General features: G+C 71.3%; 388 protein-coding genes, 6 pseudogenes and 1 riboswitch (2 of these 395 running past the window's edge). Of the genes and pseudogenes, 218 read left to right on the top strand and 176 right to left on the bottom strand.

Going from position 1 to position 459,787, the window contains the following annotated elements; genetic code table 11:
* From recA to ACQCO7_RS32230, 3 genes are all read left to right on the top strand, one after another.
* Positions 1-78 carry the end of a recombinase RecA gene (gene recA / locus ACQCO7_RS32220; protein ID WP_464075093.1) on the top strand. Its footprint begins 1,059 nt before the window's first position, so the window shows 78 of its 1,137 coding nt (coding positions 1,060-1,137); its start codon lies beyond the left edge, outside the window; the stop codon is at positions 76-78.
* Positions 79-84: 6 nt separating this feature from the next.
* Positions 85-921, top strand: coding sequence for a recombination regulator RecX (gene recX, locus ACQCO7_RS32225; protein WP_464075094.1), 837 nt, complete (start codon positions 85-87; stop codon positions 919-921).
* A 491-nt stretch (positions 922-1,412) separates the two neighbouring features.
* Positions 1,413-3,938: an FtsX-like permease family protein gene (locus ACQCO7_RS32230; RefSeq protein WP_464075095.1), complete on the top strand. Its 2,526-nt coding sequence runs from the start codon at positions 1,413-1,415 to the stop codon at positions 3,936-3,938.
* A gap of 170 nt (positions 3,939-4,108) precedes the next feature.
* On the opposite strand, the gene ACQCO7_RS32235 is transcribed toward ACQCO7_RS32230, so the two are convergent.
* From ACQCO7_RS32235 to ACQCO7_RS32270, 8 genes are all read right to left on the bottom strand, one after another.
* Positions 4,109-4,546 (bottom strand): rhodanese-like domain-containing protein, encoded by a 438-nt coding sequence (locus ACQCO7_RS32235; RefSeq protein ID WP_464075096.1) that lies wholly within the window; start codon positions 4,544-4,546, stop codon positions 4,109-4,111.
* A complete protein-coding gene (locus tag ACQCO7_RS32240) occupies positions 4,543-5,076 on the bottom strand; it encodes a cupin domain-containing protein (protein ID WP_464075097.1) in 534 nt (177 codons plus the stop codon). Before ACQCO7_RS32240 ends, ACQCO7_RS32235 begins: the two co-directional genes overlap by 4 nt.
* Before the next feature lie 55 nt (positions 5,077-5,131).
* Positions 5,132-5,179, bottom strand: a complete 48-nt coding sequence (locus tag ACQCO7_RS32245) for a hypothetical protein (protein ID WP_331454204.1) — start codon at positions 5,177-5,179, stop codon at positions 5,132-5,134.
* A gap of 172 nt (positions 5,180-5,351) precedes the next feature.
* The gene (locus ACQCO7_RS32250) at positions 5,352-6,935 is read right to left on the bottom strand and encodes an FAD-dependent monooxygenase (protein ID WP_464075098.1); all 1,584 of its coding nucleotides are present in this window, start codon (positions 6,933-6,935) and stop codon (positions 5,352-5,354) included.
* A 175-nt stretch (positions 6,936-7,110) separates the two neighbouring features.
* The gene (locus ACQCO7_RS32255; protein ID WP_464075099.1) at positions 7,111-8,010 is read right to left on the bottom strand and encodes an amino acid ABC transporter permease; all 900 of its coding nucleotides are present in this window, start codon (positions 8,008-8,010) and stop codon (positions 7,111-7,113) included.
* A complete protein-coding gene (locus ACQCO7_RS32260; RefSeq protein WP_464075100.1) occupies positions 8,007-8,672 on the bottom strand; it encodes an amino acid ABC transporter permease in 666 nt (221 codons plus the stop codon). Before ACQCO7_RS32260 ends, ACQCO7_RS32255 begins: the two co-directional genes overlap by 4 nt.
* Before the next feature lie 111 nt (positions 8,673-8,783).
* Complete coding sequence (locus ACQCO7_RS32265; protein WP_464075101.1) at positions 8,784-9,632, bottom strand: glutamate ABC transporter substrate-binding protein; 849 nt, start codon at positions 9,630-9,632, stop codon at positions 8,784-8,786.
* Between the two features lie 56 nt (positions 9,633-9,688).
* Positions 9,689-10,465 carry an amino acid ABC transporter ATP-binding protein gene (locus ACQCO7_RS32270; RefSeq protein WP_010358964.1) on the bottom strand — a complete coding sequence of 259 codons (777 nt, stop codon included), beginning with the start codon at positions 10,463-10,465 and terminating at the stop codon, positions 9,689-9,691.
* A gap of 311 nt (positions 10,466-10,776) precedes the next feature.
* Here ACQCO7_RS32270 and ACQCO7_RS32275 point away from each other — a divergent pair, with 311 nt between their 5' ends.
* Positions 10,777-11,463, top strand: coding sequence for a response regulator transcription factor (locus ACQCO7_RS32275; protein ID WP_055718773.1), 687 nt, complete (start codon positions 10,777-10,779; stop codon positions 11,461-11,463).
* A gap of 9 nt (positions 11,464-11,472) precedes the next feature.
* Positions 11,473-12,873, top strand: coding sequence for a sensor histidine kinase (locus tag ACQCO7_RS32280; RefSeq protein WP_464075102.1), 1,401 nt, complete (start codon positions 11,473-11,475; stop codon positions 12,871-12,873).
* 1 nt (position 12,874) lies between these two features.
* On the opposite strand, the gene ACQCO7_RS32285 is transcribed toward ACQCO7_RS32280, so the two are convergent.
* Entirely contained in the window at positions 12,875-13,873 is a 999-nt protein-coding gene (locus tag ACQCO7_RS32285; protein ID WP_464075103.1) for a TAXI family TRAP transporter solute-binding subunit, read from the bottom strand.
* An 88-nt stretch (positions 13,874-13,961) separates the two neighbouring features.
* Between ACQCO7_RS32285 and ACQCO7_RS32290 the strand changes: the two genes are divergently transcribed.
* Positions 13,962-14,360 carry a pyrophosphohydrolase domain-containing protein gene (locus ACQCO7_RS32290; RefSeq protein ID WP_464075104.1) on the top strand — a complete coding sequence of 133 codons (399 nt, stop codon included), beginning with the start codon at positions 13,962-13,964 and terminating at the stop codon, positions 14,358-14,360.
* Positions 14,361-14,380: 20 nt separating this feature from the next.
* Here ACQCO7_RS32290 and ACQCO7_RS32295 read toward each other — a convergent pair whose 3' ends face one another.
* From ACQCO7_RS32295 to ACQCO7_RS32305, 3 genes are all read right to left on the bottom strand, one after another.
* Positions 14,381-15,868, bottom strand: coding sequence for a hypothetical protein (locus tag ACQCO7_RS32295; RefSeq protein WP_464075105.1), 1,488 nt, complete (start codon positions 15,866-15,868; stop codon positions 14,381-14,383).
* 424 nt (positions 15,869-16,292) lie between these two features.
* The gene (locus ACQCO7_RS32300) at positions 16,293-17,513 is read right to left on the bottom strand and encodes a cation:proton antiporter (RefSeq protein ID WP_464075106.1); all 1,221 of its coding nucleotides are present in this window, start codon (positions 17,511-17,513) and stop codon (positions 16,293-16,295) included.
* A 3-nt stretch (positions 17,514-17,516) separates the two neighbouring features.
* A complete protein-coding gene (locus tag ACQCO7_RS32305) occupies positions 17,517-18,002 on the bottom strand; it encodes a cation:proton antiporter regulatory subunit (protein ID WP_029184478.1) in 486 nt (161 codons plus the stop codon).
* 258 nt (positions 18,003-18,260) lie between these two features.
* Here ACQCO7_RS32305 and ACQCO7_RS32310 point away from each other — a divergent pair.
* Together ACQCO7_RS32310 and ACQCO7_RS32315 are read left to right on the top strand one after the other, a co-directional pair.
* A pseudogene (locus ACQCO7_RS32310) lies at positions 18,261-19,187 on the top strand (sensor histidine kinase); the annotation flags it as partial.
* A gap of 332 nt (positions 19,188-19,519) precedes the next feature.
* Positions 19,520-20,197 carry a response regulator transcription factor gene (locus tag ACQCO7_RS32315; protein WP_409115335.1) on the top strand — a complete coding sequence of 226 codons (678 nt, stop codon included), beginning with the start codon at positions 19,520-19,522 and terminating at the stop codon, positions 20,195-20,197.
* A gap of 14 nt (positions 20,198-20,211) precedes the next feature.
* Here ACQCO7_RS32315 and ACQCO7_RS32320 read toward each other — a convergent pair whose 3' ends face one another.
* On the bottom strand, positions 20,212-21,378 hold the full coding sequence (locus tag ACQCO7_RS32320) for an LLM class flavin-dependent oxidoreductase (protein WP_464075107.1): 1,167 nt from the start codon (positions 21,376-21,378) through the stop codon (positions 20,212-20,214).
* Between the two features lie 163 nt (positions 21,379-21,541).
* Here ACQCO7_RS32320 and ACQCO7_RS32325 point away from each other — a divergent pair, with 163 nt between their 5' ends.
* The 5 genes from ACQCO7_RS32325 (at position 21,542) to ACQCO7_RS32345 (ending at position 25,718) form a co-directional block, all read left to right on the top strand.
* Positions 21,542-22,057: a MarR family winged helix-turn-helix transcriptional regulator gene (locus ACQCO7_RS32325; protein ID WP_464075108.1), complete on the top strand. Its 516-nt coding sequence runs from the start codon at positions 21,542-21,544 to the stop codon at positions 22,055-22,057.
* Positions 22,058-22,183: 126 nt separating this feature from the next.
* Entirely contained in the window at positions 22,184-22,795 is a 612-nt protein-coding gene (locus tag ACQCO7_RS32330) for a DsbA family protein (RefSeq protein WP_464075109.1), read from the top strand.
* A 382-nt stretch (positions 22,796-23,177) separates the two neighbouring features.
* Positions 23,178-24,695: a tRNA (N6-isopentenyl adenosine(37)-C2)-methylthiotransferase MiaB gene (gene miaB / locus ACQCO7_RS32335; protein WP_464075110.1), complete on the top strand. Its 1,518-nt coding sequence runs from the start codon at positions 23,178-23,180 to the stop codon at positions 24,693-24,695.
* Between the two features lie 4 nt (positions 24,696-24,699).
* On the top strand, positions 24,700-24,849 hold the full coding sequence (locus tag ACQCO7_RS32340) for a hypothetical protein (RefSeq protein WP_464075111.1): 150 nt from the start codon (positions 24,700-24,702) through the stop codon (positions 24,847-24,849).
* 155 nt (positions 24,850-25,004) lie between these two features.
* Positions 25,005-25,718 (top strand): class III extradiol dioxygenase subunit B-like domain-containing protein, encoded by a 714-nt coding sequence (locus ACQCO7_RS32345; RefSeq protein WP_464075112.1) that lies wholly within the window; start codon positions 25,005-25,007, stop codon positions 25,716-25,718.
* A 66-nt stretch (positions 25,719-25,784) separates the two neighbouring features.
* Here ACQCO7_RS32345 and ACQCO7_RS32350 read toward each other — a convergent pair whose 3' ends face one another.
* Positions 25,785-26,042 (bottom strand): antitoxin, encoded by a 258-nt coding sequence (locus tag ACQCO7_RS32350; RefSeq protein WP_464075113.1) that lies wholly within the window; start codon positions 26,040-26,042, stop codon positions 25,785-25,787.
* Positions 26,043-26,188: 146 nt separating this feature from the next.
* On the opposite strand from ACQCO7_RS32350, the gene miaA reads away from it, so the two are divergent.
* From miaA to hflX, 6 genes are all read left to right on the top strand, one after another.
* Entirely contained in the window at positions 26,189-27,127 is a 939-nt protein-coding gene (gene miaA / locus ACQCO7_RS32355) for a tRNA (adenosine(37)-N6)-dimethylallyltransferase MiaA (protein ID WP_464075114.1), read from the top strand.
* Positions 27,128-27,376: 249 nt separating this feature from the next.
* Positions 27,377-27,895, top strand: coding sequence for a hypothetical protein (locus ACQCO7_RS32360; protein ID WP_464077337.1), 519 nt, complete (start codon positions 27,377-27,379; stop codon positions 27,893-27,895).
* Positions 27,896-27,962: 67 nt separating this feature from the next.
* Positions 27,963-28,841: a diaminopimelate epimerase gene (gene dapF / locus ACQCO7_RS32365; protein WP_464075115.1), complete on the top strand. Its 879-nt coding sequence runs from the start codon at positions 27,963-27,965 to the stop codon at positions 28,839-28,841.
* A gap of 288 nt (positions 28,842-29,129) precedes the next feature.
* Entirely contained in the window at positions 29,130-31,286 is a 2,157-nt protein-coding gene (locus tag ACQCO7_RS32370) for a RelA/SpoT family protein (RefSeq protein WP_464075116.1), read from the top strand.
* A 146-nt stretch (positions 31,287-31,432) separates the two neighbouring features.
* Positions 31,433-33,004, top strand: coding sequence for a M1 family metallopeptidase (locus ACQCO7_RS32375; protein ID WP_464075117.1), 1,572 nt, complete (start codon positions 31,433-31,435; stop codon positions 33,002-33,004).
* A 225-nt stretch (positions 33,005-33,229) separates the two neighbouring features.
* Entirely contained in the window at positions 33,230-34,723 is a 1,494-nt protein-coding gene (hflX, locus tag ACQCO7_RS32380; RefSeq protein WP_464075118.1) for a GTPase HflX, read from the top strand.
* Between the two features lie 64 nt (positions 34,724-34,787).
* Here hflX and ACQCO7_RS32385 read toward each other — a convergent pair whose 3' ends face one another.
* On the bottom strand, positions 34,788-36,014 hold the full coding sequence (locus ACQCO7_RS32385) for a trypsin-like serine peptidase (protein WP_464075119.1): 1,227 nt from the start codon (positions 36,012-36,014) through the stop codon (positions 34,788-34,790).
* Between the two features lie 356 nt (positions 36,015-36,370).
* On the opposite strand from ACQCO7_RS32385, the pseudogene ACQCO7_RS32390 reads away from it, so the two are divergent.
* The 4 genes and pseudogenes from ACQCO7_RS32390 to ACQCO7_RS32405 all read left to right on the top strand — a co-directional run.
* A pseudogene (locus ACQCO7_RS32390) lies at positions 36,371-37,249 on the top strand (aminotransferase class III-fold pyridoxal phosphate-dependent enzyme); the annotation flags it as partial.
* 198 nt (positions 37,250-37,447) lie between these two features.
* Positions 37,448-39,418, top strand: coding sequence for an IucA/IucC family protein (locus ACQCO7_RS32395; protein ID WP_464075120.1), 1,971 nt, complete (start codon positions 37,448-37,450; stop codon positions 39,416-39,418).
* Positions 39,419-39,460: 42 nt separating this feature from the next.
* Positions 39,461-40,123 carry a GNAT family N-acetyltransferase gene (locus ACQCO7_RS32400; RefSeq protein ID WP_464075121.1) on the top strand — a complete coding sequence of 221 codons (663 nt, stop codon included), beginning with the start codon at positions 39,461-39,463 and terminating at the stop codon, positions 40,121-40,123.
* Between the two features lie 322 nt (positions 40,124-40,445).
* Positions 40,446-42,419 (top strand): ATP-dependent DNA helicase, encoded by a 1,974-nt coding sequence (locus ACQCO7_RS32405; RefSeq protein ID WP_464075122.1) that lies wholly within the window; start codon positions 40,446-40,448, stop codon positions 42,417-42,419.
* A gap of 181 nt (positions 42,420-42,600) precedes the next feature.
* On the opposite strand, the gene lexA is transcribed toward ACQCO7_RS32405, so the two are convergent.
* Positions 42,601-43,380, bottom strand: a complete 780-nt coding sequence (lexA, locus tag ACQCO7_RS32410; protein ID WP_464075123.1) for a transcriptional repressor LexA — start codon at positions 43,378-43,380, stop codon at positions 42,601-42,603.
* A 124-nt stretch (positions 43,381-43,504) separates the two neighbouring features.
* Positions 43,505-43,630, bottom strand: a complete 126-nt coding sequence (locus ACQCO7_RS32415; protein ID WP_464075124.1) for a hypothetical protein — start codon at positions 43,628-43,630, stop codon at positions 43,505-43,507.
* A 301-nt stretch (positions 43,631-43,931) separates the two neighbouring features.
* Between ACQCO7_RS32415 and nrdR the strand changes: the two genes are divergently transcribed.
* Together nrdR and ACQCO7_RS32425 are read left to right on the top strand one after the other, a co-directional pair.
* Entirely contained in the window at positions 43,932-44,480 is a 549-nt protein-coding gene (nrdR, locus tag ACQCO7_RS32420; protein ID WP_464075125.1) for a transcriptional regulator NrdR, read from the top strand.
* A gap of 168 nt (positions 44,481-44,648) precedes the next feature.
* The gene (locus ACQCO7_RS32425; RefSeq protein ID WP_464075126.1) at positions 44,649-47,540 is read left to right on the top strand and encodes a vitamin B12-dependent ribonucleotide reductase; all 2,892 of its coding nucleotides are present in this window, start codon (positions 44,649-44,651) and stop codon (positions 47,538-47,540) included.
* A 92-nt stretch (positions 47,541-47,632) separates the two neighbouring features.
* Here ACQCO7_RS32425 and ACQCO7_RS32430 read toward each other — a convergent pair whose 3' ends face one another.
* The gene (locus ACQCO7_RS32430; protein ID WP_464075127.1) at positions 47,633-48,166 is read right to left on the bottom strand and encodes a TerD family protein; all 534 of its coding nucleotides are present in this window, start codon (positions 48,164-48,166) and stop codon (positions 47,633-47,635) included.
* A 140-nt stretch (positions 48,167-48,306) separates the two neighbouring features.
* On the opposite strand from ACQCO7_RS32430, the gene ACQCO7_RS32435 reads away from it, so the two are divergent.
* The 5 genes from ACQCO7_RS32435 to ACQCO7_RS32455 all read left to right on the top strand — a co-directional run bounded on the left by ACQCO7_RS32435 (position 48,307) and on the right by ACQCO7_RS32455 (position 52,256).
* A complete protein-coding gene (locus tag ACQCO7_RS32435) occupies positions 48,307-48,912 on the top strand; it encodes a YdbC family protein (RefSeq protein ID WP_464075128.1) in 606 nt (201 codons plus the stop codon).
* 93 nt (positions 48,913-49,005) lie between these two features.
* Complete coding sequence (locus ACQCO7_RS32440; RefSeq protein ID WP_050372222.1) at positions 49,006-49,665, top strand: histidine phosphatase family protein; 660 nt, start codon at positions 49,006-49,008, stop codon at positions 49,663-49,665.
* Between the two features lie 11 nt (positions 49,666-49,676).
* Positions 49,677-50,618, top strand: a complete 942-nt coding sequence (locus ACQCO7_RS32445) for an ADP-ribosylglycohydrolase family protein (protein ID WP_464075129.1) — start codon at positions 49,677-49,679, stop codon at positions 50,616-50,618.
* A gap of 274 nt (positions 50,619-50,892) precedes the next feature.
* Entirely contained in the window at positions 50,893-51,594 is a 702-nt protein-coding gene (locus ACQCO7_RS32450) for a ribonuclease HII (RefSeq protein WP_464075130.1), read from the top strand.
* A gap of 68 nt (positions 51,595-51,662) precedes the next feature.
* Positions 51,663-52,256, top strand: coding sequence for a hypothetical protein (locus ACQCO7_RS32455; protein WP_464075131.1), 594 nt, complete (start codon positions 51,663-51,665; stop codon positions 52,254-52,256).
* Between the two features lie 196 nt (positions 52,257-52,452).
* Here ACQCO7_RS32455 and ACQCO7_RS32460 read toward each other — a convergent pair whose 3' ends face one another.
* Entirely contained in the window at positions 52,453-53,073 is a 621-nt protein-coding gene (locus ACQCO7_RS32460; RefSeq protein ID WP_409115311.1) for a hypothetical protein, read from the bottom strand.
* A 278-nt stretch (positions 53,074-53,351) separates the two neighbouring features.
* A complete protein-coding gene (locus ACQCO7_RS32465) occupies positions 53,352-55,517 on the bottom strand; it encodes a RecQ family ATP-dependent DNA helicase (RefSeq protein WP_464075132.1) in 2,166 nt (721 codons plus the stop codon).
* 220 nt (positions 55,518-55,737) lie between these two features.
* On the opposite strand from ACQCO7_RS32465, the gene ACQCO7_RS32470 reads away from it, so the two are divergent.
* From ACQCO7_RS32470 to ACQCO7_RS32500, 7 genes are all read left to right on the top strand, one after another.
* On the top strand, positions 55,738-57,222 hold the full coding sequence (locus ACQCO7_RS32470) for a DUF4192 domain-containing protein (protein WP_464075133.1): 1,485 nt from the start codon (positions 55,738-55,740) through the stop codon (positions 57,220-57,222).
* 617 nt (positions 57,223-57,839) lie between these two features.
* Positions 57,840-59,744, top strand: coding sequence for a glycogen debranching N-terminal domain-containing protein (locus tag ACQCO7_RS32475; RefSeq protein ID WP_464077338.1), 1,905 nt, complete (start codon positions 57,840-57,842; stop codon positions 59,742-59,744).
* Between the two features lie 98 nt (positions 59,745-59,842).
* The gene (locus ACQCO7_RS32480; RefSeq protein ID WP_010352993.1) at positions 59,843-60,601 is read left to right on the top strand and encodes an NUDIX hydrolase; all 759 of its coding nucleotides are present in this window, start codon (positions 59,843-59,845) and stop codon (positions 60,599-60,601) included.
* Positions 60,602-60,728: 127 nt separating this feature from the next.
* A complete protein-coding gene (locus ACQCO7_RS32485; RefSeq protein WP_464075134.1) occupies positions 60,729-62,498 on the top strand; it encodes an ATP-binding cassette domain-containing protein in 1,770 nt (589 codons plus the stop codon).
* Positions 62,499-62,650: 152 nt separating this feature from the next.
* The gene (locus ACQCO7_RS32490; RefSeq protein ID WP_464075135.1) at positions 62,651-63,529 is read left to right on the top strand and encodes a FadR/GntR family transcriptional regulator; all 879 of its coding nucleotides are present in this window, start codon (positions 62,651-62,653) and stop codon (positions 63,527-63,529) included.
* Positions 63,530-63,957: 428 nt separating this feature from the next.
* Positions 63,958-65,499, top strand: a complete 1,542-nt coding sequence (locus ACQCO7_RS32495; protein WP_464075136.1) for an RNA polymerase sigma factor — start codon at positions 63,958-63,960, stop codon at positions 65,497-65,499.
* 132 nt (positions 65,500-65,631) lie between these two features.
* Complete coding sequence (locus ACQCO7_RS32500; RefSeq protein WP_464075137.1) at positions 65,632-66,498, top strand: S1 family serine peptidase; 867 nt, start codon at positions 65,632-65,634, stop codon at positions 66,496-66,498.
* 102 nt (positions 66,499-66,600) lie between these two features.
* On the opposite strand, the gene ACQCO7_RS32505 is transcribed toward ACQCO7_RS32500, so the two are convergent.
* Entirely contained in the window at positions 66,601-66,831 is a 231-nt protein-coding gene (locus ACQCO7_RS32505) for a DUF7455 domain-containing protein (RefSeq protein ID WP_010352998.1), read from the bottom strand.
* Between the two features lie 442 nt (positions 66,832-67,273).
* Here ACQCO7_RS32505 and ACQCO7_RS32510 point away from each other — a divergent pair, with 442 nt between their 5' ends.
* The 6 genes from ACQCO7_RS32510 to ACQCO7_RS32535 all read left to right on the top strand — a co-directional run bounded on the left by ACQCO7_RS32510 (position 67,274) and on the right by ACQCO7_RS32535 (position 74,286).
* Positions 67,274-69,397 (top strand): DNA gyrase/topoisomerase IV subunit B, encoded by a 2,124-nt coding sequence (locus ACQCO7_RS32510; protein WP_464075138.1) that lies wholly within the window; start codon positions 67,274-67,276, stop codon positions 69,395-69,397.
* A 304-nt stretch (positions 69,398-69,701) separates the two neighbouring features.
* Positions 69,702-70,223, top strand: a complete 522-nt coding sequence (locus ACQCO7_RS32515; RefSeq protein WP_464077339.1) for a DUF1453 domain-containing protein — start codon at positions 69,702-69,704, stop codon at positions 70,221-70,223.
* A complete protein-coding gene (locus tag ACQCO7_RS32520; RefSeq protein WP_464075139.1) occupies positions 70,220-71,374 on the top strand; it encodes a sensor histidine kinase in 1,155 nt (384 codons plus the stop codon). Before ACQCO7_RS32515 ends, ACQCO7_RS32520 begins: the two co-directional genes overlap by 4 nt.
* On the top strand, positions 71,371-72,063 hold the full coding sequence (locus ACQCO7_RS32525; protein WP_464075140.1) for a response regulator transcription factor: 693 nt from the start codon (positions 71,371-71,373) through the stop codon (positions 72,061-72,063). The genes ACQCO7_RS32520 and ACQCO7_RS32525 overlap by 4 nt, the downstream gene beginning before the upstream one ends.
* A gap of 79 nt (positions 72,064-72,142) precedes the next feature.
* Positions 72,143-72,697 carry a DUF485 domain-containing protein gene (locus tag ACQCO7_RS32530; RefSeq protein ID WP_464075141.1) on the top strand — a complete coding sequence of 185 codons (555 nt, stop codon included), beginning with the start codon at positions 72,143-72,145 and terminating at the stop codon, positions 72,695-72,697.
* The gene (locus ACQCO7_RS32535) at positions 72,694-74,286 is read left to right on the top strand and encodes a solute symporter family protein (protein ID WP_409115299.1); all 1,593 of its coding nucleotides are present in this window, start codon (positions 72,694-72,696) and stop codon (positions 74,284-74,286) included. Before ACQCO7_RS32530 ends, ACQCO7_RS32535 begins: the two co-directional genes overlap by 4 nt.
* Positions 74,287-74,509: 223 nt before the next feature.
* Here the strand turns inward: ACQCO7_RS32535 and ACQCO7_RS32540 are convergent, their stop codons facing one another.
* From ACQCO7_RS32540 to ACQCO7_RS32555, 4 genes are all read right to left on the bottom strand, one after another.
* Entirely contained in the window at positions 74,510-75,190 is a 681-nt protein-coding gene (locus tag ACQCO7_RS32540; RefSeq protein ID WP_464075142.1) for a response regulator, read from the bottom strand.
* Positions 75,187-76,860, bottom strand: a complete 1,674-nt coding sequence (locus ACQCO7_RS32545) for a sensor histidine kinase (protein WP_464075143.1) — start codon at positions 76,858-76,860, stop codon at positions 75,187-75,189. The genes ACQCO7_RS32540 and ACQCO7_RS32545 overlap by 4 nt, the downstream gene beginning before the upstream one ends.
* Before the next feature lie 195 nt (positions 76,861-77,055).
* Positions 77,056-78,003, bottom strand: a complete 948-nt coding sequence (locus ACQCO7_RS32550) for a sucrase ferredoxin (protein WP_464075144.1) — start codon at positions 78,001-78,003, stop codon at positions 77,056-77,058.
* Positions 78,004-78,098: 95 nt separating this feature from the next.
* Entirely contained in the window at positions 78,099-79,388 is a 1,290-nt protein-coding gene (locus ACQCO7_RS32555; RefSeq protein ID WP_464075145.1) for a citrate synthase family protein, read from the bottom strand.
* A 109-nt stretch (positions 79,389-79,497) separates the two neighbouring features.
* Between ACQCO7_RS32555 and ACQCO7_RS32560 the strand changes: the two genes are divergently transcribed.
* On the top strand, positions 79,498-80,667 hold the full coding sequence (locus tag ACQCO7_RS32560) for a citrate synthase/methylcitrate synthase (RefSeq protein WP_464075146.1): 1,170 nt from the start codon (positions 79,498-79,500) through the stop codon (positions 80,665-80,667).
* Positions 80,668-80,714: 47 nt separating this feature from the next.
* On the opposite strand, the gene ACQCO7_RS32565 is transcribed toward ACQCO7_RS32560, so the two are convergent.
* The 3 genes from ACQCO7_RS32565 to ACQCO7_RS32575 all read right to left on the bottom strand — a co-directional run bounded on the left by ACQCO7_RS32565 (position 80,715) and on the right by ACQCO7_RS32575 (position 82,463).
* Positions 80,715-81,368 (bottom strand): DUF6082 family protein, encoded by a 654-nt coding sequence (locus tag ACQCO7_RS32565; protein ID WP_464075147.1) that lies wholly within the window; start codon positions 81,366-81,368, stop codon positions 80,715-80,717.
* A 148-nt stretch (positions 81,369-81,516) separates the two neighbouring features.
* Entirely contained in the window at positions 81,517-81,756 is a 240-nt protein-coding gene (locus ACQCO7_RS32570) for a hypothetical protein (protein ID WP_464075148.1), read from the bottom strand.
* A gap of 212 nt (positions 81,757-81,968) precedes the next feature.
* Positions 81,969-82,463 carry a DUF6082 family protein gene (locus tag ACQCO7_RS32575; RefSeq protein ID WP_464075149.1) on the bottom strand — a complete coding sequence of 165 codons (495 nt, stop codon included), beginning with the start codon at positions 82,461-82,463 and terminating at the stop codon, positions 81,969-81,971.
* Positions 82,464-82,782: 319 nt separating this feature from the next.
* Here ACQCO7_RS32575 and ACQCO7_RS32580 point away from each other — a divergent pair, with 319 nt between their 5' ends.
* Positions 82,783-83,898 carry a CobW family GTP-binding protein gene (locus ACQCO7_RS32580; protein ID WP_464075150.1) on the top strand — a complete coding sequence of 372 codons (1,116 nt, stop codon included), beginning with the start codon at positions 82,783-82,785 and terminating at the stop codon, positions 83,896-83,898.
* Here the strand turns inward: ACQCO7_RS32580 and ACQCO7_RS32585 are convergent.
* The gene (locus ACQCO7_RS32585) at positions 83,895-86,351 is read right to left on the bottom strand and encodes a DNA gyrase/topoisomerase IV subunit A (protein WP_464075151.1); all 2,457 of its coding nucleotides are present in this window, start codon (positions 86,349-86,351) and stop codon (positions 83,895-83,897) included. The genes ACQCO7_RS32580 and ACQCO7_RS32585 overlap by 4 nt on opposite strands.
* A gap of 359 nt (positions 86,352-86,710) precedes the next feature.
* On the opposite strand from ACQCO7_RS32585, the gene ACQCO7_RS32590 reads away from it, so the two are divergent.
* The 4 genes from ACQCO7_RS32590 to ACQCO7_RS32605 all read left to right on the top strand — a co-directional run bounded on the left by ACQCO7_RS32590 (position 86,711) and on the right by ACQCO7_RS32605 (position 91,541).
* Positions 86,711-88,102, top strand: coding sequence for a M16 family metallopeptidase (locus ACQCO7_RS32590; protein ID WP_464075152.1), 1,392 nt, complete (start codon positions 86,711-86,713; stop codon positions 88,100-88,102).
* Positions 88,099-89,487, top strand: a complete 1,389-nt coding sequence (locus ACQCO7_RS32595; RefSeq protein WP_464075153.1) for a M16 family metallopeptidase — start codon at positions 88,099-88,101, stop codon at positions 89,485-89,487. Before ACQCO7_RS32590 ends, ACQCO7_RS32595 begins: the two co-directional genes overlap by 4 nt.
* A gap of 273 nt (positions 89,488-89,760) precedes the next feature.
* Positions 89,761-89,907, top strand: a riboswitch (cyclic di-AMP (ydaO/yuaA leader).
* Between the two features lie 14 nt (positions 89,908-89,921).
* Positions 89,922-90,674 carry a M23 family metallopeptidase gene (locus tag ACQCO7_RS32600; protein ID WP_464075154.1) on the top strand — a complete coding sequence of 251 codons (753 nt, stop codon included), beginning with the start codon at positions 89,922-89,924 and terminating at the stop codon, positions 90,672-90,674.
* Between the two features lie 183 nt (positions 90,675-90,857).
* Positions 90,858-91,541: a GntR family transcriptional regulator gene (locus ACQCO7_RS32605; protein WP_010353018.1), complete on the top strand. Its 684-nt coding sequence runs from the start codon at positions 90,858-90,860 to the stop codon at positions 91,539-91,541.
* A gap of 217 nt (positions 91,542-91,758) precedes the next feature.
* On the opposite strand, the gene ACQCO7_RS32610 is transcribed toward ACQCO7_RS32605, so the two are convergent.
* Positions 91,759-92,040, bottom strand: a complete 282-nt coding sequence (locus tag ACQCO7_RS32610; RefSeq protein WP_010353019.1) for an HPr family phosphocarrier protein — start codon at positions 92,038-92,040, stop codon at positions 91,759-91,761.
* 187 nt (positions 92,041-92,227) lie between these two features.
* On the opposite strand from ACQCO7_RS32610, the gene ACQCO7_RS32615 reads away from it, so the two are divergent.
* The 4 genes from ACQCO7_RS32615 (at position 92,228) to ACQCO7_RS32630 (ending at position 97,779) form a co-directional block, all read left to right on the top strand.
* Positions 92,228-95,248, top strand: coding sequence for a bifunctional acetate--CoA ligase family protein/GNAT family N-acetyltransferase (locus ACQCO7_RS32615; RefSeq protein ID WP_464075155.1), 3,021 nt, complete (start codon positions 92,228-92,230; stop codon positions 95,246-95,248).
* Positions 95,249-95,306: 58 nt separating this feature from the next.
* Positions 95,307-95,888, top strand: a complete 582-nt coding sequence (locus ACQCO7_RS32620) for a DUF5998 family protein (protein WP_464075156.1) — start codon at positions 95,307-95,309, stop codon at positions 95,886-95,888.
* Positions 95,888-97,066 (top strand): alkaline phosphatase family protein, encoded by a 1,179-nt coding sequence (locus ACQCO7_RS32625; protein WP_464075157.1) that lies wholly within the window; start codon positions 95,888-95,890, stop codon positions 97,064-97,066. Before ACQCO7_RS32620 ends, ACQCO7_RS32625 begins: the two co-directional genes overlap by 1 nt.
* Positions 97,067-97,131: 65 nt before the next feature.
* Positions 97,132-97,779 (top strand): thymidine kinase, encoded by a 648-nt coding sequence (locus ACQCO7_RS32630; protein ID WP_010353023.1) that lies wholly within the window; start codon positions 97,132-97,134, stop codon positions 97,777-97,779.
* Here ACQCO7_RS32630 and ACQCO7_RS32635 read toward each other — a convergent pair.
* Positions 97,767-98,273 carry a DUF4352 domain-containing protein gene (locus ACQCO7_RS32635; RefSeq protein WP_464075158.1) on the bottom strand — a complete coding sequence of 169 codons (507 nt, stop codon included), beginning with the start codon at positions 98,271-98,273 and terminating at the stop codon, positions 97,767-97,769. The genes ACQCO7_RS32630 and ACQCO7_RS32635 overlap by 13 nt on opposite strands.
* Before the next feature lie 74 nt (positions 98,274-98,347).
* Positions 98,348-99,136 (bottom strand): VOC family protein, encoded by a 789-nt coding sequence (locus ACQCO7_RS32640; RefSeq protein WP_464075159.1) that lies wholly within the window; start codon positions 99,134-99,136, stop codon positions 98,348-98,350.
* A 272-nt stretch (positions 99,137-99,408) separates the two neighbouring features.
* Here ACQCO7_RS32640 and ACQCO7_RS32645 point away from each other — a divergent pair, with 272 nt between their 5' ends.
* Positions 99,409-100,257, top strand: a complete 849-nt coding sequence (locus tag ACQCO7_RS32645; RefSeq protein WP_464075160.1) for a sulfurtransferase — start codon at positions 99,409-99,411, stop codon at positions 100,255-100,257.
* 193 nt (positions 100,258-100,450) lie between these two features.
* Here ACQCO7_RS32645 and sepH read toward each other — a convergent pair whose 3' ends face one another.
* The 3 genes from sepH to ACQCO7_RS32660 all read right to left on the bottom strand — a co-directional run bounded on the left by sepH (position 100,451) and on the right by ACQCO7_RS32660 (position 104,554).
* On the bottom strand, positions 100,451-101,470 hold the full coding sequence (sepH, locus tag ACQCO7_RS32650; RefSeq protein ID WP_464075161.1) for a septation protein SepH: 1,020 nt from the start codon (positions 101,468-101,470) through the stop codon (positions 100,451-100,453).
* 566 nt (positions 101,471-102,036) lie between these two features.
* Positions 102,037-103,356, bottom strand: coding sequence for a D-arabinono-1,4-lactone oxidase (locus tag ACQCO7_RS32655; protein ID WP_464075162.1), 1,320 nt, complete (start codon positions 103,354-103,356; stop codon positions 102,037-102,039).
* Positions 103,316-104,554 (bottom strand): MFS transporter, encoded by a 1,239-nt coding sequence (locus tag ACQCO7_RS32660; protein WP_464075163.1) that lies wholly within the window; start codon positions 104,552-104,554, stop codon positions 103,316-103,318. Before ACQCO7_RS32660 ends, ACQCO7_RS32655 begins: the two co-directional genes overlap by 41 nt.
* Positions 104,555-104,772: 218 nt before the next feature.
* Here ACQCO7_RS32660 and ACQCO7_RS32665 point away from each other — a divergent pair, with 218 nt between their 5' ends.
* On the top strand, positions 104,773-105,900 hold the full coding sequence (locus tag ACQCO7_RS32665) for a ferrochelatase (protein ID WP_464075164.1): 1,128 nt from the start codon (positions 104,773-104,775) through the stop codon (positions 105,898-105,900).
* Between the two features lie 8 nt (positions 105,901-105,908).
* Positions 105,909-106,727, top strand: coding sequence for an inositol monophosphatase family protein (locus ACQCO7_RS32670; RefSeq protein ID WP_464075165.1), 819 nt, complete (start codon positions 105,909-105,911; stop codon positions 106,725-106,727).
* 108 nt (positions 106,728-106,835) lie between these two features.
* On the opposite strand, the gene ACQCO7_RS32675 is transcribed toward ACQCO7_RS32670, so the two are convergent.
* Entirely contained in the window at positions 106,836-107,000 is a 165-nt protein-coding gene (locus ACQCO7_RS32675; RefSeq protein WP_010353033.1) for a hypothetical protein, read from the bottom strand.
* 452 nt (positions 107,001-107,452) lie between these two features.
* Between ACQCO7_RS32675 and ACQCO7_RS32680 the strand changes: the two genes are divergently transcribed.
* The 4 genes from ACQCO7_RS32680 (at position 107,453) to ACQCO7_RS32695 (ending at position 111,017) form a co-directional block, all read left to right on the top strand.
* Positions 107,453-108,106 carry a response regulator transcription factor gene (locus ACQCO7_RS32680; protein WP_010353034.1) on the top strand — a complete coding sequence of 218 codons (654 nt, stop codon included), beginning with the start codon at positions 107,453-107,455 and terminating at the stop codon, positions 108,104-108,106.
* Between the two features lie 6 nt (positions 108,107-108,112).
* Entirely contained in the window at positions 108,113-109,375 is a 1,263-nt protein-coding gene (locus tag ACQCO7_RS32685) for a sensor histidine kinase (protein ID WP_464075166.1), read from the top strand.
* A gap of 396 nt (positions 109,376-109,771) precedes the next feature.
* Entirely contained in the window at positions 109,772-110,068 is a 297-nt protein-coding gene (locus ACQCO7_RS32690; RefSeq protein ID WP_003993510.1) for a DUF4193 domain-containing protein, read from the top strand.
* Between the two features lie 13 nt (positions 110,069-110,081).
* Positions 110,082-111,017, top strand: a complete 936-nt coding sequence (locus ACQCO7_RS32695) for a hypothetical protein (RefSeq protein WP_464075167.1) — start codon at positions 110,082-110,084, stop codon at positions 111,015-111,017.
* Positions 111,018-111,021: 4 nt separating this feature from the next.
* Here the strand turns inward: ACQCO7_RS32695 and ACQCO7_RS32700 are convergent, their stop codons facing one another.
* Positions 111,022-111,486, bottom strand: coding sequence for a DUF3093 domain-containing protein (locus tag ACQCO7_RS32700; protein WP_010353038.1), 465 nt, complete (start codon positions 111,484-111,486; stop codon positions 111,022-111,024).
* 128 nt (positions 111,487-111,614) lie between these two features.
* Between ACQCO7_RS32700 and ACQCO7_RS32705 the strand changes: the two are divergent.
* From ACQCO7_RS32705 to ACQCO7_RS32735, 7 genes and pseudogenes are all read left to right on the top strand, one after another.
* A pseudogene (locus ACQCO7_RS32705) lies at positions 111,615-111,737 on the top strand (PaaI family thioesterase); the annotation flags it as partial.
* An 88-nt stretch (positions 111,738-111,825) separates the two neighbouring features.
* On the top strand, positions 111,826-112,377 hold the full coding sequence (gene dut / locus ACQCO7_RS32710) for a dUTP diphosphatase (protein WP_464075168.1): 552 nt from the start codon (positions 111,826-111,828) through the stop codon (positions 112,375-112,377).
* Position 112,378: 1 nt separating this feature from the next.
* The gene (locus ACQCO7_RS32715; RefSeq protein ID WP_464075169.1) at positions 112,379-113,143 is read left to right on the top strand and encodes a DUF3710 domain-containing protein; all 765 of its coding nucleotides are present in this window, start codon (positions 112,379-112,381) and stop codon (positions 113,141-113,143) included.
* 304 nt (positions 113,144-113,447) lie between these two features.
* Positions 113,448-116,192, top strand: coding sequence for a DUF4118 domain-containing protein (locus ACQCO7_RS32720; RefSeq protein WP_464075170.1), 2,745 nt, complete (start codon positions 113,448-113,450; stop codon positions 116,190-116,192).
* Positions 116,189-116,905, top strand: coding sequence for a response regulator (locus ACQCO7_RS32725; protein ID WP_050372188.1), 717 nt, complete (start codon positions 116,189-116,191; stop codon positions 116,903-116,905). Before ACQCO7_RS32720 ends, ACQCO7_RS32725 begins: the two co-directional genes overlap by 4 nt.
* Positions 116,906-117,035: 130 nt before the next feature.
* On the top strand, positions 117,036-117,434 hold the full coding sequence (locus tag ACQCO7_RS32730; RefSeq protein ID WP_029183759.1) for an OB-fold nucleic acid binding domain-containing protein: 399 nt from the start codon (positions 117,036-117,038) through the stop codon (positions 117,432-117,434).
* A 3-nt stretch (positions 117,435-117,437) separates the two neighbouring features.
* A complete protein-coding gene (locus tag ACQCO7_RS32735) occupies positions 117,438-118,163 on the top strand; it encodes a DUF3159 domain-containing protein (protein WP_409115268.1) in 726 nt (241 codons plus the stop codon).
* 257 nt (positions 118,164-118,420) lie between these two features.
* On the opposite strand, the gene ACQCO7_RS32740 is transcribed toward ACQCO7_RS32735, so the two are convergent.
* Together ACQCO7_RS32740 and ACQCO7_RS32745 are read right to left on the bottom strand one after the other, a co-directional pair.
* Entirely contained in the window at positions 118,421-119,098 is a 678-nt protein-coding gene (locus tag ACQCO7_RS32740) for a potassium channel family protein (protein ID WP_055722518.1), read from the bottom strand.
* Positions 119,095-119,766 carry a potassium channel family protein gene (locus ACQCO7_RS32745; RefSeq protein ID WP_409115267.1) on the bottom strand — a complete coding sequence of 224 codons (672 nt, stop codon included), beginning with the start codon at positions 119,764-119,766 and terminating at the stop codon, positions 119,095-119,097. The genes ACQCO7_RS32740 and ACQCO7_RS32745 overlap by 4 nt, the downstream gene beginning before the upstream one ends.
* A gap of 318 nt (positions 119,767-120,084) precedes the next feature.
* Between ACQCO7_RS32745 and ACQCO7_RS32750 the strand changes: the two genes are divergently transcribed.
* Complete coding sequence (locus ACQCO7_RS32750; RefSeq protein WP_464075171.1) at positions 120,085-122,154, top strand: APC family permease; 2,070 nt, start codon at positions 120,085-120,087, stop codon at positions 122,152-122,154.
* A gap of 224 nt (positions 122,155-122,378) precedes the next feature.
* Positions 122,379-123,752, top strand: coding sequence for a class I SAM-dependent RNA methyltransferase (locus tag ACQCO7_RS32755; protein ID WP_464075172.1), 1,374 nt, complete (start codon positions 122,379-122,381; stop codon positions 123,750-123,752).
* A gap of 45 nt (positions 123,753-123,797) precedes the next feature.
* Here ACQCO7_RS32755 and ACQCO7_RS32760 read toward each other — a convergent pair whose 3' ends face one another.
* Positions 123,798-127,637, bottom strand: coding sequence for a caspase, EACC1-associated type (locus ACQCO7_RS32760; protein WP_464075173.1), 3,840 nt, complete (start codon positions 127,635-127,637; stop codon positions 123,798-123,800).
* Positions 127,638-127,643: 6 nt separating this feature from the next.
* Complete coding sequence (locus ACQCO7_RS32765; RefSeq protein ID WP_464075174.1) at positions 127,644-128,024, bottom strand: effector-associated constant component EACC1; 381 nt, start codon at positions 128,022-128,024, stop codon at positions 127,644-127,646.
* A gap of 264 nt (positions 128,025-128,288) precedes the next feature.
* On the opposite strand from ACQCO7_RS32765, the gene ACQCO7_RS32770 reads away from it, so the two are divergent.
* The 7 genes from ACQCO7_RS32770 (at position 128,289) to ACQCO7_RS32800 (ending at position 136,214) form a co-directional block, all read left to right on the top strand.
* The gene (locus ACQCO7_RS32770; RefSeq protein ID WP_464075175.1) at positions 128,289-129,467 is read left to right on the top strand and encodes an FAD-dependent monooxygenase; all 1,179 of its coding nucleotides are present in this window, start codon (positions 128,289-128,291) and stop codon (positions 129,465-129,467) included.
* Between the two features lie 138 nt (positions 129,468-129,605).
* On the top strand, positions 129,606-130,082 hold the full coding sequence (locus ACQCO7_RS32775; protein ID WP_464075176.1) for a MarR family winged helix-turn-helix transcriptional regulator: 477 nt from the start codon (positions 129,606-129,608) through the stop codon (positions 130,080-130,082).
* Positions 130,083-130,116: 34 nt separating this feature from the next.
* Complete coding sequence (locus ACQCO7_RS32780; RefSeq protein ID WP_464077340.1) at positions 130,117-130,836, top strand: helical backbone metal receptor; 720 nt, start codon at positions 130,117-130,119, stop codon at positions 130,834-130,836.
* A 105-nt stretch (positions 130,837-130,941) separates the two neighbouring features.
* Entirely contained in the window at positions 130,942-134,166 is a 3,225-nt protein-coding gene (icmF, locus tag ACQCO7_RS32785) for a fused isobutyryl-CoA mutase/GTPase IcmF (RefSeq protein ID WP_464075177.1), read from the top strand.
* A 396-nt stretch (positions 134,167-134,562) separates the two neighbouring features.
* On the top strand, positions 134,563-134,835 hold the full coding sequence (locus ACQCO7_RS32790) for a hypothetical protein (protein WP_464075178.1): 273 nt from the start codon (positions 134,563-134,565) through the stop codon (positions 134,833-134,835).
* A gap of 168 nt (positions 134,836-135,003) precedes the next feature.
* On the top strand, positions 135,004-135,810 hold the full coding sequence (locus ACQCO7_RS32795; RefSeq protein ID WP_464075179.1) for an MBL fold metallo-hydrolase: 807 nt from the start codon (positions 135,004-135,006) through the stop codon (positions 135,808-135,810).
* Positions 135,811-135,815: 5 nt separating this feature from the next.
* Complete coding sequence (locus ACQCO7_RS32800; protein ID WP_464075180.1) at positions 135,816-136,214, top strand: nuclear transport factor 2 family protein; 399 nt, start codon at positions 135,816-135,818, stop codon at positions 136,212-136,214.
* Between the two features lie 64 nt (positions 136,215-136,278).
* Here the strand turns inward: ACQCO7_RS32800 and ACQCO7_RS32805 are convergent, their stop codons facing one another.
* Together ACQCO7_RS32805 and ACQCO7_RS32810 are read right to left on the bottom strand one after the other, a co-directional pair.
* Positions 136,279-137,220, bottom strand: a complete 942-nt coding sequence (locus ACQCO7_RS32805) for a carbohydrate kinase family protein (RefSeq protein ID WP_464075181.1) — start codon at positions 137,218-137,220, stop codon at positions 136,279-136,281.
* Positions 137,221-137,251: 31 nt separating this feature from the next.
* On the bottom strand, positions 137,252-137,917 hold the full coding sequence (locus ACQCO7_RS32810) for a class II aldolase/adducin family protein (protein ID WP_464075182.1): 666 nt from the start codon (positions 137,915-137,917) through the stop codon (positions 137,252-137,254).
* Between the two features lie 65 nt (positions 137,918-137,982).
* On the opposite strand from ACQCO7_RS32810, the gene ACQCO7_RS32815 reads away from it, so the two are divergent.
* Complete coding sequence (locus ACQCO7_RS32815) at positions 137,983-138,621, top strand: TetR/AcrR family transcriptional regulator (protein WP_464075183.1); 639 nt, start codon at positions 137,983-137,985, stop codon at positions 138,619-138,621.
* 198 nt (positions 138,622-138,819) lie between these two features.
* On the opposite strand, the gene ACQCO7_RS32820 is transcribed toward ACQCO7_RS32815, so the two are convergent.
* Complete coding sequence (locus ACQCO7_RS32820) at positions 138,820-139,368, bottom strand: MarR family winged helix-turn-helix transcriptional regulator (RefSeq protein ID WP_464075184.1); 549 nt, start codon at positions 139,366-139,368, stop codon at positions 138,820-138,822.
* Between the two features lie 116 nt (positions 139,369-139,484).
* Here ACQCO7_RS32820 and ACQCO7_RS32825 point away from each other — a divergent pair, with 116 nt between their 5' ends.
* Positions 139,485-139,997 (top strand): YceI family protein, encoded by a 513-nt coding sequence (locus ACQCO7_RS32825; protein WP_464075185.1) that lies wholly within the window; start codon positions 139,485-139,487, stop codon positions 139,995-139,997.
* Between the two features lie 2 nt (positions 139,998-139,999).
* Here ACQCO7_RS32825 and ACQCO7_RS32830 read toward each other — a convergent pair whose 3' ends face one another.
* Complete coding sequence (locus tag ACQCO7_RS32830) at positions 140,000-141,721, bottom strand: hypothetical protein (RefSeq protein ID WP_464075186.1); 1,722 nt, start codon at positions 141,719-141,721, stop codon at positions 140,000-140,002.
* 169 nt (positions 141,722-141,890) lie between these two features.
* On the opposite strand from ACQCO7_RS32830, the gene ACQCO7_RS32835 reads away from it, so the two are divergent.
* The 4 genes from ACQCO7_RS32835 (at position 141,891) to ACQCO7_RS32850 (ending at position 144,729) form a co-directional block, all read left to right on the top strand.
* Entirely contained in the window at positions 141,891-142,277 is a 387-nt protein-coding gene (locus tag ACQCO7_RS32835) for a cell division protein SepF (RefSeq protein WP_409115370.1), read from the top strand.
* Positions 142,278-142,424: 147 nt separating this feature from the next.
* Positions 142,425-143,714, top strand: a complete 1,290-nt coding sequence (locus ACQCO7_RS32840; protein ID WP_464075187.1) for an AAA family ATPase — start codon at positions 142,425-142,427, stop codon at positions 143,712-143,714.
* Positions 143,711-144,064 (top strand): nucleotide pyrophosphohydrolase, encoded by a 354-nt coding sequence (locus ACQCO7_RS32845; RefSeq protein ID WP_464075188.1) that lies wholly within the window; start codon positions 143,711-143,713, stop codon positions 144,062-144,064. The genes ACQCO7_RS32840 and ACQCO7_RS32845 overlap by 4 nt, the downstream gene beginning before the upstream one ends.
* 188 nt (positions 144,065-144,252) lie before the next feature.
* Positions 144,253-144,729 carry a DUF6099 family protein gene (locus ACQCO7_RS32850; RefSeq protein ID WP_464077341.1) on the top strand — a complete coding sequence of 159 codons (477 nt, stop codon included), beginning with the start codon at positions 144,253-144,255 and terminating at the stop codon, positions 144,727-144,729.
* 123 nt (positions 144,730-144,852) lie between these two features.
* Here ACQCO7_RS32850 and ACQCO7_RS32855 read toward each other — a convergent pair whose 3' ends face one another.
* Positions 144,853-145,014 carry a hypothetical protein gene (locus ACQCO7_RS32855; RefSeq protein WP_464075189.1) on the bottom strand — a complete coding sequence of 54 codons (162 nt, stop codon included), beginning with the start codon at positions 145,012-145,014 and terminating at the stop codon, positions 144,853-144,855.
* Positions 145,015-145,253: 239 nt separating this feature from the next.
* Between ACQCO7_RS32855 and ACQCO7_RS32860 the strand changes: the two genes are divergently transcribed.
* From ACQCO7_RS32860 to argF, 6 genes are all read left to right on the top strand, one after another.
* On the top strand, positions 145,254-146,174 hold the full coding sequence (locus ACQCO7_RS32860; RefSeq protein ID WP_464075190.1) for an LLM class F420-dependent oxidoreductase: 921 nt from the start codon (positions 145,254-145,256) through the stop codon (positions 146,172-146,174).
* A 142-nt stretch (positions 146,175-146,316) separates the two neighbouring features.
* Positions 146,317-147,222 (top strand): DUF4232 domain-containing protein, encoded by a 906-nt coding sequence (locus tag ACQCO7_RS32865; RefSeq protein WP_464075191.1) that lies wholly within the window; start codon positions 146,317-146,319, stop codon positions 147,220-147,222.
* A gap of 103 nt (positions 147,223-147,325) precedes the next feature.
* Positions 147,326-148,825 (top strand): 3' terminal RNA ribose 2'-O-methyltransferase Hen1, encoded by a 1,500-nt coding sequence (locus ACQCO7_RS32870; RefSeq protein WP_464075192.1) that lies wholly within the window; start codon positions 147,326-147,328, stop codon positions 148,823-148,825.
* The gene (locus ACQCO7_RS32875) at positions 148,822-151,371 is read left to right on the top strand and encodes a polynucleotide kinase-phosphatase (RefSeq protein WP_464075193.1); all 2,550 of its coding nucleotides are present in this window, start codon (positions 148,822-148,824) and stop codon (positions 151,369-151,371) included. The genes ACQCO7_RS32870 and ACQCO7_RS32875 overlap by 4 nt, the downstream gene beginning before the upstream one ends.
* Before the next feature lie 93 nt (positions 151,372-151,464).
* The gene (locus ACQCO7_RS32880; protein WP_464075194.1) at positions 151,465-152,688 is read left to right on the top strand and encodes an arginine deiminase; all 1,224 of its coding nucleotides are present in this window, start codon (positions 151,465-151,467) and stop codon (positions 152,686-152,688) included.
* A 101-nt stretch (positions 152,689-152,789) separates the two neighbouring features.
* A complete protein-coding gene (argF, locus tag ACQCO7_RS32885) occupies positions 152,790-153,797 on the top strand; it encodes an ornithine carbamoyltransferase (protein ID WP_464075195.1) in 1,008 nt (335 codons plus the stop codon).
* On the opposite strand, the gene ACQCO7_RS32890 is transcribed toward argF, so the two are convergent.
* The gene (locus ACQCO7_RS32890) at positions 153,794-154,234 is read right to left on the bottom strand and encodes an ATP-binding protein (RefSeq protein WP_464075196.1); all 441 of its coding nucleotides are present in this window, start codon (positions 154,232-154,234) and stop codon (positions 153,794-153,796) included. The genes argF and ACQCO7_RS32890 overlap by 4 nt on opposite strands.
* A 223-nt stretch (positions 154,235-154,457) precedes the next feature.
* On the opposite strand from ACQCO7_RS32890, the gene ACQCO7_RS32895 reads away from it, so the two are divergent.
* Both ACQCO7_RS32895 and ACQCO7_RS32900 read left to right on the top strand, forming a co-directional pair.
* Complete coding sequence (locus tag ACQCO7_RS32895; RefSeq protein ID WP_464075197.1) at positions 154,458-155,285, top strand: enoyl-CoA hydratase family protein; 828 nt, start codon at positions 154,458-154,460, stop codon at positions 155,283-155,285.
* Positions 155,282-157,534 carry a bifunctional salicylyl-CoA 5-hydroxylase/oxidoreductase gene (locus ACQCO7_RS32900; protein ID WP_464075198.1) on the top strand — a complete coding sequence of 751 codons (2,253 nt, stop codon included), beginning with the start codon at positions 155,282-155,284 and terminating at the stop codon, positions 157,532-157,534. The genes ACQCO7_RS32895 and ACQCO7_RS32900 overlap by 4 nt, the downstream gene beginning before the upstream one ends.
* A gap of 210 nt (positions 157,535-157,744) precedes the next feature.
* Here the strand turns inward: ACQCO7_RS32900 and ACQCO7_RS32905 are convergent, their stop codons facing one another.
* Both ACQCO7_RS32905 and ACQCO7_RS32910 read right to left on the bottom strand, forming a co-directional pair.
* Positions 157,745-158,584, bottom strand: a complete 840-nt coding sequence (locus tag ACQCO7_RS32905) for a PaaX family transcriptional regulator (protein ID WP_464075199.1) — start codon at positions 158,582-158,584, stop codon at positions 157,745-157,747.
* Entirely contained in the window at positions 158,581-160,236 is a 1,656-nt protein-coding gene (locus ACQCO7_RS32910) for an AMP-binding protein (protein ID WP_464075200.1), read from the bottom strand. Before ACQCO7_RS32910 ends, ACQCO7_RS32905 begins: the two co-directional genes overlap by 4 nt.
* A 77-nt stretch (positions 160,237-160,313) precedes the next feature.
* Between ACQCO7_RS32910 and ACQCO7_RS32915 the strand changes: the two genes are divergently transcribed.
* Entirely contained in the window at positions 160,314-161,513 is a 1,200-nt protein-coding gene (locus ACQCO7_RS32915; RefSeq protein ID WP_464075201.1) for an acyl-CoA dehydrogenase family protein, read from the top strand.
* The gene (locus ACQCO7_RS32920) at positions 161,510-161,908 is read left to right on the top strand and encodes a RidA family protein (protein ID WP_464075202.1); all 399 of its coding nucleotides are present in this window, start codon (positions 161,510-161,512) and stop codon (positions 161,906-161,908) included. The genes ACQCO7_RS32915 and ACQCO7_RS32920 overlap by 4 nt, the downstream gene beginning before the upstream one ends.
* 288 nt (positions 161,909-162,196) lie before the next feature.
* On the opposite strand, the gene ACQCO7_RS32925 is transcribed toward ACQCO7_RS32920, so the two are convergent.
* A complete protein-coding gene (locus ACQCO7_RS32925; protein WP_464075203.1) occupies positions 162,197-162,370 on the bottom strand; it encodes a DUF5999 family protein in 174 nt (57 codons plus the stop codon).
* 348 nt (positions 162,371-162,718) lie between these two features.
* Here ACQCO7_RS32925 and ACQCO7_RS32930 point away from each other — a divergent pair, with 348 nt between their 5' ends.
* Positions 162,719-163,177, top strand: a complete 459-nt coding sequence (locus ACQCO7_RS32930) for a DUF6299 family protein (protein WP_464075204.1) — start codon at positions 162,719-162,721, stop codon at positions 163,175-163,177.
* A gap of 33 nt (positions 163,178-163,210) precedes the next feature.
* Here ACQCO7_RS32930 and ACQCO7_RS32935 read toward each other — a convergent pair whose 3' ends face one another.
* Entirely contained in the window at positions 163,211-164,026 is an 816-nt protein-coding gene (locus ACQCO7_RS32935) for an SDR family oxidoreductase (RefSeq protein WP_464075205.1), read from the bottom strand.
* A 131-nt stretch (positions 164,027-164,157) separates the two neighbouring features.
* On the opposite strand from ACQCO7_RS32935, the gene ACQCO7_RS32940 reads away from it, so the two are divergent.
* Positions 164,158-165,057, top strand: coding sequence for a Vgb family protein (locus ACQCO7_RS32940; RefSeq protein WP_464075206.1), 900 nt, complete (start codon positions 164,158-164,160; stop codon positions 165,055-165,057).
* A gap of 59 nt (positions 165,058-165,116) precedes the next feature.
* Here ACQCO7_RS32940 and ACQCO7_RS32945 read toward each other — a convergent pair whose 3' ends face one another.
* Together ACQCO7_RS32945 and ACQCO7_RS32950 are read right to left on the bottom strand one after the other, a co-directional pair.
* The gene (locus tag ACQCO7_RS32945) at positions 165,117-165,653 is read right to left on the bottom strand and encodes a suppressor of fused domain protein (protein WP_464075207.1); all 537 of its coding nucleotides are present in this window, start codon (positions 165,651-165,653) and stop codon (positions 165,117-165,119) included.
* On the bottom strand, positions 165,650-166,243 hold the full coding sequence (locus ACQCO7_RS32950; RefSeq protein ID WP_464075208.1) for a short chain dehydrogenase: 594 nt from the start codon (positions 166,241-166,243) through the stop codon (positions 165,650-165,652). The genes ACQCO7_RS32945 and ACQCO7_RS32950 overlap by 4 nt, the downstream gene beginning before the upstream one ends.
* A 167-nt stretch (positions 166,244-166,410) precedes the next feature.
* On the opposite strand from ACQCO7_RS32950, the gene ACQCO7_RS32955 reads away from it, so the two are divergent.
* Positions 166,411-167,940, top strand: a complete 1,530-nt coding sequence (locus tag ACQCO7_RS32955) for a helix-turn-helix domain-containing protein (RefSeq protein WP_055724717.1) — start codon at positions 166,411-166,413, stop codon at positions 167,938-167,940.
* 56 nt (positions 167,941-167,996) lie between these two features.
* On the opposite strand, the gene ACQCO7_RS32960 is transcribed toward ACQCO7_RS32955, so the two are convergent.
* Complete coding sequence (locus ACQCO7_RS32960) at positions 167,997-168,443, bottom strand: anthrone oxygenase family protein (protein ID WP_464075209.1); 447 nt, start codon at positions 168,441-168,443, stop codon at positions 167,997-167,999.
* Positions 168,444-168,533: 90 nt separating this feature from the next.
* Between ACQCO7_RS32960 and ACQCO7_RS32965 the strand changes: the two genes are divergently transcribed.
* The 4 genes from ACQCO7_RS32965 (at position 168,534) to ACQCO7_RS32980 (ending at position 174,851) form a co-directional block, all read left to right on the top strand.
* The gene (locus tag ACQCO7_RS32965; RefSeq protein WP_464075210.1) at positions 168,534-169,112 is read left to right on the top strand and encodes a TetR/AcrR family transcriptional regulator; all 579 of its coding nucleotides are present in this window, start codon (positions 168,534-168,536) and stop codon (positions 169,110-169,112) included.
* Between the two features lie 197 nt (positions 169,113-169,309).
* Positions 169,310-172,024, top strand: a complete 2,715-nt coding sequence (gene acnA, locus ACQCO7_RS32970; protein ID WP_464075211.1) for an aconitate hydratase AcnA — start codon at positions 169,310-169,312, stop codon at positions 172,022-172,024.
* 156 nt (positions 172,025-172,180) lie between these two features.
* Complete coding sequence (locus ACQCO7_RS32975) at positions 172,181-173,539, top strand: HAMP domain-containing sensor histidine kinase (RefSeq protein ID WP_464075212.1); 1,359 nt, start codon at positions 172,181-172,183, stop codon at positions 173,537-173,539.
* Positions 173,540-173,786: 247 nt separating this feature from the next.
* Positions 173,787-174,851, top strand: coding sequence for a lytic polysaccharide monooxygenase auxiliary activity family 9 protein (locus tag ACQCO7_RS32980; protein WP_464075213.1), 1,065 nt, complete (start codon positions 173,787-173,789; stop codon positions 174,849-174,851).
* Positions 174,852-175,140: 289 nt separating this feature from the next.
* Here the strand turns inward: ACQCO7_RS32980 and ACQCO7_RS32985 are convergent, their stop codons facing one another.
* Genes ACQCO7_RS32985 through ACQCO7_RS32995 form a run of 3 tightly spaced genes read right to left on the bottom strand, consistent with a single transcriptional unit; the run spans position 175,141 to position 177,584 of the window.
* Complete coding sequence (locus tag ACQCO7_RS32985) at positions 175,141-175,833, bottom strand: DUF1775 domain-containing protein (RefSeq protein ID WP_464075214.1); 693 nt, start codon at positions 175,831-175,833, stop codon at positions 175,141-175,143.
* A 56-nt stretch (positions 175,834-175,889) separates the two neighbouring features.
* Positions 175,890-176,525: a hypothetical protein gene (locus tag ACQCO7_RS32990; protein WP_464075215.1), complete on the bottom strand. Its 636-nt coding sequence runs from the start codon at positions 176,523-176,525 to the stop codon at positions 175,890-175,892.
* A 60-nt stretch (positions 176,526-176,585) separates the two neighbouring features.
* On the bottom strand, positions 176,586-177,584 hold the full coding sequence (locus ACQCO7_RS32995) for an acetylxylan esterase (RefSeq protein ID WP_464075216.1): 999 nt from the start codon (positions 177,582-177,584) through the stop codon (positions 176,586-176,588).
* Between the two features lie 227 nt (positions 177,585-177,811).
* Between ACQCO7_RS32995 and ACQCO7_RS33000 the strand changes: the two genes are divergently transcribed.
* The 6 genes from ACQCO7_RS33000 to ACQCO7_RS33025 are packed head-to-tail and all read left to right on the top strand — an operon-like array spanning position 177,812 to position 185,605.
* Positions 177,812-178,804, top strand: coding sequence for an ABC transporter permease (locus tag ACQCO7_RS33000; protein ID WP_464075217.1), 993 nt, complete (start codon positions 177,812-177,814; stop codon positions 178,802-178,804).
* Entirely contained in the window at positions 178,801-179,700 is a 900-nt protein-coding gene (locus ACQCO7_RS33005; RefSeq protein WP_464075218.1) for a carbohydrate ABC transporter permease, read from the top strand. The genes ACQCO7_RS33000 and ACQCO7_RS33005 overlap by 4 nt, the downstream gene beginning before the upstream one ends.
* Before the next feature lie 28 nt (positions 179,701-179,728).
* The gene (locus tag ACQCO7_RS33010; protein ID WP_464075219.1) at positions 179,729-181,399 is read left to right on the top strand and encodes an ABC transporter substrate-binding protein; all 1,671 of its coding nucleotides are present in this window, start codon (positions 179,729-179,731) and stop codon (positions 181,397-181,399) included.
* Complete coding sequence (locus ACQCO7_RS33015) at positions 181,396-182,919, top strand: GH39 family glycosyl hydrolase (RefSeq protein ID WP_464075220.1); 1,524 nt, start codon at positions 181,396-181,398, stop codon at positions 182,917-182,919. The genes ACQCO7_RS33010 and ACQCO7_RS33015 overlap by 4 nt, the downstream gene beginning before the upstream one ends.
* On the top strand, positions 182,916-183,590 hold the full coding sequence (locus ACQCO7_RS33020; protein ID WP_464075221.1) for a hypothetical protein: 675 nt from the start codon (positions 182,916-182,918) through the stop codon (positions 183,588-183,590). Before ACQCO7_RS33015 ends, ACQCO7_RS33020 begins: the two co-directional genes overlap by 4 nt.
* Entirely contained in the window at positions 183,587-185,605 is a 2,019-nt protein-coding gene (locus tag ACQCO7_RS33025; RefSeq protein WP_464075222.1) for a beta-galactosidase, read from the top strand. The genes ACQCO7_RS33020 and ACQCO7_RS33025 overlap by 4 nt, the downstream gene beginning before the upstream one ends.
* A gap of 32 nt (positions 185,606-185,637) precedes the next feature.
* On the opposite strand, the gene ACQCO7_RS33030 is transcribed toward ACQCO7_RS33025, so the two are convergent.
* The gene (locus ACQCO7_RS33030) at positions 185,638-187,641 is read right to left on the bottom strand and encodes an alpha-glucuronidase (protein WP_464075223.1); all 2,004 of its coding nucleotides are present in this window, start codon (positions 187,639-187,641) and stop codon (positions 185,638-185,640) included.
* Between the two features lie 20 nt (positions 187,642-187,661).
* A complete protein-coding gene (locus ACQCO7_RS33035; RefSeq protein WP_464075224.1) occupies positions 187,662-191,486 on the bottom strand; it encodes a GH92 family glycosyl hydrolase in 3,825 nt (1,274 codons plus the stop codon).
* A gap of 349 nt (positions 191,487-191,835) precedes the next feature.
* On the opposite strand from ACQCO7_RS33035, the gene ngcE reads away from it, so the two are divergent.
* The 9 genes from ngcE (at position 191,836) to ACQCO7_RS33080 (ending at position 204,205) form a co-directional block, all read left to right on the top strand.
* Positions 191,836-193,287: an N-acetylglucosamine/diacetylchitobiose ABC transporter substrate-binding protein gene (ngcE, locus tag ACQCO7_RS33040; RefSeq protein WP_464075225.1), complete on the top strand. Its 1,452-nt coding sequence runs from the start codon at positions 191,836-191,838 to the stop codon at positions 193,285-193,287.
* A 16-nt stretch (positions 193,288-193,303) separates the two neighbouring features.
* Entirely contained in the window at positions 193,304-194,230 is a 927-nt protein-coding gene (locus ACQCO7_RS33045) for a carbohydrate ABC transporter permease (protein ID WP_464075226.1), read from the top strand.
* Entirely contained in the window at positions 194,230-195,126 is an 897-nt protein-coding gene (locus ACQCO7_RS33050) for a carbohydrate ABC transporter permease (protein ID WP_464075227.1), read from the top strand. The genes ACQCO7_RS33045 and ACQCO7_RS33050 overlap by 1 nt, the downstream gene beginning before the upstream one ends.
* 444 nt (positions 195,127-195,570) lie before the next feature.
* Entirely contained in the window at positions 195,571-196,770 is a 1,200-nt protein-coding gene (locus ACQCO7_RS33055; protein WP_464077342.1) for an ROK family transcriptional regulator, read from the top strand.
* A 121-nt stretch (positions 196,771-196,891) separates the two neighbouring features.
* Complete coding sequence (locus tag ACQCO7_RS33060; protein WP_464075228.1) at positions 196,892-198,010, top strand: sugar ABC transporter substrate-binding protein; 1,119 nt, start codon at positions 196,892-196,894, stop codon at positions 198,008-198,010.
* 293 nt (positions 198,011-198,303) lie between these two features.
* Complete coding sequence (locus tag ACQCO7_RS33065; RefSeq protein ID WP_075661054.1) at positions 198,304-199,095, top strand: ATP-binding cassette domain-containing protein; 792 nt, start codon at positions 198,304-198,306, stop codon at positions 199,093-199,095.
* Positions 199,096-199,184: 89 nt separating this feature from the next.
* Positions 199,185-200,480 (top strand): sugar ABC transporter permease, encoded by a 1,296-nt coding sequence (locus ACQCO7_RS33070; protein ID WP_464077343.1) that lies wholly within the window; start codon positions 199,185-199,187, stop codon positions 200,478-200,480.
* A gap of 194 nt (positions 200,481-200,674) precedes the next feature.
* Positions 200,675-202,600: a 1-deoxy-D-xylulose-5-phosphate synthase gene (dxs, locus tag ACQCO7_RS33075; RefSeq protein ID WP_464075229.1), complete on the top strand. Its 1,926-nt coding sequence runs from the start codon at positions 200,675-200,677 to the stop codon at positions 202,598-202,600.
* 126 nt (positions 202,601-202,726) lie between these two features.
* Positions 202,727-204,205, top strand: coding sequence for an amino acid permease (locus ACQCO7_RS33080; RefSeq protein WP_464075230.1), 1,479 nt, complete (start codon positions 202,727-202,729; stop codon positions 204,203-204,205).
* A gap of 70 nt (positions 204,206-204,275) precedes the next feature.
* Here the strand turns inward: ACQCO7_RS33080 and ACQCO7_RS33085 are convergent, their stop codons facing one another.
* From ACQCO7_RS33085 to ACQCO7_RS33100, 4 genes are all read right to left on the bottom strand, one after another.
* Entirely contained in the window at positions 204,276-206,414 is a 2,139-nt protein-coding gene (locus tag ACQCO7_RS33085) for a 3-hydroxyacyl-CoA dehydrogenase NAD-binding domain-containing protein (protein WP_464075231.1), read from the bottom strand.
* A complete protein-coding gene (locus tag ACQCO7_RS33090; RefSeq protein WP_464075232.1) occupies positions 206,411-207,628 on the bottom strand; it encodes a thiolase family protein in 1,218 nt (405 codons plus the stop codon). The genes ACQCO7_RS33085 and ACQCO7_RS33090 overlap by 4 nt, the downstream gene beginning before the upstream one ends.
* A 148-nt stretch (positions 207,629-207,776) precedes the next feature.
* Positions 207,777-208,805: a LacI family DNA-binding transcriptional regulator gene (locus ACQCO7_RS33095; RefSeq protein WP_464075233.1), complete on the bottom strand. Its 1,029-nt coding sequence runs from the start codon at positions 208,803-208,805 to the stop codon at positions 207,777-207,779.
* Positions 208,802-211,291, bottom strand: a complete 2,490-nt coding sequence (locus ACQCO7_RS33100; protein WP_464075234.1) for a glycoside hydrolase family 2 protein — start codon at positions 211,289-211,291, stop codon at positions 208,802-208,804. Before ACQCO7_RS33100 ends, ACQCO7_RS33095 begins: the two co-directional genes overlap by 4 nt.
* A 153-nt stretch (positions 211,292-211,444) precedes the next feature.
* Between ACQCO7_RS33100 and ACQCO7_RS33105 the strand changes: the two genes are divergently transcribed.
* From ACQCO7_RS33105 to ACQCO7_RS33115, 3 genes are read left to right on the top strand one after another with little or no spacing between them, the layout of a single operon-like run.
* Positions 211,445-212,758 (top strand): ABC transporter substrate-binding protein, encoded by a 1,314-nt coding sequence (locus ACQCO7_RS33105; RefSeq protein WP_464075235.1) that lies wholly within the window; start codon positions 211,445-211,447, stop codon positions 212,756-212,758.
* Positions 212,758-213,708, top strand: coding sequence for a carbohydrate ABC transporter permease (locus tag ACQCO7_RS33110; protein ID WP_464075236.1), 951 nt, complete (start codon positions 212,758-212,760; stop codon positions 213,706-213,708). Before ACQCO7_RS33105 ends, ACQCO7_RS33110 begins: the two co-directional genes overlap by 1 nt.
* Positions 213,705-214,535, top strand: a complete 831-nt coding sequence (locus tag ACQCO7_RS33115) for a carbohydrate ABC transporter permease (protein WP_464075237.1) — start codon at positions 213,705-213,707, stop codon at positions 214,533-214,535. Before ACQCO7_RS33110 ends, ACQCO7_RS33115 begins: the two co-directional genes overlap by 4 nt.
* Before the next feature lie 100 nt (positions 214,536-214,635).
* Here the strand turns inward: ACQCO7_RS33115 and ACQCO7_RS33120 are convergent, their stop codons facing one another.
* The 3 genes from ACQCO7_RS33120 to ACQCO7_RS33130 all read right to left on the bottom strand — a co-directional run bounded on the left by ACQCO7_RS33120 (position 214,636) and on the right by ACQCO7_RS33130 (position 217,828).
* A complete protein-coding gene (locus ACQCO7_RS33120) occupies positions 214,636-215,925 on the bottom strand; it encodes an HRDC domain-containing protein (RefSeq protein WP_464075238.1) in 1,290 nt (429 codons plus the stop codon).
* Between the two features lie 306 nt (positions 215,926-216,231).
* Positions 216,232-216,894, bottom strand: a complete 663-nt coding sequence (locus ACQCO7_RS33125; protein WP_050372116.1) for a response regulator transcription factor — start codon at positions 216,892-216,894, stop codon at positions 216,232-216,234.
* Between the two features lie 280 nt (positions 216,895-217,174).
* Positions 217,175-217,828 (bottom strand): DUF3000 domain-containing protein, encoded by a 654-nt coding sequence (locus ACQCO7_RS33130; RefSeq protein ID WP_464075239.1) that lies wholly within the window; start codon positions 217,826-217,828, stop codon positions 217,175-217,177.
* Positions 217,829-217,968: 140 nt separating this feature from the next.
* Between ACQCO7_RS33130 and hemE the strand changes: the two genes are divergently transcribed.
* Complete coding sequence (gene hemE, locus ACQCO7_RS33135; protein WP_464075240.1) at positions 217,969-219,036, top strand: uroporphyrinogen decarboxylase; 1,068 nt, start codon at positions 217,969-217,971, stop codon at positions 219,034-219,036.
* 4 nt (positions 219,037-219,040) lie between these two features.
* On the opposite strand, the gene ACQCO7_RS33140 is transcribed toward hemE, so the two are convergent.
* Positions 219,041-219,853, bottom strand: coding sequence for a rhomboid family intramembrane serine protease (locus tag ACQCO7_RS33140; RefSeq protein ID WP_464075241.1), 813 nt, complete (start codon positions 219,851-219,853; stop codon positions 219,041-219,043).
* Between the two features lie 124 nt (positions 219,854-219,977).
* Between ACQCO7_RS33140 and ACQCO7_RS33145 the strand changes: the two genes are divergently transcribed.
* On the top strand, positions 219,978-220,241 hold the full coding sequence (locus ACQCO7_RS33145; protein WP_409114723.1) for a hypothetical protein: 264 nt from the start codon (positions 219,978-219,980) through the stop codon (positions 220,239-220,241).
* Here ACQCO7_RS33145 and ACQCO7_RS33150 read toward each other — a convergent pair.
* Positions 220,238-221,617 (bottom strand): FAD-dependent oxidoreductase, encoded by a 1,380-nt coding sequence (locus ACQCO7_RS33150; protein WP_464075242.1) that lies wholly within the window; start codon positions 221,615-221,617, stop codon positions 220,238-220,240. The genes ACQCO7_RS33145 and ACQCO7_RS33150 overlap by 4 nt on opposite strands.
* A gap of 35 nt (positions 221,618-221,652) precedes the next feature.
* A complete protein-coding gene (locus tag ACQCO7_RS33155; RefSeq protein WP_464075243.1) occupies positions 221,653-222,660 on the bottom strand; it encodes a DUF4349 domain-containing protein in 1,008 nt (335 codons plus the stop codon).
* Positions 222,661-222,831: 171 nt separating this feature from the next.
* Between ACQCO7_RS33155 and hemG the strand changes: the two genes are divergently transcribed.
* Together hemG and hemQ are read left to right on the top strand one after the other, a co-directional pair.
* Positions 222,832-224,286, top strand: coding sequence for a protoporphyrinogen oxidase (gene hemG / locus ACQCO7_RS33160; protein ID WP_464075244.1), 1,455 nt, complete (start codon positions 222,832-222,834; stop codon positions 224,284-224,286).
* 5 nt (positions 224,287-224,291) lie between these two features.
* Positions 224,292-225,023, top strand: a complete 732-nt coding sequence (gene hemQ / locus ACQCO7_RS33165; protein WP_464075245.1) for a hydrogen peroxide-dependent heme synthase — start codon at positions 224,292-224,294, stop codon at positions 225,021-225,023.
* 4 nt (positions 225,024-225,027) lie between these two features.
* On the opposite strand, the gene ACQCO7_RS33170 is transcribed toward hemQ, so the two are convergent.
* The 6 genes from ACQCO7_RS33170 to ACQCO7_RS33195 form a co-directional block, all read right to left on the bottom strand.
* Positions 225,028-226,656, bottom strand: coding sequence for an alpha/beta hydrolase (locus tag ACQCO7_RS33170; protein WP_464075246.1), 1,629 nt, complete (start codon positions 226,654-226,656; stop codon positions 225,028-225,030).
* A gap of 116 nt (positions 226,657-226,772) precedes the next feature.
* The gene (locus ACQCO7_RS33175; protein ID WP_464075247.1) at positions 226,773-227,546 is read right to left on the bottom strand and encodes a TIGR04222 domain-containing membrane protein; all 774 of its coding nucleotides are present in this window, start codon (positions 227,544-227,546) and stop codon (positions 226,773-226,775) included.
* 129 nt (positions 227,547-227,675) lie between these two features.
* Complete coding sequence (locus ACQCO7_RS33180) at positions 227,676-228,362, bottom strand: DUF4142 domain-containing protein (protein WP_464075248.1); 687 nt, start codon at positions 228,360-228,362, stop codon at positions 227,676-227,678.
* A 114-nt stretch (positions 228,363-228,476) separates the two neighbouring features.
* A complete protein-coding gene (locus ACQCO7_RS33185) occupies positions 228,477-229,946 on the bottom strand; it encodes an MbnB/TglH/ChrH family RiPP precursor modification enzyme (protein WP_464077344.1) in 1,470 nt (489 codons plus the stop codon).
* Positions 229,947-230,310: 364 nt separating this feature from the next.
* Positions 230,311-231,102, bottom strand: a complete 792-nt coding sequence (locus ACQCO7_RS33190; protein WP_464075249.1) for an SAM-dependent methyltransferase — start codon at positions 231,100-231,102, stop codon at positions 230,311-230,313.
* A 46-nt stretch (positions 231,103-231,148) separates the two neighbouring features.
* A complete protein-coding gene (locus tag ACQCO7_RS33195; protein WP_464075250.1) occupies positions 231,149-231,844 on the bottom strand; it encodes an aminoacyl-tRNA hydrolase in 696 nt (231 codons plus the stop codon).
* A gap of 44 nt (positions 231,845-231,888) precedes the next feature.
* On the opposite strand from ACQCO7_RS33195, the gene ACQCO7_RS33200 reads away from it, so the two are divergent.
* Positions 231,889-232,737 (top strand): ABC transporter ATP-binding protein, encoded by an 849-nt coding sequence (locus ACQCO7_RS33200; RefSeq protein ID WP_464075251.1) that lies wholly within the window; start codon positions 231,889-231,891, stop codon positions 232,735-232,737.
* On the top strand, positions 232,734-233,408 hold the full coding sequence (locus tag ACQCO7_RS33205; RefSeq protein ID WP_464075252.1) for an ABC transporter: 675 nt from the start codon (positions 232,734-232,736) through the stop codon (positions 233,406-233,408). The genes ACQCO7_RS33200 and ACQCO7_RS33205 overlap by 4 nt, the downstream gene beginning before the upstream one ends.
* A 20-nt stretch (positions 233,409-233,428) precedes the next feature.
* Here ACQCO7_RS33205 and ACQCO7_RS33210 read toward each other — a convergent pair whose 3' ends face one another.
* The 6 genes from ACQCO7_RS33210 to zapE all read right to left on the bottom strand — a co-directional run bounded on the left by ACQCO7_RS33210 (position 233,429) and on the right by zapE (position 240,073).
* Entirely contained in the window at positions 233,429-233,560 is a 132-nt protein-coding gene (locus tag ACQCO7_RS33210) for a hypothetical protein (protein ID WP_464075253.1), read from the bottom strand.
* A 5-nt stretch (positions 233,561-233,565) separates the two neighbouring features.
* Positions 233,566-234,429, bottom strand: a complete 864-nt coding sequence (locus ACQCO7_RS33215; protein ID WP_464075254.1) for a polysaccharide deacetylase family protein — start codon at positions 234,427-234,429, stop codon at positions 233,566-233,568.
* Positions 234,430-234,549: 120 nt separating this feature from the next.
* Entirely contained in the window at positions 234,550-235,905 is a 1,356-nt protein-coding gene (locus ACQCO7_RS33220; RefSeq protein WP_464075255.1) for an alkaline phosphatase PhoX, read from the bottom strand.
* A 341-nt stretch (positions 235,906-236,246) separates the two neighbouring features.
* Positions 236,247-237,728, bottom strand: a complete 1,482-nt coding sequence (locus ACQCO7_RS33225) for a SulP family inorganic anion transporter (RefSeq protein ID WP_464075256.1) — start codon at positions 237,726-237,728, stop codon at positions 236,247-236,249.
* Between the two features lie 8 nt (positions 237,729-237,736).
* A complete protein-coding gene (locus tag ACQCO7_RS33230; RefSeq protein WP_010353189.1) occupies positions 237,737-238,318 on the bottom strand; it encodes a carbonic anhydrase in 582 nt (193 codons plus the stop codon).
* Between the two features lie 678 nt (positions 238,319-238,996).
* Positions 238,997-240,073 (bottom strand): cell division protein ZapE, encoded by a 1,077-nt coding sequence (zapE, locus tag ACQCO7_RS33235; protein ID WP_464077345.1) that lies wholly within the window; start codon positions 240,071-240,073, stop codon positions 238,997-238,999.
* Between the two features lie 67 nt (positions 240,074-240,140).
* On the opposite strand from zapE, the gene ACQCO7_RS33240 reads away from it, so the two are divergent.
* The 4 genes from ACQCO7_RS33240 (at position 240,141) to msrB (ending at position 243,448) form a co-directional block, all read left to right on the top strand.
* Positions 240,141-240,926, top strand: coding sequence for a pyrimidine reductase family protein (locus tag ACQCO7_RS33240; RefSeq protein WP_464075257.1), 786 nt, complete (start codon positions 240,141-240,143; stop codon positions 240,924-240,926).
* 179 nt (positions 240,927-241,105) lie between these two features.
* A complete protein-coding gene (locus tag ACQCO7_RS33245) occupies positions 241,106-241,579 on the top strand; it encodes an indole-3-glycerol phosphate synthase (protein WP_464075258.1) in 474 nt (157 codons plus the stop codon).
* 68 nt (positions 241,580-241,647) lie between these two features.
* Positions 241,648-243,039 (top strand): UDP-N-acetylmuramate--L-alanine ligase, encoded by a 1,392-nt coding sequence (gene murC, locus ACQCO7_RS33250; RefSeq protein WP_464075259.1) that lies wholly within the window; start codon positions 241,648-241,650, stop codon positions 243,037-243,039.
* Between the two features lies 1 nt (position 243,040).
* On the top strand, positions 243,041-243,448 hold the full coding sequence (gene msrB, locus ACQCO7_RS33255; RefSeq protein WP_464075260.1) for a peptide-methionine (R)-S-oxide reductase MsrB: 408 nt from the start codon (positions 243,041-243,043) through the stop codon (positions 243,446-243,448).
* A gap of 2 nt (positions 243,449-243,450) precedes the next feature.
* Here msrB and ACQCO7_RS33260 read toward each other — a convergent pair whose 3' ends face one another.
* Positions 243,451-244,467 (bottom strand): lysylphosphatidylglycerol synthase transmembrane domain-containing protein, encoded by a 1,017-nt coding sequence (locus ACQCO7_RS33260; RefSeq protein WP_464075261.1) that lies wholly within the window; start codon positions 244,465-244,467, stop codon positions 243,451-243,453.
* Positions 244,468-244,831: 364 nt separating this feature from the next.
* Positions 244,832-245,626 carry a DeoR/GlpR family DNA-binding transcription regulator gene (locus ACQCO7_RS33265; protein WP_464075262.1) on the bottom strand — a complete coding sequence of 265 codons (795 nt, stop codon included), beginning with the start codon at positions 245,624-245,626 and terminating at the stop codon, positions 244,832-244,834.
* Between the two features lie 106 nt (positions 245,627-245,732).
* Here ACQCO7_RS33265 and ACQCO7_RS33270 point away from each other — a divergent pair, with 106 nt between their 5' ends.
* The 3 genes from ACQCO7_RS33270 to ACQCO7_RS33280 all read left to right on the top strand — a co-directional run bounded on the left by ACQCO7_RS33270 (position 245,733) and on the right by ACQCO7_RS33280 (position 248,387).
* Positions 245,733-246,380 carry a bifunctional 4-hydroxy-2-oxoglutarate aldolase/2-dehydro-3-deoxy-phosphogluconate aldolase gene (locus ACQCO7_RS33270; protein WP_464075263.1) on the top strand — a complete coding sequence of 216 codons (648 nt, stop codon included), beginning with the start codon at positions 245,733-245,735 and terminating at the stop codon, positions 246,378-246,380.
* Positions 246,381-246,450: 70 nt separating this feature from the next.
* A complete protein-coding gene (locus tag ACQCO7_RS33275) occupies positions 246,451-247,743 on the top strand; it encodes an MFS transporter (protein ID WP_464075264.1) in 1,293 nt (430 codons plus the stop codon).
* Entirely contained in the window at positions 247,740-248,387 is a 648-nt protein-coding gene (locus ACQCO7_RS33280; protein ID WP_464075265.1) for a P-loop nucleotide/nucleoside kinase family protein, read from the top strand. Before ACQCO7_RS33275 ends, ACQCO7_RS33280 begins: the two co-directional genes overlap by 4 nt.
* On the opposite strand, the gene ACQCO7_RS33285 is transcribed toward ACQCO7_RS33280, so the two are convergent.
* Together ACQCO7_RS33285 and ACQCO7_RS33290 are read right to left on the bottom strand one after the other, a co-directional pair.
* Positions 248,329-249,765, bottom strand: coding sequence for a sensor histidine kinase (locus ACQCO7_RS33285; protein WP_464075266.1), 1,437 nt, complete (start codon positions 249,763-249,765; stop codon positions 248,329-248,331). The two genes, ACQCO7_RS33280 and ACQCO7_RS33285, sit on opposite strands and share 59 nt — an antisense overlap.
* Positions 249,762-250,454: a response regulator transcription factor gene (locus ACQCO7_RS33290; RefSeq protein ID WP_409114741.1), complete on the bottom strand. Its 693-nt coding sequence runs from the start codon at positions 250,452-250,454 to the stop codon at positions 249,762-249,764. Before ACQCO7_RS33290 ends, ACQCO7_RS33285 begins: the two co-directional genes overlap by 4 nt.
* Before the next feature lie 152 nt (positions 250,455-250,606).
* On the opposite strand from ACQCO7_RS33290, the gene ACQCO7_RS33295 reads away from it, so the two are divergent.
* The 3 genes from ACQCO7_RS33295 to ACQCO7_RS33305 are packed head-to-tail and all read left to right on the top strand — an operon-like array spanning position 250,607 to position 253,400.
* Positions 250,607-251,953, top strand: coding sequence for a ferredoxin reductase family protein (locus ACQCO7_RS33295; protein WP_464075267.1), 1,347 nt, complete (start codon positions 250,607-250,609; stop codon positions 251,951-251,953).
* Between the two features lie 10 nt (positions 251,954-251,963).
* Positions 251,964-252,665, top strand: a complete 702-nt coding sequence (locus tag ACQCO7_RS33300; protein WP_464075268.1) for an FMN-binding protein — start codon at positions 251,964-251,966, stop codon at positions 252,663-252,665.
* Positions 252,666-252,668: 3 nt separating this feature from the next.
* Positions 252,669-253,400: an FAD:protein FMN transferase gene (locus ACQCO7_RS33305; protein ID WP_464075269.1), complete on the top strand. Its 732-nt coding sequence runs from the start codon at positions 252,669-252,671 to the stop codon at positions 253,398-253,400.
* 93 nt (positions 253,401-253,493) lie between these two features.
* Here ACQCO7_RS33305 and ACQCO7_RS33310 read toward each other — a convergent pair whose 3' ends face one another.
* On the bottom strand, positions 253,494-255,473 hold the full coding sequence (locus ACQCO7_RS33310; protein WP_464075270.1) for an ArnT family glycosyltransferase: 1,980 nt from the start codon (positions 255,471-255,473) through the stop codon (positions 253,494-253,496).
* A 262-nt stretch (positions 255,474-255,735) separates the two neighbouring features.
* Between ACQCO7_RS33310 and ACQCO7_RS33315 the strand changes: the two genes are divergently transcribed.
* The 3 genes from ACQCO7_RS33315 to ACQCO7_RS33325 are packed head-to-tail and all read left to right on the top strand — an operon-like array spanning position 255,736 to position 258,259.
* The gene (locus ACQCO7_RS33315; protein ID WP_464075271.1) at positions 255,736-256,890 is read left to right on the top strand and encodes an ABC transporter ATP-binding protein; all 1,155 of its coding nucleotides are present in this window, start codon (positions 255,736-255,738) and stop codon (positions 256,888-256,890) included.
* On the top strand, positions 256,887-257,594 hold the full coding sequence (locus ACQCO7_RS33320) for an ABC transporter permease (protein ID WP_464075272.1): 708 nt from the start codon (positions 256,887-256,889) through the stop codon (positions 257,592-257,594). Before ACQCO7_RS33315 ends, ACQCO7_RS33320 begins: the two co-directional genes overlap by 4 nt.
* Complete coding sequence (locus tag ACQCO7_RS33325; RefSeq protein ID WP_464075273.1) at positions 257,591-258,259, top strand: ABC transporter permease; 669 nt, start codon at positions 257,591-257,593, stop codon at positions 258,257-258,259. The genes ACQCO7_RS33320 and ACQCO7_RS33325 overlap by 4 nt, the downstream gene beginning before the upstream one ends.
* 172 nt (positions 258,260-258,431) lie before the next feature.
* On the opposite strand, the gene ACQCO7_RS33330 is transcribed toward ACQCO7_RS33325, so the two are convergent.
* Genes ACQCO7_RS33330 through ACQCO7_RS33345 form a run of 4 tightly spaced genes read right to left on the bottom strand, consistent with a single transcriptional unit; the run spans position 258,432 to position 262,623 of the window.
* The gene (locus tag ACQCO7_RS33330; protein ID WP_409114749.1) at positions 258,432-259,031 is read right to left on the bottom strand and encodes a GTP-binding protein; all 600 of its coding nucleotides are present in this window, start codon (positions 259,029-259,031) and stop codon (positions 258,432-258,434) included.
* Complete coding sequence (locus ACQCO7_RS33335) at positions 259,018-259,446, bottom strand: DUF742 domain-containing protein (RefSeq protein WP_464075274.1); 429 nt, start codon at positions 259,444-259,446, stop codon at positions 259,018-259,020. The genes ACQCO7_RS33330 and ACQCO7_RS33335 overlap by 14 nt, the downstream gene beginning before the upstream one ends.
* Before the next feature lie 37 nt (positions 259,447-259,483).
* The gene (locus tag ACQCO7_RS33340) at positions 259,484-259,990 is read right to left on the bottom strand and encodes a roadblock/LC7 domain-containing protein (protein WP_010353216.1); all 507 of its coding nucleotides are present in this window, start codon (positions 259,988-259,990) and stop codon (positions 259,484-259,486) included.
* A complete protein-coding gene (locus tag ACQCO7_RS33345; protein WP_464075275.1) occupies positions 259,987-262,623 on the bottom strand; it encodes an ATP-binding protein in 2,637 nt (878 codons plus the stop codon). The genes ACQCO7_RS33340 and ACQCO7_RS33345 overlap by 4 nt, the downstream gene beginning before the upstream one ends.
* A gap of 416 nt (positions 262,624-263,039) precedes the next feature.
* On the opposite strand from ACQCO7_RS33345, the gene ACQCO7_RS33350 reads away from it, so the two are divergent.
* From ACQCO7_RS33350 to mgtA, 5 genes are all read left to right on the top strand, one after another.
* Positions 263,040-263,996, top strand: a complete 957-nt coding sequence (locus ACQCO7_RS33350; protein ID WP_464075276.1) for an ABC transporter substrate-binding protein — start codon at positions 263,040-263,042, stop codon at positions 263,994-263,996.
* 5 nt (positions 263,997-264,001) lie between these two features.
* On the top strand, positions 264,002-265,564 hold the full coding sequence (locus tag ACQCO7_RS33355) for an aromatic amino acid lyase (protein WP_464075277.1): 1,563 nt from the start codon (positions 264,002-264,004) through the stop codon (positions 265,562-265,564).
* Positions 265,565-265,807: 243 nt separating this feature from the next.
* Positions 265,808-266,215 (top strand): ankyrin repeat domain-containing protein, encoded by a 408-nt coding sequence (locus ACQCO7_RS33360; protein WP_464075278.1) that lies wholly within the window; start codon positions 265,808-265,810, stop codon positions 266,213-266,215.
* A 363-nt stretch (positions 266,216-266,578) separates the two neighbouring features.
* On the top strand, positions 266,579-266,893 hold the full coding sequence (locus tag ACQCO7_RS33365; RefSeq protein WP_409114946.1) for an ArsR/SmtB family transcription factor: 315 nt from the start codon (positions 266,579-266,581) through the stop codon (positions 266,891-266,893).
* A 364-nt stretch (positions 266,894-267,257) separates the two neighbouring features.
* Positions 267,258-269,882 carry a magnesium-translocating P-type ATPase gene (gene mgtA, locus ACQCO7_RS33370; protein ID WP_464077346.1) on the top strand — a complete coding sequence of 875 codons (2,625 nt, stop codon included), beginning with the start codon at positions 267,258-267,260 and terminating at the stop codon, positions 269,880-269,882.
* A 70-nt stretch (positions 269,883-269,952) separates the two neighbouring features.
* Here the strand turns inward: mgtA and ACQCO7_RS33375 are convergent, their stop codons facing one another.
* Positions 269,953-271,566, bottom strand: coding sequence for an LCP family protein (locus tag ACQCO7_RS33375; protein WP_464075279.1), 1,614 nt, complete (start codon positions 271,564-271,566; stop codon positions 269,953-269,955).
* A gap of 101 nt (positions 271,567-271,667) precedes the next feature.
* Between ACQCO7_RS33375 and tatA the strand changes: the two genes are divergently transcribed.
* Positions 271,668-271,958, top strand: coding sequence for a Sec-independent protein translocase subunit TatA (gene tatA, locus ACQCO7_RS33380; protein WP_464075280.1), 291 nt, complete (start codon positions 271,668-271,670; stop codon positions 271,956-271,958).
* A gap of 147 nt (positions 271,959-272,105) precedes the next feature.
* Here the strand turns inward: tatA and ACQCO7_RS33385 are convergent, their stop codons facing one another.
* Positions 272,106-272,609: a DUF6114 domain-containing protein gene (locus tag ACQCO7_RS33385; RefSeq protein ID WP_464075281.1), complete on the bottom strand. Its 504-nt coding sequence runs from the start codon at positions 272,607-272,609 to the stop codon at positions 272,106-272,108.
* Positions 272,610-272,613: 4 nt separating this feature from the next.
* Entirely contained in the window at positions 272,614-273,288 is a 675-nt protein-coding gene (locus ACQCO7_RS33390; RefSeq protein WP_464075282.1) for a DUF6230 family protein, read from the bottom strand.
* Positions 273,289-273,921: 633 nt separating this feature from the next.
* Between ACQCO7_RS33390 and ACQCO7_RS33395 the strand changes: the two genes are divergently transcribed.
* A complete protein-coding gene (locus ACQCO7_RS33395; protein ID WP_464075283.1) occupies positions 273,922-274,560 on the top strand; it encodes a Tat pathway signal sequence domain protein in 639 nt (212 codons plus the stop codon).
* Positions 274,561-274,579: 19 nt separating this feature from the next.
* Here ACQCO7_RS33395 and ACQCO7_RS33400 read toward each other — a convergent pair whose 3' ends face one another.
* Positions 274,580-275,485 carry a lytic polysaccharide monooxygenase gene (locus ACQCO7_RS33400; protein ID WP_464075284.1) on the bottom strand — a complete coding sequence of 302 codons (906 nt, stop codon included), beginning with the start codon at positions 275,483-275,485 and terminating at the stop codon, positions 274,580-274,582.
* 394 nt (positions 275,486-275,879) lie between these two features.
* Here ACQCO7_RS33400 and ACQCO7_RS33405 point away from each other — a divergent pair, with 394 nt between their 5' ends.
* Positions 275,880-277,661, top strand: a complete 1,782-nt coding sequence (locus ACQCO7_RS33405) for a S8 family peptidase (RefSeq protein ID WP_464075285.1) — start codon at positions 275,880-275,882, stop codon at positions 277,659-277,661.
* 145 nt (positions 277,662-277,806) lie between these two features.
* On the opposite strand, the gene ACQCO7_RS33410 is transcribed toward ACQCO7_RS33405, so the two are convergent.
* Positions 277,807-278,454, bottom strand: a complete 648-nt coding sequence (locus ACQCO7_RS33410; protein ID WP_464075286.1) for a ScbR family autoregulator-binding transcription factor — start codon at positions 278,452-278,454, stop codon at positions 277,807-277,809.
* 179 nt (positions 278,455-278,633) lie between these two features.
* On the opposite strand from ACQCO7_RS33410, the gene ACQCO7_RS33415 reads away from it, so the two are divergent.
* From ACQCO7_RS33415 to ACQCO7_RS33425, 3 genes are all read left to right on the top strand, one after another.
* A complete protein-coding gene (locus ACQCO7_RS33415; protein ID WP_464075287.1) occupies positions 278,634-279,551 on the top strand; it encodes a ScbA/BarX family gamma-butyrolactone biosynthesis protein in 918 nt (305 codons plus the stop codon).
* Between the two features lie 72 nt (positions 279,552-279,623).
* Positions 279,624-280,280 carry a ScbR family autoregulator-binding transcription factor gene (locus tag ACQCO7_RS33420; RefSeq protein WP_010353235.1) on the top strand — a complete coding sequence of 219 codons (657 nt, stop codon included), beginning with the start codon at positions 279,624-279,626 and terminating at the stop codon, positions 280,278-280,280.
* A gap of 202 nt (positions 280,281-280,482) precedes the next feature.
* The gene (locus tag ACQCO7_RS33425) at positions 280,483-281,658 is read left to right on the top strand and encodes a damage-control phosphatase ARMT1 family protein (protein ID WP_464075288.1); all 1,176 of its coding nucleotides are present in this window, start codon (positions 280,483-280,485) and stop codon (positions 281,656-281,658) included.
* Positions 281,659-281,680: 22 nt separating this feature from the next.
* Here the strand turns inward: ACQCO7_RS33425 and ACQCO7_RS33430 are convergent, their stop codons facing one another.
* Positions 281,681-282,457: an alpha/beta fold hydrolase gene (locus ACQCO7_RS33430; protein WP_464075289.1), complete on the bottom strand. Its 777-nt coding sequence runs from the start codon at positions 282,455-282,457 to the stop codon at positions 281,681-281,683.
* A gap of 200 nt (positions 282,458-282,657) precedes the next feature.
* Between ACQCO7_RS33430 and cyc2 the strand changes: the two genes are divergently transcribed.
* Positions 282,658-284,853 (top strand): germacradienol/geosmin synthase Cyc2, encoded by a 2,196-nt coding sequence (gene cyc2 / locus ACQCO7_RS33435; RefSeq protein ID WP_464075290.1) that lies wholly within the window; start codon positions 282,658-282,660, stop codon positions 284,851-284,853.
* An 86-nt stretch (positions 284,854-284,939) separates the two neighbouring features.
* Positions 284,940-286,787, top strand: a complete 1,848-nt coding sequence (gene phsA / locus ACQCO7_RS33440) for an O-aminophenol oxidase PhsA (RefSeq protein ID WP_464075291.1) — start codon at positions 284,940-284,942, stop codon at positions 286,785-286,787.
* On the opposite strand, the gene ACQCO7_RS33445 is transcribed toward phsA, so the two are convergent.
* Entirely contained in the window at positions 286,775-287,494 is a 720-nt protein-coding gene (locus tag ACQCO7_RS33445) for a CTP synthase C-terminal region-related (seleno)protein (RefSeq protein WP_464075292.1), read from the bottom strand. The genes phsA and ACQCO7_RS33445 overlap by 13 nt on opposite strands.
* A gap of 88 nt (positions 287,495-287,582) precedes the next feature.
* Between ACQCO7_RS33445 and ACQCO7_RS33450 the strand changes: the two genes are divergently transcribed.
* The 4 genes from ACQCO7_RS33450 (at position 287,583) to ACQCO7_RS33465 (ending at position 291,514) form a co-directional block, all read left to right on the top strand.
* Complete coding sequence (locus tag ACQCO7_RS33450; RefSeq protein ID WP_464075293.1) at positions 287,583-288,440, top strand: LysR family transcriptional regulator; 858 nt, start codon at positions 287,583-287,585, stop codon at positions 288,438-288,440.
* A 172-nt stretch (positions 288,441-288,612) separates the two neighbouring features.
* Positions 288,613-289,200 (top strand): PDZ domain-containing protein, encoded by a 588-nt coding sequence (locus ACQCO7_RS33455; protein ID WP_464075294.1) that lies wholly within the window; start codon positions 288,613-288,615, stop codon positions 289,198-289,200.
* Positions 289,201-289,426: 226 nt separating this feature from the next.
* The gene (locus ACQCO7_RS33460; RefSeq protein WP_464075295.1) at positions 289,427-290,548 is read left to right on the top strand and encodes an aminopeptidase P family protein; all 1,122 of its coding nucleotides are present in this window, start codon (positions 289,427-289,429) and stop codon (positions 290,546-290,548) included.
* A 51-nt stretch (positions 290,549-290,599) separates the two neighbouring features.
* Complete coding sequence (locus tag ACQCO7_RS33465) at positions 290,600-291,514, top strand: phosphotransferase family protein (protein ID WP_464075296.1); 915 nt, start codon at positions 290,600-290,602, stop codon at positions 291,512-291,514.
* 43 nt (positions 291,515-291,557) lie between these two features.
* Here the strand turns inward: ACQCO7_RS33465 and treZ are convergent, their stop codons facing one another.
* A complete protein-coding gene (gene treZ, locus ACQCO7_RS33470) occupies positions 291,558-293,303 on the bottom strand; it encodes a malto-oligosyltrehalose trehalohydrolase (protein WP_464077347.1) in 1,746 nt (581 codons plus the stop codon).
* Between the two features lie 163 nt (positions 293,304-293,466).
* Between treZ and ACQCO7_RS33475 the strand changes: the two genes are divergently transcribed.
* Both ACQCO7_RS33475 and ACQCO7_RS33480 read left to right on the top strand, forming a co-directional pair.
* Entirely contained in the window at positions 293,467-294,018 is a 552-nt protein-coding gene (locus ACQCO7_RS33475; protein WP_338687493.1) for a DUF1707 and FHA domain-containing protein, read from the top strand.
* A 63-nt stretch (positions 294,019-294,081) separates the two neighbouring features.
* Entirely contained in the window at positions 294,082-294,477 is a 396-nt protein-coding gene (locus ACQCO7_RS33480; RefSeq protein WP_464075297.1) for an SSI family serine proteinase inhibitor, read from the top strand.
* Between the two features lie 6 nt (positions 294,478-294,483).
* On the opposite strand, the gene ACQCO7_RS33485 is transcribed toward ACQCO7_RS33480, so the two are convergent.
* From ACQCO7_RS33485 to glgX, 3 genes are all read right to left on the bottom strand, one after another.
* Positions 294,484-295,725, bottom strand: a complete 1,242-nt coding sequence (locus ACQCO7_RS33485) for a M14 family zinc carboxypeptidase (protein WP_464075298.1) — start codon at positions 295,723-295,725, stop codon at positions 294,484-294,486.
* Between the two features lie 202 nt (positions 295,726-295,927).
* The gene (gene treY / locus ACQCO7_RS33490) at positions 295,928-298,291 is read right to left on the bottom strand and encodes a malto-oligosyltrehalose synthase (RefSeq protein WP_464075299.1); all 2,364 of its coding nucleotides are present in this window, start codon (positions 298,289-298,291) and stop codon (positions 295,928-295,930) included.
* Positions 298,292-298,349: 58 nt separating this feature from the next.
* Complete coding sequence (gene glgX / locus ACQCO7_RS33495; protein ID WP_464075300.1) at positions 298,350-300,476, bottom strand: glycogen debranching protein GlgX; 2,127 nt, start codon at positions 300,474-300,476, stop codon at positions 298,350-298,352.
* A 258-nt stretch (positions 300,477-300,734) separates the two neighbouring features.
* On the opposite strand from glgX, the gene ACQCO7_RS33500 reads away from it, so the two are divergent.
* Positions 300,735-301,976: an SAV2148 family HEPN domain-containing protein gene (locus tag ACQCO7_RS33500; protein ID WP_464075301.1), complete on the top strand. Its 1,242-nt coding sequence runs from the start codon at positions 300,735-300,737 to the stop codon at positions 301,974-301,976.
* Between the two features lie 108 nt (positions 301,977-302,084).
* On the top strand, positions 302,085-302,807 hold the full coding sequence (locus tag ACQCO7_RS33505) for an exonuclease domain-containing protein (protein WP_464075302.1): 723 nt from the start codon (positions 302,085-302,087) through the stop codon (positions 302,805-302,807).
* Positions 302,808-302,879: 72 nt separating this feature from the next.
* On the opposite strand, the gene ACQCO7_RS33510 is transcribed toward ACQCO7_RS33505, so the two are convergent.
* A complete protein-coding gene (locus ACQCO7_RS33510) occupies positions 302,880-303,737 on the bottom strand; it encodes a phosphotransferase enzyme family protein (RefSeq protein WP_464075303.1) in 858 nt (285 codons plus the stop codon).
* 241 nt (positions 303,738-303,978) lie between these two features.
* On the opposite strand from ACQCO7_RS33510, the gene ACQCO7_RS33515 reads away from it, so the two are divergent.
* The 4 genes from ACQCO7_RS33515 (at position 303,979) to erm (ending at position 308,096) form a co-directional block, all read left to right on the top strand.
* Positions 303,979-304,866, top strand: coding sequence for a carbohydrate ABC transporter permease (locus tag ACQCO7_RS33515; RefSeq protein ID WP_464075304.1), 888 nt, complete (start codon positions 303,979-303,981; stop codon positions 304,864-304,866).
* Positions 304,863-305,699 (top strand): carbohydrate ABC transporter permease, encoded by an 837-nt coding sequence (locus ACQCO7_RS33520; protein WP_464075305.1) that lies wholly within the window; start codon positions 304,863-304,865, stop codon positions 305,697-305,699. Before ACQCO7_RS33515 ends, ACQCO7_RS33520 begins: the two co-directional genes overlap by 4 nt.
* Positions 305,699-306,997 (top strand): ABC transporter substrate-binding protein, encoded by a 1,299-nt coding sequence (locus tag ACQCO7_RS33525; RefSeq protein ID WP_464075306.1) that lies wholly within the window; start codon positions 305,699-305,701, stop codon positions 306,995-306,997. Before ACQCO7_RS33520 ends, ACQCO7_RS33525 begins: the two co-directional genes overlap by 1 nt.
* A 322-nt stretch (positions 306,998-307,319) precedes the next feature.
* On the top strand, positions 307,320-308,096 hold the full coding sequence (erm, locus tag ACQCO7_RS33530) for an ErmE/ErmH/ErmO/ErmR family 23S rRNA (adenine(2058)-N(6))-methyltransferase (protein ID WP_464075307.1): 777 nt from the start codon (positions 307,320-307,322) through the stop codon (positions 308,094-308,096).
* 170 nt (positions 308,097-308,266) lie between these two features.
* Here the strand turns inward: erm and ACQCO7_RS33535 are convergent, their stop codons facing one another.
* Positions 308,267-310,510: an MMPL family transporter gene (locus ACQCO7_RS33535; RefSeq protein WP_464075308.1), complete on the bottom strand. Its 2,244-nt coding sequence runs from the start codon at positions 310,508-310,510 to the stop codon at positions 308,267-308,269.
* A 246-nt stretch (positions 310,511-310,756) separates the two neighbouring features.
* Between ACQCO7_RS33535 and ACQCO7_RS33540 the strand changes: the two genes are divergently transcribed.
* A complete protein-coding gene (locus ACQCO7_RS33540; RefSeq protein ID WP_464075309.1) occupies positions 310,757-311,311 on the top strand; it encodes a DUF1697 domain-containing protein in 555 nt (184 codons plus the stop codon).
* Here ACQCO7_RS33540 and ACQCO7_RS33545 read toward each other — a convergent pair.
* The gene (locus tag ACQCO7_RS33545; protein ID WP_464075310.1) at positions 311,294-312,133 is read right to left on the bottom strand and encodes an aldo/keto reductase; all 840 of its coding nucleotides are present in this window, start codon (positions 312,131-312,133) and stop codon (positions 311,294-311,296) included. The genes ACQCO7_RS33540 and ACQCO7_RS33545 overlap by 18 nt on opposite strands.
* Positions 312,134-312,156: 23 nt before the next feature.
* Here ACQCO7_RS33545 and ACQCO7_RS33550 point away from each other — a divergent pair, with 23 nt between their 5' ends.
* On the top strand, positions 312,157-313,158 hold the full coding sequence (locus ACQCO7_RS33550) for a ketopantoate reductase family protein (RefSeq protein WP_464075311.1): 1,002 nt from the start codon (positions 312,157-312,159) through the stop codon (positions 313,156-313,158).
* Positions 313,159-313,183: 25 nt separating this feature from the next.
* Positions 313,184-313,771, top strand: a complete 588-nt coding sequence (locus ACQCO7_RS33555) for a TIGR03086 family metal-binding protein (protein ID WP_464075312.1) — start codon at positions 313,184-313,186, stop codon at positions 313,769-313,771.
* Between the two features lie 7 nt (positions 313,772-313,778).
* On the opposite strand, the gene ACQCO7_RS33560 is transcribed toward ACQCO7_RS33555, so the two are convergent.
* From ACQCO7_RS33560 to ACQCO7_RS33635, 16 genes are all read right to left on the bottom strand, one after another.
* Positions 313,779-314,585, bottom strand: a complete 807-nt coding sequence (locus ACQCO7_RS33560; protein ID WP_464075313.1) for a sirohydrochlorin chelatase — start codon at positions 314,583-314,585, stop codon at positions 313,779-313,781.
* Between the two features lie 6 nt (positions 314,586-314,591).
* Complete coding sequence (locus ACQCO7_RS33565; protein ID WP_464075314.1) at positions 314,592-315,497, bottom strand: ABC transporter permease; 906 nt, start codon at positions 315,495-315,497, stop codon at positions 314,592-314,594.
* The gene (locus ACQCO7_RS33570; protein WP_464075315.1) at positions 315,484-316,269 is read right to left on the bottom strand and encodes an ABC transporter ATP-binding protein; all 786 of its coding nucleotides are present in this window, start codon (positions 316,267-316,269) and stop codon (positions 315,484-315,486) included. The genes ACQCO7_RS33565 and ACQCO7_RS33570 overlap by 14 nt, the downstream gene beginning before the upstream one ends.
* Positions 316,270-316,305: 36 nt before the next feature.
* Positions 316,306-317,418, bottom strand: a complete 1,113-nt coding sequence (locus ACQCO7_RS33575; protein WP_464075316.1) for an aliphatic sulfonate ABC transporter substrate-binding protein — start codon at positions 317,416-317,418, stop codon at positions 316,306-316,308.
* A gap of 236 nt (positions 317,419-317,654) precedes the next feature.
* Positions 317,655-318,977: a sulfate adenylyltransferase subunit 1 gene (locus ACQCO7_RS33580; RefSeq protein ID WP_464075317.1), complete on the bottom strand. Its 1,323-nt coding sequence runs from the start codon at positions 318,975-318,977 to the stop codon at positions 317,655-317,657.
* Between the two features lie 2 nt (positions 318,978-318,979).
* The gene (gene cysD / locus ACQCO7_RS33585; protein ID WP_464075318.1) at positions 318,980-319,906 is read right to left on the bottom strand and encodes a sulfate adenylyltransferase subunit CysD; all 927 of its coding nucleotides are present in this window, start codon (positions 319,904-319,906) and stop codon (positions 318,980-318,982) included.
* Positions 319,903-320,463: an adenylyl-sulfate kinase gene (gene cysC / locus ACQCO7_RS33590; RefSeq protein WP_464075319.1), complete on the bottom strand. Its 561-nt coding sequence runs from the start codon at positions 320,461-320,463 to the stop codon at positions 319,903-319,905. Before cysC ends, cysD begins: the two co-directional genes overlap by 4 nt.
* A complete protein-coding gene (locus tag ACQCO7_RS33595; RefSeq protein ID WP_464075320.1) occupies positions 320,460-321,170 on the bottom strand; it encodes a phosphoadenylyl-sulfate reductase in 711 nt (236 codons plus the stop codon). The genes cysC and ACQCO7_RS33595 overlap by 4 nt, the downstream gene beginning before the upstream one ends.
* Positions 321,167-321,346, bottom strand: coding sequence for a PDDEXK family nuclease (locus ACQCO7_RS33600; protein WP_075661031.1), 180 nt, complete (start codon positions 321,344-321,346; stop codon positions 321,167-321,169). Before ACQCO7_RS33600 ends, ACQCO7_RS33595 begins: the two co-directional genes overlap by 4 nt.
* Positions 321,343-323,040 (bottom strand): nitrite/sulfite reductase, encoded by a 1,698-nt coding sequence (locus ACQCO7_RS33605; RefSeq protein WP_464075321.1) that lies wholly within the window; start codon positions 323,038-323,040, stop codon positions 321,343-321,345. Before ACQCO7_RS33605 ends, ACQCO7_RS33600 begins: the two co-directional genes overlap by 4 nt.
* A gap of 115 nt (positions 323,041-323,155) precedes the next feature.
* Positions 323,156-323,290 (bottom strand): putative leader peptide, encoded by a 135-nt coding sequence (locus ACQCO7_RS33610; RefSeq protein ID WP_464075322.1) that lies wholly within the window; start codon positions 323,288-323,290, stop codon positions 323,156-323,158.
* A gap of 77 nt (positions 323,291-323,367) precedes the next feature.
* Positions 323,368-323,940, bottom strand: coding sequence for a GNAT family N-acetyltransferase (locus ACQCO7_RS33615; protein WP_464075323.1), 573 nt, complete (start codon positions 323,938-323,940; stop codon positions 323,368-323,370).
* A gap of 94 nt (positions 323,941-324,034) precedes the next feature.
* Positions 324,035-325,312 carry a hypothetical protein gene (locus ACQCO7_RS33620; RefSeq protein ID WP_464075324.1) on the bottom strand — a complete coding sequence of 426 codons (1,278 nt, stop codon included), beginning with the start codon at positions 325,310-325,312 and terminating at the stop codon, positions 324,035-324,037.
* A gap of 209 nt (positions 325,313-325,521) precedes the next feature.
* Positions 325,522-326,748, bottom strand: coding sequence for a GAF domain-containing protein (locus ACQCO7_RS33625; RefSeq protein ID WP_464077348.1), 1,227 nt, complete (start codon positions 326,746-326,748; stop codon positions 325,522-325,524).
* Positions 326,749-327,092: 344 nt separating this feature from the next.
* Positions 327,093-327,221 (bottom strand): hypothetical protein, encoded by a 129-nt coding sequence (locus tag ACQCO7_RS33630; protein ID WP_464075325.1) that lies wholly within the window; start codon positions 327,219-327,221, stop codon positions 327,093-327,095.
* Positions 327,222-327,231: 10 nt separating this feature from the next.
* Complete coding sequence (locus tag ACQCO7_RS33635) at positions 327,232-328,866, bottom strand: acyl-CoA dehydrogenase family protein (protein WP_464075326.1); 1,635 nt, start codon at positions 328,864-328,866, stop codon at positions 327,232-327,234.
* 93 nt (positions 328,867-328,959) lie between these two features.
* On the opposite strand from ACQCO7_RS33635, the gene ACQCO7_RS33640 reads away from it, so the two are divergent.
* Positions 328,960-330,111 (top strand): YihY/virulence factor BrkB family protein, encoded by a 1,152-nt coding sequence (locus ACQCO7_RS33640; RefSeq protein WP_464075327.1) that lies wholly within the window; start codon positions 328,960-328,962, stop codon positions 330,109-330,111.
* Here ACQCO7_RS33640 and ACQCO7_RS33645 read toward each other — a convergent pair.
* Entirely contained in the window at positions 330,077-330,694 is a 618-nt protein-coding gene (locus ACQCO7_RS33645; protein ID WP_464075328.1) for a Rossmann-fold NAD(P)-binding domain-containing protein, read from the bottom strand. The genes ACQCO7_RS33640 and ACQCO7_RS33645 overlap by 35 nt on opposite strands.
* A gap of 249 nt (positions 330,695-330,943) precedes the next feature.
* Here ACQCO7_RS33645 and ACQCO7_RS33650 point away from each other — a divergent pair, with 249 nt between their 5' ends.
* A complete protein-coding gene (locus tag ACQCO7_RS33650) occupies positions 330,944-331,660 on the top strand; it encodes a helix-turn-helix domain-containing protein (RefSeq protein WP_464075329.1) in 717 nt (238 codons plus the stop codon).
* Complete coding sequence (locus tag ACQCO7_RS33655; RefSeq protein ID WP_464075330.1) at positions 331,657-331,878, top strand: hypothetical protein; 222 nt, start codon at positions 331,657-331,659, stop codon at positions 331,876-331,878. The genes ACQCO7_RS33650 and ACQCO7_RS33655 overlap by 4 nt, the downstream gene beginning before the upstream one ends.
* Before the next feature lie 699 nt (positions 331,879-332,577).
* Here ACQCO7_RS33655 and ACQCO7_RS33660 read toward each other — a convergent pair.
* Positions 332,578-332,970 carry a VOC family protein gene (locus ACQCO7_RS33660; RefSeq protein WP_464075331.1) on the bottom strand — a complete coding sequence of 131 codons (393 nt, stop codon included), beginning with the start codon at positions 332,968-332,970 and terminating at the stop codon, positions 332,578-332,580.
* Between the two features lie 101 nt (positions 332,971-333,071).
* On the opposite strand from ACQCO7_RS33660, the gene ACQCO7_RS33665 reads away from it, so the two are divergent.
* Positions 333,072-333,599: a DinB family protein gene (locus ACQCO7_RS33665; protein WP_464075332.1), complete on the top strand. Its 528-nt coding sequence runs from the start codon at positions 333,072-333,074 to the stop codon at positions 333,597-333,599.
* Here the strand turns inward: ACQCO7_RS33665 and ACQCO7_RS33670 are convergent.
* Together ACQCO7_RS33670 and ACQCO7_RS33675 are read right to left on the bottom strand one after the other, a co-directional pair.
* Positions 333,586-334,206, bottom strand: a complete 621-nt coding sequence (locus tag ACQCO7_RS33670) for a VOC family protein (protein WP_464075333.1) — start codon at positions 334,204-334,206, stop codon at positions 333,586-333,588. The genes ACQCO7_RS33665 and ACQCO7_RS33670 overlap by 14 nt on opposite strands.
* Positions 334,207-334,426: 220 nt before the next feature.
* Positions 334,427-335,293: an aminoglycoside phosphotransferase family protein gene (locus tag ACQCO7_RS33675; RefSeq protein WP_464075334.1), complete on the bottom strand. Its 867-nt coding sequence runs from the start codon at positions 335,291-335,293 to the stop codon at positions 334,427-334,429.
* 137 nt (positions 335,294-335,430) lie between these two features.
* On the opposite strand from ACQCO7_RS33675, the gene ACQCO7_RS33680 reads away from it, so the two are divergent.
* The gene (locus ACQCO7_RS33680; protein ID WP_464075335.1) at positions 335,431-336,081 is read left to right on the top strand and encodes a ThuA domain-containing protein; all 651 of its coding nucleotides are present in this window, start codon (positions 335,431-335,433) and stop codon (positions 336,079-336,081) included.
* Positions 336,082-336,088: 7 nt separating this feature from the next.
* On the opposite strand, the gene ACQCO7_RS33685 is transcribed toward ACQCO7_RS33680, so the two are convergent.
* The 7 genes from ACQCO7_RS33685 to ACQCO7_RS33715 form a co-directional block, all read right to left on the bottom strand.
* Entirely contained in the window at positions 336,089-337,147 is a 1,059-nt protein-coding gene (locus tag ACQCO7_RS33685; RefSeq protein ID WP_464075336.1) for a LacI family DNA-binding transcriptional regulator, read from the bottom strand.
* Between the two features lie 214 nt (positions 337,148-337,361).
* Entirely contained in the window at positions 337,362-338,987 is a 1,626-nt protein-coding gene (locus ACQCO7_RS33690; protein WP_464075337.1) for a glycoside hydrolase family 43 protein, read from the bottom strand.
* 38 nt (positions 338,988-339,025) lie between these two features.
* Entirely contained in the window at positions 339,026-339,931 is a 906-nt protein-coding gene (locus ACQCO7_RS33695; RefSeq protein WP_464075338.1) for a carbohydrate ABC transporter permease, read from the bottom strand.
* A complete protein-coding gene (locus ACQCO7_RS33700; RefSeq protein WP_050372039.1) occupies positions 339,931-340,815 on the bottom strand; it encodes a carbohydrate ABC transporter permease in 885 nt (294 codons plus the stop codon). The genes ACQCO7_RS33695 and ACQCO7_RS33700 overlap by 1 nt, the downstream gene beginning before the upstream one ends.
* Positions 340,816-340,823: 8 nt before the next feature.
* A complete protein-coding gene (locus tag ACQCO7_RS33705) occupies positions 340,824-342,158 on the bottom strand; it encodes an ABC transporter substrate-binding protein (protein ID WP_464075339.1) in 1,335 nt (444 codons plus the stop codon).
* A gap of 299 nt (positions 342,159-342,457) precedes the next feature.
* On the bottom strand, positions 342,458-343,585 hold the full coding sequence (locus tag ACQCO7_RS33710) for a LacI family DNA-binding transcriptional regulator (protein WP_464075340.1): 1,128 nt from the start codon (positions 343,583-343,585) through the stop codon (positions 342,458-342,460).
* Between the two features lie 151 nt (positions 343,586-343,736).
* Entirely contained in the window at positions 343,737-344,750 is a 1,014-nt protein-coding gene (locus ACQCO7_RS33715) for a hydroxyacid dehydrogenase (RefSeq protein WP_464075341.1), read from the bottom strand.
* A gap of 551 nt (positions 344,751-345,301) precedes the next feature.
* Between ACQCO7_RS33715 and ACQCO7_RS33720 the strand changes: the two genes are divergently transcribed.
* The 7 genes from ACQCO7_RS33720 (at position 345,302) to ACQCO7_RS33750 (ending at position 356,105) form a co-directional block, all read left to right on the top strand.
* Positions 345,302-346,651: an extracellular solute-binding protein gene (locus ACQCO7_RS33720; protein ID WP_464075342.1), complete on the top strand. Its 1,350-nt coding sequence runs from the start codon at positions 345,302-345,304 to the stop codon at positions 346,649-346,651.
* A complete protein-coding gene (locus ACQCO7_RS33725; RefSeq protein ID WP_464075343.1) occupies positions 346,648-347,628 on the top strand; it encodes a carbohydrate ABC transporter permease in 981 nt (326 codons plus the stop codon). Before ACQCO7_RS33720 ends, ACQCO7_RS33725 begins: the two co-directional genes overlap by 4 nt.
* 20 nt (positions 347,629-347,648) lie before the next feature.
* Positions 347,649-348,461: a carbohydrate ABC transporter permease gene (locus ACQCO7_RS33730; protein WP_050372281.1), complete on the top strand. Its 813-nt coding sequence runs from the start codon at positions 347,649-347,651 to the stop codon at positions 348,459-348,461.
* Between the two features lie 78 nt (positions 348,462-348,539).
* On the top strand, positions 348,540-350,069 hold the full coding sequence (locus ACQCO7_RS33735) for a glycosyl hydrolase family 28 protein (RefSeq protein ID WP_464075344.1): 1,530 nt from the start codon (positions 348,540-348,542) through the stop codon (positions 350,067-350,069).
* Positions 350,066-353,161 (top strand): alginate lyase family protein, encoded by a 3,096-nt coding sequence (locus ACQCO7_RS33740; protein ID WP_464075345.1) that lies wholly within the window; start codon positions 350,066-350,068, stop codon positions 353,159-353,161. Before ACQCO7_RS33735 ends, ACQCO7_RS33740 begins: the two co-directional genes overlap by 4 nt.
* A gap of 32 nt (positions 353,162-353,193) precedes the next feature.
* A complete protein-coding gene (locus ACQCO7_RS33745; RefSeq protein ID WP_464075346.1) occupies positions 353,194-354,444 on the top strand; it encodes an alginate lyase family protein in 1,251 nt (416 codons plus the stop codon).
* A 92-nt stretch (positions 354,445-354,536) separates the two neighbouring features.
* Positions 354,537-356,105, top strand: a complete 1,569-nt coding sequence (locus tag ACQCO7_RS33750; RefSeq protein WP_464075347.1) for a carboxylesterase/lipase family protein — start codon at positions 354,537-354,539, stop codon at positions 356,103-356,105.
* A gap of 92 nt (positions 356,106-356,197) precedes the next feature.
* Here the strand turns inward: ACQCO7_RS33750 and ACQCO7_RS33755 are convergent, their stop codons facing one another.
* Positions 356,198-357,253 carry a LacI family DNA-binding transcriptional regulator gene (locus ACQCO7_RS33755; protein ID WP_464075348.1) on the bottom strand — a complete coding sequence of 352 codons (1,056 nt, stop codon included), beginning with the start codon at positions 357,251-357,253 and terminating at the stop codon, positions 356,198-356,200.
* Positions 357,254-357,426: 173 nt separating this feature from the next.
* Entirely contained in the window at positions 357,427-358,374 is a 948-nt protein-coding gene (gene mmuM / locus ACQCO7_RS33760) for a homocysteine S-methyltransferase (RefSeq protein ID WP_464075349.1), read from the bottom strand.
* A 127-nt stretch (positions 358,375-358,501) separates the two neighbouring features.
* Here mmuM and ACQCO7_RS33765 point away from each other — a divergent pair, with 127 nt between their 5' ends.
* The 4 genes and pseudogenes from ACQCO7_RS33765 (at position 358,502) to ACQCO7_RS33780 (ending at position 362,395) form a co-directional block, all read left to right on the top strand.
* A complete protein-coding gene (locus ACQCO7_RS33765) occupies positions 358,502-359,896 on the top strand; it encodes an APC family permease (RefSeq protein WP_464075350.1) in 1,395 nt (464 codons plus the stop codon).
* Positions 359,893-360,045, top strand: coding sequence for a hypothetical protein (locus ACQCO7_RS33770; protein ID WP_464075351.1), 153 nt, complete (start codon positions 359,893-359,895; stop codon positions 360,043-360,045). Before ACQCO7_RS33765 ends, ACQCO7_RS33770 begins: the two co-directional genes overlap by 4 nt.
* Positions 360,046-360,163: 118 nt before the next feature.
* Positions 360,164-360,984, top strand: a pseudogene (locus tag ACQCO7_RS33775) (glycoside hydrolase family 43 protein).
* 1 nt (position 360,985) lies between these two features.
* Positions 360,986-362,395, top strand: a complete 1,410-nt coding sequence (locus tag ACQCO7_RS33780) for an RICIN domain-containing protein (RefSeq protein ID WP_464075352.1) — start codon at positions 360,986-360,988, stop codon at positions 362,393-362,395.
* Between the two features lie 92 nt (positions 362,396-362,487).
* Here ACQCO7_RS33780 and ACQCO7_RS33785 read toward each other — a convergent pair whose 3' ends face one another.
* The gene (locus ACQCO7_RS33785; protein ID WP_464075353.1) at positions 362,488-364,194 is read right to left on the bottom strand and encodes a rhamnogalacturonan lyase B N-terminal domain-containing protein; all 1,707 of its coding nucleotides are present in this window, start codon (positions 364,192-364,194) and stop codon (positions 362,488-362,490) included.
* Between the two features lie 239 nt (positions 364,195-364,433).
* Between ACQCO7_RS33785 and ACQCO7_RS33790 the strand changes: the two genes are divergently transcribed.
* The 5 genes from ACQCO7_RS33790 to ACQCO7_RS33810 all read left to right on the top strand — a co-directional run bounded on the left by ACQCO7_RS33790 (position 364,434) and on the right by ACQCO7_RS33810 (position 373,901).
* The gene (locus tag ACQCO7_RS33790) at positions 364,434-365,477 is read left to right on the top strand and encodes a rhamnogalacturonan acetylesterase (protein WP_464075354.1); all 1,044 of its coding nucleotides are present in this window, start codon (positions 364,434-364,436) and stop codon (positions 365,475-365,477) included.
* Between the two features lie 147 nt (positions 365,478-365,624).
* Positions 365,625-367,316, top strand: a complete 1,692-nt coding sequence (locus tag ACQCO7_RS33795; RefSeq protein ID WP_464075355.1) for a DUF2264 domain-containing protein — start codon at positions 365,625-365,627, stop codon at positions 367,314-367,316.
* Positions 367,317-367,389: 73 nt separating this feature from the next.
* On the top strand, positions 367,390-372,606 hold the full coding sequence (locus ACQCO7_RS33800; protein WP_464075356.1) for a caspase family protein: 5,217 nt from the start codon (positions 367,390-367,392) through the stop codon (positions 372,604-372,606).
* Entirely contained in the window at positions 372,603-373,451 is an 849-nt protein-coding gene (locus ACQCO7_RS33805; RefSeq protein WP_464075357.1) for a hypothetical protein, read from the top strand. Before ACQCO7_RS33800 ends, ACQCO7_RS33805 begins: the two co-directional genes overlap by 4 nt.
* A gap of 81 nt (positions 373,452-373,532) precedes the next feature.
* Positions 373,533-373,901: a VOC family protein gene (locus ACQCO7_RS33810; RefSeq protein ID WP_050372022.1), complete on the top strand. Its 369-nt coding sequence runs from the start codon at positions 373,533-373,535 to the stop codon at positions 373,899-373,901.
* A gap of 55 nt (positions 373,902-373,956) precedes the next feature.
* Here the strand turns inward: ACQCO7_RS33810 and ACQCO7_RS33815 are convergent, their stop codons facing one another.
* The 3 genes from ACQCO7_RS33815 to ACQCO7_RS33825 form a co-directional block, all read right to left on the bottom strand.
* Positions 373,957-374,553, bottom strand: a complete 597-nt coding sequence (locus tag ACQCO7_RS33815) for a TetR/AcrR family transcriptional regulator (RefSeq protein ID WP_464075358.1) — start codon at positions 374,551-374,553, stop codon at positions 373,957-373,959.
* Between the two features lie 139 nt (positions 374,554-374,692).
* Positions 374,693-376,012, bottom strand: coding sequence for a jacalin-like lectin (locus tag ACQCO7_RS33820; RefSeq protein ID WP_464075359.1), 1,320 nt, complete (start codon positions 376,010-376,012; stop codon positions 374,693-374,695).
* A 146-nt stretch (positions 376,013-376,158) separates the two neighbouring features.
* Positions 376,159-376,620 carry a hypothetical protein gene (locus ACQCO7_RS33825; RefSeq protein ID WP_464075360.1) on the bottom strand — a complete coding sequence of 154 codons (462 nt, stop codon included), beginning with the start codon at positions 376,618-376,620 and terminating at the stop codon, positions 376,159-376,161.
* Positions 376,621-376,722: 102 nt separating this feature from the next.
* Here ACQCO7_RS33825 and ACQCO7_RS33830 point away from each other — a divergent pair, with 102 nt between their 5' ends.
* The 3 genes and pseudogenes from ACQCO7_RS33830 to ACQCO7_RS33840 form a co-directional block, all read left to right on the top strand.
* Positions 376,723-377,331, top strand: a complete 609-nt coding sequence (locus tag ACQCO7_RS33830; RefSeq protein ID WP_464075361.1) for an ArsR/SmtB family transcription factor — start codon at positions 376,723-376,725, stop codon at positions 377,329-377,331.
* The gene (locus tag ACQCO7_RS33835) at positions 377,328-378,458 is read left to right on the top strand and encodes an MFS transporter (RefSeq protein ID WP_464075362.1); all 1,131 of its coding nucleotides are present in this window, start codon (positions 377,328-377,330) and stop codon (positions 378,456-378,458) included. The genes ACQCO7_RS33830 and ACQCO7_RS33835 overlap by 4 nt, the downstream gene beginning before the upstream one ends.
* Before the next feature lie 162 nt (positions 378,459-378,620).
* Positions 378,621-379,844 (top strand): annotated as a pseudogene (locus ACQCO7_RS33840) (MFS transporter); the annotation flags it as partial.
* Between the two features lie 278 nt (positions 379,845-380,122).
* Here ACQCO7_RS33840 and ACQCO7_RS33845 read toward each other — a convergent pair.
* The 10 genes from ACQCO7_RS33845 to ACQCO7_RS33890 all read right to left on the bottom strand — a co-directional run bounded on the left by ACQCO7_RS33845 (position 380,123) and on the right by ACQCO7_RS33890 (position 392,243).
* Positions 380,123-380,305 (bottom strand): hypothetical protein, encoded by a 183-nt coding sequence (locus ACQCO7_RS33845; RefSeq protein WP_464075363.1) that lies wholly within the window; start codon positions 380,303-380,305, stop codon positions 380,123-380,125.
* A 407-nt stretch (positions 380,306-380,712) separates the two neighbouring features.
* A complete protein-coding gene (locus tag ACQCO7_RS33850) occupies positions 380,713-381,525 on the bottom strand; it encodes an ABC transporter permease (RefSeq protein ID WP_464075364.1) in 813 nt (270 codons plus the stop codon).
* Between the two features lie 5 nt (positions 381,526-381,530).
* Positions 381,531-382,337: an ABC transporter permease gene (locus ACQCO7_RS33855; RefSeq protein WP_464075365.1), complete on the bottom strand. Its 807-nt coding sequence runs from the start codon at positions 382,335-382,337 to the stop codon at positions 381,531-381,533.
* Positions 382,334-383,332, bottom strand: a complete 999-nt coding sequence (locus ACQCO7_RS33860) for an ABC transporter ATP-binding protein (protein ID WP_464075366.1) — start codon at positions 383,330-383,332, stop codon at positions 382,334-382,336. Before ACQCO7_RS33860 ends, ACQCO7_RS33855 begins: the two co-directional genes overlap by 4 nt.
* 144 nt (positions 383,333-383,476) lie before the next feature.
* Positions 383,477-386,347, bottom strand: coding sequence for a glycoside hydrolase family 2 TIM barrel-domain containing protein (locus tag ACQCO7_RS33865; protein ID WP_464075367.1), 2,871 nt, complete (start codon positions 386,345-386,347; stop codon positions 383,477-383,479).
* Positions 386,348-386,372: 25 nt separating this feature from the next.
* Entirely contained in the window at positions 386,373-387,215 is an 843-nt protein-coding gene (locus ACQCO7_RS33870; protein ID WP_464075368.1) for a carbohydrate ABC transporter permease, read from the bottom strand.
* A complete protein-coding gene (locus ACQCO7_RS33875; RefSeq protein WP_464075369.1) occupies positions 387,212-388,180 on the bottom strand; it encodes a carbohydrate ABC transporter permease in 969 nt (322 codons plus the stop codon). Before ACQCO7_RS33875 ends, ACQCO7_RS33870 begins: the two co-directional genes overlap by 4 nt.
* Before the next feature lie 19 nt (positions 388,181-388,199).
* The gene (locus ACQCO7_RS33880) at positions 388,200-389,465 is read right to left on the bottom strand and encodes an ABC transporter substrate-binding protein (protein WP_464075370.1); all 1,266 of its coding nucleotides are present in this window, start codon (positions 389,463-389,465) and stop codon (positions 388,200-388,202) included.
* 190 nt (positions 389,466-389,655) lie between these two features.
* On the bottom strand, positions 389,656-390,885 hold the full coding sequence (locus ACQCO7_RS33885; RefSeq protein WP_464075371.1) for an ROK family transcriptional regulator: 1,230 nt from the start codon (positions 390,883-390,885) through the stop codon (positions 389,656-389,658).
* A gap of 113 nt (positions 390,886-390,998) precedes the next feature.
* Positions 390,999-392,243 (bottom strand): FAD-binding protein, encoded by a 1,245-nt coding sequence (locus ACQCO7_RS33890; protein WP_464075372.1) that lies wholly within the window; start codon positions 392,241-392,243, stop codon positions 390,999-391,001.
* A 384-nt stretch (positions 392,244-392,627) separates the two neighbouring features.
* Between ACQCO7_RS33890 and ACQCO7_RS33895 the strand changes: the two genes are divergently transcribed.
* The 3 genes from ACQCO7_RS33895 to ACQCO7_RS33905 all read left to right on the top strand — a co-directional run bounded on the left by ACQCO7_RS33895 (position 392,628) and on the right by ACQCO7_RS33905 (position 396,532).
* Positions 392,628-393,953, top strand: coding sequence for a radical SAM protein (locus tag ACQCO7_RS33895; protein ID WP_464075373.1), 1,326 nt, complete (start codon positions 392,628-392,630; stop codon positions 393,951-393,953).
* A 234-nt stretch (positions 393,954-394,187) separates the two neighbouring features.
* A complete protein-coding gene (locus ACQCO7_RS33900) occupies positions 394,188-395,678 on the top strand; it encodes a cellulose binding domain-containing protein (RefSeq protein WP_464075374.1) in 1,491 nt (496 codons plus the stop codon).
* 161 nt (positions 395,679-395,839) lie between these two features.
* The gene (locus ACQCO7_RS33905) at positions 395,840-396,532 is read left to right on the top strand and encodes a response regulator transcription factor (protein ID WP_464075375.1); all 693 of its coding nucleotides are present in this window, start codon (positions 395,840-395,842) and stop codon (positions 396,530-396,532) included.
* An 18-nt stretch (positions 396,533-396,550) separates the two neighbouring features.
* Here the strand turns inward: ACQCO7_RS33905 and ACQCO7_RS33910 are convergent, their stop codons facing one another.
* Positions 396,551-398,455 carry an AMP-dependent synthetase/ligase gene (locus tag ACQCO7_RS33910; protein ID WP_464075376.1) on the bottom strand — a complete coding sequence of 635 codons (1,905 nt, stop codon included), beginning with the start codon at positions 398,453-398,455 and terminating at the stop codon, positions 396,551-396,553.
* Positions 398,456-398,881: 426 nt separating this feature from the next.
* Between ACQCO7_RS33910 and rsgA the strand changes: the two genes are divergently transcribed.
* Both rsgA and ACQCO7_RS33920 read left to right on the top strand, forming a co-directional pair.
* Entirely contained in the window at positions 398,882-399,988 is a 1,107-nt protein-coding gene (gene rsgA, locus ACQCO7_RS33915; RefSeq protein ID WP_464075377.1) for a ribosome small subunit-dependent GTPase A, read from the top strand.
* 414 nt (positions 399,989-400,402) lie between these two features.
* Entirely contained in the window at positions 400,403-400,882 is a 480-nt protein-coding gene (locus ACQCO7_RS33920) for a methylated-DNA--[protein]-cysteine S-methyltransferase (RefSeq protein WP_464075378.1), read from the top strand.
* A gap of 89 nt (positions 400,883-400,971) precedes the next feature.
* Here the strand turns inward: ACQCO7_RS33920 and ACQCO7_RS33925 are convergent, their stop codons facing one another.
* On the bottom strand, positions 400,972-401,454 hold the full coding sequence (locus ACQCO7_RS33925) for a DUF456 domain-containing protein (protein ID WP_464075379.1): 483 nt from the start codon (positions 401,452-401,454) through the stop codon (positions 400,972-400,974).
* Positions 401,455-402,940: 1,486 nt separating this feature from the next.
* Between ACQCO7_RS33925 and ACQCO7_RS33930 the strand changes: the two genes are divergently transcribed.
* On the top strand, positions 402,941-404,614 hold the full coding sequence (locus ACQCO7_RS33930) for a protein phosphatase 2C domain-containing protein (protein ID WP_464075380.1): 1,674 nt from the start codon (positions 402,941-402,943) through the stop codon (positions 404,612-404,614).
* Between the two features lie 22 nt (positions 404,615-404,636).
* Here ACQCO7_RS33930 and ACQCO7_RS33935 read toward each other — a convergent pair whose 3' ends face one another.
* Positions 404,637-406,229 carry a helix-turn-helix domain-containing protein gene (locus tag ACQCO7_RS33935; protein ID WP_464075381.1) on the bottom strand — a complete coding sequence of 531 codons (1,593 nt, stop codon included), beginning with the start codon at positions 406,227-406,229 and terminating at the stop codon, positions 404,637-404,639.
* Between the two features lie 206 nt (positions 406,230-406,435).
* On the opposite strand from ACQCO7_RS33935, the gene ACQCO7_RS33940 reads away from it, so the two are divergent.
* Both ACQCO7_RS33940 and ACQCO7_RS33945 read left to right on the top strand, forming a co-directional pair.
* A complete protein-coding gene (locus ACQCO7_RS33940; protein ID WP_464075382.1) occupies positions 406,436-407,056 on the top strand; it encodes a hypothetical protein in 621 nt (206 codons plus the stop codon).
* Positions 407,057-407,762: 706 nt separating this feature from the next.
* Positions 407,763-408,233, top strand: coding sequence for an ATP-binding protein (locus ACQCO7_RS33945; RefSeq protein WP_464075383.1), 471 nt, complete (start codon positions 407,763-407,765; stop codon positions 408,231-408,233).
* A gap of 102 nt (positions 408,234-408,335) precedes the next feature.
* On the opposite strand, the gene ACQCO7_RS33950 is transcribed toward ACQCO7_RS33945, so the two are convergent.
* Together ACQCO7_RS33950 and ACQCO7_RS33955 are read right to left on the bottom strand one after the other, a co-directional pair.
* A complete protein-coding gene (locus ACQCO7_RS33950; RefSeq protein ID WP_464075384.1) occupies positions 408,336-409,391 on the bottom strand; it encodes a DUF2637 domain-containing protein in 1,056 nt (351 codons plus the stop codon).
* 317 nt (positions 409,392-409,708) lie between these two features.
* A complete protein-coding gene (locus tag ACQCO7_RS33955) occupies positions 409,709-410,554 on the bottom strand; it encodes a (2Fe-2S)-binding protein (protein WP_464075385.1) in 846 nt (281 codons plus the stop codon).
* Positions 410,555-410,710: 156 nt separating this feature from the next.
* Here ACQCO7_RS33955 and ACQCO7_RS33960 point away from each other — a divergent pair, with 156 nt between their 5' ends.
* On the top strand, positions 410,711-411,472 hold the full coding sequence (locus tag ACQCO7_RS33960) for a GntR family transcriptional regulator (protein WP_464075386.1): 762 nt from the start codon (positions 410,711-410,713) through the stop codon (positions 411,470-411,472).
* A 61-nt stretch (positions 411,473-411,533) separates the two neighbouring features.
* On the opposite strand, the gene ACQCO7_RS33965 is transcribed toward ACQCO7_RS33960, so the two are convergent.
* From ACQCO7_RS33965 to ACQCO7_RS33980, 4 genes are read right to left on the bottom strand one after another with little or no spacing between them, the layout of a single operon-like run.
* Positions 411,534-412,655: an XdhC family protein gene (locus ACQCO7_RS33965; protein ID WP_464075387.1), complete on the bottom strand. Its 1,122-nt coding sequence runs from the start codon at positions 412,653-412,655 to the stop codon at positions 411,534-411,536.
* An 11-nt stretch (positions 412,656-412,666) separates the two neighbouring features.
* Entirely contained in the window at positions 412,667-415,048 is a 2,382-nt protein-coding gene (locus ACQCO7_RS33970) for a xanthine dehydrogenase family protein molybdopterin-binding subunit (protein ID WP_464075388.1), read from the bottom strand.
* 2 nt (positions 415,049-415,050) lie between these two features.
* The gene (locus ACQCO7_RS33975; protein WP_464075389.1) at positions 415,051-415,521 is read right to left on the bottom strand and encodes a (2Fe-2S)-binding protein; all 471 of its coding nucleotides are present in this window, start codon (positions 415,519-415,521) and stop codon (positions 415,051-415,053) included.
* Positions 415,521-416,408: an FAD binding domain-containing protein gene (locus ACQCO7_RS33980; RefSeq protein ID WP_464075390.1), complete on the bottom strand. Its 888-nt coding sequence runs from the start codon at positions 416,406-416,408 to the stop codon at positions 415,521-415,523. The genes ACQCO7_RS33975 and ACQCO7_RS33980 overlap by 1 nt, the downstream gene beginning before the upstream one ends.
* 267 nt (positions 416,409-416,675) lie before the next feature.
* Between ACQCO7_RS33980 and ACQCO7_RS33985 the strand changes: the two genes are divergently transcribed.
* Together ACQCO7_RS33985 and ACQCO7_RS33990 are read left to right on the top strand one after the other, a co-directional pair.
* Positions 416,676-418,484 (top strand): PucR family transcriptional regulator, encoded by a 1,809-nt coding sequence (locus ACQCO7_RS33985; RefSeq protein ID WP_464075391.1) that lies wholly within the window; start codon positions 416,676-416,678, stop codon positions 418,482-418,484.
* Positions 418,485-418,682: 198 nt separating this feature from the next.
* The gene (locus tag ACQCO7_RS33990) at positions 418,683-419,456 is read left to right on the top strand and encodes a hypothetical protein (RefSeq protein ID WP_464075392.1); all 774 of its coding nucleotides are present in this window, start codon (positions 418,683-418,685) and stop codon (positions 419,454-419,456) included.
* A gap of 45 nt (positions 419,457-419,501) precedes the next feature.
* On the opposite strand, the gene ACQCO7_RS33995 is transcribed toward ACQCO7_RS33990, so the two are convergent.
* On the bottom strand, positions 419,502-420,044 hold the full coding sequence (locus ACQCO7_RS33995) for a GNAT family N-acetyltransferase (protein ID WP_464075393.1): 543 nt from the start codon (positions 420,042-420,044) through the stop codon (positions 419,502-419,504).
* A 112-nt stretch (positions 420,045-420,156) separates the two neighbouring features.
* Positions 420,157-420,600: an SRPBCC family protein gene (locus ACQCO7_RS34000; RefSeq protein ID WP_464075394.1), complete on the bottom strand. Its 444-nt coding sequence runs from the start codon at positions 420,598-420,600 to the stop codon at positions 420,157-420,159.
* A gap of 115 nt (positions 420,601-420,715) precedes the next feature.
* Here ACQCO7_RS34000 and ACQCO7_RS34005 point away from each other — a divergent pair, with 115 nt between their 5' ends.
* Positions 420,716-421,744, top strand: coding sequence for a DUF2278 family protein (locus ACQCO7_RS34005; protein ID WP_464075395.1), 1,029 nt, complete (start codon positions 420,716-420,718; stop codon positions 421,742-421,744).
* A 4-nt stretch (positions 421,745-421,748) separates the two neighbouring features.
* On the opposite strand, the gene ACQCO7_RS34010 is transcribed toward ACQCO7_RS34005, so the two are convergent.
* Positions 421,749-423,143, bottom strand: coding sequence for a family 43 glycosylhydrolase (locus ACQCO7_RS34010; RefSeq protein ID WP_464075396.1), 1,395 nt, complete (start codon positions 423,141-423,143; stop codon positions 421,749-421,751).
* A 306-nt stretch (positions 423,144-423,449) separates the two neighbouring features.
* Here ACQCO7_RS34010 and ACQCO7_RS34015 point away from each other — a divergent pair, with 306 nt between their 5' ends.
* From ACQCO7_RS34015 to ACQCO7_RS34025, 3 genes are all read left to right on the top strand, one after another.
* Complete coding sequence (locus ACQCO7_RS34015) at positions 423,450-424,151, top strand: SDR family oxidoreductase (RefSeq protein WP_464075397.1); 702 nt, start codon at positions 423,450-423,452, stop codon at positions 424,149-424,151.
* Positions 424,148-425,341 carry a DUF3533 domain-containing protein gene (locus tag ACQCO7_RS34020; RefSeq protein WP_464075398.1) on the top strand — a complete coding sequence of 398 codons (1,194 nt, stop codon included), beginning with the start codon at positions 424,148-424,150 and terminating at the stop codon, positions 425,339-425,341. The genes ACQCO7_RS34015 and ACQCO7_RS34020 overlap by 4 nt, the downstream gene beginning before the upstream one ends.
* Positions 425,342-425,529: 188 nt before the next feature.
* The gene (locus tag ACQCO7_RS34025) at positions 425,530-426,096 is read left to right on the top strand and encodes a TetR/AcrR family transcriptional regulator (protein WP_464075399.1); all 567 of its coding nucleotides are present in this window, start codon (positions 425,530-425,532) and stop codon (positions 426,094-426,096) included.
* A gap of 40 nt (positions 426,097-426,136) precedes the next feature.
* Here ACQCO7_RS34025 and ACQCO7_RS34030 read toward each other — a convergent pair whose 3' ends face one another.
* On the bottom strand, positions 426,137-426,643 hold the full coding sequence (locus ACQCO7_RS34030) for a winged helix-turn-helix transcriptional regulator (protein WP_464075400.1): 507 nt from the start codon (positions 426,641-426,643) through the stop codon (positions 426,137-426,139).
* Between the two features lie 67 nt (positions 426,644-426,710).
* On the opposite strand from ACQCO7_RS34030, the gene ACQCO7_RS34035 reads away from it, so the two are divergent.
* Complete coding sequence (locus tag ACQCO7_RS34035) at positions 426,711-427,205, top strand: PaaI family thioesterase (protein ID WP_464075401.1); 495 nt, start codon at positions 426,711-426,713, stop codon at positions 427,203-427,205.
* A 14-nt stretch (positions 427,206-427,219) separates the two neighbouring features.
* Here ACQCO7_RS34035 and ACQCO7_RS34040 read toward each other — a convergent pair.
* Positions 427,220-427,552: pseudogene (locus ACQCO7_RS34040) on the bottom strand (DNA-binding response regulator); the annotation flags it as partial.
* A gap of 13 nt (positions 427,553-427,565) precedes the next feature.
* Entirely contained in the window at positions 427,566-427,910 is a 345-nt protein-coding gene (locus ACQCO7_RS34045) for a hypothetical protein (RefSeq protein WP_464075402.1), read from the bottom strand.
* A 166-nt stretch (positions 427,911-428,076) separates the two neighbouring features.
* Between ACQCO7_RS34045 and ACQCO7_RS34050 the strand changes: the two genes are divergently transcribed.
* Entirely contained in the window at positions 428,077-429,435 is a 1,359-nt protein-coding gene (locus ACQCO7_RS34050) for an MBL fold metallo-hydrolase (protein ID WP_464075403.1), read from the top strand.
* Between the two features lie 174 nt (positions 429,436-429,609).
* Positions 429,610-430,506 (top strand): sulfite exporter TauE/SafE family protein, encoded by an 897-nt coding sequence (locus ACQCO7_RS34055; protein ID WP_464075404.1) that lies wholly within the window; start codon positions 429,610-429,612, stop codon positions 430,504-430,506.
* A 33-nt stretch (positions 430,507-430,539) separates the two neighbouring features.
* On the opposite strand, the gene ACQCO7_RS34060 is transcribed toward ACQCO7_RS34055, so the two are convergent.
* On the bottom strand, positions 430,540-430,827 hold the full coding sequence (locus ACQCO7_RS34060; protein WP_464077349.1) for a metal-sensitive transcriptional regulator: 288 nt from the start codon (positions 430,825-430,827) through the stop codon (positions 430,540-430,542).
* 88 nt (positions 430,828-430,915) lie between these two features.
* Here ACQCO7_RS34060 and ACQCO7_RS34065 point away from each other — a divergent pair, with 88 nt between their 5' ends.
* Complete coding sequence (locus tag ACQCO7_RS34065; protein WP_464075405.1) at positions 430,916-431,503, top strand: rhodanese-like domain-containing protein; 588 nt, start codon at positions 430,916-430,918, stop codon at positions 431,501-431,503.
* A 169-nt stretch (positions 431,504-431,672) separates the two neighbouring features.
* Positions 431,673-432,689 (top strand): Dyp-type peroxidase, encoded by a 1,017-nt coding sequence (locus tag ACQCO7_RS34070; protein ID WP_464075406.1) that lies wholly within the window; start codon positions 431,673-431,675, stop codon positions 432,687-432,689.
* Here ACQCO7_RS34070 and ACQCO7_RS34075 read toward each other — a convergent pair.
* Genes ACQCO7_RS34075 through ACQCO7_RS34100 form a run of 6 tightly spaced genes read right to left on the bottom strand, consistent with a single transcriptional unit; the run spans position 432,684 to position 440,479 of the window.
* Positions 432,684-435,923, bottom strand: a complete 3,240-nt coding sequence (locus ACQCO7_RS34075; RefSeq protein ID WP_464075407.1) for an MFS transporter — start codon at positions 435,921-435,923, stop codon at positions 432,684-432,686. The two genes, ACQCO7_RS34070 and ACQCO7_RS34075, sit on opposite strands and share 6 nt — an antisense overlap.
* Complete coding sequence (locus ACQCO7_RS34080; protein WP_464075408.1) at positions 435,920-436,561, bottom strand: prolyl hydroxylase family protein; 642 nt, start codon at positions 436,559-436,561, stop codon at positions 435,920-435,922. Before ACQCO7_RS34080 ends, ACQCO7_RS34075 begins: the two co-directional genes overlap by 4 nt.
* A 10-nt stretch (positions 436,562-436,571) precedes the next feature.
* Positions 436,572-437,318 (bottom strand): tyrosine-protein phosphatase, encoded by a 747-nt coding sequence (locus tag ACQCO7_RS34085; protein ID WP_464075409.1) that lies wholly within the window; start codon positions 437,316-437,318, stop codon positions 436,572-436,574.
* Complete coding sequence (locus tag ACQCO7_RS34090; protein ID WP_464075410.1) at positions 437,315-438,433, bottom strand: aminotransferase class I/II-fold pyridoxal phosphate-dependent enzyme; 1,119 nt, start codon at positions 438,431-438,433, stop codon at positions 437,315-437,317. Before ACQCO7_RS34090 ends, ACQCO7_RS34085 begins: the two co-directional genes overlap by 4 nt.
* A complete protein-coding gene (locus tag ACQCO7_RS34095) occupies positions 438,430-439,794 on the bottom strand; it encodes a B12-binding domain-containing radical SAM protein (RefSeq protein ID WP_464075411.1) in 1,365 nt (454 codons plus the stop codon). The genes ACQCO7_RS34090 and ACQCO7_RS34095 overlap by 4 nt, the downstream gene beginning before the upstream one ends.
* Before the next feature lie 28 nt (positions 439,795-439,822).
* Complete coding sequence (locus tag ACQCO7_RS34100) at positions 439,823-440,479, bottom strand: 2OG-Fe(II) oxygenase (RefSeq protein ID WP_464075412.1); 657 nt, start codon at positions 440,477-440,479, stop codon at positions 439,823-439,825.
* Positions 440,480-440,726: 247 nt separating this feature from the next.
* Between ACQCO7_RS34100 and ACQCO7_RS34105 the strand changes: the two genes are divergently transcribed.
* Positions 440,727-441,356 (top strand): hypothetical protein, encoded by a 630-nt coding sequence (locus tag ACQCO7_RS34105; RefSeq protein ID WP_464075413.1) that lies wholly within the window; start codon positions 440,727-440,729, stop codon positions 441,354-441,356.
* A 150-nt stretch (positions 441,357-441,506) separates the two neighbouring features.
* Here the strand turns inward: ACQCO7_RS34105 and ACQCO7_RS34110 are convergent, their stop codons facing one another.
* From ACQCO7_RS34110 to ACQCO7_RS34140, 7 genes are read right to left on the bottom strand one after another with little or no spacing between them, the layout of a single operon-like run.
* Complete coding sequence (locus tag ACQCO7_RS34110) at positions 441,507-441,701, bottom strand: ferredoxin (protein WP_464075414.1); 195 nt, start codon at positions 441,699-441,701, stop codon at positions 441,507-441,509.
* A 17-nt stretch (positions 441,702-441,718) separates the two neighbouring features.
* Positions 441,719-442,951: a cytochrome P450 gene (locus ACQCO7_RS34115; RefSeq protein WP_464075415.1), complete on the bottom strand. Its 1,233-nt coding sequence runs from the start codon at positions 442,949-442,951 to the stop codon at positions 441,719-441,721.
* Entirely contained in the window at positions 442,948-444,615 is a 1,668-nt protein-coding gene (locus tag ACQCO7_RS34120; protein ID WP_464075416.1) for an AMP-binding protein, read from the bottom strand. The genes ACQCO7_RS34115 and ACQCO7_RS34120 overlap by 4 nt, the downstream gene beginning before the upstream one ends.
* A gap of 30 nt (positions 444,616-444,645) precedes the next feature.
* Positions 444,646-445,815, bottom strand: coding sequence for an FAD-dependent oxidoreductase (locus ACQCO7_RS34125; RefSeq protein WP_464075417.1), 1,170 nt, complete (start codon positions 445,813-445,815; stop codon positions 444,646-444,648).
* Positions 445,812-447,092: a DegT/DnrJ/EryC1/StrS aminotransferase family protein gene (locus ACQCO7_RS34130; RefSeq protein ID WP_464075418.1), complete on the bottom strand. Its 1,281-nt coding sequence runs from the start codon at positions 447,090-447,092 to the stop codon at positions 445,812-445,814. Before ACQCO7_RS34130 ends, ACQCO7_RS34125 begins: the two co-directional genes overlap by 4 nt.
* Positions 447,086-448,138, bottom strand: a complete 1,053-nt coding sequence (gene dmpG / locus ACQCO7_RS34135) for a 4-hydroxy-2-oxovalerate aldolase (RefSeq protein WP_464075419.1) — start codon at positions 448,136-448,138, stop codon at positions 447,086-447,088. The genes ACQCO7_RS34130 and dmpG overlap by 7 nt, the downstream gene beginning before the upstream one ends.
* Positions 448,135-449,028 (bottom strand): acetaldehyde dehydrogenase (acetylating), encoded by an 894-nt coding sequence (locus tag ACQCO7_RS34140; RefSeq protein ID WP_464075420.1) that lies wholly within the window; start codon positions 449,026-449,028, stop codon positions 448,135-448,137. The genes dmpG and ACQCO7_RS34140 overlap by 4 nt, the downstream gene beginning before the upstream one ends.
* A gap of 255 nt (positions 449,029-449,283) precedes the next feature.
* Between ACQCO7_RS34140 and ACQCO7_RS34145 the strand changes: the two genes are divergently transcribed.
* The 9 genes from ACQCO7_RS34145 to ACQCO7_RS34185 form a co-directional block, all read left to right on the top strand.
* Entirely contained in the window at positions 449,284-451,308 is a 2,025-nt protein-coding gene (locus ACQCO7_RS34145; protein ID WP_464075421.1) for an amino acid adenylation domain-containing protein, read from the top strand.
* 6 nt (positions 451,309-451,314) lie between these two features.
* Positions 451,315-452,121, top strand: a complete 807-nt coding sequence (locus ACQCO7_RS34150) for a thioesterase II family protein (protein ID WP_464075422.1) — start codon at positions 451,315-451,317, stop codon at positions 452,119-452,121.
* Positions 452,121-453,311: a cytochrome P450 gene (locus tag ACQCO7_RS34155; protein WP_464075423.1), complete on the top strand. Its 1,191-nt coding sequence runs from the start codon at positions 452,121-452,123 to the stop codon at positions 453,309-453,311. The genes ACQCO7_RS34150 and ACQCO7_RS34155 overlap by 1 nt, the downstream gene beginning before the upstream one ends.
* A gap of 13 nt (positions 453,312-453,324) precedes the next feature.
* On the top strand, positions 453,325-454,005 hold the full coding sequence (gene upp / locus ACQCO7_RS34160) for a uracil phosphoribosyltransferase (protein WP_464075424.1): 681 nt from the start codon (positions 453,325-453,327) through the stop codon (positions 454,003-454,005).
* A gap of 9 nt (positions 454,006-454,014) precedes the next feature.
* Complete coding sequence (locus ACQCO7_RS34165) at positions 454,015-455,313, top strand: ATP-grasp domain-containing protein (RefSeq protein WP_464075425.1); 1,299 nt, start codon at positions 454,015-454,017, stop codon at positions 455,311-455,313.
* A gap of 27 nt (positions 455,314-455,340) precedes the next feature.
* Entirely contained in the window at positions 455,341-456,660 is a 1,320-nt protein-coding gene (locus tag ACQCO7_RS34170; RefSeq protein ID WP_464075426.1) for a histidinol-phosphate transaminase, read from the top strand.
* Positions 456,661-456,695: 35 nt separating this feature from the next.
* Positions 456,696-457,124: a cobalamin B12-binding domain-containing protein gene (locus ACQCO7_RS34175; protein WP_464075427.1), complete on the top strand. Its 429-nt coding sequence runs from the start codon at positions 456,696-456,698 to the stop codon at positions 457,122-457,124.
* A complete protein-coding gene (locus ACQCO7_RS34180) occupies positions 457,124-458,446 on the top strand; it encodes a methylaspartate mutase (RefSeq protein WP_464075428.1) in 1,323 nt (440 codons plus the stop codon). Before ACQCO7_RS34175 ends, ACQCO7_RS34180 begins: the two co-directional genes overlap by 1 nt.
* Positions 458,447-458,584: 138 nt before the next feature.
* Positions 458,585-459,787, top strand: the 5' end (the start) of a protein-coding gene (locus ACQCO7_RS34185) for a BTAD domain-containing putative transcriptional regulator (RefSeq protein WP_464075429.1). Its footprint extends 2,013 nt past the window's final position; the window shows 1,203 of its 3,216 coding nt (coding positions 1-1,203); it begins with the start codon at positions 458,585-458,587; its stop codon lies beyond the right edge, outside the window.

A 459,787-nucleotide genomic window follows, 5' to 3' on the forward strand; every position in this document is an offset into this window, starting at 1 on the left:
GCGGACGACGCGCCCAAGACGGTCCCCGCTCCCGCAGCCAAGGCCGCCAAGACCAAGGCCGCGGCGGCCAAGAGCTGATCCTCCGTGACACGACGAACCGACTGGGCCGACCCCTTCGACCCCGACGCCCTCCGGGGCCCGGGGGCGCGGGACGCCGACCCGGGCCGCGACCGGCGGGGGAGCGGCTCGTACGCGGATGTGGACCTGTCCGGTGGTTCCCTGTGGGGCGATGGCCAGGACAGTGACGCTGACGGGGAGCCCGGCGGGCGTGGCGGTCGCGCGGGGCGTGGCAGGACCGGCGGAGGTGGTTCGCGCGGCGGGCGCGGCCGTCGCCGCAACGGCTTCGGGGAACCGTCCACCGGGCGGTCCGCCGAGGGGGAAGGCGTTTCCGACTCGTCGAGGGCCGAGAAGGAGCAGCCTTCAGGGGACCCGGCTGAGCGGGCGCGGGCGATCTGTCTGCGCCTGCTCACCGGGACCCCGCGCACCCGCAGACAGCTCGCGGACGCCTTGCGCAAGCGGGAGATCCCGGACGAGGTGGCCGAGGAGGTGCTCTCCCGGTTCGAGGAGGTCGGGCTGATCGACGACGGCGCCTTCGCGGGTGCCTGGGTGGAGTCCCGGCACCACGGCCGGGGCCTGGCCCGGCGCGCCCTGGCCCGGGAACTGCGCACCAAGGGCGTCGACTCCACACTGATCGACGAGGCGGTCTCCCAGCTCGACTCCGAGCAGGAGGAGACGACCGCCCGTGAACTGGTCGCCCGCAAGCTGCGCGCCACGCGGGGGCTCGACCGGGACAAGCGGGTCCGCCGTCTCGCGGGGATGCTCGCCCGCAAGGGCTACTCCGAGGGCATGGCCCTCAGGATCGTTCGGCAGGCGCTGGAGGAGGAGGGGGAGGAGACCGAGTTCCTGGACGGGGAGTTCTGAGAACCGGGGGAGTTCTGAGATGAGGGGGCGTCACCGGAAGCGGGGCGCTGTCCCGAGGTCTTCGGCGGGAGTGCGTGCCCCCGGGCACCGGTGGAGCGTTGTCCTGCTGGGGCGGGCGTGCAGTCGTGGGGGCGGCGGTCGGTACGTGGCGCCGGGACCGGTGGTCCCGGGCCGGTGACCGCCGAGGTGGGGGCATCGGAGCGGCCGGCTCCGGGCAGGGTGGACGCGCGGGGGCGCCGATCGTGCCCGGGCCGGGCCCGGTGTGCCGCTTGGGAACAGGCGGTCCTCCTGGAGCGGCCGGTCTCCACCGAGGGCTAGGGCTGCGGCGTCCAGGAAACCGGCGGACAGACCGCGTCACCCTTCCCGTTCCGGGGTGGGGGTAACCCCCGTGCGAAGACGCCGGATCGCCGCAGTGCACGGGCGGGTGGGTGAGGGCGAGTGTGGACGCGTGCCGTCGACTCCCCTCACAACAGAAGAGAGAGCCCGCCCTCATGATGCTGCGTTACGCACTCAAGACGGTCCGCGCCCGCAAGGCCGGGTTCCTCGGGGCCTGCCTCGCCCTGATGTGCGCCTCCGCGCTCGTCACCGCCTGCGGCACACTCCTGGAGACGGGACTGCGCGGCACGATCCGCACCGAGCGGTACGCGGCGACGCCCGTCCTGGTCTCCGGTGACCAGAACGTTCACCGGACCACCGTTCAGCACAAGAACGGCAGGACCAAGGTCAAGCACAAGGCCAAACCCATCGCCGAGCGCGCCTGGCTGCCCGAGGAACTGGAACAGCGGATCGCCGCCGTCCCCGGCGTCGCCCGTGTCATCCCCGAACTGACCTTCCTCGCCGTCCCGTCGACACCCGGCCACGACCCCGGCCGGCCCTCCTACGGCCACGCCTGGCACTCCGCCGCGCTGACGCCGTACCGCCTCGTCGGCGGGGCCGCTCCCCGGGGCGCCGGCGATCTCGTCGTCGACAGCGACCTCGCGGCGCGGGCGCGGCTGGCGGTCGGCGACCGGCTCACCGTGCAGTCGACGCAGGCTCCGCGCGCCTACCGGATCAGCGGCATCGCGGCGGCGACAGGGGTGCGCCACCAGACGTCCCTCTTCTTCTCCGACGGTGAGGCCCGCAGGCTGGCCGCGCACCCCGGGCAGGTCACCGCGTTCGGCGTGCTTCCCGCGGAGGGGACCGACCCCGGCGAGCTGAAGCGGGCGGTCGGGCGGGCCCTGGACGGCACCACCGCGCAGGTCACCGTCGGGGACGCGCGCGGTCCCGTCGAGTTTCTGGACGCCGCTGCCGCGCGGGTCCGGCTGATCAGCATGGGCGGGGCGATGGGCGGGACCTCGCTGCTCGTGGCCGTGCTCGTGGTCGTCGGGACCTTCGGGCTGTCGGTGCAGCAGCGGCACCGGGAACTCGCTCTGCTGCGCGCCGTCGCCGCGACCTCGGGGCAGGTCCGCCGGCTGCTCGGCCGGGAGGCGCTGCTCGTCGGGGCGGTCGCCGGGACCGTGGGCGCGGTCGCCGGGCTGCCGCTGGGGAGCCGGCTGCACGGACGCTTCGTCGCCCTGGGCGCCGTACCCGCCACGCTGGAGCACTCCGGCAGTGTCTTCCCGCCGCTCGCCGCCGTCGCCGTGACCTTGCTGGGAGCCTGGGCCGCCGCGCGGGTCGCCTCCCGGCGGGTCGTCCGGATCCGGCCCGTCGAGGTGCTCACCGAGACCGTGGCCGAACCCGCCCGACCCGCGTGGGGACGGCTCGCCGCCGGTCTGCTGCTGCTCGCGGGCGGCGGCGCCCTCGTCGCCGTACTCGGCGTGCTGCGCACCGAGCCCGCCGCGACCCCCGTGACCTTCCTCGCCGTCATCGTCCTGTCCACCTCCGTCGCCCTCCTCGGCCCGCTCCTCGTCAGAGCGGCCACGCTGCTCCTTTCCGGGCCCCTGCGGCTCACCGGTCACGGCGGCCGGCTCGCCACCGCCAACCTGCGCGGCAACGCCGCCCGCACGGCCTCCGTCGTCACCTCTCTCACCCTGCTCGTCGGCATGACCTGCACCGTCCTGTTCGTCCAGCCCACCCTCGGCGACGCCGCCCGCGCCGAGGCCCGCGAGGGGGTGCGCGCCGACTGGGTCGTCGACTCGGCGGGACCCGGCGTCCCCGCCCCGGTGGCCCAGCGGCTGCGCGCGCCCGGTGACGCCGTGACCGAGGTCGTCCGCACCACTGTCCGGGTCGGCCTCGACAAGTACCCGGCGCAGGGCGTCACTCCAGCCGGTCTCGCCCGCACCTGGGACCCCGATGTCACCGCGGGCTCCCTCGACCGGCTCACCGGGAACACGGTCGCCGTCAGCGAACTGGCCGCGGACCAGCTCGGTCTGGCGCCCGGCTCCCCCTTGAAGCTGACCCTCGGCGACGGAACGCCCGCCACGCTCACCGTCGCCGCCGTCTACTCCAGGGGCCTCGGTTTCGGAGACCTCACCCTCGCGCACGACCTTGTCGTACACCACGTCGACAATCCCCTGTCCGCCTCCCTCCTCGTCAGCACCAGCCGTACACACAGAGAACTAGCGACTACACTCCGTGAGTTCCCGGATCTCCGAATTCTTTCCCCGGAGGCCGCTGACTCGGTCCGGGCGGCCAGGCAGCAGGAGAACGCCGAGGTCAACCTGTTCGCGATGGGGCTGGTCCTGGCCTTCACCGCCATCGCCGTCGTCAACACGCTCGGCATGTCGGTCTCGGAGCGGGTCCGGGAGTTCGCGCTGCTGCGGCTCGCCGGGGCGACGCGGCGTCAGGTGCTGCGGATGCTGCGCACCGAGGCCCTGTCGACCCTGCTCCTCGCGACCGCGCTCGGCAGCGGCATCGCCCTCGCCGTCCTGACCGCGTTCAGCATCGGGATGACGGGGCGTGCGGCGCCGGCCGTGGCTCCGCTCGTGTACGTCACGGTCGTCGCCGTGGCCGGGCTGCTCGCGCTCGTGGCGACCGCGGTGCCGGGGCGGGTGGCGTTGCGGGTGCGGGCGGTGACGGTGGTGACGGCGAGGGAGTAGGAGGGCCGGGGTGAGGGACGGCGGCGGTGGGGGCGGTCGTATTGTCGTGCGAATCGCGCCACCCCTGCGGCTGCTGCCCCTTCGGCTTCCGTCCCCTCGGCTTCCGCCCTCTGGGCCTTCAGCCCCCGGCTTCCGCGCCCTGGGCCTCCGCCCTTCCGCCCCGCCCTCCGCTACCGCGTCACCGGCAGCCCCGCCGCCCTCCACGCCTGGAACCCGCCGATCAGGTCGGTCGCGCGGTGCAGGCCGAGTTGGTGCAGGGAGGCGGCGGCGAGGCTGGACGCGTACCCCTCGTTGCAGATCACGACGACCCGCAGCTCGTGCCCGGTCGCCTCGGGGACGCGGTGGCTGCCCTGGGGGTCGAGCCGCCACTCCAGTTCGTTGCGCTCGACGACCAGGGCGCCGGGGATCAGCCCGTCACGCTCGCGCAGGGCGGCGTACCGGATGTCGACGAGCAACGCGTCGCCTGCGCGGGTGGCCTCGTACGCCTCCCGCGCCTCCACGCGCGCGTACGTGGCGCGTGTCTGTTCCAGCAGGGCGTCGATTCCCACGGGCCGCTCGCCAGGTGTACCGCCGCGGTCGTCCGTGTCGTCAGCCCCGCGCGCGCTCACTGCCAGTCCTCCGGCCGCTCCACCTGCTCCAGGCGCAGCACCTGTCCGGAGCGGCTGTAGCGGCGGATGCGGGGGAGCGGCGGGTAGTACGCGTGGACGGAGACCGCGTGCCGGTCGGAGGACTCGTTGAGGACCTCGTGGATGTGGTGGCGGCCGAACGTGCGGCCCTGTCCGGCGGTCAGGGCGCGTTCCCGGTCGACGTCCTCCGACAGCTCCAGGGTCTTCCAGCCGTCGGTGGGGAGGCGGGCGGCGAGGGAGTTCTCCCTGAGCGTGCCCCGGGCGGTCAGGAAGGCGCCCACCGAGTCGGCGTGGTCGTGCCAGCCGGTGCCGGTGCCGGGCGGCCAGCCGATGAGCCACGCCTCGCTGCCGGCGGGCCCTTCGAGCCGGATCCAGGTACGGCCCTCGGGATCGAGCGGGAGGGACGCGATCAGTTCGGCGTCGGCGGCGGTGCGCCGTACGAAGTCCAGGAGGTCGGCCTGGGTGGGGACGCGAGCGGACGTGGGGAGGGAAGGGGCGACAGACACGGACACCGTCCTGGCGAGGTTCGCGGGGAGCGCGCCGTACGCGCGCGTGAAGGGATGCGAATCAGCAGGAGGAGCGACACACGCAGCCCGCGTAGCGGACGAGGTCCATGTGGACCCTCCGCCACAGGTGCACGCAGGTGTCGGTCACGATCCGGAGTAGACCATGGCCGTGCGGGGCGGTCAACTGGCTGTCACCATGCGGACAGAGAGTAGGGGGGAGCAGTGATTTCCTCCGACGATCGGACCTGAGATCGTGCTCCCGCGCGCGGGCCCCCTCAGGCTCACTGCACCCCCGCCTCCTCGCGCGCCGCCCCTCCCACCGCCGTCTCCGCCGCCGCGTACAGGTCCGCCGGCCGTACGCCGTTCAGCGCGGCCACCAGATGCCCGTCGGGGCGGATCAGCAGCACCGTGTGGGGCGCGGCCCCCGGATAGCTCTCGGTGACCAGCAGCTCCGCCGGATACGGCAGCGCGGTGACGGCGGCGGCGAGGCGGGGCATGATGCCGGCACCCACCCAGTGCTTGCGCTCCCACACGCCCGTACCCGGCGCGATCAGCACGGCGAGCAGGGCACCCCGGCCGAGGCGGTCGCGCAGGCGGACGGAGGAGCCGTCCTCGGCGGTCACCTGTACGTCGGTGACCTGGGCGCCGGGCGGGGTGTCCACCGGGACCTCCGCGGCCAGGTGCCGGGGCGCGAGCGGGGAGTCCGCGTGGTCGCCCGGAGCGCCGAGCGGGCCACGGCCGAGGTGGCCGTCGGCCAGCAGCGCGTCGTGACCCCGCGCGGCGCCGGGGACGTACGCGCGCAGGCCCCCGCCGCCGCGCAGCAGTGGCAGCGTCTGGTCGGCGGCGCGCAGGCGCGCGGAGAGGGCCGCGCGGCGCTCCGCCTGGTAGCTGTCGAGCAGCGCCTCGCGCGGGCCGTGGTGCCAGGCCGCCGCGAGCTTCCAGGCGAGGTTGTCGGCGTCCCTGAGGCCCTCGTCGAGGCCGTGCGTGCCGAACGCGCCCAGCAGGTGCGCCGCGTCCCCGGCGAGGAAGACACGCCCCACGCGCCAGCGCCGCGCGAGCCGGTGGTGCACCGTGTGGACGCCGGTGTCGAGCAGCTCGTACGGAGGCGTCGCCCCGCCGTTCCAGCCGGTGAGCGTCTCGCGCACGCGCGCCACCAGCAGCTCGGGCGTGACCAGATCCTTGCCCGGCGGGAGCAGCCAGTCCAGGCGCCAGACGCCGTCCGGGAGGGGGCGGGCGGCGACCTCCCCGGCCGACGGTCCGGACGTCCGCCACGGCGGCATCCGATGGAGCAACGCGTGGCCCTCCCACGGAAGTTCCGCCCGTAGCGCGGCCACGGCGTGTCGCTCGACCGCCGTGCGGCCGGGGAAGCGGATGTCCTGGAGTTTGCGGACCGTCGAGCGGGGGCCGTCGCAGCCGATCAGATAACTGCCGCGCCACCACGTGCCCTTCGGCCCGCGCGTGTGCGCGGTGACGCCGGAGGGCTCCTGTTCGACCGTGTCCAGCCTGCTGTCCACGGAGAGCTTCACCAGGCGCTCGCGCGCGAGGGCGGTGCGCAGCGCGCGGGTGAGGACGTGCTGCGCGATGTGCAGGGGGGCCGGGTCCGTGTCGTCGAACGTGACCTCGCGCATCGTCTGCTTGCGCCGCAGCGACCGCCAGCCCGTCCAGCGCAGTCCGTCGAGCGGGGCGCCGGTCAGCCGCTCCAGCAGAGCGGCCGTGTCCTCGCGCAGGACGACCGTGCGCGCGAGCCGCGGCTCGTCCTTCCCCGGGCCCTCGTCCAGCACGACCGACGGCACCTCCTGACGCGCCAGCGCCAGGGCGAGCGTGAGCCCCACGGGGCCCGCTCCGACGATGATCACCGGGTCCACTGAAGACCGCCCCCTGCCTGCGACGGTGCCTTCGGGGACGTGAGTGATGCCGAGGTGGGAGCAGGGTGCACGATCACAGAACGTATGCAACCCATTGCCGGTGCTTGCGTCAAGTGACGGAGGCAGTGGCGCGGGCGCCACTGCCTCCGTACAGGTCACGACACTTGAATGGGCGTCAGGCGGCTGCCCCGCCCGCGCCGTACGTACCGCCGACGACGGCCGAGGTCGCCACATCGTCAGCGCCCAGCACCGCGCCCGTACTGCGCTTGCTGCGCCGCAGGCGCTTCTCCAGCCAGCTCGCGAAGCTGGTCAGCAGGAAGTTCAGGACGATGAACATGGCCGCGACCACGATGAAGCTCGGGATCGGGTTGGCGTAGTTGGCCGCCAGCGTCCCGCGTGAGTTGAGCAGCTCGGTGAAACCGATCATCACACCGCCCAGCGCGGTGTCCTTCACGATGACGACGAGCTGGCTGACGATCGCCGGCAGCATCGCCGTGACGGCCTGCGGGAGCAGGATGCTGCTCATCGTCTGGCCCTTGCGCAGACCGATGGCGTAGGCGGCCTCCGTCTGGCCCTTGGGGAGGGCCAGGATGCCCGCGCGGACGATCTCGGCGAGCACGGCCGCGTTGTAGAGCACCAGGGCCGTCACAACGGCGTACAGGGGCCGGTCGTCGCTCGTGACGTTCGTCGAGTCGGAGTAGAACTGGTTGGCGAACAGCATCAGCAGCAGTACCGGGATGGCCCGGAAGAACTCGACGATCGACCCGGACACCACGCGCACCGTCCGGTGGTCGGAGAGCCGGGCGATACCGAGGACCGCACCCAGCGGGAGGGCGATCACCATGGCCAGCGCGGCGGCCTTCAGCGTGTCGCCGAGGCCGGGCAAGAGGTACGTCGTCCAGGCGTCCGACTCGGTGAAAGGACTCCACTGGGCGGACGTCAGCAGATCATTGTCGTCCATCTTCTGCCACACCCACCACACGAGCAGGACGAGCAGGGCGGTGAAGACCACCGAGAGGACGATGTTGCGCACCCGCGCGCGGGGGCCGGGTGTGTCGTAGAGGATGGAACTCATCGCTTCACCGCCAGTCGCTTGCTGAGCCAGCCGAGGATGAGGCCGGTGGGCAGGGTCAGCACCACGAACCCGAACGCGAAGACCACGCCGATGAGTAGCGTCTGCGCCTCGTTCTCGATCATCGTCTTCATCAGGTAGGCCGCCTCGGCGACGCCGATCGCCGCCGCCACCGTGGTGTTCTTGGTCAGCGCGATCAGGACGTTGGCCAGCGGGCCGATGACCGCGCGGAACGCCTGCGGCAGGATGACGAGCCACAGGGTCTGCGTGAAGTTCAGGCCGATGGCGCGGGCGGCCTCCGCCTGGCCCATCGGTACCGTGTTGATGCCGGAGCGCAATGCCTCACAGACGAAGGCCGCGGTGTAGGCGACCAGCCCGAGTACGGCCAGCCGGAAGCCCTGGATCTTGAAGTCTCCGGACCCCATGGTGACGCCGAAGACATCGGCCAGGCCGAGCGAGCAGAACAGGATGATGACCGTCAGGGGGATGTTCCGGACGATGTTGACGTACGCGGTGCCGAACCCGCGCATCAACGGAACCGGACTGACCCGCATCGCGGCCAGCAGAGTGCCCCAGACCAGGGAACCCACAGCGGAGAGCGCGGTGAGCTTCACCGTCATCCAGAACGCCCCTAGGACGTCGTAACCTTCAAGAAAGTCGAACACGATCTCCCGCGCTTCCGGGTGGATGGCCTATGTGCAGGGCGCGGGCGCGCCGCCGCCGTGATCGCGACGGACAACGGCACGCCTCGGGAACCTCTCGGGACTGGCCCGCGGCTACTTGACGATGTTGCCGATCTTCGGGGCCGGCTCGTTCTTGTAGCCCGCCGGGCCGAAGTTGGCGTCGACGGCCTTCTGCCAGGAGCCGTCGGAGACCATCTTCTCCAGCGCCTTGTTGATCTTGTCGACGGTCGCGGTGTCGCCCTTCTTGACGCCGATGCCATAGTTCTCGTTGCTCAGCTTCAGGCCGGCCAGCTTGAACTTGCCCTTGTACTGGGCCTGGGAGGCGAAGCCCGCGAGGATCGAGTCGTCAGTGGTCAGCGCGTCCACCTTGCCGCTCTGGAGGGCGGCGAGGCACTCGGAGTAGCCGCTGACCTCCTTGAGGTTGGCCTTCGGGGCGATCGTCTTCTGCACGTTCTGCGCGGACGTCGAACCAGTCACGGAACACAGGTTCTTGCCGTTGAGGTCCGTGCCCTTGGCGATGTCGGAGTCCGACTTGATCAGCAGGTCCTGGTGCGCCAGCAGGTACGGCCCCGCGAAGTCGACCTTCGCCTTGCGCTTGTCCGTGATCGAGTACGTCGCCGCGATGAACTTGACGTCCCCACGCTCAAGGGCGCTCTCGCGGTCGGCGCTCTTCGTCTCGACGAACTGGATCTGGTCCGGCTTGTAGCCCAGCTCCTTGGCCACGTACGTGGCGACGTCCACGTCGAAGCCCGCGAAGGACCCGTCGGGCTTCTTCAGGCCGAGGCCGGGCTGGTCGTACTTGATGCCGATCTTGATCTTGCTGCCGCCCCCGCCGGAGGAGCTGCTGGAGTCGTCGTCCTTCTTGTCGCTGCCGCAGGCGGTCGCGGCGAGGGAGAGGGCGAGAACGGCGGCTGAGGCGGCGGTGACCTTGCGAAGCTTCATGGTGCGTCCTTTTGGAGTACGAAGGGATGCTGGTCCGGCGGTGCGGGTGGAGGCCGTCAGTGGTGCAGGATCTTGGACAGGAAGTCCTTGGCGCGATCGCTGCGCGGGTTGCTGAAGAACTGGTCGGGTGCGGCCTGCTCGACGATGCGGCCGTCCGCCATGAACACCACGCGGTTGGCTGCCGAGCGGGCGAAGCCCATCTCGTGGGTGACGACGATCATCGTCATGCCGTCCCGCGCGAGCTGCTGCATGACCTCCAGGACCTCGTTGATCATCTCGGGGTCCAGCGCGGAGGTCGGCTCGTCGAAGAGCATCACCTTCGGGTCCATAGCGAGCGCCCGCGCGATGGCCACACGCTGCTGCTGGCCGCCCGAGAGCTGCGCGGGGTACTTGTCCGCCTGGGTGCCCACTCCGACGCGCTCCAGGAGCGCCCTGGCCTTCTCCTCGGCCGCCTTCTTGTCGGCCTTGCGGACCTTGACCTGCCCCAGCGTCACGTTCTCGAGCACGGTCTTGTGCGCGAACAGGTTGAACGACTGGAAGACCATGCCGACGTCGGCACGCAGCCGGGCCAGCTCCTTGCCCTCCTGGGGCAGCGCCTTCCCGTCGATCGTGATCGTGCCCTCGTCGATCGTCTCCAGGCGGTTGATCGTGCGGCACAGGGTGGACTTACCGGACCCTGAGGGTCCGATGACGACGACGACCTCACCGCGCGCGATGGTCAGATCGATGTCCTGGAGTACGTGCAACGCACCGAAGTGCTTGTTCACGCTCTTCAGGACGACCAGCTCGTCGGTCGAGGCCGCGTCCTGCTTGGCCACCGATACTTCGGTCATCGCTCTCTGGCTCCGTCCTCCTCGGGTTTCGAGGACAGTAGTAACCAGTCACGACCAGCGTCATTACATCTGAGGTGAATCTGAGCATCACGATCCGATAGCAATCGGACACATGTAGTGGCCCGGTGGCGGGAGCGCGTATCGGCCGGATAACGGAAGGGGTGCGCAACCGGAACCCGCTTGACGGCGTCGTCGTCCATCAGCGTGACTTCGGTGGTGCACACGCGCGTGGTGGCGCGTTCTCGCATCCTGGGCTCCGGTTCATTCTCAGGGGCTCGGCGCAACGACCGCATGAACTGGGGGAGGCCGGAATGAGACTGCTGCTCGTCGAGGACGACAATCACGTCGCCGCGGCCCTGTCCGCGGTCCTCAGGAGGCATGGTTTCGACGTCACCCACGCGCGCAGCGGTGAGGAGGCCCTCCAGGCGCTCGTCCCCGAGGGCCCCGGGTTCGGCGTCGTCCTGCTCGACCTGGGACTGCCCGACCAGGACGGCTACGAGGTGTGCGGCAAGATCCGCAAGCGCACCGCCACCCCGGTCATCATGGTCACCGCCCGTTCCGACGTGCGGTCCCGCATCCACGGCCTCAACCTGGGCGCCGACGACTACGTCGTGAAGCCGTACGACACCGGCGAACTGCTCGCGCGTATCCACGCCGTCAGCCGCCGCACCGTCCACGACGAGGGTGCCCCGGCCGCCGAGACCGCCCTGGTGCTCGGGCCCGTCCACATCGAGCTGCCGACCCGCCGCGTCACCGTGGACGGGACGGTCGTACAGCTCACCCGAAAGGAGTTCGATCTGCTGGCCCTTCTGGCCCAACGGCCCGGTGTGGTGTTCCGCCGCGAGCAGATCATCAGCGAGGTGTGGCGCACGAGCTGGGAGGGCACCGGGCGCACCCTGGAGGTCCACGTCGCCTCCCTGCGGGCCAAGCTGCGCATGCCGGCGCTGATCGAGACCGTGCGCGGAGTGGGCTACCGGCTCGTCGCGCCGGCCGTCTAGCGGGCGCGCGTGCGTACTCGGCTGCTGCCGCTGCTCATCGTCCTCATGGCGGCCGTCCTGCTCGCCTTCGGCATCCCGCTGGCCGTCAGCCTCGCGGGCGCGCAGCAGCAGAAGGTGGTCGTCGACCGGATCGACGACACCGCGAGGTTCGCCGCGCTCGCGCAGTTCGTGACGGTGACGGAGGACGTGTCGACCACCGCCGACGAGCGGAAAGGGACGTTGCAGCGGGAGCTGCGGAACTACTACGACGTCTACGACATCCGTGCCGGTGTCTTCTACCGCACCGGTACGTCCATGGCCGCCGCCGCGTTTCCGTCGGATGTCAGAAATGCGGACCGCGAGGTACGCGCGGCGTTCGCCGAGGCCCTGCTCAGCCGGCGCAGCCACGACCCCGAGCAGGCGTGGCCCTGGGACCGCAGTCGGCTGGTCGTGGCGTCGCCGGTCATCCGGGACGGCGACGTCGTCGCGGTCGTCGTCACCGACTCGCCCACCGGGGCACTGCGGTCACGGATCCTGCGGGGCTGGCTGATCATCGGAGCCGGCGAAGTCGCCGCGCTGCTGCTCGCGATCGGCGCCGCGCTGCGGCTGACGGGCTGGGTGCTCAAGCCGGTCGGGATTCTCGACAGCACCACCCACGCGATCGCCAGCGGTCGGCTCAAGTCCCGCGTGGCGGCCTCTGGAGGCCCCCCGGAGCTCCGCAGACTGGCCCGGTCGTTCAACGAGATGGCCGACACCGTCGAGGACGTCCTGGAGCAGCAGAGGGCTTTTGTCGCCGACGCCTCGCACCAACTGCGCAACCCGCTCGCCGCGCTCCTGCTGCGGATCGAGTTGTTGTCGTACGAACTCCCCGAGGGCAACGAGGAGATCGCCTCCGTCCGGGGCGAGGGCAAGCGCCTCGCGGAGGTCCTCGACGACCTCCTCGACCTCGCCCTCGCCGAGCACTCCGAGGCCGACCTGAGGATCACCGACGTCGGCACGCTCGCCGCCGAACGCGTCGCCGCGTGGGCACCGACCGCCGAGGCCAAGGGGGTGACCCTGCGCGGGGACTGTCCGGCCACCACCGCGTGGGCCGACCCCGTCGCCCTGTCCAGCGCGCTGGACGCCGTCATCGACAACGCCGTCAAGTTCACCCCTGAGGGTGAGAAGGTCGAGGTGACGGTCGCCGTCGACGGCGTCACCGCGACCGTCGTCGTCACCGACAACGGGCCCGGCCTGACCGAGGAGGAACTCGCGCGCGTGGGCGACCGGTTCTGGCGCAGCGGGCGCCATCAGAACATCAAGGGCTCGGGGCTCGGGCTGTCGATCTCCCGCGCGCTGCTCGCGGCGGGCGGGGCGACGATCTCGTACGGACCGCACGAGCCGCACGGGCTGACGGTGACCGTGCGCGTGCCCAGGACGTCGGCGTCCTGACCTACGGCTTCACCGAGCGGTAGTAGCGGCGGGCGCCGTCGTGCAGGGAGAGCGGGTCGGTGTAGATGGCCGTCCTGAGGTCCACGAGCTGCGCGGAGTGGACGTCGTGGCCGATGTCGTCACGGCTCTTGATGACGGTCCTGGTGAACCACTCGGCGAGGCGGTCCTTCGTGTCCGTGCGCGTGATCAGGAGATTGGCGACGGCGACTGTCGGCACGTCCTTGTTCCCCTGGAGTTTCGGGTAGGCGTCCGCGGGCATGTTGGTGGCCCGGTAGTAGCCGGCCGCGTCACCCTTCCGGTGCATTTTGGCGACGAGGGACGCAGGTATGGACACGAAACGGAACTTGGAGGGTTCGGCCGCCAGAGTCTGAAGCCCCTTGGTGGGCACACCGCCGGACCAGAAGAACGCGTCGATCTTGCCGTCCTTGAGGTCCTGCGGACCGGTGTCGATGCCTTCGTCCATGGCCGTGATGTCCTTCGCGGCGATACCGGCGGCCTCCAGAACCCGTACGGCCATGAGCCGCACGCCGGAGTTGGGGAGCCCGGTGCCGACCCGCTTGCCCCGCAGGTCCTCGACTCTGGTCACCTTCGAATCGGACGGCACGATCAATTGGAGGTAGTCGTCGTACAGCCGCGCCACCGCGCGCAGCTTGCCCGACCCGTCCTTGTGCTGATTGTCGTACTCCGCGACAGCGTCGGCGGCGGCGATCGCGAACTGCGCTTCGTCGTCGGCCACGCGCTGGACGTTCTGCTGCGAGCCGTTGCTCTGGAGCAGATCCACCTTGAGGCCCGGCATGTCCTTGGACAACTCGCCCTTCAGGAGATCGGCGTACTGGTAGTAGACGCCCACCTGGTTCCCGGTGGTGAACTTGACCGACCCGGACGGCGGATCGTCCCCCAGCGGCAGCAGCCACCACAGCAGCAGCCCGAGCAGGACGACGCCGGCCGCCGCGCCTTCGAGCGCGTGACGCTTGCCGATACGGGCGAACAGCTTGGACATGGCGCGATCCTGCCAGGCGGGACGGGCACTGACCAGGGTGGGGACCGGGGGAGGGGGCGCTGTCAGTGGCCGCCGTTACAGTCGGTGCATGAGTTCGTCGCCCGCTGAACTGGTCCGTGAGTTCCACCGAGCCTTCGGGCTCGACGCCCGCAGTACGCCCGTCGAGGTCTCTCCCGCGCTGGCCGCGCACCGCGGGGAACTGCTCGCCGAGGAGGCCGCGGAAGTCGCCGAGGTGGCCGTCGGCGGGCCGCTCGACAAGCTGGCGCACGAACTGGCGGACGTCGTCTACGTCGCGTACGGGACGGCGCTCGTGCACGGCATCGACCTGGACGCCGTGCTCGCCGAGATCCACCGGTCCAACATGACCAAGATCGGGCCCGACGGGGAGATCGCCCGCAGGGCGGACGGGAAGGTGCTCAAGGGGGAGCATTACGAAGCGCCGGACGTGGCGGGGGTGTTGCGGAGCCAGGGGTGGGAGCCGCGGTGAGCCGGCCCCACCCCTGGCCGTCACGCCGGTGAGCCCGCCAGCTTCCACTCCCGGTGCAGCGCCCCCAGCGGGATGTCCCGCTTGAACACCGGGGTGCCGAAGACGGAGAGCTGGAGCCGCAGGGTGCCGGTCAGGTCGATGCCGCCGTGCAGCGCCCAGGTGCCCTGAGTCTCGAAGTCGCCGTCCGTGCCGGTGACGGAGCCCTGGCCCTCGCCGCGGACGTACGGCGCGAGGTCGGCGACGACGCCCACGGTGCCGTAGAGGCCGACGCTGGCCTCCGCGCCCAGGGCGGCCTTGACGGAGCCCGCGGTCGTCACGGACGTACGGACCGGAGTGCTCGTCACCGTCGACGAGTTGACCGGCGTCCAGCCCTGGGTGAGGCCGAAGGTCCCGCCCGCCTTGAAGTCGCCCTCGACGCTCTGCTCGACGTCGACCGTGACCTTGCCGTCGCCGGTGATCTGGACGTAGCAGGTCAGGTCCAGGTTGACGACGACGGGGACCGGGCCGACCTGGAGCACCGGATCGGCGTGCAGCTTGGCGAAGGGGATGCGCTGCGCGGTCGCGGAGGCGGCGGCACGGCCCTTCAGAGCCCAGGCCGAGGACCAGTCGCCGGAGACACCGAGGTACGCCGAGAGCGGGGAGGCGGCGGCGCCCTCACCGCCGTACGTGAAGTCGACCTGCGGGGCGACCTGCACGAAGCCCGAGACGGACGCGGAGGCCGACGCGGAGCTGTTGCCGATCGCCGGCAGCGCGGCGCTCACGTCGAGCCGCAGACTGCCGAGCGGAACGGTCGCGCCCTTCGGGCCGATGTGTACGTCCTTCGTCTTCGTCCAGGAGATGTCGACGTCCGGCAGCAGCTTGTCGACCTGGAACGCGGACGGGTCGACGGGCACGCTGCCCTTCGCCGTCTCGTCGGCCAGCAGGGCGTTCAGCTGCGCCGGTTCGGTCTCCACCTCCGTGCCCTCGTCCGTCTCGCCGATCACCTTCGTGACCTTGGCGAGCAGGCCGTTCGGCGCGCCGGGCGCGGGGGCGCTGGCGATGACGTCGCCGACGGCGGTGGTCTGGGCCGGGGCGGACTCGGCGGGGGAGTCCGAGGGCTCCGGCTCGGTGGGGGCCGGTGTCGATGCGGAGGGGGATGCCGAGTCGGCCGGGTTTTCCGGAGATCCCGTGTTTTCAGCGGTTTTCGAAGCGCTCGGGGAATTTGTGGGAGATGGGGAACTTTCGGGTGCCTTGCTCCCGTTGGAGGAAATGACGGCTCGTCCGGTCCTGCTGTCGTACGACGCGACGCTCAGCTTGCTGGCCTTCGCCTTCCCGTCGGACCCGCCGCCGGGGCGGGCGGTGGCGGTGGGGGCGTCGTCGGGTGCGGCGGCGACGGCGAGCGGGGCGTCGTCCGGGGCCGCCGTCGAGAGGTCCGCGACGATCTGCTCGTCGGCGGCGGAGCGGTCGTTCTGCGGGGCGGAGGAGCAGCCCGCCGCGAGGAGCAGGGCGCTCGCGGCTAAGGCGGGCATGAGGGCGCGGAAGGGCCTCGTGCGTCGGCGCAACGTCAGTCCTGGGGGTGAAGGGGTGGAAGAGATCGACCGGCGGGGCGCAGGCGCCTACTCACCGGTAACGGGCCATGAGCATGCCATGGCAACCACACGGAGGTTCCACGGTTTGATCACATCAGGATGTGACCTGCGTCACGCCGGAGGCGTTCTCGGGGGCTTCCTGGCGGTGTGGGGGAAGTTGTCGGACTGGGCGTCAACTCAGCTTCGCGGAAGGGGAGTTCGGCGTCGGGGCGTACGTGGGAGGCGGGGCGGTGTACTTCACGCGGTCGGCCTTGGGTGCGCGGCCGGTTCCCCTCGCGCGGTCGCCCGCCCTCTTCACGCAGCCGGCCCCCGACGCGGCGCCCGCAGCGCGCCACACCGAGGGCCGTACGGCCGGGGCGAGACCTCAGGTCTGCTCCTGCTTCTCCGTCTTCTCCGTTACGGGCGCCTGTTCCGCCGCCTTCGCGTTCGCCCGGCGCAGGGCCCAGCGAGTGGCCAGAGGCTCGGTGTAGCGGGCGGTCAGCGGGCCGAGGATGACCAGCAGGAGGACGTACGCGGTGGCCAGCGGGCCCAGGTCGGGCTCGATTCCGGCCGTCACCGCGAGGCCCGCGATGACGATGGAGAACTCGCCGCGCGCCACCAGCGTGCCGCCGGTGCGCCAGCGGCCCCGGACGGAGATGCCCGCGCGCCGGGCGGCCCAGTAGCCGGTGGCGATCTTCGTGCAGGCCGTGACGACGGCCAACGCGAGCGCGGGAAGCAGGACGGGCGGGATGCTCGCCGGGTCCGTGTGCAGCCCGAAGAAGACGAAGAACACGGCGGCGAACAGGTCCCGCAGCGGGCTCAGCAGCGTGTGGGCGCCCTCGGCGACCTCGCCGGAGAGCGCGATGCCCACCAGGAACGCGCCGACCGCGGCCGACACCTGGAGCTCCTGCGCCACACCGGCCACCAGGATCGTCAGCCCCAGCACCACGAGCAGCAGCTTCTCCGGGTCGTCGCTGGAGACGAACCGCGAGATCAGCCGCCCGTACCGCAGCGCGACGAACAGCACGAGCCCGGCGACACCGAGCGCGACCGCCAGCGTCAGCGACCCCGACAGCAGCCCCGCGCCCGCCACCAGCGCGGTGACGATCGGCAGGTAGACCGCCATCGCCAGGTCCTCCAGCACGAGGATGCTGAGGATCACCGGCGTCTCGCGGTTGCCGACCCGCCCCAGGTCGCCGAGCACCTTCGCGATCACCCCGGACGACGAGATCCAGGTGACGCCCGCGAGGACGACGGCCGCGACCGGCCCCCAGCCCAGCAGCAGCGCGGCAGCCGCGCCCGGGAGCGCGTTGAGGCAGAAGTCGACGAGCCCGGCGGGGTAGTGCGACTTGAGGTTGGAGACGAGATCGCTGGCCGTGTACTCCAGGCCGAGCATCAGCAGCAGGAGGATGACACCGATCTCGGCGCCGGTCGCGACGAACTCCTCGCTCGCGCCGAGCGGCAGCAGCCCGCCCTCACCGAAGGCGAGACCGGCCAGCAGGTACAGCGGGATCGGCGAGAACTGGAACCGGGCGGCGAACCGCCCGAGCAGCCCGAGGCCGAGAATGATCGAACCGAACTCGATGAGCAGGACCGCGGAGTGCACCCGTCACTCCTGACCGAGTATCGCAGCCGCCGCGTCGACGCCCTCCCGGGTGCCGATCACGATCACCGTGTCCCCGCCGGCCAGCCGGAAGTCCGGCGCGGGCGACGGGATCGCCTCGGCGCGCCGCAGCACGGCGACGATGGACGCGCCCGTCTCGGTACGCATCCGGGTGTCGCCCAGCAGACGCCCGTTCCACCGGGAGGTGGCCCCGACCTCGATCCGCTCCGCGACGAGCCCCAGGTCGGTGGTGTACAGCAGGCTCGGGCTGTGGTGCGACGGCATCAGCGCGTCGATCAGCGAACCGGCCTCGGCGGTGGTCAGCCGCAGCGACTGGGCGCAGGAGTCGGGGTCGTCGGACCGGTACACGTTCACCGTGCGCGTGCCGTCGCGGTGCGCCACCACCGAGAGGTGGCGGTGGTCGCGCGTCACGAGGTCGTACTGGACCCCGATACCCGGCAACGGCGTCGACCGGAGGCGTGGAGCAGACACGTTTTTCTTCCCCTTGATGCTGATGTCGTGTTGAGACGCCCGAGGTGTACGGACGTTCTGCCGATGGGTTCCGGCGTTCTGCCGATGAGTTCCGGACACAGGCCCGGAACCGTCCATGCTGCCATCCGGCCGTACCGTGGCGATATGGGTGCCATGACGGATGGACGAGGCCGGCGGCGGGCGGAGAGGCTGGTCGCGGGTGTGTCGTGGGCACGGGGCTCACGAGGGTCGAGGAGAGGGAGAGGAGGGGCCGGGAGCGTGTCGCTGTTCTGGCGGATGTTCTGTCTCAACGCGGTCGGGCTCGTCGTGGCCGCCGCCCTGCTGCTCGGGCCGGTCACCGTCTCGACGCCGGTCCTGCCCGCCGAGGCGCTCGTCGTGGCCGCCGGGCTCGGCGTGCTGCTGGTCGCCAACGCCGTCGTGCTGCGCATCGGCCTCGCGCCGCTGGGGCGGCTCGGGCGGGCCATGGCCTCCGCCGACCTGCTCCGGCCGGGCGGGCGCGCGGTCGTCTCCGGACCCGTGGAGACCGCCGAGCTGATCATGACGTACAACGCGATGCTCGACCGGCTCGAAGCCGAGCGGGCCGCCAGCGCCGGGCGGGCGCTGTCCGCGCAGGAGAGCGAGCGGCACCGGATCGCGCGCGAGCTGCACGACGAGGTCGGGCAGACCCTCACCGCCGTACTCCTCCAGCTCAAGCGCGTCGCCGACCGGGGGCCCGACGAGCTGCGCGAGGAGATCGGGCAGGCGCAGGAGGCGACCCGGGCGGGGCTCGACGAGATCCGCCGTATCGCGCGCCGGCTGCGGCCCGGCGTGCTCGACGAACTCGGGCTGGTCAGCGCGTTGCGCTCGCTCGCCGCCGAGTTCACCACCCACGGCCTGACCGTCCGCCGCGACCTCGCCGCCGGCCTGCCCCCGTTCCCCGAGGAGTCCGAACTCGTGATCTACCGCGTCGCCCAGGAAGCCCTCACCAACACCGCGCGCCACGCCGCCGCCGACCGCGCGGACCTGAGCCTGCGGGCCGTACCGGGCGGCGCCGAACTCGTCGTCCGCGACAACGGCAAGGGGTTTCGCGGCGCGGCCGAGGGGGCCGGGATACCGGGGATGCGGGAACGTGCCCTGCTGGTGGGCGCGCGCCTGACCCTCGGGGACGCTCCCGGGGGTGGCGCGGAGGTTCGGTTGCGGATTCCGGTCGTGCTTCCGGTGGAGGGCCGGATGGAGCTGCGGGGCGGGTACGGCGGGGTTGGGGCGGGTGAGGGGCGTACGGAATTCGGGCCGGGGGCGGGGTTTTCACCCGCCGGTGCCGGTGCGGTCGAGGCGGGGTTCGCGGTGGATCGTTCGGGGTACGGCGACGGGGCAGCGGGGGAGCGGTTGCTAGGTGGGGGTGGGTCGGCCGAGGGTGCCGGGGATGTTTCCGGGACGTCGGGCGAGGGGATGCGCGCGTACGGTTCCGAAGCCGCGTCCGACGGCTCCGCGTCCGACCCCTCCCGTACCGGCCTCCCGCCCGCGCCAGGGGGAGAGAAATGACCGCCTCGTCCGTCGGTGGCTCCCGGCCTCCGATCCGTGTGCTGCTGGCCGATGATCACACCCTTGTGCGCCGGGGTGTGCGCCTGATCCTCGACAGTGAGGCGGATCTGACCGTCGTCGCGGAGGCGGGGGACGGCGCCGAAGCCGTCGAGCGTGCTCGGAGCGGGGACGTCGATCTCGCCGTGCTGGATGTGGCGATGCCGCGGATGACGGGGCTACAGGCGGCGCGTGAGCTGTCACGGCGCCTGCCCGACCTGCGGATCCTCATCCTGACGATGTACGACAACGAGCAGTACTTCTTCGAGGCGCTGAAGGCCGGCGCGGGCGGGTACGTGCTGAAGTCGGCCGCCGACCGGGACCTCGTCGAGGCGTGCCGCGCGGCGATGCGGGACGAGCCGTTCATCTACCCGGGCGCGGAACGGGCGCTGGTGCGGTCGTACCTGGACCGGCTGCACCGGGGCGACGGCCTCCCGGAGCGGCCGATCACGGAGCGCGAGGAGGAGATCCTCAAGCTCGTCGCCGAGGGGCACACCTCGAAGGAGATCGGGAACCTCCTGTTCATCAGCGCCAAGACGGTCGAGCGCCACCGAGCCAACCTGCTCCAGAAGCTCGGGATGCGCGACCGCCTGGAGCTCACGCGGTACGCGATCAGGGCCGGCCTGATCGACCCCTGAGGCCGTCCGGCATCTCACCCCGCCAGGTCGAACTCCGGGATCAGCCCGCCGACCAGCTCGATGCTGCGCATGACGCTCTCGTGCGACAGCCCGCCGACCTGCTGGAAGCACATCAGCCGGTCGATCCCGAGGTCGGCGTACGCCCGGATCTTCTTGCGGACGGTCTCGGGGGAGCCGACGATCAGTGAGCCCTGTTCGCTGAGCGCCTCGAACAGCTCCTCCTCGGGGACGGTCTCGCCCTGGAGGATGCGGCCGATCGCGAGCTGCGCGGCGTTCGGCCCCGCCGGGGCGCCCGCCTCCGCGCGCAGGAACGCGCCCGCGTGCCCGCCGCTGTTGGGGGCGGCCATCAGCTCCTTCTCGCGGTTCATGTTCTCCAGGAACGCGTCGGCCGCCTCGAAGAAGGTCAGCGCGCGGGCCGTGTACCAGGCCGCCGCCGCCGCTGCCGCGCCGTCCCGCATCGCCTGCTCGTCGGTCTCCGCGCAGTGCACGAACGTGAAGAACGCGATCTGGTCGTTGACGAACGCCCCTGCGGGCGTACGGCACTCGGCCGCCGCCGCGCGGTACAGCTCGACCAGCCGGCCGACCCGCTCCAACGGCTCCCACAGCGTCGTACCGAGCACCCCGACACCCCGGCGCCCGGCCTCCTCGAACGAGCCGGGGGTGGACGCCGCCTGCCACAGCGGCGGGTGCGGGGCCTGGAGGGGGGAGGGGACGACGGGGACGCCGCCGGTGACCGCGAGGTCGCCGCCCCAGATGCGCGGGACGGTCTCGAACACCTCCGCCACCCGCTCGCGCACGGTTGCCGGGTCCACCCCGAACAGCCGCCACTCCGGGGCCGTCGACCGCGTCAGCCCCAACTCGACGCGGCCACCGCTGAGATGGTCCAGCACGGCGGCCCGCTCGGCGACGCGGATCGGGTGGTTGATCTGCGGCGGGGCCAGCACGGCCGCGTGTCCCAGCCGTATCCGCGCGGTGCGCTGCGAGAGTGCCGCGAGGAACAGCTCCGGCGCGGACGACAGGCTGAACTCCTGCGCGCCGTGATGCTCGACCTGCCACCAGCAGCCGTATCCCAGCGCGTCGGCCAGCTCGGCCTGCTCCAGGGCCTGGGTCATCCGTAGATGCTGGTGATCGGGGGTCCAGGGCTTCGGGTCCTGGATTTCGCTGAAGATGTCGAGCTTCATCGGAGTGGTCCCTTCAACGGTGCTCCGACCGGATTTGGTCCGATCGTCGCCATCGTACGAAAGCCCACTGACAATCGGACGCGCGGCCTCCGCCCGGCCGACCGGGCGTCAGATCCGCATAAGTGTGCGCGGCTTCGCCTCGGCCGTCAGGCATGATCGGTGCATGGCGACGGAGGAGAGCGGCGGGGGAAGCATGAGCGCGATCTCGACGGCACGGGAAGCCGCGAACGACGAACTGGTGCTGGCGTTCGGGCGGTTGCAGGGCGCCGCGAACCGGCTGGAGTACATCCTGGGGCGCGCGCTGGAGGTCGAGTGCGGCATCACGCACCTGACCTTCGAGGTACTGCTGATCCTCGGGCGCGCGGGCGAACCCGGGCTGTCCATGCGGGCGGTGGCCCAGGAACAGGTGCTGACGACCGGGGGTGCGACGCGGCTGGTGGACCGTATGGAGGCCGCCGGGCTCGTCGAGCGGGTCGCGGACCCCGGCGACCGGCGCGGGCGCCTGGTGCGGCTCACGGCGCTCGGGGAGGAGACCGTGGTGGCGGCCTCGCGGGTGCATGTGGCGAACATCGAGCGGTACTTCCTGGCGCCGCTGCCGGAGGGGGAGCGCGAGCGGTTCGCGGAGAACCTGCGGATCCTGAGCCGCGCCGCGCGGGACATGCTGCCGCGGCTGCCGTGAGTGGGTGACGCGATCCCGGCGCGACTGTCAGGTTTCAGCGCGACGAAAATATCTGACTACGCAGATACCTTTCTCTCGGGTGAACCGCTCGCGCCCGGCGAGCGCCCCACCCTGTCGAGGTCATCGATGCAGCTCGTCCATGTGTACGACGCCTACTGCGGCTGGTCCCACGGCTTCTCCGCCACCCTCCGCGAGACCGCCGCGCGCCACCCGGAACTGCCCGTCGAGGTGGTCTCCGGCGGACTGTTCACAGGCCGCCGGCGCGTCCCCATCCGTGAGTTCGGGTACGTCCAGGGCGCCAACACGCAGATCACCGGACTGACCGGCGCGGTCTTCGCCGAGCCCTACCAGCGGCTCATCGCCGACGGCTCCTTCGTCATGGACTCCGAAGCCGCCGCCCGCGGCCTCGCCGCCCTGCGTGCGAGCGCGCCGGATCGCGTCGTCGAACTCGCGACGGCCCTCCAGGACGCGTTCTACCTCGACGGCCTCAGCCTCTCCGACCCGGCCACGTACCGGAAGCTCGCGCGGGCGCACGGGCTGGACCCGGACACTGTCGTAGCCGCCTTCGAGGCCCCCCGCGCGCGTACGGAGGCCGAGGCGGATTTCCGGCGCAGCGCGGAGCTGGGGGTGAGCGGGTTCCCGACGCTGCTCGCGGTCGACGGGGAGCGGGTCGTGGTGCTGGCGCGGGGGCGGGCTACGGCGGATGAGGTGGACGCGCGGTTGGCGGTGCTGGGCTGAGGTGAGGGCTGGGGGCGTTCTGCGTGAGGTCGGCGGGGCTCGGGTGGTCGGAGCTGGAACGGGCCTCCTGTCCGCGGCTGTAGGACTGTGGGCGGAGTCGGTGCCTCGCGCGGCCCTTGCGGGGTGGGGAGTGCTGGACGGGAGTCGTCCCGCGCGCGTGCGCTGTGGGCCGACACCGGGCCGGCTTCAGGATCTGCGCGACAGTCGTCCCGCGCGCGTGCGCTGTGGGGCACCACGACGTGCCGAGAACCTCGATCGGCCAGCCGCTCCGCGCGTGCGCGCACCGTGGCAGGTCGGTGACATTCGGTCGTCGCGGCCGTGCCGGTTTCCCGTCGGGGAAACGGGGGCGAGGAGTGTCCGAGGCACCGCCTACCCTTGAGCCATGACCAGCAGCAGTGACCGGAGCCAGCCAGTGGACGCGAAGACCTACGAAGTGCGCACTTATGGGTGCCAGATGAACGTCCACGACTCCGAACGCCTGGCCGGTCTGCTGGAGGGCGCGGGCTACGTGCGCGCGCCCGAGGGGTCCGACGGCGACGCCGACGTCGTCGTCTTCAACACCTGCGCGGTCCGGGAGAACGCCGACAACCGGCTGTACGGCAACCTCGGCCGCCTCGCGCCGCGCAAGGCGAGCCGCCCCGGGATGCAGATCGCGGTCGGCGGCTGCCTCGCGCAGAAGGACCGCGACACGATCGTCAAGAAGGCGCCCTGGGTGGACGTCGTCTTCGGCACGCACAACATCGGCAAGCTGCCGGTCCTGCTGGAACGCGCGCGCGTGCAGGAGGAGGCGCAGGTCGAGATCGCCGAGTCCCTGGAGGCGTTCCCCTCGACGCTGCCCACCCGCCGCGAGAGCGCGTACGCGGCCTGGGTGTCGATCTCCGTCGGCTGCAACAACACCTGCACCTTCTGCATCGTCCCGGCCCTGCGCGGCAAGGAGAAGGACCGCCGCCCCGGCGACATCCTGGCCGAGATCGAGGCCCTGGTCGGCGAGGGCGTCACGGAGATCACCCTGCTCGGCCAGAACGTCAACGCGTACGGCAGCGACATCGGCGACCGCGAGGCATTCAGCAAGCTCCTGCGGGCCTGCGGCAAGATCGAGGGCCTGGAGCGCGTCCGCTTCACCTCGCCGCACCCCAGGGACTTCACGGACGACGTCATCGCCGCCATGGCCGAGACGCCCAACGTGATGCCCCAGCTCCACATGCCGATGCAGTCCGGCTCGGACACCGTCCTGAAGGCGATGCGCCGCTCCTACCGCCAGGAGCGCTACCTGGGGATCATCGAGAAGGTCCGCGCGGCCATCCCGCACGCGGCGATCTCCACGGACATCATCGTCGGCTTCCCCGGGGAGACCGAGGAGGACTTCGAGCAGACCCTCCACGCCGTCCGTGAGGCCCGCTTCGCGCAGGCGTTCACGTTCCAGTACTCCAAGCGCCCCGGTACGCCCGCGGCGACGATGGAGAACCAGATCCCCAAGGAGGTCGTCCAGGCGCGCTACGAGCGCCTCGTCGCCCTCCAGGAGGAGATCTCCTGGGACGAGAACAAGAAGCAGGTCGGCCGCACGCTGGAGCTCATGGTCGCCGAGGGCGAGGGCCGCAAGGACGACGCGACCCGCCGTCTGTCCGGCCGCGCCCCCGACAACCGCCTCGTCCACTTCACCAAGCCCGACCAGGACGTCCGCCCCGGCGACATCGTCACCGTCGAGATCACCTACGCCGCCCCGCACCACCTCCTCGCCGAGGGCCCCGTCCTCGGCGTACGGCGTACGCGCGCGGGCGACGCCTGGGAGAAGCGCACCGCGGAGAAGGCCGCCGCCCCGGCCGGCGTCCTGCTCGGCCTGCCCAAGGTCGGCGTCCCCGCGCCGCTGCCGGTCGCCACGGGCGGGTGCAGCGTCGAGTGACCTCATGGGCGGGACCCCGGACGACGCCGTCCGGCGCGCGTTCGGCCCCACCCACCCGCGCACGCTCCGGCGCACGCGGCTCCACCGGCAGGACGACGCGTTCCTGCCACGGTTCTCGCCGGCCGAGTTGATCGAGGACAGCGCGGCGGGGTGAAGAGCGAAGCGGAGTGACGTCGGGACGGTACGGGTTCGTCGGTCGTGTGCGTTGCGACGAAACGGTGCCGTCCCGACGCCGCTCGCATGCCCCCTTCCGCGTCCGACCGACCCGTATGTGACGTGTGACCGGTTCCCGGGGATACGCTGCCGATCATGCTTGTCGCCGCCGCAGTCTGTCCCTGTCCGCCCCTCCTGGTGCCCGAGATCGCCGCAGGCGCCGCGCCCGAGCTGGACGCGGCCAGAGCCGCCTGTGTGGACGCGCTGGGCGTGCTCGCCGCCGCCCGGCCGGACCGGCTGGTGGTGGTCGGTCCGGCGGCGGAGCACGGCTGCGGCCCGTACCCCGAGGGAACGCCGGGCTCGTTCCGGGGCTTCGGGGCCGACATCGTCGTACGGCTGGGGCGGGGTGACGGGGACGCAACCGGGCGGCTGCTGCCGCCGTCGCTCGCGGTGGGGGCCTGGCTGCTCGGGCGGGCCGGCTGGGGGGATGCCCCGATCGAGGGACTCGGGGTCGGGGAGCCGTTCGGGGCCGAGCAGTGCGTCCAGGCGGGCCGGGAGGCCGCGGGGCGGGCCGAGCGGGTCGCGCTGCTGGCGATGGGCGACGCCAGCGCGTGCCGCACGCTGAAGGCGCCGGGCTACCTCGACGAGCGGGCGGCGCCCTTCGACGCGGAGGTGGGGCGGGCCCTCGGCAAGGCGGACATCGCCGCACTGGAGGCGATGGACGTGGAGCTGGCCCGCCAGCTCATGGCGTCGGGACGAGCGCCCTGGCAGGTGCTGGCCGGGGCGGGGCAGGGCGCCGGCCTGAGCGGCGAGCTGCTGTACGAGGACGCGCCCTACGGGGTGGGGTACGTCGTCGCGACCTGGTCGTAGCACCCGAGAACGGCGCCGGCGGACGGCCCCGCGAGGCCGCCCGCCGATGGCTGTCCCGGATGCGGATCAGGACGCCGGAGGGGGCGAGCTCGGCGGGGTGCCGGTCGGGCCGTCGTCCTTGTGCGCGAGCTTGTCCACCGCGCCCTTCGCCTTGTCGGTGCCCGTGTGGATCTTGTCGCTGTACTTGCCCTTGGTGCGCTCGTCGACCGCCTTGGCGGCCTTGTCGATGCCGTCCTGGATCTTGCCCCCGTGCTGCTGGGCGAGGTCGGAGACCTTGTCCTTGGCCGGTCCGAGCTTGGCCTTCAAATTGTCCATGAGACCCATCGGGTCACCTTCCCTCGCGGTACGTCACCTGCAACCGACAGAACTTCGTAAAACGCCCATATCCACTTCGTACGGTACTCGCGCCCCCCGGATCGCGTCACCTCACCGGTGCGAGCGCGGCCCGCGAGGTTTGCGAGACTGGTGCCGTGAGCAGCGCACCCCTCGCCCCCCGAGTCATCGCCGTCGTCGGACCGACCGCGGCCGGAAAATCCGATCTCGGGGTCTTCCTGGCCCGTCGGCTGGGCGGTGAGGTCATCAACTCCGACTCCATGCAGCTCTACCGGGGGATGGACATCGGTACTGCCAAGCTAACGATCGAGGAGCGCGGCGGAGTTCCCCATCACCTCCTGGACATCTGGGACGTCACCGAGACCGCCTCCGTCGCCGAGTACCAGCGCCTCGCCCGCGCGCGGATCGACGCCCTGCTCGCCGAGGGACGCTGGCCGGTCCTGGTCGGCGGCTCCGGCCTGTACGTCCGCGGCGCGGTCGACAACCTGGAGTTCCCCGGCACCGACCCCGAGGTCCGCGCCCGCCTGGAGGAGGAGCTGGCCCTGCGCGGCTCCGGCGCCCTGCACGCGCGCCTGGCCGCCGCCGACCCCGCCGCCGCGCGCGCGATCCTGCCGGGCAACGGGCGCCGCATCGTGCGCGCGCTCGAAGTGATCGAGATCACCGGCAAGCCCTTCACCGCGAACCTCCCGGGCCACGACTCGGTGTACGACACCGTCCAGATCGGCGTCGACGTCGCGCGCCCCGAGCTCGACGAGCGCATCGCCCTGAGGGTGGACCGCATGTGGGAGGCGGGACTCGTCGACGAGGTGCGCGCACTGGAGGCGCAGGGGTTGCGCGACGGGCTCACGGCCTCGCGCGCGCTGGGCTACCAGCAGATCCTCCGGGCGCTCGCCGGGGAGTGCACCGAGGACGAGGCGCGGGCCGAGACCGTCCGCGCCACCAAGCGCTTCGCGCGCCGTCAGGATTCGTGGTTCAGGCGCGATCCCCGGGTGCACTGGTTGAGTGGGGCCGCGGCGGACCGGGGGGAACTTCCGCGCCTCGCATCGGCGTTGGTCGAACGACCGGTCACAGCCTGATCACGTCATGGCATCGGGACGCCCAGGCCGTCATCCGGGCCTGTCGCGTCGTGCCATCATCGAGCTTCGATCGACCAAGTGGAGTCCGAGTTGGGAGGGCGCGTGGCGATGGAGGCCGGCCCTCGTGACACCGCACAAGGCACCGAGAACCGCACTCCTCGGCGGGACGAACGGAAGCCGGACGACGGCCTCGCGCGCGCGGACGGGTTCCTCGCCGAGACCGACGGCCCCCCGCGCCTGATCGACGGCATCCCCCGCCCCGGAGGGCCCGAGGACGACTCCTCCGGCCCCCGCGACGCGCAGCCGGACGACGGCTTCCAGGAGCCCGCGGACGGCGGCCTCACCTCCGACGGCCCCGACGAGGCGGACGAGACGCCCGACGGCGTCACGGACGACGGCCCCGAGCCCGAGGAGATGTTCGCGAGCGGCCCCGAGGTCGAGGTCGAACTGCGGCCCCAGCGCAGGCTGCGGATCTGGCAGCTCGCCCCGATCGTCGCCCTGGCCACCGTCGGCTCCCTGATGTTCGCCTTCCCGCTCGCCTTCGACTTCGGCGACAGCGGCGCCGTCGTCGCCATGCTCGGCCTGCTGATCTGCTCCTGCGCCGCCGGCTGGGGCATGATGGCCGCCCGCCGCGTCGGGTACACGTGGCCGGGCCTGCCCCTGCGGGGCTCCGGCCGCCGCCCGGACTGGCGCGTCGTCCTCGCGTACGTCGTGCTGGTCGCCGCGGCCGTCGCCCTCGCCGTCGGGCGCGTCGCCCGGCTGCGCTGAACCCCGTGCGGGAGCACCGTCACGCGGTGTGAGCGGGACTGTCGTACCCACGCCGTACGATCGAGGAATGAGCACGCGGATCGCCTTCCTCAAGGGGCACGGGACCGAGAACGACTTCGTGATCGTCCCGGACCCGGAGAACGCCCTGGACCTCTCGCCCGCCGCCGTGGCCGCCCTGTGCGACCGCCGCGCGGGCATCGGCGGCGACGGACTGCTGCACGTCGTACGGTCCGCGGCGCATCCCGAGGCGCGCGCGATGGCGGCCGAGGCGGAGTGGTTCATGGACTACCGCAACGGCGACGGCTCGGTGGCCGAGATGTGCGGCAACGGCGTGCGCGTGTTCGCGCGCTACCTCCAGCATGCCGGACACGTCGAGGAGGGCGACCTCGCGATCGCCACGCGCGGGGGCGTCAAGAGCGTCCACATCGACAAGGAGGGGGACGTCACGGTCGGCATGGGCCGTGCCCGCCTCCCCGAGGGTGACGTCGAGGTGAGTGTCGGCGGGCGCAGCTGGCCCGCGCGCAACGTCAACATGGGCAACCCCCACGCGGTTGCCTTCGTCGACGACCTCGCGCACGCGGGCGACCTGTTCACCGCCCCGCCCGTCAGCCCCGCTTCCGCCTACCCGCAGGGTGTCAACGTCGAGTTCGTCGTCGACCGGGGCACCCGGCACGTCGCCCTCAGGGTGCACGAGCGGGGCTCCGGCGAGACCCGCTCGTGCGGCACGGGCGCGTGCGCCGTCGCCGTCGCCACCGCGCGCAGGGACGGCGCCGATCCGGCCGTCACCGGCACACCCGTGACGTACACCGTGGACGTGCCCGGCGGGCGCCTCGTCATCACCGAACGGCCCGACGGCGAGATCGAGATGACCGGTCCCGCCGTGATTCTCGCCGAAGGGACGATCGATTCCGGGTGGCTGGAAAGTGCCTCACGACGACCGGCGTAGGGCTTCGCATCGCAGGCAGGGGCGGCCCGTCACCGTACGGGTGCGCCCCTGTCGCGCGTTCGGAGGGCAGGAATGTGCGACCCGCTCCGGCCACGATGGCTCGAAACAGTCAACTACCGGAGTGTCGCTCGAATGGGTGATCCGTTTCACGCTCGGCGAGAGGCGGTCAGCCGCACATGGTGGGCTCGGTAGCATCAAGCACCGGCCCGGACGGGAGACCGAAACCAGTCCCCGAGCCGTGTCCGCCCTGGGGCACTCGTCCGCCGGTCCACGCAGCCGGAGGTGCCCATGAGTGCGGAGGCGACGAATCCCGCGACCCCAGGCCCGGTGGTGCCCGCCGTCCCCCGATGGCGCAGCCGCCCCCGTATCGACCTGCGCAGGCTGGGTCGTGCCGCCTTCCTGGGCCCGGCCGGCAGAGGCCGGCTGCCCGACGCGATCGGCCATGTCGTCGAGGCCCACCGCGCCCACCACCCCGAGGCCGACCTCGAACCGCTGCATCGCGCGTACGTGCTGGCCGAGTCCTCGCACCGCGGCCAGATGCGCAAGAGCGGCGAGCCGTACATCACCCACCCCCTCGCGGTGACGCTGATCCTCGCCGAACTCGGCGCGGAGACCACGACCCTGACGGCGTCTCTGCTCCACGACACCGTCGAGGACACCGATGTGACGCTCGACCAGGTCCGGGAACACTTCGGCGAAGAGGTCCGTTATCTCGTCGACGGCGTCACGAAACTGGAGAAGGTCGACTACGGGGCCGCCGCCGAACCCGAGACCTTCCGCAAGATGCTGGTGGCCACCGGCAGCGACGTCCGCGTGATGTCGATCAAACTCGCCGACCGGCTGCACAACATGCGCACCCTCGGGGTGATGCGCCCCGAGAAACAGGCGCGCATCGCGAAGGTCACCCGGGACGTCCTGATCCCGCTCGCCGAACGCCTCGGCGTGCAGGCCCTCAAGACCGAACTGGAGGACCTGGTCTTCGCGATCCTCCACCCCGAGGAGTACGACCGCACGCGCGAGCTGATCGTCGACAACGCCTCCCGCGCGGACGACCCGCTCGCCGAGATGGCCGACGGCATGCGCGGCGTCCTGCGCGAGGCCGGCATCCAGGCCGAGATCCACATAAGGCCCCGGCACTTCGTCTCCGTCCACCGCTTCTCCCGCAAGCGCGGACGTATGCGCGGCTCGGACTTCGGACGGCTCCTGGTCCTCGTCAACGAGGACGCCGACTGCTACGCCGTCCTGGGCGAACTGCACACCTGCATGACGCCCGTCGTCTCGGAGTTCAAGGACTTCATCGCCGTACCGAAGTTCAACCTCTACCAGTCGCTGCACACCGCCGTCGCGCGCGAGGACGGCCAGGTCGCCGAGGTGCTCATCCGCACGCACCGGATGCACAAGGTCGCCGAGGCCGGCGTCGTCGCCCTCGGCAACCCCTACGCGAGCCCGGCGGAGGAGCAGGCCGCGAGCGACGAGCGCATCGACCCGACCAAGCCCGGCTGGCTCTCCCGGCTCCTCGACTGGCAGGAGGCCGCGCCCGACCCGGACACGTTCTGGTCGACCCTGCGCGAGGACCTCGCCCAGGACCGCGAGATCACCGTCTTCCGCCCCGACGGAGGCACGCTCGGCCTGCCCGACGGGGCCACCTGCGTCGACGCCGCCTACGCCCAGTACGGCGAGGACGCGCACGCCTGCATCGGCGCCCGCGTGAACGGCCGTCTGGCGACCCTCAGCACCGCTCTGCGGGACGGGGACACCGTCCAGCTCCTCATGGGCCAGGACCCCGCCTCCGAGCCCTCCAGGGAGTGGCTGGAGCACGCCCACACCCCCGCGGCGCGCATCGCCATCCAGCGGTGGCTGTCCACGCACCCCACAGAGCCGCGTGGCACCGCGCGGCAGGCGGAGGAGGGCGAATCCGCCTTCCGGGGGCAGAGCGGCCGTCGTACCGCTGACGGGCCGCTGCCGCATCCGTCGTCCGCCCCGCGCGCGGGGAGCACGATCTCCGTCGCCGGGCGGCCCGGCGTGGGCGTGCGGCTCGCCGGGTGCTGTACGCCCGTGCCCGCCGACGAGGTCACCGGGTTCGCCGTACGCGGAGGCGTGGTCACCGTCCACCGCGTCGAGTGCGCCGCCGTCGCGCGCATGCGCGGTGCCGGGCGGCCCGAGGCCGACGTCCACTGGGGGGACTCCACCGAGTGCCGCGTCACCCTCGTAGCCGAATCGTTCGGCCGCCCCCACCTCCTGGCCGACCTCACCGAGGCGATCGCCCTGGAGGGCGCCGAGATCGTCTCCGCCACCGTCGAACCACCGTCCCAGCAGCGTGTCCGCCACACCTACACCCTCGAACTCCCCGACGCGGCCCACCTGCCCGCCCTCATGCGCGCGATGAGAAACGTTCCTGGGGTGTACGACGTGAGCCGGACACAGCACCACGCGGGAGTGCACTGAGGGGCACGCGCGCAGGGGGTCGCCGGGCAACTGCACGCACGCGGGACCCCGGTCCCCGGCAACTCGGCCCCACCCGGGCAACACGTTCGGGTGGGTCGGGCGCGAGTCGGCGTCGGTGGGGGCGTGTGCGCTGGTAGCCGTGGGGCATGCTGCGCAGCCCTCGAACCGAAGCCCCCGAGGCCACCGGTCCCGCGATCGCCGGACCCCGCCCCCGGGACGCCCGCCCGCGTCACCGTCGTCTCGCGCGGGCGGCCTTCCTCGCCTCCGCGCTCTCCCTGTGCCTCGTCGCCGCGAGCGCGCCCCCCGAGCAACTCGGCGTCGGGGACCGACTGTTCCCGAACCTCGGCAACCCCGGGTACGACGTCGCCGCGTACGACCTGGACTTCACGTACCCGGGGAGCAACGACAAGCCCCTGCGCGCGGTGACGACGATCGACGCGTGGACGACCGAACGGCTGGAGCGGGTCAATCTGGACTTCGCGCACGGGGACGTCGAGTCGGTCGAGGTCGACGGTGAACCGGCGCACTACGCGCGCGCGGGCGAGGACCTCGTCGTCACCCCGCGCCGCGCCGTCCCGGCGGGGAGCTGGATGCGGATCACCGTCCGGCACACCAGCGACCCCATGCCTCCCGAGGACGGCGAGGGCGGCTGGGTGCGCACCACGGACGGGCTCGCCATGGCGAACCAGGCGGACGTCGGCCACCTGGTGTTCCCCTGCAACGACCACCCCTCGGACAAGGCGATGTTCACCATCAGGGTGACCGCCCCCGACGGATACACGGCCGTCGCCAACGGTCTGCCCACCGGCGTCGACCGCGCGCGCGGGACGACGACCTGGACGTACCGCACCCAGCACCCCATGGCGACCGAGCTGACCCAGGTCTCCATCGGCCGCTCGACCGTCCTGCGCCGCGAGGGACCGCACGGCCTGCCCGTACGGGACGTCGTCCCCACCGCGGACCGCGACGCCCTGGAGCCGTGGCTGGCGAAGACGCCGGACCAGATCTCCTGGATGGAGTCGAAGGTCGGGCCGTACCCGTTCGAGACGTACGGGCTGCTCATGGCGAGTGCCAGCACCGGGTTCGAGCTGGAGACGCAGACCCTGTCTCTGTTCGAGAAGGACCTGTTCACCGAACCCGGCTACCCCGCCTGGTACGTCGAGTCGATCATGGTCCACGAACTGTCGCACCAGTGGTTCGGCGACAGCGTCTCCCCGCGCACCTGGTCCGACCTGTGGCTCAACGAGGGGCACGCCACCTGGTACGAGGCCCTGTACGCGCAGGAGAAGGCGGGCCGCACGCTGGAGGCTCGTATGAAGGCCGCGTACGGCGCGTCCGACCGCTGGCGCGCGGCCGGTGGCCCGCCCGCCCTTCCCAAGGGCCCCGAGCCCGGCCAGAAGATCAGCATCTTCCGCCCCGTCGTCTACGACGGCGCCGCCCTCGTCCTGTTCGCGCTGCGCGAGACCATCGGCCGCCCCGCGTTCGAGCGCCTGGAGCGCGCGTGGGTGACCGAGAACCACGACGGCGTCGCGAGCACCGCCGACTTCACCCGCCTCGCCGAACGCGTCTCCGGCCACGACCTCGCCGCGTTCTTCGACGCCTGGCTCTACGGCACGAAGACGCCCCCGATGCCGGGCCACCCGGACTGGAAGTCCCAGGCCCCGGCGAGCACGAAGGCGGGGGAGGAGACGCCGGCGGTACGGCAGGGGCGGCACTGAGCGGGCACCCGTAGCTGTCGCGCCGTACGCGTGCACGGGACGCTGCCCGGCCCGCATCCCTGCCGCACCGTCTCCCCGATAAGCCCGTGACGAGGCGGGGCAGGGCGTGCGACCATTTTCGGGCCGGCGCGGTACGGGGCCGATATGCGGGAATCTTCCGCAGGGCTCGTGCGTTGAGCAGGGTGACAGGCGCCCTAGCGGCATCTTCGACGACGTAAGGATCAAATGACCTCCTCTTCTTCCGCTTCCCAGGACACCAAGCGCCTCGCGCAGGACTACTCCGACGGTCTTCGGGCCGATGCCCTGATGGAAGAGGACGTCGCCTGGAGCCACACGATCGACGAGGAGCGGGACGGCGACCAGTTCGACCGCTCCGAGCGCGCGGCCCTGCGCCGCGTTGCGGGCCTCTCCACCGAGCTGGAGGACGTCACCGAGGTCGAGTACCGCCAGCTGCGGCTGGAGCGGGTCGTCCTCGTCGGCGTCTGGACCACCGGCACCGCGCGGGACGCGGACAACTCCCTCGCCGAGCTCGCGGCCCTCGCGGAGACGGCCGGCGCGCTCGTCCTCGACGGCGTCGTCCAGCGCCGCGACAAGCCCGACCCGGCCACCTTCATCGGCTCCGGCAAGGCCCAGGAACTGCGCGACATGGTCCTGGAGAGCGGCGCCGACACCGTGATCTGCGACGGCGAGCTGAGCCCCGGTCAGCTGATCGCCCTTGAGGACGTCGTCAAGGTCAAGGTCATCGACCGTACGGCCCTGATCCTCGACATCTTCGCCCAGCACGCCAAGTCCCGGGAGGGCAAGGCGCAGGTCGCGCTCGCGCAGATGCAGTACATGCTGCCGAGGCTCCGTGGCTGGGGCCAGTCCCTGTCCCGCCAGATGGGCGGCGGCAAGGGCGGCGGTCTCGCCACCCGAGGCCCCGGTGAGACCAAGATCGAGACGGACCGGCGCCGGATCCGCGAGAAGATGGCGAAGATGCGCCGGGAGATCGCGGAGATGAAGACCGGCCGCGAGATCAAGCGCCAGGAGCGCAAGCGCCACAAGGTGCCGTCCGTCGCCATCGCGGGCTACACCAACGCCGGCAAGTCCTCCCTGCTCAACCGCCTCACCGGCGCGGGCGTCCTGGTCGAGAACGCCCTGTTCGCGACCCTGGACCCGACCGTCCGCCGCGCGGAGACCCCGAGCGGGCGTCTCTACACCCTGGTGGACACCGTCGGCTTCGTCCGGCACCTGCCGCACCACCTGGTCGAGGCGTTCCGCTCCACCATGGAGGAGGTCGGCGAGTCCGACCTGATCCTGCACGTGGTGGACGGCTCGCACCCCGCCCCGGAGGAGCAGCTCGCGGCCGTGCGCGAGGTCGTCAGGGACGTCGGCGCCACCGGCGTACCCGAGATCGTCGTGATCAACAAGGCGGACGCCGCCGACCCGCTCACGCTCCAGCGGCTGCTGCGGATCGAGAAGCGCTCCATCGCGGTCTCCGCGCGCACCGGCGAGGGCATCGCCGAACTGCTCGCGCTGATCGACGAGGAGCTGCCGAGGCCGTCCGTCGAGATCGAGGCGCTGGTGCCGTACACGCACGGCAAGCTGATCGCCCGCGCTCACACGGAGGGCGAGGTCCTCTCCGAGGAGCACCTCGCGGAGGGCACGCTGCTGAAGGCGCGGGTCCACGAGGAACTCGCCGCGGACCTCGCGCCGTACGTACCCGCCCAGGCGGTCTGACGCGCGCGTACGCCCAACGACGAAGCGCCGCCCCCTCAGCGCGAGGGAGCGGCGCCTCGGTGCGTCACTGGCCCGCGGACCTCTTGCTCACCGACTCGTACACGCCCTTGGCGACCTCGCCGAGGCGCGGTCCCGCGAGCCAGCCCGAGGTGGCCGGGCCGATGGACGTGTTGGACACCAGCGCCAGCCTGCCGTCGGCCCTCTTCGCGGTCCAGCCGCCGCCGGAGGAGCCGCCCGTCATCGTGCAGCCGATCCGGTACATCGTCGGGTCCGCCGAGGACAGCGAGAGCCGGCCCGGTTTGTCCGTGCACTCGTACAGCTTCTGCCCGTCGAACGGCTCGGCCGCCGGGTAGCCCGCCGCCGTGATGCTCGACACGTCCGCCACCGCGGGCGCCGCGAAGTCCACCGGCAGCGCCCCGCCGACCGTCTCCTCCAGCGACTTGCCGGAGCCGCCCTTCTCCGGGGTGACGTGGATGACCGCGAAGTCGTACGGCGCGCCGTCACCGCCCTTCGGGCCGCCCTGCGCGATCCACTGCTGCGAGGTCTGCGCCCAGTCGCCCCACCACACGCCGTACGGCGCGACCTGCTCGCGCGTCGTCGTCCGGAGCGCCGACGTCGGCATCGCGCTGTCGTTGTACGACGGGACGAACGCGATGTTGCGGTACCAGCCGCCGTTCTTGCCGGCGTGCACGCAGTGGCCCGCCGTCCACACCAGGTTGGACCGGCCGGGGTGCGCCGGGTCCTCGACGACCGTCGCCGAGCAGACCATCGAGCCCTCGGGGGAGTCGAAGAGCAGCTTGCCCGCCTCCGGCACGTTCGCGTGGTACTTCGCGGCGACCGCCTTCGCGTCCACCGGCGACGGCTCCCGGTCCGTCACGCCCTGGTCGCCCGCGAGGTCGCTGTCGTCGACGCCACGGTCCGGGTCCTGCGCGTCCCGCATCCGGTCCGGGTCCCACAGGCCCTCGATGATCGGGTTGACGAAGTCCTGCGCCTCACGCAGCCAGTCGTTCTTGTCCCAGTTCTTCCAGGCGCCGTTCTTCCACTTGTCGAGGTCGATGCCGTGCTTCTTGAGCCGGTCCAGCAGGTCGTCCGGGATCTGGACCTTCCCGCCGCCGGACTCGGAGGCGGAGGCCGCCGCCGAGGGCGAACCGGCCGCCTGGTCGTCCCCGTCGCACGCGGTGGCGGTGAGCGCGAGCACCGAGGCGAGGGCCGCCGCGGACAGTACCGCCCTGCGGCGTGGGCGCGCGCCGTCCCCTCGACGAGTGGTGAACGGCGGCCGTATCGATGGCATGTCTGAACTCCCCCTGCTTTTCGTGAACATGGTGCAATGCCGTGAAATCGCCCGCGCCAACGGCGAGTTCGGGCCGATCCCACGGTCACGTGGAACGGCAACACACGATATGCGCTCGCTGTGGGGGACTTCCGTGGGAACGGCAACGGTTTCGCTACGGGCTGCCTGAACTGGGGAGTTGGGCGGAGAAACGGTTCGGACCGGGCGCCCCAAGGGGTGCGCGAGCCGGGTGGCGTCGCTTCCGTCGCCGGTGTCCCTCCCGCCGCGCGGACGATCTTCGGTGAGGCCGTAACCCGTCGGCCGGAGCGGGGTTGGTAGCGGTGGGGCCGGGCGGGGGCGCGACCGGGGTCCCGTTCCTGGGCGAGGGAAGGCGGGCGGCCGTGGAGGTGATCGGGGCGGGGGAGCGGACCTGTGCACTGCCGATCGTGCCGGTGCGGGCGCGCGGGCTGACCGTCGAGGGGGCCGGGCGGTACCTGGACTGCCTCTCGGGGGGCGGGGCGCTCGGGCACGACCATCCCGTCGTCCTCGCGGCGATCCGCAAGCTCCTCGACTCCGGGGCGCCGCTGCACGCCCCCGGTCTCGCGACCCCCGTCAAGGACGCCTTCGTCACCGAGCTGCTGCGCACCCTTCCGCCCGGACTCGCCGGCCACGCGCGCGTGCGCTTCTGCGGGCCCGCCGGGACGGACGCCGTGGCGGCGGCCCCCATGCTGGCCCGCACCGCCACCGGCCGCACCGGGGCCCTCGCCTTCAGCGACGCCCACCACGCGACCGCCGCCGGCGTCTCCGGTGGGGTGCCCTATCCGTACGGCTGCCGCTGTCCCTACGGCGTCGGCGGCCAGAGGGGTGCCGAACTCGCCGTCCGCTGGGCCGAGTCCGTCCTCGACGGGGCCCAGCCGGGCGTGCCCCGCCCCGGGTGCGTGATCCTCGAACCCGTCCAGGGCGAGGGCGGCGTCGTCCCCGTGCCGGACGACTGGCTGCGCCGGGTGCGGCAGGTCACCGCCGACCGGGGCGTCTCCCTGATCGCCGGCGAGATCCAGACCGGCGTCGGCTGTACTGGCGCCTTCCGGGCCGTCGAGCACAGCGGGATCACCCCCGACGTCATGGTCCTCTCCCAGGCCATCGGCGGCAGCCTGCCCCTCGCGGTGATCGTCCACCGCGACGACCTCGTGGGGGAACCCGGCGCCCACGCGGGCGCGTTCCCCGGCAACCAGCTCGCCACGGCGGTCACCTGCGCCCCTGCCATCCACGACCCCGCCATGACGGTCACCCGCGACCACACCGCCCGAGACCCCGCCACCCGCCTCTCCACGCCGGGCGAGCACCACGCCCACCGCCGTACGGACCCGCCGCCCCCACGCGCGACACCCCCGACCTAGCCCCTCACTGCTCACCGGCCACCTCACGGGCCACCCACCCCCCCACAAGGACCCTCCGTGCACACCGAACCCACCAGACGACCAGCCTCCGCCCCCCACTCCCTCCCCGCCCCCGCTGCTGGCCACCCCGCCCCCCACGCCACCGCCCAAGCCGCCGCCACGGAGAACCTCCTCCGCTGCTGGGCGCGCGAGACATCCGTACCGCCCCCCGACACCGACCACCTCCGCATCCCCCTCCCGTCCTCCGGCCTCACCCTGCTCGCCCCCGTCCACTACTGGTCCCCCACCGGCCTGCACCGCTTCGGCCCCCCGACGCTCGCCGACGCCCCCGCCCCGGCCCCGCCACTGGACGCGATCACGCTCGCGGCCCTGCTGACCCGCGAGGCACACTCGGGCGCTGCCCCTACAGGACCGGCCCGTGAGGCACAGCCCGGCGCCACCGTCCCGGCACCGGCCCGCACAGCCGACGCGGCACCGGCCCGCGACCGAGCCGTCGACAGCCCCGTCCCCACCCACGGCACACCGCCCCACCCCGCAGACCCCTCCGACCTCGTCCCCCGCGTAGCCGACTCCCTCCGCCGCGCAACCCTCTTCCTCACCGACCGCCAAACCCCCCACTCCGACACCCCCGACCTGTTCCTCGCCGCCGAACAATCCCTCCTCCTGGGGCACCCCCTCCACCCCACCCCGAAGAGCCGGGAGGGCCTGACCGACGCCGAAACCCTTCGCTACTCACCCGAGTCACGCGGCTCGTTCCCCCTTCACTGGCTCGCTGTCGCCCCGTCCGTACTCGCCACCGACTCCGCCTGGACCGAGAGCGGACGAGGGGTCCGCGCGGAGCACCTGACCGCCCGACTGGCCGGCCCCGGGCTCCCGTTGCCCGAGGGATACGCCGCCCTCCCCCTGCACCCCTGGCAGTTCCACGAGACCCGGCACCGCCCTGAGGTCGCGGCCCTGCTGGACGCCGGGCTGCTGAGGGACCTCGCCCCGTACGGCCCTGTCTGGCACCCCACCTCCTCGGTCCGCACCGTCCACCGCTCCGGCGCCCCCGCGATGCTCAAACTCTCGCTGGCACTGCGCATCACCAACTCCCGCAGGGAGAACCTCCGCAAGGAACTCCACCGGGGCGTCGAGGTGCACCGCCTCCTGCGCACCGGCCTCGCCCGGGAGTGGCACGCCGCCCACCCACACTTCGACATCGTCCGCGACCCGGCCTGGCTCGCCGTCGACGACCGCGAGGGCCGGCCCGTGACCGGACTGGACGTGGTGATCCGGCACAACCCCTTCGCCCCGTCGGACGACGTCTCGTGCGTCGCCGGCCTGGTGTCGCCCCGCCCGCACGCCCCCGGGCCCCTGCCCGGCGCCCGCCGTCCCCTGACCGATCACCACCTGGACCTCCTCTCCTTCCGTTCCCGTCTCACGACCCTCGTGGACCGGCTCGCCTCCCGCAGCGCCCGCCCCCGCGGCGCCGTCGCCGTCGAGTGGTTCCTGCGGTACCTGGAACACGTCGTCCGCCCGGTGCTGTGGCTCGACGGCGAGGCGGGGATCGCCCTGGAGGCCCACCAGCAGAACACCCTCCTGCTCCTGGACCCCGACGGCTGGCCCGCGGGCGGCCGGTACCGGGACAACCAGGGCTACTACTTCCGGGAGTCCCGCCGCGCCGACCTCGACGCCCGGCTCCCCGGCATCGGCGCCTCCAGCGACACGTTCGTCTCCGACGAGGTCACCGACGAGCGCCTCGCCTACTACCTCGGCATCAACAACGTGCTCGGCCTGATCGGCGCGTTCGGCTCCGAACGCCTCGTGGACGAAAGCCTGTTGCTCGCCTCCTTCCGCCGCTTCCTCGCATCGGCCGCCGCCGGCCCCCGGCGGATGCGCACCTCCCTCCCTGCCCGGCTGCTCGACTCACCCGTCCTGCGCTGCAAGGCGAACCTCCTGACCCGGCTGCACGGCCTCGACGAACTCGTCGGCCCGGTCGACACCCAGTCCGTCTACGTCACCATCGCCAACCCCCTCGCCTCCTCCTAGACCCCCGCCTCTCTTCATCAGCCTCCCGAAAGGAGCGTTCCTGTGCCGACCACGAAAGGTCACGACGACCCCAGCACCACCGGAGACCTTCTGGACGGGGTCGCCGACTGGGGCCCCACCCTCTGCCATGTCGGCATCTTCCACCTCATCCCCGTGACGTTCGACCGGGGAATCCCTCTGGTCGCCCGCTGGATGAACGACCCGGCCGTAGCCGCCTACTGGGACCTGGCGGGCCCCGAGATCCGGACCACCCGGCACATCCGGGTCCAGCTCCAGGGCGGCGGGCGCAGCGTCCCCTGCCTGGGGGTGCTGAACGGTACGCCGATGAGCTACTGGGAGATCTACCGCGCGGACCTCGACCCGCTGGCCCGCTACTACCCCGCCCTGCCGCACGACACCGGCCTGCACCTCCTCATCGGGGACGCACGGGACCGGGGGAGAGGGCTGGGCGGAGTCCTGCTGCGGACGGTCGCCGACCTCATCCTCGAAAAGCGCCCCGACTGCCCCCGGGTCATCGCCGAACCGGACGTCCGCAACGCTCCTTCCCTCCGCATCTTCCACACCTCCGGCTTCGAGCGCATCGGCGAGGTCGACCTCCCCTCCAAGCGGGCGGTGCTCGTGACGCGCGACCGTGATTCCCTGTGCCCTCCGCCCGAGGGCCGGCTTCCCCAGTTCACGGACCCCACCCTCCCGGGCTTCTGGTGACTGCTCGAACTTGCTTCGTTACTCATAGTGACGTTCTGGATGCCGTCCGAGTTCCCTCGTCGCCCAGACTTTTTTCCGAGCCCCCCTCCGAGCCCCCCTCCGAGCCCTCCGTCGAGCCCCCTCCGAACCGCATCCAGCCCGCCGAACCCCACGCATTCGCCGGGCCCTTCCACCACTCGCCAGGCCCCCTCCACCCCTTCGGACCCCGGCGCCCACCCCACTCCCTCACGCCCCCTCCCACTCCACACCCCACCCCGATCCCACCCCCCACCCCCCGATCGGCGGCACGATTGTCAGTCCCGGGCCGTAGGGTGGTCGCGCTATGACGAAGCCCTCTCTCCCCGAACTCCTGCATGCCGCCGTCGTCTCCGTCGGCGGCGCGGAGCGTCCCGGTCAGGTGACCATGGCCGAAGCCGTCGCGGAGGCGATCGACGACGGCTCCCATCTGCTGGTGCAGGCCGGCACCGGCACCGGAAAGTCGCTGGGATACCTCGTCCCCGCGCTTGCGCACGGCGAGCGGGTGGTGGTCGCGACCGCCACCCTCGCCCTCCAGCGCCAGCTCGTGGAACGTGACCTCCCGCGCACGGTCGACGCCCTGCACCCCCTGCTGCGCCGCCGCCCGGAGTTCGCGATGCTCAAGGGCAGATCGAACTACCTGTGCCTGCACCGGCTGCACGAGGGCGTGCCGCAGGACGAGGAGGAGGGCCTCTTCGACCAGTTCGAGGCGGCGGCCCCCTCCAGCAAGCTGGGCCAGGACCTGCTGCGGCTGCGCGACTGGTCGGACGAGACGGAGTCGGGCGACCGCGACGACCTCACCCCGGGCGTGTCCGACCGCGCGTGGGCGCAGGTGTCGGTCTCCTCCCGCGAGTGCCTGGGCGCCTCCAAGTGCGCGTACGGCGCGGAGTGCTTCGCCGAGACGGCCCGCGAGCGCGCCAAGCTCGCCGAGGTCGTCGTCACCAACCACGCGCTGCTCGCGATCGACGCCATCGAGGGTGCCCCGGTCCTCCCGCAGCACGAGGTCCTGATCGTCGACGAGGCGCACGAACTGGTCTCCCGGGTCACCGGCGTCGCGACCGGCGAGCTGACCCCGGGACAGGTCAACCGCGCGGTACGGCGCGCCGCCAAGCTGGTCGACGAGAAGGTCGCCGACCAGCTCCAGACCGCGGCCGAGGGCTTCGAGCGGCTGATGGAACTGGCCCTGCCCGGACGCCTCGAAGAGCTGCCGGAAGACCTCGGCTACGCGCTGACGGCCCTGCGCGACGCGGGCCGTACGGTGATCTCCGCGCTCGGCACGACCCGCGACAAGTCCGTCCAGGACGAGGACGCGGTCCGCAAGCAGGCGCTGGCGTCGGTGGAGACCGTCCACGACGTGGCGGAGCGCATCGTGCAGGGCTCCGAGTACGACGTCGTCTGGTACGAGCGCCACGACCGCTTCGGTGCGTCCCTGCGCGTCGCGCCGATGTCCGTGTCGGGCCTGCTGCGAGAGAAGCTCTTCGCGGACCGCTCGGTCGTCCTGGCCTCCGCCACACTGAAGCTGGGCGGCGACTTCAACGGCGTTGGCGCGTCCCTCGGGCTCGCTCCGGAGGGCGTCGAGGGCGAGGACCTGCCGCAGTGGAAGGGCCTCGACGTCGGCTCGCCCTTCGACTACCCCCGCCAGGGCATCCTGTACGTCGCCAAGCACCTCTCGCGCCCCGCGCGCGACGGTGACCGCGCGGACATGCTGGACGAACTGGCCGACCTCGTCCAGGCGGCCGGCGGCCGTACGCTCGGCCTGTTCTCGTCGATGCGGGGCGCCCAGCTCGCCGCCGAGGAACTGCGCGTGCGCATGCCGGAGTTCCCGATCCTCCTCCAGGGCGAGGAGACGCTCGGCGAGCTGATCAAGAACTTCGCGGCGGACCCGAGGACGTGCCTGTTCGGCACGCTCTCGCTCTGGCAGGGCGTCGACGTGCCCGGGCCCAGCTGCCAGCTCGTCGTCATGGACAAGATCCCGTTCCCGCGCCCCGACGACCCGCTGATGAGCGCCCGGCAGAAGAAGGTCGAGGAGGCCGGGGGCAACGGTTTCATGTCCGTCGCCGCCACCCATGCGGCCCTCCTGATGGCCCAGGGCGCCGGCCGACTCGTCCGCGCGACGGGTGACCGGGGTGTCGTGGCCGTCCTGGACCAACGCCTCGCCACCGCGCGCTACGGCAGCTATCTGAAGTCCTCCATGCCCGACTTCTGGTACACGACGGACCGCAACCAGGTCCGCAAGTCCCTCGCGGCGATCGACGCGGCGGCGAAGCAGGCGGGAGCGTGAGGGCGTGAAGGAGGGGGCGAGCCGCGACTCGCCCCCCACCGAGCGCACCTCAAGACCGAGTACTCCGCGGCATCCCAAGGCCCCGTAAGAAGACAACACAGGGCCCCGGAACCGGCGCAGGGATCCCGGGGCCCAGTCAACAGGGCGGAGGCGCAGCAGGAAGGCCCGCCCGCGCACCGCCTCAGACGCGGCGCAGTACGGCCACCACCTTGCCGAGGATCGTCGCGTCGTCACCGGGGATCGGCTCGTACGCGGCGTTGTGCGGAAGCAGCCACACATGGCCGTCCTCGCGCTTGAAGCGCTTGACCGTCGCCTCCCCGTCGAGCATCGCTGCGACGATGTCGCCGTTCTCGGCGACGGGCTGGCGGCGGACGGTCACCCAGTCGCCGTCGCAGATCGCGGCCTCGATCATCGAGTCGCCGACGACCTTCAGCACGAACAGCTCACCGTCGCCCACGAGCTGACGGGGCAACGGGAAGACGTCCTCGACGGACTCCTCCGCGAGGATCGGGCCACCGGCGGCGATCCGGCCGACCAACGGGACGTACGACGCGGCGGGCTTGCCCGCGGTGTCCGTCGGCTGCGCGGAGACCGACTGGTCGGAACCGCGCACCTCGTACGCGCGCGGGCGGTGGGGGTCACGGCGCAGGAAGCCCTTGCGCTCCAGGGCCATCAGCTGGTGCGCCACCGAGGACGTGCTGGACAGGCCGACGGCCTGGCCGATCTCCCGCATGGACGGTGGGTAGCCCCGCCGCTGCACGGAATCCCTGATGACCTCGATCACCCGGCGCTGCCGGTCGGTCAGGCCCGAGCTGTCAGCCCGGATGCCTGGAGGTCGGCCCGGCAGGGAGCGCTTGTGCCCCTCGGGATGTGTGGCTTCGTTCATCGCGTGCACCGGGTCGAGTCGGCCCTGGGAGCGCTCCTGGGCGGTGATGGTGGCACTGTCTGCGGTGGTGGTCACGGCGGCCCCTCTCGATGGTCTCCCTGCTTGACAACGGTAGTTGCTTTCGAAAGGTTGCGCCAAACACACGTTCGAGTGAAAAACCTCGAAGAGTTGGACTTGATCATGTGTCCAGGTGTATGGCTCACGCCGTGTCCGGCGCGCGGAACGGGCTGACGTCGTACCCTTCACCGCTGTCACCGCTGTCACCGGTGGCCTTGTGGGCCGTCGTCCCAGTCTGCCAGCCGCCGCCCTGTCCGGCGGGGATCAAGGCCCGAGTCCCACCTCTCCTCCCTCCCGCGCTCACGCAATCTCCCCATGTGCCCAGGTGGCGTCCCGCGCGCGTGTACGCGTGGGGTCGTCGTCGGGCGCCCTGTCGGCGCGACACGCGGGAATGGCCTGGGTTTATTCGTCAATCCCCCACATCTAGTGGTTGGATTGGCAACGTGGCCCAGAAGTTGTGGTGCCCCGTGTGTTCGCACCCCTGGGGATCGCCTATGCTGGGGGCTGCTTCGTGAGGCCCCAGGGGCCCGTGAGGCCATCGAGTCTGCTGTGAGGAGGGTTGGGAATCCATGCACTGCCCCTTCTGCAGGCACCCCGACAGCCGTGTGGTCGACAGCCGTACGACCGACGACGGCACGTCGATCCGCAGGCGCCGTCAGTGTCCTGACTGCTCCCGTCGTTTCACGACGGTGGAGACCTGCTCGCTGATGGTGATCAAGCGCTCCGGAGTCACCGAACCCTTCAGTCGCACCAAGGTCATCAACGGCGTGCGCAAGGCGTGCCAGGGACGGCCTGTCACCGAGGACGCCCTCGCCCAGCTCGGCCAGCGGGTCGAGGAGGCCGTACGGGCCACCGGAAGCGCCGAGCTGACGACCCACGACGTGGGGCTGGCCATACTCGGCCCGTTGCAGGAACTCGACCTCGTCGCCTATCTGCGGTTCGCCTCGGTCTACCGGGCGTTCGACTCGCTGGAGGACTTCGAGGCCGCGATCGTGGAACTCAGGAACCAGACGGGACCCCCGGCCGCGGACGACGACGTCCGCGAGGGCGCGGTCCCGGAGGACACCGGTGGGGCCGGGGCCGTTCAGGTGCCCGGGCCCGCCGCTACCGCCGGCTGACCCGGCGGCCGGCACCGGGCGGAGACACCGGGGCCGGCCCGGCGTCGGCGATGAAGAGACCTGTTGCGGGCGGAAGAGCGTTTGGGTGCCCGCAACTTCAGAAATCACACTGTGTCACGGGAACAACGTGGCATTTCTGGGCGTTTTTGCCTGTACCAGGGAGGCGGCATGACAGAGACGGCGAGCGGTCCGGCGCGAGGTTCCCGCGCCAAGGGAGCCAAGGCCACCAAGGGCCTGCGCATCGAGCGCATCCACACCACCCCCGGCGTGCATCCGTACGACGAGGTGGTCTGGGAGCGCCGTGACGTCGTCATGACCAACTGGCGCGACGGCTCGGTCAACTTCGAGCAGCGTGGCGTCGAGTTCCCCGACTTCTGGTCGGTGAACGCGGTCAACATCGTCACCAGCAAGTACTTCCGCGGAGCGGTCGGCACCCCCCAGCGCGAGGTCAGCCTCAAGCAGCTGATCGACCGCATCGTGAAGACGTACACGAAGGCCGGTGAGGAGTACAAGTACTTCGCCTCGCCCGCGGACGCGGAGATCTTCGAGCACGAACTGGCGTACGCCCTCCTGCACCAGATCTTCAGCTTCAACAGCCCCGTCTGGTTCAACGTCGGCACCCCGCAGCCCCAGCAGGTGTCCGCCTGCTTCATCCTGGCCGTCGACGACTCCATGGAGTCGATCCTCGACTGGTACAAGGAAGAGGGCATGATCTTCAAGGGCGGCTCCGGCGCCGGCCTGAACCTCTCCCGCATCCGCTCCTCCAAGGAACTCCTCTCCTCCGGCGGCAACGCCTCGGGCCCGGTCTCCTTCATGCGCGGCGCCGATGCCTCGGCCGGCACCATCAAGTCCGGTGGCGCCACCCGCCGCGCGGCCAAGATGGTCGTCCTGGACGTCGACCACCCGGACGTCGAGGACTTCATCGCCACGAAGGTGAAGGAGGAGGAGAAGATCCGCGCCCTGCGCGACGCGGGCTTCGACATGGACCTCGGCGGCGACGACATCACGTCGGTCCAGTACCAGAACGCCAACAACTCGGTCCGCGTGAACGACGAGTTCATGACCGCCGTCGAGAACGGCACCGAGTTCGGCCTGCGCGCCCGCCTGACCGGCGAGATCATCGAGACGGTCGACGCCAAGGCGCTCTTCCGCAAGCTCGCCGAGGCCGCCTGGGCCTGCGCCGACCCGGGCATCCAGTACGACGGTGTGATCAACAACTGGCACACCTGCCCCGAGTCCGGCCGCATCACCGCGTCGAACCCGTGCAGCGAGTACATGCACCTGGACAACACGTCCTGCAACCTCGCCTCGCTGAACCTGATGAAGTTCCTCAAGGACGACGGCAAGGGCGAGCAGTCCTTCGAGGCCGAGCGCTTCCAGAAGGTCGTCGAACTCGTCATCACCGCGATGGACATCTCCATCTGCTTCGCCGACTTCCCCACCCAGAAGATCGGCGAGAACACCCGCGCCTTCCGCCAGCTCGGCATCGGCTACGCCAACCTCGGCGCCCTCCTGATGGCGACCGGCCACGCGTACGACTCCGACGGCGGCCGTACCCTCGCCGGCTCCATCACCTCCCTGATGACCGGTACGGCCTACCGCCGCTCCGCCGAACTCGCCGCGGTCGTCGGCCCGTACGACGGCTACGCGCGCAACGCCGACGCCCACAACCGCGTCATGAAGCAGCACGCCGACGCGAACAGCGCCGCCGTCACCATGGACGACCTCGACACCCCGGTCTGGGCCGCGGCCACCGAGGCATGGCAGGACGTCCTGCGCCTCGGCAAGCAGAACGGTTTCCGTAACGCCCAGGCGTCGGTCCTCGCCCCGACCGGCACCATCGGCCTCGCGATGTCCTGCGACACCACCGGCGTCGAACCCGACCTCGCCCTGGTCAAGTTCAAGAAGCTGGTCGGCGGCGGCTCGATGCAGATCGTGAACGGCACCGTCCCGCAGGCCCTGCGCCGTCTGGGTTACCAGGAGGAGCAGATCGAGGCGATCGTCGCCCACATCGCCGAGCACGGCAACGTGATCGACGCCCCCAGCCTCAAGACCGAGCACTACGAGGTCTTCGACTGCGCCATGGGTGAGCGCGCCATCTCCCCGATGGGCCACGTCCGGATGATGGCCGCGATCCAGCCCTGGATCTCCGGCGCCATCTCCAAGACGGTCAACATGCCGGAGACGGCGACCGTCGAGGAGGTCGAGGAGATCTACTTCGAGGCGTGGAAGCTCGGCGTCAAGGCGCTCGCGATCTACCGCGACAACTGCAAGGTCGGTCAGCCCCTCTCCGCGAAGACCAAGGACTCCAAGGAGAAGACCGAGGTCACCGAGAAGGCCGAGGCGACGATCCGCGAGGCCGTCGAGAAGGTCATCGAGTACCGCCCGGTCCGCAAGCGCCTCCCCAAGGGCCGTCCCGGCATCACCACGTCCTTCACGGTCGGCGGCGCCGAGGGCTACATGACGGCCAACTCCTACCCGGACGACGGCCTCGGAGAGGTCTTCCTGAAGATGTCCAAGCAGGGCTCCACCCTCGCGGGCATGATGGACGCCTTCTCCATCGCGGTCTCCGTCGGCCTCCAGTACGGCGTCCCGCTGGAGACGTACGTCTCGAAGTTCACCAACATGCGCTTCGAGCCGGCCGGCATGACCGACGACCCCGACGTGCGGATGGCCCAGTCGATCGTCGACTACATCTTCCGCCGCCTGGCGCTGGACTTCCTGCCCTTCGAGACCCGCTCCGCGCTCGGCATCCACTCCGCCGAGGAGCGCCAGCGCCACCTGGAGACCGGCTCGTACGAACCGGCCGAGGACGAGGTCGACGTCGAGGGCCTGGCCCAGTCCGCGCCGCTCCAGACGGCCTCTGCGGCCGTCGCCACCAAGGCCGCCCCGGTCGCCGTGCCCGCCCCCAAGCAGGCCCACACCAGCGCCGAACTGGTCGAGATGCAGCTCGGCATCCATGCCGACGCCCCGCTCTGCTTCTCCTGCGGTACGAAGATGCAGCGCGCCGGCTCCTGCTACATCTGCGAGGGCTGCGGCTCGACCAGCGGATGCAGCTGACCTGTGAACGCGGGCACTGACGGATAGGTGCCAGAGGTAAGGGGCGTCGGCCATGGCCGACGCCCCTTACCTCGTCGCACGGGTGTGCCTCGTCAGGACGGGCGGACCGTCCCCATGACGCGGGTGAAATCGGCCGGGTCGTCCTCGAAGCCGTGGACGCCGTCGTGGAACTCCCAGCCGTCCTTCGGGTCGCGGACGAACGCGGCGAGGGTGGCGGCCGTGGAGCCGAGGATGTCGCCGAAGTCGCCCTCCGCCAGGACGGTGTAGCCCTCGCGGATACGGAACCGCGGGTTGGCGACGCTGACGAACGTCCGGTGGTCGGGGCGCTGCTGGATCACGACGCCGACCACGACACGGCCGTAGCGCGCGTCCAGCCGGTCGAGTTCGAGCGTCATCACCTCGTCCCAGCCGAAGCCCTTGCCGTCCTTGCTGTCGCGGTTGAGGTAGATCGTGCCGTCGGGCGACCGGCTGTCGAAGTGCACGACGAAACCGGGAGCGCCCTGCGGATCGCTCTGGAGGTACGTCCCGGCGACGATGTCCAGATCGGTCGCGGGCTGCCCCGCCGGACTGGGATCCCACTTGACCGAGATCTCCACCTTGCGGATCCCCTTGATGAGGCCGTTCATCAGGCTTCCCCTTCTCCCCAGCGCTTCATGGCCCGAACTGCCCGGTCATCAGGGCCGGTTGTCCATCCTGCCACGTGCATGTGCGCGAGCGCCCGGCCGAGGGTGACCGGCGCCACGCCCCGGGGCCTTACCATGGCGCGGTGCTGGTCAAGTGGATTCGCTGCACCGTGGTGGACCGCAGAGGTTTCGAACGGGGACAGCGGAAGTGGGCGGGGCTTCTGGGGGAGCCGGGATTCCGCGGACAGGGCGGCGGCTGGAGCCGGAGCCGTCCTGGGGTCGCGCATGTCTTCGCCTTCTGGGAGAGCCGCGCCTTCTACGACTCCTTCATGGCCCGCTCCTACGACCGGCTCGCGGCCTCCCAGGTGGGCACCTTCCGCGACGCCCAGGTGCGCCTCTTCGACCACCGCTTCGACGTCAAGACCGGCTTCGAACCCCGCTTCACCGACGCCGACCTGCTGCGCGTCGCCCTCTCCCGGGTCCACGAGGAGCGCGCCGAGCACTTCACGCTGATGCAGGAGAAGGTCTGGAACCCCGCGATGGCCGGCTCGCCCGGCATGATCCGCGGCCTGTTCGCCGAGGCGCCCGGCAACGAGTTCATGGTCCTGTCCATGTGGCGCTCCGAGGCCGAGCACGGCAAGTACCGCACCGAGCGCATCGAACGGCTCGCGCTGCGCGCCCAGATCGAGGCCGACATCGCCGCCCTCACCGGGGACATCGTCGAGATGGAGTCCGCCTGGACGGTCTGAGACCGCTTCCGCAGGTGCCCGTTCCGTGTGACCTACGCCGTATGGAGCCCGTACGGGTGCTCGAAACCGCGTGACTCGATCTAGGGTTTCGGCATGGCACGACCACGGCGCATCGTCCTTGTCCGGCACGGGGAGTCAACGGGCAATGTTGATGACACCGTCTACGAACGCGAACCCGACCACGCGCTGGCCCTCACCGACAAGGGCCGGCGGCAGGCGGAGACCACCGGGGAGCGGGTCCGGGAGATCTTCGGCGACGAACAGGTCAGCGTGTACGTCTCCCCGTACCGGCGCACCCACGAGACCCTGAGCGCCTTCGACCTCGACCCCGCGCGCATACGCGTGCGCGAGGAGCCCCGGCTGCGCGAACAGGACTGGGGCAACTGGCAGGACCGCGACGACGTACGCCTCCAGAAGGCGTACCGGGACGCCTACGGCCACTTCTTCTACCGCTTCGCCCAGGGCGAGAGCGGCGCCGACGTGTACGACCGGGTCGGCGGCTTCCTGGAGAGCCTGTTCCGCAGCTTCGAGGACCCCGACCACCCGCCGAACGTCCTGATCGTCACCCACGGCCTCGCGATGCGGCTGTTCTGCATGCGCTGGTTCCACTGGACCGTCGCCGATTTCGAATCCCTGTCGAATCCCGGGAACGCGGAGATGAGGATGCTCGTTCTAGGGGATGACGGCAGGTACACCCTCGACCGGCCGTTCGACCGCTGGCGGACCCCGGAGCCCTACGGCGTCACCGGATAAGGTGAGCGGCGATGACTCCCGCCCCTTCCGTCCCCTCCGACCCTTCTGTCCCTTCGACTTCTTCGACAGACGAGCGCCTGGTACGCGCCCTGAACAGCCTGCGCGGGCTGTCAGTGGGAGACGCCCTCGGCTCCCAGTTCTTCGTCCCGGAGAACTACCCGCTGCTCGCCCGCCGCGAGCTGCCGCCCGGCGACTGGCAGTGGACCGACGACACGGAGATGGCCTGCTCCGTCGTCGCCGTCCTCGCCGCCCACCACCGCGTCGACCAGGACGCGCTGGCCCGCTCCTTCGCCGTGCACCACGACTTCGACCGCGGCTATGGCCCGGCCGTCAACCGGCTCCTGCGGCTCGTGCGCGAGGGCGGCGACTGGCGGGAGCTGTCCGCCGCGCTCTTCGACGGCCAGGGCTCCTGGGGCAACGGCGCGGCCATGCGCATCGCCCCGCTCGGTGCCTGGTACGCCGACGACCCCGAGCAGGCCACCCACCAGGCCGAGATCTCCGCCTACCCCACCCACCAGCACCGCGAGGCCGTCGCCGGCGCCATGGCCGTGGCCGCCGCCGCAGCCCTCGCAGCCTCCGCGGACGGCCCGCCCGCCCCCGAGGCCCTCCTCGACGGGGTCCTCGCCCTCGTCCCCCGCAGCGCCGTCTCCGCGGGCCTCAGGCGGGCCCGCGACATGCTCGACTACGCCGACCCGGGCACCGTCGCCGCCGTCCTCGGCTGCGGACGGCGCACCACCGCCCACGACACGGTCCCCTTCGCGCTCTGGTCGGCGGCACGTGCCCTCGGTGACTACGGGTCGGCGTTCTGGACGACGGCCCAGGCCGGCGGGGACGTCGACACGACCTGCGCGATCGTGGGCGGGATCGTCGCGGCGGGGAGCGCGGGGGCGCCGCCCGAGGAGTGGGTACGGCGTACAGAGGCGTTCCCGGGGTGGCTGTCGGCGGGGGCGTGAGCGGCGGGGCGTGAGCCGTACGACGGGACGCTTCGGTACGCCTCGTACGACGATCGGCTTGCGTTGCCGTTCACTTCACGTGTGCGACGGGGCGCGACCCGGGATGCGCTCGCGCCGTCGCCGTACCCGTTGGCCGAAGCGGCAAACGTGAGGTCGTGAACCGCCGGTCCCGCGAGGCTCTTTGCGGTGCGGCAGCGAACGGTCGCCGCTGTGTCCGCCACTGGACGGGCCGGGGTGCCGAGCACCGGGCGCGGCGGCGTAGGCTAAGACCGCCATGCCGTACGAACCACCCACTCACACCGTCGAGCGCTCCCTCCGTGCGACGACCGGAGCGAAGGTCATCGCCGGTGTCGACGAGGTTGGCCGGGGAGCCTGGGCCGGTCCCGTCACCGTCTGCGCGGCGGTCACCGGACTGCGTCGGCCTCCCACGGGCCTCACCGACTCCAAGCTGCTGACCGTCAAGCGACGTACAGAACTCGCCGAGGAACTCAGGGGGTGGGTGACGTCGTACTCCCTGGGGCACGCGTCGCCCGAGGAGATCGACGGGATGGGCATGACCGCGGCCCTGCGGCTCGCGGCGGTCCGTGCCCTGGAGACCCTCCCGGTCCGGCCCGACGCGGTCATCCTCGACGGCAAGCACGACTACCTCGGTGTGCCCTGGCGGGTCCGTACCGTCATCAAGGGCGACCAGTCGTGCGTGGCCGTCGCGGCGGCCTCGGTGATCGCCAAGGTCCAGCGCGACAAAATGATGGCCGAACTGGGTGTCGACCATGCAGACTTCGGTTTCGCGGACAACGCCGGGTATCCGTCACCCGTGCACAAGGCCGCGCTGGAGGAGCGGGGGCCCACCCCGTACCACCGGCTCTCGTGGGCCTATCTCGACGGGCTGCCGCAATGGCGGCACCTGAAGAAGGCCCGCAGCTGGGCGGATGGAAGCACTCCGGAGATCGAGGGCCAGCTCGGCTTCGACTTCTGACGCGACCGCTCGCACTGATGTGCCACCCCCTGGCGCGTGTCGCACCAGCGTTTGATAAAAATCAGCTCATGCCTCTCATTCCCGAGGAGCCTCAGATTCACGAGAGTGCCCAGGGTCCCCGCACCACTCCGGCCGCCGGCCGTAGCGCGCAGACCCCTCGTCCCGTTCCCGGCCCCCGTCCCGCGGCCCCGCCGCGTCCCGGTCGTCCGGGCCCCCGGCCCATGGCCCCCGCGCAGCGCACCCCGCGCGACACGGCCCCTGCCGCCCCCGCGGCCGTTCAGATCCAGTCGATCCCGGCCTCGGCGGAGGGCGCCCTGGACGCCGCGGAGGAGGCCGTGGACCTGCTGCTGGAGTCGGGCCGCGCCCCCGGCGACCTGCTGGTGATCACCACCGGCGCCCAACACCCGTGGTCCGCCCACGAGTTGACCTTCGGCGAGGCGTCCTACTGGGCCCAGCACGACGCGCGTGACGACGTCTTCTACACGGACGCCGCGGGCGCGAGCCGTGCCGCTCAGCGCCCCGTCGTCGTGGTCGCCGTCAACGGCGGTCCCGACGACTCCATCGCGACCGTCCTGCCGCTGGCCCGGTCCAAGGCGGGCGCCCTGCTGATCGTCTGCGGCGACCCGCAGCACGCCGACGCGGCGCTCGGCGCCGGGGTCTGACCCTCGCGCGTGCGCGCGAAACGGCGTTGTCCGTCGCTGTGAGGCAGACCTCGCTGGTGTCGCCTCGCGCGTGCGCGCGAAACGTGGTGTCCCCACGCACGCGCGCTTCAGCTGCTCGTCGTGTTCCGAGGAGGCCGCGGCCTGTCGTCCGTACGACAGTGTCGCGGCCGTTTCGCGCGCCGTCCCCGGCGGGCCCTCAGCGGGCCGCCGCGCGCCTCAGGACGTCCGAGACGGCGCCGCCGGTCCTCGGGAGCGGAGGCGGGGCCTCGGAGAGGCCGAAGGGCTCCGGCAGGGACTCCGAGTTGGGACGCCGGCCGCCCCGGCCCTCGCCCAGGACCTGCCAGCCGTCGCGCGTGAGCGTGATGTACGCCCCGCAGCGCAGCCCGTGCAGCGTGCACGCGTCGCGCAGGCCCCACATCCACGCGCCGTCCTCCTCCGTCCAGCGCGCGTCGCCCTCACGGCAGTAGAGCAGCACCGCCGTCCGCACCGGGGTCCGCCGCCGCAGGTCGTGCGGGATGACCCGGCGCAACTGGGCGAGCAGCGCGTTGCGGAACATCCAGCCGTCGGCCGCCGCCGGGCGACGCACGAACGAGGCGCTGGCGCACAGCCGTTCGTCCGGGTCGAGCACGGCCACGATCGCGGTCGACGGTCTCGGCCTGTGCCGCGCGTGCAGCCCGCTCACGACCTCGCGCGGGTTGCGCAGCAGCGGGATTCCCGCCGCGGCCCATTCCGCGGGTTCGAGCAAGCGGTTGGCGGAAGCGGCGGTCTCGGACGTCGAGAGCGATGCCGCCGAGGACGGCGCGAATCCGAAGGTCACGATCCTCCCTTCGGCTACGGCCCACACAGCGGGCGGGGCGAATTCGGGGGGCACGCACCGCAAACAGAGCCCTGCCTGACCTCAGGCGGACCGTTGCGGGGAGCGGACCTCAATTCTTGCTGTCGAACTGGAATGCGGCAACGAGCAATTGGGATCACCGACTGTTATGTGCCGTTACATGGCTTATATCACTACCTCGGGATCCCCGCGTGGCGGCAGGGTCAGGACGGGCGACGCGCCGGTACCTGCCTCCCTGGTCTGCCACCCCGGGACCGCGCTCAACCCTGGAGCGCCAGAACCAGCGGCATCACCTCCCGCGCGCCCGCGCGGCGCAGCATCCGCGCGGCGACCGCCAGCGTCCAGCCGGTCTCGCTGAAGTCGTCCACCAGGAGCACCGGCCCCTGCGCCCCGTCGAGCGCGGCGGCCAGCGCGGGCGGGACGGACAGCGCCCCGTCGAGCGCCTTCAGCCGCTGTGCGCTGTTGCTGCGGGCGACCCGGGGAGAGCCCTCGGCGTACTCCAGACCGCCCAGCAGCGGCAGCCGGCCGACCTCCGCGATGCGCGCGCCCAGCGAGCCGACCAGCGCCGCGCGCGTGCGCGAAGGGACGGTCACCACGCCGACCGGGCGCGCGGGAGCGTCCGCCGACCCGGAGGCCCAGCCGCCGGGCCCCTTCGCCCAGTCGGCCAGCACCCCCACCACGGCCCTCGCCACGTCGTCCGGCACCGGCCCGTCCGGCGCCTGCGGGGCGAGCAGGGGCCGCAGCCGGTTGCCCCAGCCGATGTCCGACAGCCGCCCGAGCGCCCGCCCCGGCGCCGCCAGCTCACCTGCCGGGATACGGCCCTTGAGGTTCATGCCGACCGCGGCGAGCCCCGTCGGCCACATCCGGCGCGGCTCCACCTCGACGCCCGCCCGGCCGAGGTCCACGCGCGCGGCGTCCAGCGCCGCAGTCGACGCGTCGGCCGTGAACCGCGCGCCCGCGCAGTTGTCGCACCGCCCGCAGGGCCGGGCCGTCTCGTCGTCCAGCTGCCGCTGGAGGAACTCCATCCGGCAGCCGGTCGCCGCGCCGTACTCCCGCATCGCCCGCTGCTCGGCCTCGCGCTGGCGTGCCACCCACGCGTACCGGTCCGTGTCGTACGACCACGGCTGCCCCGTCCCGATCCAGCCGCCCTTCACTCGCCGGACCGCCCCGTCCACGTCCAGGACCTTGAGCATGCTCTCCAGGCGCGAGCGCCGCAGCTCCACCAACGGCTCCAGCGCGGGCAGCGACACCGGCCCCTCCGCGCGCGCGAGGACGTCGAGCGTCCGGCGCACCAGCTCCTCCGCCGGGAACGCGAGGGAGGCGAAGTACTCCCAGATCGCCTCGTCCTCCCGGCCCGGCAGCAGCAGCACCTCCGCGTGGTCGACGCCACGGCCCGCGCGGCCCACCTGCTGGTAGTAGGCGATCGGGGAGGACGGCGAGCCCAGGTGGACCACGAACCCCAGGTCCGGCTTGTCGAAACCCATCCCCAGGGCGGACGTCGCGATCAGCGCCTTGACCTTGTTGCCGAGCAGATCCTCCTCGGCCTGCTGCCGCTCCGCGTTCTCGGTACGGCCCGTGTACGACGTGACCGCGTGCCCGCGCTGCCTGAGGAACGCGGTGACCTCCTCGGCGGCGGCCACGGTCAGCGTGTAGACGATGCCCGAGCCCGGCAGGTCGTCGAGGTGGTCGGCGAGCCAGGCCAGCCGGTGCGCGGCGTCCGGCAGCCGCAGTACGTTCAGGCTGAGGCTCTCCCGGTTCAGCGGACCCCTCAGCACCAGCGCGTCCGACGCGCCGCCCGTGCCGAGCTGCTCGGCCACGTCGGCCGTCACGCGCGCGTTGGCCGTCGCCGTCGTCGCCAGCACGGGTACGCCCGCGGGGAGGTCGGCCAGCATCGTGCGCAGGCGGCGGTAGTCCGGGCGGAAGTCGTGGCCCCAGTCGGAGATGCAGTGTGCCTCGTCCACCACCAGCAGGCCCGTCGCCGCGGCCAGCGAGGGCAGGACGCGGTCGCGGAAGTCCGGGTGGTTGAGGCGCTCGGGGCTGATCAGCAGGACGTCCACGACACCCTCGGCGATCTCCGCCTGGACCGACTCCCACTCCTCCGTGTTGGCCGAGTTGATCGTCCGCGCCCGGACTCCGGCGCGGGCCGCCGCGTCGACCTGGTTGCGCATCAGCGCGAGCAGCGGCGACACGATCACCGTCGGGCCCGCGCCCCTGGCCCGCAGCAGGGCCGTCGCCACGAAGTACACCGCGGACTTGCCCCAGCCGGTGCGCTGCACCACCAGCGCGCGCCGGCCCTCGGCGACCAGGGCCTCGACCGCCCGCCACTGGTCCTCCCTCAGCCGGGCCGCGCCGGTGGGGTCACCGACGAGCCGGGCCAGGACGGTGTCGGCTTCGGTGCGGAGATCTGCGGTGCTGGTGTGCTGCATGCGTCCATACAACAGGACGGGGCTGACAATGCGGGCGGGGAGCCGGAGGGAGGGGGCTCGGGGGTTTGCCGGGCGGGCTGTCCGAGAGCGTCGGGTGGGCCTCGTCGGGGTGGGTTCGATGGGCAGGAGTTGAGGGGGCCAGAGGTCGGAAATGTCGTGTCCCTGCCCGGAGTTATCCACAGGCCGAGCGGGAAGTCGCGATTCGCGAGATCGTCACCGCATGACGAATCACAGCGAAACGCCTGAACCCATCGACAACGGCACATACGACGGCCCGGAGCCGTCCGGCTTCGAGACCCACGGGTACACCCTCAAGACCCCGGGCGAACTCGCGGACGCCGTGCCCTACCTGCTCGGCTTCCGCCCGGAGGACAGCATGGTCCTGGTCACCTTGTGCGAGCAGGACGGCCGGAGCCGCTTCGGCGCCCGGGGCGGACTCGGCATCCCCAAGAACCCCGCCGTCTGGGAGGAGGCGGCCGGCTTCTTCGCCGAGGGAGTTGTGAAGGGCGCGGAACGCCGGGGGATGCGGCCCGAGCAGATGGTCGCCTACGTCTGCCAGGAGCCGGAGCCCGGCGAGACACCCCGCGAGGTCATGGAGCGGCTGAAGCCCCTCGCCCAGCACCTGCGCACCCAGTGCGGGCTCCTCGACATTCCCGTCGTCGAGGCGCTCTGCGTCTCCGGCGGACGCTACTGGTCCTACTGCTGCCGGGGTGACGGCTGCTGCCCCGAGGAAGGGGTTCCGATGGCCCTGCCCGGGACGTCCGTCCTCGCCGCCGCCGCGACCTACGCGGGTCTCCAGGTCCGCGGCACCCTGCGGGACTTCCGGACCAGGCTGCTCCCCTGGGAGACCGGTGGCGTCCGGGAGCAGGAGGAGGCGCTGGACGAGGTCGCCGAGGAGATCGTCCCCCGCATCCTCGACGGTGAGAGCGCCGAGGTCGCCGAGGAGACGATGGCCCTGGCCGAACGCCTCGTGCGGCGCCTCGCCGAGGCCCCCGTGATCGCCGGCCCGCTCCTGTCCGACCGCCACGACGACACGCTGATCGAGAACGAGGAGGCGGCCCGGCTGATCCTCGGCCTCCAGGACCGCACGACCCGCGACCGCGCTGCCGAGTGGATGGAGGGCGACGTGGCACTCCCCGCGCTGCGCCTGTGGCGTGCCCTGTCCCGCCGCTGCGTCCGCTCCTGGAGCGACTACGCCGCCGCGCCCCTCGCCCTGGCCGGCTGGGTCGCCTGGTCCCTCGGGGACGACCTCGAAGCGCGGGAGGCCCTCGCGATGGCCCTCTGCGCCGACCCCGACTACCTGTTCGCGGCGCTTCTGCACCAGGCGTGCAACGAGGGGGTCGATCCGGAGTCGGTGCGGCGGTGCCTGCGGTCGGAGCGGGACGGGCGGCGGTCCGAGGGGGAGACGGCCGAGAGTGAGGGGCCGGCGTCCGAGGAAGCCGTGGAGAGTGCGGGGCAGCGGCCCGAGGAGAAGGTGGCGACCGAGCCGGTACCGGTTCCCCGTCGCAGGGTCCGCTCCAGGAGCGGTGCGCCTGTCGAGCCGGGAGCGGACGGCCGGCGGCCTCCTCGTACGCGGTCGTCGGCCAGGGGCAAGGACAAGGCCGGGACGCGTCCGAGTGCGCAGGGCAAGCGGGTTGTGCGGCAGCGGAGTGCTCCCGAGGAGGAGGCGCTGTCCGGCGGGGACGAGGCGGCTGGGGCGGAGTGACGGTGCGCGGACGGAGGTGGTTCGGCGGGGGCCGGCCGGGCGAGGTGCCTCGGTTCTCTCCCGGCAGGCGTCAGCCGAGTGGGGTGCCTTGGCGGTCCTCCTGCGGGCCTCACCCGGGCGAGGCGCTGGGGGAGACCTCCGGCAGGCGGCGGCAGGGTGCCACCCCTCGGTGGTCCTCAGGCGGGCGCCAAGGCGACACCTCGCCGTGGGCCCTCCGCCGGCACCCTCCCGCACACCGCCATTCGGAGGGGCCATGGGGTGCAGGGCGTGACCCGGGGGAGCTCCGTCCCGTTCACCTGAGTGGCGGAACAGCCGCGCGGCCCGCGCCGCCGCACCGCCCCCGTCCCGCCGGGGCCCGTCCCCGGCGCCGCACCCGCCCGTGGCGCACAGAGAGCGCAGAGAGCAGAAGAAGTCACCGCATGCATCAACCGACTCCGCCCTCCGCCCACGGCGGGCCCCCGCCGTCGGGCCGGGACGAGATCCCCGAGCGGCTCCTGGGGCGGACGCCCCACAGGCCGGCCGACGGGATGCGGCCCGACGCGAACCGGCCCCCGCTGCCCGACCAGGGCAGGCGCCCGGCCCCCCGTCCCACCGGCCTCCCGCCCGTGCACACGGCGATGATCTGCGTGGCCCTGCCGGGACTCGCCATCTCGGCGCCGGAGGGACAGCTCACCGGGCGCGGCCTGGAGGGGTTCTACCGGGCGGGCCGGCGCCTGCTGTCCCGCTGCCAGGTGCGCGTGGCCGGGCGGGAACCGCTCATGGCGCAGGCCAGGATGACGGCGGCCGACGAGGTCCGCTTCGTCGGCACCCTGCGCGTCTCGCCGCAGGGCGGCCCCGACCCGGACGTCGTCGTCGAGCGCAGCCGCAACGCCGACGGCACGGAGCGGATCACCCTGCACAGCTACGCCCCGCGCCCGCTGCGCCTCCCGGTCGAGGTGTCCCTCGGGACGGACCTGGCAGACCTGGGCGCGATCGCGGCCGGCGCGACCGCGCCCGAACTGCCCGCCGGCGTCCACGACTCGGGGCTGCGCTGGTCCGGCCCGCCGGGTGCGTCCACCATCACGGCCGACCCGCCGCCCTCCGACGCGCTGGCCTCCGCCGGCCTGCTGCGCTGGGACCTCGACGTCCCGCCGGGCGGCAGCGCGGTGATCGAGCTCAAGGTCAGGCTGGACGGGAGCGGACCGATGCGGGCGGTGGGCCGGTCGGCGACGAACCCCCTGGCGTCACCCCAGGCACGCGGCGACGACCCGCGCGTGGGCCCGCTGCTGCGGGCCGGCGTCGAGGACCTCCAGGCGCTCCTGGTCCGCGACCCGGCGCACCCCACGGACACCCACCTCGCGGCCGGAGCCCCCTGGCGCTGCGGCCTCGCCCCGGCCGACGCGCTGGCAGCCGCCCGCATGACGCTGCCCCTCGGCACCGGGCTCGCGGCGGGCACCCTGCGCATCCTCGCCCGCACCCAGCGCGCAGACGGCCTCCTCCCCGGCCCGCAGCGGGACGCGGGTGCCCACCTGCCGCCCGCGTGCACCGGCACCGAGGCTACGCTCCTGTTCCCCGCGCTCCTGGCGGAAGCCCGCCGCTGGGGCCTGCCCGAGCCGGAGGTCGCGGACCTGCTGCCGACGGCGGAACGCTGCCTGACCTGGCTGCGGACGACCGTGGGGACAGGTACCTACCTCCGAGACCCGCAGCCCGCCGGCCCCGTCCGCTGCGAGACCCAGGCACACGCCCACCGCGCGGCCCTCCTCGGCGCCGACCTCTTGGACGCCTGCGGCAGACCGGGCGGCGAGCCGCTGCGGGAGTGGGCGCGCAGACTGCGGACGGCGTTCCACGAGGAGTTCTGGGCGGACGACCTCGGCGGCGGCCGGCCGATCGCCGCGCGGCTGCCGGACGGGCGCCCGGTGCCGCACCTCGGCGCCGGCGCCGTACACCTCCTGGACACCGGACTGCTGGGTGGCGGCGAACTCGCCACCGGGCTCCTCGGCCGGGTGCGGACCGAGCACCTCGCGCGGCTGCTCGGCGGCCCGGCGCTGGACTCCGGCTGGGGGCTGCGCGGCCTCGGCGAGAAGGAGCCGGGATACAACCCCTTCGGCCACCGGGGCGGCGCCGTACGGGCCCACGAGACCGCGCTCGCCGTGGCGGGCCTGGCCGCCGCCGGGTACGAGAAGGAGGCGGGCTCGCTCCTGAAGGGCGTCCTCGGGGCGGCGGAGGCGTTCGGGTACCGGCTGCCCGAGATGTACGGGGGTGAGCGGCGCACCGACGGGAGCGCTCCCGTGCCGCACCCGGCCGCCTGCCGCCCGGCCGCCACAGCGGCAGCCGCCAGCGTCCTGCTGCTGACCACCCTCGCGGGCATCCGCCCCGACGCCCCGGCGCGGACGGTCACCCTGCGCCCCGTGCACAGCGCACCCCTCGGCGAGATCGGCCTCAGCGGACTGCGCGTGGCGGGCGAACCGTTCTCCGTACGCGTCAGCCGACTCGGCCTCGCCATGGTCGAGGAGGCCGGCGACGGACTCCAGCTGGGGGTGTGAACGACCGGACGACAGCGCTGTCCGACAGGAGTGGACCTCGGCCTGCCGTGACCGGCGAAGGGAGTGTTTATCGTCAGGGAGACGACTAAGATCGCCGCATGCCCTACGACCCGTCAGCCTTCCCGCCCTTCGCCGTCACCGTGGACCTGGTCGTGCTGACCGTGCGGCGCCACGCCCTGTGCGCGCTGGCGGTCCGCCGGGGAGAACCGCCGTTCCAGGGGAGATGGGCGCTCCCCGGCGGTTTCGTACGGGCCGACGAGGACCTGTCGCAGGCCGCGGCGCGCGAACTCGCCGAGGAGACCGGGCTGCACGCCCACGAGCCCCCCGTCCCCGCCCAGGACAACGGTGCCCACCTCGAACAGCTCGCCACCTACGGCGACCCCAAGCGCGACCCGCGCATGCGCGTCGTCAGCGTCGCCCACCTCGCGCTCGCCCCCGACCTGCCCGCCCCGCGCGCGGGAGGCGACGCCAGCAACGCGCGCTGGGCGCCGGTCGAGGAACTCCTGCAACAGGGCGGCTACGGCCGGGACGGCGACCCCGTCGCGCCGCTCGCCTTCGACCACGCTCAGATCCTCGCCGACGGCGTCGAACGCGCCCGCTCCAAGATCGAGTACTCCTCCCTGGCCACCGCGTTCTGCCCCGCCGAGTTCACCGTCGGCGAGCTGCGCCGGGTCTACGAGGCGGTGTGGGGCGTCGCGCTCGACCCGCGCAACTTCCACCGCAAGGTGACCGGGACGCCGGGCTTCCTCGTCCCCACGGGCGGCACCACCACCCGCCAGGGCGGCCGGCCCGCCCAGCTCTTCCACGCGGGCGGCGCGACGCTCCTCAACCCGCCGATGCTGCGACCCGAGGTGTGAGGAGTACCCCGAGGGGCGCTGCCTCGTCGTCAACCGGCCTGCTCTGAGCCCCACTGTGCCCCCGGGCGCGGTGCGCCCGGCCGTGCGATGCCTCAAAAACCGTAAATGGGGCGCTATCTTGCTGCGGGTGATCCAGGCATTCGGACTGACCAGCATCCCTCGCAAGGATCTCCCTCCCACCGTCGACGACGTCTCCTTCGAGGCGCGCGTCGGGCATGTCACGGTGCTCCTCGGGGCGCCGGGAGCGGGCAAGAGCACGGCACTCAGGCTCATGCTCGAACTCCAGCAGGGCCGTGGCGTCACGTACTTCAGAGGCCGCCCGCTGCACCGCATCGCCCACCCCGCGCGCGAGGTCGGCGTGCTCCTCGGCGACGTACCGGGGCACCCGGGCCGCACGGTCCGCGGCCACCTGCGGATGCTGTGCGCGGCGACCGGCGTCCCGGCCGGGCGGGCCGACGAGGTCCTCGAAGCGGTCGGCCTCGTGAGCCTGCGCGAGGAGCGCCTGGCCGCCCTCTCCCGGGGCATGGACCGCCGCCTCGGCCTCGCCTGCGCCCTCCTCGCCGACCCGCACACCCTCGTCCTCGACGACCCCGCCGACGGCCTCTCGGCGCGCGAGAGCCGCTGGCTGTACGACATGCTCACGGCGCACGCCCGCCACGGCGGAACCGTTCTGCTGACCATGGCCGACCCCAAGGAGGCCGCCCGCACCGCCGACCGCGTCGTCACCCTGGACCGGGGCCGCGTCGCCGCCGACCAGGACGCGCCCGCCTTCGCCCGCACCCGCCTGCGCCCCCGCGTCGCCGTCCGCACCCCGCACGCCGCCCGCCTCGCCGCCGAACTCTCCAGGGAGGCCCGCACCGCCCGCCGCTCCGTCGAGGTCGTCCAGGAGGACGGCAACCACCTCTCCGTGTACGGCAGTTCGTGCGCCGACATCGGGGACGTCGCCTTCCGCACCGGCATCCTCGTCCACCAACTCGCCGACGAGGTGGGGGACATGGGACCCGGGGTGCGAGCGGACGCCGAAGCGAGGCCGGGTGACGGCGCCGACGGCGTCGTACGGGCAGAGCCGGAGCCACGCGCGCACGGCGCTCCGTCCCCCCTCCCGCCCCCCATCTCCGTCCGCCCCGCGCCGACACCCCTGCGTCCCCTGCGCTACGAGCTGCGGCGGGCCTGCGGGATCAGCACGGGGTTCCTCGTCGGTGCGGGGACGCTGGTCGTCTCCGTGGTCACCGCGCTGCTGCTGGCCCGGCTCGGACACACCCCGCAGGCACGGCTGTTCGCGGCGTGGCCCGCGCAGTCGCCACTGCCTCCGGCGGCCCTCGGGGCGGGGCTGCTGGGGGCACTGGCCTTCGGGGACGAGTTCCGGCACCCCGCGCTGGCCGCGGACCGCGGCACCGTGCCCCGGCGGCTGGGGCTGCTGGCGGCGAAGCTCCTCGTCACCGCCCTCACCGCACTCCTGCTGGCCTTCCTCACGGTGGGCTGCGACGCCGAGGCGCTCTACCTGCTCTACGGACGGGAGGTCGCGGAAGTTCCCGGGGACTGGCTCTCTCTCGGCGCGAGTTGGGCCGGCCTCGTGGTCGGGTGCGCCTGGGCCGGGGTGCTCGCGGCCGGCGTGTTCCGGTCCACGACCGCCGGGCTCGCGGCCGTGCTCGCCGTACCCGTCGCCGTCGTACCGCTGCTGCACCGGCTGCTGGCCGGCGCCTCCGTGCGTACGGCGGCCGGGATGCCCGCGCGGGCGCGCGAGGTGTTCCTGCTGCGCTGGCCCTTCGGCGGCGAGCGCTACCTCGACGCCGCCGCCCGCGTGGTGGCCCAACCCGTGGGCGGCGCACTGGCGTTGTCGCTCACCACGCTGCTGTGCGCGTATCTGCTCACCACCCTGCGGGGCCGGGCCCGATGAGGACCGTCCACGCGCGCGGTGCGCACAACTCCCCCCAGAAAGCACATTTCTTTCCGATAAGGCGTCAATTCCGACGGGGTGAGCGATCACCCTTTCGTGTGCTTTTCACCAAAGCCCTCAAGGGAGTTGGGGCCGACGCCGACAAAAGATCCGTGAGTACCCTTGCGCACACCATGATGACCGCCGCCCGCTCCGCCGACTCCGGTCTGGCCGCCCCGGGCGAACTCGACCGTTACCCCTACGCCGAGACCCCCGCCGACCGCTCTCCCGTCTGGGACGGCGTCGACGCCGACCTCGGCCGCGTGGGCCGCCGCGCCACCGGCAGCCGCGGGCGCGGGCTGCACGGCCAACTCGTCCAGCAGCTCGGGCAGATGATCGTCTCCGGCGACCTCGGCGCCGACCGCCCCCTGGTGCCCGAGGAGATCGGCCAGCGCTTCGAGGTCTCCCGCACCGTCGTCCGCGAGTCGCTGCGCGTCCTGGAGGCCAAGGGCCTGGTGAGCGCCCGGCCGAACGTCGGCACGCGCGTGCGCCCCGTCAGCGACTGGAACCTGCTCGACCCCGACATCATCGAGTGGCGCGCCTTCGGCCCGCAGCGCGACGACCAGCGCCGCGAGCTGACCGAGCTGCGCTGGACCATCGAGCCGCTCGCCGCCCGCCTGGCCGCCGGGCACGGCCGGGAGGACGTCCAGCAGCGGCTGTCCGACATGGTCGAGATCATGGGGCACGCCATGGCGCAGGGCGACGCGCTGACGTACTCGCGCGCGGACGCCGAGTTCCACACCCTGCTCATCCAGCTCGCCGGCAACCGCATGCTGGAGCACCTCTCCGGGATCGTCTCCTCCGCCCTCCAGGTCTCCGGCGGCCCGGCCACCGGCTGCGACCGGCCGACCGAGGCGTCCCTCGCGCACCACGCGCGCATGGTCGACGCGCTCGCCGCGGGCGACGCCGCGGGCGCGGAGGCGGCGGTGCGGCAGCTGCTCACCGTCCACCCCGAGGTGGAGCGCGTGGTCCCGGCGCCGCGCGAGCACTGACCGCGCCCTCGCGGGCGGTGCGGCCCCGGATGCTCTTCCCCTCTGGCGTCCCTCAGGGCCGGCGCCCCGCCCTCCGGTCGGACTCCGCAGGACCCCTCGCGGGCCCTGCGGAGTCCGACGGTGCGACATGGCGGGAGAGCGTTTCGATCATGAGGCGATCACGATGGCGGCCCCCTCTGGCCATGTCTGACCGTTTTTGAGCGCTTACGGGATGTGACTCGGGCCACGTAGATTGGGCGTAACGCTTGTGGGAACAGCGCGATGACCTAAGAGGTGACAGCCGAGGAGGGAATACGGACGCCGTTCGTGGCGCTGTGCATTCTCCCGGCCCCCGCCCGCCCGTCGGCCCATCCCCAAGGCCGGTGGTCGGCTCCTGTCCGCAGTGGACGGGGCCGGAAGCCGTTTTCCAACGTTCCGAGAGGTTGTTCGTGTCGGCCAGCACATCCCGTACGCTCCCGCCTGAGATCGCCGAGTCCGTCTCTGTCATGGCGCTCATTGAGCGGGGAAAGGCTGAGGGGCAGATCGCCGGCGACGATGTGCGTCGGGCCTTCGAAGCTGACCAGATTCCGGCCACTCAGTGGAAGAACGTACTGCGCAGCCTCAACCAGATCCTTGAGGAAGAGGGTGTGACGCTGATGGTCAGTGCCGCAGAGCCCAAGCGCACCCGAAAGAGCGTCGCAGCGAAGAGTCCGGCCAAGCGCACCGCCACCAAGACGGTCGCGGCGAAGACCGTGACCACCAGGAAGGCCACCGCCACCACGGCCGCTCCGACCGCGGCGGTGGCCGGCGACGCCGAGGACTCCCCCGCGAAGAAGGCCGCAGCCAAGAAGGCCGCGCCCGCCGCGAAGAAGGCGGTCGCGAAGAAGGCGGCCCCCGCCAAGAAGACCGCGGCGAAGAAGACCGCCGCCAAGGACTCCGAGATCCTTGAGGACGAGGTCCTCGAAGAGGCGCCCGGCGCCGGCAAGACCGGCGACGAGCCCGAGGGCACCGAGAGCGCCGGCTTCGTCCTCTCCGACGAGGACGAGGACGACGCGCCGGCCCAGCAGGTCGCCGCCGCCGGTGCCACCGCCGACCCGGTCAAGGACTACCTCAAGCAGATCGGCAAGGTCCCCCTCCTCAACGCCGAGCAGGAGGTCGAGCTCGCCAAGCGCATCGAGGCGGGCCTGTTCGCCGAGGACAAGCTGTCCAACGCCGACAAGCTGGCCCCCAAGCTCAAGCGCGAGCTGGAGATCATCGCCGAGGACGGCCGCCGCGCCAAGAACCACCTGCTGGAGGCCAACCTCCGCCTCGTGGTCTCGCTGGCCAAGCGCTACACCGGCCGCGGCATGCTCTTCCTGGACCTCATCCAGGAGGGCAACCTCGGTCTGATCCGCGCTGTCGAGAAGTTCGACTACACCAAGGGCTACAAGTTCTCCACGTACGCCACCTGGTGGATCCGTCAGGCGATCACCCGCGCGATGGCCGACCAGGCCCGCACCATCCGTATCCCGGTGCACATGGTCGAGGTCATCAACAAGCTCGCGCGCGTGCAGCGCCAGATGCTCCAGGACCTGGGCCGTGAGCCCACCCCGGAGGAGCTGGCCAAGGAACTCGACATGACCCCCGAGAAGGTCATCGAGGTCCAGAAGTACGGCCGCGAGCCCATCTCCCTGCACACCCCTCTGGGTGAGGACGGCGACAGCGAGTTCGGTGACCTCATCGAGGACTCCGAAGCCGTCGTCCCGGCCGACGCGGTCAGCTTCACGCTCCTCCAGGAGCAGCTGCACTCCGTCCTCGACACTCTGTCCGAGCGCGAGGCGGGCGTCGTCTCCATGCGTTTCGGTCTCACCGACGGTCAGCCGAAGACCCTCGACGAGATCGGCAAGGTCTACGGCGTGACCCGCGAGCGCATCCGCCAGATCGAGTCCAAGACCATGTCCAAGCTGCGCCACCCGTCCCGCTCCCAGGTGCTGCGCGACTACCTCGACTAGGTCGGTCCGTACGACGACGGAGGCCCGGTTCCTTTCAGGGGAACCGGGCCTCCGTCGTCGTACGCGCGTGCGCGCTCCGGCAAGGTCGCTCACTCTGGGTTTTCGGTACCCATCCCAGAGTAAGGATTCTGCATGCGTCTTCCCCTGGTCCGGGCACTCGCCCGGCCCCTGGTCCTGGCGACGGCGGTCGTCGCCATACCGCTGATGAACGCCGCTCCGGCGGCCTCCGACAGCATCGTCGTGGGCGGCTTCCCGGTCGACGTCTCCCAGAGCCCCTGGACGGTCGCGCTGTCCAGCCGTGACCGGTTTGGCGGTACTCGGTCGGGGCAGTTCTGCGGCGGCGTGGCGGTCGCACCGACCATGGTCCTCACAGCGGCCCACTGTGTCGGCGAGGACGTGCTCGGCGCGCCCCCGGACCGGGTGCGGGACTTCAAGGTCGTCACCGGCCGCACCGACCTGTACACGAACGCGGGCCGGGAGATCGCCGTACAGGACACCTGGGTGAACCCGGAGTACGACCGCTCCAGCAACTCCGGCGACTTCGCCGTGCTCACCCTCGCCGAGTCGCTGCCCGAGACGTCGCTCATCGGGGCGGCCCCGGCGGGGGACGCGGCGTACGAGGCGGGGACGGAGGCCACGGTCTACGGCTGGGGAGACGTCTCCGGGTACGGCAAGTACCCGCACAGCCTGCGGGCCGCGCGGGTGCACGTCATGGCCGACGCGAGCTGTGAGCGGGCGTACCCCGGAGGGCCCGAGGGTGCCTACATCGCGCGGACGATGCTGTGCGCCGGGGAGGTCAGGGGCGGCCGGGACGCCTGTCAGGGCGACAGCGGCGGGCCGCTGGTGGCGCAGGGCAGGCTGGTCGGCCTGGTGTCCTGGGGGAGCGGCTGTGGACGCCCGGGGAGTCCGGGGGTCTATACGCGCGTCTCCGAGGTCCTGAGGGTGCTGAACGGTCCGGGGGTGTCGGCGGAGCCTGCCGGGCCGTCAGGCGGGCGCTGAGCGGCTTCAGCGGGTACGCGTACGGGCGGCGGTCCCTGTCTCCAGGGGCCGCCGCCCGTACGCCGGCCTATGCCGGTTCTGGCTCGTCGTGAGCGCCGAAGGTCAGCGCTCGTCCTCGGAGGCGGTCACGGGAACGGCCGTCAGTCGTTCCGTCTCATCCTGTATCTCGGCGGCGATCTTCTTGAGCTCCGGCTCGAACTTCCGGCCGTGGTGGGCGCAGAAGAGCAGTTCTCCGCCGCTCGCCAGGACAACGCGAAGGTAGGCCTGGGCGCCGCAGCGGTCGCAGCGATCGCCGGCCGTCAGCGGGCTCGCGGGGGTCAGAACAGTAGTCACGTCGCCTCTTCTCTAGCTCGACGAGCTGTCGTACCAGGGTCAACATCCAACCAGCCTCAAACGTTCCCGCTTGCGGCTTTCCCTCGAAAAAATCTTTCGAGGCGGCTGTCTGCTGCCGGTTTGGCGGCGAATGTGCCGTAGTGCGCTTCTTGTGTGCTTACGGTTTCGCGCTGTCGATCATGTGGTCGGTCCTCCCGGCTGGGTTGCCGGTTCGTTCTTGAGGACGTGCCCGGAGCCTAAATGGTTCATGCCTCGAAGGGAACGTGATATGTACTTCACTCCATCGAGCGATCGAACACGCATGCGACTCTGCACTAGTCTGACTCCAGACGAGGGTGGCGTGACAACGGCTCTACCTGGCCTCGGTACCCTCTTGACGGCGACCGAAGCCGTGCCCTTACCCATAAGGGCCCCATCTGAAATTCAGCGAGGAGCGAACCGCGTGACCGCCGATACGTCCGTGCCGTCCACTGCGCTGCTGGCAGGAGCAGACCGGGACGGCTCCAACTACACCGCGCGGCACCTGCTCGTCCTCGAAGGACTTGAGGCTGTACGCAAGCGCCCGGGTATGTACATCGGATCGACCGACAGCCGTGGCCTGATGCACTGCCTGTGGGAGATCATCGACAACTCCGTCGACGAGGCGCTGGGCGGGTTCTGCGACCACATCGACGTGGTGCTGCACGACGACGGCTCCGTGGAGGTCCGCGACAACGGTCGCGGCATCCCGGTCGACGTCGAGCCCAAGACCGGCCTGTCCGGCGTCGAGGTCGTCATGACCAAGCTCCACGCGGGCGGCAAGTTCGGCGGTGGCTCCTACGCCGCCTCCGGCGGTCTGCACGGCGTGGGCGCCTCCGTCGTCAACGCCCTCTCCGCGCGGCTGGACGTCGAGGTCGACCGCAATGGCAGCACGCACGCGATCAGCTTCCGCCGAGGAGTCCCCGGCGCCTTCGCGGCGGCCGGACCCGACGCCGGGTTCACGTCGCAGAGCGGACTGCGCAAGACCAAGCGGGTCGCCAAGGTCCGCACCGGTACGCGCGTGCGCTACTGGGCCGACCGGCAGATCTTCCTCCAGGGCGCCAAGCTCTCCCTGGAGCACCTCCACCAGCGCGCGCGCCAGACCGCGTTCCTGGTGCCCGGCCTGACCATCGTCGTCCGCGACGAACTCGGTCTCGGCGAGGGCGGCAGCAAGGGCGAGGAGTCCTTCCGCTTCGACGGCGGGATCAGCGAGTTCTGCGAGTACCTGGCCAGCGACAAGCCGGTCTGCGACATCCTCCGCTTCACCGGCCAGGGCACCTTCCGCGAGACCGTCCCCGTCCTCGACGAGCACGGCCAGATGACCCCCACCCAGGTCACCCGCGAACTCGGTGTGGACGTCGCGATGCGCTGGGGGACCGGCTACGACACGACCCTCAAGTCGTTCGTGAACATCATCGCCACCCCCAAGGGCGGCACCCATGTCGCCGGCTTCGAGCAGGCCATCGCGACCACGATGAACGAGGTGCTGCGCGCCAAGAAGCTCCTGCGCGTCGCCGAGGACGGCGTCCTCAAGGACGACGCCCTGGAGGGCCTCACCGCCGTCGTCACCGTCCGGCTCGCCGAACCGCAGTTCGAGGGCCAGACCAAGGAGGTCCTCGGCACCTCGGCGGCCCGCCGGATCGTGACCCAGGTCATCTCCAAGGAACTCAAGGCGTTCCTGACCTCCACCAAGCGGGACGCCGGCGCGCAGGCGCGGGTCGTCATGGAGAAGGTCGTCGCCGCCGCGCGCACGCGTGTGGCCGCCCGCCAGCACAAGGACGCCCAGCGCAGGAAGACCGCCCTGGAGTCGTCCTCCCTGCCGGCCAAGCTCGCCGACTGCCGCAGTGACGACGTCGACCGCAGCGAACTGTTCATCGTCGAGGGCGACTCCGCGCTCGGCACCGCCAAGCTCGCCCGCAACTCCGAGTTCCAGGCGCTGCTGCCGATCCGCGGCAAGATCCTCAACGTCCAGAAGTCGTCCGTCACGGACATGCTGAAGAACGCCGAGTGCGGCGCGATCATCCAGGTCATAGGAGCGGGGTCCGGCCGGACCTTCGACCTCGAAACCGCCCGCTACGGCAAGATCATCATGATGACCGACGCCGATGTGGACGGCTCCCACATCCGCTGCCTGCTGCTGACCCTGTTCCAGCGGTACATGCGGCCCATGGTCGAGGCCGGGCGCGTCTTCGCCGCGGTGCCGCCGCTGCACCGCATCGAACTCGTCCAGCCCAAGAAGGGGCAGGACAAGTACGTCTACACGTACTCGGACCGCGAACTGCGCGACAAGCTCATGGAGTTCCAGACCAAGGGCGTGCGGTACAAGGACTCCATCCAGCGGTACAAGGGCCTTGGCGAGATGGACGCGGACCAGTTGGCGGAGACGACGATGGATCCCCGGCACCGCACCCTGCGCCGGATCAACCTGTCCGACCTGGAGGCCGCGGAGCAGGTCTTCGACCTTCTGATGGGCAACGACGTGGCGCCGCGCAAGGAGTTCATCTCCAGTTCGGCGGCTACGTTGGACCGGTCGCGGATCGACGCGTAGCCGCTGCGCTTGGCCTGGGCGGGGCGGTTTGTCGTGCCGGGTTCGGATGTCGTCGGGATGCGGGTCGTCGGTGGTGCTCGCGCAGTTCCCCGCGCCCCTCAGGTGCCCCTGCGGGGCCCTGAGGGACACCCGAGGGGCGTTTCTCCACTCCCGCTGTCTCCACCCCTGGGTGGAGACAGCGGGAGTGGAGAAGTCCACCCTTGATCCACCCTGGCTCCGATCTCCTGGGTTGTCGGGTTCCGTAGCTTCGATGGTGTCGGTGGCAGTCGTCGCCGGCATCCTCGTTCCGCTCACGGAGGCAGTGATGGCCGGGCTCGTCAACGCGTTGGTGATCGTGGTGGTGGTCGCCCTGGTGCTGGCGCGGCAGTTCCGCACGGCGCCGGTCGACGGGGAGCGGCGGTGGTGGCTGGTGCCCGGGATCCTCGCCGTCATGGCGTTGCGCGACCCGGATCTGCTGGACGCCGGTCACCGTGTCTTCTCGGGCGTGCTGCTCGCCGTGGAGGTGCTGATCGGGCTCGTGTCAGGCGCCGGCTGGGCCTGGACGACCCGGATGTGGGTCGAGGCGGACGGCGTCGTCTGGAGCAGGAGCACCAGGGCGAGCCTGGGCGTGTGGGTCGTCGGTGTCGTCCTCAGGGTGGGCGTGTTCGGACTCGGCGCGGCCCTCGGTGTCCACCTGCACAGCGCGGCCCTGATGCTGTCCCTCGCGGCGATGCTGCTGGTGCGCGCCGGGTTCGTCACGCACCGCGCGCGGGCGCTCGCCCGTATCCACACGCCCTCGCCGTCGTACGGTGACCTGGGATCCTGGAAGACGAGGGAGCGGGTGTGACGGAGAACCCATGGATGCGCTGGCCGTCCCAGGACGCGCTCGCCCGCAAGGGGAACTCCCCGGTCAGGAATTCGCTGGGTTGGGCCATCCGGCTGCTGCTGATCGGCATCATGCTGTGGAGCGCCTTCGACGGCAACTCGCGTGCTCACGGCTGGAACCTGGCCGCGGGCGCAGGCATGGCCCTCGTCGCCGCCGGGGCCGCGAAGGCGTTCTTCGCGACGACGCTCGCGCACCGTCTGTGGCCCTCGATGCTGCTCCTGGCGCTGCTGCTGGGCATCGCGGTCGCGGCCGAGGCGATGGGGTTCGGCTCCCCGGCCCTCGTCCTGTGGTGCGGCTGCGCCGTCATCGGGCTCCAGCGGCTTCCCCTGGGTGCCGCGCTCCCGTTCGCCTCGGTCTCCCTGAGCGCGTTCGCGGTGGTCAACGAGGACATGTGGCTGACCACGGCCGCCACGCTCGGCGCGCTGGCCCTGGTCGGCTACACCCTGCGGCTGGACGCCGAGGCGCGTGGCAACGCCGCGCGGCTGCTGGCCCAGGAGCGGGCCGCGCGGGCGGCCGAGGCGCAGGCGGCGGCGCTGACGGAGCGCGCCCGTATCGCCCGGGAGATCCACGACGTGCTGGCGCACAGCCTCTCGGCCCAGCTCGTGCACCTGGAGGCGGCTCGCCTGCTGATCGAGCGCGGCGCCGACCGGCAGCAGATCCTGGAGCGGGTGGTGGCGGCGCGGGGGATGGCCAGGGACGGCCTCGACGAGACCCGCCAGGCCCTGTCCGCGCTGCGCGGGGACCTGACCCCGCTGGAGGACTTCCTGGCCGACCTGGTGCGGGCGACGGACGGTGCGCGGGTCACCGTGGAGGGTGAACGCAGACCGCTGTCGGTCGAGGCGTCCCAGACCGTGCGCAGGGTCGCGCAGGAGGCCCTGACGAACGTACGCAAGCATGCCCCGGGCGCCAGGGTCAGCCTCCGGCTCGCGTACGGCCCCGGCGAAGTGGCCCTGGACGTGCGGGACTCGGGCGGCTCGCCGGGTGAACTGGCGGGCGCTGGGGGCGGATACGGTCTCCTGGGCATGCGGGAGCGTGCCGAACTGCTGGGCGGCTCGCTGGAGGCGGGGCCGGAGGAGGAAGGGTTCGCGGTGCGGCTGAGGGTGCCGGTATGACGGCGGAGGAGCGGGTCGGGCCCGCGCGGGTGCTGGTGGCGGACGATCAGACGGTCGTCCGGGAGGGCATCGTGATGCTGCTCGGGCTGCTGCCCGAGGTGGAGGTGGTGGGCGCGGCGGTGGACGGCGAGGACGCGGTGCGGCTGGTCGCCGAACTCGCCCCGGACGTTGTGCTGATGGACCTGCGCATGCCCCGCTGTGACGGGGTCGAGGCGACCCGCCGGATCAGGGACCGGCACCCCGGGACGCAGGTCGTGGTGCTCACGACGTTCGCGGACGACGAGTCGCTGTTTCCGGCGCTCAAGGCGGGCGCCCGGGGCTACTTGACGAAGGACGCCGGCGGCGAGGAGATCGTCCGGGCCGTGCACAGCGTCCTGTCCGGGGACGCGGGACTGTCGCCGAGCATCCAACGGCGGCTGCTGGAGCGGCTGTCGGAGCCCGAACCGGAGCCGGTGGAGCCGGCCGGGCCGCCCGACGGGTTGACGCTCAGAGAGACCGAGGTCTTGATCCTCATCGCCGACGGCCTCAGCAACCAGGAGATCTCCCGCAGGCTGCACGTGTCGACGACGACGGTGAAGACCCACATCAACAACCTGTTCGCCAAGACAGGGCTCAAGGACCGCGCGCAGGCGGTGAGTTACGCATACAGAAAGGGGTTGGTAAAACCACCAAAATCGGAAATGAGATAAGTCGGCCCATTGTCGCTTGATGGGGTGAAGAATGCGGGAAAGAGAGTAGGGGATCTTCCCGTTCTGTCCATCATTGGGTATGCAGTTGAGCAACGACCGAGCCCGCAGTGGCGGGGGCGGTCCCGAGAGAGCACGCGAGCACCGAGAGGTGCGGTCCCCGGGCCCCGAAGAGCCGGCAGGCGTGCGGTACGACGATCCTTGGTACGACGCCCTGGCCCCCGACTGGCCGGGAGCGCAGCTGGCGAGCGACCCCGTGCCGGCGGTCCCGGCCCCCCGTGACGAGGAGGCCGGCCGCGACGCGATGGCGGAGGTCTACCTCGCCGTCCAGCGCAGCGCCGCCTTCCAGGAAGTACGCAGCCGCTACCGGCGGTTCGTGGTCCCGGCGGGCATCGGCTTCTTCCTCTGGTACGTGGCGTACGTCATCGCGGCGACGGCCGCGCCCGGGTTCATGGCCCGGCCCGTCGTAGGCGCCGTCAACGTGGCACTGGTCGCCGGTCTGGGCCAGTTCCTCACCACCTTCCTGCTGGCCTGGGCCTACGCCAGGCACGCCCGGCTGCGCAGGGACCGGGCGGCCCTCGACCTGCGCTGGGACACCCAGGAACTGACACGCGGTGTGAAGGGAGGCAAGCCGTGAGCGGTACTCATCAGACCCTGGCCCTCGTGCTGTTCAGCGTGTTCATCGCGGTCACGCTGGGCATCACGACCTTGGTCAGCCGCAACCGCCACGGTTCGGCCGAGGAGTTCTACGCCGGAGGACGGCTCTTCTCCCCGATGGAGAACGGCTTCGCCATCGCGGGCGACTACATGTCGGCCGCCTCCTTCCTCGGCATCTCCGGCCTGATCGCGCTGTTCGGCTACGACGGCCTGCTCTACTCGGTCGGCTTCCTCGTCGCCTGGCTGGTCGTCCTGCTCCTCATCGCCGAACTCGTGCGCAACTGCGGGCGGTTCACGCTCGCGGACGTCGTCGCGGCGCGGATGAGCGAACGGCCGGTACGGATCGCGGCGGGCGCCTCCTCGGTCATCGTGTCCATCTTCTACCTGGTGGCACAGATGGTCGGCGCGGGCAGCCTGGTCGCCCTCCTGCTGGGCCGCAGCGGCGCCGCGACCCAGGTGTGGACCGTCATCGGGGTCGGCGCGCTCATGGTCATCTACGTGTCGCTGGGAGGCATGCGGGCCACCACCTGGATCCAGATCGTCAAGGCGGTTCTGCTGCTGGGCGGCACGATCGTGCTGACCGTGCTCGTCCTCGTCCGCTTCCACGGCGACTTCGACCGGCTGCTGCTCACCGCGGCCGAACGCAGCGGGCACGGCATCGACTTCCTGGCGCCCGGCCTGAAGTACGGCGCGGACTGGACGTCGCGTTTCGACTTCATCAGTCTCGGCCTCGCCCTCGTCCTGGGCACGGCCGGCCTGCCGCACATCCTGTCCCGCTTCTACACCGTGCCGACCGCGCGCGCGGCACGCCGCTCGGTGGTCTGGTCGATCGGCCTGATCGGCAGCTTCTACCTGATGACGATCGTCCTGGGCTTCGGCGCGGCGGCGATCGTCGGACCGGACGCCGTACGCCAGTCCAACGCGGCAGGCAACACGGCCGTCCCGCTGCTCGCCCTCGACCTCGGTGGCGGGGATCAGTCCATGGGCGGCGCGGTGCTGTTCGCGATCGTCGGCGCGGTCGCCTTCGCCACCATCCTCGCGGTGGTCGCCGGCATCACGCTCGCCTCCTCGGCGTCCGTGGCCCACGACCTGTACGCCTCGCTGCGCCGCAAGCACGCCAAGCAGCGCAGCGAGGTCGCGGTCGCCCGGGTCGCGGCGGTCGGCATCGGCATCGTGGCGATCGCGCTCGGCATCCTGGCCCGCGAGCTCAACGTCGCGTTCCTGGTCGGCCTCGCCTTCGCCGTCGCCGCGTCCGCGAACCTGCCGGTGCTGCTCTACTCGCTGTTCTGGCGCAACTTCACCACGCGCGGCGCGGTGTGGGCGGTCTACGGCGGACTGATCCCGGCGCTCGTGCTCGTCGTGCTGTCGCCGGTCGTCTCGGGCAGCCCCGAGTCGCTCGTCCCCGGCGTCGACTTCCAGTTCTTCCCGCTCCAGAACCCCGGCATCGTCTCGATCCCGTTGGGCTTCCTCGCGGGCTGGCTGGGCACGGTCACCTCCTCCGAGGAGCCCGACGAGGCGCGGCACGCGGAGACGGAGGTGCGTTCGCTGACCGGAGCGGGAGCCGTCTAGCCACGGCACCTTCACCGTCGTACGGCGCCGGGACCGGTCGTACGGCGGGCCGCGGGGCTTGGGTCATGGCGCGGCCCAGGCACGCGGTCCCGGCGGGTGAGTCGTCTGCACAGGTGGACGATGTTGATGGCCCGTCGGGAAGTTGGTCCATGCATCCATCAAGGGTGTACGGAACTCATCACGACATGCGGTACTCGTCAAGACGCTCAACGAAACCGTGCTCTCAGGCGCGGGTCGCCCACACGTAACGGTGTTCCGGGCGGCCCGCGTCGCCGTATTTGAGGGTCAGACGCGCGAGGCCGGTGCGTTCCAGGAGCTTCAGGTAGCGCTGGGCGGTCTGGCGGCTCACACCTGTGCGGTCGGCGATCTCCTGCGCGGACAGGGGGCCGTCGGCGTGCATCAGGGACTGGCGCACCAGTTCGGCGGTGGTGGGGGAGTGCCCTTTGGGCAGGCCGGGTTCCGAAGACGCCGACAGCGCGCCGAACATGCGGTCCACGTCGGCCTGTTCGGCCTCGCCGCCGACGTCCAGGGTGCGGCGCAGCTCGCCGTACGCCTCCAACTTCGCGCGCAGGCCCGCGAAGGCGAACGGCTTGACCAGGTACTGGAGCGCGCCGTGCCGCATCGCCGAGCGGACCGTCGAGACGTCCCGCGCGGCCGTCACCATGATGACGTCCGCCTGGTGGCCGCGGCGGCGCATCTCCTGGACGGTGCCGATGCCGGTCCCGTCGGGCAGGTAGTGGTCCATCAGGACGAGGTCCACGCGGGGCAGCAGCTCCAGCAGGCGCAGCGCCTCGGCCGCGCTGTGCGCCTGCCCGGCGACCCGGAAGCCCGGCACCTTCTCGACGTAGGCGGCGTTGACCCGGGCGACCCGGGTGTCGTCGTCCACGACCAGGACCTCGATCACCGCGAACCCTCCTCGGCCTCGGCGCGACGCGTGGCGGCGGCCGGTACGGCCTTCGGGGCACCCTCGGAGAGCGCGTCGGGCAGGACCACGGTGAACTCCGCGCCGCCGCCCTCGGCCTCGCCCACAGAGGCCCTGCCGCCCTGCCGCTCGGCGAGCCTGCGCACCAGGGAGAGCCCGATGCCTCGGCGCCCGTGCGCGGGAGGCCTCTTGGTGGACCAGCCCTCCGTGAACACCACCTCGCGCTTGTCCGCCGGGATCCCCGGGCCGGTGTCCCGCACCCGCAGCACGGCCGTACGTCCCTCCGCACGCAACTCGACCTCCACGCGCGCGTGCGTGGTGCCCGCGACGGCGTCCAGCGCGTTGTCGACCAGGTTGCCCACGATCGTCACCAGCCCTCTGGGGTCGACCAGCAGGTCCGGGAGCCGGGTCGCGTCGGACACCTTCAGGGCGACGCCGCGCTCCGCCGCCACCGTCGCCTTGCCGACCAGCAGTGCCGCCAGCAAGGGGTCGTGGATCCGCTCGGCGACTTCCTCGGCGGTGGCCCGGTGATCGCCGACCACCTCGCCCACGAACTCCACCGCCTCCTCGTACATCTCCAGCTCCAGCAGTCCCAGCAGGGTGTGCATCCGGTTGGCGTGCTCGTGGTCCAGCGCGCGCAGGGCGTCGATCAGCCCGCGCGTGGAGTCGAGCTCCCGGCCCAGCTGCTCCAGTTCGGTGCGGTCGCGCAGGGTGGCGACGGCGCCGCCGTCGTCCGTCGGCATCCGGTTGGTGACCAGTACGCGCGGGCCGCGCACGGTGAGCAGGTCCGTACCGGTCACCCGGCCGGCCAGGACGTCCGCCGTACGGCCCGCGCCGAGCGCGTCGTCGGGGGAGCGGCCCACGGCCTCGTCGCCGATGCCCAGCAGGCGCTGCGCCTCGTCGTTGAGGAGTCGTACGCGGCCCGCGCGGTCCAGCGCCACGACGCCCTCCCGGATGCCGTGCAGCATCGCCTCACGCTCCGCCAGCAGCGCCGAGATGTCCGAGAAGGCGAGGTCGCGGGTCTGCCGCTGGACCCGGCGCGAGATCAGCCAGGCCGCCAGCGCGCCCACCGCCAGGGCGCCGCCCGCGTACGCGAACAGCCCCGGGATCGCGTGCACCAGGCGGGCGCGGACGCTGTCGTACTCGATGCCGACCGACACCGCCCCGACGATGTGCCCCTCGGCGTCCCTCAAGGGCACCTTCCCGCGCGCGGAGCGGCCCAGCGTGCCCTCGTCGATCTCCATCACCGCCCGGCCCGCCAGCGCCTTGTGCGGGTCCGTGGAGACGACGCCGCCGATCTGGTCGGGGTCCCGGTGCGACCAGCGGACGCCCGCCTTGTTCATCACGACGACGTACTCGGCTCCGCTCGCCCTGCGGATCCGCTCCGCCTCCCGCTGCACCGGGCCGTCGACCGACGGCGTGCTGCTCTTCAGATCCTCCGCGAGCTGCGGCATCGCGGCCGTGGTCTGCGCGATCGCCAGGGCGCGGCGCATCGCCTGGTCGTCGAGCTGGTCGCTGAGCGGCGCGAGGAACAGGCCCGTCGCGAGCACCACCACGCCTGCCGCGATCGACAGCTGCATCAGCAGGATCTGCGAGAAGGCGCGCCGGGGGAGGCCGAGGCGCAGGCGGCGGGCGGGGGGAGCGGGGCTCATGCATTGACGGTACGTGGACGGGGTGGGGGTGCCGTAGGGGTGTGGCGGGTATCTCTTGACCGGAGGTGGGTGGGGTTGAGTGAGGGTTGAGGGGAGGTGAGTGGGTGGATCAGGTGAATCGGCGGGTCAACTAATGACGGAAACATTGACCATCCTGACGACCTTGACCAAGTTGATCGATATCTTGCCGCCGCGTCAGCTCGCCAGCGCCGCCCCCGCCGTCGTCAGCTCCCGCACCTCCATGACGTCCATCCGCGCCGGAGTCCCGAGAACGGACGCCCCGCAGCTCTCCGGCCGGGCCGGCAGCGGATTGCTCTGGGCGACGACGACCTGCCAGCGCCGGCCGTCGGTGTGGGCGACGGTGACCTCCCAGTGCGGCGCCTCGCCCGCCGTACGGACGACGCCCAGCGCCTCGGCGGCGTACTCGCCGACGGCCGTACGGACGGCGAGCTCGGCCGCCTGGCCGGGCCGCTCCCAGGCGGAGCATCCCCGGCACCCGTCGACCACGATCCGGCCCTCCCGGGCGGCGTGGAGGACGTTCTTGACGGTGTGGGCCTCCGCGCGCCCGTACGCGTAGCCGTAGGGCAGGACGAGCACCGTGGGGGAGAAGCGATGTCCACCCAGATGGGTGACCTCCCAGACGCCCGGTACGTCGGAGGCGGTCAGCTCGGCGGCGAGGGGACGGCCGAGGAGGGCGCAGCAGCGGTCGCGCTTGCCGTTCGTGCACACCAGGGCGAGCGGGTCGCCCGTGTGGGGGCGACCGCCGAGGACGGTGTCGAACGTGCGGTGGTCGCCCCGGCCCAGGGCGGCGAGGTCGAGGTCCAGGAGCTGCCGGGGGTCCTGGGCGGTGGCGGTGCGCAGCCACACCCCGCCGGGCACGGTGTGGGCGGCGAAGACCCGGCGCAGGGGCGGGGCGCCGAAGTCGGCGTGGCGTCCGGGGCGGCGGATGAGCGCGATACGGACGCCGGTGCCCTTGGCGGCCCTCTCCAGGGCGCGGCCGAGCTGCCGGTCCAGGTGGCTCTCGGTGAGCGCCTTGGCGCCCCAGGGGCCGGGCTGTTCCAGCAGGAGCCAGGTCGTCGCCATGGCCGCGGTCCCGGAGAAGGGCTCGTCGAGATCCCGCGCGACAGTCGTGCACGTACTCACAGAGGTGAGCCTAACCTGACTTGGCGCAGGGTGACTTGTCGACGGCGGTGTGTCCTGGTCCATGCGGGTTTTCGGAGGTGCCCGGATCCGCCGTTCTACGCAGAGTGGCCGTGTGGTGCGTGTCCGTGGTCCATGGGGAGCGGCTGGGGCGGCTTCGGACCCACGTAGAGGCCGCTCGGGCGCATCCTGAGGGGGCGTTCGCCGTACTCCTCCAGCGCGTGCGCGATCCAGCCCGCCGTACGGGCCACGGCGAAGATCGCCTCGCCCGCCGTCGCGGGCATGCCGAAGGAGTGGGTCATGGCGGCGAGGGCGAGGTCGACGTTGGCGTGCAGGGGGGCGTGGCGTGCGGTGGTGGCCACGACGTCCCGGGACGCCGCGAGGGCGGGGTACGCGTGCGGGATGTCCGCCAGGAGCGCGAACAGCGCACCCGCGCGCGGGTCCTCGCCGACGTAGAGACGGTGGCCCAGGCCCGGGATGCGCCGTCCCGCGCGCAGTTCCTCGGCGATCACTGGTCCCGCGTCGCCCTGTTCCAGGACCTCGTCCAGCAGCCGGTGGGCGAGACCACTGGCCGCGCCGTGCAACGGGCCCTCGACGACACCCAGGCCCGCCGAGACGGCCGCGTACGGGTGCGCGCGGGCCGACGCCGCGACCCGGACGGCGAGCGTCGAGGCGGCCAGGTCGTGATCGGCGAGGAGGCCGAGTGCCGTGTCCAGGGCGTTCAGTGACGCCTCGTCGGGGGTGCGCATGGTCAGCCGCGCCCACAGGCGCCGCGCCAGAGGGCCCTCGTCCCGGTGGCCCGGGTGGTGTGGGGGCAGGGCCGCGACCAGGGTCGGGATCAGGGTCCGACCGGTGCCGACGACCGCCTGCGCGGACAGGTCGAAGCGCAGGGGGTCCACGACGGCCGCCGCGACGGCCGCGGCCCGCAACCGGTCGGCGGGGCCGGTGTGTTCGGGCAGCGCGCGGGCCGCTCGGCGGGCCGCCTTCAGGGACTCCTCCGGCGCGGTGAATGTCGCTCCCGCGCGCAGTTCACCGGTCCACAGCCACTCCGCGACCTCCTCGTAGGAGCGCGCGCTGGCCAGTTCGACCGCGTCCACGCCCCGGAAGAAGTACCGGTCGCCGTCGATGTACGTGAGACGCGTGCGTACGGCCGGTTCGCTCCCGGTGCCCGGGCTTCCGGCGCTCTCGCGTCTGTTGCGGCGCGCCAGAGCTTCCACCTCGGTGGGGTCGAAGGTGCTGCTCCGGCTGCCGGGGACGCGTCGGCTGCTGAGCTGGCCGCGGCTGACGTAGGCGTACACCGTCTCGGGCTTCACGCCCAGCAGTTCGGATGCCTCCTTCGTGGTCAGACGGCGTTCGGGGTGGCCGGGGGCGGGTTCCTGGTCGCGCATGGGGGTCACCGTATCCGGATGAAAGACATGTTGATTCAATCAATATTGACAGTGATTTAGTCAATGATGGACAGTCTAATCAAGTTCATCAAGCTCAAGGAGGGAAATCATGTCGGTCAACAGGTCCACCACGTCCTTCGTCGACGTCCCACGCGGACTCGCCGGCGTCGTGGTCACCGACACTCGGGTCGGCGACGTGCGCGGCGTCGAGGGCTTCTACCACTACCGCCAGTACTCCGCCGTCGACCTCGCGCAGACCCGCTCCTTCGAGGACGTCTGGCACCTCCTGGTCCACGGCGAACTCCCCGACCCCGCGCGGGCGTCCGCCTTCGCCGCCGAGACGGCCGCGCTGCGGGCGCTGCCGGCCGAGGTGAGCGCGGTCCTGCCCGCCGTCGCCGCGGCGGGCGCGGGCGGTGTCGGGCCGCTCGCCGGGATGCGGACGGCGTTGTCGCTGCTGGGTGCGGTCAAGGGGTTCCGGCCGGTGTACGACATCGGCGCCGGGCAGCGGCGCAGGGACACGCTTGTGGCAGCCGCCGCCGTGCCCACGTTGCTCACCGCGCTGTACCGGCTGGGGAAGGGGCTCGAACCGGTCGAGCCGAGACAGGACCTGTCGTACGCGGCGAACTACCTGTACATGTTGACCGGCGTCGAGCCCGATCAACATAAAGCGCGGGCCGTCGAGCAATACTTGATCTCCACCATTGATCACGGCTTCAACGCGTCAACATTCACGGCGCGCGTCATCGCATCAACAGGTGCGGACGTCGCCGCCTGTCTCGTCGGAGCCGTCGGCGCGCTCTCCGGCCCCCTGCACGGCGGGGCGCCCAGCCGGGCCCTCGACACCCTGGACGCGATCGGCACTCCCGATCGCATTGATCCCTGGATCCGGGACCACGTACTGGCCGGCGACCGGATCATGGGATTCGGTCACGCCGTCTACCGCACCGAGGACCCCCGCTCCCGGATGCTCCGCGAGATCGCCCAGCGCTTCGGCGGCCCGCGCGTCGCCTTCGCGGTCGAGGTCGAACGCCAGGTCGAGGCGATCCTGGCCGAACTGAAGCCCGGCCGCGAACTCCACACCAACGTCGAGTTCTACGCGGGCGTCGTCATGGAACTCTGCGGCCTCCCCCGCGAGATGTTCACCCCGACCTTCGCCGCGGCCCGCGCCATCGGCTGGAGCGCCAACATCCTGGAACAGTCCCAGGATTCGAAGATCATCCGTCCGGCGGCACGGTACGTTGGCCCCGAGGCGCCGGTGGCGGTGCCGGTGCTGCATTGATCGGACGGCCGTCTCGGAGAGCCGGTCCCGTCGGACGCAGCTCGTCCTCAAGGTGCCGGAGGCTCGACTCCGCCATTCGTCTGCTCGTTCAGCGCTTGGTCGAAGTACCGGAAGAAGCGACCTTCCGGGCTGTCGGGGGGAAGCGCCTGTTTCGCCTCGCGGGAGCGGATCCAGTACTGCTGGAACACCGGGCTCCGGAGCAGTCTGCGGGCGTGAGCGAGAACTTCCTGCTCCGTCATCTCGCCCCACTCGTGGACGAGGAGGAACTGGCTGTAGGTGAGATTGGCGAAGAGGAATTGCCGCACGGTGGCCGGATCCTGGCCGGGCCAGTCGTTCCACACTTCCGCGAGTGCGGGATCGTTCATCTGCATCTGTGTGAGCTGGACGTGCAGGCCGCGCAGATCGGCCGCCGCGCTCCGGCGTAATTCCTGGCGGGACGCGATGAGTTCCTGGCGCTGGAGGGAGAGCTCCTCGCGCTGCATGCGAAGTTCGCGTTGCTGGAAGAACAGCGTGACGACGAGGAGAAGTACCGCGATGCCGGAGAAGACCGCGCTGCCTGCTCCGAAGTAGTCACCCAGCGCGCTGCGCCGCGCGGCGGCCTGGGAGCCGCCGTTGGCCCGTTCCACGCCGTCTATGAGCCAGCCGCTGACCACGATCGAGACGACGCCCACGAGGGCGATGCCGGCCGCGGTCAGGGCCACCCATATGACGGACCTTCTTGCAGAGTGCCACGCGGATTCCCGTACCAAGAGGCCCTCCCCGGAGTCGCACAAGAAGCTTCCCCGCCCCGAAGAAGGAAAACAACGCGGAGGGTGATACGGAAACCCCATCAAGACCCGCAGGGATATGTCATGCAATGTCTGGAATATCTTTTTTGGCGCGTAGCAATGTCTCGCGTGTGATGATCACGATCCGTTCGTAGTCGGCGCGTGATGCGTCAGGGGGAAGGTGGGGATCGAGTTCAGACGTGGCCTCGCGTCCGATGACGGCGAAGTTCCCGTCCTCAAGCTCGAAGATGTCGGGGCAGGACTGACCGGCAGCGCTGCCACGTTCGCAAGGAGGAACCCCAATTCGTCGCACGATCTTCACAGGGACGTACCAACCTTATGACTCGGAGAGATAAAGACAAACGGCCTCCGAGCGTGGTGTTCTCCGGGCGGGCGTGTGCGACGGAGCGGTCCTTCTCCGAACGCGGGGGTGTTTGGTCGGAGTGCCCGGATGGGGCCAGCGACAAGATAGCGACTCTGGCTCACGGAAGGTGTCGTTGAGTCAATATGTCGAGCGAACTTGACACCAGGCGATCAAGGAGAGTCCTCCGGTGGACTTCCTATGACCCACCACTCGTCGGTGTCGGCACTGTCGAGTTCCTGCACCAGCTCGTCCATCATGCGCCCCAGTGTGGCTTCCTCGGACGCGCTGGGCAGGCTCTTGCGATGCGGACGAGTGGCCTCCCAGTACTCGCGGAAGATCTGGTTCTGGCAGATGATCCGCAGGTGGCCGTACAACTCGGCCCGGTTCATGGCGCCGATCCGGTAGTAGTACAGCGCGTTCACGTACAGCACGTTGGCGAACAGGAACTGCCGCTGTTTCTGCGGCTCGACGGCGGATTCGTAGGTGTCTAGCACTGCTGCCAGGGCGGGATCGTCCATGGCCTTGCACAGCAGGTCGAAGTGGAGCCGGTGCTGTTCGGTGAGCGCGGCGCGCCTGCGGCGTCGGGCGACCGCCTTGACGGCAGCTGCGAGATTCGCCTGTGCGGCTGAGCCGAACCCCCGTATTCCAAACTTCTGTGTGGCCATGTCAACCCCCGGTCCAGGCGGCCGTGCGCCGGTCGTCGGGGTGCGGGTGTGGTGACGGGGACCGGCGAGCGGTGGGCGGCGCTTGCCGTCTCCCAGAGTGCCGAGCGGCTCTGATCGGCGGGGAGGCGGAGAGGAGGCGCACGGAAGGAAGCGAGGGTCGCACGCCCCGGCGCCTTGCCTCACGTCTGCCCCGGACAGGGAGCTAACAATCGTTCACTTCGCGGCGATTCTCCCGGCTCGTATCCTGAGGTGGCAGTCATTCCTCGGCCGTGCTCCGGAGTGTGAACCGGCGCACGCACAGGCGCGAAAGAGGTCGTACGTGGCGCAGGGCGGCACCCCGCAGCAGATCCCGGTCGTCGTGCTCGCCGGATTCCTCGGCTCCGGCAAGACGACGCTGCTCAACCACCTGCTGCACCGCAGCAAGGGCAGCAGGATCGGCGCGATCGTCAACGACTTCGGGGCGATCGAGATCGACGCCATGGCCGTCGCGGGCGCCCTCGGCGACTCCACGGTCTCCCTCGGCAACGGCTGCCTGTGCTGCGCGGTCGACGCGAGCGAACTGGACTCCTACCTGGAGCGCCTGGCAGCGCCCGCCGTCGGTGTCGACGTCATCGTCATCGAGGCGAGCGGCCTCGCCGAACCGGGTGAACTCGTCCGGATGATCCTCGCGAGCGAGCACCCCGCGATCGAGTACGGCGGACTCGTCGAGGTCGTCGACGCCGCCGAGTTCGACGACACGCGCGTGAAGCACCCCGAGATCGACCGGCACATCGGCCTCGCCGACCTGGTCGTCGTCAACAAGCTGGACCGCGCGGACGACGGGGAACGTGTGCTCGGGCTCGTTCGTTCACTGGCCGGGAGCGCGGCCGTCGTACCCGCCCGCTACGGCCGCGTCGACCCGGAGTTCCTCTTCGACTGCCGGCCGAGCGAGGAGCGGATCGGGCAACTCTCCTTCGACGACCTGCACCGGCACGAGGACCATGAGGACGGGGACGGCGCCGACCACGCCGAGCACCTGCACGCGGCGTACGACAGCCTCTCCTTCACCGCGGACGCGCCGCTGGACCCGCGGCGCCTGATGGCGTTCCTGGACGGCCGCTCCGAGGGCCTGTACCGGATCAAGGGGTACGTCGACTTCGGGCCGAGCGACTCCCTCAACCGGTACGCCGTGCACGCGGTCGGACGGTTCCTCAGGTTCGTCCCGGAGCCCTGGGAAGAGCGCGAGGAGCGCCGTACGCGGCTTGTCCTGATCGGCACGGGGATCGACCGGGAGGCGCTCGGGAAAGAGCTGCACGCGTGCGTGCAGGACGCCCCACAGGCCGACGAGCGCGGCATGTGGGGCGTCCTGAGGTACGTACGCGACCCGGAGGCCGAGCGGGAAGCCCCCGAAGATGTCACCGACGACATCCCCGAGGACCTGCCCGACGAGGGCTAGAACGGCCCCGCGACCACCGCCACCGTCTTCGGCAGCGACACGCCCGAACCGTCCCGGCGCGGATCGATCTCCGGCAGCTCCGCGGGCATGCCGTTCTTCTGCGCGGCCCGCGCGGGTACGGCGCCCGCCCAGGCGACCGAGAGGCAGTCCTCGCCCTTCAGGAACCGCTGGCAGCGCACGCCGCCGGTCGCGCGCCCCTTGCGCGGGTACTGGTCGAACGGGGTCAGCTTGGCCGTCGTCTGGACGGAGTCGTCCAGCGTGCCGCGCGAGCCCGCGACGGTGAACACCATGGCGTCCACGGCGGGGTCGACCGCGGTGAACGAGATGACCTTCGCACCGTCCGTCAGCTTGATGCCCGTCATGCCGCCCGCCGGCCGGCCCTGGGGGCGCACCTGGGACGCCTGGTAGCGCAGCAGCTGGGCGTCGTCCGTGATGAAGACGAGGTCCTCCTCGCCCGTGCGCAGTTCGACCGCGCCGACGATCCGGTCGCCGTCCTTGAGGGTGATGACCTCCAGCTCCTCCTTGTTGGACGGGTAGTCCGGCACCACGCGCTTGACGACGCCCTGTTCCGTGCCGAGCGCGAGGCCCGGCGACGACTCGTCCAGCGTGATCAGGCACACCAGCGTCTCGCCGTCCGTCAGCGGCACGAACTCCGACACCGGCGCGCCGCCCGACAGGTTGGGCGCGGCGGCCGTGTCCGGGAGCTGCGGCAGGTCGACGACGTTGATCCGCAGCAGCCGGCCCTCGGAGGTCACCGCGCCGATCTCGCCCCGGGCCGTCGCGGGCACCGCGGAGACGATCACGTCGTGCTTCACGCGCGCGGCGTCCTCCTCGGCCGCGAACGGCTCGCCGTTCGCCGTACGCGCGAGCAGCCCCGTCGACGACAGCAGCACCCGGCACGGGTCGTCGGCCACCTGGAGCGGCACGGCGGACGCGGTCGCGCCGGACGACTCCAGCAGGACCGTACGCCGCTCCGTGCCGAACTTCTTGGCGACCGCGGCCAGTTCGCCCGACACCAGCTTGCGCAGCTCGCTGTCCGACTCCAGGATCCGGGTCAGCTCGGCGATCTCCGCGTTGAGCCGCTCCTTCTCCGACTCCAGCTCGATCCGGTCGAACCGGGTGAGCCGGCGCAGCGGCGTGTCGAGGATGTACTGGGTCTGGATCTCCGACAGCGAGAAGCGCTCGATGAGGCGCTCCTTCGCCTGCGCGCTGTTGTCGCTGGAGCGGATCAGCCGGATGACCTCGTCGATGTCGACGAGCGCCGTCAGCAGGCCCTCCACCAGGTGCAGGCGGTCGCGGCGCTTGCCGCGCCGGAACTCGCTGCGCCGCCGTACGACGGTGAAGCGGTGGTCCAGGTAGACCTCGAGGAGCTCCTTGAGGCCCAGCGTGAGCGGCTGGCCGTCCACCAGGGCGACGTTGTTGATGCCGAAGGACTCCTCCAGCGGCGCGAGCTTGTAGAGCTGCTCCAGGACGGCCTCCGGGACGAAGCCGTTCTTGATCTCGATGACCAGCCGCAGCCCGTGCGAGCGGTCGGTGAGGTCCTTGACGTCGGCGATGCCCTGGATCTTCTTCGAGCCGACCAGGTCCTTGATCTTGGCGATGACCTTCTCGGGGCCGACGGTGAAGGGCAGTTCGGTGATGACCAGGCCCTTGCGGCGCGCCGTCACGGTGTCCACCGAGACCGTCGCCCGGATCTTGAACGTGCCCCGGCCCGTTTCGTACGCGTCCCGGATGCCGGACAGGCCGACGATCCGCCCGCCCGTCGGCAGGTCGGGGCCCGGGACGAACTTCATCAGCGCGTCCAGGTCCGCGTTCGGGAAGCGGATCAGGTGGCGGGCGGCGGCCACGACCTCGCCCAGGTTGTGCGGCGGCATGTTCGTCGCCATGCCGACCGCGATCCCGGACGAGCCGTTGACCAGGAGGTTCGGGAAGGCGGCGGGCAGCGCCACCGGCTCCTGCTCCTGACCGTCGTAGTTGGGCGTGAAGTCGACCGTGTCCTCGTCGATCGACTCGGTCATCAGGCTCGTAGCCTCGGCCTGCCGGCACTCCGTGTACCGCATCGCGGCCGGCGGGTCGTCGTTGCCCAGGGAGCCGAAGTTGCCGTGCCCGTCGACGAGGGGCACGCGCATGGAGAACGGCTGTGCCATGCGCACGAGCGCGTCGTAGATCGACGCGTCGCCGTGCGGGTGCAGCTTGCCCATCACCTCGCCGACCACACGCGCGCACTTGACGTAGCCCCGGTCGGGGCGCAGGCCCATCTCGTTCATCTGGTAGACGATGCGGCGGTGGACCGGCTTCAGGCCGTCGCGGGCGTCGGGCAGGGCGCGGGAGTAGATGACCGAGTAGGCGTATTCGAGGAAGGAGCCCTGCATCTCGTCGACGACGTCGATGTCGAGGATCCGCTCCTCGAACGAGTCGTCGGGCGGTGGGGTCTTCGTGCTGCGGCGGGCCATCGCTGCCGGCTCCTCTTTTCTGGTCGATTGCCTGCGGGGCACTCAAGTCGGTGCCGAGCGGGCCGGGTTGCTCCCGGTTCGAAGAACCCGGGTCCGGACTCGCTCGTACGGGACGTGCTCAAGGGTCTGACGTCGACCATTGTGGACCGTGGCACTGACAACCCGGGCCAGGACCCGGCTCAGCGGGCCCGGCCGGACGAGCACGGCCCGTTCCCCCACGGCAGCCCGCAGGTTACGCGATCCGCTCTCGGCGTACGTCCGCCGGGAACTTCACCGACCGTCCGCACGCTTGCATACAGTGACAGGACCGGCAGGAAAGTCCGCGGTCCACGACCGCGTCCGCCATCGAAGGGACGTACATGCCCATGGGTCACACGGCCACAGCCCAGGCAGGCTCCGGGGGCCTGACAGCGACCGAGCACCGCCTGGCCAACGGCCTGCGCGTGGTGCTCTCCGAGGACCATCTGACCCCCGTCGCGGCGGTGTGTCTCTGGTACGACGTCGGCTCGCGCCACGAGGTCAAGGGCCGTACCGGCCTCGCCCACCTCTTCGAGCACCTGATGTTCCAGGGCTCCGCCCAGGTGAAGGGCAACGGCCACTTCGAGCTGGTGCAGGGCGCCGGCGGCTCCCTCAACGGCACTACCAGCTTCGAGCGCACCAACTACTTCGAGACCATGCCCACGCACCAGCTGGAGCTCGCGCTCTGGCTGGAGGCCGACCGCATGGGCTCCCTGCTGGCCGCCCTGGACGACGAGTCGATGGAGAACCAGCGCGACGTCGTCAAGAACGAGCGCCGCCAGCGCTACGACAACGTCCCCTACGGGACGTCGTTCGAGAAGCTGACCGCCCTCGTCTACCCGGACGGCCACCCCTACCACCACACGCCCATCGGGTCGATGACCGACCTGGACGCGGCGACCCTGGAGGACGCGCGCGCGTTCTTCCGGACGTACTACGCGCCCAACAACGCGGTCCTGTCGGTGGTCGGCGACATCGACCCGGAGCAGACGCTCGCCTGGGTCGAGAAGTACTTCGGCTCCATCGCGTCCCACGACGGCAAGCCCGAGCCGCGTGACGGCTCCCTGCCGGACGTCATCGGCGAGCAGCTGCGCGAGGTCGTCGTCGAGGAGGTCCCGGCGCGCGCGCTGATGGCCGCCTACCGGCTCCCCGAGGACGGCACGCGCGCGGGGGACGCCGCCGACCTGGCGCTCACCGTCCTCGGCGGCGGCGAGTCCTCCCGCCTGTACAACCGGCTCGTACGGCGCGACCGGACCGCTGTCGCGGCCGGCTTCGGTCTGCTGCGGCTGGCCGGGGCGCCCTCCCTGGGCTGGCTGGACGTCAAGACGTCCGGGGACGTCGAGGTGCCCGTCATCGAGGCCGCCATCGACGAGGAGCTCGCCCGGTTCGCCGAGGAGGGCCCGACGGCCGAGGAGATGGAGCGCGCGCAGGCGCAGCTGGAGCGCGAGTGGCTGGACCGGCTCGGCACGGTCGCCGGGCGCGCGGACGAACTGTGCCGGTTCGCCGTCCTGTTCGGCGACGCGCAGCTCGCCCTCACGGCCGTACAGCGCGTGCTGGAGATCACTCCGCAGGAGGTCCAGGAGGTCGCCAAGGCGCGGCTGCGGCCCGACAACCGCGCGGTGCTCGTCTACGAGCCCAAGCATCCGGACAGCGCCGAGGACGCGGACGTGCCCGAGGACCCCGCGCGTGTAGCGACCGTAGAGGCCGACGACAACGAGGAGACGGCCAAGTGACCGAGCTCGCCACGATGGACTTCCACCCGCAGCCCCAGGCGGGCGAGGCCAGGCCCTGGGCGTTCCCCGCGCCCGAGCGCGCCGCCCTCGGCAACGGCCTGACCGTCCTGCGCTGCCACCGCCCCGGCCAGCAGGTCGTCGCCGTCGAGGTCCTCCTCGACGCGCCCCTGGAGGCCGAGCCGACCGGCCTGGACGGCGTCGCCACGATCATGGCGCGCGCCTTCTCCGAGGGCACCGACCGGCACTCCGCCGAGGAGTTCGCCGCCGAGCTGGAGCGCGCGGGCGCCACGCTCGACGCGCACGCCGACCACCCCGGCGTCCGGCTCAGCCTGGAGGTCCCCGCCTCCCGGCTCGCCAAGGGGCTCGGGCTGCTCGCCGACGCCCTGCGCGCGCCCGCGTTCGACGAGGGCGAGATCGACCGGCTGGTGCGCAACCGGCTCGACGAGATCCCGCACGAGCTGGCCAACCCCTCCCGGCGGGCCGCCAAGGAGCTGTCCAAGGAGCTGTTCCCGGCGACCGCGCGCATGTCCCGCCCGCGCCAGGGCACCGAGGACACCGTCGAGAAGATCGACGCCGACGCCGTCCGCGCCTTCTACGACCGGCACGTGCGCCCCGCGACGGCCACCGCGGTCGTCGTCGGCGACCTGAACGGCATCGACCTCGACGCGCTGCTCGGCGAGACCCTGGGCGCCTGGACGGGGTCCACCGCGCAGCCCCGGCCGGTCCCGCCGGTCACCGCCGACGACACCGGGCGCGTCGTCATCGTCGACCGGCCCGGCGCCGTGCAGACGCAGCTGCTGATCGGGCGCGTGGGCGCCGACCGGCACGACCGCGTGTGGGCCGCGCAGGTGCTCGGCACGTACTGCCTCGGCGGCACCCTGACGTCCCGTCTGGACGCCGTCCTGCGCGAGGAGAAGGGCTACACCTACGGCGTGCGCGCCTTCGGGCAGGTCCTGCGCTCCGCCCCCGACGGCTCGGGCGCCTCGATGCTCGCCATCAGCGGCTCCGTCGACACGCCCAACACCGGGCCCGCCCTCGCGGACCTGTGGACCGTCCTGCGCACCCTCGCCGCCGAGGGCCTCACGGACGCCGAGCGCGACTTCGCCGTGCAGAACCTCGTCGGCGTGGCGCCGCTCAAGTACGAGACCGCCGCGGCCGTCGCCGGGACCCTCGCCGACCAGGTCGAGCAGCACCTCCCCGACGACTTCCAGGCGACGCTCTACCGGCGGCTGGCCGCCACCGGCACCGTCGAGGCCACCGCCGCGGTCGTCAACGCCTTCCCCGTCGACCGCCTCGTCACCGTCCTCGTCGGCGACGCGAAAGAGATCCGCGAGCCGGTCGAGGCCCTCGGGATCGGCCCGGTGCGGGTCGTGGCGGCGGAGTAGACGGCGGAGCAGGAGCACGGGCACGCGCGCGTGGGGCGGCCGGTGAGCCGCACGCGCGCGTGCACGCTGCCCAGCCTCCCGCGCGGGTTCGCTGTTCGCGAAGTCACACCCCGCCCGGAACGCGCCCCCCAGGGGTGACCGTTTTCGCCCGGAGGGTTCACCTCTGCCCTGTGGTGTGCGCTACAAAAGCCGCTGTGCGTTTGGGAATCAGCGGCACGCCCTCTAGCGTCGTCCGGGCTGTTCGTCGGGCAGTGCGCCGCACACCGCGGCACCGGACAGCGATCGCCGAGTCCCCGTACGGCGCGAGCCAGGGGAGCCGGGGACCCACAGTCCCTGGGGTGAATCGGGCGCGTGCGCCCGTAGGAGACCTTCCTGCTCCGAACCCGTCAGCTAACCCGGTAGGCGAGAGGGAAGGAAAGGACGAACTCGACTCCATGGCGTTCACCTGCGCCACCGGCAGGCGCCGCAAGGCGACCCGGATGCAGCGTACGACCGCCCGCGCGGCGGGCATAGCGGCGCTGACGACCTCGGCGCTGGCCGCCGGATCACCCCCCGAACCGACCGCCGCGAACGCGATGACCCTCGCGGACGACACGGTCACCATGCGCCTCGACGTCACCGAGCACGTCGACGACCGCGCGCACGCGCAGGAGCACGCCGTCCAGCAGGCGGCCGTACGCGCGCGTGCGCAGGCCCTGCGCATCCAGGCCGCCGAGGAGGCGAAGGCCGCGCGCGCCGCTGAGGCCCGCGCCGCGAGGGAGGCCGAACGCGCCCGTCTGAACGCCTTCGTCGCGCCGGTCACCGGCTCGTACGTGTCCACGGGCTACCGCAGCGGCGGCTCCCTGTGGTCCTCCGGCAGCCACACGGGCATCGACTTCCACGCCGCCACCGGCACCCCTGTGCACGCCGTCGGCCTCGGCACGGTCGTGGAGGCCGGCTGGGGCGGCGCCTACGGCAACCAGGTCGTCGTCCGGATGAACGACGGCACGTACACCCAGTACGGCCACCTGTCGTCGATCTCCGTCGCGGTGGGGCAGACGGTCACCCCGGGGGAGCGGATCGGCTACTCGGGCGCGACGGGCAACGTGACCGGCCCGCACCTGCACTTCGAGGCCCGTACGACACCGCAGTACGGCTCCGACATCGACCCCGTCGCCTACCTGCGCGCGCACGGCGTCGACGTCTGACCCCGCGAGAGATCGTCCAGCCCCGGCCCTCTCGGCCGGGGCTTTCGGCGTTTCGGACGGCCCCTTGTCCAAAAAATATCCCTGGATTCCGGCCTGCCATCGGAAATTCCCGCTCATTGCAATAGAGTCACGGAACACACGTCAATCGTCGACGTTTCACGGGGATTAAGGCGGAGGTCCGTCATGCGTATTCCGGCGCACTCGGTGTGCACGGCCGTCCGGGACGACATCGTCGCGGGTGTCTACGAGCGCGGCAGCCGCCTCACCGAGGAACTCCTCGCGCGCCGGTACGGCGTCAGCCGCGTCCCCGTCCGCGAGGCGCTGCGCACGCTGGAGGCCGAGGGCTTCGTCGTGACCCGGCGCCACGCGGGCGCGTGCGTGGCCGAGCCGACCGAGCAGGAGGCCGCCGACCTGCTGGAGATGCGGCTGCTCCTGGAGCCGCTCGGCGCCGCCCGGGCCGCCCAGCGGCGCACCGAGGCCCACCTGAAGGTGCTGCGCGGACTCGTCAGGCTGGGCCAGGAGCGCGCCAGGAGGGGCAGCAGCGAGGATCTGCGCTCCCTGGGCGGCTGGTTCCACGAGACGCTCGCCCAGGCCTGCGGAAGCCACGCCCTGACCTCGACGCTGACCCAGCTGCGCCACAAGATCGCCTGGATGTACGCGGTGGAGCCGTCGGCCAGCCCCGTCGACTCCTGGACCGAGCACGGCGCGATCGTCGACGCCGTCGCGCGCGGGGACGCCGAGCGCGCGCGTGCGCTGACCGCCCTGCACACCGAGCGCTCCACCGCCGCCCACCGGCTGCGCTTCGCCGGCGCGGACCGCGTGAGGACTTCGCAACACGCCGTAAACATGACCGGCCTGCGTCATTAACACGGGCACCGTATACAAAGAAGAGGTATTTGGCGGAGGTGTATTTCCGCTGCCCTTTTCGCGAGTGCGCCGTGAATTTCTCGACGTGCGCCTTCCGTATGCCCTCGCACACCCCGCAATACTGTGCGGGGAAATGCATTCCGGGATGCTCGGACAACGACGGAGCCGCGCCGCCCGGGAGAGGGCGGCGCGGCTCCGTACGCGCGCGTGGGTGGCGTCAGACGGTCTCGGGGAGCTCGTCGAGGCCCTCGGAGACCAGCTTCGCCAGCCGGTCGAGGGCCGCGTCCGCGCCCTCGGCGCCGGAGGCCAGGACGACCTCCTCGCCGCCCTGGGCGCCGAGGCCGAGGACGGCCAGCATGGAGGCCGCGTTGACGGGGTTGCCGTCCGCCTTGGCGATCGTGACCGGGACGCCGGTGGCCGTGGCGGCTCGGACGAAGAGGGAGGCGGGGCGGGCGTGGAGGCCCTCCGCCCAGCCGATGGTGACGCGGCGCTCAGCCATGTTGTTGCTGCCCTTCGGTGTTCAGGGTTGTCTAGACCAGTTTTCCACACGTGAAGTGTTCGGGGAGGAGGCGCGACGGCCCCTCCCGGACGGCTGTCCGGACCGCGGCCTCGGTCCGGTTCGTGCCGTCTTCCGTCCCCCAGACTGCCTCGCGCCGTTGTCGGACGCGAGCCGTACGCTGGGCCCCATGCAGAGCGCGCAGGAGCGGCACGAGTACCCCGCCCACTGGGAAGCCGACGTGGTGCTGCGCGACGGCGGTACCGCGCGCGTGCGGCCCATCACCGCCGACGACGCCGAGCGCCTGGTCAGCTTCTACGAGCAGGTGTCGGACGAGTCGAAGTACTACCGCTTCTTCGCGCCCTACCCGCGCCTGTCCGCGAAGGACGTCCACCGCTTCACGCACCACGACTTCGTGGACCGGGTGGGACTCGCCGCCACCGTCGGAGGCGAGTTCATCGCCACCGTACGCTATGACCGCATCGGCCCCGACGGCCTGCCCGCCAAGGGGCCCGCCGACGAGGCGGAGGTCGCCTTCCTCGTCCAGGACGCGCACCAGGGCCGCGGTGTCGCCTCCGCCCTCCTGGAGCACATCGGCGCCGTCGCGCGCGAGCGCGGGATCCGCCGCTTCGCCGCCGAGGTGCTCCCCGCCAACTCCAAGATGATCAAGGTCTTCACCGACGCCGGCTACACCCAGAAGCGCAGCTTCGAGGACGGCGTCGTCCGCCTGGAGTTCGGCCTCGAACCCACCGAACGCTCCCTCGCCGTCCAGCGCGCCCGCGAACAGCGCGCCGAGGCCCGCTCCGTACGGCGGCTGCTGGCACCCGGCTCCGTTGCCGTCGTCGGCGCCGGGCGCGCGCCCGGAGGCGTCGGCCACGCGGTCCTCGCCAACCTCCGCGCGGCGGGCTTCACGGGCACCCTGCACGCCGTCAACAAGGCCCTCCCGGACGGCGTCGAGGAACTCGACGGCGTCCCGGCCCACCGCTCCGTGCGCGACATCGAGGGCCCCGTCGACCTCGCGGTCGTCGCCGTTCCCGCCGACACCGTCCCCGAGGTCGTCGCCGAGTGCGGGGAGCACGGCGTCCAGGGGCTGGTCGTCGTCTCCGCCGGATACGCCGAGAGCGGCCCCGACGGGCGCGAGCGCCAGCGTGAACTCGTACGCCTCGCGCGCGCGTACGGCATGCGCATCGTCGGCCCCAACGCGTTCGGCATCATCAACACCGCGCCCGACGTACGGCTCAACGCCTCCCTCGCGCCCGAGACGCCCCGGCCCGGCCGCATCGGGCTGTTCGCGCAGTCCGGCGCGATCGGCGTCGCCCTGCTGTCCCGGCTGCACCGCCGGGGAGGGGGCGTGACCGGCGTGACCGGTGTCTCGACGTTCGTCTCCTCCGGCAACCGCGCGGACGTCTCCGGCAACGACGTCCTCCAGTACTGGTACGACGACCCCGACACCGACGTCGTGCTCATGTACCTGGAGTCCATAGGCAACCCCCGCAAGTTCACGCGCCTCGCGCGGCGCACGGCGGCGGCGAAACCCCTCGTCGTCGTCCAGGGCGCCGGATCGGCCCCTCAGGGACACGCGGTCCGCGCGACCCGGCTGCCCCACGCGACGGTCTCCGCGCTCCTGCGGCAGGCCGGCGTGATCCGCGTCGCCACCATCACCGAACTCGTCGACACGGGCCTCCTGCTCGCCCGCCAGCCCCTCCCCGCGGGCCCGCGCGTGGCGATCCTCGGCAACTCCGAGTCCCTCGGACTGCTCACCTACGACGCCTGCCTCTCCGAGGGACTGCGCCCCCTCCCGCCCCTCGACCTCACGACCGGCGCCTCCGCCGACGACTTCCGCCACGCCCTCACGCGCGCGCTGGCCGACGACACGTGCGACGCGGTCGTCGTCACCGCCATCCCCGCCATCGGCGAGGGCTCCACCGACGACGCCGGCCTCGCGGAGGCCCTGCGATCGGCCGCCGCCGAGGTCCCGGCCAAGCCGGTGCTCGTCGTCCACGTCGAACTCGGAGGGCTGGCCGAGGCGTTGTCGGCGGCGATGAGCACGGCGCCCCAGGCGGACGCGGGCCGGGCGGCCGGAGCCACCACTGCGCCGGGGAACAGCACAACCGCGCGGGCGCGGACGGGAGAGGCACCCGGACCGTCCCCCGCGCCCACCTCAGTATCCGACGCGCCTCCGGCGCACCCGCGCGCCAGCGCCACCGTCCCCCCGCCCCCCGCCCCTCCCGGACAAGCCCCCGCTCCGCGCGCGGGCAACGCCTTCGCCGCCGCCCGGACCCCGCACCCCGCCCTCGCCACGCTCCCCGACAAAGCCGCACAAGGCCCCCTCGCGTCTTCGGGCGGTCCCCGCCTCATCCCCGCCTACCCGGCCGCCGAACGGGCCGTACGCGCTCTCGCGGAGGCCGTGAAGTACGCGCAGTGGCGGCGCGAGGCGGCCGACCCCGGCAAGGTGCCCGAGTACGAGGACATCGACGAGAAGGGCGCCGCGCGGATGATCGACGGCCTCCTCGCGCGCGGGCAGGGACTCACCCTCGGCACCGAGGAGACGTGCGAACTCCTCGGCCGGTACGGCATCGGCGTACGGCGGGCCATGCCCGCGCCGACCCCGGAGGACGCCGTCAGGGCCGCGCGCACCCTGGGCTACCCCGTCGCCCTGAAGGCGACCGCCCCGCACCTGCGCCACCGCGCGGACCTCGGCGGCGTCCGCCTCGACCTCGCGGACGAGGAGCAACTGAGGCGGTCGTACGGCGAGCTGACGGAGCTGTTCGGGACGCCCCGGGAACTGCGGCCCGTCGTCCAGGCGATGGCCCCGCGCGGGGTCGACACGGTCGTCCGCGCGGTGATCGACCCGGCCGCCGGCGCGGTGCTGTCGTTCGGACTCGCGGGCGCCGCCTCGCAGTTGCTCGGCGACATGGCACACCGCCTGGTGCCGGTCACCGACCGGGACGCGACCTCCCTGGTGCGCTCGATCCGCACGGCACCCCTGCTGTTCGGCTGGCGCGGCTCCACCCCCGTCGACACCCCGGCCCTGGAGGAACTCCTCCTGCGCGTCTCGCGCCTGGTCGACGACCACCCCGAGGTCGTCGCCGTCACCCTGGAACCCGTCGTCGTCGCCCCGCACGGCGTGAGTGTCCTCGGCGCGTCCGTACGCCTCGCCCCGCCGCCCGCCCGCGACGACCTCGGCCCGCGCACCCTGCCCGCGTACTGAGCCCCCGACGCCCTGTGCGGGGTCCCTCGCAGTCAGTGGGTCCCCGTAGGATGAGGGCATGGCCAAGACCAGTACGACGACCCAGGGGCTGCGCGCGGCGATCGAGCGCAGCGGCTACTACCCGGCCCTCGTGGCCGAGGCGGTGGAGGCCGCCGTGGGCGGCGAGCCGATCCGGTCGTACCTGGTGCACCAGGAGACCACGTTCGACCAGAACGAGGTCCGCAGGCATGTGACCGTGCTCGTCCTCACCGGCAACCGCTTCATCGTCAGCCACACCGACGAGCAGTCCGCCGACACGACGTCGCCGACGCCGTACGCGACCACCTCCACGGAGTCCGTGAAGCTCGGCCGGATCTCCTCCGTCGTCGTCAGCCGCGTCGTCGCCAACCCCGAGTCGTACGCGCCGGGCACGCTCCCGCGCGAGGTGATGCTCACGATCGGCTGGGGCGCCGTCTCCCGCATCGACCTGGAGCCCGCCGCCTGCGGCGACCCCAACTGCGACGCGGACCACGGCTACACGGGCAACTCGACGGCGGACGACCTCAGCCTGCGCGTCAGCGAGGCGGGCGACGGCCCGGAGACGGTGCGTCAGGCGCTCGCCTTCGCGCAGGCGCTCTCCGAGGCGACCGCGGCCCTCTGATGCCCCAGCTCGCCCCCTGGGACCACCCCGAACCCCTCCGCGTCGACTCCGCGCCCGTCCCGCGCTACGGCACCGGCTCCCTCGCCGACCTGCTGCCCACCGTGGCCGCCGGACTCGGCGTCCCCGGCCTCACCGCCACGATCCCCGCGCTGGCGCCCGCCGACCGCGTGTGCGTCTTCCTCGTCGACGGTCTCGGCCTGGAGCAGATCACGGCCCACCCGGACGAGGCGCCGTACCTCAGCAGCCTCCTGAAGCCCTCCGGAGGGCAGCTCACGGCCGGCTTCCCGGCCACCACCGCGACCTCCCTCGCCTCCGTCGGGACCGGCCTCCCGCCGGGCGCGCACGGGCTGCCCGGCTACACCGTGCGTGACCCCGCGACCGGCGCGCTGATGAACCAGCTCCGCTGGCAGCCCTGGACCTCGCCGCAGGCATGGCAGCCTTACCCCACGGTCTTCCAGCTCGCCGACGCCGCGGGCGTGCACACCGCGCAGGTCTCCTCGCCCGCTTTCCAGAACACCCCGCTGACCAAGATCGCGCTCAGTGGAGGAACGTTCCACGGGCGGCTCACCGGCGAGGAGCGCATGGACCTCGCCGCCGCTCAGCTCGCCGCCGGCGACCGGGCCCTGGTCTACACGTACTACGCCGAACTCGACGGCGCCGGACACCGCTACGGCATCGCCTCCGACACCTGGCGCGGCCAGCTCATGTACGTCGACCGGCTCGTCCAGCGGCTCGCCGAGCAGCTCCCCCCGCGCAGCGCGCTGTACGTCACCGCCGATCACGGCATGGTCGACATCCCCTTCGACGAGGAGCACCGCATCGACTTCGACGCGGACTGGGAACTGCGCGCGGGCGTCGCTCTCCTCGGCGGCGAGGGGCGCGCCCGGCACGTGTACGCCGTCCCCGGTGCCGCCGCCGACGTCCTGACCTGCTGGCGCGAGGTCCTCGGCGAACAGTTCTGGGTCGCCTCGCGCGAGGAGGCCATCGCCGCCGGGTGGTTCGGTCCGCACGTCGACGAGCGCGTGTACGACCGGCTCGGTGACGTGATCGCAGCCGCGCGGGACGACGTTCTGATCATCGCGTCCGAGCGGGAGCCGAAGGAGTCCGCGATGGTCGGCAACCACGGGTCGATGACCCCTGCGGAGCAGTTCGTCCCCCTGCTCGAAGTACGCTCCTGATCGATTCCGACCGTTTCTCCGGCCCTTCGGGGGCGGCCTTCCTGCCGAAAGGTGCTCACCTCGCCATGCCCGAGTTGGTGTTCTTCTCCGGAACCATGGACTGCGGGAAGTCGACCCTGGCGCTCCAGATAGAGCACAACCGATCGGCTCGCGGCCTCAAAGGGATGATCTTCAGCCGTGACGACCGCGCCGGGCGGGGCAAGCTCTCCTCCCGCCTCGGCCTCGTCACCGACGCCGTCGAGATCCACGACGGGCAGGATCTGTACGCCTACCTCGTCGACCACCTCTCCCACGGGGGCCGCGCGGACTACGTCATCGCCGACGAGGCGCAGTTCCTCGCGGAGGCACAGATCGACCAGCTCGCGCGCGTGGTCGACGATCTTGGGCTCGACGTCTACGCGTTCGGCATCACCACCGACTTCCGCTCCAAGCTCTTCCCCGGCTCCCAGCGCCTCGTCGAACTCGCCGACCGCGTCGAGGTCCTCCAGGTCGAGGCCCTCTGCTGGTGCGGCGCCCGCGCCACCCACAACGCCCGCACGGTCGGCGGCGTCATGGTCGTCGAGGGCGCCCAGGTCGTCGTCGGCGACGTCAACCGGGCGGACACGATCGGGTACGAGGTGCTGTGCCGACGACACCACCGCCGCCGGATGACAGCGGCATCGTCCAAGGCGGCGACCCTGTCACCGGACGTGCTGCCGGTTCAGGCGGTGTAGCCGGACACCGTCCACTCGCCGACGTCGTCGGAGAAACCGCTGTCCATGGCGAACTGGACGGCGACCACTCGGGAGGCGTTCGGTACTTCGAAGCTGAGATAGCCGAGGGCTGTCCTCCCGGGCAGGATGGTGACGCTTCCGGGGAACTCGGCGCCTGCCGTGGTGTCGGAGAGCAAGGCCGTCTCGAAACGCTGGCCGTCCTGGTCGATCACGTCCACGCCGTTCGACGGCGAGTCGTTGTAGACGGCTGTGCCGGTGTTCTTCAACCGGAACTGGACAGAGACGAGACGGTTTCCGGGGTCCGGCGAGGAGAGGGAGTCCTTCGCGCGCGCCGGGTCCACCACCTTGACCACCGTCACATCGAGCTTCTCCTCGCCCGACGTGCCCGTGAGACTCAGCGTGTCCCCGACCTTCCCGTCGGACGACAAAGGTGCCAGCGCCAGCGAGAACACCGCCGGCAGACAGATCAGCAAGGGCGCGGTACGACGTCGCATCGCTCCTCCCGGTGTAGCGGAGCGGCAGATGACACCATCGTGCGCCCGCGCCAGGAGGTCGGCGAGTCGGGGGGTCAGGTGGGGCGTTGGAGCAGGGCGAAGCGGGCGCCCTCCGGGTCGGAGGCTGTGGCGGTGCGGCCCAGGGGGGTGTTCGCGGCCGGGGTGATGATGTGACCACCCAGGGACACGGCACGGGTCAGGGTTTCGTCCGTGTTCGTGACCTCGAAGTACGTCAGCCAGTGGGGGCCTCGGTCGCGGGGGAGGGCGGAGCCCAGGGCGTGGAGGGCGGCTGCCGGGTGGTCGTCGAGGTGGAGGGTCACCGTGTCGGGGGTGCGGGTGGAGGCGTAGGCGAAGAGGGTCTCGTAGAACTTGGTGACGGTCTCCGTGTCGTACGTGAGGAGCTCGTTCCAGGCGGGGGTGCCGTGGACGCCCGTCATGCCCGTGCCGAGGTGCGCCGCCGCCTGCCAGAGGCCGAAGACCGCGCCGGCCGGGTCGGAGCAGATGGCGAGGCGGCCGGTGTCGCCCGCGTCGAGAGGGCCGACGCCGACGGTCCCGCCGCACAGGCGCACCCGCTCGGCGTCCCGGTCGACGTCGTCGGAGGCGAGGTAGGGCGTCCAGGCGACCGGCAGGTGGCGGTCCGCGGGGAGCTGCCCGATGCCGGCGACGTCGCGGCCGTCGAGCAGTGCGCGCGCGTAGGCGCCCAGTTGACGCGGCCCGGGCTGGAACTCCCAGCCGAACAGTTCGCCGTAGAACTCCTGAGTCGTCGTCAGCCCGTGCACCATCAGGCTGACCCAGCAGGGCGTACCGGGTGTGTACCGGCCGTGCGCCTCGCCGTGCCGGTCCGAATCCCGTGCCTCGGTCATCGTCACTCTCTCCTCGGCCCCTCGCGGTGGCCGTGTCGCTGCACCCTGGAACCCCCGTGCCGATGCTCGCACCACCCGCGCGGCCCCGCGTCCCGGAGCACGCCGCCCCGTGGGGGCGGTGATGACGCGCCCGTTTCACCTTGATTGCCGTCAAGTGTTGATCGGCTGTACACGGTGTGCCCGATCCCGTACACCTGGTGATCGAGGCTGTCCGGCGGGCAGAGTAACCGGACACGGGCGGCGGGGCCACCCCGTGCGCGAGGATGGGCGCCATGAACGCCATCATTTCCGCATCCGAGCTGGCGGCCGAACTGGCCGGAAACCACCCGCCCGTGGTCCTCGACGTCCGCTGGCAGCTCAGTGTCCCGACGGCGGGTCAGCCTCCCTTCGACGGCCACGCCGCGTACGCCACGGGACACGTCCCCGGCGCCGCCTTCGTCGACCTGGACCGCGAACTCGCGGGCACCGCGGGCGCCTCGGGCCGCCATCCGCTGCCCGACCTCGACGCCTTCGGTGCCGCGATGCGCCGCGCGGGTGTCTCGGCGTCGACCCCGGTGGTCGTGTACGACGGAGGGCAGGGCTGGGCCGCCGCGCGCGCGTGGTGGCTGCTGCGCTGGACGGGTCACCCGGACGTGCGGGTCCTCGACGGCGGGTTGCCGGCCTGGGAGGGGGAGATCTCGGCCGACCTGCCCGCGCCCGCGGAAGGCGACTTCACGCCGGTCCCCGGAGCGAAGGGGCTCCTGGACGCGGACGGCGCCGCCGCGCTGGCCCGCTCCGGGGTCCTCCTCGACGCGCGCGCGGGGGAACGGTACCGGGGCGAGGTCGAGCCCATCGACCGGGTCGGTGGCCACATCCCGGGCGCGGTCTCGGCGCCCACCACCGAGACGGTCGGCCCCGACGGCCGCTTCCTGCCCGCGCAGGACCTGAAGGACCGCTTCCGGGGCCTGGGAGCCGCCGACGGCACCGAGGTCGGCGTGTACTGCGGCTCGGGCGTCTCGGGGGCGCACGAGGTCCTCGCCCTGGCGGTCGCGGGCATCCCGGCGGCCCTGTACGTCGGTTCCTGGTCCGAGTGGTCCTCCGACCCGTCCCGCCCGGTCGCGGTGGGACCGGACCCGCAGTAGGGCGACAGCAGGGGGCCGCGCGCAGGGGAGAGCGCGGCCCCGCAGAGCAGCAGCCGGTCGCGGGGAGCAGCCCGGTACGCGGGCGAGGGCAGCTCCGGACCGGCTCCGCCCGCGGTACCTGGCACGGCGGCGGCTACTGGAGGCCCCATGCGCGGGGTCCGAAACCCGGTCCCCGGCACCCCGCGCCCGCGTACTACTCCTGCTTCTTGCGCCGCGTCCCGAAGACGATCTCGTCCCAGCTCGGGACGGCCGCGCGGCGGCCCGGGCGGACGCCGTCGGCCTCGGCCTGGCGGTCGGTGGCGCCGATGAGGCGGTCGCGGTGGCTGCCGACGGAGCGCGGCATGAGGACGTCCGCGTAGGCGGAGCCGGCGGACGCGGCGGGTGCCGGGGGCTCCTCGGCCTCGGCCTCCTGCTCGGTCTCCTCGGCGTTCTCCGAGGGGCGCTCGGGTACGACCATGTCGCCCCGGAAGCTCGGTACGGCCTCCAGGAGGCTGGTCAGCGAGTCCCGCTCGGCCACCGCCTCGTCAGCCGGTTCGGGCGCCGGCGCGGGCAGCGCCGGGCGCTCCCGGTCCAGCGGGCGGTCCCGGGGCAGCCGGGCGATACGCGGCACGAACGGAAAGCTGGGCTCCGGCGCGGCGAGGTCGTCGGACTCGCCGATCAGGGACCGCGCCTCGCTGTCGACGGCCTGGACGAGCCTGCGCGGCGGGTCGTACGTCCAGCTCGCGGAGTGGTGCTCACCGGCGACCCGGTAGACCAGCATGACCTCCCAGGTGCCGTCGTCGCGGCGCCAGGAGTCCCACTGGACGGTGTCCTTCTCGGCGCCGCGCAGCAGCAGCCGTTCCTGGACGGCCTCGCCGAGCTGGGGGCCGGCGTTCTCACCGGGGCGGCGTACGGGCGTCTTGCGGGCGCGTTCGGCCATGAAGGCGCGCTCGGCGAGGACGGGGCCCTCGAAGCGGCGGACACGGTCGACGGGGATGCCAGCGAGCTGTGCGACCTCTTCCGCGGTGGCACCCGCGCGTATGCGCGCCTGGATGTCACGGGGGCGGAGGTGGCTCTCCACCTCGATCTCGATCTGACCGAGCCGGGGCCGGTCACCGCGCACGGCCGCGCGCAGGCGCTCGTCGATGGGGAGTGTGTACTCCGTCGCGTCGGCAGCTTTGAGCACCAGCCGTGTTCCGTCATTCGAGACGGCCACGACCCGCAGTTCGGGCATGGGGACCTCCCGGGTGGTGCCTGCCGACGTCACGTGCGTCGCTGCTTCCGCTAGTCGAGTGTGGCCTGCCCGGGTGCAGCCTGCCACAACCTTGCCGAGTTGCCCGGCGTGTCGGACGCGGGCCCTGGATCGCCGTTATGGCACGGTTACCCATTCGCCACGCTAAGTGACTGACCCCGTCACCCTGTGCAACTGGTTCCCCTCCTGGCGGTCCAGCAAGGCCCCGGACACCCTGTAGGGAGGCCGGGCCCAGGGCTCGCAACAGTACTCCATTTGGGCCACGTGCGTGGATTGCCGCGCCCCTCAACTTCTCGCAAGAGGTGCGACTTGGTCGCGGATTCCCCTGTTTTCGGGATCTTGAACGTGGCGTACTTCACGGATCGTCCGGAATCGGAACTATCGGTTACGCCCCGACAGCACCTTCTTGCGTGGATAGTCGATCAACTGTTGATCAAGTAGGGGAAAGGAAGGTTCGGTCCCGGCATGCGTGACGTGTACGGCACGATCCTCGGAGCGCACCCGCGAGCAACTGCGCGAGGGGGCGACGCCCGCGCCGAGCCCGTCCGCTACTGCCCCAGCACCCTCCGCAGATAGTCGTTCTGGAACAGCCGATCCGGGTCCAGCCGGTCCCGCAGCGCGGTGAACTCCCCGAACCGCGGGTACACGCGGTTGAAGTACTCCACGTCCCGCGTGTGCACCTTCCCCCAGTGCGGGCGCCCCTCGTGCGCCGTGAAGATGCGCTCGGCGATCGTGAAGTACGCCTGGTAGGCCGCCCCCCGGACCATGTGGACGGCGACGTACGCGCTGTCGCGGCCGGACGCCGTGGACAGCGTGATGTCGTCGGCCGGCGCGGTGCGTACCTCGACGGGGAAGCTGACCCGCAGCCCCGAGCGCTCCACGGCCGTCCGCAGCTCGCGCAGCACCTCGGTGACGGCCTCGCGCGGGACGGCGTACTCCATCTCCACGAACCGCACCCGGCGCGGCGAGGTGAACACCTTGAACGGGATGTCGGTGTACGTGCGCGCGGAGAGCGCCTTGCTGGAGACCTGGGCGATCGTGGGGATCGTCGCGGGCACCGCCTTGCCGACCCACTGGGCGACCTGGAAGACGCCGTTGGACAGCAGTTCGTCCTCGACCCAGCCCTTGACCTGGCTCACCGGCCGGCGCGGGCCCGCGCTGCGGTTGTTGCGCTTGGTGTTGGTGCTGCCGGTGTGCGGGAACCAGTAGAACTCGAAGTGCTCGTTCTCGGCCCACAGGTCGTCGAACTCGGCGAGGACCCGCTCGAACGGCATCGGCTCCTCGCGCGCGGTGAGCAGGAAGACCGGCTCCACGGCGAACGTGATCGCGGTGACGATCCCCAGCGCGCCCAGGCCTATCCGGGCCGCCGCGAAAACCTCGGGGTTCTCCTTCTCGGAGCAGACGAGGACCGAGCCGTCCGCCGTCACCAGCTCAAGTCCCTTGATCTGCGCGGCGATCGACGCGGACTCGCGGCCCGTGCCGTGCGTGCCGGTGGAGGCGGCGCCGGAGACGGTCTGCTCCATGATGTCGCCCATGTTGGTGAGCGACAGGCCCTCGCGCACGAGAGCCATGTTGAGTCTCTTGAGCGGAGTACCCGCCTCGACCGTGACGGTCATGTTGTCGCGATCAATGTTGCGGATACCGGTCAACAGTTGAGGGCGGATCAACACGCCGTCGGTCGCGGCGATCGACGTGAAGGAGTGCCCCGTACCGACGGCCTTCACCTTCAGGCCGTCCTCGGCGGCCTGCCGTACGGCGGCGGCCAGTTCCTCCACGGAGGCGGGTTCGACCTCCCGCGCGGGACGTGCGACGACGTTCCCTCCCCAGTTACGCCACGTGCCGCTCTTCCCGCTCGCTGTGCTGCTCAACGGTGCCTCCCCGACCCGTAGCCGGCCTGCTGAGCCGGCGGTACCCCAGGAAACCGACCACGACCGCGACGGCCCCGGACACCGCCGGAACCCCGTACCCCGCGCGCGCACCGGCCGCGTCGATCACCCAGCCGGCCACCGAGGAACCGAGCGCGACTCCGACCGCGAGACCGGTGCTGATCCAGGTCATGCCCTCGGTGAGCTGCGCGCGTGGTACGTGCTCTTCGATGAGGGACATCGTCGTGATCATCGTGGGAGCGATGGACAGGCCCGCGACGAAGAGCGCCACGGCCAGAAACGGCAAGTTTCCGACCAGTAGGAGGGGGATCATACTCACGGCCATCGCCACCACGCCCAGCAGCCAGCGCCGTTGCGGCGCCCCCGGGAGGCGCAGCAGGCCGAAGACGATGCCCGCCAGACAGGATCCGGCCGCGTAGACCGCGAGGACCAGGCTCGCGGCGGCCTTGTGGCCCCGCTCGTCCGCGAACGCGACGGTCACCACGTCCACCGCCCCGAAGATCGCCCCCGTCGCCACGAACGTGACCACCAGCACCTGGAGACCCGCCGAGCGCAGCGCGGAACCGCCGCCCGTACGCGCGCGGGGGTGCGGCTTCGGCTCGGTGGCCCGCTGGGCGGTCAGCCAGAAGACACCCACCGCGAGGAAGCACGCCGCCAGCAGCGGCCCCGCCTCCGGGAACCACGCGGTGGACAGGCCGATGGAGATGATCGGCCCGAAGATGAAGCACACCTCGTCGACCACCGACTCGAACGAGTACGCCGTGTGCAGCTGCGGAGTCCCCCGGTACAGGGCGGCCCACCGCGAGCGGACCATCGCCCCGAGGCTCGGCACCGCCCCGATGCCCGCCGAGAACACGAACAGCGACCAGTCCGGCCACGACCAGTGCGCCGCCACCAGCATCCCGGCCGCCGCGACCAGCGCGACCAGCGTCGCCGGGCGCAGTACCCGGCGCTGGCCGTGCTGGTCCACCAGCCGGGAGATCTGCGGCCCGACCAGCGCGGCCGACAGAGCGATCGTCGCCGACAGCGCGCCCGCGAGGCCGTAGCGGCCGGTGAGCTGGGAGATCATCGTGACCACGCCGATGCCCATCATCGACAGCGGCATCCGCCCGACGAACCCTGCGGCGGCGAAGCCCTTCGTGCCGGGTGCGGCGAACAGTGCGCGATAGGGGCTGGCCAAAGCGGTCTCCGGTCGTACGGGGTGGCCGCACCCGGCCGGCGGCTCGGCGTGGTGCGGGTGGTGGCGGCTCTGCGGCACGGAGCGTCGTAAGGTGCCAACGCGGCCCATACAGCTTACGGGGCGGGTCCCTCGTACGCATCACCCTTACCGGCCGCGAACGCGCCGGCGGGACACCCCGCCGTTTCCCGGTTGTCAGTGCCGGGTGGCAGGATCGACCCATGTCAGACGCGCTCGATGCCACCCCCTACGACGCCCTGCTCCTGCTGTCCTTCGGCGGCCCCGAAGGTCCGGACGACGTGGTCCCGTTCCTGGAGAACGTGACGCGTGGGCGAGGCATCCCCACCGAACGCCTCAAGGAAGTCGGGCAGCACTACTTCCTCTTCGGCGGGGTCAGCCCGATCAACGACCAGAACCGCGCCCTGCTGGACGCCCTGCGCAAGGACTTCGCCGAGCACGGCCTGGACCTGCCGGTCTACTGGGGCAACCGCAACTGGGCCCCGTACCTGACGGACACCCTGCGCGAGATGGTCGCCGACGGGCGCCGCCGCATCCTCGTCCTCGCCACCAGCGCGTACGCCTCGTACTCGGGCTGCCGCCAGTACCGCGAGAACCTCGCCGACTCGCTGGCGACCCTTCAGGCCGAGGGCCTCGACCTGCCGAAGGTCGACAAACTGCGCCACTACTTCAACCACCCGGGCTTCCTGGACCCCATGGTCGACGGCATCGTGGAGTCCCTCGCCGGCCTCCCCGAGGACGTCCGGGGCGGCGCCCGCATCGCCTTCTCGACGCACTCCATCCCCACCGCCTCGGCCGACACCTCCGGCCCCGTCGAGTCCCACGGCGACGGCGGCGCGTACGTCGAACAGCACCTGGAGGCGGCCCGGCTGATCGCCGACGCCGTGCGCGAGCGCACCGGCGTCGACCACCCCTGGCAGCTCGTCTACCAGTCCCGCTCCGGCGCCCCGCACATCCCGTGGCTGGAGCCCGACATCTGCGACCACCTCGAAGAGCTGCACGAGGCGGGCGCCCCCTCGGTGGTCATCGCCCCCATCGGGTTCGTCTCCGACCACATGGAAGTCCTCTACGACCTCGACACCGAGGCCAGGGCCAAGGCGGAGGAGCTGGGCCTGCCCATGCGCCGCTCGGCCACGGTCGGCGCGGACCCGCGCTTCGCCGCCGCCGTCCGCGACCTCGTCCTGGAGCGCGCGGCCACGGAGTCCGGCCGCGAGGTCACCCCCTGCGTGCTGGGTGCCCTCGGCGCGACCGCGGACCTCTGCCCGGTCGGCTGCTGCCCCGCCCGCGCCCCCAAGCCCGCCGCCGCGGGCGCCGACAGCCCCTACGCGTGAGGAGCCCCATGCCCGACGAGACGCTGTACGACGAACTCCTCCGCCTCGCCCAGGAGGCGGCCGACCAGGCGGGCACCCTCCTGCGCGACGGCCGGCCCACCGACCTCGCGGTCGCGCACACCAAGTCGAGCCCCATCGACGTCGTCACCGAGATGGACATCGCGGCCGAGAAGCTCATCACCGGCCTGATAGGCGGGCACCGCCCCGACGACGGCTTCCTCGGCGAGGAGGGCGCCTCCGAGGAGGGCACCTCGGGCGTCCGCTGGATCATCGACCCGCTCGACGGCACGGTCAACTACCTCTACGGCCTGCCCAGTTGGGCCGTCTCCATCGCCGCCGAGCATAACGGCGAGACGGTCGTGGGCGTCGTCCACGCACCCCTGCGGGGCGAGACCTACCAGGCCGTACGTGGCAAGGGCGCCTGGGTCACCGGCGCCGCACGGGGCCCGCGCCCCCTGAAGGTCCGTGAGGCGGCGCCCCTGGAGCGGGCCCTGATCTCCACCGGCTTCGGCTACACCACCGAACGCCGCACCTCCCAGGCCGCGGTGGCCGCCGCGCTGATCCCCAGGGTCCGCGACATCCGCCGGGGCGGCTCGGCCGCCATCGACCTCTGCGACGTCGCCGCGGGCCGCCTGGACGGCTACTACGAACGCGGCCTGAACCCCTGGGACTACGCGGCGGGCGACCTCATCGCCCGGGAGGCCGGCGCACTGACCGGAGGACGCCCGGGAGACGCCCTCTCGACGGCTCTGACGATCGCGGCCCCGCCCGGGGTCTTCGAGCCCCTCCAGGCGCTCCTGGAGGACCTGGGAGCCTGGCAGGGCTGACCCGGGCGGCACCCTCCGGAACATTCCGCGTGAACGCGAAGAACCCCCGGCGCTGGATTCACCGGGGGTTCTTCACGTCAGGCCGACATCATCAGCCCCTGGAGCCGCTCAGGCACCGACCTCGACGCCGTGCTCCGCGGCCAGCCGCCGCAGATCGTCGAGCTCCGCCTGTTCCACCTCGACGAGGAAATCGTCTCCCTCGTCGCGAGCACGGCTCAGGTCCGTTTCGGTCGCCCTTATGCGCTGGAGGAGTCCTGCGGTGAACGCGTCCATGCTGCGCCCCCTCGTCCTGGGTCGTGGGTCGATGGCACGGGGGTGTGCCAGTCGGAAGGGGCGATCACGTCTGCGGCAGATGCCCAGCACACCGGACGCGCTGGGCGGCGACGGTGCCGAGCACCCACGTCCGCTCTGCGAGACGAAACGAAAGCGGCCGTACCGCACGGGGGTGCGGCACAAGCAGAGTGTGATCGCGGGGTGTAACGCTTCCTCCCCTCGCTCCCTTCCACGGAAACCTCAACCCGGCGAGAAAATCTGGCATTCCCGGGCTCCACACCTTCATTTCATCCGGCGCTCACCGGACCTCCGCCTGCCGCCCGCTCCCGCCTTACAGCCGACTTATGGCCGAAAAGGGCAGGATGGGGTCCACACACCATGCAGATCCCTGCCCGCGCGCCCCAGGGCGACACCGGAGCGCTACGCGGGTGGACACAGGAAGGACAAGCGACGTGCGCGTACTCGTCGTCGAGGACGAGCAACTGCTCGCCGATGCGGTGGCCACCGGACTGCGCCGGGAGGCCATGGCCGTCGACGTCGTGTACGACGGGGCGGCTGCCCTGGAGCGTATCGGCGTCAACGACTACGACGTGGTCGTCCTCGACCGTGACCTCCCGCTCGTCCACGGCGACGACGTCTGCCGCAAGATCGTCGAACTCGGCATGCCCACGCGCGTGCTGATGCTCACGGCGTCCGGCGACGTCAGCGACCGCGTCGAGGGCCTGGAGATCGGCGCCGACGACTACCTGCCGAAGCCCTTCGCGTTCAGCGAGCTCATCGCGCGCGTACGCGCGCTGGGACGGCGTACGAGCGTGCCGCTGCCGCCGGTCCTGGAGCGCGCGGGCATCAAGCTCGACCCGAACCGCCGCGAGGTGTTCCGGGACGGCCGCGAGGTGCAGCTGGCGCCGAAGGAGTTCGCGGTGCTGGAGGTGCTGATGCGCTCCGAGGGGGCCGTCGTGTCGGCGGAGCAGCTCCTGGAGAAGGCATGGGACGAGAACACGGACCCGTTCACCAACGTCGTACGCGTCACCGTGATGACGCTGCGCCGCAAGCTCGGTGAGCCGCCCGTCATCGTCACCGTGCCCGGTTCCGGCTACCGGATCTGATCCACCGTGGCCGCGACACCCGCGCCCCCCAAGGCGCCACCGAAACCCACCTGGGACCCCCGCCGCCCCGAGATGCCGTTCCCGTGGCTGCGTCCGACGATCCGGATAAGGCTCACGCTGCTGTACGGCGGCATGTTCCTGATCGCCGGCATCCTGCTGCTGTCGATCATCTATCTGCTGGCCGCGCAGGCGATCAACACGGGCAACGAGCCGCCGTTCAAGATCGTCACCGGTAACTCGATGAGGGTGACGAGTTCGTCCTGTCCGGCCGTCAACGCCGCGACCAACGCGGAAGGCGAGGTGTACCTGTCGACGTTCAACGCGGCGATCAGCGCCTGCGTCGACCAGCGCCGCCAGGACTCCCTGGACAACCTCCTCAGCCGCTCCCTGCTGGCCCTCCTGGGGCTCGCGGTGATCGCGTTCGCCTTCGGGTACGCGATGGCGGGCCGGGTACTCACCCCGCTGGGCCGCATCACGCGCACCGCGCGCGCGGTCGCCGGTTCGGACCTGTCCCGCCGTATCGAGCTGGACGGTCCGGACGACGAGCTGAAGGAGCTGGCGGACACGCTGGACGACATGCTGGCGCGCTTGCAGCGGGCGTTCACGGCGCAGCAGCGGTTCGTCGGGAACGCGTCGCACGAACTGCGTACGCCGCTCGCGATCAACCGGACGCTCCTGGAGGTCCACCTCTCCGACCCGAACGCGCCGGTGGAGCTCCAGCAGCTCGGCAAGACGCTGCTGGCGACCAACGAGCGCAGCGAGCAGCTCGTGGAGGGCCTGCTCCTGCTCGCGCGCAGCGACAACCAGGTCGTCGAGCGCAAGCCAGTGGACCTCGCGGAGGTGGCCGGGCACGCGATCGACCAGGTGCACGGCGAGGCCGAGGCCAAGGGCGTCGTGATCCGGGGCGAGCGGCAGAAGGCCGTCGTCCAGGGCAACGGCGTGCTGCTGGAGCGGATCGCGCTGAACCTGGTGCAGAACGCGGTGCGCTACAACGTGCCCGAGGACGGCTGGGTGGAGGTCACCACCGAGGTTCAGCACGGGCAGGCGGTGCTGGTGGTGTCGAACACCGGTCCGGTGGTCCCGGCGTACGAGATCGACAACCTCTTCGAGCCGTTCCGGCGGCTGCGTACGGAGCGTACGGGCAGCGACAAGGGGGTGGGGCTCGGGCTGTCGATCGTGAGGTCGGTGGCGCGGGCGCACGGCGGGCACATCACGGCCCAGCCGAGGGAGGGAGGGGGACTGGTGATGCGTGTCACCCTGCCTCTCTGAGATCATGGGCCCGACACACGCGAGGGTGTTCGCTTTGCGCGGAATTTTCGGGGCTTCTTCCCCGTGCTCACGTGTGTGATCGATCACAAGGACGAATTTCCGGCCATCTACTCACCGTGATCATGGGGACCGTCCTAAAGCCCGGAAAATCCGGGTTTTCGGGGGTCCTGATGACGGGAAGTACACGGTGGGGCGCCTTTGAAGTGCGACATTCGGACCGTGTACGGTCCCGATCGCCATCCAACCCGATCACCCGTGAGGAGCCCGGTTGGGTGTCGATTGAGTAACAGACCTTGATGTGAGGCAAAATCTCCCGCTCAAGGCGGGCACAAGTCCGGCCTCTCACGCGTTACGAGCGCTGAGGACACCGCATTCACCCAGAGGGGGAGAGCGACCATGGCAACCGATTACGACACCCCACGCAAGACCGACGACGACGTCGATTCCGACAGCCTGGAAGAGCTGAAGGCCCGGCGGAACGACAAGTCGGCATCCGCTGTAGACGTCGACGAGTTCGAGGCCGCCGAGGGCCTGGAACTGCCCGGCGCCGACCTCTCCAACGAGGAGTTGGCCGTCCGGGTGCTGCCCAAGCAGCAGGACGAGTTCACCTGCATGAGCTGCTTCCTGGTGCACCACCGCAGCCAGCTGGCCCGCGAGAAGAACGGTCAGCCGATCTGCCGCGACTGCGACTGAGGGAGGGTCGGCCGTGACTGGCTCGACCCCTCCTCGGAAGCGCCGCCTCCCCCTGAGGAGAGCGGACCAAGGGTCGTACGACCCTCTCGGTGTGCGTGACGACGAGCGAGGTTCATCCGACGCAGGATCGACCTCGCTCGAACCGGCGGCAGGCGGGGTTGACCTCCCGGCGCCGGACAACAGCACCGCGGCCGTCGCCAGGCGGTCGGCCGCGGTGATCAGGGACAGGGCCCGCACCCTGGCCCGGGACAGCGTCCACAAGGGCCGCGGCCGGGCCAAGGCGGGCCTGGCGTACCTCGCGGACCGGGTCATCGAGAACGCCCCCAGAATCCCCGTACGCGACCTCCAGACGCTCCGCGGCCAGTTCCCCGGCCTCGGGCCCGAGGAGCTCGCCGACAAGCTCGTGGCGGGCGCGGCGAACGCGTCCGCGACCGTCGGCGCGAGCGTCGGCGCCGCGGCCATGCTCCCCGTCCCGCCCGCGATGCCCGCGGAACTCGCGGCGGAGATCACCGGCGTCGCAGCGGTCGAACTGAAACTGATCGCCGAACTCCACGAGGTGTACGGCCTGCGCCCGCCCGGCAGCATCAAGGACCGCAGCACCGCCTACCTGCGCTCCTGGTCCGGCGAACGCGGCATCGAGGTCCTCAAGCCGTCCTCCGTGAACTCCGCGCTCGGCAGCCAGATGAAGCGCGAACTGCGCCAGCAGATCATGAAGCGCATGGTGCGCAACCTGCCGAACCTGGTTCCCTTGATGGTCGGCGCGGCCGTCGGGGCCGTCATGAACCGCAGGGACACCAGAAAACTCGCCGCGAAACTCCGCGCGGACCTCAGACAGCACCAGATCCCGTGGGACGCCCTCCCCGCGCTCCCGCCGCTGGAGAAGCCGAACGACCCGCTCGTGATCGACGAACGGGCCGTACGCAGAGGCCGCGGAGAGCTGGGGCGCTGACGCCCTAGACGGTGGCCTCCCGGGCCTCCTTGAGGGCCTGCGCCAGGCGCTCCGGCTCCCGGGTCGACAGGTACAGGTACGGCGTCGGGTCCTCGGGGTCCGTGACGAGGACGCGCAGCGCGCCCGGGATGTACGCCCGCAGCAGCAGGTACGCGCGCGTGTCCGCCTTGTACGTCCGCCAGGCGCGCGCCTCCTCCTGGTCCAGGACCTCCGCCTCGCCGAGCGCCGTGACCGGGATCTTCGCGTCCCCCGCGATCAGGAGACCGCCCACCACGCGGATGCGCGGCGACCCGTACGCGCTGGCCACGACGGCCGCCGCCGCCGTACCGCCGACCAGGCCCCCGAGCAGCGGCAGCGTGCCGAACGGCAGCAGGATCAGGGCCATCGAGACGCCCACGAGGAACGACAGGAACCACCACGAGCGGGGGGCGGTGAGGCGTTCTTCGTACGGGGGGGTGGAGAGCTGCATGGGCCAAGCTTGGCACGGGTGAGCGACCGTGCCGGGTCCGGGGCGGGGCGCGCGGAGGTGACCGGTGGGTAAGAGCGGTGAGCACAGGGTGGCCGAGGGTGAGGGACGGGCGGGTAAGGTCTGCGGCTGTGAGTGGTACTTCCGCAGCTCTTCAGCCTCCGGCCGGCGCCCTGGAACCGGTGCGGCACCCCGACGCCCCCGCGCCCGGCGGGCTTCCGGTCACCCACTACGAACAGTGTTTCGGGAGCGGTGAGGGCCGCTCCCGCGAACTGCCCAGCTCGCCGGACCGGCCGCTGCGCACCGTCGCCGTCCGCGCGTACGCGCCTTCGAGGTGAACCCGTGAGCCGTGAACCCCTGAACGTCCGGATCCGGCGCGTCGACCCCGACGTACCGCTTCCGGCGTACGAACAGCCCGGCGACGCGGGAGCCGACCTGCGGACCACCGAGGACTGCGAGCTGAAGCCCGGCGAGCGGGCCGTACTGCCCACCGGGGTCGCCATCGCCCTCCCCGAGGGGTACGCGGCCTTCGTGCACCCCCGGTCCGGGCTGGCCGCCCGGTGCGGAGTCGCCCTCGTGAATGCCCCGGGGACGGTTGATGCCGGGTACCGTGGGGAGATCAAGGTGATCGTGGTGAATCTCGATCCGCGCGAGGCGGTGCGGTTCGAGCGCTTCGACCGGATTGCCCAACTGGTCGTCCAGCAGGTCGAGAGGGTCCGCTTCCAGGAGGTCGCGGAACTTCCCGGTTCGGCTCGGGGCGAGGGGGGCTTCGGGTCCACCGGCGGCCACGCCGCGGTGGGGACGACGGACAGCACGAGCGGTGACGCCGCCACAGGCGGCACAACGGGTGGGAATCGATACGCTTCGGTCGTATCCGACCGGGAAGGACAGTGACGTGTTCGGACGTCGCAAGAAGAAGGATGCCGCCGAGGGCGCGGCCGGCGAGGCCGAGCAGGTCGTCGACAGCGTCGACACTGAGGCGGACGAGACGGACGGCCCGCGCGAGCGCGTACGGCTCGAACCCGAGCCCCGGCCCGACGGGCCCTGGGACGACACCGAGGTGAGCGACCCCGCCGAGGGCCGCGTCGACCTCGGCGGGCTCTTCGTGCCCGGCGTCGACGGCATGGAGCTGCGGGTCGAGGTCGCCGGTGACGCGATCGTCGCGGCGACCGTCGTGCTGCGCGACAGCGCCGTTCAGCTCCAGGCCTTCGCCGCGCCCAAGCGCGAGGGCATCTGGGGCGAGGTGCGCGAGGAGATCGCCTCCGGCATCACCCAGCAGGGCGGCATCATCGACGAGGTCGAGGGTCCGCTGGGCTGGGAGCTGCGCGCACAGGTGCCGGTGCAGCTGCCGGACGGGCAGAGCGGGTTCCACGTCGTGCGGTTCGTCGGCGTGGACGGGCCGCGGTGGTTCCTGCGCGGGGTGATCTCCGGGCAGGGGGCCGTGCAGCCGCAGGCCGCCGGGCTCCTGGAGCAGATCTTCCGGGACACGGTCGTCGTGCGCGGCGAGGGGCCGATGGCTCCCCGCGACCCGATCGTCCTCAAGCTGCCGAACGACGCCCAGATGGTTCCCGAAGGGGTCCAGCAGCAGGAGGAGGGCTCGCGGTTCTCCGGGGGCATGGGGCAGTTGCAGCGCGGGCCGGAGATCACCGAGGTGCGCTGAGAGTTTTTTGCGAGATCGCAAAAGGGCCGGGTTCCCCTCGGGGGTCCGGCCCTTTTGCATGCGGGTTTCGTGTTGCGTGCGGTTTTCGTGGGGCCGGAAAAAAATTTCCCGGAACGTGAACCGATCGGCCCGGATCTTCCGATGAAGGGGCAAGAAGGGCCCGACCGGATCGGCGGGGGAGCCGGTGGGGTGTCAGGGTTTTGTCAAAGGTGAGGTGATGGCGAAGGGAGTGTCTGATTTGTCTGATGAAAGGGCCGTAGCGTCTTCGCTGCACACATGGTGGTCGGCGGAAGACAATGAGGGTATGGCGCGCGGGAAGCTTCGGATCTATCTCGGTGCGGCGCCGGGCGTCGGAAAGACGTACGCGATGCTGTCGGAGGCGCACCGCAGGGTCGAGCGGGGTACGGACTGTGTCGTGGCGTTCGTGGAGCACCACGGCCGGCCGCGCACCGAGGTGATGCTGCACGGTCTGGAGGAGATCGAGCGCCGGGAGATCGACTACCGGGGCGGCGTCTTCACCGAGATGGACGTGGACGCGGTGCTGCGCAGGGCCCCGACGGTCGCCCTGGTGGACGAACTGGCGCACACGAACGTGCCGGGCTCGCGCAATGCCAAGCGGTGGCAGGACGTCGAGGAACTCCTGGCCGCGGGCATCGACGTCGTGTCGACGGTGAACATCCAGCACCTGGAGTCGCTCGGGGACGTCGTCGAGTCGATCACCGGGGTCAGGCAGCGCGAGACCGTGCCGGACGAGGTGGTGCGGCGGGCCGACCAGGTCGAACTGGTCGACATGTCGCCGCAGGCCCTGCGCCGTCGGATGGCGCACGGCAACATCTACAAACCGGACAAGGTCGACGCGGCGCTGTCCAACTACTTCCGGCCCGGGAACCTCACCGCGCTGCGGGAACTGGCGCTGCTGTGGGTGGCCGACCGGGTCGACGAATACCTGAACCAGTACCGCAGCGAGCACCGGGTCTCGGCGATCTGGGGCTCCCGCGAGCGGATCGTCGTCGGGCTGACCGGCGGCCCCGAGGGGCGCACGCTGATCCGGCGGGCGGCGCGACTCGCGGAGAAGGGGGCCGGCGGCGAGGTCCTCGCCGTGTACATCTCCCGCAGCGACGGGCTCACCTCGGCCTCGCCGAAGGAACTCGCCGTGCAGCGGACGCTGGTCGAGGATCTCGGCGGCACGTTCCACCACGTCGTCGGGGACGACATCCCCGCCGCCCTCCTCGACTTCGCGCGGGGCGCGAACGCGACGCAGATCGTGCTCGGGTCCTCGCGGCGCAAGGCGTGGCAGTACATGTTCGGGCCCGGCGTCGGGGCGACGGTCGCCCGGGAGTCGGGGCCCGACCTGGACGTCCACATCGTCACCCACGAGGAGGTCGCCAAGGGGCGCGGACTGCCCGTCGCCCGGGGCGCGCGGCTCGGGCGGGCCCGCATCCTGTGGGGCTGGCTGGTCGGCGTCGGCGGGCCGGTGGGGCTCGCGCTGCTGCTGAACGCGGTCCAGCTCGGGCTCGCCAACGACATGCTGCTGTTCCTGGCGCTGACCGTCGCCGCCGCGCTGCTCGGGGGGCTGCTGCCGGCGCTGGCCTCGGCGGCGCTGGGTTCGTTGCTGCTGAACTACTTCTACACACCTCCGCTGCACCGGTTCACGATCGCCGACCCGAAGAACATCGTCGCCATCGTGATCTTCGTCGGGGTGGCGATATCGGTCGCCTCCGTCGTCGACCTCGCCGCGCGGCGCACGCACCAGGCGGCCCGGCTGCGGGCCGAGTCGGAGATCCTGTCGTTCCTCGCGGGGAACGTGCTGCGCGGGGAGACCAGCCTGGAGGCGCTGCTGGAGCGGGTGCGGGAGACCTTCGGGATGGAGTCGGCGGCGCTGCTGGAGCGGGAGGCCGACGTCACGCCGTGGACCTGCGCCGGGCGCGTCGGGATCGGGCGGGCGGTGGAGCGGCCCGAGGACGCGGACGTGGACGTGCCCGTCGGGGACCACATGGCGCTCGCGCTGACCGGGCGGGTGCTGCCGGCCGAGGACCGGCGGGTGCTCGCCGCGTTCGGGGCGCAGGCCGCCGTCGTCCTCGACCGGCGCCGGCTCCAGGAGGAGGCCGACCAGTCGCGGGCCCTAGCCGAGGGGAACCGGATCCGGACGGCGCTGCTCGCCGCGGTCAGCCATGACCTGCGCACGCCGCTCGCCGGGATCAAGGCGGCGGTGTCGAGTCTGCGGTCGGACGATGTCGCCTGGTCCGAGGAGGATCAGGCGGAACTGCTCGAAGGGATCGAGGAGGGCGCGGACCGGCTCGACCACCTCGTCGGGAACCTGCTGGACATGTCGCGGCTCCAGACCGGGACGGTCACGCCGATCGTGCGGGAGATCGACCTCGACGAGGTGGTGCCGATGGCGCTCGGCGGGGTGCCCGAGGACAGCGTCGAGCTGGACATCCCGGAGACGCTGCCCATGGTGTCCGTCGACGCCGGGCTGCTGGAGCGGGCTGTCGCCAACCTCGTGGAGAACGGGGTCAAGTACAGCCCGCCGGGGCAGACCGTGCTGGTCGCCGCGAGCGCGCTGTCCGAGCGGGTCGAGGTGCGCGTCGTCGACCGGGGGCCCGGGGTGCCCGACGAGGCGAAGGAGCGGATCTTCGCACCGTTCCAGCGGTACGGCGACGCTCCGCGCGGCGCGGGGGTGGGGCTCGGGCTCGCGGTGGCGCGGGGGTTCGTGGAGGCGATGGGGGGAACGCTGGCGGCGGAGGATACGCCGGGGGGCGGGCTCACGATGGTGCTGACGCTGCGGGCGGCGGGTGGGGTGTCGGGTGCGGGTGAGGTGGCTGGGGCTGAGCTGTCCGGCGTGGACGGCCTGGGGGAGGGGCCGTCCGGTGCGGGTGAGGCGTCGGCGTTCGGGGTGCTTGGTGAGGGTGAGGCGGCGGTGGCCGGGGTGGCTGGTGAGGGCGAGGTGGCTTCCGGTGTTGGTAGGGGTGTACCGGCAGAATCGTCCCGTGTCGGTGGTGTCGTGGAGGCAGAGCCGTTGGGAACGTCCGAGAGGCAGGGGACATGATGAGCGCCGCCGGGGGGAATCCCCAGGGACCCACGAGGGTGCTCGTGGTCGATGACGAGCCGCAGATCGTGCGGGCGCTGGTGATCAACCTCAAGGCGCGCAAGTACGAGGTGGACGCGGCGCACGACGGAGCGAGCGCGTTGCAGTTGGCGGCGGCGCGGCATCCCGACGTCGTCGTGCTCGACCTGGGGCTGCCGGACATGGACGGCGTCGAGGTGATCAAGGGGCTGCGGGGGTGGACGCGGGTGCCGATCCTCGTGCTGTCCGCGCGGCACTCGTCCGACGAGAAGGTGCAGGCGCTGGACGCGGGCGCCGACGACTACGTCACCAAGCCGTTCGGGATGGACGAGTTGCTGGCGCGGCTGCGGGCGGCCGTGCGCAGGGCCGAGCCGGTGGGGCCGGGGGAGGGGGAGGTGCTGGTCGAGACCGAGGGGTTCACCGTGGACCTCGCGGCGAAGAAGGTCAACCGGGGTGGCAAGGACGTCCGGCTCACGCCCACCGAGTGGCATCTGCTGGAGGTGCTCGTGCGCAACACCGGGCGGCTGGTCAGCCAGCGGCAGTTGTTGCAGGAGGTGTGGGGGCCGTCGTACGGGACGGAGACGAACTATCTGCGGGTGTACATGGCGCAGCTGCGCAGGAAGCTGGAGGGGGATCCGGCGCATCCTCGGCACTTCATCACGGAGCCGGGGATGGGTTACCGGTTCGAGAAGTGAGGCGGGGAGGCGGCCGGGGGTCCGGGGTTGCCCCCCGGGGGATGCAGTATCACGGAGCCGGGGATGGGGTAGCGGTTCGAGAAGTGAGGTGAGGGGTCGGGGCTTTCAGAGAGGCCGGTACGCTTCAGGTATGAGTGCTGTGCCGCATTCCGAGAAGCCGGTGGGCCGGTTCCGGCGTATGCTCGACCGGCTTTCCTCGTCCCAGGAGGACCTGGAGTCCGAGGAGCTGCGGGAGGACGCCGAGACCGCCGGGTGTACGCGGATCGAGGACTGCCGGGATCGGCAGATAGTGACCGTTACTGGTACGTTGCGCACGGTCACTCTGCGACCGCGGGCCGGGGTTCCGGCGCTGGAGGCGGAACTGTTCGACGGGTCCGCCGCGTTGGACGTGGTGTGGCTGGGGCGGCGCTCCATCGTCGGCATAGAGCCGGGGCGGCGGCTGATCGCCTCGGGCCGGATCTCGATGAGCAGAGGTCGGCGTGTGCTGTTCAATCCTAAGTACGAACTGAGACCTCTCGGTAGGGAGTAGCCGGTGACGTCGCTCGACAAGCCGACCGGAGAAGAGCAGGCGCGGGATGCCCGGGCGGTGACCGAGGCCGCGTTGTTCGAGGCGTTCGGTGGTGTGCGGGGCATGGTCGAGACGGTCGTGCCCGGGCTGCTGTTCGTCACGATCTACACGGTCAATCAGGACCTGCACATGTCGGCTATCGCCGCGCTTGCCGTGTCCATCGCGTTGGTCGTGGTGCGGCTCGTCCGGCGGGGGACCGTCAAGCACGCGTTCAGTGGTGTGTTCGGGGTTGCCTTCGGGGTCGTCTTCGCGATGATGACCGGCAATGCGAAGGATTTCTATCTGCCGGGGATGCTGTACACGCTGGGGTTGTCCCTCGCGTACATCGTCACCACTCTGTGCGGGGTTCCTCTCATCGGGCTCATGCTCGGGCCCGTCTTCAAGGAGAACCTGTCCTGGCGGACCCGGAATCCTGGGCGTAAGAAGGCTTACTCCAAGGCCAGTTGGGCCTGGGGGCTCATTCTGCTCGCCAAGTGCGCGATTCTGTTTCCGTTGTACTGGTGGGCCGATACCACTCAGCTCGGGTGGGTGCTCATCGCGTTGAAGATTCCGCCGTTCCTGTTGGCCGTGTGGCTGACGTGGGTGTTTCTTGCCAAGGCTCCGGCTCCTATCGATGTGTTTGCTGAGATGGAGGCGGAGGAGAAGGCTGAGGAGGAGCGGAAGGCTGCGGCTGCTCGGGGTGTCGAGTAGTTTTTCGCCCCCGCCGCCCCTTCCCGTCCCGACCCCGGGGGGAGTGCCCCCGGACCCCCCTCGCCCAATCAGGGGGGTTTGGTTGTTTTGGGGCGGGTGCGGGTCCGATGTGGTTGATCGCGCAGTTCCCCGCGCCCCTAAAAGCAGAAAGCGGGAGTCTCGCCGCAGCCCGCAGCCCGCAGCCCGCAGCCCGCAGCCCGCAGCCCGCAGCCCGCAGCCACGGCTCGCAGTCGCGGCGAGACCCCGCCCTCGTCCCCCTACGCTTCCGTCTCTTCCCTTCGTACCGACAGCAAGTCCTCCAGCTGTTCCTCCCTTGCCTGGGCCGCTACGAACAGGAGTTCGTCGCCCGGTTCCAGGGAGTCTTCCGCTGTGGGGGTGAGGACTCGGGTGCCTCGGATGATCGTGACCAAGGACGTGTCCTCGGGCCATTCGACGTCGCCCACCTGTGTGCCGGCCAGCGCCGACTCCTCGGGGAGGGTCAGCTCGACCAGGTTCGCGTCGCCGTGGCTGAAGCGCAGGAGGCGGACCAGGTCGCCCACCGAGACCGCCTCCTCCACCAGGGCCGACATCAGGCGGGGGGTGGAGACCGCCACGTCCACGCCCCAGGACTCGTTGAAGAGCCACTCGTTCTTGGGGTTGTTGACGCGGGCGACGACCCGGGGGACCCCGTACTCCGTCTTCGCCAGCAGGGACACGACCAGGTTGACCTTGTCGTCGCCCGTCGCGGCGATGACGACGTTGCAGCGCTGGAGCGCGGCCTCGTCCAGGGACGTGATCTCGCAGGCGTCGGCCAGGAGCCACTCCGCCTGGGGGACCCGTTCGACGGAGATGGCCGTGGGGGCCTTGTCGACGAGGAGGACCTCGTGGCCGTTCTCCAGCAGTTCGCCCGCGATCGAGCGGCCGACGGCGCCGGCTCCGGCGATGGCGACCCTCATCGGTGACCGCCTTCCTGGGGACCCTCGGAGAAGACCGCCTCGACCTTCTCGACCTCGTCGGTCCGCATCATGACGTGCACGAGGTCGCCTTCCTGGAGGACCGTCTGCGAGGTCGGGAGGATCGCCTCGCCCAGCCGGGTGAGGAACGCCACACGGACCCCGGTCTCCTCCTGGAGCGTGCTGATCTTGTGGCCGATCCACGACGGCGACGCGTGCACCTCGGCGAGCTGCACGCCCCCGGTGGGATCGCGCCACAGCGGCTCGGCGCCGGACGGCAGGAGCCGGCGCAGCATCTGGTCGGCGGTCCAGCGGACCGTGGCGACCGTCGGGATGCCCAGGCGCTGGTAGACCTCGGCGCGGCGCGGGTCGTAGATCCTGGCCGCGACGTTCTCCACGCCGAACATCTCGCGTGCCACCCGGGCCGCGATGATGTTGGAGTTGTCGCCGCTGGAGACGGCCGCGAAGGCGCCCGCCTCCTCGATGCCTGCCTCGCGCAGGGTGTCCTGGTCGAAGCCGATCCCGGTGACCCGGCGACCGCCGAAGGAGGAACCCAGGCGCCGGAAGGCGGTCGGGTCCTGGTCGATCACCGCGACCGTGTGCCCCTGCCGCTCCAGGGTCTGCGCGAGGGCTGAGCCCACTCGGCCGCAGCCCATGATGACGATGTGCATGGCCTTACACCACGCTCCCCGCAGGTCCACTGACCTGCTTCGCTGTCGTTCTCATGTTCCTCTCTCGGCTCTTCGGGCAAAACTCGGCTCTTCGGGCAAGGTGTCGCGGCCGGATGGCGACCGCCAGGCAGACATCATGCCCGGGAATCCGCCGGTCCAGGGCCCCGGGACCGCCGTCGAGTGCCCACCTCCAACGTAGCGGTTCTCCCCGGCGACCTCGCGGGCGGATGACGGAGCGGCCGGTTCCGGGTGGGCGGGCCGCGAAGGTCGTCTCCGGGTGTGGGCGGCCGGGTGTTCGAAGGCTTACGATTCCCTGTTGTGTCCAAACTGACCGACGTGCCCAAACGGATCCTGATCGGGCGCGCTCTGCGCAGTGATCGGCTTGGGGAAACGCTCCTGCCGAAGCGCATCGCCCTCCCTGTCTTCGCCTCCGACCCGCTGTCCTCCGTGGCCTACGCGCCCGGGGAGGTGCTGCTGGTCCTGTCCATCGCGGGCGTGTCGGCGTACCACTTCTCACCCTGGATCGCCCTCGCGGTGGTCGTCCTGATGTTCACCGTGGTCGCCTCCTACCGGCAGAACGTCCACGCGTACCCGAGCGGCGGCGGCGACTACGAGGTGGCGACCACCAACCTCGGACCCAAGGCGGGACTGACCGTCGCGAGCGCGCTGCTCGTCGACTACGTCCTGACCGTCGCCGTGTCCATCGCCTCCGGCATCGAGAACCTCGGCTCCGCGATCCCCTTCGTCGTCGAGCACAAGACGGCGTGCGCGGTCGCGGTGATCGTCCTGCTGACGCTGATGAACCTGCGCGGCGTGAAGGAGTCCGGGAAGCTCTTCGCGATCCCGACGTACGTGTTCGTCGCGGGCGTCTTCATCATGATCGCGTGGGGCGCGTACCGCGGACTCGTCCTGGACGACTCGATGCGGGCGCCGACCGCGCAGTTCGAGATCAAGGCCGAGCACCAGGGGCTCGCCGGGTTCGCGCTGGTCTTCCTGCTGCTGCGGGCCTTCTCCTCCGGCTGCGCCGCGCTGACCGGCGTCGAGGCGATCTCCAACGGCGTACCCGCCTTCCGCAAGCCCAAGTCCAAGAACGCGGCCAGCACCCTCGCCGCGATGGGGCTGCTGGCGGTGACGATGTTCTGCGGGATCATCGTCCTCGCGCTCGTCACGGACGTACGGATGGCGGAGAACCCGGCGACGGACCTGCTGAGGAACGGCGTCGAGGTCGGGTCCGGGTACGTCCAGAACCCGGTGATCACGCAGGTCGCCGAGGCCGTGTTCGGCAAGGGGAGCTTCCTGTTCATCGTGCTCGCCGCGGCGACCGCGCTCGTGCTGTTCCTCGCCGCGAACACCGCGTACAACGGGTTCCCGGTGCTCGGGTCGATCCTCGCGCAGGACCGGTACCTGCCGCGCCAGCTGCACACCCGCGGTGACCGGCTCGCCTTCTCCAACGGCATCGTGCTGCTCGCCGGCGCGGCGATCCTCCTCGTGTGGATCTACGGCGCCGACTCGACGCGGCTCATCCAGCTGTACATCGTCGGCGTGTTCGTCTCCTTCACGCTGAGCCAGACCGGCATGGTCCGGCACTGGAACCGGCACCTCGCCGCCGAGACCGACCCCGCCAAGCGCCGGCACATGGTCCGCTCGCGGGCCATCAACGCGTTCGGCGCGTTCTTCACCGGGCTCGTCCTCGTCGTCGTCCTCGTCACGAAGTTCACGCACGGCGCGTGGGTCGCGCTGCTCGGGATGGTCATCTTCTTCGCGACGATGACCGCGATCCGCAAGCACTACGACGGGGTCGCGGCGGAGCTCGTGGCGACCGAGGGGCCCAGCGACGACAGCGTCCGGCCCTCGCGCGTCCACTCCGTGCTGCTCGTCTCCAAGATCCACCGGCCGACGCTGCGCGCGCTGGCCTTCGCCAAGCTCATGCGGTCCGACTCGCTGGAGGCGCTCACCGTCAACGTCGACCCCGTCGAGACGAAGGCGCTGCGCGAGGAGTGGGAACGGCGCGGGATCGACGTACCGCTCAAGGTCCTCGACTCGCCCTACCGGGAGGTCACGCGGCCGGTCATCGAGTACGTCAAGAGCCTGCGGCGGGAGTCGCCGCGCGACGCGGTGTCGGTGATCATCCCCGAGTACGTCGTCGGGCACTGGTACGAGCACCTGCTGCACAACCAGAGCGCCCTGCGCCTCAAGGGGCGTCTCCTCTTCACGCCGGGGGTCATGGTGACGTCCGTCCCCTACCAGCTCCAGTCCTCGGAGGCGGCGAAGCAGCGCGCCCGGCGCCGGCAGGAGTGGAACGCGCCGGGGTCCGTACGGCGGGGGCCGGCGGGGTCGCCCGAGCGGGAACGGGAGCGGGCCCGGGAGAGCGGGGGGCGGGGGGAGTAGGGGCGTACGAGGCTGTCGGGCCGGGGCGTACGGGGGCTCGGCCCGGGGGTGTGTACGAGGGGGTCGGCGGCGGGCGTCGTTCCGCGGGTGCGTGCGGGCTTCTGCGGCGGTCGTCGGGGTCGTGCGCAGGGCCTAGACTGGACGGCTGTCGTCGTACGGCGGTCCTGAGGGCGCCGTCTCCGCCGCGCACCCCCGTCGCCTTTCCGATCTGGAGTCACCCCGCCATGCAGGCAGAACCGAAGAAACAGCAGGCGGGGGAGGCTCTCGAAGGGCAGGAGTCTCGCGCCGAGTCCCTTGTCGGGCGTGAGTACGAGGTCGAGGTCGGGGCCGTCGCCCACGGCGGGCACTGCATCGCGCGGACCGACGAGGGGCAGGTGCTGTTCGTGCGGCACGCCCTCCCCGGGGAGCGGGTGCTCGCGCGGGTCACCGAGGGCGAGGTGGGCGCGCGGTTCCTGCGGGCCGACGCCGTCGAGGTGCTCACCGCGTCCAAGGACCGGGTCGAGGCGCCGTGCCCCTTCGCCGGGCCCGGGCGCTGCGGCGGCTGCGACTGGCAGCACGCCAAGCCCGGGGCGCAGCGCCGCATGAAGGGCGAGGTCCTCGCCGAACAGCTCCTGCGGCTCGCCGGGCTCACCCCCGAGGAGGCCGGCTGGGACGGCACCGTCATGCCCGCCGAGGGCGACAAGCTGCCCTCCGGCGAGGTGCCGCAGTGGCGTACGAGGGTGCAGTACGCCGTCGACCTGGACGGCAACGCGGGTCTGCGGCGGCACCGTTCGCACGAGGTCGAGGTCATCGACCACTGCATGATCGCGGCGCCGGGTGTCTCCGAACTCGGTGTCGAGAAGCGCGACTGGATCGGCATGGAGTCCGTCGAGGCGATCGCCGCGACCGGGTCCCAGGACCGGCAGGTCATCCTCACGCCCCGGCCGGGCGCCCGCCTTCCCCTCGTCGAGCTCGACAAACCCGTATCCGTCATGCGCGTCGAGGAGAAGGACGGCGGGGTCCACCGGGTCCACGGCCGGCCCTTCGTCCGTGAGCGCGCCGACGGGCGTACGCACCGGGTCGGCAGCGGCGGGTTCTGGCAGGTCCACCCCAAGGCGGCGGACACGCTCGTCCTCGCGGTCATGCAGGGGCTCCTGCCCCGCAAGGGCGAGATGGCCCTCGACCTCTACTGCGGCGTGGGCCTCTTCGCCGGCGCCCTCGCCGACCGGCTCGGTGAGAAGGGCGCGGTCCTCGGCATCGAGTCCGGCAAGCGCGCGGTCGAGGACGCGCGGCACAACCTCGCCGAGTTCCCGCGCGTCCGGATCGAGCAGGGCAAGGTGGACTCCGTCCTGCCCCGCACCGGCATCACGGAGGTCGACCTGATCGTCCTCGACCCGCCTCGGGCGGGGGCGGGGCGGTCGACCGTCCAGCACCTGGCGTCCCTGGGGGCTCGGCGGATCGCGTACGTGGCGTGTGATCCGGCCGCGCTGGCCCGGGATCTGGGGTACTTCCGGGACGGGGGGTACAAGGTGCGGTCGCTTCGGGCGTTCGACTTGTTCCCGATGACGCATCACCTGGAGTGCGTGGCGATTCTGGAGCCGGTCAAGAAGGGGTCCTGATCGGCTGAGGGCCGCAGGCGGGGGCTGCCCGCGGCCCTCAGCCGATCAGTCGAACAGCGGGGCCAGCGCTGTCTCGCCCGCGAGGATCCGCCAGGCGGGCACCCGGATCGTCCGGGTCACGGGGCAGGGCTTGGCGCCGTGGCCCCCGGAGGGCAGGCCGGTGAGCAGGTCGCCTCGGGTGTGGGTCAGGCGGAGGTGCCGTGCGGGGTCCGTGCCGGGGGGCGGGCCGGGGTCGACCAGTACCGCCGTGTTCTCGCCGCCGTCGGTGAACAGGAGGTCCACGGGGTGGCCGCCCACCAGGACGGCCCGCTCCAGATCGGTGACGCCCCGGCCGGCGAGGTAGTGCTGGAGGCGGTCGGCGAGGTCGCCGTGGGCCTCGGTCACCGGGCCGGGCGCCGTACCGTCGTCGTCCGCTCCCAGCGGTGTCGACCGTGCGGCGAGGAGGGCGGGCAGGCCGCTCCGGTCCTGCCAGAAGGCGCGGCCTCCCACCGTGATCAGCTGCGACTTGGCCCGGGTGACCGCCACGTTCCACAGGTTGACCTGGCTCGCGACCCAGTGCGTCGTCCGGGGCGGCGTGTTGGGCGCCGCCACCGGGCTGAGCACCATCACGTCCCGCTGCCCGCCCTGGAAGGTGTGGACGGTGCCGACCCGGACCCGGTCGTCGTCCCGCCACCACGGCGCCAGTGTCTCCTTCTGCGCCCGGAACGGCGTGACCACGCCCACCGTCGCGTCCGGCGGAAGCACCGCCAGCAGCTCGTCGACCACACGCCGTACGGCCTGCGCCTCCCGCGCGTTCCGCCAGGACTGCCCGTCGCCGCCGCGCGCCGACTCCCCGGACGGTACGTCGACCCAGCCGAGCACCGGTGCCGGGTCGGCCGCCCCCACCGGGTCGTGCGCCGGCACCTGCCGCCGTACGTCGGTCAGGACCCGCAGCCGGCCGCCGTAGCAGTGGCCGTTGACGACGTCCGCGATCCGCGGGTGGCAGCGGTAGTGCTCGTCGAGGAGCAGGGCGCTGTCGCCGTGCTGTTCGGCCGCGTGGTACGAGGAGTGCACGTGGTAGGTGAGGCGGTGGTGCTCCAGCTGCGCGACGCTCAGTCCGGCCCGTACCCGTGCCTGGCGCTCCTGCTGCGGTGAGACGCCGGGGATGTGGCCGAGCTGCATGGGGTCGCCGATGATCAGTGCCCGGCGGGCCCGGAACAGCAGCGGCAGCACCGACGGGATGGAGCACTGGCTCGCCTCGTCGATGACGACGAGGTCGAACAGCTTCGGGGCGAGTTCGAGTTGCCGGACCGAGTGGGTGCTGACGGCCCAGCCCTTGATGTGCGTCATCAGGTTCTTCTGGCTGCGCTGGTAGCCGGAGCGGCGGCGCAGCGCCTGGAGCCGCTGGTTCATGAGCCCGGTGGCCCGGTCCAGGGTCTCGGCGGACAGCGCGCGGGACAGCTCCGCCGACAGCCCGGACAGGGCTTCGGCGGTCGCCAGCCGGGACTCCTTGAGCCCGTCCTCGTCCCACTCCCCGTGCCGGTGGACGAGTTCGCGCACCTCCCGCTCCACGGACACGGCCTCGGCCAGGGACTCCAGCAGCCCGGGCGGCACCGGGCGTCCGGTCGCCCACCGGGGCCACGCCGTACCCTCCGCCCCCGCCGCGACCAGCGCGGCGAGCGCCCGCCCGCGCCGCCATCCCCCCAGCTGCCACCAGCGGGCCCCGGCCGTCCTGCGCGCCCGGTCCGCCCACCGGCGGAGCGGCGTCACGTCGCCGTCCGCCGCCCAGACCCCTTCGAGGAGGGGCAGGGCCAGCTCCAGTCCGGCCGCCCGCTCCTCCCGGTCGCGGAGCAGTTCCAGCAGCCGCGTCTCCTCACCGACACGCTGTGCCGCCTCCGCCCGCAGCCGGTCGGCCGTACCCCGGGTGTTGCGCAACTCGCCGCCCACGGTGGCCGATCCGCGCCCCGCCGCCCCGGCCGGTCCGGCGAGCAGCTGCTCCAGTTTGGCCGCCTCCCGCTCCAGCGCCTCCGCGTTGCCCGTCCGCATCAGCAGACCGGGCGCGATGGCGTCGCAGCGCTCGGCGACGACGTTCACGGCCTCGTTGTTCGTGGAGGCGACCAGCACCGACTGGCCCGCGGCGACGCAGGTGGTGACGACCGCCGTGACGACCTCGCTCTTGCCCGTGCCCGGCGGCCCGGTCGCCACCGTCAGCGGCTGGGTCATCGCCGACGCGATCACCTGTTCCTGGCTCTCGTTGCACGGCCCCGGAGCGACGGGGGTCACCGGGGCCGACTGCTGCTGGGCTCCGCCGCTCAGCAGCGCCCCCAGGGCGGTGCCCGTGATCTGCGCGGTCCGCGTCGAGATCTGGAGCAGGTTCTCCACCAGCGCCTGGGTGGCCTTGGCCTCCGCGCCCGACGGCACCAGCAGCACGGCCGCGTTGTGCGCGCCGGGCCGCAGTGCCTGCATGACCGTACGGTCGCTCAGCGCCGACGGGTCCAGCGGTTCGAGTTCCGGCAGCCCCAGCTCGTCCAGCAACTCCCGTACGGCGCGCAGCATCTGGGCGTCGTTGCCCTCCTGCCAGGCCGGCTGCCAGCGCGCGACCAGGTCGGCCGCGTCGCCGGCGTCCAGGAGTTCCGAGACGACGCCGCTGTGCAGGGACGGCACCCCGCTGGGCCGGAGCACGTCCCGGCCCTCCTCGTCCGGTGCCAGCTCCATCTGCTGGATCAGCAACGGCGCCAGCTCCACCGTCGCGCGCCGGCCCCGGGCTCCGTCCCGCGTGGGCAGGGTGATCGCCGGATAGCCGTACCAGTACTCCTGGCGCGAGCCCGCCTCCGTGCCGGACCCCTCCTGCGGCCGGGGCAGCGCGCGGGGCGCGACGATGTGCGGGCCGCGCCCCGACTGGACGGTCTCCTCGCCCTGGGCCAGCAGGAAGTACTTCTTGTCCCGGCCGCCGTCGCGGTCCGGCCGCATTCCGGCGGCGGCCTGCGCGGTGAGGCAGTCCGCGTAGTACCGCAGCAGCCGCTGCGGGTCGACGCCGTCCCGCTCGTCCGCCTCGGCCAGCTCCCGGGCCTTCAGGAGCGCGGGGGAGTGCCGGGCTGCCTCGGTGGCGTCGTGGGGGAGCGCGGGAAGCCGTACCGGCCGTGCCACCGACCGGGCGAGGGGAAGGCTCCGGGTGGCCCTGATCGTCGACTTGGTGGGGCGCTGCTCCTCCGGCACGCCGGAGCGGGTCATCTGGGCGGTCAGGTAGTCGAAGAGGTCGTCCGGGGTGATCCAGCCGCCGTCCTTGATCCGGCCGTTGCGCAGTCCCTCGACGATCTCCCCGGTGAACCGGGAGGTGCCGAGGTCCGAACCGGGCGGCGCCATCGCGGAGGCCGTCTGGAGGGCGTCGGACGCGGTGATGAAGTACACGCCGGTCGGCCGCAGCAGGGTGCTCGGCGCGGGCCGGTCCGGTTCCCGCGAGGGGCCCTTGGCGGTCCAGCCCTGGACCACGGAACCGCTGGAGCAGCAGTCCAGCAGGACCACCTTGGACGCGGCCCGGCAGGACTGGAGCATCCGCTCCAGGAACTCCGCGGGTACGGCCGTGCCCGGCAGGTCGGCCGGGTCGGTGTCCCGGGTCAGGAAGTACAGCTGGCCGTCCTGCTCGCAGTACTCGCCGTGCCCGCTGAAGTAGAGCAGCGCGGTCTCACTGGGCTGCCGGGCCTCCAGGAACGTCTCGACGGCGTGCAGCATCTCCGCCCGCGTCGGCTCGGCGGCGAGCGAGCACGCGTTGTACATGCCGATCTCGGTGTTCTCCAGGACCGCCCGCATGTAGTGCAGATCGGCGCGTACGGCCGGGAGTTCGGCGTAGGTGCCGCTGTCGTACGTGGAGACGCCCACGAGCAGTGCGTGCCGGTCGTTGTCGGTCATCGGCGCTCAGCCCGCCGTGCCGTCGTCGCCGTCCTCCGCGAGGAACCGCTCGACCAGCGTGTCGTCCTCGCGGGCCTCCTTGCCGGTGATGTGCAGGGTCGCGCCGTCGGGACGCTTCACCACGATCGTGCGCTGGGGGACCCGGGTCAGCCATGTCTGCACCAGCGCGACGACGAACGAACCGGCGCTCAGCAGCAGCCCGACGGTCTCGGCGGACGGCCCGCCCTTGTCGCCGGCTCCCGCCAGGCTGCCGGGCTCGGGCAGGTCCAGCCTGGCCGTGGGGTCCACCTCGGCGAGCGCGGCGAGCAGTTCGCGTGCGTCCTTGCGGGCGCGCAGTGGATCGTCGTCGATGACGGAGATCAGGTGTCCGGTGCGGCTGTCGGGCATGGCGGTCTCGTACTCCCCCTGCTGTTCACCGGCTCTCTGCCGGGTGAACGAGCGTAGTGCCCGGCACTGACAGCGGGTGCCCGGAAGGGCTCGCCGCCCTCGTGATTGGCGAGAAACCGGCCGACGACGGCCGTCCGGACATCCGCAGCCTTCACTTGACATTCAAGTATCTCGACCATCAAGATAAGTGGGTATCTTGATGGTCGAGAAGATTGATCTTCAAGGGGAATCGACGTTTCCCCAGGTTCCAGGAGGAACACCGTGATGAACCCAAGGAGCGCGGCCCTCATCGGCTGCGGTGTCGCCGGACCGGTGCTGGCCCTGTTCCTGCGGAAGGCGGGGGTCGAGGCGGTCGTCTACGAGGGGGCCGAGGAGCCCCGCGACGACGCGGGCGCCTTCCTCAGCCTGGCCCCCAACGGGCTCGCCGTCCTCGACACCCTGGGCATCCGCGAGGACATCGAGCGGTACGGCAGCCCCACCACCAGCACCGTCTTCCTCAACCACCACGGCAAGCGGCTCGGCGAGAACCCCGCCGGGACGCTCCTGCTCAAGCGCGGGCTGCTCAACAAGGGCCTGCGCGAGGCGGCCGTACGGCGCGGGATCCGGATCGAGTACGGCAAGTTCTTCGAGGGCGTCGCCGAGACCGACGACGGCGTGCTGATCCGCTTCGCCGACGGCTCCACCGCCGAGGCGGACATCCTCATCGGCTGCGACGGCATCCACTCCAGGACCCGCCGCGCCGTCCTGCCCGACGCCCCCCGCCCCGAGTACACCGGGGTGATCGGCACGGCCGGCTACACCCGCTCCCGGGACGCCGCGCCCGCCGACGGCGTCATGCGGATGACCTTCTGCCACCAGGGGTTCTTCGGCCACCAGACCGTCCCCGGCGGCGAGGTCCACTGGTTCGAGAACTACCACGAGCCGGTGGAGCCGGGGCGCGGCGAGATCGAGCGCATCCCGCACGACGTGTGGAAGAAGCGGCTCCTGGAGCGCCACCGCGAGGACCACCACCCCGTCCCGGCGATCATCGGCTCCACGCCGGACGGCATCATCGGCTACCCCGTCTACGACATGCTGACGCTGCCCGTGTGGCACCGGGGCAGGGTCTGCCTCGTCGGCGACGCCGCGCACGCCACCTCGCCGCACGTCGGACAGGGCGCGTCGATGGCGATGGAGGACGCGATCGTGCTCGCCAAGTGCCTGCGCGATCTGCCCACTGCGCAGCGGGCGTTCGCCGCGTTCCAGGCGATCCGGCAGGGCCGCGTGGAGAAGATCGTCAAGGAGGGGCGGCGGACCGGCAACCAGAAGGCGGCGCCCAACGGGCTCGCGCGTGCGGTCCGTGACCTGGTCCTGCCGTTCTTCCTGAAGCTCGGCGTCAAGGCGACCGTCCCCGTGTACTCCTACCGGGTCTCGTGGGAGGAGAGGGTGGCTGCCGCCCGCTGACGACGGAGGGGGAGGCCCGCCCGGCCCCGCCAGGCCCCGCCAGGCCCCGCCCGGCTCCACCCGGCTCGACGGTGGCCGGTCGGGTCAACTACCTTGACGGTCAAGGCGTACCTCTAGCTTGAAGGTCGAAATACTTGAATGTCGGGTGAAGCTGTGACCGGCCCGGACAGAGAGGCGCTGTCCTGGGAACTCGCGGGCGAGGTCCGCGCCCTCCAGAGCGCCGTGGAAGCCGTCGACGCCGCCGCCGCCACGCGGCTCGGTGTCAACCAGACCGACCTGCGCTGTCTGGACGTACTCCTCCAGCGCGAGAGCGCCGCACCCGGGGAGCTGGGTGCGGCGCTCGGGCTCACCACCGGCAGCGTCACGGCCATGCTGGACCGGCTCGACAAGCTCGGGTACCTCACGCGGGAACCGGACCCGGGGGACCGGCGGCGGTCGGTCGTCCGGGCCAGCGAGCGGACCCGGCGGGCGGCCGAGGAGATCTACCGGCCGCTCGCGGAGGAGGCGCACGCCGGGCTCCAGCGGTACTCGGTCGAGGAACTGGGGCTGCTGCTGGACTTCGTCCGGGGCAGCCGGGAGGTCCAGGAGAGACACGTCTCCCGGATCCGTGGCTGAGCGGGGCTTCCGGGTGAGTGTTCTGTACGACGACATGGGAACCGCCGTCCACCTGCCCCGCCCGCCCCGCCGCGTCGTCTCCCTCGTCCCCTCCCTCACCGAGGCCCTCGCCGGGACCGGCACGCTGGTCGGTGCGACCGAGTGGTGCACGCACCCGGCGGACCTCGACGTCACCCGCGTACGGGGTACGAAGAATCCGGACCGGGCGGCGATCACCGCGCTCGCGCCGGACCTGGTGATCGCGAACAAGGAGGAGAACCGCGAGCTGGACGTCGCGCGGCTGCGGGAGGCGGGCGTCGCGGTGTGGGTGACCGTCGTGGAGACGGTGCCGCAGGCGGTCGGGTCGCTGGGGCGGCTGTTCACGGAGGTGCTGCGGGTCGGGGAGCCGGGGTGGCTGGGGGAGGCGCGGGGGCTGTGGACGGGGGAGGCGTTGCCGGTCGCGGCGAGTGTCGCCGTACCGGTCTGGCGTGATCCGTGGATGGTCGTCGGGGGGACCACGTTCACCGGGGATCTGCTGCGCCGGGCCGGGTACGCGAACGTGTTCGACGGGGATGGGAGAGGCCGGTATCCGAGGGTGGAGGTGTCGGAGATCCGCGCGGACGTCGTCCTGCTGCCGGACGAGCCGTACGCGTTCTCCGCGACGGACGGGCCGGAGATGTTCCCCGGCGTGGACGTGCGGCTGGTGAGCGGACGGTTGTTGACCTGGTACGGGCCGTCGCTGGTCGAGGCGCGCCGGATGTTCGCCGGGATCTGAGGCCCTCTGGACGCCGTGAATTCACTTGGACGTCCTACTATCTATTTAGTAGGACGTCCAAGTATCTGTTGGTTGGCACTCTCGGCGCGCTGTTGGAAGGTCCCCATGAGCGAACTGCACCGCCCCACGCACCCCGTCCGCCTCGTCACCGCCTCCGCGCTGTTCGACGGGCACGACGCGTCGATCAACATCATGCGGCGGATCTTCCAGGCGCAGGGCGCGGAGGTGATCCACCTCGGGCACAACCGCTCCGTGCGCGAGGTCGTGGACGCGGCGCTGGAGGAGGACGCGCACGGCGTGGCCGTCTCCTCGTACCAGGGCGGGCACGTCGAGTACTTCGAGTACCTGGTGGAGTCGCTGCGCGAGCAGGGCGCGGACCACGTCCGGGTGGTCGGCGGCGGGGGCGGGGTCATCGTCCCGGAGGAGATCACCCGGCTGCGCGCGTCCGGCGTGACGATCTTCTCGCCGGAGGACGGCCAGCGGATGGGCCTCGCGGGGATGGTCAACTCGGTCGTGAAGGACTGCGACTTCGACCTCTGGGACGGCCGCCCGGCCGATGCGGACGCCGTGCTGGCCGGTGACCGCTTCGCCGTGGCCCGCGCCGTCACGGGAGCCGAACTCGGCAAGCTGCCGCGGGAGTTCATGGAGACACTGCGCGGTACGACGCGCACGGTCCCCGTCCTCGGCATCACCGGCACCGGCGGCTCCGGCAAGTCCTCGCTCACCGACGAACTGGTCCGGCGCTTCCGGGTCGACCAGCAGGACAAGCTGAGGATCGCGGTGATCGCCGTCGACCCGACCCGGCGGCGCGGCGGAGGGGCCCTGCTGGGGGACCGGATCCGGATGAACTCCCTCGACGGCAACCGGGTGTTCTTCCGCAGCCTCGCCACGCGCGGGAGCCGCGAGCTGCCCGAGCACCTCGCCGACGTGATCGACGTCGTGAAGGCCGCCGGGTTCGACCTGGTGATCGTCGAGACGCCGGGCATCGGACAGGGGGACGCGGCGATCGTGCCGTTCGTCGACACCTCGCTGTACGTGATGACACCGGAGTTCGGCGCGGCCTCGCAGCTGGAGAAGATCGACATGCTCGACTTCGCCGACACGGTCGCGATCAACAAGTTCGAACGCCGGGGCGCGAAGGACGCGTTGCGGGACGTGGGGCGGCAACTGGTCCGCAACCGCGAGGAGTTCGGGAAGAAGCCCGAGGACATGCCGGTGTACGGCACCAGTGCGGCGACCTTCAACGACGACGGGGTCACCGCGCTGTACCAGCACCTGAGGGGCGAACTCGCGGACAAGGGGCTGCCGTTGGGGGAGGGGGCGCTCGCGCACGTCGATGTGCGGTACTCCTCCGGCATCCGGCAGGTGGTCCCGGCGGAACGGGTGCGGTATCTCGCGGAGATCACCGACACGGTGCGGGCGTATCACGCGCGGACGGTCCAACTCGCGGACGCGGCACGCCGGTTGCAGCGACTGGAGGTCGTGGAGGAGGAGCTGGCCGACGCCGGGTCCGACGCGGCGAACCTGGTCCCGCTGATCAAGGACGCCCGTCGTGACCTGCCGGGTGACATCATCGACCAGATCGCCGACTGGCCCGCTGTCGTGGCCGGTTACTCCGGCGACGAGCAGGTCGTCACCGTACGCGGCAAGGAACTCCGCACCAGGCTGACCCGGGAGTCCCTCTCCGGCAACAAGATCCCGCGCGTCGCGCTGCCCCGGTTCGTCGACCACGGGGAACTCGTCGGCTTCTGGCGTCGCGAGAACCTGCCGGGCCGGTTCCCGTTCACCGCGGGCGTGTTCCCCTTCAAGCGGGACGGCGAGGACCCGGCGCGGATGTTCGCGGGCGAGGGCGACCCGTTCCGCACGAACCGGCGCTTCAAGCTCCTCTCCGAGGGCCAGCCCGCGACCCGGCTGTCCACGGCGTTCGACTCGGTCACGCTCTACGGCCGCGACCCCGGCGAACGCCCCGACATCTACGGCAAGGTGGGCACCTCCGGCGTCTCCGTCGCCACCCTCGACGACATGAAGGCCCTCTACGACGGCTTCGACCTGGTCGCGCCGACGACCTCCGTGTCGATGACGATCAACGGCCCCGCGCCGACGGTCCTGGCCTTCTTCCTCAACACGGTGATGGACCAGCGCACCGACGCGTTCCGCTCGGCCGAAGGCCGCGAGCCGTCGCCGGAGGAGGCGGAGGGCCTGCGCGCCGAGGCGCTCGCGAGCGTGCGCGGCACGGTCCAGGCCGACATCCTGAAGGAGGACCAGGGCCAGAACACCTGTTTGTTCTCAACGGAGTTCAGCCTCCGGATGATGGCCGACATCCAGGAGTGGTTCATCCGGCAGAAGGTCCGCAACTTCTACTCCGTCTCGATCTCCGGCTACCACATCGCCGAGGCCGGCGCGAACCCGATCAGCCAGCTCGCCTTCACCCTCGCCAACGGATTCACCTATGTCGAGGCGTACTTGGCGCGCGGTATGCACATCGACGACTTCGCCCCCAACCTCTCCTTCTTCTTCTCCAACGGCATGGACCCCGAGTACGCGGTCCTCGGCCGGGTCGCCCGCCGGATCTGGGCGGTCGCGATGAAGGAGAAGTACGGCGCGAACGAGCGCAGCCAGAAGCTGAAGTACCACGTCCAGACCTCCGGACGCTCCCTGCACGCCCAGGAGATGGACTTCAACGACATCCGCACGACCCTCCAGGCGCTCATCGCCCTCTACGACAACTGCAACAGCCTGCACACCAACGCCTACGACGAGGCGGTCACCACCCCCACCGAGGACTCGGTGCGCCGGGCGCTCGCGATCCAGCTCATCATCAACCGCGAGTGGGGGCTCGCGATGAACGAGAACCCGCTCCAGGGGTCGTACGTCATCGACGAGTTGACCGACCTCGTCGAGGAGGCGGTCCTCAAGGAGTTCGAGCGGATCAGCGAACGCGGTGGCGTCCTCGGCGCGATGGAGACCGGCTACCAGCGCGGCCGGATCCAGGACGAGTCGATGCTGTACGAGCAGCGCAAGCACGACGGCACGCTGCCGATCGTCGGCGTCAACACCTTCCGCAACCCGCACGCCGACACGGCCGCCCCCGGCCCGGTGGAGCTGGCGCGGGCGACCGAGGAGGAGAAGCGGTCGCAGCTGGAGCGGGTCGTGGAGTTCCGTACGCACCACCGGAGCGAGGCGCACGAGGCGCTGGCCGCGCTGAAGGAGGCGGCGATCGGGGACGGGAACGTGTTCGCGGTGCTGATGGAGGCGGCCCGGGTGTGCACGCTCCAGCAGATCACCGAGGCGTTCTTCGAGGTGGGGGGCCAGTACCGGCGGAATGTCTGACACCGGCGCCGACACACGGGAAAGCTTTCCCGTTGCCTTTCGGAGGAGCTTTCTCGGTCCTGCCCGGCTTCGTCGACGCGCACCGGCACCTGTGGCAGTCCGCCGCCGACGCCCTCGTCACGTCGGCCCACGCCCCGCTGGGCCCCTCGTGAAGTCGGCGGGGCGGCTGATCCACGGGGACGTCGGCCAACTCGCCGACGACCTGCGGGAGCGGTTGAGCGTTCAACTGCCCTGACCTGCCGGTGAGTTGATATCCGGGGCGTACGGTAAGCGGGCGTGAAAGGTTCGTACAGGAGGGATACAACTTTAAGTCTCAAGATTCCCTTGGGCGGGTCCGGCTGTGAGGCTGGGGACACGGGGTGATGTCTCAGCCGGATCTAGCGACCAGGAACTGAAGTGACTCACGACCGCAGGTCTCGCGGGGCCGGACCCGTGCTGCTGACCCTCGTGCTTCTCGGGCTGCTGGGCCTCGGGTGGGCGGTGGAGGGGCTCCGGCCGGTCTCCGTCGAGACCCCGCGTCTCCAGCCTCGTCCGGTCTCCGGCGACGGTGTGTTCGTGGTGCGGATCGACGTGGTGGCGGGGGTGGTGGTGCGGCCCGTGGTCCCGGGCGTTCCCGAGGGGCGTTTCCCGTCGCCCTCGCCGCTGTCGCCGCCCGTTCGGCCGGAGTGAGGGGGTGCGTCACCCGGCTCGGGCTGCGGGGGAGTGAGGGTGTTGCTGTAATGGCGGGGACGGTCGAGGCGGTGGCAGTTGTCACAGTCCCACATAGATATCTGTATAGTCAGATACTGTGCCGTCAGGCGGTTAGTTCGCCATCCCCGCGCTTCCTCAAGGAGCTCCATGAGCACCCTCGATTTCACCGTCCTCGACCTGGACTTCCCGGTCGGCAGCAAGAACAAGACGGCGACGCTCGTCACCGGCGAGAACGAGGCGTTGCTCGTCGACGCCGCCTTCACCCGCGCGGACGGCCACCGCCTCACCGCGGCCGTCCTCGACTCCGGCAAGACCCTGACGACCGTCTTCGTCAGCCACGCCGACCCCGACTTCTACTTCGGCGCAGAGGTCATCGCGGACGCCTTCCCCGACGCGAGGTTCGTCGCCACCCCGCTCGTCATCGAGCACATCGAGGAGTCGTACGAGGGCAAGCTCAAGGCATGGGCCGCCCTCGGCCCCAACCTCCCCACCCGGCTCGTCGCCCTCGAACCCCTCACCGGCGACCTCACGCTGGAGGGCCACCGCTTCGAGCTGAAGGGCGGCTCGGCGGAGCTTCCCGACCGCCACTACCTCTGGCAGGCCGAGCACAAGGCGATCGTCGGCGGCGTCCTCCTCTTCCAGGGCGAGCACGTCTGGGTCGCCGACACCCCGACCCCCGGCGACCGCGCCGCCTGGATCAAGGCGCTCGACGACATGGCCGCGCTGGAGCCGGAGTTCGTCGTCCCCGGCCACCGCCTCCCGGGCGCCGCCGCCGACGCGTCCGCGATCACCGAGACCCGCGCGTACCTGGTCGCCTTCGAGGAGGAACTCGCCAAGGCCGCCGACGGCGCCGCCCTCACCGAGGCGCTCGTCGCCCGCTACCCCGACAACGGCATGCTGATCGCCGCGCAGATCGGGGCCAAGGTCGCCAAGGGCGAGATGAAGTGGGGCTGACCGCGATGACGTACGACGCTCCCGCCGACGTGGTACGCCGCCAGTACCTGGCCTCGGCGGCCGGTGACCTCGCGGCCCTGCGCGCGACTCTCGCGCCCGACGTCGAGTGGACGGAGATGGCGGGCTTCCCGCTGGCGGGCACCTACCGCACGCCGGACGGCGTCACGGCGGCCGTCATGGAGAAGCTCGGCAAGGACTGGGAGGGCTGGACGGCCCACGACGACACGTACGTGGCGGACGGCGAGAACGTGGTGGTGCTGGCGCGGTACACGGCCGTGAACAAGGCGACGGGCAAGCCGATCGACGTACGGGTGGCACACCACTTCGTCGTACGGGGCGGCCTGATCGTGCGGTTCGAACAGTTCGTGGACACGGCGCTGGTGCGGGACGCCATGACCGCGTGAGGGGTTGCCGAACGCCGCCCGCGTCGAAGGGGCGGCGTTCGTTTCCGTGCACCCTCCCGAGGTCTCAATCGCCCTTCAGCACCGGCGTGTTCGCCGCGAACGCGTCCGCCGTCGCCAGGTCGAAGTCCCCGTGGTCGCTCCCCAGCCCCTGCGCCACGAGAGCCGCCGCCGCGCACCCCAGCACCGCGGACCGAACGGCCGTACGCCCGAGCCCGATCCCCCGCAGGAACCCGGCGGAGAAGGCGTCACCGCAGCCGGTCGTGTCGACGACGTCGACCGCGAACGCCGGTACGGTCACGGCCTCCTGGGCCGTCACCACCAGCGCCCCGCGCGCCCCCATCGTCACGGCGACACACCCCACCCCGCGCTCCAGGAAGACCCGCGCCCCCGCCTCCACGCTCTCCGCGCCGGTGAACCCCACCACCTGGTCCTCGTTGGGGAGCAGGTAGTCGACGTACGGCAGCGCGTCCGCGATCCAGTCGAACAGCCCGCTCTCGCCGCCCGCGAGGATGTCCACCGACGTCACGGTCCCCGCCTCGCGCGCGGGCCGCAGGATCTTCGCCGCCGCCTCCCCGCCCATCAACTCCGGTGCGCCCAGGTGGAGATGGCTGGACGCGGCGATCTCGGCGTGCGGGGCGTCGTCGGGGCCGTACGTGATGTTCGCGCCCAGCACGTGGAACGCGGGCCGGCTCCCGTCGGCGCGGATCGGCAGCACCGACGCGGAGGTCTGGGCGTCGTCCCGCCGTACGACGAGGGACGTGTCGACGCCGAACCTGCCGAGCAGGCTCAGCATCAGGTCGCCGATCGGGTCCGTCCCGATCGCGCCGGCCGTCCGGACTGCCGCGCCCAGCTTGGCCAGTGTCACCGCGGTCCCGGCCGCCGTACCCGCCGGACCGAACCGGATCTGGTCGACCAGCGTCGCCCCCTGCCCGTCCGGGATGGACTCGACGGGGCGGACCTGGACGTCGAAGACGTGCGCGCCGAGCGCTATGACCGACTGACTCACGGGGACTCTCCCTCTTCCTGGGCCGGACTCGTTACGGCTTCGCCGCGCGCGTACTGCCGTACCCGCTGGTCAACGCGGCGGTGATGACGGCGACTTGCTGCTCCTCGTCCAGGGCGCGCGGTGTGCCCAGCGCGGCGGCGCGCGCGTAGACGTCGCAGGCCCACTCCAGCAGGAGCGCGTTCTCCACGGCCTTCTCCAGCGTCGAACCGTGCACCACCGCACCGTGGTTGGCCATCAGCGCGGCCGACTTGCCCTCCAGCGCGGCGAGTACGTGACCGGCCAGCTCCGGGCTCCCGAACACCGCGAACGGCGCGACCCGTACGGCGCCGCCGAGCAGCAGCATCTGGTAGTGCACGCAGGGGAGTTCGTCGAGGACGAGGGAGAGGGCGGTGGCCCGGGGGGAGTGGGTGTGCACGACCGCGCCCGCGCCGAAGCGCTGGTAGATCCCGAGGTGCAGCTCCAGTTCGGAGGTGGGCGCCAACTCCCCTTCCAGCACCCGGCCTTCGAGGTCCACGACGGTCACCTCGGCGGGTGTGGCCCGGCCGAGCACCGCGCCCGTCGCGGTGACCGCGATGCCGTCGTCGGTCCGTACGCTCACGTTTCCCGCGGTGCCGATCAGCAGGCCCGCGTCCGCGAGCCGTCGACTGGCCTCCGCGACCGCGTGCCGCGCCTGTGCGGCCGGGTTCGCCTCCGTCATGACGCGAAAGGTAACGTGAACCTGAAACAAAGTCACGTTTGATTTCGGGATCGGAGTGGGCGCGCGTGGAACTCCCGGCAGGGCAGGGCGAGTTGAGCGGTGTGCGGCTCAGGCGTACGCCCCGGCAGGCCCGTTCGGTGGAGAAGGTCGCGCGTGTGCTGGCGGCGGCGGAACGGCTGCTCGCCGAGGAGGGCGTCGACGTCCTGACCACGACCCGGGTCGCGGCCGAGGCCGGGGTGTCGGTGGGGGCGCTGTACCAGTACCTGCCCGACCGGGACGCGATCGTCGAGGCGCTGGCGGGGCTGTATCTGGGGCGCCTGGAAACGGCGATGGAAACGCTTGTGCAACGCGCCGGGGAGGAGACCTGGGCCGACCCGGTCACCGTCCTCGTCGACGCCTTCGCCGGGCTCTACCGCTCCCAGCCCGGCTTCCGCGCGCTCTGGTTCGGCCGTCACCTCACGGAGGGCACACGCGAGGCGGACCGCCGCCACAAGGCCGCGATGGCGCAGGGCCTGCACCGGGTCCTCACCGCCCAGCACCTCCTCCCGGCCACCGAGGAAGCGGCGACGGCGTGCCGTACGGCGTTCCTGGCGGCGGACGCGGTGACGCAGGAGGCGTTCCGGGTGGACCCGGAGGGTGACCCGGCGCTCCTGGGTCAGCTCAAGACGCTGCTGCGGGCGTATCTGGGACTGCTCGGGGGGTAGGGAAGGCGCGCGGCGGCAACGGGCGGGGCGCTGCGCCCGGCAAGCGGTTGCCGGGCCGTTTCTGTGTGGCGGGCCGCCGGGGAGGCGGGCGTTCTCGCGCGGCGGTACGGCTCGCGGCTCCGGCTTCCGCGCGGCCGTACGGCTCCGCCGTCGTACGCGGCGGGGTGGTACCCCTGCGCGGCAACGCCCAGGAAGCGGTTACTGCACCGTTTCCGGGGCCCGTTCCTCGCTCCCCGCCCCTGCCTCGGCGTCCTGCGCCTCGCCCCCCGCCAGGTCCGGCAGCAGTCCGCACAGGGCGTTCACCTCCGTCGGGCCCATCACCTCGCCCAGGGCTTCGCGGACCGTCGCCGCCAGCGTGCACGACGTCTCGTGCAGGAGGTCGCGGGCCTTGTCCGTGAGGATCACCGTGATGCCCCGCTTGTCGCCGCAGACCGAGGCGCGGGTGACCAGGCCGGCGTGCTGGAGGCAGGCGATCTGGTAGGTGAGGCGGGTCTTCGGGCGGCCCAGCAGCTCCGCGATCCGCGTCATGCGCAGGCCCTCGGGGCGGTCCGCGAGCAGGCACAGGACCAGGAACTCGTCGTGCGAGACGTCCAGCCGCTCCTTGACCAGCGTGTGCAGCCGCTGCTCCACCGCGCCGGTCGCGGCCAGCAGCAGCATCCACCCCCGCAGTTCGCGCGGCAGCTCGCCGCCCTCTGCTTTCCCAGGGCATTCGGGCAGGTCGGTGGGGTGTTCCTCGCTGGCGGCCATGGCTTCGAGTGTATCGGCGGTCCCGTTTTTCCCCACAGGGTTGTCCAGATTTGGATTACTGGATACGCTTCCCTCGTCCAAATTTGGATGACCTTCTCGACCTGGAGTTGTGAACCATGACCGTCGCCGTCGCAACAGGGCTCTGGCAGCTCGACCCGACCGCCACCACCGTCGCGCTGAAGCACAGGACGATGTGGGGTCTGGTCACCGTGAAGGGCGTCTTCTCGGGCGTCACCGGCAGCGGTGAGGTCGGCGAGGGTTCCACCGCCACCGGCGTGTTCTCCGTGGACGCCGCGTCCATCGACACGAAGAACACGAAGCGGGACGTCCACCTGCGCTCGGCGGACTTCCTCGACACCGACAACCACCCGGAGATCACCTACGCGGTGCGTACGGCGGAACTGCGCGGCTCGGACCAGGTGCACGTCACCGGCCAGCTCACTGTGCGCGGCATCAGCCGCCCGCACTCCTTCACCGCCGGTCTCGCGGACGCCAGTGCCGACGCGGTCACGCTCAACGCCGAATTCGTCATCGACCGCAAGGACTTCGGGCTCGACTGGAACCAGATGGGCATGATGAAGGACCAGACGACGATCACGGCCGCCCTGCGCTTCACCCGCACGGGCTGACGTCAGCTCCGGCGCGGCAGCGGCAACGTCGCCTGGATGTCCTGGCTGGACAACGTCTGCGGGTCGCCCGTGAAGACCCGCAGCCGGATCCGGGGCCTCGAACTCCTCGCGGGAAGCGCGAACGCCCCCCGGGGAGGCCGGAGTTCGTACCGCGCCGAGCCGTGCCCGGCCAGGCGTGCGGGCCCCGACACGACCGTCCAGTACGGGGGCATGCCCTGGCCCGTCGAGACCGTGAAGTGCGGTACGAGAGCGGTGCCTTCGGTGTTGTGGACGTCAACCGTCAGACGGCTCAGGGCCCTTGGGGAGGCCAGCCGGACCGACGCGACCGACATCCTCAGCGGCGGCGACCCGGTCACCGCCAGCGCCGTACTCAACAGGGCGGGAACCAGGGCGAGTACGGCCGCCGGACGCGGCGACAGGAAGCGCGGTCTCGGCTGCCAGGCGTCCGCGAACTCCGACAGGGGCGCGGTCAGCGCCGAGAGCAGCCACAGGGGCGTCATCATCAGGTAGTACCCGTCCTGCGAGCGGGTCGCCACGAAGAACGCCAGCCACGGCAGGACGGTCGCGGCGGGGCCCAGGCGCCGTACGGACAGGACGTACAGGGCGAGCAAACCCGCCGAGAGGAGCATGCTCGCGTGGGAGTACCAGTCGAGGCGGTCGCTGCCGTCCGTCAGGTACAGGGAGATGCCCACCAGGCCCTGGCCGTGCACCACCGCGCCCTGCGTGAGGGGGAGCGCGATGCCCTCCAGCCACGTGCCGGGTTCGTGGATGACGAAGTACGCGTCGACCGCCAGCCAGGTCGCCGCGGCGATGCCGAGCAGGCGCAGGACGACGCGGGCCGCCTCGCGCGGGCCCAGTTCGCCCCGGCGTACCGCGTAGACGCCGGCCAGCAGGAACGGCGTGACGAACCACGGGAGTTGCTGGGCCGCGCAGGCCGCGCCCAGGAGGATCGCGCGGGTGATGCCAAAGGCGCCGAGACGGCCGCCCCGGCCGGTGCGGGGCCAGCCGATCACCGCCGGCATCAGGAGCGCCAGCGCCAGGATCGCCGGGTAGCCCTGGCGGCCGTACATCGGCAGGAAGCCGAAGCCGAGGCAGAGCATCGTCACCGCCGGGCGCCACGGGCGGGGCAGCAGGCGCCAGACGGTGACCGTCGAGACCAGCAGGGCCGTCGTCGCCATCGCCGTCGCGGGGGTGCCGCCGTGGTGGAGCCACAGGAACGGGGCCGTCAGGAGCGGGGCGAGCGGGGGGTAGCCGTACGTGTAGTCGTAGCCGCCGTAGACCGTCTGCGTCAGCGCGATGTTCGGCTTGAAGAGCTGCGGCCACGGCCGGCCGTAGATCGCGTGGCCTTGGATCAGTTCGTGCGCGGCCTTCGTCGTGAGGGCGGACTCGTCGCCGCCCTGGTGGGAGACCAGCCAGGCCGCCGTGACCAGGATCACCGCCGTGACCAGGACGGTCAGGTCGATCCTCGCGAGGAGGCGGGCCGTGCGGGCGGTGAGGGCCGCGACTGCCGACAGCAGGATCGCCGCGTAACAGACCGAGATCGCGGCGGCCAGCGGGGGGTGGTGCGAGGCCGCCTGCGCCCAGACGTCGCGGGTGCCGATGAACAGGCTCGCCGCCGACAGGAGCGTCAGGACGCGGTGCCACTGCGGGGGTGCGGGGTCTTCGGTACGGGTCTCGGTACGGATGTCGGTACGGGGGGACGCCGCCGGCCTGGTCTCTGCCATGTGCACGGCAGGGACGCTATGCGGAGGCGTTGAAGAGGGGTGCGGAGCCGGGTGTGAACGGGGTGAGAACGGCCGCGTTGCTGTCGCGGTCCGTGTCGTTGTTGGGCCGAACGGGTGACATGGCGTAAGAATTGGCTGGTGCAGGATGGAACGCGAGTCAGTTCGGGGGGTGCCGGTGAACCGCTACGACGTCACCGATGAGCAGTGGGAAGGGCTCGCCCAGGTCGTGCCGCTCCGGGGCCGCGACGCGTGGCCCTCGGCGGTCGACCACCGCTCCCTTCCGGAGCCGGACACGGAGGCGCGCCGCCGCTTCGTGGTCCTCAGGATCAACATCTTCGCGGACGCGAGAGAGGTGGCGGAGACGCTGATGGCCGGTATCCCGGTCCTCCTCGACCTCACCGGCGCGGAGACGGAGGTCGCCAAACGGGTCCTCGACTTCTCCACGGGCGTGGTGTTCGGCCTCGCGAGCGGGATGCACCGGGTGGACCGCAACGTGTTCCTGCTGACGCCGCCGGGGACAGAGGTGAGCGGGATCATGGAGGGGGCGGGGGTTTAGGCGCCCCGGCGGACCGGCCCGACAGTCGCACCATCGCCGGTTTCGGTCAGTGGTGGTGACCGGATTCCGGTGCGTCGGTCGCTCGTTCGGGGGAATGTGGGGTGGGCGGAACGGTTCGCCCCCTCCGGGAACTCCTACGGTCCGGGCATGACCGGATCCCGTTCGTCCCCTGCGCCGCTGTCGCAGCAAGCGGTGGTGCGGAGCCCGCGCGCCCCGCGTGTGCCTCCGCCCCGTAGCCGCGCCGCGGACGGGGTGAGGACCGTCTCCGGGATCGCCTCCGTGGTCGCGGCCCTTCCTCCCGTCCCCTTCGGGACGCTGGACAGCCGGGTGCGACGGCCCTGTGTCACCGAGCTGCGGCTGTCCGCGTACGCCAATCACCGGCGCGGGGTGTACCCGCTGGGGCCGGTGACGCTGTTCAGCGGGCGCAGCGGCAGCGGGAAGAGCGGCGCCCTGCGGGCGTACGGGGCGCTGTCGCGGCTGGGCGGCGGGAGCGCGGTGCGGGAGGTGTTCGTCGACGTCGGGGAGTGCGTGCCCGTGTGGGCGCGGGCCGACCGGCAGGGGCGGCGCGGATTCAGGATCGGGTGCACGGCGGACGGTCCCGAGGGGCCGGTCGCGCTCGACCTCGCCGTACAGGCCGAACCGCGCGTGCGGATCGTGGGGGAGCGGCTCAGCGCGGGCGGCACGGTGCTGCTGGAGACGGCGTTGCGCGATCCGACCCGGCCGTACGTCGACGCCGCCTGGTACACCGGCGGCTCCTCCCCGAGGATCCGCGCGCCCTTTCCGGACGACCGGCTCGTCACCGCGATGCTGCCGCTGCGGATCGCGGGAAGCACCGGCGGCCAGCGGCAGGTCCTCGCCGCCGCCGAGCAGATGGTCGTCGCCCTGCGGTCGGCGTTCTTCTGCGACCCCCGCCCCGACCTGATGCGCGTCCCGGTCCTGCCCGGCTCCGGGCGGCTGATGGCCGGCTGCGACAACTTCGCGGACGTGGTCTTCCGCACCCGCGCCGAATGCGCCGCCCGCCACGCCGCGCTGGTCGTCGCCATGGACGCCGGATGCGCGGGCCCGGTCCTGGACGTGCGCGCCGAGGCGACGAGGGACGGCCGCCTGCACGCCGTACTCGACCGGGGCGGAGGAACCACCGCGCTGCCCCGGCTCGGTGACGGCGAACTGCGCCATCTCGCCCTCGCGCTGATCCTGTTGACCGGCTCCGGCGTCCTGGCGGTCGACGCCCCGGGTGAACTCCCCACCGCCCTCAACACGTTGACCGTCCTGGCCGACAACTTCGACTCCTGCCTCGACCTGAGCCAGCGCCACGCGCTCCTCGAACTCGCCGTCCTGATGGCCGATCGCGGACACGTCCGGCTGATCGGTACGTCGCCCGACGCCTCGTGGGCGGACGGGGCGGGCGGGGTCACGGTGGTACACCTTGACGGGTGACAGGAGAGACCACCCCCCTCGACGTGCCGGAACTACAGCGCAGGCTGGCCGAGTTCGCCGCCGCCCGCGACTGGCAGCCGTTCCACACCCCGAAGAACCTCGTCGCCGCGCTCAGCGTGGAGGCGTCCGAACTCGTGGAGATCTTCCAGTGGCTGACCCCTGAGGAATCGGCCCGGGTGATGTCCGATCCGGACACCGCCCACCGGGTACGGGACGAGGTCGCCGACGTGCTCGCGTACCTGCTTCAGCTCTGCGAGGTGCTCGGCGTCGACCCGCTCGCCGCGCTCGCGGCGAAGATCGAACGCAACGAGAAGCGGTTCCCGGCGGGGGGCGGCGCCGAAGCGGAATGAGGAGGGCGGTGGAATGCTCGCGTCCGTTATCGCTGTGAGTAATCGTTCGGCCGCCCGAAACCGATTTGTTGTCCACAGATTTCCCCCTTCCTCTGGCTTTTCGTCTCACGGTCCCTCACTCTGGGTAGTGGACTGGTGAGTTGAGGCGGACGCGTGAGGAACGGGTCCTGGACGGACGGGGGTGGCCCATGGACGCGGTGCGGCTCATCCTGGCGAGCCGGTGGGCGCTGGCGAGGGGTGGTGACAGTGCCGAACTCCTCGTGGAGGTGTGGCAGGCGCAGGCCCTCGCGCAGGCGATCGGCAGCCGTCTCGCGGTCTCGGGGCCGCCCGAGCTGCGCGGCGAGGCCCTGGGGCTGACGGAGCTGGCGGGCCGGGGCTGCGGGGTCCTCGACGCCCCGGACCTCGCGCCCGAGGAGCTGCGCGCCGCCCAGCTCACCGACCTCGACGACGCCCGCCAGGCCCTTCTCTGCCTCGGCGGCCTCCTCGGCGAGGTCGGCATCGCCCTCGTCGGCCTCGCCTCCACGGCCCCCGACCAGGCGACGTACTGGCAGTGCATGGAGGCCATCGACGCGGCGGACGAGTCGAGGGACCGGGTGCTGGAGATGCTGCGGAAGCTGGCGGCGAAGGAGGCGGCGTTAGCGGAGAGATCGGGGGACGCGGTGTGAGGGAGGGCGGCGCCGAGAGGGGACGCGGCCTGCGCCGGGGACGAGGTGTTGGAGGGACGCCGGCCCTTGTTCAGGGCCGGTCGAGAGGTCGGGGTCCTGGTGCGGGCCGGTCCCTGCGGGGAGTCAGCCGGGCTCGCCCTCCTCGGACACCGCCCGCGGTGAACTCCCGGTCGACTGAAGGTCCGCGTCCAGTGCGGACAGGTCCGCGTTCAACGACGCCATCAGCTCCTCCATCTGCTGAAGCAACCCCTTCGGCTGCCCGGCAGAGCCCAATTCCTCGGACATGACGGCCTCCTCGGCCCGCGGCCCCGCCAAGGGGCCGACGCGGGTGACGCCCCGGCGTTGACCTGCCGGGCACGGGTGCCGGGCGGTCCGGCTCCGACGTCCCAACGATCATCGCGGGGGCCGGTCACTGCCCGCCGCGCCCGGCGACCGCGAGATTCACCCGGGAGGGGAGCCCGTGGGGTGCGCGTGACCGGCGGGGTTGACGATCGCAAGGATGTACGAGGTGCGAGCATGGCCCCATGGATCTCCGTATCTTCACCGAGCCCCAGCAGGGCGCGAGCTACGACACCCTCCTCTCCGTCGCGAAGGCGACCGAGGACCTCGGCTTCGACGCGTTCTTCCGCTCCGACCACTACCTCAGCATGGGTGGCGACGGTCTCCCCGGGCCCACCGACGCCTGGCTCACCCTCGCCGGCCTCGCGCGCGAGACCAAGCGCATCCGCCTCGGCACGCTGATGACCGCCGCGACCTTCCGGCTCCCCGGCGTCCTCGCGATCCAGGTCGCCCAGGTCGACCAGATGTCCGGCGGCCGGGTCGAACTCGGCCTCGGCGCGGGCTGGTTCGAGGCGGAGCACACCGCGTACGGCATCCCCTTCCCGGCGGAGAAGTTCGGCCGCCTCGAAGAGCAGCTGGAGATCGTCACCGGGCTGTGGAGCACGCCGGTCGGGGAGAGGTACGACTTCCAGGGCACCCACTACACGCTGACCGACTCGCCCGCGCTGCCCAAGCCCGCGCAGCCGAAGATCCCGGTGCTGATCGGCGGCGGCGGCCCCAAGCGCACGCCGCGCCTGACGGCCCGCTACGCCGACGAGTTCAACATGCCGTTCTCCTCCGTCGCGGACACCGAGAAGCAGTTCGGCCGGGTCCGCGCGGCCGTCGAGGAGGCGGGGCGTCCGGCGGACGCGCTCACCTACTCCAACGCGCTGGTCGTCTGCGTCGGCAAGGACGACGCGGAGGTCGCCCGCCGCGCCGCCGCGATCGGCCGCGAGGTCGACGAGCTGAAGGAGAACGGCCTCGCGGGGTCCCCGGCGGAGGTCGTCGAGAAGATCGGCGCGTACGCGGAGGCCGGCTCGACGCGGTTCTACCTCCAGATCCTGGACCTGGCGGACCTGGACCACCTGGAGCTGATCTCGTCGCAGGTGCAGACGCAACTGGGCTGAGACCGAGGGGCGGGTGCGGGTGGGTGGGCCGAGGCGGATGCGGGTGGGCGGGCTGAGGCCGGTGCGGTCTGTGACACGGCTGTGACCGGAGGTGTGGCTTCCGTCACAGCCCCGTGATCGTGTCGCCTGGTGAGGTGGCCCGATGCGCAGACTCCCGCTTCTCGTTCCGGCCCTCGCCGTTGTGTTCACCGTCACCGCTTGTGGCGCGGAGCGGACGGGGGGCGTCGGGGCGAGCGGTAGTGCGGGGCGCTCGGGGGCGTCCGCCGTGCCGGTCACCGACCCCGGCATCGACGGTGTCCGCGTCACCTCCGTGACCCTGCCGTCCGCGCCGTCCCCCCGGCCCAGCGGTGACTACGTCGTCCGGCCGGACAGCCTCGCGAGGCTCACGGCCGCGTACGAGGTCGTCAACAAGGGGGCCGAGGCGATGACGTACACCGTCACCGTGTCCTTCCGGTCCGCGTCCGGCGGGGCGATGGACAACCGGACGGTGACCGTGAACGCGGTCGCGCCCGGGAAGACCGTCACCGGGACGACGGAGGCGATCGGGGTCGCCGGGGCTGTCACGGCCAAGGTCGTCAAGGTGGCCAAGGTCCCCACCGCCGAGGCACCTTCGACGGGCGGCGCCTGTCCGGCCTCGGGGGTCCGGGTGTACGCCGACCAGGGGGACGCGGCGATGGGGCTCAGGGTCGTCGGCATCCACCTGGAGAACTGCGGCACGGCCCCCTACTCCCTGGACGGCTACCCGGAGTTGACCCTCCTCGACGACCAGTACGGGACCGTCGACGCCGTCGAGATCCTCAAGGGCACCGGCGACATCCCCATGGCACCCGACAGCGCCCCGCCCACCCCGATCACCCTGAAACCCGGCGAGCGGGCGCGGTCCGGACTGGCCTGGCGCAACACCACCGGCTTCGGAGACGCGGAGAACGTCCCCTACGTCCGCGTACGCGCCAAGTCCGGCGCCGACCCGGTCGTCATCTCCCCGGACCTCGACCTCGGCACCACCGGCCGACTCGGCGTCGGCGCGTGGGAGTCGGAGAAGCGCTGAACCTCCCTCACCGCGAGGCATAAAGCAAAGGCGCCGGTCAGGTGGGGCGTGAGAAAGTCTGTGCGACCGCTTTTCCCTACCTTCCACCCGGCCGGAGAGGCCCATGTTCCTGACCATCACCACCACCGGCACCCCGGAACGCCCGGCGACCGACCTCGGCTACCTGCTGCACAAGCATCCCGACAACGCGCAGACGTTCTCCACCTCCTACGGCACGGCGCACGTCCTCTACCCCGAGGCGGACGCCGATCGCTGCACAGCGGCGTTGCTGCTGGAGGTGGACGCGGTGGCGCTGGTCCGGCGGGGCAAGGGCAAGGGCCGGGGCGGCGCCCCGGACGCGGCGCTCGCGCAGTACGTCAACGACCGCCCGTACGCGGCGAGTTCACTGCTCGCGGTGGCGGTCGGCGCCGTGTTCTCCAGCGCGATGAAGGGCACCTGCCACGCCCGCCCCGAACTCCCGTCCCAGAAGCGCCCGTTGCGCATCGAGGTGCCCGCCCTGCCCGCCCGCGGCGGCGCCGCCCTCGTACGGAACCTCTTCGAGCCGCTCGGCTGGAGAGTCACCGCCGAACCGGTCGCGCTGGACGCCGAGTTCCCGGAGTGGGGCGACTCGCGGTACGTCCGACTCGTCCTGGAGTCCGAGGAGTCGACGCTCTCGGAGGCGCTGCGGCACCTGTACGTCCTGCTCCCGGTCCTCGACGACGCCAAGCACTACTGGGTCACCTCCGAGGAGGTCGACAAGCTGCTGCGGGCCGGCGAGGGCTGGCTGGCCGGGCACCCGGAGCAGAAGCTCATCACCAGCCGCTACCTGTCCCGGCGTTGGTCGCTGACCCGGGAGGCCCTGGAGCGCCTCGAACTGGTCCGCCTCGCGGAGACCGACGACAGCGAGGTCGAGGAGATCGACAACGCGGTCGAGCCGGAGACGGAGTCGGAGGAGAAGCCGACCCCGCTGGCCGTCCAGCGCCGCGAGGCGATCCTCGCCGCACTGCGCGCCGCGCAGGCGTCCCGCGTCCTCGACCTGGGCTGCGGCCAGGGCGAGTTGGTGAAGGAACTGCTGAAGGACGTCCGGTTCACGGAGATCGTCGGACTCGACGTGTCGGTGCGCGCCCTCACCATCGCCGCCCGCCGCCTCAAGCTGGACCGCATGGGCGAACGCCAGGCGTCCCGGGTCACCCTGCGCCAGGGCTCGCTGGCGTACACCGACAAGCGGCTCAAGGGGTACGACGCGGCCGTGCTCAGCGAGGTGATCGAACACCTCGACCTGCCGCGCCTGCCCGCCCTGGAGTACGCCGTGTTCGGCGCGGCGCGCCCGCGCACGGTCCTCGTGACCACGCCGAACGTCGAGTACAACGTCCGCTGGGAGACGCTCCCCGCCGGGCACGTCCGGCACGGCGACCACCGCTTCGAGTGGACCCGCGAGGAGTTCCGCACGTGGGCCGGCGAGGTCGCCGAACGGCACGGCTACGACGTCGAGTTCACGCCGATCGGGCCCGACGACCCCGAGGTCGGACCGCCGACCCAGATGGCGGCTTTCACCCGGAAGACCGAGAGCCGGAAGACCGAGAGCCGGAAGACCGAGACCGAGAAGGAGGCGAACGCGGCATGACCGAGCAGCACACCAGGGGACGCGAACTCCCCGTCACCGACCTGTCCCTCGTCGTCCTCGTCGGCGCCTCCGGCTCGGGCAAGTCCACCTTCGCCGCCCGGCACTTCAAGCGCACCGAGATCATCTCCTCCGACTTCTGCCGGGGCCTGGTCTCGGACGACGAGAACGACCAGAGCGCGTCCAGGGACGCCTTCGACGTCCTGCACTACATCGCCGGCAAGCGCCTCGCCGCGGGCCGCCGCACGGTCGTCGACGCGACCAGCGTCCAGCCCGACGCGCGCCGCCAACTCGTCGAGCTGGCGCGGAAGTTCGACGTCCTCCCGATCGCGATCGTCCTCGACGTCCCCGAGGAGGTGTGCGCCGAGCGCAACGCGGCCCGCACCGACCGGGCCGACATGCCGCGCCGGGTCATCAAACGGCACATCGGTGAACTCCGGCGCTCTCTCAGGGGGTTGGAGCGCGAGGGCTTCCGCAAGGTGCACGTCCTGCGCGGGGTGGCGGAGATCGACGCCGCGACCGTCCGTACCGAGAAGCGGTTCAACGACCTCACGCACCTCACCGGACCGTTCGACATCGTCGGTGACATCCACGGCTGCGCGAGCGAACTGGAGTCGCTGCTCGGCACGTTGGGGTACGTGGACGGGGTGCACCCGCAGGGCCGTACCGCCGTGTTCGTCGGCGACCTCGTCGACCGGGGCCCGGACAGCCCGGGGGTGCTGCGGCGCGTCATGTCGATGGTCAAGTCCGGGAACGCGCTGTGCGTGCCGGGCAACCACGAGAACAAGTACGGCCGTCACCTCAAGGGCCGCAAGGTCCAGCACACCCACGGACTCGCCGAGACCATCGAGCAGATGGCGGGCGAGAGCGAGGAATTCGTCACCGAGGTACGGCAGTTCATCGACGGACTCGTCAGCCACTACGTCCTGGACGGCGGGAAGCTCGTCGTCTGCCACGCCGGGCTGCCCGAGCACTACCACGGCCGTACGTCGGGGCGGGTGCGCTCGCACGCGCTGTACGGAGAGACCACCGGGGAGACCGACGAGTTCGGGCTGCCGGTGCGGTATCCGTGGGCCGAGGACTACCGGGGGAGCGCGGCCGTCGTCTACGGGCACACGCCGGTTCCCGAGGCGACCTGGCTCAACAACACCATCTGCCTGGACACCGGCGCCGTGTTCGGCGGCAAGCTGACCGCGCTGCGCTGGCCGGAGCGCGAACTCGTCGACGTACCCGCCGAGAAGGTCTGGTACGAGCCGGTGAAACCGCTGCGCTCCGAGGCGCCGGGCGGCCAGGACGGGCGTCCGCTGGACCTCGCCGACGTGCACGGGCGGCGGATCGTCACCACCCGGTACGAGGGGGTGACGCGGGTGTCCGTCCGGGAGGAGAACGCGGCGGCGGCCCTTGAGGTGATGAGCCGGTTCGCGATCGACCCGAGGCTGCTGCCGTACCTGCCGCCGACCATGGCGCCGACGGCGACCTCCCGCGCCGAGGGGTACCTGGAGCACCCGGTGGAGGCGTTCGCGCAGTACGCCGAGGGCGGGGTGCGGCGGGTCGTGTGCGAGGAGAAGCACATGGGGTCGCGGGCGGTCGTCCTGGTGTGCCGGGACGCGGAGGCGGCGCGCAAGAGGTTCGGGGTGGACGGGCCCACGGGTTCGCTGTACACCCGTACCGGCCGTCCGTTCTTCGACGACGCCGCGGTCACCGAGGAGATTCTCGGCCGGGTCCGGGCGGCGGCCGACGCGGCGGACCTCTGGACGTCCCTCGACACCGAATGGCTGTTGCTGGACGCCGAGTTGATGCCGTGGTCGTTGAAGGCGACCGGGCTGCTGCGGTCCCAGTACGCCGCTGTCGGCGCGGCCTCCGGGGCGGTGTTCCCGGGTGTGCTGGACGCGTTGTCGAAAGCGGCCGAACGCGGCGTGGACGTGGGCGAGTTGCTCACCCGGCAGCGTGAACGCGCCGCCGACGCCTCGGCGTTCACCGACGCTTACCGGCGTTACTGCTGGCCCACCGAGGGCCTGGACGGCGTCCGCCTGGCGCCGTTCCAGTTCCTCGCGGTCCAGGGCCGCAGCCTCGCCGCGCTCCCGCACGACGAGCAACTCGCCCTGCTGGACCGGCTGGTGGAGCACGACACCACCGGCCTGCTCCAGACCACGCGTCGCCTGTACGTCGACACGACCGACCCCGAGTCGGTCCGGGCCGGCGTCGACTGGTGGCTGGACCTGACCGGCGCGGGCGGCGAGGGCATGGTGGTCAAGCCACTCGGAGCGGTCGTCCGCGACGGGGAGGGCCGCCTGGTCCAGCCCGGCGTCAAGGTCCGTGGCCGCGAGTACCTCCGCATCATCTACGGCCCGGAGTACACCCGCCCCGACCAGCTGTCGCGTCTGCGGGGCCGCTTCCTGAACCACAAGCGTTCCCTCGCGATCCGCGAGTACGTCCTCGGCCTGGAGGCCCTGGACCGCCTCGCGGAGGGCGAGCCGCTGTGGCGCGTCCACGAGCCGGTGTTCGGGGTCCTGGCCCTGGAGTCGGAGCCGGTGGACCCGAGGCTGTGAGGTGAGGGGTCTTTCCGCGCGGGGGTGATCCTTTGCGCAGAAAGACCCCCGGGAAACCGGATGAACCGGCTCCCCGAAGGTCAGGATGGAGACATGGCATTCCACGTCGACTCCGAAGCCGGGCGGCTGCGCCGCGTCATCCTGCACCGGCCTGATCTGGAGCTCAAGAGGCTCACGCCCACCAACAAGGACGCCCTTCTCTTCGACGACCTGCTCTGGGTGCGGCGCGCCAGGGCCGAGCACGACGGGTTCGCGGACGTGCTGCGGGACCGGGGCGTCGCCGTGCACCTGTTCGGCGACCTCCTCACCGAGACGCTCGCGATCCCGGCCGCGCGGACCCTCGTACTCGACCGCGTCTTCGACGAGAAGGAGTACGGTCCGCTCGCCACCGACCACCTGAGATCCGCCTTCGAGACGCTGCCCTCCGCCGGACTCGCCGAGCTGCTCGTCGGCGGCATGACCAAGCGGGAGTTCCTGGAGGGGCATCCCGAGCCGACCTCCGTCCGTTTCCACGTCATGGAGCTGGACGACTTCCTGCTCGGCCCGCTGCCCAACCACCTCTTCACGCGGGACACGTCCGCCTGGATCTACGACGGGGTCTCCATCAACGCGATGCGGTGGCCGGCGCGGCAGCGGGAGACCGTGCACTTCGAGGCGATCTACCGGCACCATCCGCTGTTCAGGGACGAGAGGTTCCACGTCTGGTCGGAGGGGCAGGCCGACTATCCGTCGACCATCGAGGGCGGGGACGTCCTCGTCATCGGCAACGGCGCCGTGCTGATCGGGATGAGCGAGCGGACCACCCCGCAGGCCGTCGAGATGCTCGCGCACAAGCTGTTCGCGGCGGGCTCGGCGGAGACGATCGTGGCGCTGGACATGCCGAAGGGGCGCGCGTTCATGCACCTCGACACGGTGATGACGATGGTCGACGGCGACACGTTCACGCAGTACGCGGGGCTCGGCATGCTGCGGTCGTACACGATCGAACCCGGCGTCGGGGACAAGGAACTCAAGGTCACCGACCATCCGCCGGAGCACATGCACCGGGCGATCGCGGCGGCGCTCGGCCTGGACGAGATCCGGGTGCTGACGGCGACGCAGGACGTGCACGCGGCGGAGCGCGAGCAGTGGGACGACGGCTGCAACGTGCTGTGCGTGGAGCCGGGGGTCGTCGTCGCGTACGAGAGGAACGCGACCACAAACACCCACCTGCGTAAACAGGGCATCGAGGTGATCGAGATCCCGGGGAGCGAGCTGGGGCGGGGGCGGGGTGGGCCGCGCTGCATGAGCTGTCCGGTGGAGCGGGACGCCGTATGAGGACGGAGACGCATATCGTCGTACCGCTATCTGTATAGAAATGCTGAGCTTCGTATAGACTTCCACGGGTCAGTCTGTTCACGTACCTCTGGAGCGCCCCCATGGCGACAGCCCCGACCGCCCTCGCCGGCCGCCACTTCCTCAAGGAGCTGGACTTCACCGCCGAGGAGCTGCGCGGTCTGCTCGCGCTGGCCGCCGAGCTGAAGGCCGCGAAGAAGGCCGGGACCGAGACGCGCCGGCTGACCGGCAAGAACATCGCGCTGATCTTCGAGAAGTCCTCGACGCGTACGCGCTGCGCGTTCGAGGTCGCCGCCGCCGATCAGGGCGCCTCGACGACGTACATCGACCCCTCGGGCTCGCACATCGGCAAGAAGGAGTCCACGAAGGACACCGCGCGGGTGCTCGGCCGCTTCTTCGACGCGATCCAGTTCCGCGGCGACGCGCAGGAGACCGTCGAGGAGCTGGCCGAGTACGCGGGCGTCCCCGTCTACAACGGCCTCACGGACGACTGGCACCCCACGCAGATGCTCGCGGACGTCCTCACGATGACCGAGCACAGCGCCAAGGAGCTGACCGGCATCTCCTTCGCCTACCTCGGCGACGCCCGCTTCAACATGGGCAACTCGTACCTGATCACCGGCGCCCTGCTCGGCATGGACGTCCGGATCGTCGCGCCGAAGCAGTACTGGCCGGCGCAGGAGATCGTGGACCGCGCGCAGGCGCTCGCCGCGAGCAGCGGTGCGCGGATCACGCTGACGGAGACCCTCGCGGAGGGCGTCGCCGGCGCCGACTTCGTCGCGACGGACGTATGGGTCTCGATGGGCGAGCCCCAGGAGGTGTGGGCGGAGCGGATCACCGCGCTCGCGCCGTACGCCGTGACCATGGACGTCCTGCGCGCCACCGGCAACCCTGACGTCAAGTTCCTGCACTGCCTGCCCGCCTTCCACGACCTGGGCACGAAGGTCGGGCGGGAGATCCACGAGACGTACGGCCTGGAATCCCTTGAGGTCACCGACGAGGTCTTCGAGTCGGCGCACTCGGTGGTCTTCGACGAGGCGGAGAACCGGATGCACACGATCAAGGCGATCCTGGTGGCGACGCTGTCCTAGGGGGCCGTCGGGAGCACGGCCAGCCTGAACCACACCGCCTTGCCCTTCTCCGTCGGCCGGTGGCCGCAGGAGGAGGACAGGGAGCGGATCAGCAGCAGGCCGCGGCCGTGCTCCTGCCACGGGTCGGGGTCGCCCCCGGACGGCCGGGTCAGCTCGCCCGGCGCGGCCGGGTCCTGGTCGTGGACCTCGACCTGGCAGCCGCTCGGCAGCAGATGGACGACCAGCTCTATCGGCTCGCTGCCCGCCGTGTGCTCGACCGCGTTCGCCACCAGCTCGGCCGTCAGCAGCTCCGCCGTGTCGCTGTCCGCGCCGTGCTCGACCTCGGCCAGCGCCGTACGGACCAGGGCGCGCGCGACGGGTACGGCGGCGGCGGTGTGCGGCAGCGCGATGCGCCAGGAGGCTGAGGCCGGTCGTTCAGGCAAGGCGAGTCCGTTCATGGCGCAGGTTCCCGAGATCCACATCAGGCCGTCCTGCTTTCAACTTTGTGGAATGGTACGGCGGCCCCCGGCCCTGGCGCACCAGGAGAGGCCACCGGCACTTACCCGTCCCAACGGCCCCGCCCGTCACACCGATCCCGCTGTTACCGCCTTGTCGACGACCGGTGACACTGCTATGTCGCCCTCATGACGACAGTCACGTACGGGTGATAGCTTCGAAGGTGTGAGTCCCTTCACCGGATCCACCGCGCGCACGCCCCGTTGGGAACACCTCCGCTACGACGTCACCGGCACCGTCGCCTCCGTCACGCTCGCCCGCCCCGCCAAGCTGAACGCCCTGACCTTCGGCGCCTACGCCGACCTGCGCGATCTCCTCGCCGAGCTGTCCCGCGAGCGGTCCGTACGGGCGCTCGTGCTGCGCGGGGAGGGGCGCGGCTTCTGCTCCGGCGGCGACGTCGACGAGATCATCGGCGCGACGCTGGCCATGGACACCGCCCAGCTCCTCGACTTCAACCGGATGACCGGGCAGGTCGTACGGGCCGTGCGCGAGGCGCCGTTCCCGGTGATCGCCGCCGTGCACGGGGTCGCCGCCGGTGCCGGGGCCGTCCTCGCGCTCGCCGCCGACTTCCGGATCGCCGATCCGACCGTACGCTTCGCGTTCCTGTTCACGAAGGTCGGGCTGTCCGGCGGGGACATGGGCGCGGCCTACCTCCTGCCGCGCGTCGTCGGGCTCGGGCACGCCACGCGGCTGCTGATGCTGGGCGACCCGGTGCGGGCGCCCGAGGCCGAACGCATCGGTCTCGTCAGCCAGTTGACCGAGGAGGGCGGCGCCGACGAGGCCGCCCTCGCGCTCGCCCGCCGTCTCGCCGACGGACCCGCCCTCGCCCACGCCCAGACCAAGGCGCTGCTGACGGCCGAACTGGACATGCCGCTCGCGGCGGCCGTCGAACTCGACGCGAACACCCAGGCGTTGCTCATGAACGGCGCCGACTACCGGGAGTTCCACGCCGCGTTCACCGGCAAGCGCCCGCCGAAGTGGCAAGGACGATGACCGGCCGGATCGCGGTCATCGGCGGCGGACCCGGCGGCCTCTACACGGCGGCGCTCCTCAAACGCCTCGACCCGGCACGGGAGATCACCCTCTGGGAGCGCAACTCACCCGACGACACCTTCGGGTTCGGCGTCGTCCTCTCCGACGAGACGCTCGGCGGCATCGAGCACGCCGACCCGGTCGTGTACGCCGCGCTGGAGCGGGAGTTCGTCCGCTGGGACTCGATCGAGATCACCCACCGAGGGCGGCGCCACGCCTGCGGGGGACACGGGTTCGCGGCCCTCGGCAGGAGACGGCTGCTGTCCGTCCTGCACGACCGCTGCCGAGAACTCGGCGTCGACCTCCGCTTTTGCACCGAGGCCCCGTACCCGGCGTGGCTCTCCGAGACGTACGACCTCGTCGTCGCCGCCGACGGCGTGCACAGCGCGACCCGGGAGACCTTCGCCACCGCGTTCCGGCCCCGGATCACCCCCCACCGCTGCCGGTACATCTGGCTCGGTACCGACATCGCCCTCGACGCGTTCCGCTTCGACATCGCGGAGACCGACGCCGGGGTCGTCCAGCTCCACGGGTACCCGTACGCGCCGGACGCCTCGACCGTCATCGTCGAGATGCGCGAAGAGGTGTGGAAAACAGGGGAGTTCAGCATCGAGAGGTGCGCCGGCCTGTTCCGGGAGACCCTGCGCGGCCGGCCCCTGCGGTCCAACAACTCCGCCTGGACCACCTTCCGTACGGTCGTCAACGACCGCTGGTCCAGCGGCAACGTCGTCCTCCTCGGGGACGCCGCGCACACCGCCCACTTCTCCATCGGCTCCGGCACGAAACTGGCCGTCGAGGACGCCCTCGCGCTCGCCGCGTGCCTGGCCGAACAGCCGGACACACAGGCGGCGTTGGCCGCGTACGAGGCCGAGCGGCGGCCCGTCGTCGCCTCCACGCAGCGCGCCGCGCGGGCCAGCCTGGAGTGGTTCGAGAACCTCCCGCTGTACGTCGGCCAGCCGCCGCGCCGGTTCGCCTTCAACCTCCTCACCCGCAGCCGCCGCGTCACCCACGACAACCTCCGGCTGCGCGACGCCGGCTTCACGGCGTCCGTGGAACGGGAGTTCGGGTGCCCGCCGGGTACGCCGCCCATGTTCACGCCGCTGCGGTTACGGGAGTTGACCCTGCGCAACCGGGTCGTCGTCTCCCCGATGGACATGTACTCCGCGACCGACGGCGTCCCCGGCGACTTCCACCTCGTCCACCTCGGCGCCCGCGCGCTGGGCGGGGCGGGGCTGGTGATGACCGAGATGGTGTGCGTCAGCGCCGAGGGGCGCATCACGCCGGGATGCACGGGCCTGTACGACGACCGGCAGGGGGCCGCCTGGCGCCGGATCACCGACTTCGTCCACGAACAGGCACCCGGTACGGCGATCGGCGTGCAGCTCGGGCACTCGGGGCGCAAGGGGTCGACGAAGCCGATGTGGGAGGGCATCGACGAACCCCTCCCGGCCAGCAACTGGCCCGTGGCCGCCGCCTCCCCGCTGCCCTACCGCCCGGACAGCCAGGTTCCGCGCGAGCTGACCCGATCCCGACTCGCCGCGATCCGGGGCGAGTTCGTGAAGGCCACGACGCGTGCCGCCCACGCCGGCTTCGACCTCCTCGAACTCCACTGCGCCCATGGCTACTTGCTCTCCGGCTTCCTCTCGCCGCTGACCAACCACCGCACCGACGCGTACGGCGGCTCCCTCGCGGGCCGCCTCCGCTTCCCGCTGGAGGTCTTCGACGCGGTACGGGAGGCATGGCCTGACGAACTCCCCCTGACCGTACGGATATCCGCCGCCGACTGGTCCCCGGGCGGCACGACCCCCGAGGAAGCCGTCGGGATCGCCCGCGCCTTCGCCTCCCACGGCGCCGACGCGATCGACGTCTCCACGGGCCAGGTCGTCGCCGACGAACACCCCGACTTCGGCCGCTCCTACCAGACCCCGTACGCGGACCGCATCCGGGGCGAGGTGGGCGTTCCGGTCATCGCCGTCGGCGCGATCTCGTCGTGGGACGACGTCAACTCCCTGATACTGGCGGGCCGTACGGACCTCTGCGCCCTCGGCCGGCCGCACCTGTACGACCCGCACTGGACGCTGCACGCGGCGGCCGAGCAAGGGTACGAGGGGCCGGGAGTGGTGTGGCCGCTGCCGTACCGGGCGGGGAGCAGACGGCCGATGACCGGCCGGACGGACGGTCCTAAACCCCGGTTGCGGCTGGGGGGTTGAGGCCGCCTCGTCCGGTACCGGCCGGGCGGGCCCGAACCCCGGTTGTGGCTGGGGAGTTGAGATGCCTCATCCGGTATCGCCCGGCCCGGATGAACGGCCGGCCGGGCGGGCTCAGACCTCGGTTGCGGCTGGGGGGTGAGGTGAGGCCGCCTCATCCGGTACCGGCGGGGCGGGCCTGAACCCCGGTTGTGGCTGGGGAGTTGAGGCGCCTCACTCGGTGCCGTGTGCCGCCCCCGGCCCGGCCAGTACGAACTCCTCGCCCGCGTCCCGCAGTCGCGTGTGCAGCGCGTGGAAGACGTCCGCCGACCGCACCCCCGGCCAGTTCGCCGGCAACAGCCGCGCGGGCAGCCCTGGATCGGCGTACGGCAGCCGCCGCCAGGTGTCCAGCGCGAGCAGATAGTCCCGGTACGCCTCCTGCGGCGGCGTGTCGGAGCGCTCCCGCCAGGCCCTCAGCACCGGCTCGTGCGCGTCGAGGAACGCCTCGTGCTCCTTCGCGACCGCCGCGAGGTCCCACCACCGCGACACCGCCTCGACCGTCGCCGTGAACCCCAGGTGCTCGCCCCGGAACAGGTCGACGTACGGCCCGAGTCCGAGCCGCTCCAGGGTGCGCCGGGCCTCGTCGTGCAGGCGCGCGGGCGCGATCCACACGCCGGGCGCCGCCGTCCCGAACCCGAGCCCGGCCAGCCGGGACCGCAGGACGTGCCGCTTCTGCCGCTCGGACTCCGGCACGGAGAACACCGCGAGCACCCAGCCCTCGTCGCCGGGTGGCCCGTCCGGGTAGATCCTGCGGTCGCCGTCGTCCATCAACTGCCGGGCCTCAGTCGACAGTTCGTACCCCGCCGCGCCCCGCTCGGTGCGCGCGGGAAGCAGCAGTCCGCGGCGTTTCAGCCGGGAGACGGAGGAGCGCACGGAGGGGGCGTCGACCCCCACCGCGGCGAGCAGCCGGATCAGCTCCGCGACGGGCACGGGGCCCGGCACGAAGCGGCCGTACGCGCCGTAGAGCGTGACGATCAGAGACCGTGGTGCATGCTGGTCGGACACGTTGATCATCTTAGGTCTTCGGCATCAGTGCTGGTCACCTCCGGTGTGCGCAGCCGGAATCGCTGGAGCTTCCCGGTCGCCGTGCGCGGCAGCCCGGCCGGGAAGTGGATCTCGCGCGGGCACTTGTACGGCGCCAACTCCGCCTTCACAAAAGCCCGCAGAGCCTCCATGTCCCGCCGCGCGCCCTCACGCAGTACGGCGTACGCCACGACGATCTGACCGCGCTCCTCGTCGGGCCGGCCCACGACTGCCGCCTCCAGCACGTCCGGATGCCTCAGCAACGCCTCCTCGACCTCCGGGCCCGCGATGTTGTACCCGGCGGACACGATCATGTCGTCGGCGCGGGCGACGTACCTGAAGTACCCGTCCGCTTCCCGGACATAGGTGTCCCCGGTGATGTTCCAGCCGCCCCGCACGTACTCCCGCTGCCGGGGGTCGGCGAGGTACCGGCAGCCGACCGGACCGCGTACGGCGAGCAGGCCCGGCGTGCCGTCGGCGACCGGTCTCCCCTCGCCGTCCTGCACGCGCGCCTCCCAGCCCGGCACGGCAACTCCCGTCGTCCCGGGGCGGATCGCCTCGTCCGCCGCCGAGATGAAGATGTGCAGCAGCTCGGTGGCGCCGATGCCGTTGATGATCCGCAGGCCGGTCCGTTCGTGCCAGGCCCGCCAGGTCGCCGCGGGCAGGTTCTCCCCGGCCGACACGCACCGCCGCAGCGACGACACGTCGTACGCGCCGAGGTCCGCGAGCATCGCGCGGTACGCGGTCGGCGCGGTGAACAGGACGGACACCCTGTGCTCCGGGATCGCCTCCAACAGGGCCTTCGGGCCCGCCTGTTCGAGCAGCAGCGCGCTCGCGCCGACGCGCAGGGGGAAGATGACGAGGCCGCCCAGTCCGAACGTGAACCCGAGCGGCGGGCTGCCTGCGAACACGTCGTCCGGTGTCGGGCGCAGGACGTGCTTCGCGAACGTGTCCGCGATCGCCAGGACGTCGCGGTGGAAGTGGACGCAGCCCTTGGGGCGGCCGGTGGTTCCCGAGGTGAACGCGATCAGCGCGACGTCGTCCGCCGCCGTGTCGACTGCCTGGTACGGGAGTTGGGGCGCGGGTCTGGTGAGGAGGTCGTCCGGGGTGTCTCCGCCGTACGCGGTGATCCTCAGGTTCGGGACCTCGGCTTTGATCAGGTCGTCCAACGAGCGTGCGTCGCACAGGGCGTGGCCGACCTGGGCGATCTCGCACATCGTCGCCAGTTCGTGTGCGCGTTGCTGGGCCAGGACCGTGACCGCGATGGCGCCCGCTTTCAGGACGGCCAGCCAACAGGCCGCCAGCCAGGGGGTGGTGGGGCCGCGTAACAGGACGCGGTTGCCGGGGACGATGTCGAGGTCGTTGGTGAGGATGTGGGCTATGCGGTCCACGTGGGTGCGTAGGTCGCGGTACGACCAGGTCGTGGTCGGGGTGTGGAAGGCGGGGGCGGTGTCCGGGGGGCCGGTGAGCAGGTCCGTGGCGCAGTTCAGGCGGGGTGGGTAGGCGAGGCGGGGTGGGTGGGTGAGGTGGGATGGGTAGGCCGTTGTGCCGAACTCCTTTGTTTCGAAGCGGAGTTCGGGCCAGGTGTCGGGTGGTGGGAGGTGGTCGCGCGCGAAGGTGTCGACGTGGGCCGAGAGCTGCACAGTGGCTCGCCCCCTTGTCGGTTCGGGGTCGTGCGTCGAGCGTAACGTGTTGGTGACGGCGGTCAAGGGAGCGCGATATGGTCGGGGTCGAGGGGGTGTACGCCATGGGGCGTTCCGACTTGCGCACACTGGCCGCGGAAGTCCTCCGTCCGCTCGCGGGGAAGGGGGAGCCCGGCAGGGTCAACCGTCCCCTTGTCGCCGAGCTCGGTCAACGGGGCCTGCTGGAACGGCTGTTCACGTCCGGCGCCGTCGAACTCTGCGAGGTGCGGGAGGCGTTGGCGTACGGCTGCACCGAGGCGGAGACCGCACTCGCGCTTCAGGGGCTGGGGGCGTATCCCGTGCATGGGTACGGGAGTTCGGGGCAGCGGGAGCGGTGGTTGCCGGGGGTGCGGGCGGGGAGGGTGGTTGCGGCGTTCGCGTTGAGCGAGGCGGGGGCGGGGTCGGATGCGGCTGCGTTGGGGTTGCGGGCTGTGCCGGATGAGGGCGGTGGGTGTGGTGCGGGTGTCGGTGGTCGTGGTGGTGCGGGTGTCGGTGGTGGCAGTGGCGCGGGTGTCGGTGGGCGTGGCTGGCGGCTCGTGGGGGAGAAGTGCTGGATCTCCAATGCTCCCGAGGCCGACTTCTACACCGTGTTCGCTCGTACCGGGGAGGCGGGGGCGCGTGGCATCACCGCGTTCCTCGTGCCCGCCGACCGGCCCGGGCTCAGTGGTGAGTCCCTCGACATGCTGTCCCCGCATCCCATCGGGGCGCTCACCTTCGACGGTGTGCCCGTCGGGCCCGAGGACGTCATCGGGGAGACCGGCCGGGGGTTCCGGGTCGCGATGGGGACGCTCAATCGGTTCCGGCCGAGTGTCGGTGCCTTTGCCGTCGGGATGGCGCAGGCCGCACTGGACGCGACCCTCGACTGGACGTCTCGACGGGACGCGTTCGGCGGCAAGTTGAGGGACCTCCAGGCGGTGTCCCACCAAGTCGCCGAGATGGCTGTGCGGGTCGAGGCGGCTCGGTTGATGGTCCGTGCGGCGGCCTCCGCGTACGACGCCGGTGGCGCGGACGTGCCCCGGCGCGTGGCGATGGGGAAGCTGTTCGCGACCGAGGCCGCGCAGTATGTCGTCGACAGGGCGGTGCAGTTGCATGGGGCGCGGGCGTTGCAGCGGGGGCATCTGCTGGAGCACCTGTACCGGGAGGTGCGGGCGCCTCGGATCTACGAGGGGGCGAGCGAGGTGCAACGGGGGATCATCGCAAGGGAGTTGTACAAGGAGTGGGAAGGCCGTACCGCATGACTGTCGAGCGACTGAACCCCGCCGAGTTGTCACCCCCCTCCGGCTTCTCCCACGCCGTCGTCGCCACCGGCACCCGCCTCGTCTTTCTCGCCGGGCAGACCGCTCTCGACGAGGGCGGGAAGGTCGTCGGGGAGACGCTGGCCGAGCAGTTCGAGACGGCGTTGCGGAATCTGCTGGGCGCGCTCACGGCGTCGGGGGGCTGCGCGGCCGACCTCGCGCGGGTGACGGCGTACGTCACGGATGTCGCCGCGTATCGCGCCGCCGCGCCTCAACTGGGCCGGATCTGGCGGGAGTTGGCGGGCCGGGACTATCCGGCGATGGCGGTTGTCGGCATCGTACGGCTGTGGGACGAGGAGGCGCTGATCGAACTGGACGGGTTCGCGGTGCTGGAGTGAACGGCGCTGGGGCGAACGGAGTTGGAGCGAGCGGGGCTTGACTGGACCCTGCCGGGGCGAACGGCGCTGAGGCGAACCGGGTCGGAGCGAACGGCGCTGAGTTCAACCGCGCCGGAGTGAACGAGGCTGGGCTGAACCGCGCGGGAACGAGCCGGGCTGGAGTGAACCGCGCTGTAGCGAGCCGCCTTCGGCATCCTCCGCCCGCCGGTACCCGGCACCCTCCGCCCGCCACCCCCCCCGGCACCTTCCGCTCACCACCCCCCGGCATCCACACCCACCCCCCACCGCTCAAGCCGCAACCAACCGCCCCGCCGGTGCCACGACCCTGCCGTCCGGCAGTAGTTCGCCGGAGTCGTCGAAGATGATCGTGCCGTCGCACAGCAGGTTCCAGCCCTGCTCCGGGTGGGCGGCGACGACGTGTGCGGAACCCTCGGCGGTCCCGGAGACGGTGTGGGAACACATGGCGCACCTCCATACGTGGGGAGCGGCCCGAGCGGACCGTCCCGCATGGATAGACCATGCTCCCGCCGCGAACTCATCGGAACGGCTCCACCGCAAGCGTGACAACACCAGGACAACTCCGGGACGGATCCCCGACGCCGGTCACCGGTCGGTGGAGGCGGGGTCACGGGGGGTGGCGGAGACACCGTCGTACGGCAGGGCGCCGCCGTACACCCCTGTGCCGCCGTACGGTCGTATCCGCGTCGACCGATGGCATGGACTCGCCCCCCAACCCCCACCACCCACCCGGAACCGGGTCACACACCCCGGTATCGCTGGTCGGAAACATCCCGAACCAGGAGGTACCCCATGTCCCTGCGTTCCGCCCTCGGCACGGCCGCCGGTGCCGCGCTGCTCCTGCTGGCCGCTCCCGCCGCGCCGGCCGCTCCCGGCGCCGTGGCCGCCCCGCCCGCGCAAGCCGGCCCGTACGAGACCGTGACCGTCGACCCGGTGGGCCGTATCGCCGCCGACGGCACCGTCACCCTCTCCGGCACGTACCGCTGCCTCGGCAGCGAGGGCCCCGTCTTCGTGAGCAGCTCCGTGAACCAGGACTCCGGCGATGTCCGCCACGGCATCGGCGGCACGGCCGCGCGGTGCGACGGCGCCGAACACACCTGGGAGAACACCGGCAGACCGTCCCCGTCCGCCCTCACGCCCGGCGCCGCGAGAGTCGAGGCGACGCTGATGGAACTCGCCCCCGAGGGCGGCCTCCCCCTCCCGCGCTTCCACGCCCGCGAGACCGGGCCGGTGACGCTCACGGAGGTGTGACCAGGGGCTTTCGCCGGACCGGTTCCCGGTGGCTCAGCGGAACGCGTAGGCGTTCTCCCGCGCCCACTGCCGGTACGTCCGTCCCGGAGCACCGGTGATCTCCGGGACGGACGTACGGACCCTGAGGAGTTCCTCGTTGACGTCCCCGCCGGTCAGGTCGAGGATCGCGTTCGCCGTCTCCGGGTCCATGGACGCCGTCATGCCGTCGTGGGCCTCGGCGCGGGTGAGCTCGGTGAGGGTGATCGCGCGGCCCAGGGTGGCCGCGAGGGCCGCGACCTGTTCGCGGACGGTCACCCGTGCCGGGCCCGTGAGGGCGTACGTCCGGTTGCGGTGGGCCGGGGTCGTCAGGGCCCGGTGCGCGACCGCCGCGATGTCCGCCGGGTGGATCGCGGGGAGGCCCGTGTCGACGTAGGGCGCGCGGACCTCGCCGAGTCCGCGGATCATCGGCGCCCACCAGAGGGTGTTCGACGCGAACTGGGCGGGCCGCAGGACCGTCCACTCCATGCCGCTGTCCCGGAGGGCCTCTTCCACCGCGCGGTTGCGTTTCGCGGCCGGGAGGTGGGGGTGGGTCTCGACGGTGATCGAGGAGACGAGGACGACGTGCTCGACGCCGGCGCGGTGGGCGGGTACGAGGATCTCCTCCTCGGCGCCGGTGCCCTGGAGGAGGAACAGCGAACGGGCCCCTTCCAACGCGGAGTCGAGAGTCTCGGGGCGGGTGAGGTCGCCCTCCACGGCTTCGGGGAAGCCTGCGCGGGCCGCGTCCCGGGTGAGGCCCCTGACCTGCGTGCCGCGCAACTCCTTGAGCAGCGCCCGCCCGATGTTCCCGGTCGCGCCGGTCACGAGGATCATCGTCGTACATCTCCCTGGTCGTCGGTGGAGTGCACGCTAGGAACTCAACTCCGGTTGAGGTCAAGGAGGTTCGCGAGGGCCCCCGGGTAACCGTGAGCGCCCGCCCCCAACTCCCCCTACGATCACCCCCCATGGCCCTCCACGTCACCGAATTCCCCGTCCCCGACCCCGAGTCGGGCCCCTACGGCATCACCCTCGGCCCGGACGGCGCCCTCTGGTTCACGATGGTCCACAGCGGACACATCGGCCGGCTCACACCCGACGGGGACGTCACCACGTACCCCCTCGACACCCCCGGCACCGGCCCGACCGTCATCACGTCGGGCCCGGACGGCGCGCTGTGGTTCACGGAGTTCCGGGGACACCGGGTGGGTCGGATCACCGTGGCCGGCGAGGTGACGTCGTTCCCGCTGCCGACGCCGGACGCGGGCCCCTTCGGCATCGTCTCCGGCGCGGACGGGGCGGTGTGGTGCACGGAGGCCAACGCCGGCCGCGTCGCCCGCATCACCCCCGACGGGACCGTGACCGAGTTCCCGCTCCCCGACGCCGGTGCCTTCCCGTCGGCGATCGCCGCAGGCGGGGACGGCCGCCTCTGGTTCACGCTGAACCAGGCGAACGCGATCGGGGCCATGTCGTACGAGGGTGAGGTGACCGTCCACCCGCTGCCCACGCCGAACGCCGGGCCGGTCGGCATCACGGCCGGAACGGACGGCGCGATGTGGTTCGTGGAGATCGGCGCGGGCCGGATCGGCCGCATCGAACCGACCGGCGACATCAGGGAGTTCCCCCTCCCCGACCCCACCGCACGCCCTCACGCGATCACGGTCGGCCCGGACGACGCGTACTGGTTCACGGAATGGTCGGCCAACGGAATCGGCCGCATCACCCCGACGGGCGAGATCACCTCCTCCCCCCTCCCCACCCCGACCTCAGAACCCCACGGCATCACTCTCGGCCCCGACGGCTCCCTGTGGACGGCCCTGGAAACAGGCACGATCGCCCGCCTCACCCCGACCACGGAAGGACCGTGAACCCCGGCAACTTCATGCCCACCTCGCGGCCTTCGCCCCGTTGCCGCCGCGCCAACACCTCACACCACCGACTCCCGGTGGGGGTCCGTCGGCAACAGCGCATGTTCGTCGAAGAGTCGCTCCAGCGCCTCCGTGCCGTGTGTGCGGCGGTACGCGATCTCCTCGGGGGTGACGGGGAGGGCCCAGAGGATGCGGGTGGGGGCGTGTTCGAGGGCGGGGCCGTGGAGGTAGGGGAGGCTGATGAGGAGGTGGTCGCAGCGGGAGCCGGGGAGCCAGGGCTCGCCGATGGGGAGGGAGTGGCCGACGTCCAGGGGGTGGCCGGTCCGGTGGTAGGCGGCGAGCATCGTCACCAGGTCCACGAAACGTTCGTCCCGGACGTGCCCCACCATGACGAACTCCCGCCGCGGCCCGGCGTGTTCCTCGTCGGAACAGCCGACGGTCACGTAGGACCAGCTGTCCACGCGGGGACCGGGGGACACGGTGAGGACACGGACGTCCGTACCCGTCGCTTCCACCGCGTGCCCGGCGAAGAAGGCCCGGACGTGTGCCTCCACCTCGCTCATGCCGCCCCCCGCCGGGAAAGCCTCGCCGGTCATACCCGCACCACCCGCCCCGTCACGCCGCCCTCGGTCAACTCCACGTACGCCTGGGCCACTTCGGCGACCGGCGTCCCCGGGGTGGCCTCGTCGCCCAGGGCCCGCAGGGTTTCCGTCACCCACCCCGGGCTCACCGCGTTCAGCCGTACCCCGCGCGGGAGTTCGTGCGCCGCGTTGGCGACGAACCCCTCCAGGCCGGAGTTGACGAGGGCGCCGAGGGAGCCGTCGGGGAGGGGCGCCGGGAACGTGCCGGACGTGAGGGTGATCGAGCCTCCGGCGGACAGGTGTGCAGCCGCGCGGCGGGTGAGGGCGATCTGGCCGAGGAGTTTGCCGTGGAGGGCGGTGGCGAAGCCGGCGTCGGGGAAGGCCGGGAGGTCCAGCAGGGGGACCAGGGGCCCGCTCGCCGCGCAGCAGACGACCGCGTCGAGCGGGCCCGCCTCCTCGAAGAGCGGGGACAGGGTCGCCGTATCCGCGAGGTCCACCTTCAACGGCCCGTTCCTCGACGCGCGCAGCACCTCGTGCCCAGCCTCCAGCGCCTCCGACACCGCCCGCCCGATCGTCCCCGTCGCCCCGATCACCAGTACACGCATGCCGCCGAGAATGTCAGAGCCCGGGAAAACGGGGTACCCGATCGAGGCACCGTGACAGCCGTAACGGCATTTCAGGCATAAGCCGATAAAGGCAGATCGGAGCGGCTCGTTCACCCGAACGGGCCACCCGGCAAGCGCCATCTCATATCTGAGATAACCTCGGCCCCATGGCAGACGATTACCTCGTACGCATCGGCAAGCTCATCCGCGACGCCCGCCAACACCGTGGCTGGACACAGAGCCAACTGGCGGAAGCGCTGGGGACGAGCCAGAGCGCCGTCAACCGGATCGAGCGGGGCAACCAGAACATCAGCCTTGAGATGATCGCCCGCATCGGTGAGGCCCTCGACAGCGAGATCGTGTCGCTGGGATACGCGGGTCCGATGCACCTGAGGGTCGTCGGCGGACGCCGCCTCTCCGGCGCGATCGACGTGAAGACGAGCAAGAACGCGTGCGTGGCCCTGCTGTGCGCCTCGCTGCTGAACCGGGGCCGTACGGTCCTGCGCCGGGTCGCCCGTATCGAGGAGGTGTACCGCCTCCTGGAGGTCCTCCAGTCGATCGGCGTCCGCGCCCGCTGGATCAACGACGGCGTGGACCTCGAACTGGTCCCCCCGGCCGAACTGGACCTCGCGGCGATCGACGCGGAAGCGGCCGTCCGCACCCGCTCGATCATCATGTTCCTCGGCCCGCTGCTGCACGAGGTGCACCGCTTCAAGCTCCCGTACGCCGGCGGCTGCGACCTCGGCACGCGCACGATCGAACCGCACATGATCGCCCTGCGCCGCTTCGGCCTGGACATCGCGGCGACGGAGGGCCAGTACCACGCGGTCGTCGACCCGACAGTCCGCCCGGACCGCCCGATCGTGCTGACCGAGCGCGGCGACACGGTCACCGAGAACGCGCTCCTCGCCGCCGCGCGCCACGGCGGGGTCACCGTCATCCGCAACGCCTCGTCCAACTACATGGTCCAGGACCTGTGCTTCTTCCTGGAGGCGCTCGGCGTCAAGGTCGAGGGGATCGGTACGACGACCCTGACCGTGCACGGCGTACGGGACATCGACGTCGACGTCGACTACTCCCCCTCCGAGGACCCGGTCGAGGCGATGAGCCTGCTCGCCGCGGCCGTCGTCACCGAGTCCGAACTCACCGTGCGCCGGGTGCCGATCGAGTTCCTGGAGATCGAGCTGGCGGTCCTGGAGGAGATGGGCCTCGACCACGACCGCACACCCGAGTACGTCGCCGACAACGGCCGTACCCGCCTGGTCGACCTGACGGTCCGCCCCTCCAAACTGGAGGCACCGATCGACAAGATCCACCCGATGCCGTTCCCCGGCCTCAACATCGACAACGTCCCCTTCTTCGCGGCGATCGCGGCCGTCGCGCAGGGCAAGACCCTGATCCACGACTGGGTCTACGACAACCGCGCGATCTACCTGACGGACCTCAACCGCCTCGGCGGCCGTCTCCAACTCCTCGACCCGCACCGGGTGTTGGTGGAGGGCCCGACCCGCTGGCGCGCCGCCGAGATGATGTGCCCGCCCGCCCTGCGGCCGGCGGTCGTCGTCCTGCTGGCGATGATGGCGGCCGACGGGACGTCCGTCCTGCGGAACGTGTACGTCATCAACCGGGGGTACGAGGACCTCGCGGAGCGCCTGAACTCGATCGGCGCGCAGATCGAGATCTTCCGGGACATCTGAGGGACCCGAGGGTGACTGCCGCCGCCGCGAACCCCGCGGCGGCGGCAGTCGTGCGTTCACGCGAGCGCGGCGACCAGCGAAGCGAACGCCGCGACGATGACGCCGACCCGGACGTAGTGCCACCGCCCCCAGCGATCGAGCTGCTGCTTCCAGTCCGCGGGCCGGTTCTCGGGGGTCCAGGTCCTGTTCCGGTTGTTGATCGGGACGAGCAGCAGGACCGACATGACGACGCTGAGCAGCAGCAGCGCACCGGCGGCGGCGACGAGGCCGGCGCCGGCCTCGTCCCACCCGGCTCCGGCCCAGACGGCGACGAGGACGAGCGAGCCGACGTACCAGAACGGCATCACGGCGCCGAGCATCCGGCCCCCGTGGGCGTGGCCGAGCTGGGCGCTGTCCTCGGGCAGCGCGTCGAGGATCCGGTTCATGACGAAGGCGACGGAGAACTCCACGCCGACCATGACGCCGACGACCACGGTGGTGACGATCTCAAGTGCGTCGAGCATGACGCCCCTCTCGGAATCTAGTGCCGCTAGCTGATGGGTCAACGCTAGACCTGCTGCCGCTCGATTGTCTAGCGGTGCTAGGATCGCGGTATGTCGGTACAGGAACGCAAGCAGCGGGAGCGGGCGGACCGCGAACGCCTCATCGTGGCTACGGCCCGCGAACTCGCCGAGCGGCAGGGCTGGGACGCGGTCACCACCCGCCGCCTCGCCGAGCGCATCGAGTACAGCCAGCCCGTCCTCTACAGCCACTTCCGCGGCAAACGCGAGATCATCGGCGCCGTGGCGCTCCAGGGCGCCACGGAGATGGCGGCGGCGATCCGCGCCGCGACGGCCGCGGCGGACGGCCCGCGCGCCCGCGTACGCGCCCTGGCCCGCGCCTACCTCGACTTCGCCGAGCGGAACCCGGCGGTGTACGACGCGATCTTCCAGCTGGACGGCGGCCTGCCGTACGCGCGCGACGACACCCCGGAACCCCTCAGGGACGCCTTCGCCGCACTCCTGGAATGCCTGGGCGAGGTGGCGGGGAACGGCGTCGCCGAGGGCCTGTTCACGGAGACGTTCTGGGCGGCCCTGCACGGAGTGGCGACCCTGACCCGCTCGGGCCGGCTGCCCCCGGAGCACACCGGGGCGCGACTGGACCTCCTAGTGGACCGGCTCGCCCTGACATGACGGCGGTCACTGCCCCCGGGCATGACCAACCAGCCCCCATGTACTAGAGTTATCTCGACATCGAGATATCTGCCGAGGCGTACCGTAGCCGCCCCCTCTAGTAAGGGTTACCTAACTTAGCCCTACCTTAGCGGATCGGCCAAGTAGGCGTGGCGGCAGGATGCGGTGGTACGCGCACATCAATGAAGGAGACTGTCGTGTCGGCGAACAGCTTCGACGCCCGCGCCACGCTCAGCGTGGGCGACGAGTCGTACGAGATCTTCCGGCTGGACAAGGTGGAAGGCTCGGCTCGCCTTCCGTACAGCCTGAAGGTCCTGCTGGAGAACCTGCTCCGCACGGAGGACGGCGCGAACATCACCGCCGACCACATCCGCGCGCTCGGCGGATGGGACTCGCAGGCCCAGCCCAGCCAGGAGATCCAGTTCACCCCGGCCCGGGTGATCATGCAGGACTTCACCGGCGTCCCCTGCGTCGTCGACCTCGCCACCATGCGTGAGGCCGTCGAGGCGCTCGGCGGCGACCCGGCGAAGATCAACCCGCTCTCCCCGGCCGAGATGGTCATCGACCACTCCGTCATCGCCGACAAGTTCGGCACCAGCGACGCGTTCAAGCAGAACGTGGACCTGGAGTACGGCCGCAACAAGGAGCGCTACCAGTTCCTGCGCTGGGGCCAGACCGCGTTCGACGACTTCAAGGTCGTCCCGCCGGGCACCGGCATCGTCCACCAGGTCAACATCGAGCACCTCGCGCGTACGGTCATGGTCCGTAACGGCCAGGCGTACCCCGACACCCTCGTCGGCACCGACTCGCACACCACGATGGTCAACGGCCTCGGCGTGCTCGGCTGGGGCGTCGGCGGCATCGAGGCCGAGGCCGCGATGCTCGGCCAGCCGGTCTCGATGCTCATCCCGCGCGTCGTCGGCTTCAAGCTGACCGGCGAGCTGCCGGCCGGTACGACCGCCACGGACCTCGTGCTCACGATCACCGAGATGCTCCGCAAGCACGGCGTCGTCGGCAAGTTCGTCGAGTTCTACGGCGAGGGCGTCGCCGCCACCTCGCTCGCGAACCGCGCCACCATCGGCAACATGTCGCCGGAGTTCGGCTCCACCGCCGCGATCTTCCCGATCGACGCCGAGACGATCAACTACCTGCGCCTGACCGGCCGTTCGGCCCAGCAGCTCGCGCTCGTCGAGGCGTACGCCAAGGAGCAGGGTCTCTGGCTGGACCCGCAGGCCGAGCCCGACTTCTCCGAGAAGCTGGAGCTGGACCTCTCGACGGTCGTCCCGTCGATCGCCGGCCCGAAGCGCCCGCAGGACCGCATCGTCCTCGCGAACGCCGCCCAGCAGTTCGCGCTCGACGTCCGCAACTACGTCGACACGGCCGACGAGGCGGGCAAGGAGTCCTTCCCGGCCTCCGACTCCCCGGCCGCCGCCAACGGCGTCCCGTCGAACCCGGTCACCGTGACCGCCGCCGACGGCTCGACGTACGAGCTGGACCACGGCGCCGTCACCGTCGCCGCGATCACCTCCTGCACCAACACCTCCAACCCGTACGTCATGGTCGCCGCCGCGCTCGTCGCGAAGAAGGCCGTGGAGAAGGGCCTGACCCGCAAGCCGTGGGTCAAGACCACCCTCGCGCCGGGTTCGAAGGTCGTCACCGACTACTTCGACAAGGCGGGCCTGACCCCCTACCTCGACAAGGTCGGCTTCAACCTCGTCGGTTACGGCTGCACCACCTGCATCGGCAACTCCGGCCCGCTGCCGGAGGAGGTCTCCAAGGCCGTCAACGACCATGACCTCGCGGTGACTTCGGTCCTCTCCGGCAACCGGAACTTCGAGGGCCGCATCAACCCCGACGTCAAGATGAACTACCTCGCCTCCCCGCCGCTGGTCGTCGCGTACGCCATCGCCGGTTCGATGAAGGTGGACATCACCAAGGACGTCCTCGGCACCGACCAGGACGGCAAGCCGGTCTACCTGGCCGACATCTGGCCGTCCGAGGCCGAGGTCAACGACGTCGTCGCCAACGCGATCGGCGAGGACATGTTCAACAAGTCCTACGCCGACGTCTTCGCGGGCGACGCCCAGTGGCAGGCGCTGTCGATCCCGACCGGCAACACCTTCGAGTGGGACGCGGAGTCGACGTACGTCCGCAAGCCCCCGTACTTCGAGGGCATGACGATGGAGACCACGCCGGTCGCCGACATCACCGGCGCCCGTGTCCTCGCCAAGCTGGGCGACTCGGTCACCACCGACCACATCTCCCCGGCCGGCGCCATCAAGGCCGACACCCCGGCCGGCAAGTACCTCACCGAGCACAATGTCGAGCGCCGTGACTTCAACTCCTACGGCTCCCGCCGAGGCAACCACGAGGTCATGATCCGCGGCACGTTCGCCAACATCCGCCTGCGCAACCAGATCGCGCCGGGCACCGAGGGCGGCTACACCCGCGACTTCACGCAGGCGGACGGCCCGGTGTCGTTCATCTACGACGCCTCGCAGAACTACCAGGCCGCCGGCACCCCGCTGGTCATCCTGGGCGGCAAGGAGTACGGCTCCGGCTCGTCCCGCGACTGGGCCGCCAAGGGCACCGCGCTCCTCGGCGTCAAGGCCGTCATCACCGAGTCGTACGAGCGCATCCACCGCTCGAACCTCATCGGCATGGGCGTCCTCCCGCTCCAGTTCCCGGCCGGCCAGAACGCCGAGTCCCTCGGCCTCACCGGCGAGGAGACCTTCTCCATCACCGGCGTCACCGAGCTGAACAACGGCACGACCCCGAGCACGGTCAAGGTCACGACCGACACGGGCGTGGAGTTCGACGCGGTCGTCCGCATCGACACCCCCGGCGAGGCGGACTACTACCGCAACGGCGGCATCATGCAGTACGTGCTGCGCAGCCTGATCCGCAAGTAGGGCTTGCCGCAAGGCAGTTGGGCTCTTTGCGCGGGCCTTGAGGGCCGTGTCCCCGTATGTCGGGGGTGCGGCCCTTCCGCCGTATCCGCCCCGTTACATCGCCCCGCCTCAGGCTGGACACAGGGTTCCCCCAGCCGGCCGGGACAGGATCAGGACATGATCCGTACCCGCCTGCTCCTCTTCGTCGGTGCGCTGCTGGCGGTCGTCTGTACGGCGATGGCGTCGGCGACCGTTCTCGCCCAACGCGCCCATCTGCTCGGGGAGTTGGACGACCGCGTCACCGCCGCCGCCGGACAGGGGGCGACCGGCGGTCCGGTGGGACTGCTCGCCGCCCGCACCGACGCCACCGGCCGCGTCCTGGCCGCGCACGTCATCGGACACGGCAACCTCACCCCCGTACAACGCGAAGCACTCACCGGCATCACTCCCGACGGCGGCAAGCACACGCGTACGGTCCCCGGCCTCGGCGACTACCGCCTCACGGCCCCCGGCGGCAACGTCCTCACCGGCCTCCCCATGGCCGGCGTCCAGCACGCGATCCACGGCCTCCTCCTCATCGAGACGACGATCGCGGCGGTCGGCCTGACGGTGGCGGCGTGCGGCTGCGCGATGGTGATACGACGTCAACTCCGGCCCCTCGAAAGGCTTGTGACGACAGCGACGGCCGTGTCCCGTACGCCGCTCACCGAACTGACCAGACTCCCCGCCGACTTGAGCACCGAGGCGGGCCAACTCGCCACGGCTCTCAACCGGATGATCGACCACGTCGAAACATCCCGCACGGCAACCCGCCACACCGAGGAACGCATGCGGCGCTTCCTCACGGACGCGAGCCACGAACTCCGCACGCCGCTCGCCTCGATCTCCGGATACGCGGAACTGATGAACCGCGACGCCGGTGTCATGCCGGCCGAGCTGGCGTGGAGCAGGGTGAGCGCGGAGTCGGCGCGGCTGACGGGGGTGGTGGAGAACCTGCTTCTGCTGGCGCGGCTGGACGAGGGGGGTCCGCTGGAGAGGGGGGAGGTCGATGTGGCGGGGGTGGTCACGGAGGCGGTGTGGAGGGCGCGGACACGGGGGGAGGGGTACGCGTGGGAGCTTGAACTCGGGGTGGGGGAGGGGGCGTTGGTGGTCGGGGACGAGGCGAGGCTGCACCAGGTGGTGACTCAGCTCCTGACCAACGCGCGGACGCACACGCCGCCGGGGACGGCGGTGACGGTGAGCGTGGAGTCGACGGGGAGCGTGTGCGCGATCCGGGTCCGCGACACGGGCCCGGGAATCCCCCCGGACCTTCTGCCGACGGTCTTCGACCGCTTCACGCGAGCGGACACGTCGAGGGTACGTACGCAGGGGGCGCTGACGGGGTCGGGACTGGGCCTGGCGGTGGCCGCGGCGATCATCAAGGCGTATGGCGGGACGATCGAGGTCCACAGCAGGCCGGGCCGAACGGAGTTCATGGTCGAACTGCCGTTGGTGAGAGAAACAGCTGTGAGAGCGGCGGCGCGGCAACGTACCTGAGGGGCGCGGGGCTGTATCGATGTGCGGCTACCGCCGCGTGGGCGCGACAAGCCACGACGCACCCGCAGCCGCCAAACTGCTCTCGCCCCCGTTTACATCGGCGCCCCGTAGCGCTACCTTCCGCACAGATGGGGTGGGAGCGCTCCCACCCGTGGACCGGAACCCACCAGGGCCGCCCCCACCCCATACCCGCACAGCCGTAGAGAAAGGACGGCTCCCCCTCATGTCCCCCACCTCGGAACATGGCATGATCACGACAAACTTATCGAGGTACCTCCGCACCCGCCCCCTCCTCCTCGTCCTCTTCTCGCTCCTCGCCGTCATCCCCGCCCTCGGCCTGATCGTCTCGACCGGCGGCAAGGCGGAAGCGCACGGCACCCCGATGAAACCCGGCAGCCGGACGTTCCTGTGCTGGCAGGACGGCCTGACGGACACGGGTGAGATCAAGCCCGTCAACCCGGCGTGCAAGAACGCCCAACAGGTCAGCGGCACGACGCCGTTCTACAACTGGTTCTCGGTCCTGCGCTCGGACGGCGCCGGCAGAACCCGCGGCTTCGTGCCGGACGGCCAACTCTGTAGCGGCGGCAACACGAACTTCACCGGCTTCAACGCACCCCGCAACGACTGGCCGCTCACCCACCTGACGTCCGGCGCGACGATGGACTTCTCGTACAACGCCTGGGCCGCGCACCCGGGTTGGTTCTACGTGTACGTCACGAAGGACGGCTTCGACCCCACGAAGACCCTCACGTGGGACGACATGGAGTCGACGCCGTTCCTGAGCGTCGACCACCCGCCGCTGCACGGCTCCCCGGGGACCGTCGAGGCCAACTACTCCTGGACCGGGCAGCTTCCGGCGAACAAGTCCGGCCGCCACATCATCTACGTGGTCTGGCAGCGTTCGGACAGCGCGGAGACCTTCTACTCCTGCTCCGACGTCGTCTTCGACGGCGGTCACGGCGAGGTGACCGGCATCCACGAGCCGGGCAACCCGAACGAGCCCGTACCCGGCACCTGCACCGCCACCCGCCGTACGACGGGCAGTTGGAGCGGCGGCTACCAGTCCGAGGTCACCGTCACCAACTCCGGCGACGTCCCGATGCTCGGCTGGATGGTCAACTGGACGCTCGCCGCGGGGCAGAGGGTGGACAGCCTCTGGAACGGTGCGGCCACCTACAGCGGGCAGGACGTGATGGTCCACAACGCCGGCTGGAACGGGTCGCTCAGTCCGGGGCAGAGTTCGACCTTCGGGTACGTCGTCACCGGGGCCGGTGGGGACAGTACGACCAGCCTGCCCTGTCGGGTCGGCTGATCAACCGCAGGGAAGACGGGCCGCTCTGAGCGGACCCGGTGGCATCGAGCCGTGTGCCACCGGGTCCGCGAGCCGGACGGCCCCAGGGGGGGGAGAGGCCGTCCGGGGTGGTCCCCCGGCGTCCGGACGACGACACGGAGCTGGGGGAGCACGGGCGACAACGCTGTTGGCGGATAACGTTGTCGGAAGGTCTGTACTTGTACTGTACAGCCTCAACTGCCGGTCCAGTCAAATGAGTTGACGTGTGAGAGGGGCCGGGTGGCGGTGTGCCGCCCGGCCCCGGACAGCACTATTCGGCCGTCTGTGTCCGACGCCGTACGACGAAGTAGGCGATGGCCAGTACACCGGCGATGCCGATGCCGATGATCGCCCAAGTCGCTCCGGATGTACCGCTGTTGTCGTCCTTCTCGGCGGCTACCGGGGAGGCGGAGGGGGCCGGCATGGATGCCGGGGTGGTCGCGGGGGTGCTCGGTGTGGGCGTGCTCTGGACCGGTGCCGCCGCCTTCAACTTCAGTACCGGTGCCGGGTTTCCGCTGTGGGAGTGGTCCTCCTCTTCCTTCTTGCCGGGTTCCTCCAGCTCGATCCAGCGGTCGGTCTTGCCGTCGCTGTACGTCTGGAGCGTCTTGAAGACGAGCTGCTCCGCGTCCGGCAACTGCTTGACGGTGACCGACACTTCGACGTCCTCACCGGTCGGCATCGGGGCGCCCTTCACGGTGAAGCCGTCCGAAGTCGGTGCCAGGGTCCAGGTCTTGGGGCCGCTCGCGTAGGCCACGTCGGCGGGGGCGATGCCCTTCGGGAGGACGACCCGGACTTCCTCGATCCCGGCCGTCGCCGACTCGGACTCGGCGGACCAGGTCAACTCCACGTTCCGGGCGAGGGCTTGGGGGTTGTCGGCCTTGACTTCCACGTGGGCGGCGGCGGATTGGGCGGTGAGGAGGACGAGGGTGGTGGCGGCTAGCGCGGTGAGGGTCTTCTTGAACATGGCTGGCTCCAGGCAGAGGTGCAGCGCGGATCGGCTCCATGGCCGTCCGTGAGAGGTCAGTTGGCGTGACTCAACTGGTCTGCTGGAGGGCCTCTGCGCACTACGACATGCGCGAGGACCACGCCACCGGCGCATCGAGGCAGGGTGACCACACGAGGGGAAGAGATTCGTGCACCGGGGGCGGCGGGGGTGAATCCCGCCCATGTTCTGAGTACGGCGGTGCGGTCCCGTAGACCTTGGGCGAGCCGCCAGAACACCCGATCCGCACGTTGGAGCAGCAGGGCGACGAGCAGCGCGGCGATGCCATGCGCAAGGGTCATGCCCCAAGAGCCGTGACTCGCGCCCTCGGAGGCGTGGTGAACGTGCGCGACAGGCTGGTGTCCGGCGGCGAGCCACTGGTGGAGTCCGCCCTGGGCAAGGGCACAGGCGAGGGCGACCACAGGGAGTGAGCGTGGCCGTCGCGCCCCGATCAGCCCCAGGACGAACAGCACGCCCGCACCCACCAACACGCGCTGCCAGTGGGGAGGTTCCTCGGCGACGAGGTGGTGAGCGGTGGCCCCCAGGGTGGCGCCGATCGCGGCGAACACACCGGCACGAGCCACAGGTACCGGCGCGTCGGCGCCGTACCTCAGGGGCGCGGCGAGCCACGACGAAGCCGCGCTCGCCCCGCAACCCCAGCCCGTTCCGCTCATGGTCCGCCCATCATGAAGCACCAGCTCCCCGGACGGATACGCATCACCTGCCCGACCTGCTCAATCCACGCCCTCGAACACCCCCGCCAACCACTCCAACTGCAACGCGACATGCACCGCGTCCCCGCCCTCGTGCCCGTTGTACGCATACGTGTGAATCTCCCGCCGAGGCTCCGAACCCCCCACCTCCCCATACCGGTTGAACGCGGCGAACGCCCCGCTCGGCGGGCACACCCGATCCCGCAGCCCCACCCCGAAGTGCGCATGAGCCCGGGCCCGCCGAGCGAACGACACCCCCTCCACATAGGCCAACGTCCGGTACGCGGCCTCCTCGACTCCCCGATGCACAGCCAGATACGCGGCGATCTCCCCGTACGGCCCCGCATCCGTCAGTTCCAACGCCCGCCGGACCCCGCACAGCAACGGCGCGGTCACCAACGCGGCGACAAGATCGGGCACCAGCCCGGCAACGGCCAACGCCAGCCCCCCGCCCTGGCTGTTCCCGACGACGGCGACCCGGGACGCGTCGACACCCGGCAGCGTACGCACGGCCTCGACGGCCCGCACGGCATCGGTGATGAGCCGCCGGTAGTGGTACTGGTACGGATCGAGCAGCCCTCGTACGACAACTCCGGGCCCCCCGGCGGTGGCCAGCCCGAGGTCGAGGGTCCCGCCCCCACCGCTCCCGTAACTGTCCCCCTGAGCCCGGTTGTCCATCAGCAAGTGCGCGTACCCGGCGTTGACCCAGGTGAGCCGCTCATGGGACAGCCCCCGCCCCCGCCCGTACCCGGCGTACTCGACGACGGTCGGCAACGCGTCCGGCGTGCCCGCGGGCCGGCTGTACCAGGCCCGCACGGGATGCCCCCCGAACCCGGGGAACGTGACGTCCCAAGTCTCCGTCAGCTTCAGCCCGTTGCCGACCGGCTCGGTCCGCACGCGCAACGGCACCTCGGCGGCGGCCTTGAGCGTCTCGTGCCAGAACGAGTCGAAGTCGGCGGGCTCGTCCAGCGGTGGCCGGAACGCCTCCAGCTCAATCAGCGGCAGATCGAACGCGCCCACGGCGACACCTCGCAGGATTCGGTAACGGAATGGAAACTTGCGGAGCTGGGAAGGGTCGGACCTCCCTGTTCTACCCCCTCGGTGACGCTTCCAACGCACCATGGCCTCCTGAGGAATCTCCTGCATGACCCATTGACAGCGGTTTCTACGTGCCCATAAGTTGCCGCGAAGTTACCGGTAAGAGCTCGAAAGTTTCGGTTCCGCGCCCCGCTCCGGGAGGCCCGAGCATGAGCACCCCCACCACATCGGCGCCCCCGCCGGGCACCCAGGACCCGCCACCCCCGAAGTCCCCGGGTGGCACGAAGTACCCGTCCGCGCGCCGCGGTTGGCGTCGGGCGCTGCGGCGCGACTGGCAGTTGTACTCGCTGGTGATCCTGCCGCTGCTGTTCTTCCTGGTCTTCCGCTATCTGCCGATGATCGGCAACGTCATCGCCTTCCGCCGGTTCGAGCCGGGCGGTTCGATCCTGGGCGAGCAGTGGGTGGGGCTGCGCTATGTGCGCATGTTCCTCAGCGACCCCACCTTCTGGCAGGTCTTCCGCAACACCCTGTGGCTGGGCCTGCTGACCCTCGTCTTCTGCTTCCCGATCCCGATCGTGCTGGCGCTGCTCCTCAACGAGGTGCGCCGCACCGCGCTGAAACGCTTTGTGCAATCGGTTTCCTATCTGCCGCACTTCCTGTCGGTCGTGATCGTCGCCGGGATCACGATGCAGATGCTCGCGACGGACGGGCCGGTCAACCACGTCCTCGGCTGGCTCGGCCACGATCCGATCCGGTTCATCCAGGAACCCGAGTGGTTTAGGACGGTGTACGTCGGCTCCGAGATCTGGCAGACCGCCGGGTGGGGCACGATCCTCTACCTCGCCGCGCTGACCACGATCGACGACGACCTGTACGAGGCCGCCCGCATCGACGGCGCCAACCGCTGGCGGCAGATCTGGCACGTCACCCTGCCCGGGATCCGGCCCACCATGATCACGCTGCTGATCCTCAACATCGGCACGTTCATGGCCGTCGGCTTCGAGAAGATCCTGCTGCTCTACAACCCGCTGACCTATCCGACCGCCGACGTCGTCTCGACCTACCTGTACCGGGCCGGTGTCGAGTCCAACAGCTTCAGCTACGCGGCGGCCATCGGCCTGTTCGAGGCGGTCATCGGGCTCGTCCTCATCACCTCCGCGAACCAGCTCTCGCGCCGCACAGTGGGGACCAGCCTGTGGTGAGCAAGGTCAAGGTACGCACCTCGGTCGACCAGCCGACGCGCGGCTACCGCGTCTTCCAGGGCGTCAACGGCGTCGTCCTCACCGGCGTCGTCGTCCTGACGCTGTACCCGTTCCTCAACATCGTCGCCCGCTCCTTCAGCGGCGAGCGCGCCATCCGCTCGGGTGAAGTCACCCTGTGGCCCAAGGAGTTCGACCTCACGACGTACCGCATCGTCATCAACGACTCGACGTTCTGGCGCAGTTACGGCAACACCGTGCTCTACACCGTCACCGCCACCGCCGTCGCCATGGTTCTGACGACCTGTTACGCCTACGTCCTGTCCAAGAAGAACCTCAAGGGGCGCGGACTCCTCGTCGGCGTCGCCGTGTTCACGATGTTCTTCTCCGGCGGCCTCATCCCGAACTACGTCCTCATCACCAGCCTCGGCCTCAAGAACTCGGTGTGGGCCATCGCCCTGCCCAACGCCATCAGCGTGTTCAACCTGCTGGTGATGAAGGCGTTCTTCGAGTCCCTGCCGAGCGAGCTGGAGGAGGCCGCCCAGATCGACGGGCTCAGTACGTACGGCATCCTGCTGCGCGTCGTGCTGCCGCTGTCCAAGGCCGTCGTCGCGACGATGATCCTGTTCTACTCGGTGTCCTTCTGGAACTCCTGGTTCCAGGCGTTCCTGTACATGGACCGGACCGACCTCATGCCGGTCACCGTCTATCTGCGCAACATCATCGCGGGCGCCACCGGAGCCTCCAACGCCGGTGCCACCACGGAGCAGGGCACACAGGTCGCGGCCTCCATCCAGGCCGTGACGATCGTGCTCACCTCGCTGCCGATCCTGTGCGTGTACCCGTTCGTCCAGCGCTACTTCGTCTCGGGCGTGATGCTCGGCGCGGTCAAGGGCTGACCGCCCCCCACCTCCCAAGGAGTCTCCGGTGCAGAAGAACTCCCGCCCCAACACAGGCCAGTTGTCACGCCGTCAGATCCTGGCCGCCGCCGGGTTCGTCGGCCTCGCCACCCTCACCGGCTGCGGCAGCGGCGACGACGGCGGCGACTCCAAGGACCTCTCGAAGAAGCGGAACGGCGCGATGGAGGACTTCCGCGTCGGCCAGCAGTTCAAGGCGACGAAACCGCTCTCCTTCGACGTCCTGCACAACGACAACCCGGCCTACCCGATGAAGACGAGCTGGCTGTTCTGGAAGGAGGTGACCCGGCGCACCGGCGTCACCCTCAAGCCGGTCTCGGTGCCGCTCAGCGACTACGAGAAGAAGCGCAGCCTCCTCATCGGCGCGGGCGACGCGCCCTTCCTCATCCCCAAGACCTACCACCCGTCCGAGGCCGCCTTCGTCTCCTCCGGCGCGATCCTCCCCGTCAGCGAGTACGTCCATCTCATGCCCAACTTCCAGGACAAGGTGAAGAGATGGAAGCTGGAACCGGAGATCGACGCGATCCGCCAGTCCGACGGCAACTACTACCTGCTGCCCGGCCTCCACGAGAAGCTCAAGTCCGGCTACTCGATGGCGTTCCGTACGGACGTCCTCCAGAAGCACGGCCTCGCCCTCCCCACCACCTGGGACGAGGTCTACAACGTCTTCAAGGCCCTCAAGACCGAATACCCCGACCGCTACCCCTTCTCCGACCGCTGGAACGTCAACACCCCTTTCCCGCCAGGGGCGTTCTTCGGCTACCTCGGCCAGGCGTACGGCATCCCGGCCGGCTGGTCCTACGACAACCTCAGCTGGGACGCCGGCAAGAAGGAGTTCGTCTTCACCGGCGCCCGTGACGAGTTCCGCCAGCTGGTCGAGTTCGTCGCGAAGCTGGTCTCCGAGAAGCTCATGGACCCCGAGAGCTTCACCCAGACCGACGACAACGCACAGCAGAAACTCCTCGCCGAGAAGTCCTTCGCGATCAGCGCCAACCCGCAGGTCCTGGTCCAGGAGTACCGCTACAACCTGACCAAGCAGGTCAAGGGCGCCACCATCGAGATGGTCCCGGTGCCGCTGGGCCCCGCCGGACCCGTCGTGCTCGGCGGCGGCCGTCTGGAGAACGGCCTCATGATCTCCAGCAAGGCCCTCAAGAGCGACGACTTCGTGGCCATGATGCAGTTCGTCGACTGGCTCTGGTACTCCGACGAGGGCCAGCGCTTCTCCAAGTGGGGCGTCCAGGGCACGACGTACACCTACAGCGGCGGCCAGTACAGACTGGAGCCCGGCCTCTCCCTGATGGGCCAGAACCCGAACGCCCCGAAGGACCTCCAGAAGGACTTCGGCTTCTTCAACGGCGTGTTCACGTACGGCGGCAGCTGGGCGCTGGTCTCCTCCAACTTCAGCCCCGACGAGAAGAAGTTCCAGGACGCGATGGCCCAGCGCAAGGAACTGCCCATCGCCCCCGCCCACCCCCTCGAATCCTTCGAGCAGGAACAGGCCACCCTCTGGGACACCCCCCTCAAGGACCATGTCGGCCAGAACGCTCTCCAGTTCGCCCTCGGCAAGCGGCCCCTGTCCGAATGGGACTCCTACGTCTCGGAGTTGAAGTCCAAGAACATGGACCAGCTCGTCGCCCTCCACAACAAGGCGTACCAGCGCTACCAGAAGGAGCACGGGTGATCCGCGTCCCCGCCGAGACCGTCGGCCCCCTCCCCGCCGCCTGGCGCCACTGCGTCGGCACCGGCCGGACCGAACTCGCCCTGCGCCGCGACTACTTCGACTCCCTGAAGCTGGTCCAGCGCGAGATCGGCTTCCAGCACATCCGGGGCCACGGCCTGTTCGGCGACAGCATGGGCGTCGTCCGCCCCTACGAACACCAGGGCACCCGGCGCCTGCACCACAGCTTCACGTACGTCGACCAGGTCATCGACGCCTACCTGGAGCTGGGCATCCGCCCCTTCCTCGAACTCGGCTTCATGCCCGAGGAGTTGGCCTCCGGATCCCAGACGGTCTTCTGGTGGAAGGGCAACGTCACCCCGCCCCGCTCCCACACCGAGTGGGCCGCCCTGGTCCGCGCCACCCTCACCCACCTCATCGACCGCTACGGCCTCGCCGAGGTCCGCACCTGGCCCATCGAGGTGTGGAACGAACCCAACCTCGACCTCTTCTGGGAGAACGCCGACGAAAAGGCGTACCACCACCTGTACGAGGTGACAGCGCACACGGTGAAGGAAGTCGACGCCTCCCTCCAGGTCGGCGGCCCCGCGATCTCCCCCGGCGCCGACGAATGGCTGCCCCGCTTCACGGACTTCACCGACCAGCACGACGTCCCCCTCGACTTCGTCTCCCGGCACGCCTACACCTCGGGCCCCGCCCAGCGCGTCCCGTTCGCCAGCTACCAGACCCTCGCCCCGGCGCGCGACCTCCTCGACCAGTTCGCGACCCCGCGCCGCCGGCTCAAGGGCACGCGGTACGCCGGACTCCCCGTCCACATCACCGAGTTCAACTCCTCCTACTGCCCGGACAACCCGATCCACGACACCGCGTTCAACGCGGCCTACCTGGCCCCGGTGCTGGCGGAGGGCGGCGAGCTGGCCGACTCCTTCTCGTACTGGACGTTCAGCGACATGTTCGAGGAAGCGGGCGTCCCGACGGCCCTGTTCCACGGCGGCTTCGGCCTGTTGACGCACCGTCAGGTCAAGAAGCCCACCTTCCACCTGTACGCGTTCATGTCCCGCATGGGCGAGGACCTCCTGTCGAGGGGCGACCACCACTTGGTCACGCGGCACCGGGACGGCCGGGTAACGGTCCTGGCCTGGGCGCCGGTCGACCCGACGGGGGAGACCCCGGGCCCGGACCGCCACGAGGTCCACCTCTCGATCCCCCTGGCAGGGACGGGGACTTCAGGGGCGGAGGCGTTTGTGCGCCGCTCGACAGTGGACGAGGACCACGGCAACGCGTACACCGCATGGCGCGAGATGGGCAGCCCACGCTCCCCGAAACAGGGCCAGTTGGACATGCTGCACGAGGCGGCGGAGCCGGCCCGCACCCACTTCCGCCTCCCCCTGGCAGAGGGCCGGGCGGACCTGCGCCTCACCCTGGCCCGCAACGAGATCACCCTCGTCGAACTGGCCCCCCTGGTGGACGAGACCTCCGAATGGTGGGACGAGAGGCGGCTGTTGGGACGGGAGACGCCATGAGCGCCAACAGTGCGGTCACCTCTTTCGGCACCGGCCCCCTCTCCCGCGCCGCCGTCCTCATCCACACCCTCCTCACCACCGAAGCCCTCCTCCTCGTCACCGCGGCCCCCGGCCTGATCCCCCTCCTCCTGACCGGCCCCACCCCCCTGACCGCCCTCTTCCTCCTCCCCCTGGGCCCCGCCGCCTCCGCCGCCCTCTACGCCCTGCACCACCGCGGCACCGACCTCACCGACCTCCACCCCACCCGCCGCTACCTCCAGGGCCTGCGCCTCAACACCCTCCCCGCCCTGAAACTCTGGACCCCGCTCCTGGCCTGGCTGACGGTGACCGCCTTCACCCTCACCCACTTCGAGAGCACCGGCCTCCCCACCTGGTGGGCCCTGATCATCGCGGCCACCGCCCTCACCACCCTCCTGTGGGGCGCCCACGCCCTGATCCTCACCTCCCTGTTCACCTTCCGCGCGAGGGACACGGCCCGCCTCGCCGCGTACTTCCTCCTGCGCCACGGCAAGGTCACCCTGGGCGCCCTCTCGCTCCTGATCGTGACCGGCGCGATGACGGCCCTGCTCACGGAAGCGCTCCCGGCGCTCCTGTCGGCCCTGCTGCTTCTCTCCCTGCTCCACACCGCCCGCCCGGTGATCGCCGAGACGAAGGAGAACTTCACCGCATGACCGACAAGATCCGGTACGGCGGCGACTACAACCCCGAGCAGTGGCCGCAGGAGGTCTGGACGGAGGACCACCGCCTGTTCGACGAGGCCGGGATCGACACGCTGACGGTGGGCGTGTTCATCTGGTCGCTGACCCAACCGGCCGAGGACACCTACGACTTCACGGTCCTGGACGACATCCTGGACCGCGCGGCGGCGGAGGGCAGAAGCGTCTGCCTGGCGACCGGAACCGCCGCCCTCCCGCCGTGGCTCGCGCAGCGGTACCCGGAGGTCAACCGCACGGACTTCGAGGGCCGCCGCCACCGCTACGGCCAGCGCCACAACTTCTGCCCCAGTTCCCCGGCGTACCGCCGCCTCTCGACGCAACTGGCGGCCCGCCTGGCCGAACGCTACGGAAACCACCCGGCGTTGCTGGCCTGGCACATCAACAACGAGTACGGCGGCGCCTGTTACTGCGACCTGTGCGCGGAGGCGTTCCGGGACTGGCTGAAGGCACACCACGGCACCCTGGACGCCCTCAACGACGCCTGGTGGACGACGTTCTGGTCCCACCGCTACTCGGACTGGGCGCAGATCGAACCCCCGAGCGCGCTCACGGAACACTGGCGGGGCCCCGACCACACCGCGTTCCAGGGCATCACCCTGGACTACCAGCGGTTCATGACGGACGCCCTCCTCGGCTGCTTCACGGCGGAGAAGCGGGCGATCCGCGAGCACGACCCGGAGACCCCGGTGACGACGAACATGATGGGCGCCTACCGCCCCCTGGACTACCACCGCTGGGCCCCGCACCTCGACTTCGCGTCCTGGGACAACTACCCGCCGCCGGACGCCCCGCCGACCCGCCCGGCCCTCGCGCACGACCTGATGCGCGGCCTCAAGGACGGCGCCCCCTTCTGGCTGATGGAGCAGACCCCGTCCACGACGGCGTGCCGCGACGTCAACCCCCTGCACCGCCCCGGCGAACTGCGCCTCGCCACCTGGCAGGCGGTCGCCCACGGCGCCGACGCGGCCCTGTACTTCCAGCTGCGCGCCTCCCGCGGCGCCTGCGAGAAGTACCACGGCGCCGTCATCGGCCACGCGGGTCGCGACGACACCCGTACGTTCCGTGAAGTCGCCGCCCTGGGGCGAGAGTTGGCCGACCTCGGCGACCTCACGCTCGGCGCCCGCACCCCCTCCCGCACCGCGCTCCTCTTCGACTGGGACAGCTGGTGGGCCCTGGAGCTCTCCGACGGCCCCTCCCGCCTCGTCCGCTACCTGGACGTCGTCCACGCCTACTACCGCGCGGCCCGCGAGGCCGGCGCCGACGTGGACGTCGTCCCCGTCACCGCCGACCTCACCCCGTACGACGTCGTCCTCGCCCCCGCCCTCCACCTCATCAAGGGCGACCTGGCGAGCCGCCTCGAAGCGGTCGCGGAGAGCGGCGGAACCGTCCTCGCGACGTTCCTGTCCGCCCGCTCCGACGAACACGACCGCGCCTTCCTCACCGACCTGCCGGGACCCCTCGCCTCCCTCCTGGGTATCAGGATCGACGAGTGGGACGCGCGTCCCCCGGAGGTCGTACAACCCGTAGTACTCCCGGACGGCCCCGAGTCCCAGGCCCGGCTGGTCTTCGAGATCGTCCAGCTCAAGGGCGCCGAACCCGTCGCCCCCTACGGCGCGGACTTCTACGCCGGTACGCCCGCCGTCACCCGCAACCGCTTCGGCGGACACGGCGGCGAGGGCTGGTACGTCGCCACGGCCCTCGACCAGCCCGGCGTCGACCACGTCGTCCGCCTCGTCCTCGCCCGCCACCACCTCATCGGCCCCTACGCCGACCACCCCACGGTCGAGACCGCCACCCGCGTCACCGAGGACGGCACGCCCCTGCTCTTCCTCCTCAACCACGCGAGAGAAACAGCCGAGTTGACCGCCCACACCACCACGACCGACCTCCTCACCGGCAAGCGGGCCGAGGCCGGCGCCCCTCTCGTCCTCGACCCGCTCGGCGTCGCGGTGCTCAAAGCGGACCAGTAGAGCGAACCAGTAGAGCGGACCGGTAGCGCGGATCAGTAGATGCGCCGTCCCCGCTCGTCGGCGACCCCCGACTTGCGGAAGAAGTACGTGTTCACCTGATCCCGCCACTCCCGGGCGCTGCGCACCTGCTCCTCGAACCGCTCCGCCCCCCGCGCGAACCGCTCCGGATCCACCACCCCCTTGAGGCCCGCCCACACCCGGCGGGCCTCCTCCGCCTCCTCGGCCCCCTCGAAGTGGGTGTCGTAGATGTGCTGGATCACGGTCTTCCCGCTCTTCAGCACGTGCCCGTACGGCACATGGTGGAAGAACAGCAGCAGTTCGTCGGGGCAGCTCTCCACCGACTCGTACACCGAGGCCCACGGCTCCCCGTACTGCCCCGCGTACCCGGTCCCCGTCGCCACGCTCCGGTCCACCCCCACCCCGTCCCGGTCCGCGAAGTGGTAGGTCCCCCACGGGCTGTACTCGTACCCGTCGACACCCGGCCCGTAGTGATGCCCCGGCTGCACCATGAACCCCACCCCGAGCGGCGCCGTGTACTTCTCGTACGTCGCCCAGGACCCGGCGAGAAGCTGCCGCAGCTCGCCGAACGGCCCGTCACCGAACGTCAGCCGGAGCCACTCGTCCAGGATGTCCAGCGGCTCCGCGTCCGGCTGCCACGCCAACCGGCCGAACGTGTACAGGTTCGCCTGCGCGAGCGGATGCCCCGTCCAGAACGGATCGTCCCCCACGTTCGACACCGCGACCAGCTCGCTCGCCAACTCCCCGACGGACGGCCCCTGTTCACCCCTCGGCCTGAACCGCAGCACCTCGCTCCACATCGGCCCCAGCCAACAGGCGTGCCGCTGCTGCCCGGTGTACTCCTGCGTCGCCTGCACCTCCACCGCGAACCGCGTCCGGGGCAGCGCCCCCAGCACCGGCGACACCGGCTCCCGCGTCTGGAAGTCCATCGGCCCGTGCTTCACCTGGAGCACCGCACTCTCGGCGAACTCCCCGTCCAGCGGCGCGAAATGGTCGTACGCCGCCCGCGCCCGGTCCGTCGACCGGTCCCGCCAGTCCTGACGGTGGTCGTAGACGAACGCCCGCCAGTGCACCGTCCCCCCGAACGGCGCGAGCGCGGCGGCCAGCATGTTCGCCCCGTCCGCGTGCGAGCGCCCGTAGGCGAACGGCCCCGGCTGCCCCTCCGAGTCGGCCTTCACCACGAACCCCCCGAAGTCCGGGATCGCCTCATACACCCCCCGAACAGCCCCGGCCCACCACTCCCGCACCCCCGCGTCCAGCGGATCGGCGGTCCCCAGCCCGCCCAGCACGATCGGTGCCGCGAACGTCACCGACAGATGCGTACGAATCCCATATCCCCTCAACACCTCGGCTATCGCGGCGACTTCACCGATCCGCTCGGTCAGCAACCGCGCCTCCGCCGCGTGCACGTTGACGTTGTTCACGGCGACGGCGTTCACCCCGCAGGCCGCGAGCAGCCGCGCGTACGCCCGCACCCGCGCCGCGTCCCCCCGGGCCCGACCGTCCGCCCAGAACACCGACCCGCCCGCGTACCCCCGCTCGACCTGCCCCATGACCGGATGCACGGCCACGTTGTCCCAGTGGTCCACCATCCGCAGCGGCAGGGCGGGGGAGTGGAGTTCACTCCGCGCCGGTCCACCGAACGCGCTGTCGCCGAGGCGGACGACGTGGAAGAGGCCGTAGAGCAGCCCGGCTCCACCGGACGCGGTGACCGAGGCGCGGGTGCCGTCGAAGGCGAAGGCGAACTCCTCGCCGGAACCCGCGAGTTCGCCACAACCCGCGAGTTCGCCGGAACCCGCGAGTTCGCCGGGGCCTGAGAGTTCCGCCACCTCCAGCAGCAGGTCGCACGCCCCCTCCCCGACCACCTCCCCACCGAACCGCCCACAGGCTTCCCGTACTTCGCCCCGCACGGTCCCCACCAGCTCCCCGGCCCCCCGCACACACACCCGCCGGGCCCCCAGCGCCCGGAACGCCTCCGCAGGCAACCACGCGGGATCGAGACTCTCAAGCGACGGCATGTATCCCCCAACTCGGCGGCTCAGGCGAGCAGTTCGACTTCCGACAGCACCGCCTCGCCGTCGAGCAGCAGACGGTACTTCCCGTACGTACCCGCAGACCCCACACCGAACGCCCGTGTCTGCCTGCCCCACGAGAACGACTCCCCGTCCCGCCGGTCCAGCGTCGCCCACGCGACCCCGTCGTCCGAGCCCTGGAGCGTCCACGCGTGAGGTGCCCGCGCCGGGTCGGCTCCCGAAGTCAGCGTGTACTGAACGCCGTTGACCCTGCCGGACACCGGAAGGCCGACCGACGTGACAGCCGCCGAGGAAGCGGACGTGTCGTCGAACAACGCCCCACCCCGCCGCAGCACATCCGCACGGGGCCGAGGCACCGCATCCCCCCGAGTGATCGACACCGGCCCCGACCCCGCACCCCACGAAGAAGGACGCGGCCCCATGGCGAACTCCAGCACCCCGCCCCGGGAGATGGCCGAGTGCGGCAGCGAAGCCGACGTCAGCGCACGCCCGTCGAACCGCACCCCCTGCACGTACACGTTCCGCGCGCTGTTCCCCGGTGCCTTCACCACCAGCGTCCTCCCGCTGTCCATCCGCACGGTCACCTTCGTGAACAGCGGTGACCCGATGGCGTATTCACCGCTCCCCATCACCAGCGGATAGAACCCGAGCGCCGAGAACAGGTACCACGCCGACTGCTCCCCGTTGTCCTCGTCCCCGTGATACCCCTGCCCGATCGAACTGCCGGTGTAGAGCCGCGAGAGCACCTCCCGCACGGCGGCCTGCGTCTTCCACGGCTGCCCGGCCGCCAGATACATGTACAGCGCGTGGTGCGCGACCTGGTTGGAGTGCCCGTACATCCCCATCCGGACGTCCCGCGCCTCGGTCATCTCGTGGATGACCCCCTCGTACGACCCGGCGAAGTCGACGGACGCGGTCTCGGGAGTCGACAGGTAGGCGTCGAGCTTCCTGCCCAACTCCCCGCGCCCGCCGTACAGGTTGGCGAGACCTCGGCTGTCCTGCGGCGCGGTGAACGCGTACCCCCAGCCGTTGGTCTCCGTGTAGTCGTACCCCCAGACACGCGGGTCGTACTCGGCGGATGGCACCCGCCAGTCGCCCTTCGCGTCCCGGCCCTGGAAGAAACCGGCCCGGGAGTCGAAGAGACGGACGTATCCGCGTGCCCGGTCGAGGAAGTACGCGGACTCCTCGCGGTACCGCTTCTCCCCGGTCCGCCGGTACAGCTCCTGGCCCATCCGCGCGAGGCCGTAGTCGTTGACGTACCCCTCCAGCGCCCAGGACAGGCCCTCGTGCGTGTCCGTCGCCGTGTAGCCGAGGAACGGCGAGGTCGCCATGCCCTTGCGGCCCACACCCGGACTCGGCGGCACCACCGTCGCGTTCTTCAGCGCCGCCTCGTACGCCGCCCGCGCGTCGAAGTCGACACCCTTCACGTACGCGTCCGCGAAAGCGACGTCCGACGACGTGCCGGTCATCAGGTCGGCGTACCCGGGGGAGGACCAGCGGGAGATCCAGCCGCCGTCCCGGTACTGCTGCACGAACCCGTCGACCAGCTCGCCCGCTTGACGGGGTGTCAGGAACGAGTAGGCGGGCCACGCCGTCCGATACGTGTCCCAGAAACCGTTGTTGACGTACACCTTGCCGTCCACGACCTTCGCGCCCGTGTGGGTCGGGGTGTCGGGGCCGGCCGGCGGCGAGAACGGCGAGGCGTACCGGTAGGCCGAACCCACCTTCTCGAAGCCGGAGTTGGGGTACAGGTACAGCCGGTAGAGGCTGGAGTACAGCGTGGTCAACTGATCCGGCGTCGCTCCCTCGACCTGCACCCGCCCGAGCAACTCGTCCCACTGCGCCCGCGCACCGTCCCGGACCTGCTCGAAGGACCGGCCCGCCGGGATCTCCTGACGCAGGTTGTCCCGCGCCTGGTCCAGGCTGATCAGCGAGGTCGCGATCCGCAAAGTGACGGCCCGGGTGTCGAAGCGGAAGTACCCCTTGACCCCACTGAAAGCGCCGTCCCTCACGGGCTCGGCGAACTCCCCGTACACGAACAGCCGCGAAGCCCCCGCCGACAGACCGGACTTGACGTCGCTGTACCCGGTGACGACGCCCTTCCCGACGTCCAGCGAGAGCCCCGCGTCCTCCTTCACGTTGTCGAACACCACGCTCCCACCGGAAGCCCCCGGAAACGTGAACCGCATGACCGCCGCATGATCCGTCGGCGCCACCTCCGCCGCCATCCCGCCCTCGAACCCCACCCGATACCCGTACGGCCGGGCCACCTCGTCCTCGTGCCGGAACGCCGCCGCCCGCTCCCCCCGCCCCGTCGGCGGCACCCCGCTCCCCGCCACCGGCATCACCTGGAACGTCTGCCGGTCCCCCATCCACGGACTCGGCTGATGACTCACCCCGAACGCCTGGATCTCCGGCAGATTCCGGGAGTTGCCGCCCCGCGCGTACTCGTACAGCCAGCCCAGCGAGGACGCGTCGGTCACCGGCGTCCAGAAGTTGAACCCATGCGGTACGGCCGTGGCCGGAAAGGTATTGCCCCGGGAGAAGGCACCGCTGGAGTTGGTCCCCCGAGTGGTAACCGCGTAGTCCGAAAGATGGACCCGGGGAGCCTCGGCCGCCACCACCCCGATCCGCACATCGTCCACCCACCCCCGGAACCGAGCCGCCCCCCTACCTGAGTCGTACCCGACCAATACCCGGTCGACGGTCTTCCCCGCCGCCACCGCCCCCAGCGCCACACTCACGTCGTTCCACTGGTTCACGTACAGGACCTTCGCCGCCCCCTGCCCCCGAGGCGACACCCCGAACCCGTACTGATCCACCGCCCCGAGCGAACTCAGCGACGTCCCGTCCGTGAACGCCAGATCCACCGCGACGTTCGTGGCCGCGTAGTCCAGATCCCCGTCACCCATCGCGGGAAAGATCCGGTACCCCAGCCGGGTCTCCCGCCCGACCGGCACCTCCACGTCGAGCACCTTGTTGTACGACCACCCCGCACCGGCCGAGGTCTGCCGCCCGGCGTACCGCAGCGCCCGCACCCCCGTGAACCCGGCCCGCGCCTTCGCCGTGGGAGACCCGGAGGGCCCCCGGTCGACCCCGGTCAGCATGTGCGGTGGCACAGGTCCCGCACTCCCGCCCGTCCCGAACCGCACATCGGCGAGCTGAAGCAGACCGGCGCCCCGGTTCGCCGTGACCTCCAGCCGGAAGTGGCTGAAAGCAGCCGCTGCGGGGAGCGCGTACGTACGACTCTCGAACCGTTTCTGGAACACCGTCCCTGCCTGGGCGTCCAGTTCCGCCCATGACGAACCGTCGGTGGAGCCGAGCAGCCTCCAGTCGGCGGGGTCCCGTTCGGGCGCGTCGTTCGCCGAGGTCAGCGCGTACGAGACGAGGGAGACGGGCCGCGCCAGGTCGAACTCCGCCCACCCCGTCGGCTCGAACACCAGCCACTTCGTGCCGGGTTCGCCGTCCACGAGGTTCTCCTTCACCTCCCCGCCGCCGGTGTTCTCACCACTCGCGCGCACACCGGTGACCTGGTCGGTGACATCGCCGGGAAGCCCGCCGGCGTCGTACCCGCCGTCCACGCCGGACGCCCCGCGCACCTCGTCGACGGTGTCGGTCCAGTCGGGCGCGGGCTCGCCGTCCTCGAAGGAGGTCGCGAAACCCCCGTAACCGTCGGAGGAAACCGGTTCCGCGCCTGCCGAAGCGCCTGCCGAAGCACCCGCGGAACCCCCCGCCACCCCCGGCGACGACAACGCCACAACCGTCGCACACACCACCACGATCGAGTGAAACCGCTTCCCCCACCGCCCCCGCCCCCACCGCTCCCGCATACCCGAAGCACCTCCCGAACCCCTCGGACGACCCGGACCGGACAACGTTTTCCCCGTGGCGGTGCGGGAATCAGTAGGTGGTCAAGTGACCTGTGATGTCAAGGACGTTCACTGGGGAAAGCGCTTGTGGTGTCGCGAATTCGGCAGCGGGGTGCCGTGGCGGCCGTCCGGATTTCCACGAGGTCTCAACTTGGAAAACAGGCTCGGCCAACCTTGCATTCGATCTTGCTCCCCTGCCGGGAAATGGACTATACCTGTCGGCGTTTCCTGCACGACCCTGCTTGACCCGACGCGGCCCCGGAACTGATCCGGTGCCGCCCTGAGTCCTGGAGAAGGCGAGGACTTGAGCATGGGATCCACCTCCGCAGAAAGCCGGGGACCGGCAGGCGTGGGCCGCCGGTCGATGATCAGGACGACCGCGGCGCTCGGACTGGTCTCCGCGCCCGCGCTGTCGTTCCTCACCTCGTGCGCCAGCAGCGGCGGCGACAGCGAGGAGAAGGCGAAGACCGGGACGAAGACGGCGAAGAACCCGCTCGGCGTCGACGAGTCGGCGAACCTGGAGTTCGTCCTGTTCGACGGCGGCTTCGGCACCCAGTACGCCAAGGACGCGGTCGCGTCGTACGAGAAGGCGTTCCCCAAGGCCGAGGTGAAGTTCTCGGCCACCCAGAAGATCCAGTCCGTCCTCCAGCCCCGCTTCAACCAGGGCACCCCGCCCGACCTGATCGACAACTCGGGCGCCGAGCAGATGGACATGGGCATCCTGTCCAGCAAGAAGCAGCTCACCGACCTCACCCCGCTGCTCGACGCCCCGTCGTACGACGACCCGAGCAAGAAGGTCCGCGACACCCTGCGCCCCGGCATCGTCGAGATGGGGCAGCTCGACGGGGCGCCGGTGTGGATCCTGTACTACGCCTACACGGTGTACGGCGTCTGGTACTCGCAGAAGGCGCTGGACGCGCTGGACTCGGCGTACCCGCAGACCTGGGACCAGATGCTCGCGGTCTGCGAGAAGGCCAAGAAGAAGGGCATCGCGGGCTGGACCTACGCGGGCAAGTACCCGTACTACCTGCCGTTCTCGCTGTACCCGATGATCGGCAAGGTCGGCGGCCGTGAGGTCCTGGACGCGATCGACAACCTGGAGCCGAACGCCTGGAAGAACCCGGCGGTCAAGACCTGCTTCGAGGCGTACTACGAGCTGTACAAGAAGGGGTACGTCCTGAAGGGCACCCCCGGTCTGGACCACATCCAGTCGCAGACCGCGTGGGCGCAGGGCAGGGCGCTGTTCATCCCCAACGGCTCCTGGGTCGAGAACGAGTCGGCGAACGTCATTCCCGCCGACTTCGACCTGGCGGTCTCGGCGCCGACCGGCATCGACGCCTCGGACAAGATGCCGTTCGGCACGATCTGGGCCTCGGGCGGCGAGCCGTTCATCGTCCCGGCGAAGGCGGCCAACGGGCTCGGCGGCATGGAGCAGCTGCGGATCATGCTCAGCGAGGCGTCGTCGCGGAACTTCACCTCCAAGGTCAAGTCGCTGAGCGCGTTCAACGGCGGGACCGACGGGATCACCCTCACGCCGGGTCTCAAGTCGGGGGTCGCCGCGCTCCAGAAGGCGGGCGACAACGTCCTCAACCCCCGGCTCCAGGACTGGTACGTGAAGCTCCAGAAGGAGCAGATCGGGGTCTCCGGGCTCGGCGAGATGATGGCCGGACGGCTCACCCCGGCCGAGGCGATCAAGAAGATCCAGGGATACGCCGACGCCGCCGCCAAGGACACGTCCATCAAGCACTACAAGCACCAGTAAAGGCAGCGGTGGAGCGATGCGGCACGGCCAGTACCGGTTCATCGCGGGGTTCCTCGCCCTGCCACTGGGGCTGTACGCCCTGTTCGTCCTGTGGCCGTTCGTCCAGTCGATCTACTACTCGTTCACCGACTGGACCGGCCTGAGCCCCGAATTCAAGATGGTCGGATTCGCCAATTACCGGCGGATGTTCCACGACGACGTCTTCTGGAAATCGTTGCAGCACAGTCTGCTCTTCGCACTCGTGCTGCCGCTGGTGACCATCGGACTCGCCCTCTTCCTCTCCTACATGATCAATGTGGGCGGACGGCGGAGAAAGGGCGGACCCGCGATCAGCGGGGTGCGGGGATCGTCGTTCTACAAGATCGTCTATTTCTTTCCGCAGGTCCTGTCGATCGCCATCGTCGCGCTGTTGTTCGCCTTCGCGTACAACCCGGACAGCGGTGCGATCAACTCGATCCTGCGGGGGGTGGGCCTCGGCGACGTGCAGCCGCTGTGGCTGGGTGATCCGGACCTCGCGCTGTGGTGCGTGATGGCGGTGCTGGTCTGGTCGACGGTCGGGTTCTTCGTCGTGCTGTTCTCCGCGGGCATGGCGTCGATCCCGGCCGACCTGTACGAGGCGGCGCTGCTCGACGGGGCCGGCCGGGCCGCGACGTTCTTCCGCATCACCCTGCCGCTGCTGTGGGACACCGTGCAGTCCGGCTGGGTCTACATGGGCATCCTCGCGCTCGGCGCCGAGTCCTTCGCGGTCGTCCAGATCATGACGGTCGGCCCCGGCGGACCCGACTACTCGACGACGGTCATGACGCTGTACGTCTACCAGACGGCGTTCCGGGACGGCCAGGCCGCCTACGCCACCACCATCGGGGTCGCCCTGCTCGTCGTCACGCTCGCGTTCGCCGCGGTCGTGATGCGGCTGGGGCGGCGGGAGCGGCTGGAGTACTGATGAAGACGACCGAGGCTCCCCCCGAGGTGAGGAAGACCGGACCGGCCGCCCCCGAGGTACCCGGACAACGCGACCGGGGCGTGCTCAACGTCTTCTCCCACGGCGTGCTGGTCATCTGGGCGATCCTCGTCGTCCTGCCGCTGGTCTGGGCGGTGATGACGTCCTTCAAGACCGACTCGGCGATCTTCAACTCGCCCTGGGCGCTGCCCGACGGGCTGCACCTCGACAACTGGGGGCGGGCCTGGACCGAGGCCCACATGAGCGACTACTTCCTCAACACCCTGGTGGTGGTGGGGGGTTCGCTCGTCGGGACGCTGGTCCTCGGCTCCATGGCGGCCTATGTGCTGGCCCGCTTCGAGTTCCCGGGAAACCGTTTCATCTACTACCTGTTCATCGGCGGCATGAGCTTCCCGGTGATCCTCGCCCTGGTCCCGTTGTTCTACGTCGTGAACAACCTGGGCCTCCTCAACACCATCCACGGCCTGATCCTCGTCTACATCGCCTACTCGCTGCCGTTCACCGTGTTCTTCCTGACGGCGTTCTTCCGCACCCTGCCCACCTCGGTCGCGGAGGCCGCGTTCGTGGACGGCGCCTCGCACAGCCGGACGTTCTTCCAGATCATGCTGCCGATGGCCCGCCCCGCCCTGGTCAGCGTCGGCATCTTCAACTTCCTCGGCCAGTGGAACCAGTACCTGCTGCCCACGGTCCTCAACACCGACCCCGACAAACGCGTCCTCACCCAGGGCCTGGTCCAGCTCGCCGTCAGCCAGGGCTACAAGGGCGACTGGTCGGGCCTGTTCGCGGGCCTGGTCATGGCGATGCTGCCGGTCCTCGCGGCGTACATCGTCTTCCAGCGCCAGGTGGTCGCCGGCCTCACGGCGGGGGCCCTGAAATGAGCCACGCGGGGCGCCACCGCGTCCCGCGCCCTGAGGGCCTGTGTCACGCCCCCGGCCGGGCGCCCGCCGCCTGGCACGCACTCCCCCGAGCTCTGCGAGCAGGGGGGACCCCCAGCGGCGTTGCCGAAACGCCCACGTGACTCCGCCACGCGGGCGCTCCGGCGCCTTGCGATCTGAGGGTCCCCCCTGCTCGCCAGAGCTTGGGGGAGCACCAGACGACGTGCGCTGATCCGGCCGGGGGCGTGACACAGGCCCTCACCGGCGTACACCTGATGAAAGCGGCAGAAAACGCTTGCACAACGGGTGGTCCTGTCCTGTACCGCCCATCTCCCCGGAAATTGTTCAACCTCTTGACGGGAGGCGACCGGAACGGCTCAGCTTAGAGTTCACTAGTTGGACATAGTCGGGGCCTCGTCGAGGCGGCCCCGCGCGCGGGAGGTCGTCGTGGAGACTCCGGGGTCGCAGTCGTCACTGCACAGAGCCAACCTGGAGCGGGTCGTACGAGCCGTGCGGATGGCCGGATCGCTCACCCAGGCGGAGATCGCCCGTACGACCGGACTGTCCGCCGCGACCGTCTCCAACATCGTCCGGGAGCTGAAGGAGGGCGGGACCGTCGAGGTCACGCCCACCTCGGCCGGTGGCCGCAGGGCGCGCAGCGTCAGCCTCAGCGGGGACGCCGGGATCGTCATAGGCGTCGACTTCGGCCATACGCACCTGCGCGTCGCCGTCGGCAACCTCGCCCACCAGGTCCTCGCCGAGGAGGCCGAGCCCCTCGACGTCGACGCCTCCTCCGCGCAGGGCTTCGACCGCGCGGAACAGCTGGTCAGCCGCCTGATCGAGGCGACCGGCGTGGACCGCTCCAAGATCGCCGGGGTCGGCCTCGGCGTGCCGGGCCCGATCGACCTGGAGTCCGGGACGCTCGGCTCCTCCGCGATCCTCCCGGGCTGGATCGGCACCCGCCCCGCCGAGGAGCTGCGCGGCAGGCTCGGCGTCCCGGTCCACGTCGACAACGACGCCAACCTCGGCGCGCTCGGCGAGATGGTCTGGGGGAGCGGCCGGGGCGTCCGTGATCTTGCTTACATCAAGGTCGCGAGCGGGGTCGGCGCGGGTCTGGTCATCAACGGGCGGATCTACCGGGGTCCGGGCGGCACGGCGGGCGAGATCGGGCACATCACGCTCGACGAGTCGGGCCCCGTCTGCCGGTGCGGGAACCGCGGCTGCCTGGAGACGTTCACCGCCGCGCGGTACGTCCTGCCACTCCTTCAGCCCAGTCACGGCCCGGATCTCACGGTCGAGGGCGTCGTACGGCTCGCGCGGGACGGAGATCCCGGCTGCCGCCGTGTGATTGCCGATGTGGGGCGGCACATCGGCAGTGGTGTCGCCAACCTGTGCAACCTCCTGAACCCCAGCAGAGTGGTGCTCGGCGGGGATCTCGCGGAGGCCGGGGAACTGGTACTGGGGCCGATCCGGGAGTCCGTCGGGCGGTACGCGATCCCCAGCGCGGCACGTCAACTCACCGTGCTGCCGGGGGCCTTGGGGGGCCGCGCCGAGGTGCTCGGGGCGCTCGCCCTGGCCCTGAGCGAGATGGGCGATTCGACCCTTTTGGACGGCACGCTGGCCTCCGTTACACCCGCGTTCACTTAGAGAACGCATGGCGCCGTTGCCATCTCGTTAAGTATTTACTTCTTGACGCCGAACGTACGGCCGAGTTGACTTCCAGCCACCTCGGCCGCAGCGTTGCGGCCCTGTCAGGGAGGCAACCTCAATGAACGCAACGATGCGTAGAGCCGCCATCGGCGCCACCGCCGTCTCCATGGCGATCGTGCTGGCCGCGTGCGGCAAGGCCGGAGACGACAAGGACGGCGGCAGCGACGCGTCCTCCGCCGGCACCAGCTCCGGTGGAGGCGGCAAGTCCATCGGTCTGCTCCTTCCCGACACCGTGACCGCGCGGTACGAGAAGTTCGACAAGCCGTACTTCGAGGAGAAGGTCAAGGCCCTCTGCGCCGACTGCAACGTCGAGTACGCGAACGCGGCGGCCAGCGCCGCCACGCAGGCGCAGCAGGTCAGCACCATGATCACCAAGGGCGTCAAGGTGATCGTGGTCTCCGCCCAGGACTCCGCCGCGATCAAGTCCTCCATCCAGGCCGCGGTCGCCAAGGGCGTCAAGGTCGTCGCGTACGACCGCCTCGCCCAGGGTCCGGTCTCCGGCTACGTCTCCTTCGACAACGTCAAGGTCGGCGAGCTCCAGGGCCAGGCGCTGCTCTCCGCGCTCGGCGCGAAGGCCACCAAGGCGTCCAAGATCGTCATGATCAACGGTGACGACGCCGACCCCAACGCGGCCGAGTTCAAGAAGGGCGCGCACCAGGCCCTCGACGGCAAGGTCGACATCGCCTACGAGCAGTCGGGTCTGTGGAAGGACACCGTCGCCGCTGAGAAGGTGTCCGCCGCGATCACGCAGCTCGGCGCGAAGAACATCGCCGGCGTCTACGCCGCCAACGACGGCATGGCCGGCGGTATCGCCAACACCCTCAAGGGCGCGGGCATCAGCGGTATCCCGCTGACCGGCCAGGACGCCGAGCTCGCGGGCATCCAGCGCATCGTCGCCGGGACGCAGTCCTCCACCGTCTACAAGGCGTTCCGGCCCGAGGCCGACGCCGCCGCGACGATGGCGGTCGACCTGCTCAACGGCAAGGACATCTCCTCCCTCGCCACCACCACGCTGACCAGCAAGTCCGGCGACAAGGTGCCCTCCCAGCTGCTGACCCCGGTCTCCGTGACCAAGGCCAACATCAAGGACACCGTCATCAAGGACGGCCTCTACACCGCCGCGGAGATCTGCACCGGCGAGTTCGCGGCCCCCTGCAAGGCCGCCGGGCTCCAGTAGGCGCCAGGGGTGAGGGGAAGGGCGCGAGGGTGCCGCAGAGGACACCCTCGGCCCCGTACCCCTTGTGAGGCCCCTCACCCGGCCCCTGCTCCGCAAGGCTCGTCCGGCGTCCGTCCCACCTCTACGTCCCGCTACCGGGACGGACGCCGGACGGATCAGGGGTGCGCGCCGCCGTTGCCAAGTGCGGCGGCCACGCGCATGTTCATCTTGTAAACCTTGTGCGCCCACCCGCGCACACACCTCCGCGTCCGTCAGTGCCGGCGCGGCATCCCGCCGGTCAGGCGGCGAAGGAGATGGTTCACGTGTCCGCTACGCCCGTGCTGGCGTTGCGCGGAGTCTCCAAGCGATTCGGTGCGGTCCAGGCCCTCACCGACGTCGATCTGGAGGTCCACGCCGGAGAAGTGGTCGCCCTGGTCGGCGACAACGGCGCAGGAAAGTCCACGCTGGTCAAGACGATCGCCGGGGTCCACCCGATCGACGAGGGCGTCATCGAGTGGGAGGGCAGCGCGGTCAGCATCAACAAGCCGCAGGACGCCCAAGGACTCGGTGTCGCGACCGTCTACCAGGACCTCGCGCTGTGCGACAACCTCGACGTCGTCGGCAACCTCTACCTCGGCCGTGAGCTGCTGCGCCGCGGCACCATCGACGAGGTCTCGATGGAGAAGAACGCGCGCGAGCTGCTCTCGACGCTCTCCATCCGCATCCCGAGCGTCCGCATCCCGATCGCGAGCCTCTCCGGCGGCCAGCGCCAGGTCGTCGCGATCGCCCGCGCCCTCATCGGCGACCCCAAGGTCGTCATCCTGGACGAGCCGACCGCCGCCCTCGGCGTCGAGCAGACCGCGCAGGTCCTCGACCTCGTCGAGCGGCTGCGCGAGCGCGGCCTCGGCGTCATCCTCATCAGCCACAACATGGCGGACGTCAAGGCGGTCGCCGACACCGTCCACGTGCTGCGCCTGGGCAAGAACAACGGCTCCTTCCCGGTGAAGGACACCAGCCACGAAGAGATCATCGCCGCGATCACGGGCGCCACGGACAACGCCGTGACCCGCCGTGCCGGGCGTCGCACCACGGAGGCGGCGAAGTGAGCGACACGCCGAAGGTCGAGAAGACCGAGCAGGCCGAGAAGACCGCCAAGGCCGAGCAGGCCGAGGCGGAGCAGACCGCGAAGGCCGAGGTGACCAAGGCCGCCACGGCCCAGGACACCGTCGCCCCCGCCGACGACCCGACCGCGGCGCCGGTCACCGTCGTCGACCCCCGCCTCCTCGTCCGCGAGGAAGGCTTCAAGGGCTACTGGACGGAGTTCCAGCGCAAGGTCAAGGGCGGTGAGCTGGGCTCGATCCCGGTCGTCCTCGGCCTGATCGTCATCTGGACGATCTTCCAGGTGAAGAACGACCGCTTCCTGAGCGCCGACAACCTCTCCGACATCAGCTACTTCCTCTCGGCCACCGGCATGCTCGCCATCGGCCTGGTGTTCGTGCTGCTGCTCGGCGAGATCGACCTGTCCGTCGGCTCGGTCAGCGGCCTCGCCTCGACGGTGTTCGCGGTGTTCGTGGTGAACCACTCCATGAACCCGTGGTTCTCGCTGTTCCTGACGGTCCTCACGGGCGCCGCGATCGGCGCGCTGCACGGCTGGTTCTTCGCGAAGATCGGCGTGCCGGCGTTCGTCGTCACCCTGGCCGGCTTCCTCGGCTGGAACGGCCTGATGCTGTGGCTGCTGGGCTCCAGCGGCACGATCAACCTCCCCTCGGACTCCGGCCCCGTGCACATCCTGGGCAAGAGCTCCTTCTTCATGGACCAGCAGATCATCGGCGCCTACCTGCTGGCCGGGCTCGCCGTCGTGCTCTCCCTGATCGGCAACTTCGGTGAGCAGCGCCGCCGCAAGGAGGCGGGCGTCCCGTTCCGTCCGACCATCGAGATCCTGATCCGCGTCGGCCTGCTGGCCATCGCCGCGTTCGTCGCGGCGGCCGTCCTGAACAGCGCGAACGGCGTCTCCAACGCGCTGGTCATCTTCCTCGCGTCCCTGGTGGTCGTGGACTTCGTGCTGCGTCGTACGACGTACGGCCGCAAGGTCTTCGCGGTCGGCGGCGGCATCGAGGCGGCCCGCCGCGCCGGTATCAGCGTGCCCATGATCCGTATCAGCGTCTTCGCCATCTCCGGCGGCTTCGCGGCGGTCGGCGGCATGTTCTTCGCGGGCCAGACGGCGTCCGCGACGCTGAACGCGGGGGGCGGCAACACGCTGATGCTGGCGATCGCCGCCGCGGTCATCGGTGGTACGTCGCTCTTCGGCGGCCGGGGCACGGTGTGGTCCGCGCTGCTGGGCATGCTGGTCATCCAGTCGATCCAGACGGGGCTGTACCTGCTCAACATGGACACGTCGATCCAGTACATGATCACCGGTGGCGTGCTGCTGGGCGCCGTGGTCATCGACTCGGTGTCCCGCAGGAGCCAGAAGGCCGCCGGCCGAGGCTGAGCATTTTTTGAGGACAAGGTGCCCGGCACTCGAAAATGAGTGCCGGGCACAGCCATGTCATAGGTTCACCGGATGATGGGTACGGCCGAACGAGTGACGTACGACGCACGGCCCGAAGTCCGGCCACCGGGACGGAACATTAGACTCGTCAAGCCCGGTAACAGCTCGAACAGCTCTACTGCAAGGAGGCACGGGTGCCGCTGCTGACCCGCATCACGGGACCGCGCGATCTGGACCGGCTCAGCCCGGAGGAGCTGGACCAGCTTGCCGGGGAGATCCGGACCTTCCTCGTCGATGCCGTCTCCAAGACCGGCGGCCACCTCGGCCCGAACCTCGGCGTGGTCGAGCTGACCATCGCCCTGCACCGCGTGTTCGAGTCCCCCAGGGACAAGGTGCTCTGGGACACCGGCCACCAGTCCTACGTCCACAAGCTCCTCACCGGCCGCCAGGACTTCTCGAAGCTCAAGCAGAAGGGCGGCCTCTCCGGCTACCCCGCGCAGGGCGAGTCCGAGCACGACGTCATCGAGAACAGCCACGCCTCCACGGTCCTCGGCTGGGCCGACGGCATCGCCAAGGGCAACGAGATCCTCGGCCGGGACGACAGGGTCGTCGCCGTCATCGGGGACGGCGCCCTCACCGGCGGCATGGCCTGGGAGGCGCTCAACAACATCGCCGACGCGAAGGACCGCCCGCTGGTCATCGTCGTCAACGACAACGAGCGCTCCTACGCGCCCACCATCGGCGGCCTCGCCAACCACCTCGCGACCCTGCGCACCACGGACGGCTACGAGCGCTTCCTGGCGCGCGGCAAGGACCTCCTGGAGCGCACCCCGGTCGTCGGCAAGCCCCTCTTCGACACCCTGCACGGCGCGAAGAAGGGCCTCAAGGACTTCATCGCCCCCCAGGGCATGTTCGAGGACCTCGGCCTGAAGTACCTCGGCCCGATCGACGGCCACGACATCGAGGCCCTGGAGTCGGCCCTGTCGCGCGCCAAGGGCTTCGGCGGGCCCGTCATCGTCCACTGCATCACCGAGAAGGGGCGCGGCTACCGGCCCGCCCTCCAGGACGAGGCGGACCGCTTCCACGGCATCGGCCCCATCCACCCCGACACCGGCCTGCCGGTCAAGGCGTCCGGCGCCGACTGGACGTCCGTGTTCGGCGACGAGATGGTGGCGCTCGGCAAGGAGCGCGAGGACATCGTCGCGATCACCGCCGCGATGCTCCAGCCGGTCGGCCTGAAGCGGTTCGCGGAGGAGTTCCCCGACCGCATCTACGACGTCGGCATCGCCGAGCAGCACGGCGCCGTCTCCGCCGCGGGCCTCGCGTACGCGGGCGTGCACCCCGTCTTCGCCGTGTACGCGACGTTCCTGAACCGCGCCTTCGACCAGGTCCTCATGGACGTCGCCCTGCACAAGTGCGGCGTGACGTTCGTCCTGGACCGCGCGGGGGTCACCGGCACCGACGGCGCCTCCCACAACGGCATGTGGGACATGTCGATCCTCCAGGTCGTCCCCGGCCTCAGGCTCGCCGCCCCGCGCGACGCCGACCAGGTCCGCGCGCAGCTGCGCGAGGCCGTCGCCGTCGACGACGCGCCGACCGTCGTGCGCTTCTCCAAGGGTGCCGTCGGGCCCGCCGTACCGGCCGTCGGGCGGGTCGGGGGCATGGACGTGCTGCGCGAGCCCGGGACGGACCGGCCGGACGTGCTGCTGGTGTCCGTGGGCGCGCTCGCGCCGATGTGCCTGGAGATCGCCTCGCTGCTCGACAAGCAGGGCATCACGACGACGGTCGTCGACCCGCGCTGGGTCAAGCCGGTCGACGAGGCGATGGCACCGCTCGCCGAGCGGCACCGGGTCGTCGTCACCGTCGAGGACAACTCCCGCGTCGGCGGCGTCGGTTCGGCGGTCGCGCAGGCGCTGCGGGACGCGGGCGTCGACGTACCTCTGCGTGACTTCGGCATCCCGCCGCGCTTCCTCGACCACGCCTCCCGCGCGGAGGTCATGGCGGAGATCGGGCTGACCGCGCCGGACATCGCGCGCCAGGTCACCGGCCTCGTCTCGAAGCTCGACGGCAGGTACGGCACCGCCGCCGAGGTGGGTTCCGTGGAGCCCGCGCGCGACTGACACGCCTGGATGGGCCGGATTCTTCACTACTTAGGGTGATGGGTTCGGCCCATTCGCGTTAACGGAGTGAAAGCCGGGCATACGTCCTACGCCCCTCTCGATGATCAGGCGTGGGAGGTCAGACCCGTGAGCAGCAGCATCTTCCGGACGAAACAGGTCGAGCAGTCGATCGAGGACACCGAGGAGCCCGAGCACGCCCTCAGGAAGTCCCTGTCGGCCCTCGATCTGACGGTCTTCGGTGTCGGTGTCATCATCGGCACCGGCATCTTCGTCCTGACCGGCACCGTCGCCAAGAACAACGCGGGCCCGGCCACCGCCCTCGCCTTCGTGGTCGCCGGAGTCGTCTGCGCGCTCGCCGCGCTGTGCTACGCCGAGTTCGCGTCCACGGTCCCGGTGGCGGGTTCCGCGTACACGTTCAGCTACGCCTCGCTGGGCGAGCTGCCCGCCTGGATCATCGGCTGGGACCTGGTCCTGGAGTTCGCGCTCGGCACGGCGGTGGTGGCCGTCGGCTGGTCCGGGTACATCGCCTCGCTGCTCGACAACGCGGGCTGGCACCTGCCCGCCGCGCTGAGCGGCCGGGACGGCGCCGACGGCTTCGGCTTCGACATCCTCGCCGCGGCCCTCGTCCTCGTCCTCACCGGCATCCTCGTCCTCGGTACGAAGCTCTCCGCGCGCGTGACGTCGGTCGTCGTCGCCATCAAGGTGACCGTCGTCCTCGTCGTCATCATCGCGGGCGCCTTCTTCATCAAGGGCGACAACTACCACCCGTTCATCCCGAAGTCCCAGCCGGTCGATGCGGGCGGCGACCTCCAGTCCCCCCTGGTCCAGCTCATGTTCGGCTGGGCCCCCTCGAACTTCGGCGTGATGGGCATCTTCACGGCCGCCTCGGTCGTCTTCTTCGCCTTCATCGGCTTCGACGTCGTCGCGACAGCCGCCGAGGAGACCAAGAACCCCCAGCGGGACATGCCCCGGGGCATCCTCGGCTCACTGCTGATCTGTACGACGCTGTACGTGGCCGTCTCCGTCGTCGTCACCGGCATGCAGCGCTACACGGACCTCTCGGTCACCGCACCGCTCGCGGACGCCTTCAAGGCCACCGGACACCCCTGGTTCGCGGGGTTCATCAGCTTCGGCGCGGCGGTCGGCCTCACCACGGTCTGCATGATCCTGCTCCTCGGCCAGACCCGCGTCTTCTTCGCGATGAGCCGCGACGGCCTCCTGCCGACGTTCTTCTCCCACGTCCACCCCCGCTACCGCACCCCCCACCGCCCCACGATCCTCCTCGGCGCGATCATCGCGATCGTCGCCGGCTTCACCCCCCTCAGCGAACTCGCCGAACTCGTCAACATCGGCACCCTGTTCGCCTTCGTGGTCGTCGCCATCGGCGTGGTCCTCCTGCGCCGCTCCCGCCCCGACCTGCCGCGCGCCTTCCACACCCCGTGGGTCCCGGTGATCCCGATCCTCTCGGTCGCGGCATCCATGTGGCTGATGCTGAACCTCCCGGCCGAGACCTGGCTGCGGTTCGGGATCTGGATGGCGATCGGGTTCGCGGTGTACTTCCTGTACGGGAGGAAGAACAGCAAGCTGGAGCAGGCCGGCAAGTAGCCGCGCACTCTGGCCGCACGAAAAAGAGGGCCTCCGCCGAGGCCCTCTTTCCGTTCGTCACCGCAAGCGGTTACGCCGGAACCGACGCCACCCCGGCGGACAGGAAGTTCTTCCCGTTCACCTTCTCGGAGACGCCCTCGCGGTCCAGGTACGGCGTGATGCCGCCCAGGTGGAAGGGCCAGCCGGCGCCGGTGATCAGGCAGAGGTCGATGTCCTGCGCCTCGGCGACGACACCCTCGTCCAGCATGAGCCCGATCTCCTGCGCGACGGCCTCCAGGACGCGGGCGCGGACCTGCTCCTCGGTCAGGGCCGTGGAGCCCTGCTTGAGGAGCGCGGCGACCTCCGGGTCCAGCTCCGGTTTGAAGCCGTTCTCCGCGGAGTACACGTAGAACCCGCGCTTGCCCGCCTCGACGACCGCCTTGAGGTTGGGGGAGACGGTGAAGCGGTCCGGGAAGGCCCGGTTCAGGGTCTCAGAGACGTGCAGGCCGATCGCGGGACCGACCAGCTCCAGCAGGACCAGCGGCGACATCGGCAGGCCGAGCGGCTCGACGGCCTTCTCGGCGACCTCGACGGACGTGCCCTCGTCGATGACGTTCTGCACCTCGCCCATGAACCGGGTCAGGATGCGGTTGACGACGAACGCCGGGGCGTCCTTCACCAGCACGGCCGTCTTCTTCAGCTTCTTGGCCACCGCGAACGCCGTCGCGAGCGAGGCGTCGTCCGTCTGCTCGCCGCGCACGATCTCCAGCAGCGGCAGGATCGCGACCGGGTTGAAGAAGTGGAAGCCGACGACCCGCTCGGGGTGCTTCAGCTTCGACGCCATCTCGGACACCGACAGCGAGGAGGTGTTGGTCGCGAGGATCGCGTGCGCCGGGGCGACCGCCTCGACCTCGGCGAACACCTGCTGCTTGACGCCGATCTCCTCGAACACGGCCTCGATGACGAAGTCCGCGTCGGAGAAGCCCTCGGCCTTGTCGAGGACCCCGCTGACCAGGGCCTTCAGGCGGTTCGCCTTGTCCTGGTTGATCCGGCCCTTGCCGAGCAGCTTGTCGATCTCGGCGTGGACGTAGCCCACCCCCTTGTCGACGCGCTCCTGGTCGATGTCGGTCAGCACGACCGGCACCTCAAGGCGGCGCAGGAACAGCAGCGCGAGCTGCGAGGCCATCAGCCCGGCGCCGACGACACCGACCTTGGTGACCGGACGCGCCAGCGACTTGTCCGGCGCGCCGGCGGGCCGCTTGCCGCGCTTCTGCACCAGGTTGAACGCGTAGATCCCGGCGCGCAGTTCGCCGCCCATGATCAGGTCGGCGAGCGCCTTGTCCTCGGCGTCGTACCCGGCCTGGAGGTCGCCGTCCTTCGCGGCGGCGACGATGTCCAGCGCGCGGTAGGCGGCGGGGGCGGCGCCGTGCACCTTGGAGTCGGCGAAGGCCCGTCCCTTGGCGACGGCCTCGTCCCACGCCGCACCGCGGTCCACAGCGGGCCGCTCGACCTTGACGTCGCCCTTGATGACGGACGCCGTCCAGATCAGCGACTGCTCCAGGAAGTCCGCGCCCTCGAAGAGCGCGTCCGCGATCCCGAGGTCGAAGACCTGCTGGCCCTTGAGCTGCTTGTTCTGGTTGAGGCTGTTCTCGATGATCACCGAGACGGCCTTCTCGGCGCCGATCAGGTTCGGCAGCAGCGCGCAGCCGCCCCAGCCGGGCACGAGGCCGAGGAAGACCTCGGGCAGCGAGAACGCCGGGATCGCCTTGGAGACCGTGCGGTACTCGCAGTGCAGACCGACCTCGACGCCACCGCCCATCGCGGCGCCGTTGTAGTACGCGAACGTCGGTACGGCGAGACCCGCGATCCGCTTGAAGACGTCGTGGCCGCCCTTGCCGATGGCGTGGGCGTGGTCCCACTCCTTCAGCAGCTCGACGCCCTTGAGGTCGGCGCCGACCGCGAAGATGAACGGCTTGCCGGTGATGCCGACGCCGACGATCTCACCGGCCGCGGCCTCCGCCTCGACCTGGCCCAGCGCCGCGTCCAGCTTCGCCAGCGAGGCCGGGCCGAAGGTGGTCGGCTTGGTGTGGTCCAGGCCGTTGTCCAGCGTGATCAGCGCGAAGCGGCCCGCGCCGAAGGGGAGGTCGAGGTGGCGGACGTGCGCCGACGTCACGACCTCGTCGGGGAACAGCTCGGCCGCGCCCTTCAACAGCTCGGTGGTGGTGCTCACTTGTCCCCCTCGAAGTGCGGGTTCTCCCAGATGACCGTCGCGCCCATGCCGAAGCCGACGCACATCGTCGTCAGGCCGTAGCGGACGTGCGGCTGGTCCTCGAACTGCCGGGCGAGCTGCGTCATCAGACGCACGCCGGAGGAGGCCAGCGGGTGACCGAAGGCGATCGCGCCGCCGTACTGGTTGACGCGCTCGTCGTCGTCCGCGATGCCGTAGTGGTCGAGGAAGGCGAGCACCTGGACGGCGAACGCCTCGTTGATCTCGAACAGGCCGATGTCCTCGATGGACAGACCCGCCTGCGCGAGCGCCTTCTCCGTGGCCGGGATCGGGCCGTAGCCCATGACCTCCGGCTCCACACCCACGAACGAGTAGGAGACGAGGCGCATCTTGACCGGCAGGCCGTTCTCGCGCGCGAAGTCCTCGGACGCGATCAGGGAGGCCGTCGCGCCGTCGTTCAGGCCCGCCGCGTTACCGGCGGTGACCCGGCCGTGGACGCGGAAGGGGGTCTTCAGGCCGGAGAGGTTCTCCAGCGTCGTCCCCGGGCGCATCGGCTCGTCGGCGGTGACCAGGCCCCAGCCGGTCTCGCCCGCTTCAGGGCTCGTGCGGCGTACGGAGATCGGGACCAGGTCGGCCTGGATCTTGCCGTCCGCGTACGCCTTGGCGGCCTTCTCCTGGGAGCGCACCGCGTACTCGTCCGCGCGCAGCTTGGTGATCTGCGGGTAGCGGTCGTGCAGGTTCTCGGCGGTCATGCCCATGAACAGCGCGGACTCGTCGACCAGCTTCTCGCTGACGAACCGCGGGTTCGGGTCGACGCCCTCGCCCATGGGGTGGCGGCCCATGTGCTCGACGCCACCGGCTACGGCGATGTCGTACGCGCCGAACGCGACCGAGCCGGCGACCGTCGTGACGGCCGTCAGGGCGCCCGCGCACATGCGGTCGATGGAGTAGCCGGGGACCGACTGCGGGAGGCCCGCGAGGATGCCCGCCGTACGGCCGATGGTCAGGCCCTGGTCGCCGATCTGCGTGGTCGCCGCGATCGCGACCTCGTCGATCTTCGCGGGGTCCAGACCGGGGTTGCGGCGCAGCAGCTCCCGGATCGCCTTCACGACCAGGTCGTCGGCCCGGGTCTCGTGATAGATGCCCTTCGGGCCCGCCTTGCCGAACGGGGTACGGACGCCGTCGACGAAGACGACGTCCCTGACGGTACGAGGCACGATGGCTCCTCCAGGTGCGGGATGGCACAGCTGCGACGCGCCACCCTCCGCTGATCGCTGAGCGGGCGCTCAGCCCCCATGCTACTTATCAGTAACGTGACTGCCCAGTCCCGGGGGGCGGAGCGGCGAAGGTCACACGATCCCCGCGTCAGTTCTTGGGCGGCGCCGTCGACCCTCTCGGTGCCAGGACCGGAGTGGCCACCGGATGCGACCCCCCGCCCTTCCCCAGGATCACCCCGAACAACGTCCGTGCCACCTCCGCCCCGAACCCGTGCACATCGTGACTCATCGCCGACAGCGTCGGATGCGTCAACCGGCACAGCTGCGAGTCGTCCCACGCCAGCAGCGACACGTCGTCCGGCACCCGCACCCCCATCTCCTGCGCCACCGACAACCCGGCCACGGCCATGATGTCGTTGTCGTAGACGATGGCCGTAGGCCGGTCGGCCGCCGTCAGCATCGCCCGAGTCGCCCGCGCCCCCGCCTCCCCGGAGTAGTCCGTATCCACCTGCCACGCCCCCGCAAGCCCCAGCTCACGCGCCGCCGAGTCGAACGCCTCCCCCCGGGTCGCCGTGTGCCCCAGCTCCGCCGCACCCCCCACCCGCGCGATCCTGCGATGCCCGAGCGCCGCGAGATACCGCACCGCCTCCCGCATCGCGGCGGCATCGTCGGTCCATACGGCCGTGAGGGTTCCGGCCAGCGAGGGATGCCCCACGGCCACCACCGGCAGCCCCAGCCGCTCGGCGACGGCGACCCGCGGATCGTCCGCACGGAAGTCGACGAGGATCGACCCCCCGATCTGCCGCCCCCGCCACCAGGACTCCAGGAGCCCGGCCTCCTCCTCGGGCGACTTCACGAGCCGCAGCAGCAGCGAGCAGGAGTGCTCGATCAGCACGCTCTCCACCCCGGACACGAACTCCATGTAGAACGGCTCAAGTCCCAGCATCCGCGCGGGCCGGCAGATCGAGAGCCCCACGACGTCCACCCGCGCCCCCGCGAGCGACCGCGCGGTCGGACTCGGCGCCCACCCCAACTCCCGCGCGGCGGCGAAGATCCGGTCCCGCGTCGCCTCGGACAACCCCGGCTTGTGGTTGAACGCGAGCGACACGGCCCCCTTCGAGACGCCCGCACGCGCGGCGACGTCCTTGATGGTGACGCGGGGACTGGTACTCGTCATCGAGCGGGCTCCTGGCAGTACAGCGCGGATCGCGCGGCGGCGGCGTCGGGACGCTCCCACCCGCTCACCCCCATCGTCACCCGCTCACCCGGCAGCAACGTCACCAGCCCCCGGTCGGCGCGCACTTGGGGCCCCAGCCGGTCCGCCTGGAACAGCAGATCCCGTACGAGGGTGAGCGCGGTCACGGTCACCGAACCCGGCGCGACCTCGACCTCGAACTCCGGCCGGGGGTAAGGGATTTCACGGTCGGCGGCGGGAAACCAGAGCGCACGCAACGGAGTTGAGCCGCCCCGGCCGACCGCATCACCGGCGCCGGTCGAGCCGGCCGTGCCGTCAGCGCCGGCCGCGTCCACCGCGTCCACCGCGTCCGCCACGTCCACTACGTCCGTCACATCCGCCACGTCCGCCACGATGAACTCCTTCACCCCGTCCGGCACCAACTCCCGCTCCACCGCCACCTCCCCAACCGCCCTTCTCCCCACGGCGATCGGCACCTCGGCCCGCGCGACCACCACCCCGTCCACCGTCATCCGCCGCAACGACACCACCCCGCCCCACTCCCCGCCCCCCTGATTCACGCACGCCAACACCAGCCGCCCACCCCGGAGTTGAAACGTCGGCAACCGGTCCGCGTACAGCCGCCGCAGCTCGTGGTAGAGCGGCTTCTCCCGCCCGTCCCCGTCGACCGCCGCCCAACTCGTCACCGGCCAGCAGTCGTTGAGCTGCCACACGACCGTCCCCGCACACACCGGCCAGTGCGACCGCCAGTGCTCGACCCCGGCCGCCACCGCACGCGCCTGGTTGACCTGCGTCAGATAGTGCCACCGGTCGAAGTCCCCGCCGGGCAGGGCGAAATGGTGCGCGAGCCCCCGCTCCAGCTTCCCGTTCCCGTCGTCGGCCTTCTGGTGGTGCAGCACCCCGGGCGAGTCCGGCGCCAGCTCCTCACCCGGCAGGGCGCGCCGCAGCGTCGCGTACGCGGGCGGCGCCTGCCACCCGAACTCGGCGACGAAGCGCGGGATTTGGTCGAGGTACGCGGAGTAGTCCAGCCGGTTCCACACGTCCCACGAGTGATGCGTGCCGTGCGCCGGGTCGTTCGGGTGCCGGTCCCAGGACCCGGACCAGGGGCTGCCCGCCGTATAGGGCCGCGTCGGGTCCAACTCCGCGACCACACGCGGCAGTACGCCCAGGTAGTACCCCTCGCCCCAGGAGTCCGAGCCCAACGGTTCCGCCCACCCCCAGTCCCGGAACCCCCACAGGTTCTCGTTGTTGCCGTTCCACAGCACGAGCGAGGGGTGCGGCATGAGCCGGACGACGTTCTCCCGCGCCTCCGCCTCGACCTCGCCCCGCAGCGGCTGTTCCTCGGGGTAGGCGGCGCACGCGAACGGGAAGTCCTGCCAGACCAGGAGCCCCAACTCGTCGCAGGCGTCGTAGAATTCGCCGCTCTCGTAGATCCCGCCGCCCCAGATCCTGACGAGGTCCACGCCCGCGTCGGCGGCCTGCCGGAGCCGCTTCCGGTAGCGCTCGCGGGTGACCCGGGACGGGAACACGTCGTCCGGGATCCAGTTCACGCCCCGCGCGAAGAGCCGCTCACCGTTGACGGCCAGCGTGAAGCCGGTGCCGTGGTCGTCGGGGGACGTGTCCAGCTCGACGGTGCGGAAACCGACCCGGCGCCGCCACCCGTCCAGCGCCTCGGCGCCGTGCAGCAACGTCAACTCCACGTCGTACAGCGGCTGTTCGCCGTACCCGCGCGGCCACCACAGCGCGACGTCCGGCACCGCGATGCGGACGGTGCCGCTCGTGCCGTCGATCGCGCCGCGCACCCGGACGCCGCCCACTTCGGCCTCGACCGACAGGGCCGCCTCGACGCGGGCGCGCTCGACCTCGACGTGCAACTCCACGACGCCCACGCCCTGTTCGACGGTCACCAGGGGCCGTACCCGGGAGATGCGGGCGGTCGCCCAGCGCTCCAGGCGGGCCGGGCGCCAGATGCCCGCCGTCACCAGCGTCGGACCCCAGTCCCAGCCGAAGGAGCAGGCCATCTTGCGGATGTACTGGTACGGCTCGGCGTACGCGGCGGGCCGCTCGCCCACCTGCCCCCGCACGGCCTCCGCTTCGGCGTACGCGGAGGCGAAACGGACCGTCAGCCGGCCGCTCAGGCCGGTCACGTCGAAGCGGTACGAGCGGTGCATGTTCCGTACCCGGCCCAGGAGCCGGCCGTCGAGACGGATCTCGGCGGCCGTGTCGAGGCCCTCGAAGACGAGGTCGGTCTGCTCGTGCCCGTCCGGCTCCGCGACGAGATCGCGCTCGTAGGTCCACTCCCGCCTGCCGACCCACGCGACCTCGGTCTCGTTGCGCCCCAGGAACGGGTCCGGGATCACCCCGGCGGCCAGCAGATCCGTGTGCACGCAGCCCGGCACCACCGCCGGGAGCGCCTCGCCGTCGTGCCGCAGGGTCCAGCCGTCGTGCAGCGGTGCGACCTGAAGCATGCGCTCTCCCTAAACCGGTCCACCTCAAGGGAGGACGACGAGGTTCACATCCTTGGCGGGAATGGGACTTTACCGGTTGAGAAAGCGCTGTCAGAGTGCCGAATCAGCCAACCCGCACGTGCTCTTCCGTCCCACTGAACGGAGTCGATGCACATGAACCGCCGTACCGTCCTGGCCGTGGCCGTGGGAGCCGCTCTCCTCGCCGCGGGCTGCACCTCCACCGGGGGCACCTCGAAGGGCGCCGACGCCGAGGCCCCCGCCGACCCCGCCAAGGTCTCCGGCACCATCACCGTCCTCACCCAGCGGACCGACCTGGTGCAGAACGGGAAAATGAAGGAGTACGCGGCCGAGTTCAACAAGACGTACCCGAAGGTGAAGGTCGAGTTCCAGGCGCTCACCAACTACGAGTCCGAAGTCAAGATCCGCATGAACACGGAGAACTACGGCGACGTCCTGATGATCCCCGGCGTCATCAAGAAGTCCGACTACCCGAAGTTCTTCGCCTCCCTCGGCACCGTCGAGGACCGCGCCGAGAAGTTCCGCTTCACCGGCTTCACCGCCGTCGACGGCAAGGTCTACGGCCAGACCCCCATCGGCGTGATGCCCGGCTTCGTCTACAACAAGCGGATCTGGCGCGAGGCCGGCGTCACCGACTGGCCCACCACACCCGCCGCGTTCCTCACCGCCCTCAAGGCGATCAAGGACAAGACCGACGCGACGCCGTACTACACGAACTTCGCCGCCCAGTGGACGCTCACCTCCTGGACGTACGTCAACGGCGCCGTCCACTGCGACCCCGGCGCCACCGCGAAGCTCGCCTCGGGCGACCCCTGGGCCGAGGGCTCCGACCTGCGCGTCGGTGACACCCTGCTCTACGACATCGTCAAGCAGGGCCTCGCCGAGAAGGACCCGGCGACCAGCAACTGGGAGCTGTCCAAACCCCAGTTGGCCAAGGGGCAGATCGCCACCCAGTGGCTCGGCACCTGGGCCATCGTCCAGTTCCAGGACGCGGCCAAACAGGCCGGCGTGAACCCCGACGACATCGGCTTCATGCCGTTCCCCGCGCAGACCGGCGGAAAGTTCTGCGCCACCGTCAGCCCCGACTACAACCAGGCCGTCAACGTCCACTCGAAGCACAAGGAGGCCGCGCGCGCCTGGATCGACTGGTTCACCGAGAAGTCCGGCTACGACAAGGACAACCTCGCGATCTCCCCGCTCCAGAACGCGCCCCTGCCCGCCGTCCTCAAGCCGTACGAGGACGCCGGCGTCAAGCTCATCGAACTCGACGACACCCAGGGCGCCAAGGTCAAGCTGATCGACAACGAGTCCGAGGTCGGCATCTACGCGCCCGACTACCGCCTCGACCTCGTCGACCTCGCACGCGGCGCCCGCAAGGGGAACCTGGACGAATTCCTCGGCGACCTCGGCAAGAAGTGGACGGCCGCCGAGAAGAACGTGGGGTCCTGATGGCCGGCACCACACAGCGGGCGGCGGTGCCTCGGCGGGGGGTGAAGGCCACCGTGCCGGTACCGGCGCCGCCGCCCCGCCGGGCCCGCCTCCTGCGCGGGCTCACGCCCTGGCTGTTCCTGCTCGCGCCGCTCGCCCTGCTGATCACCTTCACGTACGTCCCGATCGTCAACATGATCGGCTACAGCTTCACCGACTGGGACGGCGTCAGCCCCGGCCTGCACTACACCGGCACCGAGAACTACCGCGAACTCGCCACCCGGTCCGACCTGTTCGAGGTGTTCTTCGTCAGCGGCTACTACCTCGCCGCGTCCGTCGTCCAGATCGTCGCCGCGCTCTATTTCGCGACGGTCCTCAGCTTCAACATCCGGTTCCGGAATTTCTTCAAGGGAATCCTCTTCTTCCCCTACCTCATCAACGGCGTCGCCATCGGATTCGTCTTCCTGTACTTCTTCCAGGACGGCGGCACCCTCGACTCCGTCCTCGCCCTCGCCGGAATCCACACGGACCACGCGTGGCTCGGTACGCCGGTCTCCGCGAACGTCTCCCTCGCGGGCGTCTCCGTCTGGCGCTACCTGGGCCTGAACTTCGTCCTGTTCCTGGGCGCGATCCAGTCCATTCCCGGCGAGCTGTACGAGGCGTCCGAACTCGACGGCGCCAACCGCTGGCACCAGTTCCGCTACATCATCGCCCCCGGCATCAAACCGGTACTGACGCTGACGGTCATCCTCTCCATCTCCGGTTCCCTCGCCGTGTTCGAGGTCCCGTACATCATGACCGGCGGCGCGACCGGCACGGAGACATTCGTGATCCAGACCGTGAAACTGGCCTTCCAGTTCAACAAGACGGGCCTCGCCTCGGCCTGCGCACTGGTCCTGTTGCTGATCGTCCTGGCGGTCACCTGGATTCAGCGCAGACTCGTCCCCGACGACAGGGTGGACCTCACATGACGCGCCGCTCGGTCTCCCGCGCACTGGTCCATCTCTCCCTGGTCCTGGCGGCGCTGATCGTCCTGCTCCCGCTGACGGTCGTCTTCCTGACGTCCCTCAAGACGGACGACGAACTGGCGCGCGGCGACCAGGCGTTGACCCTCCCCGACAACTTCCTCAACTTCCACAACTACGTCACGGCGTTCCAGGACGGCCATATGCTGTCCGCCTTCGGCAACACGGCGATCATCCTGCTCTTCTCGATCGCCGGTACGGTCCTGATCGGCTCGATGACGGCATACGCGATAGACCGCTTCACGTTCCGTCTGAGGAAACTGGTGGTGACGCTCTTCCTCCTGGCGGCGCTGGTCCCCGGCGTCACCACCCAGGTGGCCACATTCCAGATAGTCAACGGCTTCGGAATGTTCGACACGCTCTGGGCCCCGATCACCCTCTACATGGGCACAGACATCGTCTCGATCTACATCTTCCTGCAATTCGTCCGCTCGATCCCCGTCTCCCTGGACGAATCGGCCCGCCTGGACGGAGCGAACGCCTTCACGATCTACCGCCGCATCATCTTCCCGCTCCTGAAACCGGCGATAGCGACGGTGGTGATCGTGAAGGGCATCACGGTCTACAACGACTTCTACATCCCGTTCCTGTACATGCCGTCCCAGGACCTGGGAGTGATCTCGACATCCCTGTTCCGCTTCAAGGGCCCGTTCAGCGCCCACTGGGAAACGATCTCGGCGGGAGCGATCCTGGTGATCCTCCCGACGCTGATCATCTTCCTGGCGTTGCAGAAATTCATCTACAACGGCTTCATGCGAGGCGCCACAAGATAAAAGCGCCCTGAAAGGGCGCTTTTGTTCAGGGGCGCGGGGAACTGCGCGACAAGCCACGACGAAACCCGCAGCCGCCACGCATCAGAACCCCCCACGGCGGCTAGGCGACATCGACTCCCAGCGCTTCAACCAACACAGGCGTCACCAACTCCACCTGCCACGGCCGAGCCCCGAGAGAAACCAGCACCCCCGCCACCCCCTCCGCGTCGGCGGCAGCCGGCGGCTCCCAGCACACCCGCCGCACCGTGTCCGGCGTGATCAGATTCTCCTGAGGCATGTTCAACTGCTCGGCCAGCGTGGAGATCCGAGCACGGGCCGCACTCAGCCGAGCCGCGGCGGCAGGATCCTTGTCGGCCCAGGCCCGCGGCGGAGGCGGCCCGGTGACGGGCTGCCCCGGCATGGGCAACTGAGACTCACTCAGCGCACGCGCACGGTCGACGGCGGCCTGCCACTGGTCGAGCTGACGGCGCCCCATACGGTGCCCGAACCCGGTCAGCGCCGCGAGGGCGTGCACATTGACCGGTACGGCCAGGGCCGCTTCGACGATCGCCGCGTCCGCCAGCACCTTCCCGGGCGACACGTCCCGCCGCTGGGCGATCCGGTCCCGCGTCTGCCACAGCTCCCGCACGACGGCGAGCTGCCGGCGCCGCCGCACCTTGTGCATCCCGGACGTTCGGCGCCAGGGGTCCTTGCGCGGCTCAGCGGGCGGCGCAGCGGCGATCGCGGCGAACTCCTCCCGGGCCCACTCCAGCTTCCCCTGCCGGTCGAGCTCCTTCTCCAGCGCGTCCCGCAGGTCGACGAGGAGTTCGACGTCGAGCGCGGCGTACCGCAGCCAGGGTTCGGGCAGCGGACGGGTGGACCAGTCGACGGCGGAGTGCCCCTTCTCCAGCACGTACCCGAGGACGCTCTCGACCATGGCGCCGAGCCCGACCCGGGGGAACCCGGCGAGCCGCCCGGCGAGTTCGGTGTCGAAGAGCCGCGTGGGGATCATGCCTATCTCGCGCAGGCAGGGCAGGTCCTGGGTCGCGGCGTGGAGCACCCACTCCGTGTCGGCGAGGACGTCCCCGAGCGCGGAGAGGTCGGGGCAGGCGACGGGGTCGATGAGCGCGGTCCCGGCTCCGGCGCGGCGCAGCTGGACGAGATAGGCCCGCTGCCCGTAGCGGTAACCGGAGGCCCGTTCCGCGTCGACGGCGACGGGCCCGCTGCCGCCGGCGAACGCGGCGATCACCTCCGCGAGGGCTTCCTCGTCGGCGACCACGGGCGGAATCCCCTCGCGGGGTTCCAGCAAGGGAGTCGGCGCCCCCGGAGCAGTAGATCCGCCGTCGTCCGGAGGGGCGCCTCCGGTGGTTCGCAGTGAACTGGCTGCTGCGGTTTCTTGGGCGTCGGTCACCTGTCAAGGGTATCCATGCAAGAAGGCCGCCCGCCGACGGAACGTTCCGTCGACGGGCGGGGGAGGGGCGTAAACCGGTCAGCTGTGCGACCCGTGGAGGGTGCGGTGGAGACGACCGGCAGAAACGGTTCCTGCTGCGGTGCGGACGGCCGTACGCACGGCTCCGGCCCGGTCGGGACGGGTCGTGGACGGACGGTTGCGGAGGGGTGTCCGGAGGGTTTGCTTCCGCCTGAATTCTTTGTGTGAAACCAGCCGGAGTCCCTTGTTCCGCATGGATCGCGGGGGGTCAGGGACGGTGGACGGGGGTCAGTGGATGATTCCGGTCCGCAGCGCGACCGCGACCATTCCGGCGCGGTCGCCCGTGCCGAGCTTGCGGGCGATGCGGGCGAGGTGGCTCTTGACGGTCAGGGCCGACAGGCCCATCGAGACGCCGATCGCCTTGTTCGACTGGCCCTCGGCGACCAGCCGGAGCACCTCCACCTCGCGGCCGGAGAGCTCGCGGTAGCCGCCCGGGTGGCTCGGGGCACCCGGAGGGCGGCGGTGCATGCGCGCGGCCGAGGCGCCGATGGGGGCGGCGCCGGGCCGCCCGGGCAGGCCGACGCCGGCCCGGGTGCCGGTGACGACGTACCCCTTGACGCCGCCGGCGAGTGCGTTGCGGACGGCGCCGATGTCGTCGGCGGCGGACAGGGCGAGCCCGTTGGGCCAGCCCGCGGCGCGGGTCTCGGAGAGCAGGGTGAGACCGGAGCCGTCGGGGAGGTGGACGTCGGCGACGCAGATGTCGCGGGGGTTGCCGATGCGAGGACGAGCCTCCGCGATGGACGAGGCTTCGATCACGTCGCGGACACCGAGCGCCCAGAGGTGACGGGTGACGGTGGAGCGGACGCGCGGGTCGGCCACGACCACCATCGCGGTGGGCTTGTTCGGGCGGTAGGCGACCAGGCTTGCGGGTTGCTCAAGGAGAACGGACACCGGGCCTCCTGGGTGTGGGGCGGAGCCGGTTCGTGGGGGGCTCGTGGGGACGATGCCGGGACGAACCGTGCTTTTCAAGGTCACAGTCGTCTTCGGCAGCGAACCCGGCGTCCTTTAGAAAATGATCACGATCTAGTGAGCAAGAATCCGTGCAATTCGGACACGCGATCGATCATCCGAAGATCGAGTCGGTTCGCTCGGGTGCGCATGGGTGATGGAAAGTGGCCGTATCGACAAAAGGATGACCAAGATGCGCCCGAACGGGGGAGGCGCGGCTGGATCAGCGTGACTGCGGCCCGCGACGCTGGGGCAGCGTGACCACGGAGGCGTCCCCGGGACCGGCCGGCGGAAGCCCCGCCACCTGCGCCAGGAGATCGCACCAGGACGCCAGGTGCGCCGCCGCGTCCGGCACTCCGCCCAGGCCGGTACGGGGCGTCCAGGAGGCCCGGATCTCGATCTGCGAGGTCGCCGGACGCTCGGACAGGCCGCCGAAGTAGTGCGACCCCGCGCGCGTGACGGTGCCGCTCGCCTCGCCGTACGTCAGCCCGCGCGCCTGGAGCGCGCCCGTCAGCCACGACCAGCACACGTCCGGCAGCAGCGGGTCCACCGCCATCTCCGGCTCCAGCTCCGCCCGCACCAGCGTCACCAGCCGGAACGTCCCGCGCCACGCGTCGTGGCCCTCGGGGTCGTGCAGCAGGACCAGGCGCCCGTCCGCGAGATCCTGGTCGCCGTCCACGACGGTCGCCTCCAGCGCGTACGCGTACGGCGCGAGCCGCTGCGGCGCCGGTGTCGGCTCCATCTCGATCTGGGGGCGCACGCGCGCCGCCCGCAGTGCCTCCACGGCAGCCAGGAAGGCCGCCGGGGCCTCCCGCTCACCCCCGTTCGCGTCGTCCATCCCCGCGCCGTCCGACAGTCGTCCCTGAGCCGCAGCCATGCGGGGAAGAGTAAGGGGAACGGGACCTTCGCGCAGGGCAAGACACCCGAGCGCACGCCCACGCGCTCGGCGAACCCCGGCGAACCCCGGCGAACACGGCGGGGGAGGGAGTGTCACAGGGGCGTGCGAGACTTGCCGTCGTGAGTGCGAACGAGAGCCCCGCGGGCCGCCCGCCGACAGCGACGTACGACAGCCCCTTCCTGAAGGCGTGCAGGCGCGAGCCCGTGCCGCACACCCCGGTGTGGTTCATGCGGCAGGCCGGCCGTTCGCTCCCCGAGTACCACAAGGTGCGCGCGGGCATCCCGATGCTGGAGTCCTGCACCCGCCCCGAACTGGTCGCGGAGATCACCCTCCAGCCGGTCCGCAGGCACAACGTGGACGCGGCGATCTACTACAGCGACATCGTCGTCCCGCTCAAGGCCATCGGCGTCGACCTCGACATCAAGCCGGGCGTCGGCCCCGTCGTCGAGAAGCCGATCCGCACCCGCGAGGACCTCGCGCAGCTGCGCGACCTCACCCCCGACGACGTCTCGTACGTCACCGAGGCGGTCGGCCTGCTCACCGCCGAACTCGGCGCGACCCCCCTGATCGGCTTCGCCGGCGCCCCCTTCACGCTCGCCAGCTACCTCGTCGAGGGCGGCCCCTCGCGCACGTACGAGAACGCCAAGGCGATGATGTACGGCGACCCCGAGCTCTGGGCCGACCTCCTCGACCGCCTCGCCGACATCACGGCCGCGTTCCTGAAGGTGCAGATCGAGGCGGGCGCCTCCGCCGTGCAGCTCTTCGACTCCTGGGCCGGCGCGCTCTCCCCGGCCGACTACCGGCGCTCGGTCATGAGTGCCTCGGCGAAGGTCTTCGACGCGGTCGCCGGGTACGGCGTCCCGCGCATCCACTTCGGCGTCGGCACCGGCGAACTCCTCGGCCTCATGGGCGAGGCCGGGGCGGACGTGGTGGGCGTCGACTGGCGCGTCCCGCTCGACGAGGCCGCCCGCCGGATCGGCCCCGGCAAGGCGCTCCAGGGCAACTTCGACCCGACGGTCCTGTTCGCGGGCCCCGAGGTCGTCGAGACCAAGGCGCGCGAGGTCCTCGACGCCGCCGCGGGCCTGGAGGGCCACGTCTTCAACCTCGGGCACGGCGTGATGCCGAAGACCGACCCGGACGCGCTCACGCGGCTCGCGGAGTACGTCCACACGCAGACGGCGCGCTAGGGCGTCACCAGGAGTGCCGGGGCCGTGCGCGCCTGCCGAACAGCAGGCCGCGCGGTTCCGGCGGCGGGATCGTGTTGCGCTTGAGCGGCCAGGCCAGCAGCATGCCGGCCACGAATCCGACGACGTGCGCCGCGTAGGCCACCGTCCCCGCCGAGGAGACGCCCTCGCCGGCCGAGTAGAACGCCTGGAGCCCGAACCAGAAGCCCAGCACCAGCCACGCGGGCAGGCGCAGCGGCAGGAACACCAGGAACGGCACCAGCACCCACACGCGGGCCCTCGGATACAGCACCAGATAGGCGCCCAGGACACCCGCGATGGCCCCCGAGGCGCCGATCAGGGGGTCCGTGGAGTCGGCGTTGAGGAGGGCGAAGCCGTAGGACGCCGCGTAGCCGCAGATCACGTAGAACAGCGCGAACCGCACGTGCCCCATACGGTCCTCGATGTTGTTGCCGAAGATCAGCAGGAACAGCATGTTGCCCAGCAGGTGCAGCCACCCGCCGTGCAGGAACATCGCCGTGAACACGCTCAGCACGGGCGACTTGTCGTAGTCCGGCGGACCGATCAGGCACCCGCCCGCGCGGACGTCGCCGGTCGCCACCAGCGTCGGCATCCGCTGGTGGATCAGCTCGCGCGGGACGGCCGCCCACTGTTCGAGGAAGGCGTGCAGATGGCACGTCTGCACCAGGGTGCTGTCGCCCTTCACCGAACCGGCCAGGCCCGGCATCCACAGGAAGACGAGCACGTTCGCTGCGATCAGCGCGTACGTCACCACGGGCGTACGGCGCACAGGGTTCACGTCATGGACGGGGATGACCACGAGGGACTACTTCCCGCGATGAGCCGCGCGAACCGGTGAACGCCGCCCGGCGCGCGTGCGTATGAACCGGCAACCGCCCGCGGCGTGGGGAAGGCGCTTCGCGGGGACGACGTGAGGAACAGCGATGAACGACCGAGTGACCCCCTCCATGCAGGCGCTGCCCGACGGCGAGGCCGAACTCTCTCTCGTGATCCGGATCCCCTGGGAGGACGTGGCCCGGCTCGGCCAGGAGGCCGGGCGCCTCGCCGCCCAGACCGGCAGGCCCGTGACCCTCGACGAGGCGGTGAGCCACCGCCTGCGCACCCGCCAGGCCCCCGCCACCCACGCGAAGCCCGTCGAGCAGGCGGCGGCCGTCTCCGCCCTCCCGCGCCTCACCGGCACCGCCTAACCGGCCACCTTCTGGGCCGCCTTGCGCGCCGCCACCAGCACCGGATCCCACACCGGGCTGAACGGCGGCGCGTAGCCCAGGTCCAGGGTCGTCATCCGACGCACCGTCATGGCCGCTGTGAGCGCCACAGCGGCGATGTCGACCCGCTTGGCGGCGCCCTCCCCACCGACGATCTGAACGCCCAGCAGACGGCCGCTCAGACGCTGCGCGAGCATCTTGACCGTGAGGGGCGCCGCGCCCGGGTAGTAGCCCGCACGGGACGTCGACTCGATCGTGACGGTCTCGTACGACAGCCCCGCGCGCGTGGCGTCCTTCTCGCGCAGCCCGGTCCGGGCGATCTCCAGGTCGCACACCTTGCTGACGGCCGTCCCGACGACCCCCGGGAACACCGCGTCGCCACCCGTGACGTTGGTCCCGATGATCTGCCCGTGCTTGTTGGCGTGCGTGCCCAGCGGGACGTACCGCTCCCGCCCCGAGACCAGGTCCCAGACCTCCACGCAGTCGCCGCCCGCCCACACGTCCTCGTGCCCGCGCACGCGCATGCGGTCGTCCGTCAGCAGCCCGCCGTGCTCGCCCAGCGGCAGCCCCGCCGCCCGCGCGAGGGACGTCTCCGGGCGGACCCCGATGCCCAGGACGACGACGTCCGCCGGGAACTCGGCGTCGCCCGTGACCACCGCGCTCACCCGGCCCTCCGCGTCCGCGCGCAGAGCGGTCACCTCGGCGTCGTTGACCATCGTGATGCCGAGCCCCTCCATCGCCCGGTGCACCAGGCGGCCCATGTCCGGGTCGAGCGTCGACATCGGCTCGCGGCCCCGGTTGACGACCGTCACCTCGAAACCTCGGTTGACCAGCGCCTCCGCCATCTCGACGCCGATGTACCCGGCGCCGACGACCACCGCACGGCGCCCCCGCGCGCGGGCGAGCGTGTCGATCAGCGCCTGGCCGTCGTCCAGGGTCTGCACCCCGTGCACGCCCCGCGCGCCGATGCCGGGGATGTCCGGCCGCACCGGGCGCGCGCCGGTCGCGATCACGAGACGGTCGTACGGCGTCCAGGACTCGGCGCCGGAATCGACGTCCCGCGCGCGCACGCGTCGGCCGGGGACGTCGATCTCGGTGACCTCCGTGCGCAGGCGCAGATCGATGTCCCGCGCGCGGTGCTCCTGAGGGGTGCGCGCGATGAGGTCGTCGCGGTCTTGGACGTCGCCACCGACCCAGTACGGGATGCCGCACGCCGAGTACGAGGTGAAGTGGCCGCGCTCGAAGGCGACGATCTCCAGTTCGCCGGGGGACTGCGCCCGCCGGGCCTGGGACGCCGCGGACATGCCCGCGGCGTCCCCGCCGATCACGACCAGCCGGTGCCGTGCGCTGTTGCTCATACGCCCACGCTACGGGTGACGGCTGCTCAAGGCCGCTAGCTCTCCTCGCTCTCCTTGCCGTCCCCGCTCGCCTCGGGCCGCTCCGGGGCGGGAGCGGTGCCGGGGCCCGCCTGCGGGAAGCCGGGGACGAACGCCGAAGCCGCGACCGCCGGGCGGGGAGCACGCCGGGGCCGGAGCACCCGCCACCACACGACCACCAGGAAGGCCGCCGCCAGCAGGAACGGCAGCATCGCCGCGAGGACGACCACGATCCAGCGCAGCGCCGTCACGAACGCGTCCCAGCCGCCGGAGAGGGCGTCCAGGACGCCGGGGTCGTCGTCGGCCTTCGCGGGCTCCTTCGGGGGCGTCCGGGACAGCGTCAGGGTGATCGTCGCCAGGCTCGTACGGTCCTTCAACGACGCCTGCTGGGCCAGCAGCGACTCCAGGTCCGCCTGACGGCGGCTCAGCTCGCCCTCCAGGCTGACGACGTCGCTGAGGGACGTCGCCCGGTCCATCAGCTCGCGCACGCGCGCGACGCTCGCCCGCTGCGACTGGACGCGGCTCGCGACGTCCACGACCTGGTCGGTGACGTCCTCGGCCTTCGACGTCCGCTCCAGGAGCTTCCCGGCCCCCTGGAGGTCCGCGAGGACGGCGTCGTAGCGCTCCACGGGGACGCGCAGGACGACCTCCGTGTGCTCCGCGTCGTCCTCGTCGCGGGTGGTGGTCTCGTCGCCGACGTAGCCGCCCGCGTTCACGGCGGCCGTACGGGCGGCGTCCAGGGCCTTGGCGACGTCCTTGACCTGGACGCTGACGGTGGCGGTGCGGATGACGTGGGTGACGGCGGCCCTGGGCGGCGTGGACGCCTTGGCGCCGGACGGGCCCGAACCGGAGGTCCCGGGCGCGGCGCCGGCCTCCTCTTTGACGGCGCCTTCCTTGGCGGCGGACTTGTCCTGCTTGGCCTGGGTCGCCGAACCGGAGTCGTCGCCGGCGCCGCACCCGGCGAGCGTGAGGGCGACGGCCGCGAGGAACGCGGCCAGGACGTGTGCGGATCTGCGTGCGGGCATGTGGAGATCCCCCCGAGTGGTGTGAAGACGCGTCGCGTCGACGGACGTTCCTTCGACGCGCGGACCCGCTTCGACGTTGGCGTATCCGGGTTCCGAAGAGGTCACGTTCGGGACGCGCCCCGGCCACACCGCGAGGGAAGCGTTGTCAGTCGGGTCTGAGAGGCTGGATCCATGAGCGCAGCAGGTACGGGCGGTACAGGGCGGGTCGTCGTCATCGGAGCCGGGATCGCGGGTCTGGCCGCGGCCCACCGGCTGCTGGAGCGCGGGGCGCGGGTGACCGTGCTCGACGCGGCGGACAGGGTCGGCGGCAAGCTCCTGCCGGGCGAGATCGCGGGCGTGCGCACCGACTTCGGCGCCGAGTCCATGCTCGCCCGCCGCCCCGAGGGCATCGCCCTCGCGCGCGAGGTGGGCCTCGCGGACCGCCTCCAGCCGCCCGCCACGGCCATCGCCTCGATCTGGACCCGGGGCGCCCTGCGCCCGATGCCCAAGGGCCACGTCATGGGCGTCCCCGGCGCCGCCGAGGCCCTCGCGGGCGTCCTCTCCGAGGAGGGCCTCGCGCGCATCGGCCGGGACAGCGAGCTGCCGCGCACGGAGGTCGGCGAGGACGTCGCGGTCGGCGAGTACGTCGCCGAGCGGCTCGGGCGCGAGGTCGTCGACCGGCTCGTCGAACCCATGCTGGGCGGGGTGTACGCGGGCGACGCGTACCGGATCTCGATGCGCGCGGCCGTCCCGCAGCTCTTCCAGATCGCCAAGGCCCACACCTCGCTCACCGAGGGCGTGCGCGAACTCCAGGCCAAGATGGCCGCGGGCCAGCAGACGGGCCCGGTGTTCACCGGCATCGAGGGCGGCATCGGGAGCCTGCCGCTCGCGGTCGCCGACGCCGTCCGCGCGCGCGGGGGCGAGATCCTCACCGGCACGCCCGCGCGGGAGCTGCGCCGGGACGCGGACGGGTGGCGGGTCGTCGCCGGGGACCGCGAGCTGCGCGCGGACGCCGTCGTCGTCGCCGTACCCGCGCCCGTCGCCGCCGGACTCCTCGCCGTCGAGTCCCCCGGGGCCGCCGCCGAACTGCGCGCGATCGAGTACGCGTCCATGGCCCTGGTCACCCTCGCCTACCGGCGCGCGGACGCCGACCTGCCGGCGGGCAGCGGGTTCCTCGTCCCGCCGGTCGACGGGCACAGCATCAAGGCGTCGACGTTCTCCTCCCGGAAATGGGCCTGGGTCGCCGACGAGGACCCGGACGTCCTGGTCCTGCGCACCTCGCTCGGCCGCTACGGCGAGACGGAGATCCTCCAGCGCGACGACGCCGCCCTCACCGACGTCTCCCGCCACGACCTGCGCGAGGCGACCGGCCTCGACGCGACCCCGCTGGAGACCCGCGTGATCCGCTGGACCGACGGCCTCCCGCAGTACCCCGTCGGCCACCACGCGCGCGTGGCCCGCATCCGCGAACACGTCGCCAAGCTCCCGGGCCTCGCGGTCTGCGGCGCGCAGTACGACGGCGTCGGCATCCCCGCCTGCATCGCCGGCGCGAACGCGGCCGTCGACCAGATCGGCGGCGACCTGAACGCCGTACGGGAGCTGGCGGCGAACCCGGTGCAGAGCCTGCACGGGGGAGCGGGAGAATGACAGGCATGAGCGAGAACGCCCCCACCACCGAGCCCGGCAGGATCCCCAACAAGGGCAAGCTGGCCAAGGACCTCAACGAGGTCATCCGCTACACCCTGTGGTCCGTCTTCCAGCTGAAGGACGTCCTCCCCGAGGACCGCGCGGGCTACGCCGACGAGGTCCAGGAGCTGTTCGACCAGCTCGCGGCCAAGGACGTCACCGTGCGCGGCACCTACGACGTGTCCGGCCTGCGCGCCGACGCCGACCTGATGATCTGGTGGCACGCGGAGACCAGCGACCAGCTCCAGGAGGCGTACAACCTCTTCCGCCGCACGAAGCTGGGCCGCGCGCTCACGCCGGTGTGGTCGAACATGGCGCTGCACCGCCCCGCCGAGTTCAACCGCTCGCACATCCCCGCGTTCCTCGCCGACGAGACCCCCCGCGACTACGTCAGCGTGTACCCCTTCGTGCGCTCCTACGACTGGTACCTGCTGCCCGACGAGGACCGCCGCCGCATGCTCGCCGACCACGGCAAGATGGCCCGCGGCTACCCGGACGTGCGCGCCAACACGGTCGCCTCGTTCTCGCTGGGCGACTACGAGTGGCTCCTCGCCTTCGAGGCCGACGAGCTGTACCGCATCGTCGACCTCATGCGTCACCTGCGCGCCTCCGAGGCGCGGATGTACGTCCGCGAGGAGGTCCCGTTCTACACGGGCCGCCGCAAGTCCGTGAGCGAACTGGTCGCCGGTCTGGCGTAAAGCCTCAGCGCAGCCGGCGGGCCGCCGCGCGTACGCGGTCCGTCGGCTTCGGCTCGGCGTGCGGCGCGCACGCCGCCCGGCGGCCCGGGAGGCGGCCCTCCAGCAGGTACGCCTCCAGATGCCGGTTGACGCACGCGTTCGACGCCCCGCCGATGCCGTGGCTGCCCGCGTCCCGCTCGGTCACCAGCACCGACCCCGCGAGCCTGCGCCGCAGCTCCAGCGCCCCCTCGTACGGCGTCGCCGCGTCCCGCTCGGCGGCCAGGATGAGCGTCGGCGGCAGCTCGCCGGGGGCCGTACGGACGTCCAGCGGGCGCTGGCGGGGGGCCGTCCAGAACGCGCACGGCAGGTTCGACCACGCGTTGTCCCACGTCTCGAACGGCGCGACCCGCGCGATCCGCGTGTTGTCCCGGTCCCAGGTCCGCCAACTCGTCGGCCAGGGCGCGTCGTTGCACTCCACGGCCGTGTAGACGGCGTTCGCGTTCTCTGCCTCCGCCGCGAACTCCCGCACCGGGCCCGCCTGCCCGATCAGCTGCTGCGGCCTGCCCTTCAGGTACTCCGACAGCGCCCGCGCGCGGTGCGGCCAGTAGTCGTCGTAGTACGCGGCCTGGAGGAACGCCCGCTGCAACTGCCCGGGCCCGACGACCCCGCCCGCCGGCTGCGCCGCGAGCTGCGCGCGGGCGCGCTCGTAGCTGCGCAGGACCGCGTCCGGGGTGTCGCCGAGGCCGTACACGTCGTCGTGCCGCGCGATCCACTCGCGGACGTCCGTCCAGCGGCTCTCGAACGCCAGGGACTGGCCGAGGTTGTCGCGGTACCAGATCTGCGCCGGGTCGGGGTTCACGACCGAGTCGAACACCATGCGGCGGACGTGGCCCGGGAACATCGACGCGTACAGGGCGCCGAAGTACGTGCCGTACGACGCGCCCATGAACGTCAGGCCCTTCTCGCCGAGCGCCGCGCGGACGACCTCCAGGTCACGGGCGTTGTTCAGCGAGTGGTAGTGGCGCAGGGCCTCGCCCGAGCGGTCGGCGCACCCCCGCGCGTACGCGCGTGCCTGGGCGACGCGTTCGCGTTTGTACGACTCCGAGGGGTGCGCCGGCGACATCGACGGGGCCTTGACGAAGTTCTTCGGGTCCTGGCAGGACAGCGGCGCCGAACGGCCCACCCCGCGCGGGTCGTAGCCGACCAGGTCGTACGCGGCGGCGATCCGCTTCCACTCCGGGACCAGGCCGATCAGCGGGAAGTACAGGCCCGAGCCGCCGGGGCCGCCCGGGTTGTAGACCAGGGCACCCTGACGGGGGACACGGCGCTTGCTGTTGCCGGGGTCGCGGTGGGTCGCCTCGACGCGGCTGACCGTCAGGGGGATACGGGGGCCGTCGGGGCGGGCGTAGTCCAGGGGTACCTCCACGGTCGCGCACTTCATGGCGCCGGGGAGGTCCTCCGCGCCGGGGCAGGCGCCGAAGGAGAGGCCCTTCGCGGCGGCGCGGGCCGCGGCGAGGGTGATGCCGCGTAGCTCTGGAGAGCCGGGGGTCGCAGGGGAGCCCGGGACGGTTCCGGGGGCGCCTCCCGCCGGGGCTGCGACGAGGGCGGTCAGGAGCAGGGCTCCTGCGGCCGAGTGGAGGGCGGCGGCTCGCATCGGGGTCCCTTCGGTGCACGGCGGCGACAAAAGGGATGTTTGAGGCCGGGTACGGCGGAAGGCAAGCACCGGCGCGGGTGTCGGCGCCAATGCCTCCGTGCGCCCCCCCACCGGGGTTACTCGTGCCAGGGATGCGGCCCGCGCGTGAACGCCGCCCGCAGGTTCGGTTCGTCCAGTGCGCGGATGCCGTGCACGGCGACCGAGGTGAGGTACGTGCGGTCCTGGGCCAGCGCGTCCAGCAGGCGCAGGCCCGCCGGGGAGGCCCAGCGGGTGTACGGCGGGATCTCCACGCGGGCCATCGCCAGGCAGCTCAGCGTCAGCGCCAGGGGGAGCGCGAACCAGAGCGCCACCAGGGCGTGCGGGACGTCCGGCGCGGGCAGCAGCAGCGCCAGCGCGCCCAGGACGAGGACGGCCGTCGCGGCGGCGCGGACCCCGCGCAGGCCCGCCGCCACCGTCGTCCGCGCCCCGTCCGGCATCGCGAGGCCCGCGCTCACCAGACGGTCCGCGAGGCCCCGTACGGCGTCGCCGGTCGCCGCGCGGGCCCGCACCGGCGCTATCGGGGACTGGCCCTCCGGGCCGATCGCGCCCAGCACCGAGCGCTCCATCTCGTCCCGGCCGCGCGGGTCGACGACGGTCGCCCAGCCGGTGTGCGCGAGCAGCAGGCGGTGGTCGCTGGCCATCGACACCAGCGTCAGGTCGGCGACCCGGGCGGGGCCGCCCGACAGGAACGCCGCCTCGTACAGCGTCAGGCCGTGCGCCGGGGTGGTGTACTCGGCGGCGCGCGCCGCGCTTGTCCCGACGGCCGCCGCGCGTACGGCGGCCAGGCACAGGCGTGTGCACGCCGCGACCGCGACCGCCCAGGCCAGGACCAGCAGAAGCACCCAGAACATGCCGTGTTTCTATGCCAGATTCCCGTGGTGCCGCCATGCTTTGTTCACGATACGGACGGAGCGTTGTGGGTATGTGACGTTCCGCTTACCGGGAGTTGGGGGCGCTGGTGCCCAAGAGGCCCCTGAGGGCTAGGGGTTGGCCGGAACCGTCAGCGGGGGCGGCGAGTTCGTCGCCAGGTCGCGGGCCAGCGCGTCGAAGTCGACGTACCCCGTCGCCTCCAGGACCTTGATGTGGTCCAGGACCGTCGCGTTCGCGTCGTCCGCGAGGTCACGGACCAGGGAATTGCGGGTGCTCGCGCGGACCTGTGCGACGACCGAGAAGATCCTGCCGTGCGCGAGCCGCAGGACGTTCGCGAACTTCCAGTCGTAGCCCGTGCCCTGTGCCTCGTCCAACTCCCGTAGCCAGCCCTGCTGCTGGTCCGTCGGGCGGTCCGGGAGGGCGAGGTTCAGGCGGGCCGCCACCGTGCGGACCCGCTCGTCCAGGAACGTGTGGCCCTCCACCAGGTGCTCGCCCGCCGTCCGTACGGCCGTTGTCGTGCCCTTCTGCCGCGCCTGCCTGCCCGCCGGGATCTCCCACAGGCCCGCGAGCCGTACCTTCTCGATGAAGTCCCGGTCCAGCGCGGACAGCGGGCCGTACCGCGTCGCCACGGTCTGGGCGTTGAGGAGGCTCGGGCTGCCGCCGCCCGTGTCCCCGCGGTCCGCGTACGACCAGAGCGGGAACGCCAGCGCCGCGATCGTCAGGGTGAGGCCGACGATGATGACGCCGGTTCCGCTGAGGAGGTTCCTCCCCCAGCTCTCCTGGCGGTGCGCTCGCATGGTGCCTCCCGGGTGTGGCACCGCACTTCGGTGGTTCGTGTGTGTCGGGTGCGGGATCCGTAGTTTACCGGGGGAGGTATGTGAACGGCCGGACGGGGGTGAAGGAGAGGTGGGTCACCGGCCGGTCAGCGCACGCACGGTTCTCGCCAGCCGCGACTGGTTCCTCGGCGCCGGGCCCGACCTGTCCAGCCACCAGCTCCGCAGGGCCCTGCGGGGGCGGGGCGGGAGCGACTCGGGCTCCTGGAGGAGGTGTTCGGCGAACTCCAGCGCGTCCTGGCGGTAACCACCGCGCAGGGGGCGGGCGTTGGCGTATGCGAGGAACGCGAGGCGGTACTTCTCGCCGAGGATCTCGGGCAGCTCGGGGGCGACCTTCGCGACGACGTCGGCTCGCTTGGCCGCCAACGCCCGCGCCTGGACGGCGAGTCGGGCACGGTCGAAGCCTTCGGGGGCGGGGGTGCCGGCGACCAGGGCGGAGAGGAGGGAGGCCAGGGCCAGGGCCAGGCGCTGGCGGGCGGGGGTGGCCGGGAGGTGAGCGGGCTCGGGGTGGTGGGGCGGGTGGACCGGCGGGGTGGTGGACTCGGCGGACGTCGCGGGGTGGTCGGTGAGGGCGGGTGCGGGAGTGAGCGGGGTGGTCGGCGGCGCCTCTTCCGGGGGCGTCGGGCGTGCTGCCGCCGAGGATGCCGGGGGCGTCGGGCGTGCTGCCGAGGGCGCCGGGAGTGTCCCCGCCGTCGTCCCCGCCAAGGCCGTCGCACGTACGCCCGCCCTCGCCATGGCTGTCGGCCGTACCGCCGCCAGTGTCTCCGTACGCGTCCTCGCCAGTGCCCCCCTCGACACCGCCTCCCTGATCGCCTCCAGCTCCCCCGTCAGCTCCGCCGGGTCCGGGAAGTTGTCGTCTCGTTCCAGGAGGACTCCGGCCGGGGCCGTGCGGGAGGTGAGGTCGGTGAGGAGGGACAGGACCACGGACGGGACCGGGTGTGCGTGCGTGTCGTGCCAGACGCCGTCCTTTTCGAGGCCGCCCGCGACGTGGACGTACGCGATGGCCTCCACGGGGAGTTCGGCGAGCGCGTGGGACGGGTCCTCGCCCCTGTTGACGTGGTTCGTGTGGAGGTTCGCGACGTCGATCAGGAGCCGTACGCCGGTCCGGTCGACCAGGTCGTACAGGAACTGGCCCTCGGTCATCTCCTCACCGGGCCAGGCGAGCAGTGCGGCGATGTTCTCGACGGCGAGGGGGACGGGGAGGGCGTCCTGGGCGATGCGGATGTTCTCGCACAGCACGTCGAGGGCGTCCCGGGTCCTGGGCACGGGCAGCAGGTGCCCGGCCTCCAGCGCGGCCGTGGCGGTCAGCGCCCCGCCCGCCCGGACGAAGGCGATGTGCTCGGTGACCAGCGGCGAGCCGAGCGCCTCCACCCGCTCGGCCAACGCGGCCAGCCGCCCCGCGTCCGGCCGCTCCGCACCGCCGAGCCCGAGGGAGACACCGTGCGGGACGACGGTGACGCCGCGTGAGCGCAGCCGCTGGAGCGACTCGGGGAGATGCCCGGGGCACAGGTTCTCGGCGACCGCCTCCACCCAGTCGACCCCGGGCATCCGCTCTATCGCGTCCGCGATCTCGGGCCGCCAGCCGATCCCCGTACCGAGCCGGAACGGGGGGCCTGGGCGAGAGGCCGCGAGGGTGGTGGGGAGGGCCGGGGTGGGCCCGGAGACACCGGCGAGGGCCGGGGTGCCGGGGCGGGCGGCGAAGTGGGTTCCCGTGCCGTGCGTGGCTGCCTCGTCGAGGTGCCTGTCCGTCGTCCCCGGCCGTGCCGCTGTCTCCAGCCCCGTGCTCGTTCCCTGTCGCGTCATGTCCCCTCCTCCGACGTTCCGGTCCCTGTGCGGGTGACGGAGGTATGACCCCCGTCACCCCGGGGTGAACCCTCGGAGGGCGCGTTCAGAGGAACATTTGAGGTTGGGGTCAGCGCTTCAGCGCCACGCCCCCGAAGCTGTCGACGTCCCTGCGGTCACCGTCGTCCGCCGGGGCGCGCCACTCCGCCACCGGCACCAGGCCCGGCTCCAGGAGGTCGAAGCCCTCGAAGAAGCGGGCGAGCTGGTCCGGGGTGCGGTTGACGCGGGGGTTGTCGCCCGCCTCGTTCCAGCGCTCCACCATCGCCCGCATCTCCGCCGCGTGGAACACCTCCGTGCTGTCGCAGAACACGAGGTGACTGCCGGACGGGAGCGCCGACTTGAGCTCGCCGACCAGGTCGTACGCGGAGTCGTCCGGGATGTGCGCGGCGATGCCGAGGAGCATGAGGGCGATCGGGCGGTCGAAGTCGAGGGTGTCGCGGGCGGCGCGCAGGATGGCCGCCGGGTCGCGGAGGTCGGCCTCGATGTAGTCGGTCGCCCCCTCGGAGGTCCCGGCGAGGAGCGTGTGCGCGTGCTGGAGGACGACCGGGTCGTGGTCGACGTACACGATCCGCGAGTCGGGCGCGACGGACTGGGCGACCTCGTGCGTGTTGTCGTGGGACGGCAGCCCGGTGCCGACGTCCAGGAACTGCCGGATGCCCGCCTCGCCCGCGAGGTAGGTCACCGCCCGCTTGAGGAACGCCCGCTGGGCGCGCGCGATGTCGACGATCTCGGGGTTCAACGACCGTATCTGGTCGCCCACTTGACGGTCGATCTGGTAGCAGTCCTTGCCGCCGAGCCAGTAGTTCCAGATGCGCGCCGAGTGCGGCACCTCGCTGTTGATCGGCGGACGGTCGAGCGGCATGACGACTCCCGGTACGAGCTCTGAGTTGTGGATCTCACGGTAACTCTCAGAGCAGCGCCGGGTGTTCGGCGACGACCGTGCAACTGCCCGGCGCGATCTCGGTGAAGCCCGCGTCGCGGACCAACGGCAGCCCGCTCGTGGTGAGTTGGCGCCAGCGCTCGGGGTCGGCCGTACGCACCGCGAGCGCGAACCCCGTGTCCCGCCAGGCCGTCCGGTGCTCCTCGGACAGGGCCCACCAGGCGAGTTGGGCGCCGTGCCCGGTCTGGGCCATGGTCTTGCCGGCGGACATGTCGAGGTCCGGGTTGAGCCACAGGACCGGTACGCCCGGCTCCGCCTCGGACGGCGGCTCGGGGTCGTCCAGGTCCGTGCCGGAGACCTGGAGACGGGCGAGGTCCTTGGGCCAGCCGTCCAGCGGCACCGGCGGAAAGACGCGCACCTCCGCCGACTTGCCGGTCACCGTGATCCCGTCCAGCGCCTCCGCGCGCCGCCACTCCGCGCCCCGCGCACGCCGGACCACCTTGCGGATGCGGGCGTCCTGCCAGTCCGTGATCGCCTGCGCCCACGCGCCGTCGCCGGTCGAGCGGGCGTCGTCGAGGATGCACAGGACCGCGCGGGCCGAGGTCTCCAGGGCGTCGGTACGGGCCGGGGGCGCGTCGCGTTCGATACGGACGACCAGCGGCAGGACGAACTGCGGGGCCTCGTCGCGCGGGCTCACTTCGGACTGAAACGGACTGTCGCTCACGCCAAGCAGGCTACGTGACCTCGCGGGTGAGGGAGGATGCGGCCATGGATCACGCTCTGCGGATGGATCATGTGGGACGGCGGTACGGCGCGCGGGGGCCCTGGATCTTCCGAGGGGTCGGACTCGACCTCGCGCCCGGGACGCTCACGCGTGTCGAAGGGGCCAACGGGACGGGGAAATCAACCCTGTTGAGGCTGCTGGCCCGGCTCGACGCGCCCAGCGAGGGGCGGATCAGCGGGAAGCCTCGTACCGCGTACGTTCCCGAGCGGTTCCCGGCGGCGCTCCCCTTCACGCCGGTCTCGTATCTCACGCACCTCGGGGCCATCCATGGGCTCGGGCGGGGGCGGGCCGGGGAGGCCGCCGGGGAGTGGCTGGAGCGGTTCGGGGCCGCCGGGTTCGGGCGGACGCCCATGGGGCGGCTGTCCAAGGGGAGCAGCCAGAAGGTGGCCGTGGCGCAGGCGTTCGTGGGGGAGCCGGAGTTGCTGGTGCTGGACGAGGCGTGGACCGGGCTCGACGCCGCGGCGCGGGGGGAGTTGGAGCGGGCGGTGGCGGAGCGTACGGCCGGGGGCGGGGCCGTGGTCTTCGTCGATCACGATCCTCGGCGGCTGGCGGGGGTGGTCGACGCGGTGTACGAGGTGCGGGACGGGGGGCTTCGGCGGCGTACGGAAGAGCTTGCCCCGGTCGACGGGCCCTGCGCCGTGGTCGAGGTGCGGGGTGCCGAGGGGGCCGCGCTGCCCGGGGAGGTGGCGGCGCGGGCGGTTTCCGTCGTCGAGGAGAGCGGGGTGTGGCGGGTGCGCGTGCCGGTGGCGTACTCCGATGTCGTCCTGCGGGAACTGCTGGCGGCCCGGCCGCCGTGGCACGTGGAGAGCGTCCGGAAGGACGGCGTCCGATGAGGGCCGTCGTGCGGTACCAGGCCGCTCTGCTCGTACGGTCCCAGCGGTGGCTGCCGCCGGTGCTGCTGTACGTCGTCTTCCTGGGCGTCGGCGTGCAGGGCGGGCAGCCGCTGCTGGACTCCCTCGGGTACGCCGCCGCCGCGCTGCTGCCGGTCGCGGCGTGGCTCGTACGGATCTGCGTCGGCAACGAGCCCGCCGCCGCGCGGAGCGTCGTCGCGGCGGCCGTGGGGCCCGGGCGGGCGCACCTCGGGGCCGTCCTCGTGGGCGGGGGAGCCGCCGCCGGGACCGGGCTGCTGGGGACGCTCGTCGTGACGTGGATCAGCGCCCCCGTCAGCTCGGACCATCAGCGCCGGGTGCCGGTGCTCGACGCGGCCGGGGCGGGGGCGCTGGCCGCGCTGACCTGCGCGGTGCTGGGTACGGCGGTGGGGGTGATCAGCGCGTGGCCGGTGCTGCGGTCGCCGGGGAGGGCGGTGCCCGCGCTGATGCTGGGCGCGCTGCTGGCGCTGGTGGTGAGCGGCTCGCCCGCGCAGGCGGCGGTCAGCGGGCTGGTCACGGGGTCACGGGAGGCGGTGGTACCGGTGCCGGTGGTGCCGTTGATCGCTGCGGGGCTGGTGTCGGCGGGGGTGGTGTGGGGGGCGTGCTGGCTGGTGTCGCGGAGGGCGGGGGAGTGACGGGGTTCTGAATGCCTACGTCACCCCGAGCACGCCGACCTCTGCGCCTCCTGCCACTCGCACACCGGGCACAACGTGACGCCCTTCTGCGTCGCCGGGTACTCCGTCGGTTCCCGGCACAGCACACACTCCGCGTTCGGCGTCTCGCTCATGTTCTTCAGCCTACGGCCGCCCTGATCTGCTCCGACACCTTCACGAAGCGGTACCCCTTGCGGCGCAGTTCCGGGACGATCGTGCGCAGGGCGCGTTCCGTCGTGGGGGCGGCACTGCGGGTGCAGTGCATGACGACCACGGAACCCGGCTTCACCCCGTCCAGGACCTGGCGGGCCACCGCGTCCGCGTCCGTCGCGAAGGCGTCGCCGCTGATGACGTCCCACTGGACGGCCGTGACGCCGGTCGCGTTCAGGGCGCGCAGGGCCGTCTTGTCGTAACAGCCGCCGGGGAAGCGGAAGTAGGGCATCGCGTGCGGGACGCCCGCCGTGCGGAAGGCGGCGTACGCCTTCTCCACGTCGCCGCGCATGTCCGCTTCCGGGACCGTCGGCAGGCCGTAGCAGTCGGCTGTGAACGCGTGGTGGCTGTACGAGTGGTTGGCGACCTCGAAGAGGGGGTCGCGGCCGATCGAGCGGGCCTGGTCGGGATACTCCTCGGCCCAGCGGCCCGTCATGAAGACCGTCGCGGGGATCTTCAGCGAGCGGAGGGTGGAGATCAGCGCCGGGTTGTCGAAGTGTTCGCCCCGTGCCGCTCGGGGGCCCTGATCGGCGGTCATGTCCGCGTCGAAGGTGAGGGCGACGGTGCGGTCCCTGCCCCGGGGGGCGTGTTCGAAGACCGGGGTCAGGCCCGAGGCACCGGCGGCGAGGGTGGGGGGTGGGGAGAGCGAGGGCACGGCGGCGGGGGACGGTGGCGCGGAGGAGGGGGCGCGTCCCGGCGCCGAGGACGGGGGTGCCGCCTTCGTGGTGCCGCATGCCGTGAGGGCGGCGGCGAGGACGCAGGCGGTGGCGAGAGCGCGTACGGGAGTGATCACCGTAGGACGGTATGACAATCACACCGGGCGTCGGAGGTGCCGCTCCGAGGGGGTCACTCAGGTGGGCCGGGCCCGCCGCGAAAAAAAGGGGGGCCGAGGATTCCCCGGCCCCCGTCGCACCTACCGCCAGGGCCCCGTCACCGCGAACGTCGTCCCGGGCGTGTAGCAGTTGACGTACATCGTCCGCCGGTCCGGCGAGAACGTCACCCCCGCGAACTCGCCCCACTCGGGCTTGTCCGGCGTACCGATGTTCTGCCGGCCGCGCGCCATCGCGTACACCTCGCCCTTCCGCGTCACCCCGTACACGTGCTGCGCCCCGTCCCCGTCCTCGCACACCATCAGCCCGCCGCTCGGCGCGAGGCAGATGTTGTCCGGGGACTCGCCGGGGAGCTGGATGTCCGTGTCCGGGCCGAAGACGAGGACGAGGGTGAGGCGGCGGTCGGCCGGGTCGTACCGCCAGATCTGGCCGAAGTGGTCGGCGGCGGAGCCCTGTGCGGAGTGGGCGAACGAGGAGACGAAGTAGACGCTTCGGCCTCCCCAGTAGCAGCCCTCCAGCTTCTGGGCGTGGGTGATGCCCTTGCGGCCGTAGTCCTGGAGGCGGGTCGGCGTCGAGACCGCCTGGGGGTCGGGGACGTCCACCCACTCGATGCGGTCGAAGCTTGTGCCGGGGTCCTGGATCGACGAGAGGTCCGGTACGCCGGGGACGCGCATCGCCTGGAGGCGGCCTCCTGCGCGCAGTGAGCCCTGGCCGCACAGGGGTTTCGCCGGGAGGAAGCGGTAGAAGAGGCCGAAGGGGTGGTCGAACGCGTCCTCCGTCTCGTACACGGCTCCCGTGTACGGGTCGATCGCCACGGCCTCGTGCTGGAAGCGGCCCATCGCCGTGAGGGGGGTCGCGCCGGTGCGGTGGGGGTCTGCCGGGTCCACCTCGAAGATGTAGCCGTGGTCCTTCGTGTAGCCGTTCGTGCCTGCCTTGTCCTCCGTTTCCTCGCAGGTCAGCCACGTGTTCCAGGGGGTGGGGCCGCCTGCGCAGTTCACCGCCGTGCCGGCGATCGCCACGCGTTCCGTGAGGACGTCCCCGTGCGGGGAGAGGGTCAGGGCTGTGCAGCCTCCCTTGCCCTCGGGGTCGTACGTCAGGCCGGGCACCGTCGGGACCGGGTGCTTCGCCGTGACCCTGTTCTCGTGGTTGCGGACCAGGTGTACGCGGCCTGCTCTGCCCGGGAGGGCCGTCATGCCGTCGTGGTTCGAGGGGACGATGCCCTCGCCCGAGCGGAGCTGGTCGCCTTCCCTGGACAGGACGCGGTAGGTGAAGCCTCGGGGGAGGTCGAGGAGGCCGTTCGGGTCGGGGAGCAGGGGGCCGTAGCCGTGGTGGCCGATGGGGTCCGCGGCGGCTGTGCCGGCGAACAGATCGGTGAGCGTGCCGGTGAAGAGGACGCCCGCTGCGCTGGTGCGCAGCAGTTGGCGGCGGGTTGTGGACATGCGGGGGCCTTCCTGTTGGCGGACAGGGGCGGTACGACGCATGTGTCTATCAGGATGATCGCCGCGCGGGAACAAGGCGTGTCCGGTTGGGTGCTCCCAAGGGGGCGCGGGGAGTTCGCCGTGGGAGGGTGCGGGGCGTGTGTGGCCGGTCGCGCAGTTCCCCGCGCCCCTGAGGGCGTTGAGGTGAGCCGCGTCTTCAAGTGCGCGGCGTTTGTCGTGGCCTAGAAGATTGCGCAGTTCCCCGCGCCCCTGAAAGGCAGCGGGATGCCCGTGTTCCCCAGTGCGCGGCCTGGACCCCGCGCCTCTGAAAGGCGCGGGGTCCAGGGTGCGGGCCAGACGCTCTAACTCACCGTCGACATCTTCACCGGCTCCGTCCCCACCGCGCTGTGCCTCTCCGCCCAGCTCTCCAGGGCTGTGCGGCAGGCGTGGTCCAGGTGGTGCAGGCCCGACAGGTCCAGTTCCACGGGGCGGTCCTGCGGGAGGGACTCCAGGGAGTCCAGGATCTTCGGCAGCCGCAGGAACGTCGCGTTGCCCGACAGGTACGCCTGCACCGGTCCCGCCCCCTTGTCCACCACCTCCAGCTTGATGTGGGACGCCTCCCAGGCGGTCTTCGCGACCGCCAGGGCCAGGCCGATCAGGACGCCCTCGAACATGCTCACCGCGACGATGGAGACGGCGGTGACGACGAGGATCAGAGCCTCGCCCCGGTGCTCGCGCCACAGGGACACGATCGCCCGGACCGGGACCAGCTTCGCGCCCGCGTGGACGAGAATGCCGGCCAGGGCGGGGATGGGGATGTACGCGAGGAGGTCGGGGAACAGGGCGGCGAACAGCAGGAGCCAGACCCCGTGCAGTACGCGGGACGCCTTCGTGCGGGCGCCCGCCTGGACGTTCGCCGCGCTGCGGACGATGACCGCGGTCATGGGAAGAGCCCCGAGGGCGCCGCAGATCGTGTTGCCGACCCCCTGCGCCATGAGCTCCTTGTCGTACTCGGTGCGTGGACCGTCATGGAGCCGGTCCACGGCCGCCGCGCTGAACAACGACTCCGCGGACGCGATCAACGTGAACGCGACGACCGTACCGAGGAGCCCGACGCTGCCGAGTCCGCCGAACGCGCTGAGGGAGGGCGGCTGGATGGAGTCCAGCAGACCCTTGACCTCGACGGTGGCGACCGGCAGATCGAGGACGAGCGCGGCGGCCGTCGCGAGCCCGACGGCGGCCAGCGGACCGGGCACCGTACGGACCTTGGCCGGCATCCGCTTCCACAGGACGAGGACGGCGATGGTTCCCGCGCCGAGCGCCAGTGAGGACAGCGCGGCGGTGGAGCCCGCCGCGTCCACGAACGCCTCGGGCAGCCCGGCGATCTTGCCGAGCCCCGACTCGGGAGCCTTCGTACCGATGAGCGAGTACAGCTGGCCGGCGATCAGGACGAGACCGATTCCGGCCAGCATCCCCTCGACGACGGAGACGGAGATGGCCCGGAAGTACCGGCCCAGCTTGAGCGCGCCCATGGCGATCTGGAGCGCGCCCGAGACGAGGACGATGACGCCGAGCGCCGGGAGGCCGAACTCCTGGACCGCCTCGAAGACGAGGACGGTGAGCCCGGCGGCGGGACCGGAGACCTGGAGGCTTGAGCCCCGCATGAGTCCGGTGACGATCCCGCCGACGATGCCGGTGATCAGGCCGAGTTCGGCCGGCACCCCGGAGGCCACGGCCACGCCCACGCAGAGCGGGAGCGCGACCAGGAAGACCACCAGGGAGGCCGCGAAGTCCTCCTTGAGGTGCGGGAAACGGGATATGCGGGTGCTGCGAGGAGTGGTCATCGGGCCGCTCACAGAGCCTGGAAGCGGTCGGCGGCGACGTCGTGCTCCTGCACGGCGCCGGTGTGGACCTCGTAGTACCAGCCGCGCACGGTCAGCCGTCCGTCGGCCACCCGCTTCTCGACGCACGGGTAGGACCGCAGCCGCAGGAGCTGCGCGAGGACGTGGTTCTGGACCGCGCGGGCGACGGTCGGATCGGACGGTTCGGTCGCGTCCGGCTCGTCGGCGGCGTGCGCCAGCCAGTCGCGGACGGCCGGGACGCCGTTCAGGTCGTCACCCCGTACGAGCGCGCCGACCGCGCCGCAGTGCGAGTGACCGCAGACGACGATGTCGCGGACGCCGAGGACCTCCACGGCGTACTCGATGGTCGCGGCCTCGCCCGAGGGGGCGCCGGTGCCGTACGGGGGGACGATGTTGCCCGCGGTGCGCAGCTCGAAGAGCTCGCCGGGGCGGGCGCCCGTGATCAGGGCGGGGACGACCCGCGAGTCGGAGCAGGTGATGAACAGGACCTGAGGGGACTGGCCTTCTGCGAGCTTGGCGAACTCCTCAGGGCGCTGTCCGAACGTACGGGCGTTGTCGATGAGGGGCTGCATGTTCTGGTGACTCCTCCTGGCGCGCGTGGGGGCGCGTCGGACGTGCAGGACAGGGTGGGGGAACTGCTCTGTTCTGCCCGCTCTCTCAGCAGCGGAAGACCTGGAGTGCCGCTGGAGAGTGGCTCGCCGAGGATCTCGACGGGCGATGGCGGTCCGCACCGGGCAGACCTGCCGGGTGCGCGCCCGCAGGATCCTGTGCCTTCTGTACGCGCTCGGGCTCGGAGGGAGCCGAGTCGGCGGTCAGGGTGGCGCGGCTTCGGTCGCGGGTGTGCAGCGGGCTCGCAGGCCCCCCGGACCGGTCACAGTCGCGGGACGTGACTTTGATGTCGCGCAGCGCGATGCCCAGGGGATGCATTCCGGGCTGAGCTTTGGCCTGTGCGTGACGGGCTGTGTGCGCGTGTGCGAAGGGGGAGGAGGCGGTGATGAAAGGGATCGCGAGCAGGAACGCCGCGATGAGCGCCATGCCCGTCCAGGCCCTCCCACCTCGGAACATGCGCCCCCCTCGGAGTCTCCGCACCTCTAGTCAGTACCAACTGTTGGTCAATGACTGGTCAAGAAACAAGGTAACCCTGCAAAGAGCTTTGCAGGGTTAACTCCGCGTTTCGAGCGGGAGACCGCCTCAAAAAAGCGGTGCGGATGACGGGAACTGGCCCTTGACAGGCCGGGGGTGACTGTGGATCAGCGCTCGGCGAGCGGCTTCGCGTCACGTGCGAGGGCGGTGAGGCGGGAGATGGCACGGAAGTACTTCTTGCGGTACCCGCCGTTCAGCATCTCCTCGCTGAACAGCCGGTCGAACGGCAGCCCCGAGGCCAGGACGGGCACCTCACGGTCGTACAGCCGGTCCGCGAGGACCACGAGACGCAGCGCCGTCGACTGGTCCGGGACCGGGCCGACGTCCGTCAGGCACACCGCCTTCAGGCCGTCCGTCAGCGCGCCGTAGCGGCTCGGGTGGACCTTCGCGAGGTGGTCCAGGAGCGCCGGGAACGCGTCGAGGGAGGCGCCCTCGGTGGCGTACGCGGCCTTCGTGACGACCTCGTCCCCGTACGGCGCCGGCGCGTCCGGCAGGCCGCGGTGGCGGTAGTCCTCGCCGTCGATGCGCAGCGCGCGGAAGTGCGCGGACAGGCCCTGGATCTCGCGCAGGAAGTCGGCCGCCGCGAACCGGCCCTCGCCGAGCTTGCCGGGGAGCGTGTTGGAGGTGGCGGCGAGCGCGACGCCCGCCTCGACCAGCTTGCCGAGCAGGGTCGACACGAGGACGGTGTCGCCCGGGTCGTCCAGCTCGAACTCGTCTATGCACAGCAGGCGGTGGCCCGACAGGGTCTGCACGGTCTGCTGGAAGCCGAGCGCGCCGACCAGGTTCGTCAGCTCGACGAACGTCCCGAACGCCTTCAGGGACGGCTCGGCCGGGGTCGCGTGCCACAGGGAGGCGAGGAGGTGGGTCTTGCCGACGCCGTAGCCGCCGTCCAGGTAGACGCCCCGGGGACCGGCGGGCGCCTTGGGCCTGGCCTTGCCGAACGCCTTGCCGAAGCCGAAGAACCCCCGTCTGCCGGTACCCGTCGCGTGCGCCCCGCCCAGGCCCTGCGCGAACGACTCCAGGACGCCGACGGCCTCCGGCTGGCTCGGCTGGTTCGGGTCCGGGAGGTACGTCCCGAAGCGCACCGAGTCGAACCGGGGCGGCGGGACCATCTCGGCGACCAGGCGGTCCGCGGGGACGTGCGGCTCGCGCGTGCACAGGGAGACGGGCGCGACGTGGGCCATCGGTTCGATGCCGGAGCTGGAGGAGGACACGGTTACCCATGCTAAAGGGCGTGTAAGACTGCCAGGCATGCGACGCCTGTTCCCTGTGACCGATCAGACAGCCACCGCTGAGGAGTGGAGCCCCGACGAACTGGCGGACGCGTACGCATACCCGTCTTTTTCTGAAAAAAGCGGGGTGTGGCTGCGCGCCAACATGGTCTCCACCCTCGACGGCGCCGGTCAGCACGACGGCCGCTCCCGGCCCCTCTCCGGCCCCGCCGACCTGCGGATCTTCGGCGCGCTGCGGGGGCTCGCGGACGTCGTCGTGGTGGGGGCGCGGACCGTACGGCAGGAGGGGTACCGGCCGGCCGTCGCGCAGGAGGGGTTCGCCGCACGCCGGGCCGCCGCCGGGCAGGCGCCCGCGCCCGCCGTCGCCGTCGTCTCCGCCGCCCTCGATCTCGACTTCACGCTGCCGCTGTTCACCTCCCCGCTCGTACCGACGCTCCTGCTGACCGGCGCCGGGGCGGATCCCGTACGGGTCGCCGAGGCGCGCGCGGCCGGGGTCGAGGTGGTCGTCGCCGGGGACGGGGCCGGCGTGGATCCGGCGCGGGTGCCTGCCGCTCTCGGCGAGCGGGGCTTCGTACGGCTCCTCACCGAGGGCGGGCCCCGGCTGCTCGGGCAGTTCGTCGCCGCCGGGGTGCTCGACGAGCTGTGCCTCGCGCTCTCGCCGATGCTCGCCGCGGGGGGCGCCCAGCGCATCACCGACGGGCCTCCGCTCGCGGTTCCGCGCCGCTTCGCACTGACGTCCCTTTTGGAGGAGGACGGGTTCCTCTTCGGGCGGTATCAAAGGGGAGAGGGGGGTTCCGGAACGTGAGTCCGACACCCCGGAGCTGTCAAAAAGGCGGAATGTGTCGTTCCGTTTAGCTTCGGGTGGGCAGACTAGGACTCGGCAGAACCCGTGCGAGCACGGGGAAGGATGGTTTCCGCAGGGCCACGGACGGCCTTCGGAGGAGTGAGGGCCACGGGGGTCCTCGAAGGAGAAGCGGGGTACTGGTGTTCACAAGCGTTCTGATGATCGAGAAAGCTCTGACGTCCACCGACGTGGAGTTCGTCACGACCCTGCACGGCGACGAGACGGTCACCTTCCACGTGCTGCTCCAGCCTCGCGGGGACCAGGCGGACCGGCTGCTGCGCGCCATCGACGACATCGCCCTCGGCGAGATCGAGGAAGCGGTGCGGGAACGGGACACGCCCGAGGGGGAGGTCGCGCGCACGGTGGGGGAACGGGCGCTGGAGGTGTCGCTCACCGCGCTGCGCTCCGCGGGGAGCACCGCGGTGGGAACCCTGGTCGAGGACCATCCGTTGGACGCGCTGAGGGGGGTGGTCGAGGAGGTGGATGCCGACGAGGTGATCGTGCTGACGGATCCGCACTACGTGGAGGAGTTCTTCCACCGCGACTGGGCCTCGCGGGCGCGGCACAAAGTGGGGGTGCCGGTGCTGAAACTGTTCTCCCACAGCGACGCGTAGGGGCTGACGGGCTTCGCTAGGGTTGGGGTCGATTGACCTGTTCCGGTTCGACCTCTGGAGTACCCCTCATGGCACCCGGCCTTCCCGCCTCCCTCGAACGTCCGCACTTCATCGGGATCGGTGGGGCCGGGATGTCCGGGATCGCCAAGATCCTCGCCCAGCGCGGGGCGAAGGTCGCCGGGAGCGACGCCAAGGACTCGGAGACGGCGCAGGCGCTGCGGGCCCTCGGTGCGACCGTCCACATCGGGCACGCCGCCGGGCACCTCGCGGACGACGCGAGCAGCGTCGTCGTCTCCTCGGCGATCCGCGCGGACAACCCCGAACTGGTCCGCGCCGCCGAGCTGGGCGTGCCGGTCGTCCACCGCTCCGACGCGCTGGCCTCCCTCATGGACGGCCTGCGTCCCATCGCCGTCGCCGGCACCCACGGCAAGACCACGACCACCTCCATGCTGGCCGTCTCCCTCTCCGCCCTCGGCCGCGAACCCTCCTATGCCATCGGCGGCGACCTCGACGCGCCCGGCTCCAACGCCCTGCACGGCACCGGCGAGATCTTCGTCGCCGAGGCCGACGAGTCCGACCGCAGCTTCCACAAGTACGCGCCGGAGGTGGCGATCGTGCTGAACGTGGAGTTGGACCACCACGCCAACTACGCGTCCATGGAGGAGATCTACGACTCCTTCGTGACGTTCGCGGGGCGGATCGTGCCGGGTGGGACGCTGGTGATCTCGGCGGACCAGGAGGGGGCGCGGGAGCTGGCGCGCCGGGTCGAGGGCGTGCGTGTCGTCACGTACGGCGAGGCCGAGGGCGCCGACGTCCGGGTCCTGTCCGTCGCAGCGCAGGGGCTGAAGAGCGAGGTCACCGTCGTGCTGGACGGGCGGGAGCTGACCTTCACCGTGTCCGTGCCCGGCCGGCACTACGCGCTCAACGCGGTCGCCGCGCTCACGGCCGGTACGGCGCTGGGGGTGCCCGCCGCCGAGCTGGCGCCCGCGCTCGCCGCGTACACCGGGGTCAAGCGGCGGCTCCAGCTCAAGGGCGAGGTCGACGGGGTCCAGGTCATCGACTCGTACGCGCACCACCCGACCGAGATGACCGCGGATCTGGAGGCGATGCGGGCCGCCGCCGGGGACGCGCGGATTCTCGTCCTCTTCCAGCCGCACCTCTTCTCCCGTACGCAAGAGCTGGGCCGCGAGATGGGTGACGCGCTCGCCCTCGCCGACGCGTCCGTCGTCCTCGACATCTACCCCGCCCGTGAGGACCCTGTTCCCGGTGTCACCAGCGCGCTGATCATCGACGCGGGCCGGGCCGCCGGTGCCGACGTCACGGCCGTCCACGACAAGTCCGCCGCGCCTGCCGTCCTCGCGGGAATGGCGCGGCCCGGTGATCTCGTTCTCACCATGGGCGCGGGTGACGTCACCGACCTGGGCCCGCTGATCCTGGACCACCTGCGGACGAGGGGCTGACATGGCGTACGACGTCGAGAAGACCGACGAGGAATGGCGCGCTGAGCTGAACCCGGAGGAGTACGCGGTGCTGCGGCAGGCCGGTACGGAGCGGGCGTTCACCGGGGAGTACACGGACACGAAGACGGTGGGCGTGTACGCGTGCCGCGCGTGCGGCGCCGAACTGTTCACGTCGGACACGAAGTTCGAGTCCCACTGCGGCTGGCCGTCCTTCTTCGACCCGAAGGACACGGACGCGGTGGAACTGATCCAGGACCGGTCCCACGGGATGGTCCGCACGGAGGTGCGGTGCGCTCGGTGCGGGTCGCATTTGGGGCATGTGTTCGAGGGTGAGGGGTATGCGACGCCGACTGACCAGAGGTACTGCATCAACTCCATCTCGCTGAAGCTGACGCCCGTGGAGGGCTGAGGTCACAGCAGCTCGCGCTGGACCATTGCCGACATCACCAGCATCCCCGGCAGCAGGGGGACCCAGACCGTCAGGACGCGGTAGCCCAGGACCGTCGCTGTGGCCAGGGAGAGGGGGGTGCCGTAGCCGGCGAGGGTGAGGATCAGGGCCGCGTCCAGGGGGCCTATGCCTCCTGGGGCCGGGACCGCGCCCGCGGCTGTGCTGGCTGCCAGGTAGGCGAAGGCCAGCTGGAGCCAGGAGAGGGGGAGGTCCAGGGCTGTGCCCACCGAGGCCACTATCGCCGCCTGGATCAGGGGGGCCGCCATCGCGCCTCCCCACAGGGCCAGGACGCGGGACGGGCGGGAGTGGATGCCCTTGACGCCCCTCAGGGCCGTGCGGACGAATTCGACCGTCGGGCGGCGCAGGGGGCGGAAGGCCGCCAGCACCAGGGCCGCCGCCGCGGGGACCAGGAGGATGCCCGTCACCGCGGCCATCAGGGCCTGGCCGTTGGGGAGCAGGGCCTCGGGGCGTACCGCGTCCGGGGCCGCTATCACGAAGGCCAGGACCACCGGGGTCTTGGCCACCGCTCTCGCCAGGGAGTAGAGGGCCAGGGACGCCGTGGCGCGGGGGAGCGGGACGCCCTGGCGCTGGAGGAAGCGGAGCGTCACCGCGTGGGCGCCGAGGCTCGCAGGGAGGACGTGGTTCGCCGCGCCCGCCGCGAACTGGGAGGCCAGGAGGGGGCCCGGCGGGAGGCGGTCCAGCAGGGCGCCCTGGCGGATGAACGACGCCGCCACGCAGCCCAGGAACGTGAAGCCCGCGCCGGCCAGCAGCCACCAGGGGTCCGCGTCCGTCAGGCGCGTCGCGCCGTCGCTGACCGTGTGCCAGTCCAGCGCCGCCCAGATGATCAGGAACAGCAGCGGCAGCAGGCTGATCGCCCGGCGGACATGGCGGCTCACGACGGGGTTCTTCCCGGCCGTCGTGGCCGTCGGGGGCGGGGCTGTCTCGTCGTACAGCGTCTTCGTGGTCGGCAGCACGGTCACGGGGCGCTTCGTCCTTTCGCGTCGCCCCCTCCCGCGTGGGGCGTGCGGGAGGGGGCGAGGAGCGGCGGCGTCGGTCCGGGGTGAGCGGTGGGGCGTACGAGAGGTCTCGCGCGCCCCCTGGACCGTCGCCGGTGTGGGGAGGGGATGAGGGAAAGATTCCCCTCCGGTGTGACGGTGCGGTGTCCGGGAGCCTACGAGGTGCGGGCGGAGGGGCGACTCGGGGTGGGCCTCGGGGGTGCGTCGGGTCGGTTGGGTGAGTTCTGCCCAGGGGGACCGCCGCTCATCCCGGTACGACGGGCCTGGCGCACTCTCTTACGGTTTTGAGGGGCGGGGGGTTCAGCTGCGGTTTAGCGGGGCGGTGGGTTCAACCCGCCCGCAGCACCTCCGGTCCCTCCTCCGCGATCCTCGCCGCCACCTCGTCCGGGAGGTCCGTGTCGGTGACGACGGTGTCCAGCCGGTCCAGCGGCGTCACCGTGAAGCGTTCCGTGGAGCCCCACTTCGTGCTGTCCGCGAGCAGCGCCACCGCGCCGGCCGCGCGCAGCACCGTCTGCTTCAGCAGGACCTTGTCCGTGGAGTGGCTGGTCACGCCGTGGGCCAGGTCCCAGGCGCCGGCACCGAGGAGGCACAGGTCGATGTTGATGCCCTCGATCGCGCGGGCGGCGAGGGGGCCGCCGCCGGCCGCGCTCGCCGGGTCGATCTCGCCGCCGGTGTGCACGATGTGGACGGACGGCAGGGCGAAGAGGGCGAGCGCGGCGTGGAGGTCGTTGGTCACGATGGTGAGGCCGGTGCGGACGGCCAGGAACGGGACGACCGACTGGCACGTCGTCCCCGCGTCCAGGTACACGACCATGTCGTCCGCGATCAGCGACGCTGCGCGCTCGGCGATCGCCTGCTTGCGGGGGATCTCCAGGGCGGCGCGCGTCGCGCGTTCACGCGGGGGCGCGTGCCCGGCGCGTTCGGCCAGGCGTACGCCGCCCTGCACCGAGACGACCAGGCCCGTCCGCTCCAGCGCCGCGATGTCCCGGCGGACCGTCATGTGCGAGACGTCCAGCGCGGATGTCAGGTCGTGGATGCTCAGTACGCCGCTCGCGCGCAGCAGCCGCAACAGTTCCTGATGACGCTGCTCGGGGATCAAGGGGGCCTTGCCCGCTGGGCTCACTGGGTCTCCTCGGCTGTCTACGGCGCGCGCTCAGCAGCCTAGCCGCGAAATTTCCGGCGTCCTGACTCGTGACATCGTGTGAATCTGTGTTCTAGCGTGTGCTCCCATGGTAACGAAGTTTACGGCTCTGGAGTCGATCACCCGTACGGGTGCGCTGCTGATCGTCCGGCTCGACAGTGCGGAAGAGGCGCTCGCCGTCTCCGAGGCCGCGATCGAGGGCGGGGTCCGGGCGTTGGAGATCACGTTGTCCGTGCCGGGGGCGTTGGGGGTGATTTCCGCGCTGGCTTCTCGGTACGGGGACGAGGTGCTTGTGGGGGCCGGGACCGTGCTGGACGCGCAGTCCGCGTTCGCTTGTGTTCAGGCCGGGGCCCGGTTGTTGGTCAGTCCCAATCTGGAGCCCGAGATGATCGCCACGGCCCATCGGTATCAGGCGGTCACTGTCAGCGGGGCGTTCACGCCGACCGAGATCGTGCGGACGATGGAGGCCGGGGCGGACATCGTGAAGCTGTTTCCCGCGGAGTTCTCCGGTGGGCCCGCGTATGTGCGGACCGTTCGGGCGCCGTTGCCGCAGGCGCCGATCATGCCTACGGGTGGGGTCACGCCGGAGAACGTCAAGGAGTGGTTCGACGCGGGGGTTGTCGCCGTGGGGGTCGGGAGCTTCGTTACCAAGGCGGCGCGGGCTGACGGCGACTATCGCCGGGTGACCGAGGCGGCGTCGGTGATGTTGCGGGCGATTGAGGGGGCTCGACGGTAGTGGTTCGTCTGCCGCGCCTCTGAAGACGCTGCTGTCCCCCTTCTCCTTTCGTCCCCGAGGAGTTGTTCCCGTGGTTCAGGACTCGCTTGTTTCGTCGTCCGTCAAGACCTCCCCTTCTCTCCGTCTCCGCTGGCTCTTCGTCGCCCTCCTCGTCGTCGGTGGCGTCGTCAACTACCTTGACCGGGCCACCCTCAGCGTTGCCAACACCACCATCTCCGGTGAGTTCGGGCTGAGTTCGACCGAGATGGGGCTCCTGCTCGCCGCGTTCTCCTGGCCCTACGCCATCGCCAACCTGCCCGCCGGGTATCTCGTCGACAGGTTCGGGCCCAAGAAGATGTACGCCTGGGCCGCCGGACTCTGGTCGCTGATGACCATGGTGACCGCCGCCGCGAGCAGCTTCGGGCTCCTGTACGCCGCTCGTGTCGCGCTCGGTGTCGCCGAATCGCCGTTCTTCACCGCCAGTCTGAAGGTCAACGAGCGCTGGTTCGGCAAAGAAGAGCGGGCGTTGCCCATCTCCGTCGTCAACACCGGGTCCCAGATAGCCAACGCGATCGCGCCGCCGCTGCTCACCTCGCTGCTGATCGCCTTCGGCTGGCGGGGGATGTTCCTCGTGGTCGGGGCGCTCGGGATCGTCGTGATGCTGGTGTGGCTGCGGGTCTACCGGGACCCGTCGCTGAGGGAACAGGCCCTGATCCGGGGGGAGGAGCTCGCCGAAGAGGCCAAGGGCGGGGAGGAGAAGGCCAGTTGGGGTGCGCTGTTCGGGCAGCGCAACACGTGGTTCATGATCCTGGGGGCGTTCGGGATCTTCTACACGGTGTGGGTGTATCTGACCTGGCTGCCCAGCTACCTGGAGACCTCGCGGGGCTTCAGCCTCGCGGAGACGGGGTGGCTGGCCTCGCTGCCGTACCTGTGCGGGATCGGCGGGGTGCTGTTCGGCGGCATCCTCTCCGGGCGGCTGGTACGACGCGGGCTCCCGGCGGTCACGGCACGCAAGGTGCCCATCGTCGGCGGTGCCGTCCTCGCCGCGGCGGCCGTCCTGCCGGTCGCGTACGTCGACAGCACGCCCCTCGCCGTCGCGCTGCTGTCCCTCGGGTACTTCGCGGCGCAGGTGCCGATGGGGTGCCTGTGGACGCTCGCGTCCGACCTCGCGGCGCCGCACCAGGTCGCGTCGCTGGGGGCGATCCAGAACTTCGGCGGCTTCCTGGGGGCCGCGCTCGCGCCGATCGTCACGGGGGCGATCCTCGACGCGACCGGCAACAGCTACAGCCTGGTGTTCCTGGTGGGCGGGGTGTTGCTGCTGGTCGGGGGGATGTCGTACCTGTTCTTCGTCAAGGACACGCAGAGCGGGGGCGCGCGGGGATGAGGGCCTACTTCGTCATCGGCCCCGCCGGCTCCGGCAAGTCCAGCGTCGCCCGCCTCCTCGCGAAGCTGACCGGCGCGGCCCACCTCGACAAGGACACGGCGTGCACGAGGCTGACGGAAGCGCTGCTGAAGACGGCCGGCACGGACCCCGACGACCGGGACACAAACGCGTACTACCTGTCCACGGTAAGGGAGTTGGAGTACCTGACACTCCTGGACCTGGCCCGCGACAACCTCGCGGTGGGCCGCCCGGTGGTCCTGGACGCCCCCTTCGGCAGCTACTTCGCGGACCCCGGCTTCCTCACGGCCACGGCGAACCGCCACGGTTGGCCTGACGGCGTCGAACCGGTCGTGGTCCACGTGAGAGTCGACTCGCCCACGGCCCAAGCCCGCATCAGGGCAAGGGGTTTGGCCCGGGACGCCTCGAAGCTGGCCGACTGGCCGGCGTTCTGGACCAAGTCGCAGGCGAACCCGTGCCGTTGGGAGGGGGCGAGGCGGCTGGAGTTCGACAACAGTGCGGAAGGACTGAGCGAGGAGACCGTACGAAGGACACTCGACGAACTGACCTCCGGACCCGCAACCCCCCTCACCCCACCGGCAGTTCCACCACGAACACCGTCCGCCCCGCCTCCTCCGTCAGCCTGATCGTCCCCCCGTGCGCCCGCACCAGCGACCGCGCCACCGACAGCCCCAGCCCGCTCCCGCCCCGGTCCCGGCTGCGCGCCTTGTCGATCCGGTAGAACCGGTCGAACACCCGCTCCCGGTCGGCGGCCGGCACCCCGGGCCCCTCGTCGGCGACCCGCACGCACGCCGACTTCCCCTCCACCCGCACCTCGACGGACACGGCCGTCCCCACCGGCGTGTGAACAGCCGCGTTGGTCAGCAGGTTGTCCAGCACCTGGCGAATCCGCTGAGGATCGAGCCGCAGGGTCAACGACGAGGGACCCGGCAGAACCGTCAGCGGATGGTCCTTGTGGCCGGCCCGGAACGCGTCGGCGGCCTGCTCCACCAGCTCGACGAGATCCCCGTCCGCCATCCGCAACGGCGCCTCCACCTCGGCGGCGTCGAGACGGGCGAGCAGCAGCAGGTCGTCCAGCAGGAACCCCATCCGCGCGGCCTCGGCACGCAGGCGGGCGAGATGGCGTTCCCGCTCCTCGGGCGCGTTGGCGGCGGCGTACTGGAAGAGGTCCGCGTACCCCCGTACGGACATGAGCGGCGTACGCAGCTCGTGCGACGCGTCCGCGACGAACCGCCGGAGCCGCTGCTCCGCCTCCGCCCGTACCGCGAGGGAGTCGTCGATGTGCTCCAGCATCGTGTTGAAGGCGGTCCGCAGCTCCTCCACCTCGGGCCCGCCGCCCCGCTTGTCGGCGCGCAGGGGCAGCCGGGACGCGGAGTCCGTGAGGTCGTGGGAGGCGATGTTGTGCGCCGTGTGGGCCATGTCGCTGAGGGGGGTGAGCCCGCGCCGCAGCAGACGGCGGCCTATGACGACGAGGACGAGCAGCGCGAACCCGAAGGCGACGACCTGGATCTTGACCAGGCGCTGGACGGTGTTGTCGATGTCGTCCAGCGGCGCGGCGCTGATCAGGACGACGCCGGGCTCGACCTCGCAGGCGCGCAGCCGGTAGTCCCCGGCGTCCTCGATGTGCTCGGTACGCAGCAGTTCCTCGGGGGAACCGCCCTGCGCCTTGGCGAGGGCGGTGAAACCGGTGATGTCGTGCGGGAGGTCGGTCGGGTCCTCGGGCTTGCGCAGCTTCGGTTCGCCGTCCCTGATGTCGTAGACGGCGTAGAACCAGCTCCAGTACTTCTTGCCGGCGAGCGTGCCGGTGTCCACGACGTTCTTGGACTGGGCGATCTGCGCCTGGGCGATCTGGGTGTCGAGCTGGCCGGAGAGGTACTCGCGCATGTAGGTGGTCAGCGCCGTGCCGACGACCGCGAAGACGATCAGCGCGAGCGCGCCGAGGCCGAGCGCCAGGCGCGTACCGAGCCGCATGCGCCGGTACGAGCGCCGCAGTCGCGTGATCATTCGGCGGCCTGGCGGCGCACGACGTACCCGAATCCGCGCACGGTGTGGATCAGCGGGTCGCCGGTCGCGTCGAGCTTGCGGCGCAGGCGGCTGACGACCAGCTCGACGACGTTGGACCGGCCGCCGAAGCCGTACTCCCAGACGTGGTCGAGGATCTGCGCCTTGGTGAGGACGGTGGGGGAGCGGCGCATCAGGTAGCGCAGCACCTCGTACTCGGTCGGGGTGAGCGTGAGGAGCTTGCCCGCGCGGCGGACCTCGCGGGTGTCCTCGTCCATGGTCAGGTCGGCGACCTGGAGGACCGAGCGGGTGAAGCCCGGGCCCGCCGAGCGCCGTAGGACCGTCCTGAGGCGGGCCATCAGCTCCTCGACAGCAAACGGTTTCACCAGGTAGTCGTCGCCACCCCGGGTGAGCCCGGCGACACGGTCCGCGACGCCGTCGCGCGCCGTGAGGAACACCACAGGCACCATCGTCCCGGACCGGCGCAGGCGGTCGAGCACCCCGAAGCCGTCGAGGTCGGGCAGCATCAGGTCGAGCACCACGATGTCCGGCTGGAACTCGGCGGCCAGGCGCAGCGCTTCCTCGCCCGAGTTCGCCGTCACCGCCTCCCAGCCTTCGTAGCGGGCGACCGTCGCCACGAGATCGGCGATCGGCGGGTCGTCGTCCACGACGAGCAGGCGTACTTTCTCCACCCGTTCATAGTGCGGTACGCCACTGACAGGGCGAGACGTGCGGATGACACTCTCCTGAGATCGATAATTAGTTGAAAGTCTTACGACAGGGTATCGACAGCTCCCGGCGGCGAAGCTCGTGTCCTGAGAACCCGATCGAGGAGTCCCAGCCCGTGACGACCGTCCAGCAGTCTCCCCCCACACCCGTCGCCACGGGTATCCGTCCGAAAGTCGTGGCCCGCACCGGCCTGTACGCCCTGCTCGCCGCGAACGTGGCAGCCGTCGCCTACTTCGCCGCCGACGCCGGGTTCGGCTCCAACGCGCTGATCGTGCTCGGCCGCTTCACCGGCCTGTACGCGTCCCTGTTCATGGCCTTCCAGCTCCTGCTGGTCGCCCGCCTGCCCTGGCTCGACCGCCGGATCGGCATGGACCGGCTGACCAACTGGCACCGCTGGACCGGCTTCGGCCTCCTGTGGACGCTGGTGGGGCACGTCGTCTTCATCGCCTTCGGCTACGCCGACCTCGCCGGGACGATGGACCCGGTCAACCAGATCGTCAACCTCGCCGAGACCACCGAGGGCGTCCTGCGGGCCGTCGTCGCCTGGTTCCTGATCCTGGTCATCGGCGGCGCCTCCGCCCGCTGGGCCCGCCGCCGCCTCGCGTACGAGACGTGGCACTTCATCCACCTCTACACGTACGTCGCCGTCGTCCTCGCCTTCACCCACCAGGTCGCGATCGGTACGACGTTCACCGCCTCGTCGGCGGCAACCGCTTACTGGTACACGCTCTGGGGTGTCGCCCTCGGCTCCGTCGCGCTCGGCCGGCTGATCCTGCCCCTGTGGCGCAACTGGCGGCACCAGCTGCGCGTCTCGGAGGTCGTCCCCGAGTCCGACAACGTCGTCTCCGTGCACATCACCGGCCGCGACCTCGACAAGATGCCCGCGCAGGCCGGCCAGTTCTTCCTGTGGCGCTTCCTCACGAAGGACCGCTGGTGGCAGGCGAACCCCTTCTCCCTGTCCGCCGCCCCCGACGGCCTGCGGCTGCGCCTCACCGCCAAGGCGGCCGGTGACGGCTCGGCGGGCCTGCGCCACATCAAGCCCGGCACCCGCGTCTTCGCCGAGGGCCCGTACGGCGCGTTCACCGCGCTGCACCGCACCCGCACCGACGCGCTGCTCATCGCGGGCGGCGTCGGCGTCACCCCGATCCGCGCCCTCATGGAGGACCTCACCGGGCACGCCGTCGTCATCTACCGGGTCGGCTCCGAGCGCGACGCGGTCCTGTACGACGAGCTGCGCGACCTCGCGCACGCCAAGGGCGCCGAGCTGCACCTCGTCACCGGCCCGCCCGTCCCCGACCGGCTCGCGCCGGAGGGGCTCGCCGCGCTCGTACCGGACATCGCCGAACGGGACGTCTTCCTGTGCGGGCCGCCTCCGATGATGAACGCGGTCCTCGGCACCCTGCGTGAGCTGGACGTGCCGAAGCCGCAGATCCACTTCGAACGCTTCAGCCTGGCGGGATGAGAGAAACACCGTGAAACGAGCGATTCCTGTTCTTGTCCTGTCCGTCGTCGGGCTGGTCCCGGTCTTCCGGTACGTGCCGGGCGTCGAGTCGTCGTCCTCCTCCTCTTCTTCTTCGTCGGCCGGCAGTTCGGAGGCGTCCGCGCCTTCTTCGGCCGCTTCGGGGACTGTCTTCGCCGGGACGACCGTCAGCACCGAGAAGGGTGACGTCCAGGTACAGATCACGTACCAGGGCGGGAAGATCAGCGCCGTCAAGATGCTGAAGCAGCCCGACCATCCGCAGACGACGGCCGCCGTGCCGAAGCTCATCGCCTCGACGCTGAGTGCGCAGAGCGCGGACATCGACACGGTGTCCGGGGCGACGATCACCAGCGACGGGTACAAGAAGTCGTTGCAGGCCGCGATCGACGCGGCGGCCTCCGCTCCGAAGGCGGCTGCCACGCCGTCGGCCTCTGCTTCTCAGGTCGTCGCCGGGCCCACCGTCGGTACCGAGAAGGGTGACGTCCAGGTCCAGGTCACCTTCGAGGGCGACAAGATCGCGGCCGTCGAGATGCTGAAGCAGCCGAACCATCCGCAGACCACGGCCGCCGTGCCGAAGCTCATCGCCGAGACGCTCGACGCGCAGAGCGCGGACATCGACACCGTGTCGGGTGCGACCATCACCAGTGACGGCTACAAGGAGTCGTTGCAGGCCGCGATCGACGCGAAGGGCTGAGCTGTGCACCGGGTCGAACACGTCATGGGGTTTCCGGTCTCGCTGCGGATCGACGACGAGGAGGTTCCCGGGGGCCTCGGGGACGCCGTCTTCGACTGGCTGCGCGAGGTCGACGAGCGGTTCAGCCCGTTCAAGCCCGGCAGCGAGGTCTCGCGGTACGGGCGGGGCGAGCTGTCCGACGGGGAGCTGAGCGCGGACCTCGTCGAGGTGCTCGGCCTGTGCGAGGAGTACCGGGTCGCCACGGGCGGGGCCTTCGACGTCCGGCTGCCCGGGCGGGACTTCGACCCGTGCGCCGTGGTCAAGGGGTGGTCCGTGCAGCGCGCGGCCGATCTGCTGACCGGCGCCGGGGTGCGGCGGTTCTGCCTCAACGCCGGGGGCGATGTCGTGGTGCGCGGCGGGCCCTGGCGGGTCGGGGTGCGGCATCCCGAGGCCGCCGATCAGCTGTGTGCCGTACTGGAGCTGAGCGAGGGGGCGGTGGCCACGTCCGCGCGGTACGAGCGGGGGGACCACATCATCGACGGGCGTACGGGGTTGCCGGCCGCCGGGCTCGACAGCCTGACCATCGTGGCCCCTTCGCTGACGCTGGCCGACACGGTCGCCACCGCCGCCTTCGCGATGGGGCGCGCGGGTGTCGAGTGGGCCGCCGGGCGGGCAGGGTGCGAGGTGTTCGCCGTGGTGGCGGGTGGGGAAGTGCTGCGTACCGCTGGGGTGCCGGTGGTGCCCGAGGCGGTGTGAGCGGGTACGGGAACGGGTGGGCCGCCGGAGTCGATCCGGCGGCCCACCCGTCTGTACGGGGCTCAGCTGTACGAGGCCCAGCTGTACGGGAGTTCAGCTGACGTCCGACGCGTCCAGGCGGTAGAGGCCGCTGTACTCGGTCACCGCCGTGCCGTTCTTCTTGACCCAGGTGGAGATCTCGGAGTTGGTGCCCTGGCCGCCGTCGGTGACGACGATGTAGTGCAACTCGCCCGACTTCACGAGGGACTTGAGCTTGGCGAGGGTCATGGCGTTGTCGGTGCCGGACCAGCCGCCCATGGAGATGACCGGTTCGCCGGACTCCAGGATGAGGGAGGAGGCGGTCTGGTCGGTGGCGACGGCTACGAGCCAAGTCGCGCCGTCCTGGTGCTTCTTGAGGTACGTGATCATGGCGGTGGAGACTTGGGTGCCGCCGCCTGTACCACCCATGCCACCCGTGCCGCCCGAACCACTGGGACGCTCACCCGAGTCGGTACCCGGACCGCCGGTGCCGCTCGGGCGCTGGCCGCCCCCGCCCATGCCGCCCCCGCCCATGCCGCCCGTGCTCGGCCCCGCCGTCGGGTTCGTGCCGTTCGTCGTGGACGTCGCCGCCGAGGCGGAGTACGCGGCCGGGCCGGCGAGGAGCGCGACGACCGCCGTGAGCGCGGCGAGGACCGTCAGGCGGTGGCGCTTCGTGAAACGGCCGATCAGGAGGCCCAGGACAGCAACGGTTCCGGTAACCGCTGCCACACCTTCCGCGACCGTGTAGACGGTTCCGGAACCGGAGACCCGGTGGAGCAGGACCACCGCGAGGGCCGTACTCGCCGCGATCGCCGCCGGCAGCACCCAGGACCACGTCACGGACTCGCGGAACGCCTTGTACAGCAGCACCCCGCCCGCCCCGGCCAGCGCCGCGATGCCGGGAGCCATGGCCGTGACGTAGTACGGGTGGAACGTCCCCTCCGCGAGGGCGAACGTCAGATAGTGCAGGACGGACCAGCCGCCCCACAGCATCAGCGCGGCCCGCTGCGCGTCCGTACGGGGCGCCCGGCCGCGCAGCACCAGACCGCCGGTCAGGGCGATCAGCGCGAAGGGGATCAGCCAGGAGATCTGGCCGCCCATGATCTCGTTGAACATCCGGTAGATCCCGGCCTCGCCGCCGAAGCTCGCGCCGTTGCCCTGCGAGCCGACGGACGAACTCGCCCCGAAGATCCGGCCGAAGCCGTTGTAGCCGATGACCAGGTCCCAGACCGTGTTGTCGGTCGAGCCGCCGATGTACGGCCGCGACGAGGCGGGGATCAGGTCCACGACGACCATCCACCAGGCGCTGGAGACGACCAGGGCGACCGTACCGACGGCAAGGTTGCGCAACCGCTTGCCGAACGTCGCGTTCGCGGCCCACAGATAGACCAGGAAGAACGCGGGCAGGACGACGTACGCCTGCATCATCTTCGTGTTGAACGCGAAACCGATGGCGACGCCGGACCAGACGAGCGGCATCAGCCGCCCCGTACGGACCGCCTTGAGCAGCGCCGCCGCGCCGAGCAGCATCAGGAACACCAGGACCGGGTCCGGGTTGGTGTCCCGCGTGATCGCGACCGTGATCGGCGTGAGGGTGAGCACGAGCGCGGCGACCGTCCCCGCGACGGCCCCGAAGTCCCGCTTCACGAGCCGGTACAGCAACGCGACCGAGCCGACGCCGAGTCCGGCCATCGGCAGCGCCAACTGCCAGGTGCCGTAACCGAATACACGGGCCGAGATGCCCATCACCCAGAGCGCGAAGGGGGGTTTGTCGACGGTGATGAAGCTGCCCGCGTCCAGTGCGCCGAAGAAGAACGCCCGCCAGCTCTTCGTGCCGCTGTACACGGCCGCGTCGTAGAAGGAGTTGCCGCTGACCGACGTCATGTTCCACGCGTACAGCACGGCCGCGAGGACCAGGACGGACCACAGGGCGGGGCGTGCCCAGCGGGGGTCGTCGGGGGAGCCGAGGAAAAGGCGGCGCAAGCGGTTGCTGCCGGCGGGCGGTGCTGCTCGGTGCCGGGTGGGCGAGGGGGGCGGGGCGAGGGTCGTCGTCATGTCGCCGACCTTGGGCGCGGCGTCTGGGGCGACCCTGAGGGGCCACTGAGCGGACCATGAGAATCAGCGGACTCACAGGTGTGCCACAGGAGGTTCGGGGCAGACGCCCAGCGGCGCCCGCCGGATCGCGTCTCGTATGGCGAAATTCAGACAGTGGGCCCATTGAAGAGATGCAACACAAGCGGTCTACACTCTCCCCGCAACGGCCCGACACGCGTCGGCAGCGGGCTGATTCGGCCAGACCCGAAGGGTGTTCGGCGTTTTGATACGGATAGATTCAGTCACCAAGCGGTACCCGGACGGCACCACAGCCGTCGACCGGCTCTCCCTGGAGATACCGGACCGCGCGATCACCGTCCTGGTCGGCCCCTCGGGCTGCGGCAAGACCACCACGCTGCGGATGATCAACCGGATGGTCGAGCCCAGCGAGGGCACGATCTCCATCGACGGTGTCGACACGCGTCAGCAGCCGGTCAACACCCTGCGCCGGGGGATGGGTTACGTCATCCAGAACGCCGGCCTCTTCCAGCACCGCACGATCCTCGACAACATCGCGACCGTGCCCCGCCTGTTGGGCGTGAGCAAGGCCGAATCCCGGGACCGCGCACGGGAGTTGATGGGCCGCGTCGGACTCGACGCCGCGCTCGCGAAGCGCTACCCGTACCAGCTCTCCGGCGGCCAGCAGCAGCGCGTCGGCGTGGCCCGCGCGCTCGCCGCCGACCCGCCGGTCCTGCTGATGGACGAGCCGTTCTCCGCCGTCGACCCCGTCGTCCGCAAGGGTCTCCAGGACGAACTCCTGCGCATCCAGGGTGAGTTGGGCAAGACCATCGTCTTCGTCACGCACGACATCGACGAGGCCGTGAAGCTCGGCACGATGGTCGCCGTGCTGCGTACGGGCGGCAAGCTCGCGCAGTTCGCGCCCCCGGCCGAGCTGCTCTCCGACCCCGCCGACGCGTTCGTCGAGGACTTCCTCGGCGCGGACCGGGGCATCCGGCGGCTGTCCTTCTTCCCCGCCGCCGGGCTGGAGCTGCGCACCGGACCGGTCGTCGCCGTCGACTCCAGCGCCGAGCAGCTCGCGGCGGCGGCGGGCGCCGGGGCGCCGTACCTCCTTGTCACCGGCATGGACGGCAGGCCGCTCGGCTGGGGCGAGCCGGGCAAGCTGGTCGCGGGGCGGATCGACGCCGGTCAACTCCTGTCCTGCGGGCGCCCGTTCGTCGCCGGAACCGACTCGCTGCGGGCTGCGCTCGACTGCGCCGTGCTGTCGCCGACGGGGTGGGCGGTCGGCGTGGACGCGGAGGGGCGGGCCGCCGGGGTGGTCTCGCAGCAGGCCATCGGGGAGGCCATTCGCGGGGCGCACGAGGAGAGCGCCACCGAGGGCGTCGGCGCATCCGCCTCGGAGCCGAAGGTCCTGCGGTGAGCTACTTCGACGGCTTCTTCGACATCCCCAGCGACCTCCAGCACAGCTGGCTCGGCCTCATCGGCCTCCACCTGCGCGAGGCGCTGCTCCCGGTCCTCGCCGGGCTCGTGATCGCGCTGCCGCTCGGGCAGCTCTGCGTACGGCTCAAGTGGCTGTACCCGCCGGTGCTCTGGGTGACGACGATCCTGTACGCCATCCCGTCGCTCGCCTTCTTCGTCGTCCTCATCGACTACACCGGCATGACCGAGCTGACCGTGATGATCCCGCTGACGGTCTACAGCCTCGTCGTGCTCGTCCCGGCGATCGTCGACGCGGTGCGGTCCGTGCCGCAGGAGACGCTCGCGGCGGCCACCGCGATGGGCTTCGGACCCGTACGCCGGTACATCCAGGTGCAGTTGCCGATCGCCGTGCCCGCGATCATCGCCGGGCTGCGCGTCGCCGTCGCCTCCAGCATCTCCCTCGTCAGCGTCGGCACGCTCATCGGCAACCAGGGCGCGCTGGGGAACCTGCTGCACGACGCGAACATCTACAACCGCCCCGAGCTGGCCTGGAATTCGGTGCTGACGTCGGCCGCGCTCGCGGTGATCGTGGACGCGCTGCTGGTCGGCCTGCGCACCCTGCTCACGCCGTGGATGCCGAAGAGCGGCTCACGCCGTCCGAGGCCCGAGACGGTTCCCGTCGCACTGGAGGACGCTGTCCGGTGAACGTCCTGCACTACATCAGCAACTTCTTCGAGAACGACGCCAACTGGAGCGGCTACGCGGGGATTCCGACGCGGCTGTGGGAGCACGTCCAGTACTCGCTGGAGGCGCTCGGGTTCGCCGTCGTCGTCGGACTGCCGATCGGCCTCGTCACCGGGCACTTCGGACGCGGCGGCAACGCGCTCGCGTTCGTCGCGACGGCCGCCCGCGCGCTGCCGACGTTCGGGCTCCTCGTCCTCGCCACGATGATCATCGGCTTCGGCATGCTGCCGGTGATGATCCCGCTGGTCATCCTCGCCGTCCCGCCGATCCTCGTCACCACGTACGAGGCGATGCGCTCGGTCGACCCGGCCCCCGTGGACGCCGCGCGCGGCATGGGCATGGGGGAGGCCGGCATCCTGCTGCGGGTCGAACTCCCCGTCGCCCTCGGCCTGATCCTCAGCGGTATGCGCTCGGCGGCCATCCAGATCGTGTCGACGGCCACCATCGCCGCGTACGTCGGCCTCGGCGGCCTCGGCCGCTTCATCATCGACGGCCTCTACCAGCACGACTACGAGAAGGTCGTCGGCGGCGCCACCCTGGTCGCCTTCATGGCCCTCGCCACGCTGGGCCTGTTCTGGGCGGTGGCACGGTTCGCGGTGTCACCCGGGGTGCGCAGAAGGGCGTAGCAACCGGTTGCAGCAACAGACAGAGGGCGGTACCTCTCGGTACCGCCCTCCGCGCCGTCTCGGACCGGCCGTACGGCGATGGGCTGGTCGCGCCCACGCGGCGGAGCCGCGTGTCAGCACAGAACCGCGCCCCTGGGGAGTCTCTCCCCCGACGGATTCGGCGAAGCTTGTTTCAGCCCTCCGTGCGGGCCAGCGCCTGTTCCAGGACCACCAGCAGCGCGTCGCGTACCGAGCCCCGTTCGCGGGCGTCGAAGACCAGGAGCGGGACGCCGTCCGTGACGTCGAGGGCCCAGCGGACCTCGTCCAGGGTGTGCTCGACCTTGCCGTCGAAGGCGTTGATGGCGACCGCGAAGGGGATCCGGCGGTGCTCGAAGTAGTCGACGGCCGCGTAACAGTCGTCCAGACGGCGGGTGTCGACGATGACGAGGCCGCCGACCGCGCCCTCGACGATGTCGTCCCACATGAAGCCGAAGCGCTCCTGGCCCGGCGTACCGAACAGGTAGAGCTTCAGCGTCGGGTCGATGGTGATGCAGCCGAAGTCCATCGCGACCGTGGTCGTCGTCTTGCGCGGCGTGTGCGACAAGTCGTCGACCCCCGCCGCGACTTCGGTGATCGCCGCCTCGGTGGTGAGCGGCTCGATCTCGGAGATCGAGCCGACGGCGGTGGTCTTGCCCACCCCGAAGCCGCCCGCGATCACCAACTTCACCGGCAGCGGCGGCCGTTCGACGGCGACCGCGCCGACGGCGCTGGTGAACGGTTCAGTCGGAGTCACGGAGTACCCCCCGGGAGTCGGGGATGGCCCGCAGGCCATCGATAACCCTGCGCAGGACGGACGCGTCGTGGATCGCGCCGGAGTCCGGTACGTGCACCGTCAGATGACCGGCCGCGCGCAGATCCTCGGCGAGGACCCGCACCACGTTCAGATGCAGCCGCAGCCGCGCCGCGATCTCCGCGATGGACTGCGGCCGGCGGCACGCGGCGACGATGTCGTGCTGCTCGAAGGAGAGCCGGTCGAGGACGGCGAGCCCGCCCGCCGTGGCCACCACCTGCGTCTCCACGGGCATCGCCCGCGCGGACGCGGCCGACCCGGCCACCCGGCCGGCGGTGACCAGGAACGGCCGCACGGCGGAGGGCGGACGCGCCGCGCCGTCCTCTCCGGCGCCCTGCGGGGTGCGCCCGTCCGCCATCTTCGCCTGCTCTTCTCTTCTGGCGTACCGGCCGGTGTCAGCGGGTCCGGCTCGGACGCCGGCCCTGCTGGCTCTGCTTGGCGGCGCCCACGGTGTTCTTCAGCTCCAGCACCAGCTGGGGGCTGAGCGCGCTGCCCGCCCGGTTCGCGAACACCGTCATCTCGTAGGCGATGTTGCCGAGCTTCGCCTCCTTGTCGGTGACGACGCCGAGGACCGCGCCGCTGCCGACCGAGGAGACCAGCACATGGCCGCCCTCCAGGTCGATGATGACCTTGTTCAGCCCGCCCAGACCGTAGTTGCCGGAGGCCCCGGCGGCCAGCGAGGTGATGCCGGAGACGATCGCCGCGAGCCGCTCGGAGTCCGCGTGCTCACGCAGCTCGGAGACGGCTATCAGCAGTCCGTCCGAGGACACGGCGATGGCGTCGACGACGCCCGCGGTCTCGGTGGCGAAACGGTTGAGCAGCCAGGTGAAGTCGGCTGCGGCGGCCCGCAGATCGGTCGGCGTGGCCTCACCCGCGGGGGTGTCACCTGTCGACGTGCTCACTGCTCGGCTCCTTCCGGAAGGTGTTTCTGGTGGTGCGTGGAGTTCCGGTCGTCGGTGGGGGGTCGGCGGCTCGGCACATCGTCGTGCGTAAACGCTTTCTGCTTCGTTTCCGGACCATTCTCTCCGGAGCGGCCCCCCTCGGTGAAGGGGGCCGTGTCGGTGAAGGGGGCCGTGGTCTCCGCCGTATCGGCGTTCGCCCGCGCCACCGCCTCCTCGAACTCGTCCAGCGTGTCACGGACGGCGTCCGCGTCGGCGGGACGGGAGGCACGCGCGCCCTGCTGCGCGGCGGCGTCCACGGTCGTCCGCAGGGTCGCGCCCCGCACCCGCCGCTTGAGCGGCCTCGGACCGTCGGCCGGTACGGGCTCCTCCGAGCGGGCCCGGGGGATGAACGGAGCGGGGGCCTCGGCGGGTTGAGTGGTACGGCGGGGCAGCGGGGGGTCTTCGGCACCGGCTCCGGTGAGCGGTGACGTCCGGTCGGGAGACGCGCCGTCGAGGCCGGGCGCGTCGAGCGGGAGCGGGGCCGTCGAAACCGGCTCCGCACCATGTCCGTCGTCCGTCCCCACAGACCTCTCCGTGCTCGTTCGTCCCGCCTCCCCGGCGCCTGCCCCCGAACTCCCGCGGGAAACCAGGGGCTTGTGCGCGACCACCGGCGGCTCCTCGCCGCTCAGCGTCAGCAACAGCGACGACGGCAGCGCCACTTCGGCGGTGAGGCCGCCACCGGGCGTACGGGAGAGGGCGACCTCGATCTCCCAGCGCCGCGCGAGGGCGCCGACGACGAACAGGCCGAGCACCTTCGTCGGTACGAGGTCGAGCCGCTCGCGCCGCACCAGCCGGGCGTTCTCCTCGGCCAGCCGCTCGGCGCTCATCCCGAGCCCGTGGTCGACGACCGTGATGGACGCCCCCTCGGAGTGCACGCGGACGGCGACCTCGACCGGCGAGTCGGTGGGCGAGAACGACACCGCGTTCTCCAGGAGTTCGGCCACCATCAGCGTGAGGTCGCCGATGATGTCGGGCTCGATCATCACCTCGGACGTGGCCCGCAGTTCGACGCGCTGGTACCCCTCGATCTGCCCGAGCGCGGCCCGCACGACGTTGGTGAGCGCGGTCGGCCCCGAGTCGAGGACGGTCTCGCGGATCCCGGCGAGCAGCATCAGGCTGTCGGCGTTGCGGCGCAGGCGGACGGCGATGTGGTCGATGGAGTAGAGGCGTTCGAGCAGCGCCGGGTCGGTCTCGCCGCGTTCCACCGCGTCGATCAGCGTGAGCTGACGGGTCGTCAGGTTGCTGACGCGGCGCCCCACGTTGCCGAACATCTCGGCGACGTTGCGACGGCTGAGGACCTGACGCTCCAGCAGCGCGGCGGCCGTCGTCTGGACGTTGTTGAACGCCTCGGCCAGCTCACCGATCTCGTCGTTGGCCGTGACCGGCAGCTCACGCAGGCGCGGCGAGCCGCTCTCCTCCGCGTCGTCGTCGGCGACGCGCGCCAGCTCCCGCCCGGCGACGTCCGCGACCTCGCGCGCGGCGCCGGTCAGCGCCAGCACCGGCCGGACGACCGAGCGCCGCACCAGCACCGAGAACGCGATCCACAGGATGAACCCGATCACCGCGAGGCTCAGCAGCAGCGTGACGCGCAGGCGGGCGCTGCTCGCCGTGTCGTCGGCGCGGTCGGCGATCTGGCCGATCAGGGAGTCGGTGATCTTCAGCCGGTTGTCGGCCTGTTGCTGGTAGTCGCCGTACGCGCTCAGCGCCTGGCGCAGCGAGGTGCGCAGCGCGGACGTCGTCGTCGCCTGCAACGAGCTGGGGTCGACGGAGAGTTCGGCGTAGTGCTGGTCGATGGCGGCCTGCGCCGGGTTGTGCTCGATGCCGCCGAGCTCGTCGGACTGCGCGGCGGTCGCGAACCGGTTGAACCGCTCGGTCTGGTACCCGTACAGCTCGTAGGCGCCGACCGCGCCGGTGAACTCGATGAGCGCGTTGCTGTCCCCGGTCAGCGCCGAGAACACGCCCGTCTCGAAGGCGCCGTGCGCCGCGTCCGCGCGCAGCAGGGAGTCCAGCAGGTTGCCGGTGAACGTCGTCGCCAGCGCCGAGTTGCGGTCCAGGCCGAGGCCGTCGATGAGGGCGCGCGCCGCGCCCGTGTACGCCGGGTCGATGTTGTCGGCGGGCAGATAGCCCTGCTCGATCGTCGACCTGAGCACCCCGAGGCCCTCGATCTCGCGCAGCGCCTGCGCCTCACCGTCCGGCAGCCGTCCGCCGAAGGTGTCGCGCACCTCCGTCACCTGGTTGTCCACCTTGACCTGCGCCACCCGATAGGGGTCGGCCGAGGGGGTGCCGCCGTCGAAGGAGGCCTCGTGACGCACCGACAGCAGGATCGCCTGCTGGTGCTCGGCCTCCACCAGCGAGACCAGCTTGGCCACTTGGGCGCTGTCGCGCACCAACTGGGCGGCTTCCTCGGCCCGCTGGGACTCCTGGACCAGGTCCGCGATGACGTACGTCAGCAGGACGGTGATCACCGCGAGCGGCACGCCGACGAGGACGTTGAGCTTGCGCTGGAAGGGCCACCGGTCGGCGAGGGCCCGCAGCCCACGAGGGCCGGACGCTGGTGCCGGCCGGGTGGGCGCGTCCACCTCGTTCGTGGACACCGGGCCTCCTTCATGGCGGGTGGTGCACCGCGCGCGACGCACACGGATGGCCGGTTTCGATCGGTCCCTGATTCTGTTCGACTCCGATCGAGTCGACGACCGATGTGTACCGCTGGATGACCGATGGGTGATCGACGCCGACTGCGGCGAGGCTATCGCTTCCGTGAAGGGACGGGCACATCGCCCTGGGTCAAGAATCCATTACGAAGCGACGCCGACCACAACCAGCCACGTACACAAGCGGAATGGCAAGCGGAGCCCGGGAAATCGACGGGTATCGTTTACACAACTTCTCTTGACTGCCGAAGAACTGGCTGGCTTGGATCGAGAGACCTCATTCGAGGGACCCTCAGGCGCGTCGCCGGGGGGTCTTCAGGCGTATCGCCTCCTCTCCCCCCAAGTCGGAAACGGGAACAGTGACTTCTACCGCCCATCCCCGCAGATCCCTCCGTCAGCACCCCGGCGCGGCAGCGGCCGTGCTCGCCGCGGCGACGGTCCTGCTGGCGGGATGCAGCTCCGACGACACCGGCAGCAACCCGCTCGACGGGGGCGGCTCGGACGGCAAGTCGGTCGTCGTGGGGTCGAACAACTTCGCCGAGAGCACGCTGCTCGCCGACATCTACGGCGAGGCGCTCAAGGCCAAGGGGATCAAGGTCTCCTACAAGCCCAACATCGGCAGCCGCGAGACCACGTACGGCCTGCTCAAGAACGGCTCCATCCACGTCCTGCCGGAGTACAACGGCTCCCTGCTGGCCTACCTCGACGCCAAGGCCACGCAGACCTCGCTGGAGACCGTGAACGCGGCGGCCAAGGCCAAGCTCGACTCCAAGCTGACGCTCCTGGAGTCCTCCCCGGCCGAGGACAAGGACTCCGTCACGATCAACGCGGAGACCGCGGCGAAGTACAGCCTCACCGCGGCCTCGACCCTCGCGGACCTCAAGGACATCGCCCCCGACCTGGTCCTCGGCGGCTCGCCCGAGTTCCAGACCCGCCACCAGGGCATGCTCGGCCTGGAGTCGGAGTACGGGCTGAAGTTCAAGTCCTTCAAGGCACTTGACGCGGGTGGTCCGCTCACGCAGGCGGCGCTGAAGAAGAACACCGTGCAGGCGGCGGACATCTTCACGACCGACCCGACCATCCTCAAGGAGAAGTTCGTCGTCCTCCAGGACCCGAAGAACCTCTTCGGCTTCGCGAACGTCACGCCGCTCGTCTACAAGAGCGCGCTCTCCTCGGAGGGCGTCGCCGCCCTCAACGCGGTCTCCGCGAAGCTCGACACGAAGACGCTCCTCGACCTCGACCTCCAGGTGCAGCTGGAGAACAAGGACCCGCTGGACGTCGCCAAGGCGTGGCTGAAGACGGCCGGCCTGGACTGACCCGCTTGGACACCACCGACCTGACCCGGGTGCCCGCCTCGCGCGCGGACACCCGGGTCGTTCTCACCGGATCCTCCCTCACCGCACGGGAGTTGATCGCCCTCGCGGACGGCGGCGCGTCCCCGGACGTCGCCCCCGAGGCCCGCGAACGCGCCGTACGCTCCTGGCTGACGGCCCGTCGACTCGCTTCCGCCGGACGGCTGTACGGCCGCGCCACGGGCGTCGGCGCCAACCGCTCCGTCCCGGTCGCCACCGCCGACGAACAGGCCCACAACCTCCGCCTCCTGCGCAGCCACGCGGGCGGCGCGGGAGCGTTGCTGCCGGCCCGCCAGATCCGCGCGATGCTCGCGGTCCGCGCGAACCAACTCCTCGCCGGGGGCGCGGGAATCCAGCCCGCGATCATCGACGCGCTGGTGGAGGCGCTGCGGCTCGGGGTGCATCCGGCGGTGAACGAGTACGGGGGGCTGGGGACCGGGGACCTGACGGCGCTGGCACAGACGGGGCTGACACTGATCGGTGAACGGCCGTGGATCGGGGGCGGGTTGGAGGGTGAGGGGGGTTTCGGGGCGGGCCCGGCGTCGGGGGCCGTGATCGAAGAGGCGTCGGCCCGGCCGGAGTTCGCCGACCATCCCGCGCCCGTCGCCCTTCAACCCGGCGATGCCCTCGCCCTGTTGAGCAGCAACGCCCTCGCTCTCGCCCAAGCCGCGCTCGCCTGGCGGGAGATGGACGTCCTGCTGCGGGCCACGCATGCCGTCGCCGCGCTCTCCCTCGCCGCCGTGTCCGGGTCGGCCGAGGCGTACGCCGCTCCCGTGCACGCGTTGCGGCCGTACGTCGGGGCCGCGCACGCCGCCGGGGAGGTGCGGCGGCTGCTGGGGTGGCCGGACGTGCCGGTCGTGGCCGCACGGCGGGTGCAGGACCCGTACGGGTTCCGGGCGTTCCCGCAGGTGCACGGGTGTGCGCTGGACGCGGGGGACAGGGTGCGGGAAGTCGTCGAGGTCGAGGTCAACTGTCCGTCCGAGAACCCCTTGGTGGACCCCGACGCGCTCACCGCCTACCACCACGGCGGGTTCTTCGCGGCGCCCCTCGCGCTCGCCCTGGACGGGCTGAACCTGGCCCTGCTGAAGACGGCCCAGCTCTCCACCGCCCGCCTCTCCGCGCTCGGCCACCCCGAACTCACCGGCCTCGCCCCCTTCCTGGCGGACGGCCCGGCGAGCAGCTCGGGGACGATGATCCTGGAGTACACGGCCAACTCGGCGCTCGCGGAACTGCGTTCACAGGCCGTCCCCGCCTCCTCGGGGCACGCCGTGGTCTCCCTCGGCCTGGAGGAGGCCGCGAGCTTCGCGGGCCAGTCCGCGCGCCAGTCCCTGCGGGCGGCGGACGCGTACACGACCCTCGTCGCCTGCGAACTGGTCAGCGCCGTCAGGGCACTTCGGCTCCGGCCGACCCAGCCGCCGACCCCGGCCTTCACGACCGCCTCGGCCGCGCTGCCGACCGGCACGGACGACCGGCCGCTCACCGCGGACATCGCGGCGGCGGCCGAACTCCTGCCGACGCTCGCCGAGTTGTGAAGCACCCCCGGGCGTGGGGTAAGGTTTGATCACGAGCTGGCCGCCGAACAAGGCGGAACAGAACGCGCGTTGGTGGTCCAAGGAAAGACGTCCCGCTTCCTGCGGGGAGATGCAAGTGCAAGGCTTGCCCGGCGCTCAAGAAAAGAACCCGTCCCGGTTGGGGCGGGTTCTTTGCTGTCCGCGCGAGCGCGGCGGAGAAAACCCGGAAGCGCATCCGGAACCCGCCGCCTAATCTCCTCCCCGATGAACAGAAGACGCCAGAAAAAGCTCACCCGCCGCCTGATGAGCGCGGCCTGGAGCGAGAACGGCTCCCGGGTCGCCGCGCTCCTGAAAGCCGGCGCCGACCCCCGGGCCCGGGATGCCGACGGCACCACACCCCTGTACGCGGCGAGCGTCCACGGCAACGCCGAGGCGGCCCGGCATCTCCTGGCCGCGGGCGCTCCGCCGGACGAGGAGAGCGCGGGACCCGGCGCCGAGGGAACTCCCCTGTGCGCAGCCGCCAGTTGGGGCCACACCGAGACGGTGCGCGTCCTCCTCGCGCACGGCGCGGACCCCGGCCTCCGGGAGGACCACGGCACCGGCCTCACCCCGCTGGAGTGGGCGAGGGCCGGGAACCACGCCGAGACGGTCGCCGCCCTGTCGCAGGCGTGAGCTTTCCTCGTCGACGGGCCCCGGCGTGGAGGGAAACGCCGATTCCCTCGCCCGCGCTGGAGCCCGCGTGGATCTCTCCCCGAATCTGACGCGAGCCGTCACCCGACGCGAGCCGTCCCCGGGGAGAAACCGCATGAGAACGCTTGCTGCAACACGTCGTCCCGCCCTCGCCGCCCTCCTGACCGCTGAAGGGGGCCCGGCCGCCGAGGTGCAGCGCGTGCACGAGGGCGCGGTCGAGGTCGTCGAGCATGTGGCTCATCCTCGCGGTGGGCGCTCACGCCGTAAACTGGAGAAACCCGTTTCAGCAACACGTCAGCGCACAGGAGGTCGGCAGCCGTGGCGTTCGAGGACCCCTCCACCGAGATGCTCACGCAGGCCGCCGAGCACTTCGGGCTGCTGGCGTCCCCGGCCCGCCTGCACATCGTGTGGGCGCTGGCCCAGGGTGAGAGCGACGTGACCGGTCTCGCGGAGCGGGTGGGCGGCGCGCTGCCCGCCGTCAGCCAGCACCTGACCAAGCTGAAACTCGCCGGCCTCGTACGCTCGCGCCGCGAGGGCCGCCGCCAGGTGTACTTCGTGGACGCCCCCGACGTCGTCGACGTCGTCCGCCTGGTCCTCGGCCGCCTGAACGACCGCGCCGAGGGGGCCGACGTCCCGGTACCCCGCCTCCGTGGCCTCTGAGGAGACGGACCCGGGGGAGGGGACGGGGTCGCGGCGGGACGGCATGGGGGGAGCGGGGGAGGGCGAGGGCGTTCCGGGCGGGGACGGGGACGGTGTGAGGCGGTCGGACGACGGCGAGGTCTCGCTCGGCGGCGATGTCTCACACGGGGACGGTGTGAGGCGGTCGGGCGGTGACGAGGCTCTCCCCGGTGGTGCGATCCGGCTCGGCGGCGGCGCGATCACGCCGGGTGGCGATGCGGGGCCGGTGGAGGACGGCGGGGATGCGACGGGGGATGGTTCGGGTCCGTCGGGCGGTGCTGTGGTTCCGCTCGGGGGCGGCGCGACTCCGCGCGCCGGGGACGCGTCCCCACCACGCGCCGGCGCGATGCCGGCGGGCGACGGTGCGGCCCTGCCGGGCGCCGAGGGGAGTCGGCTGAGCGACGGTACGACCCCGCTGGTCCCCGCGATCAGCGATGCCGCGTCGGTGGTCCCGGCGGCCGGCGCCGCGATCGCACCCGCCTCGCCCGCCGGCCCCCCGGCCCCCGCCGACGCCACCACCCTGGAAACCCTCCGGCGCCTGAACACCCGCCCCCGGGGCCTCACCGAGGACGAAGCCGTCGTCCGCCTCGCCGAGTACGGCGAGAACACGCTCCCCGGGACCTCCCCCGCCGACTGGCCGCGCCTCCTGCTCGCCGGGGTCCGGGACCCCTTCACCTGCGTGCTGCTCTGCCTCGGCCTCGTCTCCGCGCTGGTCTCCTCCTGGGGCACCGCGACCGTCATCCTCGCCCTCGTCGCCGTGAGCTGTGTCCTGCGCGCGAGCGGGGAACGGCGGGCGGACCGTTCCGTGGCCGCGCTGCGCGATCTGGTCGCCGGTACCGCCACGGTCGTACGGAGGCCGGGTCCGGACGGGACGCCGGGGAGCCGGGAGGTGCCGGCGGCCGAGCTGGTGCCGGGGGACGTGATCCGGCTGGGGCCGGGCGACCTGGTGCCGGCCGACGTGAGGCTGCTGCGGGCACGCGGGCTCACCGTGCACCAGGCGGCGCTGACGGGGGAGTCGCAACCGGTTGCGAAACACGCGGAGGGGGCGGCGGGGGAGGGGCTCTGCTTCCAGGGCAGCGACATCGCCTCCGGCACCGCCACCGCCGTCGTCCTCGCGACCGGCGCCCGCACCCGCTTCGCCGCCGCCCACGCGCCCCCCGCCCGCCCCACCGGAAACGCCTTCGACAGGTCCGTACACGGCATCTCCTGGGTCCTGATCAGGTTCATGCTGCTCACGCCCCCGCTCGTGCTGATGGCGAACGCCGCCCTGCGCGACCGGGGCCTGGAGACGCTCCCCTTCGCGGTCGCCGTCGCTGTCGGGCTCACGCCCGAGATGCTGCCGGTGATCGTCACGACGTGTCTCGCGCGCGGAGCGACCCTGCTGGCCCGCTCCCACAACGTGATCGTCAAGCGGCTTCCGGCGCTGCACGACCTCGGCGCCGTCGACGTCCTGTGCGTGGACAAGACGGGCACGCTCACCCAGGACCGCCCGGTGCTGGAGCGCGGCATCGGGACGGACGGCGGCGAGGACGACGACGTCGTGCGCTGGGCCGCCGTACAGGCATGGTGGACGCTCCAGCTCGCCGAACTCCCCGCCCCGGACGCCCTCGACGAGGCGCTGCTGGACGCGGCGGGCGCGGTGGGGGAGGAGTACGACGGGGTCGACGCGGTGCCGTTCGGCCCGCAGCGGCGGATCGCGACGGCGGTCGTACGGGGCCGGCGCCCCGGCACGCACCTGCTGATCACGAAGGGCGCGGTGGACGACGTCCTGGCCCGCTGCGACCTCACGGAAACCGAACGCAAACGGTTGCTGAAACTCGCGGCGGCCGAGGCGGACGACGGCCTGAGGCTGCTGGCCGTCGCGACGGCCGAGCGAACCGCCCGCACCCGCCCCTACACCCCCGCCGACGAACGCGGCCTGACCTTCCGCGGCCTCGTCGCCTTCCGCGACGCCCTCGCGCCGAGCGCGGCCGAGGCGCTGCGGGGACTGGCCGCGCGCGGCGTCTCCGTACGGGTCCTGACGGGCGACGCGCCCGGTACGGCGGCCCGCGCCTGCCGGGACCTCGGCCTGGACCCCGGCGAGCCGGTGACGCTCGGCGCCGACGGTGACGTACCCGAAGCAACCGTTTACTCCCGTTGCACCCCGCAGGACAAGGCCCGCATCGTCGCCGCCCTGCGCGAGCGCGGGCACACGGTCGGCTTCCTCGGCGACGGCGTGAACGACGCGCCCGCGCTGCGTGCGGCGGACGTCGGGATCGCCCCGCGGTCGGCCTGCGCGGTGGCCCGCGAGAGCGCGGACGTGGTGCTCGGCGAGAAGGAGCTGACGGCCGTCGGGCACGCGGTCACGGCGGGCCGGTACAGCAGCGGCAACATCGCCTCGTACCTGCGCGTCACGCTCTCCTCGAACCTCGGCAACGTCCTCGCGATGCTCTCCGCGGGCCTGCTGCTGCCGTTCCTGCCGATGCTCCCCGCGCAGGTCCTCGTCCAGAACCTGTGCTTCGACGCGGCGCAGCTCGCCTTCGCGTACGACCGCCCCGCCGCGTCCGTCCTGCGTCGCCCGACCGTCCTGCGCCCCCGCTCCTTCCTCGCCCTGATCACCGGCTTCGGCGCGCTCAACGCGGTCGCCGACCTCACGACCTTCGGCATCCTGGCGTACGGGCTGCGCGGCCCCGACGAGGTGGACGACGAGGCGTTCTTCCACTCCGCCTGGTTCACGGAGAACCTCCTCACGCAGGCGCTGGTGATGATCCTGCTGCGGGCCGGGCGGCACGCCGTACGCGGGGGCCGGCGCCCGGGGCCGGTCGGCTGGGCGGCGGCGGTCCTGGTCGGCGTCGGCCTCCTGCTGCCGCCGAGCCCGCTGGGAGGCGCCCTCGGCATGACGGGGCTGCCGCTGCCGTACTACCTGATGCTGGGGGCGGTGCTGCTGCTGTACGCGCTCGCGCTGAGGCCGCTGGCCCGGCGCCAGCCGTAGGACGACCGCACGCCGGGCGCGGGGAGTTCGGCCTCGGCGGCGGGGCGACCGCACGCCGCCTCACCCCGCCTCAGCCGTACGTCAGGTTCGAGCACGGATTGTCGTCCGCCGAGCGCGCGTCCGCGGCGACCTGGGACGGTACGGACGTCGGCGCCGGCGAGGCGGTACCGGTGCCGGCCGACCCCGCGTAGTCGTCGCCCAGGACGACGTTCAGGGCCGTGCCCTGGATCTGCTCCAGCCGGGCGCCGGGAAACGCCGCAGCAACCGTTTGCGCACTCTTTTCCAGCCCCGGCCCGTACTGCACGACCGTCGTCGCGTGGGCCTGGCTGGCGGCCGTCGCCGTACCCGTCACCGTGAACCCCGCCGCCGTGAGCTTCGCCGCGCCCTTGGCCGCGAGCCCGGAGACCGTCGTGCCGTTGTAGACGGCCACGTCGATTCCCGCGCCGGACACGGGAGTCGGGGTCGGCGTCGGGGCTGCCGCCTTCTTCCTGCCGCCCGCGTTCTGGCCGTCGATCGTCCGGTCCTCCTTCAGCGCCGACCACAGCGCGGACGCGTCCGGCTCGACGATCGCGACGCGCGCACCCTCGTAACGCCAGGGCACGGTAACGAACTTGGTGTTGTGCAGGTCGACGTCCTTGAGGGACATCGCGAACGAGATCAGCTTGTCGGCGGAGCCGAGCCCGGGGTCGACGGTGAGCGACTTGGTCGCCGCCTCGGCCAGCGGGAGCAGGTTCGTCGGAGACAGCCCCTTCTCCTTGATCTGCTTCAACAGGCTGGCCACGAACGCCTGTTGGCGCTTGATCCGGCCTATGTCGGAGCCGTCGCCGATGCCGTGCCGGATCCGGACGTAGTCCAGCGCCTTCTGCCCGGAGACCTTCTGCTCGCCCTTGGCGAAGAGCAGGTCGCCCCGCGTGGCCCGGCCGGGGCTGAGGTCCTTCTGGTAGATGTCATTGGGCAGGCACACGTCGACCCCGCCGACCACGTCCGTCAGTGACGCGAACCCCTTGAAGTCGACGACGACCGTGTGGTCGACGCGCATCCCGGTCAGCTTCTCGACGGTGTTCTGCGTGCAGGCGGGGTTGCCTTTGTCCGTCTGCCCCATGGAGAACGCCGCGTTGAACATCGTGCTGCGCTGCTCGGCGGACCAGGTGCCGTCGGGCAGCTTGCAGGGCGGGATCGTCACCAGGGTGTCGCGCGGGATGGACACCGCGAGGGCGTGCTGGTGGTCGGCGTACACGTGCAGCAGGAACGCCGTGTCCGAGCGGCCGATGTCGTCCTTGTTGCCGCCGCCGAGCGCCGCGTTGCCGTCGGTGCGCGCGTCCGAGCCGATGACCAGCACGTTCTCGCCGGCCGTGTCCTCGGGGCGGTTGTCGGAGAGACCGCCCGCGTCGAACGTGTTGATGTCGCCGTCGAGCTTCAGGTACAGCCAGCCGGCGCCCGCGCCGAGGAGGACCAGCAGGGACAGGACGATCGTGAGGGTCAGGCGTATCCGGCGGGAGCGTGAACTCTTCCCCGCGCCCCTGCCTCCTCCCGCGCCCCTGCCCCGCCCCGCGCCTCTGCCCGTGCCGCTCCCGCCGCCCGCGCCCGTACGGCGCCTGCGGTCCGGCTGCGGCGGCGCGGAGCGTCTGCCGCCGCCGGTGCGATGGCGTGGCGGCGGTGCGCTGCGGCTGCTGGTGACGGTCATCGGCGCCCTCACTGTGTCTCGCCCTGGGTTGTACAGTTGCGCAATGTAGCAACCTTCCGGGGTGCGACTCCGACAAGGCTCGACGAAAGAGAGATCAGGTCATGCTCCGCAACGGACTGGAACCCTGGCACCTGTTGATCGTGGCGATCGTCGTCATCGTGCTCTTCGGCTCGAAGAAGCTGCCTGATACGGCGCGTGCGCTCGGCAAGTCGATGCGCATCCTCAAGAGCGAGGCGAAGGCGATGAAGGAGGAGAACCCCGCGAGCCCCGAGAGCCCCGCGGAGCCGTCCGGCTCGGTGGCCGCGTCGGCCGTGACCCCCGCGGCCCCGGTCCAGCCGACGACGGTGACCACCGCGTCGGAGGCGGCGCGGGCGCAGGCGCCGGCCGCCTGACGGCCGTCCGGAGGGAAAAACTTCGTAAACGGTTACTGCGCGTCTTTCCAGGCCGCGACGTGCCAAGGCCGGTGCGGACCGCTGTGCGTGGCAGCGGGCCGCACCGGCCGGTGTCTTGCTGTGCGCCGAGGCGCGCCGGTCACGGCATCAGGCGGGCTCCCCGGCCCCCTTGGGAAGCAGCGCCTCCGCGGCCGAACGGGACTCCTCGCGCCGCTGCCGCCGGGTGCGGCGCGGCTCCTGGTCGGGCAGCCAGCCGAAGGCCATGCTGCTGCCGATCAGGCCGCACAGCAGGCCGACCATGAACCCCCCGATGTTGGAGGTCACCCAGGTGCCCACGGAGAGCAGCACGGCGGTGACCGAGTAGAACAGCCGCTGCGCCGGGTTGAACAGGATCAGCAGGCCGCACAGGATCATGAGCGACGGCAGGAGGTATCCCGCCAGTCCCTGCATGCCGATGTGCAGGATCACCGGCAGCGGCGCCTTCATCGTCAGAAGGATCTCGGCGCCGCCGAAGGTGAGCAGGACCCCGCCCACGAACGGCCGGCGGCCTCGCCACTGACGGAAACGCTGCCGCGCCGGCGCCTTGGGAGCCGGCTCGGCGGACGCGGTCGTCCCTGGCTCGGGTACGGCCGGCGGTTCGTGCTGGGTCACTGGATCACGTCCCCGGGCATCCGCTGGTGGAGAACTTCATGCGCAGGTCGGGCAGCTTGAAGACGGCCGCGGTCGCGCCGTAGTTGTGCTGGTACAGGTTCTCGATGGTGACCGTCCTGGCCTGCTGGCCGTAGACACCCGCCGGACCCTTGTAGCCGGGGACCCGGTCGAAGGTGCTGGAGTCGCGGCCGATCTCGATGTCGCCGAACGTGGCGTTACCCATGATCTCGTCCGAGTCGATCGCGAGATTCTCCACCTCGACCTTCTTGCCCTTGCCGCCGGCCGTCAGGATGAGCTGGATGCCGCCGAGGTCGACGGCCTGGCACATGTTGGTGATCTTGCCCTTGCCGATGACCGAGGTCACGACGAGGACCGAGCCGTCCGTGTCCCCCTGGTTCGGGCTGTTCTCGATCATGTGGTCCAGCCCGCCGTACTGCTCGAAACCCTCTCCTTCGAGCAGGTCGGCCTTGACGACGAACGGTATGCCGGAGATCGCGAACTGGACGCCGAGGACGCCCTCCGCGGTCAGGACGGCGAGCGTCGCGGCGGCGATCGTGGCGGGGACCGCGAGGATCGCCGCCCGGCGCCCGCGGACCCTGCCGCGTCTTTCGGTGGTACCGCTACCCGGACTCCCGGGTGTGTTCTCGGCGGACGGTGTGACGTCCGGGGACGAGGCCATGTCTGCTCCCATGGGCATTAGTACATGCAGGTTGCTTTGTGGCGCGTTGTCCTGGCGCGGACAGCGGCTGCCGTGCACGCTCCCCACAACTCCCGGAAGTCGTACGGTCGTTCTCGTTACGCGGCAGTAGCCAAGCCAGGAAGTTACCGATGGTTACAACTACGGGTCAAGGGAGTTGTGGAAAAAGGGTGTTCATTGTGCGCCGTCCATGGATCAAGGCGCCACCCATGGTGTACCGCTCACAGCCATGATTTTCTGACGGTGCGTCACATCACCAACTTCTGTCCGATGCCTTGACGTTGACTGATCCTCAGGTCTACAACTCTGCCTGGCTCAGCCCGGATCCGTGGCGCCGGATCCGCAGCGCGACGTCCGTCGCGCTCCCGGACCTTCTTCACCGGACGTACCCGTCCCCCCGTGGGGGCGGGTACCTCTGGCCGAGTCCGCTCACCTGGCATCCCTCCATGGCGTCGAACACGGCCGCTTCCCTCCTGGCCGGCCACTGTCTGCCGTCCGTCACGTACGGAGAAGGCGTCACGGACCGGCAGTCGACGCCGCCGAGCTCACCCCCCTTTCGAGATCCCCGGCCATCCCGGGCATCTCCGCATCCCCCGAAAGAAAGAGGCACCCGCAATGCGCGCTCGCTCCCTGTTCGCCGTCCTCGGCACCGCCGCCGCCCTCACGCTGCCCGCCATCACCCCGGCCTCCGCCGCGGCGGACGCGGTCCTCACCGCGAACGGCGCGAACGTGGCCGTCGGCGACGTCCTGACGGCCTCCCTGGCCAGCGGCACCGCCGCCACGTTCTACTCCAGCGCGACCGGCACCAGCGGCATCTCCTGTGCGACCTCGGCCTTCAACGCGACCGTCGCCACCAACCCGACCGCGCCGGGCACCGCCACCGAGACGCTCACCGCGCACACGTTCGCCAACTGCACCTCGAACGTCCTCGGCGTCACGGGCGTCACCAGCATCAAGGTCGACAACCTGCCCTACACGGTCTCCGCCGCGTCCGGCGGCGCGCTCACGGTGACCCCGCCGAGCGGCGGCGTCATCCAGACCACGATCGTCCTGCGCACGCTGCTCGGCAGCATCACCTGCGTCTACCAGGGCCCGAGCCTGACCGGCAGCACCAGCAACACCGACAACAGCATCAACTTCGCCAGCCAGGCGTTCACCCGCACCTCGGGCTCGTCCCTGTGCTTCGCCGCGGGCTACTTCACCGCGAAGTACGCGCCGGTGTCGGACGGCGTGAACCCGGTGACGGTCAACTGACCTGATCCGGCCGGGGCGTTCACCTGCGCCTCAACCGCGTGAAGAGGGCGGTGCCGCCGGCGAGCACGAGGATCGCCGCGGCGCCGCCCGCCAGCATGGGGGCGGAGGGGCCGGAGTCGGTGGTCTTCGCGACGGGGGTGCTGTCGGGGGTCGCGGCGGCGGGCGTCGGGGTGAGGGCGGGTGCGGAAGCCGTGGCCGGGCCGGGAGTCGGGGTCGGCGCGGGTGTCTCTTTCCGTGCGGGTTCCTTCGGCGCGTCCTCCTTCGGTGCCTTGTCCTTCTGAGCCGCCTCCTTCTGCGCCGCCGCCGGGAACACCACGTCCGAGCACGAGTAGTACGTGTCCGCCGTACTCGTGTTCTGCCAGATCGTGTACAGCACCTGCCGCCCCGTCCGGTCGGCCGGCAGTTTCGCGCTGAACCGGTAGGCGCCGCCCGTGAGCTGAGGGTCCTTGACGACCGCGAACGGCTCCGACGGCAGCTCGGACCAGGTGAGCGGCTTCGTCGGGTCGTACCCCGGTTTCGTCAGGTACAGCTTGAACGACCCGGTGTGCGGGATCGTCGACGCGTACGTCATCCGCAGCGTCGCCCCCGGCCGCAGCTCCGTCGCGGGCCAGTCGTCACGCGCCAGGTCGAGCCCCCGGTACGCGGGAAGGCCCCCGCTGCACAGCTCGCCGTCCGGGATCGTCTGCCGGTCGCGTCCGTCGACGCCGGCCACGCGCAGGTTGTCCCACGCCGCGAAGGACGCGCCGTTCGCCTTCACGGCCGCGCGGCAGGCCGCCGTACCGGCGTTCGCGCCGCCCTCGGGGGAGCAGGCGAAGACGCGGCTCACCGGGGTCGTGGGGGCGCCGTGCGCGGCGGCGGGTCCCGCGCCGACGGCCAGCGTGCCGAGCACGGCCGCCGTGAGCGGGACGAGACGGTGACGGAACATGAGGGAACGCCTCCTCGGGAACGGCTGCACCGGGCATGTACGGCTGCCCGGGCGCCCGCGTTCAGTCACTGCTCCGATCAGCAGAGATGCCATCGGAAAACACTTTCCGTTCTTTTGCCGAGAGTGGGTAGCAAACCGGACATCAACTCCCCAACTGTCCCTGGAAATGGGGTTCTCTCGACGTGATCGAGGGTTTCCCCTGTATCCGGATGACCTTCTCTTTGCCTATCGTTCGACCACAGCCGATCCACAGGTGACCCCGAAACCGGTCGGCCGACCCGCCTGGCCCGCCATCGCGCGCTCCTCGACGCACTCCCCACCGCTTCGACGCCGAAGCGAACTCGACCGTCGCTCCCGCCCCTGTGCCCGGAGCCGGCCATGAAAGGCACCCCCTTTGCGCACTTCCCCTGCCTTGAGACGGCAGCTCATATCCGTCGCGGCCCTCTCCGCGGCCCTGCTGACCGGTACGACGCTCCCGTCCGTCGCCGCGCCCGCCCAGGACGCCGCCACGCTGCCGCCCGTGTCCGCCGCGCAGACCGAGGCCGCCCCCGGCGTCACCGCCGAGCGCCTCATCGTCGGCTACAAGTCGGGTGCGGACGAGGCCACTTCGAACAAGGCCGCCGAGGCCGACGCCACCGCCAAGGACGCCGACTTCGCGCGCCGCCTCGGCACCGGCGCCGCCCTGGTCGACCTCGGCGCGGACGCCTCGCAGGCGGACGTCGCCGGCGTCGTCGCCCAGTACAAGGCCGACCCCTCGGTCGCCTACGTCGTCCCGGACCGCCTGAACCGGCCGCAGGCCGACCCGAACGACACCGAGTACGCCAAGCAGTGGGACCTCTTCGAGACCACCGCCGGCATGAACGTTCCGGCAGCCTGGAACACCACCACGGGCACCGGCGTCACCGTCGCCGTCATCGACACCGGCTACGTCGCGCACTCCGACCTCGCCGCGAACATCGTCGGGGGCTACGACTTCATCGCCGACACCGCCGTCTCCGTCGACGGCAACGGCCGCGACAACAACCCGGCCGACCCGGGCGACTGGTACAACGCCGACGAGTGCGGCTCGGGCATCCCGGCCTCCACCTCCTCCTGGCACGGCACCCACGTGGCCGGCACGATCGCCGCCGTCACCAACAACGGCAAGGGCATCGCCGGTATCGCGCACGGCGCGAAGATCTCCCCGGTGCGCGTGCTCGGCAAGTGCGGCGGCTACGACTCCGACATCATCGACGCGATCACCTGGGCGTCCGGCGGCACCGTCTCCGGCGTCCCGGCCAACACGAACGTCGCCAAGGTCATCAACATGAGCCTCGGCGGCGACGGCGCCTGCTCGACGGCGACGCAGAACGCGATCAACGGTGCCGTGGGCCGGGGCACGACGGTCGTCGTGGCCGCGGGCAACGAGAGCGACAACGTCGCGAACCACAACCCGGGCAACTGCAACAACGTCATCTCGGTCGCCGCGACCAACCGCGCGGGCGCCAAGGCGTCGTACTCCAACTTCGGTGCCCTGGTGGACATTTCGGCGCCGGGCGGCGAGACCCGCACCGCGACCGCGAACGGCATCCTCTCCACGCTGAACTCCGGCACCAAGACGGCGTCCACCGAGAACTACGCCTACTACCAGGGCACCAGCATGGCCACCCCGCACGTCGCGGGCCTCGCCGCGCTGCTGAAGTCGGCCAACCCGGCGCTGACCCCGGCCCAGATCGAGTCGGCCATCAAGACCAACGCCCGTCCCCTGCCGGGCGCTTGCTCGGGCGGCTGCGGCGCCGGTCTCGCGGACGCGGCCAAGGCCGTCGCCGCGGTGAGCGGTTCGACGGGCGGCGGCACGGTGTTCTCCAACACGACGGCCGCCGCGATCCCGGACAACGCCCCGGCGATCGAGTCCTCGATCTCCGTCACCGGCCGCACCGGCAACGCGCCTTCCAACCTCCAGGTCGGCGTGGACATCAGCCACACCTACCGCGGCGACCTGGTCATCGACCTGGTCGCGCCCGACGGCACGGTGTACGGCCTGAAGGCCGCGTCCTCGGACTCCACGGACAACCTCGTCACCACGTACACGGTCGACGCGTCCAGCGAGACCGCCAACGGCACCTGGAAGCTGCGTGTCCGCGACAGCGCGGCGCAGGACACGGGGACGCTGAACAGCTGGAAGCTGACGTTCTGACGGATCGTCGACTCGCGTGAGACCGTCAGTGGTTGACCTCGCCTCATGACGAACGGCGGACCGGCCGGTGTGGATGGACACCGGCCGGTCCGCCGTCATGACGTTTCCGGAAACGTTTCTTTCCCCGAAGCCTCCGGGGCCGCCCTCACGAAGCCGCCCTTTCGGGCGACCCCAGGACCCGCACGCCCCGGTCCGCCTTCGTGTCCAGCGCGGGCAGCAGCCCCGGTACGGCGATGCTCGGCAGGATGTGCGTCCACAGCACCGACAGCCGCTCGCCCAGGTCGGCGCGCCCGGTCAGCGCCCGGGACATCAGCTGGATCCCGCTGAAGCAGCCGACGAGCAGCTCCACCGTCTGCCGGGGCTGTACAGTCGGCAGCAACTCCCCCCGGTCCCGGGCCTGTTCGAGCAGGTCCTCCAGCCGCTCCGACCACTGCCTGTACGGCCCTCCGTGATCGATGCGGGTCGGCGCCTCCTGGTCGACGGCGAGGCGGATGCTCCCTCTCAACAAGGAGCTGGTCAGCAGGCGCTGGCCGACGACGAACGTCATGTCGACGATCTCCTGGAGCTTGCACGCCTGTGCCGGGACGTTCCCGAACGGCACCTGCTCGCCCAGCACCGCCTGCGCCAGCGCCTCCTTGGACGGGAAGTGGAAGTACAGCGCGCCCTTGGTGACGGCGGAGCGCTCCAGGACCATGGCGATGGTGGTGGACGTGTAACCGTGCTCGTCGAAAACCTCACCGGCCGCTTCCACGATGGCTTGGCGCGTTCTGATGGCGCGCTCCTGTTTAGCCATAAGAGCCCCTCCGCGGGACCGAGTTGGCCGATCCCGCGATCGTGTGTCTGTTCGGCCCGATCATAGGATGCCGTCGACTGATCTCATTGATGCCAAACCGGTCGCCTCGTACTCTAACGTTCGCTGTGGGGACGATTCACCGTCCGCCGTGGCTCATGGGTGACCGCAGGGAGGATGCGATGACCCGACCGCGGCAGTCTGCTGACACCCCGTCCCTGACGGCAACCGTCCCTCGCCAGTTCGTCCACCGGGCGGCCCTCGCCGAAACGTTTCTCACCGGCTGGGAGCGCACCGAGGCCGACCACTTCACCGTGTGCGCACAGTGGCCCCGTGCCCATGGGTTACACGTGTCCCCGGACTGGTGCTCCTACGACCCCCTGCTGGTGGTGGAGACGGTCCGCCAGGCCGGCACCCTGGTCATGCACACCGAGTACGGCGTCCCGCTGGACCGGCAGTTCGTGCTCAACGCGTTCGAAGTCACCACGGATCCGCACCGGTTGGAGGTCGGGCCGGTACCGGCCGAGCCGACCGTCGAACTCGACTTCACCGAGGTGCGCTACCGGGGTCGCCAGCCCGCCGCCTGCCGCTACTTCGCCCGCGTCCTGTGCTGCGGGGAGCAGGCCGCGACCGCCGACGTCGCCTTCACCTGCGTCGGCGAGGCCGTCTACCGCAGGCTGCGCGGCGGCCGGACCCCCGGCACGGTGACGGCCGTTCCGCTGCCGCCCGGGCTGCCGCCGCAGGTCGTGGACCGGGCGCTGTCCACCGACGTCGTCCTCGCCCTGCCCGGGCTCGATCCGGGGGCGCCCGGGGGGAGTTGGCAGCTCCGGGTAAATACCGCGCACCCCGTTTTCTTCGACCATCCGCTCGATCACGTCCCCGGGATGCTCCTGCTGGAGGCGGCCCGGCAGGCGGCCCGGTTCGCTCTTCCGGGCAAATATGCCCCCTGCGCATACCGTGCGGTCTTCCACAGGTACGCTGAGCTGGACGAACCCGTCTGGATCGAGGCTCGCGACGAAGGCGGCGGACACCTCCAAGTCGTCGGCGTGCAACGGGAGTCGGCAGTCTTCGAGTGTGGGGTCGACGCCGCCGCAGGGTGAGTTATTGTGTACAGGGGGTGAGAAACAAACGGCATGACCCGTTCTTTTACCGGCCCAGGAGTGTCTCAGGCGATGGCGAGGCAGTTACGCGCCGAACAGACCCGCGCGACGATCATCACGGCGGCGGCCGATCTGTTCGACCGACACGGTTACGAATCGACGAGCCTCAGTGACATCGTCGAGCACGCCCAAGTCACCAAGGGCGCCCTGTACTTCCACTTCGCGGCCAAGGAGGACCTGGCCCACGCGATCATGGAACTCCAGTCCCAGGCATCGCAGCGCGTCGCGGGCGAGATCGACAACCGGGGCTACTCCTCCCTCGAAGCGCTGATGCGGCTCACGTTCGGCCTGACCCGGCTGTCCGTCGAAGGGCCCATCGCCCGGGCCGGGTTGAGGCTCGCGACCGGGGGAGTCGCGGTGAGACCCCCGCTGCGCCACCCCTTCTCCGAGTGGGGTGAGCTGATCAACCGCGGTCTGTCCGGCGCGGTCCGTGAGGCCGACATACACCAGGACGTCGACATCGAGGCGGTCGCGCACTCGCTGGTGTGCTTCTTCGTCGGCACACGCGTGGTGGGCCGCTCCCGCGAGGCGTCCGGCCGGCTTCCGCGCCGGATGGCGGAGATGTGGTACGTCCTGATCCGCGGCCTCGTCCCGGTCCCGCGCAGACCGCGCTATCTGAGCCTGGCGTCGAGGCTGGAGCGGGAGATCACGGCGGCGTGCGTGTCCTGAGCGGGGCGTACTCGCTCTGGTGGGACGCGAGTTCACGGCGCTGCTGGGATCGCGTGTGGCCTGAATCCGTTTCAGGAAGCGTTTTCGACAAGGCCGACGGGGGACAGGTGGTCGTACGGCGGGCGCGCGGGTCCGCCGTGCCGTGTGGGGCATGGCGCGGGGGGCCGGTGACGGGGCCGATCCGCGCGATACGGTGATCCGCATGCCCCACACCCCCGCCCCGCCGGTGCTCCTCGGCGACGAACCCGGCTCCTTCCGCCGCTCCGTCCTCGCCGAACGGCACCCCGCGATCATCCGCCAGGTGCGCGAGGCGTTCCCGTACGACCCCACGGTGGCCCGCGCCCTCGACGCGCTGGCGGTCACCTGTACGGAGGGTGCCCTGGAGCCGCTCCCCTCCGATGCGCACGACCTCGGCCGCTGGCGGGCCTGGGGGCTCGACGCCCTGCTCGGCACCTCCTGGTACGACGTGCCGTGGCTCTGGTCGGAGAGCTACTTCTACCGGCAACTCCTCGAAGCCGTCGGCTACTTCACCCCCGGCCCCGGCCAAGGCGTCGACCCCTTCCGCCCGTTCAAGCTGGCGGAACTCGACTCCCCGGAGACCGCCGAGGAGCTGGCCGCTCTCGACGCTCTGGCTTCCCTGTCCGAGGACGGACGCGGCCGGGCCCTGCTGCACGGCTCCCTCTGGGGCAACCGCGCCGACCTCGGCTTCCGCCTCTCCGACGCCGGCGCCGAAGAGCGCGCCGCCGTACCGGCGTTGGTCGCCGACGACGGCGACGCGCTGTGGGCGGCGCTGAAGGACGCGGCGAACGTCTGCCTGGTCGCCGACAACGCGGGCCGCGAACTCGTCCCCGACCTGCTGTTCCTGGACCACCTGCTGACGGAGCGTCATATCGGGCGGACGGTCCTGCACGTCAAGCCGTACCCGTACTACGTCTCCGACGCGACCTACGCCGATGTCCTGGACGCCGTACGGAAGTTGGTGGCGGCTCCCGGTGCCGCCGGTGAGTGCGGGCGGCGGATCTGGGCCGCGCTGTCCGACGGGACCCTCGTCGTGCGCGCGCACCCCTTCTCCGCCGCGCCGCTGGGGTACGCGGAGATGCCGGACGACCTGCGCGCCGACTTCGCGGGGGCCTCGGTGACGATCCTCAAGGGAGACCTCAACTACCGGCGCCTGGTGGGGGACCGGATGTGGCCGCCGACGACGCCGTTCGCGGACGTCACCGCGTACTTCCCGGGGGCGGTCGCGGCGCTCAGGACCCTCAAGTCCGATGTGATCACGGGGCTTTCGGCCGAGACCGAGGCGGCGTTGACGGCAACTGAGGGTCAGGAGTGGCGGATCGGGGGGACACGGGCGCTGATCCAGGTCCGGGGGGCCTGAAAGCGCGCAAGGTGACGATCCGTCAGTCGCCGTCCGCCCTCAGGAAGTCCTCCACCACCCGGATCAGCTCCAACGGCGTCTCGTCCATGGCGTAATGACCCGCCGACGCCAGCTCGTACAACTCGGCGTTCGGATACCACGCCAGCCACGTCGCCCGCATCAACTCCGCCGACAGCGCCGGGTCCAGCGCCCCCGTCACCGCGAGGGACGGCACCGGCGAGCCCTCCGTGTCCGCGTGGAAGTCCTCGCGGGCCCAGGAGTCGAGCCAGGCGCGGAACGCCTTCGCGTCGCTCACCGCGAGGGAGCGGGCGACCATCCGGTCCAGCCAGGCGGCGGGGCGCGCGCCGCCGGTCGTGACGTCGAGGATCGCCCGCCGGTTCTCGGGGCGCCGGTCGGCCTCGGCGAACAGCGTCCACTGCTCCGGCGGCAGGTCGAGCCCCGACGCGGGCACCGGCGACACGCCCACCAACCGCCGTACTCTGTCCGGGACTTGGGCCAGCAGCCGCTGCCCGATCGCGCCGCCCATCGAGTGCCCGACGACCGAGAAGCGCGCCCAGCCGAGCCGGTCGGCCAGCTCCACGAGGTCGGCGGCGGCCTCGGCGGTCGTGAACGCGCCGCCCGCGTCGCGTGCCGCGCCGTACCCGCGCAGGTCGACCAGCGCGTACTGGAACGCCGACCGGTCGAGGTCGGGGAGGACGGGCGCGTACGCCGTACGGTCGGCGAGCCAGCCGTGCACCGCGAACACCTTGTGGGCGCCGTCGCCGTGCAGCTCGTGGGGGAGCGTGAAGGGGGTCGTCATGAGGTCACGGTGCGGGGCGGGAGGGGGTGGCGGCAAGAGGGCGTACGGGTCTGAAGGCAGGGGGCGTACGGTGCTTCGCGCGCCCCTTGCGTGAGTCCGCACTCCGGCGCTCGCGCAACCGTTCGGACCGAATTCACGCGATGGTGTGATCATGTGCGGCCGTACGGATGCGCCCCGGGAGGCGTGGGTAAGGCCCGGCCATGACTCAGCCGTTCGAACTCCCGCACTTCTACATGCCGCACCCCGCGCGGCTGAACCCGCACGTCGAACAGGCCCGCGCGCACTCCACCGCGTGGGCGCGCGAAATGGGCATGCTGGAGGGGTCGGGCATCTGGGAGCAGGCCGACCTGGACGCGCACGACTACGGGCTGCTGTGCGCGTACACGCACCCCGACTGCGACGCGGACGCGTTGTCGCTGATCACCGACTGGTACGTGTGGGTGTTCTTCTTCGACGACCACTTCCTCGACATGTACAAGCGCACCCCGGACCGCGCCGCCGGCAAGGCCCACCTGGACCGGCTGCCGCTGTTCATGCCGCTCGACCTGTCGACGCCCGTGCCGGAGCCGCTCAACCCCGTCGAGGCGGGGCTCGCGGACCTGTGGGCGCGCACGGTCCCGGCGATGTCCGGGGACTGGCGGCGCCGGTTCGCGACCGCCACCGAGCATCTGCTCAACGAGTCGATGTGGGAGCTGTCCAACATCGACGAGGGCCGCATCGCCAACCCCGTCGAGTACATCGAGATGCGCCGCAAGGTCGGCGGCGCGCCCTGGTCGGCGGGGCTCGTCGAGTACGCGACCGCCGAGGTGCCCGGCGCCGTCGTCGGCACGCGCCCGCTGAGGGTGCTGATGGAGACCTTCTCGGACGCCGTGCACCTGCGCAACGACCTGTTCTCGTACGAGCGCGAGGTCCTCGACGAGGGCGAGAACAGCAACGGCGTCCTCGTCCTGGAGACGTTCTTCGGCTGCACGACGCAGGAGGCCGCCGACACCGTCAACGACATCCTGACCTCGCGCCTGCACCAGTTCGAGCACACCGCGTTCACCGAGGTCCCCGCGATCGCCCTGGAGAAGGGCCTGCGGCCCGACGAGGTGGCCGCGATCGGCGCGTACACCAAGGGCCTCCAGGACTGGCAGTCCGGCGGCCAGGAGTGGCACATGCGCTCCAGCCGCTACATGAACAAGAACGCCCGCCCGACGAACCCCTGGGAGCGCCTGACGGGCCCGGGAACGTCCGCCGCGGGCGTCGCCGGGCTCCTCGCGTCGGCCGCCGCCGAGCGCCTGCGCGCGTACGCGCACGTGCCGTACCAGAAGGTCGGCCCGTCCCTGCTGCCCGAGCTGCGGATGCCGTACGAGGTGCGGCTGAGCCCCCACCTGGAGGGCGCCCGGCAGCGGCTCGTCCCCTGGATGCGCGCGACCGGCATGCTGGACGAGGGCGTCTGGGACGAGGACCGGCTGCGCGCCGCCGACCTCCCGCTGTGCTCCGCCGGCATCGACCCGGACGCGGACGCGCGCGAACTCGACCTCAGCTCGCGCTGGCTCGCCTGGGGCACGTACGCCGACGACTACTACCCCCTCGTCTTCGGCCGGCGCGGCGACTTCGCGGGCGCGCGCGTGGCCACCGCGCGCCTGAGCGCGTGCATGCCGGTGGAGGACGGCGAGACGCCCCCGGTGCCCGTGGGCGGCCTGGAACGCGGCCTGGCCGACCTGTGGGCGGACACCACGGCCGACATGACCCCGGACGAGCGGCGCGCCTTCAAGGCGAGCGTCGACGTGATGACCGAGAGCTGGCTCTGGGAGCTCGCCAACCAGCTCCAGCACCGCGTCCCCGACCCCGTCGACTACCTGGAGATGCGGCGCGCCACCTTCGGCTCCGACCTCACCCTCAGCATGTGCCGCCTGGGCCTCGGCCCCGCCGTGCCCCCCGAGGTCTACGCCAGCGGGCCCGTGCGCTCCCTGGAGAACGCCGCCATCGACTACGGCGCGCTCCTCAACGACGTCTTCTCGTACCAGAAGGAGATCGAGTACGAGGGCGAGGTGCACAACGCGATCCTCGTCGTCCAGAACTTCTTCGGCTGCGACTACCCCACGGGCGCGCGGATCGTGGCCGATCTCATCAACCAGCGCATGGAGCAGTTCGAGCACATCGTCGCGCACGAACTGCCCGTCCTGTACGACGACTTCGACCTGTCGTCCGACGCGCGCGCGGGGATGGACACCTACGTCGCCGACCTGCGCCACTGGATGGCCGGCGTCCTCAACTGGCACCGCCAGGTCGACCGCTACAAGCCGGAACACCTCGCCACACGCGCGCACGGGTTCCTCCCCGACCGGGCGCCGGTGGCCGTCGGTCAGCAGATGAACACGGTGTTTTCAGGACTTTCTCTTTCGGAATAGGACATTCACTGAACTTTGGGGAGGCATACGGAGTCTTCTGGGGTGAGGGGAACGTCCGAACCGACTCACTACGGGGGTAGTGCCTCATGACCGACACCGTCGAGAAGACGACCGAGAACGAAGTGACGGCGGCGGCAGCCCAAGAGCTGACGCCGTACGCCGCACCGCTGACCGTCCCGCCGGTGCTGCGCCCGGCGCACGGGGACGTCACGCACGAGACCGAGATCGCCCTGCGCCCCGCGTGGGTGCGCCTGCACCCGCAACTGCCGCCGACCCTGATGTGGGGCTACGACGGCGTGGTGCCGGGCCCGACCATCGAGGTGCGCCGGGGCCAGCGCGTACGCATCGCGTGGACCAACCGCATCCCCGAGGGCAGCGAGTACCCCGTCACCGCCGTCGAGGTCCAGCGCCCGGGGACGACGACCGACCCGGGCCGTGAGGGCGTCGAGCCGAACAAGGACGTCGCCGCCCTGCCCGCCTGGTCGGTGACCCACCTGCACGGCGCGCAGACCGGCGGCGGCAACGACGGGTGGGCCGACAACGCGGTGGGCTTCGGCGACGCCCAGCTCTCCGAGTACCCGAACGACCACCAGGCCGTCCAGTGGTGGTACCACGACCACGCCATGAACATCACGCGGTGGAACGTGATGACGGGCCTGTACGGCACGTACCTGGTCCGCGACGACGAGGAGGACGCCCTCGGGCTCCCCGCGGGCGGGCGCGAACTGCCGCTGCTGCTCGCCGACCGCAACCTCGACACCGACGAGGACGGCCGCCTCAACGGCCGCCTGCTGCACAAGACGCAGATCGTCGGCACCAGCCCCGAGACCGGCAAACCCGTCTCGATCCCGTTCACCGGCCCGTACTCCACGGTCAACGGCCGCATCTGGCCCTACGCGGACGTCGAGGCCGGCTGGTACCGCTTCCGCCTGGTCAACGCGTCGAACGGGCGCATCTACAACCTCGTCCTGCTCGACGAGGACGACCTCCCGGTGCCCGGCGTCGTCCACCAGATCGGCAGCGACGGCGGGCTCCTGCCGCGCCCCGTGCCGATCGACTTCGACGCGGCGATGCCCGCGCTGATCGCCGCCCCGGCCGAGCGCTTCGACCTCCTCTTCGACCTGCGCGGACTCGAAGGCCGCACCCTGCGGCTGGTCAACAAGGGCCCCAACCAGGCCCCCGGCGTGCCCGACCCGGCGGGCGACGTGCGCTACCCCGACGTCATGCAGTTCCGCGTCGGTGAGGCGTGCGAACCGGACACCTTCGAACTCCCCGAGGTGCTCTCCGGCTCCTTCCGCCGCATCAGCCACGACACGCCGCACGAGCACCGGATGATCGTCCTCACCCCGCCCGGCACCAAGGGCGGCGGCGGACACCCGGAGATCTGGGAGATGCTGCCCCTGGAGAACGCGGACGGCCTCCAGCTCCCGGCCGACGGCATCATCCAGGTCGCGGGCGCCGACGGCACGCCGAAGACGTACCGGCGCATCTCCCGCACCTTCAACGACGGCCTGGGCTTCACCGTCGCCGAAGGCTCCTACGAGCAGTGGACGTTCCTCAACCTCGCCGGGTTCGCCCACCCGATGCACATCCACCTCGCCGACTTCCAGATCATGGGGCGGGACGTGTACGACGTGTCGGGCTTCCGGCCCGAGATCGGCGGCACGGCCACCCCGATCGCGCTGAAGCCGGACGTGGTGCCGGTCCCGGCCAACGAGCAGGGGTACAAGGACGTCTTCCGCGCGCTCGGCGGACAGGGGCTGCGGGTCATGGGCACGTTCGACGGCGCGTACGGGCGGTTCATGTACCACTGTCACTTCCTGGAGCACGAGGACATGGGCATGATGCGGCCCTTCGTCGTGCTGCCGCCGGAGGCGCTGAAGTTCGACCACGGCGGGGGCGGGCACGGGGGACACGGAGGTCACACGGGCTGAGCCGTACGCGCGCGTGCGGCATGGTCCACGGCGGCCCGCGCCAGCGCCCTGACCACCGGGTGCGGGCGCGAGCCGTCGCCCGACAGCTCCGGCTGGAACAGCGTCGCCAGGAAGAACGGGTGGCCGGGGAGTTCGGCGATCCGGGGCTCGCCCGCCGCGTCCCGCCCCGAGAAGCGCAGGCCGTGCGCGGTCAGGGCGTCCTCGTGGCGGGCCAGTCCGTACCGGCAGGAGTAGCGCTCCACCGTGCGCTCCGCGCCGATCACGGTGTGGGCGAGCGAACCCGGCTCCAGCAGCACGGTGTCCTCGTGCCCCTCCAGCGAGCAGGCGAGGGGCGCCAGCATCGGCTCCTCGGCGCCGGGGTCGTTCTCCGCGTGCGCCGCGTCCGGCAGCCCCGCCGCGCCCCGCGCGAACTCCAGCAGCGCGTGCTGGAACCCGCCGCACGTCCCGAGGAACGGTACGCCCGCCACGCGCGCGTACCGGATCGCCGCCACCGCGCCCTCCTCACTGCGGTACGGGCTCCCCGGCACGACCCACACCGCGTCGAACCCGCGTACGGCGCCCTCCCGCGCCGCGTCCTCGGTGGGGATCCAGTAGGCGTCCAGGACCAGCCGGTCCCGTACGGCGAGCGCCTCCAGCAGGAGCGGGATACGGGTGTGCGAGACGACGTGCGGGGAACGGTCACCGACCAGGGCGATGCGTGCTGTCATGCCGACGATCCTGGGACAGGAACCGAGTTCACGTCCAACGATGATTCTTGGACCCTCAATAAGCAGAACTGATGACACCCTGGCGGGCATGGACCCCCACCTCCTGCGCACCTTCGTCGCCGTCGCCCGCCTCGCCTCCTTCTCCGGGGCCGCCCGCGAACTGGGCTACACGCAGTCGGCCGTCTCGCAGCACATCGCCGCGCTCGAACAGGACCTGGGCGCACCCCTGCTGACCCGCCGCCCCGTCACCCCCACGCCGGCCGGAGACCGCCTCCTCGAACACGCGAAACCCCTCCTCCTGCGCCTGGACGCGGCCCGCGCCGACGTCGCCCGCCTCGCTGCCGCGCCCGCGTACGGCCTGACCCTCGCCGCCTCCCCGACCGCGCTCGGCGCCCGCGTCCTGGCCGCGCTCCCGCCCGTCGGCGTCACGGTGCGCGTGCTCGCCCGCGAGGCCGTCCCCGCGGCCGTCGCCACCGGCGCCGCCGACGTCGGCCTCGTGGACGGCCTGGCGGCCCCCAGCGACCCGCTGCGCCTGCCCGACGTGGCCCCCCTGACGACCCACGGCGTCTCCGAGGAACCGGCGGGGGTGCTGCTCCCCGAGTCCCACCCCCTCGCCGGACGCCCGGGGCTCCGGCTCGCCGACCTCGCGGACGCGCGCTGGATCGACGCGCCGGACACGGGGCTGCCGCTGGCGCACCTGCGCGCGGCCAACGGGGGGCACGGCTTCCGGGGCGCGCTGCGGTACGAGGGGACCGACGTCCGCGTACTGACGTCCCTGGTGGCGGCGGGGCACGGGCTGACGCTGCTGCCGCGCTCGGTGGGGGAGGGGGCGCCGGGAACGTTCACGGTCACGCTCACGGGGCCTCGGGTGGTGCATCGGGTGGAGTGTGTGTACGCGGGGGTGTTGGCGGGGGCTGCGGAGGAGCTGGTGGGGGCGTTGGGGTGAGGGGGCACGCGCGCGTGGCCGGTGCCGGGCGGCGTCCCGCGCGCGGGTGCCGCGGGCCGACTGGCGACGCGCGGGGGCGGCTGTACCTCCTTTGACCGGCGGTCAGTCTCACTCGTTCGTGGCACGTCGGGGGAGGGCGGGCCGGGTAGAGCACCTGCCGGAGGCGATCGCCATGGAACAGACTGCGTTGCGGCCCAAGCCGATGCCCGGACGGGAGCCCGGGGGCGGTGAGCGGGGCGGGACCGTACGGCGTCCGCATGCCGCGCGGCGGCGGGGGCGGCGGATCACGACCCTGCTGCTCGGGTTCTTCGCCGCGACGGTCCTCGTCCTGGCCGGCGTCGGGCTCGGCACGGTCGGGGCGACGGTGATCGGCATGAGCAAGCTGGCCGAGATGCAGAAGCAGGCGGCCCGCGCGCACGCGGGGACGAAGGCCACTCCCGGCGCGCCCGCGCCCGTGCCGGTGGCGCCCTCCCCGGCTCCTTCGGCACCGCCCGCGCGTGCGGCGCTCGGGGTGGAGGCGGTCGACGCGCAGAAGGCGGGCGCCGCGATCGTCGCCGTCCACGTACCCGGGCCCGGGTACACGGCGGGGCTCGTGCGCGGGGACGTGCTGCTGACGTTCGGCACGACCCGGATCGACACGGCGGCCGACCTCGTACGGGCGGTGGGGAAGGCGGAGCCGGGCAAGGAGGTCAAGCTGACGGTGCTGCACCGGGGCGGGGGGTACCAGCAGCTGGCGGTGGTGCCCGGGGTGGTGGTGTGAGCCCGGTCCCGCCGGACGAGCCGGTCGCACCGGTAATAGTGGATGATCAGCGGACAAGTCGTAGAGGGCTGTGGAAAACTTCCGCTTCCGGGCCCCGGGATACGCGACGATGGGCCGTAGCCGCGCAGCACCCGTCCCTGGTGCGACGGGTGGCGCACCGGCTCGCGCGGCCCCCGCCGCACGGGCAGGATGCTGCCCGTAGCCCCTGACCCGCCCGGAGGCCCGGATGACCGCCACCGCACCCTTCACCGCCGAGGACTACCGCGCCCGCATGGAGCGTGCGGCCCGCTCCGCCGCCGACGCCGGTCTCGCGGGCCTCCTCGTCGCCCCGGGCCCCGACCTCGTCTGGCTCACCGGCTACGCCCCGACCGCCGAGACGGAGCGGCTCACCCTGCTGGTCCTCGCGCCCGGACAGGACCCCGTCCTCGTCGTCCCCGCGCTGGAGGCGCCCGACGCCGCGCAGGCGCCCGGCGCGCCCGCGCTGACCTTCCGGGACTGGACCGACGGCAAGGACCCGTACGCCGCGACGGCCGCCCTCCTCGACCCGCGCGGACGCTTCGGGGTCAGCGACAACGCGTGGGCGCTGCACCTGCTGGCCCTCCAGCGGACGCTGCCCGGCACGGCGTACGCGGCCCTCACGGAGGCGCTGCCGATGCTGCGGGCCGTCAAGGACGCGGCCGAACTGGAGCTGATGGCGGCGGCCGGCGCCGCGGCCGACGCCGCGTTCGAGGGCATCCGCGCGGTGCGCTTCGCCGGGCGCCGGGAGTCCGAGGTCGGCGCCGACCTCGCGCGCCTGCTGCGCGAACACGGCCACCAGCAGGTCGACTTCACGATCGTCGGCTCCGGTCCGAACGGCGCCAACCCGCACCACGAGATGGGCGACAGGGTCATCGAGGACGGCGACATGGTCGTCCTCGACTTCGGCGGCCTCAAGGACGGCTACGGCTCCGACACGACCCGGACCGTGCACGTCGGCGAGCCCACCGAGGAGGAGCGCCGGGTCCACGACATCGTGCGCGAGGCGCAGGAGGCCGGGTTCCGCGCGGTGCGCCCCGGCGCCGCCTGCCAGGACGTCGACCGGGCCGCCCGCGCGGTGATCGCCGACGCCGGGTACGGCGAGTACTTCATCCACCGCACCGGGCACGGCATCGGGGTCACGACCCACGAACCGCCGTACATGATCGAGGGCGAGCGGCAGGCCCTCGTACCCGGCATGTGCTTCTCCGTGGAGCCCGGGATCTACCTGCCGGGGCGGTTCGGGGTGCGGATCGAGGACATCGTGACGGTCACCGAGGACGGCGGGCGCCGGCTGAACCGCACCGCGCGCGAGATGGTCATAGTGAGCTGAGCACCCCGCAAGGAGCACCTGCCCACCTCACCGACCTGTGACGGCGCGACGATGACCCAGGCACCCACCCCCTCCGCGGACACCGTCCGCCGACTGGCCCACAGCCTCCTCAAGAACGGCGACCCGGGTGTGCGCCCGGTCACCGGGGGCGAGGGGCACTCCACGTGGTGGGTCGGCACCCGCCACGTCCTGCGCCTCGCGCCCGACCGGGACGCCGCCGTCCGCCAGCGCCGCGAACTGCGCCTGCGCGACGCCGTCCGCCCGCACGTGCCGGTCGCCGTGCCGTCCAGCGTCGCGCACGGCGAGTGGGCGCCCGGCCTGACGTACACCCTCGACACGCTGGTGCCCGGCGGCACCGCCGAGGAGCACGACGTGTCGGCCGTCGGCGAGGCCGACCTCGCCGGGCTGCTCGGCGGGCTGCGCGAGGTCACCACCCGGCAGGCCGAGTCGCTCGGCGTGCCGCGCGCCGCCCCGCGCTCCCTGGAGGCGCTGCGCCGGATGGCCGTCCAGGCCGCCGAACGCCTCGCGGGGGCCGACGAGTTCGACGCGGCCCGGCTGGCCCAGCTCACCCCGCCCGGCGCGGCGCAGCTCGCCTCGCAGCCCGGGACCGCCGTCCTCGTCCACCACCGGCTGCGCGGCGAGCACCTCGTGGTGAGCGCCGACGGGCGGGTGCGCGGCGTCCTCGACTGGACCGCCGCCGTCCTCGGCGACCCCGCCGAGGACATCGCCGGTCTCGTCCTCGCCGTCGGCTCCGGCGCCGCCGTCCGCGCGGCCACCCTCGCCGGCTACGGCCCCCGCCCCTGCCTGCGCGGCCTGTGGCTGGCCCGCTGCGAGAGCGTCATCCAGCTCGCCGACCGCCTCGACGGCCCGCCGGCCGCCCTGCCGCCGGCGCGTACGCGGCTGAAGCGGGCGTGGGAGGCGATCCTGCTGGAGCGGGTGACGGAGCTGCGGGAGGACGACGAGTAGTCCGGCTCCGACGCAGGCCGGCCGGCTCCGTCCAGCACCGCCCTCAGTCCTGCTCCAGGACCGCACAAGCCTCCCCGGGCACCCGGAGCACCCCGTCGGCCCCCGGCGGCTCCACGGGCTCCCAGGCGGCCAGCACGCGGGCCGGGCGGGAGCCCAGGGGGACGGTCGCCGGGGTCGGGGCGAGGTTGACCGCCACGCGGATGTCGCCCCGGCGGAACGCCAGCCAGCGGGCGCCCTCGTCGTACGCCACGCGCAGGTCGGCGAGGTCGGGGTCCGTGAGGTCGGGGTGGGAGTGGCGCAGCGCGATCAGGGTGCGGTACCAGGCCAGCACGCGCGCGTGGGGTTCGCGTTCCGCCTCCGGCCAGTCCAGGCAGGAGCGGTCCCGGGTGGCCGGGGACTGCGGGTCGGGGACGTCCTCCTCGGCCCAGCCGTGCGCCGCGAACTCCCGCCGCCTGCCCCGCCGTACGGCCTCCGCGAGGTCCGGGTCGGTGTGGTCGGTGAAGAACTGCCAGGGCGTCGAGGCGGCCCACTCCTCGCCCATGAACAGCATCGGCGTGAACGGCCCCGTGAGGGTCAGCGCCGCCGCGCACGCGAGGAGGCCCGGCGAGAGGGACGCCGAGAGGCGGTCGCCCTGCGCGCGGTTGCCGATCTGGTCGTGGGTCTGGCTGTAGCCCAGCAGCCGGTGCGCGGCCGTCCGGGACCGGTCCAGGGGACGCCCGTGCCGGCGCCCCCGGAACGAGGAGTACGTCCCGTCGTGGAAGAAACCGTCCGTCAGGGTCTTCGCCACCGCCGCCAGCGGGGCGCGCGCGAAGTCGGCGTAGTACCCCTGCGACTCACCCGTCAGCGCACAGTGCAGCGCGTGGTGGAAGTCGTCGTTCCACTGCGCGTGCAGCCCGAAGCCCCCGCGCTCGCGCGGGGAGATCACCCGGGGGTCGTTCAGATCGGACTCGGCGATCAGGAACAGCGGCCGGCCGGTCTCGGCGGCGAGCGCGTCCACGGCCGCCGACAGCTCCTCCAGGAACGGGTACGCGCGCGTGTCCCGCAGCGCGTGCACCGCGTCCAGCCGTAGCCCGTCCAGCCGGAAGTCCCGCAGCCACGCCAGCGCGCTGCCCAGCAGAAACGATCTGACCTCGTCGGACCCGGCCGTGTCCAGGTTGACGGCGGCACCCCAGGGCGTGTGGTGCGTGTCCGTGAAGTACGGCCCGAACGCGGGCAGATGGTTCCCCGAGGGCCCCAGGTGGTTGTGCACGACGTCCAGGACCACCCCGAGGCCCAGTTCGTGCGCCCGGTCCACGAACCGCTTGAGGGCCTCAGGGCCGCCGTACGGCTCGTGCACGGCCCACAGGGACACGCCCTCGTACCCCCAGCCGTTCGTGCCGGGAAACGGGCACAGGGGCATCAGCTCGACGTGCGTGACGCCCAGCGCGGCGAGGTGGCCGAGGCGGTCCGCCGCCGCGTCCAGGGTGCCCTCGGGGGTGTACGTGCCGACGTGCAGCTCGTACAGCACCGCCTCCTGCAACGGGCGCCCCGCCCACGGCACGCGCCACGCGTACGCGCCCTGGTCGACGACCGCGCTCAGCCCGTCGGGGCCGTCCGGCTGGCGGCGCGAGCGCGGGTCGGGCAGCACGGGACCGTCGTCCACCGCGAAGCCGTACCGCGTGCCGTCGGACGCCTGGGCGTCGCCCGTCCACCAGCCCGCGCGCTGCGGATCGCGCTCCAGCGCGCGCGTGATGCCGTCGCCGTGGAGCGTCACACGGGACGCCTGCGGTGCCCACACCTCGAACTGCACGGACGGTTCCCCTTCGTCGGTGGCCCGTCCATCGTGGGCCATGGACGCCCGGTCCGCCCCACGAACGCCGCCACCGGGGCGGTAACCCGTCAAGTACGCGCGCGCGGGGCGTCGTTCTCCGGTTTTCTGGACACCCGGGGGCTACTGAAAGACAATCACCAGCGTGACGTCGTCCTTCGAGTTCAACACGTACCCCGCGCGGCTCTCCGACGTGGAGCGCGACAAGGCGCTGAAGGTGCTGCGGGACGGCGTCGCCATGGGGCGCCTGTCCCACGACACGTTCATCCGCCGCATGGAACTCGCGCTCTCCGCGCGCCGCTCCGACGAACTCGCCGCCCTCACCGCCGACCTGCCCCGCGAGAAACGCCTCTCGCGCCTGGTGTTCGGCAGCGTCGAGGCGGTCTCCGGGTTCACGGTCCGGCTGCGCAACGCCTGGCGCGCCGAGCGGCTCCCCAAGCTCCTGCTGCCCCTCCCCGGCGCCGGGCACCCCCTGCGGATCGGCCGCGACCCCGCCAACGGGCTGCGCCTGACCCACGAGACGGTCTCGCGCGTGCACGCCGAACTGAGCCACCAGGGCGGCATGTGGGTGCTGCGCGACCTCGGTTCCACCAACGGGACCACCGTCAACGGCCGGCGCGTCATCGGCGCCGCGATCGTCCGGGAGGGCGACCAGATCTCCTTCGGACGCGTGGAGTACCGCCTCGCGGCGGACTGACGTCCGCCGCACGTTCGGGTGACCCGGGTGGGGTGAGGCGGCACCGATGCCGATGCCTACGGCATGACACGTTTCCTCGTTCTCGCCGCCGCCCTGGCCCTCACGGCCCTCACCGCGCCCGCGCAGGCCGCCCAGAGCGCTCTACCGGGCAACTGGCTCCAGATCAGCGTCACCAAGGGCGACGGCCACTCCAGCGACACGCGCGGCGCCCTCCTGCTGTGCAACGACGTCCCCCAGGGGCACGCGCGCGCCGCCGAGGCGTGCGAGCAGCTCAGGGCGGCCCGCGGGGACATCCGGGCCGTCCCGGAGCGCGAGGGCCTCTGCACCCTCGTGTACGCCCCCGTCACGGCCTCCGCGCGCGGGCAGTGGAACGGACGGCCCGTGCGGTACCAGCAGACGTTCGGCAACCGGTGCGAGATGGCCATGAAGACCGGAGCCGTGTTCGCCCTGGACGACTGACGCCCCCTAAGCCGCTCTCCCGCGCGCGTGCAGCGCCGCCGCCACCACCGTGCGGGACTGGTGCTCCACCTGGTGGGGGAGCGGCACCCAGCGCGCGTGGAACTGGTCGGCGAACGAGGCGCTCCACACGCGCACCAGATGCTCAAGACGGGGCACCGCCCGGTCGTCGTGCTCGCGCAGCACCCGCAGGAGCATCGCCGCCGCCCGCAGCGGCAGCCGCCGGGCGAACGCGTCGACGCTGCTGACGTACGCGCGCGAGGTGTCCGCCGGGCGCGTGTGGGCCCAGTCCGAGGCCAGACCCGGCACCAGGCCGAGACCCCAGCGCGCGGCCCGCAGCAGGGGCCCCTCGGGTCCGTACAGGCGGGGCAGCGCCTCCCGGTGGACCTCCTCGACCATCCGCGCCTCGTCCAGCAGCCGGCGTGACAGGTGCCTGAGGGCCGCCGGAGGGTCCGGGTGGGGGGCGCGGTCGTGCACCAGGTCGCTCGCCCACATCGGGACCTCCACGACCGCCGTGAGGCCGCCGTAGCGGTGCGTGCGGTACCAGGTGCTGTTGCGCGCGTCGTCCGGCATGCTCGGGTACGCCGCGCCCGCCCCGGGCCCCGGCATCACGTGCACGCCGGGCCCGGACACCGGCCAACCCACCGCGTCCGAGGCGCCCGTCTCCACCGGGATCCGCAGGCGCGCCGCCGACCGCGCGAACGGCGCCGCGAGCCCCGGGATGTCCCGCGTCAGCTGCACCCAGCTGCCGCCCAGGTCGGTGCCGTGCAGCGACACCTGGAGGTAGGGCCGCAGCTCGTCGATCACACCGGTCAGCGCGCGCGTCTCGGGCGGCAGCCGGTGCGCGGGCAGCGCGGCCGGCGACCACTCCGGCTGCTCGGGACCGGCCGGGCGGAAGAATCCCAGGTGGTAGTCCAGCAGGCTGCGCGGCGCGGGCGTGCTGTGCAGGCTCGCGCCGTCCGGGTCCGCGCACACCAGGAAGTGCCACGACCGCCCGGCACGCAACCGCCGCTCCCGCAGCACCTGTTCGGCCAGCGACAGCAGCGTGGGGCCACCCGTCGGCTCGTTCGCGTGCGCCCCCGCCACGACGAGCACCGCCCGGCGCGCGTGCCCGACGGACAGCAGGTGCAGCGGCCGTCCCGCGCGCGAGACCCCCACCTGCCGCATCCCGCACAACCCGGGCCGCCGCACGGCCAACGCGCGCGCGGACGAGGTCAGTTCGGCCAACGTCGGATAGCGCGGCTCCGGCAAGACTCACCCCCGTCACAGGTCCTGCTCCGCCCTCCCACTACCCCACGCCCGCCAGACGCTGTCAAGGACGCCGGAGGCCGGTGGTACGGGAGAGCAGCAGGGAGGACATCGGCGGACGTACGGCGTCGGCGCGCACGCCGGGCGCGCGGAACAAGGCGTACGCGGGCGCGTGACCAGCACCGCGCGCCTGACCCGGCCCGGTTCACGCCCCGACGCACTCCAGCAGGGCGACCGGCAGACGACCGAGAACGTCCTCCACGCGCGCGTGCCCCTCGAACACCCGCCCGTCCCCCAGGGCATCGGCCCACCGCCCCGGCGGCAGCGGCAGCACCGTCCCCCGCCAGCCGCCCCCCTCGGCCAGCCGCAGCGACAGCCGCGTCACGGCGGCGACCACCGCGCCGGAGCGCACGTACGCCAGACAGTGGCCGGCCGCCTCCCCGCGCGCGGGCAACGGCGTGTACGTCGCCGACGCGCCGAACACCTCGGGACGGCGTCGGCGCAGGCGCAGGGCGGCGGCCGTGAGGGCGGCCTTCTCGTCGGGAGCGGCCTTCTCACCGGCAGCGGCTTTGTCACCGGCAGCGGCTTTGTCGTCGGGAAGCGGCGCAGGGAAGCGCGCGGGGTGCCGGTTGTCGGGGTCCACCAGGGCCAGGTACTCGCTCTCGGTGCCCTGGTAGACGTCCGGCACGCCCGGCATCGTCAGGTGCACCAGGGCGGTCGCGAGGACGTTCGCCCGGATGTGCGGGGCGAGGTCCCGGCGCGCGGCCAGCACCTGTTCCGCGCCCGTTGGGCCTTTTGCGACGAACGCCTCCACCGCCTCCTCGTACGCCGCGTCGCGCTCCGTCCAGCTCGTGCGCAGGCCCGCTTCCCGGACGTGCTTCAGCAGCGCCTCGCGCAGGCGCGCGGGGTCGGCGGGGCCGAGGCCGAAGACCGTCTGCCAGGCCGCCCACGCGAGCTGCGGGTCCTCGAACGCGGGGAGCCCGGCGACCAGTCCGGCCCACCGCTCGGGGCACTCGGTCAGGACCGCGAGCGCCGCGCGGACGTCGGCGCTGCGCTTCGTGTCGTGCGTCGAGACGACCGTCCCGCCGGTCGGCCAGTCGCGCTGCACGCGCGCGCAGTACGCGTGGAACGCGTCCGGCGACACGGCGGGCTCCCCGGGATCGCCGCCCACCTCCGTCGCCGACAGCAGGGGCACGTACCGGTAGAACGCCGTGTCCTCCACGGACTTGGCGCGCAGCGCGGACGAGGTCTGGGCGAACCGGGTGCGCAGCTCGGCGCCGTGCGCGTCGGTGCCCAGGAGCAGGTTCCGGACGACGTCCACCGCGCCCGCCTCCTGCGGAACCGCGAACGCCGCGCGGGCCTGCCGGGCGGCCTCCTCGGTGAGGACGGACGCCGGGTCGGCCGAGGGGTAGGGGCGGTAGACCTCCATGCGGACCAGGAGTTCCGTGAGCGCCGTGCGCAGGGTCCAGGGGGCGCGGTCGCGGGCGGCGGGGTCGGGGGAGGCGGCGCAGGCGCGGACGGCCGTGCGGGTCAGGCGGTCGAGCTCGGCGGCGAGTTCGTGGGTGAGGGTCGTGTACGCGGCCCGCCGGACGGTCGCCGGCCAGTCGCCGCCCTGATCGGCCTGAGCGCCCGTCAGGCGGCCGTACGCGGCCAGAAGGCCGGAGTACCCCACCGGGTCCGTGAGAAGGCCGTCCACGCGGCGCAGGGCGTCGTAGCCGGTCGTCCCGGCCACCGGCCAGGAGTGGGGGAGGTGTTCGCCGGCCGAGAGGATCTTCTCGACGACCGTCCAGCGCCCGCCCGTCGCCCGGTGCAGCCGCTCCAGGTAGGCGTCCGGGTCGGCGAGGCCGTCGGGGTGGTCCACGCGCAGGCCGTCCAGGACACCGCCGTCCAGGAGGCGCAGCAGGGTGGCGTGCGTGGCCTCGAAGACCTCCGGGTCCTCCACCCGGACCCCGATCAGCTCCGAGATGCTGAAGAACCGCCGGTAGTTCAGCTCCGTGCGCGCCAGCCGCCACCACACAGGCCGGTACCACTGGGCGTCCAGCAGCTCCGGCAGCGGCAGCCCGGCCGTCCCCGCGCGCAGGGGGAGGACGTGGTCGTAGTACCGCAGCGTCCCGTCCTCGACCCGCAGCCGCTCCAGCTCGTCCCCCGCCGGGCCCCCGAGCACCGGGAGGAGCATCCGGCCGCCCCGCGCCTCCCAGTCGACGTCGAACCAGCGCGCGTACGGGGACGCCGGGCCCTCCCGCAGCACCTCCCACAGCGCGCGGTTGTGCCGGGGCGCCAGCGCCATGTGGTTCGGCACGACGTCCGCGACCAGTCCGAGACCGTGCGCCCGCGCGGTGCCGGCCAGCGCCCTCAGCCCCTCCTCGCCGCCCAGCTCGCCCCGTACGCGCGCGGGGTCGACGACGTCGTAGCCGTGCGCCGAACCCGGCACCGCCTCCAGGACCGGCGACAGGTGGAGGTGCGACACCCCCAGGGAGGCCAGGTAGGGGACGGCCTGCGCCGCGTCCGCGAAGGTGAACGCCGGCTGGAGCTGGAGCCGGTAGGTGGCTGTGGGGTGTCGAGGGGTCATGCAGGGGTTGGTACCCGGGAGAGCGGGGTTCTGTACCGGGACCCGGGGAACCCGCGTGCTACGCCGGGCGTTGAAGTACCACCACGCTCCGGTCGAGCAGGTGCAGGTGGTCGCCCGCCGACACCTTGAGGCCGCTCCCGGCGGGCGGCGGAGTGGGGTGGGCGGTGTCGACGGTGAGGTGCCAGCGGGGGCCGTGGTCCACGGGGACCACGAAGTCCAGCGGGGTCGGGGAGGGGTTGAACATGAGGAGGAACGAGTCGTCGGTGATGCGCTCGCCGCGCGGGCCCGGCTCCGAGATGGCGTGCCCGTTGAGGAACACCGTGAGCGCCGAGGCGGTCGCCGAGGTCCAGTCCCGGTCGGTCATCTCGCGGCCCTCCGGGGTGAACCAGGCGATGTCGGAGAGGTCGTCGTGAGTGCCCTCCACGGGCCGGCCGTGGAAGAAGCGCCGGCGCCGGAAGACGGGATGCTCCCGGCGCAGCCACACCAGCGCGCGCGTGAAGGCGAGCAGGTCGTCGTCCTGCGGGCCGTCCGCGTCCGGGTCCGGCCAGTGCACCCAGGACAGCTCGCCGTCCTGGCAGTACGCGTTGTTGTTGCCGCGCTGGGTGCGCCCGAACTCGTCGCCGTGACTGAGCATCGGCACACCCTGGGAGAGCATCAGGGTCGCGATGAAGTTGCGGGTCTGGCGCGCGCGCAGGCGCAGCACCTCGGGGTCGTCCGTGTCGCCCTCGGCCCCGCAGTTCCAGGACCGGTTGTGGCTCTCGCCGTCCCGGTTGCCCTCCGCGTTGGCCTCGTTGTGCTTCTCGTCGTACGACACGAGGTCGCGCAGCGTGAAACCGTCGTGGCAGGTCACGAAGTTGACGGAGGCCAGCGGGCGGCGCCCGTCGTCCTGGTAGAGGTCGGAGGAGCCGGTCAGCCGGCCCGCGAACTCCGCGAGCGTGCGCGGCTCACCGCGCCACAGGTCCCGCACGGTGTCGCGGTACTTGCCGTTCCACTCGGTCCACAGCGGCGGGAAGTTGCCCACCTGGTAGCCGCCCTCGCCGACGTCCCAGGGCTCCGCGATCAGCTTCACCTGGGAGACCACCGGGTCCTGCTGCACCAGGTCGAAGAACGACGACAGCCGGTCCACCTCGTGGAACTGCCGCGCCAGGGTCGCCGCGAGGTCGAAACGGAACCCGTCGACGTGCATCTCGGTCACCCAGTACCGCAGCGAATCCATGATCATCTGGAGGACGTGCGGGGACCGCATCAGCAGCGAGTTCCCCGTCCCCGTGGTGTCCGTGTAGTACCGGCGGTCGTCCGCCAGCCGGTAGTAGCTCCCGTTGTCGATGCCCCGGAACGACAGCGTCGGCCCCAGGTGGTTGCCCTCGGCCGTGTGGTTGTAGACGACGTCCAGGATCACCTCGATGCCCGCCTTGTGCAGCGCGCGCACCGCCGACTTGAACTCCAGCACCTGCTGTCCGCGGTCGCCCCAGGACGCGTACGCGTTGTGCGGCGCGAAGAAGCCGATCGTGTTGTAGCCCCAGTAGTTGCTCAGGCCCAGGTCGGCGAGCCGGTGGTCGTTCACCGACTGGTGCACCGGCATCAGCTCCAGCGCCGTCACCCCCAGGCGCGTCAGATGCCCGATCACCGCCGGGTGCGCGAGACCCGCGTACGTGCCCCGCAGCTCCGGCGGCAGCTCCGGATGCAGCATCGTCAGGCCCTTCACGTGGGCCTCGTAGATCACCGTGTGGTGGTAGTCCACGCGCGGGGGCCGGTCGTCGCCCCAGTCGAAGTACGGGTTCACCACGACCGACGTCATCATGTGCGGCGCGGAGTCCAGGTCGTTGCGTTCCTGGGGCGCGTCGAAGTGGTGGCCGTACACCTCCTCGCCCCAGCGCACCGTACCGGCGACCGCGCGCGCGTACGGGTCGAGGAGCAGCTTCGCCGAGTTGCAGCGCGGCCCGCGCGCGGGCTCGTACGGGCCGTGCACGCGGAAGCCGTAGCGCTGACCGGGCATCACCCCGGGCAGGTAGGCGTGCCGGACGAACGCGTCGCTCTCGCGCAGCTCCACCGCTGTCTCCGAGCCGTCGTCGTGCAGCAGACACAGCTCCACTCGGTCCGCGGCCTCCGTGAAGAGCGCGAAGTTCGTACCGGCGCCGTCGTACGTGGCACCCAGGGGATACGCCTGTCCAGGCCAGACCTGCATGGGACGACTCTTCCAGGGTTGTCGCGGACATGTGGGCCGTACGACCGTATGGTGAACCGGGGTCGGTCCAGTTCTCCAACTCGCCCGTGGACGGCCGACCGTTATGACTCCGCTCACTTCCTCCCCATCCGCAGGGCGATGGATTCGAGGCAGCCGCGAACGACCCTGTCCATCCGGCTGCACCGCCGACCGCTCCCGGAGTACCCTTCCTTGATCGTTGGGACGGGGAGACTCGGGGGAGCGGAAGGCGGTGCTTGGGTGGGCTCGGGAGGGCTGGAGCTGCCCCCTGGTGACGAGGGTCACGAGGGCGGCTCGGCGGACGCCCCGCCCGGCGCGGTGTCGCTGGCCAGACCCATGGACGCGGCGGGGGCCATCGGACCGGAGCTGGACTGGGACGCCGACGCCTGGCGCGAGGTACGCACCCGCGCGCAACGCGCCGGCCGGGCCTACATCTGGCTGAACCTCGTCGAACAGCGCCTGCGCGCGGTCGTGTCGGCGGTCCTGCGGCCCGTGTACGAGCCCGTGCACGGCGACGACTGGGTCGTCGCCGCGGCCGGGCCCGCCGGGCAGGAGTGGGTGCAGCGCGCGGTCGCCGTCCGCGAGGTCAGCCGCCGCAAGGGCTACCTCCTCGACCCCGCCGACGACAACGTCATCTCGTTCCTGACGCTCCCGCAGCTGCGCGAGCTGATGGTCCAGCACTGGCCCTGCTTCGAGCCGTACTTCGACGAACGGCGCGACGTCGAACTCGCCCTCGACGAGCTGGAGGTCACCCGCAACGTCGTCTCCCGCAACCGCGCGCTGTCCGGGAACGTCCTCAGCCAGGCCGAACGCGCCTCCGCGCGCCTGCTGGAGATGCTCGGCACGAGCGGCGACGTGCCCTCCGCGCGCCGGCTGCCCGTCGACGCCGTCGAGGACCTCGTCGGCGACCGGTACGCCGACGTCGTCGCCGTCCACTCCGACCGCGTACGGCTCATGCGGCAGTTCCCCGCCGAGGACCTCTTCGGGAGCGCGCGCCGGATCGACGCCATCGGCATCGGCCTCAACCTGCTCGTGCAGAACTTCTCGGGGCGCCGCCTCGTGCGGCTCGCCGAAGGGGGCGGGCGCGTACGACTGCTGTTCATCAACCCCGCCTCCAGCGCCGTCAAGCGCCGGGAGCGGGAACTCGGCATCAAGCGCGGCGAGCTGAGCCGGGCCGTCGAGATGAACATCCTGCACATGCGCCGGGTGCGCTCCCGGCTGCGCGACCCCGGGGCCTTCCAGATCCAGGTGTACGACGAGACGCCCCGCTTCACCGCCTACCTCGTCGACGGGGACGGCCCCGACGGGATCGCCGTCGTCCAGTCGTACCTGCGCGGTATGCGCGGGATGGAGGCGCCGGTGCTCGTGCTGCGCGGCGGCAACCGGCTCGTCAAGGCCGGGGACGCGGAGGAGGGCGGGCTGTTCCCGGCGTACCGCGAGGAGTTCGAGCTGGCCTGGGCGGATTCGCGGCCTGTGTCCTGAAATCCGGTGCCCGGTGCGAGGGATGCGGAAGGCGGCCCTCCGGTTGTCAGTGGCTCGTGGCAGGGTGGAGACCACTGGGGGAAAGCACCACCGAGAAGGGGGGCCGACATGGCCTGGCACCAGGAGCTGATGATCGGGTTCGACCTGGAGACGACGGGGACGGATCCGCGGGAGGCGCGCATCGTCACCGCGGCCGTGATCGAGGTCGTGGGCGGGGAGGTGCGCGGAAGCCGCGAGTGGCTCGCCGACCCGGGGGTCGAGATCCCGGCGGACGCGGTCGCCGTCCACGGGATCAGCAACGAGCGCGCGAGCGCGGAGGGCAGGCCGGCCGACGAGGTCGTGGGCGCCGTCGCCGACGCGCTGGCGGGCGCCTGGAGGGGCGGGGTGCCCGTCGTCGCCTACAACGCCGCGTTCGACCTCACCCTGCTCTCGGCGGAGCTGCGGCGGCACGGACTGCCGTCCCTGCGCGAGCGGCTGGACGGCCAGGAGCCCGCGCCCGTCGTCGACCCCTACACGATCGACCGGCACGTCGACCGGTACCGGCGCGGCAAGCGCAACCTGGAGGCCGTCTGCGCGGAGTACGGCATACGCCTCGACGCCGCCCACGACGCCTCCGCCGACGCCCTGGCCGCCGCCCGGCTGGCCCGCGCGATAGCCGGACGGCACGCCAAGGTCGCCGACCTCGGGGTGGGGGAGCTGCACCGGCGGCAGGTCGGGTGGTACGCGCAGTGGGCCGCCGACTTCCAGGCGTTCCTGCGGAAGAAGGGCGAGGCGGAGGCGGTCGTGGACGGGGTGTGGCCGGTGCGGGAGGTCGTCCCGCAGGAGGCGTGAGGGAGCCGGAAGACGTCGCGCGGGGGCGTGAGGGGCGCCAGCCTCATGCGGGGGCGTGCGAGGTGCGGTCGGTCAGAACGGGTACCAGCGGACCGATGCGTCGCCCGTGCGCAGGGAGGCGACCCGGCGGGTGAACTCGGTCAGGGCCTTGGGGTTGGTGGGGGTGTGCTGGGCCACCCAGGCGCAGCTCGCGGTCTCGCGGGCGCCCCGCAGGACGGCGCAGCCGGACCAGGTGCGGACGTCCCAGCCGTAGGCGGCCGTGAAGGCGTCGTACGCGGGGGCGGGCAGGGCGTAGCGGTCGTGGGAGAGGGCCATCACGACCAGGTCGTGCTCGCGCAGGTCGGTGGAGAAGGTCTCCAGGTCGACGAGGACGGGACCGTCGGGGCCGATGTGGACGTTGCGGGGGAGGGCGTCGCCGTGGATGGGGCCCGGCGGGAGATGAGGGGTGAGCGCAGCCGCCGACGCCGCGAAGCTGTCGCGCCGTTCCCGCAGATACGCCGCGTCCGCCGGGTCGATCGCGGCACCGGCCAGGCGCAGCCAGCGCTCCACGCCGGACAGCAGATCGCGCGGGGGGAGGGTGAACGGGGGTGCGGGAAGGGCGTGCACGAGGCGGAGGAGTCCGGCCAGGTCGCCGGGTTCCGCGGGGCGTACGGCGTCCGGGAGGCGGTGCCATACCGTCACCGGGTGGCCGTCGACGAGCAGCGGCTCCGACTCGGCCGCGCGGACCGCGGGGACACCCTCCTTCGCGAGCCACGCGGCGATCGCCGTCTCCCGGCGCGCCCGCTCGAACAACTCGGCGTCCCGGCCCACCTTGACGACCAGATCGCCCAGCTCGAACACGGCGTTCTCGCCGAGCGCGAGGAGCCGCGCGTCCGGCGCGCCCGGCAACTCCGCCAGGGCCAGCACCTCGCGCGCGCGTGCCTCGTCCATGTGCCTGCCTCCGCTTTCCGCTGTGGGGTTTCCTGCTGTGGGGTTTCCCGCTGGGGGTGACCCGACCGCACCCGCCGCCGCTGGGATCCGCCTGAGCCGTCCCCCGCCGCTGTCGTGATCCGGCCATGAGGCCGCCAGTGTCGCATTCCCACTGGTGAGCCCCCGCGCGCGGTGTCTTGACGGGGGTCGGTGGGTTCACGACCATGGCGGGGCCCGTCGGAGCTGTGCGAAGGGGTGGTGTGTGAGGGTGCGGCAGGGTGTGCTGGACCGAGGGGCGTGGTTCCTGGTGTTACCCGCGCTCGTACCGATCCTGGTGCTGAGCGTGGGGCCTCTGCTGTACGGGATTCTGCTCGCGTTCACCGACGCCCAGTCGGGGCGGACGCAGGCCACGCAGTGGATCGGCGGGCTCAACTTCCGTGACCTGCTGGACGACACGCTGTTCTGGGAGTCGTTCCGGATCGGCCTCGTGTGGGCGTTCGCGGTGACCGTGCCGCAGTTCCTGCTGGCGCTCGGGCTCGCGTCGCTGCTGAACCAGGGCCTGCGCTTCGGCTGGCTCGCCCGGGCGCTGGCGATCGTGCCGTGGGCGATGCCCGAGGTCGTCGTCGGGATCATGTGGCGGCTCGTGTACCACCCGGACGCCGGAATCCTCAACGAGACGCTGCGCAACCTGGGGTTGGGCGACGGCAGGGACTGGCTCGGCGGACTCGGTACGGCGTTGCCGGCCGTGATCGTCGTCGGCGTGTGGGCGGGCCTGCCGACGACGACCGTCGCGCTGCTCGCCGGGCTCCAGAACACGCCGCGTGAACTCCACGAGGCCGCGCAGGTCGACGGCGCGGGCGCCTGGCGCCGGTTCCGCACCGTCACCTGGCCCGCGCTGCGGCCGATCGCCCTCGCGATCACCGCGCTGAACTTCATCTGGAACTTCAACTCCTTCGCCCTGGTCTATGTGTTGACCAGCGGCGGCCCCGGCGGACGGACCCGGCTGCCGATGCTGTTCGCCTATGAAGAGGCATTCCGCTACGGCCAGTTCGGGTACGCGGCGGCGATGGGATGCGTGATGGTGGCGGTCGTCGCGATGTGCCTCGCGGTGTTCCTGGCCGGACGGCTCAAGGGAGGTGACGAGCGGTGAGGAGGCTCGGACGGCCCGCGCTGGCCGGAAAATACACAGCGCTGCTCGCGTATCTCGTGTTCCTCGCCTTCCCGTTGCTGTGGCTGCTGTCCACCGCGTTCAAACCGCCCCGGGAGCTGGGGAGTTCGCACCCGACGTGGATCCCGAGGGACCCGACGCTCGACAACTTCCGGCAGGCGTTCGACGAACAGCCCCTGCTGCGCGCCGGGTTGAACTCGCTGCTCGTCGCGGCGACGGCCGCGCTGATCGCCGTGGCCGTCGCCACCCCGATGGCGTACGTCCTCGCGCGGCGCCGGACGCGGCTCGCGCGGGCGGTCGGCGGGTGGGTGGTCGTGAGCCAGGCGTTCCCGTTCGTGCTGTTGATCATCCCGCTCTTCCTGGTGCTGAAGAACCTGCGGCTGATCGACTCGCTCGCCGGGCTCGTGATCGTGTACGCGGTGTGGGCGCTGCCGTTCGCGCTGTGGATGCTGACCGGGTATGTCCGCGCTGTGCCACGGGAGTTGGAGGAGGCGGCGGCCGTCGACGGGGCCGGGCGGCTGCGGACGCTCGTGTCGGTGACCGCGCCGCTGCTGGCGCCGGGGATCGCGGCCACGGCGATGTTCGCGTTCGTCACCGCGTGGAACGAGTTCTTCTTCGCGCTGGTGCTGCTGAAGACGCCGGAGAAGCAGACGCTGCCGGTGATCCTGACGCACTTCATCGGGGCGGAGGGGGTCGCGGATCTCGGGCCGTTGGCGGCGGCTTCGTTCCTGGCGACCCTGCCCTCGCTGGTGGTGTTCGCGTTCATCCAACGCCGGATCACGGGAGGACTGTTGGCCGGGGCGGTGAAGAGCTGATGCGCGTGAAGGCTTGGAGGGGCGGGGCGTCGAGACTCGTCGCGGCGCTGCTCCTGGCGTTCCTGGCCGCCTGCTCCTCCGGCAGCTCCGGCGACGACGGCCGCGTCACCCTCCGCTTCCAGTCCCTCGCCTGGCAGGACGAGTCCGTCGCCGCCACCAAGGCGCTCGTGAAGGAGTGGAACGCCACCCACCCCGATATCAACGTCAAGTACGTCCAGGGAAGTTGGGACAGCGTCCACGACCAGCTCCTCACCTCCTTCGAGGGCGGCGACGCCCCCGACGTCATCCACGACGCCTCCGACGACCTCGCCGACTTCGCGTACGGCGGCTACCTCGCCGACCTGACCGGCCTGCTCCCCGCCCGCCTCAAGTCCGATATCCCCGACCGAAGTTGGGCGACGACGACCTTCGGCGACGGCATCTACGGCGTCCCGTTCCTCCAGGAACCGCGCGTCCTGATCGCCAACGCGACCTGGCTGCGCGCGTCCGGTGTACGCATCCCCACACCCCAACAGCCCTGGACCTGGCCGGAGTTCAGGGAGATCACCCAACAGCTCAGCGGCGACGGCAAGTTCGGCGTCGCCTGGCCCCTGCGCGAGCCCGTCTCCGCCACGCTCAACCTGTCCCTCTCGGCGGGCGGGCAGCTCTTCCACCGAGGGGACGACGGGAAGGTCACCATCCGCATGGGCGCGGGCGACACGGTCGTACCGCAGACCATCCACGACCAGGTCGACGTGGACCACAGCGCCTCCGACTCGACGCTGGGCAGCGGGGGTTCGGACACGCTCCCCGGGTTCTTCGGGGGCAAGTACGCGATGGTCCCCCTCGGCTTCTCCTACCGGCAGCAGATCTCCCAGCAGGCACCCAAGGGCTTCGAGTGGCAGGTGCTTCCCGCGCCCGCCGGTGCCACCGGGCTCACCCAAGGGGTCAGCCCGCAGACGCTGTCCGTCGCGCGGGACAGCCGCCACAAGAAGGAAGCCGTCGCCTTTCTCGACTTCCTCCTGCGCCCGCCCAACATGGTCCGCCTCGCCCTCGGCGACTGGATGCTCCCCACGGGGACAACCGCCTTGCAGGACCCGGCGCTTCACACCGCCGAACACGGCTGGGCCACCGGCACCGCCCTCGCCGGTCACCTCGTCCCCGCGCCCGCGCAGGCCGTGCGCGGCTACCCGGAGTGGAAGGACAAGGTCGCCGCACCCGCCCTCCAGGAGTACTACAGCGGGGCGATCGGCCTCGACGAACTCCGCCAACGGCTGGAGAGGGACGGGAACTTGGTGCTCGCGCGGTACCAGCGGTGAAGGGGCCGGCGGAAAATGCGTTGCCCGGGGTCCCGGGGCCTTCTAGCGTCGGGTTCGTGGCAGCGAACTGCGCGATCATCAACACCGGTCTCGGCCGGGGTGTCACGTACTCCATTCGGATGCGTCGTCTCCCCGGAACCCTGACCGGTCCGGGGTGCGACACCCGCTGACGGCCGAGCCGCCGGGTCGTCCTTCTCTCCCGTACGCCTGATCAGGGTGCACGCAATGCGCGTGTGCCCCCTTGGCGTGCCCATCTCCTGTCTTCCGGTCGGGGTCACGGCTGCCCGTTCCCCAAGAACCCGGAAGACGAAGGACGTTGGCCATGGCCCGCCCATCCCCTGCCGCACGCGCGCTCTCCCAGAACTTCCTCGCGGACCGCGCCGCCGCGCGGGAGCTTGCCCGACTCGCCGTGCCGCACGGTGAGATCGTCCCCTTGATGCTCGAAGTCGGCGCGGGGAAAGGCGCGTTGACCGAGCATCTCGCGCCGCGCTGCCATGAACTGCGGGCGTACGAGATCGATCGGCGGCTCCTGTCCGGGCTGCGCGCCCGGTTCGCCGCAGCGCCTCAAGTCGCCGTGATCGGCGGGGACTTCCTTGCCGCGCCGGCGCCTCGGACGCCGTTCTCCGTCGCCGGGAACGTGCCCTTCTCGCGTACGGCGGACATCGTGGACTGGTGTCTGCGGGCGCCTGGACTCACCGACGCGACGCTGCTGACTCAGCTCGAATACGCCCGCAAGAGGACGGGGGACTACGGGAGTTGGACTCTGGTGACGGTTCGGAGCTGGCCCCGGTACGAGTGGCGGCTGGCCGGGAGGGTGGCGCGGACGCGGTTTTGGCCGGTGCCCCGGGTGGATGCCGGGGTGGTGCGGATCGAGCGGCGGTCTGTGCCGCTGGTCGAGGCCAGGGCGTACGGGCGGTGGGTCGAGCTGGTCGAGGTGGGGTTCTCCGGGGTCGGGGGGTCGTTGCACGCCTCGTTGCGGAGGGTTCGTCCGAGGCGGCGGATCGATGCGGCGTTCCGGGCAGCGAGGTTGGATACGCGGGCGCTCGTAGGGGAGGTGGGGCCGGGGGAGTGGCTGCGGATGTTCGAGGTACTGGGGTGAAGGTGTGTAAGTAGGCCCAGCCCACCGCTCTTCGCCCGACCCTCGACTCCCGACCCCTGACCCCTGACCCTCAACTCTTGACGGCTGACGGCTGACGGCTGACGGCTGACGCCAACGCCGAAGGCCCGTCGACTCCCCCGGAAGTCGACGGGCCCTCAGCGCCTACCGGTTCACACCCTCACCGGCGTCTTCTCCTCCCCGGCCGCAGCCCCCGCGACCGCCTCCGCCGACTCGTCGTGCGTCAGATCCGGCATCCAGCGCAGCCACTTCGGCAGATACCAGTTCCGCTCCCCGAGCAGCGCCATCACCGCCGGCAGCAGCACGCCTCGGATGACCGTCGCGTCGATGAGGACGGCCGCCGCGAGGCCCACCCCCATCTGCTTCATCGACTGCATCGACAGCGTCCCGAAGATCGCGAACACGGCGACCATGATGACGGCGGCGCTGGTGACGACCCCGGCGGTGGTGACGACGCCGTGCGTGATGGCGTCGCGGGTCGTCCGCCCCCGCATCCGCGCCTCGCGGATCCGCGAGACCACGAACACGTGGTAGTCCATCGAGAGCCCGAAGAGGATGACGAACAGGAACAGCGGAAGCCAGGTCACGATCGCCCCGACCCCTTCCGCGCCCACCAGCGACGCGCCCCAGCCGTGCTGGAAGACGGCGACGAGAATCCCGTAAGCGGCGCCCACGGAAAGGAGGTTGAGGGCGATCGAGGTGATCGCGATGGTGAGCGAGCGGAACGACACCAGCATCAGCAGGAAGGCGAAGACGACGACGAACGCGAACACCGGCGCGACGGAGCCCACGAGTTGCTCGTTGAAGTCGTGCGAGCCGGCCACCTCACCGGTGACGGGCGCCTGAACTCCCGCCACCTTGCCGAGAGTTGCCGGCCGGACCTCGTCGCGCAGCTTGACCAGGCTCTTCCCGGCCTCGTCCAGATCGGACCCGCCGACCAGCGGGACGTACACGTAGGCGAGGTTCTGTCGCTGGTGCACCTTGATCTCGACGGGCCCGCGCGAGGCCCCCGAAGCGACCGCCTCGGCCTTGAACCGCTCCAGCGCGGACCGGACTTCGGGCGCGGAGATGTCCTTGGCCCTGACGACGACCTCGGCGGGCGCCGTACCCCCGGGGAACGCCTCGTTGACGCGGACGTACGTCTGGACGATGGGGAGCCGGTCGCCGAACTCCTTCTCCAGCGTGAGGTTCTGGGTCTTCATGCCGAGCGCGGGCGCGGCGATCGCGAGGAGCGCACCGCCCGCGACGGCCACGGAGACCCACGGCCGGGCGAGGACCCGCTTCAGTACGGCCGACCAGAACCGGTTCTCGGAGACGCCCCGCCCGGACCGCCGCCGCAGGAACGGCAGCCGGCCCTTCTCAACTCGCCCGCCCAGCAAGGAAAGCAGCGCCGGCAGCACCGTCACCGACCCGACCATCGCCACCGCGACGACCATCAGCGACGCCAGCCCCATCGCCTCGAACTCCGCCAGCCCCGTGAACAGCATCCCCGCCATCGCGACGCACACCGTCACCCCGGAGACGACGATCGCCCGCCCACTGGTCGCGGCGGCGATCCGCAGCGCGGTCTGCGGATCCCGCCCGGCCTCGCGTTCCTCGCGCTCGCGGCGCAGGTAGAACAGGCAGTAGTCGACGCCGACGGCCAGCCCGACCAGCAGCATCACGGAGTCGGCGGTGTCACTCATCGGCTGGAGGTGGCTGACGACGCCCATCAGGCCCATCGTCGCCATGATCGCGGTGAGCGCGAGCGCCACCGGCAGCAGCGCCGCGACCAGCGCGCCGAACGCGATCAGCAGGATGCCGAGCGCGACGGGCACGGCGGAGTACTCGGCCTGCTTGAAGTCGTCGCCGAACGCGTCGGAGAACGTCTTCTTCATGCTGGCGGAGCCGATCTCCTCGATCCGCAGCGAGTCGGCGTACCGCTGCTGCACGGCAGCAACCGTTTTCAGCACCGGTTCCACCCGGTCGCCCGCCGTCTCGGCGTCGCCGCGCATGTCGAACTGGACGAGGGCGCTGCGCCCGTCCTTCGAGACCGTGTCCGTGTCGTACGGGGAGGTGACGTCGGTGACCAGGCCGGTCTTCTCGACGGCGCCGATCACCGCCTGTACGGCCTGCCGGAACTCGGCGTCCGTGGCCTTGAGCCGACCGCCCTTGGCCTGCAACAGGACGGTCTCACCGGCCGGTTCCTCGATGCCGGAGTCCTTGATGATCGTGGCGGCGGTGTGCGTTTCGCCCTTCAGGTCGTCCGCGTCGCCGACGTCCACCCGGCCCATCGCCGAGCCGACGCCCATCGCCAGCACGACGAACAGCACCCAGATCCCTACGGCCGCCCATCGGTGGCGTGCGCTCCAGCCGCCGGCGCGGGCCGCGAAACCCCGCACGTCTGCCTTCCCCATGACCGGCCATCCCCCCAGGTTCCGACGACGACCCTCTGTCCTCGCCTTTGCATCGAAGGTATGGCGCGGATAAGAACCGTTCCTCGTGCCCACCGGTGAAGTCCTGGCCTGCGCACTCATCCCCACGGACCGCGCTCTCTCATCGCGGCGGAGGACCACGGCCCCTTACACGCATCGGGGTCGACTCCCTCCCCCCTCGGGGGTGCGCCGCCGTGACCAGCGCCGATCGCCCCCTACCCTGACCCCATGACGACGATCTACGCGACCCTCCTGCGCGGCATCAACGTGGGCGGCAACCGCAAGCTCCCCATGGCCGACCTGCGCGCTCTGCTGGAAGGGCTCGGGTACGGCGACGTCCGTACGTATCTCCAGAGCGGGCAGGCCGTGTTCTCCACGGACGGTGACGAGGCGTCCCTCGCCGCACAGGTCGAGCGGGCCATCGAGGAGCGCTTCGGGTTCGCCGTCGACGTCCTCGTCCGCGACCACGCCTACCTCAAGTCGATCGTCGACGCATGTCCCTTCCCCGCGGCCGAGTTGGAGCCGAAGCAACTCCACGTCACCTACTTCTCCACCCCCGTGGACGCCGGCCGCTTCGCCGGGATCGACCAAGTCGCCTTCCTCCCCGAGGAGTTCCGCATCGGCGACCGCGCGCTCTACCTCTACGCCCCCGACGGCCTCGGCCGCTCCAAGCTCGCCGAGCAACTCGCCCGCCCCCGCCTGACGAAGGGCACCGTCGCCACCAGCCGGAACTGGAACACGGTAGTGAAACTGGTCGAGTTGACCTCACCCCAGCCGAGCTAGCTCCTCGTCCGAGAGCGGTACGGAGCCGGCGTCCAGGTTCTCCTCCAGGTGCGCCGGCGACCCCGTACCCGGCGTCGGACACAGCACCGGCGACCGGTGCAGCAGCCACGACAGCGCGACCTGCCCCGCGGTCACCCCGCGCGCGGCGGCGACGGCCGTACACGCCGGGTCGGTCGTGAGCGTGCCGTTGCCCAGCGGGAACCAGGGCAGGAAGGCGATCCCGCGTTCCTCACACACCGTCAGAAGCCGTTCCGAAGAACGGTCCTGGAGGTTGTACCGGTTCTGCACGGACGCGATCCGCGTCGACTCCAGTGCCTCACCGAGCTGCTTTGGCGTCACCGTGTCCAGCCCGACCAGCCGGATCTTCCCCTCCGCCCTCAACTCGTCCAGCGCACCGAGCTGTTCGGCCATCGGTACGCCGGGGTCGAGCCGGTGCAGCTGGTACAGGTCGATCCGCTCCGTCCGCAGTCGCCTGAGGCTCGCCTCGCACATCTCCCGCAACCGCTCCGGCCGCCCGTCCACATGCCAGGCGCTGTCGCCCGTCCGCACGACCCCGCCCTTGGTGGCGACCACCACCCCCGCCGGGTACGGGTACAGCGCCTCGGCCACCAACTCCTCGGCGACACCGGGCCCGTAGTTGTCCGCCGTGTCGATCAGCGTCACCCCGCGCTCGACAGCCCGCCGCAGCACGGCCACCGCGTCCCGGGCGTCCCCGCGCGGCCCCCAGTAGCCGGGGCCGGTGAGCTGGGCGGTGCCGAAGCCGAGGCGGCGGACGGGGAGTTCACCGCCGAGTACGAACGTCTCCTGAAAAGCGCTGGTCATCCGGCAGACCTTACGCTCGTCCCATGCGCTACATCATCATCGGAGCAGGAGCCGTCGGCGGCACGATCGGCGGGCGTCTCGCGGGGGCCGGACGGGAGGTCGTCCTGGTCGCACGCGGCGCGCACCACGCGGCACTTCGGGAGAACGGGCTGCGACTGCACGTCCCCGAGGGCGAGTCGACGTACCGGCTCCCCGTCGTCGACGGACCTGAGGCGCTCGGCGAACTGCGCGCCGACGACGTCCTGATCCTCGCCGTCAAGACGCAGGACAGCGAGGCAGCCCTCGCCGCCTGGGGTCCGGCGCCGGTCACCGGGGGCGGCACCGCTGCCGAGCAACTCCCCTTGCTGTGCGCCCAGAACGGTGTGGAGGGCCAGCGCATCGCCCTGCGCCGCTTCACGCACGTGTACGGCGTCTGCGTGTGGCTGCCGTCCGCGCACATCGAACCCGGCGTCGTCTCGGCGGCCGGGTCCCCGCTGACCGGCATCCTCCACCTCGGCCGCTACCCGCACGGCACGGACGCCACCGCCCACCGCATCGCCGAGGACCTCGAAGCGGCGAAGTTCGAGGCGCCCGTCGTCCCCGACGTGACGCGCTGGCAGTACGCGAAGCTGCTCACCAACCTCGCCAACTCCCTGGAAGCAGTGGCCGGTTCGGAGGGAGCGACGGCGCTGTGGGAGCAGGTGCGGGCGGAGGGGGAAGCGGTGCTGAAAACGGCGGGAATCGCTTGCACAAGTACGCAGGAGGAGAAGGCGCTGCGCGGCGACAAGATCACCCTCGTCCCGCTCCCCGGCACCCCGCGCGGCGGCGGTTCCTCGTGGCAGTCGCTCGCGCGGGGCACGGGCAGTATCGAGGCCGACTACCTCAACGGTGAGATCGCGCTCCTCGGGCGCCTGCACGGCGTACCGACTCCGCTGAACACGCTCCTCCAGCGGCTGGCGAACGAGTTCGCGCGCGAGCGGCGCGAGGCCGGGTCGCTGCCGGTCGAGGAGCTGCTGAGGCTTGTCGCGTTTGTTCAAGAGAGCTGAGCGGACGGTCCCTAGCGTGGGGTGCATGACGAACGACACCTACGCCCACCTGGTCGAATGCGCCGCCGAGGCGGCCCGGGTCGCCCGTGGCGTCCCGGCGGCACGGCTCGACGGGCCCACGCACTGCGGGGACTGGGACCTGCGCACCCTCGTCAACCACTGGGTGCTGTACACGTCCCACGGCCTGGAGCACCGCGCCCTGCGCACCCAGCTCCCGGAGAAACTCACAGAAACCGATTTCACCGCCGATCCCGACTGGGCCGACGCCTACGCCGCCCAACTGGACCGCGTGCTCGCCGCCTGGTCCGAACCGGCCGTCTGGGAGGGCGAGATCGACCTCGGGTACGCCACCCTGCCCGCCACCGAACTCGCCGAGCTGCTGATCAAGGAGACGGCCCTGCACGGCTGGGACGTGGCGGTCGCCACCGGTCAGGAGTTCCGCGTCTCGGAGGGGACCGCCGCCTTGGTGCTGGACGTGGTCCTGAAGCACGGAGACCTCTACCGGCAGTACGACGGTTTCGCCGCGCCGGTCCAAGTCCCCGACGACGCACCGGCGTTCGACCGCGCGCTCACCGAGAGCGGCAGGGACCCCCGGATCGGCGCACCGAGGTGACTCCGGCTCACCCGCCGAAGCGGACGCCGGTCGCGAGCAGGGCGAGGGGTTCCGGACCCGTGAGGTGCCCCGCGTTGTCGTACCGCGCGAAGCTGCCTGCCTCGTCGTACCGCCGCAACAACACCCGCGCCACCTCCGGCGCAGGCCCCAGCACCTCCGCCAGGACGTCCGCCCCGGCCGCCCCCCGCGCGATCCGGTCCGGCAGGAAGCCCGGCGCGAGGACGTACGGCGCGACCGCGATCCGGCGGCAGCCGAGGGAGCGCAGCTCCCGTACCGCGTCCTCGGTGGGAGGCAGTGCCGCGGAGGCGAACGCGGGTCGCACGGCGCACCAACCGGTGTGCCACCACTCCCGCGCGATGTCGGCGATCACCGCGATCGCCTCCGGGTCGGTGGACCCCGCCGAGGCCAGCACGACCCCGGTCGAGGACTTGTCGGCGGGTGTCAACCCCGCCTCGTACAGGCGGCGTTCGAGTGCCGACACCAGCAGCGGCGACGGGCCGAGGACCGCCGCCTGACGGATCCGCAGCGAGGCCGGCGCGTTTGCCAGCACCGCCGGGATGTCCGCCTTGGCGTGGAAGGCGCGGGTCAGCAGCAGCGGCAACGCCACCACGTCCCGCACGCCTTCAGCCGCCAGGGACTCCAACACCTCAGGGACGGACGGAGAGTTGAAGTCCAGGAAGCCGGTCTCCACGCGCAGCCCCGGCCGCAGCGACCGCACGCGCCGCACGAGCGCGTGGACGGTCGCGGCGTGCCGCGGATCGCGGCTGCCGTGGGCGACAACCACGAGGACGGGGCGAACCGGCTTGCTGCGCACGGGAGTTCAGTTCCTCACCAGCAGGCCGCGACTGCGCAGCACCCGCCGCTCCAGCGGACTGAAGATCAGCAGGTCGATCGCGATGCCGACGAACAGGATGAGGACGATCGCCTCGAACACCATCGCCATGGAACTGGCGTTGCGGCCGTTCTCCAGCAACGCGCCGAGACCGATGCCGAGATCGGGCGAGGAGGCGATGATCTCGGCGGCCATCAGCGACCGCCAGGAGAACGCCCACCCCTGCTTCAGACCCGCCAAGTAGCCGGGCAGGGCAGCCGGCATGACGATGTGCCAGGCACCCTTCAGCCCTGTCGCCCCCATCGTGCGGCCGGCCCGCAGGAACAGCGGCGGCACCTGGTCGATGCCGGACACCAGACCGTTGGCGATGGACGGGACGGCGCCGAGCAGGATCACCGCGTACATCATCGAGTTGTTCAGGCCCAGCCAGATCACGGCCGGCGGCACCCACGCCACCGACGGCAGCGACTGGAGCCCGGACAGGATCGGCCCGATCGCGGCGCGCACGAACTTCACCCGCGCGACCAGGAGTCCGAGCGGGGTGCCGATGGCGAGCGCGAAGAGGAAGCCGAGCAGGCCGCGCGAGACGCTGGTCCAGATGTAGTCGAGGAGGCGCCCCTCCAGCCAGGCGCTCTTGAACTCCGCGCCCACGTCGGACGGCGAGGGCAGCTTCGTCGGGTCGTCGACGACCTTGAAGGTGATCAGCGCCTGCCAGACGAGGACCACCAGGACGACGGCGACGACGGGCGGCAGGATCTTCGTCCGGAACGTGACGAGGAACGGCGTACGGCCTGTCGCGGACGACTCCAGCGCGTCGAGGCCCGCCTCCAGACCGCCGAGACCGGCGCTCTCCTTCTCCTGCTTCTCCTGCGGGGTGGTCTCAGTGCTGGCCATGACGGCGGATCTCCCCACGCAGTACTTCGGTGATCTCCAGGGACAGTTCGGCCACCGGCGCGTCCTCGATGCGGCGCGGCTGCGGGATGTCCACGGTCCACTCGCGGGCCACCCGGCCGGGCCGCGACGACAGCAGGACGACGCGCTGCGCGAGCCGCACCGCCTCGCGCACGTTGTGCGTGACGAACAGGACGGACACGCCCGTCTCGGCCCAGATCCGGGTCAGTTCGTCGTGCAGGACGTCCCGCGTGATGGCGTCGAGCGCGGCGAACGGCTCGTCCATCAGCAGGAGTTGGCTGTCCTGGGCGAGCGCGCGGGCCAGCGCGACGCGCTGGCGCATGCCGCCGGAGAGTTCGTGCACGCGCTTGCCGTACGAACCCTTCAGCCGGACCAGCTCCAGCAACTCCTCGGCGCGGGTGCGACGTTCGGCCTTCGCCACGCCCCGCAGTTTCAGGGCGAGTTCGATGTTCTTGCCCGCGGTGAGCCACGGGAACAGGGCGTGCTCCTGGAACATCAGAGCCGCGCGCCCGTCGGTCGTGATGGTGCCGGCGGAGGGCTCGTCGAGGCCCGCCACCAGGTTGAGCAGGGTCGACTTGCCGCAGCCCGAGGCCCCCAGGAGGGTGACGAACTCGCCCGGCGCGACATCCAGCGTGATGTCGTCCAGGACGAGCTGCTGTCCGGCGGGCCCGGCGAAGGACTTCGAGACGTGCTCGATACGGGCCGCGTGCTCCACCGACGCGGCGTCGGCGGCCTTGGCGAGAGCGGTTGCCATGATCGTCACCTCCTGGGAACTCGGGGGAATCCGGGCTTACTTGACGCCGAGACCGGCGTCGGTGACAGCGCCGGCGCCCTCGGCCTTCAGCACCTTGTTCAGGAGCGTCAGGTCGTAGATGCCGGCCAGCTTCGGCTTCGCGAGGAGACCGGCCTTGACCGCGTGCTCCGCCTCCGAGTCGAGGGTGGCGGCCAGCGGGTCGTCGGTGAACTGGATCGACGACCACGCCGGGTCGAGGACGGCCGCCGGGAGCGCCTTGCCCGAGTCGATCTTCAACTGGGCGTTGGCCGCGGCCTTCGCCTCGGCCGGGTTCGCGTTGATCCACTTGTTGGTGTCGACCGACGCCTTCAGGACCGCCTCGACGGCCTTCGGGTGCTCGGTCAGGAACTTCTGCGACACGATGATGTTCGTGATCACGAACTTCTTGTCGGGCCACAGCGACGCCTCGTCGAGCAGCACCTTCGCGCCCTCGGCGACCAGCTTCGACGCGGTCGGCTCCGGCACCCAGGCGCCGTCGATGGAACCGGACTTGTAGGCGTCCGGCGTCACCTTGTTGTCGGTGCGGACGACGGAGACGTCACCCTTGCCGCTCTGCGCGTCGACCTTCCAGCCCTGCTCGGCGATCCAGTTGAGGAACGCCACGTCCTGCGTGTTGCCGAGCTGAGGGGTCGCGATCTTCTTGCCCTTGACGTCCGCGACCGACTTGATCTTCGCCGGGTTCACGACCAGCTTGACCCCGCCGGACGCCGAACCGCCGATGATCCGCAGGCTCTTGCCGTCCGACTTGGTGTAGCCGTTGATCGCGGGGGAGGGGCCGATCCAACCGATGTCCACGGAACCGGCGTTGAGCGCCTCGATCTCCGAGGGCCCCGCGTTGAAGGTCCGGTACGCCGCCTTGGTGGCGCCCAACTCCTTCTGGAAGAAGCCCTTCTGCACCCCTACCAGCGCGGTGCCGTGGGTCAGGTTGCCGAAGTAGCCGATCTTGACCGAGTCGAGGCCGTCGATCTTCTCGGCCCCGGCGGCGACCTTCTGTTCCGAGGGGGTGTCCTTGGACTCGGAGCCGTAGCCGCAGGCGGCAAGTGTCAGCAGGGGAAGGGCGGTTGCCGCTACGAGAGTGCGGCGGATGAGCGAGGAGCGGGAGGCAGGCACGGGAGGTGTTCCTCTCGTTGGCCCGGCGGGTCACGGTCTCTCAGGTCGTGGCCGGGAGTTCGGCAAAGGGTTTTCGTCGATGTCGGGACGTCCGGTGGGGGGACAGGGCGCGCGAGCGGTGCGCGTACGTCATCACGCACATCGGGCCACCCCGCCCTGCCCGCTGCCGAGGGCGCCGCTGCCGACGCGGCCACCCTCTTTCGCGAACGTCGAGTAGAAGTCGTCCTGAGTCATCGTCAGAAGTCCCAACCGTCGTCGTCTGAGGCGTTCTTGACGGGTTCGGGGGCGGCGAAGGACTCGCCGACCATGCCGGCCGTGAGCGTGGTGCCGTCGGCCGGGTCGATCAGGATGAAGGAGCCGGTGCGGCGCGAGTCGGCGTACGAGTCGACGGGCAGCGGCTCGGCCGTACGGATCTTCACGCGGCCGATGTCGTTGGCGACGAGCTGTCCCGGGTGCGGGTGCAGGGACAGGTCGTCGAGCGTGAGGCGGGAGGGGATGTCCTTGACGATCGCCTTGACCGTGCGGGTGCCGTGCTTGATCAGGACGCGGTGGCCGACGGTCAGCGGCTGGTCGGCGACGTGGCAGACGGTCGCCTCCACGTCCTGCGTGGTCGCGGGGGCGTCCTTGCTCGGGACGATCAGGTCGCCGCGCGAGACGTCGATGTCGTCCTCCAGCAGGAGCGTCACCGACTGCGTCGTCCAGGCTTCCTCAACGGGCGTGCCCAGCAGGTCGATCGAGGCGATCCGGGTGGCGCGGCCCGACGGCAGGACGGTGACCGCCTCGCCGACGCGGAACGAACCGGCGGCGATCTGACCGGCGTACCCCCGGTAGTCGGGGTGGTCGGCGGTCTGCGGACGGATCACGTACTGCACGGGCAGCCGCGCGTGGCAGTGCGCCAGGTCGTGGGCGACGGGGACGGTTTCGAGGTGTTCGAGGACCGTCGGGCCGCCGTACCAGTCCATGTTCGCCGACGGCTCCACGACGTTGTCGCCGACGAGCGCCGAGATCGGGATCGCGGTGACCTCGGGGACGCCCAACTCCGTGGCGTACGCGGTGAATTCCTCGGCTATCGAGGCGAACACGCCCTCCTGGTAGCCGACCAGGTCCATCTTGTTGACGGCGAGGACGACGTGCGGGACGCGCAGCAGGGCCGCGATCGCCGCGTGCCGGCGGGTCTGCTCGACGACGCCGTTGCGGGCGTCGACGAGGACCACCGTCAGCTCGGCCGTGGAGGCACCCGTCACCATGTTGCGGGTGTACTGCACGTGGCCGGGAGTGTCGGCGAGGATGAACCGGCGTACGGCGGTGGCGAAGTAGCGGTACGCCACGTCGATCGTGATGCCCTGCTCGCGCTCGGCGCGCAGCCCGTCCGTCAACAGGGCGAGATCCGGGGCGTCCTGACCGCGTGACGCCGACGCCCGCTCCACGGCCTCCAGTTGGTCGGTGAGGACCGACTTGGAGTCGTGCAGCAGCCGCCCGACCAGGGTCGACTTGCCGTCGTCGACGGAACCGGCGGTCGCGAACCGCAGCAGCGTCGTCTCGGTGAGTATGGCGCTCATCTCTAGAAGTACCCCTCGCGCTTGCGGTCCTCCATCGCGGCCTCCGACAGCTTGTCGTCGGCGCGCGTGGCACCCCGCTCGGTCAGCCTGGACGCCGCGATCTCGGTGATGACCTGCTCCAGCGTCACCGCGTCCGAGTCGACCGCGCCCGTGCAGGACATGTCGCCGACCGTGCGGTAGCGCACGAGCCGCTTCTCGACCGTCTCGGACGCCTTCGGACCGCCCCACTCGCCGGCCGTCAGCCACATCCCGGCCCGCGCGAACACCTCACGCTCGTGCGCGAAGTAGATCTGCGGCAGCTCGATGCCCTCGCGGGCGATGTACTGCCAGACGTCCAGCTCGGTCCAGTTGGACAGCGGGAAGACCCGTACGTGTTCACCCGGCGCGTGCCGCCCGTTGTACAGGTTCCACAACTCCGGTCGCTGGCGCCGCGGATCCCACTGCGAGAACTCGTCCCGCAGCGAGAACACCCGCTCCTTCGCGCGCGCCTTCTCCTCGTCCCGGCGCCCGCCGCCGAACACCGCGTCGAACTTCTCCGCCTGGATCTTCTCCGTCAGCGGCAGCGTCTGGAGCGGGTTACGGGTCCCGTCGGGCCGCTCCTTGAGAACGCCCCGGTCGATGTAGTCCTGCACGGACGCGACATGCAGGCGCAGCCCGTGCTCCTGTACGACGCGGTCGCGGTACTCCAGGACCTCGGGGAAGTTGTGCCCGGTGTCGACGTGCAGCAGCGTGAACGGGACCGCCGCCGGACGGAACGCCTTCAGCGCCAGGTGCAGCATGACGATGGAGTCCTTGCCGCCCGAGAACAGGATCACCGGGTTCTCGAACTCCCCCGCGACCTCACGGAAGATGTGCACGGCCTCCGATTCGAGGGCGTCCAGATGCGAGAGCGCGTACGTGCCCCCGGTAACCGTCGCGACGGTGGTCACACCAGTCCCCTTTCGCTGAGCAGCGCGTGCACCGACGCGGCGGACTCCCGCACGGTCTGGTCCTGCGACTCGATCCTGAGGTCGGGTGACTCGGGAGCCTCGTACGGGTCGTCCACGCCGGTGAGACCGGTGAGTTGACCCGCCGCCTGCTTGGCGTACAGGCCCTTCACGTCCCGGACGGAGCACACCTCCACCGGAGTTGCCACGTGCACCTCCAAGTACGGTGTCCCGCCCTCCTGGTGGCGCTTGCGGACGGCCTCGCGGCTGTCGGCGTACGGCGCGATCACCGGGACCAGCGTCTTCACGCCGTTGCGGGCGAGGAGTTCGGCGAGGAAGCCGATGCGCTGCACGTTGGTGTGCCGGTCCTCGCGGCTGAAGCCGAGGCCCGCCGAGATGAACTCGCGGATCTCGTCGCCGTCGAGGACCTCGACGGCGTGGCCCTCGGCGCGCAGCAGCCCAGCCAGCTCGTACGCGATGGTGGTCTTGCCGGCACTCGGCAGACCCGTGAGCCAGACGGTGGCTCCGGTCGTCACGTCGCTCTCCTGATTCGTCGTCATCCGTGCAGCCCGCACTCGGTCTTGGCGCGTCCGGCCCAGCGCCCGGCACGCGCGTCCTCGCCCTCCAGGACGCGGCGCGTGCAGGGGGCGCAGCCGACGGACGCGTAGCCGTCCATCAGCAACGGGTTGGTGAGCACGCCGTGTTCGAGGACGTACGCGTCCACGTCGTCCTGCGTCCAGCGGGCGATGGGGGAGACCTTCACCTTGCGGCGCTTCTCGTCCCAGCCGACCACCGGGGTGTTCGCCCGGGTCGGCGACTCGTCGCGGCGCAGGCCGGTCGCCCACGCCTGATACGCCGTCAAACCCTGCTCCAGCGGCTGGACTTTACGCAGCTTGCAGCACAGGTCGGGGTCACGGTCGTGGAGTTGGGGACCGTACTCGGCGTCCTGCTCGGCGACCGTTTGACGGGGCGTCAGGGTGATGACGTTGACGTCCATCACCGCGTCCACCGCGTCCCGGGTGCCGATCGTCTCGGGGAAGTGGTAGCCCGTGTCCAGGAAGACCACGTCCACCCCCTTGCGGACCCGGGAGGCGAGGTGGGCGACCACCGCGTCCTCCATCGAGGACGTCACGCAGAAGCCGTCGCCGAAGGTGTCCACCGCCCACTGGAGGATCTCCAGCGCGGAGGCGTCCTCCAGGTCGCGGCCCGCCTGCTCGGCCAGCTCCTTCAACTCGTCGTCGGTGCGCGCTTTCTGAGTGGTCGTCATATCCGGTCGCCTCCGTCGTCGGCCCGTCGAAGCCCCCGGGAGAGAAGCCCGAGGAACTTCAACTGGAATGCGCGACTGCACGCCGCGCATTCCCAGGCGCCGTGACCTTCTTCGCTGGGACGGAGGTCCTCGTCGCCGCAGTAGGGGCAGTAGAAGGGCGCCGCGCGCTCGGTCATGACAGCGCCTCCTCGGACGCCCGCGCCGCCCACGTCGCGAACCGCTCGCCGTCCTCGCGCTGCTCCTGGAACCGCGTCAGGACCCGCTCCACGTAGTCCGGCAGCTCGGCCGAAGTCACCTTCAGGCCACGGACCTTGCGCCCGAACCCGGCCTCCAGTCCGAGCGCGCCGCCGAGGTGCACCTGGAAGCCCTCGACCTGCTCGCCCTCGTCGTTCAGGACCAACTGCCCCTTGAGGCCGATGTCCGCGACCTGGATGCGGGCGCAGGCGTTCGGGCAGCCGTTGATGTTGATGGTGATCGGCTCGTCGAACTCCGGGATACGGCGCTCCAGTTCGTCGATCAGCTGGGCGCCGCGCGCCTTCGTCTCGACGATCGCGAGCTTGCAGTACTCGATGCCCGTGCAGGCCATCGTGCCGCGCCGGAACGGGGACGGCTTCGCGGTCAGGTCGAGCGCCTCCAGACCCTCGACGAGCGAGTCGACCCGGTCCTGCTCGACGTCCAGGACGATCATCTTCTGCTCGACCGTCGTGCGGACCCGGCCCGAGCCGTGTGCCTCGGCGAGGTCGGCGATCTTCGACAGCGTCGCCCCGTCCACCCGGCCCACGCGCGGCGCGAAACCGACGTAGAACCGGCCGTCCTTCTGCCGGTGCACGCCGACGTGGTCGCGCCAGCGCTCCACCGGCTGCGCCGGGGCCGGACCGTCGATCAGCTCGCGCTTGAGGTACTCGTCCTCAAGGACCTGCCGGAACTTCTCCGCGCCCCAGTCGGCGACCAGGAACTTCAGGCGGGCGCGGGTGCGCAGGCGGCGGTAGCCGTAGTCGCGGAAGATCGAGATGACGCCCTCGTAGACGTCCGCGACCTCGTCCAGCGGGACCCACGCGCCGAGCCGGACGCCGATCTTCGGGTTGGTGGAGAGACCGCCGCCGACCCACAGGTCGAAACCGGGGCCGTACTCGGGGTGCTCGACGCCGACGAACGCGATGTCGTTGATCTCGTGGGCCACATCCAGCAGGGGCGAGCCGGAGATCGCCGACTTGAACTTCCTCGGCAGGTTCGAGAACGCCTTGTTGCCGATGATCCGGGCCTGGATCTGCTCGATCGCCGGGGAGCCGTCGATGATCTCGTCCTCGGCGATACCGGCCACCGGAGAGCCGAGGACCACCCGCGGGGTGTCGCCGCACGCCTCGGTGGTGGACAGGCCCACCGCCTCCAGGCGCTCCCAGATCTCCGGCACGTCCTCGATACGGATCCAGTGGTACTGCACGTTCTGACGGTCCGTCAGGTCGGCTGTGCCGCGCGCGAATTCCTGCGAGATCTCGCCGATCACCCGCAGTTGCCCGGTGGTGAGCCGGCCGCCGTCGATGCGCACGCGCAGCATGAAGTACTTGTCGTCCAGCTCCTCCGGCTCCAGGATCGCGGTCTTGCCGCCGTCGATCCCGGGCTTGCGCTGGGTGTACAGCCCCCACCAGCGCATCCGGCCGCGCAGGTCGTTCGGGTCGATCGAGTCGAAGCCGCGCTTCGAGTAGATCGTCTCAATGCGTGTCCGCACATTGAGACCGTCGTCGTCCTTCTTGAACTGCTCGTTGCCGTTCAGCGGGGTGAAGTGCCCCGCGGCCCACTGACCCTCGCCGCGGTGACGGCTCACCTTGCGACGGGACGCTGCGGCGGCAGGGTTCTGCGGGGTGGCGGCCATGGTTATGTACGTCCTTCAAGACAGGCGAATGCGGCTCTGACATGGGTGATTCCAGCACGTCAGGAGGGTGGGCGCAGGACAGGCGGAAGGGCGGGAACAGCTGCGACGCGGCTCGTCAGCTCGCCGGACAGATGGCGCTGGACATGCGGCAGAGATCGACGTGCCGCCGACTCACCAAGGCGATTCCAGTTCCGGACATGGTGGAAAGCGTGGCACGGCGTTCTGGACGCAGTCCAGCTTCATCCGACATGCGGACACTCGTGTCTCGTCAGGCGAGACGTGGGTGGGATCGGTCACATGCGGCGTACGAGGGCTTGTCGGCGCAGGTCACGCCGGGTAAGCACCCGGCCAGGGGCCCGGCGCGGCGACCTGGGCCTGCTCCTCGACCTGCGTGTCGAACAGGTGGAAGCCCCGGCGCAGATAGTTGTCCATCGCGTGCTCACCGTCCAGCGAGCAGGTGTGCAGCCACACCCGCTTCGTCGGCGTCCGCTGCGGCCAGCGCTCCGCGAGGTCCCAGGCGCGCGCGGCGCCGTACGACAGGAGGTGACCGCCGATCCGGCGGCCCCGGAACGCCGGCAGCAAACCGAAGTAAGCGATCTCTACGACACCGCTCTCCTGCGGGTCCAGCTCCACGTACCCGGCCGGAGTGTCCCGCTCGTACGCCACCCACGTCTCGACACCCGGACGCTCCAGGTGCTCGCGCCAGCGGTCGTACGGCCAGGCGAGCCGGTCGATCCAGCGGATGTCCCCGCCGACCGAGGCGTACAGGAACCGGCTGAACTCCGGCGACGGGACAGCCGCGCGCACCACCCGCACCTCGCCCCCGGGGGCGGGCGCGGGGAGGAGGTCGGTCGGCGCGGACTGCTCCAGGGACCAGGTGGTCACGGGGATGTTGCTCATGGGGTCAGGCAATCATCCGGACCCGAGGTCTGTCGATCACCTGCCGGTACGGACGATCACCTGCCCATGCGGACAGAAACGGCACAGCAAACGGTTACGACGCGTCGTCGCTCCACTGCTTCTTCGCCGCCCGGTCCACCGACGCCAGAGGCATCGCGAACAGCGTGCGGTCCGACTGGGACCAGACCTCGCCGGTCGCCGCCCAGTACGACAGGGACTGCGGGGCGCCGCTCCAGCAGGCGTGGCCGTCCGCGCCGTCGCACTCCGCGGCCGACGTGCCCTTCGTGTCCTGGCGCCACAGCGTGCCGTGCCCGTGGCCCTTTCCGGGCGCCTGGCTGACGTACCACGCGTCGTCGCGGGCCAGGACGCCGCGCACCCCCTCGACCTCGGTGCGGTACGCCTCGGTCGCCGCGACACGGCCGTACGAGTCGGCGGCCAGCAGGCCCGTACGGTCGGGCAGGGAGCTGAGGGCGTAGCGCCACAGACGGGTCGCGCCGCCGCGGGTCGTCCACTCGCCGGCGACCAGGCTGTCGGGGACCGTGCTGCGGTCCAGCGAGATCGTCGCGGGACGCGGGGCGCCCGCGCCCAGCCGGTACGTGCCGACCGCCGGGAGCACGAAGCGCGCGCGGTGCGCCGACCAGCCGCCGGCGACCCGGCCGACCGCGTCGCCGTCGACCGTGGCGCGCTGGATGCGGTTCATGTCGAAGACGTACAGCGCGGCGCCGTCCCCGTCGTCGGCGGTCACCAGCAGCTTGTCCTGGTACCAGACCATCCCGGACAGCCGGGAAGAAACAGGACGGAAATCGTTTCCGTCGTCCACCGGTACGGCGAGCAGGACCCACGAGTACGTCAGCCGACCGGGGTCGTTGGCGTCGACGAACGCGACCCGCGCGAACCCGCCGGTGTGCGACCAGCCGGAGAGGATCACCCGGTTCGTGCCCCACACCCCGTCGTCGTCCGCGTCCCCGGACGTCGTCACCGCGCCCGCCCGCCAGCCGCGGGTGTCCGAGGCGTCCCAGCAGTACGAGGTCACCGGCTCGGGGGCGACGGGGAGTTGGCCGCGTTCGGCCGCCGTACAGTCCGCCGAGTCGCGCAGCAGCCGGTCACCGGCCTCCAGCACCGAACTCACCCCGACCGGACGGCCCATGCCCGCCGCGAGGCGGTCCAGGGACGGGGTCGGGACCAGATCCTCCGTCATCCGCAGGGCAGTGGTGACCTCTGCCTGCTTCAGCGCACCCGGCACGTCCGAGACCGTCGCCTGCGAGGCGCTGACGATCGTCGCGGCGGCGGTCAGGGCGAGAGCGGTCCCGGCGAGGAACCCGCGCAGCGCTTTTCCCCTACGGCGCCGACGGTGGCGGCCACGTTGCGTCATTAAGTCCTCCCAGGGCGGGCCAACTGCGCCTGTTGATCCGTGCGTTGACCGAGGAGCAGGTGGGGTGACCCGTAAGGGACTCTACGGCAGACGGGCCGCACCCGGGAGGAAGACCCGGCAAAGGATGGGCGGAAAGCGTGTGCGAAGGGTATTCCGAGGGATATCCCTATGCCGACTCCCTTGTTGTGCAAGGGTTTTCTGACGCCGGCTCACGACGACGCCGCCCGCGCCCGTCCCACCGCCGACGCCGCCGAGTGCGGGAGCAGGTCACCCGGCTGGTCCGGCAGCAGGACGTCGACCTCCGCGTCCTCCCGGTACCGGTACGGCCGGTGCTCCAGGAACTCCCCGAGATAGCGCCGTATCCGCGACATCTCCGCACGCACCGTCACCGTCCGTGCCGGGTCCCCGAACACCTCCTGGGCCAGCTCCGCCGCACTGCGCCCCGCCGGGTGCACCGCGAGGAGGTACAGCAACTCCGCGTGACGCGGGCTGAGTTCCTGCGACCAGGAGCCCGCGCCGCCCGACACGGTCACCGACCAGCGCCGCCGCCGGGACAGGTCGAGGGCGATCCGCGCACCATGGCCCCGGCCGCCGCCCGGCTCCACCGCGCGCACCAACCAGCCCCCGTCCAGCGGCTCCAGAGCGCACAGCCCCAGCGCCGGGACCCAACCGGTGCCCTCCGACGCCGACTTGGGGAGCGTGATCCGCTGCACGTACGGCATCCCCGTCACCGCCGCCGTCCAGCCGTCCCGGTCCACGACCGTCGCCCGGCCGCCGAGCCGCGCCAGCACCGGGGCGGCCACCGCGCGCAGGCGTTGCAGGGAACCGAGGTGCGTCTCCCGCAGCCGCGCCTCGGCGAGCTTCGCCACCGACTCCACCCACGCCAGCGTCGCCGGGTGCGCGGACTCCTGCGGGCCGCTCACGTCGACCACACCGAGCAGCCGGCCGTCCCTCGGGTCCGTGATGGGGGCGCCCGCGCAGGTCAGATGGGTCAGCGACCGGACGAAGTGCTCCCCGGCGAACACCTGCACCGGGCGGCGCTCGACCGCCGGGGTGCCCACGCCGTTCGTGCCGGCGGCCTCCTCGCTGAGGTCCGCGCCGAGGCCGATACCCACCTCGTCCGCCTTGCGCAGCACCCGGGAGCAGCCCTCCCGCCACAGCACCCGGCCCTCGCCGTCGGCCACGATCATGATGTGCCGGGCGTCGTCCGCCGCCGGGAGCAGGCCCGCGCGCAGCACCGGGACGACCGCTCCGAGCGGTGACTCCGCCCGGCGTCTGCGGACCTCGTCCGGCGTCAACAGGTCGGACGTCAAGTCGTGTTCGGGGTTCACGCCGCGTCCCAGGACCCTCGTCCAGGACTGCTCGATCACCTGGCGCGGACGGGACCTCCGCTCGCCGGGGACACGGACGGCGGTCACGTTCCGCGCCGCTTTCATCGGCGGATTCGCCACGGGTGCCTCCGGAGACGACGTGAGGTGGAGAAGGTGGACAGGGCCGGGCGCCGGCTGCCCGGGTGTGCGGCGGCCGGTCTCCCATCCTGCCGCGCCCACCTGACATCCGGGTGCGTTCACGTCCCTCTACAGGCCCGTTGCAACCCTTTGCAACCCTGGTGAACGTACCTGTGGTGCTTGAAACTTGAGTCACGCCGACGAGCGCGGCGGCCCCGGCCTCGCAGGACCGGGGACGCGCGGGTGGTGCCGTGTCGGCGCGGCACCACCCCGTGGGGGCCGAAGGCTGGTGCGGGCCGGGGGAGTCGGGTGGGCCGGGGTTGTGCAACCGCTTACGCCTTGTTGCCGCGCGGGGAGTTGTGCGACCGCTTGCACACCGAGCCGCTGCCGGAGTTGTGCAACCGTTTGCCGCCCGAGCCGCCCGAGCCGCCCCGCGAGTTGTGCAACCGCTTCCACAACATCCCCGCCCCCTCACCCCACCCGCGCCCGCTCCACCACCGCCCCCAGATCCAGCGTGTGCGGCAACCCCCCGAACGTCGCCCCCGCATCCCCGCCCAGCCGCGACGCGCAGAACGCGTCCGCCACCTCCGGCGGGGCGAACCGGACCAGCAGTGAACCTTGCAGGACCAGCGCGAACCGTTCGGCGAGGCGCCGGGCCCGCGCCTCCACCCCCGCCAGGTCCGCGAGTTCGGTGAGCAGGTCCTTGATCGCCGCGTCGAGGCGGTGATCGGCGCCCCGCGCCAGACCCACCTCCCGGAGGTACGCGTCCAGCGCCGCCGGTTCCCGCTGGAGCGCCCGCAGCACGTCCAGCGCCTGGATGTTCCCGGCCCCCTCCCGGACCGAGCCCAGCGGCGACTCCCGTACCAGCCGGGGCATCCCCGACTCCTCGACGTACCCGTTGCCGCCCAGGCACTCCGCGGCCTCGACGACGACCGGCGAACACCGCTTCGTCACCCAGTACTTGGCGGCCGGCACCGCGATCCGCAGCAGCGCCGACTCCCGCTCGCCCCCGTCGTCGTACGCGGCGGCGAGCCGCATCCCGAGGACGGTCGCCGCCTCCGACTCCAGCGCGAGATCGGCGAGGACGTTGCGCATCAGCGGCTTGTCGGCCAGCTTCGAGCCGAACGCCTCGCGATGCGCGCAGTGGTGGACGGCCTGCGCGACGGCCTGCCGCATCAGCCCGGCGGAGCCCAGCACGCAGTCGAGCCGGGCCGCCGCGACCATGCCGGAGATCGTGCGCACCCCGCGCCCCTCCTCACCGACCCGCCGCGCCCACGTCCCGTCGAACTCGACCTCCGCCGACGCGTTGGACCGGTTGCCCAGCTTGTCCTTGAGACGTTGCAGCAGAAACCGGTTGCGAGAACCGTCCGCCAGCACCCGGGGGACCAGAAAACACGTCAGCCCGCCAGGCGCCTGCGCCAGCACCAGGAAGCCGTCCGACATCGGCGCCGAACAGAACCACTTGTGCCCGGTCAGCTCGTACGCGCCCGTTTCAGCAAGCGGTTGTGCAACGGACGTGATCGCCCGGACGTCGCTCCCGCCCTGCTTCTCCGTCATCCCCATCCCCAGCAGCGCACCCCCCTTCTCGCCCGCCGGCCGCAACTCCCGCTCGTACAGCGAGGAGGCCAGCAACGGCTCCCACACGGCGGCGAGTCCGGGCTCCGTCCGCAGCACCGGCACCGCCGCGTGCGTCATCGACAGTGGACAGCACGTCCCCGCGTCGACCTGCGACCACACCAGGAACCCGGCGGCCCGCCGCACCTGCCCGCCGGGCCGCGACCAGGCCGCCCCCGTCAGCCCCGCGCCGACCCCCTTGCCGAGCAGCCGGTGCCACGCCGGATGGAAGTCGACCTCGTCGACCCGGTGCCCGTACCGGTCGTGCGTACGCAGCCGGGGCGGATTCCCGTCCGCCTGTACGGCCCACTCGCGCACCTGTGCGGAACCGGCCGACCGCCCCAGCTCGGTCAGCGAGGCGTGTGCCTCGTCACGCAGCTCGGGCGCCAGATGCCGCTCCACCGCGTCCACCAGGACCCGGTCGGTGCCGTACACGTCGTACGCGGCAAGGGGAGGAGGCTGATTGGTCACGGTGTGGGTGGTGCCTGCCATAGCCCGCAACCTATCCGCTCCCCGGGCGTCACGTGCGCCGACGCCGTGGCACCGGGGATGAGTACGGCCGCCAGTGGCGGATACCTTTAGGGCGTGCAGCCAGCAAGTCAGTCACCCCCGCACCACGCGGCACCGAGCCGTTTCCACCGGGCGCGCGCCCTCTACCGCGACGTGTCCATGCGCAGGACCGCCTGGCTGCTGCTCAAGGACACGGTCAACTCCTGCGTGGAGTACCGGATCCTGGGACTGGCGGCAGAAGCCGCTTTCTTCACGTTGCTGTCCGTGCCGCCGCTGCTGCTCAGCCTCATCGGGCTGCTCGGGTACGTCGACGACTGGACCGGCACCGACACGATCACCAGCCTGGAGGCCAACATCCTGGACGCCTCCCGGACGGTCCTGTCCGACAAGGGCGTCAAGCAGCTCGCCCAGCCGATCCTGGACGACGTGCTGAAGGGCGGCCGGCCCGACATCGTCTCGATAGGGTTCCTGTTCGCCCTGTGGTCCGGCTCGCGCGCGGTGAACGTCTTCATCGACACGATCACCGTCATGTACGGCCTCGACGGGGTGCGCGGCATCGTCAAGACGCGGCTCGTCGCCTTCGCCCTGTTCATCGTCGCCCTCGTCATCGGGGCGGTCGCGCTGCCGCTGATGGTCGCCGGTCCCGACGCCGTCGTAAGGATCGTGCCCTGGTCGGCGACGCTCGTGCAGCTGCTGTACTGGCCGGTCGTGATCCTGCTGTCGATCGCCTTCCTGACCACGCTGTACCACGTGTCCGTGCCGGTGCGCTCGCCCTGGATCGAGGACGTGCCGGGGGCGCTGGTCGCCCTCGCGATGTGGGTGTTCGGCAGCTTCCTGCTGCGGATCTACCTCCAGAGCACCATCGAGGGCGCCACCATCTACGGCTCGCTCGCCGCCGCCGTCGCCGTCATGCTGTGGATCGGCGTCGCCGCGTTCGCCGTGCTTGTCGGGGCCGCCGTCAACGCCGCGATCGACCGCGTCTGGCCCGCCGCCGCGACCGCCGCCGCCCGCGCCGCCAACGAGCGCCTCCGCAAGGAGGAGGTCGTCGAGTACGTCGCCCGGATGTCCGCCGTGCAGGGCCGCGAGGACCCCGACGACCCCGACATGCCCTCCGAGTTCCCCGAACGCTGGTCCCGCTTCCTCCCCCACGAGAACGTCACGGCCCGCCTGCGGACCCACGCGAAGACGGTGGCTAAGGCACAGGAGGAGCAGCGCCGGGAGAAGTGAGGGGGTTGTGGCAGCGGTTTCTGTGCGTTGCCCGGCGGGGCTGTTTTGTGGAAACGGTTGCTGTACGTTGCCGGCGCGGGCGTTCGCGGTAGCGGTTGCCGTACGGTGCCCGCGCCGGCGTTGTGCAAACGGTTGCTCCGCGTTGCTCCGCCTTCCAGGCGCCCTCCGTCGCCGCCTCCCGGGCGTACTCCGCGAAGTCGCGCGGGGCGCGGCCCAGGACTGCGTGGACGTCGTCCGTCGACAGGAACTCGTTGTGGCCGTCGAGCAGCGAGGCGAACGTCCCGGTGAGGAAGCCGACCTCCTCGGGCGGCAGGCCGAACGACGTCAGGACCTGGGCGTACTGCTCCGAGGTGACCGCCGTGTACGTCAGCTCCCGGCCCGACGCCCGCGCGATCTCCGCGACCGCGTCCCGGAACGTCATCAGGCGCGGGCCCGACAGGTCCAGCGCGCGGCCCACGTACTTCTCGCCCTCGGTGAGGGCGCGCGCGACGACCTCCGCGAGGTCCGCCAGGTCGAGGAACGGCTCGGTCACCTCGTCCGCCGGGAACACCAGGTCGCCGGTGATCCGCAGGCCGTCCGCCATCGGGCCCTCGCTGAAGTTCTGGTTGAACCACGCGGCCCGGACGACCGTCCGGGCCGCGCCGGGCCCTGGCCTCGGGAGGCGGGGCGGACGATGAGGCCGGCGGCCTGGGCGGCTCGCGCGACGCGGCTGCCGGTACGGCCGGTTGCGCCGGTGACTATGAGGGTCGTGTCTGTGTTCGTCATGGGTTCAGTCAAGCGGGTGTCCGAGGTGAGTCCGCAAGAGCACCGGGGGAAGGCGTAGCGTGGAAGCGTGTACGAGGAACACCCGTCCCGCCTGACCGGCGCGGTGGTATGGACGACCACAGCATCGGGTGCGCCGGGCGCGGTCCTGCCTGACGGCTGCATGGACCTGCTGTGGACCGAGGGCCGGCTCCTGGTCGCCGGCCCGGATACACAGGCGTACGTCCCTGAAGGACCGAGTGCCGCATGGGCGGGCGTCCGTTTCTACCCCGGCACAGCTCCCGCCCTGCTGGGGGTCCCCGCACACGAACTCCGCGACCGCCGGGTTGAGTTGGCGGACCTGTGGCCGGCGCCGGAGGTACGGAGACTGACCGCACGGATCGCGGCGGCGCCGGACCCGGCGCGGGGGTTGGAGGAACTGGCCCTTGAACGGGCCGCACCTCCCGACCAGTTACTGTCGGAATTGGTCACCGTTCTCGACGCGGGCCGCTCGGTCTCGGCGACAGCCGATGGACTGGGGCTGGGCGCACGCCAGTTGCACCGGCGCTCGCTGTGGGCCTTCGGCTACGGCCCCAAGACGCTGGCCCGAATCCTGCGGCTGCAAAGGGCGTTGGGGCTGCTGCGAGGCGGGGTGCCCCCGGCGGAGACGGCGGCGAGGGCGGGGTACGCGGATCAGGCGCACCTGTCGCGTGAGGTGAGGATGTTGACGGGAAGTACCCCATCGGGCCTGACGCAGAAGACGGTGAACGGCCAAGTCCTGAAGGTGAAGTTAGGAGCGGTGGGATGACACGCAACACGGTGGATCCGGCGACGATCACGCCGGAGATGGCTGCTCAGATCCGTACGTGGCGAGTCGATGAGGATCTCTCCTGGCGCGCAGTGGCCCGGGCCGCGTCCGACCTGTGGGGCTCCGAATGGGGCAGTAGCCAGCTCTACGGTGAAGACCTCTGCGCGGCTGCGGCGAAGACACTGGGCGAAGACCCCTGCGACGAACCGTGGAACTGACGCCTGCGGTGTGGTCGCTGGTCATATCGGCCGACGTGGTGATCACTTCAGTCGTACTCGCGCAGTACGCCAACCAACTGGCGTCCCTCATACGTGCCGCGCCGCAGCAGCAACGCCGCTGTGGTGTGCAGCTTGTTCCCCGGCCGTCGGGCTGACTTCCGGCGGTTGGTGGGTACGGACCTCCACACCGATCCGGACCATCCGCTCGTAGCCGCCAAGGGTGTGGGTGCCGAGCCTCGCGCAGTCCGGCCATGTGGCCGTCGAGTTCCTTCACCAGGTCACGGGCGCGCTTGTCCGCGATGACCGCCTCGTTCGCCTGGCTGGGGGTGAGAATAAAACACAGCGGCTGGCAGTGGCTGTCCGCAGTGAGGTGGATCTTCGTGGTCAGCCCTCCCGGGAGCGTCCCATCGTGTGGCGGCCGGGTTTTGCGGCCGGGGTCTCTTTTCGCGGGTTCCGGCCGGGTACTGGTGTGCTCGCACGATCGCGGCGTGACGACCCGGCCCAGGTCGCCCTTCGGCGTTGGCCCGGGCGGGCAGGTCCGGAACTTCCACACGATCTCGTCGATGACCTCACGGCGGTCACGCCACCGCCCGCGCCCCGCTTCGGCGTCCGGTCCGGCGACAACGGCTCCATCCGCGCTCACCGCGCGTCAGTCGATGGCACACCGGACCGACGATCCGATGACCGGAAAGAGACGGCTTAGCTCAACGGCGCGAACAGATCCACCCCGTTGCCGTCCGGGTCGTGCACCACCGCGTACCGCTGCCCCCATACGGCGTCCCACGGTTTCGTCTCCCCGTGATGCCCTGCGGCGATCAACTCCTCGTACACGGCGTCGACTTCGCCAGGCCCGTCGCACAGCAGCGCAAGAGACGCCCGCCCTCCCGGACCCGGCGTCTCGAAGCCGGGGGAGAAGGACCGCACCATCTCCTCCGTGTCCAGCATCAGCCGTAGCCCGCCGGGAAGCGCGGCCTCGGTGTGGCCCTCCCGTTCGGCTCCCTCGGGGAAGACGAACCCGAGGCGGCGGTAGAAGGTGACGGACGCGGACATGTCGTGGACGAGGAGGCCGATGGCGTCGAAGCGTGGAGTCATGGGGACACCGTAGGCAGGCGGGGAGACGCCGGTCTTGAAGGAAACGGACGTCCCTCGGAAACCGTTTGCACAACATCTGACCCCACCACGAGGGTGTCCCGATGACCACCCCGCGCCTCGACCTCCTCCGCTGGCAGACCGACCTGACCTGGTCCCTCTTCACCTACCACCTGGACCTCCTGCGACCGGACGACCACCTCTGGGAACCGGCGGACACGTGCTGGACGCTCCACCCGGACGGGGAGGGCGGCTGGACGCCGGACTGGGCGGAGACCGAACCGGAACCGGTGCCGGTGCCGACGGTCGCGTGGGTCAGCTGGCACCTGGGCTGGTGGCTGGGTACGACGACGGACCACGTGCTGGGCCGAACTCCCCGTAAACGGGAGGACGTTGCCTGGCCGGGCCCGGGCGAACCGGCGATCATCTGGCTGCGCGGGCTGTACGAGGAGTGGACGACGGCCGTGGCGGCCCTCACGGACGCCGATCTGGACCGCCCCTCCGCCTACCCCTGGCCGGAGGACGCGGGCCTCACGATTGCCCATCAACTCGCCTGGGTGAACGCCGAGTTGATGAAGAACGTCGCGGAGATCGGTCAACTCCGCATGATCCGCACGGTCAGCCGAACGTGACGGTCCCGTTGGGCGTGTCCAGCGTGAACGACATGCCCAACGGCCCCTCGGAGACGGGGAGTTCGACGTCGAGCGCGGCGAGGGCGGACCGGACCGCCGAAGGGTCGGGAGCCGTGGCCGACAGCGACACCAGCGGAGTGACCGGCAGCCCCGACACGGTCGGGTGCGGAGAGGACCCCCAGTCGATGAGAAACGGCACGAGCCCGGAGGAGCCGTCCGTCAGCCGCCATTCGAGAAGCGCCCCGTCGGGCCGGCGCCGGCTCATCGGCTGTACGTCGCCGGGGTCGTACCCGCGCGCCCGCGCGGCCGTCACCGCGAGGTCGATGTCCGGCGGGGCGATCGCCCAGGTCAGCGTGGTCGGCCGGGACAGCCGGTCCACTCCGAACGGCCGTGCCCCACGATGCGCGGACTGCTCCGGATCGGGCCCGATGATCTCCAGATAAGCACCACCCCCCAGCCCGACCAGGTGATTGCGGGTACCGAGCCCGACATGCACCCCACCCGGCGCCGGCACGACCCCCGTCCGCCGGGCGAAGTCGTCGACGGTAGCGGCCAGTTCGGGCGTCGCGAGCACGAGATGGTCGAGCCGTGCGGGAATCGTGTTCATCCCGCACGAGACTACGCGCAAGGTCTTCACAACAGGACCCGCGGGACAGAACGGACTTGGACCCGAACCCGCGGCTCCGCCCGCACGGGGGGCCGCCCTCGCCGCCGCCCGGCCTGCCCGCCCGGCTCGACCTGCCGGTGCAGCACAGCCGGCTCGCCCCACCTGCCCAGCCAGTCCGCCGTCCGGACAGGCAGCGGCGCCGGGAACACGACGACAGGCCCTACCGAAAGTCCCCCAACACCGCCTCCACAGCCCGCAACCCCAGCCGGAACATGCCCGGATTCGTCGTCCGGTAGTAGTCGATCCCGCTCACGAACGTCAGCGCCCACCCCCGCCCCCGCGCCCACGTCGCGTCGTCGAACCCGGCGGCCTCCCGGAACACCTCCCGCTGCCCGGCGTCCAGCACCGCCCACGCCGGGATCGCGTCGCAGGCGGGATCCCCTACCCCGGCCGCCCCGAAGTCGATGACGGCGCTCAACCGGCCCCCGGAGACAAGGATGTTGCCGGGGATGAGGTCACCGTGCGCCCACACGGGAGGCCCGTCCCACGCGGGCTGCGCGAGCGCGTGCTCCCAGGCGGAGAGGGCGGCGGCTACGTCGATGTCGTCGCCGGCCCTCGCGATCCAGGTCCGCGTGAACGCATCCCGAGCCCGCAGCGCCCCACCCCGGTACCCGACCGGCGCCCCGGCGATGTCCGCCGTCCGCAGCCCGGCGACGAACTCGCCCAACTCCCGCGCGAACACCTCCCCTTCACCCCCGGTGGGATGCGTCCCCTCGATCCACCGGCCCACCGCCCACGGAAACGGATACCCCTCATCGGGCCGCCCGACCGCGACCGGCTCGGGCACGGCGACGGGCAGCGAGGGCGCCAGCCTCGGCAGCCACAACGCCTCGAACTCGGCCTGCTCCACGACGTCTTCGACGATCGGCAGCCGTACGAGCAACTCGTCGCCGAGCCGGTAGATCGCGTTGGTGGTCCCGCCCGGCACCACCTCGGCCAGCGGCAGCCCCGCCCACTCGGGGAACTGCCCGGCCAGCAGCCGTCGTACCAGCGCGGTGTCGGTCCTGATCTGGTTCTCGTGCATCATCAGCGCGGGACCTTAGCCCGGCTACCAGGTGAACGGCATCCGAGTTTTTCAGCAACCGGTTACTACGAAATTTTCGGTAGCCCCGAGACCCCCGCCCGGCCCCGCACACGCCCACCCCCCGGCATAGGCTCGACCCCATGGCCCCACGTCTCCTCGTCTACAGCCGCACCACCGGCTACCGCCACGACTCCATCCCGTACGCGGCCGACGCCCTGCGCGTGATCATGGGGGAGTGGACGGTCGACCACACCGAGGACCCGGCGGCCCTGGACTCCCCGCTGACGCGGTACGCGGCGGTCCTCTTCCTCTCGACCAGCGGCGAGGTCCTCACTCCGAAGGGGCGCGAACTCCTCAAGGAGTACGTCGAGTCGGGCGGCGCGTTCGTCGGGGTGCACGCGGCGGCCACCACCGAGTACGACTGGCCCTACTACGGCGACCTCCTCGGCGCCCGCTTCGACCGTCACCCCGACTACCAGCCCGGCAAGGCCGTTGTCGAGGACGCCGGTCATCCCGCCACCCGACACCTGCCGCAGGTCTGGGACTTCACCGACGAGTGGTACGACTTCCGCACCAACCCCCGAGGTTCGGTACGGGTGTTGCTGACCGCCGACGAGTCCTCGTACGAGGGCGGCGGCATGGGCGAGGACCACCCGCTGGCCTGGACCCGCACGCAGGGAGAAGGCCGCGTCTTCTACACGGCCCTCGGGCATGCCGAGGAGGCGTACGACGACCCGGCGTTCCGGGCGCACCTTCGGGGTGGCATCACCTGGGCCGCGCAAGGGAGTTGACGAGGCGTCAGGCGTGGGTCCGGACCCGGGGCGCCGCCGTGCTCGCCCGTATGACCAACCGCGTCGACAGCTCCGTACGTGTTCCCTCCGGCCGTTCCCCGTCCATCATCCGCACCAGCAGCCGCAAGGCCGTCGCCGCCATCTCGCCGAGCGGCTGGCGGACGGTCGTGAGGCCGGGGTTCGCCCAGCGGGACTCGGGGAGGTCGTCGAAGCCGACGACGCTGATGTCGTCGGGGACTCTCAACCCGCGTTCCGCCAGGGCCGCGTAGACGCCGAGGGCCATGTGGTCGGAGCAGACGAAGACGGCGGTCGGCGGCTCGGGCAGGTCGAGGAGTTCGCGCATGCGCTGCCGGGCGGTGGACTCCTCGAAGGAGCCGTACCGGATGTACTCGGGCCGCTGCGGCAGACCGGCAGCGGCGAGCGCCGAACGGTAGCCCGCCACCCGGGCGTTGCTGCACTGCTTGCGGCGGCGCCCCGCGATGACGGCGATCCGCTCGTGCCCGAGCGCCAGCAGGTGCTCCGTCGCGCTCACCCCGCCCTGCCAGTTCGCCGCGCCCACTGACACCGCGCCGGGCGGCGGTTCGTGCGCCGGGTCGATCATCACGTACGGGATGCGGTGCTGCTCCAGCCAGGCGTACTGCGAGTCCGTCAACTCGGCCAGGTTGAACAGGACTCCGGCCGAACCGCGCGTCGTCAGCTTGTCGAGCCAGCCGCGCTGCGGGCGGTCGCCCCGGACGCTGCGGCCGAGGCCCGCCGAGACGACGACGTCCAACCCCGCCTCGTGCGCGGCCTGTTCGACGCCGTGCAGCACCGCGCCCGACCAGGAGCTGTCCAGGGAGTGGACGACGAGGTCCACCAGCCGGGGCGGCTTCGACGCGTCGAACCGGGGCCTGCGGACGTACCCCAGCCGGTCCAGCGCCTCGGTGACCCGGCGCCGGGTGTCCGGCGCCACGTCCTCCCGGCCGTTGACGACCTTCGAGGCCGTCGGGACCGACACTCCGGCCTCGCGTGCCACGACCGCCAGCGTCGGTCCGGCCGTCACGTTCGGACTCACCGTGCGGACCATAGGGAACCCACCTCTCCGGCCCGCCGTTGGGCCAGCGAAAGCTCGACCAGCGCTGTTTCGGCCGTTTTCGAGCGTCCGGCCGACAGAAAGCGCTTGCTATCCTAAAGGCGTCGCAGCGTGACGGGAAGACACCGGGAGTCACGGGTTCACGTGACCGGAATCGCGGACGTGAACTTTCGAAACCCCGAACAGACTCAGGGAATTCTGGGGCGACTTAGCGGGATTTCCGGGGCAACTCCTCGCACTCCAGGCGGAAGTCGCGGAAGTCCGCCGTGAACGAGGCGTCGACGAGATCGCGGGCGTGAATGCCCACGAGGGTGCCCGTGAAGCGCAGTTTGTCGCCGTGGTCGTCCGAGAGACGGCCCGCGTCCAACGGCGGGCCGACCGGGGTGTACGTGTCGTCGCGCAGGTACCAGAACCGCGCCTCCGTCCCCTCCACGGAGACGCCGATCGTGACCGGCCCGCTCAAGTCGACGTCCACCACCACGACTTCACGCGCCCCCGTCTCGTCCCGGTCGATCAGGCTCAGGACGGTACGGCCCTGGCCGCGCCACTGCTGGCCGCGCTGCCGCTCGCCCGCAGGCTCCGACCAGGTGAGGTCGAGGCTGAGGTACGCCTCCGCGTCGTACCGCAGGATCAGACCGGCGGCCTGCGTGAACGTCGACGGGCTTGCCTCGACGGTGACTTGGGCCATGGCGTGGTGTTCGGTGAGGCGTTGGGCCAGGAGGCTCTGGGACCAGCGGGATTCCGGGCCCTGGCGGCCACGCAGGCGGATCCAGCCCGGGCGTGAAGTGACGTCCGCCCAGGAGGGGTCGGGGGGTTCGCGGAGGGTGCTCCAGGGCCAGCCCAGGGGGGTGGTCGGCCGGGAGGACGTTTCGGAAGTTACGGAAACCGCCGGCACCGCCACCTCCTCCGCCGGATGCCACCCTCCGCCCTTCAGCCGGGGCCACCCCTCCTCGTCCCACACCACCGCCTGCACCGCCGTCTCCCGCCCCAGCGTGCAGCGCGGTCCCCCCGGCGTCTCCAACGGCCGCCCCACCAGATGGCCGAGGAACCACTCACCCCCGGCCGTCCGCACCAACTCCGCGTGCCCCGCCTTCTGCAACGGCACCGACGGATCGTCCCGGGACGTCAGCAGCGGGCGGTCGGCCAGTTCGTACGGCCCCGTCAGCGAACGGCTGCGCGCGGTCAGGACGCCGTGCTCGAAACCGGTGCCGCCCTCGGCCAGCACCAGGTGGTACCAGCCGTCCCGCTTCAGCAACTTCGGCCCCTCGACGAGCCGTTCGTGCTGGAGCAGCAGGTGCGTGTCGCCGAGCGGCTTCAGCGTCACCCGGTCCAGTTCCGTCGCGACGATCCCCGAGAAGCGGTTCCCGGCCGGGCGGTGGTCGTTCTGGAGGTTGAGCAGCCACAGCCGCCCGTCCTCGTGGAAGAGGGCGGGATCGAAGCCGTGACTCGCCACCCGGCGCGGCTCGGCCCAGGGCCCGGAGACGTCGGGTGCGGTCGTGACGTACGTATCGAGGTCGAAGTAAGGCGTGCCGACCGAGCGGACGACCGCGTACACCATCCAGAACGACTCGCCGTCCCAGCTCAGCGAGGGCGCCCAGATGCCGGCCGAATCCGGCACGCCCGCGAGGGAGTTGCCGGGGACGGCGCCCTCGACGTGACCGGCGTGCTCCCAGTGCGCGAGATCGCGGGAGCGGTGTACCGGGATCGTCGGGAACCACTCGAACGAACTCGTCGCGACGTAGTACCAGTTGCCCGCGCGGACGAGGGAGGGGTCGGGGGCGAAGCCCCGGATCACCGGGTTGTGCGCGATCAACGTCCCCTCAAGGTGCGCCACTTGAGAAGCGTCGGCCGCCACTTGGGGCTCCCCGCCCGTCACTTCAGCGCTCCCAGCGTCACACCCGACCGCCAGTACCGCCGCATCGCCACCATCATGACCGCCATCGGCACGATCGACAGCAGCGCGCCCGTGAGGACGAGGCTCGTCAGGTCGACCCCCGACTCCAGCCGCTTCCCGGACCAGTTGTAGAGGCCGATGTTCAGCGTCCAGTTGTTCTCGCCGCGCAGCACGGTCAGCGGCAGGAAGAAGGAGTTCCAGGTGTTGACGAACGCGAGCAGGAACACCGTCGCGCCGCCGGTCGTCATCATGCGCAGCACGATCGAGAAGAAGATCCGCAGCTCGCCCGCCCCGTCGAGGCGCGCGGCCTCCAGGAGTTCGTAGGGAATCGTCGACTCGGTGTAGACCTTCGCGAGGTACACGCTGAACGGGTTGATCAGGCACGGGATGAGCATCGCCCAGGGCGTGTCGACCATGCCGATCTCGGAGAACAGCAGGTACAGCGGGAGCGTCAGCAGCGCGATCGGGATGAGGAACGAGCCGACGACGGACGCGAAGACGAGGCCCCGCCCGGGGAAGTCGAAGCGCGCGAGGCCGTACCCCGTCGCGAGGGCGATCAGCGTGCCACCGAGGGAGCCGACGCCCGCGTACAGCAGGGAGTTGGCGGTCCAGCGCAGGAAGATGCCGTCCTCGTAGGTGAACAGCTGGTGCAGGTTGTCCCAGAGGTGCCAGCCGGAGAACCAGAGGCCGTTGGACTGGTAGAGGCCCGTACGGTCCTTGGTGGCCGCGACGATCAGCCACCACACCGGGAAGAGGCTGTAAATGCTCGCGAGCGCGAGCCCGATGAGCAGGAACCGCTGGCCGCCGCGCGAACGGGAGCGCGGGTCGGGTTTCGTGAGTCGGCGGACCGCCGCTTTCGGCGCGCGGTCTTCGGTCAGGGTCATCAGTCGGCCTCCCTCGATGTCAGCCGGTAGAAGACGAAGGAGGCGAGGCCCAGGATCAGCGCGAGGAGCACCGAAAGGGCGGCGGCGTAGTGGTAGTTGCCCGCGTTGAACGCCTGGTTGTAGATGATCATGATCGGCGTGAAGCTGTCGTCGACCGTCTGCGGCGTGACGTTCCTGAACAGCGCGGGCTCGTTGAAGATCTGGAGCATCTGGATGATCGACAGCAGCCCGGTCAGCACCAACGCGCCCCGGACGTACGGCACTTTGATGCTGCGGGCGATCCTGAGCTCGGAGGCGCCGTCCAGCCGGGCCGCCTCGAACAGCTCGCGCGGGACCGCCTGGAGGGCGGAGTAGATGATCACCATGTTGTAGCCGATGCCGTGCCAGGTCAGCAGGTTGCCGATGGACGGCCACACCATCGACGGCGCGAAGAAGTTCCAGTGGAACCCGAACGCGTCCCCGATCGCCGTCAGCGGGCCGACGTCCGGGCTGTACAGGTTGATCCACACGATCGCCGCGACGACCCCCGGGATCATGTACGGCACGAGCAGCAGGATCCGGAACCTGCTCGCCGCGCGCGAGGTCACCGCGTCGAGCAGGAGCGCGAGGACCAGGCTGACCAGCAGCATCACCGGGATCTGCACACAGGCGAAGACCACGACCCGCAGCACCGAGCCCATGAACGCCGAGTCGGTGAGGCCCTCGCGGTAGTTGTCGAGGCCGGTGAACTTCTCCGTCGAGCCGCCGAGGCCGAGCCCGGACTGCTGGACCTTGTACAGCGACTGGTAGACCGCGTAGCCGATCGGAAGCAGGTACAGAAAGACGAAGCCGAGCTGGAAGGGCACCGTGAACGCGGCACCCTTCCAGCGCTGGGAGCGGATCATCGGAAGCCTCAGCCCTTCACGGCGATGCCACGGGACGTGAGGTCGTCGACCGTCCACTTCTGCATGTGCGCCAGCAGGTCGGTGACCTTCTGCTCCTTGCTGACGACCTTGGCCCAACCGGCTTGCAGCTCACTGAACATGGCCGTCCAGTTCGGGCCGAACGTCCAGTCCGTGGTGACCGTGTTCAGGCTGTCGCCGACGATCTTCTTCGCCGGGTCGTAGTGCGTGCCCAGCAGCTTCTGGGAGATCGACTCGTCGACGTACGAACTGGTGTCGGCGAGCGCCGGCATCACGCCGTTGCCCGTCTCGGGGCTCGCCATCGTCTTGACCGCGCCTGGGTCCGTGGACATCCACAGCGCGGCCTCGGCGGCCTGCTTCCGCTGCTTGCAGTCCTTCGTCACCAGCGTGACGCTGCCCGTCAGGTTCGTGCCCGCCGGGGTCTTCGCGGCCTCGCCCGCGAACGCCGGCCACGGCGCCAGCGCCCACTGGCCGAACGACTTGGTGAAGTTCTGCACCATGCCGGCCATCTGCCAGGTCGAGATCTGGCGCGTGACCGTGCCGCCGTTGTCGTAGTTGCGCTGTACGGCCGCGTAGTCGGCGAACGACAGCGTCGAGTTGAGGTCGTTGTCGATGATGTCCTGGATCACCTTCGCGGCCTTCAGCGTGCCCGCGTCCTGGAAGTCGATCTTCCACGCGTTGCCGTCGATCGCGTACCAGTGCGCGCCCGCCTGCATCGCGAGCACCTCCAGCGTGGAGGGGTCCTCACCCGCGTAGTTCGTGATCTTGACGTTGTGCTTCTTCAGCTCCTTGCCGGCCGCGACGAACTCGTCCCACGTCGTCGGCGCCTTGATGCCGTACTTCTGGAAGACGTCCGCCCGGTAGATCGTGAAGTTCGGCGAGGAACTGGTCGGCACGCCGTAGAACTTGCCCTGCACCTGCGCGCTCGCCCACGAACCGGCGTTGAACTTGTCCTTGCTGGAAGCGACGTACTGCGAGACGTCGGCCAGCGCGCCCTGGGAGACCCACGTCGTCACGTACTCGGCGGTGTTCTGCACCAGGCAGGGGGCGTTGCCCGCCTTCACCGCGTTCGTCAGCTGCTTCTGCATCGTCAGCTGGTCGGTGACCTTCGTGTACTTGAGCTGCACGTCCTTGTGGGACGCGTTGAACGCCTTGACGACCGCCTCCTGCCCGTTCGCCCAGCCCCAGTAGGGGAGAGTCACCGGGCCCGACGCCGAGGAGCCGTCGTCGTCGCCCGAACCGCCGCAGGCGGCGAGCAGACCTGTCAGCGCGATTCCCGCTGCGGCTGCGCGGGCGATCCTTCTGCGGGGGCTGATGGCATTCATCTGACCGTGATCCTTCGGGAAGTAGGCGTCTCGACGAGGCGAGAGCGGCGGCTCGGTACTGGCCGTAGGCGGCGGCCGGACGGCGGGGAGATGCGGCGTCGGGCCGGCTCAAGCGGAAGGTGTAGTAACCGGTTGCTGTGACGTTAGGCCGACAGGATCGGCATTATCAAGAGGCGTGCGAGAAAATCTTGGGCGAATCGGCCCGAAATCCAGTAACCGTTTACGTGCCCTGTCGGGGAGTGCGGCCGACCTTGCGGCAGAGCCGCCGGGACCCTCAACTCGGGCGTACGGAAGGCGGGTTACCGCGGCAGCCGGGGTGGCCGCACCGAGTCCCGTACGACGACATGGGTACCCAGGATCAGGTGCTCGGCCTCCGTCGCCCTGCCCTCCCCGGACCGTCCGGAACCGGCGAGGTCCAGCCCGGCCCTGCGGTCGGCGACCGCCCGCAGCGCGACCCGGCCCATCTCCTCGTACGGCACGTGCACCGTCGTCAGTCCGGGCGTCAGCTGCGAGGCCAGCGGGATGTCGTCGTACCCCGCCACCGACACGTCGTCCGGCACCCGCAGGCCCACCGACCTGAGCGCCTGCATCGCGCCCGCCGCCACCACGTCCGTCCCCGCGAGGACCGCCGTGAAGCCCGGCGTCCGCGCGAGCGCCTGCTGGACCGCCGCGTACCCGTGCTCGTAGTCGTACGAACCGCGCCGCACGAGCCCCGGGTCGAACGGCACCCCGTACGCCTCGAACGCCCGCCGCGCGCCCGCCAGCCTGCCCTGGGCGGTGGTCAGCCCGGACGGCCCCGGCAGCACCAGGACCTTGCGGTGACCGGCCGACAGGACGTGGCTGGCCATGGCGTAGGCGCCCGACTCGTTGTCGTAGTCCACCGTCGTCGCCGGGACGTCGCCCTCCAGCGGTGGCCTGCCGACCAGGACCAGATGCGAACCCGCCGCGTCCAGCGAGCGCGCGAAGCGGGCCATCCTCGTCTGGTACTCCGTGCGGTCGTAGGCCCCGCCGAGCAACACCACGGCCGCTACGCCCTGTTGGCGCATCATGTTGACGAGAGCCAGCTCCCGCTCGGGGTCATCGCCGGTCGTGCCGACCAGGGAGAGCCAGCCGCGCAGCGTCGCCGCGCCCTCGACACCCTTGGCGACGTGCGCGAACGCGGCGCCGGTGATGTTGTTCATGAGGATCGCCACCGTCGGCGTACCGCCGCCCGCCAGCGATCTCGCGTGCGCGTTCGTCACGTAGTCCAGGTCCCGGACCACCTTCATCACGCGGCTGCGGGTGCCGGCGGCCACCGGATAGTTGCTCACGCCCAGTACCCGGGAGACGGTCGCGACCGAGACCTCCGCCTCCTTCGCCACGTCCTTTATCGTCACCCTGCGCTTGGACCTGCCGGCCTTCTTGACGCCCGACTTTCGCTCACTCACCGTCACGCCTCCTTCCAGTCATGGGGGGTTCCACCGGCTCCGGACGGCCTCTCGACCCCCGCCGTCCGATCCGGTGACGAAAAGGTATCCCGGCTGCCGACTCCCCGTCAGAGCCTGTGGATAACTTTCGTCTGCGCAGGTCAGGAGAGGTTCAGGCGCTCCTGGCGAGATCCGCGTGCCGGACCTCGTGGGCCAGCGGGAGCCCGTCCGTGAGTCGCTCGGCCTCCGTCACGACGATCTCGCCGAGCCGTCGCAGCTCGTTACCGAGTGAACCGGCGATGTGCGGGGTGAGGATCACGTTCGGCAGCGTGTAGAGCGGCGAGCCGGCGGGCAGCGGCTCGGGTTCGGTGACGTCGAGGATCGCGCTGAGCCGGCCCGTCACCACCTCGTCGGTGAGCGCCGAGTGGTCGACCAGCGCGCCCCGGGAGGTGTTGATCAGGACCCCGCCGTCGGGGATCAGTGACAGGCGCGCGCGGTCCAGCATGTGGTGCGTCTCCGGGATGTCCGGCGCGTGCAGGCTGACGATGTCGCTGCGCGTCAGCAGCTCCTCCAGCGACATCAGGCGGGCACCGAGCTTCTCCGCCTCGCCGGAGTCGACGTACGGGTCGTGCAGCAGCACCTCGAAGTCGAACGGCCGCAGCAGTTCGAGCAGCCTGCGCCCCACTCGGGACGCGCCGATCACCCCGATCCGGCGGCCCAGGTTCCCGATCGGCGCGGTCTCGGCGGGCGTCGGCTGCGCGTGCGTACGGCGGTAGGTCTCGCGCAGGGAGAAGAAGTCCTTCCCGGCGAGCAGGATCATGGCGAGCGTGTACTCGGCGACGGGTACGGCGTTGGCGGTGACCGCGCTGGAGACGCTCACCCCGCGCGCCCACAGGGCGTCCCCGACCAGGGAACGCACCGAGCCCGCCGCGTGCAGCACGGCGCGGAGCTTCGGGGCGGCGGCCAGGGCCTCGGCGTCGAGGTGCGGGCAGCCCCAGCCGGTGATCAGGACCTCGGCGTCCGCCAGCGCGGAGACCGCCGCCGGGTCGGTGAGGTCCTGTACGACGAGCGCGGGGTCGATGTCGGCGGTCCGGCGCAGCCGCTCCAGCACGGGCTCGGGGAACAGCAGCGGGAGGTGCACCGGATCCATGGCGAACACGGCCCTGGGCAGCGGGGCGCTGGGCATGACTCTCCTGGGGGCGAGTGAGGACGAGCACGGGAAACGTTTACTGAAAGCGTCTTCTACCGTAAATCTGTGGCCGAGCCATGGTCAATCAGTCGGAGCGGATCAGTCCCGTTCGGTCCTGTGCCGGGGCTGAGCTGCCAATTTCCCGCTGGTACCGGGGCGTTGAGACCGTCCGGGCCGTTCGGGGCGGGTGGACCGGGGGTGCGTGAGGAGGACTGTGTTGTCACAACCGGTTGTTGTCGGCGCGGCCGGACGGTTTGTGTGAATCCGGGGGACGGGGCGGGTGGGGGTGCTGCTCCCGGGCGGTTCGCGCGGTCGGTGTCCGTACAGCTCAGGGCCGTGTCCCGGCTGTTCCGGCGGCCTGTCGGGCGGGTCTTTCGGGGTGGCTGGGTACGTGCACAGAGTTTTCGAAAACGTGCGCAAACCCTTGACGGGTCCCTTGAGGCGGCAGAAGCTCAGCGCACTCGGTCGTAGCAACCGGTTGCTACGCGTTACTCGGGCGAGTCGTTGTCATGCCCGTATCCCAGCAGCTCTCAAGAAGGCGAGACCCCATGCGTTCCCACGCCGGTGCCCCTCCCAGCCGCCGCAGGTTCCTCGCGCTGTCGGCCGGCGGGGCCGTGGCCGGTGCGGCGGCGCTGAACGGGTGCGCGCTCCAGGTCTCCGGCTCGGTCGGCGGCGGGGGAGAGGCCATCACGATGATGGTCTCGCCGGGGGACATCACCCCGGACCAGGTCAGGCAGGCGAAGAAGAAGCTCGGGATCTCCGTCGAGCTGGTCAAGTGGGACATCACCAAGCTGATCGCGATGCTGACCAGCGGAAACCCGCCGGACCTGGTGCGCGGCGTGGGCGCGGTGGACGCCGCGTACTTCGCGGCGCGCGACACCGCCGAGAACCTCGATCCGTACTTCGCGCGCTCCACCGTCCTCAGGGCCGCCGACCTCGACCCGGTGAACGACCTGTGGCGCTTCGACGGCCGCACGCAGGGCAAGGGCCCGCGCTACGGCATGGCGAAGGACTTCTCGCAGGACTCCATGTACTGGTACAACACCGCAGTCTTCGACAAGGCGGGGATCGCCTACCCGTCGGAGACCGAGCCGGTCACCTTCGAGCAGTGGCAGGAGGACGCGCGCCGCCTGGTCCAGCGCAAGCGGGGGCAGACCATCGTCTTCGGCGGCAGCTACGGGGGCCTCACCCGCTCGACGCTGCTCGCGACGATGACGGCCTCGGCGGGCGGCAGTCTCTTCAACGACGACTTCTCCCGCGTCGACTTCACCACCCCCGAAGCGCGCAAGGCGCTCGCCTGGTACATCGACTACTGCCACACCAAGGTCGGACCGAGCCTGATCCAGCCCGACCCCAACGGCTGGGACGGACCCACCTACCAGGCCGGACGCATGGCGATGACCAACTCCGGCTACTGGCTCGGCGGGATGATCGGCACCGACCCGAAACTCGCCGCCGTCTCCCGGCTCGCGCCCGCCCCCGTCTTCGCGGGCGGCCCCCGCATCAGCGCCTGCCAGGGCGGCACCGGACTGTGGATGCCGAAGAAGGCGAAGAACAAGGACGCCGCCTGGCGGGTCTTCGAGTGGTTCTTCGGCGAGGAACCCGCCAAGGAACGCGCCGCCGGAGGCTGGGGCATCCCGACCCTCAAGTCCCTGCGCGCCCTGATGCCTCATCAAGAGGCGTACCAGCGGCGGACGTTGAAGGTACAGGAGAACGAACTCGAGCATTACTCGGTCGTCTCCTTCACCCCGTACACGCGGGCCGACGCGCTCGACGCCCTCTTCAACCAGGCCGCCCCGGCGGCGATGAACGGCGGGATCTCCGTCGACAGACTCGCCGGACAACTGAACGACGTCGTCAACGAACAGCTCAAGCGCGGTAAGGAGCAAGTGGGATGACGGTCGATCAGATGACGGCTGCGCCGGCACGGACCGGGACGCTGCCCGCCAGGGGGAAGCGCGGCACCACCGTGGTCGCCCGCCGCCACCGCGCGTTCTACCTGTTCACCTCCCCCTGGATCATCGGCTTCGTGCTGCTGACCGTGATCCCGATGGGGTACGCGCTCTGGCTCAGCTTCACCACGTTCGACGGGATCTCGCCGCGCTGGACGTTCGTCGGCCTCGCCAACTACCGCGAGCTGCTGAGTGATCCGGTGACCTGGCACGCCCTCGGCCGGTCCGGGCTCTTCGCCGTGACGTCCGTGCCGCTGTCCATCGCCGCCGGGCTCGGACTCGCCGTCCTGCTCAACAGGCCCTTGAAAGCACGGGGGTTGTTCCGGACGCTGATCTATCTGCCGGCGGTCGTGCCGCCGGTCGGCGCGGGACTCGCCTTCAAGGCGCTGTTCGACCAGAACTCCGGTGCCACCAACGGGGTGTTGACCTTCTTCGGCATCGACGCCGTGGGCTGGCTCGCCGACCCGTACGCGCGGTACGTGCTGCTGATGACCGTGCTGTGGACCGCCGGCAACATCATGATCATCTCGCTGGCGGGGCTCCAGGACGTACCCCGCGAACTCCACGAGGCGGCCGAACTCGACGGGGCGAGCGCCTGGCGGACGTTCCGCAGCATCACCGTCCCGCTGCTGTCGCCCGTCCTGCTCTTCCAGACCGTCACCGGGATGATCGCCTCGGTGCAGACCATCATGCCGCTGCTGCTCGCGCCGCTCGGCGACACCGGCGGGGTCACGACCGTCCCGCAGTCCAACTACCTGTACATGATGCACGTGTTCGCGCAGTACTTCGCGCTCGGCCGGTACGGCTACGCCTCCGCGCTGCTGTGGGTGCTCTTCGTCATCATCCTCGCCGTGACGGGCCTGCTCTTCAGGTTCACGTCCGGCGCGGTCTTCTACAACGTCGGCCCGGAGGCGAAGAAGTGACCACGACCGTCCGCGTCCGCATGGGCCGCCTCGCCCTCTACACCGGACTCGTCGCCCTCACTGGCCTGTTCCTCGGCCCGTTCGGATGGCTTGTCCTCACCGGCCTGAAAACACAAGGGGAGTTGGCGGCCTCACCGGTCCACTGGCTGCCGGACCACTTCCAGTGGCACAACTTCGCCGACGCCTTCACCCAGATCGATTTCCTCGGCTACGCCCGCAACTCCCTGATCATCGCGCTGATTTACGCCACCCTCGTCACCCTCAGCTCGGCCTGGGTCGGCTTCGGGTTCGCGCGGCTCGACGCACCGGGAAAGAAGACCCTGTTCGGCATCCTCATCGGCTCGATGATGCTGCCGCAGATGATCACCCTGCTGCCGACCTATCTCATCTTCGCCAAGCTCGGCATGGTCGACACGTACTGGCCGTGGGTCCTGTGGGGACTGTCCGCCGCGCCCTATCTCGTCTTCCTGTTCCGGCAGTTCTTCGCGGGACTGCCGCGCGAACTGGAGGAGGCCGCGATCATCGACGGCGCCGGGTACGCGGGGATCTTCTGGCGGATCTTCCTCCCGCAGTCCTGGCCCGTCCTGTCCGCGAGTTTCATCATCGCGTTCACCTGGACGTGGGGCGACTACATCGCGCCCCAACTCCTGCTCTCCACCGACCGGACCACCCTCGCGGTCGCCGTGATGACGACGTACGTCAACGACTCGGGAGCACCGGTGCCCGAACTTCAGGCCGCCGCCTCGGTGATGTACGTCGTGCCGATCCTGCTGGTGTTCCTCGTCGCCCAACGCGGCTTCGTCGCAGGGATGTCGACGTCGGGACTCAAGTAACTCCCTTTTCTGTACGGCCGGTTCGCTGCCCGGAGCCGAAAGCGGCGACCAGCCTGCCTTCCCCCAAGGAGCCCCCGCATGAACACGCCTCTCTCCCGCCGCACCGCCCTCCAGGCGGCCGGTGCCGCCACCCTCGCCGCCGGACTGACCGGCGTGACGGCCGGCGCGGCTCATGCCACCGGCTCGGAGGACGCCAACTCGGCTCCGAAGCTGGTCACTTACCCTCGTCCCGCGTCCATGCCGACCAACACCGGCTACAAGGTCCGCGTCCGCACCGCCCCCGACGGCGACTGGCAGACCCTCGACATCTGGCGCCCCCAGCTCGGCGAGATCAACGCGGCCACCGGCTCCGGCAAGGTCTACAACTCCTCCCTGGTCTCCTTCGACTTCCACGGCTCCGTCGAGATCGAGGTGACCTACCTCAAGGGCGGCACCACCAAGGCCCGCGTGAGACCCGACTCGTACGGCATCACGCCCGAACTCCTCGGCGACACCCTGCGGTTCACCCTCGACGAGCCGCGCAACGTCGTCGTCCAGATCAACGACGACGTCTTCGACACCCTGCACGTCCTCACCGGCTGCCCCGACCCGCACGCCCCCAAGTCCGGTGACCCGGACGTCCTTTACTTCGGACCCGGCGTGCATACCACCTCCGACGGCACCCTGAAGGTCGCCGAGGGGCAGACCGTGTACCTCGACGGCGGCGCCGTCCTCACCGCGACCGTCCTCTTCCAGGGTGTGAAGAACGCCCGCCTGACCGGGCGCGGGTTCATCAACTCGACGTCCGGGGGCGGGGCGTTGGTCGAGAACAGCGAGAACATCCGCGTCGAGGGCGTCACGATGCTGAACCCGAACGGGTACGCCACCCAGCTCGGCAACAGCAAGAACGTCCACATCAAGGGCCTGCGCTCGTTCAGTTCGAAGGGCTGGGGCGACGGCATCGACGTCTTCTGTAGCGAGAACGTCGTCATCGACGGCGTCTTCATGCGCAACTCCGATGACTGCATCGCCATTTATGCGCACCGCTGGAACTACTACGGCGACACCCGCAACGTCACCGTGAAGAACGCGACCCTCTGGGCCGACGTCGCCCACCCCATCAACGTCGGCACGCACGGCAACACCGACAACCCCGAGGTCATCGAGAACCTGCACTTCCAGAACATCGACATCTGCGACCACCGCGAACCGCAGATGAACTACCAGGGCTGCATCGCCCTCAACCCCGGTGACTCCAACCTGATCCGCAATGTCCGCGCCGAGGACATCCGGATCGAGAACTTCCGCTGGGGCCAGGTCATTTACATGAAGGTGATGTACAACACGAAGTACAACACGTCCGTCGGCCGGGGCATCGAGAACGTCTACATCAAGAACCTCACCTATACCGGCACCAACGCCAAGCCGTCTCTGTTCCTCGGGTACGACGCCGAACACGCGGTGAAGAACGTGACGTTCGAGAACCTGGTGATCAACGGCCAGACCATCGCGGACTCCATGAAGAAGCCGGGCTGGTACTACACCACCGACGTCATGCAGTGGTTCGCCAACGAGCACGTCATCAATCTGAAGTTCATCACCACCGCGGAAGCGCAGGCCGCCCGGTGAGTCCCATCAGCCGCCGCGGACTGCTCGGTTCGTCCGCAGCCCTGTTCCTCGCCGCCGGGACGAGCACCCTGACCGTCCCGGCGGCGAGCGCCAACACCCGTACACCGCAAGGCGGTTCACGGATCGCCCACCCCGGGCTCCTGCACACCGCCGACGACCTGGCGCGCATGAAGGCGGCCGTCGACGCGAAGCGATCCCCGGTGTACGACGGCTACCTGGCGCTCGCCGCGCACGCCCGCTCGCAGAGCACGTACGCCGTCCAGAACACCGGCCAGATCACCTCCTGGGGCCGGGGTCCCGCCAACTTCCAGAACCAGGCCGTCGCCGACTCGGCCGCCGCCTACCAGAACGCCCTCCTGTGGGCGGTCACCGGCAACCGGGCGAACGCCGACAAGGCCCGCGACATCCTCAACGCCTGGTCGGCCTCGCTGACCGCCGTCACCGGCGCCGACGGCCCGCTCGGCGCCGGGCTCCAGGGCTTCAAGTTCGCGAACGCCGCCGAACTCCTGCGCCACACCGGCTACGACGGCTGGTCCGAGGCCGAAACAGTGCGCTGCGAACGATCGTTCCTCGACGTCTGGTACCCGGCGGTCTCCGGCTACATGCCATACGCCAACGGCAACTGGGACCTGACGGCCATTCAAACGATCCTGGCCATCGGGGTGTTCTGCGACGAGCCGACCCTCGTCGAGGACGCCCTGCGCTTCGCGGCGGCCGGCGCGGGCAACGGGAGCGTCGCCCACCGCGTCGTCCGACCGGACGGCCAGGGCCAGGAGTCGGGCCGCGACCAGGGCCACGAGCAGCTCGCCGTCGGCCTGATGGGCGACATCGCACAGGTCGCCTGGAACCAGGGCGTCGACCTCTGGTCCTTCGACGGCAACCGCATCCTGGCCAACGCGGAATACGCGGCGCGCTACAACCTCGGCGGCGACGTCCCCTTCACCCCCGACCTCGACCGCACCGGCAAGTACATCAAACAGACGGTCTCCGCGATCGGCCGGGGCAACCTGCCGCCGATCTACGAGATGTACCTCGCGCACTACAAAGGCGTACGCGGCATCGAGGCGCCCAACGTCCAGGCGGCCGTCTTCCGGGGCGCGAACGGCACCCGCCTGGTCGAGGGCGGCAACGACGACCTCCCGAGCTGGGGGACCTTCGCCTACGCCGGTACGACGGCCCCCGCGCCGACGGTTCCGGCGCCCCCGGCCGGACTCACGGCGGTGGGGGAGGAGCGCGTGGTCGAGCTGGCCTGGCTGCCGTCGGCTTGTGCAAGCGGTTACACAATCCGGCGCGCCACCCACCCCGCCGGCCCCTACACGGTGCTCGCGACCGGCGTGAGCGCATCGGCGTACACCGACACCGCAGTCCGGCCCGGACGGGCGTACCACTACACCGTCAGCGCCTTCAACGACCTGGGAACGAGCGGGAGTTCGGTGGCCGTCGGCGCCAACGCCGGGCTCCCCGGGCCCTGGACGAGCGGGGACGTCGGGGCGGTGAAGATCCCCGGCTCGACCGCGTACGACGGAGAGAGGTTCGTGCTGGAGGCGTCGGGAACCGCCGACACGTACCAGTTCGCCCAACTCCCCCTGCGCGGCGACGGATCGGTGACCGCGCGGATCGTGTGGCCGCTCAGCTCGCAGTACTCCAGGATCGGGGTCACGCTGCGCAGCTCCGCCGACCCCGACGCGGCCCACGCCGCGATGCTGATCCAGGGACTGCCGCTGCACACCTGGAGCGGCGTGTGGAGCGTACGCGCCGCCAAGGGCGCCACCGTTTCAGCAACCGGTTCCACACCCGTTCCCCCCACCCAGCAGGAGGCGATCACCACTCGCGCCGCCTTCCCCATCTCCAGCCTCGGCACGCTCCCCGAATCGGCGACCCCGCTCGAAGCGCCGTACGTCGAAGGCGCGGGCGACGGATACCGGCTGCGCGCCCCCTACTGGGTACGGGTGACCCGCAACGGCCGCCGCTGCACCGGCGCGATCTCCCCGGACGGCGTCCGCTGGACCGAAGTCGGCTCCACGGACGTCGAGTTGGGCCGTACGGTCCGCGCGGGACTCACCCTCACCTCCTGCCTGGGCGTCGACGAGCCGTACGCCGAGACCGGGACCGGCGCCTTCGACAACGTCACCGTCACGGACAGCGCCGGAACCGTCTGGCGGACCCCGCGACCCACCCGCACCGCCACCGACCTCAAGTCCGGCCCCGACGGCCTCACCTGGACCGACCCCGACCTGTCCGCCCGGTACACCGTCCTGCGCGCACCGAGTCCGCGCGGCCCCTTCCGGGCCGTCGCCACCGACGTCGGCCCCGTCGGCTTCGGGACCCGCATCCGCTGGACCGACCCGACCGCCGACACCGGAACGACGTACCACTACGCCGTCGCCAAGACCAACTCCACCGGAACAGGGCCGTGTTCGGCCTCGGTCGCGGCGAGTGTCGCGGCGCCGCCCACCGCTCCGGTGCAGATCCCACCGAGCCAGGTCCCCGCCCCCTGGACCGCCGCCGACCTCGGCGACCCCGTCATCGACCGGTCCGCGTTCGGCACCCTCGGAGTCGTCGCGATCCTCACGCCCGGCAGCACCACGTACGCCGACGACACCTTCACCGTACGCGGCGCGGGAGTCGACCTCAGTGCCAACAACCAAGGGATGACAGGCCAGTTCGTACGGCGGGAGGTCAGCGGGGACTGCACGGTCACCGCACGGCTGCTGTCCCGGGAGGGTGCCACCGCCGACCGGGTCGGGCTGCTGATGGCCAAGTCCGCCAACCCCTTCGACCTCGCCGCCGGGATCGTCGTGACCGGCGGGAGCACCGCGCAGCTCATGCTGCGCCCGACGGTCGCCGGAGCCTCCGCGTTCACCGGCACCACGGCCGTCCAACTCCCCACCCTGCTCCGGCTGAAGCGCACGGGAACCGCTTTCGCCGCGGCGATCTCCACCGACGACGGCGCCACCTGGACCACCCTCGCCGAGGGCACGGTCCCGCTCTTCGGTGACGCCCCCTACCACGTGGGCCTGGTGGTCTGCTCGCGCAACCAACTCGCCCTCGCCACCGCACGGTTCACCGAGGTGATCGTCACCTCCGACTAGACGGGAGCCCCACCCCCGTGACCCGCACTCCCATGACCCGCACTCCCATGACCCGCACTCCCCAACTCCCCAGCCGCCGCACCCTGTTGAAATCGGCGGGCGGCCTGGGCGCCGCCCTCGCGCTCGGCGGAGCGGCCTCCGCGCTGACCCCCACCACCGCGGACGCCGCCCCGGCGACCTTCACCCACCCCGGCATGCTCCACAACGCCGGTGACATCAACCGCGCCAAGGTCCGCGTCGCCGCGGGCACCGACCCCTGGCTGTCCGGCTGGAACAGGCTGACCGCGAACTCCCACTCCGCCTCCACCTGGACGAACCGGGCCACCGCGACGATCATCCGCGGCGGCACCGGCGAGAACTATCCCCAGCTGTACAACGACATCGCCGCCGCCTACCAGAACGCCCTGCGCTGGAGGGTCGCCGGCACCGAGGCCAACGCGGTCTGCGCCGCGAACATCCTCAACGCCTGGTCGAGGACGCTGACTTCGCTCACCGGCAACGCGGACCGCTTCCTCGCCGCCGGCATCTACGGCTGGGAGTTCGCCAACGCCTGCGAACTCATGCGCGGCTACCCGGGGTTCGACCTCGCCGCCGCCCAGGAGATGCTGGCGAGGGTCTTCTACCCGCTCAACAACCAGTTCCTGACCGGCCACAACGACGCCTGCATCACCAACTACTGGGCCAACTGGGACCTTTGCACCATGGGTTCCGTGATGGCCATCGGCATCCTCAACGACGACGCGGCCAAGTACGACCAGGCCGTCACCTACTTCAAGTCCGGCACGGGCAACGGCTCCATCAAGAACGCGGTGCCGTTCCTCCACACCGACTCCGACGGCTACGCGCTCGGCCAGTGGCAGGAGTCCGGCCGCGACCAGGGCCACACCGTCATGGGCATGGGCCAGATGGGCGCGATCTGCGAGATGGCCTGGAACCAGGGCGACGACCTGTACTCGTACGACGACCGGCGGTTCTTCAAGGCCGCGCAGTACGTCGCCAAGTACAACCTCGGCCTCGACGTCCCCTTCACGACGTACACCTGGGGTACGGGGCAGAACTGCGCCCAGCAGTCCCAGACGGTCGTCTCCGCGACGGCCCGGGGCCAGGCCCGCCCGGTCTGGGCGCAGCTGCACTTCCACTACAACCGCAGGCTCGGCCTCGACGACAAGTACATCGCCCAGATCTACGCCACCGTCGCCCCCGAGGGCGGCGGCGGGGACTACGGGACTACGAGCGGAGGCTTCGACCAGCTCGGCTTCGGCACCCTGATGTACGCCAAATAGCCCCCTGAACGGCTCGTGCACCGGAATACCGGGCGCCTTCGTGGTGCTCTGGTACTACCGGTGCACGAGTGGCGGCGAAGGGCTGGTGGCGAATGAGGCCGGTGGTCAAGACCCCTTACGGCGACGTACGCGGCAGGTATGAGAACGGCATCTCGGTCTTCCGGGGTATCCCGTACGCGGCGCCCCCCTTCGGACCCCGGCGGTTCAGGCCCCCGGTGCCGCCCGAGCCGTGGACCGGCGTCCGGGACGCCGGGGAGTTCGGTCCTACGGCGCCGAAACCCCCGTACTCGGAAGCCTTCGCGCAGTTCCTGTCCGACCCCGACATCTCAGGGGACGACTGCCTCAATCTCAACGTGTGGACGCCCGAGCCGGGGCCCGGCGCCCGGCTCCCGGTCGTCGTCTGGTTCCACGGCGGCGCGCTGACCAGGGGTTCTTCCGCCGTTCCGGTGTACGACGGGACACCGTTCGCGCGGGACGGGATCGTGTTCGTGTCCCTCAACCACCGGCTCGGCGTCGAGGGCTACGGCCTCTTCCCGGACACCCCCGCCAACCCCGGACTGCGCGACCAGCTCGCCGCCCTCGAATGGGTGCGTGACGCGATCGGCGCGTTCGGCGGCGACCCCGACCGCGTCACCCTGATGGGGCAGTCGGCCGGCGCGATCAGCATCGGCGCCCTCATCGCCGTACCCCAGGCGCAGGGCCTGTTCCGGCGGGCCGTGCTCCAGAGCGGGGCGCCCGAGGCGTCCGACCGGGACAAGGTGCGGCGCATGGTGCGCCGGATGGCGAACCGGCTGAAGATCCCGGCGACCGCCGAGGCGTTCGCGGCCGTCGACCGGGAGGTACTGCTCCGTACGCAGTACGAGGTCGGGCGGCTCTCCAGCCCCGTCCTCGGCGGGCCCGCGTTCGGGATCGTCACCGACGGCGACCTCGTGCCCCGCGACCCGCTCCAGGCGCTGATCGACGGCGACGTCGCCCGTGACGTGGACCTGCTCGTCGGCTGGACGAGCGACGAGTACCGGCTCTGGCTCGTCCCCGGCGGGCTCGTCGAGCGCGTCGACCGGCTCGGACCCGTCGCCCTCGCGGGGGCCATGGCCCGCTGCCACTGTGGCTCCGAGGTACCACGGGGCTACCGCGCCCTCCACCCGGACGCCGGACCCGCCGAGATCGTCGGCCAGATGGTCACCGACCACATGCTCCGCCGCCCCCTGCACCGGCTCGCGGACTCCCGGCCGGGTACGTCATACCTGTACGAGTTCGCCTGGCCCTCCGGACGCCCCGGACTCGGCGCCTGCCACTCCCTCGAACTCGGCTTCGTCTTCGACGCCGGGGACTCGCCGGACTCCGTCAAGCTCGCGGGAGAAAACCCGCCGAAAACGCTTGCTGCCGAGGTGCACGGGGCGTGGACGCGGTTCGTGAAGACCGGGGACCCAGGGTGGGAGGCGTGGGACGCGACGCATCCGGTGCGGGTGTTCGGGGACGGGCCGACGCGGACGGCGCTCGGCCCCCGGGACGCCGATCTCGCGCTGTGGGACGCCGAGCCGGCCGTACCGCACCAGGCCGAGGCCGTTGTGGAACCGCTTCCCGCACGTTCTCTGCGGGGGACCGAGCTGCGGTCGGTGGTGCGGAGGCTGCGGCGGACAGGGTCCGGTAAGGCGGGGTAACCGGTTACAGTCCGTTGCTGCTCGGCAGAGCGGGGTAACCGATTACTGCCCGTTGCCGCGAGCCTCCTCGCGTCACCGCACGCCTTCGTACGTCACCGCGCGTCCTGGGGCGGCTTCACCGAGTCCCGGACGACCACATGCGTCCCGAGCAGCAGATGCTCGTCCGACGCGCCCGGCGTGCGGCCCAGGGCCGTGCGTACGGCGACGCGGCCCAGCTCCTCGTACGGCACGTGGACCGTCGTCAGCGCCGGGTACAGGTCACGGGCGTACGGGATGTCGTCGTACCCGGCGAGCGAGACGTCGTCCGGGACCTTCAGGCCCGCCTCGTGCAGGGCCGTCAGCGCGCCCGCCGCGACCATGTCCGTCGCCGCGACGACCGCCGTGAAGCCGAGGCCGTCCGCGAGGGCCCGGCGCATCAGGCGGTGACCGGAGTCGCGGGTGAAGTCGCCGTGCAGGACGAGCGCGGGGTCGACCTCGACGCCGCGTGCCCGGTGCGCGCTTGTGTAACCGCGTTCACGGCCTTGCGCCGTCGTGTGGTCCGGGCGGCCACCGAGGAACAGCACCCGGGTGTGGCCCTGCGCGAGGACGTGGGCGACGAGGGCGTGGGCGCCGGACTCGTTGTCGTACTCGATGACCGTGACCGGCGCGCCCGGGTTCAGCGGGGGGCGTCCGCACAGCACCAGGCGGGAGCCCGCCGAGGCCAGCGAGTCGGCCATCCTCGTGGTGCGTTCACGGTACTCGGGGGTGTCCGCCGTGCCGCCCACGAGGATGACGGCGGCGGCCCGCTGCGCCCGCATCATCTCCACGAACTCGGTCTCCTGGCGTACGTCGCCCTCCGTGCCGCACACCAGGCACAGGTGGCCGTGGCGCGCGGCCTCGCGCTCCACGCCGTACGCCATCAGCGCGAACGACGGGCCGGTGATGTCCTCCAGGACGAACGCGAGCGTGGGGGTGCCGACCCCGGCGACGGCCTTCGCGCGCGCGTCGGCGACGTAGTCCAGGTCCCGCACCGCGCGCATCACCCGCCCGCGCGTCTCCGCACTCACCGGGTACACCCCGCCCAGCACCCGCGACACGGTCGCCGCGGACACCCCGGCGCGGGCCGCGACGTCCCGGATCGTGCTGCGCTCCCCGCTCTTCCTGGTCATGTTCCGCCCCTCTTCGCCCCGTGCCGCGCCCCGTGGGACCGGTGTAGAAACCCGCGCGGTAACCGCTTACTGCCGGAAGCTGGTCCGCGCCCCCGTGGAACCGCGGAAACAGTCCGGGTAAACGGTTCCCAGCGGGGAGGCTAGCAGCGTGTACGAGGCCCTGGGGCCCGTGCTTACCGGGCCGCCGCCGCGAGCGTCTTCGCGATCGACGCGATCGCCTCCGGGCCGACCCGGCAGCAGCCGCCGATCAGGCGGGCGCCCGCCGTGCGCCAGCCCTCGACCTCCTCCGGCGCGAACGATGAACTGCCCGTCCAGGTACGGGCGTTCGCGTCCCAGCCCTCGCCGCTGTTCGGGTAGACGACCACCGGCTTGCCGGTCACACGGGCCGCGATCTCGACCGCCCTCGTCGCGTCGCCGGGGGCGCAGCAGTTGACGCCGACCGCGATGATCTCGTCGACGTCCGCCGCCAGCGCGAACGCCTCCTCCAGGGGCTGTCCGGCACGTGTGCGGTCGCCCTCGACGCTGTACGACAGCCAGGCGGGGGTGCCGAGGCCGCGCACGACCTCCAGGAGCGCCTCGGCCTCGTCGGTGTCGGGGACGGTCTCCAGGGCCAGGAGGTCGGGGGCCGCCGCGGCCAGCGTCTCGACGCGGGGGCGGTGGAAGGCGGCCAGTTCGGGGACGGTGAGGCCGTAGCGGCCCCGGTACTCGGAGCCGTCGGCGAGCATCGCGCCGTACGGGCCGATGGAGGCGGCTACGTAGAGGGGGCGGGGGCTTGCGTCGGTGGCGTCGGCGGCCTGCGCCCTCCGTGCCGCCTCCCGCGCCAACTCCACGCTCTGCACGAGGAGTTCGCTCGCCCTCTCCCGCTCGATGCCCCGCTTCGCGAACCCCTCGTACGTCGCCTGGTAACTCGACGTGATCGCGACGTCCGCCCCCGCGAGGAAGTACGCGAGGTGCGCCTGCGTGATCGCCTCCGGCACCTCCGCGAGGAGCCGTGCCGACCACAGCTCGTCGCTCAAGTCGTGCCCTGCGGACTCCAGTTGGTTGGACATGCCGCCGTCGAGGACGAGGGAACCGGCGGCGAGGGCCTCGGTGAGGAGCGGGGCGGGCGTTTCGCTGGTCATGCTCCGACGCTAGCCGACCCGGCGCGGGTCGGCCGAATGTGTCCAGTTCATGAACGAACTGCCCACGATGTGGGATACGGGGATACGATCACGCCCCCTCGTCCCGAAACCGCCCCCTGGAACCACGATGACCTCCGCCGACACCCCCGAAGCTCCCACAGTGGCCACTCCCCGCCCGGCGGCCTCCCCCCGCCGCACCTTCGGCCTCACCGCCGCGACCGCCCTCGTCATGGGCAACATCATCGGCGGCGGCATCTTCGCCCTGCCCGCAGCCGTCGCCCCCTACGGCACCCTCAGCCTCCTCGCCTTCGTCGTCCTCTCGGTCGCCGCGGTTCTCCTCGCCCTGCTCTTCGGCAAGTTGGCCAAGCGCAGCCCCGTCACCGGCGGCCTGTACGTCTATCCCCGCGACGCGTTCGGCCCGTTCGCCGGGTTCCTGTCGGCCTGGTCGTACTGGACGATGTGCTGGGTCTCCATCGCCGCGCTGGCCGTCGCGGTCGTCGGCTACGTCGACGTACTGATCCCGCTGCACGGCAACCACGCGCTCGAAGGACTCGTCGCGCTGCTCGCGCTGTGGCTCCCGGCCGCCGCGAACTTCGCGGGGACCCGCTGGGTCGGCACGGTCCAGATCGTGTCCACGGTACTGAAGTTCGTCCCGCTGCTGCTCGTCGCTACGATCGGCCTCTTCTTCGTCGACACGGACAACTTCGGCCCGTTCAACGCGACCGGCGACAGCGTCCCGGGCGCACTCGCCGCCTCCGCCGCGCTGCTCCTCTACAGCTTCCTCGGCGTCGAGTCGGCCGCCGTCAGCGCGGGCGAGGTCGAGAACCCGGAGCGCAACGTCGGCCGCGCGAGCGTACTCGGCACGCTGGCCTCGGCGTTGGTGTACATCCTCGGCACGGTCGCCGTCTTCGGCCTCGTCCCGCACGCCCAACTCGTCGAGTCCGGAGCCCCGTTCGCGGACGCCGTGAACGCCGTCACCGGCGGCACCTGGGGCGGCACCGCCATCGCGCTGGTCGCCGTCGCGTCCATCGTCGGCTGCCTCAACGGCTGGATCCTCCTCGCGGCCCAGATGCCGTACGCCGCCGCGCGGGACGGCCTGTTCCCGAAGCCGTTCGCGAAGGTCGGCAAGGGCGGCGTCCCCGGCTTCGGCGTGTGGGCGGTCGCCGTCCTCGGCACCGCGCTGATCGGCCTCAACTACACGGCGGGACCGGACACCACGTTCCGGGTCCTCGTGCTCATCACGACGTTCACCGGCTGCGTGCCGTATCTCCTGTCCGCGGCGGCCCAGTTGTACTGGCTGGCGCGCGGCACCCGCGAGCGCGTACGGCCCGCCGGGCTCGTCCGCGATCTGCTCGTCGCCGGGCTGTCGTTCGGGTTCTCGTTCTGGCTGATCGCCGGGGCGGGGTACGCGGCCGTGTACCAGGGCGCGTTGTTCCTGTTCGCGGGGATTCCGGTGTACGTGTGGCTGAAGGGGCGTCAGGAGGGGCCCGAAGAGCGGGAGTTGACCAGCCTGCCTCGGTGATCGGCAGCACCGTCATCCTCGAAGAAGCCTGCGAGACCCCCGGGACCCGGGGCCGCCCCACCGATCTCGAACCCCTCGTCCACCACCCCGGCAACGGCGTCACCGCCGGGGTGGAACCGGGCTTCCCGCCCGCCCCCGGCGGGCGCTGACGGCCTCCCGGCCGAAACCCCTCGAAAAAAGTTTGGGAAAACGCTTTCTCTCAAGTCACGTCAGACCCGTTGACCTCGTCGTAACGCGCCCTTACCTTTTCGCCGTTCGGAATGTCACATTCTGTTCGCAGCGTCGAACACCGCTCGTGAGGTGCGCCCCCACATGAACCCCCTCGTCCTCAACCGCGCCGACCCCCAGGCGCTCCGGCACACGGACGGCCACTACTACTTCACGGCGACCCACCCGGAGTACGACCGCATCGTCCTGCGCCGCTCCCGCACCCTCGAAGGTCTCGCCGAGGCCCCCGAGTCGGTGGTCTGGCGGGCCCACCCCACGGGGGAGACGGAGTGGGACACCTTCTCGCTGGACGCGACCACGTTCGTACACAACGGAGTCCAGTACCTGGCCTGGGCCCAGGCGGACCCCACCCGCGAGGGCCACAACACGGCGATCCTGCCCTCCGTGATGGCGAACCCCTGGACCCTGACGGTCCATCAGTCTGTCCTGTCCGCACCGGAGTTGGACTGGGAGTGCCAGGGCCACAAGGTGAACGAGGGCCCGTACGCCATCACGAGGGGCGGCCGGATCCACCTCACCTACTCCGCGAGCGTCACCGACCACCACTACCGCGTCGGCCTCCTCACCGCCGACGCGGAAGCGGACCTGCTCGACCCGGCCGTATGGACGAAGTCCCCGCACCCGGTCCTCGCCACCAGCGAGGCGGGCGGCGTCTACGGCCCCGCCACAACTCGTTCACGGTCGCCGAGGACGGCGAGACGGACGTGATCCTCTACCACGCCCGCTCCTACAAGGAGATCGACGGCGACCCCCTGAACGACCCCAACCGCCACACCCGCATGCAGCCGTTCGGCTGGAACCCGGACGGCACACCGGACTTCGGCGTCCCCAGCGCCGACACCGCTAAGGAGAGTGCGTGAGATGAGACGTGTGTACGCGATCCTGATCGCCCTCTGTACGGCCCTGGCCGGCGCCCTGGCCCTGGCCGGTCCCGCCCAGGCCGCACCCCAGACGCTCCCCAACGGCGTCCAGTTCACCGACACTTCGGGCAGCGTCGTGCACGCCCACGGCGGCGGTGTCATCAAAGTCGGCTCCTACTACTACTGGTTCGGCGAGGACCGCAACGCCGACAACACCTTCCGCTCGGTCGACGCCTACCGCTCGACCGACCTGAAGACGTGGGAGTTCCGTAACCGCGTTCTCACCCAGTCCAGCGCCTCGGAGCTGGGCACGGCGTACATCGAGCGCCCGAAGGTCATCTACAACGCGTCCACGGGCAAGTTCGTGATGTGGATGCACAAGGAGAACGGCGTCGACTACGGCGAGGCCCGCGCGGCGGTCGCCGTCTCCGACACGGTCGACGGCAACTACAGCTACCAGGGCAGCTTCCGGCCCCTCGGCCAGTACATGTCCCGTGACATCACGGCGTTCGTCGACACGGACGGCACCGGCTACATGGTGTCGGCGGCGAACGAGAACTACGACCTCCAGATCTACAAGCTGACGGCCGACTACACCGCGATCGACAGCCTCGTCGCCAACCCCTGGGCGGGCGGCCACCGCGAGGCCCCGGCCCTCTTCAAGCGGGGCGGCGTCTACTTCATGCTGACTTCGGGCGCCACCGGCTGGAGCCCCAACCAGCAGCAGTACGCCACTGCCACGAACCTCGCCGGTCCCTGGTCCGCGATGACGAACGTCGGCGACTCGACGGCGTACGGCTCGCAGACCGCGTACGTCCTGCCCATCCAGGGGACTTCGGGCACCTCGTACCTCTACATGGGCGACCGGTGGGGCAACTCCTTCGGCGCCACCGTCAACGACTCCCGGTACGTGTGGCTGCCGTTGAGCTTCCCCAGCAGCACCTCGCTGTCGATGTCGTGGTCCCCGGAGATCACCGTGGACACCGCCGCCGGAACCGTCTCCGGGGTCAGCGCCACCTACAACACCCTTGTCGCGCGGCACAGTTCGAAGTGCGCGGACGTCGCGAACCAGTCCCTCGCGACCGGCGCCGCGATCAGCCAGTACACCTGCAACAGCGGCGGCAACCAGAAGTGGTGGTTCAAGGACCTCGGCACCGGCTACTACCAACTCATCGGCCGCCAGAGCTCGCTGTGCCTCCAGGAGAACGCGAGCAGCGTCACCCAGGAGAACTGCGGCAGTGCGACGACCCAGCAGTGGAGCGTCACCGCTTCCGGCAGCTACTGGCTCGTGAAGTCCCGGGCGAGCGGCGAGTGCCTCGACGTGAACGGGGCGTCGACAGCCAACTCGGCGGCGATCATCACGTACACGTGCAACGGCGCCACCAACCAGCAGTGGACGCGGGGTAGTTGAGGTACCCCTTAAAGACGTACCTCTTGAAGACGTACCTCTTGAAGAACGGGGGGCCGGAGTCCGTGAAGACTCTGGCCCCCTCGCTCAGTCGGCTACGCCAGCAGGTCGATCGCGTCGATCGCCGTCCCCGCGCTCAGGAACCCGGTCGACCCCGACCCGCTCACCACGTTGATCTTCAGCGTGTTGTACTGGCTCGTGTCGGTGAGCCACGCGCTCGCCGGAACGCTGTACGTGAACGTGTAGTTGTTCCCCCGGTACGACCCGTTCGTCAGCGACCGCGTGCTCGGCTGCGTGGGCGGCGAGGGGATCGGCGACGTCCAGGAGTCGTTGACGACGACCTGCGGACGGCCGTTCGCGTACGCGGTGGTGACCCCGATCCGCAGCGTGTGCGCGGCGGCGGCCTGCGCGGCCGTCAGCTTGAAGTACACGATCAGACCGCTGTTGACGTCCTTCCAGAGGTAGCAGGGGAAGGCGGACGTCTCGCTGCCGCTGCCGATCACGACGTTCCCGGTCCACGCCGAGGCGCGTACGTCGGAGGGGTGCGCGTACGTCATCAGGTCGGCGTTCTTGAACCCGCCCGGCGTTCCGTTCCAGTCCCCGATCCGCCAGATCGTCCCCGCGTTGGAGGGGTCGTTGGAGGACGGGATCGCGATGGAGTTGAGGGTGGTCGTCCCACCGGCGGTGACGCTCACCGACGTGGTGTAGACGGCGAGTTCCCCCTTGAACACCGTCAACGTGTACGTCCCCGGCAGGACTTGGCCGATCGAGAAGAAGCCGTCCGAGGAGCGCGCCGAACCCCAGTACTGGGCCGCCGAGTTGGCGAGGCCCACCGTGTACGCGTACGCCGTGTTGCGCCCGGTGATACCGACGCCCGCGACCCGGCCCCGGCCGCCCGAGGCGACGTACCCGGAGATGCCGAGCGAGTCGGCCCAGGACGTCGTCAGCGTGCCCGCGTACAGCGAGGAGGAGGGGGCGCCGCCGTCCGTGAGGGCGATGACGTACGGGCCCTGGAGGCCGAAGCGCTCGTTCTCCGTCTGGTTCTGCGCGTAGTGCAGGATCTCGTACAGGCCGCCGCCGTCCGCGCTCTGGTGGCGCAGCAGCGAGCGGTAGAAGGGGCCGCCGGACGCCTTCTCGTGGTTGGAGCGGACGATCCACAGGCCGACGCCGTTCGCGCTCCAGCCGACGTAGTCGTAGTCGATGACCCGCAGCTTCGAGTAGTGCTTCGAGCGGGTCTGGCCGTCGGACTTCTGGAACACGTCCGACGCCTCGATGGTCGTCGGCGCGTAAGTGTAGGAATCCGGCTCGTCGTTGAGGAACAGGCCCGCCTTGACGCGCAGGATGAAGCGGGTCGACGCGACCGAGGTGTCCGCGCGGTTGGTCCACAGATAGACGTTGTTCTCGCCGCTGCGGGCCGCGTAGTAGTGGCGCAGCGTGCCGTAGGCCACCGAGACCAGGATCGTCGAACCGGACTGCGCGATCGTCACCGTCGAGGCGCCGAGCCCCGACTCGATGTGCGAGTTCTTGCCGCCGTAGCCCTGGTACTCGGTGCCCTTGTAGACCAGCGAGGACAGGTCGCCGTTGGACTTGCTGACCTTGAAGACGAGGCTGGCGCCGGTGTCCACGACGTAGTTGGAGCCGTCGTCGCTCCAACCGAAGCCCGCCGCCGAGGCGCCTGCGGCGAGAGGACCGGCGAGCGCGGCGGTTCCGGCGGCGGCTGCGGCGCCGACGACGAAGGCGCGGCGGCCAACTCCCGTCGCGGAGGCGGCTCTTGAGTTTTCGGACATGGTGTTTTCGGACATCTGAGGAGCCTCCTGTGGGGTGGGGGATCGGGCTGTGGGGGTGGGTGCGGGTGCCGGGTCCACGTCGGCTCGACCGGCCTCCGGCAGTCAGCAGAGTGACAGTTGAATCGATTTCGCGAAAGGGCTTTCGCTTGCGGGAGGTTGGCAATCATGTGAAATGAGTCCAGAGTCTAGAAAGCGCTTGCCGAAGCGGGTACGGTCCTGCCGCCAGGCCCTGTCGCACCCATGAGGAGCAGCGAGTGAGACGTTTCAACATCGCCGTGCTGGCGGCGCTGACCCTGAGTACCGCCCTGTCCGCGGCCCCCGCCCAGGCCCACCCCGGCGGCCCGCGCCTCGGCCTCGACAACTGCACCGCCACCGCATGCCACTTCGACGTCCCGCCGGGCACGTACGACGTGAAGGTGCTCCTCGGCGGCGACGCGGCGTCCGCCACGAGCATCACCGGCGAGACCCGCCGCTCCCTCCTCCCGGAGACGGCCGTGCCCGCCGGAGAGCGCACCGCCCGCAGCTTCACCGTCAACGTCCGTACGCCGGAAGGCGAACCGACCGGACCCGACGGCACCCCCGGCCTCGACCTCGCCCTCGGCGGCGCGGCCCCCGCCCTCGCCGGCATCCAGGTCACCCCCGCCAGGCATGCCCGCCAGATCTTCCTCGTCGGCGACTCCACGGTCTGCGACCAGCCCGGCGACCCGTACTCCGGCTGGGGCCAACAGCTGCCCCAGTACCTGCGCAAGGGCATCTCCGTCGCCAACTACGCGGATTCCGGCGAGAGTACGGTCACCTATCTGGCGAACCCTCAACTCTGGGCCACCGTCCAGCCGTTGATCCGCCCCGGCGACCTCGTCCTCGTCCAGCTCGCGCACAACGACAAGACGACCGACGAGGCGACGTACCGGGCGAACCTGGAGGCCCTCGTCGCCGGGATCCGGGAGAAGCAGGGGCGGCCCGTCCTCGTCACGCCCATCGTCCGGCGCTGGTTCAACTCCGACGGCACGCTCAACAACGGAACAGCCCTCCTCGTCAACGGACTCGGCGTCGACCATCCGGCGGTGATCCGCTCCGTCGCGGCGGCCGGGAACGTCCCGCTGATCGACCTCACCGCCAAGACCAAGGCGCTCGTCGAGTCGCTCGGGCCCGAGGGGTCCAAGGCGATCTACCTCTACAACGAGAAACGCGACAACACGCACACATCCGTGCATGGAGCGACGGTGTACGCGGAACTCGTACGTGACGAACTCGCCGCACAACACCTCGTACCGGAGGGCTTGGTGAGGGAAGGGTGACTGGGGCGGCGTTCCCCGGGGAATGAGCCCGTACGAGCCCCTGGGGCGTCCCGACCGGAACCGGGGCGCCCCAGGTTCATGAACGCACGGCCGAACAGGCGCCGTACGCCTGGAAGTTGCCGGAAGCCGGAAGAAAGACACCCGCACATGCACCTCCCCCCTCCCGACCCCGCCCTCAGCCCGGCAACCGGCTACACCCGCGCCCACTGGGAGCGGGCCGCCGACACCCTCCTCGCCGCGACCGAGCCGTACGCCACCCCCGACCGCGCCCTCTACCACTTCCCCGGCGACCGCCAGAGCTGGTCCGGCCGCCTCTCCGACGGCCTCGAAGGCTACGCCCGCACCCTCCTGCTGGCCGCGTTCCGCCGCGACGAGACGGCACTCGATCGCTACGCGGACGGTCTCGCGGCCGGTACGGCGGGCGCCTGGCCGAAGATCGAGCACCGCAGCCAGCCCCTGGTGGAGGCCGCGTCCATCGCCCTCGCCCTGCGCCTGACCCGCCCCCTCCTCTGGGACCGCCTCGACGACGCGGTCCAACAGCGCGCCGCCGCCTGGCTCACCGACGGCCTCACCGCCGAACCCTGGCCCTGCAACTGGGAGTTGTTCCCCGTCACCGTCGGCGGCTTCCTGGAGTCCATCGGCCACGAACCCGAAGCCTCCCGCCGCGCCGTCGACCACGGCCTCGAACGCATCGAGCAGTGGTACGTCGCCGACGGCTGGTACACCGACGGCGACGGCCGCAAGTTCGACTACTACAACGGCTGGGCGATGCACCTCTACCCGGTCCTGCACGCGTGGCTCGCGGACGACGAGAAGCTGCTGGACCTCTACGGAGGCCGCCTGGAACGCCATCTCGCCGACTACGCCCGCCTGTTCGGCGCCGACGGCGCGCCCCTGCACCAGGGCCGCTCCCTCACCTATCGCTTCGCGACGACGGCCCCGCTCTGGCTCGGCGCCCTCACCGGCCGCACCCCTCTGGAGCCCGGCGAGACCCGCCGCCTGGCCTCGGGCGCCCTGAAGTACTTCCTGGACCGCGACGCGGTCTCCCCGGAGGGCCTCCTCACCCTGGGCTGGCACGGCCCCAACTCGGATGTCCTGCAAGGCTATTCGGGCCCGGCATCGCCCTACTGGGCCAGCAAGGGCTTCCTCGGCCTCCTCCTGCCCCCGGAGCACGAGGTCTGGACGTCCACGGAATCCCCGTCCCCCTCGGAACGCGAGGACGCCCTCACCCCGCTGCCCGCCCCCAACTGGCTGCTCCAGTCGACCAGTTCGGACGGCATCGTCCGCCTCCACAACCACGGCAGCGAGGACACCCGCTACGACCCGTACTACACGCGCCTCGCCTACTCGACGATGACGACGCCCGCGCCCTCGTCTTTGTCCTCGCCCTCGCCCTCGCCCGACAACAGTGTCCTCATCGGCGACGACCCCACCCGCACGGACATCACCCCCCTCGGCGCGGGCCCCGACTGGATCGCGTCCCACCACGCGACGTCCACGGACGCCCGCGTCACGAGCATCACCCTCGCCCAAGGAGCCGTGGAGGTAAGGGCGTTCCTGGTGTCGGACGCCCCCGAGGGCACCCCCGTCCGCATCACGGGCTGGTCCGCGTCCGAGGGCACCCGAGCTGAACTCGTCCAGGTGAAGGGCGACCGCACCGGCCCGGGCCCGACCCTGTTCGTCGCCCTCGCGAGGCTCACCGGGGAGGCGGAGCCCGGGGAGTTGAGGGAGGCGGTCGACGTGGAGACCGTGGGAGAAGGGGAGTTGACGGTCCGGTGGGCCGGGGGCGGCTCGGTGAACGTGCGGATCGGCGTGGGCGAGGTGACCGTCAGCCACTGAGACCGTCCGGCTGCCAGAGGGTGATCGCTTCGCTACAGTGGTCGAAATCGCTGAGGGGGGCCGGAGGTTGGCGATGCGGGAGTCCCGGCGTTTCTTCATCGCCCTGGGCGTCGAGCGCTACCCGAACCTCCCCGAGCACGAGCAACTCGGGAGCGTACCCTCCGACATCCGCACGGTGCGCGAACTCCTCGCCGGATTCGGCTACCAGCACGTCCTGCCCGGACTCGGCGAGTACGAGAGCGCGGACCAGATCCGGCAGAAACTCCGCCACTGGTCCGCTGACGTCGCGCTCACCCCCGACGACGTCGTGGTCTTCTACTACGCCGGACACGGCCTCGTGCAGGACCGGGACCGGCACTACCTGCTGTGCTGGGACTCACGGGACGACGAGGACGCCGCGACGACCGCCCTCGCCACCGAGGACCTGGTCCGCATCCTGTGCCGGGGCGAACTGAGCCACCTCCTCCTCGTCCTCGACACCTGCGCGGGCGGTGCCGGCAGCGCCGACGCGACGGCCCTCGCCCTCCAGACGATCGCCTACCGGCGCGGCGGCTCCGGAACGGCTGGCGGACTCTGGTTCCTGGCCTCCGCCCGCCGCAAGGACCTCGCCGAGGAAGGCCGGTTCGCCACCGCGCTGCCCGCCGCCGTACGGGTCACCACCGAACGCACCGGCCAGCGTCAGCAGTTCCTCGACCTGACGGAACTGGTGAAGGCCGTCAACGAACGCTTCGAGGCCGACGGCACCGGCCAACGCGCCGAACTCGCCAGCGGGTTGGTCACCGGACTCGCGCCGTTCCTCCCCAACGCCGACTATCGCGAGGCGCTCCCGCCCATCGGCACCGACCTCGAACTCCAGCGCAGAGCCGCCACACTGGACCTCGTCGACCACTTCGGGCCCCGCTCGCGCGGAGTCGAGTTCGAGTCCGAGTACGGCCTGTACTTCAGCGGCAGGACCCGCGTCCTCACTGAACTGACCATGTGGCTCAGCGCACTTGAGGGCGACGGGCGGGGCCGCGTCGTCACCGGACCGCCGGGCTGCGGCAAGTCCGCCGTGCTCGGCCGGGTCGTCGCCCTCTCCGACCCGGGGTACCGGGCCCGGTTCGACCTCGACGCGCTCGACCCCGCCACCGTCGTACCCGAGAACTGCGTGACGGCCGCCGTGCACGCCCGGCACAAGCGGCTCGACGAGATCGTGGAACGCATCGCCGTCCACCTCGGCATCGACGCCGACGGCACGGCCGCGCTCCTCCAGGAGCTCACCCGGCGCGGGCGTGCCGGTTCCCCGACCGTCATCGTCGTGGACGCCGTGGACGAGGCCGGCTCCGACACCGCCGCCGACGCGGGCGGCCACGGCGAACCCCGGCGTATCACACGGGAGTTGCTCCGGCCGCTGTCGGAGATACCCGGCGTACGGCTCCTCGTGGGCACCCGCCCCGAACTCGTCGGCCCACTCGGCGCCACCTTCCACCCCATCGACCTCGACCGCCCCGGCTACCGGGCGGAGCGGACGGACGTCGCCGGGTACGTCACCAAGATGCTCCTCGCCGAAGAGGAACCGCAGGTCCCCAGCCCCTACCGGGACCGGCCCGCACTGGCCCGGGAGGTCGCGGTCGCGGTCGCCGCCAAGGCCGCCGGGGTGTTCCTCTACGCCCGGACCACGGCCCGCACCCTGCGCTCCGACCGCACCCCCATCGACGTCCACCGCCCCGGCTGGGCCGACGACCTGCCCAGCGAGATCGGCGAGGCGTTCGACGACTACCTCGGCCGCTTCGGCCCCGACGAACCCCGGGTCCGCCGCATGCTCCTCCCGCTCGCCTTCTCCGAAGGCACCGGCCTGCCCCGGGGCCGGATCTGGACGTCCCTCGCCACCGCCCTCTCCGGCAGAGAATGCACAGAAAGCGATATCACCTGGTTGCTGGACGTCGCCGGCGCGTACGTCGCCGAAGTCGTCGACGACGACCGGCGCTCGGTGTACCGGCTCTACCACAAGGCCCTCGCGGAACACCTGCGCCGGGCCGCCGGGCGGACCACCGCCGAGGTCCAGACCGCCGTCCACCGGGCCCTCGTCGACGTCCCCGCCCTCCCCGACGGCGGCCGGGACTGGTTCGCCGCGCCGCCCTACGTACGGCAGCACCTCGCCACCCACGCGGCGGCGGCCGGCCTCCTCTCCGACCTCATCGCCGACCCCGGGTTCCTGCTGGCCTGCGAACCCCTGGGCCTGCTGCGGGCGTTGGCGTCCGTCGACGGCGACGCACCGCGCCGGATCCGGACCGCGTACGAACAAGTCGCCCACCGCCTCACTCCTGACCGGCCGCTCGGCGACCGCGCCGCCGACCTCCAGCTCTCCGCGCGGCGCTGCGAGGCCGACGAACTCGCCGAGCGCATCGACCGGTTGGGGGTTTCGCTGCCGTGGACCGCGCGGTGGGCGTGGTGGTCGGCGAGCGGTACGCACCGGTTGTTGAGCGGGCACGCGGACCGGGTGGACTGTGTCGCCGTCGGTGACCTCGACGACCGGCCGATCGCCGTAACCGGCAGTCCGGACGCGACAGTTCGGGTGTGGGACCTCACGACACAGCGGCAGATCGGGGAGCCGTTGCGGGCGGGGGTGGCGGTGGGGGCGGTGGCGATCGGCGAACTCGGGGACTACACCGTTGCGTTGGTGGGGCGGGTGGATGGGGTGATCCAGGTGTGGGATCTGTCTGCGGGGCAGCCGTACGGGGGTTCGTTGATAGGGCACACCAACAGCGTTCAGGCGATCAGCATCGGGCTGGTCGGTGACCTGCCGGTGGCGCTCAGCGCTGGGAACGATGGGACGGCCAGGGTCTGGGACCTTGTCGAGCGGCGGCAGTTGGGGGAAGCGCTGCTGGGGCATCGCAGGACTGTGCGGGGGGTTGCGCTCGCGGACGTCGCGGGGAGGTTGGTGGCTGTCACGGGTGGGGACGATCGGGCTATTCGGGTGTGGGACCTGAGTGGGCTGGGGGAGGGGGAGAGCGCTCGCCCTCTAGGCAGCCCCTTGATCGGGCCGGCGGAGTCGGTCACCGCGCTGTGCGCCGGAGAGATCGATGGCCGGACGATCCTGCTGGTGGGGGACCGCAGCGGGATGCTCAGCATGTGGGATCTGGCCGAACGACGTCAGATCGGCCAACCTGTTGTGGCCCACCGCTATTACGAACGCAGTGGGGTCGAGTCCGCTGTGCTTGGACGATTCGACGGCCGTGTGGTCGCGCTCACCTGTGGGCGTAAAGAGACCAGGCTGTGGGAACTGCCGGGCCTGCGCCCGGTCGGCCCGCCGCTCCGCGGCCACGTGGACGACATCCGGGCCGCCGCACTGGCCTCTCAAGGCGAGACCTCGCTCGCGGTCACGGTCGGCCGCGACCGTACAGCCAGGATCTGGGACCTCTCCGCCGATCAGCCGGAGGAAGGGCACAGCGAACAGGTCCACAGCGTCGCCCTGTACCAGACGAGTGACATGCCAGCGGTGATCACCGGAGGCGGGGACGGTACTGCCAGGCTCTGGGATCTACGCAGGCACGTCCCGGCCGGACCACCCATGACAGGGCACTTCGGGAGGGTCCTGGCAGTGGCTCTCGGCAGCGTTGACGGACACCTTGTCGCGCTCACTGGGGGAGAGGACACGCAGGTCAGGATCTGGGATCCGCTGACAGGCGCTCCTGTGGGAGAGCCGTTGACCGGACACACCAACTCCGTGCGGAGCGTCGCTCTGGGGGTTCTGTGTGACACGCCGGTCGTCTTGAGCGGCAGCGAGGACGGCACGGTCCGTGTCTGGGACCACGCCTCCGGGCGTCTGCGGACACCCCCGCTGGCGGGACACATCGGCGGCGTGCAGTACATGGCCGTACGCGCGGTCGGCCAGGGTATGGAGATCGCCGTCGCGACCGCTCTCGGACACGCCTATCTCTGGCGGGTCGCCGAGTCTCGGGGGAGTTCGCTGGAGGCTCACTTCGACCTCAAGAAGCTCTCCCTGAGTACCAACGCGATCGGCGTGGCCTTTCTCGACAATCGTCCCGTCGTCCTGTCGACATACGAGGGGAACGGCGTCCACGTCCACGACATCGTGACACGGGAACCCGCGGGTCCCCCGCTCCTCGGACACACCGACTGGGCCTTGCGCGCCACTCTCGCCAAGGTCCAGAACCGCACTCTGGTGGCCTCCATCGGCACCGACGACAGCGTGCGGGTGTGGGACATGGACACCGGCGATCCGCTGGGGCCGCCGCTCGAAAGCTCGACCAGGGTGTCGGAGGCGTGGAAGTGTCCCGCACCGGTTCTCGGGGCGGTCAACGGCACACTGGTTGCCGTGAGCGCTGATAACCGGGAGGTGCGAGTCTGGAACCTGGCGACCATGCTCCCTTCTGGCGAGCCGCTGAGCGGCGCCGACCGAAGCCTCATCTCGGCGGACATCGTCCAGATCTCTGGTGGCCGTTCAGCTCTAGTGACCGGCAGCTACTTCAGCGGTGTACGGCTGCACTCCCTTGAGGACGGACGCCAGATCGCGCCGCACATCACCTCCACCAGCTCGGGGCTCTACGACGCGGCGAGCGCAAGGGCAGGGGGCAGGACGGTGGTGGTCACGAGCAGTTGGTCCGGTGCCGACGTCTGGACCTTGGAGCCACGCGAGCGGTTGAGCAGGCGCTTCGGCACCACGTGGAGAGCCTTGCTGCACACCATCAACGGCCTGACGTTCGTGGTCTCCGTTGCCGGCGATTTCACCTTGCATGCGTGGGAGTTGGACATCCAGGCGCCGTACAGCCCCCCGATGACCGGCCACACCGCCCGCGTCACCGCCCTGCGCGCCGCCGAACACCTCCTCGCCAGCGCCTCCCTCGACGGCACCGTCCGCCTCTGGGACCTCCGCACCGGCGAACCCGCCGCAGCCCCGATGACGGACCACGCCATGGGCGCACGAAGCCTCGACTTCCTACGAATCGGTACCACCGACCTCCTCGTCTCCGGCGCAGGCGACGGCACCCTCCGTTTCTGGCACCCCCTCACCGGCGAACCGGCAGGCCACCACCTCGCCCCCTTCCCGTCACCCGTCCGAGCCCTCGTCTGCGCCGAGGTCCACGGCACCCCCCTCCTCGTGGCCGGCGACGGCTTCGGACTCCTGCGGATCTGGAACACCCGCGACTCCGGCTGGACGACGGAACTGGACGTCGGCAGCGGTATCAACGACATCGCCGTTGCAGAAACCGGTTACCTCTGTCTTGCCACCGAGATGGGAGCCGTAGCACTGGGCCTCGCCTCGGCCGACCCCGGAGAGACCCCATGACCCGGGTCGTCCTCGTCCACGGCATAGCCCAGCAGCACAAGGGCCCCGAGAGCCTGCTCACCGACTGGTACCCGGCGCTCAGCGACGGCGTCACCCTGAACGGCGGCGAGCTGGACCGCAAAGACGTAGCAATGGCTTTCTACGGCGATCTGTTCCGCCTCCCGGGCCACCGGGGCGTGGGTGTCCCGGACTGGGACGCGTCGGACGTCGAGGAGGGTCTGGAGGAGGACCTCCTGCTCGCTTGGTGGGAGGCGGCGGCGAAGGCCGAACAACCCGTGCCGGGACCGGAGTTGGCGGCCAGAGCCCGCACGCCTCACCGCGTGCAGCGTGCGTTGGACGCCCTGAGCCACTCGGCGTTCTTCGCCGGACTCGCCGACCGGCTGCTGATCTCCGACGCCCGTCAGGTACGCCGCTACTTCACGGAGCCGGACGTCCGCACAGCGGTCCGCGCCCGTCTCCTTGACACGCTCACCGAGCGGACGGAGGTGGTGATCGCTCACTCCCTCGGCTCGGTCGTCGCGTACGAAACCCTGTGCGCGCACCCGGAGTTGCCGGACCTGACCCTGATCACCCTCGGCTCGCCCCTCGCCGTGCACGGCCTGGTCCTCGACCGCCTCGACCCGCCCCCGTACACGGACCGCGCCCGCTGGCCCGCCTGCGTCACCCGCTGGACCAACATCGCCGACCGGGGCGACGCCGTCGCCCTCAACAAGGAACTCGCCCCGGTCTTCGGCCCCCGTGTCACCGACCGCCTCGTGCACAACGGCGCGAAGGCGCACGACGTCCGGCCGTACCTCACGGCACGGGAGACCGGCGAGGCGGTGGCGACGGCGTTGCGGCGTTAGGGCTTCAGCCGCGCGCTGGGAAGAGGGCCGCCGTCGAAAAGGGGTTCGCGATCGGTGCCGCGTTGCACAAGGATCTCTGTCATGACCTCACTCATCAAGCACACCACGATCGACTCCCGCGATGCCTACGCCCTCGCCACGTTCTGGTCGAAGGTCCTCGGTCACCCCCTCCAGAAGGAAGACCGCCCCGGCGACCCCGAGGCCCTCATCGAAGGCGCCGGCCTCCTCTTCCTCGTCGTCCCCGAAGGCAAGTCCGTCAAGAACCGCGTCCACTTCGACCTCCAGCCGCAGGACCGGACCCGGGACGAGGAGGTGGAGCGGCTGCTCGGACTGGGGGCGACGCTGGCGGAGGACCACCGGAAGCCGGACGGGACCGGGTGGGCGATGCTCCGGGATCCGGAGGGCAACGAGTTCTGCGTGGAGCGGAGTGCCGCCGAACGCCAGGGCTGAGCCGAACGGGGCTGACGCGGAAACGCCGTAGAAGGCGGTTACTGCGCGCGTTTCCTCACCCCGGCGTCCTCATCCCTGCCTCCTCACCCCGAGGCCAGTTCACCAGCGCCGAGTGCAGCGCATCCACCGCCCGGTCCCACGACTCCCGTACGTCCCGCGACGCCCCGAACCCCCCGGCCGCCTCCAGCACGCAGTACCCGTGGAACGTGCTCCGCAGCAGCCGCACGGCGTCCGTGAGATCGGGCTCGTCGAGGCCGTACGCGCGCAGCATGCCGTACGTGATCTCGGTGGTGCGCCGCAGCGCGGGGGCCTGGGCCACGAGGTCCTGGTCGATACGGATCTGCGTCGCCGCGTACCGGCCGGGGTGGCGCAGGGCGTACTCCCGGTACGCGCCCGCGAACGCGACCAGCGCGTCCTTGCCGGCCCGCCCCGCGACCGCCGCCGAGATGAGGTCGATCATCTCGGCGCCGGCCAGGAACGCGAGGCGGGTCCGCAGCTCCTGGAGGTTCTTGACGTGGGAGTAGAGGCTCGCGTCCTTCACGCCGAACCGCCGGGCCAGCGCGGACAGGGTGACGTTCTCGAAGCCCACCTCGTCGGCGAGCTCGGCGGCGGCCCCGACGAGCCGGTCCACCGTGATTCCCGCGCGTGCCATGGGGTGCCTCCGTCCGTGTCCTAGGCGGGATCCTAGGACACTTAGGCAAGCCGCGCGGGACGGGTCACGGCAACGCCGGGTAAGCGGTTGCAGCAACGCTTCGGAAAACGGTTGCTGCAACACGGGCGTACGGCGCTGCTCAGCCGATCGGCGCGTACAGCACGCCCAGCTTGTCGACCTCGTCCCCGGAGCGCCCCGTGAACCCGACGATCTGCCAGCCGGCCGGCGCCGTGAACGTCCTCGCGTCCGACGTCGCCGTACCGGCGGACAGCGAACGCCCCTTGTCCGTACCGAAGGACGCCGAGAAGATCCGCGTACGGCCGTCCTTCTGACCTTGCGTCAGCTTGACGGAGGTCAGGTGCTCGCCGCTCGCGAGGGTGAGGGACGTGGCCGTGCCGCCGGTGCCGCCGTGCGTGAGGGCGGTGCCGTCGGAGAGGCTCAGGGAGACCGCGTCGAGGCGGGAGGCGCCGCGCAGGGTGAGCGTGCGGGGCGCGGGCGCCGACGGCAGGTCGTCCGCGTCGTTGAAGGCCGTGCCGTGCGGGCCACCGGCGAAGTCGCTCGCGCGCAAAGAGGAGTTGAGGGTGTAGGAGAAGTCGACCGCGTGCGGGAAGTGGTCGGAGAGGTTGCCGCCCGCCGAGTCCAGGAACTTCGCCCAGTCGTTGCTGTAACGGGTTGCTGAAAGGTCCACCAGCCGGCTGCCCCGGTACAGGACCTTGTCGACGACCTCGCAGGTGTTCGGCGGCGCGCTCGTCGGGCACACGATCGCGTCCGCGCCCTGGGTCGGCGCCGTCCCGCCCCTGACGAGCTGCACCCACGCGTCGGTGAGGCCGTTCGCCGAGGTCAGCGTCCGGATGTTGTCGCCGCTGCGGGTGTAGCGCGTGTTCGTGTCGCCCATCACGATCACCGCGTTGCCCGCCGAGTTCGCCTTGATGAAGTCGGAGAGCTGCGTGATGTTCGCGCGCCGCGCGGCGAGCGCGTCCTCGGAGTCGTCCGCGTTGGTGTGGACGTTGTACAGGTCCACGAAGGCGCCCTCCGCGAGGCGCACCCGGGCCAGCGAAAAGCCCTTCGGGGTCAGGCAGTTGGTGCCGGTGCACTGGTTCCACCGGACCCGCTCGAAGTCCTCGAAGGGGACGTCGGAGAGGGTGTTGAGGCCGTCCCCGAACGGTACGCCGCCGCTGGTCGGCGTGCGGTACGCGTGGTCGTCGTTCTGGTACAGCGCCGCGTGGTAGTTGAAGTCCTCCTGCACGTTCACGATGTCGTACGCGCCCAACCGGGGCGAGATCAAAGGCGTGTTGGTGGCCGGCTTGCTCGAACTCAGGGGCTCCGGCAGGCCCGCGACGTTGTACGTCAGGACGTTGAACGTTCCCGAGGGCGCGGCCTGCGCGGGTGCGGCCGAGGCGACGGTGAGCCCGGCGAAGCCGAGCACGGTCGCCGCGAGGGTGCCGATGATGCGTCTCATGGTGGGGGAGTCTCCGGTCGACGGAAAGAAGACGGAAAGGAAAAGGTAGTGAAGCGTAAAGAGACTTGAGCAATGCTCAGGTTGGAGGCGACCGGTGTGACGCACAAGAGTGACGGATGAAACGCCGGGAAACTGTGAGCAAGCGGTTACTGAAACTCGCCGCGTTTCCGCTCTTTACGCCGCTTGCGCCGCTCCCGGCGAGGCAGCCGGGGGAGGGGCAACTCCCCTACGCTGCCCCGCACATGACCGCCCTCGCCGTTGCACCACCACACGGCACGCCCCTCCTCCTCCCGCGCGTGCATCCCGAGTTGGTGCTCGTCACATACCGGCCACACCTCCCACAACCGCTCGACGACGGTCTCCTGGGCGGCATCGGCGACATCAACCACCCCCGCGCGAGGGGGCAGTTGATTCCCGTGCCAGGTCCCGTCCGGCAGCGCCACGTACACCGGCACCTCCATCTCCTCGTCCCAGGGCGGCATCACCCACAACCGCAAGGGCCCGTGCTCCGGCAGCAGGGCGTCGAGATCACGGTTGACGAGGGCGAGCGCGGCGTTCCACGAGGGGTACTCACCGGGCTGGGCGGGTCGTCCGGAAGGGAAGTCCATGCAGGTCATCGTGCACGCACCCCCTCCCGCCGCCGCAAGCCGAATTATCCGTCCAACTCTGAGAGTTGACTCTCACAGTTCTTGAGAGAGCACTCTCAGGTCATGGATTCGGGAAACCGCCTCGGCGACCTCCAGCTCACCGACCCCAAAGCGATGCGCGCGCTCGCACACCCCGTCCGGCTCGCTGTGCTGGAGCGGCTCCAGCGGTACGGCCCGGCCACCGCTTCGCAGCTCTCGCCGCACGTCGGCGCCACCCCCTCCGTCACGAGCTGGCATCTGCGGCATCTCGCGGGGTTCGGGCTGGTCCGGGACGCGGAAGGGGGTACGGACCGGAGGGAAAGGCTGTGGGAAGCGGTTGCTCGGGGTTTTCGGTTCACGGTTCCGCCGGACGGTGAAGGGCGCTCGGCCGCGCAGCTTCTCGCCGGTGAGGTGTTCACCCGTACCGCCGAACTTCCCTTGCGCTGGCTGGCGGAGACGGCCCCCGAGCTGGAGCCGGAGTGGGTCGAGCTGGCGGGCGGCCTCAACACGAGGATCGCGGTCACCGTCGCCGAACTCGCCGCCCTCCACGACGCGATCGAGGCCCTGGTCGCCCCCTACGTACACCGCCCCGTCACGGAACGCCCCCAAGACGCCCGCCACGTCAGCCTGTTGACCAACGCCCTCCCGGAACTCCCGGAACTTCCCGAAGCCGACCCCACCGCCGCCCGATGACCACCCTCCTGCGCACCACCCCCGACTTCCGCCGCCTCTGGACCTCCCAGACCACCTCCCAACTCGGCGACAGAGTAACCGAGTTGTCCCTCCCCCTGACGGCCGCGACCACCCTCGAAGCCACCACGTCCGAAGTGGCCCTCCTCACCGCCCTCACCTCGGCCCCCAACCTTTTCGCCCTGTTGCTCGGCGTCTGGGTGGACCGAAGACCCAAGCGACGCCTGATGATCGCGACGGACCTGATCAACGCGGCGACCCTCCTGACCCTCCCGATCGCCTACGCACTGGGCGCCTTGACGATGGCTCAGCTCTACGCGCTGGCCGTCATCACCGGCACATCGTCCGTCGCCGGCGGCACCGCGACCTCCGCCGTGTTCGCCCGCCTGGTCCCGGCGAAGGCGTACGTGGAGGCCAACAGCCTGCTGAGCGCGGGACGTTCGGCGTCGTACGTGGCCGGCCCGGCGGCGGGCGGGGGACTCGTCCAGGCGCTCACCGCCCCGGTCGCCGTCCTCGTGGACGCACTGTCGTTCCTCGTGTCCGCGTCCCTGGTCGCGCGGATCAGGATGGAGGAACCGCCACCGGCGAAGGGTGACCGGCAACTCCGCGACGGCGTGCGATTCGTGTTCAGGGAACCGGTGTTGAGGTACGGCCTGGCCTGCACGACGACCGTCAACTTCTTCACCTACCTCACCGGCACCGGCATGATCGTCCTCTACGCGGACCGGGAACTCGACCTCGCCCCGGGGATCATCGGAACGGCGTTCGGCGTCGGAGCGCTCGGCGGACTCGCGGGCGCGTTCACGGCCCCGGTGTTTGCCCGAAAGTTCGGCGCGGGCAAGGGAGTTGTGACCGGCTCCCTCCTCTTCCCGCTCCCGCTCGCCCTGGGAGCCGCAGCCGACGGCCCGCCCTGGGCGAGAGCGGCCATCCTCTCCGCCTCCCTCTTCCTCTCCTTCTTCGGCGTCATGCTCTTCGACGTGAACCTCAACTCCCTCCAGGCGGCGGCCGTTCCGGACGGCATGCGCGCGCGAGCTCCGGTGCCTACAGCACTGTCAACTACGGAGTCCGCCCCCTGGGCGCACTGGCGGGCGGCGCGCTCGCGAGTGCGGTCGGTCTGCGAACCACGCTGATCGTGGCGGGAGTTGGAGGGGCGCTCTCGGTGCTGTGGCTGCTGCCGTCACCGATACCGAGGACCTGGGAACCTCAAGCGGCCCCCGCGACGCCAGCCCTCGATGAAGGCCCGGGCAACGCCATGGATCACAACACGCGCTCCGCACCGTAGGGTCGACCCGATGGACGGAACGCACCCCACCCCGGACCCCGCTCAACCCCTCTGGAAACAGCGTGACTTCGCCGCCTTCTGGCTCGCCCAGACCCTCTCCGTCCTCGGTGACTCCTTCGCCCTGATCGCCCTCCCTCTCCTCGTCCTCGAAGCCACCGGCTCCATCGCGAGCATGGGCCTGCTCACGGCGGCGGGCGGCGCCGCGCTCGTCCTCTCGGCGGTCTTCGCGGGCGCGATCGTCGACCGGGCCGACCGCCGCAAGCTCCTCATCGCCTGCGACCTCGCCCGGATGACCCTGTACGGCGTGATCCCCCTGGTGTGGCTGGCGGGCCCCCAAGTCTGGCTCCTGTACGCGGTGTTGCCGGTCTGCGAGGCCATCGGCATGTTCTTCGCGGTCGGGTACGTCACCGTCGTCCGTGGCCTCGTCGGCACGGCCCGCCTCACGGAGGCCAACGGCCGCCTCAACGCGACGGCCGCTGCGGCCGGGGTGCTCGGCCCGCTCGGCGCGGGCGCGGTCGCCGCGTGGACGGGGCCGGCGGCGGCGGTCGGCGTGGACGCGGCCAGCTTCGGCGTCTCCGCCGCGTGCCTCCTGGCCGTACGGATCGGGAAGCCGCCCCGAGAGGACGTACAACACCCCGGAATCTGGCGGGACTTGAAGACCGGCGTCGCCTTCCTCTACGGCCACCCGGTGCTGCGCTCGATCACCGTCCTGCTGTTCCTGTTCAGCTTCCTCACCCTCGGGCTCGTCGACCTGCTGATCTACCACCTCAAGCACGATCTGGGGCAGGACGACGGGACGGTCGGCACCGTGATGGGGGTCGGCGCGCTCGGGACGGTGACCGGGTCGCTCCTCGTCGCCCGCCTGCGCCGCCGCCTCGGCTTCGGGCCCGTGTGGACGGCGTCGGTCGCGGTGTCCGGCCTCGCGGTCGTCGGGCTCGGCCGCGCCGACTCGGTGCCCCAAGTCGCCGTCCTGGCCGCCGCGTTCCTCGCGTCGGTCGCCGTCGGCGGCACCTGCTCGATGTCCCTGCGCCAGGAGGTGACCCCCGAACACCTCCTGGGCAGAGTGACGTCGGCGTTCTGGACGCTCCAGTACTCGGCGGCCCCGATCGGCGCGGCCGTCCTCACGTGGACGGCGGAACACCACGGGACGACACGGGCGGCGGCGGTGGCGGGCGGATGCTGCCTGCTGATCGCCGGGGCGGCGCTGTTCACGCCGATACGACGAGCAGGCCGCGACAACGCGCAGACGCCCCCCGGCCGGCCAACTCCGGCAGCGCCCGGACCGTCTGATGCCGCTGCCCCTCGACCGGTTGACGCCGCCGTGCCCCGGCAGGCTGATGCCACTGCTCCTCGACCGGTTGACGCCGCCGCACCCCGGCAGGCCGATGCCACCGCCCCCGACCGATCGACGTCGGCGCCCCCCCGCCGAACGACGCCAATGCCCTCCAACCAGGTGACCCCAACTCCACCACCGCCGGACACCCCTGACACCGCCACCAACTCCCCCTGACCTCACCCCCCTTCCGCCCCACCCCGCCGCCCCGGCAACCACAGCGCCGGCACCACCGCCAGCGCAGCCACCCCGACCCCCACCTGAACTCCCGTACTCGCCATGCCTATGGAAGCCAGCACCGCCCCGCACGCGATCATCACCCGAGGCGACACCCTGTCCACCCGGCGCGCGGCGATCTGCATGGTCCCCCCCGATGGCCAGCCCGACAGGCACCCCCAGCAGCCCGGTCCCGGTGGCACCCCAACCCCGCACCTGCTGCCAGTACATAGGCCCGAGCAACGCCGACCCGAAGTACCCGCAGGCGAAGAGAGCGAGCGTCCCGATCCCGAGTGCGAACGTACGGTTCCCCAACAGCCGCAGATCCAGCAGGGGGTGACGAACCGTCAGGGTATGTCGTACGAAGGCCGCGACGAGTACGGCGCCGACGATATGCCGGTGGTCATGATCCCCCACCCCCACCACGACAGTTGCCCCAACATCAACCTCCACGACGAGGAGTGGCGGCGTTCCTCAGGGCCTACAGAGCCGCATGACAGGCGAGGGGCCGTCGCGGAGAACGCACCCGCAACGGCCCCCCACCCACCACGGATCAGGCATTCACCCCGCTGTAGTGCCGGAGACTCCACCGCCACAGAACCCGCGTCCCCAGATACGCGAGCAACCCCAGCAACGGCGAAGCGGCGGCCACCCAGTACGGCACGCTCGTCCCATGCCCGTGCCCCGTCAGAACGGCCGCCGGGAAGTACGCCACGAACGCGAGCGGCAGCCCGTAAGTGAGCAGCCCCCCAACCGCCTTGGGCAACACGTTCAGCGGATAACTCCCGAACGTCCCCAGCAACTCCTCCAGCCACCGCCCCCAGTAATCGGCGGCGGGAAACCGCAAGGACGCACAGGCGACCAGCGTGAACAGCGATGCCTCCAGCAGCATCCCGCCGAGCACGGCCGCCACCAGGTATCCGACGCGCGCCAGATCCCAGTCCAGTTGGCTCCGGCTCAACGCCCCCACCATCAGCCCGACCGCGACCGTCAGATCCCCGATCGCGTTGGTGGGAAAGTACTCCAACTGCACCTGCCGGTACACAGGAAGCGGACGCAGCAGATAAGCGTCGATCTTCCCTTCCTGGATGAACCGCCCGAGCCCGTGAACCCGCCCGAGGAACAGCACGAACAACCCGTGCGCCAGCATCCGGATCGCCGGGATCATCAGCACGTCCTGGCTGTCCCACCCGCCCATCCCGCTGAACCGCGTGAGCAGCACGGTCGCGAACACGATGACCGACACCTGCCACACCGCGCCGATCGCGATCATCAGCAGGAACTCGGCGCGATACTCCAGCTGCGCACGGAAGTTGAGCCGCGTGATCCGCCACATGATCCGCGTGGCCTTCAGTACGGAACCCATCCGGATCAGCCTCCTTGCGCGACGACCCGGCGGGCGGCACGCGACCACAGGAACCGGGTGAACAGGGCCAGCACGACCACCCACCCCGCCTGGACGGCGAGTTGGAAGCCGGCGTCGGACAGCGGGATGCGCCCGATGTAGAGGGAGAGCGGCACACTCAGCGTCGCCTGGAACGGCAGATAGGAGCTGAGCGTGACGAACCAGTCGGGGAAGAACCACAGCGGCGCGTACACCCCGGACAGCAGGTTCTGCGCGAACACGAGGATCATCAGAGCGGCCCCGTTGCGCAGCGCCCAGAAGCACCACTGGTCGATGACCAGCATGATGTAGTACAGCACCCACTGCCCGAGCAGCAGACTGAGCGCGAACACCCCGGCAACGGCAGCCGACTTGGGCGGATCGACGACACCCGCCGCGAGACAGACCGCGTACCCGAACAACGCCCAGGCGAACCCGTACAGTTGCTCGCCCAGCGCCCGCAGCGCGTAGTACCGGCGCGGCGGCATCGGCCGCATCCACCAGTACACGATCGTCCCGAAGTGCACGTGCTGCTGGACGGTGTCCCGCCCCGAATGCTGGTCCAGCTCCCGGATCCGGGAGCTGAGTACGGCCAGCACGGCGTACGTCACCGCCTGCCCCCGGTCGAGCCCGGCGGTCGTCCCGGTCCGCGCGTACAGCCCGTGCCACAACGAGGCGACCAGCACGATCTGTACGGCGAGCCGCAGCAGCGCCCCCGTCATCCGGGGCGGCGTGTACAGCTCGCCGAGCGGCGTGACCCGCGCGGCCCGCCAGGCGAACGGCACGCCGCTCATCGGCCGCCCTCCGTATGGACGTACGCGGCGCGCATGACGTCTTCGAGGTCGGCCTCGTCGAGCGCGACGTCCGTCACCTCGTACCGCTCGATGACCGCCTTGAGGGCCTGGTGGACGGTCGGCGCGTCCGGGCCGTCGGGGCCGAACACGACCTGCGGACCCTCCCGCCCCACGACGGCTATCCCGCGCAGCGGTGTGACCTCGGTGTGCGGGTCGGCGAGCGTGGCCCGCACCTGCCAGGTCGAGCCGAACTTGCGCCGGATGTCCTCCAGCGGCCCGTCCAGCACCAGACGGCCGTGGTTGATCAACACCACGCGCTCCGCGAGGCGTTCGACCTCCGTCATATCGTGGGTCGTCAACAGGACGGTACGGCCCCGCTGTTCGACCTGGTGGCGCAGGAACTCCCGTACCTGTTCCTTGACGACGACGTCCATGCCGATCGTCGGCTCGTCGAGGAACACCACGGCCGGGTCGTGCAGCAGCGCCGCCGCGAGGTCGCAGCGCACCCGCTGGCCGAGGGAGAGATGGCGCACTCGTGTGCTCCAGAACGACGACAGGTCGAGCAGTTCGTCGAACTCCTTGAGCCGGGCCGCGTGTTCGGCCTTGGGCACCTCGTAGATGTCCCGCAGGATCGTGAACGACTCGCGCACCGGCAGGTCCCACCAGAGCTGGGTGCGCTGCCCGAACACCGCGCCGATGTTACGGGCGTTGCGCTCGCGCTCCCGGTACGGGACGACACCCGCGACCTTCGCCTCGCCCGAGGTCGGGGTGAGGATGCCGGTGAGCATCTTGATGGTCGTGGACTTGCCCGCGCCGTTCGGGCCCAGCAGGGCGAGGAGTTCACCCTCGGCGACGTCGAAGCTGATGTCGGACACGGCGTGCTTGACGACCCGCTCGGGGTCGACCAGCGAGCGCAGGGCGCCCACGAAACCGGGTCGGCGGACGGTGGTGTGGAAGGCGCGGGACAGCCCGCGCACTTCGATGCTGCCGCTCACTCGATGAGCCTCCATACACGACAGGGACGGATACGAGGGGAAAGCGCGGGGGGTGGCACAGCCGAGGCCGGCCCGGAGGATGCCGGACCGGCCTCGGTTGGGTTCGGAAAACCGCAGAAAAGTTACAGAAAGCCGCGGAAGACCCTAGAAACTCTCGGTGAACACGAACGAGAACTCGGCGGGCGCGGCCTCCAGTACGTACGACGGAAGCGGACCGGGACCGCACGCCTGCGTCCCCACCCCGTGCACCGCGTGGTCCAGGTGGACCCACACGGTCTCGCCCGGCACCAGGTCGGTACGGTGGCGCGCGGCGTCCAGCTCCTCGGTGGTCCAACGGCGTGCCGTGAACCAGAACTCCGGGTCCCCTTCGACCTGGAGCCCGCCCAGCGTAGCCCTGCGCACATCGGCCCGCGAGCCGTTTTCCTGCGGGTACACGTACGGCGTCTGGAGCGCGTCCACCGTCGACTCGTACCGCCCGACCGCCGACGCCTCCCGGCTGTCCGGGTACGCCTCCAGCGGCCCGCCGCCGAACCAGCTCACCGCGTCCGTCGTACCGGGCAGCCCGAACCGGACCCCGAGGCGCGGCAGCGGAATCGTCCAGCGGCCCTCGGGGGTCACGGACACCGTGAGCTTCAGGCGCGAGCCGTCGGACGTCCAGCGGTAAACGGTTGCGATACCGATGTCGGCGGCGGCCGGCGCGACCCGGGTCCGCACGGTCAGCGCGTCCCCCTCGACCTCCACCGCGTCGATACGGTGCCGCATCCGGTGCAGACCGGCCTTGCGCCACAGCTCGCTGTAGTTGGTCCCGGAGAACCACTCGGTCCCGTTGTCGTTGTCGGTCGTCGCCCGCCACACGTCGAGCCGCAGCCCGCCCGTCACCGGCACCGCCCCGATCGACGTCAGCTCACCGGTACGGGAGTCGAAGACGCCCGGACCGAGCGTGATCCCGCCCTCGCCGACGACCGGCGCGACCGGCGCACCCAGACCCGGCAACGCCCGCGCCGCGACCGGCACTTGACCCCACGCGACGACGTGACCCCGCGCACCCCACAGCGTGTCGGCGGCCAGCACGGCCCGCACCGTCCACGCCGTCTCCGCGCCCTCGGGCGCCTGGACCGGCACCGGCGGCAGCTTCACGTCCGCCGACGCACCGGCCGTGAGCGCGGGCACCTCCAGCGCACCCGACGCGACCTCCTCGCCGTCCACCTGGAACGCCCAGGTGAACTCCAGCGCCGAAAGGTCCGCGAAATCCTGCTTGTTGGCGATCCGGACACCCTCGCCACCGTACGGAACGACCGAGACCGGCTCGATGACCTTCTTGAACTCAAGGAGCCCGGGGGAGGGGGTGCGGTCGGGGAAGACCAGCCCGTCGCAGACGAAGTTCCCGTCGTGCAGCTCCTCGCCGAAGTCACCGCCGTACGCGTACCCGAACTCCTCGTGCACGATGCCGTGGTCGATCCACTCCCAGACGAACCCCCCTTGCAGGCGGTCGTACTTCTCGAACAGCCGCTGGTAGTCGACGAGTCCACCCGGGCCGTTGCCCATCGCGTGCGCGTACTCGCACTGGATGAAGGGGAGTTGACGCCGTTTGCCGGCGCCCCCGTCGAGGTTCTTGCCGATCTCCTCGGTCTCGCCGTGGAAGGCGTACATCCGCGAGTAGACGTCGGTGTCGCGCGAGGACCAGTCGCCCTCGTAGTGCACGAGCCGCGAGGAGTCCCGGCCGTGGATCCACTCGGCCATCGCGGTCAGCCCGCGCCCGGTGCCGGCCTCGTTGCCCAGCGACCAGAACACGATGGAGGGGTGGTTCTTGTCGCGCTCGACCATGCGCTCGGCGCGGTCGAGGAGCGCCGGGGTCCAGCGGTCGTCGTCGACCGGGTTGTCCCGCCACTTCTGCTCGACGAAGCCGTGCGTCTCCAGGTCGCACTCGTCGATCACCCAGAGGCCGTACTCGTCGCACAGGTCCAGGAACGCCGGGTGCGGCGGGTAGTGGGACGTACGCACGGAGTTGATGTTGTGCCGCTTCATCAGCAGCACGTCCTCGCGCATCGTCTCCAGGTCGAGCGAGCGGCCCGTCTCGGGGTGCCACTCGTGGCGGTTGACGCCCTTGAAGAGGATCGGCGTCCCGTTGACCTTGATCAGGCCGTCCTCCAGGACGACGGTCCTGAACCCGATCCGCAGCGGGACGCGCTCGCCGGAGGTGGCGAGGACGGCGTCGTACAGACGGGGCGTCTCGGCGGTCCACGGGTCGACGGCGAGCGTCACCGAGGCGCCGGTCTCGATGTCGAGATCCAGCTCCGGGACGGTCACGCGGCCGGGTACGTCGGAGTCGACGCGCAGGGTGCCGGTGCCGGTGACATGGTCGTAGGAAGCGGTTACGGAAAAGTCCTGGACCGCGCCCTCGGGGCGGTGGAGAAGGGTGACGTCACGGAAGATCCCGGGGAGCCACCACTGGTCCTGGTCCTCCAGGTAGGAGCCCGCCGACCACTGGTGGACGCGGACCGCGACAACGTTGCCTTCGGGCCGCAGCAGCCCGCCCACCGCGAACTCGTGGGCCAGGCGCGAGCCCTTGAACTCGCCGAGTTCCGTGCCGTTCAGCCAGACCCGGGCGCAGGACTCCACGCCGTCGAAACGCAGCACCGCGTCCCCGCCCGCCGGCCAGTCGCCGGGGAGGTCGAAGACGCGCAGGTGGTCACCGGTCGGGTTCTCGGTCGGGACGTGCGGCGGGTCCACCGGAAACGGATAGAGAACGTTTGTGTAAATGGGGGCGCCGTGGCCCTGGAGCACCCAGTGCCCCGGGACCGAGACCTCCGCCCACCCCCCGGCGTCGTATCCGGGCGCCGCGAACGCGTCGTCCTCGGCGCCGGCCGTCTTGGACAGCCGGAACCGCCAGCGGCCGTTCAGCGACAGCGTGGCCGCGTCCGAGGCCGCGTACCAGGCGCGGGGCGGAAGCGCCCCGCTGCCCGGTGAGACGTCCTCGACGTAGGCGACATCCGTGGAGGTGGTGCGGAAAGACATCGGTCTCCAGCTCTTCGGCGATGGGTCAGCCCTTGATGCCCGTCTGTGCGATCCCCTGCACCAGCCAGCGCTGGAGGAAGAGGAAGACGAACACCAGCGGCAGGATCGACACGGCGGTGGCCATGAAGATCAGGTGGTAGTTCACGGTCTGGTTGGTCATGTACGAGGACAGCGCGACCTGCACCGTCCACGAACTGGGATCCTGCCCGATGACCAGCGGCCAGAGGAAGGAGTTCCAGCCGTTGATGAACGTGATGGTCGCCATGGCAGCGAAGAAGTTCAGCGAGTTCGGCACCACGACACGCCAGTACGCGCCCCAGTAGCCGAGCCCGTCCACCCGCGCCGCCTCCTCCAGCTCCTTGGGGAACCCCAGGAAGTACTGCCGGAACAGGAAACACGTGAAACCGCTGAACAGCCCCGGGACGATGAGACCTCGGTAGGAGTCCACCCAGCCGAGGGACGACACCAGGACGAAACTGGGCACGAAGGTGACGGCCGTCGGAACCATCAGCGTCGCGAGGACGACGTAGAAGACCTTGTTCGCGTGCTTGTACGGGATGCGCGCCAGGCCGTATCCGGCCAGCGAGCACACCAGCAGGATGCCGGACGTCGACAGGACCGCGACGACCGTCGAGTTCCACAGCGAGCGCGCGAAATCGACCGTCGGGTCGTCGAACAGCTCGCTGATGTTGCTCCACTGGATGCTGGTCGGGAACCACTTCCAGTTCTCGCCGGTGATCTCCTGGTCCGTCATCAGCGCGTTGCGGACGATCAGGTAGAAGGGGATCAGAAAGAGAAACGCCGCGATACCGGTTGCTATGTACAGTCCGGTGTTGCCGAGGACAGAGCCACGCTTACGACTGCTCACTTCGACTCATCCCCCCTTCCGAAGCCCATGATCTTGCCCTGTGCCAGCGTGACCACGCAGATCAGCACGGTCAGCACGACCGCGCCCGCGCTGCCGACGCCGTAGTTCTGGTTCTCACCCAGCGCCATCTTGTACAGCTCGACCAGCGGCGGCTGGCCCCACGTGGCCTTGGACAGCAGGTTGAAGAACTCGTCGAACGCCTGGTACGCCGCGATCAGCAGCAGCAGGATCACCGCGGTCGAGGTGGCCCTCAGCTGCGGCAACGTGATGTACCGGAACGTCTGCCACCCCGGCTTCGCGCCGTCGATGGCCGCGGCCTCGTACAGCTCCTGGGGGATGTTCTGGAGCGCCGCGATGAACAGGATCATGTAGAAACCCGACTGGAGCCACAGCCGTACGGTGACGATGACCAGCCAGTACCACGGCGGGTCGGGGCTGGCGAGCCAGGCGATGTTGTCGATCCCGAACCAGCCGATGACCGTGTTGGCGAGGCCGAAGCGTACGCCGTTGAAGAGGGACATCTTCCAGATCAGCGAGGCGGCGACGTAGCTGACGGCGGTCGGCAGGAAGAACGCCGACCGGAAGAACGCCCGCGCGATCCTGATCCGGTTCACCATCAGGGCGAGTCCCAGCGAGACCGCCCAGGTGAGCGGCACGATGAACGCGGCGAAGACGGTGAACGTGACCAGCGAGTTGCGGAAGTCGACGTCCGTGAGGATCTGCTTGTAGTTGTCGAGGCCGACGAACTCGCTCGGCGTGACGGTGAAGCGTGCCTCGAAGAAGCTGAGCCAGATGCTCCAGCCGATCGGCACGAAGACGAAGATCACCAGGCCGATCAGGAACGGACCGGTGAAGAGCCAGAAGTTCGCGGTGGGGGAGGCGGCGAACCCCCGCCTCGGCCGCCGGCCCGAGGGGGCCGGGACCGGGGCGGAGGAATCAGCCTTCCGCGTGGTGGTGGTCGACATGTCGTGTTCTCTCCGCGGCCTATCCGAAAAGCTTCTTGAGCTCGGCGTCGACCTTCTTCTCGGCCGCGGCGAGCTGGGCCTTCGGGTCGTCGCCCTTACGGATGGCGTTGGCGGTCACGTCGTTGATCGCGGAGATCATCGCCTGCGTCCAGCCGATGTTGTCGAAGTGCCCGAACTCGTTGAAGAGTTTGACGCCCTCGGCCGGCAGACCGGACTTGAGCTTGGTCGCGCTCTGCGCGAGCGAGGTGCGCGGCGGGATGTGGAAGCCGTAGGAGGTCGCGAAGTCCTCCTGGTACTGCTTCTGCTCGATCCACAGCCACTTCACGTACTCCTTGGCCGCCTCGACGTTCTTGCCCTTGGCGTTGACGAACATCGACCAGCCGCCGTTGACGACCGACTGCTTGCCGGCCGCGCCGACCTTCGGGAACGGGAAGATGCCGATGTCGTCGCCGAGCGCCTTCTGCATGACCGGCATCGCCCACATGCCGCACCACTGCATCGCCGTCAGGCCCTGCGTGAACGCCGACGGGTCCCACCAGTCGGTCGGGGCGCCCAGCAGCAGGTCGCCGCTCGTGAACAGGCCACGCATCTGCTTGAAGCCCGCCGCGACCGCGTCCGTGTTGAACGCGGGCTTGTTGTCCGCGGTCAGGGTGTCGGCGCCCGCCGACCAGATCAGCGGGGACTGGATCGGGGTGAGGTCGTTGCCCAGGTAGGCGCCCTTGACCTTGCTCGTGGTCAGCGCCTTCGCTGCCTCTATCAGCTCGTCGAGCGTCGTCGGGACCTGGATCTTCGCCTTCTCGAACAGCGACGGCCGGTAGAAGAAGAACTGCGGGTCGTCGATCATGCGGACGCCGTAGATCTTGCCGTCGACCGTGTGCGAGGTGATGTCGGCCTGGTTGAAGTCGCTCTTGACCGGCGCCATGATGTCGGTCAGGTCGGCCACCTGACCGCTCTTGACGAGCTGGATCTGCGGGTGGAACTCGAACACGTCGGGCGCGTTGTCGGTGAGCAGCGCGGCGAACAGCTTCTGCTCGAAGTTGGAGCCGGTGATCCACTGCGTGGAGACGTTCGCGCCCTTGTACGCCTTCGCGTACTTCTTCACGGCCGCCTCGACGCCGTCCTCGCCGTACGCGTGGAAGTACTGCACGAGGTTCTTGCCCGAACCGGAACCGCCGCCGCGGCCCGTGTTGCCGCCGCACGCCGCCAGTCCGCCGGCGGCGGCCAGGCCCATCGTGGCCCGCAGGACGGATCGACGATTCCAGTTGCTCATGCTCGATGCCGACATGCTTGACGTCCTTGTCTTGAGTGCGGCTGCTGCACAACAGCTCCGGCACGGTGGCTCGAAAGCGTTGCGGAGCGGGACGTTAACCTTCGGCTAAGGCTTCGGCAAGGGGTTGAACAAAGCCTGTTCGAAGCGTTGTGACTGTTCGGCCACGCGAACAAGACGGCGGTGCAGGGGGGTTGGGCCTCCCCCGTCACGCAGGCGGTGCGGTACGGCTCCTCGCTGTGGCCGTGCGCTTGCTGGACTGCAACGCCCCCTCCAGGGCGAGCGTCGCCGCGCCGAGGCAGACCGAGTCGGTGAGGATCGGGGACAGGACGATCTCGGTGGCGGCCATCGGCCGCTTCAGCGCGTGCCGGGCGACGGCCTCGCGGACCTCGTGCACCAGGGGTTCGCCGAGCCGCAGGGCGACCCAGCTGCCGAGTACGACGACCTCGGGGTTGAGGACGTTCACCAGGTCCGCGATGGCCGCGCCGAGATAGCGGGCCAGATCCTGGACCACCTTGACGGCGATCGGGTCCTGCCCGGCGAGCCCGGCGGCGAGCGCGTCCAGCGTGGCCGACTGGTCATCGGGGTGCAGCAGCGGGCTGCGCGGGCTCAACTCCCTGATGTTCTGCATGATTCCGGGCGCGCCGACGTACGTCTCGACGCAGCCGTGGTTGCCGCAGTGGCAGAGCCGGCCGTCCAGCACCAGCGTCGAGTGCCCCCACTCCCCGGCGCTGGAGCTGACGCCCCGGTGCACCGCCCCGCCCAGGATCAGCCCGGCGCCGACGCCCGTCCCGAGGATCACCACGACCGCGTCGCCGTGCCCGCGCGCCGCCCCGAACCACAGCTCGGCGACCGCGCAGGCGCGCAGCGGGTTGTCCAGGTACAGGGGATACGCGATGTGTTCGGAGAGCAGGTCGAGCAACGGCACGTCGTGCCAGTCCCAGTTGGGCGCGTACTCGGAGACGCCGGTCGCCCGGTCCACCTGGCCCGGCATGCTCACCCCGACGCCGAGCACCCGCGCCGCGTCCACCCCGGCCTGGGCGACGACCGAGCCGGTGGCCGCGGCGATGTGCGCGACGACCTGCTCGGGGCGGCTTCGCCCCGGCCGCATCCGCTCCTGCGCCCGCGCGAGGACGTTCAGGCCGAGGTCGTACAGCTCGACATGGACGTACGTCTCCGCGATGTCCACGCCGATCAGCGCGCCGCCCCGGGCGTTCACGGCGACCAGGCCGCGCGGCCGGCCGCCCGCCGAGTCCTCGAAACCGACCTCCGTGATCATCCCGAGGTCGAGCAGCTCCCCGACGAGGGTCGCGACCGTGGCGAGGCTCAGGCCGGTCTCGGCGGCGAGCTCCTGCCGGGAGGTGGGCGAGCGGGCGATGATCTGGCGCAGCACCTCGTAACGGTTCGCGGTGCGGATGTCGCGTGATGTGCGCTTCACCGGAGTTGCCCCCATCCCTTCCACCCGCGCGGGAGCAGCGTCGCTCCGGCGCCGCGCCAGGCTATGGGGGTGCCCAGTGATTCGACAAGGGTTCGGAAAGGGGGTTTATAAAGTCAGCCCTCCAGCACATCGCGAACGAAAGCATTCGTGAACTTCCCGGTCGGGTCCAGGTCGCCCCGGAGCGTCCGGAAGTCGTCGAGGCGGGGGTAGCGCTCGCGCAGGGTCGCGGGGGCGGTGGTGAAGACCTTCCCCCAGTGCGGGCGGGCGCCGAAACCGTCGAGAGCGCTCTCCACCGCGCGTACGGCGGGAAGTACGGCGTCCGTGTCGTCGATCCAGGTGAAGTGCAGGGCCACCGAGTCGCGGCCGTACGCCGGGCTGAGCCACTGCTCGTCGGCCGCGATCGTGCGGACCTCGCAGATCTGGAGAACGGTAGAAACCGTTTCCCGGACGTTTCCGACCGCACCGAGCGCGGCCGTCGCGTGTTCGCGGGGGAGCAGGTACTCCGACTGGAGTTCGTCGCCGCTGCTCGGGGTGAACTCGGCCTTGAAGTGCGGGAGTCGCTCGTGCCAGGGGCCGGCCGCGCCGAACTGGTCCGTGCAGTTCTCCGCCGGCATCCCCGGCACCGGGTGCAGCTTCTCCGTCGCCGGCGCGGCCCACGGGAACCCCGCGTACGGCTCGTCGATCCGCCGCTTCACCCACACCTGCCTAAACCCCGCCTCCCGCCAGTCGGTGAACAGGCTCACGCTGTACGCGGCACTCGCCACGGCCTCGAAGTCCAGCCCCTCCAGGGGGAGTTCGGTGAACGTGTACTGCTCGACGCCGTACGCCGGTGCCAGGTCCAGGGTCAGCGCGACGACGACACCGAGGGCGCCCAGGGAGGTGACGGCGCCGGGGAAACGGGCGTCGCTCCTGCCGATGGTGACCAACGACCCGTCGGCGGTGAGGAGTTCGACCTCACGGACGGGCGCGGCGAGGGGGCCGTTCTTGACGCCGGAGCCATGAGTCCCCGTCGCGACGGACCCGGCCACCGAAATGTGCGGCAGCGACGCCATGTTGGGGAGCGCGAGCCCCGACTCGTTGACGTGCCGAGCGAGTTCGGCGTACTTCACACCACCGCCGACGCGCACGGTACGCCGCTCGGTGTCGACGTCGATCACCTGCGGCAGGGCGGCCAGCGAGACGAGCACCCCCTCGGCCCCGGGCTCGGCGATCCGGTTGAACGAGTGCCCGCTCCCCAGTACCCGCACCCGGTCGTTCCCCGCGACCACTTTCCGCAGCGCCTCGACACCATCCGGCCGCACCACGTCCTTCGCCACGAAGCTGATGTTGCCCGCCCAGTTGGTCACGCTCGCGGTCATACGTCGTCCTTCCGGCTTCCGAGGGATGCGGGGGAAACCTACCCCGCCCGGGTGAAGACCGGTGAGAGGGGGCGGAGGTGTTGATCATTTCCGGGAGCGTCGCGCATCACGCCACCGGCCGGTATCCCGGCGTGTCCGGGCCTGGCGCGGGGCCCCCGGAAAGGGGGGACGGGAATTACCCGGAGTGCCGCACAAAAAGCGAGGGGGAAACTGTGGAGCGGCGCAGGAAAATCCGTACGGCGACCTGGGGGAAACAGATACGTGGCCCCTGAAATCGTCCGCCGGAAAATCTCGCCACCCCCGTAAACGGACCCCGCCCCCACGCCGCCCCTCGCGGGGGCATACCGTGAGGAGTCGTACGTGTTGAGCGGGAGGAGTGACGGGATGGGCAGCCGTACCGCGCTGGTCGAGGATCTGATGGAGCGGTTTCCTGAGGTTCCTCGGGAAGCCGTCTTCAAGGAGGACCTGCTGCGCGGGGGAGTGGCCTTCGACCCCTCCGCGCTGAGCGACAACGAGGGCGGGGAGGTGAAGCCGAAGTCGTACTTCATTTTCTCGTTCGACCACGGCACCCTTCCTGAGCTGGGGGAAGCCGCGCTGAGGAGGCCGCCGGAGGAGATCATCCTGACCGGTGGGCCCTACGACCTGCGGCGGACGGTCGTGTCCGTGCGGGTCAACCCGGCGTCGCCGTACCGGGTCGCGGCCGACGACGCGGGGATGCTCGGGCTCTACCTGGACGGCAAGCGGATCGCGGACGTCGGGGTGCCGCCGATGCCGGAGTACTACCGGCACAAGCTCTCCAACGGGAAGTCCGTGATGGAGGTCGCGCCGACGATCCAGTGGGGCTACCTGATCTACCTCACGGTCTTCCGGGTGTGCCAGTACTTCGGCGCCAAGGAGGAGTGCCAGTACTGCGACATCAACCACAACTGGCGCCAGCACAAGGCGGCCGGGCGCCCGTACACCGGCGTCAAGGACGTCGAGGAGGTCCTGGAGGCGCTGGAGATCATCGACCGGTACGACACGGCGAAGACGTCCACCGCCTACACGCTGACCGGCGGCGCGATCACCAAGACCGTCTCGGGCCGCGACGAGGCCGACTTCTACGGCCACTACGCGAAGGCCATCGAGGAGCGCTTCCCGGGCCGCTGGATCGGCAAGGTCGTGGCGCAGGCGCTGCCGAAGGACGACGTCCAGCGGTTCAAGGACTACGGCGTGCAGATCTACCACCCCAACTACGAGGTGTGGGACGAGTACCTGTTCAAGATGTACTGCCCCGGCAAGGAGCGGTACGTCGGCCGCGACGAGTGGCACCGCCGCATCCTGGACTCGGCGGAGATCTTCGGCGCGCGCAACGTGATCCCCAACTTCGTCGCGGGCGTCGAGATGGCGGAGCCGTTCGGCTTCAAGACGGTGGACGAGGCGATCGCCTCCACCACGGAGGGCCTGCGCTTCTTCATGTCGAAGGGCATCACCCCCCGGTTCACGACCTGGTGCCCGGAGCCGACGACCCCGCTCGGCAAGGCCAACCCGGCGGGCGCCCCGCTGGAGTACCACATCCGCCTGCTCCAGGCGTACCGGCAGACGATGGAGGACTTCGGCCTCTCCTCCCCGCCCGGCTACGGCCCGCCCGGACCGGGCCGCGCCGTCTTCTCGGTCAGCTCCTTCATGGACAGCCTGCCCGCGAAGGACGAGGCGGCGACGGTGGGGTGACCGCTCGCCGCACCCGGTCTGTGTAACGGATGGGGCACAAGGTGAGCACCGGCGCGGCCGGCGCCGTATGAAGGACCGGGAAGTCGGGTCTCTCGTACGGGGTCGGCCGCGCTTTTGAATACCGCGCTTGTCAGTTGTGCGGATGACGTGAAAAGCTTCGGCCCTGCCGCGAGGTTCCCCCCAACTCCTTTACCGCTATGGTGAGTTGACCTCGCATTCGAATGCAGGAGACCCATGCCCGACCTGCCGACCCCGAAGGACGCCGCGGAAGCCGCGCTGTTCTCCGAGTGCTGGGACGCCGTCCTTTCGTACGCCGACCTGTGCACGGCCGGCTCGACCGCCGCTCACCAGCTGGCCCGTGAGGCGTTCGCGCTCGGCATCCGCGAGGCGCGGGCCGCCGAGGACGGCACCCGCAGCATAGGCCGCCGCTCCGCCCGGCTGCCCCGAATACCCCTGCTGTTGACGGCCGTTCGCATCACCGCGGCCGGCTGGGAGGCCGGCGGCCACGGGCACCGCCTCGACCCCGACCTGCGCCTGTGGCTCAACTCGGACAAGGCCGCCCGCTACACCGGCCCGCCCCTGCGCCGCCCCGTCGCCCTGCGCGGACTGCGCGACATGCAGGAGCCGGACGCCGCGCTGCTGTGGCTCGCCGAGGTGGAGGCGCTCCCGCTGCGCGCCGTCGCCCGCCGCCTCGGCCTCGACCCGCAGGACGCCGCCGAGCAACTCGGCGAGGTACGCGGCCTGTTCCGGGACCGCTGCCACCGCAACCACCTCGACACGCCGCTCGACGCGGAGTGCCGCTCCTACGTCCGCCTCCTCGACGCGGTCACCCGCTCGCCCACCGCCGACACGCCCGAGGACCTCTCCCGCCACCTCGCGACCTGCGTGGAGTGCGCGGAGGCCGCCGCGTGTCTGCGGCTGCACGGCGGCGGACTGCCCGCCGCGCTCGCGGGCGGCGTCATCGGCTGGGGCGGCCTCGCCTACCTGGAGCGCCGCCGGCGCGCCGCCGAGGTACGGCTCGGCGCCGGGCGCCCCGACCTGCTCGACCCGGAGAGCGAGGCGGCCAGGGCCGCGGCGGCCAAGGCGAAGGCACTGCGCGGCGGGCTGCTCGTGGCCGCCGTCCTGGTGTCGGTCCTCGCGCTCGGCGTGTCGCTGATGCCGTTCGGCGGCGACACGCGGGACGAGACGGCCTCGCGGGGTACGCCGACCGACTCCACGCCGGTCGTCGGGGGTGTGCCGTCCTTCGAGACGCCCACGCCGAAGTCGGACAGCCCCTCGCCGTCCGACGCGGGCGGGCGCACCGACCCGGAGCCGCAGGGGACTTCGTCGGCGGCGGCGAGCGTGCCGCCGGGCGCGGGTTCCTCCGGCGGCTCGTCCGGCAACTCGTCCGGCCCGTCCGGCGGCGAGGACGGCAGGGCGCTGTGCGCGGTCACCTACGACCTCGTCAACCAGTGGCCCGACGGCTTCCAGGCGACCGTGACCGTCACGACCGTCGAGAAGCTCACCGACTGGCACGTCTCCTGGTCCTTCAAGGACGGCCAGCACGTCGACCAGATGTGGGACGCGTCCGTCGCGCAGATGGGCTCGCGGGTCATCGCGACCGCCGCCGACTACAACAAGTCGGTCGCCGAGGAGGGCACGCTCTCCTTCGGGTTCCTCGCGTCCTGGGAGGGCAAGAACACGGCGCCGTTCGGGTTCACGCTGAACGGTCACCCCTGCGACTAGGACTTCTCGTGCACGCCCCGGACCTGTGAGGGTCCGGGGCGTTCGTGTGTGGCGGGCGATGCCAGGGGCAAGTTCAGTTACTCATGGGTATGTGCGACGATACTTTCCGTAGCGTTTGAGAACTCAAGCAGCTCGATCTTCTGCGGATGAGGAAACAGGACATGACCATCCCTGTCTCCGCGCGCATCCTCGTCGTCGACGCCGAGGACAGCGTCCGGAGCATGCTCGCCATGGCGCTGGAGTTCGCCGGATTCCGGGTGAGCGTCGCCGCGACCGGCCGCCAGGCCCTGGACCTGATCGCACGCGGCCTGCCCGACCTCGTCCTGCTCGACATCCGCCTCCCCGACATCGACGGCTTCCAGGTCTGCCGCATCCTGCGCGCCCGGGGCGTCACCGTCCCCGTCCTCTTCCTCGCCGGCCGCGGCGGAGTCGACGACCTCGTCCGTGGCCTCGACCTCGGCGGCGACGACTTCGTCACGAAACCCTTCGAACTGCGCGAAGTCGCCGCGCGCGTACGGGCGTTGCTGCGCCGCAGCGGCATCCGGGCGGCGGCCCCGGGGCCCAGCCACCTCAGCGCCGGGGAGGTCGAGATGGACCTCGACGCCCACCAGGTCCGCGTGTCCGGGCGGCCCCTGGAACTCACCGGCACCGAATTCGCCTTACTGCGCTGCCTGTTGGAGAACCCGGGGCGCGTGCTGACCCGGGAGCAGCTCCAGGACCGGGTGTGGCAGCGGCGTACGGAGTCGGGGAGTGTGGAGACGTATGTCTATTACCTGCGGCGGAAGTTGGGGGACCCCGGGCGCACGCTGATCAGGACGGTACGGGGGGTGGGGTACCGGCTCTGCGCGGACTGACCCCGGCCGCACGGGACTTCACCGGTACAGCCCCTCCACCTCCCCCGCGAAGTCCCCCAGCACCCGGTCCCGCCGCACGGTCCCCGTCGGCGTCAGGTGTCCCGACGTCTGCGTGAACTCCCCCGGCAGCACCGCGAACCGCTGGATGCCCGCGCCCGTCGCCGTGTTCGCCTCGTCCACCGCCTCCTGGAGCAGGGCCCGCAACTCGGGGTCGTCCAGCAGCAGTTCGTACGGCGTGGCGGTGCGTTTCGCGGTCCGGCGCCAGTGGGTGAGGCCCGGCGGGTCGAGGGTCAGGAGGACGGCGACGTACGGGCGGCCCTCGCCGACCAGGACGGCTCGCGAGATCAACGGGTGGGCGCGCAGCCGGTTCTCGACGGCCAGCGGCTCGACGCGCGCGCCGCTGACGGTCGTCAGCGTGTCGGCACGCCGCCCCGTGACGACCAGGTACCCCTCCTCGTCGAGCCGCCCCAGGTCGCCGGTCGGCAGCCAGCCGCCCGGCGCGGCGGGCAGCAGCTTGGTCGCGCCGGGGTCCCAGCGGCCGTGCAGGACATGGCGGCCCGAGAGGAGGATCTCCCCGTCGTCCGCGATCCGTACGGCCGTCCCCGGCAGCGGATGGCCGACCGTGCCGAGGCGGGGCCGCAGGGGCGGCGCGAGGGCCGCGATGCCGGTCGCCTCGGTCAGCCCGTACGTCTCGTACACGGGCACGCCCGCGCCCGTGTAGAACCCCGACAGCTGCCGCCGCATGGCCGATCCGCCGCACACCACGTGCCCCACCCGGCCGCCCAGCGAGGCGCGCAGCCGCCGGTACACGCTCTGGTCGTACACCGCGCGCGCCGCCCGCAGCGTCCGCCCCGGACCCTCGCCCCGGCCGAGGCGGTGGCGCTGCTCCGCCTCGGCGAAGCGGGACGCGATCCGCGCCGACCGGTCGAACGCGGTCAGCTTTCCCGACTCCTGCGCCCTGGCCCGCAGATGGTGGAAGACCTGCTCCAGCACCGAGGGCGTCGCGAACACCGCCGTCGGCCTGAACTCCTCGCACAGTGGGAGGAGTTCCTCCGGCACGGCGCTCGGCGCGTGGCCCGTCCGCACCCGGGCCCGGACGCAGGCCAGCGCCGCGACCCGGCCGAACGCGTGCGCCGGCGGCGCGCACAGCAGGGCCGAGGTGTCCCGGCCCGCCACCGACGTGAACGCCGGGAACAGCAGTTCCACGACGTTGTCGACCTGCGCGAAGAAATTGCCGTGGGTCAGCGCGCACGCCGTGGGCCGGCCCGTCGTGCCGGACGTGTACACGAGGGACGCGGGCGTACCCGGGCCGAGCATCCCGCGCCGCACCCCGACCTCCGCGTCCGGCACGTCCTCGCCCAGTTCCGCGAGCCGCTCCAGGTGCCCCCGGTCGATCACCCACACATGCCGCAGCCCCACCGACTCCGGTGCCACCGCCGTGACCTGGGAGACGCTCTCCGTCACCAGCGCCGCCGCGCCCGAGTGCCGCAGCACCCACTGGATGCGGCGCGGCGAGAACGACGGGTGCACCGGCACGGTCACCAGACCCGCCGCCCACGCCGCGAAGTCCGTCAAGGTCCACTCGTACGAGGTACGCGCCAGCACCGCGATCCGGTCACCCGGCGAAAGTCCTTCCGCGATCAGGCCCTTGGCGAGCGCCGTCACCTCGCGCGCGAAATCCTCCGCCGACACGTCCAGCCAACGGCCGTCCCCCGTACGCCTGCTGAACACCACGTCCCGCGGCGCCCGCGTCGCGTTGTCGAACGGCAGGTCCGCGAGCGAGCCGTACCCCACCGCGGGCACCAGCGCGGGCACCGAGACCTCCCTGACCTCCCCGTCGTCGTGCCGGACCAGCTCCGGCTCCACGACCGGCGGTTCGATCCCGTCGATCTGCGTGGACGCGAGCGGATAGAGCGAGGACACGGGCGGCTCCGGAGGGGGGCGAGCGGTGAGGGGGTGAACGGACGGAGAGGACACGCCCGGGGCGGGGAGTGGATCGTACGGTCGCCGTGTGGTGAACTCGTGCGGTTACCCGGGGTATTGGAAGGGGAGGTCCGGCGCGACAGGGCGCGGACGGCAAACTCCGAGGCAATGGTGATGAAGCTCTGATGCGGCTCTGAGAAACCGGGCGCGCGGGAAAAAACAGTGGTGGACGCATTCCCCGGTTCTCTACGCTGTGCCGGTCTCGTACAGGACGTCGACGAAAGATCGGGAGGTGTGAGTCATGGCTGCTTTCCAGGCGGGTGTGTCCCGCGGCAACCAGGTGTTCTTGCTCCACTTCCGCGGTCGTCGGCTCACTGTCTAGCGCTCAACGAGCGTCGCCGGGGCCGCCCTTGTGAAGGGTTTCCCTTGAGTTTCTCTGTTTCTCCCGACGTTTCCCCGCATCCCCTCGCCGCCTTCGGGTGGGACCAGGGATGGGAGGACGATTTCGCGCCCCATCGTTCGACGGGCGCTGTTCTCGGGCGTGTTGTGCGTGTCGACCGGGGGATGTGTGACGTCGTCACCGCCGAGGGTGTGGTGCGCGCCGACACCGAGTTCGTCGTGCCGCGCGATCCCATGAAGGTCGTGTGCACCGGGGACTGGGCCGTCGTCGATCCCGCGGGTGAGGACCCGCGCTACGTACGGACGTTGCTGCCCCGGCGGACCGCGTTCGTGCGGTCCACCTCCTCCAAGCGGTCCGAGGGGCAGGTCCTCGCCGCCAACGTCGACCATGCCGTGATCGCCGTCTCCCTCGCCGTCGAGCTCGATCTCGGGCGTGTGGAGCGGTACTTGGCGCTCGCCTGGGAGTCCGGGGCGCAGCCTGTCGTCGTTCTCAGCAAGGCGGATCTCGTGTCCGACCCCGTCGTTCTCGCGCACCTGGTGAAGGACGTCGAGAGCACCGCGCCCGGTGTGCCGGTGCTGACCGTCAGCGCGCTCGCGGGTGAGGGCGTGGGGGAGCTCGACGCGCTTGTCGGGCACGGGACCTGTGTCCTCCTCGGGGCCTCCGGTGCCGGGAAGTCCACCCTCGCCAACACCCTCGCCGGGGCCGACGTCATGGACGTCCGGGCCGCCCGTGACGTCGACGGCAAGGGGCGGCACACCACGACCACCCGCAACCTCCTCACGCTCCCCTCCGGGGGCGTCCTCATCGACACGCCCGGCCTGCGCGGCGTCGGTCTCTGGGACGCCGGCAGCGGGGTCGGGCAGGTGTTCTCCGAGATCGAGGAGCTGGCGGGGGACTGCCGCTTCCAGGACTGCGCGCACGACGCCGAACCGGGGTGCGCGGTCGTGTCGGCCGTGTCCGAGGGGGTGCTGCCCGTCCGCCGCCTCGACAGCTACCGCAAGCTGGTCCGCGAGAACCAGTGGATCGTCGCCAAGTCCGATGCGCGGCTGAGGGCGGAGATCCGGCGGGAGTGGAAGGCGAAGGGGGCGGAGGGGCGGGCCAAGCGGGCGGCCAAGCGGGGGCGGGAGGTCTGAGAGGGCGGCTCGGCTGGGGGGGCGGGGCGGGGCGTGGTCGGTCGGTCGGTTGGCGTGGCTGGGCGGTGGGAGGCTCGGCCCGGTGGCCCGGCCGGGCAGTGGGTGGAGGGTCGACCTGTCGGCCTCCCGACTCCGCGAGGTCGGCGGGGTGGGTGGTGTGGCTGGGTCGACGTGCTGGTCCCGCTGCTCGCCGGCCCTGTCGTCAGGGCGACCCCCACCGGTGCGCCGGGTTTGCCGCTTCGCCGGACCTCGTCGCCGCGATGTCGCTGCCTGGCGGCACCCGAGTGCCTCACCGGCCCCGCCGTCCCGCCGAACCCCATGTCGGATTTCCGCCAGCTCCGGGTCTCCGTACCGCTCACACTGGACAGTACGAAGGCCCGGAGTGGGCCGTTCCGTCCGACATGAGGAAGTGCGATGCGTACGTACACCAGGATCTCCAGCCCCCTCGGGGAACTGCTCCTCGTCGCCGGCCCCGATGGCGTCCTGACGTCCCTCTCGGTGCCGGGGCAGAAGGGCGGGCGCACTCCCGAGGCGGGGTGGCGCGAGGATCCGGGCCCCTTTCGCACCGCTCGGGAGCAGCTCGACGCCTACTTCGCCGGGGAGCTGAAGGACTTCGATCTGCCGATGCGGGCCGAGGGGACGGAGTTCCGGGAGCGGGTGTGGGACGCGCTGGACGGCGTGGGGTACGGCACGACCACGACGTACGGGGAGATCGCGGCCGGGATCGGGGCGTCGCGTGCCGCCGTACGGGCCGTGGGCGGGGCGATCGGGGCGAATCCGTTGCTGATCCTGCGGCCGTGCCATCGGGTGATCGGGGCGGACGGGTCGCTGACGGGGTACGCCGGAGGGCTGGAGCGGAAGGTGAGCCTGCTTACGCTGGAGGGCAGCCTGTAGCGGCACCCGCGTCAGTACCGGCAACGCCCCCGGCGTACATCACCAGCGTCTCCGGAACCCCCGGGACCGCAGCGCCGCCGCCCCGCATCTCACCCCCACAACACCGCCCCCACCCAAGCCCCGGCAATCAGCAGACACGTGAACAACTCCGTCAGCACACTCGACCCGCCCGCCCGCATCACCGTCCGCAGCGCCGCCCTCGCCTCCCCGTGCCGCCCCAGGCGGAGCCGCTCGCTGAGGTAGACGCCGGCGAGAAAACCCGGGATCGCGCCCAGTACGGGTACCAGGACGAAGCCGAGAAGGGCGCCCACCCCCGCGTACACAGCCATCCGTGGCGTCGCCCCCGACCCCCGCCACCGGCGTGGCGGCAGCGCCCAGCGGATCACCTGCGCGAGGAGCAGCGAGACCGTCGCCCCCACCAGCACCGCCCACGCGACCGGCTGCGGATCCTTCAGCGCCCACCACAGGACCCCGGCCCACACCAGCCACGACCCCGGTACGCCGGGGACCAGTACTCCGCACAGGCCGAGCAGGATGACCAGACCGACCGGCAGGAGTTCCCACACTCCCATCTGCCCAGGGTGCCGGAGGCGGGCGTGCGGCGCAGGTCAGGGAGCGTTCACAGCGGATTACCAGCAAGACCCCGCAGACTCTGACCGCCGGCCGCGAACGCGTACGGCTCCCGTGACGTCGCCGGGTGATTCTCCCGTGGGGGGTGGGATCACCCGGCGGCCCACGCACCCGAACACCCGTCCGCATCCCCTCCCGACACGCCGCGCCTTCCGCTCCTCATGGCTCGCATTTTCCCGTTGCCCCGTTTTCTTGCGGCCCTCGCGGTGGACAATTAGGGGCATGAGCCAGCAGGGGGGAAGTCCCACGGGTCGCCAGGACGACTGGTGGGGCCAGCTGTACGACGACACCGCCGACACGGGCCCCACACCCGCACCGGATTCCCTGGACGACCGCTTCGCCTCGGCGTCGGACGCGGTGCGGACGGGGGAGTGGTGGGAGACGCCGGACCCGCGAGGTCCTGTACCGCACCCTCGGACCGCGACGAGCGCCCACGAGGAGCCGGCGGAGGCCCAGGACACCGGGAACGACCCGTACGACACGGCCGAGCCCACCGGCAAGCCACCGGAAGACGCCGCGAACCAGTGGGAACCGGCGGGGGAGTGGGAACCGACGGGGCTGTGGGAGCCGGCGGGGGAGTGGGAGCCGGAGGGAGTACGGCGACCGGGACAGCGGGGGGAGCCCGAGCCGCAGGACCGCCCGGGGACGCGGCAGGAGCCGGGGACGCCGGACGAGGCGGGGGCGTCATGGGAGCCGAGGGCGTCGGGAGACTCGGGGCAGTCGGAGGGAGGGCGGTGGTCGGGGGCGCCGGATCGACCAGGGGTGTCGTCGGCGCCGAAGGCGCCGGAGGAGCCAGGAGCGCAGGAGCGACCCGGGGTGCTGGAGCGACCCGGGGTGCTGGGGGAGCCTGGGGCGCCGGGGCAACCGAAGACGCTGAGGGAACCGGGCGCGCCGGGCGAGCGGGGGACACCCGACCGGCCCGGGAGCGTCGAGGAACCATGGGCGCCGGATGAGTCGAGGGAGCCGGGTACGCCGGAGGATCTGGGAGCCACGGTCCAGCTGACCCCTCCCCGGCCCAGCTCACCACAGCCGACCCCACCCCGGCCGGCTTCGGCTCCGTTGACGCCGCCACCGGCGGTCCCACCGCAGCCGGCTTCGTCTCCGTCGGCTTCGGCCCAGTCCGTGTCGCCACCGGCGGTCCCACCCCGGCCAACCTCGTCTCCGTCGGCTTCGGCCCAATTCGGGTCGCCACCCGTGGCCCCACCGCGGCCAACCTCGTCTCCGTCCGCTTCAGCCCAGCCCGCACCCCCCTCGGCCACCCCCCTGCGCCCAGTTTCGCGTCACCCCGATTCAGCCCAGCCCCCGTCGCCCCCGGCCGGCTCACCGCAGCCGCCTTCACCTCAGCCCCCGTCCCCCCGCCCCTCGCCGCCCGGGCCCACCTCGTACCGAGCCCCCTGGGAGCCGCCGCCCGCGACTCCGGCCGGGCCGGTGAACTTCCCGCCGGTCCCCCTGCCACCGGGCTTCGCAGAACGCCCGGAACCGACCGCGCCTGAGCCCCCGTACGCCTCCCCGATCCCGGAGGCGTCCTCGGGCCCGCACGTCCCCTCGGCCCCGGGCGCCCCGTCGACCCCGCGTGTTCCCGCGACTCCGGGTCTCCTTTCAGCCCCGGATCTCCCCTCGGCTCCGCATGTTCCTTCGGCCCCCGAGCCCCCCGCACTCCGGGATGCCGTTTCGACCCCCGCCCCACCGCCGGGCCCCCCCTCAGCCCCGCACGTCCCTTCGCCCCCCGAGCCCCCCGCCCTTCAAGACGCCGCCCCCGCTCCGGCCTCGCCCCCCGAGCCTCCCGCCCCTCAAGACGCCGCCCCCGCTCCGGCCTCGCCCCCAGCCGCCCCCCTCGCCCGCAGAACCCTCGACGAACCCCGCCCCCACCTCAAGCCCTACATCGGCTCAGGCCCGCCCACCTACGACGCCGACCCCACCGCCCTCCCCCTCGCCGACCCCGACGCCCTGGACGACCTCGTCGCGGACACCGTTCTGGACGGGGCCCGGTACGGGGCCGGCACCCTGCGGGCCGTGTCCCTGCGGGGCGACTCCGCGCGGTACCGGGGTGAACCCCGGCGGGACGCCCTGCTCACCGCACGTTTCGGGTACGGCGAGAACGCGCTGGTGCTCGTCGCGATGGCGACCGGCGCGAGGGCGACGGTCGGGGCGCACCGGGCCGCCGCCGAGGTGTGCCGGTGGATCGGGCGGGCCGTGGGGCGCAGCCATGTGCGGCTCGCGGAGGACATCAGGGCGGGCCGGCGGGGCGACCTGAAGTCGGGACTGCACCGGCTCACCGACCGCAGTCTCGGACGGCTGCGGGCCGGCGCGGCCGAGCAGGGGCTCACCCCCGAGGAGTACACGGCGACCCTGAGGTGCCTGCTCCTGTCTGCGGACCCCGAATGCCGGACCCGCGTGTTCTTCGGCGTGGGCGAGGGCGGCCTGTTCCGTCTGCGCGGCGGCGAGTGGCAGGACATCGAACCGGCGCCCGGGGAACCGGCGGGGGAACCGGGCCCCGCCCCGAGTCCCCGGGGAACCCCCCGCAAACCGCTCCCGCACACCCGGGACGCGACGATGCCGGACGGTACGGCGCCGGCTGATCCGTACGCAGGGCCACGCACCCCGAACCCACCCGGCCCGACCGGGTCGTACAGCGCGACACCCTCCACCTCCCACACCCCGCGCGGAACCGGCACGCCCCGGCAGAACCCACCCGGCCCGTACGACACCCCGACACCCCCCTCCCCCCACGACGACCACCCCACCCCCGACCTCGGCTCCCCCACAGACCCTCGCCACCCCTCCGACCCCGGCCGCAGCTCGGACCTCCACACCCCCTCCGACCCCCGCCGCCCCTCAAGCCTCCCCACCCCCTACGACCACCTCCCACCCCCCGACCCCTTCCTCTTCCGCACCTCCGTAGCCCAACCCGGTGACACCCTCCTCATGTGCACAGCCGGCCTCGCCGACCCCCTCCGTGGTGAGCTGGAGCTTGCCGGGCATCTCACCGCCCGCTGGGCCGGCGCCCCCGTCCCCGGTCTCGCGGAGTTCCTCGCGGACATCCAGATCAGGGTGAAGGGGTACGCGGACGACAGGACCGCCGCAGCGGTCTGGGAGGTGTGACGGCGTCGTGGCGCCCTTGAGGTCACTCGCTGTACGGACGCCAGTTCCGGTTCTGCGTGTCGTACACGTACCGAGGCAGCCCCGTGATCGCCGTCGTACGGAAGGGACGGCCACCGTCGTCGACGCGCACCGTGCCGGCGCGGCCCTGCGACGACCAGTCCAGTTCCAGGTACCAGGAGCAGTCGCAGCCCGTCGTACGAGCCGTCACCAGCAGGATCTCCGGGTCCTTCGCGGAGACGCGGTACGGGAAGCTGACGGCGGGGAGTTCGGTGCCCGCGTCGTTGCCGGGCATGGAGCGGGCGATCGGACGGTCCTTGTCGAGGTCGACGGCGAACTCACGGGGCGTGAGGGAGCCGCCGCAGCCCTGGTCCATGGCGTACGCGTTCCCGGCGGCGGGCGTACCCCGGCCCACGACGCGCACGCGCAGCGCCTCCAGGACGACGGCCGTGTCCGAGCGGCCCTGCACGGAGATCCGGACCATCGTCTCCTTGCCGTGCAGCCCGCCCTCGGCCGTCGCCCAGGCGCGCGCGTCCTGGGACATCGGGGGCGGGGGGACCTGCGCGGGCGGCTGGTCGATGACGTAGTAGTGGCCGCAGCCCTGGTTCCAGACGTGCGAGTCGACGGTCCAGGCGAGGGGCGTACCGGCGAACGGCTTCTCACGGGGCGCCCCGGAACCGGACGGCGACGCGGACACCCCGGCCCCGGCAGAAGGCCCGCCCCCCTTCGCCGAAGGCGACACCGAGGGCGACGGCGAGCCGCTCCCGCTCGGACGGGGCGTCACCTTCCCCGGCCGCGAACTGAGCGACGGCACATCGTCCCCGGCCTGCGCGGTGGCCCCGGGAACCTCGGGCCGCCGCCCGTCGGGCAGCGCCGACAAGGTCCCGACGGTCGCCGCGACGACACAGGCGACGGCGCCGAACACGGCCGCACGACGCCGGTACCAGCGCCGGGGCCGGGGCGGGGGCGAGTCCTGTACGACGGTGTCGACGCCGTCGCCGGTGCCGCCCCCGGCGTCGGGCCGCGCGTCCGCCCCGGCCCCGGGTGACACGCCCGCCTCGGACCCTGCACCCGATACGACGGCCCCCGCCTCAGCCGGCACCTCTCCCACGCCCGCCCCGAGGCCCGCACCCTCCGCCCGGCCGGTCCCAACCCCGGTATCGGCCCCCGCCTCTGAACCCGCCTCAGCCGGCACCTCTCCCGCGCTCATCCCGAGGCCCGAGCCCGAGCCTGCGCCCACACCCTCTGCCGGCCCGCCCCCCGCCTCGCTATCGAGCGCCCCCGAACCACCCCCCGCGTCCCCTTCCCCCTTCCGCCCCCGCTCCTGCCGCCCCTGCCGTTCTTCCACCGCCAGTAACCACAACCGGTGCAGTTCGAGGCGCTCGGCCGGGCTCGCCCCGCAGAACCCCGCGAGCCGTTCGACGGGTGCGAAGTCCTGCGGTACCGCCTCCCCCGCGCAGTACCGGTGCAACGTGGACGTGTTCATGCCCAGGCGCCGCGCGAGGGAGCCGTAGCTGCGGTCCGTGCGGGACTTCAGGTCCCGCAGGCGCTCCGCGAAGTCCGCCGCATGCCGGCCACTCGTCACCGTACCCCCGTGGTGTCGGGCCTGGGACGGCATCCCAGGCACTCGTATATCCGCACGTCAGCAGGGGTGGGATGGTTCCATCCCCGGCGGACGGGCATCGCCGCTTGCGGTGCTCCCCCGTGGCCCCTGATGCTCATGGTGTCGCACCGAACGGCCCGGTCGGAACCCGACCTGTTCCGCCGACGGTACGCCGGGGTGCGACCCCTTCACATCCACGTACACACTCACGGGGGCCACCCATGCGTACTCGCCTGCACGCGGTCGTACTCACCGCACTCTCCGCCGTCTGTCTGACGGTCGTCACCGCGACCGCCGTACCCGCCGCCACGAACCCGGCCCCGCCGGGCTTCCTCGCGGCCGGCGACCTGCCGCCGTACCTCTCCTCCGCGTGGACGGCGGGACCGGTCACCGCGGGTGTGCCGGAGGAGGTCGAGGCGGACACGTGTCTCAGCATGGCCCTGGGTAGCGGCGGCGGGACCTGGTACCGCACCTTCCGCACCGATCTCGACGCGGGCGCCCGGCAGGTGAGCGTGGTGCTGCCCAATGAGGCGCAGGCGAAGGGCCGTTACGAGCGGATCGTGAAGGACATCCGCTCCTGCGCGACCCGCATCGAGCAGAAGTACCCGGACGTCCGGGCCGAGTTCAAGGACTACGGCGCCGTCAAGGTCGAGGAGGGCGCGCACGTCTTCGGCCTGCACACGGCCGCCGAGTGGGGTGCCGTCGACGTACGGCTGCTGGGCGTCGGCCGGGACGGGCGGACCGTCACCGTCGTCGACTGGGGGCAGCTGGGGACGTTCAAGGACGCGCCGGTGAAGGCGTTCAAGAAGACCACGGTCACGGCGGTGAACAAGCTCCGCTGACCGTCCGGGACGGGGCCGCCCTCATGCGCGGGGGAGGAGAGGGCGGCCCCCGCACGACTGGATCGGGAGCGCCGATCCCCCCTCTGCGCCACCCCCTACGCCGGGCCCGGACCCCTCCGTGGCCCGCTCTCGGCGTTCCGCCCGGGCCGCGTCTCCCGTTCACCCGCCGCTCACCTGCCCGTGACCAGCACCGGGCCCCCGCCCGCACCACCCCGCCTGCCGGATCCGCGTCGGTTTCCGGCCAAGTTCACGTGCGCGGCACGGGGCCGCCGCGAGCTTTCCGGCCCGTCACCCGCCGGAAGGCTCCGGCCCGGGCTCCGGTCCGGCTACGACGGGTTCGGGAGCCGGGGCTCGACGCGGGGACCGACTCGTACGCCGGGGGCGTGTAGACCGGGCGGCGCACGAGGGTCACCACGGGGTGTCCGGGCCGCGCGGAACACGCGGTACCACCCTTCGCGCTCGCGTACACGGCCTCGGGGGACCCGGTGTCCCCGCGGTCACCTCACGGCGGGCCAGCAGCATATGCCGGGGGCCTTTGTCGGCAGGTCAGGGCCGACGCGGTCGACATGACACCCCGTGCCGACAACATGGCCGAACACCCGGGCGTCGGCGACGGGCCATGACTGCCGCCCGTTTCACGGGGCATGGATCCCCGTGAACGTGTTCGACAGGAAGGAAACCTGACATCGGCGCGCGGGTGGGGGTCATGAAAAGGCAAGCACGAGGGAGCGGTCCCACGGTGATCGGGGCCTCCTCGGCGGTACGGACGGACGAGGACTCCATCGACACGGGGCAGCCGCAGCTGAGACGGCGGCTGGAGCACGCGGATCTGGGCGCGGTGCCCGACGCCCGGCACGCGCTCCGGGAACTGCTGCACACCTGGGGAAAACCGGGCCGCTCCGCCATCGCGGAGCTGCTCACCAGCGAACTGGTCACCAACGCACTGCTCCACACCGACGACGACGCGGTCCTGACGGCGACCGTCGGCCCCGACGGACTCCACGTGGAGGTACGGGACTTCGTGGACCGGCTGCCCCAGCCGCAGGCGCCGCACGCCGACGACGGCGTCCACGGCCGGGGCCTGCTGCTGGTCCAGGCGCTCGCGGACGCCTGGGGGGTCAGGCCGCACGGCATCGGCAAGGCGGTCTGGTTCGAACTCGACGCGGACGCCGCGTAGTTCACCGGGGCTCACCGGGGTTCACCGGAACGACGACAACGGGGCGGGGGCGCGGCCCTGTTCAGGTCGCGCCCCCGCCCCGAGGTGCTTCTTACGGCGTCATCAGCCGAACTGCTGCTCCAGATCCTTGAGTTTGCGCTCCAGCGAGTCCAGTCGCGGCAGCGCCATGGTGTCGTCCTCCGCGGTCAGGTCGACCTTGGCCGAGGAGGCGGACGCCTCCGAACCGTGCCGGACCGGGGAGAGCGAGGGACGCTGGCGGACGGGAAGCTGCTCCGGAGTGCCGGCTAGAGCAGGCTCCGAAGAGGCCGCGACCCGCTCCAGGGCGACCTCGGCGGGCGCGTCCATCGGACGGCCGCCGCGCCCCGGGAAGCCCCGGTGACCCCGGCTTATCGCCTTCAACTGGGCCTTCTCCACCCGCTGCTGCTCACGCCGCAGCCGCTTGGCGTCCTCCTTGCGCGCCTTGTCGTCGCGCACCTCGTCGACCGCCTCGTCCAGGCTGCGGACGTTCTCCAGGAGCATCAGCGACCACGCCTTGTACGTCTCGCGCGGAGCCCTTATCCAGCGCACCACGCGGATCTGCGGCAGCGGACGGGGCACGAGGCCCTGCTCGCGCAGCGCGGCCCGGCGGGTCTGCTTCAGCGCCCGGTCGAACAGGATGGCGGCGGAGAGGGACATGCCGGAGAAGAACTGGGGGGCGCCGTCGTGGCCGAAACCCCGGGGCGCGTGCACCCAGTTGAACCAGGCCGCGGCACCCGCGAACAGCCATACCAGTATCCGGGAGCCGAGCGCCGCGTCTCCGTGGCTCGCCTCGCGCACGGCGAGGACCGAGCAGAACATCGCCGCGCCGTCGAGGCCGAACGGGACGAGGTACTCCCAGCCGTTGGAAAGTCCGAGGTTCTCCCGGCCGAAGCCGACCAGTCCTCGGTAGGAGAGCGCCGCGGCGACGCCGGCGCAGCAGAACAGCAGGACGTAGGAGGCCATGCCGTAAACGGTTTCCTTGCGCCTACGGCGCTCCTCGCTGCGCTCCCACGAGTCGTCCTTCGCGTGCTCCCCGCTGGACCGCTTGCTCCGCGCGAGCACCGCAATCGCCGCCAGCATGCCCAGGAGCAGTACGGCGCCCGGAAGCAGCCAATTCAGCGATATGTCGGTCAGTCTCATCTGGAGTCCCTTGCGTTGGGATAGGGCGTATCGCCCGCCATATTGACCCAATCCAACCGGCCCTCAAGGGGGTTTCGGGGCAAGAGGCCGCCAAGGAGGTGCAAGGGGATGCCCACGGCGACGTTCTGCTCGAACTGCTGCTTGAGCGGCGGGAGTTGAGTTCGAATAAGACTACCCGTACGGATGGTTCCACGGAAAGTTCCCGCGGCTCGTGAGGAAATTGTGAATCCCCTGTTACCGTACGGCCGTCCCGTTCGGCGATGATCTTACGACAGCACCGGACGCGCCCCGCACCGAGGGGGGTGTCCGAGGGGGCGTCAACTCGCCGCGGCGGCCGTGAGCTTGGCGATCCGCTCGGTGTCGCAGGTGCGCGGACAGGTCGCGCACAGGTCGTCCGGGTCGATCGTGTAGTACATGCAGCAGCTCGCCCGGTCCCTGGTCGGCAGCGACTGCCCGCCGGGGCCGGTGAGTTCACGGAACCCCGCCGTCCCGACGTACGGCCGGGTCGAGCCCGGCAGCAGCAACTCCAGCTCCCGGCGCGCCCGTTCCTTCTCCTCCTCGCCCAGCAGCGCGGCGACGTACCAGACGCCCTCGACGATCTCGTCCGTCACCGTCGCCCACAGTGCCCGGCCCCGGCGGCGCATGCGCGGGCCGAAGCCGGCCAGGAGCGGCTCGTGGTGCTCGGCGACCGCCGCGCGCAGCGCCGCCCTCAGCGCCTCCTCGTCCGGGACGACCCGCGCCCCCGGGTGCGCCGCCGCCGGGTCGCCCGGCAGACACGCGAACGCCTGCGGCGTACGGACCGCGAGGCGCATCCCGTCCGTCCGGTCGTACGAGACATGCGTCACGGGGAAGCGCGGCACCCGGCGGTGCAGGAACCAGGGGATCGTGAACAGCAGGCACGCCGGCCACGAGTAGCGGTGCAGGCCGAAGCTCGCGACCACGTCCGGGCGGCCCTTCTTCCCGTGGTCCCGCAGGACCTGCGTGTCGTCCCGGGCGAGGTAGCGCTCCAGCTCGGCGTTTCCCTCGGCCAGGCCCGCCGCCGAGACCCAGCCGCCGCCCGTCGGCGCCGGTTCGCCGTCCCCGAGGTGCCGCACCGTGACGCTCGGGCAGACCTCCGTCAGGCGGGCGTACGCGTCGTGCACGACGGGCGGGGGAGTGGGCATGCCGGGCCATCCATCCACGAGTTTCTGAAGGTAAGCCTAACCTTACCCAAGATGGTTGGGATTTGAACTGAGAGCCTCTGGGCCTAAGGTGCTTGACGGACGAGTAACAACCGGTCGTAATGGCCCCAAGTACCGACAAGCCCGGAGGAGACCCCCGTGACCCCTGCCGCACCGGGCTCCTACGAGCCGTACGGGATCCCCGCCACGCGCTTAGAGGGCCGCGCGGACGCCGGGTACGCCGGCGAGGCCGCCGTCGGACGCGTGCCCTCGCAGGGGGCCGCGCGGGGGGAACACACCCACAGCGAGCTGCCGATCCCCCGTCCCCGGCCGATCGTCCAACGGGCCTCGGTGCGGGGGCAGATCCTCGACGCGCTGCGCTCCGCGCTGGGCACCGGTGAACTCCTTCCCGGCGAGGTCTACTCCGCCCCCGCCCTCGGCGACCGCTTCGGCGTCTCCGCGACGCCGGTCCGCGAAGCCATGCAGCAACTCGCCCTGGAGGGCGCCGTCGAGGTCGTTCCCAACCGTGGCTTCCGGGTGGTGGAGCGCGGTGCGCGGGAGTTGGCGGAACTGGCGGAGATACGGGGCTTGATAGAGGTGCCGGTGATACTCCGGCTGGCCCGGACGGTTCCGTGCGAACGCTGGGCGGAGCTGGGCCCGTTGGCGGAGGCGAGCGTGCGGGCGGCGAGGTCGGGATGCCGGGCCACTTACGCGGAGGCGGACAGGGCGTTCCACGGGGCGCTGCTGGGCTTCTCGGGGAACGGCCAACTGGTGCGGCTCGCGGAGGACTTGCACAGGAGGACACAGCAGGGTGGCGGGGATCTGTCGGCGGACGCGGCGGATCATGTGCGGTTGGTGGAGGCGTTGGTGGGAGGGGACCTGGAGACGGTGAGGGTGTTGGTGGGGGAGCACTTCGGGTGATCTGCCGGGCGCGGGCCGTGTGTGGCTGGTCGCGCCCATGAACCGGACCGGCCGAGTCCCCTCAGGCCACCGCCCCCAGCCTCTTCCCTCCACCCCCCTCATGGTGGATCGGCGTATGCGCACCGGTCAGCGGCACCCCGCTGCCGCCCCTCCGGCTCGCCGTGATCTCCGCCGCGATCGACAGCGCCGTCTCCTCAGGCGTACGCGCCCCCAGGTCCAGCCCGATCGGCGAGTGCAGCCGGGTCAGCTCCAGGTCCGTCACCCCCTCCTCGCGGAGGCGGGCCAGGCGGTCCAGGTGCGTCCTGCGGGAGCCCATCGCGCCTACGTACGCGACAGGCAGCCGCAGGGCGAGCCGCAGCAGCGGGACGTCGAATTTCGCGTCGTGGGTCAGGACGCACAGGACCGTACGGGCGTCCACCTCGGTGCGGGCGAGGTACTGGTGGGGCCACTCCACGACCACCTCGTCGGCCTCGGGGAACCGCGCCCGCGTCGTGAAGACGGGCCGCGCGTCGCACACGGTCACGTGGTACCCGAGGAACTTCCCGATCCGCACGAGCGCCGACGCGAAGTCGATCGCCCCGAACACGATCATCCGGGGCGCTGCCACGGACGACTCGACGAGCAGCGTCACCGGCACCCCGCAGCGCGACACCTCCACGGTCCCGGTACGCCCCGCGTCGAGGAACGCCCGCACCTCCGCGACAGCCGTACGGTCGGCCTCGAACCCGGCGGGAACGCCGAGCGACCCCTCGTAGGAACCGTCCCCGCGCACGAGCAGGGCGCGTCCCAGCGCCTCCGACGGCCCCCGCACCACCCGGGCCAACGCCAGGCTCTCCCCCGCGGCGACCCCCCGGACCGCGGCGACCGCCGCCCCCCGGACCGGCGTCACCAGCACATCGATGACACCCCCGCAGGTCAGCCCCACGGCGAACGCGTCGTCATCGCTGTAGCCGAACCGCTCCACCACGGCGACCCCGTCCGCCAACGCCTGCCGGCACAGCTCGTACACGGCCCCCTCCACGCACCCCCCGGACACCGACCCCACCGCCACCCCGTCCGCGTCGACGGCCAGCGCGGCGCCCGGCAGCCGGGGCGCGCTCCCGCTCACGGCGACCACCGAGGCCACCGCGAACTCCCGCCCCTCCGCCGCCCACCGGCTCAGCTCCTCGGCGATATCCAGCATCGCAAGCCTCCTCACGCCGTCCCGGTGAGGTGCTCGGGACGAACCGGCGTCCGGTTCAGCTCAAGCCCCGTGGCCGCACGAACGGCCGCCAGAACGGCCGGAGTCGAGGACAGGGTCGGCGCCTCACCGACACCCCGCAGCCCGTACGGCGCGTGCTCGTCGGCGAGTTCGAGGACGTCGACCGGAATCGTGGGGGTGTCGAGGATGGTCGGGATGAGGTAGTCCGTGAAGGAGGGGTTGCGCACCTTCGCCGTCTTCGGATCGACGACGATCTCCTCCATGACGGCGATCCCGAGCCCCTGAGCCGTACCCCCCTGGATCTGCCCGACGACGGACAGCGGATTCAGCGCCTTCCCCACGTCCTGCGCGCACGCCAGCTCGATCACCTTGACGAGCCCCAGCTCCGTATCGACCTCGACGACGGCCCGATGCGCGGCGAAGGTGTACTGGACGTGCCCGTTCCCCTGCCCCGTGCGGAGATCGAAGGGTTCGGTGGGCCGGTGCCGCCACTCACGCTCGACCTCGACGGACTCGTCACCCAGAAGGTCCACGAGATCCGCCAGCACCTCCCCCGCGTCGGTGACGACCTTCCCGCCCTCAAGCAGCAACTCGGCGTGAGCCCAAGCCGGGTGATACGTACCGAACCTGCGCCGCCCGATCTCCAGCACCCGTTCCCGCACCAGCTCACAGGCGTTCTTGACGGCCCCACCGGTGACGTACGTCTGCCGGGACGCGGACGTCGAACCGGCGCTGCCCACCTGGGTGTCGGCGGGATGGATGGTCACCTGCGAGACGCCCAGCTCGGTCCGGGCGATCTGCGCGTGGACGGTCACCCCGCCCTGCCCGACCTCGGCCATCGCGGTGTGCACGACGGCGACGGCCTCACCCCCGACAACCTCCAGCCGGACACGGGCGGTCGAGTAGTCGTCGAACCCTTCCGAGAAGCCGACGTTCTTGATGCCGACGGCGTACCCGACCCCGCGCACGACGCCTTCGCCGTGCGTCGTGTTGGACAGCCCGCCCGGCAACTGCCGTACGTCGACCCCCTCGCTGCTCTCCCACTGCCGCTCCGGCGGCATGGGCATCGCCTTGACGCGCCGCAGGAGTTCGGCGACCGGCGCGGGCGAGTCGACGCGCTGTCCGGTGGGCAGCAGCGTGCCTTGTTCCATCGCGTTGATCTGCCTGAACTCCACGGGATCCAGGCCGAGTCGAGCAGCAACCTTGTCCATCTGGGCCTCGTAGGCGAAGCACGCCTGGACCGCCCCGAACCCGCGCATCGCCCCGCACGGCGGGTTGTTGGTGTACAGCGCGAGCGCCTCGATCTCGACGTCCTCGACGACGTACGGCCCGACCCCGAGGGACGCCGCGTTGCCGACGACGGCGGGGCTCGCGGAGGCGTACGCGCCGCCGTCGAGGACGATGCGGCACTTGACGTGCGTGAGCTTGCCGTCACGGGTCGCGCCGTGTTCGTAGAACAGCCGCGCGGGATGCCGGTGGACGTGTCCGAAGAAGGACTCGAACCGGTTGTAGACCATCTTCACGGGCTTGCCGGTCCGCAGCGCGAGCAGACAGGCGTGGATCTGCATCGACAGGTCCTCCCGCCCGCCGAACGCGCCGCCGACGCCCGCGAGGGTCATCCGCACCTTGTCCTCGGGCAGCCCGAGGACGGGAGCCATCTGGCGCAGGTCGGAGTGGAGCCACTGGGTGGCGATGTAGAGGTGGACGCCGCCGTCCTCTTCCGGCACGGCGAGCCCGGACTCGGGGCCGAGGAACGCCTGGTCCTGCATGCCGAAGACGTACTCGCCGGTGACGATGACATCGGCGTGCCGGGCCGCTTCCGTGACGTCGCCCCGGATGATCGGCTGCCGGTGCAGGACGTTCGGGTGCGACACGTGCCCGAAGTGATGGTCCGTACGGTTCTCGTGGACCAGCGGGGCGTCCGGCGCGGTGGCGGACAACTCGTCGGTGACGACGGGGAGTTCGCGGTACTCGACCTGGATCTTCGCGGCGGCGCGGCGCGCGGTCTCGGGGTGGTCGGCGGCGACGAGGGCGACGGGTTCACCGTGGTGGCGGACCTTGCCGTGCGCGAGGACCGGGGTGTCCTGGACCTCAAGTCCGTAGTGCCGGACGTCGGTCGGGAGGTCGTCGTAGGTGAGGACGGCGTACACGCCCGGAGTTGCGAGCGCCTCGGCCACATCGATGGAGACGATCTCCGCATGCGCCACCGGCGACCGCAGGATCTGCCCCCACAGCATGTCCTCGTGCCACATGTCGGAGGAGTAGGCGAACTCCCCGGTGACCTTGAGGGTGCCGTCGGGCCGGAGGGTCGACTCGCCGATGCCGCCCCGGACAGCGGCACCTTGGGTGAGTCCGACGGGAGTCGTACGAGGCATGGTCACTCTCCCTGCCGGGCCGCCGCGAGGCGTACGGCGTCCATGATCTTCTCGTAGCCCGTGCAGCGGCAGAGGTTGCCGGAGAGGGCTTCGCGGATGTCGGCGTCGGAGGGGCTCGGGTTGTGCTGGAGCATCTCGTCGGCGGCGACGAGCAGTCCCGGCGTGCAGAATCCGCACTGGACGGCCCCGGCGTCGATGAACGCCTGCTGGATGGGGGCGAGTTGGCCCTCCTCGGCGGCGAGGCCCTCGACCGTGACGACCTCCCGGCCCTCGGCCTGCCCGGCGGCGACCAGGCACGAGCAGACGGGAATTCCGTCCAGCCGGACCGTGCAGGACCCGCATTCGCCTTGCTCGCAGGCGTTCTTGGAGCCCGGCAGCCCGAGCCGCTCGCGCAGGACGTAGAGGAGGGACTCGCCCTCCCAGACGTCGTCGGCCTCGCGCGGCCGTCCGTTGACAGTGAAGTTGACGCGCATTACGCGACGCCCCCCTTCCGCAGCGAGGCCCGGTACGACTCCCAGGTCCAGGTGAGTGTGCGGCGGGCGAGGATGCCGACCGCGTGGCGGCGGTAGCTCGCGGTGCCGCGTACGTCGTCGATGGGGTTGCAGGCGGCGGCGCAGAGGTTCGCGAACTCCTTGGCGATCGACGGGGTGACGATCCTGCCGTTGTCCCAGAAACCGTTCTCGGCAAGCGCGGCGCTCAGGAACTCCTCGGCCGTACGAGCCCGCACCGGCGTCGGCGCCGCCGACCCGATCCCGGTGCGGACGGTCCGCGTCCCGGGGTGCAGCGCGAGCCCGAAGGCGCAGACCGCGATCACCATCGCGTTGCGGGTGCCGACCTTGGCGTACTGCTGCGGCCCGTCCGCCTTCTTCACGTGCACGGCGCGGATCAGCTCGTCGGGGGCGAGCGCGTTGCGCTTGACGCCGGTGTAGAAGTCGTCGATCGGGATACGGCGGCTGCCGCGCACCGACTCGGCCTCGACCTCGGCGCCGGCCGCGAGGAGCGCGGGGTGGGCGTCTCCGGCCGGGGAGGCGGTGCCGAGGTTGCCGCCGACGCCGCCCCGGTTGCGGATCTGCGGGGAGGCGACGGTGTGCGAGGCGAGCGCGAGCCCCGGCAGCTCGTCGCGCAGGTTCTCCATGATCCGCGTGTAGGGGACGGAGGCGCCGAGCCGTACGGAGTCCTCGCCCACCTCCCACTCGTACAGCTCCCCGATCCGGTTCAGGTCGAGCAGGTGCCCGGGGCGGCGGTGGTCGAAGTTGATCTCGACCATCACGTCGGTGCCGCCCGCGATCGGCACAGCGGTGGGGTGCTCCGCCTTCGCGGCGAGCGCCTCCTCCCAGCTGGCGGGGCGAAGGAAGTCCATGACCGGCTCTCTCCTACGTCGTCCGGATCCTGTCGTGTTCATCTCTTGTTCACGGGGATCACCGCCAGTACACAAGCCACTGAGCCGACCGGGTCAGTCACCGAATCTCCGAAGGAGTTGGCTGGTCGGGAAGGTCATCTTGTAGATTCATATGAAGAGAGAGCCTCGGAAACCTCCCTGTCTTCCCACGGAAACACGGGGAAACACGGGAAGCGATTCCCGACCTCCATCGTAGATTTCGAGACACGGAAACGGCGGCGACGAACCATGCGGCTGCGCGCACTGCTGGACACCGACGCGCTGGGCCTCAGGCTGCTCGGCGGCGGGGACGAACTGGACCGTACGGTCCGCGGGGTGATGACGACCGACCTGCGTGACCCGAGCCGCTACCTCACGGGCGGTGAGCTGGTCCTGTCGGGGCTCGCGTGGCGGCGGGACGCGGCGGACTCCGAGCCGTTCGTCCGGGTCCTCGTGCAGGCCGGGGTCGTGGCGCTCGCGGCCGGGACCGCCGAGTTCGGGGAGGTCCCCGAGGACCTGGTCGTGGCCTGCGCGCAGCACCGGCTGCCGCTGCTGCGGGTCGACGAGTCGGTGTCGTTCGCGACGGTCACCGAGCACGTCGTCCGGCAGGTCTCCGGCGAGCGCGCCGGGGACCTGGCGGCGGTCGTGGACCGGCACCGCCGCATGATGACGTCCGGCCCGGCGGGCGGCGGCCCGGACGTCGTCCTCGACCTCCTCGGCTCCGACCTGGACCTGCGCGCCTGGGTCCTGTCGTCCACGGGGCGGCTCGTCGCCGGTTCGAAGGGGCTGCCGCTGCCCGCCGAGATCCGTACCCGGCTGGCCGCCGAGCACCTCGCGGCGGCGCGGACCGGCCGGCGCGGCCCCCAGCGGGTCCTGGCCGGCGGCGCGACGTACTCCCTGTTCCCCGTCCGGGGCGGCGCGCGGGCTCCCCGGGACATCCGCGAGACCGCCCTCTCCGACTGGCTGCTCGCCGTCGAGGCGGACGCCGGGGAGTGGCCCGACGAGCGGATGGACCTCCTGCACGGCGTCACCCAGCTGATAGCCGTCGAACGCGACCGCCGCGACGCGGCCCGCACGGTACGCCGCCGGCTCGCCCAGGAACTCCTGGACCTGATCCAGACGGGCGCCGCACCCCCGGAGATCGCCGCGCGCCTGAGGGTGGCGGCACCGGTCCTGCTGCCGGGGGTGGCGGCGGCCCCGCACTGGCAGGTGGTGGTGGCCCGGGTGGAGTGGACGGAGCCGGGCGCGGCTTCGGGTCCGGATCCGGTACGGGATTCCGGACCGGTACGTGGTTCAGGCGCCGTCCGTGGTGACCGGGTGGCGGACGGCGGGGCCGGGGGTGTCCGGGGCGAGCGGGAGCCCGGCGCCGGGCGCGGCGAGTGGGGCGACGGTGACACCGGCGGTGGTGCCGTCGCGCAGGCTCTGCTGGAGGAGATCCTCGGCGGGAGGTTCGTGACGGGGGCCGAGCCCGCCGAGCGGATCGCCGTCGCGCACACCGGCGAGGAGGCCGTCGCGCTGGTTCCGCTGCCGTCGGTCGTCTCCGAGCACGACGGCTCCGAGGCGGGCGTCCTCGCGGACGTGCTCCTGGACGCGGTACGGGAACCCCTCGCCGCCGGGCTCGACGGGGACGGGCGGCTCACGCTGGGCGTCAGCGCGGCCGTGCACTCGGCGGAGGGGCTGCGCGGGGCGCTGGAGGAGGCGCGGCACGCGCGCAGGGTCGCGGCGGCGCGGCCGGGGCCGGTGTCGGCGGCCGGGCACCAGGAGCTGGCGTCCCACGTCCTGCTCCTGCCCTTCGTGCCGGACGACGTGCGGCGGGCGTTCACCGCGCGCCTGCTCGACCCGCTGCGCGAGTACGACCGGCGCCACCGCGCCGAGCTGATCCCGACGCTGGAGGCGTTCCTCGACTGCGACGGCTCCTGGACGCGATGCGCGTCCCGGCTCCACCTGCACGTCAACACGTTGCGCTACCGCGTCGGCCGCATCGAGCAGTTGACGGGGCGGGACCTGTCGAAGCTGGAGGACAAGCTGGACTTCTTCCTGGCGCTCAGGATGAGTTGAGGGTCCGGCGGGGTCAAGTGGCGTGTGCTTCCGGTGAGTTGGCAGTGCCTACCCGTGGCCGTCCGCTGGTGAAACCCCGGCGGACCGGTTTCCCCCGACTTTGTGAAATCCTTCACCCACCCCCTTGGCCCCGTGACACGATCCGTGCTGAGATGCGGCCACCACTCACAGCTCAAAGGCGTGCTCGGGGAGGGCAACGTGGCGCACACCGCCATGTCTGGTTACGGAACGACCCCTGGTGACGATCCCCTCCAGACCGCGGTATGGCGGCTGCGGTCACGCGCGTGCTGGGTCGACGCGGTGGCCCTGCTGCCGGCCGACACCGCGGCGGGTTCCCTGCAACGGGCCTCGCTGCTCGTGGAACGGTGCCTGTACACGGAGCAGGGGTGGGCCGACGCGGAGGACGCGTTGCGGGGGGCCGAGGCGCTGGCCCACTCCGACTCCGAGCGGGGTGCCGCCGCTTGTGAACGCGGGTACTTGGCGTACGCGTCCACTCTGCACGGGGTGCGGGACCGGACCGACGAGGCGCGGGCCGCGCTCGGGCGCGCCGCCGCACTGCTCCCTCCGGGGGTTTCGCAGCGGGCCCTGCTCGACTTCCGTCGGGGGCTGCTTGCCGAGAACCTGGCGAGTTCGCCTCAGGCCGCGCGGGCCGCTTATCGGCGGGCCCATACCGCTGCCGCCGAGGCGTCGGACTCGCTGTTGCTGTCGTTCACCTGGCGGCATCTCGCGGGACTGGCCCTGCGGGACGGGGAGTTGAGCGAGGCGCGGCACGGGTTCGCCGAGTCGCTGCGGTTGCGGGAGGAGTTGGGGTACCTGGTGGGGACGGCTCCGGCGCTGGCGTCGCTCGCGGACGCGGAGGCCGAGCCGGAGGCTTCGCGGCTGAGGGAGGAGGCGAGGAGGCTGTTCCAGCTGCTGGGGGGTGTTCCGACGTGGCTGGCACGGCAGTTGGGGGTGGTGAAAGACGCGTCGTAGGCCGGCTGCCGGGCCGGTGGGGGGTGTTCGCGCTCGCCCCTCGCCTCACCCCGACGGCGAACGCCACACCCCGAACCACTGCTCCGCCCCGAACTCCTCGAACCTCTCCACCTCCGTGAACCCCAGCTTCGCGGCGAGACGGACCGACGCCGCGTTGGCCGTCTGCGTGCAGAGGACCACCGGCTCGCCGGGGAGCGTCACGGCGAACCAGGCCAGCGCCGCCCGGCAAGCCTCCGTCGCATACCCCCGCCCCCACGCCGACGGCAGGAACATGTACCCGAGTTCGGCCTCGCCGGCATCGGGAAGGACATGCCCGGGCCGTTCGGGATCACGGCGGTCCAACGTGACCATGCCGGTCATCGCCCCGGCAAGCTCGACCACGAAGAAACCGGCGCGCCGGCCAGGGACGTCGGGAGCCGTGCGTTCGAGTTCGTCGCGAGGACGGGGGCCACCGAGGTACGTACGGACCTCCGCCGAGGAGAAGAGATCGACGAACGCCGGACGGTCCCGCGCCTCGGACTCGCGCAGGAGGAGACGTTCCGTACGGATGGGCGGGGGCGGCCAGTCGACGGGACCGAGTTCGGGCATGGCGGGCAATCTAGCGCAGGACGGAACACCGCACCCCACCCGGCGAACACCTCCCGCACCAGCTCCCCGACTTCCGCCTCGTCCGGCAGAAACGCGAGAGCCAGCCGCGTGGTCACACCCCCCGCAACAACCGATTGACCGCCCGCCCGAACACCACCCGAGCCCCCACCCGCACCGCGGGATCGCAGAAACCCGGCAGAAACCGCATACGCAACTCCTCCCGCCACACCACCCGCGCCCGCCCGCCGGGCCCGAGCCGTACCTCGATCTCGGCCCACCCCAGCACCACCCGCCCCTGTTTCTCCAGGCGGCACAGGCCGGCAGCGCCGTCGGCGGAGGGCGGCTGCCAGACCGTCACCTCCATGCGGTCGTCGAAGGAGAGGGGCCCGAGGCCGGTGCGGGCGACGAAGACCGTGCCCTCCCCGGTGGGCGCCGGCGTCAGGACGGTGACACGGGTGAGGGGGACGACGCCGCCATGGCGGCGCCACTCGGTGAGCCGGCTCCACGCCTCCTCCGGCGGAAGGGGGACCGTACGTTCGAGCGAGAAGGTGACCACGGGCCGATCGTAGGGGTGAACGGCGGCCCGGTAAGCCGGTGATCATGCCCGACATACCTCTACCATCACCGCAGAGACGGGCAATCCGCCCGCCCTCAGGGGGAGTTGATCACTCATGCCGTTGAAGACGTACGGAGTCCTGATCGCCCGAGCGGTGGACACCCGCAGGGAGGGCGCCTCGGACAGCCCGCACTACCAGATCCACGCGGCGGACGAGTCCGGCACCCACTACCGGATCTCCGTCAACGTCCTTTCCCAGGAACGCCCTTCGGAGCTGCTGTACCTGGTGGACGACGATTTCCAGCACCCGGTGACGACCCGTCTGACGGGCCTGACCGGCGGCTGGAACAAGCTCCCGGCGGGCCCGGGCGGCCCGAACCTGGACTTCATCCGGGGCAACCTGTTCGACCCGGCGACGATGAAGACACTGCCGCCCGAAGTGAGCGGCCCGGACAACGACCTGGCCGACCTCTTGGACCACTACGTCCGCCGGGCGGTGGAGACCGAGGGCGCCCGCCTGCACGTCTTCGGTGAACGCTGGGGCCCCGAAACCGGCGTCGCGGACAAGGTGTTCGGCTTCCTGCCGGGCAACGGCGTGCACGACATCCACATGAACCAGGGCAACAGCAAACGGTTTCAGAAAGACGACGGCGTCTGGCAGGACGGCGGTCTCCTGATCCACTTCCCCGGCGGGACGGGCGAGGCGGGCAAGGGCCGCTGGGTCGCCATCTTCCTCGCCTTCCAGGGCCAGGCATGGCACACGGACGACGTGACGGGCCACGCCCTGAAGGACACGGACGGCACCCGCCCGGAGCCCGGCACGCGGCCGGTCAGGATCGTCGGAGCGCTGGTGAACCCGCGCGGCCCGGCCCCCGAACCGGAACAGGTCACCCTCCTCAACGCCTCCCCGGACTCCGTGGACCTGACGGGCTGGCGCCTGGTGGACCGCGTCGGCAACACGACTCCCGTACCGCCGGGCCCCGTCGCAGCGGGCGCCACCCTGCCGGTCCCCCTGCGAGGCGGCGCCCAACTCCCCAACAACGGCGGCGAGATCACCCTCCTGGACGCGGGCGGCCTGAAGGTGCACGGCGTCTCGTACACCTCGGCGCAGGCGGCCCAGGAGGGCTGGACCGTCGTCTTCTAGCCCGTCACTGGCGGTAGAACGTGGCGTCGGCCCGGTCCGTCGCCGTGCTCAACGCCTGTACGGACAACAGGTAGTCGTAGTGCCGGACGTACCGGCCGGGCGTGCCGTACGACTCGTACGACACCCCGGCCGCGTCCGCGAGCCCGGCCCGGCTGTAGAAGCTGGCGGAGGACGCGAAGGCGGCCGTCCCGTCGTTCTGCTCCACCCGCACCTCGAAGGCGCTGTTGCTCCGCAGGTAGTACCCGGGGAAGTTGGCGGACTCCAGGGACACGGTCCCGCTGCCCGCGAGCCCGGTCACGGTCCTGAACTGCGAGTCGGCCAGGGGCGATACGTTCGCCTCGATGCGCGCCCGGTAGTCGTAGTGGCGGACGAACCGGTCGGGGAAGTTGTACGAGGACAGCCGCTGCGGCGTGACCCCGTCGGCGACCGGGACCCCGAAGTCCGGGGTGCCGTCGGCCTTCCAGTACACCTTCTGCACGCGGGTACGGCGGTTGGGGTCGTTCAGCGGGTCGCCGGTGATGTCCTTGTAGCTGCGGTCGTGGTAGACGAGGATGTCGGACCTGCCGTCCTCGGAGACGGTGAACGAGTTGTGGCCGGGCCCGTACTGCGAGGTCGCCGCGTTCGACCGGAACACGGGGGCCGGACTCTTCGCCCAGGAAGCCGGGTCGGTGAGGTCGGCGGTCGCGGACGCGGTGAGCATCCCCAGGCAGTAGTTGGCGTCGGTCGCGCTCGCCGAGTACGTCATGAAGACCTTGCCGCCGTGCTCGATGACGGCCGGACCCTCGTTGACCTTGAACCCGATGGTCTCCCACGACAGCGTCGGCGCCGACAGCTCGGCCGGAGTGCCCTGGATCGTCCAGGGGTTGGCCATCTTCGCGATGAACAGGCTGGTGTTGTTGTCCTCGGCGGGGTTGCGCTGCGCCCACGCGAGGTAGCGCACGCCGCCCACGACGAACGTGGTCGCGTCCAGGGAGAACGTCTCCCACGTGGTCCTGATCTGGCCCTTCTCGGTCCAGGTCGCGGTCAGCGGGTTCGCGCCGGTGCCCTCCAGGACGTACATCCGGATCGCCCAGATGTCGTCGGTCGCACCGGCCGCGAAGTACACGTACCACTTGCCGTCGATGAAGTGGATCTCCGGCGCCCAGATGTGCGCGCCCATCACGCCGCTCGCGTGCTTGGTCCAGATGGTGGTCTCCGGGGCCGTCGAGAGGCCCTGGATGGTCGTCGCGCGGCGCAGCACGATCTTGTCGTACGCGGGGACGGTCGCGGTGAAGTAGTAGTAGCCGTCGGTGTGTCTGAAGATGTGCGGGTCGGCCCGCTGCTCGGCGATCGGGTTCGTGTAGGTCACGGCGGGCGAGTCCGGCACGGCGGCCTGGGACGGGGTCACGGTGGTCAACATCCCTGCGAGGGCTAGGAGTACGGCCGTCAGCAGCCGAAGGGCGTTACGCGTCAAGGGAGTTCTCCGCACTGATCAGGCAGCGGGCACGAGGCGCCACTGTCGGCAGGCTCCGCTCGTGGTACATCCGAGGCATACAGGACCGTCCCTTGTCCGTGATGTCGAACACAGTTCGTAACTTCGGCCAGAACATAAAGGTGCGGCATGGTCGCGTCAATGATTTGGACTACGGAAACCGGTCGGTTTATGGTGAGGGGTCGATTGGATACCGATCGGTTTCTGATCTGTCCCGGATGTCTGGAGCCCCCCATGACCACCCTGAAGAACGCCGTAGTCCTCGTCACCGGAGGCAACCGCGGCATCGGAAAAGCCCTGGTCGAAGAGGCGTACGCCCGTGGCGCGCGCAAGGTCTACGCCGCCGCCCGCGACCCGCGCACCGTCACCCACCCGGACGCCGTCCCGCTCGCCCTCGACGTCACCGACCCGGCGTCCGTCGCGGCTGCCGCCGAGCTCGCCGGTGATGTCACCGTCCTCGTCAACAACGCGGGCATCGCGGCCGGAGCGGGCGTGCTCGACGGCCGGCTCGACGACATCCGCGGCGAGTTCGAGGTCAACTTCTACGGCCCGCTGCACATGGCCCGCGCCTTCGTGCCCGTCATCGAGCGCAACGGCGGCGGCCACATCCTGAACGTCCACTCGGTCCTGTCCTGGCTCGCCGAGGGCACCAGCTACAGCGCCTCCAAGGCCGCCGCCTGGTCCCAGACCAACAGCCTCCGCCTCGCCCTGAGTGCACGCTCCATCCACGTCACCGGCCTGCACATGGGGTACGTCGACACCGACATGACCGCCGGACTCGACGCCCCCAAGGCCACCCCGCACGACATCGCCGCCGCCGCGCTCGACGGCGTCGAGACCGACGCGCACGAAGTCCTCGCCGACGACGTCAGCCGCTGGGCCAAGACCGCGCTCGCCGGTGAAGTCGCCGACATGTACGCCCAGTTCGGACTGTGACCGACCCCGACGTGACCCCGTACCGCATCCTGCGCGCCCGCCCCCTGTGGATCGCCAACGGCGTGATCACGGGGGCGCTGGCGCTGCTGTTCACCGTCCTCTACGTCGGCGCGAACATCGACCCGGCGGGCCACCTGAAGAACCTCCCGGTCGCCCTCGTCGACGCGGACACCGGCGAGCTGGGCGCCCGCGTCGCCCAGGGCATCGCCGCCGCACCCGGCGACAAGGTCGAGTGGAAGACGATGACCGAACGCGAGGCCCGTACACAGCTCGGCAAGGGCAAGCTGTACGGCGCCCTCGTCGTCCCCGCCGACTTCTCCGTTTCGGTAACCGCTCTCAGCAACGGCACGGCGACCCACCGGCCGACCCTGACCATCCTCACCAACCAGTCCGCCGGGAGCCTCGGCTCCAGCTTCGCCCGCCAGGCCACGACGACGGCGGCGACCGCGGCCTCGGTCCAGCTCGGGCGTCAACTCACCCTGCCGGACAAGGCGTTGGCCGCCGACCCCATCGCCGTACACGTCGAGGACGGGCACCCCCTCAGCGACCACAGCGGCGTCGGGCTGACCGCCTTCTACTACTCCCTCGTCCTCGTCGTCTGCGGGATGCTCGCCGCGAACGTCCTCACCGGGCAGGTCGACCACGCGCTCGGCTACACCCACAACGACATGGGCCCACGCCGCCTGCACCGGCCCCTCATCCGCGCGACCCGGGTCCAGACGCTCGCCGTCAGCAGCACGATGATGGCCGGACTCTCCCTGGTCATGGGCACGTTGGTGATGACCGGCGCGGTCGGGATCATGGGCATGGACGCCGGGCACCTGCCGTTGCTGTGGCTGTACTCGGTCGCCGCGATCGCCGTCTGCGGCATCGGCGCACTCGCCCTCCTCGCCGTCGCGGGTACGCCGGGCATGCTCCTGGTGACCCTCGTCTTCATCGCCATGGCGGTCCCGACGGCCGGCGCGACGACCCCCCTGGAAGCGCTGCCCGGCTTCTACCGCTTCCTGGCGGAGTTCGAGCCGCTGCGCCAGATAACGGGCGGCGTCCGCTCGATCCTCTACTACGACGCCCAGGGCGACGCGGGCCTCACACGCGGCTGGCTGATGATGGGCGCGGGCCTCCTGTCGGCCCTGGCCTTCGGCTTCGGCGTGACCCACCTCTACGACAGCAAGGGCCTTCACCGGATTTAGACCGACCGGCAATTGGGGGGGCGGCGTCGCGGGGCTGGGCACGCCCGCCCCCGAGCTCTGCGAGCAGGGGGGACCCCCAGCCGCGTTGCCGTCGGTCACCATGGCTCCCTCCTCCGCCTTGCAGCTGCACGCACCCAGCCCCGCTCCTTCACCCACCCCCCAATTGCCGGTCGGTCTAACCTTTCACCATGACCACCTCGGCCAAGCCCGACACCCGAAACCGCCTCCTCGCCGCCGCCGCGGACCTCTCCTACCGGGAGGGCGTGAGCATCGGCGTGGAGGCGCTGTGCAAGACGGCGGGCGTGTCCAAACGCTCCATGTACCAGCTCTTCGCGAGCAAGGACGAGTTGCTGGCGGCGAGCCTGGAGGCGAGGGCGGCGGAGTACGCGACGTACCTCCTCCCGTCGGAGGACGTGGCGGATACCCCGAGGGACCGCATCCTCCACGTCTTCACCCAGGTGGAGGCGAGCGCGGGCCGTCCGGAATATCGGGGATGCCCCTACTTGGCGGTCCAGGTGGAACTGAAATCCTCGGAGCACCCGGCAAGCAAGGTGGGGTACCGGGTGAAGGAAAACCTGCGGGAGTTTTTCCGAGCGGAGGCGGAAAGGGGAGGGGCGACGGACCCGGACCTGCTTTCCCGCCAGTTGGTACTGGTTTTTGACGGCGCGAGCGCAAGAGCGGGAATCGGAGCGGACGACCTGAAGGGCTTGCTGAGCCCGACGATTGCCGCACTTCTGAATGCGGCGGGAATGTAGTCCTTCAGGGGTGCGGGGCTGTTAGGGGTGCGAGGCTGTGTCAATTCGCGGCTTCGCCGCGTGGGTGCGACTGGCCGCGACGCTCCCGCACCCGAGCACCCACCCCTGGCCGTGCGACAACGTCCCTGGGTGCCAATTCCCCGTGCCCATCAGCACACTCCACCACCACCCGAACCTCCCCGCCGCATTCCTTGTGCCGTAGATCCAGAACCGGCCCCTCCTCCACCCCGGCATGAACATCCCCCCACTGCCGAAGCGCCACCAACACCGGCCACAAATCCCACCCCTTCCGGGTCAGCCGATACTCGAACCGCTCCCGCATTCCCGGTTCCTGATACGCCTCGGTCCGTAGAATTCCCGCGTCGACCAACTTCCGCAACCGCCCGCTCAGCACGGCTTCGGAAACCCCCAGATGCCGCCGGAACTCGTCAAAGCGGCGCACGCCGTTCATCGCGTCCCGCAGGATGAGAAACGTCCACTTCTCCCCGACGACGTCCAAAGTCCGCTGCACAGGACACAGCTCGGTATCCACGTCAAGCCACTCCATACCCCCCACCCTACCCACCTGGCTTCGTCGTTGACAGCCAGCTAAGCGCTTGGTTACCGTCAAGGTCATGGCACGCAGCAGAACGTACGAGTGGGGAGACCCGGCGACCACGGCGGCAGCCGTGGGGAAGGCCAGCGGCCTCGACTTCCTCAGGGAGATCCAGGCGGGCAACCTCCCCGCACCCCCGATAGCCGCGACCTTGGACTTCACGCTGGACGAGGTGGAGAAGGGGAGGGCGGTCTTCTCGATCGTCCCGCGCGAGGACCACTACAACCCGATCGGCAGCGTGCACGGCGGCGTGTACGCGACGCTGCTGGACTCGGCGGCGGGCTGCGCGGTGCAGTCGGTGCTGCCGCCGGAGACGGGGTACACCTCCCTGGACCTCACGGTGAAGTTCCTGCGGAGGATCACGAAGGACACGGGCCGGGTACGGGCGGTCGGTACGGTCCTGCACTCCGGCCGTACGACGGCCCTCGCCCAGGCGGTCCTCCTCGACGACGCGGACCGCACCCTCGCGCACGCCACGAGCAGCTGCCTGATCTTTCCGGTGACGGGGCAGTAACCGCTCTCGGAAACTCACACCGGCCGCACCGGCCCCGCGTCGTACACGAAGATCACCGCCTGCGCCCGGTCCCGCGCCCCGATCTCCCCGTTGGTCCACCCGGAGGCCACCGCGGTCAGCACCTCCCGCTCCCGCTCGATGAGTTCGGCGAGCCGCTTGGCCTGCCCGCTGCCCTGCCCCGGCACCCGCGTGGTGAACGCGCCGATCAACTTCCGTGTCGGACCGGGGGAGATGACGGAGCCCCCGGCGCGCAACGCGTTGTACGCGTACTCGCCCAGGTCGAAGCCCGTCAGCACCAACACCCGTGAGCGGCCCCCGGATTCGACGATCCGGCGGGTCGCTTCGATGCTGCTGGACGCCTCATCGGCGGGTCGGTGTGGGCGGTGGAGGTGAGCCGGCCCGGACGGTCCAGCCGCTGGGGGAGTTGGGCCCCGACGTGACCTCGCCCTGATGGAGCGCGGCGCGTTCCCGCATCCTGACGAGCCCCTTGCCCCCGAGAGACGGCCCGGTGTCCTCGACGGCGATACGGACGTCCTGCGCGTCGCCCGCGTCGCCCGCGTCGATGGCCGCGAGCAGCCGCCGGAGTTCGCCGAGCGCGGCGGCGGGCAGCGCCTGCTGGTGCCGGTCCTTCTCCAGCGCGCTGATCACGGTGTTCACCAGCCGCCCGGCGAGCCCGAGCCCCGCGAACGTCGTCATGGCCGCCATTGCCGGCACCGTCACCGCCTCGGGCCGGCCGCCGCTCCCGCCGCAGCAGCGGCGCCACGTACGCCGCCATCAGAGCCAGGGTTCGACGGATACCCCCGGGGGTACGTGTGCTACGGTTTTTGCATACCCCCGGGGGTAATTTCTGAGCGCAAGGAGCGTGGGGCGCGTGTTCTTCATCGATGCCGTCGAGGTGCCTGGCCTCGGTAATCGGGGCTATCTGGTGGGCGGTGCGCGGACGGCGGTCGTCGTCGATCCGCCGCGTGACGTCGATCGGGTGATCGAGGCGGCGGCCCGGCGTGGGGTGCGGATCACGCGTGTTGCCGAGACGCATGTGCACAACGACTACGTCTCCGGCGGGCTGGAACTCGCGCGGCTGACCGGCGCGGAGTACCTCGTGCCGGACGGGGCGCGGGTGGCGTATGCGCGGACCGCCGTGCGGGACGGGGACCGTACGGACGTCGACGCCGGGTTGGTGCTGCGGGCGATGGCGACGCCGGGGCACACTCCGCACCACACCTCGTACGTGCTGGCGGAGGACGGAGTCTCCGTCGCCGTGTTCAGTGGCGGGTCGCTGCTCATCGGGACCGTCGGGCGGCCCGACCTCGTCGAACCCCGGTTGACCGAGGGGCTGGCGCGGAAGCAGTTCGCGTCCGCTCGGCGTATCGTCGCCGAACTCCCCGACGAGGCCGAGGTGTTGCCTACGCATGGGTTCGGGAGCTTCTGTTCGTCGGGGGTGGGGGCCGAGGGGCGTACGACCGTCGGGGCCGAGAAGGTGTCCAACCTTGCGTTGACCCGTGAAGTCGACGTGTTCGTGCGGGAGTTGCTTGCCGGGCTCGATGACATACCCGCGTACTACGTCCACATGGGGCCGGTGAATTCGGCCGGGCCCGCTCCGATCGACCTCAGGCCGGCCGCGGTCGCTGATCCTGGTGAGATCGCTGCGCGGCTTGAGGCGGGGGAGTGGGTGGTCGATCTCCGGCATCGGGTCGCCTTCGCCGAAGGGCATGTCGCGGGGGCGTTCAACTTCGAGGCGGACGGGCAACTCGCCACGTATCTGGGGTGGTTGGTGCCGTGGGGGAAGCCGGTCACGCTTCTTGCCGAGTCCGCCGGGCAACTGGAGCTTGCTCAGCGGGAGTTGGCTCGGGTGGGTATTGATCGTCCGGCTGCTGCGGCGATCGGGGGGCCTGCGGACTGGCTGCGGGCCGGGGAGCGTCCGGTGTCGTTCCGGCGTGCGCGGTTCGCCGAACTCGCCGAGGGTGGGGCCGGGTTGGTCGTTCTCGACGTTCGTCGTGACTCGGAACGTGCGGCGGGCGGTCATCTTGCCGGGTCCCTTCACATTCCCCTGCACACCCTTCCTCGGCGGCTGTCCGAGATACCCGACGGGGAGGTCTGGGTCCACTGTGCGGGTGGGATGCGTGCCGCGATCGGTGCGTCGCTGTTGGATGCGGTGGGGCGTCAAGTGGTCGCCGTGGACGATGGGTTCGCGGCGGCGGAGGCTGCGGGGCTTGTGGTGCGGGGGGTTTGAGGTGGGGGCGGATGTTCTTCCGGGCTCCGGAGTGGGTGGTCGTGGCTCAACTGGCCTTCTGCTAGCGGGTGTTCGTGGTTCGGAGCGGCTGGAGTCGGCTGGTCCTTGCGACTCGGCGACGCGGCCGAGCCCTCGCGGGGCGCTTCAGGCGATCACCCCTGCGGGAGCCGCGCAGTGACCGTCACTGTTCTCGCCCTCCTCGCCGGAGCCGTCGTGGGGCTTGCCCTCGGTGGGCTCGGTGGTGGTGGCAGTGTTCTCGCCATACCGGCGTTGATCTATCTCCTCGGCTTCACGCCCGTCGCCGCGACCACCGCGAGCCTCGTCATCGTCGCCGTCACCTCGGCCACGGCACTGAGTGCGCACGCTCGTGACGGGTACGTCCAGTGGCGTACGGGGTTGCTGTTCGCGGCGGCCGGTGTCGTGCCGGCGATGCTGGGTGGGCTGCTGGCGGCGCGGTTGCCGGGGCGGGTGCTGACGGTGGCGTTCGCGGTGGTGGCTGTGGCGGCGGGGTTGCGGATGCTGGGGGTGCGGCCGGGGGAGGGGGTACGACCGAGTGGGCGTCCGGCGATGGTCCTGCGGCGATTGCGGGGGCGCCCGGAGAAACCGGCCCGCGCTTCCACCTCCGTACGCCCTGCCCGCGCCTCGGCCCCTGCGCATGCCGCCCGTGCCATGGAGCCTGCGCAACCCGCTCGCGCCTCAGCCCCCGTACACCCCGCCCGTGCCTCCGCCGCCGGTGCCGGGCTTGGAGCCGTGACCGGTGTTCTCGGGGTCGGCGGTGGTTTTCTCGCGGTCCCCGCGCTGGTCGGCGTCCTCGGTCTGCGGATGCGGGCGGCCGTCGGGACGAGCCTCCTTGTCATCACCGTGAACTCACTCGCCGCCCTCGCTCTGCGCGCCGGTACGGTCCAGGGGCTCGACTGGTCCCGCATCGCGCCCTTCGCCGGTGCGGCGCTGTTGGGTGCGTGGGACGGGCGTCGCCTCTCGGCGAGGTTTTCGGGGCCGGGACTTCAGCGGACGTTCGCGTGGGTGCTGTTGGGGGTGGCCGGGTTGATGCTGCTGGACGGGGTTGTGTAGCAACCGTTTGCACACCCCCTCACCCCCACCCCCTCACGCCAACGACAAGAACAGCCTCTCCAGCCGTGCCTTCATCGCGTCCGCGTCCTCCCCGCTCCTGCGGCCCGACTCGATGTCGGCCACGCACTGCTGCAACCCCGTCGCGATGATCGCGAACCCGGCGCGGTCCAGGGCGCGGGACGCCGCCGCCAGTTGGGTCACGACCTCCTCGCAGTCGCGGCCCTCCTCGATCATGCGGATGACTCCGGTGATCTGGCCCTGGGCCCGGCGCAGGCGGTTCAGGACGGACTTCAGATCGTCGCCTTTGAGATCCAGCTCCACTACGACTCCCACACACTCGTCCAATACCCCTAGGGGTACTGTACGTCGCCGGAAGGCGACACCTCGAACCTCAAGGATCACATCCGCCATGAGCACCACCGAAGCCACGACCACCGTCCTCGACCCCGCCGAGGCGCACGCCCGTCTCGGGGATTTCACCGTCGTCGACGTCCGCACCCCCGGTGAGTACGTCGCCGGTCACGTTCCCGGCGCCCTGAACATCCCCCTGGACCACCTCGCCGAGACCCTCCCCGACCTGCGGGAAGCGGCGGCGCACGGCACGTTTCTCGTCGTCTGCGCCTCCGGCAACCGTTCCTCCCGGGCCTGCGCTCTCCTCGCGGAGCACGGCATCCCCGCGGTGAACCTCACCGGCGGCACGACGGCCTGGGTCGCGCAGGGTCACCCCCTGAGCGAGCCGGCCGGCCGCCGTACGTGGTCGATGGAGCGCCAGGTCCGTTTCACGGCGGGTGCGACGGTTCTCACCGGCCTCGCGCTGGGCGCCCTGACGCACAGGTCGTTCCGCCTGCTGTCCGCCGGGATAGCGTCGGGGCTGGTGTTCTCGGCGGTGACGGACACGTGCGGGATGGCCGCGGTGCTGGCCAAGCTGCCGCACAACCGCCCGGCCGGCACGGACCTGGACGCGGCGCGGGCGGCGCTGAGGACACGTACCCGGTAATGCCCCGGTTGGGGAGGGTCGCGAGGGTATCGTCCGACCGATTCCCATGACCGAAGAGACCCTCCCCCCAGCGCCAGGCCCAGCCCCCCAAGGCCCAGCCCTCCAAAGCCCGCCCCCCGACAGCCCCTCCCGCCGGACTCTCCTGACCGGTGCCGCAGCGGGTCTCGGTGTGGTCGCGGTCAGCGGCTGCACGCGTTTCCCGCCCCCCGCCCCCGGCACCGAACCCCCCTCCCCCCGCCGCCAGCAGGGCATCGTCACCCCCCAGCAGCGTTCCGCCCTGGTCCTCGCCCTGGATCTGGCCCCCCACCTGACCGGCAAGGCGGCGGCCGAGGCCCTCGCCCGTACCCTCACCCGGTGGACCCCCCTCCTCCAGCACCCCGAGGGCCCCGCGCTCACCGCGACCCTCGGCTTCGGCCCCACCCTCCCCGCGCGCCTCGGCCGTACGCCCCCCGAGCTGTTGCGGGAGCTTCCCCCGTTCCCCGGCGACAACCTCACCCACAGGACCGCCGACCTGGTCCTCCAGCTCTGCGCCCCCACCCCCGAGGCCCTCACCGCCCAGGCCACCACCCTCCTGACCGAGGCCGCCGGCACCTTCCGTACCCGCTGGCGCCAGCCCGCCCACCTCCCCCCGACGCAGCCCGGCCAGACCCCCCGCAACCTCCTCGGCTTCAAGGACGGTACGGAGAACCCGACCCCCGAGGAACGCGAACGCTGGATCTGGACGGACGACGCGACGTACCTGGTGGTCCGCCGCATCCACCTGAAGGTGAAGGAGTTCACGAGCCTCCCCCTGACCACCCAGGAACAGACCATCGGCCGCCACCGGGACTCCGGCGCCCCCCTCGGCCGCCGTCACGAACACGACGACGTGGACGTCTTCTCCAAGACCCCCGAAGGCCGCTACACGACGCCGCTCCATGCCCATGTCCGCGCCGCCAGCCCCCGTTACGACGGCGGCGCGCGCATGCTCCGCCGGGGCTACACGTACGACAACGGCCCCGCCGACCAGGGCCTCCTCTTCCTCGCCTACATGCGCGACCCCGCCCTCTTCACCCGGGTCCAGGAACGCCTCACGACCAGGGACGACCTGCACCCGTACACGGAACACCGCGCATCGGCGCTCGCGTACATCCCCCCGGCCCCGGGGCCCGGCGAGTACCTGGGGGAGCGGTTCCTGGACTCATGAGGTGACGCCCCCCTCGCCGAGCGCACGGACGTCGTCGGGTGCCGTCGTGTGCCGGATGTCGGCGCCCAGCTTCACCAGGTCCGCGACGAGGTCGCGGTAGCCGCGCGCGAGGTGGTGGTGGTTGCGCAGCGAGGTCTGTCCCGGCACCGCGAGCGCCGCGAGCAGCAGGACCGCCGCGGCCCGCAGGTCGGTGCCGTAGAGGTCGGCGCCGGGCCGGTACGGCGGGCAGGGGCCGTCGACGCGCAGGATCGTGTCGTCGACCGCCGTCCGCATACCGAGCGCCGCCAGTTCCGGGGCGAAGCCGAAACGGTGCTCCCAGACGGCCTCCCGGATGTAGGTGGGGCCTTCGGCGTACGCCGCGAGCAGGGCGAAGAAGGGCTGGCTGTCGCTGAACACGCCCCGCGACATGGCGGTGAACTCGACGGGCCTGAGCGGCTTCTCCATCGGGTGCACGGTCACCTCGTCGGCGGCGACGTCGACGCGCACCCCCATCCGGTCCAGGAGGTCGAACTCGGGCGCGAGCGCGTGGACCGCGCGGTCGATGCCCGGACCGGTGACCGTCAGCGGCTCGTCCGCCAGCAGGACGCCGGCGCAGATCCAGGTGACCACCTCGATCAGGTCGGGGATCAGCGTCACGTCGACGGGACGGTCGAGCGACTCCGGGCCCCGCCCATGGATCACCCACGTCTCCGGACCGGCGAACTCGATGTCGGCGCCGAGGTCGCGCAGCACGGTGACCATGTCGGTCACGTCGGGCTTGAGGTACGGGTGGTGCAGCGTCGTCGTCCCGTGCGTGACCGCGCCCATCAGCAGCGCCGTCTTGACCGCGCCGCTGTAGGTCGGCCCGCTCATGAGCGCCTTGTTGCGCGTGTAGTCGAGCATGTCGATGGTGCACGGCCTGAGCCGCTCGGCCGTGAGGTCCACGGAACCGTCCGCCGCGAGCCGGGTGGTGACCCCGAACCGCTCCATCACGTCCAGCAGGTGCTCGACGGGCCTGCCGCGCGGGCCCTCGCCGATCGTGCAGCCGCCGCTCGCGGGCAGCCGGGCCGCGCCGCTCCGGGAGACGAGGGCGGGCAGCAGGTAGAGCGAACCGTGGATGCGGCCGACGAGTTCGGCCGGCAGCTCCGCGCGGTCCCACGTGGACGCGTCGACGGTGAACGTCTCGGCCGGCCCGTCGTAGTGCGCGCTCGCGCCCGTGGCGCGGAAGATCTCGCCCAGCACCGTGGTCTCGACGATGTCCGGGCAGTTGCGGATGCGCACCGGCGCGTTCGCGGTGGCCGCCGCAGCCGCGACGGTGACCAGGGAGTGCTTGAACCCGGAGGTCCGGACGGACCCGGAGAGCCGCCTCCCGCCGTGGATCTCCAGCAGCGGCTCGCCCGGGGGAGCGGGTTCTCGCCGACGGTCCTGCATGGTGGTACCTCCTGCGCTGAGGGGTGAGGGGACGGGCGGAGCGGTCCGGTGCGGGATCGAGCGCAGCCACTGCCGCGCCTGTCCCGCGCTGGTCAGGCGGACGACCGTGAGGCCGGGGTGCAGAGCGAGATAGGCGGCCGTCTCGGCCCGCCGGGTGGCGTGCTGGGACCAGGCCCAGCGCAGCGGGTGGCGCGGGTTGCGCAGCATCGACCGCCAGGTCTCCCGGTTGCCGTGCCACAGCTCCCGGCCGGTGGCGGCCCGGACCACCGAGCGGCGCAGCACGCGGCGCATGACGGTCCGGCGGGGCAGATCGAGCCAGACGAACGTGTCGGCGCGCTCGCCGAGCAGGTCACCGACCACCCAGTGGTACTGGGCGTCGCAGATCCACGCCGGGGTCCGCGTGACGCGCTCCACGTCGTCCGGGAACTCCGCGCGGTGGGTCCAGCCGGGCCCGTGGTAGAGCGCGTCCATCTCGATGTGCGGGATGTCCAGCGTCCTGGCGAGGGACGAGGCCAGCGTCGTCTTGCCCGCGCCGGAGATCCCGCCGACGACGATCCGCCGCAGCGGCCCCGGCCCGGGCGCCACAGTCGCCACCGGCCGGGTAGGCCGGGTGAGGAACCCGACCGCCGCGGCCGTCGCCGCGCAGACCACGGCCAGGCCGAGCCACAGGACGGCGTTCCCCCGCGCCAGCAGCGCCGTCCCGGCCGCCGGGGCGACCGCGCCCGCGATGCCGAAGGACGTCTGGAAGGTCGCGTTGTAGCGGCCCTCCAGACCGGCCGGGGCGGCGGCGTTCGCGGTCGTGGTGACGACCGGGGCGAACAGCGCGTCACCGAGCGTGCCGATCAGCGCCGCGCACAGGACGACGGCGGTCGTGGCCGGGCCCGCCCAGCCGGACGGCGCCATGACGAGGACCGACAGTCCGAAAGCGCCGGTCGCCAGGCGCAGCGCCCGTGCGACGGGGACGCGCCGCGCGTAGGCGACGGCGGGCCGTCGGGCCAGGGCCATCGCCACACAGGAGACGGCGATCACCACGCCCGGCACCCACGACGGCTGCCCCAGCACCACGATGGCGACCACCGGGAGCATCGCCGTCAGACAGTCGGAGACGAACGCCAGCAACAGCGTCAGCAGGCACAGCCGCAGGAAGCCGGGGTCGTCCCGCAGGTCGCGCCACCGCCACTTCCGCCCGTCCGCCGAGGTCTTGGCCTCGGGGCGGGCCCGGACGTGCCGGCGCACCGTGAGCACCAGGAACATGGCCGCCACGTACGTCAGACCGTTGGCGTAGGCGACCAGGTGCAGGCCCGTGGTGCTGCCGATCAGCAGGCCCCCGGCACTCGCGCCGATCGCGCCGCCGGCCGCCCACCCGCTGACCTTCAGCACGCTCGCCGTACTCAGTACGCCGATGAGCTCGCCGGCCGGTACCAGCCGGGCCAGCAGCGGCGTACTGGCCGTCCAGAACAGCCGGTCCCCGGCAGCCGCGACGACCGCGAGCGCGCCGACCTGCCACGTGGCGGAGACGAAGGGGAACAGCGCGAAGACGACGGTGCGTACGGCGTAGCTCAGGGCGGACGCGTTCGCCGGACCCCACCGGTCCACCAGCAGGCCGTTCACCGGTCCCGTCAGGAGGCCGAGGAGCCCGCCGACCGTCAGCGCGAGACCGACGTCCGCCAGGGGAAGGTGCTGCCCCCGGGAGAAGAAGATCAGCGCGACCGGGGTCCACAGGCCGTTGCCGACGCAGTCGACGGTCATGGCCAGCAGGTAGGTGCGCTTCCCCGGTGTCTCCCGTCCCCGGCCGACCGCGAACACTTTTTCCGCCGGGATCACGGGCGGACGAAATGGACCAGCAGGGCCCGCCGGTCCACGGGACACGTCTCGGAGACCGGCGGGACGCCGTGCCAGGACCGGTCCGAGCGGACGAGGACGACGGACGTCCCGGTCGTCGGCGCCACCCGCTTCGCGCAGTCGTTCATGTCCGCGCTGCGCAGCAGCCGCAGGTCACCGCTCCACTCCGGGTCCCACCCGTCGTTGAAGTAGAAGAGGTGGGTCACCGCTTTGTCCGGGCGGTCGGTGTGCGGCTCGATCCAGCAGCCCCGGGCGTAGCGGGTCATGCGGGCCTCGACCAGGCACGGGTCCAGGTCCACGCCGGTGAGCGCGGACAGCGCCGCGCGGTAGGGCGCCGAGACGACGTCCTCGACGAACTGCTGCCAGCTCGCGGGGAGCGCGCCCACCTGGTCCTTGTCGACCTCGCCGGCGGTGACGAGGTTGCGGTTGAACATCCGGTACTGCTTGTCGGACCGGGTCGCCTTCGTGCGCTCCGACTCCTCGAAGCCGACGTCGCTGAACTCGCCGCGCAGGTTCTCGGCGATGGCGTCCGTGACGAACGAGCGGGGGATCACGGCGTGCCCGAACGGATCCTGTTCGAGCTCGGCCCGGCTGATGGTCTCGATGTCGACGAGGGACACGTCTTCTTCCTCACAGGTGAACGGGGTGGGTGAACGCGCCGGCGACCGTGCGCAGCCGGTTCTCCTCCCGGAGTCCGTGGAGCGCGAGCAGCCGGGCGACGCTGCCGTGTTCGGCTTCGATCCCGGCGATCAGCGCCCGCATCGTCGCCGCCGGTGTGGAGGTCCGCAGCCGCAGCTGCGCGAGGGTGTCCTCGCGGGTCCAGCCCGGGCGGGGGTCGGCGCTGCGCAGCGCGCGGTAGGCGCGGGCGGTCAGGGCGTAGTCCCGGGCGACGTCCGCCGTCCGCACCCCCAGCGCCCGCAGGACCAGGCCGCTGACGACGCCGGTGCGGTCCTTGCCCATCGCGCAGCAGATGTAGACGGGCACCTCCGACCCGTCGGCGAGCAGGTCCACGATCTCCGCCGCGACCGGCGCCGCCCGGGTCAGCATGTCGCGGTAGTTCGCGAGGTAGTCGCTGGGCAGGGGCCGTACGTTGCCCCGGATCCGGCTCATGTCGCCGGCCACCGGACGGGGCAGCACGGTCGCCCCGGTGCACTCGGGCCCCCGGTACTCCCGGCGTTCCTCCTCAAGCCGCAGATCGACGACGGTACGGATGCCCAGGCCGTCGAGGGCCGGCGCCGTGTCCGGGGACGGCGCGGGACCCCGGACGAGGAGCCCCCGCCGCAGGTACCCCCCGTCGGGACCGCGCAGCCCGCCCAGATCGCGCACGTTGGGCAGGCCGGGGACCGCGATCCGCCGGGTGTTCATGCGGGTGTTCACGCCGCCTCCCCCCGGTGCCAGTCGCCCAGGGCGGCGACGACGCGACGGGCGACGGCCTCGTTCGCGACCGCGATCCGCACCGCGGCGGGCAGCCCCGGCGCGCCGGACAGGTCCCGTACGACGATGCCCCGCTCCAGGAGGTACCGGCTCGCGGCCCCGGCGGCCGGCGCGTCGGGGACGTCCCAGGTCACGAAGTTCCCGCCGCTCGGCCGGGCGTGCCAGCCGGGCACCGCGCGCTCGACCTCGGCCGCGAACCGCTCCCGCAGCCGCCGTACGTCGGCCCAGATCCCGGTGAAGACGGCCTGTTCCTCCAGCGAACGCCGCAGCAGGGCGACCGCGAGAGCGGAGACCGGGCCCTCCGGATCGAGGTCGAACAGGTGCCGGGCGACCGCCGGGTGAGCGACCGTCACCGCGATCCGGGCGCCCGAAAGACCGTAGGACTTGGAGAACGTGTTGACGCGGACGACGTGCCGCAGCCCGGCCAGCTCGCGCACCAGCTCCTCGCCGCCCTCGGTGAACGCCAGATACGCGGTGTCCACGACCAGGAGACTGCCGTGCTCCGCGACGGCGGCGGCCAGCTCGGCCAGCTCCTTCGCGCCGTGCACCTGCCCGGTGAAGCTGTGCGGGGTGGTGACGACGACGAACGCCGGCGCTCCCGCGTACAGCCGCCGCGCGAGGTCACCGAGGTCGAACAGCCCGGTCCCGGGATCGGGAGCGACGGGGTCCAGGACACAGCCCGAGATCGCCGCGAACTTCGCCCACCCGTCGAAGTTCGGCTGGTGGAGGACGATCCGCGACACCCCAGGGAACGCCCGGGTCAGCAGGTTCAACCCGGGATCGCTGCCCGCCGTGAGCACGAGGGAGTCGACGTCCACCCCGAACCGCTCGGCCAGCATCCCGTAGACCGGCCACAGGATGGGGTAGGTCAGCACGTCGTTCGGGTCGAACGACGCCAGCGTTTCCCGGTGCACCGCCGCCGCCCGGTCATCGAGCAGCCCGCAGTTCTTCAGGTTGATCTCGTCGGGGACCCGGACCCGCCGGTTGCGGAACCGGCCCGCGCTCTCCCGCCGGAACGGGGAACCCTCCCGCGCCGGCGCGTACGTCTCGCCGGTCATACCGGTCGCAGGGCCGGGCCGGCGGCGCGGGCCGGGATGTTCTCGAACACCTGCGTGACGTCCGGCTGGCTGCCGAAGATGATGTCGTAGCCCCGGGCCAGCTCGTCGTCGGTCAGCGCGTGGGTGCCCGGCACGAACAGCTGCCGGTTGAACGCGGCCATCTCGTGGTCCTGGAGGTCGGGGCCCGAGAGCTCCCAGGGGGCGTACACGGTCGGCCGGGCCCGGCCGCCGTGCTCCTGGACGGCCTCGATGGTCCGCTCGGCACCCTCGATCGTGGTGCCGGGCAGCCCGACGATGACGAAGCAGTTCAGCTCGATGCCCGACTCCTTGCACCAGGCCGAGAGCTGGTCGAGGTCCAGCGCGGACTTCTGCTTCGCCCGGGGCAGCAACGCGCTCTCCTCGGGGTCGAGGGTCTCCAGACCGACGCTGATCCGGACGCACCCGGCCTCACCCATCGACCGGATCATGTCCTCGCTGAGATGGTGGATCGTCGTCGCGCACTTCCACGGGTACGGCGACCCCCGGCCGGTCAGCTCCCGGCAGAGCTCCTCCATCCACTTCTTGTCCAGCGTGAACGTCGGCGCGTAGAACGCCACGTACTCGAACGGCGCCGCGGCGAACGACTCCTCGATGTACTGGAGCGTCCGCTCGACCGTGATCCGCCGCTCCTTCTTCGTGTAGATCATCGGCACCTCGCAGTAGGAGCAGCCGATCGGGCACCCGCGCGCCGCCGGGACGACCAGTTCACGGCGGCGCGGGATGCCGCAGAACTTGTTGGCGTCGTCGAAGTAGAGGGCGTCGTACTGCGCGTAGGGGATCTCCTCCGGCGTGGGCAGGTACCAGTCCTCCGCCGGGAGCAGCTCACCGCGCCGCCTCGGAGCCGCCCAGGCGCCGTCGCGCCGCAGGTGCACGCCCGGCGCCTCGGCCGCCCGGCCCCGGAAGGTCTCGATCGCGGCGCCGACACCGGCCTCGAAGTCGCCGTTCTCCACGATCGCGTCGATGTCGAAGCGCTCGAAGAAACGGGGGTTGACCCCGGACAGCCTGCCGAACGTGACGATCGGGGCGTCCGGGTTCAGCGCCCTGGCGTAGGAGACGAGCCGACGGAATCCGTCGATGCCGTCGAACTCGTTCATCACCGCGATCACGTCGTACCGCTCCTGGAAGAGCCTGCTGCCGAGGTCCTTCCACGTCAGCCGCTCGACACTGGCGTCGATCGCGGTCACCTGCGCGCCGGGATAGACGGTGCGCAGATGGCCGGCGACCTGGTACAGCGCGAGGTGGTGCCCCGCGTTGAAGTAGCTCAGCACCTGCGGCGGCCAGATCACGAGGATCTTGCGGGGTTCGTCCACGATCTTTCCCATGGGGGGTCCTTTCGGTTCCGCCGGACGGTCAGTTCTGCGGCCGGTACGCGGAGCCGGCGAGCCCGGTGGTCAGCCAGTACTCGATCTGGACCGTGATCCGCTCGGTCCCCTCCGGGTGCTCGATCTTCGAGACCGCGTGCCAGGACGCGTCGGTGGGCGGGAAGGCGAGCAACTGGCCGCCGACCGGGCTGATCTCCTCCGTCGGGCCCGCCTTGGGGGACGCGAAGATCTGGAACTGCCCGCCCGCCTCGACCGGCCAGTCCCGGTTCAGGTAGAGGATCACGGTGATCGCCTTGGTCGGCTTGTCCTTGTGCACCGACAGGTAGTCGCCGTTGCGGTGCGTGTAGAGGCCGATGCTGCGCTTCAGGCCGGCCAGCTCGATCCCGGTCGACTTCTCCAGCCAGGCCGTGAACTCGGCGCCGCGCAGCTCCTCCACGAGGTCGCGCCAGATGGCCGGCAGGCGCGGGAACACGGGGGCGTCCTCTTCGAGGACGACCAGGTCCACCAGGTTCATCCGGTACTGCTTCTCGTGCTTCGGGTCCTCGACCGCGATCTTCGCGACATCGGCGGTCGGCATGGTGGCGAGCAACTGCTCCAGTTGCCCGTCGTCGAGCAGGTCACGGCCGCGGAAGAGCTGGAACGGCTGGGTGCGTTCCTCCAGCGCCGAGTCGAGCGTCAGCACCACGGTGCCTCCTTGGAGTTGATCCGGGATTCCCGTGACGACCGGCCGGCCGCCGGGAATCGACCTGGCCACAGCCTGCGCGCGGCCCCCTGCCGACCCCTTGTCGGTTCGCTGCCGGGGATCGGCAAGGTCTTCGCAAACCGGCGCGCCATCGCACGGCAAGCGCGGCGGTGAGACTGGCAGGGCAGTCCCGATACCCGAACCCGATCCCCGAACCGGCGCCCGAGCCGGCCGCTGAGAGGTGCGTGTCTTGATCAACCTGGACGTCCGGCTCGAAACGTGGGACCACCCCTTCCGGCACTTCCGCGGCGCCGGCCTGATCTCCGCGCGCGACCTGGCCGGCCTCGGCGCCACCGCGCCGGACCCGGACCTGTTCCAGCGGATCGACACCTCGACCGGCAAGGACGTACGGCGCCGCTACCGCTCGTCCGTCCTGCCGTTCTCCGACAACAAGACCGGCATCACCCCCGACGGCATCCCGCTGGCGGCGCCCTGGCGCGCACTGGTCACCGACCTGCTGTCCGACGAGTTCACCGGCTGGCTGCACCGCGAGACCGGGGTGGACACCGCCGGGCTGCACCGCCGGGCCGAGATCTACTACCACTACGACGGCGACTTCGAGGACCTCAGCGCCGGCAAACAGCACAAGAGACTCGCTCTGGCACTGCACATCAACGAGCACTGGCCGGCCGACGGCGGCGGAGATCAGGAGTACTGGTCCGGCCCGGACCGGTCGGCCGGCCCCGCCGCGACGATGCCCCCGACGGGAGGCACCGCCTGGTTCTACTCGGCGTCGCCCGCGTCCTGGCACCAGATGACGCCGGTCGCCGCGGGGCGGGGCCTGGTGCGGCAGTCGGTCAGCATGGCCTTCTTCGAGTAGCCGGCGAACCTCCGGCCGGCGAACCCCCGGCCGGCGAACCTCCAGCAGGCGAACCCCGGCCGTACCCCGACGGCCCGACACCGCCAGAAGCCGCCGCCCGAGCTGTCCCGGACGGCGGCTTCTGCCGGTGCCTCCACGTGTTCTTCCCGGTCACCCCTCGTCGATCCGGATGGCCGACGACGGGCACAGGCCCACCGCCTGCCGGACAGCCGGCCGGTCTCCCTCACCCGGCTCCACCGTCAGCGGCGCCACCAGCCCCTCGTCGTCCTGGTCGAAGACGCCGGGCGCGGCCAGCACACACTGTGCGGCGCCGACGCACCGCTCCCGGTCCGCGGTGATACGCATGGGCGTTGCCCCTTCCCTCAGCAGTTCACCGGCACCTGGTGGACGCCGTAGATCCCGGCGTCGTCCTTGTACGGCAGTTCCTTCGCCGGCCCGGCCAGCGACAGGCCCGGCACCCGCTGCAGCAGCGTTTCGAAGACGACCTCCAGCTCCACCCGGGCCAGATTCTGGCCGAGGCACTGGTGCACGCCGTAGCCGAAGGCGACGTGGTGGCGGGCGCCGCGCTCGAAGTCCAGCCGGTCCGGGCGCTCGAAGACCTCGTCGTCCCAGTCGGCGGCCAGCGCGGACACGACGATGCCCTCGTCCTTGCGGATGGTCACGCCGCCGATCTCGATGTCCTCGGTGGCCACCCGGGCGGGCGCGTTCTCCACGACGCTGAAGTAGCGCAGCATCTCCTCGACCGCCGTGGGCAGCAGCGCCGGGTCGGCCGTGATCCGCGCCCGGTGCTCCGGGCTCTCCAGCAGCGCCACCACGCCCAGCGAGATCATGTTCGCGGTGGTCTGGTGCCCGGCGATCAGCAGCATGACGGCGGTGCCGACGATCTCGTCGTGCGTCATCACCGGGGTCCGCCGGTTGCGTGCGATGAGCCGCCCGATCAGGTCGTCGGTGGGCTCGCCCCGCTCCTTCTCGGTGACCAGGTCCTCCAGGAAGTCGTTGAGCGCGTCGGAGGCCGCGGTGCGCTCAGCCGTCGAGACGGTCCGGCTGACCAGCATCCCCGCCCACGCGTGGAAGTCGCGGCGCCGCTCGTGGGGCACGCCCAGCAGCTCGCAGATCACCAGCGACGGCACCGCCTCCGACACGTGCTCGACCAGGTCGGCCGGCTGCGGCGCGGCCAGCAGGGCGTCGACGCTCCGGTCGACGATCCCCTGGATGCGCGGGCGCAGCGCGGCGATCCGGCGCAGCGAGAACTCGCCGGTCAGGAGCTTGCGGTGGGCCCCGTGCTCGGCCCCGTCCAGATGGATCATGGACCGGCGGGTGCTGAGCCGGCGGACGCGCTCGGCCGCCGCGCGCTGCTCGGCGGTCAGCCTCCCCGGGAACGCCGGGTGCAGGCGGTCGGCGCTGACCCGGGGGTCGGCGAGCAGCTTGCGGGCCTGCTCGTGCCCGGTGACCAGCCAGGCCACCTGGCCGTCGGGCATCCGGACCCGGCTGACCGGCTCCTGGTCGCGCAGTTCCCGGTACGCGGCCGGCGGGTGCATGGGGCACGCGCGGGCCATCGGGAACGACGGGACGTCGTGGTCGAGCATCTCGGTCATGGGGTCCGTTCCCGTTCCTGTGCCGCCGCCCGAAGGGCGACCCGGTTGATCTTGCCGACGCCGATCATGGGGAGGGCGTCGACGATCCGCAGTTCCTCGGGCAGTTTGAAGGTGGCGATCCCGTGTTCCGTGAGGAAACGGCGCAGTCCGAGCAGCGTCGGCTGCTTCTCGGAGTCGAGGGGGACGGCGAAGACGCAGACCGTCTGCCCCCACACGGTGTGCGGCATCGCGACCGCCGCGACCGCCCGCAGCAAGGGGTGCTCGCCGAGCAGGGACTCGACCTCACCGGCGGATATCTTCTCGCCCCCGCGATTGATGACGTCCCCGATCCGCCCCTCCACCACCAGGCCCCCCGACGGATGCGTCCGCGCCAGGTCGCCGGTGCGGTAGAAGCCGTCGCCGGTGAAGGCGCGCGCGTCGGCCTCCGGCGCCGCGTAGTACCCGGCGACCGTGTACGGCCCCCTGGTCAGCAGCTCTCCCACCTCACCGGGAGCCACCTCCGCGCCGTCCTCGTCCACGACGCGGATCTCGTCGCCGGGCGAGGCGGGCCGCCCCTGCGTCCGGGCGATGACGTCATCGGGATCGTCCAGGGCGGTGTAGGTCAGCAGCCCCTCGCTCATGCCGTAGCACTGCTGCACCGTGCAGCCGAGCAGCTTCCGGGCCTCGGCTGCGGGGGCGGGCTCCAGGCGGGCGCCGCCGGCCTGCATCACGCGCAGCGACGTCGGCCCGTGGCCCCTTCGGCGCACCTCGTCCAGCCACTGGGTGACCAGCGCGGGCACCAGCGTCGTATGCGTCACGCCCTCCCGGTCGACGAGGTCGAGCGCCGCCGCGGGATCTCCCGGCGAGCCCAGGACGATCCGCCCGCCGAAGGCCAGGACGCCCAGCATCCCGGGGCAGTTGAGGACGAAGCCGTGCGCCGCCGACATGACGGCGAGGTACACCGTGTCCGCCGACAGCCCGGCCCACCCGGCGGCCGTCCGGATCATGTAACCGTAGCCCTCGTGGGCGCGCGCGATGGCCTTCGGCGGGCCGGTGGTCCCGCTGGACAGCAGGAAGACGGCGGGCTCGTCGGCCAGCGGCGGTCCCAGGTCGGGCAGGGGCCCGGCCCCGGGATCGGGACGGCACAGCTCGACCAGGTCCTCGGTGTCTTCGGGGACGGTGTCCGAGGCGCGGTCGGCGACCAGGATGTGCCGGATGCTCGGACAGCTCTCCCGCAGCTCCCTCGCCAGCGCGAGATGGTCGAAACGCTGCCAGCGGCGCGGTACGGCCACGGCCGTGGGCCGGGTCGCCGCGACCACCGACAGCAGCTCGCGGCGGCGCAGCGTGGGCACCGCCATGACCGGGTGCGCGCCCAGCCGCATCAGCGCCAGCGGCAGGACGACCAGCTCCAGGTCGTTCGGGAGCTGGACCAGCACCCGGTCCCCCCGGGCGATCCCGAGGGCGGCCAGCCGGGCGGCGGCGCCGTCGACCGCGTCCGCCAGCTCGCGCCGGGTCAGCCGGCCGCCGGGGCCGCGTACGGCCTCTTTGCCGGGGTCGTCGTCCACATGACGCAGCGCCAGCCGGTCGACCCGCTCGGGAAGCCACCAGCCGCGGTCGCGGTACTCCCGCGCGCGGTCCGGCGGGATTCTCGGGAGGCCGGGGTCCTCGGGGCTGAATGCGTTCACGCCCGGTCACCTTCCTTTCTCGCGGCCATGTCAGAGAGCCGACTGGAGGGCGAGCCGTGAGATGTCGTACTGGGTGGAGTCGTCCACGGCGAGGTCGGCGCAGATCCGGCCGAACAGCGGGACGAACTTGAACGCCCAGCCCGCCCCGTAGACGACGAGCTTGTCCCCGTGCGGCACCAGGTCCCGCGCGGTGCCGAGGAAGAACTGCCGTTCCGGATCGGTGGGCAGCACGGCCAGGCAGGTCGAGGTCCGCGCCGGGTCGGGATCGACCGTCGGCAGATGGTTCCTCAGCCAGCCCGACAGCCGCTCCATCTGACGCCGGTCGGCGACGCCGGTGGACGTCGACGGGTGGCCGAGCGGGTCCACCTCGAAGATCGGCCCGCAGCGCACGAACTCCCCGGGCGCCCAGGGGTTGTGGCCGAATCCGTAGAACAGGTTGGTGTCTTCGTCCGTCGGCTGCTGGAAGGCGAACCAGAACGGCGACTCGGCCACCGGGGCGGCCTGCCGGTAGGTGGCGATCGCCATCTCGTACACCGAGTAGGCCAGGCGCGCCCCCAGCGGCTCCAGCAGGTCGTTGGTGTAGGGGCCGCAGGCCAGTACGGCCTTGCCGGCGCGGTAGGTGCCCCGGTCGGTGGTGACGGTCACGCCCCCCTCGTCCGGCACGAGCGCCGTCACCGTCTCACCGGCGCGCAAGGTGCTGCCCGCCTCCTGGGCGAGGGTGAAGAGGGCCGACAGCGTCCCCCTGACGTCGATCGTCCCGCCGTCGGGCTGGAGGAACCCCTCGTACTCCTTGGGCAGGCCGCGGAACCCGAACCGCCGCTCGATGTCGGGGGCCTTGAGCCATTCGTAGCGCACCGAGAGCTTGTCCATCATCTCCGCGGTGCCCGATATCTGGCCCTCGTTCGTGACCACGTCGGTGTCCCCGAACCAGAGGCTGCCGATCTCGTGGATGAGGCGGCGCTCGCACCGGCTCTCCAGCGCGCGCCACAGCGGAAGGGTCTCCAGCGTCAGGCGGAACAGGTCCTCCTGGGTGTACTGGAGCCGCCAGTGGCGTTCGGCGCCGCTCGTGCCCGCGGTCTCGTTGAAGAACGTGTGCCGCTCCAGGACCAGGACCCGGTGGCCGCGTCCGGCCGCCTCCCAGGCGGTGGCCAGGCCGATCGGCCCGCCGCCCACGACCACCACGTCATAGGACTCCGTCATGCCCGCGCCTCCTCGTAACTCGACGTTCCGCCCTCGCCCGCGCCTCGCCGCCTGGTGAGCGCGGACTTCAGGGCCAGCACCAGATGCTCGACCTGACCGTCGGTCATCGACGGGTAGCACGGCAGGTTGACCTGCTCGTGGAACCAGATCCGTTCGGTGACCGGGCACTCCCCGAGCCGGTGGCCCCGGCCCCGCCACTCCGGACGCAGATGGAGGGGGAAGTAGCGCACCTGCACCTGGATTCCGGCGTCTTCGAGGGCGTGGATGACCTCGTCGCGGCTCGTCCCGTGGCCCGGCCGGACGAAGAAGGTGAACAGGTGGTAGGGGTGGTGGATGTCCTCGGGCACCTCGGCCAGCCGCACCTGCGGGAACTCCGCCAGCGTCTGGGCGAGCCGCCCGGCGATCCACCGCCGCCGCTCCGCCAGCTCCGCCAGCCGCCCCAGCTGGACGAGTCCGACGGCCGCACCGGCCTCGCTGAGCGTGGCGTTGCTCCCGGGATGGCGGACGAGGAGGCACTCCTTCTCGTACGAGTCCCCCGCCCACATCATCCAGGGTTCCGCGCGGTCGTACGGCCCGGCCGCCAGCGGGGACGGGACGTACGCCCCGTCGGCGGCGTTGGAGCGGATGCGGTCGACGCGCTCGGCCCACTTCGGGTCGTCGAAGGTGAGCATCCCGCCCTCGCCGAGCGTCGTGATGTTCTTGCTGGAGTGGAAGCTGAAGCACCCGATGTCGCCCAGCACGCCGGGGCGCCGGCCCCGGTAGAGGGCGCCCAGTGCGTGGGCGCAGTCCTCGATCACCCGGATGCCGTGGCGCCGGGCCACCCGCATGATCTCGTCCATCCGGGCCGGCCGGCCGCCGTAGTGGACCAGGATCAGCGCCCTGGTCCTCGGGGTGATCAGCGACTCGAACGAGGCGACGTCCACGTTCAGGGTGTCCGGCTCCACGTCGCAGAAACGGACGGTCACATCGTGGGCCAGCAGCGGATCGGCGGTGGCCTTGAAGGTCTGCGGCGTCACGATGACCTCGTCACCGGGGGCGAGGTCCAGCAGGTGCACGGCGAGCGCGACGGCGACGGTGCCGCTGGTGACGGTCATCGCGTACCGGCTGCCGATGTGCTCGCGCATCGCCTGCTCGAACTCGTCCCGCCACCGCCCCTGCGAGAGGCTCTCGCCGGACCGGACGAGACTGCTCAGCGCCGCCACCTCGGCGTCCCCGAGGACACTCCCCACCCCGGGGGCCGGCACGAAGTACCCGGAGTTCCCGTTCACCCTCAGCATGAGCCGGTCCCACTGCGGGCGGCGGCGAGGGCCAGCGCCACCTCCACGATGAGGTCCTCCTGGCCCGCGACCACCTGACGCCTGCCGAGCTCGAAGAAGATGTCGCGCGGATCGACCCCCTCGCGCGCCGCGATGTCGAGCACCGGTTTCTTGAACCCGGAGAACACCCCGGCCAGCCCGCTGACGATGGAGACGGAGTCGATCGTGGGCGGCGCCGGCATCAGCTCCCGCTCGGCGATGTCCGCGGCGTCCAGGAGCCGGTACAGGTCGATGCCCGTCCGGAACCCCAGCCGCTCCAGCACCGGCACCAGGACCTCCAGCTGGGTGTTGCCGGCGCCCGCGCCGAAGCCCCGGGCACACGCGTCGAGGATGCCGGCCCCGGCCTCCGCCGCCGCGATCGAGTTCGCCACGGCCATACCGAGGTTGTTGTGCCCGTGGAACATCACCGGCACGTCGACGGCGCCGCAGATGGCCCCGATGCGCTCCGTGACGTCCGAGGGCAGGAAGTACCCCGAGGAGTCGAGGATGCCGACGCCGGTGGCCCCGAACCCGACCAGGCGCGCGCACTCCTCGGCGAGCTGGTCGGGGGTCGCCATGTGTGTCATCAGGAGGATGCCGTGCGCCTCGACACCTTCGTCGCGCAGGAAGCCGAGGTGTCGCTCGGCGACGCTGGCCTCGGTGCAGTGGGTCGCGATGCGCACCAGGTCGACCTCGTACGCGAGGGCGTTCTTGAGGTCCTGGGTCGTGGCCCAGCCCGGGAACATGAGGACGCCCAGCTTGCTGGTCGTCAGGGTCTCCCGGGCGATCGACATCATCTCGTCGTCGCTCAGCCTGGCCCGGCCGACCTGGAGGGAGGAGGCGGCCAGGCCGTTGCCGTGGCCGACCTCGACGACCGGGACCGACGCGGCGTCGGCGGCCTTCAGATAGGCGCGGAACTGCTCCGCGCCGAGGCTGTGGCGGACGGCGTGCTGGCCGTCGCGCAGAGTCGGGTCGTGGATCTGGATCGGCTTGCCCACGGCGGCGTCCCGAGCCGCTTCCTGGCTCATGCCGTCTCCCTGCCTGCCAGTGCGAGCCGGTCCGCCGCGTAACACTCGGCGGCCTGGATCGCGGCGGAATTGATGATGTCGAGATTCCCGGCGTAGTGCGGCAGCCGGTCGCCGCCCGACGTGACCTCCACGGAGACGAAGGCCATGGAGTCGTTGACGGTGCACACGCTGACGTCGAATCCCTTGACGTACGACCGGATCTCCGCAGCGGCTCCCGCCACCAGCGAGCGCACCGATGCGGTGGTGAGGTCCCGGCCCAGCAGATACATGGCGACCCGGAACGTGGCCGCTGGACGGGCCGGGCTGATGTTGACGAGCGCCTTCACGTTCTCGACGCCGGTGAACCGGCGGATCGCGTCCCGCGTGGTCGTCACGTACTCGTCGAGGTTCAGGCGCGAGGCGTGGCCCACGCTCAGGGTGGCGGCCGTGGTCACGACCTCGATGTGGTCGATCTCGTGCGCCTTCGCTATCGCGTGCAGGATCGGTACGCACGCCTGCCCGCCGCAGGTCACCATGGAGATGTCGCGGTGGGAGCCGATGTCCGCCCGGTTGACGGCCGGGACGATCATCTGCCCGACCCTGCTGGGCGTCAGGTCGACGAGCAGCGCGCCGGACGCCGCGAGCTGCTGCGCGTGCTCGGCGTGGCAGGACGCGTTGGTCGCGTCGAACACCACGTCGAAGTCCTCCTCGGCGTCGACGAGGGACTGGATGCCCCCGGTCGCGACCGGCAGGCCGCGCCGGGCCGCCCGCCTCAGCCCTGGAGCGGCGTCATCGCGGCCCGCGACGAGCCGCAGGTCGAGGCGGTCCGACCGCATGATCTTGGTCGCCAGGTCCAGACCGATGAGTCCGGCGCCAAGGACCGATACGGACAGCCGTCCAGTTGCTTGCATTCACGGTCGCCTTTCCCTCGGATTCGTTCCCCGTCGGGTCGATCTCTCGGGAGCCAGCCTGTGCCCGGGGCCTTGCCGACGGCTCGCCGTCGCGCTGACCGGGCTCTGCCGTGAGCGGGGCAAGCGAGGCGGCGAGGCCCTTGCAGGGGCGCGGAGCGAAGCTGTGCGGGCACCGCCCCCCTGTGGGGGCTTTCCCCCCCAGCACAACGCCAGTTCGTACGCCGCACACTTAGCATCCGAAGGGGACTGCGAGCCGTGGTCAACCCGATTCATGACGACAACGGTGTCTCTCTGGTCCTGGTGAACAGCGAGAACCGGCACGCTCTGTGGGCCGGCGGTCTCGACGTGCCACCGGGCTGGCGCGTCGCGCACCGGGCGCGCAGCCGCCAGGAGTGCCTGGAGTACATCGGCGCCCACTGGACGGACATCCGGCCCGAGAGGTCGCCGGACGACGGCACAGGCGCCTGCCTGCCCGACCTGTTCGCCGCCCAGGCCGCGCGCACCCCGGGCGCACCGGCCCTGATCTGGCAAGGCCGGCAGCTGACGTACCGTCAACTCGACGACGAGTCCAGCCGGCTGGCCGCGTTCCTGCGGCAACGAGACATCGGCCCCGGCGCGTTCGTCGGGCTGTGTATCGAGCGGTCACCGCAGATGATCACGGCCCTGCTCGCGGTCCTGAAGACCGGCGCGGCCTACGTGCCCCTCGACCCGGAGTACCCGGCCGGACGGCTGCGGTACGTCCTCGCCGACACGGGCGCACGCCTCCTGCTCACCCAGGAGCCGCTGAGCCCGCTCTTCCCCGACTACGACGGCGAGATCGTCTGCCTCGACCGGCACCGGCAGGACATCGACGCCCTGCCCACCGCGCCCGCGCCGGACAGCCCCGCCCCGCTCCCGTCGGACATCGCCTACGTCATCCACACCTCCGGCTCCACGGGCCGCCCCAAGGGCGTCCTGGTCACACACCGCTCGCTGGCCAACCACAGCTCCGCCGTGAACCGGCACTTCGCCTTCGCCCCCGGCGACCGCGTGCTCCAGTGCAGGCCCCTGAGCTTCGACGCCGCCGCCGAGGAGATCTTCCCGCCGCTCCTGCACGGCGCGGCCCTGGTCCTCGGCAGCGACCCGCTGCGCCAGACGTTCCGGGCCCTCACCCAGCAGGTGATCGACACCGGCACGACCTTCCTGAGCGTGCCCACGGCCTTCTGGCACAGCTGGGTCGCGGAGGAGGACTGCCTGCTGCGGCTGGCCACCGAGTCCTCGCTGCGCACGATGATCGTGGCCGGCGAGAAGGCGGCCCGCCAGGCGCTGCTGACCTGGAAGAAACGGGTCGGCGAGGACATCCGCTGGTTCAACGTCTACGGCCCGACCGAGGGCACCATCACCACGACCGTCCACGAGCCGGGCGCCGACTGGGAGGGCAGCGAGTACAGCTCCGTCCCCATCGGCCGCCCCATCGACAACGTCCGCACCCACGTCCTCGACGACGCCCTGCGGCCGGTCCCGGCGGGAGAGCCGGGCGAACTGTTCATCGGCGGGGCGGGCGTGGCCGTCGGCTACCTGGGCGCGCCGCAGGCCACCGCCGAGCGGTTCCTGCCCGACCCCTTCTCCGGCGTGCCCGGCAGCCGGCTCTACCGCACCGGGGACCTGGTGCTCGCCGACGCGGACGGCTGCCTGGAATTCCTCGGCCGCCGCGACCACCAGGTGAAACTGCGCGGCTACCGCATCGAGCTCGGCGAGATCGAGGCCGTCCTCGCCGAGCACCAGGCCGTCCGGGCGTGCGTCGCCCAGGTCACGGGCGACGGCCCGGACAGCACTCTGGTGTGCTTCGTCGCCGCCGACCGGCGGACCGCGCCCGCCGCGGCCGAGCTGATCGCCCACCTGCGCGGGCATCTACCGTGGTACATGATCCCGACGGCCGTCCACGTCCTGGACGCGTTCCCCATGACCCCCAACGGGAAGATCGACCGGACCGCCCTGCTCGCCCTGGAACCGGACGACGACGAGGCCGCCCACATAGCGCCCCGCACCCCGGTGGAAGCGGTCCTGGCGGACATCTGGGAGGACATCCTCGGCCGGCGCGGCATCAGCGTCGACGCCGACTTCTTCCAGGTGGGCGGGCACTCCCTGCTCGCCGCGAGCCTGATCGCCCGCATCCGCGCCCGGTTCGACGTCGGCATGACCGCCCGCGTGCTGTTCGAGTCCCCGACCATCGCGGGGCTCGCCGAGGCCGTCACCCGGGCGACCGGCGACGGCGCGGCGGACCGCGCCGGACGGAGCTGACCGGCGGTGATACGACGACAGACGGTCGCCACGCGGCCGGACAGCCCGTGGATCCGCGCCTTCGGGCCGCCGGACCCCTCGGCCCCGGCCCGGCTCGTGTGCTTCCCGCACGCCGGGGGAGCCGCCAGCTACTTCCGCGACTGGGGCGGCGGCGACGCCACCGGAGCGCAGGTGTGGGCGGTCCAGTACCCGGGCCGCGAGAACCGCATCCGGGAGCCGTTCGCACCCGACCTGCACACCCTCGCGGACCAGGTCACCGAGGAGCTGAGCGGACTCCTCGACCGGCCCGCCGTCTTCTTCGGGCACAGCATGGGCGCGGTCGTCGGCTACGAGGTCCTGCGCCGCCTGACGGCCGGCGGCCGGGGCCACGCCGTACGCCACCTCGTGGTCTCCGGGAGCGGCGCCCCCCACCGGGTGCGGCCCTTCGCCGGCCAGGAAGGGGCCCATCTCCTGGACGACGACCGGCTCGTGGCCCTGCTCAAGGAGCTGGGCTCCGGCAACGCCGGGCTGCTGGACGACCCGGACATGCGCTCCGCCTTCCTGCCGGCGGTCCGCGACGACTACCGGATCGTCCAGTCCTACGTCCCGCGCACCGGCGGCCCGCCCCTGCGCACCGACGTCACCGCGTTCGTGGGCCGCCAGGACGGGGCGGTGGGCGTCGGCGACGCGGGCGCCTGGGCCGGCGCGACCCGGGGCCGCTTCGCCCTGCGCACCTTCCCCGGCGGCCACTTCTACCTGGCGGAGCACCAGGGCGACGTCCTGCGGGCCGTCCGCGAGGTACTCGCCACCCCTGATCGACACCGGGAGAGCTGATGAACGTCGACCTGTCGGACCCGCTCCTCTACCGCAGCTCCGCCCCGGAGCCGGTCTGGTCGCGGCTGCGCGCCGAACACCCCGTGTACCGCAACCAGCGGGCGAACGGGGAGCACTTCTGGGCGGTGATGACCCACGGCCTGTGCACGGACATGCTGACCGACCCCCGCGTGTTCAGCTCCCAGAACGGGATGCGGCTGGACTCCGACCCGCAGGTCCTGGCCGCAGCGGCCGGCAAGATGCTCAACATCACCGACCCGCCCCGGCACGACAAGATCCGCAAGGTCGTCAGCTCGGCGTTCACCCCGAAGATGGTGAACCGGCTGGAGACCAACATGCGGGCGACGGCCGCCAAAGCCATCGACGAGGCGCTGGCCGCGGGGGAGTGCGAGTTCACGCGCGTCGCGCAGAAACTGCCGGTCTCCGTCATCTGCGACATGATCGGCGTCGCGCCGGCCGACTGGGACTTCATGGTCGAGCGCACCCGCTTCGCCTGGAGCTCCACCGCGCTCGACGAGACGGAGGAGGCGCGCAAGGTCCAGGCCCACACCGAGATCCTGCTCTCCTTCCAGGACCTCGCCGTAGAGCGCAGGCGGGCGCCGAAGGACGACCTCATGAGCGCCCTGGTGTGCGGCGAGATCGACGGCGCCCCGCTGACCGACCAGGAGATCCTCTACAACTGCGACGCCCTCGTCTCCGGCGGCAACGAGACGACCCGGCACGCCACCGTCGGCGGACTGCTCGCCCTCATCGACAACCCCGACCAGTGGCACCGGCTGCGGGACGAGCCCGGCCTGATGCCCTCGGCGATCCAGGAGGTCGTGCGCTACACCTCGCCCGTCATGCACGCGCTGCGCACCGCGACCGAGGACGTCGAACTCGGCGGGGAGCGCATCAGCGCCGGTGACCACGTCGTCGCCTGGCTGCCCTCGGCCAACCGCGACGAGAAGGTCTTCGACGACCCGGAGCGCTTCGACATCGAGCGCGAACCCAACCGCCACCTGGGCTTCATCCAGGGCAACCACTACTGCATCGGCTCCTCGCTCGCCAAGCTCGAACTCACGGTGATGTTCGAGGAACTCCTGGCCCGGGTCGAGGTCGCCGAACTCGCCGGCCCGGTCCTGCGCCTGCGCTCGAACCTGCTGTGGGGGTTCGACTCGCTTCCCGTGAAGTTCGTCCCGAGGGCCTGAGGAGACGTACCCCATGACCGCGACCACCGTCCCCTCCATCGAGAAGTACCTCGGCAGCAACCTCCGCCCGCTGCCCCAGACCCGCCAACTGCGCGCCCTGCACACCGTGATCCGCGACCGGGACGCCCCCCGCGAGGACTTCGTCCGCTACTCCCGCCGGGTCATCCGCATGCTGATCGAGGCCGGCCTGGACCTGCTGCCCTTCGAACCGCACGAGGTCCGCACCCCGACCGGCGCGGCCTACCAGGGGCTGCGCTTCGCCTCCGGGCTGTGCGGGGTCACCGTGGTACGCGCCGGGGAGAGCATGGAGGGCGAACTGCGGGACGTCTGCCCGGGGATCAGGATCGGGAAGATCCTCATCCAGCGGGACGAGACGACCAAGGAGGCCCGCCTCTACTACACCGCCCTGCCCGCCGACATCGCCGAGCGGCACGTCCTGCTGCTCGACCCGGTCATGGCGACCGGCGGGACCGCGCTGTCGGCCCTGCGGGTGCTGACGGACCTCGGTGTGCCCGAGGAGAACATCGTCTTCGTCAACTTCATCACCGTCCCCGAGGGCGTCACCGCCGTCTGCGAGCGGTACCCCCGGGTGCGGATCGTGACCTCCGCCGTCGAGGAGCGCCTCGACGAGAACGCGTGGATGCTGCCCGGCATCGGGGACTTCGGGGACCGCTACTTCGGCACGGACGCATAGAGGGAATCGATGACCGACCGAAAGGTGACCATGGCGGCCGAACAGGGCCCGTTCCTCCTGCTGAACACCAAGGAGATCGTCTCGCGCCTGCACGAGTGGTTCCCGGACGCGGCGCGGGAGCTGGTCGTGGTGACCACGAGAGCGGACATCCCCGCCTCCATCGACCTCGCCGCGTACGCGGAGCGCTTCCTCCACCTGGAGGTGGTGCCCAGCCTCTGGGAGCTGCCGGACGACGAACTCGTCGCCCTCGCCCGCCGGTTCGGCGTCCGCCGGGTCCTCTCGCTCGGCGAGCGCGAGGTGCTGCGCGCGGCGCGCATCCGGGCCGAACTCGGCCTGCCCGGACAGAGCCTCGCCTCCGCCACGGCGTACCGCGACAAGCACGTCATGAAGTCGACGCTGGCGGCGGCGGGCATCGACGTCGCGCCCATGCGCACGTTCCGCGGCAACGACGAACTCGCCGAGTTCGCATGGAAGGTCGGCTTCCCGGTCGTCGTCAAGGAACTCGACTCCGGCGCCTCGAACGGCACGACGGTCCTGATGGACGAGGACGCCCTCAGCGCCCTCCCGGAGCGTACCGACGGCTCCCTCCGACTGGCCGAAGCCTGGGTCGAGGGCGACTTCCACCACGTCAACGGCCTCATGAAGGACGGGGAGGTGGTGCTGGCGGTACCGTCGCGCAACCTGTACTCCGACTGGTTCTCGGTCGCCTACGACGCCCCGACCATGACGGGGATGATGCCCGACGAGGACCCCCTGTCCGAGCGGCTGCGCGACGCCGCACGGCAGGTCGTGGCCGCGCTGCCCGCCGTACCCGGCCTGTGCGCCTTCCACCTCGAACTGTTCCACACCGAGGGCGACCGCCTGGTCGTCTGCGAGATCGCCTGCCGGGCGGGCGCGGCCCTCGTCACCGACGTCCACGAAGCCGCGCTGGGCCTGAACTTCTACGGCGCGAGCCTGCTCGGCCAGGCCGGACGCGGTGACCAGGTCGAGATCCCCAGGGCCGGTGAACGGCTCGGCTTCGTCTGGTTCCCGCCGGCCAGGGGAGTCCTGCGCGCGCTGCCCGGCACGTGCCCGCTGCCGGGGACGGTGAGCTACCGGCCCCGCGGCGAGGTCGGACACCGCTACGGCAGCTCCCCCGGACTCGGCCTGCCCGTCGCCGAGATGGTCTTCCGGCTCACCGGACCGGACACCGGGGCGCAGCTGCGGCGGATCGAGGAGTGGTGGGACGACAACGTCGTCTGGGAGGACCGGACCAATCCGGTGCCCGACCGCTGGAAGACGCCCCGCAGGAAGCCGGCCGACGCGTAACGGCCCGGCGATCGGACCGGAGGACCCATGCACGGACCCATGTACGAACTGCTGAAGACGATCATGATCGACGACCTTGAGGTGGAAGCCGGCCAGGTGTCCCCGGAGGCGAGCCGCGAGGACGCGGGCCTGGACTCCCTCGCCACCTTCGAACTGTCCCTGGCGCTCAGCGAGCGCCTCGGCATCAAGATCACCGACGACGAACTGTTCGGCCTCACGACGCTGGCGGACATCGCCGGGTACGTCGAGAAGCGGATCGCCGAGACCGGTTCCCCGGCGCTGGACCGGGCCGAGAACCGCGAGGCCCCCGAGGACGCCGGACTCGCCCTGCTGCTCGGCGCCGGGGACGCCCCCTCCGGCGGCCCCGCCCCGGCCCACCCGCTGGCCCGCAACGAAACCCCGTTCCCGCCACCCGCGTCCGTGCTGGACGCGATCACCCGCGCCGCGACCGAGGCCAACCGGTACCCCGACCCGGCCTGCGGAGCGCTGCGCGCCGAACTCGCCCGGCACTACGGCCTCTCCCCGGACCGGGTCGCCGTGGGCGCGGGCTCCATCACGCTCATCCAGGCGCTCCTCGCGGTGACCGCCGAACCGGGGGCCGCCGTCGCCTACTCGTGGCCGTCGTTCGACGGCTACGGAGTACTCGCGGACCTCGCCGGGTTCCACTCCGTACGCGTACCGCTGGCCGAGGGCGGACACGACCTCGACGCCCTGGCCGCGGCGGTCGACGAGCGGCCGAGCCTGGTGCTGCTCTGCAACCCCAACAACCCGACCGGCACCGCGTCGGGCGAGGCCGCCCTCCTGCGGTTCCTCGACGCGGTCCCGCCGACCTGCCTGGTGGTGCTCGACGAGGCGTATGCCGAGTTCGCGCGCGACCCCGGCCTGGGCGTCCGCCTGCTCGGGTCGCGGCCGAACCTGATCGTCGCCCGCACCTTCTCCAAGGCGTACGGCCTCGCCGGCCTGCGGGTCGGCTACCTGCTCGCGGAGCCCCACCTGATCTCCCGGGTCCAGCGCATGGTCATGCCGTTGAGCGTCAGCGACATCGCCCAGGCCGCCGCCGTCGCGTCGCTGGCGGCGCGGCCGGAACTCCTCGGCCGCGTCGGGCGGACGGTCGCCGAACGGGACCGGGTCCGCGCCGCCCTGCTCGCCCTGGGCTTCGACGTCCCGCCGTCGGAGGCGAACTTCCTCTGGCTGCCGCTCGGCAGCCGTGCCCAGGAGTTCGCCGCCGCCTGCGCGTCGGCGGGGGTCGACGTGCGGCCCTACCCGGGTGACGGTGTCCGCGTGACGGTGGGGACCGTGGCGGACAACGACGCGTTCCTGGCGGCGGCCGGGACGTACCGCCCGTGAATTCCGTTTCCCGTGGAGACGGAAGGACGTTCGTCGTGACCAGCGTGTCCTCGGATTCCCACATGTGGAACCTCGTGTTTCTCCAGCTGCTGCTGGAGGAGTACGGGGGACAGGTGGTGAATCTGGGGGCGTGCACTCCGGACGAGCTGATCATGTCCGAATGCGCCAGAGTCCGGCCGGACGCCCTGGTCATCAGCACGGTGAACGGACACGGCCATATCGACGGCCTGCGCCTGATCAGGAAGATCCGCCGGAACCCGGAACTCGCTCCGATGAAAGTCGTCATCGGCGGCAAACTCGGCGTCCACGGTTCCCGGCCCGCGCGATTCGGAGCGGAACTGATCACGAACGGATTCGACGCGGTATTCGAAGCGGACGCCGATTTCGGCCAGTTCCTCGATTGCGTCGGACTGATGCCGTCGGCGCCGCAGCGCCTCACCTCCCCGAAAACCCGGAGTATCTGATGGCGACCCCCACCGGCCCCGGACGCTTCACCCGGTTCGTCCGGCAGGCCGCGAGCGAAGGGAGACTGGTCGTCCAGCCGCGCATGGGGTTCGGCACGGTCGACCGGATGCGCGCGGGACTCGACGCGGTCAGCGCAGTCGACGCGGCCACGGTGGGCACCATCACCGTCGACAGCTACACCCGGGTCAACGACCACGCCTCGGCCCGTCTCGCCCTGGAGAAGGGCGCGGACCTCAACGGGTTCCCGCTGGTGGCGCACGGCGCGGCGGTGACGCGCCGACTGCTCGCCGGAATCGCGGGAGACGACTTTCCGGTCCAGGTGCGGCACGGGTCGGCCCTGCCCGGCGAACTGTTCGCGGGGCTGGTGGCGGCCGGCGTCGACGCCACCGAGGGCGGTCCCGTCTCCTACTGCCTGCCCTACAGCCGCGTCCCTCTGGCGCAAGCCGTCGCCGCCTGGGCGGAATGCTGCGAGATGCTCGCCGGAGCCGGCGAACCGGTGCATCTGGAGAGCTTCGGCGGCTGCATGCTGGGGCAGCTGTGCCCGCCGAGCCTCCTGATCGCCCTGAGCATCCTGGAGGGCCTGTTCTTCCGCGAACACGGACTGCGCGACATTTCCGTCAGCTATGCCCAGCAGACGAATCAGCAGCAGGACATCGAGGCGATGGCCGCCCTGCGCGCACTGGCGAGCGACTGGCTCGGGGACACCGACTGGCATTCCGTCCTGTACACGTACATGGGTGTCTATCCCCGCAGCCGAGCGGGTGCCTACCGGCTGCTCGCGAAGAGCGCGAGGCTCGCCGCCCGGTCCGGGACCGAGCGGCTGATCGTCAAGACCGCGGTGGAATCCAGCCGCATTCCATCGATCGCGGACAATGTCGACGCCCTGGAATTCGCGGCGGCGGCGGCCGACGAAGAAACAGTGGCCGATGAGGAGACGGCGGCCGATGAGGAGACGGCGGCCGAACCGGCCGGAATTCCGGACTCCGGGATCTATGAAGAGGCTCAGGCGATCATCACGCACACCCTGACTCTGGGCGGCGACGTGGGATCGGCGCTGATCCGCGCCTTCGCCCTCGGACACCTCGACGTCCCGTTCTGCCTCCACCAGGACAACGCGAACCGCTGCCGGGCCCGGATCGACGGCCGCGGCCGGCTGACCTGGGCCGACCCCGCAGGCGTACCGGTCCCACGGGCCCGCGCCACGGCCGGGCACCGGCAACGGCTCACCGCCCGGGGCCTCCTCGACATGCTCAGCTACAACGAACGGCGTTACGACCGTGAGGAACTGGCGGGAGCGGAGGTCTGGAGAATCGGGCGATGACATCGGCGCGTGGCGCGTACCCGTACGTGGCGTGGCGTGTTCTGTGCGTCACTTCATCGGCACTGTTTCAGCACGTGCCCCGACCTACGATCGACCGTCCGTCCCGCGCGTGACCGTCGAAAGGCAAGTGCCCCCGGCATGGCGTACACAGCTCAAGAGCAGCAATCCGCGTCCCTGGCAGACCTGTCGTTCGAGGCGTTCGGGGTGATGACGGCCCGGCGCGGGGCCGAGCAGGTGCCCCTCGGCCCCCCACGGCACCGGGCCGTCCTGGCACTGCTGCTGATCCGGCTCGGCCAGGTGGTCCCCGCCGATCAGCTCGTCGACGAACTGTGGGGCGACAGCCTCCCCCGCCGCCCCCAGGCCACCTTGCAGACGTACCTGTCCCACCTGCGGCGGGTGCTCACCGGACAACAGCACGGCCCGGTCACCCCGCTGCGCTACCAGGCCCCCGGATACGTCCTGACGGTGGAGCCGACCACGTTCGACCTGTCCCGGTTCGAGAGTCTCGTCTCCTGCGGGCAGCGCCATGTGGCCGACAGCCGTCTCCAGTCCGCCCGCGAGGTGTTCGACAAGGCACTGCGGTTATGGCGGGCCGACCCCTTCCTGGACCTCACGGCCTACACCCCGCTCGCGGAGGAGGGCGCCCGCCTGAGCCTGCTGCGGACCACCGCCGTGGCGGCCCACGCCGACACGCTGCTCGCGCTCGGCGAAGCCGGTGACGCCGTCGCCCTGCTGCGCCGCGAAGTGTCCCTGCACCCCACCGACGAACGCCTGGTCGGCAGCCTCATGACCGGCCTGTACCGCCTGGGCCGGCAGGCCGAGGCGCTCCAGCTGTACGACCGGACGCGCGCTTACCTCGCCGAGGAACTCGGGGTCGCCCCGGCCCGCGAGCTCCAGCACGTCCACATGGCGCTGCTGCGCCACGAACTCGACGACCAGACACCCGCTCCGGCCCTCGTCGAGGTGCGGGAGCGGCCCGAGGCGCCGGCCGAGCGGGAGGCGGACGTGCCCGCCGCCGGCGCGGCCGTGCCCCAGGGCGAGCAGCGGCGGGCGACGGCGGCGTACTCGGCCTTCCCCTGCCGCGACGACGCCCTCGACGCCCTGCGGTCGTCCATCACCGGCGCCCTGCGCGGCAGCGGGCACATCACCGCCGTCGTCGGCGAGGCGGGCGTCGGCAAGACCGAGCTGGTGGTGCGCGCCACGACGGACACGGAGCCGCCGCCCCCGGAGGCGGAGGTGATCCGCGTCAACTGCCGCGCCGGCGAGGGGACGCCCGTCGGCTGGGTGTGGCAGCAGGTGCTACGCCGGCTGGAGACCCCGTACGGGATGTCCTTCGACGGC

Source organism: Streptomyces saintjeani (assembly GCF_055409605.1).

Bases quoted from the DNA above. Each gene is read 5' to 3' on its own strand.
- ACQCO7_RS33115 (WP_464075237.1), top strand. From the start codon at position 213,705: ATGACGCGCCGCTCGGTCTCCCGCGCACTGGTCCATCTCTCCCTGGTC.
- ACQCO7_RS33060 (WP_464075228.1), top strand. From the start codon at position 196,892: ATGAACGCAACGATGCGTAGAGCCGCCATCGGCGCCACCGCCGTCTCC.
- ACQCO7_RS33525 (WP_464075306.1), top strand. From the start codon at position 305,699: ATGCGCGTGAAGGCTTGGAGGGGCGGGGCGTCGAGACTCGTCGCGGCG.
- ACQCO7_RS33685 (WP_464075336.1), bottom strand. From the start codon at position 337,147: ATGGTCCGCACGGTGAGTCCGAACGTGACGGCCGGACCGACGCTGGCG.
- ACQCO7_RS33095 (WP_464075233.1), bottom strand. From the start codon at position 208,805: ATGACGAGTACCAGTCCCCGCGTCACCATCAAGGACGTCGCCGCGCGT.
- upp (WP_464075424.1), top strand. From the start codon at position 453,325: ATGACCGCGACCACCGTCCCCTCCATCGAGAAGTACCTCGGCAGCAAC.
- ACQCO7_RS33555 (WP_464075312.1), top strand. From the start codon at position 313,184: ATGACGAACGACACCTACGCCCACCTGGTCGAATGCGCCGCCGAGGCG.
- ACQCO7_RS33610 (WP_464075322.1), bottom strand. From the start codon at position 323,290: ATGTCGGATGAAGCTGGACTGCGTCCAGAACGCCGTGCCACGCTTTCC.
- ACQCO7_RS33105 (WP_464075235.1), top strand. From the start codon at position 211,445: ATGAACCGCCGTACCGTCCTGGCCGTGGCCGTGGGAGCCGCTCTCCTC.
- ACQCO7_RS32675 (WP_010353033.1), bottom strand. From the start codon at position 107,000: ATGGACGCGTTCACCGCAGGACTCCTCCAGCGCATAAGGGCGACCGAA.
- ACQCO7_RS33850 (WP_464075364.1), bottom strand. From the start codon at position 381,525: ATGGGTTCCGTACTGAAGGCCACGCGGATCATGTGGCGGATCACGCGG.
- ACQCO7_RS33540 (WP_464075309.1), top strand. From the start codon at position 310,757: ATGACGACGATCTACGCGACCCTCCTGCGCGGCATCAACGTGGGCGGC.
- ACQCO7_RS32465 (WP_464075132.1), bottom strand. From the start codon at position 55,517: ATGCAGCACACCAGCACCGCAGATCTCCGCACCGAAGCCGACACCGTC.
- ACQCO7_RS32590 (WP_464075152.1), top strand. From the start codon at position 86,711: ATGCCCATGGGTCACACGGCCACAGCCCAGGCAGGCTCCGGGGGCCTG.
- phsA (WP_464075291.1), top strand. From the start codon at position 284,940: ATGACCGACACCGTCGAGAAGACGACCGAGAACGAAGTGACGGCGGCG.
- ACQCO7_RS32670 (WP_464075165.1), top strand. From the start codon at position 105,909: ATGCCCGACGAGACGCTGTACGACGAACTCCTCCGCCTCGCCCAGGAG.
- ACQCO7_RS32470 (WP_464075133.1), top strand. From the start codon at position 55,738: ATGACGAATCACAGCGAAACGCCTGAACCCATCGACAACGGCACATAC.
- ACQCO7_RS32775 (WP_464075176.1), top strand. From the start codon at position 129,606: ATGTCGGGTGAAGCTGTGACCGGCCCGGACAGAGAGGCGCTGTCCTGG.
- ACQCO7_RS33445 (WP_464075292.1), bottom strand. From the start codon at position 287,494: ATGACAGCACGCATCGCCCTGGTCGGTGACCGTTCCCCGCACGTCGTC.
- ACQCO7_RS34110 (WP_464075414.1), bottom strand. From the start codon at position 441,701: ATGCGTATCACCGCGGACCGGGAGCGGTGCGTCGGCGCCGCACAGTGT.
- ACQCO7_RS33645 (WP_464075328.1), bottom strand. From the start codon at position 330,694: ATGGCGGACGGCCTGCGGATCACCGGCGACCTGGTGTTCCCGGCGGAC.
- ACQCO7_RS32645 (WP_464075160.1), top strand. From the start codon at position 99,409: ATGAACGCCATCATTTCCGCATCCGAGCTGGCGGCCGAACTGGCCGGA.
- hemG (WP_464075244.1), top strand. From the start codon at position 222,832: ATGAGCGCAGCAGGTACGGGCGGTACAGGGCGGGTCGTCGTCATCGGA.
- ACQCO7_RS34155 (WP_464075423.1), top strand. From the start codon at position 452,121: ATGAACGTCGACCTGTCGGACCCGCTCCTCTACCGCAGCTCCGCCCCG.
- ACQCO7_RS32940 (WP_464075206.1), top strand. From the start codon at position 164,158: ATGGCCCTCCACGTCACCGAATTCCCCGTCCCCGACCCCGAGTCGGGC.
- ACQCO7_RS32615 (WP_464075155.1), top strand. From the start codon at position 92,228: ATGCAGAGCGCGCAGGAGCGGCACGAGTACCCCGCCCACTGGGAAGCC.
- ACQCO7_RS33100 (WP_464075234.1), bottom strand. From the start codon at position 211,291: ATGCTTCAGGTCGCACCGCTGCACGACGGCTGGACCCTGCGGCACGAC.
- ACQCO7_RS32290 (WP_464075104.1), top strand. From the start codon at position 13,962: ATGAGTTCGTCGCCCGCTGAACTGGTCCGTGAGTTCCACCGAGCCTTC.
- ACQCO7_RS33660 (WP_464075331.1), bottom strand. From the start codon at position 332,970: ATGACTCCACGCTTCGACGCCATCGGCCTCCTCGTCCACGACATGTCC.
- ACQCO7_RS33465 (WP_464075296.1), top strand. From the start codon at position 290,600: ATGACCCAGGCACCCACCCCCTCCGCGGACACCGTCCGCCGACTGGCC.
- ACQCO7_RS33785 (WP_464075353.1), bottom strand. From the start codon at position 364,194: ATGTCCGAAAACACCATGTCCGAAAACTCAAGAGCCGCCTCCGCGACG.
- ACQCO7_RS33830 (WP_464075361.1), top strand. From the start codon at position 376,723: ATGGATTCGGGAAACCGCCTCGGCGACCTCCAGCTCACCGACCCCAAA.
- ACQCO7_RS32985 (WP_464075214.1), bottom strand. From the start codon at position 175,833: ATGTTCAAGAAGACCCTCACCGCGCTAGCCGCCACCACCCTCGTCCTC.
- ACQCO7_RS33400 (WP_464075284.1), bottom strand. From the start codon at position 275,485: ATGTTCCGTCACCGTCTCGTCCCGCTCACGGCGGCCGTGCTCGGCACG.
- ACQCO7_RS33375 (WP_464075279.1), bottom strand. From the start codon at position 271,566: ATGACCGTCACCAGCAGCCGCAGCGCACCGCCGCCACGCCATCGCACC.
- hemQ (WP_464075245.1), top strand. From the start codon at position 224,292: ATGAGCGAGAACGCCCCCACCACCGAGCCCGGCAGGATCCCCAACAAG.
- ACQCO7_RS33365 (WP_409114946.1), top strand. From the start codon at position 266,579: ATGCTCACGCAGGCCGCCGAGCACTTCGGGCTGCTGGCGTCCCCGGCC.
- ACQCO7_RS33700 (WP_050372039.1), bottom strand. From the start codon at position 340,815: ATGATCCGCTCCCAGCGCTGGAAGGGTGCCGCGTTCACGGTGCCCTTC.
- ACQCO7_RS32585 (WP_464075151.1), bottom strand. From the start codon at position 86,351: ATGGCCCGCCGCAGCACGAAGACCCCACCGCCCGACGACTCGTTCGAG.
- ACQCO7_RS32545 (WP_464075143.1), bottom strand. From the start codon at position 76,860: ATGAGCCCCGCTCCCCCCGCCCGCCGCCTGCGCCTCGGCCTCCCCCGG.
- ACQCO7_RS33780 (WP_464075352.1), top strand. From the start codon at position 360,986: ATGAGACGTGTGTACGCGATCCTGATCGCCCTCTGTACGGCCCTGGCC.
- ACQCO7_RS32320 (WP_464075107.1), bottom strand. From the start codon at position 21,378: ATGAAGCTCGACATCTTCAGCGAAATCCAGGACCCGAAGCCCTGGACC.
- ACQCO7_RS33715 (WP_464075341.1), bottom strand. From the start codon at position 344,750: ATGCCCAGCGCCCCGCTGCCCAGGGCCGTGTTCGCCATGGATCCGGTG.
- ACQCO7_RS33945 (WP_464075383.1), top strand. From the start codon at position 407,763: ATGAAAAGGCAAGCACGAGGGAGCGGTCCCACGGTGATCGGGGCCTCC.
- ACQCO7_RS32755 (WP_464075172.1), top strand. From the start codon at position 122,379: ATGCAGGCAGAACCGAAGAAACAGCAGGCGGGGGAGGCTCTCGAAGGG.
- dmpG (WP_464075419.1), bottom strand. From the start codon at position 448,138: ATGAGCCAGGAAGCGGCTCGGGACGCCGCCGTGGGCAAGCCGATCCAG.
- ACQCO7_RS32960 (WP_464075209.1), bottom strand. From the start codon at position 168,443: ATGCTCGACGCACTTGAGATCGTCACCACCGTGGTCGTCGGCGTCATG.
- ACQCO7_RS33580 (WP_464075317.1), bottom strand. From the start codon at position 318,977: ATGAGCGCCATACTCACCGAGACGACGCTGCTGCGGTTCGCGACCGCC.
- ACQCO7_RS33170 (WP_464075246.1), bottom strand. From the start codon at position 226,656: ATGCGAGCCGCCGCCCTCCACTCGGCCGCAGGAGCCCTGCTCCTGACC.
- ACQCO7_RS32745 (WP_409115267.1), bottom strand. From the start codon at position 119,766: ATGCACATCGTCATCATGGGCTGCGGCCGAGTGGGCTCAGCCCTCGCG.
- ACQCO7_RS33630 (WP_464075325.1), bottom strand. From the start codon at position 327,221: ATGTTGTGGAAGCGGTTGCACAACTCGCGGGGCGGCTCGGGCGGCTCG.
- nrdR (WP_464075125.1), top strand. From the start codon at position 43,932: ATGCACTGCCCCTTCTGCAGGCACCCCGACAGCCGTGTGGTCGACAGC.
- ACQCO7_RS33675 (WP_464075334.1), bottom strand. From the start codon at position 335,293: ATGATGCACGAGAACCAGATCAGGACCGACACCGCGCTGGTACGACGG.
- ACQCO7_RS34115 (WP_464075415.1), bottom strand. From the start codon at position 442,951: ATGACCGAGATGCTCGACCACGACGTCCCGTCGTTCCCGATGGCCCGC.
- ACQCO7_RS33425 (WP_464075288.1), top strand. From the start codon at position 280,483: ATGCCCCACACCCCCGCCCCGCCGGTGCTCCTCGGCGACGAACCCGGC.
- ACQCO7_RS32635 (WP_464075158.1), bottom strand. From the start codon at position 98,273: ATGCGACGTCGTACCGCGCCCTTGCTGATCTGTCTGCCGGCGGTGTTC.
- ACQCO7_RS33450 (WP_464075293.1), top strand. From the start codon at position 287,583: ATGGACCCCCACCTCCTGCGCACCTTCGTCGCCGTCGCCCGCCTCGCC.
- ACQCO7_RS32275 (WP_055718773.1), top strand. From the start codon at position 10,777: ATGAGACTGCTGCTCGTCGAGGACGACAATCACGTCGCCGCGGCCCTG.
- ACQCO7_RS33875 (WP_464075369.1), bottom strand. From the start codon at position 388,180: ATGTCGACCACCACCACGCGGAAGGCTGATTCCTCCGCCCCGGTCCCG.
- ACQCO7_RS33280 (WP_464075265.1), top strand. From the start codon at position 247,740: ATGAGGGCCTACTTCGTCATCGGCCCCGCCGGCTCCGGCAAGTCCAGC.
- ACQCO7_RS33415 (WP_464075287.1), top strand. From the start codon at position 278,634: ATGACCCGACCGCGGCAGTCTGCTGACACCCCGTCCCTGACGGCAACC.
- ACQCO7_RS33895 (WP_464075373.1), top strand. From the start codon at position 392,628: ATGGGCAGCCGTACCGCGCTGGTCGAGGATCTGATGGAGCGGTTTCCT.
- ACQCO7_RS33795 (WP_464075355.1), top strand. From the start codon at position 365,625: ATGCACCTCCCCCCTCCCGACCCCGCCCTCAGCCCGGCAACCGGCTAC.
- ACQCO7_RS32700 (WP_010353038.1), bottom strand. From the start codon at position 111,486: ATGCAGCTCTCCACCCCCCCGTACGAAGAACGCCTCACCGCCCCCCGC.
- ACQCO7_RS32860 (WP_464075190.1), top strand. From the start codon at position 145,254: ATGGATCTCCGTATCTTCACCGAGCCCCAGCAGGGCGCGAGCTACGAC.
- ACQCO7_RS32230 (WP_464075095.1), top strand. From the start codon at position 1,413: ATGATGCTGCGTTACGCACTCAAGACGGTCCGCGCCCGCAAGGCCGGG.
- ACQCO7_RS34095 (WP_464075411.1), bottom strand. From the start codon at position 439,794: ATGGGAAAGATCGTGGACGAACCCCGCAAGATCCTCGTGATCTGGCCG.
- ACQCO7_RS33615 (WP_464075323.1), bottom strand. From the start codon at position 323,940: ATGAGCAACATCCCCGTGACCACCTGGTCCCTGGAGCAGTCCGCGCCG.
- ACQCO7_RS32875 (WP_464075193.1), top strand. From the start codon at position 148,822: ATGACCGAGCAGCACACCAGGGGACGCGAACTCCCCGTCACCGACCTG.
- ACQCO7_RS33180 (WP_464075248.1), bottom strand. From the start codon at position 228,362: ATGCGAGCGCACCGCCAGGAGAGCTGGGGGAGGAACCTCCTCAGCGGA.
- ACQCO7_RS34015 (WP_464075397.1), top strand. From the start codon at position 423,450: ATGACCACCCTGAAGAACGCCGTAGTCCTCGTCACCGGAGGCAACCGC.
- ACQCO7_RS32255 (WP_464075099.1), bottom strand. From the start codon at position 8,010: ATGAGTTCCATCCTCTACGACACACCCGGCCCCCGCGCGCGGGTGCGC.
- ACQCO7_RS33750 (WP_464075347.1), top strand. From the start codon at position 354,537: ATGAGGCCGGTGGTCAAGACCCCTTACGGCGACGTACGCGGCAGGTAT.
- ACQCO7_RS33505 (WP_464075302.1), top strand. From the start codon at position 302,085: ATGGCCTGGCACCAGGAGCTGATGATCGGGTTCGACCTGGAGACGACG.
- dapF (WP_464075115.1), top strand. From the start codon at position 27,963: ATGAGCACGCGGATCGCCTTCCTCAAGGGGCACGGGACCGAGAACGAC.
- ACQCO7_RS33970 (WP_464075388.1), bottom strand. From the start codon at position 415,048: ATGCCTCGTACGACTCCCGTCGGACTCACCCAAGGTGCCGCTGTCCGG.
- ACQCO7_RS33175 (WP_464075247.1), bottom strand. From the start codon at position 227,546: ATGTTCTGGGTGCTTCTGCTGGTCCTGGCCTGGGCGGTCGCGGTCGCG.
- ACQCO7_RS33455 (WP_464075294.1), top strand. From the start codon at position 288,613: ATGGAACAGACTGCGTTGCGGCCCAAGCCGATGCCCGGACGGGAGCCC.
- ACQCO7_RS33805 (WP_464075357.1), top strand. From the start codon at position 372,603: ATGACCCGGGTCGTCCTCGTCCACGGCATAGCCCAGCAGCACAAGGGC.
- ACQCO7_RS33890 (WP_464075372.1), bottom strand. From the start codon at position 392,243: ATGACCGCGAGCGTGACCAACTGGGCGGGCAACATCAGCTTCGTGGCG.
- ACQCO7_RS33920 (WP_464075378.1), top strand. From the start codon at position 400,403: ATGCGTACGTACACCAGGATCTCCAGCCCCCTCGGGGAACTGCTCCTC.
- ACQCO7_RS33310 (WP_464075270.1), bottom strand. From the start codon at position 255,473: ATGACGACGACCCTCGCCCCGCCCCCCTCGCCCACCCGGCACCGAGCA.
- ACQCO7_RS32800 (WP_464075180.1), top strand. From the start codon at position 135,816: ATGACGTACGACGCTCCCGCCGACGTGGTACGCCGCCAGTACCTGGCC.
- ACQCO7_RS33835 (WP_464075362.1), top strand. From the start codon at position 377,328: ATGACCACCCTCCTGCGCACCACCCCCGACTTCCGCCGCCTCTGGACC.
- ACQCO7_RS32345 (WP_464075112.1), top strand. From the start codon at position 25,005: ATGCTTGTCGCCGCCGCAGTCTGTCCCTGTCCGCCCCTCCTGGTGCCC.
- murC (WP_464075259.1), top strand. From the start codon at position 241,648: ATGGCACCCGGCCTTCCCGCCTCCCTCGAACGTCCGCACTTCATCGGG.
- ACQCO7_RS33110 (WP_464075236.1), top strand. From the start codon at position 212,758: ATGGCCGGCACCACACAGCGGGCGGCGGTGCCTCGGCGGGGGGTGAAG.
- ACQCO7_RS34180 (WP_464075428.1), top strand. From the start codon at position 457,124: ATGGCGACCCCCACCGGCCCCGGACGCTTCACCCGGTTCGTCCGGCAG.
- ACQCO7_RS34165 (WP_464075425.1), top strand. From the start codon at position 454,015: ATGACCGACCGAAAGGTGACCATGGCGGCCGAACAGGGCCCGTTCCTC.
- ACQCO7_RS33665 (WP_464075332.1), top strand. From the start codon at position 333,072: ATGACCACCCCGCGCCTCGACCTCCTCCGCTGGCAGACCGACCTGACC.
- ACQCO7_RS33705 (WP_464075339.1), bottom strand. From the start codon at position 342,158: ATGAATGCCATCAGCCCCCGCAGAAGGATCGCCCGCGCAGCCGCAGCG.
- treY (WP_464075299.1), bottom strand. From the start codon at position 298,291: ATGACCCCTCGACACCCCACAGCCACCTACCGGCTCCAGCTCCAGCCG.
- ACQCO7_RS34010 (WP_464075396.1), bottom strand. From the start codon at position 423,143: ATGTTGACCACCGTGACCCCGTCCCAGGCCGCCGTGCCGGACTCGCCC.
- ACQCO7_RS34140 (WP_464075420.1), bottom strand. From the start codon at position 449,028: ATGCAAGCAACTGGACGGCTGTCCGTATCGGTCCTTGGCGCCGGACTC.
- ACQCO7_RS33410 (WP_464075286.1), bottom strand. From the start codon at position 278,454: ATGGCTAAACAGGAGCGCGCCATCAGAACGCGCCAAGCCATCGTGGAA.
- ACQCO7_RS32500 (WP_464075137.1), top strand. From the start codon at position 65,632: ATGCGTCTTCCCCTGGTCCGGGCACTCGCCCGGCCCCTGGTCCTGGCG.
- ACQCO7_RS32370 (WP_464075116.1), top strand. From the start codon at position 29,130: ATGAGTGCGGAGGCGACGAATCCCGCGACCCCAGGCCCGGTGGTGCCC.
- ACQCO7_RS33745 (WP_464075346.1), top strand. From the start codon at position 353,194: ATGACCCGCACTCCCATGACCCGCACTCCCCAACTCCCCAGCCGCCGC.
- ACQCO7_RS33980 (WP_464075390.1), bottom strand. From the start codon at position 416,408: ATGGACTTCCTTCGCCCCGCCAGCTGGGAGGAGGCGCTCGCCGCGAAG.
- ACQCO7_RS32765 (WP_464075174.1), bottom strand. From the start codon at position 128,024: ATGCCCGACAGCCGCACCGGACACCTGATCTCCGTCATCGACGACGAT.
- ACQCO7_RS33210 (WP_464075253.1), bottom strand. From the start codon at position 233,560: ATGAGCGAGACGCCGAACGCGGAGTGTGTGCTGTGCCGGGAACCGACG.
- ACQCO7_RS32955 (WP_055724717.1), top strand. From the start codon at position 166,411: ATGGCAGACGATTACCTCGTACGCATCGGCAAGCTCATCCGCGACGCC.
- ACQCO7_RS33735 (WP_464075344.1), top strand. From the start codon at position 348,540: ATGAACACGCCTCTCTCCCGCCGCACCGCCCTCCAGGCGGCCGGTGCC.
- ACQCO7_RS33810 (WP_050372022.1), top strand. From the start codon at position 373,533: ATGACCTCACTCATCAAGCACACCACGATCGACTCCCGCGATGCCTAC.
- ACQCO7_RS33935 (WP_464075381.1), bottom strand. From the start codon at position 406,229: ATGCCGTCCCAGGCCCGACACCACGGGGGTACGGTGACGAGTGGCCGG.
- ACQCO7_RS32825 (WP_464075185.1), top strand. From the start codon at position 139,485: ATGACCGTCGCCGTCGCAACAGGGCTCTGGCAGCTCGACCCGACCGCC.
- ACQCO7_RS32270 (WP_010358964.1), bottom strand. From the start codon at position 10,465: ATGACCGAAGTATCGGTGGCCAAGCAGGACGCGGCCTCGACCGACGAG.
- ACQCO7_RS32830 (WP_464075186.1), bottom strand. From the start codon at position 141,721: ATGGCAGAGACCAGGCCGGCGGCGTCCCCCCGTACCGACATCCGTACC.
- ACQCO7_RS33480 (WP_464075297.1), top strand. From the start codon at position 294,082: ATGACACGTTTCCTCGTTCTCGCCGCCGCCCTGGCCCTCACGGCCCTC.
- ACQCO7_RS33595 (WP_464075320.1), bottom strand. From the start codon at position 321,170: ATGACGACCACTCAGAAAGCGCGCACCGACGACGAGTTGAAGGAGCTG.
- ACQCO7_RS32905 (WP_464075199.1), bottom strand. From the start codon at position 158,584: ATGATCAACGTGTCCGACCAGCATGCACCACGGTCTCTGATCGTCACG.
- ACQCO7_RS33670 (WP_464075333.1), bottom strand. From the start codon at position 334,206: ATGAACACGATTCCCGCACGGCTCGACCATCTCGTGCTCGCGACGCCC.
- ACQCO7_RS33680 (WP_464075335.1), top strand. From the start codon at position 335,431: ATGGCCCCACGTCTCCTCGTCTACAGCCGCACCACCGGCTACCGCCAC.
- ACQCO7_RS33855 (WP_464075365.1), bottom strand. From the start codon at position 382,337: ATGAGCGGCGTGCCGTTCGCCTGGCGGGCCGCGCGGGTCACGCCGCTC.
- ACQCO7_RS33395 (WP_464075283.1), top strand. From the start codon at position 273,922: ATGCGCGCTCGCTCCCTGTTCGCCGTCCTCGGCACCGCCGCCGCCCTC.
- ACQCO7_RS33000 (WP_464075217.1), top strand. From the start codon at position 177,812: ATGAGCACCCCCACCACATCGGCGCCCCCGCCGGGCACCCAGGACCCG.
- ACQCO7_RS34170 (WP_464075426.1), top strand. From the start codon at position 455,341: ATGCACGGACCCATGTACGAACTGCTGAAGACGATCATGATCGACGAC.
- ACQCO7_RS32690 (WP_003993510.1), top strand. From the start codon at position 109,772: ATGGCAACCGATTACGACACCCCACGCAAGACCGACGACGACGTCGAT.
- ACQCO7_RS32630 (WP_010353023.1), top strand. From the start codon at position 97,132: ATGCCCGAGTTGGTGTTCTTCTCCGGAACCATGGACTGCGGGAAGTCG.
- ACQCO7_RS33695 (WP_464075338.1), bottom strand. From the start codon at position 339,931: ATGACCCTGACCGAAGACCGCGCGCCGAAAGCGGCGGTCCGCCGACTC.
- ACQCO7_RS33460 (WP_464075295.1), top strand. From the start codon at position 289,427: ATGACCGCCACCGCACCCTTCACCGCCGAGGACTACCGCGCCCGCATG.
- ACQCO7_RS33765 (WP_464075350.1), top strand. From the start codon at position 358,502: ATGACCTCCGCCGACACCCCCGAAGCTCCCACAGTGGCCACTCCCCGC.
- ACQCO7_RS32295 (WP_464075105.1), bottom strand. From the start codon at position 15,868: ATGCCCGCCTTAGCCGCGAGCGCCCTGCTCCTCGCGGCGGGCTGCTCC.
- ACQCO7_RS33420 (WP_010353235.1), top strand. From the start codon at position 279,624: ATGGCGAGGCAGTTACGCGCCGAACAGACCCGCGCGACGATCATCACG.
- miaB (WP_464075110.1), top strand. From the start codon at position 23,178: ATGACCAGCAGCAGTGACCGGAGCCAGCCAGTGGACGCGAAGACCTAC.
- ACQCO7_RS33020 (WP_464075221.1), top strand. From the start codon at position 182,916: ATGAGCGCCAACAGTGCGGTCACCTCTTTCGGCACCGGCCCCCTCTCC.
- ACQCO7_RS33880 (WP_464075370.1), bottom strand. From the start codon at position 389,465: ATGTCGGCATCGAGCATGAGCAACTGGAATCGTCGATCCGTCCTGCGG.
- ACQCO7_RS33270 (WP_464075263.1), top strand. From the start codon at position 245,733: ATGGTAACGAAGTTTACGGCTCTGGAGTCGATCACCCGTACGGGTGCG.
- ACQCO7_RS32880 (WP_464075194.1), top strand. From the start codon at position 151,465: ATGGCATTCCACGTCGACTCCGAAGCCGGGCGGCTGCGCCGCGTCATC.
- ACQCO7_RS34130 (WP_464075418.1), bottom strand. From the start codon at position 447,092: ATGCTGAGGGTGAACGGGAACTCCGGGTACTTCGTGCCGGCCCCCGGG.
- ACQCO7_RS32810 (WP_464075182.1), bottom strand. From the start codon at position 137,917: ATGACGGAGGCGAACCCGGCCGCACAGGCGCGGCACGCGGTCGCGGAG.
- ACQCO7_RS32430 (WP_464075127.1), bottom strand. From the start codon at position 48,166: ATGAACGGCCTCATCAAGGGGATCCGCAAGGTGGAGATCTCGGTCAAG.
- ACQCO7_RS33950 (WP_464075384.1), bottom strand. From the start codon at position 409,391: ATGAGACTGACCGACATATCGCTGAATTGGCTGCTTCCGGGCGCCGTA.
- ACQCO7_RS32530 (WP_464075141.1), top strand. From the start codon at position 72,143: ATGCAGTTGAGCAACGACCGAGCCCGCAGTGGCGGGGGCGGTCCCGAG.
- ACQCO7_RS32560 (WP_464075146.1), top strand. From the start codon at position 79,498: ATGTCGGTCAACAGGTCCACCACGTCCTTCGTCGACGTCCCACGCGGA.
- ACQCO7_RS32900 (WP_464075198.1), top strand. From the start codon at position 155,282: ATGACCGGCCGGATCGCGGTCATCGGCGGCGGACCCGGCGGCCTCTAC.
- ACQCO7_RS33600 (WP_075661031.1), bottom strand. From the start codon at position 321,346: ATGACCGAGCGCGCGGCGCCCTTCTACTGCCCCTACTGCGGCGACGAG.
- ACQCO7_RS32480 (WP_010352993.1), top strand. From the start codon at position 59,843: ATGCCCTACGACCCGTCAGCCTTCCCGCCCTTCGCCGTCACCGTGGAC.
- ACQCO7_RS33200 (WP_464075251.1), top strand. From the start codon at position 231,889: ATGGATCACGCTCTGCGGATGGATCATGTGGGACGGCGGTACGGCGCG.
- ACQCO7_RS33570 (WP_464075315.1), bottom strand. From the start codon at position 316,269: ATGGCAACCGCTCTCGCCAAGGCCGCCGACGCCGCGTCGGTGGAGCAC.
- ACQCO7_RS33045 (WP_464075226.1), top strand. From the start codon at position 193,304: ATGCGGCACGGCCAGTACCGGTTCATCGCGGGGTTCCTCGCCCTGCCA.
- ACQCO7_RS33190 (WP_464075249.1), bottom strand. From the start codon at position 231,102: ATGCCGCTCGACCGTCCGCCGATCAACAGCGAGGTGCCGCACTCGGCG.
- ACQCO7_RS32340 (WP_464075111.1), top strand. From the start codon at position 24,700: ATGGGCGGGACCCCGGACGACGCCGTCCGGCGCGCGTTCGGCCCCACC.
- ACQCO7_RS32950 (WP_464075208.1), bottom strand. From the start codon at position 166,243: ATGCGTGTACTGGTGATCGGGGCGACGGGGACGATCGGGCGGGCGGTG.
- ACQCO7_RS33985 (WP_464075391.1), top strand. From the start codon at position 416,676: ATGCGGCTGCGCGCACTGCTGGACACCGACGCGCTGGGCCTCAGGCTG.
- ACQCO7_RS33820 (WP_464075359.1), bottom strand. From the start codon at position 376,012: ATGAGACGCATCATCGGCACCCTCGCGGCGACCGTGCTCGGCTTCGCC.
- ACQCO7_RS33730 (WP_050372281.1), top strand. From the start codon at position 347,649: ATGGGCCGCCTCGCCCTCTACACCGGACTCGTCGCCCTCACTGGCCTG.
- mgtA (WP_464077346.1), top strand. From the start codon at position 267,258: ATGCCGGCGGGCGACGGTGCGGCCCTGCCGGGCGCCGAGGGGAGTCGG.
- ACQCO7_RS32285 (WP_464075103.1), bottom strand. From the start codon at position 13,873: ATGTCCAAGCTGTTCGCCCGTATCGGCAAGCGTCACGCGCTCGAAGGC.
- ACQCO7_RS32840 (WP_464075187.1), top strand. From the start codon at position 142,425: ATGACCGGATCCCGTTCGTCCCCTGCGCCGCTGTCGCAGCAAGCGGTG.
- ACQCO7_RS32730 (WP_029183759.1), top strand. From the start codon at position 117,036: ATGAGTGCTGTGCCGCATTCCGAGAAGCCGGTGGGCCGGTTCCGGCGT.
- hflX (WP_464075118.1), top strand. From the start codon at position 33,230: ATGACCTCCTCTTCTTCCGCTTCCCAGGACACCAAGCGCCTCGCGCAG.
- ACQCO7_RS32720 (WP_464075170.1), top strand. From the start codon at position 113,448: ATGGCGCGCGGGAAGCTTCGGATCTATCTCGGTGCGGCGCCGGGCGTC.
- ACQCO7_RS33550 (WP_464075311.1), top strand. From the start codon at position 312,157: ATGCGCTACATCATCATCGGAGCAGGAGCCGTCGGCGGCACGATCGGC.
- ACQCO7_RS33510 (WP_464075303.1), bottom strand. From the start codon at position 303,737: ATGGACGAGGCACGCGCGCGCGAGGTGCTGGCCCTGGCGGAGTTGCCG.
- ACQCO7_RS32515 (WP_464077339.1), top strand. From the start codon at position 69,702: ATGGCCGGGCTCGTCAACGCGTTGGTGATCGTGGTGGTGGTCGCCCTG.
- ACQCO7_RS33825 (WP_464075360.1), bottom strand. From the start codon at position 376,620: ATGGACTTCCCTTCCGGACGACCCGCCCAGCCCGGTGAGTACCCCTCG.
- msrB (WP_464075260.1), top strand. From the start codon at position 243,041: ATGGCGTACGACGTCGAGAAGACCGACGAGGAATGGCGCGCTGAGCTG.
- ACQCO7_RS32930 (WP_464075204.1), top strand. From the start codon at position 162,719: ATGTCCCTGCGTTCCGCCCTCGGCACGGCCGCCGGTGCCGCGCTGCTC.
- tatA (WP_464075280.1), top strand. From the start codon at position 271,668: ATGCTCCGCAACGGACTGGAACCCTGGCACCTGTTGATCGTGGCGATC.
- ACQCO7_RS34125 (WP_464075417.1), bottom strand. From the start codon at position 445,815: ATGACGGAGTCCTATGACGTGGTGGTCGTGGGCGGCGGGCCGATCGGC.
- ACQCO7_RS33205 (WP_464075252.1), top strand. From the start codon at position 232,734: ATGAGGGCCGTCGTGCGGTACCAGGCCGCTCTGCTCGTACGGTCCCAG.
- ACQCO7_RS32945 (WP_464075207.1), bottom strand. From the start codon at position 165,653: ATGACCGGCGAGGCTTTCCCGGCGGGGGGCGGCATGAGCGAGGTGGAG.
- ACQCO7_RS33975 (WP_464075389.1), bottom strand. From the start codon at position 415,521: ATGCGCGTCAACTTCACTGTCAACGGACGGCCGCGCGAGGCCGACGAC.
- ACQCO7_RS33635 (WP_464075326.1), bottom strand. From the start codon at position 328,866: ATGGCAGGCACCACCCACACCGTGACCAATCAGCCTCCTCCCCTTGCC.
- ACQCO7_RS33145 (WP_409114723.1), top strand. From the start codon at position 219,978: ATGAACGACCGAGTGACCCCCTCCATGCAGGCGCTGCCCGACGGCGAG.
- ACQCO7_RS32980 (WP_464075213.1), top strand. From the start codon at position 173,787: ATGATCACGACAAACTTATCGAGGTACCTCCGCACCCGCCCCCTCCTC.
- ACQCO7_RS33130 (WP_464075239.1), bottom strand. From the start codon at position 217,828: ATGGCTGCGGCTCAGGGACGACTGTCGGACGGCGCGGGGATGGACGAC.
- ACQCO7_RS33625 (WP_464077348.1), bottom strand. From the start codon at position 326,748: ATGAAAGCGGCGCGGAACGTGACCGCCGTCCGTGTCCCCGGCGAGCGG.
- ACQCO7_RS32935 (WP_464075205.1), bottom strand. From the start codon at position 164,026: ATGATCCTCGTGACCGGCGCGACCGGGAACATCGGGCGGGCGCTGCTC.
- ACQCO7_RS33065 (WP_075661054.1), top strand. From the start codon at position 198,304: ATGGTTCACGTGTCCGCTACGCCCGTGCTGGCGTTGCGCGGAGTCTCC.
- ACQCO7_RS33535 (WP_464075308.1), bottom strand. From the start codon at position 310,510: ATGGGGAAGGCAGACGTGCGGGGTTTCGCGGCCCGCGCCGGCGGCTGG.
- glgX (WP_464075300.1), bottom strand. From the start codon at position 300,476: ATGCAGGTCTGGCCTGGACAGGCGTATCCCCTGGGTGCCACGTACGAC.
- ACQCO7_RS32640 (WP_464075159.1), bottom strand. From the start codon at position 99,136: ATGACCGAGGCACGGGATTCGGACCGGCACGGCGAGGCGCACGGCCGG.
- ACQCO7_RS33815 (WP_464075358.1), bottom strand. From the start codon at position 374,553: ATGGCACGCGCGGGAATCACGGTGGACCGGCTCGTCGGGGCCGCCGCC.
- ACQCO7_RS34065 (WP_464075405.1), top strand. From the start codon at position 430,916: ATGAGCACCACCGAAGCCACGACCACCGTCCTCGACCCCGCCGAGGCG.
- ACQCO7_RS32625 (WP_464075157.1), top strand. From the start codon at position 95,888: ATGCCCCAGCTCGCCCCCTGGGACCACCCCGAACCCCTCCGCGTCGAC.
- ACQCO7_RS33620 (WP_464075324.1), bottom strand. From the start codon at position 325,312: ATGACGCAACGTGGCCGCCACCGTCGGCGCCGTAGGGGAAAAGCGCTG.
- ACQCO7_RS33955 (WP_464075385.1), bottom strand. From the start codon at position 410,554: ATGCCCACTCCCCCGCCCGTCGTGCACGACGCGTACGCCCGCCTGACG.
- sepH (WP_464075161.1), bottom strand. From the start codon at position 101,470: ATGCCCGAACTGCGGGTCGTGGCCGTCTCGAATGACGGAACACGGCTG.
- ACQCO7_RS32620 (WP_464075156.1), top strand. From the start codon at position 95,307: ATGGCCAAGACCAGTACGACGACCCAGGGGCTGCGCGCGGCGATCGAG.
- ACQCO7_RS32890 (WP_464075196.1), bottom strand. From the start codon at position 154,234: ATGAACGGACTCGCCTTGCCTGAACGACCGGCCTCAGCCTCCTGGCGC.
- ACQCO7_RS33225 (WP_464075256.1), bottom strand. From the start codon at position 237,728: ATGACCACTCCTCGCAGCACCCGCATATCCCGTTTCCCGCACCTCAAG.
- cysC (WP_464075319.1), bottom strand. From the start codon at position 320,463: ATGACGACGAATCAGGAGAGCGACGTGACGACCGGAGCCACCGTCTGG.
- ACQCO7_RS33720 (WP_464075342.1), top strand. From the start codon at position 345,302: ATGCGTTCCCACGCCGGTGCCCCTCCCAGCCGCCGCAGGTTCCTCGCG.
- ACQCO7_RS32965 (WP_464075210.1), top strand. From the start codon at position 168,534: ATGTCGGTACAGGAACGCAAGCAGCGGGAGCGGGCGGACCGCGAACGC.
- cyc2 (WP_464075290.1), top strand. From the start codon at position 282,658: ATGACTCAGCCGTTCGAACTCCCGCACTTCTACATGCCGCACCCCGCG.
- ACQCO7_RS32920 (WP_464075202.1), top strand. From the start codon at position 161,510: ATGACTGTCGAGCGACTGAACCCCGCCGAGTTGTCACCCCCCTCCGGC.
- ACQCO7_RS34090 (WP_464075410.1), bottom strand. From the start codon at position 438,433: ATGACCGGCGAGACGTACGCGCCGGCGCGGGAGGGTTCCCCGTTCCGG.
- ACQCO7_RS32525 (WP_464075140.1), top strand. From the start codon at position 71,371: ATGACGGCGGAGGAGCGGGTCGGGCCCGCGCGGGTGCTGGTGGCGGAC.
- ACQCO7_RS32870 (WP_464075192.1), top strand. From the start codon at position 147,326: ATGTTCCTGACCATCACCACCACCGGCACCCCGGAACGCCCGGCGACC.
- ACQCO7_RS33725 (WP_464075343.1), top strand. From the start codon at position 346,648: ATGACGGTCGATCAGATGACGGCTGCGCCGGCACGGACCGGGACGCTG.
- ACQCO7_RS33845 (WP_464075363.1), bottom strand. From the start codon at position 380,305: ATGCAGATCGCCGCGCGCCGGGTGGACAGGGTGTCGCCTCGGGTGATG.
- ACQCO7_RS32440 (WP_050372222.1), top strand. From the start codon at position 49,006: ATGGCACGACCACGGCGCATCGTCCTTGTCCGGCACGGGGAGTCAACG.
- ACQCO7_RS32330 (WP_464075109.1), top strand. From the start codon at position 22,184: ATGCAGCTCGTCCATGTGTACGACGCCTACTGCGGCTGGTCCCACGGC.
- ACQCO7_RS33285 (WP_464075266.1), bottom strand. From the start codon at position 249,765: ATGATCACGCGACTGCGGCGCTCGTACCGGCGCATGCGGCTCGGTACG.
- ACQCO7_RS32610 (WP_010353019.1), bottom strand. From the start codon at position 92,040: ATGGCTGAGCGCCGCGTCACCATCGGCTGGGCGGAGGGCCTCCACGCC.
- ACQCO7_RS32770 (WP_464075175.1), top strand. From the start codon at position 128,289: ATGAACCCAAGGAGCGCGGCCCTCATCGGCTGCGGTGTCGCCGGACCG.
- ACQCO7_RS32975 (WP_464075212.1), top strand. From the start codon at position 172,181: ATGATCCGTACCCGCCTGCTCCTCTTCGTCGGTGCGCTGCTGGCGGTC.
- ACQCO7_RS32915 (WP_464075201.1), top strand. From the start codon at position 160,314: ATGGTCGGGGTCGAGGGGGTGTACGCCATGGGGCGTTCCGACTTGCGC.
- ACQCO7_RS32325 (WP_464075108.1), top strand. From the start codon at position 21,542: ATGGCGACGGAGGAGAGCGGCGGGGGAAGCATGAGCGCGATCTCGACG.
- ACQCO7_RS32760 (WP_464075173.1), bottom strand. From the start codon at position 127,637: ATGACCGACAACGACCGGCACGCACTGCTCGTGGGCGTCTCCACGTAC.
- ACQCO7_RS32385 (WP_464075119.1), bottom strand. From the start codon at position 36,014: ATGCCATCGATACGGCCGCCGTTCACCACTCGTCGAGGGGACGGCGCG.
- ACQCO7_RS33940 (WP_464075382.1), top strand. From the start codon at position 406,436: ATGCGTACTCGCCTGCACGCGGTCGTACTCACCGCACTCTCCGCCGTC.
- ACQCO7_RS33995 (WP_464075393.1), bottom strand. From the start codon at position 420,044: ATGCCCGAACTCGGTCCCGTCGACTGGCCGCCCCCGCCCATCCGTACG.
- ACQCO7_RS33390 (WP_464075282.1), bottom strand. From the start codon at position 273,288: ATGGCCTCGTCCCCGGACGTCACACCGTCCGCCGAGAACACACCCGGG.
- ACQCO7_RS32450 (WP_464075130.1), top strand. From the start codon at position 50,893: ATGCCGTACGAACCACCCACTCACACCGTCGAGCGCTCCCTCCGTGCG.
- ACQCO7_RS33025 (WP_464075222.1), top strand. From the start codon at position 183,587: ATGACCGACAAGATCCGGTACGGCGGCGACTACAACCCCGAGCAGTGG.
- ACQCO7_RS34035 (WP_464075401.1), top strand. From the start codon at position 426,711: ATGGCACGCAGCAGAACGTACGAGTGGGGAGACCCGGCGACCACGGCG.
- ACQCO7_RS32850 (WP_464077341.1), top strand. From the start codon at position 144,253: ATGGACGCGGTGCGGCTCATCCTGGCGAGCCGGTGGGCGCTGGCGAGG.
- ACQCO7_RS33925 (WP_464075379.1), bottom strand. From the start codon at position 401,454: ATGGGAGTGTGGGAACTCCTGCCGGTCGGTCTGGTCATCCTGCTCGGC.
- ACQCO7_RS33150 (WP_464075242.1), bottom strand. From the start codon at position 221,617: ATGAGCAACAGCGCACGGCACCGGCTGGTCGTGATCGGCGGGGACGCC.
- ACQCO7_RS32990 (WP_464075215.1), bottom strand. From the start codon at position 176,525: ATGAGCGGAACGGGCTGGGGTTGCGGGGCGAGCGCGGCTTCGTCGTGG.
- icmF (WP_464075177.1), top strand. From the start codon at position 130,942: ATGAGCGAACTGCACCGCCCCACGCACCCCGTCCGCCTCGTCACCGCC.
- ACQCO7_RS32375 (WP_464075117.1), top strand. From the start codon at position 31,433: ATGCTGCGCAGCCCTCGAACCGAAGCCCCCGAGGCCACCGGTCCCGCG.
- ACQCO7_RS33155 (WP_464075243.1), bottom strand. From the start codon at position 222,660: ATGCCCGCACGCAGATCCGCACACGTCCTGGCCGCGTTCCTCGCGGCC.
- ACQCO7_RS33360 (WP_464075278.1), top strand. From the start codon at position 265,808: ATGAACAGAAGACGCCAGAAAAAGCTCACCCGCCGCCTGATGAGCGCG.
- ACQCO7_RS32665 (WP_464075164.1), top strand. From the start codon at position 104,773: ATGTCAGACGCGCTCGATGCCACCCCCTACGACGCCCTGCTCCTGCTG.
- zapE (WP_464077345.1), bottom strand. From the start codon at position 240,073: ATGGCCCACGTCGCGCCCGTCTCCCTGTGCACGCGCGAGCCGCACGTC.
- ACQCO7_RS33050 (WP_464075227.1), top strand. From the start codon at position 194,230: ATGAAGACGACCGAGGCTCCCCCCGAGGTGAGGAAGACCGGACCGGCC.
- ACQCO7_RS32265 (WP_464075101.1), bottom strand. From the start codon at position 9,632: ATGAAGCTTCGCAAGGTCACCGCCGCCTCAGCCGCCGTTCTCGCCCTC.
- ACQCO7_RS32455 (WP_464075131.1), top strand. From the start codon at position 51,663: ATGCCTCTCATTCCCGAGGAGCCTCAGATTCACGAGAGTGCCCAGGGT.
- ACQCO7_RS32445 (WP_464075129.1), top strand. From the start codon at position 49,677: ATGACTCCCGCCCCTTCCGTCCCCTCCGACCCTTCTGTCCCTTCGACT.
- ACQCO7_RS32475 (WP_464077338.1), top strand. From the start codon at position 57,840: ATGATCTGCGTGGCCCTGCCGGGACTCGCCATCTCGGCGCCGGAGGGA.
- ACQCO7_RS34030 (WP_464075400.1), bottom strand. From the start codon at position 426,643: ATGGAGTGGCTTGACGTGGATACCGAGCTGTGTCCTGTGCAGCGGACT.
- ACQCO7_RS33230 (WP_010353189.1), bottom strand. From the start codon at position 238,318: ATGCAGCCCCTCATCGACAACGCCCGTACGTTCGGACAGCGCCCTGAG.
- ACQCO7_RS33035 (WP_464075224.1), bottom strand. From the start codon at position 191,486: ATGCGGGAGCGGTGGGGGCGGGGGCGGTGGGGGAAGCGGTTTCACTCG.
- ACQCO7_RS33185 (WP_464077344.1), bottom strand. From the start codon at position 229,946: ATGCCCGGGGTCGACTGGGTGGAGGCGGTCGCCGAGAACCTGTGCCCC.
- ACQCO7_RS33605 (WP_464075321.1), bottom strand. From the start codon at position 323,040: ATGGCCGCCACCCCGCAGAACCCTGCCGCCGCAGCGTCCCGTCGCAAG.
- ACQCO7_RS32405 (WP_464075122.1), top strand. From the start codon at position 40,446: ATGACGAAGCCCTCTCTCCCCGAACTCCTGCATGCCGCCGTCGTCTCC.
- argF (WP_464075195.1), top strand. From the start codon at position 152,790: ATGGCGACAGCCCCGACCGCCCTCGCCGGCCGCCACTTCCTCAAGGAG.
- ACQCO7_RS32605 (WP_010353018.1), top strand. From the start codon at position 90,858: ATGCGTATTCCGGCGCACTCGGTGTGCACGGCCGTCCGGGACGACATC.
- ACQCO7_RS33865 (WP_464075367.1), bottom strand. From the start codon at position 386,347: ATGTCTTTCCGCACCACCTCCACGGATGTCGCCTACGTCGAGGACGTC.
- ACQCO7_RS33900 (WP_464075374.1), top strand. From the start codon at position 394,188: ATGCCCGACCTGCCGACCCCGAAGGACGCCGCGGAAGCCGCGCTGTTC.
- ACQCO7_RS32925 (WP_464075203.1), bottom strand. From the start codon at position 162,370: ATGTGTTCCCACACCGTCTCCGGGACCGCCGAGGGTTCCGCACACGTC.
- ACQCO7_RS32795 (WP_464075179.1), top strand. From the start codon at position 135,004: ATGAGCACCCTCGATTTCACCGTCCTCGACCTGGACTTCCCGGTCGGC.
- ACQCO7_RS32865 (WP_464075191.1), top strand. From the start codon at position 146,317: ATGCGCAGACTCCCGCTTCTCGTTCCGGCCCTCGCCGTTGTGTTCACC.
- ACQCO7_RS33905 (WP_464075375.1), top strand. From the start codon at position 395,840: ATGACCATCCCTGTCTCCGCGCGCATCCTCGTCGTCGACGCCGAGGAC.
- ACQCO7_RS32315 (WP_409115335.1), top strand. From the start codon at position 19,520: ATGACCGCCTCGTCCGTCGGTGGCTCCCGGCCTCCGATCCGTGTGCTG.
- ACQCO7_RS32725 (WP_050372188.1), top strand. From the start codon at position 116,189: ATGATGAGCGCCGCCGGGGGGAATCCCCAGGGACCCACGAGGGTGCTC.
- ACQCO7_RS34025 (WP_464075399.1), top strand. From the start codon at position 425,530: ATGACCACCTCGGCCAAGCCCGACACCCGAAACCGCCTCCTCGCCGCC.
- ngcE (WP_464075225.1), top strand. From the start codon at position 191,836: ATGGGATCCACCTCCGCAGAAAGCCGGGGACCGGCAGGCGTGGGCCGC.
- ACQCO7_RS34005 (WP_464075395.1), top strand. From the start codon at position 420,716: ATGCCGTTGAAGACGTACGGAGTCCTGATCGCCCGAGCGGTGGACACC.
- ACQCO7_RS32855 (WP_464075189.1), bottom strand. From the start codon at position 145,014: ATGTCCGAGGAATTGGGCTCTGCCGGGCAGCCGAAGGGGTTGCTTCAG.
- ACQCO7_RS34045 (WP_464075402.1), bottom strand. From the start codon at position 427,910: ATGGCGGCCATGACGACGTTCGCGGGGCTCGGGCTCGCCGGGCGGCTG.
- ACQCO7_RS33965 (WP_464075387.1), bottom strand. From the start codon at position 412,655: ATGCTGGATATCGCCGAGGAGCTGAGCCGGTGGGCGGCGGAGGGGCGG.
- ACQCO7_RS32820 (WP_464075184.1), bottom strand. From the start codon at position 139,368: ATGGCCGCCAGCGAGGAACACCCCACCGACCTGCCCGAATGCCCTGGG.
- erm (WP_464075307.1), top strand. From the start codon at position 307,320: ATGGCCCGCCCATCCCCTGCCGCACGCGCGCTCTCCCAGAACTTCCTC.
- ACQCO7_RS33335 (WP_464075274.1), bottom strand. From the start codon at position 259,446: ATGGCGGACGGGCGCACCCCGCAGGGCGCCGGAGAGGACGGCGCGGCG.
- ACQCO7_RS32555 (WP_464075145.1), bottom strand. From the start codon at position 79,388: ATGCGCGACCAGGAACCCGCCCCCGGCCACCCCGAACGCCGTCTGACC.
- ACQCO7_RS33220 (WP_464075255.1), bottom strand. From the start codon at position 235,905: ATGTCCACAACCCGCCGCCAACTGCTGCGCACCAGCGCAGCGGGCGTC.
- ACQCO7_RS33545 (WP_464075310.1), bottom strand. From the start codon at position 312,133: ATGACCAGCGCTTTTCAGGAGACGTTCGTACTCGGCGGTGAACTCCCC.
- ACQCO7_RS33655 (WP_464075330.1), top strand. From the start codon at position 331,657: ATGACACGCAACACGGTGGATCCGGCGACGATCACGCCGGAGATGGCT.
- ACQCO7_RS32575 (WP_464075149.1), bottom strand. From the start codon at position 82,463: ATGGCCACACAGAAGTTTGGAATACGGGGGTTCGGCTCAGCCGCACAG.
- mmuM (WP_464075349.1), bottom strand. From the start codon at position 358,374: ATGACCAGCGAAACGCCCGCCCCGCTCCTCACCGAGGCCCTCGCCGCC.
- ACQCO7_RS33430 (WP_464075289.1), bottom strand. From the start codon at position 282,457: ATGACGACCCCCTTCACGCTCCCCCACGAGCTGCACGGCGACGGCGCC.
- ACQCO7_RS32740 (WP_055722518.1), bottom strand. From the start codon at position 119,098: ATGAGGGTCGCCATCGCCGGAGCCGGCGCCGTCGGCCGCTCGATCGCG.
- ACQCO7_RS33800 (WP_464075356.1), top strand. From the start codon at position 367,390: ATGCGGGAGTCCCGGCGTTTCTTCATCGCCCTGGGCGTCGAGCGCTAC.
- ACQCO7_RS32425 (WP_464075126.1), top strand. From the start codon at position 44,649: ATGACAGAGACGGCGAGCGGTCCGGCGCGAGGTTCCCGCGCCAAGGGA.
- ACQCO7_RS32600 (WP_464075154.1), top strand. From the start codon at position 89,922: ATGGCGTTCACCTGCGCCACCGGCAGGCGCCGCAAGGCGACCCGGATG.
- ACQCO7_RS33565 (WP_464075314.1), bottom strand. From the start codon at position 315,497: ATGGCCAGCACTGAGACCACCCCGCAGGAGAAGCAGGAGAAGGAGAGC.
- ACQCO7_RS33755 (WP_464075348.1), bottom strand. From the start codon at position 357,253: ATGACCAGGAAGAGCGGGGAGCGCAGCACGATCCGGGACGTCGCGGCC.
- ACQCO7_RS32350 (WP_464075113.1), bottom strand. From the start codon at position 26,042: ATGGGTCTCATGGACAATTTGAAGGCCAAGCTCGGACCGGCCAAGGAC.
- ACQCO7_RS32780 (WP_464077340.1), top strand. From the start codon at position 130,117: ATGGGAACCGCCGTCCACCTGCCCCGCCCGCCCCGCCGCGTCGTCTCC.
- ACQCO7_RS33030 (WP_464075223.1), bottom strand. From the start codon at position 187,641: ATGCCGTCGCTTGAGAGTCTCGATCCCGCGTGGTTGCCTGCGGAGGCG.
- ACQCO7_RS33240 (WP_464075257.1), top strand. From the start codon at position 240,141: ATGCGACGCCTGTTCCCTGTGACCGATCAGACAGCCACCGCTGAGGAG.